Source organism: Dyadobacter sandarakinus, assembly GCF_016894445.1.
Taxonomy (GTDB): domain Bacteria; phylum Bacteroidota; class Bacteroidia; order Cytophagales; family Spirosomataceae; genus Dyadobacter; species Dyadobacter sandarakinus.
This window is the reverse complement of record NZ_CP056775.1, coordinates 230685-692057: the sequence shown is the minus strand read 5'-3', so window position 1 is coordinate 692057 and position 461373 is coordinate 230685. Positions and strand designations below refer to the sequence as shown.

General features: G+C 49.5%; 383 protein-coding genes, 1 tRNA gene, 1 other RNA gene and 1 riboswitch (2 of these 386 running past the window's edge). Of the genes, 175 read left to right on the top strand and 210 right to left on the bottom strand.

Annotated features, from left to right (window positions below; genetic code table 11):
• Window positions 1-4180, top strand: the 3' portion of a protein-coding gene (locus HWI92_RS02715; protein WP_204660669.1) for a M4 family metallopeptidase. The gene continues 41 nt to the left of window position 1, outside the view; 4180 of the gene's 4221 nt are visible here — the last part of the coding sequence; its start codon lies beyond the left edge, outside the window; its stop codon occupies window positions 4178-4180.
• A 67-nt stretch (window positions 4181-4247) separates the two neighbouring features.
• Here HWI92_RS02715 and HWI92_RS02710 read toward each other — a convergent pair whose 3' ends face one another.
• The 16 genes from HWI92_RS02710 to HWI92_RS02640 all read right to left on the bottom strand — a co-directional run bounded on the left by HWI92_RS02710 (window position 4248) and on the right by HWI92_RS02640 (window position 33678).
• Entirely contained in the window at window positions 4248-4781 is a 534-nt protein-coding gene (locus HWI92_RS02710; RefSeq protein ID WP_204660668.1) for a hypothetical protein, read from the bottom strand.
• A 216-nt stretch (window positions 4782-4997) separates the two neighbouring features.
• Complete coding sequence (locus tag HWI92_RS02705) at window positions 4998-6377, bottom strand: T9SS type A sorting domain-containing protein (protein WP_229248747.1); 1380 nt, start codon at window positions 6375-6377, stop codon at window positions 4998-5000.
• A gap of 165 nt (window positions 6378-6542) precedes the next feature.
• The gene (locus HWI92_RS02700; RefSeq protein ID WP_204660666.1) at window positions 6543-7910 is read right to left on the bottom strand and encodes a Gfo/Idh/MocA family protein; all 1368 of its coding nucleotides are present in this window, start codon (window positions 7908-7910) and stop codon (window positions 6543-6545) included.
• Window positions 7911-8099: 189 nt separating this feature from the next.
• Window positions 8100-11204 carry a PQQ-dependent sugar dehydrogenase gene (locus tag HWI92_RS02695; protein ID WP_204660665.1) on the bottom strand — a complete coding sequence of 1035 codons (3105 nt, stop codon included), beginning with the start codon at window positions 11202-11204 and terminating at the stop codon, window positions 8100-8102.
• An 897-nt stretch (window positions 11205-12101) separates the two neighbouring features.
• A complete protein-coding gene (locus HWI92_RS02690) occupies window positions 12102-12521 on the bottom strand; it encodes a response regulator (protein ID WP_204660664.1) in 420 nt (139 codons plus the stop codon).
• Between the two features lie 60 nt (window positions 12522-12581).
• The gene (locus tag HWI92_RS02685) at window positions 12582-13757 is read right to left on the bottom strand and encodes a glycosyltransferase family 4 protein (RefSeq protein WP_204660663.1); all 1176 of its coding nucleotides are present in this window, start codon (window positions 13755-13757) and stop codon (window positions 12582-12584) included.
• The gene (locus tag HWI92_RS02680; protein ID WP_204660662.1) at window positions 13732-14742 is read right to left on the bottom strand and encodes a lysylphosphatidylglycerol synthase transmembrane domain-containing protein; all 1011 of its coding nucleotides are present in this window, start codon (window positions 14740-14742) and stop codon (window positions 13732-13734) included. The genes HWI92_RS02685 and HWI92_RS02680 overlap by 26 nt, the downstream gene beginning before the upstream one ends.
• Entirely contained in the window at window positions 14739-15911 is a 1173-nt protein-coding gene (locus HWI92_RS02675) for a glycosyltransferase family 4 protein (protein ID WP_229248739.1), read from the bottom strand. The genes HWI92_RS02680 and HWI92_RS02675 overlap by 4 nt, the downstream gene beginning before the upstream one ends.
• A gap of 13 nt (window positions 15912-15924) precedes the next feature.
• Window positions 15925-16902 (bottom strand): endonuclease/exonuclease/phosphatase family protein, encoded by a 978-nt coding sequence (locus HWI92_RS02670; RefSeq protein ID WP_204660661.1) that lies wholly within the window; start codon window positions 16900-16902, stop codon window positions 15925-15927.
• A 107-nt stretch (window positions 16903-17009) separates the two neighbouring features.
• Window positions 17010-18473: a xanthine dehydrogenase family protein molybdopterin-binding subunit gene (locus tag HWI92_RS02665; protein WP_310589509.1), complete on the bottom strand. Its 1464-nt coding sequence runs from the start codon at window positions 18471-18473 to the stop codon at window positions 17010-17012.
• A complete protein-coding gene (locus HWI92_RS25475) occupies window positions 18451-19248 on the bottom strand; it encodes a xanthine dehydrogenase family protein molybdopterin-binding subunit (protein ID WP_310589508.1) in 798 nt (265 codons plus the stop codon). Before HWI92_RS25475 ends, HWI92_RS02665 begins: the two co-directional genes overlap by 23 nt.
• 11 nt (window positions 19249-19259) lie before the next feature.
• A complete protein-coding gene (locus HWI92_RS02660; protein ID WP_204660660.1) occupies window positions 19260-20279 on the bottom strand; it encodes an FAD binding domain-containing protein in 1020 nt (339 codons plus the stop codon).
• The gene (locus HWI92_RS02655; protein WP_204660659.1) at window positions 20276-20803 is read right to left on the bottom strand and encodes a (2Fe-2S)-binding protein; all 528 of its coding nucleotides are present in this window, start codon (window positions 20801-20803) and stop codon (window positions 20276-20278) included. Before HWI92_RS02655 ends, HWI92_RS02660 begins: the two co-directional genes overlap by 4 nt.
• A 101-nt stretch (window positions 20804-20904) precedes the next feature.
• Complete coding sequence (locus tag HWI92_RS02650; RefSeq protein ID WP_204660658.1) at window positions 20905-24726, bottom strand: malectin domain-containing carbohydrate-binding protein; 3822 nt, start codon at window positions 24724-24726, stop codon at window positions 20905-20907.
• Window positions 24727-24868: 142 nt separating this feature from the next.
• Window positions 24869-30082, bottom strand: coding sequence for an OmpL47-type beta-barrel domain-containing protein (locus tag HWI92_RS02645; RefSeq protein WP_204660657.1), 5214 nt, complete (start codon window positions 30080-30082; stop codon window positions 24869-24871).
• Window positions 30083-30903: 821 nt separating this feature from the next.
• Window positions 30904-33678 carry a DUF6797 domain-containing protein gene (locus tag HWI92_RS02640; RefSeq protein ID WP_229248737.1) on the bottom strand — a complete coding sequence of 925 codons (2775 nt, stop codon included), beginning with the start codon at window positions 33676-33678 and terminating at the stop codon, window positions 30904-30906.
• Between the two features lie 184 nt (window positions 33679-33862).
• Between HWI92_RS02640 and HWI92_RS02635 the strand changes: the two genes are divergently transcribed.
• Entirely contained in the window at window positions 33863-35161 is a 1299-nt protein-coding gene (locus HWI92_RS02635; RefSeq protein WP_204660656.1) for an NCS2 family permease, read from the top strand.
• 2 nt (window positions 35162-35163) lie between these two features.
• The gene (locus HWI92_RS02630) at window positions 35164-35973 is read left to right on the top strand and encodes a 5'-methylthioadenosine/adenosylhomocysteine nucleosidase (RefSeq protein WP_204660655.1); all 810 of its coding nucleotides are present in this window, start codon (window positions 35164-35166) and stop codon (window positions 35971-35973) included.
• On the opposite strand, the gene HWI92_RS02625 is transcribed toward HWI92_RS02630, so the two are convergent.
• From HWI92_RS02625 to HWI92_RS02610, 4 genes are all read right to left on the bottom strand, one after another.
• Complete coding sequence (locus HWI92_RS02625) at window positions 35974-36975, bottom strand: DUF2278 family protein (RefSeq protein WP_204660654.1); 1002 nt, start codon at window positions 36973-36975, stop codon at window positions 35974-35976.
• A gap of 103 nt (window positions 36976-37078) precedes the next feature.
• Window positions 37079-38197: a metallophosphoesterase family protein gene (locus HWI92_RS02620; RefSeq protein ID WP_229248735.1), complete on the bottom strand. Its 1119-nt coding sequence runs from the start codon at window positions 38195-38197 to the stop codon at window positions 37079-37081.
• Window positions 38198-38321: 124 nt separating this feature from the next.
• Window positions 38322-40307 (bottom strand): beta-L-arabinofuranosidase domain-containing protein, encoded by a 1986-nt coding sequence (locus tag HWI92_RS02615; RefSeq protein ID WP_204660653.1) that lies wholly within the window; start codon window positions 40305-40307, stop codon window positions 38322-38324.
• Window positions 40308-40331: 24 nt separating this feature from the next.
• Window positions 40332-42662, bottom strand: coding sequence for a S9 family peptidase (locus HWI92_RS02610; protein WP_204660652.1), 2331 nt, complete (start codon window positions 42660-42662; stop codon window positions 40332-40334).
• 92 nt (window positions 42663-42754) lie between these two features.
• On the opposite strand from HWI92_RS02610, the gene HWI92_RS02605 reads away from it, so the two are divergent.
• From HWI92_RS02605 to HWI92_RS02590, 4 genes are all read left to right on the top strand, one after another.
• On the top strand, window positions 42755-44353 hold the full coding sequence (locus tag HWI92_RS02605; protein WP_204660651.1) for a M81 family metallopeptidase: 1599 nt from the start codon (window positions 42755-42757) through the stop codon (window positions 44351-44353).
• 152 nt (window positions 44354-44505) lie between these two features.
• Window positions 44506-44733 carry a hypothetical protein gene (locus HWI92_RS02600; protein ID WP_204660650.1) on the top strand — a complete coding sequence of 76 codons (228 nt, stop codon included), beginning with the start codon at window positions 44506-44508 and terminating at the stop codon, window positions 44731-44733.
• Between the two features lie 82 nt (window positions 44734-44815).
• A complete protein-coding gene (locus tag HWI92_RS25535) occupies window positions 44816-45112 on the top strand; it encodes a PIN domain-containing protein (protein ID WP_374757889.1) in 297 nt (98 codons plus the stop codon).
• An 80-nt stretch (window positions 45113-45192) separates the two neighbouring features.
• Window positions 45193-46065, top strand: coding sequence for an alpha/beta hydrolase (locus tag HWI92_RS02590; protein WP_204660648.1), 873 nt, complete (start codon window positions 45193-45195; stop codon window positions 46063-46065).
• Window positions 46066-46125: 60 nt separating this feature from the next.
• On the opposite strand, the gene HWI92_RS02585 is transcribed toward HWI92_RS02590, so the two are convergent.
• From HWI92_RS02585 to HWI92_RS02560, 6 genes are all read right to left on the bottom strand, one after another.
• The gene (locus HWI92_RS02585) at window positions 46126-63369 is read right to left on the bottom strand and encodes a malectin domain-containing carbohydrate-binding protein (RefSeq protein WP_204660647.1); all 17244 of its coding nucleotides are present in this window, start codon (window positions 63367-63369) and stop codon (window positions 46126-46128) included.
• A 1152-nt stretch (window positions 63370-64521) separates the two neighbouring features.
• Window positions 64522-66090 carry a RagB/SusD family nutrient uptake outer membrane protein gene (locus tag HWI92_RS02580; protein WP_204660646.1) on the bottom strand — a complete coding sequence of 523 codons (1569 nt, stop codon included), beginning with the start codon at window positions 66088-66090 and terminating at the stop codon, window positions 64522-64524.
• 16 nt (window positions 66091-66106) lie between these two features.
• Entirely contained in the window at window positions 66107-69163 is a 3057-nt protein-coding gene (locus tag HWI92_RS02575; RefSeq protein WP_204660645.1) for a SusC/RagA family TonB-linked outer membrane protein, read from the bottom strand.
• 99 nt (window positions 69164-69262) lie between these two features.
• Complete coding sequence (locus HWI92_RS02570; protein WP_204660644.1) at window positions 69263-70372, bottom strand: sterol desaturase family protein; 1110 nt, start codon at window positions 70370-70372, stop codon at window positions 69263-69265.
• 635 nt (window positions 70373-71007) lie between these two features.
• Window positions 71008-72486: a DUF1501 domain-containing protein gene (locus HWI92_RS02565; RefSeq protein ID WP_204660643.1), complete on the bottom strand. Its 1479-nt coding sequence runs from the start codon at window positions 72484-72486 to the stop codon at window positions 71008-71010.
• An 11-nt stretch (window positions 72487-72497) separates the two neighbouring features.
• Complete coding sequence (locus tag HWI92_RS02560; RefSeq protein ID WP_204660642.1) at window positions 72498-75761, bottom strand: DUF1553 domain-containing protein; 3264 nt, start codon at window positions 75759-75761, stop codon at window positions 72498-72500.
• A 506-nt stretch (window positions 75762-76267) separates the two neighbouring features.
• On the opposite strand from HWI92_RS02560, the gene HWI92_RS02555 reads away from it, so the two are divergent.
• Window positions 76268-79426 (top strand): TonB-dependent receptor, encoded by a 3159-nt coding sequence (locus HWI92_RS02555; RefSeq protein WP_204660641.1) that lies wholly within the window; start codon window positions 76268-76270, stop codon window positions 79424-79426.
• Between the two features lie 545 nt (window positions 79427-79971).
• Window positions 79972-81324 (top strand): alkaline phosphatase family protein, encoded by a 1353-nt coding sequence (locus HWI92_RS02550; protein ID WP_204660640.1) that lies wholly within the window; start codon window positions 79972-79974, stop codon window positions 81322-81324.
• Window positions 81325-81706: 382 nt separating this feature from the next.
• On the opposite strand, the gene HWI92_RS02545 is transcribed toward HWI92_RS02550, so the two are convergent.
• From HWI92_RS02545 to HWI92_RS02525, 5 genes are all read right to left on the bottom strand, one after another.
• Window positions 81707-81883 (bottom strand): hypothetical protein, encoded by a 177-nt coding sequence (locus HWI92_RS02545; protein ID WP_204660639.1) that lies wholly within the window; start codon window positions 81881-81883, stop codon window positions 81707-81709.
• A gap of 302 nt (window positions 81884-82185) precedes the next feature.
• The gene (locus HWI92_RS02540) at window positions 82186-83685 is read right to left on the bottom strand and encodes a RagB/SusD family nutrient uptake outer membrane protein (RefSeq protein ID WP_204660638.1); all 1500 of its coding nucleotides are present in this window, start codon (window positions 83683-83685) and stop codon (window positions 82186-82188) included.
• Between the two features lie 15 nt (window positions 83686-83700).
• Window positions 83701-86676 carry a SusC/RagA family TonB-linked outer membrane protein gene (locus tag HWI92_RS02535; protein WP_204660637.1) on the bottom strand — a complete coding sequence of 992 codons (2976 nt, stop codon included), beginning with the start codon at window positions 86674-86676 and terminating at the stop codon, window positions 83701-83703.
• A gap of 459 nt (window positions 86677-87135) precedes the next feature.
• Window positions 87136-87558: an SRPBCC family protein gene (locus HWI92_RS02530; RefSeq protein ID WP_204660636.1), complete on the bottom strand. Its 423-nt coding sequence runs from the start codon at window positions 87556-87558 to the stop codon at window positions 87136-87138.
• Window positions 87559-88145: 587 nt separating this feature from the next.
• A complete protein-coding gene (locus tag HWI92_RS02525; protein WP_204660635.1) occupies window positions 88146-89975 on the bottom strand; it encodes an alkaline phosphatase in 1830 nt (609 codons plus the stop codon).
• A 364-nt stretch (window positions 89976-90339) separates the two neighbouring features.
• Here HWI92_RS02525 and HWI92_RS02520 point away from each other — a divergent pair, with 364 nt between their 5' ends.
• The 5 genes from HWI92_RS02520 (at window position 90340) to HWI92_RS02500 (ending at window position 95545) form a co-directional block, all read left to right on the top strand.
• Window positions 90340-90909, top strand: coding sequence for a hypothetical protein (locus HWI92_RS02520; protein ID WP_229248733.1), 570 nt, complete (start codon window positions 90340-90342; stop codon window positions 90907-90909).
• Between the two features lie 109 nt (window positions 90910-91018).
• Entirely contained in the window at window positions 91019-91804 is a 786-nt protein-coding gene (locus HWI92_RS02515) for a hypothetical protein (RefSeq protein ID WP_204660634.1), read from the top strand.
• A gap of 35 nt (window positions 91805-91839) precedes the next feature.
• Window positions 91840-94524, top strand: coding sequence for a porin family protein (locus HWI92_RS02510; RefSeq protein ID WP_204660633.1), 2685 nt, complete (start codon window positions 91840-91842; stop codon window positions 94522-94524).
• The gene (locus tag HWI92_RS02505; RefSeq protein ID WP_204660632.1) at window positions 94521-95066 is read left to right on the top strand and encodes a hypothetical protein; all 546 of its coding nucleotides are present in this window, start codon (window positions 94521-94523) and stop codon (window positions 95064-95066) included. Before HWI92_RS02510 ends, HWI92_RS02505 begins: the two co-directional genes overlap by 4 nt.
• Window positions 95066-95545 (top strand): hypothetical protein, encoded by a 480-nt coding sequence (locus tag HWI92_RS02500; RefSeq protein WP_204660631.1) that lies wholly within the window; start codon window positions 95066-95068, stop codon window positions 95543-95545. Before HWI92_RS02505 ends, HWI92_RS02500 begins: the two co-directional genes overlap by 1 nt.
• A gap of 24 nt (window positions 95546-95569) precedes the next feature.
• Here HWI92_RS02500 and HWI92_RS02495 read toward each other — a convergent pair whose 3' ends face one another.
• Both HWI92_RS02495 and HWI92_RS02490 read right to left on the bottom strand, forming a co-directional pair.
• Window positions 95570-96631, bottom strand: a complete 1062-nt coding sequence (locus HWI92_RS02495; RefSeq protein ID WP_204660630.1) for a phytase — start codon at window positions 96629-96631, stop codon at window positions 95570-95572.
• A 17-nt stretch (window positions 96632-96648) separates the two neighbouring features.
• A complete protein-coding gene (locus tag HWI92_RS02490) occupies window positions 96649-99480 on the bottom strand; it encodes a TonB-dependent receptor (RefSeq protein WP_204660629.1) in 2832 nt (943 codons plus the stop codon).
• Window positions 99481-99644: 164 nt separating this feature from the next.
• On the opposite strand from HWI92_RS02490, the gene HWI92_RS02485 reads away from it, so the two are divergent.
• Window positions 99645-99935 carry a hypothetical protein gene (locus HWI92_RS02485; protein WP_204660628.1) on the top strand — a complete coding sequence of 97 codons (291 nt, stop codon included), beginning with the start codon at window positions 99645-99647 and terminating at the stop codon, window positions 99933-99935.
• Window positions 99936-100244: 309 nt separating this feature from the next.
• Complete coding sequence (locus tag HWI92_RS02480; RefSeq protein ID WP_229248726.1) at window positions 100245-100676, top strand: DUF7678 domain-containing protein; 432 nt, start codon at window positions 100245-100247, stop codon at window positions 100674-100676.
• Window positions 100677-100736: 60 nt separating this feature from the next.
• Here the strand turns inward: HWI92_RS02480 and HWI92_RS02475 are convergent, their stop codons facing one another.
• Together HWI92_RS02475 and HWI92_RS02470 are read right to left on the bottom strand one after the other, a co-directional pair.
• Complete coding sequence (locus HWI92_RS02475; protein WP_204660626.1) at window positions 100737-101267, bottom strand: YceI family protein; 531 nt, start codon at window positions 101265-101267, stop codon at window positions 100737-100739.
• A 149-nt stretch (window positions 101268-101416) separates the two neighbouring features.
• Window positions 101417-102334, bottom strand: a complete 918-nt coding sequence (locus HWI92_RS02470; protein WP_204660625.1) for a glycosyltransferase family 2 protein — start codon at window positions 102332-102334, stop codon at window positions 101417-101419.
• Between the two features lie 238 nt (window positions 102335-102572).
• Here HWI92_RS02470 and HWI92_RS02465 point away from each other — a divergent pair, with 238 nt between their 5' ends.
• The 5 genes from HWI92_RS02465 (at window position 102573) to HWI92_RS02445 (ending at window position 110211) form a co-directional block, all read left to right on the top strand.
• On the top strand, window positions 102573-103175 hold the full coding sequence (locus tag HWI92_RS02465; protein ID WP_204660624.1) for a TetR/AcrR family transcriptional regulator: 603 nt from the start codon (window positions 102573-102575) through the stop codon (window positions 103173-103175).
• Between the two features lie 98 nt (window positions 103176-103273).
• Window positions 103274-105670 carry an FtsX-like permease family protein gene (locus HWI92_RS02460; RefSeq protein WP_204660623.1) on the top strand — a complete coding sequence of 799 codons (2397 nt, stop codon included), beginning with the start codon at window positions 103274-103276 and terminating at the stop codon, window positions 105668-105670.
• A gap of 135 nt (window positions 105671-105805) precedes the next feature.
• The gene (locus HWI92_RS02455) at window positions 105806-106843 is read left to right on the top strand and encodes an alpha/beta hydrolase (RefSeq protein ID WP_204660622.1); all 1038 of its coding nucleotides are present in this window, start codon (window positions 105806-105808) and stop codon (window positions 106841-106843) included.
• A 189-nt stretch (window positions 106844-107032) separates the two neighbouring features.
• Window positions 107033-109387 carry an ABC transporter permease gene (locus HWI92_RS02450; protein WP_204660621.1) on the top strand — a complete coding sequence of 785 codons (2355 nt, stop codon included), beginning with the start codon at window positions 107033-107035 and terminating at the stop codon, window positions 109385-109387.
• Window positions 109388-109434: 47 nt separating this feature from the next.
• On the top strand, window positions 109435-110211 hold the full coding sequence (locus tag HWI92_RS02445) for a DUF72 domain-containing protein (RefSeq protein WP_204660620.1): 777 nt from the start codon (window positions 109435-109437) through the stop codon (window positions 110209-110211).
• Between the two features lie 134 nt (window positions 110212-110345).
• Here HWI92_RS02445 and HWI92_RS02440 read toward each other — a convergent pair whose 3' ends face one another.
• Complete coding sequence (locus tag HWI92_RS02440) at window positions 110346-110753, bottom strand: VOC family protein (RefSeq protein ID WP_204660619.1); 408 nt, start codon at window positions 110751-110753, stop codon at window positions 110346-110348.
• Window positions 110754-110920: 167 nt separating this feature from the next.
• Here HWI92_RS02440 and HWI92_RS02435 point away from each other — a divergent pair, with 167 nt between their 5' ends.
• On the top strand, window positions 110921-111607 hold the full coding sequence (locus tag HWI92_RS02435; RefSeq protein WP_204660618.1) for an outer membrane beta-barrel protein: 687 nt from the start codon (window positions 110921-110923) through the stop codon (window positions 111605-111607).
• Between the two features lie 48 nt (window positions 111608-111655).
• On the opposite strand, the gene HWI92_RS02430 is transcribed toward HWI92_RS02435, so the two are convergent.
• Both HWI92_RS02430 and HWI92_RS02425 read right to left on the bottom strand, forming a co-directional pair.
• Complete coding sequence (locus tag HWI92_RS02430) at window positions 111656-112165, bottom strand: PH domain-containing protein (RefSeq protein WP_204660617.1); 510 nt, start codon at window positions 112163-112165, stop codon at window positions 111656-111658.
• Window positions 112166-112222: 57 nt separating this feature from the next.
• Window positions 112223-112993 (bottom strand): oxygenase MpaB family protein, encoded by a 771-nt coding sequence (locus HWI92_RS02425; RefSeq protein WP_204660616.1) that lies wholly within the window; start codon window positions 112991-112993, stop codon window positions 112223-112225.
• A 160-nt stretch (window positions 112994-113153) separates the two neighbouring features.
• Between HWI92_RS02425 and HWI92_RS02420 the strand changes: the two genes are divergently transcribed.
• Window positions 113154-114143 (top strand): ScyD/ScyE family protein, encoded by a 990-nt coding sequence (locus HWI92_RS02420; protein ID WP_204660615.1) that lies wholly within the window; start codon window positions 113154-113156, stop codon window positions 114141-114143.
• A gap of 129 nt (window positions 114144-114272) precedes the next feature.
• Here HWI92_RS02420 and HWI92_RS02415 read toward each other — a convergent pair whose 3' ends face one another.
• Entirely contained in the window at window positions 114273-114698 is a 426-nt protein-coding gene (locus HWI92_RS02415; protein ID WP_204660614.1) for a VOC family protein, read from the bottom strand.
• Between the two features lie 28 nt (window positions 114699-114726).
• Window positions 114727-115395 carry an NAD-dependent epimerase/dehydratase family protein gene (locus HWI92_RS02410; RefSeq protein WP_204660613.1) on the bottom strand — a complete coding sequence of 223 codons (669 nt, stop codon included), beginning with the start codon at window positions 115393-115395 and terminating at the stop codon, window positions 114727-114729.
• Window positions 115396-115572: 177 nt separating this feature from the next.
• Between HWI92_RS02410 and HWI92_RS02405 the strand changes: the two genes are divergently transcribed.
• The 3 genes from HWI92_RS02405 (at window position 115573) to HWI92_RS02395 (ending at window position 120728) form a co-directional block, all read left to right on the top strand.
• Window positions 115573-116742 carry a YihY/virulence factor BrkB family protein gene (locus HWI92_RS02405; protein WP_204660612.1) on the top strand — a complete coding sequence of 390 codons (1170 nt, stop codon included), beginning with the start codon at window positions 115573-115575 and terminating at the stop codon, window positions 116740-116742.
• 176 nt (window positions 116743-116918) lie between these two features.
• Window positions 116919-118076, top strand: a complete 1158-nt coding sequence (locus tag HWI92_RS02400) for an alcohol dehydrogenase catalytic domain-containing protein (RefSeq protein WP_204660611.1) — start codon at window positions 116919-116921, stop codon at window positions 118074-118076.
• A gap of 132 nt (window positions 118077-118208) precedes the next feature.
• Window positions 118209-120728, top strand: coding sequence for an ATP-binding protein (locus tag HWI92_RS02395; RefSeq protein ID WP_204660610.1), 2520 nt, complete (start codon window positions 118209-118211; stop codon window positions 120726-120728).
• Window positions 120729-120842: 114 nt separating this feature from the next.
• Here the strand turns inward: HWI92_RS02395 and HWI92_RS02390 are convergent, their stop codons facing one another.
• On the bottom strand, window positions 120843-121274 hold the full coding sequence (locus tag HWI92_RS02390) for a VOC family protein (RefSeq protein WP_204660609.1): 432 nt from the start codon (window positions 121272-121274) through the stop codon (window positions 120843-120845).
• A 299-nt stretch (window positions 121275-121573) separates the two neighbouring features.
• Between HWI92_RS02390 and HWI92_RS02385 the strand changes: the two genes are divergently transcribed.
• The 3 genes from HWI92_RS02385 to HWI92_RS02375 all read left to right on the top strand — a co-directional run bounded on the left by HWI92_RS02385 (window position 121574) and on the right by HWI92_RS02375 (window position 126816).
• On the top strand, window positions 121574-122458 hold the full coding sequence (locus tag HWI92_RS02385; RefSeq protein WP_204660608.1) for a dienelactone hydrolase family protein: 885 nt from the start codon (window positions 121574-121576) through the stop codon (window positions 122456-122458).
• A gap of 206 nt (window positions 122459-122664) precedes the next feature.
• Window positions 122665-125982 carry a glycosyl hydrolase gene (locus HWI92_RS02380; RefSeq protein ID WP_204660607.1) on the top strand — a complete coding sequence of 1106 codons (3318 nt, stop codon included), beginning with the start codon at window positions 122665-122667 and terminating at the stop codon, window positions 125980-125982.
• A 99-nt stretch (window positions 125983-126081) separates the two neighbouring features.
• Window positions 126082-126816 carry a porin family protein gene (locus HWI92_RS02375; protein ID WP_204660606.1) on the top strand — a complete coding sequence of 245 codons (735 nt, stop codon included), beginning with the start codon at window positions 126082-126084 and terminating at the stop codon, window positions 126814-126816.
• 16 nt (window positions 126817-126832) lie between these two features.
• Here HWI92_RS02375 and HWI92_RS02370 read toward each other — a convergent pair whose 3' ends face one another.
• A complete protein-coding gene (locus HWI92_RS02370; RefSeq protein ID WP_204660605.1) occupies window positions 126833-127507 on the bottom strand; it encodes a GNAT family N-acetyltransferase in 675 nt (224 codons plus the stop codon).
• Window positions 127508-127532: 25 nt separating this feature from the next.
• Window positions 127533-131336: an ATP-binding protein gene (locus HWI92_RS02365; RefSeq protein ID WP_204660604.1), complete on the bottom strand. Its 3804-nt coding sequence runs from the start codon at window positions 131334-131336 to the stop codon at window positions 127533-127535.
• 196 nt (window positions 131337-131532) lie between these two features.
• On the opposite strand from HWI92_RS02365, the gene HWI92_RS02360 reads away from it, so the two are divergent.
• Window positions 131533-132435, top strand: coding sequence for a manganese catalase family protein (locus tag HWI92_RS02360; protein ID WP_204660603.1), 903 nt, complete (start codon window positions 131533-131535; stop codon window positions 132433-132435).
• 173 nt (window positions 132436-132608) lie between these two features.
• On the opposite strand, the gene HWI92_RS02355 is transcribed toward HWI92_RS02360, so the two are convergent.
• A complete protein-coding gene (locus HWI92_RS02355; protein WP_204660602.1) occupies window positions 132609-133259 on the bottom strand; it encodes a hypothetical protein in 651 nt (216 codons plus the stop codon).
• A gap of 345 nt (window positions 133260-133604) precedes the next feature.
• Between HWI92_RS02355 and HWI92_RS02350 the strand changes: the two genes are divergently transcribed.
• Together HWI92_RS02350 and HWI92_RS02345 are read left to right on the top strand one after the other, a co-directional pair.
• Window positions 133605-136109: a phosphocholine-specific phospholipase C gene (locus HWI92_RS02350; protein ID WP_204660601.1), complete on the top strand. Its 2505-nt coding sequence runs from the start codon at window positions 133605-133607 to the stop codon at window positions 136107-136109.
• Between the two features lie 131 nt (window positions 136110-136240).
• Window positions 136241-137119 (top strand): DUF808 domain-containing protein, encoded by an 879-nt coding sequence (locus HWI92_RS02345; RefSeq protein WP_204660600.1) that lies wholly within the window; start codon window positions 136241-136243, stop codon window positions 137117-137119.
• 81 nt (window positions 137120-137200) lie between these two features.
• On the opposite strand, the gene HWI92_RS02340 is transcribed toward HWI92_RS02345, so the two are convergent.
• The gene (locus HWI92_RS02340; protein WP_204660599.1) at window positions 137201-139342 is read right to left on the bottom strand and encodes a GH92 family glycosyl hydrolase; all 2142 of its coding nucleotides are present in this window, start codon (window positions 139340-139342) and stop codon (window positions 137201-137203) included.
• Between the two features lie 157 nt (window positions 139343-139499).
• Here HWI92_RS02340 and HWI92_RS02335 point away from each other — a divergent pair, with 157 nt between their 5' ends.
• On the top strand, window positions 139500-139865 hold the full coding sequence (locus HWI92_RS02335; RefSeq protein WP_204660598.1) for a DUF4174 domain-containing protein: 366 nt from the start codon (window positions 139500-139502) through the stop codon (window positions 139863-139865).
• A gap of 9 nt (window positions 139866-139874) precedes the next feature.
• On the opposite strand, the gene HWI92_RS02330 is transcribed toward HWI92_RS02335, so the two are convergent.
• Window positions 139875-140174, bottom strand: a complete 300-nt coding sequence (locus HWI92_RS02330; RefSeq protein ID WP_204660597.1) for a hypothetical protein — start codon at window positions 140172-140174, stop codon at window positions 139875-139877.
• Window positions 140175-140508: 334 nt separating this feature from the next.
• Here HWI92_RS02330 and HWI92_RS02325 point away from each other — a divergent pair, with 334 nt between their 5' ends.
• Window positions 140509-142629, top strand: coding sequence for a M48 family metallopeptidase (locus HWI92_RS02325; protein ID WP_204660596.1), 2121 nt, complete (start codon window positions 140509-140511; stop codon window positions 142627-142629).
• Here HWI92_RS02325 and HWI92_RS02320 read toward each other — a convergent pair.
• Both HWI92_RS02320 and HWI92_RS02315 read right to left on the bottom strand, forming a co-directional pair.
• Window positions 142560-142910 carry a nuclear transport factor 2 family protein gene (locus HWI92_RS02320; RefSeq protein ID WP_229248724.1) on the bottom strand — a complete coding sequence of 117 codons (351 nt, stop codon included), beginning with the start codon at window positions 142908-142910 and terminating at the stop codon, window positions 142560-142562. The two genes, HWI92_RS02325 and HWI92_RS02320, sit on opposite strands and share 70 nt — an antisense overlap.
• 48 nt (window positions 142911-142958) lie before the next feature.
• A complete protein-coding gene (locus HWI92_RS02315; protein ID WP_204660595.1) occupies window positions 142959-143255 on the bottom strand; it encodes an antibiotic biosynthesis monooxygenase family protein in 297 nt (98 codons plus the stop codon).
• A 296-nt stretch (window positions 143256-143551) separates the two neighbouring features.
• Here HWI92_RS02315 and HWI92_RS02310 point away from each other — a divergent pair, with 296 nt between their 5' ends.
• From HWI92_RS02310 to HWI92_RS02300, 3 genes are all read left to right on the top strand, one after another.
• Window positions 143552-144106 carry a dihydrofolate reductase family protein gene (locus tag HWI92_RS02310; RefSeq protein ID WP_229248716.1) on the top strand — a complete coding sequence of 185 codons (555 nt, stop codon included), beginning with the start codon at window positions 143552-143554 and terminating at the stop codon, window positions 144104-144106.
• Between the two features lie 322 nt (window positions 144107-144428).
• Complete coding sequence (locus HWI92_RS02305) at window positions 144429-144974, top strand: YciE/YciF ferroxidase family protein (protein ID WP_204660594.1); 546 nt, start codon at window positions 144429-144431, stop codon at window positions 144972-144974.
• A gap of 181 nt (window positions 144975-145155) precedes the next feature.
• Window positions 145156-145437, top strand: a complete 282-nt coding sequence (locus tag HWI92_RS02300; protein WP_204660593.1) for a hypothetical protein — start codon at window positions 145156-145158, stop codon at window positions 145435-145437.
• On the opposite strand, the gene HWI92_RS02295 is transcribed toward HWI92_RS02300, so the two are convergent.
• Window positions 145438-145827, bottom strand: a complete 390-nt coding sequence (locus HWI92_RS02295; protein ID WP_204660592.1) for a hypothetical protein — start codon at window positions 145825-145827, stop codon at window positions 145438-145440. It abuts the gene before it with no gap.
• A gap of 265 nt (window positions 145828-146092) precedes the next feature.
• Here HWI92_RS02295 and HWI92_RS02290 point away from each other — a divergent pair, with 265 nt between their 5' ends.
• The 3 genes from HWI92_RS02290 to HWI92_RS02280 are packed head-to-tail and all read left to right on the top strand — an operon-like array spanning window position 146093 to window position 148955.
• Window positions 146093-146869 (top strand): hypothetical protein, encoded by a 777-nt coding sequence (locus HWI92_RS02290; RefSeq protein ID WP_204660591.1) that lies wholly within the window; start codon window positions 146093-146095, stop codon window positions 146867-146869.
• 60 nt (window positions 146870-146929) lie between these two features.
• On the top strand, window positions 146930-147466 hold the full coding sequence (locus HWI92_RS02285; RefSeq protein ID WP_204660590.1) for an RNA polymerase sigma factor: 537 nt from the start codon (window positions 146930-146932) through the stop codon (window positions 147464-147466).
• A gap of 4 nt (window positions 147467-147470) precedes the next feature.
• Window positions 147471-148955 carry a hypothetical protein gene (locus HWI92_RS02280; protein WP_204660589.1) on the top strand — a complete coding sequence of 495 codons (1485 nt, stop codon included), beginning with the start codon at window positions 147471-147473 and terminating at the stop codon, window positions 148953-148955.
• Window positions 148956-149087: 132 nt separating this feature from the next.
• Here HWI92_RS02280 and HWI92_RS02275 read toward each other — a convergent pair whose 3' ends face one another.
• The 5 genes from HWI92_RS02275 to HWI92_RS02255 form a co-directional block, all read right to left on the bottom strand.
• Window positions 149088-149672 (bottom strand): DUF4142 domain-containing protein, encoded by a 585-nt coding sequence (locus HWI92_RS02275; protein ID WP_204660588.1) that lies wholly within the window; start codon window positions 149670-149672, stop codon window positions 149088-149090.
• A 69-nt stretch (window positions 149673-149741) separates the two neighbouring features.
• Window positions 149742-149885: a hypothetical protein gene (locus HWI92_RS02270; protein ID WP_204660587.1), complete on the bottom strand. Its 144-nt coding sequence runs from the start codon at window positions 149883-149885 to the stop codon at window positions 149742-149744.
• A gap of 81 nt (window positions 149886-149966) precedes the next feature.
• A complete protein-coding gene (locus tag HWI92_RS02265) occupies window positions 149967-150929 on the bottom strand; it encodes a helix-turn-helix domain-containing protein (RefSeq protein WP_204660586.1) in 963 nt (320 codons plus the stop codon).
• A gap of 45 nt (window positions 150930-150974) precedes the next feature.
• Window positions 150975-151808: an SDR family NAD(P)-dependent oxidoreductase gene (locus HWI92_RS02260; protein WP_204660585.1), complete on the bottom strand. Its 834-nt coding sequence runs from the start codon at window positions 151806-151808 to the stop codon at window positions 150975-150977.
• Between the two features lie 135 nt (window positions 151809-151943).
• A complete protein-coding gene (locus HWI92_RS02255) occupies window positions 151944-152330 on the bottom strand; it encodes a winged helix-turn-helix transcriptional regulator (RefSeq protein WP_229248714.1) in 387 nt (128 codons plus the stop codon).
• Between the two features lie 100 nt (window positions 152331-152430).
• On the opposite strand from HWI92_RS02255, the gene HWI92_RS02250 reads away from it, so the two are divergent.
• A complete protein-coding gene (locus tag HWI92_RS02250) occupies window positions 152431-152817 on the top strand; it encodes a DoxX family protein (protein WP_204660584.1) in 387 nt (128 codons plus the stop codon).
• A 92-nt stretch (window positions 152818-152909) separates the two neighbouring features.
• On the opposite strand, the gene HWI92_RS02245 is transcribed toward HWI92_RS02250, so the two are convergent.
• The 3 genes from HWI92_RS02245 to HWI92_RS02235 form a co-directional block, all read right to left on the bottom strand.
• On the bottom strand, window positions 152910-155222 hold the full coding sequence (locus HWI92_RS02245) for an arylsulfatase (protein ID WP_204660583.1): 2313 nt from the start codon (window positions 155220-155222) through the stop codon (window positions 152910-152912).
• A 315-nt stretch (window positions 155223-155537) separates the two neighbouring features.
• Window positions 155538-155723 (bottom strand): hypothetical protein, encoded by a 186-nt coding sequence (locus HWI92_RS02240; protein ID WP_204660582.1) that lies wholly within the window; start codon window positions 155721-155723, stop codon window positions 155538-155540.
• A 287-nt stretch (window positions 155724-156010) separates the two neighbouring features.
• Window positions 156011-156442, bottom strand: coding sequence for a DUF1810 domain-containing protein (locus HWI92_RS02235; protein WP_310589507.1), 432 nt, complete (start codon window positions 156440-156442; stop codon window positions 156011-156013).
• Window positions 156443-156702: 260 nt separating this feature from the next.
• On the opposite strand from HWI92_RS02235, the gene HWI92_RS02230 reads away from it, so the two are divergent.
• The 8 genes from HWI92_RS02230 (at window position 156703) to HWI92_RS02195 (ending at window position 163324) form a co-directional block, all read left to right on the top strand.
• Complete coding sequence (locus HWI92_RS02230; RefSeq protein ID WP_204660581.1) at window positions 156703-157125, top strand: hypothetical protein; 423 nt, start codon at window positions 156703-156705, stop codon at window positions 157123-157125.
• 109 nt (window positions 157126-157234) lie between these two features.
• Window positions 157235-158062 carry an MbnP family protein gene (locus HWI92_RS02225; protein WP_229248707.1) on the top strand — a complete coding sequence of 276 codons (828 nt, stop codon included), beginning with the start codon at window positions 157235-157237 and terminating at the stop codon, window positions 158060-158062.
• 21 nt (window positions 158063-158083) lie between these two features.
• Complete coding sequence (locus HWI92_RS02220) at window positions 158084-159178, top strand: cytochrome-c peroxidase (protein WP_204660580.1); 1095 nt, start codon at window positions 158084-158086, stop codon at window positions 159176-159178.
• Between the two features lie 12 nt (window positions 159179-159190).
• The gene (locus tag HWI92_RS02215) at window positions 159191-160099 is read left to right on the top strand and encodes a transporter family protein (protein ID WP_204660579.1); all 909 of its coding nucleotides are present in this window, start codon (window positions 159191-159193) and stop codon (window positions 160097-160099) included.
• A 163-nt stretch (window positions 160100-160262) separates the two neighbouring features.
• Window positions 160263-161069, top strand: coding sequence for a DsbA family protein (locus HWI92_RS02210; RefSeq protein ID WP_229248705.1), 807 nt, complete (start codon window positions 160263-160265; stop codon window positions 161067-161069).
• 24 nt (window positions 161070-161093) lie between these two features.
• Window positions 161094-161687: a thioredoxin family protein gene (locus HWI92_RS02205; RefSeq protein ID WP_204660578.1), complete on the top strand. Its 594-nt coding sequence runs from the start codon at window positions 161094-161096 to the stop codon at window positions 161685-161687.
• Between the two features lie 130 nt (window positions 161688-161817).
• Window positions 161818-162243 carry a helix-turn-helix domain-containing protein gene (locus HWI92_RS02200; RefSeq protein WP_204660577.1) on the top strand — a complete coding sequence of 142 codons (426 nt, stop codon included), beginning with the start codon at window positions 161818-161820 and terminating at the stop codon, window positions 162241-162243.
• Window positions 162244-162286: 43 nt separating this feature from the next.
• The gene (locus HWI92_RS02195) at window positions 162287-163324 is read left to right on the top strand and encodes a PDDEXK nuclease domain-containing protein (protein WP_204660576.1); all 1038 of its coding nucleotides are present in this window, start codon (window positions 162287-162289) and stop codon (window positions 163322-163324) included.
• A gap of 130 nt (window positions 163325-163454) precedes the next feature.
• Here the strand turns inward: HWI92_RS02195 and HWI92_RS02190 are convergent, their stop codons facing one another.
• Window positions 163455-164042 (bottom strand): Crp/Fnr family transcriptional regulator, encoded by a 588-nt coding sequence (locus HWI92_RS02190; RefSeq protein WP_204660575.1) that lies wholly within the window; start codon window positions 164040-164042, stop codon window positions 163455-163457.
• Window positions 164043-164241: 199 nt separating this feature from the next.
• On the opposite strand from HWI92_RS02190, the gene HWI92_RS02185 reads away from it, so the two are divergent.
• From HWI92_RS02185 to HWI92_RS02170, 4 genes are all read left to right on the top strand, one after another.
• Window positions 164242-165225, top strand: a complete 984-nt coding sequence (locus tag HWI92_RS02185; protein WP_204660574.1) for a quinone oxidoreductase family protein — start codon at window positions 164242-164244, stop codon at window positions 165223-165225.
• Window positions 165226-165330: 105 nt separating this feature from the next.
• A complete protein-coding gene (locus HWI92_RS02180) occupies window positions 165331-165612 on the top strand; it encodes a GNAT family N-acetyltransferase (protein ID WP_204660573.1) in 282 nt (93 codons plus the stop codon).
• 17 nt (window positions 165613-165629) lie between these two features.
• The gene (locus tag HWI92_RS02175; RefSeq protein ID WP_204660572.1) at window positions 165630-165995 is read left to right on the top strand and encodes a nuclear transport factor 2 family protein; all 366 of its coding nucleotides are present in this window, start codon (window positions 165630-165632) and stop codon (window positions 165993-165995) included.
• Window positions 165996-166061: 66 nt separating this feature from the next.
• Window positions 166062-167084, top strand: a complete 1023-nt coding sequence (locus HWI92_RS02170; protein WP_204660571.1) for an LLM class flavin-dependent oxidoreductase — start codon at window positions 166062-166064, stop codon at window positions 167082-167084.
• 248 nt (window positions 167085-167332) lie between these two features.
• On the opposite strand, the gene HWI92_RS02165 is transcribed toward HWI92_RS02170, so the two are convergent.
• From HWI92_RS02165 to HWI92_RS02145, 5 genes are all read right to left on the bottom strand, one after another.
• Complete coding sequence (locus HWI92_RS02165) at window positions 167333-168775, bottom strand: SusD/RagB family nutrient-binding outer membrane lipoprotein (protein WP_204660570.1); 1443 nt, start codon at window positions 168773-168775, stop codon at window positions 167333-167335.
• Window positions 168776-168788: 13 nt separating this feature from the next.
• Window positions 168789-171980, bottom strand: a complete 3192-nt coding sequence (locus HWI92_RS02160) for a SusC/RagA family TonB-linked outer membrane protein (RefSeq protein WP_204660569.1) — start codon at window positions 171978-171980, stop codon at window positions 168789-168791.
• Between the two features lie 40 nt (window positions 171981-172020).
• Entirely contained in the window at window positions 172021-173199 is a 1179-nt protein-coding gene (locus tag HWI92_RS02155) for a cysteine desulfurase family protein (RefSeq protein ID WP_204660568.1), read from the bottom strand.
• Between the two features lie 57 nt (window positions 173200-173256).
• Complete coding sequence (locus tag HWI92_RS02150) at window positions 173257-174531, bottom strand: peroxiredoxin family protein (protein WP_204660567.1); 1275 nt, start codon at window positions 174529-174531, stop codon at window positions 173257-173259.
• Window positions 174532-174677: 146 nt separating this feature from the next.
• Window positions 174678-174771: riboswitch (SAM riboswitch) on the bottom strand.
• 199 nt (window positions 174772-174970) lie between these two features.
• Window positions 174971-176710: a sulfatase-like hydrolase/transferase gene (locus HWI92_RS02145; RefSeq protein WP_204660566.1), complete on the bottom strand. Its 1740-nt coding sequence runs from the start codon at window positions 176708-176710 to the stop codon at window positions 174971-174973.
• Window positions 176711-177412: 702 nt separating this feature from the next.
• Here HWI92_RS02145 and HWI92_RS02140 point away from each other — a divergent pair.
• On the top strand, window positions 177413-177787 hold the full coding sequence (locus tag HWI92_RS02140; RefSeq protein ID WP_204660565.1) for a hypothetical protein: 375 nt from the start codon (window positions 177413-177415) through the stop codon (window positions 177785-177787).
• 60 nt (window positions 177788-177847) lie between these two features.
• Here HWI92_RS02140 and HWI92_RS02135 read toward each other — a convergent pair whose 3' ends face one another.
• Window positions 177848-180274 carry an ABC transporter permease gene (locus HWI92_RS02135; protein WP_204660564.1) on the bottom strand — a complete coding sequence of 809 codons (2427 nt, stop codon included), beginning with the start codon at window positions 180272-180274 and terminating at the stop codon, window positions 177848-177850.
• Between the two features lie 517 nt (window positions 180275-180791).
• On the opposite strand from HWI92_RS02135, the gene HWI92_RS02130 reads away from it, so the two are divergent.
• Window positions 180792-182591, top strand: a complete 1800-nt coding sequence (locus tag HWI92_RS02130) for a sugar-binding domain-containing protein (protein ID WP_204660563.1) — start codon at window positions 180792-180794, stop codon at window positions 182589-182591.
• Between the two features lie 395 nt (window positions 182592-182986).
• Here HWI92_RS02130 and HWI92_RS02125 read toward each other — a convergent pair whose 3' ends face one another.
• The 6 genes from HWI92_RS02125 to HWI92_RS02100 all read right to left on the bottom strand — a co-directional run bounded on the left by HWI92_RS02125 (window position 182987) and on the right by HWI92_RS02100 (window position 188786).
• The gene (locus HWI92_RS02125) at window positions 182987-184327 is read right to left on the bottom strand and encodes a hypothetical protein (RefSeq protein WP_204660562.1); all 1341 of its coding nucleotides are present in this window, start codon (window positions 184325-184327) and stop codon (window positions 182987-182989) included.
• A complete protein-coding gene (locus HWI92_RS02120) occupies window positions 184320-184712 on the bottom strand; it encodes a hypothetical protein (protein ID WP_204660561.1) in 393 nt (130 codons plus the stop codon). Before HWI92_RS02120 ends, HWI92_RS02125 begins: the two co-directional genes overlap by 8 nt.
• A gap of 364 nt (window positions 184713-185076) precedes the next feature.
• Window positions 185077-185865 (bottom strand): LytR/AlgR family response regulator transcription factor, encoded by a 789-nt coding sequence (locus HWI92_RS02115; RefSeq protein ID WP_204660560.1) that lies wholly within the window; start codon window positions 185863-185865, stop codon window positions 185077-185079.
• An 11-nt stretch (window positions 185866-185876) separates the two neighbouring features.
• Complete coding sequence (locus HWI92_RS02110) at window positions 185877-186974, bottom strand: sensor histidine kinase (protein WP_204660559.1); 1098 nt, start codon at window positions 186972-186974, stop codon at window positions 185877-185879.
• Window positions 186975-187051: 77 nt separating this feature from the next.
• On the bottom strand, window positions 187052-188128 hold the full coding sequence (locus HWI92_RS02105; RefSeq protein WP_204660558.1) for a sensor histidine kinase: 1077 nt from the start codon (window positions 188126-188128) through the stop codon (window positions 187052-187054).
• Window positions 188129-188243: 115 nt separating this feature from the next.
• Window positions 188244-188786, bottom strand: a complete 543-nt coding sequence (locus HWI92_RS02100; RefSeq protein ID WP_204660557.1) for a hypothetical protein — start codon at window positions 188784-188786, stop codon at window positions 188244-188246.
• Between the two features lie 353 nt (window positions 188787-189139).
• Here HWI92_RS02100 and HWI92_RS02095 point away from each other — a divergent pair, with 353 nt between their 5' ends.
• The 3 genes from HWI92_RS02095 (at window position 189140) to HWI92_RS02085 (ending at window position 193422) form a co-directional block, all read left to right on the top strand.
• Window positions 189140-190000, top strand: coding sequence for a carboxypeptidase-like regulatory domain-containing protein (locus tag HWI92_RS02095; RefSeq protein ID WP_229248702.1), 861 nt, complete (start codon window positions 189140-189142; stop codon window positions 189998-190000).
• Between the two features lie 244 nt (window positions 190001-190244).
• Window positions 190245-190748, top strand: a complete 504-nt coding sequence (locus HWI92_RS02090) for a hypothetical protein (protein WP_204660556.1) — start codon at window positions 190245-190247, stop codon at window positions 190746-190748.
• 268 nt (window positions 190749-191016) lie between these two features.
• Window positions 191017-193422 (top strand): FtsX-like permease family protein, encoded by a 2406-nt coding sequence (locus tag HWI92_RS02085; protein ID WP_229248700.1) that lies wholly within the window; start codon window positions 191017-191019, stop codon window positions 193420-193422.
• A 203-nt stretch (window positions 193423-193625) separates the two neighbouring features.
• On the opposite strand, the gene HWI92_RS02080 is transcribed toward HWI92_RS02085, so the two are convergent.
• The 3 genes from HWI92_RS02080 to HWI92_RS02070 all read right to left on the bottom strand — a co-directional run bounded on the left by HWI92_RS02080 (window position 193626) and on the right by HWI92_RS02070 (window position 197475).
• On the bottom strand, window positions 193626-194294 hold the full coding sequence (locus tag HWI92_RS02080) for a hypothetical protein (RefSeq protein WP_204660555.1): 669 nt from the start codon (window positions 194292-194294) through the stop codon (window positions 193626-193628).
• Between the two features lie 182 nt (window positions 194295-194476).
• Complete coding sequence (locus tag HWI92_RS02075; RefSeq protein WP_204660554.1) at window positions 194477-197140, bottom strand: ABC transporter permease; 2664 nt, start codon at window positions 197138-197140, stop codon at window positions 194477-194479.
• Window positions 197137-197475 (bottom strand): PadR family transcriptional regulator, encoded by a 339-nt coding sequence (locus tag HWI92_RS02070; protein ID WP_204660553.1) that lies wholly within the window; start codon window positions 197473-197475, stop codon window positions 197137-197139. Before HWI92_RS02070 ends, HWI92_RS02075 begins: the two co-directional genes overlap by 4 nt.
• 370 nt (window positions 197476-197845) lie before the next feature.
• Here HWI92_RS02070 and HWI92_RS02065 point away from each other — a divergent pair, with 370 nt between their 5' ends.
• Together HWI92_RS02065 and HWI92_RS02060 are read left to right on the top strand one after the other, a co-directional pair.
• Window positions 197846-198172 (top strand): PadR family transcriptional regulator, encoded by a 327-nt coding sequence (locus HWI92_RS02065; protein ID WP_204660552.1) that lies wholly within the window; start codon window positions 197846-197848, stop codon window positions 198170-198172.
• Window positions 198169-200805 (top strand): ABC transporter permease, encoded by a 2637-nt coding sequence (locus HWI92_RS02060; protein ID WP_204660551.1) that lies wholly within the window; start codon window positions 198169-198171, stop codon window positions 200803-200805. Before HWI92_RS02065 ends, HWI92_RS02060 begins: the two co-directional genes overlap by 4 nt.
• A 77-nt stretch (window positions 200806-200882) precedes the next feature.
• Here the strand turns inward: HWI92_RS02060 and HWI92_RS02055 are convergent, their stop codons facing one another.
• A complete protein-coding gene (locus HWI92_RS02055; RefSeq protein ID WP_204660550.1) occupies window positions 200883-202052 on the bottom strand; it encodes a LacI family DNA-binding transcriptional regulator in 1170 nt (389 codons plus the stop codon).
• A 340-nt stretch (window positions 202053-202392) separates the two neighbouring features.
• Here HWI92_RS02055 and HWI92_RS02050 point away from each other — a divergent pair, with 340 nt between their 5' ends.
• The 12 genes from HWI92_RS02050 (at window position 202393) to HWI92_RS01995 (ending at window position 224193) form a co-directional block, all read left to right on the top strand.
• The gene (locus HWI92_RS02050; RefSeq protein WP_204660549.1) at window positions 202393-205416 is read left to right on the top strand and encodes a SusC/RagA family TonB-linked outer membrane protein; all 3024 of its coding nucleotides are present in this window, start codon (window positions 202393-202395) and stop codon (window positions 205414-205416) included.
• A gap of 18 nt (window positions 205417-205434) precedes the next feature.
• Window positions 205435-206931 (top strand): RagB/SusD family nutrient uptake outer membrane protein, encoded by a 1497-nt coding sequence (locus HWI92_RS02045; protein ID WP_204660548.1) that lies wholly within the window; start codon window positions 205435-205437, stop codon window positions 206929-206931.
• Window positions 206932-207131: 200 nt separating this feature from the next.
• Entirely contained in the window at window positions 207132-208034 is a 903-nt protein-coding gene (locus HWI92_RS02040; protein WP_229248698.1) for a hypothetical protein, read from the top strand.
• A 46-nt stretch (window positions 208035-208080) separates the two neighbouring features.
• Entirely contained in the window at window positions 208081-209880 is a 1800-nt protein-coding gene (locus tag HWI92_RS02035) for an FAD-dependent oxidoreductase (protein WP_204664170.1), read from the top strand.
• Between the two features lie 61 nt (window positions 209881-209941).
• The gene (locus HWI92_RS02030; RefSeq protein ID WP_204660547.1) at window positions 209942-210913 is read left to right on the top strand and encodes an FAD:protein FMN transferase; all 972 of its coding nucleotides are present in this window, start codon (window positions 209942-209944) and stop codon (window positions 210911-210913) included.
• Window positions 210910-213480 carry a glycoside hydrolase family protein gene (locus tag HWI92_RS02025; protein WP_204660546.1) on the top strand — a complete coding sequence of 857 codons (2571 nt, stop codon included), beginning with the start codon at window positions 210910-210912 and terminating at the stop codon, window positions 213478-213480. The genes HWI92_RS02030 and HWI92_RS02025 overlap by 4 nt, the downstream gene beginning before the upstream one ends.
• Before the next feature lie 154 nt (window positions 213481-213634).
• On the top strand, window positions 213635-215356 hold the full coding sequence (locus tag HWI92_RS02020) for a sodium:solute symporter family protein (RefSeq protein ID WP_204660545.1): 1722 nt from the start codon (window positions 213635-213637) through the stop codon (window positions 215354-215356).
• 36 nt (window positions 215357-215392) lie between these two features.
• Window positions 215393-217420, top strand: a complete 2028-nt coding sequence (locus tag HWI92_RS02015) for a glycoside hydrolase family 2 protein (RefSeq protein WP_204660544.1) — start codon at window positions 215393-215395, stop codon at window positions 217418-217420.
• 40 nt (window positions 217421-217460) lie between these two features.
• The gene (locus HWI92_RS02010) at window positions 217461-219749 is read left to right on the top strand and encodes an FAD-dependent oxidoreductase (protein ID WP_204660543.1); all 2289 of its coding nucleotides are present in this window, start codon (window positions 217461-217463) and stop codon (window positions 219747-219749) included.
• Window positions 219750-219920: 171 nt separating this feature from the next.
• Complete coding sequence (locus tag HWI92_RS02005; RefSeq protein ID WP_204660542.1) at window positions 219921-220532, top strand: Crp/Fnr family transcriptional regulator; 612 nt, start codon at window positions 219921-219923, stop codon at window positions 220530-220532.
• Between the two features lie 52 nt (window positions 220533-220584).
• Window positions 220585-221526, top strand: a complete 942-nt coding sequence (locus tag HWI92_RS02000) for a DUF4267 domain-containing protein (RefSeq protein WP_204660541.1) — start codon at window positions 220585-220587, stop codon at window positions 221524-221526.
• A 117-nt stretch (window positions 221527-221643) separates the two neighbouring features.
• Window positions 221644-224193, top strand: a complete 2550-nt coding sequence (locus tag HWI92_RS01995) for a TonB-dependent receptor plug domain-containing protein (protein WP_204660540.1) — start codon at window positions 221644-221646, stop codon at window positions 224191-224193.
• A gap of 332 nt (window positions 224194-224525) precedes the next feature.
• Here the strand turns inward: HWI92_RS01995 and HWI92_RS01990 are convergent, their stop codons facing one another.
• From HWI92_RS01990 to HWI92_RS01980, 3 genes are all read right to left on the bottom strand, one after another.
• Window positions 224526-226424 carry a RagB/SusD family nutrient uptake outer membrane protein gene (locus tag HWI92_RS01990; RefSeq protein ID WP_204660539.1) on the bottom strand — a complete coding sequence of 633 codons (1899 nt, stop codon included), beginning with the start codon at window positions 226422-226424 and terminating at the stop codon, window positions 224526-224528.
• A gap of 18 nt (window positions 226425-226442) precedes the next feature.
• Window positions 226443-229670 carry a SusC/RagA family TonB-linked outer membrane protein gene (locus HWI92_RS01985; protein ID WP_204660538.1) on the bottom strand — a complete coding sequence of 1076 codons (3228 nt, stop codon included), beginning with the start codon at window positions 229668-229670 and terminating at the stop codon, window positions 226443-226445.
• Window positions 229671-230725: 1055 nt separating this feature from the next.
• Window positions 230726-230869, bottom strand: a complete 144-nt coding sequence (locus HWI92_RS01980) for a hypothetical protein (protein ID WP_204660537.1) — start codon at window positions 230867-230869, stop codon at window positions 230726-230728.
• 18 nt (window positions 230870-230887) lie between these two features.
• Here HWI92_RS01980 and HWI92_RS01975 point away from each other — a divergent pair, with 18 nt between their 5' ends.
• A complete protein-coding gene (locus HWI92_RS01975; protein ID WP_204660536.1) occupies window positions 230888-231067 on the top strand; it encodes a hypothetical protein in 180 nt (59 codons plus the stop codon).
• Between the two features lie 1329 nt (window positions 231068-232396).
• Here HWI92_RS01975 and HWI92_RS25530 read toward each other — a convergent pair.
• Both HWI92_RS25530 and HWI92_RS01965 read right to left on the bottom strand, forming a co-directional pair.
• A complete protein-coding gene (locus HWI92_RS25530; protein WP_204660535.1) occupies window positions 232397-232681 on the bottom strand; it encodes an Arm DNA-binding domain-containing protein in 285 nt (94 codons plus the stop codon).
• Between the two features lie 175 nt (window positions 232682-232856).
• The gene (locus tag HWI92_RS01965) at window positions 232857-233282 is read right to left on the bottom strand and encodes a hypothetical protein (protein ID WP_204660534.1); all 426 of its coding nucleotides are present in this window, start codon (window positions 233280-233282) and stop codon (window positions 232857-232859) included.
• A gap of 112 nt (window positions 233283-233394) precedes the next feature.
• Here HWI92_RS01965 and HWI92_RS01960 point away from each other — a divergent pair, with 112 nt between their 5' ends.
• From HWI92_RS01960 to HWI92_RS01900, 13 genes are all read left to right on the top strand, one after another.
• Window positions 233395-233667 (top strand): hypothetical protein, encoded by a 273-nt coding sequence (locus HWI92_RS01960; RefSeq protein WP_204660533.1) that lies wholly within the window; start codon window positions 233395-233397, stop codon window positions 233665-233667.
• 21 nt (window positions 233668-233688) lie between these two features.
• Window positions 233689-234474: a hypothetical protein gene (locus HWI92_RS01955; RefSeq protein WP_204660532.1), complete on the top strand. Its 786-nt coding sequence runs from the start codon at window positions 233689-233691 to the stop codon at window positions 234472-234474.
• On the top strand, window positions 234471-234659 hold the full coding sequence (locus tag HWI92_RS01950) for a hypothetical protein (RefSeq protein ID WP_204660531.1): 189 nt from the start codon (window positions 234471-234473) through the stop codon (window positions 234657-234659). The genes HWI92_RS01955 and HWI92_RS01950 overlap by 4 nt, the downstream gene beginning before the upstream one ends.
• Window positions 234656-236059 carry a replicative DNA helicase gene (locus HWI92_RS01945; RefSeq protein WP_204660530.1) on the top strand — a complete coding sequence of 468 codons (1404 nt, stop codon included), beginning with the start codon at window positions 234656-234658 and terminating at the stop codon, window positions 236057-236059. The genes HWI92_RS01950 and HWI92_RS01945 overlap by 4 nt, the downstream gene beginning before the upstream one ends.
• 222 nt (window positions 236060-236281) lie before the next feature.
• Complete coding sequence (locus tag HWI92_RS01940; protein WP_204660529.1) at window positions 236282-236725, top strand: hypothetical protein; 444 nt, start codon at window positions 236282-236284, stop codon at window positions 236723-236725.
• Window positions 236726-236729: 4 nt separating this feature from the next.
• Entirely contained in the window at window positions 236730-237011 is a 282-nt protein-coding gene (locus HWI92_RS01935; protein WP_204660528.1) for a hypothetical protein, read from the top strand.
• Between the two features lie 2 nt (window positions 237012-237013).
• Window positions 237014-237640 (top strand): DNA methyltransferase, encoded by a 627-nt coding sequence (locus tag HWI92_RS01930; protein ID WP_204660527.1) that lies wholly within the window; start codon window positions 237014-237016, stop codon window positions 237638-237640.
• Between the two features lie 399 nt (window positions 237641-238039).
• Window positions 238040-238906 carry a dATP/dGTP diphosphohydrolase domain-containing protein gene (locus HWI92_RS01925; protein WP_204660526.1) on the top strand — a complete coding sequence of 289 codons (867 nt, stop codon included), beginning with the start codon at window positions 238040-238042 and terminating at the stop codon, window positions 238904-238906.
• Window positions 238903-239166 carry a hypothetical protein gene (locus tag HWI92_RS01920; protein ID WP_204660525.1) on the top strand — a complete coding sequence of 88 codons (264 nt, stop codon included), beginning with the start codon at window positions 238903-238905 and terminating at the stop codon, window positions 239164-239166. Before HWI92_RS01925 ends, HWI92_RS01920 begins: the two co-directional genes overlap by 4 nt.
• A gap of 6 nt (window positions 239167-239172) precedes the next feature.
• A complete protein-coding gene (locus tag HWI92_RS01915) occupies window positions 239173-239559 on the top strand; it encodes a RusA family crossover junction endodeoxyribonuclease (RefSeq protein WP_204660524.1) in 387 nt (128 codons plus the stop codon).
• Window positions 239556-239957 (top strand): hypothetical protein, encoded by a 402-nt coding sequence (locus HWI92_RS01910; RefSeq protein ID WP_204660523.1) that lies wholly within the window; start codon window positions 239556-239558, stop codon window positions 239955-239957. Before HWI92_RS01915 ends, HWI92_RS01910 begins: the two co-directional genes overlap by 4 nt.
• 16 nt (window positions 239958-239973) lie before the next feature.
• The gene (locus tag HWI92_RS01905; protein WP_204660522.1) at window positions 239974-240261 is read left to right on the top strand and encodes a DUF7352 domain-containing protein; all 288 of its coding nucleotides are present in this window, start codon (window positions 239974-239976) and stop codon (window positions 240259-240261) included.
• A 413-nt stretch (window positions 240262-240674) separates the two neighbouring features.
• Window positions 240675-241040, top strand: a complete 366-nt coding sequence (locus tag HWI92_RS01900) for a hypothetical protein (RefSeq protein WP_204660521.1) — start codon at window positions 240675-240677, stop codon at window positions 241038-241040.
• Between the two features lie 278 nt (window positions 241041-241318).
• Here the strand turns inward: HWI92_RS01900 and HWI92_RS01895 are convergent, their stop codons facing one another.
• Both HWI92_RS01895 and HWI92_RS01890 read right to left on the bottom strand, forming a co-directional pair.
• Window positions 241319-241885, bottom strand: coding sequence for a hypothetical protein (locus tag HWI92_RS01895; protein WP_204660520.1), 567 nt, complete (start codon window positions 241883-241885; stop codon window positions 241319-241321).
• A gap of 23 nt (window positions 241886-241908) precedes the next feature.
• The gene (locus HWI92_RS01890; RefSeq protein ID WP_204660519.1) at window positions 241909-243786 is read right to left on the bottom strand and encodes a T9SS type A sorting domain-containing protein; all 1878 of its coding nucleotides are present in this window, start codon (window positions 243784-243786) and stop codon (window positions 241909-241911) included.
• A gap of 168 nt (window positions 243787-243954) precedes the next feature.
• Between HWI92_RS01890 and HWI92_RS01885 the strand changes: the two genes are divergently transcribed.
• Window positions 243955-244503, top strand: a complete 549-nt coding sequence (locus tag HWI92_RS01885) for a hypothetical protein (RefSeq protein WP_204660518.1) — start codon at window positions 243955-243957, stop codon at window positions 244501-244503.
• 115 nt (window positions 244504-244618) lie between these two features.
• On the opposite strand, the gene HWI92_RS01880 is transcribed toward HWI92_RS01885, so the two are convergent.
• Window positions 244619-245113 (bottom strand): hypothetical protein, encoded by a 495-nt coding sequence (locus tag HWI92_RS01880; RefSeq protein WP_204660517.1) that lies wholly within the window; start codon window positions 245111-245113, stop codon window positions 244619-244621.
• Window positions 245114-245398: 285 nt separating this feature from the next.
• Here HWI92_RS01880 and HWI92_RS01875 point away from each other — a divergent pair, with 285 nt between their 5' ends.
• The 17 genes from HWI92_RS01875 (at window position 245399) to HWI92_RS01795 (ending at window position 252511) form a co-directional block, all read left to right on the top strand.
• On the top strand, window positions 245399-245698 hold the full coding sequence (locus HWI92_RS01875) for a hypothetical protein (RefSeq protein WP_204660516.1): 300 nt from the start codon (window positions 245399-245401) through the stop codon (window positions 245696-245698).
• A gap of 11 nt (window positions 245699-245709) precedes the next feature.
• Entirely contained in the window at window positions 245710-246000 is a 291-nt protein-coding gene (locus HWI92_RS01870) for a hypothetical protein (protein ID WP_204660515.1), read from the top strand.
• Between the two features lies 1 nt (window position 246001).
• The gene (locus HWI92_RS01865; RefSeq protein ID WP_204660514.1) at window positions 246002-246211 is read left to right on the top strand and encodes a hypothetical protein; all 210 of its coding nucleotides are present in this window, start codon (window positions 246002-246004) and stop codon (window positions 246209-246211) included.
• A 108-nt stretch (window positions 246212-246319) separates the two neighbouring features.
• A complete protein-coding gene (locus HWI92_RS01860) occupies window positions 246320-246649 on the top strand; it encodes a hypothetical protein (RefSeq protein WP_204660513.1) in 330 nt (109 codons plus the stop codon).
• Entirely contained in the window at window positions 246646-246807 is a 162-nt protein-coding gene (locus HWI92_RS01855) for a hypothetical protein (protein ID WP_204660512.1), read from the top strand. Before HWI92_RS01860 ends, HWI92_RS01855 begins: the two co-directional genes overlap by 4 nt.
• On the top strand, window positions 246804-246965 hold the full coding sequence (locus HWI92_RS01850) for a hypothetical protein (RefSeq protein ID WP_204660511.1): 162 nt from the start codon (window positions 246804-246806) through the stop codon (window positions 246963-246965). Before HWI92_RS01855 ends, HWI92_RS01850 begins: the two co-directional genes overlap by 4 nt.
• A gap of 20 nt (window positions 246966-246985) precedes the next feature.
• Window positions 246986-247183, top strand: coding sequence for a DUF551 domain-containing protein (locus HWI92_RS25525; RefSeq protein ID WP_204660510.1), 198 nt, complete (start codon window positions 246986-246988; stop codon window positions 247181-247183).
• Between the two features lie 12 nt (window positions 247184-247195).
• Window positions 247196-248119, top strand: a complete 924-nt coding sequence (locus HWI92_RS01840; RefSeq protein ID WP_204660509.1) for a hypothetical protein — start codon at window positions 247196-247198, stop codon at window positions 248117-248119.
• Complete coding sequence (locus tag HWI92_RS01835; protein WP_204660508.1) at window positions 248097-248531, top strand: YopX family phage-derived protein; 435 nt, start codon at window positions 248097-248099, stop codon at window positions 248529-248531. Before HWI92_RS01840 ends, HWI92_RS01835 begins: the two co-directional genes overlap by 23 nt.
• A complete protein-coding gene (locus HWI92_RS01830; RefSeq protein ID WP_204660507.1) occupies window positions 248528-249244 on the top strand; it encodes a hypothetical protein in 717 nt (238 codons plus the stop codon). Before HWI92_RS01835 ends, HWI92_RS01830 begins: the two co-directional genes overlap by 4 nt.
• A 96-nt stretch (window positions 249245-249340) precedes the next feature.
• Window positions 249341-250141, top strand: coding sequence for a hypothetical protein (locus HWI92_RS01825; protein WP_204660506.1), 801 nt, complete (start codon window positions 249341-249343; stop codon window positions 250139-250141).
• Between the two features lie 151 nt (window positions 250142-250292).
• Complete coding sequence (locus HWI92_RS01820) at window positions 250293-250505, top strand: hypothetical protein (RefSeq protein WP_204660505.1); 213 nt, start codon at window positions 250293-250295, stop codon at window positions 250503-250505.
• A 54-nt stretch (window positions 250506-250559) separates the two neighbouring features.
• Window positions 250560-250763 (top strand): hypothetical protein, encoded by a 204-nt coding sequence (locus HWI92_RS01815; RefSeq protein ID WP_204660504.1) that lies wholly within the window; start codon window positions 250560-250562, stop codon window positions 250761-250763.
• Window positions 250764-250775: 12 nt separating this feature from the next.
• Window positions 250776-251135, top strand: a complete 360-nt coding sequence (locus HWI92_RS01810) for a hypothetical protein (protein ID WP_204660503.1) — start codon at window positions 250776-250778, stop codon at window positions 251133-251135.
• 525 nt (window positions 251136-251660) lie between these two features.
• Window positions 251661-252038 carry a hypothetical protein gene (locus tag HWI92_RS01805; RefSeq protein WP_204660502.1) on the top strand — a complete coding sequence of 126 codons (378 nt, stop codon included), beginning with the start codon at window positions 251661-251663 and terminating at the stop codon, window positions 252036-252038.
• Between the two features lie 12 nt (window positions 252039-252050).
• Window positions 252051-252308 carry a hypothetical protein gene (locus tag HWI92_RS01800; protein WP_204660501.1) on the top strand — a complete coding sequence of 86 codons (258 nt, stop codon included), beginning with the start codon at window positions 252051-252053 and terminating at the stop codon, window positions 252306-252308.
• A complete protein-coding gene (locus HWI92_RS01795; protein ID WP_204660500.1) occupies window positions 252305-252511 on the top strand; it encodes a hypothetical protein in 207 nt (68 codons plus the stop codon). Before HWI92_RS01800 ends, HWI92_RS01795 begins: the two co-directional genes overlap by 4 nt.
• Here the strand turns inward: HWI92_RS01795 and HWI92_RS01790 are convergent, their stop codons facing one another.
• Together HWI92_RS01790 and HWI92_RS01785 are read right to left on the bottom strand one after the other, a co-directional pair.
• Window positions 252512-252982 carry a hypothetical protein gene (locus HWI92_RS01790; RefSeq protein ID WP_204660499.1) on the bottom strand — a complete coding sequence of 157 codons (471 nt, stop codon included), beginning with the start codon at window positions 252980-252982 and terminating at the stop codon, window positions 252512-252514.
• A gap of 1 nt (window position 252983) precedes the next feature.
• On the bottom strand, window positions 252984-253202 hold the full coding sequence (locus tag HWI92_RS01785) for a hypothetical protein (protein ID WP_204660498.1): 219 nt from the start codon (window positions 253200-253202) through the stop codon (window positions 252984-252986).
• A 180-nt stretch (window positions 253203-253382) separates the two neighbouring features.
• On the opposite strand from HWI92_RS01785, the gene HWI92_RS01780 reads away from it, so the two are divergent.
• From HWI92_RS01780 to HWI92_RS01765, 4 genes are all read left to right on the top strand, one after another.
• Window positions 253383-254297: an AAA family ATPase gene (locus HWI92_RS01780; protein ID WP_204660497.1), complete on the top strand. Its 915-nt coding sequence runs from the start codon at window positions 253383-253385 to the stop codon at window positions 254295-254297.
• Between the two features lie 24 nt (window positions 254298-254321).
• Window positions 254322-254753, top strand: coding sequence for a hypothetical protein (locus tag HWI92_RS01775; protein ID WP_204660496.1), 432 nt, complete (start codon window positions 254322-254324; stop codon window positions 254751-254753).
• A 66-nt stretch (window positions 254754-254819) separates the two neighbouring features.
• Entirely contained in the window at window positions 254820-255053 is a 234-nt protein-coding gene (locus HWI92_RS01770; RefSeq protein ID WP_204660495.1) for a hypothetical protein, read from the top strand.
• Window position 255054: 1 nt separating this feature from the next.
• Window positions 255055-255267, top strand: coding sequence for a DUF6965 family protein (locus HWI92_RS01765; protein ID WP_204660494.1), 213 nt, complete (start codon window positions 255055-255057; stop codon window positions 255265-255267).
• Between the two features lie 253 nt (window positions 255268-255520).
• Here HWI92_RS01765 and HWI92_RS01760 read toward each other — a convergent pair whose 3' ends face one another.
• The 25 genes from HWI92_RS01760 to HWI92_RS01640 all read right to left on the bottom strand — a co-directional run bounded on the left by HWI92_RS01760 (window position 255521) and on the right by HWI92_RS01640 (window position 281688).
• Window positions 255521-256003, bottom strand: a complete 483-nt coding sequence (locus HWI92_RS01760; protein ID WP_204660493.1) for a hypothetical protein — start codon at window positions 256001-256003, stop codon at window positions 255521-255523.
• The gene (locus HWI92_RS01755) at window positions 256003-256509 is read right to left on the bottom strand and encodes a glycoside hydrolase family 108 protein (RefSeq protein WP_204660492.1); all 507 of its coding nucleotides are present in this window, start codon (window positions 256507-256509) and stop codon (window positions 256003-256005) included. Before HWI92_RS01755 ends, HWI92_RS01760 begins: the two co-directional genes overlap by 1 nt.
• Entirely contained in the window at window positions 256510-256809 is a 300-nt protein-coding gene (locus tag HWI92_RS01750) for a hypothetical protein (protein WP_204660491.1), read from the bottom strand.
• Window positions 256806-257249: a hypothetical protein gene (locus HWI92_RS01745; protein WP_204660490.1), complete on the bottom strand. Its 444-nt coding sequence runs from the start codon at window positions 257247-257249 to the stop codon at window positions 256806-256808. The genes HWI92_RS01750 and HWI92_RS01745 overlap by 4 nt, the downstream gene beginning before the upstream one ends.
• Window positions 257242-257682 (bottom strand): hypothetical protein, encoded by a 441-nt coding sequence (locus HWI92_RS01740; RefSeq protein WP_204660489.1) that lies wholly within the window; start codon window positions 257680-257682, stop codon window positions 257242-257244. The genes HWI92_RS01745 and HWI92_RS01740 overlap by 8 nt, the downstream gene beginning before the upstream one ends.
• A 15-nt stretch (window positions 257683-257697) precedes the next feature.
• On the bottom strand, window positions 257698-258168 hold the full coding sequence (locus HWI92_RS01735; RefSeq protein WP_204660488.1) for a hypothetical protein: 471 nt from the start codon (window positions 258166-258168) through the stop codon (window positions 257698-257700).
• 153 nt (window positions 258169-258321) lie between these two features.
• A complete protein-coding gene (locus HWI92_RS01730; RefSeq protein ID WP_204660487.1) occupies window positions 258322-260646 on the bottom strand; it encodes a hypothetical protein in 2325 nt (774 codons plus the stop codon).
• A gap of 27 nt (window positions 260647-260673) precedes the next feature.
• A complete protein-coding gene (locus tag HWI92_RS25520) occupies window positions 260674-260895 on the bottom strand; it encodes a DUF551 domain-containing protein (protein ID WP_204660486.1) in 222 nt (73 codons plus the stop codon).
• Window positions 260896-260907: 12 nt separating this feature from the next.
• Window positions 260908-263454, bottom strand: a complete 2547-nt coding sequence (locus tag HWI92_RS01720) for an alpha-L-fucosidase (RefSeq protein WP_204660485.1) — start codon at window positions 263452-263454, stop codon at window positions 260908-260910.
• A 1-nt stretch (window position 263455) separates the two neighbouring features.
• Window positions 263456-265465: a hypothetical protein gene (locus tag HWI92_RS01715; RefSeq protein WP_204660484.1), complete on the bottom strand. Its 2010-nt coding sequence runs from the start codon at window positions 265463-265465 to the stop codon at window positions 263456-263458.
• A 21-nt stretch (window positions 265466-265486) separates the two neighbouring features.
• Window positions 265487-265972, bottom strand: a complete 486-nt coding sequence (locus tag HWI92_RS01710; RefSeq protein WP_204660483.1) for a hypothetical protein — start codon at window positions 265970-265972, stop codon at window positions 265487-265489.
• Window positions 265973-265992: 20 nt separating this feature from the next.
• On the bottom strand, window positions 265993-266376 hold the full coding sequence (locus HWI92_RS01705) for a hypothetical protein (protein ID WP_204660482.1): 384 nt from the start codon (window positions 266374-266376) through the stop codon (window positions 265993-265995).
• Window positions 266377-266546: 170 nt separating this feature from the next.
• The gene (locus HWI92_RS01700; protein WP_204660481.1) at window positions 266547-272276 is read right to left on the bottom strand and encodes a phage tail-like protein; all 5730 of its coding nucleotides are present in this window, start codon (window positions 272274-272276) and stop codon (window positions 266547-266549) included.
• Window positions 272276-275215 (bottom strand): coiled-coil domain-containing protein, encoded by a 2940-nt coding sequence (locus HWI92_RS01695; RefSeq protein WP_204660480.1) that lies wholly within the window; start codon window positions 275213-275215, stop codon window positions 272276-272278. The genes HWI92_RS01700 and HWI92_RS01695 overlap by 1 nt, the downstream gene beginning before the upstream one ends.
• Window positions 275199-275504: a hypothetical protein gene (locus HWI92_RS01690; RefSeq protein WP_204660479.1), complete on the bottom strand. Its 306-nt coding sequence runs from the start codon at window positions 275502-275504 to the stop codon at window positions 275199-275201. Before HWI92_RS01690 ends, HWI92_RS01695 begins: the two co-directional genes overlap by 17 nt.
• 35 nt (window positions 275505-275539) lie before the next feature.
• Window positions 275540-275932, bottom strand: coding sequence for a hypothetical protein (locus HWI92_RS01685; protein ID WP_204660478.1), 393 nt, complete (start codon window positions 275930-275932; stop codon window positions 275540-275542).
• A 52-nt stretch (window positions 275933-275984) separates the two neighbouring features.
• A complete protein-coding gene (locus HWI92_RS01680; RefSeq protein ID WP_204660477.1) occupies window positions 275985-276446 on the bottom strand; it encodes a hypothetical protein in 462 nt (153 codons plus the stop codon).
• Between the two features lie 9 nt (window positions 276447-276455).
• Window positions 276456-276845 (bottom strand): tail completion protein gp17, encoded by a 390-nt coding sequence (gene gp17 / locus HWI92_RS01675; protein WP_204660476.1) that lies wholly within the window; start codon window positions 276843-276845, stop codon window positions 276456-276458.
• Entirely contained in the window at window positions 276846-277316 is a 471-nt protein-coding gene (locus tag HWI92_RS01670; RefSeq protein ID WP_204660475.1) for an HK97-gp10 family putative phage morphogenesis protein, read from the bottom strand.
• Window positions 277313-277666: a phage head completion protein gene (locus tag HWI92_RS01665; protein WP_204660474.1), complete on the bottom strand. Its 354-nt coding sequence runs from the start codon at window positions 277664-277666 to the stop codon at window positions 277313-277315. The genes HWI92_RS01670 and HWI92_RS01665 overlap by 4 nt, the downstream gene beginning before the upstream one ends.
• On the bottom strand, window positions 277650-278201 hold the full coding sequence (locus tag HWI92_RS01660; protein WP_204660473.1) for a head-tail connector protein: 552 nt from the start codon (window positions 278199-278201) through the stop codon (window positions 277650-277652). Before HWI92_RS01660 ends, HWI92_RS01665 begins: the two co-directional genes overlap by 17 nt.
• Entirely contained in the window at window positions 278198-278431 is a 234-nt protein-coding gene (locus HWI92_RS01655) for a hypothetical protein (RefSeq protein WP_204660472.1), read from the bottom strand. The genes HWI92_RS01660 and HWI92_RS01655 overlap by 4 nt, the downstream gene beginning before the upstream one ends.
• A gap of 2 nt (window positions 278432-278433) precedes the next feature.
• Window positions 278434-279759 carry a phage major capsid protein gene (locus HWI92_RS01650; protein ID WP_204660471.1) on the bottom strand — a complete coding sequence of 442 codons (1326 nt, stop codon included), beginning with the start codon at window positions 279757-279759 and terminating at the stop codon, window positions 278434-278436.
• A gap of 17 nt (window positions 279760-279776) precedes the next feature.
• Window positions 279777-280421, bottom strand: a complete 645-nt coding sequence (locus HWI92_RS01645; protein WP_204660470.1) for an HK97 family phage prohead protease — start codon at window positions 280419-280421, stop codon at window positions 279777-279779.
• Entirely contained in the window at window positions 280375-281688 is a 1314-nt protein-coding gene (locus HWI92_RS01640) for a phage portal protein (RefSeq protein ID WP_204660469.1), read from the bottom strand. Before HWI92_RS01640 ends, HWI92_RS01645 begins: the two co-directional genes overlap by 47 nt.
• Before the next feature lie 106 nt (window positions 281689-281794).
• On the opposite strand from HWI92_RS01640, the gene HWI92_RS01635 reads away from it, so the two are divergent.
• Window positions 281795-282100, top strand: coding sequence for a hypothetical protein (locus tag HWI92_RS01635; RefSeq protein ID WP_204660468.1), 306 nt, complete (start codon window positions 281795-281797; stop codon window positions 282098-282100).
• Here HWI92_RS01635 and HWI92_RS01630 read toward each other — a convergent pair.
• The 19 genes from HWI92_RS01630 to ssrA form a co-directional block, all read right to left on the bottom strand.
• Window positions 282080-282301 (bottom strand): hypothetical protein, encoded by a 222-nt coding sequence (locus tag HWI92_RS01630; RefSeq protein WP_204660467.1) that lies wholly within the window; start codon window positions 282299-282301, stop codon window positions 282080-282082. The two genes, HWI92_RS01635 and HWI92_RS01630, sit on opposite strands and share 21 nt — an antisense overlap.
• Window positions 282295-284067 (bottom strand): terminase large subunit, encoded by a 1773-nt coding sequence (locus tag HWI92_RS01625; protein WP_204660466.1) that lies wholly within the window; start codon window positions 284065-284067, stop codon window positions 282295-282297. The genes HWI92_RS01630 and HWI92_RS01625 overlap by 7 nt, the downstream gene beginning before the upstream one ends.
• Window positions 284068-284544, bottom strand: a complete 477-nt coding sequence (locus HWI92_RS01620; RefSeq protein WP_204660465.1) for a phage terminase small subunit P27 family — start codon at window positions 284542-284544, stop codon at window positions 284068-284070.
• Between the two features lie 562 nt (window positions 284545-285106).
• Window positions 285107-285241 carry a hypothetical protein gene (locus HWI92_RS25390; protein ID WP_262897684.1) on the bottom strand — a complete coding sequence of 45 codons (135 nt, stop codon included), beginning with the start codon at window positions 285239-285241 and terminating at the stop codon, window positions 285107-285109.
• 277 nt (window positions 285242-285518) lie between these two features.
• Window positions 285519-285830 (bottom strand): HNH endonuclease signature motif containing protein, encoded by a 312-nt coding sequence (locus HWI92_RS25515; protein WP_204660464.1) that lies wholly within the window; start codon window positions 285828-285830, stop codon window positions 285519-285521.
• A complete protein-coding gene (locus tag HWI92_RS01610) occupies window positions 285830-286174 on the bottom strand; it encodes a hypothetical protein (protein WP_204660463.1) in 345 nt (114 codons plus the stop codon). Before HWI92_RS01610 ends, HWI92_RS25515 begins: the two co-directional genes overlap by 1 nt.
• A gap of 7 nt (window positions 286175-286181) precedes the next feature.
• The gene (locus HWI92_RS01605) at window positions 286182-286367 is read right to left on the bottom strand and encodes a hypothetical protein (protein ID WP_204664866.1); all 186 of its coding nucleotides are present in this window, start codon (window positions 286365-286367) and stop codon (window positions 286182-286184) included.
• A 452-nt stretch (window positions 286368-286819) separates the two neighbouring features.
• The gene (locus tag HWI92_RS01600; RefSeq protein ID WP_204660462.1) at window positions 286820-287020 is read right to left on the bottom strand and encodes a hypothetical protein; all 201 of its coding nucleotides are present in this window, start codon (window positions 287018-287020) and stop codon (window positions 286820-286822) included.
• A gap of 69 nt (window positions 287021-287089) precedes the next feature.
• Entirely contained in the window at window positions 287090-289111 is a 2022-nt protein-coding gene (locus HWI92_RS01595) for a heparin lyase I family protein (protein ID WP_204660461.1), read from the bottom strand.
• 27 nt (window positions 289112-289138) lie between these two features.
• On the bottom strand, window positions 289139-289396 hold the full coding sequence (locus HWI92_RS01590; RefSeq protein WP_204660460.1) for a hypothetical protein: 258 nt from the start codon (window positions 289394-289396) through the stop codon (window positions 289139-289141).
• A gap of 45 nt (window positions 289397-289441) precedes the next feature.
• Window positions 289442-290044 carry a hypothetical protein gene (locus tag HWI92_RS01585; RefSeq protein WP_204660459.1) on the bottom strand — a complete coding sequence of 201 codons (603 nt, stop codon included), beginning with the start codon at window positions 290042-290044 and terminating at the stop codon, window positions 289442-289444.
• 26 nt (window positions 290045-290070) lie between these two features.
• On the bottom strand, window positions 290071-291876 hold the full coding sequence (locus HWI92_RS01580) for a hypothetical protein (protein WP_204660458.1): 1806 nt from the start codon (window positions 291874-291876) through the stop codon (window positions 290071-290073).
• A gap of 253 nt (window positions 291877-292129) precedes the next feature.
• Window positions 292130-292202 (bottom strand) — tRNA-Met (locus HWI92_RS01575).
• 373 nt (window positions 292203-292575) lie between these two features.
• The gene (locus HWI92_RS01570) at window positions 292576-293073 is read right to left on the bottom strand and encodes a hypothetical protein (RefSeq protein ID WP_204660457.1); all 498 of its coding nucleotides are present in this window, start codon (window positions 293071-293073) and stop codon (window positions 292576-292578) included.
• 447 nt (window positions 293074-293520) lie between these two features.
• On the bottom strand, window positions 293521-293823 hold the full coding sequence (locus HWI92_RS01565) for a hypothetical protein (RefSeq protein WP_204660456.1): 303 nt from the start codon (window positions 293821-293823) through the stop codon (window positions 293521-293523).
• Window positions 293824-293867: 44 nt separating this feature from the next.
• Complete coding sequence (locus HWI92_RS01560) at window positions 293868-294236, bottom strand: hypothetical protein (protein WP_204660455.1); 369 nt, start codon at window positions 294234-294236, stop codon at window positions 293868-293870.
• Between the two features lie 75 nt (window positions 294237-294311).
• Window positions 294312-294572, bottom strand: coding sequence for a helix-turn-helix domain-containing protein (locus HWI92_RS01555; RefSeq protein WP_204660454.1), 261 nt, complete (start codon window positions 294570-294572; stop codon window positions 294312-294314).
• 96 nt (window positions 294573-294668) lie between these two features.
• On the bottom strand, window positions 294669-295856 hold the full coding sequence (locus HWI92_RS01550) for a phage integrase SAM-like domain-containing protein (protein ID WP_204660453.1): 1188 nt from the start codon (window positions 295854-295856) through the stop codon (window positions 294669-294671).
• 172 nt (window positions 295857-296028) lie between these two features.
• Window positions 296029-296400, bottom strand: a transfer-messenger RNA (tmRNA) gene (gene ssrA / locus HWI92_RS01545).
• A 254-nt stretch (window positions 296401-296654) separates the two neighbouring features.
• On the opposite strand from ssrA, the gene HWI92_RS01540 reads away from it, so the two are divergent.
• Together HWI92_RS01540 and hemF are read left to right on the top strand one after the other, a co-directional pair.
• Window positions 296655-297089 (top strand): PepSY-like domain-containing protein, encoded by a 435-nt coding sequence (locus tag HWI92_RS01540; RefSeq protein ID WP_204660452.1) that lies wholly within the window; start codon window positions 296655-296657, stop codon window positions 297087-297089.
• A gap of 122 nt (window positions 297090-297211) precedes the next feature.
• Window positions 297212-298126, top strand: a complete 915-nt coding sequence (gene hemF, locus HWI92_RS01535; protein WP_204660451.1) for an oxygen-dependent coproporphyrinogen oxidase — start codon at window positions 297212-297214, stop codon at window positions 298124-298126.
• 4 nt (window positions 298127-298130) lie between these two features.
• On the opposite strand, the gene HWI92_RS01530 is transcribed toward hemF, so the two are convergent.
• Entirely contained in the window at window positions 298131-299216 is a 1086-nt protein-coding gene (locus tag HWI92_RS01530) for an o-succinylbenzoate synthase (RefSeq protein ID WP_204660450.1), read from the bottom strand.
• 65 nt (window positions 299217-299281) lie between these two features.
• On the opposite strand from HWI92_RS01530, the gene lpxK reads away from it, so the two are divergent.
• The 4 genes from lpxK (at window position 299282) to HWI92_RS25385 (ending at window position 305509) form a co-directional block, all read left to right on the top strand.
• The gene (gene lpxK, locus HWI92_RS01525; RefSeq protein WP_204660449.1) at window positions 299282-300328 is read left to right on the top strand and encodes a tetraacyldisaccharide 4'-kinase; all 1047 of its coding nucleotides are present in this window, start codon (window positions 299282-299284) and stop codon (window positions 300326-300328) included.
• Window positions 300329-300387: 59 nt separating this feature from the next.
• A complete protein-coding gene (locus HWI92_RS01520; RefSeq protein WP_229248696.1) occupies window positions 300388-302322 on the top strand; it encodes a putative porin in 1935 nt (644 codons plus the stop codon).
• A gap of 72 nt (window positions 302323-302394) precedes the next feature.
• A complete protein-coding gene (locus tag HWI92_RS01515) occupies window positions 302395-305301 on the top strand; it encodes a PD-(D/E)XK nuclease family protein (RefSeq protein WP_204660447.1) in 2907 nt (968 codons plus the stop codon).
• A gap of 73 nt (window positions 305302-305374) precedes the next feature.
• Window positions 305375-305509 carry a hypothetical protein gene (locus HWI92_RS25385; RefSeq protein WP_262897683.1) on the top strand — a complete coding sequence of 45 codons (135 nt, stop codon included), beginning with the start codon at window positions 305375-305377 and terminating at the stop codon, window positions 305507-305509.
• 87 nt (window positions 305510-305596) lie between these two features.
• On the opposite strand, the gene HWI92_RS01510 is transcribed toward HWI92_RS25385, so the two are convergent.
• From HWI92_RS01510 to HWI92_RS01500, 3 genes are all read right to left on the bottom strand, one after another.
• Entirely contained in the window at window positions 305597-305917 is a 321-nt protein-coding gene (locus HWI92_RS01510; protein WP_204660446.1) for a hypothetical protein, read from the bottom strand.
• Window positions 305918-306106: 189 nt separating this feature from the next.
• Entirely contained in the window at window positions 306107-306412 is a 306-nt protein-coding gene (locus HWI92_RS01505) for a hypothetical protein (protein WP_204660445.1), read from the bottom strand.
• A 100-nt stretch (window positions 306413-306512) separates the two neighbouring features.
• The gene (locus HWI92_RS01500) at window positions 306513-306722 is read right to left on the bottom strand and encodes a hypothetical protein (RefSeq protein WP_204660444.1); all 210 of its coding nucleotides are present in this window, start codon (window positions 306720-306722) and stop codon (window positions 306513-306515) included.
• 78 nt (window positions 306723-306800) lie between these two features.
• On the opposite strand from HWI92_RS01500, the gene HWI92_RS01495 reads away from it, so the two are divergent.
• Both HWI92_RS01495 and HWI92_RS01490 read left to right on the top strand, forming a co-directional pair.
• Window positions 306801-308663 carry a tail fiber domain-containing protein gene (locus tag HWI92_RS01495; RefSeq protein ID WP_204660443.1) on the top strand — a complete coding sequence of 621 codons (1863 nt, stop codon included), beginning with the start codon at window positions 306801-306803 and terminating at the stop codon, window positions 308661-308663.
• Window positions 308660-309346 carry a T9SS type A sorting domain-containing protein gene (locus tag HWI92_RS01490; protein ID WP_204660442.1) on the top strand — a complete coding sequence of 229 codons (687 nt, stop codon included), beginning with the start codon at window positions 308660-308662 and terminating at the stop codon, window positions 309344-309346. Before HWI92_RS01495 ends, HWI92_RS01490 begins: the two co-directional genes overlap by 4 nt.
• Window positions 309347-309351: 5 nt before the next feature.
• On the opposite strand, the gene HWI92_RS01485 is transcribed toward HWI92_RS01490, so the two are convergent.
• Window positions 309352-310134, bottom strand: coding sequence for an SDR family NAD(P)-dependent oxidoreductase (locus tag HWI92_RS01485; RefSeq protein ID WP_204660441.1), 783 nt, complete (start codon window positions 310132-310134; stop codon window positions 309352-309354).
• A 1-nt stretch (window position 310135) separates the two neighbouring features.
• Entirely contained in the window at window positions 310136-311515 is a 1380-nt protein-coding gene (locus HWI92_RS01480; RefSeq protein ID WP_204660440.1) for a Gfo/Idh/MocA family protein, read from the bottom strand.
• 132 nt (window positions 311516-311647) lie between these two features.
• Between HWI92_RS01480 and HWI92_RS01475 the strand changes: the two genes are divergently transcribed.
• A complete protein-coding gene (locus HWI92_RS01475; protein ID WP_204660439.1) occupies window positions 311648-312130 on the top strand; it encodes a DinB family protein in 483 nt (160 codons plus the stop codon).
• Between the two features lie 21 nt (window positions 312131-312151).
• Here HWI92_RS01475 and HWI92_RS01470 read toward each other — a convergent pair whose 3' ends face one another.
• The gene (locus HWI92_RS01470; RefSeq protein WP_204660438.1) at window positions 312152-312796 is read right to left on the bottom strand and encodes a 3-keto-disaccharide hydrolase; all 645 of its coding nucleotides are present in this window, start codon (window positions 312794-312796) and stop codon (window positions 312152-312154) included.
• A gap of 169 nt (window positions 312797-312965) precedes the next feature.
• Between HWI92_RS01470 and HWI92_RS01465 the strand changes: the two genes are divergently transcribed.
• Entirely contained in the window at window positions 312966-314981 is a 2016-nt protein-coding gene (locus tag HWI92_RS01465) for a PAS domain-containing sensor histidine kinase (RefSeq protein WP_204660437.1), read from the top strand.
• Window positions 314982-314989: 8 nt separating this feature from the next.
• On the opposite strand, the gene HWI92_RS01460 is transcribed toward HWI92_RS01465, so the two are convergent.
• Window positions 314990-315280 (bottom strand): GNAT family N-acetyltransferase, encoded by a 291-nt coding sequence (locus tag HWI92_RS01460; RefSeq protein WP_204660436.1) that lies wholly within the window; start codon window positions 315278-315280, stop codon window positions 314990-314992.
• A complete protein-coding gene (locus HWI92_RS01455) occupies window positions 315277-316194 on the bottom strand; it encodes a sugar phosphate isomerase/epimerase family protein (protein WP_204660435.1) in 918 nt (305 codons plus the stop codon). Before HWI92_RS01455 ends, HWI92_RS01460 begins: the two co-directional genes overlap by 4 nt.
• Window positions 316195-316301: 107 nt before the next feature.
• Here HWI92_RS01455 and HWI92_RS01450 point away from each other — a divergent pair, with 107 nt between their 5' ends.
• Complete coding sequence (locus HWI92_RS01450; RefSeq protein ID WP_204664168.1) at window positions 316302-316805, top strand: VOC family protein; 504 nt, start codon at window positions 316302-316304, stop codon at window positions 316803-316805.
• A gap of 35 nt (window positions 316806-316840) precedes the next feature.
• On the opposite strand, the gene HWI92_RS01445 is transcribed toward HWI92_RS01450, so the two are convergent.
• The 5 genes from HWI92_RS01445 to HWI92_RS01425 all read right to left on the bottom strand — a co-directional run bounded on the left by HWI92_RS01445 (window position 316841) and on the right by HWI92_RS01425 (window position 322755).
• Window positions 316841-317983, bottom strand: coding sequence for a glycoside hydrolase family 5 protein (locus HWI92_RS01445; RefSeq protein WP_204660434.1), 1143 nt, complete (start codon window positions 317981-317983; stop codon window positions 316841-316843).
• Between the two features lie 61 nt (window positions 317984-318044).
• Window positions 318045-319988, bottom strand: a complete 1944-nt coding sequence (locus tag HWI92_RS01440; protein WP_204660433.1) for a M56 family metallopeptidase — start codon at window positions 319986-319988, stop codon at window positions 318045-318047.
• Between the two features lie 18 nt (window positions 319989-320006).
• On the bottom strand, window positions 320007-320372 hold the full coding sequence (locus HWI92_RS01435) for a BlaI/MecI/CopY family transcriptional regulator (protein WP_204664166.1): 366 nt from the start codon (window positions 320370-320372) through the stop codon (window positions 320007-320009).
• A gap of 230 nt (window positions 320373-320602) precedes the next feature.
• Window positions 320603-321610, bottom strand: a complete 1008-nt coding sequence (locus HWI92_RS01430) for a sugar phosphate isomerase/epimerase family protein (protein WP_204660432.1) — start codon at window positions 321608-321610, stop codon at window positions 320603-320605.
• A gap of 20 nt (window positions 321611-321630) precedes the next feature.
• Complete coding sequence (locus HWI92_RS01425) at window positions 321631-322755, bottom strand: redoxin domain-containing protein (protein WP_204660431.1); 1125 nt, start codon at window positions 322753-322755, stop codon at window positions 321631-321633.
• 192 nt (window positions 322756-322947) lie between these two features.
• Between HWI92_RS01425 and HWI92_RS01420 the strand changes: the two genes are divergently transcribed.
• Window positions 322948-323523, top strand: coding sequence for a YdeI/OmpD-associated family protein (locus HWI92_RS01420; RefSeq protein ID WP_204660430.1), 576 nt, complete (start codon window positions 322948-322950; stop codon window positions 323521-323523).
• A 10-nt stretch (window positions 323524-323533) separates the two neighbouring features.
• On the opposite strand, the gene HWI92_RS01415 is transcribed toward HWI92_RS01420, so the two are convergent.
• Window positions 323534-324451 carry a helix-turn-helix domain-containing protein gene (locus HWI92_RS01415; protein WP_204660429.1) on the bottom strand — a complete coding sequence of 306 codons (918 nt, stop codon included), beginning with the start codon at window positions 324449-324451 and terminating at the stop codon, window positions 323534-323536.
• Window positions 324452-324463: 12 nt separating this feature from the next.
• Window positions 324464-325363, bottom strand: coding sequence for an NAD(P)H-binding protein (locus tag HWI92_RS01410; RefSeq protein WP_204660428.1), 900 nt, complete (start codon window positions 325361-325363; stop codon window positions 324464-324466).
• Between the two features lie 313 nt (window positions 325364-325676).
• Between HWI92_RS01410 and HWI92_RS01405 the strand changes: the two genes are divergently transcribed.
• Window positions 325677-325907, top strand: a complete 231-nt coding sequence (locus HWI92_RS01405) for a hypothetical protein (protein WP_204660427.1) — start codon at window positions 325677-325679, stop codon at window positions 325905-325907.
• An 86-nt stretch (window positions 325908-325993) separates the two neighbouring features.
• On the opposite strand, the gene HWI92_RS01400 is transcribed toward HWI92_RS01405, so the two are convergent.
• Window positions 325994-326686: an OmpA family protein gene (locus tag HWI92_RS01400; protein WP_204660426.1), complete on the bottom strand. Its 693-nt coding sequence runs from the start codon at window positions 326684-326686 to the stop codon at window positions 325994-325996.
• A 176-nt stretch (window positions 326687-326862) separates the two neighbouring features.
• Between HWI92_RS01400 and HWI92_RS01395 the strand changes: the two genes are divergently transcribed.
• Both HWI92_RS01395 and HWI92_RS01390 read left to right on the top strand, forming a co-directional pair.
• Entirely contained in the window at window positions 326863-327948 is a 1086-nt protein-coding gene (locus tag HWI92_RS01395) for a glycoside hydrolase family 43 protein (RefSeq protein ID WP_229248694.1), read from the top strand.
• Between the two features lie 261 nt (window positions 327949-328209).
• Window positions 328210-329289 (top strand): fatty acid desaturase, encoded by a 1080-nt coding sequence (locus HWI92_RS01390; RefSeq protein WP_310589505.1) that lies wholly within the window; start codon window positions 328210-328212, stop codon window positions 329287-329289.
• A 62-nt stretch (window positions 329290-329351) separates the two neighbouring features.
• On the opposite strand, the gene HWI92_RS01385 is transcribed toward HWI92_RS01390, so the two are convergent.
• Window positions 329352-333185, bottom strand: a complete 3834-nt coding sequence (locus HWI92_RS01385; RefSeq protein ID WP_204660424.1) for a PVC-type heme-binding CxxCH protein — start codon at window positions 333183-333185, stop codon at window positions 329352-329354.
• A 194-nt stretch (window positions 333186-333379) separates the two neighbouring features.
• Here HWI92_RS01385 and HWI92_RS01380 point away from each other — a divergent pair, with 194 nt between their 5' ends.
• Complete coding sequence (locus tag HWI92_RS01380; RefSeq protein ID WP_204660423.1) at window positions 333380-334228, top strand: hypothetical protein; 849 nt, start codon at window positions 333380-333382, stop codon at window positions 334226-334228.
• 40 nt (window positions 334229-334268) lie between these two features.
• Here the strand turns inward: HWI92_RS01380 and HWI92_RS01375 are convergent, their stop codons facing one another.
• The 6 genes from HWI92_RS01375 to HWI92_RS01350 form a co-directional block, all read right to left on the bottom strand.
• On the bottom strand, window positions 334269-335177 hold the full coding sequence (locus HWI92_RS01375; protein ID WP_204660422.1) for a bestrophin family protein: 909 nt from the start codon (window positions 335175-335177) through the stop codon (window positions 334269-334271).
• 20 nt (window positions 335178-335197) lie between these two features.
• A complete protein-coding gene (locus HWI92_RS01370; protein ID WP_204660421.1) occupies window positions 335198-335680 on the bottom strand; it encodes a hypothetical protein in 483 nt (160 codons plus the stop codon).
• 151 nt (window positions 335681-335831) lie between these two features.
• Complete coding sequence (locus HWI92_RS01365) at window positions 335832-337196, bottom strand: HAMP domain-containing sensor histidine kinase (protein ID WP_204660420.1); 1365 nt, start codon at window positions 337194-337196, stop codon at window positions 335832-335834.
• The gene (locus tag HWI92_RS01360) at window positions 337180-337878 is read right to left on the bottom strand and encodes a response regulator transcription factor (RefSeq protein ID WP_204660419.1); all 699 of its coding nucleotides are present in this window, start codon (window positions 337876-337878) and stop codon (window positions 337180-337182) included. The genes HWI92_RS01365 and HWI92_RS01360 overlap by 17 nt, the downstream gene beginning before the upstream one ends.
• A 206-nt stretch (window positions 337879-338084) precedes the next feature.
• On the bottom strand, window positions 338085-338345 hold the full coding sequence (locus HWI92_RS01355; protein WP_204660418.1) for a hypothetical protein: 261 nt from the start codon (window positions 338343-338345) through the stop codon (window positions 338085-338087).
• A gap of 516 nt (window positions 338346-338861) precedes the next feature.
• The gene (locus tag HWI92_RS01350) at window positions 338862-339104 is read right to left on the bottom strand and encodes a transcriptional regulator (protein WP_204660417.1); all 243 of its coding nucleotides are present in this window, start codon (window positions 339102-339104) and stop codon (window positions 338862-338864) included.
• Between the two features lie 143 nt (window positions 339105-339247).
• On the opposite strand from HWI92_RS01350, the gene HWI92_RS01345 reads away from it, so the two are divergent.
• The gene (locus HWI92_RS01345) at window positions 339248-340099 is read left to right on the top strand and encodes an aldo/keto reductase (RefSeq protein WP_204660416.1); all 852 of its coding nucleotides are present in this window, start codon (window positions 339248-339250) and stop codon (window positions 340097-340099) included.
• A 131-nt stretch (window positions 340100-340230) separates the two neighbouring features.
• Here HWI92_RS01345 and HWI92_RS01340 read toward each other — a convergent pair whose 3' ends face one another.
• From HWI92_RS01340 to HWI92_RS01330, 3 genes are all read right to left on the bottom strand, one after another.
• A complete protein-coding gene (locus tag HWI92_RS01340) occupies window positions 340231-341394 on the bottom strand; it encodes a Gfo/Idh/MocA family protein (protein ID WP_204660415.1) in 1164 nt (387 codons plus the stop codon).
• Window positions 341395-341515: 121 nt separating this feature from the next.
• On the bottom strand, window positions 341516-342331 hold the full coding sequence (locus HWI92_RS01335; protein WP_204660414.1) for a DUF481 domain-containing protein: 816 nt from the start codon (window positions 342329-342331) through the stop codon (window positions 341516-341518).
• A 48-nt stretch (window positions 342332-342379) separates the two neighbouring features.
• Window positions 342380-342832, bottom strand: coding sequence for an RpiB/LacA/LacB family sugar-phosphate isomerase (locus tag HWI92_RS01330; RefSeq protein ID WP_204660413.1), 453 nt, complete (start codon window positions 342830-342832; stop codon window positions 342380-342382).
• A gap of 161 nt (window positions 342833-342993) precedes the next feature.
• On the opposite strand from HWI92_RS01330, the gene HWI92_RS01325 reads away from it, so the two are divergent.
• Window positions 342994-346362 carry a DEAD/DEAH box helicase gene (locus tag HWI92_RS01325; RefSeq protein ID WP_229248692.1) on the top strand — a complete coding sequence of 1123 codons (3369 nt, stop codon included), beginning with the start codon at window positions 342994-342996 and terminating at the stop codon, window positions 346360-346362.
• Here the strand turns inward: HWI92_RS01325 and HWI92_RS01320 are convergent.
• The 4 genes from HWI92_RS01320 to HWI92_RS01305 are packed head-to-tail and all read right to left on the bottom strand — an operon-like array spanning window position 346359 to window position 351169.
• Complete coding sequence (locus HWI92_RS01320) at window positions 346359-347471, bottom strand: glycoside hydrolase family 18 protein (RefSeq protein ID WP_204660412.1); 1113 nt, start codon at window positions 347469-347471, stop codon at window positions 346359-346361. The genes HWI92_RS01325 and HWI92_RS01320 overlap by 4 nt on opposite strands.
• An 18-nt stretch (window positions 347472-347489) precedes the next feature.
• Complete coding sequence (locus HWI92_RS01315; protein WP_204660411.1) at window positions 347490-348950, bottom strand: fibronectin type III domain-containing protein; 1461 nt, start codon at window positions 348948-348950, stop codon at window positions 347490-347492.
• Window positions 348951-348970: 20 nt separating this feature from the next.
• Complete coding sequence (locus HWI92_RS01310; RefSeq protein WP_204660410.1) at window positions 348971-349873, bottom strand: magnesium transporter CorA family protein; 903 nt, start codon at window positions 349871-349873, stop codon at window positions 348971-348973.
• A 33-nt stretch (window positions 349874-349906) separates the two neighbouring features.
• Window positions 349907-351169 (bottom strand): NAD(P)/FAD-dependent oxidoreductase, encoded by a 1263-nt coding sequence (locus tag HWI92_RS01305; RefSeq protein ID WP_204660409.1) that lies wholly within the window; start codon window positions 351167-351169, stop codon window positions 349907-349909.
• Window positions 351170-351376: 207 nt separating this feature from the next.
• Between HWI92_RS01305 and HWI92_RS01300 the strand changes: the two genes are divergently transcribed.
• Complete coding sequence (locus HWI92_RS01300; RefSeq protein WP_204660408.1) at window positions 351377-352234, top strand: SDR family oxidoreductase; 858 nt, start codon at window positions 351377-351379, stop codon at window positions 352232-352234.
• Window positions 352235-352334: 100 nt separating this feature from the next.
• Here HWI92_RS01300 and HWI92_RS01295 read toward each other — a convergent pair whose 3' ends face one another.
• Both HWI92_RS01295 and HWI92_RS01290 read right to left on the bottom strand, forming a co-directional pair.
• Window positions 352335-356186 carry a PAS domain S-box protein gene (locus tag HWI92_RS01295; RefSeq protein ID WP_204660407.1) on the bottom strand — a complete coding sequence of 1284 codons (3852 nt, stop codon included), beginning with the start codon at window positions 356184-356186 and terminating at the stop codon, window positions 352335-352337.
• A 339-nt stretch (window positions 356187-356525) separates the two neighbouring features.
• Window positions 356526-356702 (bottom strand): DUF6496 domain-containing protein, encoded by a 177-nt coding sequence (locus HWI92_RS01290; protein WP_204660406.1) that lies wholly within the window; start codon window positions 356700-356702, stop codon window positions 356526-356528.
• Between the two features lie 154 nt (window positions 356703-356856).
• On the opposite strand from HWI92_RS01290, the gene HWI92_RS01285 reads away from it, so the two are divergent.
• Both HWI92_RS01285 and HWI92_RS01280 read left to right on the top strand, forming a co-directional pair.
• Window positions 356857-358179, top strand: a complete 1323-nt coding sequence (locus HWI92_RS01285; protein WP_204660405.1) for an amidohydrolase family protein — start codon at window positions 356857-356859, stop codon at window positions 358177-358179.
• A gap of 93 nt (window positions 358180-358272) precedes the next feature.
• Window positions 358273-358641, top strand: a complete 369-nt coding sequence (locus HWI92_RS01280; protein ID WP_204660404.1) for a VOC family protein — start codon at window positions 358273-358275, stop codon at window positions 358639-358641.
• Between the two features lie 57 nt (window positions 358642-358698).
• Here the strand turns inward: HWI92_RS01280 and HWI92_RS01275 are convergent, their stop codons facing one another.
• Entirely contained in the window at window positions 358699-359577 is an 879-nt protein-coding gene (locus tag HWI92_RS01275) for an alpha/beta fold hydrolase (protein ID WP_204660403.1), read from the bottom strand.
• 259 nt (window positions 359578-359836) lie between these two features.
• Here HWI92_RS01275 and HWI92_RS01270 point away from each other — a divergent pair, with 259 nt between their 5' ends.
• The 8 genes from HWI92_RS01270 (at window position 359837) to HWI92_RS01235 (ending at window position 369090) form a co-directional block, all read left to right on the top strand.
• Window positions 359837-360820, top strand: coding sequence for a hypothetical protein (locus HWI92_RS01270; protein WP_204660402.1), 984 nt, complete (start codon window positions 359837-359839; stop codon window positions 360818-360820).
• Window positions 360820-361959, top strand: coding sequence for a glycosyltransferase family 4 protein (locus HWI92_RS01265; protein WP_204660401.1), 1140 nt, complete (start codon window positions 360820-360822; stop codon window positions 361957-361959). Before HWI92_RS01270 ends, HWI92_RS01265 begins: the two co-directional genes overlap by 1 nt.
• 40 nt (window positions 361960-361999) lie before the next feature.
• Complete coding sequence (locus HWI92_RS01260; protein ID WP_204660400.1) at window positions 362000-363145, top strand: glycosyltransferase; 1146 nt, start codon at window positions 362000-362002, stop codon at window positions 363143-363145.
• A 43-nt stretch (window positions 363146-363188) separates the two neighbouring features.
• Window positions 363189-364115, top strand: coding sequence for a glycosyltransferase family 2 protein (locus HWI92_RS01255; protein ID WP_204660399.1), 927 nt, complete (start codon window positions 363189-363191; stop codon window positions 364113-364115).
• Window positions 364072-364638 carry a WcaF family extracellular polysaccharide biosynthesis acetyltransferase gene (locus HWI92_RS01250; protein ID WP_204660398.1) on the top strand — a complete coding sequence of 189 codons (567 nt, stop codon included), beginning with the start codon at window positions 364072-364074 and terminating at the stop codon, window positions 364636-364638. Before HWI92_RS01255 ends, HWI92_RS01250 begins: the two co-directional genes overlap by 44 nt.
• Complete coding sequence (locus HWI92_RS01245) at window positions 364635-365378, top strand: glycosyltransferase family 2 protein (protein WP_204660397.1); 744 nt, start codon at window positions 364635-364637, stop codon at window positions 365376-365378. The genes HWI92_RS01250 and HWI92_RS01245 overlap by 4 nt, the downstream gene beginning before the upstream one ends.
• 138 nt (window positions 365379-365516) lie before the next feature.
• A complete protein-coding gene (locus HWI92_RS01240) occupies window positions 365517-366725 on the top strand; it encodes an MraY family glycosyltransferase (RefSeq protein ID WP_204660396.1) in 1209 nt (402 codons plus the stop codon).
• Between the two features lie 94 nt (window positions 366726-366819).
• Complete coding sequence (locus tag HWI92_RS01235; RefSeq protein WP_204660395.1) at window positions 366820-369090, top strand: NADP-dependent malic enzyme; 2271 nt, start codon at window positions 366820-366822, stop codon at window positions 369088-369090.
• Between the two features lie 41 nt (window positions 369091-369131).
• Here the strand turns inward: HWI92_RS01235 and HWI92_RS01230 are convergent, their stop codons facing one another.
• Complete coding sequence (locus tag HWI92_RS01230; RefSeq protein ID WP_204660394.1) at window positions 369132-370985, bottom strand: glycoside hydrolase family 2 protein; 1854 nt, start codon at window positions 370983-370985, stop codon at window positions 369132-369134.
• 158 nt (window positions 370986-371143) lie between these two features.
• Here HWI92_RS01230 and HWI92_RS01225 point away from each other — a divergent pair, with 158 nt between their 5' ends.
• Both HWI92_RS01225 and HWI92_RS01220 read left to right on the top strand, forming a co-directional pair.
• The gene (locus HWI92_RS01225) at window positions 371144-372175 is read left to right on the top strand and encodes an isoaspartyl peptidase/L-asparaginase family protein (protein ID WP_229248690.1); all 1032 of its coding nucleotides are present in this window, start codon (window positions 371144-371146) and stop codon (window positions 372173-372175) included.
• A 76-nt stretch (window positions 372176-372251) separates the two neighbouring features.
• A complete protein-coding gene (locus HWI92_RS01220) occupies window positions 372252-373358 on the top strand; it encodes a T9SS type A sorting domain-containing protein (RefSeq protein ID WP_204660392.1) in 1107 nt (368 codons plus the stop codon).
• Between the two features lie 127 nt (window positions 373359-373485).
• On the opposite strand, the gene HWI92_RS01215 is transcribed toward HWI92_RS01220, so the two are convergent.
• Window positions 373486-374403: an alpha/beta fold hydrolase gene (locus tag HWI92_RS01215; RefSeq protein WP_204660391.1), complete on the bottom strand. Its 918-nt coding sequence runs from the start codon at window positions 374401-374403 to the stop codon at window positions 373486-373488.
• Between the two features lie 192 nt (window positions 374404-374595).
• Between HWI92_RS01215 and epsC the strand changes: the two genes are divergently transcribed.
• The gene (epsC, locus tag HWI92_RS01210) at window positions 374596-375429 is read left to right on the top strand and encodes a serine O-acetyltransferase EpsC (RefSeq protein WP_204660390.1); all 834 of its coding nucleotides are present in this window, start codon (window positions 374596-374598) and stop codon (window positions 375427-375429) included.
• Here epsC and HWI92_RS01205 read toward each other — a convergent pair.
• The 4 genes from HWI92_RS01205 to HWI92_RS01190 form a co-directional block, all read right to left on the bottom strand.
• Window positions 375422-376015, bottom strand: a complete 594-nt coding sequence (locus tag HWI92_RS01205) for a TetR/AcrR family transcriptional regulator (protein ID WP_204660389.1) — start codon at window positions 376013-376015, stop codon at window positions 375422-375424. The genes epsC and HWI92_RS01205 overlap by 8 nt on opposite strands.
• 199 nt (window positions 376016-376214) lie before the next feature.
• Window positions 376215-378311 (bottom strand): polyphosphate kinase 1, encoded by a 2097-nt coding sequence (ppk1, locus tag HWI92_RS01200; RefSeq protein ID WP_204660388.1) that lies wholly within the window; start codon window positions 378309-378311, stop codon window positions 376215-376217.
• Window positions 378312-378484: 173 nt separating this feature from the next.
• Entirely contained in the window at window positions 378485-379126 is a 642-nt protein-coding gene (gene pyrE, locus HWI92_RS01195; protein ID WP_204660387.1) for an orotate phosphoribosyltransferase, read from the bottom strand.
• Between the two features lies 1 nt (window position 379127).
• Window positions 379128-380432: a hemolysin family protein gene (locus HWI92_RS01190; RefSeq protein WP_204660386.1), complete on the bottom strand. Its 1305-nt coding sequence runs from the start codon at window positions 380430-380432 to the stop codon at window positions 379128-379130.
• 101 nt (window positions 380433-380533) lie between these two features.
• Between HWI92_RS01190 and HWI92_RS25470 the strand changes: the two genes are divergently transcribed.
• Window positions 380534-381217 carry an NUDIX hydrolase gene (locus tag HWI92_RS25470; protein ID WP_204660385.1) on the top strand — a complete coding sequence of 228 codons (684 nt, stop codon included), beginning with the start codon at window positions 380534-380536 and terminating at the stop codon, window positions 381215-381217.
• A gap of 5 nt (window positions 381218-381222) precedes the next feature.
• Here the strand turns inward: HWI92_RS25470 and coaD are convergent, their stop codons facing one another.
• The 4 genes from coaD to HWI92_RS01165 all read right to left on the bottom strand — a co-directional run bounded on the left by coaD (window position 381223) and on the right by HWI92_RS01165 (window position 383656).
• Complete coding sequence (gene coaD, locus HWI92_RS01180) at window positions 381223-381705, bottom strand: pantetheine-phosphate adenylyltransferase (protein ID WP_204660384.1); 483 nt, start codon at window positions 381703-381705, stop codon at window positions 381223-381225.
• A 10-nt stretch (window positions 381706-381715) separates the two neighbouring features.
• Window positions 381716-382621 (bottom strand): DUF3822 family protein, encoded by a 906-nt coding sequence (locus HWI92_RS01175; protein ID WP_204660383.1) that lies wholly within the window; start codon window positions 382619-382621, stop codon window positions 381716-381718.
• Between the two features lie 19 nt (window positions 382622-382640).
• Window positions 382641-383138 carry an NUDIX domain-containing protein gene (locus HWI92_RS01170; protein ID WP_204660382.1) on the bottom strand — a complete coding sequence of 166 codons (498 nt, stop codon included), beginning with the start codon at window positions 383136-383138 and terminating at the stop codon, window positions 382641-382643.
• A gap of 95 nt (window positions 383139-383233) precedes the next feature.
• Window positions 383234-383656, bottom strand: a complete 423-nt coding sequence (locus HWI92_RS01165) for a CBS domain-containing protein (RefSeq protein ID WP_374757910.1) — start codon at window positions 383654-383656, stop codon at window positions 383234-383236.
• Window positions 383657-383812: 156 nt separating this feature from the next.
• Here HWI92_RS01165 and HWI92_RS01160 point away from each other — a divergent pair, with 156 nt between their 5' ends.
• Entirely contained in the window at window positions 383813-385240 is a 1428-nt protein-coding gene (locus HWI92_RS01160; protein WP_204660380.1) for an ATP-dependent DNA helicase, read from the top strand.
• Here HWI92_RS01160 and HWI92_RS01155 read toward each other — a convergent pair.
• Window positions 385225-386196, bottom strand: coding sequence for an L-threonylcarbamoyladenylate synthase (locus HWI92_RS01155; protein ID WP_204660379.1), 972 nt, complete (start codon window positions 386194-386196; stop codon window positions 385225-385227). The genes HWI92_RS01160 and HWI92_RS01155 overlap by 16 nt on opposite strands.
• Before the next feature lie 260 nt (window positions 386197-386456).
• Here HWI92_RS01155 and HWI92_RS01150 point away from each other — a divergent pair, with 260 nt between their 5' ends.
• Both HWI92_RS01150 and HWI92_RS01145 read left to right on the top strand, forming a co-directional pair.
• Window positions 386457-388196, top strand: coding sequence for a GMC oxidoreductase (locus tag HWI92_RS01150; RefSeq protein WP_204660378.1), 1740 nt, complete (start codon window positions 386457-386459; stop codon window positions 388194-388196).
• A gap of 32 nt (window positions 388197-388228) precedes the next feature.
• Entirely contained in the window at window positions 388229-388867 is a 639-nt protein-coding gene (locus tag HWI92_RS01145) for a gluconate 2-dehydrogenase subunit 3 family protein (protein ID WP_204660377.1), read from the top strand.
• Window positions 388868-388940: 73 nt separating this feature from the next.
• Here HWI92_RS01145 and HWI92_RS01140 read toward each other — a convergent pair whose 3' ends face one another.
• From HWI92_RS01140 to folP, 5 genes are all read right to left on the bottom strand, one after another.
• Window positions 388941-390554 carry an ABC-F family ATP-binding cassette domain-containing protein gene (locus HWI92_RS01140; RefSeq protein WP_204660376.1) on the bottom strand — a complete coding sequence of 538 codons (1614 nt, stop codon included), beginning with the start codon at window positions 390552-390554 and terminating at the stop codon, window positions 388941-388943.
• 129 nt (window positions 390555-390683) lie between these two features.
• Window positions 390684-391961, bottom strand: coding sequence for a beta-propeller fold lactonase family protein (locus HWI92_RS01135; protein ID WP_204660375.1), 1278 nt, complete (start codon window positions 391959-391961; stop codon window positions 390684-390686).
• 159 nt (window positions 391962-392120) lie between these two features.
• Complete coding sequence (gene rpsT / locus HWI92_RS01130; RefSeq protein WP_204660374.1) at window positions 392121-392381, bottom strand: 30S ribosomal protein S20; 261 nt, start codon at window positions 392379-392381, stop codon at window positions 392121-392123.
• An 85-nt stretch (window positions 392382-392466) separates the two neighbouring features.
• Complete coding sequence (gene cdaA, locus HWI92_RS01125; RefSeq protein WP_204660373.1) at window positions 392467-393270, bottom strand: diadenylate cyclase CdaA; 804 nt, start codon at window positions 393268-393270, stop codon at window positions 392467-392469.
• Between the two features lie 21 nt (window positions 393271-393291).
• Complete coding sequence (gene folP, locus HWI92_RS01120; protein WP_204660372.1) at window positions 393292-394155, bottom strand: dihydropteroate synthase; 864 nt, start codon at window positions 394153-394155, stop codon at window positions 393292-393294.
• A gap of 85 nt (window positions 394156-394240) precedes the next feature.
• On the opposite strand from folP, the gene HWI92_RS01115 reads away from it, so the two are divergent.
• The 3 genes from HWI92_RS01115 to HWI92_RS01105 are packed head-to-tail and all read left to right on the top strand — an operon-like array spanning window position 394241 to window position 396431.
• Window positions 394241-394786, top strand: a complete 546-nt coding sequence (locus HWI92_RS01115; protein WP_204660371.1) for a DUF1599 domain-containing protein — start codon at window positions 394241-394243, stop codon at window positions 394784-394786.
• 31 nt (window positions 394787-394817) lie between these two features.
• On the top strand, window positions 394818-395909 hold the full coding sequence (locus HWI92_RS01110) for a BT_3928 family protein (RefSeq protein ID WP_204660370.1): 1092 nt from the start codon (window positions 394818-394820) through the stop codon (window positions 395907-395909).
• A gap of 18 nt (window positions 395910-395927) precedes the next feature.
• Window positions 395928-396431, top strand: a complete 504-nt coding sequence (locus HWI92_RS01105; protein WP_204660369.1) for a shikimate kinase — start codon at window positions 395928-395930, stop codon at window positions 396429-396431.
• 56 nt (window positions 396432-396487) lie between these two features.
• Here the strand turns inward: HWI92_RS01105 and HWI92_RS01100 are convergent, their stop codons facing one another.
• On the bottom strand, window positions 396488-398050 hold the full coding sequence (locus tag HWI92_RS01100; protein ID WP_229248686.1) for an OmpP1/FadL family transporter: 1563 nt from the start codon (window positions 398048-398050) through the stop codon (window positions 396488-396490).
• Between the two features lie 110 nt (window positions 398051-398160).
• Window positions 398161-399471 (bottom strand): hypothetical protein, encoded by a 1311-nt coding sequence (locus HWI92_RS01095; RefSeq protein WP_229248684.1) that lies wholly within the window; start codon window positions 399469-399471, stop codon window positions 398161-398163.
• Window positions 399472-399669: 198 nt separating this feature from the next.
• Between HWI92_RS01095 and proS the strand changes: the two genes are divergently transcribed.
• Window positions 399670-401145, top strand: a complete 1476-nt coding sequence (proS, locus tag HWI92_RS01090; RefSeq protein ID WP_204660368.1) for a proline--tRNA ligase — start codon at window positions 399670-399672, stop codon at window positions 401143-401145.
• A gap of 56 nt (window positions 401146-401201) precedes the next feature.
• Window positions 401202-401633, top strand: a complete 432-nt coding sequence (locus HWI92_RS01085; RefSeq protein ID WP_204660367.1) for an FKBP-type peptidyl-prolyl cis-trans isomerase — start codon at window positions 401202-401204, stop codon at window positions 401631-401633.
• A 52-nt stretch (window positions 401634-401685) separates the two neighbouring features.
• Here the strand turns inward: HWI92_RS01085 and HWI92_RS01080 are convergent, their stop codons facing one another.
• Both HWI92_RS01080 and dprA read right to left on the bottom strand, forming a co-directional pair.
• Window positions 401686-402315, bottom strand: a complete 630-nt coding sequence (locus HWI92_RS01080; protein WP_204660366.1) for an AlbA family DNA-binding domain-containing protein — start codon at window positions 402313-402315, stop codon at window positions 401686-401688.
• 4 nt (window positions 402316-402319) lie between these two features.
• Window positions 402320-403447: a DNA-processing protein DprA gene (gene dprA / locus HWI92_RS01075; RefSeq protein WP_204660365.1), complete on the bottom strand. Its 1128-nt coding sequence runs from the start codon at window positions 403445-403447 to the stop codon at window positions 402320-402322.
• 118 nt (window positions 403448-403565) lie between these two features.
• On the opposite strand from dprA, the gene HWI92_RS01070 reads away from it, so the two are divergent.
• Entirely contained in the window at window positions 403566-405383 is a 1818-nt protein-coding gene (locus tag HWI92_RS01070) for an alpha-amylase family glycosyl hydrolase (RefSeq protein ID WP_204660364.1), read from the top strand.
• 38 nt (window positions 405384-405421) lie between these two features.
• Here the strand turns inward: HWI92_RS01070 and lepB (HWI92_RS01065) are convergent, their stop codons facing one another.
• The 8 genes from lepB (HWI92_RS01065) to HWI92_RS01030 all read right to left on the bottom strand — a co-directional run bounded on the left by lepB (HWI92_RS01065) (window position 405422) and on the right by HWI92_RS01030 (window position 412761).
• Window positions 405422-406588 (bottom strand): signal peptidase I, encoded by a 1167-nt coding sequence (lepB, locus tag HWI92_RS01065; protein WP_204660363.1) that lies wholly within the window; start codon window positions 406586-406588, stop codon window positions 405422-405424.
• Between the two features lie 121 nt (window positions 406589-406709).
• Complete coding sequence (lepB, locus tag HWI92_RS01060; protein WP_204660362.1) at window positions 406710-407846, bottom strand: signal peptidase I; 1137 nt, start codon at window positions 407844-407846, stop codon at window positions 406710-406712.
• Window positions 407847-407867: 21 nt separating this feature from the next.
• On the bottom strand, window positions 407868-408587 hold the full coding sequence (dapB, locus tag HWI92_RS01055) for a 4-hydroxy-tetrahydrodipicolinate reductase (protein ID WP_204660361.1): 720 nt from the start codon (window positions 408585-408587) through the stop codon (window positions 407868-407870).
• 30 nt (window positions 408588-408617) lie between these two features.
• Complete coding sequence (locus HWI92_RS01050; protein ID WP_204660360.1) at window positions 408618-409304, bottom strand: DUF5683 domain-containing protein; 687 nt, start codon at window positions 409302-409304, stop codon at window positions 408618-408620.
• A 2-nt stretch (window positions 409305-409306) separates the two neighbouring features.
• Window positions 409307-410224, bottom strand: coding sequence for a ParB/RepB/Spo0J family partition protein (locus HWI92_RS01045; RefSeq protein ID WP_204660359.1), 918 nt, complete (start codon window positions 410222-410224; stop codon window positions 409307-409309).
• Between the two features lie 24 nt (window positions 410225-410248).
• A complete protein-coding gene (locus HWI92_RS01040) occupies window positions 410249-411046 on the bottom strand; it encodes a ParA family protein (protein WP_204660358.1) in 798 nt (265 codons plus the stop codon).
• 164 nt (window positions 411047-411210) lie between these two features.
• Window positions 411211-412233 (bottom strand): SPASM domain-containing protein, encoded by a 1023-nt coding sequence (locus tag HWI92_RS01035; protein WP_204660357.1) that lies wholly within the window; start codon window positions 412231-412233, stop codon window positions 411211-411213.
• A 69-nt stretch (window positions 412234-412302) separates the two neighbouring features.
• Window positions 412303-412761, bottom strand: a complete 459-nt coding sequence (locus tag HWI92_RS01030; RefSeq protein ID WP_204660356.1) for an Lrp/AsnC family transcriptional regulator — start codon at window positions 412759-412761, stop codon at window positions 412303-412305.
• A gap of 179 nt (window positions 412762-412940) precedes the next feature.
• On the opposite strand from HWI92_RS01030, the gene ald reads away from it, so the two are divergent.
• From ald to HWI92_RS01015, 3 genes are all read left to right on the top strand, one after another.
• Complete coding sequence (ald, locus tag HWI92_RS01025) at window positions 412941-414053, top strand: alanine dehydrogenase (protein ID WP_204660355.1); 1113 nt, start codon at window positions 412941-412943, stop codon at window positions 414051-414053.
• A 448-nt stretch (window positions 414054-414501) separates the two neighbouring features.
• Complete coding sequence (locus tag HWI92_RS01020; protein WP_204660354.1) at window positions 414502-416268, top strand: DEAD/DEAH box helicase; 1767 nt, start codon at window positions 414502-414504, stop codon at window positions 416266-416268.
• 61 nt (window positions 416269-416329) lie between these two features.
• The gene (locus tag HWI92_RS01015; RefSeq protein ID WP_204660353.1) at window positions 416330-416869 is read left to right on the top strand and encodes a DinB family protein; all 540 of its coding nucleotides are present in this window, start codon (window positions 416330-416332) and stop codon (window positions 416867-416869) included.
• Here HWI92_RS01015 and HWI92_RS01010 read toward each other — a convergent pair.
• The gene (locus tag HWI92_RS01010; protein ID WP_204660352.1) at window positions 416866-417729 is read right to left on the bottom strand and encodes a zinc dependent phospholipase C family protein; all 864 of its coding nucleotides are present in this window, start codon (window positions 417727-417729) and stop codon (window positions 416866-416868) included. The genes HWI92_RS01015 and HWI92_RS01010 overlap by 4 nt on opposite strands.
• A 482-nt stretch (window positions 417730-418211) precedes the next feature.
• Between HWI92_RS01010 and HWI92_RS01005 the strand changes: the two genes are divergently transcribed.
• Entirely contained in the window at window positions 418212-418616 is a 405-nt protein-coding gene (locus HWI92_RS01005) for a Dabb family protein (RefSeq protein ID WP_229248682.1), read from the top strand.
• 63 nt (window positions 418617-418679) lie between these two features.
• On the opposite strand, the gene ung is transcribed toward HWI92_RS01005, so the two are convergent.
• Window positions 418680-419345 carry a uracil-DNA glycosylase gene (ung, locus tag HWI92_RS01000; RefSeq protein WP_204660351.1) on the bottom strand — a complete coding sequence of 222 codons (666 nt, stop codon included), beginning with the start codon at window positions 419343-419345 and terminating at the stop codon, window positions 418680-418682.
• Window positions 419346-419492: 147 nt separating this feature from the next.
• On the opposite strand from ung, the gene apaG reads away from it, so the two are divergent.
• The 8 genes from apaG (at window position 419493) to HWI92_RS00960 (ending at window position 425661) form a co-directional block, all read left to right on the top strand.
• Window positions 419493-419879 carry a Co2+/Mg2+ efflux facilitator ApaG/CorD gene (apaG, locus tag HWI92_RS00995; protein WP_204660350.1) on the top strand — a complete coding sequence of 129 codons (387 nt, stop codon included), beginning with the start codon at window positions 419493-419495 and terminating at the stop codon, window positions 419877-419879.
• 45 nt (window positions 419880-419924) lie between these two features.
• Entirely contained in the window at window positions 419925-420701 is a 777-nt protein-coding gene (locus HWI92_RS00990; RefSeq protein WP_204660349.1) for an O-methyltransferase, read from the top strand.
• A gap of 16 nt (window positions 420702-420717) precedes the next feature.
• Window positions 420718-421695, top strand: a complete 978-nt coding sequence (locus HWI92_RS00985) for a glycoside hydrolase family 43 protein (RefSeq protein WP_204660348.1) — start codon at window positions 420718-420720, stop codon at window positions 421693-421695.
• A 145-nt stretch (window positions 421696-421840) separates the two neighbouring features.
• Window positions 421841-422605 carry an EcsC family protein gene (locus HWI92_RS00980; protein ID WP_229248668.1) on the top strand — a complete coding sequence of 255 codons (765 nt, stop codon included), beginning with the start codon at window positions 421841-421843 and terminating at the stop codon, window positions 422603-422605.
• A 13-nt stretch (window positions 422606-422618) separates the two neighbouring features.
• Window positions 422619-423407, top strand: coding sequence for an MlaE family ABC transporter permease (locus HWI92_RS00975; protein WP_204660347.1), 789 nt, complete (start codon window positions 422619-422621; stop codon window positions 423405-423407).
• A gap of 1 nt (window position 423408) precedes the next feature.
• Entirely contained in the window at window positions 423409-424173 is a 765-nt protein-coding gene (locus HWI92_RS00970; protein WP_204660346.1) for an ABC transporter ATP-binding protein, read from the top strand.
• A 95-nt stretch (window positions 424174-424268) separates the two neighbouring features.
• Entirely contained in the window at window positions 424269-425186 is a 918-nt protein-coding gene (locus HWI92_RS00965) for an MlaD family protein (protein WP_229248659.1), read from the top strand.
• 103 nt (window positions 425187-425289) lie between these two features.
• Window positions 425290-425661, top strand: a complete 372-nt coding sequence (locus tag HWI92_RS00960) for an Hpt domain-containing protein (RefSeq protein WP_229248657.1) — start codon at window positions 425290-425292, stop codon at window positions 425659-425661.
• A 7-nt stretch (window positions 425662-425668) separates the two neighbouring features.
• On the opposite strand, the gene HWI92_RS00955 is transcribed toward HWI92_RS00960, so the two are convergent.
• On the bottom strand, window positions 425669-426862 hold the full coding sequence (locus HWI92_RS00955) for a glycosyltransferase family 2 protein (protein ID WP_204660344.1): 1194 nt from the start codon (window positions 426860-426862) through the stop codon (window positions 425669-425671).
• A gap of 2 nt (window positions 426863-426864) precedes the next feature.
• A complete protein-coding gene (locus HWI92_RS00950; protein ID WP_204660343.1) occupies window positions 426865-427782 on the bottom strand; it encodes a glycosyltransferase family 2 protein in 918 nt (305 codons plus the stop codon).
• Between the two features lie 176 nt (window positions 427783-427958).
• Here HWI92_RS00950 and HWI92_RS00945 point away from each other — a divergent pair, with 176 nt between their 5' ends.
• Genes HWI92_RS00945 through HWI92_RS00925 form a run of 5 tightly spaced genes read left to right on the top strand, consistent with a single transcriptional unit; the run spans window position 427959 to window position 431705 of the window.
• Window positions 427959-428510 carry a hypothetical protein gene (locus tag HWI92_RS00945; protein ID WP_204660342.1) on the top strand — a complete coding sequence of 184 codons (552 nt, stop codon included), beginning with the start codon at window positions 427959-427961 and terminating at the stop codon, window positions 428508-428510.
• Entirely contained in the window at window positions 428507-429664 is a 1158-nt protein-coding gene (locus tag HWI92_RS00940) for a response regulator (protein ID WP_204660341.1), read from the top strand. Before HWI92_RS00945 ends, HWI92_RS00940 begins: the two co-directional genes overlap by 4 nt.
• A gap of 4 nt (window positions 429665-429668) precedes the next feature.
• Entirely contained in the window at window positions 429669-430007 is a 339-nt protein-coding gene (locus HWI92_RS00935) for an STAS domain-containing protein (RefSeq protein WP_204660340.1), read from the top strand.
• Between the two features lie 4 nt (window positions 430008-430011).
• Window positions 430012-430590, top strand: a complete 579-nt coding sequence (locus HWI92_RS00930) for an ATP-binding protein (RefSeq protein WP_204660339.1) — start codon at window positions 430012-430014, stop codon at window positions 430588-430590.
• A complete protein-coding gene (locus HWI92_RS00925) occupies window positions 430587-431705 on the top strand; it encodes an acyltransferase family protein (RefSeq protein WP_204660338.1) in 1119 nt (372 codons plus the stop codon). Before HWI92_RS00930 ends, HWI92_RS00925 begins: the two co-directional genes overlap by 4 nt.
• Before the next feature lie 2 nt (window positions 431706-431707).
• Here HWI92_RS00925 and HWI92_RS00920 read toward each other — a convergent pair whose 3' ends face one another.
• The 4 genes from HWI92_RS00920 to HWI92_RS00905 form a co-directional block, all read right to left on the bottom strand.
• Window positions 431708-432922 carry a glycosyltransferase gene (locus HWI92_RS00920; RefSeq protein WP_204660337.1) on the bottom strand — a complete coding sequence of 405 codons (1215 nt, stop codon included), beginning with the start codon at window positions 432920-432922 and terminating at the stop codon, window positions 431708-431710.
• 150 nt (window positions 432923-433072) lie between these two features.
• Window positions 433073-434434, bottom strand: a complete 1362-nt coding sequence (locus HWI92_RS00915) for a flippase (protein ID WP_204660336.1) — start codon at window positions 434432-434434, stop codon at window positions 433073-433075.
• 3 nt (window positions 434435-434437) lie between these two features.
• Entirely contained in the window at window positions 434438-435373 is a 936-nt protein-coding gene (locus HWI92_RS00910) for a hypothetical protein (RefSeq protein ID WP_204660335.1), read from the bottom strand.
• Between the two features lie 20 nt (window positions 435374-435393).
• Entirely contained in the window at window positions 435394-436764 is a 1371-nt protein-coding gene (locus HWI92_RS00905) for a lipopolysaccharide biosynthesis protein (protein ID WP_204660334.1), read from the bottom strand.
• Window positions 436765-437057: 293 nt separating this feature from the next.
• Here HWI92_RS00905 and HWI92_RS00900 point away from each other — a divergent pair, with 293 nt between their 5' ends.
• Genes HWI92_RS00900 through HWI92_RS00885 form a run of 4 tightly spaced genes read left to right on the top strand, consistent with a single transcriptional unit; the run spans window position 437058 to window position 442122 of the window.
• Window positions 437058-437930 carry a glycosyltransferase family 2 protein gene (locus HWI92_RS00900; protein WP_204660333.1) on the top strand — a complete coding sequence of 291 codons (873 nt, stop codon included), beginning with the start codon at window positions 437058-437060 and terminating at the stop codon, window positions 437928-437930.
• Window positions 437931-437932: 2 nt separating this feature from the next.
• Entirely contained in the window at window positions 437933-438709 is a 777-nt protein-coding gene (locus HWI92_RS00895) for a glycosyltransferase family 2 protein (RefSeq protein ID WP_204664144.1), read from the top strand.
• Window positions 438710-438727: 18 nt separating this feature from the next.
• Entirely contained in the window at window positions 438728-439495 is a 768-nt protein-coding gene (locus tag HWI92_RS00890; RefSeq protein WP_204660332.1) for a glycosyltransferase, read from the top strand.
• Window positions 439496-439506: 11 nt separating this feature from the next.
• A complete protein-coding gene (locus tag HWI92_RS00885) occupies window positions 439507-442122 on the top strand; it encodes an ATP-binding protein (protein WP_204660331.1) in 2616 nt (871 codons plus the stop codon).
• Here HWI92_RS00885 and HWI92_RS00880 read toward each other — a convergent pair.
• Entirely contained in the window at window positions 442119-443306 is a 1188-nt protein-coding gene (locus HWI92_RS00880) for a glycosyltransferase (RefSeq protein ID WP_204660330.1), read from the bottom strand. The two genes, HWI92_RS00885 and HWI92_RS00880, sit on opposite strands and share 4 nt — an antisense overlap.
• Before the next feature lie 187 nt (window positions 443307-443493).
• Here HWI92_RS00880 and HWI92_RS00875 point away from each other — a divergent pair, with 187 nt between their 5' ends.
• Window positions 443494-444558, top strand: a complete 1065-nt coding sequence (locus HWI92_RS00875; RefSeq protein WP_204660329.1) for an acyltransferase family protein — start codon at window positions 443494-443496, stop codon at window positions 444556-444558.
• Here the strand turns inward: HWI92_RS00875 and HWI92_RS00870 are convergent.
• The 5 genes from HWI92_RS00870 to HWI92_RS00850 are packed head-to-tail and all read right to left on the bottom strand — an operon-like array spanning window position 444551 to window position 450236.
• On the bottom strand, window positions 444551-446056 hold the full coding sequence (locus tag HWI92_RS00870; protein ID WP_229248655.1) for an O-antigen ligase family protein: 1506 nt from the start codon (window positions 446054-446056) through the stop codon (window positions 444551-444553). The genes HWI92_RS00875 and HWI92_RS00870 overlap by 8 nt on opposite strands.
• Window positions 446056-446202 carry a hypothetical protein gene (locus HWI92_RS00865; protein ID WP_204660328.1) on the bottom strand — a complete coding sequence of 49 codons (147 nt, stop codon included), beginning with the start codon at window positions 446200-446202 and terminating at the stop codon, window positions 446056-446058. The genes HWI92_RS00870 and HWI92_RS00865 overlap by 1 nt, the downstream gene beginning before the upstream one ends.
• Window positions 446203-446212: 10 nt before the next feature.
• Complete coding sequence (locus HWI92_RS00860) at window positions 446213-447394, bottom strand: glycosyltransferase (protein ID WP_204660327.1); 1182 nt, start codon at window positions 447392-447394, stop codon at window positions 446213-446215.
• On the bottom strand, window positions 447391-449571 hold the full coding sequence (locus HWI92_RS00855) for a lipopolysaccharide biosynthesis protein (protein WP_204660326.1): 2181 nt from the start codon (window positions 449569-449571) through the stop codon (window positions 447391-447393). Before HWI92_RS00855 ends, HWI92_RS00860 begins: the two co-directional genes overlap by 4 nt.
• Window positions 449568-450236: a TolC family protein gene (locus HWI92_RS00850; protein ID WP_204660325.1), complete on the bottom strand. Its 669-nt coding sequence runs from the start codon at window positions 450234-450236 to the stop codon at window positions 449568-449570. Before HWI92_RS00850 ends, HWI92_RS00855 begins: the two co-directional genes overlap by 4 nt.
• A 112-nt stretch (window positions 450237-450348) precedes the next feature.
• Here HWI92_RS00850 and HWI92_RS00845 point away from each other — a divergent pair, with 112 nt between their 5' ends.
• Window positions 450349-450963 carry an acyltransferase gene (locus HWI92_RS00845; protein WP_204660324.1) on the top strand — a complete coding sequence of 205 codons (615 nt, stop codon included), beginning with the start codon at window positions 450349-450351 and terminating at the stop codon, window positions 450961-450963.
• Between the two features lie 13 nt (window positions 450964-450976).
• Here HWI92_RS00845 and HWI92_RS00840 read toward each other — a convergent pair whose 3' ends face one another.
• The 4 genes from HWI92_RS00840 to HWI92_RS00825 form a co-directional block, all read right to left on the bottom strand.
• Window positions 450977-452194, bottom strand: coding sequence for a sugar transferase (locus HWI92_RS00840; protein WP_204660323.1), 1218 nt, complete (start codon window positions 452192-452194; stop codon window positions 450977-450979).
• An 11-nt stretch (window positions 452195-452205) separates the two neighbouring features.
• On the bottom strand, window positions 452206-452592 hold the full coding sequence (locus HWI92_RS00835) for a response regulator transcription factor (protein WP_204660322.1): 387 nt from the start codon (window positions 452590-452592) through the stop codon (window positions 452206-452208).
• Between the two features lie 522 nt (window positions 452593-453114).
• A complete protein-coding gene (locus HWI92_RS00830) occupies window positions 453115-454134 on the bottom strand; it encodes a hypothetical protein (protein WP_204660321.1) in 1020 nt (339 codons plus the stop codon).
• Window positions 454121-454702: an RNA polymerase sigma factor gene (locus HWI92_RS00825; protein WP_229248653.1), complete on the bottom strand. Its 582-nt coding sequence runs from the start codon at window positions 454700-454702 to the stop codon at window positions 454121-454123. Before HWI92_RS00825 ends, HWI92_RS00830 begins: the two co-directional genes overlap by 14 nt.
• A 134-nt stretch (window positions 454703-454836) precedes the next feature.
• On the opposite strand from HWI92_RS00825, the gene HWI92_RS00820 reads away from it, so the two are divergent.
• On the top strand, window positions 454837-456672 hold the full coding sequence (locus tag HWI92_RS00820; RefSeq protein ID WP_204660320.1) for a vWA domain-containing protein: 1836 nt from the start codon (window positions 454837-454839) through the stop codon (window positions 456670-456672).
• On the opposite strand, the gene HWI92_RS00815 is transcribed toward HWI92_RS00820, so the two are convergent.
• Both HWI92_RS00815 and treY read right to left on the bottom strand, forming a co-directional pair.
• A complete protein-coding gene (locus HWI92_RS00815; RefSeq protein ID WP_204660319.1) occupies window positions 456669-457139 on the bottom strand; it encodes a hypothetical protein in 471 nt (156 codons plus the stop codon). The two genes, HWI92_RS00820 and HWI92_RS00815, sit on opposite strands and share 4 nt — an antisense overlap.
• A 31-nt stretch (window positions 457140-457170) precedes the next feature.
• Window positions 457171-461373: the 3' portion of a malto-oligosyltrehalose synthase gene (gene treY, locus HWI92_RS00810; RefSeq protein WP_204660318.1), read on the bottom strand. Its footprint extends 9 nt past the window's final position; 4203 of the gene's 4212 nt are visible here — the last part of the coding sequence; its start codon lies beyond the right edge, outside the window; its stop codon occupies window positions 457171-457173.

Genomic DNA, 461373 nt, shown 5'->3' with positions numbered 1-461373 from the left:
CGTAGGTTCTTCAATGGCTCAGGATGCAATTAAAGGAGAAATCGAGAATTTCAGCAGCCAAACCGGCTCATCAGCCACCGTCGACAAAGCTACCAGTGCATTAAGCATACTCCGGTTTCCGGCTGGCCGGGCATTCCCAGTAAGCGGAACGGACGTTCAGCAGAAATCCATTAACTTCCTGAACCAGAATACACGCCTTTACGGCCTCCGGGCTGGTCAGGACGGACACCGCTTCAAGGAACAGCGGCGTGACGTATATGGATTCGAGAATGTGACACTTCAGCAAACCTACAAGGGTGTTCCGGTGTTTGACGGACTGCTGCGGTTTCACTACAATACCGCCCTGAACCTGACTTCGGTAAATGGCAACTTTATTCCCGAGATCAAGGTAAATCCGGTTCCTACCCTGGCTCAGCACGAGGCAGAGTCACTGGCCATCAAGTCGCTGGGCACCGAAAAGCCGTCGCGGCCCAAATACCCGCTGAAAGCTTACCGGACCGCGTTGTATATTTTCCAGAAGGGACTGGCACAGGGCTATAATGGTTCCAGGCACCTGGCTTACGAAGTGGAAGTGCGCGATGGTTTCAGCGTACGTGAGTTTGTTTATATCGATGCGCATACGGGCGATGTGATCGAAAAGTTCACAGGCACCCACTCCATCAACAGGAAGCTGTACGAAGAAACAGTAAGCAGCGAAACGCTCGTGTGGCAGGAAGGCAATGCACTTCCGGGAGCCCTCACCATCTGGCAGGAGTCGGAAGTGCGGTCAGCAGGGTTTATTTACAATCTGATGAAAAATACCTTTGGCCGGATCTCCTATGACGGGCAGGATGCCATGATGGTCACGATCAACAACAACCCCGATATTGAGTGCCCGAATGCAAACTGGAACGGAGTCACGGCAAACTACTGCGATGGCCTGGCGACCGACGACGTGGTGGCTCACGAATGGGCGCATGCATACACCGAGTACACCAGCGGGCTCATCTACGGCTGGCAGCCCGGTGCCCTAAATGAAGCTTATTCCGATATATGGGGAGAGACCGTAGATCAGCTCAACGAGTTTTTTGATGAAGGTGAAAGCAACAGCGCACGTACGGCATGCGGCAGCTCGGCACGCTGGCAGGTGGGAGAAAAAGCGACTGCATTCAATGGTGCCCTCCGCGACATGTGGAATCCAAATTGCTTCGGCAGTCCGGGCAAGGTTTCGGATCCTTTGTACTGGTGTGCAGACGATGACGAAGGCGGTGTACACATCAACAGTGGCATCCTCAACCATGCCTATGCATTGCTGGTTGACGGCGGAACGTTCAACGGTCAGACCATCCGGGGCATCGGACTGACCAAAGCAGCACACATATTCTGGCTGGCGCAGTCGCAGTACATGACAGCAACCACCGACTTTGCGGCGCAGGCCGACATACTGGAAGCTGCCGCTACCTCGCTGGTCGGCATCAACCTCCGCTCTTTAACCACGAAGACGGGTGCCGCTGGTAACTCAGGCTCGATCATTACTTCTTCCGACGTGGTACAGCTCAGCAGGGTAATGCTTGCTACAGAAATGCGCTCGGAAGTAAGCTGCGGGTTCAGACCTTTGCTGAAACCGGTTGCATCGCTCTGCGAAGGTGCTAATGAAAACCTGGCCATCTTCTTTGAAGATTTTGAGGATGGACTTGGTAAGTTTACCGTTTCCAATCAAAGTTCGTCTACCAGCTGGACTGCCAGAAACTGGACTGTCGCCAATGCTACCGACGGACGTACCGGAAAGGTGGCTTACGGTGCCGACTTCCCGGGAGGCGATTGCCAGGAATCTTTCCAGAACGGTGTGATCCGGCTTCAAAGCCCGGTGATCAACATTCCGGCCACTACGGCAGGTACGCTTCGCATGGCATTTGACCACTACATAGCAATTGAGGAGTTCTGGGATGGAGGTAACATCAAGTATTCCATCAATGGTGCAAGTTACAAGCTGCTGCCCAAAGGTGCATTTACCGCAAATGGCTATAACAACGTGATCAGTGGTGTAGCCACGGGAAATGATAATCCGCTGGCAGGCCAGGCAGCCTTCTCGGGACAGGATGAGGGAAGTGTAAAAGGAAGCTGGGGACAAAGTCAGATTGACCTGAGCGCCATAGGGCTTAATCCGGGCGACAATATCCAGTTCCGCTTTGAACTTGGCACCGACGGCTGCGGCGGACAGCTTGGCTGGTATGTGGATGACATACGGGTTTACTCCTGCTCGGTCACACCGGCTGTTCATTTTGCAACTGACAGGGTTTACATTGACGAAGGCCAGGCCACTACACCCGGTGCCGCGTGTGTGAGCTATGTTGACAAAACCATCGCCGTGCAGATAGACAAGGCGCCGAGCAAGCCGGTGACAATTACATTCAAGACACCGACAGGTACAGCAAAGCAGGGCCAAAACGGTGATTATACCATTTCGCCTGCGTCGATCACACTGGAAAATGGTGCATTGAGCAAGAATGTGACCGTCAGGGTTTACAATGATGCTTACGTCGAAGGACCTGAAACGATTAATCTCTCCTACTCGATCAATGCGAACGGGGGTGACGCGTATGCTGCGGACTCCATGCAAACCTGCCTGGTCACGATCACCGACGATGACCTGGAACCGGGTAACTACACCGAAGAGCTGCTTTCTGCCGATTTCAACAATGGACGGTCGGGCTGGTCTATTATCAATGGGGGCAACTCGCAGCATACCTGGACAGTCTCCAGTTTCAGTGATGCGGGTTTGGATCCGTCGGGTCCGGGTTTCCTTTTTGTGAACTCAAATACAACCATACAGGCGTCCATTCAGATGGATGAGATCATTGAATCGCCTGCCGTGAATACGGCCGGGAAGAAAAACATGGTGATCACGTTTGATCAGGCCTGGCTGCCCTATGATGGTGGTTTCAATGAGCAGGGTACTGTTGATGTATGGGATGGATCCGTATGGCGGACCGTCTTCAAGCAGGATCAGAAAACACCGAATGCAGGCGATTTGCTGAACTTTCAGGCAGCTTCCGAATCGATCGCGATTCCTGATGAATATGCCAATGTGAACATGAAGGTGCGGTTCAGGTTTGTGTCAAGATGGGATTACTGGTGGGCTATTGACAACATCAGGCTCACTGCCACTAACTCCAACAGCATCCAGACGGCGGTGAATACAACGACGGCAGCTGTCGAATATCTTGGTCCAAATGAAACAGCTGTATTTTACGATCCCCAAACCGGTGATCTGATGGCTAAAATCAAGAACCTGACCTCACACAATTACGGATGTACCGCGGTGGCAGTAGACCGGGCCGGTAAGGATGCAACATCATGGGTCGGCTCTTATCATATTACCAGAAAAACATTCAAAGTAACTCCTACGACCAATAATCCGAATGGCAGGTACGAGATAACGCTGTATTACAAAGGAGCGGAACTTCCGACGTTCAAAGGCAGCAATATCAACTCAATGGGTAAAACCGAAGGGAACATCAGTGCAGGAAGCTCGCAGAAAACGGCTTATGCTTCCGTCAGGACCCGGACTGCATTTGAAACGGATTATGCATTTACGGCAACATTCGATACCGGGTTTTCAGGTTTCGGTTTGTCGGACTCACCTCCTGCCGGCCCGCTGCCTGTTACGTTGATCGCCTTCACGGGCAAGCATACGCCGGAAGGGAACCTGCTCACCTGGTCGACAACCTCGGAAACCAACAATGATTATTTTGCGGTGGAGAGAACGTTGAATGGACGCGACTTTACAGAAATCGGACGGGTTGCAGGTATCGGCAATGCTACGGCCAGAAAAGATTACCGGTTTACAGATGCTCCTTACGCGGATGGCACCAGCTACTACCGCCTCAAACAGGTGGATACGGACGGACAGTTTGCATACAGTCAGCTGGTGGCAATCGATCCTGAGCTGGCGGGTGAGCTGCGGTTTTTCCCTAACCCGGTACAGTCCCTGCTCACGCTGGAAGTACCCGAAGCATCGGTTACGCAGGCCGACATCCAGGTGCTGAATACAGCCGGCCAGGAAGTTGTGGTACGAAAAAAGGCAAAGGCTGTCAATGGAAAATTCAGTGTAGACCTGAGCAAGCTGCCTTCCGGCAACTACCAGATCAAGGTTACGGGGGACAAACATTCATACAGTCGCACTGTTTTCAAATATTAAAAACTATAAGACAATAAAAATGGTCAGCTTCCGGGCTGACCATTTTTGTTTGTACTGCTTTAAAAATCTAATAGATCTTGCCGGAAACACCTTTGAGCCAATCGGCGATCTGCAATGCAGCCTCATCCCTGCTGTCGATCAATTCGTCCCCGGATTGTCTGAGAAGTACTGCGGTATATTGTGCTTTGGCCTGATCGTAGCGGTAAGCATAGTAGCGCGTAATACCCGCATCGGCTCCGGCGCGTACGGGCTTGGAGTAAGCCGTATCTGCAATTGCCCCGATCCGGGAAACCCATGTATTAAGATCACCCGATGCGATTGTTTCCGGTGCAAGTACCATTGCTGCAAGCTTTTCATCCAGCTCCCGGCTTGTGAGCGGCATACTTCCTTTCAGCCCGGAAGCCATCCCCGCATCATTGTATTTTCTGATGTGGCCGTCCTTATCAATCAGGAAGCCCTTGTACTGACTTCCCCAGGCACCATTGGCATGATTTACTTCAAAAAAAACCTCTTGTCCTGGGGCTTCGTCCAGCCCTTCATCGCAGCCTGTAACCGGCGCTGCCAGCAGCAGCAGCCCCAACCACCGGGATAGTGTTTTCATATATCAGTCAAGCTTTTTCACTAAAATAGCAAATACGTGCGACAATACATAGAAGTAGCTGCCACTCTGAATACTTGCATTACGATCAACTTGAACGGACCTAATATGCGTAGCAGAACATTGCTCCCAGTTATTAAACTGCTGAGGTTGTGCTATATGCCATAATAGACATTCCTCATCACGTTACTATTATTGCAAGAATTTACCCTTGTTACTTCAGTTAGCAACAACTACTTTAATCTTTTCCTTCCCAACTGTAAGAATGTAGGTACCGTTTTGCAGTGTGCTCGTATTGATTCCATTGGTAGGGATTGTTACTGCTTCCCGTAAGAGATTACCTGCTTCATTGTGCAGACTGTAAGGTTGATTCAGGTCGGATGCATCGATAAAAAGCTCGCCCCTTACCGGATTTGGATATGCGATTGTTTTCATGCGGTCCAATTCAGCCCTGACAGCAATGGTCCGAGACATTGTAAATTTTCCATCAGAGTCGATCTGCTTCAAACGATAATAGGTAATTGCGGCCCTGTTTGTATCCGTAAATGAATATTCGTGTTTCATAGAGCTTGTTCCATTTCCTTTGATGTAGGCTATGGTTTCAAAACTTACCGCATCTGCACTACGCATCAACTCGAATCCTTCATTATTATATTCCTGCGACGTATTCCAAGTAATTAGATTCCCCTCAGATACGTGCTTTCCTGTAAAACTTTGAAGCGTTACAGGTAGTGGCCTGCACTCAGATGCAGCCGCAATTTCTTCGCGTGAAGAACAACCCGGCGCATTGCCGTAAATTGCAATGCTTCCTGATATCGCACGAAGGCAGACACTTCTTACGGCACAGAATGATAGCTTCGGCGAGTTAGTAAATGCCATGTAGTTCGGAGCATTAGCAAGATTTTCAAGACCCGAAAGTGTGGTTATACTTGCATTATTATCCATTTGCAGGTAATTACCCACAAAGGAAAGATTACTCAGTCCTGTCACACTTGTAAGAGACGGATTATTTGAAATATACAGATAATTGGGTATGTAAGAGATTCCGTTTAAGGCGTCTACGTTTTTAAGGCTGTTGTTCAATGCAATGGATACTTCTCCTCCAATCGAGCTGATCCCCTCCAATCCGGTAAGCGTTTCCAGCTTTGCGTTTGCACCAACAGATAGAAAAAATGAAACGCCTTTTACGTTTTTGAGGGCCGCAATGCTGGTAAGTGAATTATTTCCAACAACCCGCAACTGAACAGGCACATTTGACAAATTGTCGAGACCATCAAGTGTCACCAGTAATGGATTATCGATTATGTTGATATAACCATTGATAAAAGCAAGATTTGAAAGGCCCGACATATTATTGACAATTCCTGTACTAGCCAATGTAAAGTCGCCCAGAACACCTTGTAAAGACTTAAGACTGTCAAGATTTGTTACGTTTGTACCTGAAATAGTCAGGCTGCCATTGATAAGGCGGCAACCACGATAATTGCTCCGGAAATTGTTGATTTGTTCCTGACTTTGGAATGCTGGAGGTGAGCAAAGTTGTGCAAAAGATGAAATGCTGAGTAGAACAAAAATAACGGATAGGAAAGTTTTTCTCATGAAACACATTGATAGGTTAATTAAAAAACAGCAACAAGCGGCATTAAATTACCACCTATTTACTAATAGACAGTTGCCCTTGCCAATACTTTAAATAAGATATCAACTAAACTTATTAACCGGCACCAACAATGATGCCGGCAATTTGTTCAAACTTTTCTCCTCCTATCCTTCCTCCGGCTCCGGTCCCTTTTTCCCGGCCAGCGGGTTCTCTTTGGCGAGTTTTACAGGCTTGCCTTCACGCGCCGATTTGTAGATTGCTTCCATGATAATGTGGTCCTGCAAGCCTTCTTCACCTGGCGTGAATGGCTGCTTGTTATCCAGGATACAACCTGAAAAATGATCTATTTCGGTTGCAAACTGGTCTACTTCCGCAAGACCGATATTCTCATGCAGTTCCATTTTGCCATCGGCCTTGGCACGGGACAGCGACTGACCTTTGTAAGCATACGCTTTGTCCATATTGGCCCATCCTTTTTCACAAAGCACACGATAATGCCGGCTTTCATGAACGTTGTAGTGGGTGGAGCAATTTGCAATTATTCCTCCCGGGAATCTCATCTGCCACGACATCACTTCCTCCACTTCTTTAAACAGCGCATTTCCCGGCGTGCTGTATTGATAGGCAAATACTTCCTCAGGCTCCTGTCCGAGCACAAAGCGTGTCGTGTTCAGGCAGTAAAGCCCGATATCCGGCAGGGCCCCGCCTCCGGCTAGTTTCAGCTTATGGCGCCAGTGATCGGGATTGGCACTGCTCTGGCAATTGGATGCTTCCACAAACTTGGGTTCGCCCAGTTCCTTTTTCTGCACCAGCTCCCGCAGCTTCCGGTTATGGGGCTGAAACTGGATCCGGTAGGCAACCATCAGCTTCACGCCTGCTTTGTTGCAGGCGGCGATCATCTCCCTGCATTCTTCGGCTGTATTGGCCATTGGTTTTTCACACAGAATGTGTTTGCCGGTAGCAGCTCCCCGCACCACGAATTCTTTATGAAGCCCGTTCGGAAGTACGATGTAGATGACATCCACTTCCTTGTTGTCTTTCAGTTTATCGTAATTTTCGTAGCTGTAACAGTTTTGTGGTGTAACCCCGTACATTTCTGCCACACGCTTCATCTTTTCAGGACTACCGCTTACCAGTGCGGCAAGCTTCGACTTTTTACATCCTCCGAGGGCCGGAATGATCTGCTCAAGTGAAAGGTGCCCCAGGCCTACCACGGCGTAACCTATACGTTTGTCCGGCGGCAAGAGAGTGGGTACCGGAGCCGAAGCCTGATCGTACTGCGACTTCCAGGCTTCGAGCACAATGGGCTCCTGGGGATCTGACGGGATTCGCGCGGGGGGAGAAACCGGCTTCACCGCCTGCGCAAATGCGTCGTGCGAAGTACTGCCTGCAAGGCCTATCCCGCTTACGGCACCCAGCGCTGCATACCTGCCACTGAGCGACAGGAAGCCTTTGCGGGTGATCGGCTGGGAGATTGTTTCTTCTGAAATTGGGTCTGTTGATGAATGGAGCAGCTTTTCGTTATCCTGCATGATCTTGTATTTTGAGTAAAACAGCATTGCCCGGTTGAGCAAAACCTTGTTCGCAATAACTATGCCTTCACCAGCAATTCTGAGCTTTACAGGCCTGTGCAGCATTCTTTTTTGTATACAAAAACAAAAAGCCCGGCACATCGTATGCACCGGGCTCAGCACCTTTTTAGCAAGGTGAAGTAAATCAGTTTATTTCTTCTTGTTTTTGCCTGCAGCCTCTTTGGCAAGCGGCGCTGGTTCAGGACCTTCTTTTACGCGGAGCAGCGTGATCTGGGCAGAGAGATTAGGACTGTCGTTCCAGTTATGTTCGATCACATAGAGGTTACCATTGAGCGTATCTTCAACAATATCCAATGGATTCCCAAAGCCCGACATGCCGACAAGACCATTATTGCCCGAGCCCGAATGCACTTTTATAATATCGTAAATACCGTCATCGCCTTTCTGGTGCGTGTTCTTGATTGAACCCGGTTCCAGCACAATAATGTCGCCTCCGCCCGAGAACCGGCATACCAGAATCTTGCCCTGCAACGCTCCCCGGAATGCATTGCTTTTATATTCAATCACACCGTTGGGCGACTTGTTCAATCCAAGATCATAGCCTGTGCGGTAATTTTTATCTGCTTTGACGGACGGCAGGTACAGCGAATTGTCCTCCGGCCCACGATTGAGGACATACTCTCCGCGCATCGGATTCGGGTGGCCAAAGTAGCCCACAGGCAGGTTCGGATTGATCCGGAAAAGCCAGTCGTGCTGCACCTGTATGTTGGTGGTCACAGGAATGCGCGGCCCGGTGTAAAATGTACCATCAGGCCTGCGGGTGCCTGCCACGGATGCCGGGGAATTACCGCCACCGCCCGAACCGTTTGTGGGGAGGTACAGCTGCCCATTGGAGTGCCACAGCAAGTCGTATGCATTCCGCACGCCCGAGGCAAAAATGGTGACTGGCGCCTTGCTTCCATAGGGGTTGTAAGTACCATCGGACATGGTAGGCGCTACCTTCGGAGCCTGGTTTACGGCCCGCTGGTTTGATGTTGTCTTTACATCGAGCGGAAGGTTGAATGACCTGAGCTTCGCTTTGTCAAGCCGTAAAACCGTACCTGCCAGCAGACTCTCGTGCCGCTGCCAGTCGGCATCGTACAGACCGGCCGAACTATTGCTGCCCTGGCTCATGTACAATGCACCGTCCGGCCCGAATGCCAGTCCGTTGATCATGTGATCGCGTTTGGAGCGTGGCAGATTTGTAATCATCAGCTGCTCCCGCTGCAGACTCGAACCTTCCAGCCTGGAAATATTGCCGTCAAATGCGGGTGCCATGGACATCCCGGCCGAGGAGTGGGAAACCCATAGGATCAGGTTTTCAGGAGTAGATTCCGGATCAAAGGCCATCCCGATTGCGGAGCGCAGTCCGTACCTGCTTACCAGGGTTTTGATTACCCTCAGACCGGTCAGCAAGCCGGTTTTATGATCAAACGTAAACTGGTCGATCAGCCCGTCGAGCCGCAGGGCATAGAACTTCCCGTCGGGCCCGATTGTAAGCGAAGTGTATTTTTTATTACGTGTCCCTGGGATAGGTACTCGTGTAAATTCCGCACGCAGCATGCTGCTGGAATCAATGATGGCCTCGTCGGTGGTAAAAGTAGCCTCGTAAGGTGCAAAAGGAGCTCCTGCATACGATTTGACACCCCTGGTAATCACGAATTTATAAATCGTATTCGGTTCAAGCTCCCGCGTAGGTGTAAAGCTGATCACGTCGCCTCCGCCGGTTCCCTGCACGGTGCCGCGGATCGGATAAAACTTTGAATCCACCAGTTTCAGGAGCATTACCGTACGATTCGTGATGGTTGTATTGTTTACACCCCCTTTTATACCTTTTTTGGCAGGAATATGCAGGTTGTTCGCCGCAATACTGGCTGACTTAAGGCTGATGCGTGCTGTGCCGTTCAGCGGTGTGGACGAAACCACATACGGCCGGTTACCATCGACTACGTTAATCTGCACGGAAAACAATGCACTGGTCAATTCTCCCGAGCTCACCCTCAATGTTGCATGGTAAATGCCGACCGGCAAGTGCTCCGCCGCAGCATAGTCAAACCTGCCGGCAGGCTGCCTTCCAGCAATATGTTTATCAAAATGCAGCCAGTTTTTAGCGCCGCGCCCATAGCTGATCCCTAGCTCGTAACGACCGGATGCATTATTGGAATTGCCCATGACCATGGAAAACGCCTTCTCCCCTTTCGAGCCTTTCACCAAGGTCAGATTGACGTTTTTGGTGCTCGTAAATACATAAGGGCTCACCGTCACCGGCTTGATTGACACGGAGTTGATTTTGGTACTGGTACCACCATCTGCGCTGAGTGTAAGCAGCTCATCTTTTACGTCAACCCGGACCGTAGCCGATTTGAACCGGCTGATCGTACCCTTTTTACCATTCGGGACAAACTTGTTGATCGCCAGTTTTCCCTCTACAAAAATGGAGTGTTTCTCGATCTTGGATGTTACGCGGCCGTCTCCTACTGCTACGGTTACGTCATAGGTACCATTGGGAACTTTGATCTCCCAGTATCCTTCCCGTTTGACACCCTTCCACCTGGGATTGGCAATATGGTTGGCCTGCATGTGCACGAGTGTCGCAAGCAACACGTCGTCGGGTGTATTGCGATTCCGACCATTGGGGGTAAGATTGAGCGCCTTGCCGGTAGCACGATCCTTCCAGCCGTAGACCAGCCCTGTGCCCTGATCTTTACCGGAACGCCAGCCAAAAGGCTGCCCGTAATCTTTCAGGTACCCCAGCGGCGGCTCACTTTTCGGATCCTGGAAGTCGATGTTCAGGGTTTGCGGATGCATGGCATCGATCACCTGCAGGTCGATCAGCAGTGAAGCGGGAATATGCCCGTCAGCGGTGCAGGTTACCATCGCATGGTACTGCCCCGGCTTGATGTTCGAATTGATGGAGCGCGGACCGAATGTAAGCAGCCCGTCGGTCGTGTCCGGCAGGTGCAGCCATTTGGCCTCTGTCTTGACGAGCCTGAAAACGGGCCCAGTGAGTTCCGACAGAATCTTGACCACCCGGGGTTGAATGAGCTGACCTTTTAAAACGGTAAAGCTGATACGCTGAACGGAAAAATTGATTTTAACCGGACGCTTGGGAGCGGCAGTACGTATCTTTTCAGATTCGGGCAGTTTGATGCCGGTATCGATGTCCCGTGCTTTGGCCTGAAGTAATTTGGCACTGGCAGCGGTTTGTCCATAGTCACTTTGTCCGATGCGCGTACGGTCGGACAAGGTATCCATGCTGGCGGTGTGTATAGGCAATTTATTCGAAAAATAACCGGATAACGCATTCGCCCGATTAGAAAATACACATAGGAACGTTAATAGTATGCATATTTTATAACAAATTACCTCTTTCAGATATAGTGTTAAAAACGTAGATTTTTTCAAGATTCTTCATTTTGGGAACGAACAATGATCACTCATGTCCAAACCTGGAACATGCCTTGACCGCCATTCTGAGTTCTGCTGCCACGGTGTTCAACAATAAATCTGTCGGCAAAAACAGACTGCCAAATTCCATATCAAACAGTATTGAATTAAGACGGGCAAATTGATTTGTCAAACCGGCAATTCAGCCTCTTCCAAAAGTTGTTTTCATCGTCGTTATAGAGTTATTATGAGTATGGTTTACGCAATAAATTAATTGGTTCCGCAAATGTACTAAATAGTTCGCAACTCCCAGCAAAGTAGCTGGTTACAGCATTTCCTTTTAGTTCCTCCGGGCTGTTTCAGCCAGAACCTTTGACTATATCAACGATAAGTAAGGCCGGATAGATTAGTCACCGCCATAATATTTAAGAATAACTTGGATATATCTAATTTTACACGAACACGGAGAAGTGCCATTTAACGTGCATCCATATACGCAGCAAGCTGAAAAACTTCCCTGTGCGTACTGGCGGGCATATTTGGGTATTTAAGCCTGAATTTCGATGTAAAAAGGGCTGGATTATGCGGGTTCTACAATGCCCTGTAACTAGATGCGAAAGAATATATTATTGCCGTAGAAGCTGGTCGAGGAAGTTCGGATATTGCTTGCTAAATGCTTCCTTTTGAGGTTCTGAAAACAAGGATTTGAAGAGTGGAGGTACAAAGCTTTTCCGCTGCCTGCGGAGGTTCAAAGATGTAGAAGATTTACCCAGTGACGACAACCTTCCTCAACTCGTTGGACAAGTCAGGAATAGTCCCCTGTTTGCGGATTACTTTTGAAATCCCTAATTCCTGCATATCATGATCTGTGATCATCGGTATTTCACCACTCAGGATATTGATGTTGATATGGGCTGTGCCCTGCAAAGCGCGCAACTGACGTATACAGTCGATGGGATCAGACAATACCATATTCCAATCCAGAAAAATATAGTCAGGAATGGGCAGATTATTACTTTCAAGCAATTTTACCGCTTCATTTCCGTCACAGGAAAAGCTGCAAGAAACCGTTGGATGCGACTGCTGTAAGGCTAAAAGAAAAATCTCCTGATCTTCTGTATCATCGTCTATGACAAGGCAGGAAATCGGACCGGGTGCTCCCAATGCACCATGAATACCACTCATACCAGGGGGAAATTTATATTTTCCGGTAAAAGAAAAAAACTGTGCCTTGAAGAATGGTTCTTAATTTTTTTTAATAATTACTTCCTGAAAGGCTTTGTAGTAGCCGCCCACCATCCTTTTCCAGCTGAAATGCGTTCTTGTATAATGCTGAGCCATATCACTTGAAATTGGATCAGCGGATTGATTCAAGTTTAATTCGCTCAGTGCCAGTACCCATGCACCGGCATCCCCGGCAGGCAGCAAAAAACCATTTCTACCATGATGTACCGCATCTGTTATCCCGTCGAGCTCAGCAGCAAGCACCGGCGTGCCATGCAGACTGGCTTCCAGGCATACCAGCCCGAAACCTTCCATGTCCCCTTTTACGGCAATATTGGGCATGACGAATGCATCTGCCGCGCTCAGGAGCATACTCAGATCCTCCGCCGGTACTTTACCCAAATGTTGATAGCGGTTCTTGTTTTCGGTTCTTTTTGCAAGCTCCCGGATTTTGTTTTCATCGGAAGGCAGGCCGAAAAAGAGTTCAGTAAGCTGGCGGAAACCCGCTGGAAGTAAGGAAAAAAGCCGGTTGCCCCATGTTCTTTTAGAGCGGTACGGACCTGCCATCAGGTATAGCGCATTGTCTCCGAGCATGGGCAGTACCTCGCGGATAAACCATGAAAAACCCTTGCGCCTGACTGGCCTGCCCACGGAAAGCAATACCTGCCTGCCTGCCAGATCGAGCCCGTACTTCGCCTCGATATATCGGGCGGCCTCCCTCCTGGTTACCTGAGCCTGCTGCTGCTGATCAACCCCATTGTGGATCACCATCAGCTTTCCGGGCATCAGACCCCGCTCTGCACAGGTCGTGGCAGTGGCCCTGCTTACCGCAATCAGCAGGTCAAAACGGTTGAAACGGGGGAGAATGTATTGCTGGTACAAACCCAGCGGAAACACCACATCCAGGCCGTGCAGGGTTACAGTGCGCGCCAGGTGACCATAGCCTTTGTGCCAGAGACACATGGCTGCGATGAGCGCATCGTTGAAGTGGATCACGGAAATCCCCGGATGCTGCCGGCACATACAGAGTATCCTTTTTTGCAACGACAGGAAAAACAGCAGCCTGCTGCCGCTGCCATCGTATACAATGGTATGTACCCGTGCGTGCCGCTGCATGCCGGTGATCAGCTCATAGCTCTGCTTTTCCATTCCCCCGATTGCCGGCGGGTATTTATGGCTTACGAACAATATTTCCATGTACTGCGGAAGAAAGACGGCCCGACCGCAACCGAATGAGGTAAGCCGCCAAACCAAATAGTATCCAGAAAAGCTGGCGAGCACGTCTTAGCACGGATAACGTAAGCCATGCGCTCGCTGCCGCTGGGCCTAGTACGCCCAGCATCACGCGGTTGCCGAGCTCCTCAGCCCCCAGCTGACCGGGTATAAACCCGCCCGCCGTCTTAAAAAAGGTAACACCCAGATCTACAAACATGGCCTGCAGCATCGTAGCCGGCACATGCAGAAACAGCAGGATCAGGTAAATTTCCACTGCACCCAGCACCCAATGCATTGAAAAAAAGATAGCGGCAAGCACCAGGCCTTTTTTGTCATTTGTAAAAAAAAGAAAAAACGCCTGCCTTACTTCCCCTATGCTCTGGCTGAACTTTAACCGCATGCTGGCAGCACGCCGGCTTGTTTGAAGCGGCTTCCACTTGGTGACGAGTAATCTGCCGGCCACGATCAGGAAGAGGATACAGGCAGCAATGTAAACCATGCTCTTCGCAGGTACGGCTGGCAGATTCGGGAGCCTGAATGAACCCTGCATGGAGATGAGTACAGCAACTACCATAAAGAGGATCAGCTGGGTCGCTGCCATGATCACCCGCGAAATCAGCAGGGATGCGGTAATTGCCGTGGCTTGCGGGAGCCGGCCGGCGAGCAGGTATACTTTGCAGGCCTCTCCGCCCACAATCCCCGCGGGATTGACCAGCCCCACCGTTTCCCCAATCTGCCGGATCAGAAACAGGTATGAAACCGAAATGCCTTTTGCCTGTCTGCCCATGCAGTACTTCCAGCCGACTGCCCCGCACCAGTTGGCCACAAATGTGGTGAGAAGCAGATAAAAGAAGCGAAAATCAACCTGACGGAGCGAGGCGCATACCAGGCGCAGGTCTGTGGTTTTTACAAAAACATAAAAGAAAAAGCAGACCATCCCGGCCAGCAGCACTTTCCAGGTTTTCATGCCAGTTCACCGGCCGCAAGTTGTCCGGCCATTTTTCCTATTTCATGAAAATACTGTCCTGCAAGCTGCTCCCAGTCGAGTGTTAGGCTGAGTGCCCTCCCCGCAGCGGCAAAGCGCTCCCAGACCGCACGGTTTTCCAGCACCAGCCGGAGCTTGCCCACATAGTCCGCTGCATCTCCGGGATCACACTTGAACCCGTTTTCGCCCTGGGCCACAAAATCGGCAGAGCCGCCGCCATCGGCAATGACGCACGGAAGTCCCGATGCCATGGCTTCGGCGACCACGTTGCCATAGGTTTCAGATATGGAGGTAAAAAGGAAAATATCCGCGGAGGCATACAGGCCCGACAGGGTCTGGTGATCCACTTTACCCAGAAAAACAGCTCCCGGCATCTGCTGTTCGCAAGCCTTGCGCGCCACGCCGTCGCCCGCAATCACAAAGTTATAAGGCAGTTCCGCCTGGCGGCAAAGGTTGTAGATGCGGATCAGCGTTTCCAGGTTTTTCTCCCAAACCAGCCTGCTGGCAAACAAGATGACGGGCCTGGTATTGCCCACCAGACGCTTCATCAATGCAGGGTTCCTTTTACCGGGATTAAAAAGAACGGTATCGATCCCGCGCTTCCAGATCATGATCCTGCCCGGCGAAACACCCATAGCAACCTTTTCCCTGGCAATGCTTTCGGAAGGGACATAAATGCGGTCGCACTGATTGTAAAAGCGCGTATGCACGGCTGCCATGCTTTCCCGTGCGTACCGGATCAGAAAAGGTGCTTTGCTGAGGTAGTAATCCAGGTAGGAAATAAAATGGGTATGGTAGATCGTCAGTACCGGAATACCCCGGTGATGGGCAAAGCGGAGGGCATAATTCCCGAGCAAAGAAGGCGTTGCAATATGCACGACGTCGGGGGCAAATGCTTGCAGCTTATCTTCCAGCGCTTTACCTGCCAGCTGCGGCAAAGCCACCGAGTACGTGTTGTTAAAAGGCAGTGTGAGGCTGGGAATGCGGATGCATTCACAAGCGGCCAGGGTATCAGGCCCGGTACCGCATATAAAAAGAAACTCAAACCGGCGGGGATCAATCCGGCGAATGAGCTGGAACATGGTGCGTGAAGCCCCGTCGAACTCTTCGATCAGTATATCAGCGAAAAAAGCAACACGGATTTTCTCCATCGGCCGGGAACAGTCAGTTTTGGGTCAGCAGTAAGGGTAGTTCAGGAAGTTTCCAGTTGAAAACTGCGCTTACCGGGTGGTGGTCGGAAAGCGGGCTGCCCTTTTCATTTCTGAACAATTCTTTTTCAAACCGGTATGCTGCCGGAACAAGCTGCACGACCGCACTGCTGCGGTAAAGGATCTTGTCAATGGTTTCAGAGGAATCGGTCAGGTCGAGGATGTTGCTGGCTGGAAGCGCGTCCTTTTCGACGGGGTACTTTTTATTGCATTTCAATTCAACCCAGATATCGCTCAGTGCATTATCCCTGATCAGATCGTGCACATTGTCGTCCGCAAAAGTATAATGCGCATTGAGGTCACCCATGATCACCACCGCTGTGTTGGCCGAGTGCTTCCTGATGTATTCCGAAAGCTGGCGCAGGTTGCCACGACGTGCTGCTGCGGCTTCGGGATGGTTGAATGCATTGGCATGTACGTTATAAAAATCCACAAACACGCCCCGGCGAATGGCTATCCGCGAGTAGCTGAAACCTTTGGGTGTAAAGCAATCGGCGCCGGTACAATGCGTCCAGGCTACCCTTTTGAGCTCCGATACCGGGTACCGGGAAAGGGTATTGAGGCCATCGCCAAAAAGCACCGGGCCCTTTGAACCTGAGCGGTACGGGTGCGCATTGCCGCTGTTATAAAGCTGGTCATTGTAGTTGAAATCCTCCTGCACATGGCAGATATCGTAAGCATTCAGCTTTTCACCGATGCTTCCGGTACTTTGGGCACGGTTGCCAGCCGCACTGGACAGGCCCTGAGGAAGGCCTGCAATATTGTAGGTAATGACCGAGAATGAGCCTGCGCGGACAGTGTCACTTATAAATACAGCATTTTTGAGCAATGCTGCCGGTTGTACACCATACACAGCCGGGACAGAAAAGTTGGTACAAAACAGCAGGAGAAAGAAGAGCGGCCATAAAGCCAGTGCAGCGGGAAAGCTTTTCATTTTGGGCATCGACCTTTACAGTTCAGATGCCCAAAAGTATTTTTCCAGTATTTCCTTAAACTATCCCCGCGGTTAACCTTCTGTTAAGTTTTGTTTGACAAAAGTGTTTACAACAATGCATCAAGCCTGACGGGCAGCTTGTGTATACGCTTTCCTGTTGCATGAAAAATGGCATTCGTAATCGCAGGTACCATGGCCACCAGCCCGATCTCCCCTACTCCTTTAATGCCGAGTCCATTGATCAGCTCATCTTTTTCCTCCACAAAAACCACGTCCAGGTCATGTACATCGGCGTGGACGGGAATGTGGTATTCGGCCAGGTTGGGATTCATGTACTTGCCGAGGCGGTGGTCCTGTGAAGTCTCTTCCATCAGCGCCTTGCTGATACCCCACACCATGCCGCCCAGGATCTGGCTGCGTGCCGTTTTGGGATTGATGATGCGGCCTGCCGCTACGGTGGTGAGGGCCCGCTTTACCTGTATGATTCCCAGCTCTTCATCTACTTCCACTTCTACAAAAGCCGCGCTATGTGCTGCACGGGCGTAGTTTTTGGTTTTGAATACACGCGGCAGACCGGTATTGACCGTGCGTACTTCCTTGCCTTTATTAAGCTCTATTACAGTTTGCAGTGACATTATTTGTGCAGGATTGTCTTTCAGAAAAAACATTCCGTCCCTGAAAACCACATCATCTGTCTTTAAGCCTGAAAAAGGTGAATCCGGCGCTTTGGCTGCAATTTTCAAGAGCTTTTTACGCAATGCCATACAACTCGCCTGAATGGCCGAACCCAGGGTTGCCAGCGTGAAAGAGCCCCCCTGAATGGGTGCAAAAGGCATATCGCTGTCGCCATATCCTACAATTACATTTTCAATGGGCAGTCCCAGCTCGTCTGCCGCAATCTGCGCCATGACGGTTTTGGTACCTGTGCCAATGTCCGTGACCGCACTGGAAATATGCAGCTTTCCATCACTACGTACCGTAGCGGCGACGCGGGCTACCAGCTGGTTGGCCTCCCATATCCCGGTAGCCATACCGTAGCCCACCAGCTTGCTTCCGCGGCGCATGCTGCGCGGCTCAGGATTGCGGTTGTACCAGCCAAAACGCTCGGCACCCTGCTCGTAGCAGGCTTTCAGCTCCTTGCTCGTATATGGTTTTTTCTTGCTGGGATCGGTGGTGGTATAATTGGCGAGGCGAAGCTGTACGGGATCCATGTGCAGGGCGTAAGCCAGCTCATCGAGGGTACTTTCAATGGCATGCATGCCAGTACTTCCTCCCGGCGCACGCATATCCAGCGGGCTAAATACATCCATGGGTATGATCTGGTATTCCAGCTTTGTATTTTCCGCAGGATAAAGCATCCCGCCCCAGTTTACGACGTTTTCAATGTAATCTTCAAACTGTGAAGTTTCTCCCAAGGCAGCATGTCCGAGCGCAGTAAGCCGTCCGGAAGCATCGGCACCGAAGCGCATGGTCTGCAGGGTAGGCGGGCGGTGGCCAAAGGTAAACATCTGCTTGCGGCTCAGTACCACACGTACGGAGCGTTTCAGTTCAAGCGCTGCCATCACGGACATAAACAGCTGGTACTGCGGCCGCAACCACCGACCCAAATGCGCCGCCCACATAAGGTGAAACAACGCGAACATTCTTGAATTTCAACCCGAATACATTGCAGACGTAGAGCTGACTATTGACGGTACCCTGCGTTTTGTCGTAAATCGTAAGCTTTCCTTTGCCTTCGTAAACAGTGGTGGTCGCAAACAGCTCCATAGGATTATGGTGCTCGGTACCATGCTCAATGTGCGCGGTAACCTGTGCAGCGGCGCCCGAAAATGCCTGATCAAAATCCCCCTGCGGCTTGGGCGGAGGTGGTTTCAGTAAGGTTGCCAATCCTTTTTTAGGATCCCGGGCCTTGCCTGCATTATCATGAATGTTGGTTGAAAAAGATTCTTCCTTGTACACCACCTGCACCAGGGTAGCTGCAAAGCGCGCGGCCTCGAAGGTATCCGCCACGACCAGCGCGATGGGCTGTCCGTTGTACAGGATCTTATCATCATGCAAAGGCTTGAACACCGATCCGGGCGGCGCATCCATATCTGCATACTTGAAGTCAAACCATGCGAGAGAAGGTTTGTTTTCATGCGTAAATACCTTCACTACGCCGGGTACTGCCAATGCACGCGAGGTGTCCATTTTTTCTATGGTCCCTTTAGTAATAACACTGTTGACCACATACCCGTAAAGCAGGTCTGCCGCAGGGTAATCGCCGGCATAGCGGGCGTCGCCCGTTACTTTAAGTTCTCCTTCCAGCCGGCTCACCGGCTCGCCAATTGTTCCTTTTATCGACATCCTGAATATGTTTAAAGAGAAGGCTGCGCACCGGGCAGCTGGGTTTCCGGTTGCAGGGCCATCATGCCGGTACGGACAATGGCACGCCGCGCAAGTTCAATTTTGAAATGATTGTGTTCATATCCCACGGCTCCATCAAGCGCGAGAGCTGCTGCTTTACTGAAATGCTCAGGTATTGGCTCCTTGCCCGCCAGGTACTGCTCGGCTTCGGGCGAGCGCCAGGGCTTGTGGGCCACGCCTCCAAGCGCCAGCCTTGCTTCACGGATCAGGCCATCTTCCAGTTCAAAAGCCAGGGCCACCGAGATCAGCGCAAAGGAGTATGAGCTCCGGTCGCGGATTTTCAGATAGGTATAATACTTCTCAAAACCCTTTGCAGGCAAGTCAATCGACGTGATCAGCTCGCCCGCAGCCAGTGTGTTGTCTACTTCCGGCTTATCGCCGGGCAGCCTGTGAAAATCCCCGAATGCAATACTCCTCTCCCCTGCCGGCCCGGCTACCTGCACCCGTGCATCCAGCGCTGCCAGTGCCACGCACATATCCGATGGAAACACGGCAATGCAATCGGGACTTGTACCCAGTATGGCCATATTCCGGTTATACCCGTGGAGGGCGGAGCATCCGCTGCCGGGCTCGCGCTTATTGCAGGGCGTATCGGGATCATAGAAATAGTAGCACCTGGTCCTTTGCAGCAGGTTGCCGCCATTGGTGGCCATATTACGGATCTGGGGAGAAGCACCTGCCAGTATCGCTTTTGACAGCAGCGGGTATCTATGTTCAACCTCCGGATGGTAGGCTGTATGCGCATTGGTTGCGAGCGCGCCAAGCCGTAGACCTCCGTCTGGCAAAGCGCTGATGGCGTTTAAGTCCGGAATACGCGTAACATCCACCAGCATGCCGGGATGCGATACCCCGTATTTCATGAGGTCAAGGATGTTGGTGCCTCCCGCCACAAAGCTGGCACGCTCCGTATCGTGTACACCGGCAAGCGCTTCGCCTACCGTGTTTGCCTGAGCAAATGCAAATGGATTCATCGTGTCTGGTTTTCCTGAACTTTCATGATGGCATCAATAATCTGGGTATTGGCACCGCAGCGGCACAGGTTCCCGCTCATGAGTTCTTTTACCTCATCGCGGCTCTTGGCTTTGCCCTCGCGCATCAGACCTATGGCACTGCAGATTTGTCCCGGGGTGCAGTAACCGCACTGGAATGCATCGTGATCAATAAATGCCTGCTGAATGGGTTGCAGCACACCATCCCGGGCCACGCCTTCAATGGTGGTGATTTCGGAACCGTCTTTCATGACCGCGAGACTGAGGCAGCTCAGCACGCGCTCGCCGTCACAAAGTACCGTGCAAGCCCCGCACTGACCATGATCACATCCTTTTTTTGTACCGGTAAGTCCGGCACGGTCGCGCAGGGCGTCGAGCAAACTTACCCAGGGCTGAACATCAAGCACAACGGGATTACCATTGACAGTGAGCGTTACGAGGCGGGTGGCGAAGCCGGGATTATCTTTCGCGGGCGAATCGGGAAAAGCAGACAGGTGGGTGTGCATGTTTTTACATCATGGTGAATGCAAAGACATGTTCTAAAATTGTACCAAAAAAAATGGGCAACCTGTAAGGCTGCCCATTTAACAATCATTTTTATGCTATGTTACTCCACAAGCAGCTTCGTAGTAAGTGCTCCGGAGGATGACTGCGCACGGATCAGGTAAATTCCCTTTGCAGGTTTTTCATTCTGATACAAAATTGCGCGGGCCCTGCCTTCTGCATCCGTTGCCACCTGCTGACGTTTTACCGCAGTACCAAACAGGTTAACCACCGATACATCCACGGGCTCATTCTTGCCAAAGTTTCTCAGGTCAAGGTAAACCTCTCCACCCGCAGCGGGGTTCGGGTATACGGCCATTTCCATGGCTCCCGACTCGCCCACGATCTCATTTTCCGGCTCAGCTGCGATCCTCGCACCGCTGTTTACCAGCCTGAATATTTCAATGGCAGCAATCGCGACCCGGTTAACAGACGGATTGTAGCGGATTGTAAGCACACCATCCGAAACTGTGGCGGCAAAATCCTTCACAAGGGCCGTCCGGTATCCTGCCTCTGCAAAAATGTCGAAGTTGGAAAGTACCGGCTGGTTTTCAATGGTGGTACCAAAAACGCGCGCACCGTCTTCTGTAAAGAAGTTTTCGATAAAGTGCATTCTCACCAGGTAGTTACCATTGCTCACCGGAATGTCGTAGCCGGTCTGGGCCAAGTCCGTACTGGCGGAAAGATAGCTCTGGTACAATGCATCGATATCGGTTCCGGCCACGCCATTCGGCGGGCTTTGCGTATCCAGTTGTATGGAGCCTGTGCGATAGGTGTTATCGGCTTCATACGTATCACCACCCACGGTCAATGCTGCGTTCGAACCGGATTTGATCCGTCGTACAACGCTCACGGTAGACGCATTGCTGTTTGCAATTCCATAGAGCGGAATGCGCAGCGGCGACTTTGAATTATTGTAGTTGACCAGGATTGCCGCATTTTTGATACCTGCACTTGACGGTGCAAACCGGACTGTTAAAGGCGTAGTAGCCTGTACGGCCAGGGACGTTGTGCTCAGTGCCGTGTAGGAAAATTCACTGGCATTAGGCCCCACAATCCTGACGCTCTTGATGGTAATACTTGGGTCGGAGCTGCCGTTGGAATAGGTTGTACCCATGTTTTTCAACGTCACGGTCGAGGACGAATTGGCGCCTGTGAGCGTGGGATTGAAGTTGATGGCTGAGGAGGTCGTACTGGCCAGGTCGGAGTAATTCACGGTACCTGTTTCCGGCTTTACATTTTCAATGATGTAAATGTTGTCCTGATAATCATAATTCGTGAATGAGTTGTCGATATAATCGTGGTTCACAAAGTAGGTATTCGGAACAAAATTGCCGTTCATATCAATCGCACGCAGGAAACGGATCCCGATGATACCACCGGCATTCTGCGTACGGTCCGAAGAGGAAGTGGTTCCCAGACGGATACCGAAACTGCCCGCAGGGCTGAACGTTCCTATCGCAGCCTGGGTCGAATTGCGGAGCCTTGGACTTAGCGATTGTCCGTCCAGCGGATCATGGGCGTACACTGCGTTCAGCGTACCTGATCCTTTGGCAAAATAACGGAACGTTTCCGTAGCAGCACAGCACCCGTGGTAAGCAGCCAGCTGGCGTACTGTCACCGGCTTTGTCGCATCCGCTCTGACAAAATAAGAAATGGGCACTTCGTTGGAGCTGGGCATTACCGAGTTGCCATTGTTTCCATTGTCTTCGTATCCGTAACCGGTTTTGGAAGTAAAACCGAATGCATTGATGATTTCCTGTGCATGGGGTTCATTTTTACCTTCACCCATGCGCTGGTACAAACCGTGCAGCACAACTTTCCGGGCCGGTGTATTTCCATCATTGCTGTTGATCGTCAGCGTATCATGAAAAACCTTCACCCGTGTGGAAGCATCGAGTGCCGTGAACCTGATCGCCACATCCACCGATCCGCGCGGATTGATTGAAACCGGTGTTGCCGCCGAACTGTCGGAGTTGATTGCAATGACCTTCCAGGCTGATGGGTTCGACAAAACCAGATTGCTGACCGTTAGACTGCCCGATCCCTTGCTCTGGATTCTCAGTTTTACAACATCATGATTCCGGTTGTAGGGAGTTACCTCAGGCGATGTACGTCTCCATGGGATCTGAATGCGTGAAAAAGTCAGCTGATCGTTTGCCGGGAAGCCATCCAGGTTGCGCAATACCATGTATGCACCCGGTGAAGCAGGAGCGAAAATCGAGAAACTGAATGCACTTGTCGTAGTTGTATTGTTATTTCCGTCCACAACCCGGATCACGTAGCTGTAATTGCCTGGCGTACTTACGCTGAACGGTGCGGTGTAGTTGGTAAAAGAACCTCCGTTCAATGCATACTGAAAAGTCTTCAGTCCCGAGCCTCCGTTGTCAGCCGCAGTCATGATCACCCTTACTGCACCGTTGTACACACCTGCCGACATCAGACTGCCGGTAAAACGCGCACTGGCCGTAGGTGCAGTGTTGTCGGTAACAGCAGTAGCCGGCGCAAATGTCACGTAGTTCATTTTGGTGTTGGTACCGCCGGTTGCATCAATGGTAAGCCTTCCATCCGAAACCTGCACCAGCGCGGTGCCTACCCTGAACTTGGTCGCCGACGAACCGGCAAAGTCCGTGATGGCAGGCAGGCCTTCCACATTGACCTGGTGGTTGCTGTCAAAATAATTATTGTCGCCGGCACTGACGGATACTCTGTAACTTCCATTGGGCACCACATACTCCCACTTGCCGGGTGTTGTGTTGTTGGCATTTGATTGCATCTGAATCAGCGACAGCTGGCGTGCATCGCCGGTTCCGGTCCGCAGGCGGGTATTGGCGCTGTAATCCGAAGGCTGCGAAGTAGTGGCGGTAAGCCAGCCGAACTTGCGGCCTGCATCAAATGGCAAACCGTTATCCGCCGTATAGCCGGAAGGTGCCGCACTGCCCGACGGGCGAAAGTTGATACTCGCACTCGCCTGGCTGGCAAGGGATGTTACCGCGAAATCGTCATAAGTATAGGTAACCGCTGCGGATGCATTGCGGTAAGTTGAAAAAATACCCGCATACTGCTCGCCGGCGGTAAGCCCTGTTCCCGAAATGCTTACCCCGGAAGTGCCGTAGCCTGCGCCTGTACTTGTATAGGTGGTTCCATTTGTGGAGTAAAATCCTTCTGCGGTGTTCGTACCTGCATCGATCACGAGGCGCAGCCACACGGTCTGGGTGTTCAGGTTACTGATCACACCTGTCCGGCGCTGATCAGGGTTGCCGGTGCCCGAAGTGGTGCTCGACACGTCATTAAACTCTTTGCGAAGTTCAACCCTGTTGCCAGTCACGCCCAGCTTCACGAATGTTTTGTCATTCAGACCGTACCATATACCGCCTTGCTGCGAGTCGGCTCCATTTACAGGATTCAAAAGTTTGACCTCGATCTGAAATTTTTGTGTAGCCAGCACCCGCACACTCAGGGTATTGATCTGATTGTTGTTGGCCTGAAAGTCAATTCCTTTGCTGGCAACTACCTGCAGGCGGCCGCCGGTGACGGTGATTTTGGATGGTGTATATCCCGGAACCGATGCATTGGAAACAGATCCGTCGGCAGACAGCCTGGTACCCGAGTACGTATTTACTGCGGTAAAGCCGGTACCTGTGCCATTTTTGTCAACAATGCTATTGGTTACACCCGAGGTAAATGAAAGATTATAAGGCATGCCTACGGTAAGTGCATTGCAATCCAGCGTACTTACAGGAGCGCACGGACCGGCCAGCGGGGCAGCAGCACCAGCCCCGGCCTCATGGCCGAGACACATCATCATCGCCAGGGAGCCTGCCAGGGCGGCTTTCCGGATTTTTCTTAGCGGGGGGCTGGGTTGGACACGTAAACTTTCATTCATGTTCTGGTTCGTTTGAGTTATGCAGAATAAAAAGCAAATCGGGAATGCAGGTGGTAACCTAAGCACTCCCGACCATAGATATACTTATGATAATGAGGTTTTTAGATGAATATGAAGCATAAATTACTGTCAATTACAATGGTTAATCTGCCTGGACGATCTTGGCAAAACGTGCGCCGGAGATGTACACCACCTTCACAATGTACGAGCCTGGCTTACGGCTTTTGTCCGTGAGCTGCATACTGAACTCACCCCGCCCATCGGCCACGCCGCTCACGGTTCTGATCACATTGCCTTTGAGGTCGTACAGGTAAATGGTCACAGGTTCCTGCCGGTTGAATTTCTCCAGACGGATGTTCACGGGATTACCGGAACTTGGGTTCGGATACACGGTCATATGGTGGTCTTCGCCTTTATTGTCGTCCGACTCGGCTGCGCGCAGCAGCTCCAAACCGTCAGCACCGTTGATCTCGATTTCCTTTACCGTATTGTCCGTGCTGGTTACAATGAGTTTGCCTTTGGCCAGCCGGCCCAGATTGGCGGATGCGAGCACCCGGAAGTTGACGGTACTGTCTTTTGGAATTCTTAAAGGTGCGCCGCTGGATGGCAGCAGGATATCTTCCATGGAAAGCGACCCTGAACCGGCCAGCCGGATTTCCTTGATCTCCAACACACCGCCGCCATCATTGCCCAGTGCCACGTCGTACTGGCGAGCATTGGCGTCGGGCTGGGCAGTACGCGTGGTAGCTGCAAGGCTCATCACCGGAGGCGGTGTTGCATTCGTCACCTGCAAAAGGGTGATCTGCGGAATAAGCGTCGGATCATCGTTCCAGTTGAACTCGGATACATACAGGTTTCCATTGACAACATCTTCCACAAGGTCAAGCGGATTACCAAAACCCGACATTCCTGTCAGTCCCATATTGCTGGATCCTGTATTGATTTTCACGATATCATAAATTGAATCATCCGACGGATTCCCTGTTTTCACCTTTGAGCCCGGTTCGAGTACGGCAATGTCGCCGCCGCCCGAGAAGCGGACTACCAGTACCTTGTTTTTCAGAATACCGTTGAATGTATTGCTTTTATACTCAATTACACCATTGGGTGAATTGTTTGTGCCAAAATCAAACCCTGGCCTGAAATTGGCATCCGCCTTGACAGATGGCAAATAAAGGGTGTCGTCCTGGTATCCGCGGTTGATCACATACTCACCACGCAATGGATTGGGATGCCCGAAAAATCCTACCGGTTTGGACGGATTGATTCGGAACAGCCAGTCGGTCTGGGCCTGTACGCCGGTTGTTGCAGGAACTTCGGGACCGCTGTAAAAGGTACCATCCACCTTGCGGGTGCCCGGTACAGATGCAGGTGTATTACCCTGCCCGCCCGAACCATTGGTAGGCAGGTACAGCTGACCATTGGAATGCCACAACAGGTCATATGCATTTCTCACACCCGATGCAAAAATCGTCAGCGGCGCATTGGAAGCGTACGGATTATAGGTACCGTCACTGAACGTAACCGAGTTCAGCGGTGCTGCATTGATCAGTGCCTGGTTAAAGGTGGTTTGCGCATTCAGCGGCAGGGTGGTCAGCTTGCTGATGTCCAGCCGGAGCACCGTCGCCGAGAGCAAGGACTCGTCGCGCTGCCATTCGGAATCGTACCTGCCTGCAGAACTCATACTTCCCTGGCAGATATAAAGCGCACCGTCCGGGCCGAAGGCGACACTGTTGACCAGGTGATCCTTGGTAGACCTTGGAAGGCGGGTTACCATCAGCTGCTCGTTTTCCAGGTTTGCCCCGGACAAGCGCGACAGGTTACCGTCAAACTCCGGCCCGTTGGTTGTTACCCCTTTTGAATGGGTTATCCATACGATGGGGTTGGCCGATGTAGCAGTCGGGTCAAAAGCGAGACCAATCGCCAGACGATCGCCGTATTTGTTAAACAATGTATTAATTGTCTGCTGGGATGACAGCTGTCCCGTCGTATGGTCGATCACGTAGCGGTCGATCACGCCGGTCATGCGCAGCCCGTACAGCTTGCCGTCAGGCCCTACTGCCAGGGAAGTGTATTTTTTGTTCTGCGTTGCCGGCAGCGTAACTTTTTTGAAACGCGCATTCAGGATATTGGACGAATCGACCGGTGCTGATGATGTGGTAAATGTAGCTTCATAGGGTGCAAAGGAATCACCGAGCAAAGACTTCACTTTGGTTGTTACCACAAACCGGTAGGTTGAGCTGGGTTCAAGACCGAACTTGGCATTTTTACTGATTACGTCTCCCCCTACGGATCCCTGTGCAGTACCCCATACAACCGTCTGCTGACCGTTGACGACTTTGTACAAAAAGACGGACGTGGTATCAATGGTATTGTTATCCACCCCGCTCACGCCTGCGGCACTTGGAATACTAAGGTTATTGGCGGCCGCGAGGGGCATGTTCAGACTCACGTTGCTGGCACCGTTGGCTGGATTGGACGAGATCACGTAGGGCTTCTTACCATCCACTACATTCACCTGGATATTGAACTCGGCGCTCGTGAGTGTACCCGATGTAGCTTTCACCGTCGCTTTGTAAATACCTAGCGGAAGATTGCGCAAGGCTGTGTAGTTGAATGATACGGATGGCAACACGCCGCTTGCGGTTGTGCCAAACGTCAGCCAGTTGCTGGCGCCGGCCCCATAGGTGGCCGATATGCTGTAAGTACCGGAAGCATTGTCCGAGCGGCCGAGCGAAACAGAAAGAATCTTGGTATCAGACGCTGTTTTATCCAGAATAAGGTTGGAAGTTTTGGAAGACCAGTACAGGTAAGGGCTCAGCGATACGGGTACAATGTTGGCATGGGTAATCTTGGTATTATTACCCCCGTCTGCATTAATGGTAAGCAGCTCATCCTTCACGACCACCCTGATGGTATTGGATTTGAACCGGCTGATCGTGCCCTGTTTTCCACTCGGCACAAAGTTCTGGATCGCGACGATGTCCTCCACTTTGATGAAGTGTGCTTCGGGAGCTGTATTCACAACACCGTCACCCACAGACACAGTCACGTCGTAAGTTCCGTTGGGCACTTTCGCTTCCCAGTAGCCCTCTACTTTGGTACCCTGGAAATTGGTGGTGATATCATCCGCCTGCATGTGCAGCAAAGTCGCCAGCAGCAGATCCTGCGGATACGGGCGCTTTCTTCCATTGCCGCTCAGGTCAAGCGGAGTACCGTCCGTGCGCCGTTTCCAGCCATAAACCAGCCCCACAGACTGATCGGTATCCATTCTTGGACCAAATGCCTGACCAAAATCCCTGACATAGTTCAAAGGCGGCTTGGTGGCCGGGTCCTGAAAATTCACATTGATTGTTCTGGCAGTAAGCGGATCAATCACAAGCAGGTCTATCACCAGGTTACCCGCTTCATACCCGTTTGCCGAAGCCATTACGTGCGCCTGATACCGTCCTGGTTCAAGGTTGGTAGCAATCTGTTGTGGCCCGAATGTCAGCTTGCCCGAAGCGCCGGGAAGGGTGAGCCAGGGCGCTTCCGACTTGGTCAGGGTATAACCCGAAGTGGGAGTTACCGTCACACTTTGGGCAGGTACGGGGTTGCCTCTCAGGATCGTGAAAGCAAGCCGCTCACTTGAAAACTGTATTTTCTGGGACGGCTGGGTAACCGTGAAGTTGTAAGTATTGCTGATCGTCTGGTTGTTGTTACCATCAACTGTCTTGATTTTCAGGGTATGGTTGCCCTGGGTGCTGATGGAAAAAGGGGCAACATAATTGGTATACACATCCCCGTCGAGCGCGTACTGGAAACTTTTAAGCCCAGCCCCACCCTCATCACTTGCAGTAAGGTACAACTGAACCTGGTCCAGATATACATTGCTGGACTGCGTTTTTCCTACAAATCTGGCACTTGCCGTAGGTGCAACAGCATCCGCTACCGCAACCGCTTTTTTGATGGACACGTAGTTCATCTTTGTATTATCTCCCCCGAGCGCATCCACGGTCAGCTTGCCGTCATTGACCTGCACAAACCCCGTGCGGACGCGGAACCTGGTTTGTGTGCTGGACGTAAAGTCGCTGATCAGCGGTAATCCCTGGACATTGATCTGGTGACAGCTGTTGAAGTAGTCATAATCGCCGGCGCTGACTGTCACCTGGTAAAAGCCGTTCGGGACGAGGTACTGCCAGGTACCGGGCACTTGTCCGCCAACAGTTGCCTGCATCTGTACCACCGAAAGCTGCTGTGGCGGGGCATCTGTGCCGGTCCGCTGGCGCATATTGAGCTTCATATCAATAGGCTGCATGCTGGAAGGATTTACCCAGCCATATTTCCGCGTATTGTCAAAGGGTAAGCCATAGTCTGCTATGTAGCCGGAAGGTGCTGCCGTTCCCTGCGGACGAAAGTTGACGTTTACATTCTGGAACTGGGAATCAGGCTGGCTGGTGTCCTCTACCGAAAAGTCGTCAAAGCTGTAAGTAATAGGCAAAAGCGCGTCGCGGTAGGTGCAGTAAATACCCGTAAAAACATTGTCCGCCGTAAAACCCAGATCGCTGATATTCACAGATTTGTCACTGTACCGGCTACCCGTACTGATGTAAGTGATACCGTCAAGGGAATAGAAGCCCTCCGCTTTGTTGGTCACAAAATCGAGCACAAGCCGGAGGCGTACGGATTTATTGGACATACCTTCCACGGTTCCTGTGACGCGCTGGTCGGGGTTGGACGTGTTGGTAACCGTTGCAGTTACATCATTGCGTTCTCTCCGAAGCTCCACCTTCTTATAGCCGACGCTCAGTTTGAGGAAAGTCTTGTCATTGATCCCGAACCACAATCCTGCCTGGGCAGAATTCATGTTCTGGCTGGGAGAAACCACCTTGACCTCAATCTGCATCTTCCGGGCAGTAGGTACCTGCACGCCCAGCGCATTGATCAGGTTATTTTCGGTTTTGAAGTCAAGACCTTTGTTGGCCAGCATCCTGATCCTGCCCCCGCTGAGCGTAATGCGCGACGGCTCATAGCCGGGCACCTGTGCAACGGAAGGCGAGCCGTCGGCGATCAGCCGCCGGCCTGAGTAATTCCGGGCCATCGGGAAGCCGGTACCCACACCATTTTTATCGGTAAGACTTCCGCTGACATGATTGTCAAAAACGAGGTAAAGCGGCAGCGACTGCTTTAATGCCGTACACGGAAAAGTGCTGATGGACCCGCATCCTGCAACTGCCGGCAGGGCGAATAAACCTTTATTTTCGGGCTTGCGGGTGGCGGGTTCCTCACCCGGATTGTTCGCACGGATTTTACCGCTGCATACCAGCAGAAGAAAGATGAACAGGTAAGATTTGTTGAGGATAAATTTATAGCGCATAACGTTGTTGAGTTTCTTATTAAAAAGTTTAGGGTTTACCATTCATAGGCGCATACATGCCGGTTTGAAGGCCAGCACCTGCAATAGTGTGTCTTGGTTTGAGAAAAAAGCGATTAATATCAGGTGGGTAGTGTAAAATGAAAAGTCTGCCGGAGCTTCAATGACATTTTGTCAAAAACGAGATCAACCCGGGATAAGTCGACAGAAAATTCAAGCTAATCAGATCTTAATTGTCGTTTCTGAATTAAAGATTTAATTAGGTTAAAAAATACAATGCAAATCGATCAGGAATCGGATTTAAAACATTGCCTCAACTTTAAGATGCGGAGCAGGTTAGTGTGATGCTGTAAAAATGCTAAAAACAAGCGGGGTACTTAGGTTAAATTTCGTGAGCCGGGCAAATTGGGGTATGAAACGGACAAATATTTTTCCTAAGCAAAATGAAGCCTGATGTCAAAACTTCTGCATTTTTATTAAATGGTAGTGTCAATATTTGTTCTTGCATTCAGATATCCGGCACGTAATTCAGGCAGTTAAGTAATACTGAAATACCATAACGATTCGTCCTAAACGCAGGCACTTTTATTCCTATTTTTTTATACTTAAATACCAAAATAGAGCACATATTTAAGTTAGTGCAATGCATTTACAGAAACATTTATATGCGCGCCAAAGAAATAATTACATGATTAATATTAAGCTATTTCAGGAGCATTTTATTTCAATATAAAAATAAAGCGCGGCAACTATGGTGCCGGTATAGTTACTTAATTACCGCGCTAATTTTTACGTAAAGTCGAAATACATCCGGCCTGTGCGTACTATTTTCCTGCCAGTGATTTCAGATAAAGGGTGATGGATTCGATTTCATTATCAGACAGCACTCCTTCAAAGGAAGGCATTTCGGGACTGTAACCTTTTACTACTTTCCGCCCCGGATCAAGGATCGATTCCCGGATGTATTTTTCGTCTGCAACCGTAGTGCTTCCATCTTCAAACGTCCGTCTGGATTTATAAAGATTCTGGAAAGGCGGGCCATACATGCCATCGGTTTTCAGCCCTTCCGAGTGGCAGCCTGCACATGCCATTTTCTGAAAAAGCGCTTTGCCTGCCTGTGCTGTTGCCGGTGCTTCTTTCGCCGCCTTAACCGGCGCGCTTTCATTCTTAACCGACAATAATGCAAGGTTCACATCTTTGAACCCGTACCTGGAAAGGTCCATGTCGCCCGCATCATTAACCGTAAACCAGAAACCTTCCGCAGTGGCAAGTCCCGACGTTGTCCGCAATGTATAGTTCAGCTCCATTTGTTCCACCTCCTGCATATCCGGGATCAGCAGCAGCACCTTCCGGTTATCGGCCGAGAGGTATGCGCCCGCCACCGGCAGTGTCTCCTCCCCCTTCGACCCATCGGTCTTGAAGTGCCCGGACCCATATTCTTCCGTGCGCTTGTAATTCCAGCGTTTGATTTGATAATGACTTACATCCTCGGCCGTTTTCCGGTCCAGGGGTGTGTCAAAGCCGAGTACGATCCCCTGCTTACCTGCCCTGAAATGGCCGGGAAGGAGGCTGGTTTTACCCGTGTACCGCAGCCGCAGCAAAGCACTGATGCCGGTGGAAGTTGAGCCCCAAAGGTTGAAGCCGCCCACGTACAACTGTCCGTCGGCCGGGTTCATTGCACCTTTGGAAGTAGGCGCCGGATAGTCCGCATGAATGACCGAAACCCCTCCTTGTATGTTTGTAGCCGCACTGTCGATCAGCACGCGGAAAAGACCGGGGCGTCCGAATGAAAAATGCACCAGGCTGCCATTCAGCGGGCCCATGCGGTCACTGGTTACCCAGGCCTGGCTGATGCTGGATCGGTCTACATTATGCGGGATCCAGGTGAGGGGCCGGGTAATTTCAGGCTGGTCTTTGCGGTGAACCGTAGGCTCCACGCCAAAATAGTCGCCTTTTTTGATCAGGTAAATGGGTGTGGACGGCACAAAGTTACCCTGCTGGTCGGAGGCAGTGAGCGCGCCGGTGCGGGGATGCATGCCCAGGTAGGGCCCGCGAAACCCGGTGGCTACTATCTCCATTTTGCGGCCATGTTCATAAATGCGGATCACCGACCCGTTCTGATCAGACCCCGCCCTGAAACCCTTGGCAACCGCTTTGGTTACGCCGGGACCATTATCCAGGCTGCCGCCTTTGGCAATATAGAAGTTACCGTCCGGAGCTGTCACCAGGTCAGCGGCCCACTCGCGGGATTCGGGCGATTGCTGCATGATATTGGAATAATTTTCATAAAAATCAGCTTCCCCGTCGTGGTTGATATCGTGAAGCCGCACAATGCCTTCCCTACCAAATACATATACAGAATCTTTGACAATCTCGATGCTCATCGGTTCGTGCAGGCCTGAAGCAAAACGTTTCCATTTCAGCTGAGCCAGGTTCTTGCTGATCCCGTCCACAGTCCAGACATCTCCGTCGAACGTAACAACCGCTGCGCGCCCATTGCTGAAAAAACCCACATCCGCCACCCGCACGTTCCTTTTCCATGGATTGGGCAAGGGAAGTGTAAGCTGGTCCGTGACGTAGGCGGCCGTATCAGGAGCAAGCTTTCCGGCTGTGGTCACAGCCTGCTTCCAGTGTGCAGGCCCGCCCTTGCGGAAGTCGGGCATGGCAGCGGGTTTTATCCGGCAATATTTTTCAAACTCACCCCTGCGGCTCGCCGGACCTTTCCAGATCGCCACCGCCATGTCACGCGACCTGGCCGACGCTGGTATGCGTACAGTGAGGTAGCGGCCATTGGTGATTCCGGCCTGCACGCCGCCACTTTTTCCCAGCACAGCCACTGCCGTTACCGAGTCCTTCCCGGCTCCCTGGTATACATAGGCGATCTGCCCTTTGATTTCGCTGCCGGATGCATTGGGTACGTCTGCCGCCGTAAAGTACAGGTCTGTACCTCCTGCCCCGACCTGCATCGTACGGGTAAATGCGGTTTCACTCCCGAAGCGCGCCGCACCGGGAAGCTCAGATATTTCCGACTTCCCGACCGTATACTGAAGAATCGCCTGTTTACCAAACACATACAAACCCTTCCAGCGCCCCTGCTCAGCAGGCATGGGCTGCCACGATGGCTGCCGGTTTTCATCGGAAAACGCAGGTGCTTCCACAGACCAGCCTGCATAGGAGCCCGTGGCGATGCGCGGCGACCCGGTGACCGTGGTTACCTGATTGTTTTTATTAAAAAAATCACGGTACGAGATCTGGGCCATTTGCACCATGGGCAGGAATTTGCCTGTCCAGGCTACTGACCATCGCAGCAGGTCGGTATCAAAGCATACGTACGCACTGTCGCCCAGCTGCAAAGCCAGGGTACGGGCGGCGATGTTACTTTTTGGAAAAGCAGTGCCCAGCGAGCGAGCGTCCACGGAGGTGGAAATAAATGGAAAGTCCGGCTCCACGAAGTTGCCGATTTGTGTACTGTCTGCATGTAATGCAGCTTGCTTCCGCCAGAGGCGCGACTTACCTGCAAACAGCGCAGCAGAAATAATGAGAAGGATCATACCGGCAGTGAGTACGCGCCGGCCAACAAAACGAGGTGCCCTGGACATATGGATCATTTGACAATTCAGGAGCCTTTGCCCTATTTCGGGCGTGGCTCCCCTGCAAAGAAGAAATCGAACCTAACTTACCCTTACAAATGCGTCGATTTATGGTATTCTACCCATTCCGGGACCCTTACCCTGATTTTTTTAACCAATCCTTAATCCCTATCTTGGAAAGAAAGTCGTTGTTATGGGATTTTCTTTCGGGCTGGATCAAAAAAATACAACTGTTTCCACTGAAATTCTTGCAGGGATTTCGTCCTTTCTGGCTACTGCCTACATCATTGTTGTTAATCCCGCCATACTCAGTCAGACAGGAATGCCATTTCCGGCGGTACTGACGGCAACGATCACGGTTTGTTTTTTCAGCAGCCTCCTGATGGGGCTTTATGCCAATAATCCAATTCTGGTAGCGCCGGGTATGGGGCTGAATGCTTTCTTCACCTTTACAGCCGTGTTTACTTACAAGCTCAGCTGGCAGGTCGCGCTGGGCACCGTATTCTGGTCGGGCGTCTTCTTTTTACTGCTTTCGGTCCTCAACGTCCGCTCGTACATTGTGCAGGCGATACCCAAGCCACTCCGGTATGCAATCGCGTCGGGGATCGGCTTGTTTATCACCCTCATCGGCTTTGCCAACGCGAAGTTTATCGTGGCCAGCCCGGCTACCATGATCAGCCTGGGCCAGCTTACCCCGGCCGTACTGACCTTTGTGGCCGGTCTTCTGATAACGGTCATTTTACTGATCAGAAAAGTAAAAGGCAGCATCCTCATCGGCATTGTACTGACAAGCCTCCTGGCCTGGCCCACCGGGCGGTGGTGGGGCGGCAGCGAGGTAATCATCAGCATAGAAAAGCTGGTGGCAATGCCCGATTTCTCGCTTTTTTTCCAGCTCGACCTGGTAAACTCACTGCAATGGAGCCTCGCGCCGGTGATCCTTGCATTTGTATTTACGGATATGTTTGACAGCCTCTCCACCTTTGTGGGACTGGCCGAAGCTTCCAACCTGCTGGACGAAAACGGCGAGCCTCAGCATATTAAAAAGTCGCTGGTCGTGGACGCTTTGTCAACCACCATTGCAGGTCTGGCAGGAAGCAGTCCGGGTACCGCGTACATCGAGTCGGCCGTGGGCATTGAGCAGGGTGGCAAAACGGGGCTGACTGCAGTGACCGGAGCTGTGCTGTTCCTTCCCTTCCTGTTCCTCTCGCCCCTGCTGAGTGCCATTCCCTCGATCGCCACGGCGCCGGCACTGGTGCTGGTGGGTGTTTTTATGATGAAGCCGGTGATCCGCATCCGGTGGAACAACCTGGAAGAAGCATTTCCTGCATTTCTCGCCATGGTACTGATCCCGTTTACCTATTCCATCACGCAGGGCATTATCTGGGGCTTTCTGAGCTGGACGGTTTTAAAGGTTACCGCCGGTAAATGGAGCGAGATCAGCCTGGCCTTGTGGATCATCAACCTCTTTGCATTGCTTGCTTTACTATTATAAAAATGAAGAAAACGCTTTACGCCAGTCTGTTTCTCCTTTTCATTGTTTTACAAAAAACCGCTGCCCAGCAGGTTACAGGCATCCTGGGCGCGTTTCCTCCCGAGCTGGTACTGCTGCAAAGCAAAATGGAGAATAAGCGGGATACCCTGATCATGCAGGTGAAATTTGTGCGCGGTACCCTGAGCGGAAAACCTGTGGTACTCGCCCAGACGGGCATCGGTAAGGTAAATGCCGCGGTAGCCACGGCCCTGATGATCGAGCATTTCAAACCCCGGGAGATCGTTTTCTCGGGCATCGCCGGCGGGATTGATCCGGCACTTTCTCCGGGCGATATCGTCATCGGCACAGAAGTTACCTACCATGATTTCGGTACCGTCACGGACAGTGCCATGGTGTACCGGCCTACTGCCAATCCGTTTAACATGCAGGAAAATCCGCTTGCATTTGCCTGTGATCCCGCGCTGGTAGCCAGGGCGATCAAGGCATCCCGGGGCCTTTCGCTTGAAAAGATTGTGCGGGAAAACGGGAGCTTTGAGCCGCTCGTGCGTGAAGGTGTGATTGTGACAGGCGACGTGTTTGTATCTTCCGAAAATGCGACGGCCCGGCTGCAGAAGGACTTACATGCTGCCGCTACCGAAATGGAGGGAGCGGCCATCGCACAAACGTGTTATCAATACCATACGCCTTTCCTGATCATCCGGAGCATGAGCGACAAGGCTAACAGCAAAGCTAAAAACGATATGATGGCCTTTTACCAGACCGCAGCCAAAAACGCCGCGGTACTGGTGATGGCAGTGGTGGGCAGCCTGTGATCAGAATACGATGAGCCTTCCTTTGCGCGACGCCTGACTTTTGGTATAGCTTACACCGGCGATGTTTTTGCCGGTCGGATCGAGGAGCGAAAGCGTGCCTCCGTTGTTGCTGAGCTGAAATTGGTCTCCGGTTACCGGTACAATAACAACCTCGCCCGCGCCGGCCTGCAGACCATCCAGCGGCAGCCCGCGTTCCAATTTATCGGTCAGCATGTATCCGTCCAGACTGATGGTAGCGGAGGTTGCATTAAGCAGATACACCTTTTCTTCCTCGCTGCCTCCGGGTGAAACCAGGGCTGCAATGATGTAGAGGTCCTTTTCGGATGTGGCTGGCGAAGGCGCTCCGGCCATCGGGTTACCCTGCTCATCGGTATGGAAAGACTGGGACTGGAATGCAAGAAAAAGGGCTACCCATTCATCGGTCTGCGTAAAATGCAGCAGCATGCCGCCGTCCTGCCAGGTACCATTATCAGCCCTGAACTTACCCTCATTTCCCTGGTTCATGTGGATGTCGTGGATGCCCGAACCCGGCAAAAAACCAAAGTACTGGTCTTTCCGGTTGGATTCGGGTCCCCACCTTTCTCCAAATGCATACAGCTCGGCTCCCGGATCGTTCAATGCTTTTGTAATGTAAAAGTCAAGCTTTTCATTCAGGTCATTGTCGGGGCCGGGCAGGTCGAAGGGCAGCGGCTTCATGAGGGCGCTATCAAAAAGATTTCTCCTGACAAAATCAAGCGCCAGCCCGTTGGGTTCGGAAGGTACAGGTGTGAAACCGCTGGGCAGATCTGCTTCTTTAATCCTGTCGATCAGCTCGTGCTCAAAATTGTCTGTGAAGTAGTAGAGCAGCTCTGAAGGCGCCAGCTGCGACATGACATTGATCGCAATGCGGTGTTTGGAACCGGCTTCATCTTCCAGCAATACCTGGTAGTGGGGCGAATTTTTGGTGGCGAGCTTCTTGCCGGTCACCCTGGCTTTCAGCACACAATAATTTTTCAAAGGCATATTGGTAGCGGTTAAAAGGTGTGGAACATTCGGTAAGCTACAAAAACCGGCACGCTGCCGGGCCTCAGCAGATCAAACTTTATTTAGCGGAAAGCTTTGAAAATCAGGTATGCACTTCAAACTCGTCGGTGAGCTGTACCAGCAGGTCGGGCTTTTGTTCGGTAGCGGGCACAATGGTGTAATACTTGCCTGTAAGTGCCACGCCAGTACCATTCCTGGCCAGATCAATCCGTAAAAAACCGTGGCGATCGTCGCAGTAACGTTCCAGTACCACTTCCTCAAACAGGTTGTTCAGCCCGGTAAACCGGCGATCGGAAAGGGATGCCACAGGATGCAGCTCATCATACCCGCCAGAACCTGCCACTACAAACGGGACTATTTTACCGTCCTCATATTTCTTGTGGAAACGCTGGTAATTATGCACATGCCCGCTGAAAACAATGTCGGGATGGATGCCTGTTTCCAGGAAAACCTCCTCAAAAAACCGGATCATGGGCATGCTCGAACCATGGTTGATGTCGGCTGAATAGGGAGCATGGTGTATACACACGATCAGCATTTTGCCGGGCCTTTCGGCCTGTGCCGCTTTGAGCTCCTCCACAAACCATTCGCGCTGGGCGGGTGTGATCACACCGTATTTGGGTACGTTGCTGTGCAAACCGATGATGTTGGCCAGGGGCGTCTGCAATGTCCAGTAAATGTTGGGCTGGATCATGCTCTTGCGGGCTGCATTGCCGCTGAATGGTACCATCCTGGGATGGGTATCGCAGAAAACGGTTTTGAATGGTTCCAGGCTCTTGTACTTTACCCGGCTGTCCGTATTCACGTCACTGTCGTGATTGCCCGGGATGGCGAACACAGGGGCGGGATAGGATGTAAAAGGTCCGAAAAACTGCCGCTGATACTCGATCGCCTCCCCATGATTGTACACCACGTCACCCAGGTGGTACAGGAACCCGAGCGTACCGCCGCTGGCATCGGGATGCGCGTACTGGTCTACCATTTCCTGCACAACCTTGGTCAGAAAACTCGAATCTTTCAGGCTGCCGCTGTCGCCCAGCATGTGGAATGAAAAGCTGTCGGACGAAATGCCCGGGAGTACTTTCCGGATGTTGAGCCGGTATGGATAGTTGCCGGTCGGGGCAGGCAGGGGCAGAAATTTGTAGGTGTCGTCGGGCTGGCCTTTCTTAATTACCGGCCCGCTGTATTTCGGGTCATTCACTGGATAAATTTTTTGCAGGAGCTACTAGTAAGGAATTGCCAAAAGCTTTTTTCCGTTCCCGTTGATCGTAAACAAATCGTTAAAACCTGCCCGCCTTAACCATACCATCAGCTTAGCTAATCGCCTATTTTCCGCCGATAACAGGAAATTGCGAGATCCTGAGCTGGGTGCAGCCATAAGGCACCAGCTCGATATCCTCTTCCTCCGCGGCCGTTTCCATGTTGTAAATCGTGCTGTACGGAATGGGCCCTGCGGTTTCATTGTACAGCTTCCAGGAAGGTATCTTCCTGGCCTTGGTACGGATGATGACAGGGGCGTTCTGCAAATTCCAGGGATATGCGGCTACGTCTTTCTGCTGGGCTACGCTATAATTTTCCGATATCCTGGCTTCCGGCACATGGTAGAGCCCGTAATTCCAGTCGGTTGCGGGACGCACTTCAATAAAACTACTTCCGTAGGCAACGGGATCCTTGCTATTGGCAACCCTGGTTTCCTGCTCACCGATCTTCAATGCAAAGGTCAGCGGGCCTCTCTCCACCGAGAGCGCATTCTCCTGCCAGCGACGATTGAAAATGTGCATCGGCAGTTGGAGCTCTACCCGGTCGCCATTTTTCCATCCGCGCCGCAGCGCAACTACTTTCCCCCCCTCCGACTTTTCCCACACCTTGCCATTGATTAGTATGGTCGCCTCTTTGCACCAGGCAGGCACCCGCAGGTAAAAGGGAAAGTTCAAAGCCGGGCCCGGTACGCCGCTTTCAAGTGAAAACCGCACCGATTCGTCAAAAGGATAGTTGGTTTCTTCTTTCCACACCATCTCACGACCACCAACCCGGACCTTGGCCTCACTCGGTGCATATACCAGTGCGGCTACTCCCCGGTCGCCAGTCGTATACCACAGATTTTGGGCAAATTTAGGCCAGCCCTGGTGCATGTTGGACGTGCAGCAAGGATATCCCGAAAGCACGCCGTAACATACGTCAGTACCCCCATGGTTATCCGCAAAGTTGCGGACCTGCCTGGTGGCCATCACCTGGTTAGCCTGCTGAAAATACTGGCGCGCCATAAAATCGTCGGTCGCCTGGGCAGGCAGTGCATTGAATGCGATCTTCTCGAGCCGGTCAGCAAAATCCACATCCCCGGTAATTTCAAGGGCCGTTTCAAGTGAAAACATCATTTCCACGGCACTGCAGAACTCCGAGCCCTGCGTGGGATTGTTGCCGTGCAATGCCTCATCACCCCCATAGAGGCCGTGTGCCATCCCATTGTATTTATCCAGATCAGCCAAACCTTTCTTCAACGCATTCAGGTACATTTTGTCGGGATGATGGCGGTAGTACACAGCCGGCTCCTTGAACCCCTGGGCCAGATTTACACAATGGATGCTGCCTGTTTGTGCGAGCAGCCCGGTATGCAGGAATGAGCCCGTGTAATCAAAAGTCTGCCTGTGCAGCAGCTCGCCCAATTGCAGCAGAAAAGGTGCTTTTGTAATGTCGTACAGCCAGTACACCATCATCAGGTTGTCGCCGCCGCGGAACCTTGCCCAGTAAGTCCAGTGGCCAAGGGGTGTTTGGGGGAGTTCTTTCAGCTGGTACCTGAAATAGTTGGTCATCAGGGTGATTACCCGCTGGTCTTTGGTAGCCGAGTAGTACTGCTGGAGTACTTTGAGCATCACCATTTTAGGCCACCAGTCGCGGCTGTTGTCACGCTGCAGGCCTTCCTCCTGCGGGTAATCCGTTGCCGGACCAAAGTAGCCGTCCGGCTGCTGGCTGTTCAATGCCCACTCCACCCATGGTTTTGCCTTCGCAATCAGCTTTTCGTCGTGCAACATGTAGGCGAGCGGCACCAGCCCGTCGATCCAGTAAGGCCCCCGCTCCCACTGGTCGCCGTCACCGCCAAGCCAGCCATTCCGCTCATTCATTACCAGCGGGTAATGTACGTCGAGGTGGCCGGTGAGCCCGTCCCGCTGCCGAACCAGCATTTCGTTCAGCCATCCGGCCGGCCGAATGTCGCCCAGCGGAAGCTGCCTGCAGGTAACCGGTGCCTGAGCCCGGGCCGCAGGGATGAGTAAAGAAAAGACAGCCGCGGAAAGTACGCGAAAGGGATTGATCATGTTAGGGAACGTTAGGCAAAAAAGCTATTCAACGTGGTTGCGTGGATCTTCCGAATACTTCATCAGGTACTCTTTGGGTGGTTCGCTGCCCATCAGGTTTTTGATAAAATAGTCCCAGCGGCGGCGCATCATGTAGCCCGTGTAATTGGCAAAACCGTGGCGCGTATTTGGAAAAACAATCAGGTCATAATCCTTATTGGCATCCTGCAATGCCTCAATTACCAGCATGGTGTTGTAGGGTGGTACGTTGTCGTCCATCAGCCCATGGGCCAGCAGCAGCTTTCCTTTCAACCTCCCGGCATGTACCTGATTGGCCTGCGCGTGGTAGCTGGAGTGTCCGTCTGCGCCGCCTTCCTGCAGCAAACCATTGTAGCGTTCGCCCCAGTCGTCCTCGTAATTCCGGTTGTCGTGGTTACCCGATTCCGCAATGCCCACCTTGAAAAAGTCGGGATAGCGGAACATTGCACAGGCGGCCGCAAACCCGCCACCCGAGTGGCCCCAGATTCCCACCTTTGTCGTATCTATCCAGGCATGCTGCGCGGCCAGCTGCCGTACGGCTGCCACCTGGTCGGGCAGTGTATTATCGGCCATGTTGCCGTAACTCATATCATGGAAGCGCTTGGAGCGGAGCGGGTTGCTGGTACCTTCGAGTTCCATCACGATAAAGCCCAGCTCGGCAAGTGCCTGGTTGTCGCGCCGCGATGCGCTGAATGCCCAGGTACGCACACTCCCTCCCTGTGGACCGGGATAAATGTAGTCCACCACCGGATACTTCCGGGTCGAATCCATTCGGGTCGGCGTATACAGCAGACCGTAAACATCCGTTTTACCATCATGCGCCTTCACCGAAAACGGTATTGGCGGTTTCCAGCCGGCAGTTTTGAGCCGGGATACATCCGTTCTGGCCAGTTCGAGCAGCTGCTTCCCGGCGCTGTTCCTCAGTACGTACACGGGCGCGACATCGGGCTCAGAGTAGCTGTCGGTAAAATAATCGCCCGAGGCAGACAGTGTCACTGCATGTACGCCCTTTTCTGGTGTCAGCAGGGTCAGGTTTTTTCCGTCAAAATCCACTTTGTAAAAGCGGGTATAGTATGGATTGCCACCCTCGCGCGCATTGGCAAGGAAATATATCTGCCTTTTTTTCTCATCCACCCGCACGAGCTGCGTCACTACCCATTCTCCCCGGGTGATCTGGTTTTTGAGCTGGCCGGTCGCTACATCGTACAGGTACAAATGTCCCCAGTTATCACGCTCCGAGTACCAGATCACCTCCCTGCCCGCAGCCAGGTATTTCCAGCTGATGGCATTCTGGCCCGATTCAAACTGGGTAGGCACATTTTCCTCGAAAATATCCTTTACTGCCCCTGTGGTGGCATCGGCAACCCGGAAGCGCGCCTGCTTGTGGTCGCGGGAAGTGGATACAAATGCAAGCTGCGAACCGTCGGAGCTCCACTCGGCATCATTGAGTACACCTGCCCGGCTGATGTCGTCGCCGAGCGTGGAGCGGTGCGGGTCCGGCGGTACCTGCAGGCGCACCACCTTGGGGTTTCCGACTTCGATGATGACGCGGTGGATCATGGCCACCACGCTGTCACCCGGCAGCGGGTACTTCCAGGCTTCGAGCCTTGGGTGGCCTACGTTGGTGGTCACCAGGTACATATCCCCCACACGCCGCTCATCCTGCTGAAAAGTTGCAATTTTCCGTGAGTCGGGAGACCATAACAAAACCGGCCTGTCACTATGCCGCCAGCCTGCATTATCCGTTGCATAGCCGAAATTGGTTGTGCCGTCAGTGGTAAGCTGGGTCGTCTGGCCGGTTTCAACGTCCCGCACCCACAGGTTCCAGTCTTTGATAAATGCTGCTTTTTTACCATCGGGAGACAACATTCCTGCTTCCCGCTCGGCCGCATGTATTGGTTTTGAGGCTGCATCTTCCGTCAGCTGGTAAGTTTTCAGGTTGCAGCTCCACTTTTTGCCAGCCGCCGAAAACAGGATTGATTTTTGGTCCGCTGAAAAAGTAAACTCCTGAAACGGCAGCATGAATGCTGTATAATTTTTTCCTGAAACCGCCCTGAGTGCTTTGGCCAGCTTTTCATGATCGAATGCGGGCGATTTTGTCCCGCGCCGCGCATCGACCAGCACAAACTCACTGCCTGCGGATGTAAGTACCCGGTACCAGAACCTTTCACCGCTGAGCCACACCGGCTTACCTGGCACCTGGTCGAGGTACCTCTGGGTATGATGAGCCAGGAACATTTCCGCATGTTCGTAATCTTTATCGGTAAACCGGGCCTGCTGTGCCAGGGATGGGCCTGCTATCAGCACCGGAAGTACCAGGGGTAACCACTTTTTCATATGGGTAAATAATGGATGGTCTGTTTGTACTATTGCAAAATAAGCTACTTTTAAGACGAACATTATACCGTCTGTTTGTTAAAAATCAAAATATGAAGAAAGCTATTCTGCTGGGAGCAGCATTTTCTATTTTTATTTCGGCTGCCTGCCTCTCTGCACCTGACCATCCTTCCCGGCAAAGCAGCGGGAAGCAAAGCCATCCACAGGCTACCCGCCGGGTTGCTATTGCAGGCCTGGGCATCGAGTCGAGCACCTTTTCTCCCGCCCTCACCACCGAGGAAGCATTCCATGCCAAATACGGCGAGGAAGTGTTCACCTCATACCCTTTCATGCATACAGACTCGGCCTTGCGCAAAGGTGCACAATGGTTTCCGACACTGGTAGGAAAATCGTTGCCGGGCGGAGCGGTCACCCGCGAAGCCTATGAGTCGCTGGTGAAGCAGTCGCTCGACCTTTTAAGAAAAAACCTGCCCTATGACGGTTTGTACTACGATATTCACGGAGCCATGAGCGTGGTGGGACTGGACGATCCCGAGGGAGACTTTCTCAAACGCATCCGCGAAGTGGTAGGCACCAAAACGTTAATTTCGACGTCCATGGACCTGCACGGCAACGTTTCCTGGCGACTGGCACAGCATTCGGATATTATTACCTGCTACCGTATGGCACCCCATGAGGATGCCCTGCAGACCAAGCGCCGGGCAGTCGGTAACCTGCTCACGCGCATGGAAAACGGAAAGGGAAAGCCCGCTTACAAAGCCTGGATACCGGTTCCGATCCTACTGCCGGGAGAAAAAACAAGTACTCGCATTGAGCCGGGAAAAAGCCTGTACGCCCAGGTTGCGCCCGCATCCGTGCAGGAAGGCATCGTGGACGCGGCGATCTGGATCGGATATGCCTGGGCCGACGAGCCCCGGAACCATGCCGTGGTGATGGTCACCGGCGACGACAAGGCGAAAGTAACTGCAACAGCCGAAAAGCTGGCTGCCAGCTTTTGGAAAGTCAGGAACGAGTTTGCATTTGTTGCCCCTACTGCTTCACTGCAGGAAAGCCTGGACAAGGCATTGGCCAGCAACAAGCATCCTTTCTTTATCAGCGACTCCGGCGATAACCCTACTGCCGGCGGTGCTGGTGACGTAACCTGGACTTTAACAGAAATCCTGAAAAGAAAAGAATTCCAGTCCGTCAATGGTCCTTCGCTGATCTATGCATCCATTCCCGGACCTGAGTTTGTTAAAAGCGCCATCGCAGCAGGTGTAGGCAAGAAAGTGGAGGGATACGCGGGTGCACGTGTCGATGCACGTTTTGCACCGCCCGTAAAGCTGTCGGGCATTGTGGAGTCGATTGAATATGGTGATAAAAATGCCGAGGTGGAAGTGGTGGTAAAAGTGGGAAGTGTGCACGTGATCGTGACGCAGAAACGCAAGCCTTACCACAAAGAGGCTGACTTTACCCGCCTCGGGCTCAATCCCCGCAAGTCGGATATTGTGGTTGTCAAGATCGGCTATCTTGAACCTGAGCTGTACAACATGCGCGCAGACTGGCTCCTGGCGCTCACGCCCGGTGGCGTGGATCAAAACCTCGACCGTCTGGAATACAAGCGGATTAACCGGCCTATGTTCCCCTTCAATAAGGACATGCCCGCCCCCGACCTGAAAGCCCAGCTCGTACCTTTGTCCGACGCTAAATAATGCAATGACATCCGGCTGTACAACCCTGTCAGCCGGATGCCATGATTCGCACCGGCTAACCCTCCTTTTCTGCGCTGTGTTTTTACCCCGCTTTCCTGGTATAAATTGTTTTGTAAATTATTATACTTGCAACTCAGCAAACCACATTACACATGACTATACAGGATCGCATACAACAGGACCTGGCATTGATCTCACAGGATGAAGCAATGCAGCCCCAGCTGCTCCATTTATTGCAGACTCTGAAACTAAATACAACTTCTCAGTCGAACCGGGACAAAGTACTTGCGCACGCCGGCACCGTTGGCAACCAGGAGGCTGCCGAAGTAGCAGGCATAATCAATGACGCATTCGGAGGAATCGATGGGGAATGGCACTGAAAGAAATAGCGCTTGACACCAACATCGCCATTGAAGTCCTGAATAACAACCTTTCTACAATTCTTGCGCTTCCCATTTTGAACTGATCTACCTCCCGGTTGTTGTCTGCGGAGAATTATTGTATGGTGCAAAAAACTCAGCGAGGGCTTCGTACAACCTTCCGCGCTACCTGGGCTTCATTGAAGATTGCCGCATCCTTAACACCGTGAACGCCGTGGCAGCAATGTACGCTGACCTCAAAAGACATCTTCGTATTACCGGCACGCCCATTCCTGAAAATGACATCTGGATTGGTGCAACGTGCATTGTATATGACATTCCCCTATTTACGCGCGATCATCATTTTTCTAATCTTCCGGCATTACAGCAGTTAAGCTGAGGCCGTGGTTCATCGCCTGACGCAGGTATAATGCTGCCTTCATGCTCTTATTTGTTTCAAATAAAAAAGAAACAGACAAGATGAAACTAAACAAATTACATGCGGGGCTGCTGGCTGCGGCCTTCACATTTGCACAACTGCATGAACACGCCCTGGCCCAGCAAAATGAGGTGATACCACTTTGGAAAAATGGTGCACCAGGCTTCGAAAGCCGGGCTAAAGAACCGGAGCAGGCCAAGGATTACTGGGTTAAAAACATTCACAATCCTTCGCTGGAAGTGTTCCTGCCGGAAGCCGGAAAGGGCAATGGTACTGCGGTGGTGGTATGCCCGGGTGGCGGTTTCAGGCTGCTGGTGTACAATGCAGAGGGTGTGGAGCCGGCTCAATACCTGGCAAGGCTCGGTGTCACTGTTTTTGTATTAAAATACCGGCTGCCAAGAGAAGACGGCTCCCCCTACTCGCTGGATAAACAGCCCCGCGAGGATGCACTTCGGGCAATGCGGCAGGTGCGCAGCCTGGCTTCCCGGTATCACATCAATCCTTCACGTGTGGGTATGCTCGGCTTTTCGGCCGGGGGCGAAGTGGTAGCGTCCGTAGCTTACACTTCCGGCAAAGGCGAAACCACTGCCAAGGATCCTATCGACCGGCTTGACGGCAGGCCCGATTTTCAGATGCTGATTTATCCCGGACCGCTGGGCATTCCCGACAAGGTACCACAGGATGCGCCTCCCGCATTTTTGCTGGCCGCCAATGACGACCCCTGCTGCGCGGTAACTACGGTGGATCTTTTAACCCGGTATCGCGAGGCCAAACGTCCTGTGGAAGCACACCTTTATACCAAAGGGGACCATGGCTTCAACATGGGCAACCGCTCGGACCGGCAGAGTATCAAATCGTGGCCCCAGCGGCTGGCCGACTGGCTGGCCGACAACGGGTATCTGAAAAAAGATTAACAAAATAAAAACGCCCTCCGGAATCCAGAGGGCGTTTCCCACAATTTAACTATTCATAGATCAGTCGAGTACGACTACCCTGATTACCTCTGTGGCAGCAGAAGACGTTACTTTGAGAAGGTATACACCTCTGCTCAGGTAATGGTTGGATATCTCCACTTCTGCCTTGTTGCCTGCCTTGAAGTCTCCTGGCAGCGCCACCGGGTAAGTTCTACCCATTTCACTGATAAGTTGCAGGCGCACATCGTCCGAATGTTTGGCCGACACCTCTACGGTAAAACGTTTCGGAACCGGGTTCGGGTACACCTGTGATTTGGCATATTCCACAACTTCTTCCGACGGAGCGATCATTTCCTGGCTTGTGCGCAGGGCAGCAGATGTTCCGGTCTGGATAACAAGCTGTGGCTTGTTGGCTGCATTTTCCTTGCTGTTGAACGTCAGGTTCCGGTTTTGTGAAGTCGGGTTTTTCAACGCGATGCTCACTACCTTATCACCCGCCAGCTGCTCTTTCACAAAGTTGGTCACGTCTATCTCGTAGTACTTGGCCGTGTTGTTCACACTTACGGTTCCCAATGCTGTTGATAAACTGGCCGGAGCATTGTTCAGGTTGATGCCTGTCTCGGTCCACGAATCGTTTGTCACACCGTATGCTGACAGGTTGATGGCTGTCGTGTTCTCGGTATTGTTTCCGTAGATGCGGAGCTTGGCAGACGTTACCTGTGTAAGGCTTCCCAGTGCAAATTTCATATAGCCCGTCCTCGTGATACCGTCGCCGCTGCCTGCTTTCACCACTACCGACGTTTCGTTTCCGTAGTTGGCACCGGCATAAGTTCCGGTCCGTACGTACGAGTCAGCCTGAGGGGTCAGGGTCACGGTGCTGTTCACCGGTGTTTCGGCAGCTGGTACTACTTCGATGGCTGACACTTTCGGCAGGTTGGCTGCACCGGCCAGGAAGTTGATATTAAGCGTGCCGTCGGCAACTGCCACATCAAACGTTTCCTGAACAGCTCTCAGTCCGCCTCCTGCTTTGGCGAAGATGTCGTAGTTGGTCAGCTTGCGGCTTCCCTCCATATCCACATTGAACCTCCGCTTGCCGGTACCATTGGTTGTAAAGTAGGTTTCTGCAAAGTGCAGTACTACTGTCCAGTTACCATTATTGACAGGGATGCTGTAAGTAAATCCGGCGGATGAACGCTCAGACAGATACAACGCATCGTCAGTCGTGTTCTGGATGTCCGTGGTAGCAATGCTTCCGGTGCGGTCAGTACCTCCGAAGTAAGTATCGGCAATGAACTGGCGGTTGCCCGAAGCCAGGTAAGCAGCTCCACCAGCATTGATGCGGATCGCAGATGTTGTTGCAGGCGCATTGTTAACCGTTACGGTAATGCTTTCCTCATCGGACAGGGCTGGCGTACCATTGTCTGTTACTCTTACAGTGAAGGTAAATGTACCTGCCGCTGCCGGAGTCCAGGTGAATGCGCCGGTTGTTCCGTTGATCGCAGCACCAGCAGGCTGGTTTACCAGGCTGAACGTTTTGGTCTGGCCTGCATTGGCGTCCGTTGCAGCAGCCGTGAAGCTTACCGGCTGACCCAGTGTCACCGTTTTGTTTCCAATCGATGCCAGCTCAGGAGCTACGTTCACTTCGGCTGTTTTCGGCATCACTTCAATGGCTGACACTTTCGGCAGGTTGGCTGCACCGGCCAGGAAGTTGATATTGAGCGTGCCGTCGGCAACTGCCACATCAAACGTTTCCTGAACAGCTCTCAGTCCGCCTCCTGCTTTGGCGAAGATGTCATAGTTGGTCAGCTTGCGGCTTCCCTCCATATCCACATTGAACCTCCGCTTGCCGGTACCATTGGTTGTATAGTAGGTCTCTGCAAAGTGCAGTACTACTGTCCAGTTACCATTGTTAACAGGGATGCTGTATGTAAACCCGGCGGATGAACGCTCAGACAGATACAACGCATCGTCAGTCGTGTTCTGGATGTCCGTGGTAGCAATGCTGCCGGTGCGGTCAGTACCTCCGAAGTAAGTATCGGCAATGAACTGGCGGTTGCCCGAAGCCAGGTAAGCAGCTCCACCCGCATTGATGCGGATCGCAGTAGGTGCAGGCGCTTCCGCCACGGTCACCGTGATCGTCTCCTGATCAGACAGGGCCGGGGTACCATTGTCAGTCACTTTAACCGTGAAGGTAAATGTTCCCGCAGTCGTCGGTGTCCAGGTAAACGCTCCGGTAGTGGCGTTGATGGACGCACCAGCAGGTGCATCTGTCAGCGAGTACGTTTTGGTTTGTCCTGTATTGGCATCGGTTGCCGAAGCAGTAAAGGTCAGGGCACGGCCTACGGTCGCTGCCTTGTTGCCGATCGCTGCCAGCTCAGGTTCCACGTTTTCAGCCGGTGAGGTCATGATCAGCTCGATCGCTGAGATCTTCGGCAAGTTGGCAGTTCCTGCGGTAAAGTTGATATTGACAATACCGTCTGTAATGGTCACAGGGATGGTTTCCTGAATAGCTCTCAGTGCACCGCCTGCTTTGGCAAAGATGTCATAGTTGGTCAGTTTTCGGCTGCCTTCCACATCCACGTTGAATGCACGTTTTCCGCTGCCACCCGCACCACGACCCGGAGCTCCGAACCAGATCTCTGCAAAGTGCAGGATTACGTTCCAGTTTCCGTTTGTTACCGGGATGCTGTAGTTGAATGATGCAGAAGAACGCTCAGTCATATAAATCGCATCGTCAGTCGTATTCAGGATATCACCGCTTGGCAGGGATGATGTACCGTTAGTGCCACCGAAGTATGCGTCGCTTGCAAACTGTCTGTTGCCGGAAGCGAGGTACGCGTCACCACCTGAATTGATCCTGATTGCAGTTACAGGGCAGTTGGCCTTGCGGGCAACCGTTACCTGCTGAACCTTGGTACAACCTGATCCGTCTGTTACAGTGACGAAGTAATTGCCTGGCTGCAGGTTGGTCGCAGTAAGTCCTGTCTGTACCGGAGTAGTACCCCACGATACCGTATAGTTTCCTCCGCTTCCGCCTGCAAGGTTGCTGATCGTGGCTGTTCCGGATGGAGCGCTGCACGACATTTCAGGAGCAGTTACAGTAAATGTGATTCCGTTGCGCTCTGGGATTGTGAACACTTTGGAAGTTTCACAGCCACCATTGAAGTTCTCTTTCACATAGAAAGTATAATCTCCGGAGGCCAGGTTGCTGAACACAGGCGAAGTCTGGTATGATCCGCTCTCTCCCATTTTATAGAGGAAGCTTGACACATTGGAGTTGGCAACCCCGAAGGTGATAGATCCGTTAGACTTGGCACATTCTGCACCTACAACCGCTTCCTGCGTCAATACCACTGCATTCGGATTCGCATTCGAGTTGAAGATTTCAAGACCTGCGAGGGCTACCCGGTTCACAGACGGATTGAATTTAACGTCCAGTCTGCCATCGGTAACACTTACTTCAAAGTCTTTCACAAGCGCTGTCTTGTAGCCTACTTCTCTGAAAATATCGAAGTTGGACTGGCGCAGTACGTTTTCAAGACTGATGCTGAACACGCGTGATCCCACAGCGGTAAAGAAGTTCTCCACAAAGTGCATCCTGACTTTATAAGTACCGTTAGCCACCGGAATCTGATAGCGCGTCTCAGCCAGGTCGGCAGCTGCGGACAGGTATGTTTGATAAAGCACGTCATCATCCGTAGCAGCGATTGGTGTAGCGGCAGGCTTATCCAGCTGGATAGATCCGAGGCGATAGTTCCTGTCTGCTTCCCAAACCTTACCATTGATATTCACCTCAGCATCGGAACCACCTTTGATGCGTTTCAGCACACCGATGAGGTTACAGTTGTCATTGGCAATACCATAGAGCGGAATACGCACCGGTGAAAGACTGCTGGTATAATTAACAAGCAGTACCGCATTTTTGATACCCGGCGTGCTCGGACGGAAGGTCACAGTCAGCGTGGTCGACTCCTGTGGAGCCAGGCTTGACGATGTTGCGGTTCCGACGGCAAACTCATTCAGGTTTGGTCCTGCGATTTCAACACTCTTGATGGTCACCGAAGGATCGGTAGTACCATTTGCATAGGTAAGACCCAGGTTTTTCAGGTCGATGTTCTGCGTATTGGTAAGACCTACCACCTGTGATCCGAAGTCAACTGCCGAAGGAGTAGATGCCAGGTCAGAATAATTGGCAGTACCCGTTTCAGGTTTGATGTTGGTCACATAGTACACGTTATCCTGGTAATCGTAATTGGTGATTCCGGGCTTGCCGATGTAGTCATGACCGATGATATAAGCATTCGGAATTACGTTTCCATTGTTGTCAACTGCTTTCCAGAACCGGAGGCCGATTTTGCCTTCCAGGTTTTTGGTACGGTCAGAGTTCGAGATCGATACGCGGAAGCCGAACAAGCCGGTCGGGCTGAACGATCCTTCTGCAATGGCATTCGAGTTACCGGCCTTCAAAGGAAGCAGCGATTGTCCGTCGAGACCATGGTGCGTGAAGAGGGTCGAGTAAGTGTTGGTACCTTTTACAAAGTACTCCACGTTCTCAACAGATGCACAGCAGCCGTGGTAAGCGCCCATTTGTACTACTGAAACAGGCTTGGCTGCATCAGCACGGGCAAAGTAGGCCGACATAATCTCGTCTGTGTTCAGAACCAGGCTGTTTCCGGTGTTGGTACCGTCGTCATGCTGGAACCCAACATTAGACTTCATACCGAATGCACTGATGATCTCGGAAGCTCTCGGCTCGCTGTTACCCTCGCCGGCAGCCTGCCACAATCCGCGCAGGACGATATTTTTTCTTGGTGCCACGTCATCGTTAGACATGATCTTCAAGGTGTCGTTCAGGATCCGCACTCTTCCGGTAGGATACTGTGCTACAAACTGAACTGCCATTTCAATGGATGTGCCCGGATTAACGGTGATGGCAGCAGCAGTTGCGGGATCGTAAGCCACATTGTTGATCGTTGCGATCTTCCAGGCAGCAGGGTTGGAAAGTGCCAGGCTGCTGATGGTCAGAGCGGCAGTGCCCTTGTTGCTGATCCTGGCTTTCACCACGTCATGGTTACGGTTGTACGGCGTAAATGTTCCGTCGTCGTTCGTTCTTCTCCATGGCTCCTGGATGAGCGAGAATGTCAGCTGATCGTTGGCCGGGAACTTGTCAAGGTTTTCAACCACCATATTGGCATTGCTTGGCTGCGTCTGCACCACGCTGAATGACAATGCGGAGCTGGTCGTCTCATTTTTGTTTCCGTCAATTGCTTTTGCACGGAAGCTGTAAGTACCGGCAGCATTGATGATCACAGGACCATAGTAGTCGCGGAAGGCCTCGTTGTTGATACTGTAAAGTACATTGGCAAGACCCGATCCGCCCGCATCAGAAGCATTTACCGTCACCATCACCTGGTTGGTGTATACGCCCGCAGACTGCAGGGTACCTTTCAGGCTGAGCGCAGCCACCGGCGGAGTGAAGTCGCCCTCGGCAGTAGCCGGGTCAACAATCACAAAGTTGATTTTCGTATTGGTACCTCCGGTTGCATCAATGGTCAGCTTTCCGTCAGTTACTTCAACCGTTGCCGTCACAATCTGGTTAGGCGTCTGGGCATTCGGGATGAAGTTCGAGATCACGGTCGTTCCTTCCACGTTGATGCGGTGGTTACTGTCGTAGAAACCTACGTCACCTACTCCAACCGTTACGTTGTACATGCCCGCATCCACTTTCATTTCCCAGGCTCCCGGAGTTTGTCCGCTGCCGGTGGCCTGCATCAGGGCGAGTGTACGCAATCTTGTTTCTACTGTATTGGAACTCCGCTCACGCATGTTGGCTGAATTGTCTTTCGGCGCTTTCGTGGTCGCGTTGATCCAGCCGTAGCCGCGGGTGTCGTCGTAAAGCTGACCGATATCTGCCAGGTACCCTGCCGGTGTTGCGGTAGTAGCAAGCTGGTAGTTAACTTTTACAGCTTTGGCACTTACGTCGGTAACGTGCAGACTGATCGTCAATGCGGCGCTGGCAAAACCATCCGCTTCTGCATTGATCGTTGTCGAGTATACACCGGCAGTAAGTCCGGCCGTATTGACATTGAAGGACAGGCTGCCCAATGCCGGGCTTGGTGCTACCAGCCAGCTTGTATTGGATTTCGAGAACCTCACGGCAGCAGGTGTTCCGTTGCGGGCCTGGAGCGTGATGGTCTTCGCAGCCGATGTTCCGTTGAGCGGCGTGTTGAATGCAAGGTTACTTGCGTCAAATACCAGCTCTTTGCGGCTTCCTGCCGGAATTACATTTTTAAGAACAAATACATAATCCTGGTAGTCACCGTTGGAAGCATCCTCAAAACATACGAGGTAGCTGTTTGGCACAAGCTCTCCCTGACGGTCTCTCAGCGGATAAGTACGTACCGCGTGCAGTGCAGGTCCGCCTGCATTCAATGCATCTTCCGAGAATGACAGGCGATTTTCCAGACCCACTACATAGATACCGAAAGGCTGGTCTGTGCTGAACTGGTCTGTACCGGCCACGATCTGCGGGAACAATGTATTGTGCTGCCCAAAGACGCCCGAGAGTGTACCTACACCCGTTCTTACCGGAGTGTTGCCGGATTTAGTAAAGAATCCGAAAGGAAGCTCCTGGTTAGGCGAGTAACGTGCCACCGGCGTGATGGTTACCGGACCGCTGGCTGCTTTTTCAAACAACGGAATCAGTACTTCCTCACCCTTCATGACAGGCTGTACGCCGTCTGCCAGTGTGGTCCATCCTACGTTGATTTTATAACCAAGCGTATTGACAACCGTCTGCAAAGGAGGCTCGTTGCTGCCTTCGTATCCGTTCAGGGACATGGCATAGAGTCCTACATTAATGCTTGGCAGGTTGCCTGCATTGCTGTTGATCGTCAATGCTGCATTGTATGTAGCGATTGTGTTACCCGGTATAAACTTGACGTCGAAAGTCTTGGTTTGCTCAGGCGCTATCGAAGAGCCCGCAGGTACGTTTTCAACCACAATTTCCTGTACACTGAACTTATCGGGGTTGGTACCGCCCAATGTTACGGATTCAATGCGGAGTTCGTCTGTTCCGGTATTGGTAATAGTAACCCTTCTGGTTGCTGTTGTATTTTTAAGCGCATCAAAGATCAGCTCGCTGCTGCTCACGGCGATGGTCGCCTGAGAAGCCGGCGCAGTCACGTTCAGTGTTACTGCTACGTTTGTGCTTGTATAACCTGCTGCTGCAATGGTTACCGTCGCATTGTATGATCCCGCAGCCAGGCCGGTTGCGTCGATTCCGAATGCATTCACACCCAGTGCAGGTGCTGCAGGAAGTACGAGCCAGTCGCTGGATGCCGACTTGGTTACCGTGATGGCAGGTGTTCCTGCGCTTGCAGCGATCGTCAGGCTCTGAGCAGGTGTAGACGTACCTTTTACGTTTGCAAAAGTCAGTGTTGGCGATGATACCGTCAGTGTTTTTGCTACTACGTCCGTGGCCGATTTTACGTTACGTACGATGAAAGCAATATCCTGATAGTCGAAGCCGGAAACGTGCTCTTCAAATGCAACCACGTACGATCCTTCGATCACATTGCCATTGTCACCTTTGAGCGGGTATATCCTTACATGGTGAGGAATAGCTCCCGTAAATGTGTTCAGGGCATCTTCACTGTACAGGTGACGGTTGTTGAAGTATGGCCAGCGCGAGTAGAATCCGAAAGCTTCGATGCCCGGATCAAACACCGGTGTACCCGTGATCTGAGGATCAACAGACTGGTAGAAGTCGTTGGATACCGTGAACAGCTCGTTTTTAGCATTTGCTTGTCCCGAGATGTACCAGCCAAGACCCGTTACAATACCCGCAGGATCCTGAGGTCCGAAGACAGACAGCGGCTCAATGATCACCGGGCCGTCGGTCAGGCGTTTGAACGACTGGATAGACACCTCTTCGCCCAGCAGTGGCGCCTTAAAGTCGGTGCTATGGATGATGTTGGTATTCTTGTCATCGTCGCCTACATTAACATTCACACTGTGAAGGTCAAGAATAGCCTGCAGTGAAGGCTCGTTGGTACCGGAAAGTCCGGCAGTACCTAACCCGCGGAGTACGATTTCACTTACTTCATTATCAACGCTGGTCACGCGGAGTGTAGCTGTTTTTACACCTGCGCTGGTCGGATTGAATACGATGTTGAAAGTAGAGGCGCTTCCTCTCAGTACGGTCATCGGCGATGCAGCCGTCGGAGCAGGAGCTCCCAGCAGCTGGAACTGATCCTTGTTGGCTCCGATCAGCTCAATGCTTGTTACTGTCAGGTTGGCATTACCGGTATTAGCGATACGAACCGTATGCGCTGTACCTGCTGCTCCTCCTACTACATCGTTATCCACGATTTCGGCAGGTGTAACGCTGGCGATACCTTTTGGTGCGGACACGGAGGTAGCTTTCAGCATCACGATCTGTGATGTTTTACCTGCGTTGTTATTCCAGTTGTACTCGATGACGTACAGGTTACCTGTTTGTACATCTTCGGTAAGGTCAAGCGGATTGGTGAAGCCTGAAAGACCTGTAATCCCGTTTGTACCTGAACCTGTCTGTGCACCGATGATATCATAGATACGGTCGTCGGACTCAGGCGAGTTTACATCCGGCACTGCCGTCATAGAGCCTGGCTGCAACACGATAATGTCACTGCCACCACTGAACCGGCAAACCAGGATACGGCCTTTCATCGCACCGTTGAATGCATTGCTTTTGTACTCAATCACACCGTTTGGTGATTTGTTGAGCTCGAAGTTGTAGGCTGCGCCGCGGTAGTTTACATCCGGGCCCTGGCCTGCATCATACTTAGGGTTGTCGATATAACCACGGTTGGATACGTACTCACCACGAAGCGGGTTCGGGTGACCATAGTAACCCACAGGTTTAATCGGGTTCACACGGAACAACCAGTCATTTTGTACCACCACACCATTGGTTGGTTTTACATAAGAGCCACTGTAGAATGAACCATCCGGGCGGCGGGTGCCGATTACGGATTCAGGAGAGTTACCACCTGCGGCAGAACCGTTGGCAGGAACGTACAGCTGACCGTTGGAGTGCCACAGCAAATCAAATGCATTACGTACACCGGAAGCATAGATCGTCAGCGGAGAGTTGGTCGCATATGGGTTATAAGTACCATCCGAAAGGCGGATGTTGTCAGCAGGAGCTGCATTGATCAGCGCCTGGTTGGACGTTGTTCTTACATCAAGCGGCAATGTCATCCCCGACAGCTTTTTCAGGTCGAGACGCATTACAGTTGCTGCCAGCAAGCTTTCATCGCGCTGCCAGGTTGCGTCATACAGACCCATTGAGCTAAGGCTTCCCTGGTTGTAGTACAATGCGCCATCAGGACCGAATGCAATGCTGTTCACAAGGTGATCCGCTTTGGAACGTGGCAGTTTGGTAAGCACCAGCTGCTCGTTTTCCAGGTTAGCTCCCGACAGGCGTGAGATATTACCGTCAAATTCAGGAGCGTTGGTCAGACCGGCGCTGCAATGCGAGATCCAGGCTACCAGGTTATCGGCAGTAGATGTCGGGTCAAACGTCAGACCTACTGAGGAGCGTGCTCCGTATTTATTGGTCAGCGACTTGATCTCTGTCTGGTTGGACAGCATACCGGTTTCATGATCTACGGTAAAACGTTCGATCACACCATCCAGGCGGAGTGCATAGAAGCGGCCGTCCGGACCAAACAGTACGCTGGTGTATTTTTTACCAACCGTACCCGGGATAACCACTTTCGGTGCGAACTCAGCTGCTACCGGGTTAGCCGGCGGCGCTACGTAGGAACCTGTTGTGAATATCGCCTCGTAAGGAAGGAAGGAAGCACCACTGAATGATTTTACACCACTCGTTACCATGAACTTGTACTTCGTATTGATTTCGAGTGCAAATTCCGGCGTGATACTGATGGCATCGCCACCACCTGTTCCCTGGAACGTACCAGGAATCTGGATCAGCGCGTCACCGGACATTTTGTAAAGCTTCACCGTCTGGGCGTTCACGGTATTTTTATCAACACCACCCTTGAAGCCCGCGATTTCCGGAACAAAGATGTTGTTGGCCGCTACGCTCGCCAGGTTAACACTTACGTTGGTTGCACCATTGGCAGGACTGGAAGAAACCACATAAGGCTGGTTAGCTCCCGGTGCCAGTACCGTCACGCGAATCAGCACGCTTGCACTGATGTAGTTGTTTGCAGAAGCAGTTACTACCGCAGTATGAAGGCCTTCCGGCAGGTTTCTCGCAGCCGAGTAATTGAACGTTACGTTCGGCTCATCACCGTTGTGCGTAGCGTTGAAAGTAAGCCAGGCCGGAGAGTTGTCGTTGTACACAGCATTCAGCGCGATCGGCAGTGCCGGGTCGGATGTTGAGTGGCTGATGTCCAGCGAGAATGTTTTATCTGTATCTGTTGTACCTGTTTCGATGACCAATGAATGCTCGCTCGCAGACCATACCAGGTAAGGAGAAAGGTCGATCGGAGTAATGATCGCCGAGTTGATTTTTGTATTGGTACCACCACTGGCATCGATCGTCAGGTAGCCGTCGAGTACGCGGGCAGTTGCTTTGGCCGATTTGAAGCGGGTTGCAGTGCCAGCAGTACCGGAAGGTACAAACTTGCTGATCAGACTTACACCTTCCACATTAATGCTGTGGCTTTCAGAAACCGTACCCGGATCCGAATCACCTACTGAAACGGTCACTTCGTAAATACCATTCGGCACTTTCATTTCCCACAGACCTTCGGCTTTGGTACCGTTGAATGTTCCGGAAATGGTGTTGGCCTGCATGTGCATGAACGTTGCCAGTGTCACATCCGCAGGCGTGGTGCGCTTGCGTCCGTTACCCGGGATTGTGCCGCCTACCGAAAGGTCGAGCGGGGTTCTTTCAGCAGGTTTGCGCCAGCCGTATTCAAGGTTGGAACCCTGGTTGGCACCTGTTCTTGGTCCAAAACCCTGTCCGTAATCCCTTACCCATCCTGTCGGAGGTACGGTGTTAGGATCCTGGAAGTTAACTTTCACCTGTGGCTGTGCACTGGATGAAGTTACCGTCAGGTTGATCAGCAGCTGTGCAGGCTCGTAACCATCCGCAGTAGCCGTCACGGTCGCCTCGTAGATACCAGGTGCCATGGTGGTGCTGAAATTGGAAGGTCCGAATGTTACGGTACCGGTTGCCGCAGCAGGCAATGTCAGCCAGCTTGCTGTACTGTTGGTAAATGTTACCGCAGGAGTTCCTGTGCTGGCCGTCAGCGTGGTGCTGGTAGCGGTTACAGCCTGGCCCTGTACTGCAGTCAGGTCGAGTGCATTCGGGGTGAAGGTCAGGGTTTTGGCTGGTTCCTGAGCTTGTACCGAGAAGCTGTCGAAAGTAAATGAGGCAGGTGTGGTTGCATTTCTGTAACTGGCGTACACACCGGCATACACTGTTTTTCCATTCAGCGCCATGCTGCTGATGTTCATGGCCGCAGGGTTGGAAGCGGAAGTGTACCGCGTACCTACGTTGATGTAATTAACACCGTCTGTTGAGTAAAATCCTTCAAGCGTGTTTTTAGACAGATCCGCTACCAGTCTGAGGCGAACGGTCTGGTTATTCAGGCCTGAAATGACATCCGTAATGCGTTGGTCTGGATTAGCAGTCGTGGCGGTGGTAGAAGAAACATCATTCAGTTCCTTCCGCATTTCTACCTTGTTGCCGGTCACAGCCAGTTTAATAAAAGTTTTATCGTTCAAACCGAACCACAAACCACCCTGCTGCGAAGAGGTACCATTGAATGGATTAATAACCGTAGTCTCAATCACCAGTTTACCACTTGCAGGGAAACCTACACCCAGTGCGTTGATCTGGTTGTTGCCCGTGGCAAAACCAATACCCTTATTGGCAACAATGGTAAGCCTTCCGTTAGCGATCGTCAGCTTGGATGGCTCGTAACCAATTACTGAAGATGTGGCAGTGCCGTCCTCAGTCAGACGTGTACCTGTATAAGCATCGATCATTGTAAAGCCCGTCGCAACATTGCTCTTGTCGAGCACGCCGCCTTCCTGGCCGTCGAATGTAATCGCAAAAGGCAGGGTCACATTAACCTGGTCACAAGGGAGTGTACTGATCGGTGAGCAGCCGTTCGATGCCGGTGCTGCTTCAATTTTCAGATCAAACACTGCACTTGCAGAAGCCTGAGCGTGGTCGGTTGCACTCAGAAGAATTCTTAATGTACCTGTTTCAGCTGGTGCAGTTCCGGTGAAGTTCTGCGAAGCACTGCTGAAATGCAGCCATGCCGGCAAAGCATCTCCGTTTTCCAGTGTAGCCGAGTAAGTCAGCACATCGCCTGCATCCGGATCAGAGAATGAACCCGTAATGATGGAGAATGCCTGACCTGCCGTAATGGTCTGTGCCTCGGGAGCCGAAATGACTACCGGGGTACGGTTTGGCTCAGTAACCGTAATGGTAAACTGGGTCGAAACTTCCTTCTTGCTGTCGCTTGCAGTCAGTTTCACCGTATAGGCACCGATCACCGTCGGTGTACCGCTGAACACCTGCGTTGCAGCATTGAAGCTAAGCCATGCAGGAAGTGCGCTGCCGTCAACCAGGGTTGCTGTCAGTGAAAGCTGGTTGTTGTCAGGATCAGTAAATGTATTTGCAGGAAGCGTAAAAGACAGGTTTGTGTTTACCACCAGTGTCTGGTTGCTCACCGGCGCATTTACAACCGGCGCATGGTTGGCATCTTCCACATCGATTACCGTAATATTTACAGTAGCAGTAGAGGAAAGTGCCGGCGTACCGTTGTCGGTAGCAGTTACCGTAAGTGCATACGAAGGTGTTGTCGCGAAGTCGAGCGCGCCTGCCAATGTAATAACACCAGTGCTCGCATTGATCACGAACTTGCCGGCACCATTGCCCGCTGTGATGGCGTAAGATACTGTTTGGGTGGTGGTGTCTGTTGCTGTAACCGTTCCTATTTCCGCGCCAAGGTCTGCGTCTTCCGCTTTGCTGAAATTGAAAGCAGAACTTGCAAAAACGGGTGCTTTGTTTGGAATAGCAGCAGGCAGAATCTCGATTGCATTGATCACGGCATTATCAATCGAAGACGTGAAGTCGATGTTCAGTGCACCGTCGGTAACTTCCGTATCAATCGATTTGATGATCACGACCTTGTTCAGATTACCGCCTTCTACAAAAAGGTCAAGGTTTTTCAGGACAGTCGCATTTTCAACCTTTACATCAAACACACGCTTGTTGGCGGCAGACTGGAAGTTCTCTACCATATGCAGCTTCACGGTGTATTTTCCGTTTGCGATCGGCAGGTTGTAGGAAAGGTTGGCTCCGAAACGACGCTCGTAGTAAAGTTCAGGGTTACTAACTCCTGTCAACGCGTACGTAGCATTGGAAGTAGAGCCTGCCACTACTGCGTAAACATTGTCTTCATGAAACACATTACCAGCTACCGTGCGCTCAACACCACCGGCATTGATGCGGTATGGTGCGGATACAACAGGGTAATCCTGGTTTCTGATCGAGAAGTTGTCAAAGGTGAAAGTAACCGGCGTGGTACCATTGCGGTGCGTGGCATAAAGACCCGCATAAATGGTTTGTCCGCCCATTCCCATGTTCGCGATGCTGATCACAGGCGTAACGTAGTTGGTACCTACCGTTACATAATTAACACCGTCGGTCGAGTACGATCCTTCCAGTGTATTATTGGCAAAATCAAGCACCATCCGCAGCCTTACGGTCATTGCATTCAGACCTGTAATAACTGGAGAGAGTCGCTGATCCGTATTGGCAGTAGTCGCATCAACAATGGAAACATCGTTCAACTCTCTGCGCATTTCCAGCCTGTTGCCGGTTACGACCAGTTTTACAAATGTCTTGTCGTTCAATCCGGCCCAGATACCACCCTGTTCAGAGTTGTTTCCATTTACAGGATTGATTACCGTTGTTTCAAAGACCATCCTGCCCGCTGCAGTAACACCTACTCCCAGTGCATTGATCTGGTTGTTGTTTACCTGTGAAGCGGTCGAAAAGGCAATACCCTTGTTGGTTACAATGCTCAGGCGATCATTGGCGATCGTCAGCTTGGAAGGCTCATAGCCGATAATTTCCGAGCTCGGCGTTCCGTCAGTAGCCTGGCGTGTGCCTGAGTAGGCGTCAGCCATTCTGAAACCTGTACCCACATTGGCTTTGTCGACCAGGCCGCCTTCTGTTCCGTTAAATGTCAGGCTGAATGGCACAGATACCTTCAACTGCTCGCAGGGAAGCAGGCTCGTTGGAGGACATCCTGCCACGATAGGCGCTGCATTGGTGGTCACCGCAAAAGTGGTGCTGGCAGAAGCTTTACCGTCTGTCGCAGTGACTTTCAGGTTCACAGTGCCTGCATTGGCCGGTGTTCCGCTGAAAACCTGCGTAGCCGGATTAAAGGAAAGCCAGGCGGGCAATGCGCTGTCATCAGACTGGGTAGCCGAGTAAGTCATTGCATCATTGTCGGCATCGGTAAATGTACCTGCCGGGATTGTATAACTGAACAAGGTACCCGCAGTGGCAGACTGTGCACCGATGGTACCCGCAACAGGCGCCTGGTTCGGTGCCTGAAACTGCGTGATGCTGATATTCACCGCAGCAGTTGCGGACAATGGAGGTGTTGCATTGTCAGTAGCAGTGACGGTAAGCGCGTAGGCAGGTTTGTTGGCGGAGTACGAAACCGTGTCGGTCAGTGTAATCATCCCTGACGCGCCATTGATCGCAAACTTGCCCGCCTCATTACCGGCAGTAATGCTGTATGTCAAAGTCTGGTCCGCAACATCTGTGGCTGAAACTGCTGCTACTTCTGAGTTTGCCGCACCGGGCTCACTCTTGCTGAAAGTATAAGTTGGCTGTGAAAACACGGGGGCCGCATTTACAACCACATAAGGCAGGATTTCGATGGCATTGATTACTGCATTGTCAACCGTAGCGGTGAAGTCGATATTGAGCGCACCGTCTTTTACCTCCGTATCAATTGATTTGATGACAGCAACCTTGGTTTTGTTACCACCTTCTACATAAAGATCGAGATTGCGCAAAACAGCTGCATTTTCAACTTTAACGTCAAATACACGCTTGTTGGGAGCCGTCTGGAAGTTTTCAACCATGTGCAGCTTCACGGTGTACTTACCGTTTGCGATAGGCAGGTAATAGGAAATGTTGCTGCCGATGCGACGTTCGTAGTAAAGCTCCGGAACGCTCACGCCTGACATGGCAAAGTTACTGTTGCTGGTGGTGCCAGTAACAGTAGCATAAGTGTTATCTGCATTGAAAACCTGTCCGTCAACCGTTCTGGTCACACCACCTGCGTTGATACGGTAAGGTGCTGCTACCAAAGGATACTCGTGGTTGCGGATGGAGAAGTTGTCAAAATTGTAAGTAACGGCGTTAGCACCGCTGCGGTAACTTGCAAAAATACCGGCTCTGAGGGTTCCCGTCAGTCCCATACCCGCAGTGCTGAGCACCGGCGTAGCATAGTTGGTACCGATCAGGATATAGTTCACACCATCAATCGAATAATAACCTTCCAGGATACTGTTGTTAAAATCCAGCACCATGCGAAGGCGTACAGTCTGGGTGCTCAGCCCTGTGATGGTTTCAGTAATACGCTGGTCCGTATTGGCAGTTCCGGTTACGGTGGAAGAAACATCATTCAGCTCGCGGCGCAATTCCACTTTATTGCCGGTGATGCCCAGCTTCACATAAGTTTTGTCGTTCAAACCAGCCCAGATACCACCCTGCTCGGAGTTGGATCCGTTGAATGGTTTAATGATGGTTGTTTCAAATACCACTTTGCCGCTTGCAGGGAAATTCACGCCAAGGGCATTGATCTGGTTGTTGCTGTTGGTAAACGCAAGTCCCTTGTTGCTTACAATGCTCAGCACATCATTGGCGACAGTCAGCTTGGAAGGTTCGTAGCCGATTATGGATGAGCTTGCAGCACCGTCAGTAGAAGCACGGGTACCAGAGTAAGCATCTGCCAGTTTGAAACCGGTACCTACATTATTTTTATCGCTAAGCCCGCCTTCGTTACCATTGAATGTAAGATTGAAAGGCAGGGAAACAGCAAGCTGGTCGCAAGGTAGTGTGCTCAGCGGTGAGCAGGTAACAACAGGAGCAGCAGCAACGGCAAGGGTGAAGCTGGCATTTGCAGCAGCTTTTCCGTCAGTGGCTGATACTTTCAGGTTGTAGGATCCCGCTGCGGATGGCGTACCACTGAATGTTTGGGTAGACGCATTGAAGCTCAACCATGCAGGCAAAGCACTGTCGTCGGCAAGGGTCGCTGAGTAAGTCAGCGCGTCGCCGTCGCTATCGGTAAAAGTGGAGGCAGGTAATGCAAAGGTAAATGGTGTTCCGGCAGTCGCGTTTTGCGCAGCAATCGTGCCGGCCACAGGAGCATGGTTTACAGGTGCTGCCGGTGCGATCACAAGATCAAATGAAGCAGACGCAGCAGCCTTGCTGTCGGTTGCGGATACTTTGATGCTGATCGTCGCCGCCAGGGAAGGTGTACCGCTGAACGTTTGCGTTGCAGCATTGAATGAAAGCCAGGCAGGAAGCGCACTGTCATCAGCCAGTGTGGCCGAGTAAGTCAGCGCATCCCCGTCGCTGTCTGTAAAAGTGGAGGTAGGTAGTGCAAAATTAAAAGCTGTTCCGGCAGTCGCATTCTGATTGGCGATGGTACCAGCCACGGGAGCATGGTTCACAGGAGCCGGTGCCGAAACCACGAGGTCGAATGTGCTGGACACCGACGATTCTTTATCGCTGGCAGTTACCTTGATGCTGTAAGCTGCAGCATCAGCAGGTGTACCGCTGAACACGCCGGTTGCCGGATCAAACAAGAGCCAGGCAGGGAGGGCAGCATCATTGTCCAGGGTAGCAGCCAGGGTAAGCACGTCTCCATCGGCATCTGCAAAGGCAGTCTGCGGAATGGTGTAAGAAAATGACGTTCCTGTTGTGGCCGTCTGGTCAGCCAGCTCTTCCGCCACGGTAGGTGACTGGAAAAGCGCACTTGCCGCATCGGCAAGGGTCTTAAGCAGATTTTGCCCGGTAAACTTAGTTACCCGGCTTTGCGTCGTTGGACTGGTCGTCAGTCCGTTGTTTGCTGTGCTGCTTTTCCCCGCGGAGCGCCACGGGAAGAAACTGCCGTCGCGGTCAAAGTCAAGCGCAGAGGTCTGCACGCTGACAATCAACCCGATCAGAATGAGCACAGACCATACCTTCGGAAGTAAAGGAGTTAGCTTGTGAACAAAGGAATTTCCCTTTTTCATAGTGTTGAATAGAGGTAGTTTAACAGAGCGAAATATGAATAGTTGATAAAAGGATATTAAAATCCGGGCTGTAACTGCACAGCAATGCCGTCGTCAGACAGCATATAAGCGCAATCTCAGGGTAACTCAGGTAGATTAAAATGCAGGCTGAAAACGACCGTAGGATGGTTTACAGGCATGGGCGGGGATGATGTCAGCAGCGGACACCAGAGGCAATTCGGGCGGGTAAGGGTCTCTCAGGTAAATCTTGGAAATCATAGCTTTGTTGTAAGTAATGACGAACGTTTGAGTTGATCGCAAACCGGTCTGGTTGTTCCTGAATCGCCTGCATCCATTTGCAAACTGCCTGGTAAGACTTCGCTTAGCTCAGGATCAGGGCCAAAATCCATAGGATTTGCGGCAAAAAACTGTAACTGATTAAATTGAGGGTTATACGTGGTTCACAGTAACTGCGCGGTTTATTAAGCTTTTCAAACATCGCAACCACAGTAAACTGTGTAGGGTAATGTCGGGTTGTTATTTCTTCTGATCAGATTTAATCCTATTTTCTTCAATCCATTTGAAAATCCAAAAAAGGAAAATATCCAAATTACTTGACAAGGCTTCATGCTTGTCGGTGCCCTGCGAACTAACTATGGCTGTAAAAACCGCAGCTGGAAACGCTTTAAATTCAAAATATCGGTTGATTTAAAAAGTGGGCTTTTGCTTAACTGAAAACAAATTTCAGGATTGGCCTACGATCCAAAAAGGATTTACAAACGAAGCGGGCAAATTGACAAACGAAACGGGATTGGAAGACGAGTAAAGTGCAGTCCGCAAAATATTTCTGCGGACCCGATCTTGGAATAGTGAAATTATTTTACTTACCCCTACATAACAATTATGTGCAATGATCTATAAAAGTAAATCGATGTGCGTAAAAGTTATTTTTACTGATTTTAGTTAGATATTCAAATTATTACGCATAAATTCGAATAAAGCTGTCCTATAACTCTTTTGTATATACGTAAGCAAGTACATAAAACTGCTACACAAAAAGTTACAAGATCTTTTTTCCGGTAATCTGCAGCTGATCCGGTAATGGTACACCCCTACAAACAAAAAGTCCTGCAATACCTTGCAGGACTTTTTGTTTGGGCTCATTTTACCTTTCTACTCCCAACCCGAGTTTTGGACAAGCAGCTTGTTGTTGTCGATTTCCGATTGTGGAAGCGGGTACAGCCGGTGTTTGTCGGCGGCGTTGGTTTTGCCCACTTTATGCAGGTTAGTCACGAATGTAGATTTTCCGGTAGCATCCTTCAGGCGGATCAGGTCAAACCAGCGCTGGTACTCATAAGTCAGTTCAAGACGGCGGTCGAGGTACACGGAGTCCCTGAACTGGTCTTTGGACAAACCCGGCGTTAAAGCGGGCAAACCTGCCCGGCTCCGGACGCGGTTAATTGATTTGTACGCCTTGGCCGTTGGTCCATTGGCTTCATTTTCAGCTTCGGCGTGAATGAGCAGTACTTCGGCATAGCGCAGGATGGGCACATTCGAAGCCGATTGGTTTGTCACAGCCGATGAAGCAGGATCTCTCCATTTGTTCCAGAAAGGCGTGGAATCCGCGGTTACGCTGGTGTTGGCGATGGGCAGCGCATACTTCCGTCCGTTGGTCGGGCTGGTAAAGCTCCGCGTGAAAGTAACATCGCGCCGCTTGTCATCCGGCCGGAACAGCTTGTAAATACTGAAAAACTTGTCGGTTCCCTGGGTATAAAAACGCACCATGTGGGCATAGTTACCATTCAGCCCGGGCACTCCCGAGAGAATGGACCTTGGGTATTCACTATTGCCCTGATTGAGCGAATTGGACTTGAATTGGGCCGAGAAAAGGTGCTCTTTATTGTTCTTGAAAGCAGGCAGAAACACCTCTGCATAGTTGGCATTCAGGTCGTAGCCATAGGTGCCTGTGCCACCGTCTGCGGCAGACAATACCTCCTCTGCCCTGGCCAAGGCATCCTTATAATGCGTTGCAAGGTTAAGCGGCTGCGAAGCTTTGGTAAGGTACACCTTTGCAAGCAATGCCCTGGCGGCACCCGAAGTAGCCCGGCCTACATCCGGCGATCCGTAGCTAGCGGGCAGCACGGCAGCCGCCTCGGTAAGGTCCTTCTCAACCAGTGCATATACCTCTGTCGAAGGCGATTTGGCAATTTCATAGGCACCCGCATCCACAAACTTCTGGTACTCGGTAACAAGAGGCACATCCCCGTACAAACGCACCAGATTGAAGTAATACAAAGCCCGCAGGAACTTGGCCTCTCCCAGAAGCCGCTGCTTCAATGCATCATCGAAGTTGATGGTCGGGATCTTTTCCAGGGCTACGTTCGCTTTTTTAATCGCCGCATAATGCTGCTGCCAGATCTCATAAATACGCAGGTTACTGGACGAATGTGCCAGAACCGACAGCGAGCGCACATCCGGGTTGGTCGCTCCCGGACCCGGATCCTCATCGTCACCGGCCATGTTCATGCCCGTGTTGAAGAGCGTATTATAAGGTGTCTGAATGTTGCTTCCGCCTGAATTCAGAAAGAAGTAAACCGCATTTACCGCATTGATGGCATCGGTTTGTGTTTTGTAGTACTGGTCTTCCGAAAGGAAGGATTCAGGCTCCTCTTTCAGAAATTCCCTGCAGGAACCAAGCCCCGTGGCCAGCATGGCAAGCAAAATATATGAATAGCTTTTCATTGTTCTTTCCTGATAATTAAAATGACAGCGACAACCCTGCCTGGAATGATTTGTTGTTTGGATAAACTCCCTGATCAATGCCCTTGTTGATGAGGGACTGACCGTTAAGGCTCACCTCCGGATCATAGCCCGTGTACTTGGTCCAGGTAATTGCGTTTTGCGCAGAGACATAAACGCGCAGGTTCTCGACCCTGATCCTGGACAATACCGACTTCGGAATATTGTAGCCCAATGAGAGGTTTTTCAACCTGCCGTAAGTCGCATCCTCAATAAACCGGTCCGAAATGGTAATCGCAGGATCCTGGAATGCGGCTTTTACATCCGTATTCGTGTTGGACGGGGTCCAGCGGTCGAGCATCACGCGGGATGCATTCACGTAGCCGGTACCCAGTTCAAGGTTGGCGCGGTTCTGGTTGTAGAGTTTTCCGCCGATTGAAGCCTGGAAGAATACCGTGAGGTCGAAGCCTTTGTAAGTGAATGAGTTGGTGAGCCCGGCTGTAAAACCCGGCTGATTTTTGATCACTACCCGGTCACCTGTCTGGGTAATCACACCATCGCCATTCAGGTCCTTGTACTTCTGCCCGCCCGGACTTTTGTTCTGTTGTGGGGTCAGTGCGGCATCACCTGCCTGAATGATCCCGTCAGTCTGGTACACGATGAATGATCCCAGCGGGTACCCTACTTTCGCAATCGATGGCTGGCTGATAATCGGGATGATCTGGTCCACTCCGGTGCCCAGGCTCAGGATCTTGTTGGTATTTTTTGCATAAATAAGGATGGTATTCCATTTGAATGCACCGGTAGTATTCTGGGAATTGACATACAATTCGATCCCTTGGTTGCTTACCTCACCGATGTTCTGGTAAATGGTCGAAGCTTGTCCATTGTAAAAGTCCGACAAGCCCGACGACCCTGCGACGGTACGCGTCAGCAGCAAGTCGGAAGTCCTTTTATAATAGTAGTCAAATACCACATTCAGCCTGTTTTTAAACAATCCCAGGTCTACGCCTCCGTCCAGCTGGAAGGTTTTTTCCCAACCCAGGTTGGGGTTCGGAACCGTATTGGGCGCATAACCCGAAACGGTGGCATTGGAAAAATTGTAGCGGAAATAGGCAAGCTGCGACAGCGACTGGTAGGGCGGGATGCTCTGGTTACCCGTCACGCCACCGCTCACCCGCAGTTTCAGCAGGCTTACTTTTTTAAACTGCTGGAAAAACTTCTCATTATTCAGGTTCCAGCCCAGGGCCGCAGACGGAAAATACCCCCACTTATTACCCGCTCCAAACCGGGAAGAACCGTCGGCACGCAGCGTGAAAGTTACCAGATAGCGGTCGTCAAATGCATAGTTGATCCGGCCCAGGTACGAAGCCAGCGCCCACTTGCTGGCCACCGAGCGCGGAGCAATACTCGTGATACCGGTACCCAGGTTGTTGTATTCAAAGGCATCCGTAGCAAACCCTGCCGCCTCCGCAATGGTACTCTTAGACTGCGATGTCTGGGCGGTAAACCCGACTACGGCATTCACGCGGTTCTTTTCATTAAGCTCCTTGTCATAGCTCAGTGTATTTTCATTCAGCCAGTTGATGGTAGAGATGGTACCTACAATGGCATTACCGCTCAGTGCCGCACCTTCCGCAGTCGTGCTCGGCAGGTAGCGGTTTTGCTTGTTGCCCACCACATCGGCACCCACCAGCACTTTCGCTTTCAGCCCGTTGGCAAGGGTATATTCTCCCGCAACATTGCCGAGAAAACGGTTTGTAATGCTTTCATTGAGCTGATTGTACAGGGAGTTGATCGGGTTTTGCAATGCCGATTCGAACGGACTGTTAATCACAAATCCTCCGTTGTCCTGGTAAATCGGAAGTGCCGGCGGCGTCTGCAGCAGGTTGCCCACAATGGCAGCGGGCGCTACATTGGCTTTGATGTTGCTCGCATTGAGGCTGGCCAGGATACGAAAGCGGTCATTATACTGGTGGTCCAGGTTGACGCGGGCTGAAAACCGGCGGAAATCCGTATGCTGCAATATCCCGTTTTGTTTGAAATAATTACCTGAAATCGCCAGTTTGGTCTTATCTGAACCAGAGAGAATGGAAATGTTGTGACTCTGCATGGAGGCACTTCTGAATGCTGCGTCCTGCCAGTCGGTGCCGGCACCCGTCGTGTCCAGCGAGTAGCCGGTTACACTGGGGATGGAAGCCGTTTTGCCTGAGTTGGCAGCCGCATCTTTACGCAAAGCCCACCACTCGGCTGCATTTAAAAGCGGTATGGTGCGGATTACCTTTTGCGTTCCGTAAAATGCATCATAGTTGATGGAAGACTTATTTTTAGAACCTGTTTTTGTCGTAATAATAACAACGCCATTGGCTCCCCGTGACCCGTAAATGGCCGTAGCGGAAGCATCTTTCAGCACGTCGATATTCTCGATATCGGCGGTGTTCAGCGTGGAGAGCGGATTGATCTTCGAGCCGTCGGTCACCCCGGCATCTGCGAGACTGTAATCATTATTAACAGGAAACCCGTCGATCACATACAAAGGATCACTCCCGGCCGTAATGGAGTTGTTACCGCGTATCTGCACGCTCACGCCCCCACCGGGCTGGCCGGAGGTCTGCGTGACGACGGCACCAGCCACCGAGCCCTGCAGCAAACGCTCCACCGACGCCACCGGCTGACTTTTGATCTCAATGGGAACAGATGCTACCGAGCCGGTAATATCCTTGCGTTTTTGTTCCCCATACCCGATCACCACTACTTCGTCGAGCAAATTGGCTGTCTTCAGCGTCACCTCCACAGCCTCGTCACTCAGCTCATAAATCTCGACTTCCTGCTGCTGGAAACCGGTCATGTTGATCTGCAGGGTAAATGGAAATTCTTTGGCAGGCGCAATGCTGAACTTCCCGTCCACATCGGTTACGACAGCTCGTGAAGTTCCTTTTTCATTGATGGTCGCACCAGGCAAACCTTGTCCCGAGTCATCTTTGACGATCCCGTTAATAACATCCTGGGCCTGTACCAGCTGGGTACTGAGCAACCATACACCCAATAGCCAGATCAGGTAAAAGTGTTTTTTCATTTTTGTGGGAAAAAGTAATGTTAACTATTCATAGGAGTGGTGTTGCCCGGCAGTGCCGCTTTTTGTACGGCTTCCTGCCGGGCTTTTGAAGTTGCATGACTAGGCCGTGCGGGCCGGAATCAGCTCAGCCTGTATCGGCTCAATCAGCGGCAGTTCATGGGAAAGGATGATCGGTTCAAGCACGGGCTCCGGTATCGCATCGCCTACCATGGGTCCCTCGGCAGACAGTTCGCTGCCTTCTTTTTTGGATTTCAGGATGGGCCAGGCAAATTGCGCGTACCATTCCTCTTCCATGTAATGCTTGATACCATAAGCACTCGGGTACTTGCGGGTGATAATGCCGGTACCGAAAATGATATCCCAGATAAAAAACATGTTGCCAAAGTTGCCTTTGTAGTACCCGATACCATCATCGGCGGTGTCGGCGTGGTGCGCGTGGTGGGTAGCCGGGGTCGAGATCAGCCTCTCCATAACCCACCCTACGGGGCTCAGCCATTTGTTTTCATAAAAAGGTTTGTCCCAGGGAATGCTCGAATGCGCACCCGTAGTAATCAGCGATTTGATCACTTTTACAAAGAGGGCCGCATAACCCATCCCGACGTAAGTCAGCGCGGCGGTAAGGTAGGTTTGCGAAAAGAATATGGTATAAATAATGTTCTGGCGGCTCGCCATTGCCATACCCATATACGGAGCACTATGGTGTGTCCGGTGGAAGCGCCAGAGCCAGGGAAGCTGGTGGTGCAGGCGGTGGTACCAGTACTGGGTCAGGTCGTCGGCCACTGCAATGATCAGGAATGCCCACCAGAACGGGACCCACGAAAATACATCTTTCAGGTTCGGCAGTAATTGGGGAAGCAACTGAAGACTGTAATAGGTAACCAGCGGACGGATAATGATCTTGGGCACCACAAAACAGGTGATATCGAGCATGCGCTCATTCTTGTTCCATTTGTTTTCATAAAGCCCGGCAGCAAATTCGGCCACTCCGATCACCAGTACAATAACCGGCAGCCCCCATGAGCTCAGGTTTTTGAACACATCTTCCAGAAACCCCGGTACGCGGAAGGGTACTCCTCCCCCACCCTGCCAGGGCTTGTAGCCGGTGAGGTAAAATGCAGTAAACATCAGAACAATGGGTGCCAGGTAAAGCAGTATGCTCAGGCTGGCATCCCTGGTGATTTTTCGGGCAAGCGCTTGGTCAACTTTCATAGAATGGATGTTAAGGTAGTCAACTGATGAAACGGTAGGCCAGCCAGATACCGCCGGCGATCAATGCGAAGGGAACAAGGGTCAGCAGGATGCCTACTGCTATCTTCTTGGCCAAAAGGACGAAGTCAGCCGATGTCATAGCGAAACGGTTTTGGGAGATGGATATCGGAAATATCCCCTGGACAGCATGCCGGCAGGTTGCCGATTGACAACCACCGAAAATCAGCTTCCTGTCAGCACTGCTGCCTTACGGCAGCCTGCCCGGGAATATTTCCGGTACGTAAAAATGGATGGACGAAATCAGTGGAGATCAGCAGCTGCAACAGCAACCTTGCATGGGCATGCATGATGTGACCCCCTTGTTTGCCGAAGACAAAACAGAAACGCGTAAAACATTCGCTTTCATAAACGAGTGATTATTTAGGTTTCCTATGGCACAAGGGTGGTTCAAAGCCATAGTCTATAAATTTGATAGACAAAGTAAGGTTAATAAAACCGAATTATCAAACCGTGCTTTGAACTTTTTTTATTTTTCTTGAAAAAACGAAAATGCCCTTCAACTGCGCTTAGGGCGACAAGACTATCCTTGTCACCCTGAGCACAGTTGAAGGGCAAACTTCCCTCCGGCAATAACCCTACACCAGAAGCGGCTTTACCACTTTTCCGTGTACGTCGGTAAGCCGGTACCTTCTTCCCTGATGTTTGAAGATCAGCTGTTCGTGGTCCACACCGAGCAGGTGCATGACCGTAGCCTGAAAATCGTGCACATGCACCGGATCCTTGACTACGTTATAGCCAAACTCGTCGGTTTCCCCGTATACAAAGCCTTTTTTCACTCCAGCTCCCGCCATCCAGATTGTAAAGCTCCGGGGATGGTGGTCACGGCCGTAATTGTCGCGCGTGAGCTTGCCCTGGGAATATGCCCCCCGGCCAAACTCCCCTCCCCATATCACCAGCGTTTCATCCAGTAATCCGCGCTGTTTGAGGTCGGTGATCAATGCCGCCGACGCCTGGTCCACGCTTTTGGCCATCGTCTTGATATCATTGGGCAGATTACCGTGCTGGTCCCAGCCCTGGTGATACAACTGTACAAACTTCACGTCCTTCTCGATCAGCTTGCGCGCAAGCAGACAGTTGGCAGCAAATGTTCCCGGCTTGCGGGACTCTTCCCCGTACAGATCGAATATGTATTCAGGCTCTTTGGAAATATCCATGGTCTCGGGCACGGCAGTCTGCATACGATACGCCATTTCGTACTGCGACATCCGGTAGTTGATTTCCGGGTCCAGTATCTTTTCAAACTGACGCTGCTGTAATTTGGCAAGCGTGTTCAGCATGCGCCTGCGACTTCCGCGGTCAATGCCCTCGGGATTGTTGAGGTAAAAAACCGGGTCAGGCCCCGACCTGAAAACTACGCCCTGGTGGACGGATGGCAGAAATCCATTGCTCCATAACTTGGCATATAGTGGCTGGTCCCCTGCCCGGCCTTTGGAAAGCAGTACTACAAACGAGGGCATGTTCTTGTTGTCGGAACCAAGTCCGTAGCTGATCCATGAGCCCCACGAAGGCCGCCCGCCCTGCTGGCTGCCGGTCTGGAAGAAAGTTACGGCCGGATCATGGTTGATCGCCTCCGTGTACATGGAGCGGATAAACGTAACATCGTTCACAATACCCGATGTGTAAGGCATCAGCTCGCTGATCATCATGTCATGCTCACCGTACCGGTTGAACTTGTAGCGCGATGCCGCAAGCGGAAAGCTGCTTTGCCCCGCCGTCATGCCGGTCAGCCGCTGCCCCTTTCGTACGGACTCAGGGAGGTCTTCGCCCCACATGGCTTCGAGTTTGGGCTTGTAGTCAAAAAGTTCGAGCTGCGAGGGGGCGCCGCTTTGAAAAAGATAAATCACACGCTTAGCCTTCGGAGTGAAGTGAGGATGACCGAGCGGCAGGGACGCACCTTCGGGTACTGCTTGTCCGGCCTTGTTTGCCAGGGACTGGTCAGCTCCGAGCAGGGACGACATAGCCGCCGCGCCAAGACCCAGACTTGTTTTGGAAAGAAAATTGCGCCGGCTCAGCTGCTCGTGCACGTGGTTTTCCAGTTCTTTATATAAGCTCATCGTCCGGATCGTTATCGCTTGATCAGAAATTCATCAAAATTCATTACCGTACTTGCCACAATGGTACCCGCAGCCAGCCGGGCAGGGTTCAGCGTTTTATCCACCGGATACTCCCCGGTCGCCAGTACCGACTTCACGCGCTTCGGATCGTGGCTGAATGCCTCGTACTCCTGGTTGTACAGCTCCTTCAATGCATCGCGCTCTGCCTGATCGGGACTGCGGCCGGTCAGTGCGGTGAATGCAAAGATGATCTGCTCGTCAGGGGTTTTACCCTGTTTCAGCATACGCTGAGCGAGTACCCGCGATGCTTCCACAAATTGCGGATCGTTCATCACGACCAGCGCCTGCAGGGGCGTACTCGTTTTTTGTCTTCTGGTTACACAAAAGTGCCGCTCGGCTGCATCAAAGTTCAGCATCATCGGAGGCGGCGAGCTCCTTTTCCATATTGTATAAAGACTACGGCGATACAGGCTGTCACCATGTTGCTGCTTATAGGTCACTTCATTGCGCGTAGCCAGGGCTTCCCACAATCCTGCTGGCTGGTAGGGATAAGCACTTTTACCGCCCACCCGTCGTGTAAGCAGCCCGCTTGATGCCAGTGCATTGTCGCGGATCTGCTCGGCACTCATGCGGTAGCTCGGGCCACGGGCATAAAGCCGGTTATCGGGATCTTCTTCCTTCAACTGCTGCGGGGCGTTGGACGACTGCCGGTAAGTGGCCGAAGTGACGATCAGCTTCTGCATTGCCTTCACATTCCAGCCTGTTTTCCTGAAAGTAGCCGCCAGGTAGTCGAGCAGCTCCGGGTGGGTGGGCAGCTCGCCCTGATTTCCAAAGTCATCACTGGATACGACCAGCCCTTTTCCAAAGTACATCATCCAGAACCGGTTCACGGTCACGCGTGAAAAAAGCGGGTGATCCTCATGCAGCAGCCATTTGGCCAGGCCGAGCCGGTTTCTTGGAAACCCTGCAGGGATCTTGAAAAAACTGTCGGGCGTATCCATTGTTACCGCTTTTCCCGGCGCATCGTAGGCACCCCGGTTGAGGATGAATGTCTTGCGGGGGAACTTTCGCTCCCGCATCACCATCACGTCAATCTGACTGTCCATGATCTCAGTCTCCTCTCCGATCAATTTCCGGGTGGCGGTCAGCGCCTGCCGGTGATCCGGGTCGAGGTTTGTAAGGTAATAATCTTTCAAGGCGGCGAGCTGGTCGGGTTTCAGCTGAGCTGCCGGCACTTTGAGCGTGCTCATTACCTCATCTTTCAGCGTGTACATTCCCAGCATTTCCAGCAGGGTCAGGGGTTTATTGTAGATTCTGAATTCATCCACCTCAAAGTTTTTGGTACGCTGGTCCGAGAGGCGGCCAATGTTCAGCTTATCTACATACCAGTTCGTTTTGTTTTTACCAAAAAGAATACTTTCTGTGAGGTGATCATTGTGAATGACAATCCGGGCAGGGCGGCCATTTACATATAACTTCAGTCCCGAAGCCTTACTCAGACCATCATACGAAAATCCAAGCTGTGTCCATTTGTTCAGCGGAAATGGTTCGAGCGTCTGGATCTCGATGGCATTCTCGGGCCACACATGACTCATGGTAAGCCTGATCGTGCCGTCTTTTTCACGAAATACATTCCAGCCACGGTAGCCGTTCATGACGCCGTTGGACTTATGCAGCAGCGAGCCGCTCACCGAAGGATCGTGGAGGTTGAGCCAGATGCTGATGCTGAAAGGCTGGTTACGCTCGAAGAATGCAAACTTGTCCGGGAAGCTCACGGCATTTTCACCATATATATAACGTGCTTTCCCCACCCGCCCCGCGCGCGATGCTGTGTTGGAAAGACTGTCGTCACCCTCAGCCGTCGCACTTTGCCTGGGATCGGCCAGGTTACGGAACACTTTCCCGGCGGGTTCGTCAAATGTAAAGTGACCGATCAGGCTGGCCTTCCCGGCTGGTAATGCCTTTTCAGGCTGCACCTGCGCTGTGGAAAGCCAGGTGCGGAAGCGGTTTTCAGCAGATGAAGCAGCGGTACTGAGTACTGCCTGCTCTTTGGCCAGGTTCTGATGGATGAATTTCAGCTTTTCCGCTGCCTCCGGCGTCGGGAGCGTGATGGCCGGGCTGGCTTCTCCATTATAGGGTATCTGCCCGTTTTCATTGTTGTTGTTGAAAAAAGCATACAATGAATAATAATCTTTGTGGCTGATCGGGTCATACTTGTGATCGTGGCAGCGCGCGCATTCCACCGTTATTCCCAGGAAGGTTTTACCAAAAGTATCCACCCGGTCCGAGACGTAGGCCGCGCGGTATTCTTCGGGAATGATCCCGCCCTCCTGGCTCTGCTGGTGCATGCGGTTGAATGCCGTGGCCACCAGCTGTTCACTGGTGGGATGCGGCAGCAGGTCACCCGCAAGCTGCCAGGTGACAAACTGGTCATAAGGCTGGTTTTTGTTAAATGCATTGATCACCCAGTCGCGGAAAGGCCAGGCGGTACGCAGGCCGTCGTCCTGGTAGCCGTGGGTATCCGCATACCGGGCCGCGTCAAGCCAGGGGGTAGCCATATGTTCTCCGAAATGCGGGGATGCCAGCAACTTGTCCACTACTTTTTCATACGCATCGGGCGACTGGTCGGCCAGGTAGCGCTGCACCTCTTCGGGAGTGGGCGGCAGGCCTGTCAGGTCCAGGTATACCCTTCGCAGCAAGGTGGTCCTGGCGGCTTCCGGCGAGGGACTGATCTTTTTGTCTTCCAGTTTTTTGAGCACAAACCGGTCAATATCATTTTTTACCCAATCCTTATGCTTCACCTCGGGCAGCTTGGGCATTGTCGCTTTGGTAAATGCCCAGTGCGGCTTGTACACGGCACCTTCCTCTACCCAGCGGATGAGCAGGGCCTTCTCCCTGGCCGTAAGCGAAAGGTGGGACTCCGGCGTAGGCATCACTACATCCGGGTCGGCTGCCAGAATGCGCCGTACCAGCTCGCTGCTCCCCGGCTTTCCTGGCTTGATGGCCTTAAGTCCGCTTTCGGCTTCTTTCCCGTAAGCAACCCTGGCCACGTCCAGCCGGAGATCCCCCTTCTGATGGTTCGCATCCGGGCCGTGGCAGGCAAAGCACCGGTCGGAAAGAATGGGCTTCACATCATAGGTATAGTCTACCGGCGCAGCAATCGCAGACATTTCCCTGGCGACATCTTCGGGTAAATCCAGTTTTTTATCGCAGGAAAACAGCAGAAAAGCGGCGGCAGGAACGATGAGGCCGTATTTGAACCAGGAACTCAACATGCAGTGAATGATTATCGAGAGCACCGGTAATGCACCGGGCTGTATTTTTTCGAGTTTTTAATTAACTAAATTAATCCTTTTAAACCATTCCGCAAGTTGTTTTACCTATAAACAGGAATGTAACCACCTCTTAGCCCGGACCTTGCAGGGATGTTTACCGTAATTTACACCTTTGTAATGCCCCTGAGAACCGGCACGCTTCGCGCCCACATTCCGTCCCCGAGTTAACCCAAGCATAACCCCCGCTTAACCCATCGGTAACATTGCCCGCCTACATTTGTGGCCTGTTAAGCACCTTTGAATGGTTACGTTCAAACCTCGCCCGGGCCCGGCGATGACCCTGCTTTACGGATTGGCGTTTATACCTGTACGTTAACCATTCTTTTACGACGGGAAACTTTACCAGCAAACATCCAGCCTCACCGGATTCCGGTGCAGGAGGGTCCCGCCTGTCCGAAGAGGCAAATTCACACTGCTTGATAATTTTTAAACAAAACGAACAGCAAATGACAAGATTAATTACAGGATGCTTTATGCTGCTGACACTCCTCCTTTTTGCCGGGCAGCATGCGTACGCCCAGGGAAATGAGGCCACGATCGTGGGCCGCGTGACGGAAGGAAAGGCCAGCCCGATCCCCGGCGCGACGGTGATTGTGAGAAATGAATCGACGGGTTTTCAGGCGGGAACCGTCACCGATGAAAAGGGAGATTACATTATCAAGCAGCTTCCGCTGGGTTCGCCCTACTCTATTTCTGTCACTTTTGTAGGTTTTGGTGACCAGAGGAAAACGGGCTATGCGCTTAACCAGGGCGACCAGCTGCGCCTTAATTTTGAACTGGAAAACAGCGCTACGGAACTCCAAGCCGTGGACATCAAAGCCAACTCGCTGAGAAATACGGTTGTGAGCCTGGGTGCATCCACGCCGATTACTGCAAAAGACATTACCAAGCTGCCGGTAAACGGCCGTAACTTCACCTCGCTGATCGACCTGTCGCCCCTGAGCAATGGTACCAGCCTTGGCGGACAGCTGCAATCCTCGACCAACTTCACGATCGACGGCATGACTTCCCGCAGTACGATTGCGGGTGGTTCTACGGGAGGCGACTACGCGATTTCAATGGAGGCGATCCGCGAGTTCAAGGTGGTGACCAATGAATACGATGTGACGCTGGGCCGCGCGGGTGGCGGTACGATCAGTACGGTGACCAAATCGGGTACCAACCAGCTTACCGGGAGCGTGTTCAACTTCACACGTGCCGACTGGCTTTCAAGCAAATACGACCTGAGAGGAAACAAGCGGACACAGGATTTCTCTACCAACCAGTTTGGCCTTTCCCTGGGCGGTGCATTGAAAAAAGACAAAGCGCATTTCTTCGTGGCGTGGGACCACCAGGCGGACTCGCGTCCTCTTTTTATCGCCAACCTCCAATCGGATGCTGACGTGGCGGCCAACCGTGTGACCCAGGAGACGCTGGACAAATTTCTTGACATTGCGAGATCGAAGTACGGGGTGTCCGATGGTCCGCAGTTTGGTTCGTTTGGTAAGACAAAAAGCACTGACGCGATTTTTGCAAGAATCGACTGGCAGCTGAACTCCAAAAACCTGCTGACGCTCCGCAACAACCTGATCGCCGAAAACGACAAACTGTCGGAGGGTGACAACACGGCGATCAATGCCTACGAATCGTACATTGACCGCAAGCGTTTCAACAACAGCCTCATGGCGTCGCTGCGTACGATCGTGAACCCCAAGATCACGAACGAACTGAAAGTACAGCATTTTTACCAGTACGAAGCCGTGATCCCGAGCTCGGAGCTGCCTTCTGCGAGCATTCCGCGCGCGATTGTTGAAAACATCAACTCTACTTCGGGCACAAACAACTACATCACGTCCATCCAGATCGGTGGTCAGCGTTTTTCTCCGGAATGGTTCAGGGGACAGGTATACCAGGCTGTGAACAACCTGTACTACAACACGGGCAAAATCAACTTTACCTTCGGTATCGACGTGATGTTCAACCGCATGAAGTCGGTGTACGGCAGCGAAATGAACGGACGTTTTTATTTCACAGGTCTTGAAAACTTCAACAACCTGACGCCCTACCGCTATGCCCGCGAGATCAATCTTCTGGCCGATCCAAGCTCGATCGTGAATTCGTTGGCGACGGGTTTGTATGCGCAAATGGATACCAAACTCGCCCGCGGACTGGACATGATGGCAGGTTTGCGCCTGGACAACACCCAATACCTGAAAAAAGCGAATTTCAGCCAGGTGGTTTACGACGAACTGAACCTGCGTACGGATAACAAAATCAATACGACCCAATTGCAGCCACGCGTACAGTTTACCTGGGACGTGAACGAGCAGAGCAAAGACATTGTCCGTTTTGGCGCTGGTATATTCGGTTCGCAACTGAACCCGTACTCGATGATCAACAACATGCTGTTTGACGGTACCAAAGTGGCGGCTGTGGAAATCCAGGGTTCGCTGGTGCCTAAGCCCAACTTCCCAGGGTATCGCGAAAACCCGGCAACTGCTCCCGGCGCCGACCTGTTTAACACGCCCGGCATCGAGCGTTTGATCACGATCAACATGAACAATGCGAACGCAAAAATCCCGGTTCTTTACAAAACCAACCTATCGTACAACCACTTTTTCAGCGACCGTCTCCGTATCGGTGTGAGCGGTTATGCTTCCTGGGCGCGCAACAACTATATGTATGTAGACCGTAACATGGTGGAAGATCCGTACTTCCGCATTGCGGCAGAAGCAAACCGTGGGGTATATGTTCCGGCAGAGTCTATTAACAAAGCCAATGGTGCCACCAACTGGCTGAACAGCCGCAAAACGACCAAAGTAGGCCGCGTGCTTGAACTGGTCAGCGAGGGTAAAAAGAACCAGTATGCACTCGTGATTGATGGTACTTACCGGTATTTCAGGGACGGACAAATTTCGTTCTCCTACACCTGGAACGACTCCAAGGACAACACTTCCTACAATGGAAACGTGGCTAACACCGCAACGCTTGACCTGATGGTAAATGATGATCCGCGCGATCTGAGCCGCATGACGTATGCCAATAACCAGTTCCGCAACAAAGTGGTATTCTACGGAACCGCGCCGAGCATCTGGGGTGTGACCCTTGGCCTGCGCTACTCCGGCATCGGCGGAACGCGCTACTCGCTGGCTGTGAATGGCAATATGAACGGTGACTTTGTTTCGTCCAATGACCTGCCCTACATCTACGACCCGAACAGTGCCGAAACGCCGCAAAACATTCGCGACGGTATCAATACGATCCTGAACAACCCGGAAGCAGAGCAGAGCATCAAGGATTACATTATGCGCGACATGGGCAAAATGGCCGAGCGTAATGGCGGTATCAATGGCTTCTATGGGGTATTTGACCTGAGACTGGCCAAAAAGTTCAACTTCTACAAAAGCCACGGCATTGAGGCATCTGTTGATATTTTCAATGTTGCCAACCTGCTCAACAAAGACTGGGGTGTAGGAACCAACCTTAGCAAGCAAAACCTGTACACCATCCGCTCATTCGATCCGGAAGCGAAGCGCTACGGCTACGGTATGAGCAACGGAACCGGCGTTTCCAGCCTGAACGGCAGCCCTTACCAGATTCAGATTGGGTTGCGGTATGGGTTTTAATTGAGGGAGGAAGGAGGAAGGGGGAAGGTGTGGTCAGGGATTGTCAGGAATGGTCAGGGGTTGTCAGGAATTGTCAGGCGTTGTTTGAAGTAACGTGACATAACTTGCCTGCCACCAAATTGTCTGACCACACCTTTTTGTCACCCTGAGCGGAGTCGAAGGGAGTTCGGGCCGGGTCGCTCAAACTCCCTTCGACTCCGCTCAGGGTGACAAGGGTTTATTCACACGCTGCGGCGACTCCCCCCTTCGACTCCGCTCAGGGTGACAAAGGGTTTATTCACACGCTGTGGCGACTCCCCCTTCGACTCCGCTCAGGGTGACAAGGGTTTATTCACACGCTGCGGCGACTCCCTCCTTCGACTCCGCTCAGGGTGACAAAGGGGTTATTCACACGCTGTGGCGACTCCCCCCTTCGACTCCGCTCAGGGTGACAAAGGTTAGGCATTCAGTCAATCAAAATCGAATTACTCACTCACTCACTAACTCACTCACTCAAAACTGAACAGTATTCAGTCATTCAATCATTCACTCATTCAAAACTAAACATGAAAAGCCTCCTAACCCTGCTAACCCTCGCCTGCACCTTCGGTGCCGCCTCCGCCCAGGACTCACATGTTGTCCTGATCAGCATTGATGGCTTGCGGCCGGAATTTTATAAAGATGCATCCTGGTCGATGGTGAATTTGCACCAGGCGATGAAGACCGGGGCGTATGCGGATGGTGTTACCGGGGTTTTCCCGACGGTCACCTACCCTTCCCATACTACCATGATTACCGGCGTGAAACCGCTCAAACATGGCGTGCATTACAATACGCCGTCGGAGCCGCTGGAGGTGACGGGCAACTGGCTCTGGGATTACAGCACCATCAAGGTGCCTACAATTTTTAGTGCGGCAAAAGAAAAAGGGCTGGTGACAGCCTCGGTTTTCTGGCCGGTATCGGTGGGCGGGCCCGCCAGCTACAACATTCCCGAGTTCTGGTACCTGCCCAAAAACAAAGGCGAGAAGCGCGATATGATGCATGCATTGTCCGACAAAGCCAATCCGAAAGGTTTTTTTGAAGAAGTACAGCAAAATGCAACCGGCAAGCTGGAGGAGATCGATTTCGACGGCGACTACCTGAGCATTGACGAAAACAATGCGCGCATCAGCGGCTACATCATCCGCAAATACAAACCTGCATTCCTGGCGGTGCACCTGGTCGCGGTGGATCACTTTGAGCACGAGCAGGGTCGCGATGGTGATAAAGTCCGCTCCTCACTTTCGGGCGTAGACCGCAACATTAAAACCATCCTCGAATCCATTGAGAAGGCCGGGATCAAAGATAAAACGACGGTGATCGTCACTGGCGACCATGGTTTCGTCGACATTCATTCGTCCCTCTCGCCCAATGTGCTGCTGGCGCAGGCGGGCATTTATGATCCGGCCGCCAAGCGTAACTGGAAGGCCTATTTCCATGCGTCGGGCGGTTCTTCATTTTTGCATTTGAAAGATAAAAACGACAAACAGACGCTGGAAAAAGTGAAGGCGGCATTGGAGAAACTACCTGTCGCCCAGCGCAGCACATTCGAAATCAAAGACCGGGCCGCATTGGATGCCGTCGGTGCCGACCCGAATGCGGCATTGGCACTCGCGCCCAGGCAGGGGTTCACATTCAGTACGGCTGCTACGGGCGAATTCATCCGTGCTGCCAGTGGCGGCACCCACGGCTTTTTCCCCGACTTTAAAGAAATCCAGACTGGCTTCGTGGCATTCGGCAAAGGCATACAGCCCGGCGCAGTAATCCCGGAGATGAGCCTGCAGGACATCGCCCCGCTGATCGCCAAGTTGCTGGGAATCGAATTTCCATCGGCAGATGGCGTGCTTTACCCGGGGGTTTTGGTGAAGGAGGGGAAGTAGGTTTTTTGCAGGCGCGGTTGCCGTGTGAATCGCTTTTAAAGTTGGCTGCCTTGCCGGTAAGCTTTTTTGAAGGCCATGTTGGTTGTAAGTACGCCATGGTGGCCGCATCTGCCCTTCGACTCCGCTCAGGGTGACAATGGTGGCGAGAGGGTGCGTTAATAATATAGTAAAAAAGGTAGCAGCTCATGATGAACTGCTACCTTTTACTTTAGTAAACGTTCTGGTACCCTTTCCCCATCTTTGTCACCCTGAGCGGAGTCGAAGGGCAGATGCGGCCACCAGCAAAACGTTCCTGCCCAAACCGCAACGTTCACAAACCAAGTAACCGCTTCAAACCTTGCTCAAAGCGACAAAGGCGTTTAATCTAAATCAAGCTCTTCCCTCACGGATTTTGCACCAGGTTCTTATTCTGATCCACCTCATTTTGTGGAATAAAGAATACTGCCCGTGCGTCGGTTGGGAGTACCGTCTGGCGGGTGTCGGTAGTTGGTGTATTGTTTTGTGAATGCGTGCCCGGATAGTTGACCGCGGTTGCCGGTAGACTTTCTTTGAGGGCCATATTGGTTGTAAGTACGTCATGGTGGCCGCATCTGCCCTTCGACTCCGCTCAGGGTGACAATGGTTAGCGAGAGGGTGCGTTGATACAATAGTAAAAGAGGTAGCAGTTCAATGCGAACTGCTACCTCTTGCATTAGCAAACGTCCTGCTACCTCGACCTTTGTCACCCTGAGCGGAGTCGAAGGGCAGACGCGGCCACCGAAATAACGTTCCTGCTCAAACCGCAACGTTCACAAACCAAGTAATCGCTCCAAACCTTGCTCAAAGCGAGATGGACGCTTTAATCCGAATCAAGCTCTTCCCTTACGGATTCTGCACCAGGTTCTTATTCTGATCCACCTCGTTTTGTGGAATAAAGAATACTGCCCGTGCGTCGGTTGGGAGTACCGTTTGGCGGGTGTCGGTAGTTGGTGTATTGTTTTGTGAATGCGTGCCCGGATAATTCCTGACCATCGGCAGGTTATTACGGAACAGGTCATAAATGCGGTGTCCCTCGAATGCAAGTTCAAGAAAACGTTCTTCCAGCACCACATCCAGGATCGTTTTGCCCGCTGCTGCCACGTTCGCGGTCGTCCACAATGCAGTTCCGGATAGTCCGGCACGGGTACGGATCAGGTTCACGTCGGCCAGCGCATCCGTAGTCTTGCCCAGCTTTGCATTTGCCTCTGCCCTGATCAGGTAAATATCTGCCAGGCGCAGGTAAACGGGCGATGAAGCATTGATCACATTATCCTGCAGCGTGTACTTGTTGATGTAATACATCGGCGTCGCCGGCGTGAGCTTTTTGTTGGTTTGCAGCTCTCCGTTCAGGACGTAAGGGGTAATGAACGATTTCCGCAGATCCTCCGGATGCTTGCCCAGGAAGTCGATATACTTTTGAGAAGCATACAGCTCTGCCCAGCCGCTCACTCCCTGCGCCAGCGGCGTACCCGACCGGTCGGAACTGATGTACATGGTACCGATTTCGGCAATCTGCACGCTGGTGTGGCGCACTGCAAAAATCGTTTCGGTATTATTTTCAGGCACACCTTTGAAATAGCTCGGATAGTTGGCCGACGAAAGCAAGCTATACCTGCCGCTGTCAATTACCAGGTTGGCATACTTCAGGGCATTCGCATTGTCGCCCATAAACAGGTACACTTTTGAAAGCAAGGCATAGGCCACTTCCTTCGAAGCATATATGTTGCTCTTTTTTACCGTCATCAGGTCTGCGGCCGTGAGCAGGTCAGTGATCACAAAATCATACACTTCCTTCACCGAAGCTCTTGGAAGCTTGGTCACCTCATCATCGCTCAGTCCGTCGCGCAGAATCGGTACGCCCAGGTTATTGCCGTTGTTCTGCGGGTAAGGCCTGCCAAACATCCGCACCATATTGAAATGCGCCATGGCCCGCAGGTAGAGGTTTTCCCCTTTAAGCTGAGCCAGCTCGGCCGACGCATCGCTGGGAACAAACCCGATCACCTTGTTGGCCGCCGCGATGATCTTGTAGCACTGGCTCCAGTAATTGGTGGCATGGGTGGAAGTATTAATGTGGGTATACCGGTAAACGCGCGTAAAATCATTGCCGGAAATCTGTCCCTGGGCAATCTCGTCACTGGGATACTCCATCATAATGTGGCCGCTGTACACGTATGCCGATTTGTTTAAAAACGCATAGGTGCCGATGGTCACCGTCTGCACGTCTGACGGGTTGGTCAGCGCAGTGGTTTCATCGATGTTGGTTGTCGGATCAAAGTATTGTTCGCAGGACAGCATCGACATCAGTCCGAGTGCCAGTACCAGTTTTGATTTGATAAATTTCATATCTGCCTGAAATGATTACAATGTGAAGTTGACTCCGATGAGCACCTTGCGGCTGATCGGATATTTGATGCTGGAATTGCCCGGCGTATCCTCAAAGGAAAAAGAAGCCTCAGGATCGGGTCCGCTGAACTTCGTTCCGGTCCACAGGTTATCGGCACTCACAAAAATGTTGGCGCGCGAGAAACCAATACGACGCATTACATTCACCGGGATGTTGTAGCCCAGGCGCACATTGCGGAGGCGGATGAAGCTTCCGTCTTCTAGGTACCGGGTCGATGACTGGTTGGAATCCTTGTTACCACCTACGATCGGTTTCGGGTGAGTGGCAACGTCGCCCGGCTTCTGCCAGCGCGACCAGCCGTCGGCCAGTATCATCTGATTATAGCTTTCATACAAGCCGTCGTTGTCGAAATAGGCGCGGCTTTCATTGTAAACCCAGTTGCCATATACAAAATTGAGGAACGCCGAGAACGTGAATCCTTTGTAGGTCAATGTGTTCGTCAATCCGCCCGTAAATTTGGGATTGGTGGATTTTCCGGTAAACTGCCGGGATTGTGCCGTCTGTACGGAGCTGTACGAACTGGTAAGCTCTCTGGTTACATTTCCATTGGCATCCGTCACCAGCTTTTCCCATTGCGGGTCGCCATTTTCGGGATTCACACCCGCCCATACCGGCAGGTTAAACTCGCCCATATCGTGCCCTGCTGCCAGCGGCAAACGGTTGCCCGGACGGAAAGTAGCCGCCCCGCCGCTTAGTTCAAGGATCTTGTTGCGGTTGAGCGCCATATTGAAGTTGGTTTCCCAGGTAAGCTGCTTGCCTGTCAGGTTGGTGGACGTGAGGCTGAACTCGATTCCCCGGTTGCGTACCGAACCTGCATTTACCCATACATAGCTGTACCCGGTTGTTGCGGTCAGGGGCTTCTGGTAAAGCAGATCCTCCGATTTTTTATTGTAAATATCCACCGCCAGGTCTATCCGGCTCCACAGACTGATGTCCACCCCAAGGTTGGATGCGCGGATCTTCTCCCAGGTCAGGTTGGGATTGCCTTTTTGAAATGGCTGGGCACCGGGCACGCCGGCATAGCTGGCTGATTGTGAAATGGTGTACAATCCCAGGGAAGCAAAGTTCGGGATTGCTGCATTACCCACCGTACCATGGCTCATGCGCAGCTTGGCAAAGGATAGCACCTTGTTGTTTTTAAGAAAATTTTCGTTCGTCAGCACCCACGAGGCACCCAGCTGGAAGAAGTTGGCCGTCGAATTGTTTTTCCCAAACAAGGAAGAAAACTCATTGACCAGCGAACCTACCAGGAAGTAGCGGTTGTCATAATTGTAATCGGCCTGGCCAAGAAACTTCCGGAATGCCACCTGCTCATTGTAGCCCGTGGGAGATACCAGGATATCCGTCGCAACAGAAAGTACATCCTGGCCGGCAGGCAACCCTTTGCCCGAAGTCGTGTTGTACTCCGCAAAGGAGGTCTCAGCCTCGGCTACGCCCAGCAGGGTCAGACTGTGTTTTCCGAAATCTTCCGAGTAACGGATCCGGTTGGATGTCAGCAGTCGGTAGTTGTTGTTATTATTATTATAAAGCTCTCCCCCATTGGCACCGCCTTGCTTGGTCCGGCGGTCGTAGTAGGTAGCACCCGACGCATTCCCGAAATTGGCGCGGTTATAGCTGGACAACGTGATCTTGTCTGTCAGATCATAGTCCAGGTTTACGTCCAGGCTCGTTCTGAGGCTCCGGGCATTTGCATAATTATATTGAATGGACTGCAGGAAGTTCTCCCGGTCGCGGCCCAGCCAGTTCGGATAGGAACGGCCATCGGTAGGCACACCATTTTCGTAGGCAGGGTCAAAGGGCAGGTTGGTATATGCATCGTAAAGCGTATTGCTGTTCTGGTAGTTGTCGCGGGTATACTGGGCATTAAAAAGTACCGCGGCCGTGAGCCTGTTGGTGAGCTGCGAACGCAGGTTTGTCCGGAAATTATAACCTGTTTTGTCATTTTGAATCACGGTTCCCTGCTCCTTATAATAGTTGCCCGACACATAGAAAGTCGTCTTGTCCGAACCGCCGGAGATGGAGACATTGTGGTTATTGACAAATGCAGTCCTGAAAGCCTCGTTCCACCAGTTCGTATTATTTTTCAAAACAGAAGGATCACGCGGATTGAAGGTGCTCTGGAAGTCGTAGAGTTCCTGCGCATTCATCAAGCGGAAGTTGCCTGTTGTAGCCTGCGCCCAGCCCAGCGTGTTGTTGAAATTGATCTCGGTCTTCCCGGCCTTGCCCATTTTGGTATTGACAATGATCACCCCGTTGGCAGCCCGGGAGCCGTACAGGCCTGTGGCTGCTACGTCTTTCAGCACCGTCACATTCTCCACGTCCACAGGATTGTAGGTACCGTCAATGTTTCCGTCCACCACATACAGGGGTGAGCTGCTTGCCGAAATCGTACCCGATCCGCGGATTACCACGCGGGCAGGACTGGTCGGGTCTCCTGAGTTGGTGGATACAACCACACCCGGCGCTTTTCCCTGCAGCAGGTTGGGCAGCTCATTGGAAGTCACATCACGCAGTTTTTCGTTATTGATGGTTGACACCGAACTGGAAAGATAGCGGGCTTTTTTAGCCGAATAACCCACTACTACCACCTCGTCCAGCCCGCGGGCATCGGACTCAAGTACGATGTCGAGGGTACCGGCGGCATCCACTACCACCTCTCTGGTAGCGTACCCGATGAAGCTGAAAATAAGGGTGCTGCCCGGTGTACTCAGGTTGATGGTAAATTCTCCGTTCACATCGGTAGTGGTACCCTTGTTGGTACCTTTTTCAACGATGCTGACCCCTGGCAGCGGTTCTTTCTCGGTAGATACGACGGTACCTTTGATGGTCAGTTCGCGCCGGGCAGTTTCCCCTGCAAACGCGGGAAACAATGTAGGAAGCAGGGCTACGAGCAGGAAAAGTCGTAACGTGACTTGTAGCTTGTAATGCATAGCTTATAGGTTATGAGTTAGGATTTAAAAGGATTAGGAAAATCAATGTAGCCCTCGGGGGGCTGATCAAAAGCGCTTCTCTGGAAAGGCTAGCCGGAATCATACAATTTATTCATCGTTTTTTAAAGGTTTTTGGATGGACATTGAGAATAAGGATTTCGTCAGTACAAGTTGCCGGGATTACAATTTCCACGACGCACTAATACTCATCTTTACAAAGGCGCAAGCAAGCACGAAGTAATGTTCTATTTTAAACAATTTTGAATTTTCTCCCTTTCTCATAACATTTTGTTAAAAAAAGAACAAAGTCTTTATGTAATATTCTTCGGAACGCATTAGAGAAAGAAGATACGCGCAGTTAGAATTGTAAAACTTACAATTGTTCCGCACAAAAAAACGCCGCCCCGGCTGGGGGCGGCGTCTGGTAACTCGGGGCCGGACAGGCGGCAAAGTAGTTGTTCAGTGTGACTCCACGTATTTTTTAAAGTTATCCAAGATTGACTGCCAGCCGTTTTGCTGCATTTCAATAGGATTCGTACGCTCCGGATCAAACGTTTCGACCAGCTTTGTAGATCCGTCCCCGGAAGTGAATTCCAGTTTTACGTTGCGGCCGTCGCCCAGGTTGTACTCGATCAGGCGGTGCTCCTCTACGGCCACATATTCCCCGGCAAAATCGAAGCTGTAACTACCGTCTCTGGCAGCCATAAGCGTTTTGAAGCTGCCACCCGGCCGGAGGTCGTTCTCGGCATGGGGCGAGTGCCAGTCGTCCGAAGCTGCATTCCATTGGGTGATATGTTCCGGGCCCGAAAACATTTCCCATACTTTCTCAACAGGTGCCTGAATTTCGGTTTGGACGGTGATCTTCTGTGCAGGACTTTCCATTTTTTTAAGGTTTTTGGTGGAATGATGTTCCTGACAAAGGTCCTAAGACTTTGCCAGGAGTGCAGATGCCGCTTGCGACAAAATGAGGGGCAATTACGTCAACTGTCAATGCAACCTCTCTAAAAACCCTGCCGCACCAGCATTTTTGTTCATTGATAGGTAAACAAATACCCGGCACGGATCAATGTCCACTGCCGGGTACCATCTGGAATACTACTACTAAAAGATCTATATAATGTGTGCGCGTCGTATCGGAATTCGTGTGTGTGATCCGGTTAATCCTCGTCGGAGGTCCTGAAAAGCCTAACCAGGTTGATAATGACCAGGACGACAAATGTCAGGAAGAACGAGGGCATCAAAATTTGTAAAGTTGCATCCATAAAGAGAAAGGTTTTGCTTCATAGAATTACTACTATACAAATGTAGCTAAAATGTAACTTAGATCAGTAGTACTGTTACAAATTTTTTTTACTCCCCTGAAAAAAATATCCTATCTCCTACCCTTTGGCAACACAAATGCTGCTAAAAGGAAATGTGCGCGCCTGCCATATCACCAGCCGCTGTATGCTTAGAGAGCCAATCCGTCCCTACTTTTTGCTGTACCGGGTGAGGATCGCAAGAATCTTCTCATAGATCTCCGTATTCTCATACGTACCGCGGAAATCCAGCGAATGCGGGCCGTAGGCAAACACGGGTACCATAATCGCGGTATGGTCATTGGTGCTGAAATGTCCGTCCACATACCCTTTTTGCAGGTCACCGTCGAGGAGGGTGAGCCCGCCGGTTTCGTGGTCTGCGGTGACGATCACGAGGGTTTTGCCGTCGCTGTCTGCCAGCCTCATCGCCTCCCCGACCGCCTGGTCAAAGTCCGTCATTTCTGACACCACGTACGACACTACATTTGCGTGACCGCCGTAGTCGATCTGTGCACCCTCTGCCATGATAAATGAACCCGGCCTGCCCGTATGCAGCTCCTGATAAGCCTTCTGCAATGCAGGGATCAGGAACTCGCCCCGGCCTTTCTGTACGGATACGGTTTTGGCATCGTCCAGCAGCACAAAGGGTGCCTTCATTTTTGCCAGGTCATCCCATTGACCCGAAAACTTCACACTACGGGCCCGAAGTGAATCCGCCATCTTTTCGCTCTCAAACACGCTTTTTCCCCCGCCGATCAGGATATCAACCGACGATTTCAGGAAGTCATGTGCAATTTCCTTTTCCATTTCGCGGTAGGGCTGGTGGGCGTAAAATGCCGCCGGCGTGGCATCGGTAATGCTACCGGCCGAAATCACCGCCGAGCGGATACCGTGTTTTTTCAGCTTTTCGGGTAGGTTGGGTACCGCTACCAGGTTGGTGTCCACGCCTATGGCCCGGTTGCGCGTCTTTTTGCCTGTGGCCATGGCTGTACCACCCGCGGCCGAGTCCGTAATGTAGCTGTCCGATGCATTGGTTTTTGAAAAACCGATGTTCAGGAATTTGGCCAGGTTCAGCTGGCCCCGGTTGGCCGTCAGTCCCGCATAAATCTGCGCCAGCCCCATCCCGTCCCCGATGAGCAGGATTACATGCTTCACCTCCGTGCGGACGTCATTATTGCGGTACGCAGGTTTGTAGGTTGCATAGGGCTGCGAAAAAGTAAATTCGGCCTGGGGCCGTGCGCGCAGGTAGGCACCAAGCTCCTCCACATGATCGGTATTAATGTAGTCGATGCCCAGGTTCATGAGCATCTTCCATGCATTGACATGATCAGGAGTAGCCCAGAACCGTACCGGCTTGCCCAGGGCATGTACCCGGGTGATGACCCCGGTTATGGCAGCTTTATCCGGAGCAGTCAGCACGCCTTTTCCGTTCCACCTGGTGTACTTGCTAAAAGCCTGGCTGATCAGTCCCACGTGCGCGAGCTGAGCGGGCGTGTAAGCCACCTCAGGCCGGCCATCGTAAAAAATGTAGGCGGGGAAGTTGTCAAATTCAGCAGGTGACGGCGTATTGCCGCTGAGCACGATCCTGACCGGACCTTTGGGAGCGAGTATGTCCTCATACCTCCGCAGCTCCCGCACAAGGATGGGCATGGTGGACGCAGCGGATGTTTTAAGGTCAATGAGCAGCTGAAGTTCCTGCTTGTCGCCGGTGTACAATGCACCCTTGTTTTTCCGGATCAGCCCGGCGAGCGGGTCCAGGTACAGCCTGGAGAGCGTACGCGCATCCGAAATGCCCGCAGTCTCATGCGAAACGTACAGGGAATCATCCTGTGCAAAAACATCCGCCTCCACAGACCCGAAATGCTGGTAGTAGGCCGTGTAAAAAGGAACAGGCTGCTCGTAATCATTATGCGAATGCGCGCGGGCGGTGGTATAGGGTAAAGACGATTGTGCGGAGGCGCTCAGGCTGGCACAAAGTAACAGGAGCAATAATTTTTTCATCGGACAACATTAAAAAAGACATCCCGCAGGGCGGGGCAGCAAAGCTAATGGCACCCGCTGACGTTTTTTGAAAAGTCCTGTTAAACAATCATGAAGAAAGGTGCTGCGCCCGGCCGGTTTTTCCGTGCCAGCAAACGGGTAAAAATCCCGGTTCTTTAAAATTCAAAATTTCTGCAGTGTGCGTAGCAGCCAAATACAAGAGCAAATTGTACGATTGGAGCGAATGAGGGCAAAAAATAGTTGTTTTTACGACAAACTGTAAAAATAATTTCAGTACAACTTTGCAGTTTGTAAACTTTATTCTACATTTGTGTAAGCTTTTGTACAGCTTATAGTACACAATCAATCAACAATCAAACATTTTATGAAAAAAGGATTTAAGGTTTCTACCTCTGTTTTGCTGTTTGCACTCTCGCTTGGTTTTTCATTTTCGTCATCTGCACAGGACACAAACACGGACAACCACCAGATTACAGTCGAAATTCCTACGGTCGCCCTGCTGGATCTTGAAACATCCGGAACCAAAAACATTACTGCTTCTTTTACACAGCCTACACCGCTTGAAGCAGGTGACAAAATCTCCGCCCCGGCCAACAACAACACATTATGGCTCAACTACTCGTCGATACAGACGGGTACCACAACCAAGCGTGTGGATGTAAAATCAAGCGCACTCGTGAATGGCGTGGATATCCACCTGATCGCCGCTGCAGCTGCAACCGGTGCGGGTACGAAAGGAACACCCACTGCCGGCTTCAACCTTACTGCTGCGGATCAGACGCTGATCAACGGTATCGGCAGCGCCTATACGGTTTCAGGTCCCAACAACGGTCACCAGCTTACTTACGCATTTACCTCGGCAGACGCCAACTACGCAAACCTTCGCTCTGGAAGTACAACAGTTACAGTTACCTACACACTAGCCGACAACTAAGCACTGCGGCCTGAATTTTAATGGATAACCCAACGATTTGGTAGTACCGGTGGCCTGGCGATTGTCCGGGCCCCGGCCAAAACGTTTGTGAACACTTTCCAAAAGATTTATGAAAGCAGTCATCAGATTCATCTTGCTGCTGTTTCTTCCCGGTACACTGCAAGCTTCCGTAGTTATCCTCAATGGCCTGACGCACGTTCACCAGGTTGCGACCGCAAATGCAAGAGTACAGGGCACGATCCGTGTCCGGAACGAAAACGCCAGGGAGGCCCGTATACTGATTTACCGGCAGGACCTGCTGGCTGCATGCGGCGGGGTTGCCGAGTACCCCGAGGCCGGCAGCCACCCGCGCTCGCTTGGCAATGCATTGAAAACCAATGTAGACGAACGGATTGTAGGTGCCAATGAGGAATACGAAATCACCTACACCGCCCAGCTTGATCCTCATAAGGTAAGTACCGGTACTTACTGGCAGGTCGTGATGATAGAGGTAGCAGAGCCTGTGAAAGAACAGCCGCGGGCCGGGATCCAGGTCAACTCCAAGGTACGCTATGCCATACAGGTGGTGGTAGACGTAGGCACTTACGAGGGTCCGAGGCTTTCCTATGAAAATGTCGTTTTCGACAAGGTGACGAGCAAGCAGGGACTATTGAAAGTCATGCTGAAAAACAACGGCAGCTTTGCTTCCCGTGCCAACGTGGTGCTGGAAGTGTATGACACCAGCGGCAACAAGCTGAAAACGACGGAGCCCAATACCCGGATGGTGTATCCGGGCTACTGCAGCACTTACGAAATTCCGGTGAGCGATCTTTCCAAAGGAAAATACGATTGCGTGATCATCGCTGATACCGGCAAAGATTTATTTGGTTCGAACATTGCGCTACAAATAGAATAAGCCAGCACCCATTGATCAGAATACTCCTCATATGCATGCTCCTTTCCGGTGCTGAGGCATGGTGTCAGCAAGCAGTAAAGGTCAGGCTTTCCAATGCGCCCGGGAAAATTACGCCCGGCGGGCATTTTACATTATTTTTTGAGGTAAAATCAGAACAGGGCCTGCCGGCAGCCCTGCACGAAAGTCTGGGGCTTCCTGAAAAGTGGAACCTGCTCTCGCAGCGGAAACCCGAAAAAACACTGGGTGAAAAGGAAGTACGGTACTTTTTTGTGATCGGAACACCTGCGGACTATGCATCAGGCAACTACACGGTCAATTTTCGTCTGAAAGCAGGCAATGAACAGGTTATTACGCCCGTGAATATCCTGATTGAGGAAGTCAGGAAGGTCGATCTTTTCATTGTGTCCCAACCCGAATTTGTTCGTGAAGGAGATACGCTCCGGGTGGAGTATATGATCCAGAATTCGGGAAACAAAAAGGAGAAGTTTGCCCTGAAAACAAACCGCGGAAAAGTAGATCACGTGGCCGACAGCCTCACACTGGAACCCAACAGTCGGCTGAATGTAACTGTGTCCCAGGTTGTCCCCTTTACCGACAACAATGCCTGGCAAAGCTCCTCCGATTTGAGCGTCAGCATACCGGAATATGCATCCAATATTTACCAGGTCGTGAGCATTCCCGTATTTTCTTCCAGGGTAAAAAAGATTGATCCCTACTTTCGTTTTCCAATCGAGATCGGGGGTGGATATCTCACCTACCGCTATGGGGAGCGGGTGATGACCGCCTACCAGTATTCCGCCACGGGCAGGGGCTACCTGGACCAGAAAGAAAAGCACTTTGCCGACTTCATTATCCGCGGTCCCAATCAGTTCGTTTTTCCGGCTGTGGGCAGCTATGACCAGTATTCGCTGGACTATGTTTACAACAAAAAAACCTCCGTTTCGGTGGGCGACTATGTGCTGCAGCTGAACAACCTGATGGAATTCGGACGGTTCGGACGCGGCGTGAAACTGGACCAGCAATTCCGCAGGATAGGCTACACTGCATTTTACCAGAAAGCACGTTTTTATCTCAATCAAAAAGATTCCTACGGCGGCAAATTCCTTTTCAAGTTCGGAGAAGCTTCCCATGTGGGCGTGCATTACATGTCTAAAAACGTGATGTACCGGGGCAAGGAGTTCTGGTCTAATTTGACCGGCATTTCGGCTGCGATACGCACGAAAGACTTCCAGCTGGAAACCGAGCTGGCACATGGAAAAGCGCAGGGAAAAGCTGACTACGGGGCATTTACGCGATTGCAGGTCGTAAAAAAATGGTTTAGCCTGGCGAGCAATGTTATTTATGCAGGCAAAAACTTTTATGGGTTTTACAACAACAGTCTGCTGATCAGTAACAACATCGGATTCAATATCACTTCCAAAATTACGCTTGGACTGAGCAGCAATTTTTCAAATATCAATCCAAGCCTTGACGCTAATCTGTACAGCGTGTCTCCGCGCGAAAAAAGCTACATGGCATTTGCGTCGTACCAGCCCAATAAGAAAAACAGGGTTTTTGTTTTTTATTCAACCCAGGAAAGAGAAGACCGGCAACGGCCAGCGCAGTTTCATTACTCGGAAAACTTCGGGAACATATCCTATAACTATAATGCGGATAAGTTCAGCCTTTTTTACCAGGGCAGATACGGCTTTGCACAAAACCTGCTCGTTGCAGACAATACCGGCAAAAAAGAATCATTTTCCAACCTCGTACAACCCACTTTCAGGGTACTTCCCTGGGCCTGGCTAGGCGGCTACCTGGAACACCAGCATACCAGTAAGTTCTCGGCAGCAGACATCGTCGAAAACCTGTTTTTCTACGGGGGAAATGCACGCATCAATATCAAGCAGAATTTATATGCGAGCGTCTTGTACCGCAACAATTACGCGCCCGATGAATTATATGAAAGAAGAAGTTACCTCGATGTTTCCGTGCTGCTGGATTTGAAAAGGCACCGGTTTACGCTCACCGGCGGTCGATCCTATGTTCCCAACATTCAGAACCGGAACCAGAATACCTTATTTCTGTCACTGAAATATGCATTGAAGCTGAACGTGCCGCTTTCCAGAAAAAGGAACACAGGTACATTGAAGGGAAAACTCACAGGCGAAGGATTTTCCAGACAAGGTAACCTGATACAGCTGGGAAGCCATAAATTCCTGACGGACAGCACGGGGATGTTTTCCTTCCAGAGCATCACGCCCGACCGGTATTACCTGAGTATTTCACAGAATGACTCCCGGAACGAGGGCGTGGTGCCGGCGGTGAAAATGCCCATGTTTATCGATGTGAAAGCTGATAGTGTACAGGTGATTGAAATACCATTTACGCGTACGGGAAGCATTACCGGACAGGTAGATTTCGCAAAAAGCAATCAGGGCGGATTGTCCTCAGTTTTGAATGAAAAACCACCGGTACTTGTGAAACTGTACAACGAAACGTCCAGCTTTCTGACCGAACTGAATGAGAAGGGAGAGTTTTCGTTCAAAGAAATGAAACCGGGCAACTGGCATATCACTGCCTTCATTCCGGGCAGTCAGGACCGGTATTTGGTGGAAGACGGAAACCGGGACGTGGATGTACAAACGGACAAAACAATGCGCGTGACGTTCCGCGTGAGGCCCAATGAAAAACGCATTCATTTTTCCGGCAAAAGCTTTGAGGTATCGATCAAGAAATGAGATATGCGCCCTACATATGGCTGGTAATGCTGAGCTCCGCTGCTTTCGGACAATCGAGCGCGAGTACCAATGTGAGTATTACCATGCCCTCGGTAGCACTGATTGACCTGCTTCCTGCCGGCTCCACCAACATCACCCTGAAAATGGCCGCACCCGCCGAGGCAGGCGTGGCAACCGGTACGGGCACGGGCAACAACTCGGTCTGGCTTGTTTTTACATCGGCAGTAACGTCCGGCGGCTCGCGGAGCATCAAAGGTGATGTGGTAGGAACCATACCTGCCGGGTTGCGGCTCCGGCTGGACGTCGCGCCGTACACAGGCGCCGGCGTGGGTTTTACGGGCGGGTTCAGCTACGTGACCAGCAACAAGTACCTCACCAGCACGTCCACCAGCTTTATCGACAACATCAAGGGCGCTTACACAGGCAATACCTACGGTTCGAGCGGGTTCAGGCTTACTTATTCCCTTGAAATACAAAATTACGCGAGCATCCGGAGCGGTACAACCACGCTCACTGTTCGCTATACCATGGCTGATAACTGATGAAAACGCTTAGATTTATATGGCTGCTGCTGCTGTCGGGCGCCGCCTGCTCACAAAGTGTGACTATATCCAACAGCTCAGGATCGACCTGGTCTGTCGCAACCCTTTCATCCACCATTACCAGCGCGGGCAAAAACTACGAACATGTGGAAACCAGCGCAGCGTCGCACTCTTTGTTTAAAGTCAACGCATTGCTGGGCTGGACGATAAGCGTGCAGCAAACCGCCACTGCCACCTGGGATCCGTCCCTCAAACTGTTCGTCAGGCGCACCGGAGATGGTACCGGCGGGGCCATCATCAACGGCGGAACCACCTACATACAGGTGAGCAGCACTACCCAATCGTTTTTCGGCGGACTGCTCGGCCTGAGCTTTGCACGAGATAATGTGCCGGTACAGTACAAAATAGAGGGACTTTCGGTAACCCTCCCGGTCAAGACCTACTCTACGACGATTCTCTACACGGTATCGGGATTGTAGCAGTCCCCGCTACCATGCTCCCGGTCATTTGCCGAAAATATCCTCCCAGCGATAGTAATGAAAAACCTTTCCCTCGGACATGGCCACAAACAAACCCTTTTTGAAGGTCGCATTCAGGGGTAGGTTCGTCACTTCGGAGCCGTCGCTCTGGTTGGCGGTAACCGTTACAACTTTCACGAACGTGTGGGCATGGGGATCACCTTTGCTACCCTCGCGGGTAAAAATGCGGAACTTGTCAGCGCCCTGATCGGACACGAGGATGTATCCGGTAAGCGGGCCCGTTTTGTAGATTGAAATCCCTTCATTGTCTTCTGTAAAGCCGGTATTCGGGATTAGGGCCAGCTCACGGCTGCTGCTGTCGGGATCAGCCAGGTACTTGCGTACGCCCACCTGCTCGTCGGAGTAGTAGATGTAGCCGGCTTCATTGTCCACCGCGATCGATTCTATTTCTTTCTTGCCGCTGTATTTGCCGAACTTCCGCACTACTTCTCCGGCTACCTGCCCGTGACCATCGTCTTTGAGCCTGTATTGCCAGAGGTAGCCTTCCGCAGGGCCGGTTTTACGTCCTACGATTGCGAAAATGGCTTTGTCGCCCGGACGGGTATAGAGGGATATGCCCATCGGCGCCTGAGCGGTATCTCCTTTGAAAACTTCAATGCCTCCATTGTCAATCGCCTTCATATCGGGCAGGCTGAAAATGCGGATCTTATTGGCCTCGCGCTCGGTGAGCACGGCAATATCGACGAGCTTGCCACCCAGTTTCAGCCCATAGGCCACATCCACATTATTGGGTCTTTTGAGATCGCGGATGACCTTGTCGGCGATGATCTTTCCGTCCAGATCAAAAACATACAGCGCGCCGTCTTCATTCTTGTCGGTACCCAGCACCAGACTTTTGGCCGGGTCATCGGGATTAATCCAGATGGCGGGATCATCCGTATCGTGCTTTACAGAGTCGGTGATGATGACGGGCTTCACCACCGCGGCAGTGTCCTGAGCCGTAGCGGTTTGCTGATTTTTGTTCTGGTTACATGCAGAAAGTACCAGCGCACTGAGCGCCGGTACCAGGATATACTTAAAGTTCATTACAGTTGTACGGTATGCTATTTTGTCAAATCGAATTTCAGGCCCAGGTTGAAGCGGGGGCGGTAGTACTCTGCCTGCACGGTACGGGCCGGGATGCTCTGGTAGTAGCGCAGCGGCTGGTTGGTGAGGTTGTTGGCTTCCGCAAAAACACGAACCGTTTTGGTGATCCGGTACGCTGCATTGGCATCCAGGAAGAACTGTTTGTCGTAATAAATATCATCAAAATCACTCCCCCCGAGCGCATCCAGGTAAGCTGCTGTATAATTGGCCGACAGTCTGGCCGAGAATTTCTTGTTTTCCCAGGATAGAGATGCATTGAACATGTGCGGAGCCGTACCGGGCAGGCTTACGTCCGTGCGCACGTCCCCGTCTTCGTTGTAAACACCTTTGGCAAAAGACTTTGTAAATGTATAATTGGTATAAATCCCGAAGTTGCGCAGGAAGCCCGGAAGAAAGTCGAGCTGGCGCTGAAATGCAATTTCAAAGCCGAACACATTCACGCTCTCACCGTTCCTTGACTGGTAAAAATCCCATCGCTCGCCCGCGGGAACCGGATTGGCAGCATTGGCGAAGTCGGCAGCAAAGTCGGCCGAGGTATATTGCTGGTTGCGATAGGTGTAAATAAAGTTTTTCAGGTTTTTATAAAAAACACCACCCGATACCAGACCTACGGATTCAAAATAATTTTCACCCATCACGTCAAAATTCCAGGAATAGGTCGCTTTCAGGTCGGGGTTTCCGGCGCGGATCTCCTTATCGCCCGGGATCGTGCTGATATAAGGTGCCAGTGCATAGTAATTGGGACGGGCAATGCCGGTTGTTGCAGCAGCACGCAGGATGAAGTTGTCGGTTGCATTGTACTTGAAGGTGACGCCTGGCAGCACGTTCAGGTAACTGTTGCTTACACTCCGCTGGCCTTCCAGCTCTTCCTCGTCCTGCACCACGTTGCCGGTATAGTCAATGGAAGTATTTTCGAGCCGGACGCCCAGGATCATCGTCAGTTTATCGGTAAAATCCTGATCCCAGCGCACATAGCCTGCCGCGATATTTTCCTTTGCATTGTAGTTCACCCCCAGAAACTCACTGGGCGCAGCCTCTTCCGAAAACAGGGACGAATTGCTGAGGTTAAGTCCTCCGAGGTACTGCTTGCTGGCAAAAACACCCGGTACCAGATGCGAGCCAGCCTGAAAGTTGCCGTCGTTCCAGGTTACCGTGGAGGTACTGCCCAGGTCAGCAATGTCATCTTCGTTCTGCGGCTCATAGGTGTAGAAAACGTTGTTACGATCTTTGGTTTTCAAGCGCAGCCTCCCTCCTGCCCGCATGCGTCCTTTCCGGTCGGCAATCACTGAGAACGGAAAACGTATATTTACCTTGGCGCCAACTTCCGTTTCTTTGGTAAAATCATGGTTCTCGCTGATCTCGTTCAATCCCAATCCAAGCGGGTCGGCACTGGCAGGTGTAAACAGTGGCGAACGTGAATCATCATTGTAAGTCAGCGCATTGCCACCCTTACGAAAATTGATGTAGCGTTCATTGGGCCTGTCTTCACTGGCACGCGAATAACTCACCGACCAGTCCAGGTCCACTTTCGGACCAAAAAGATGATCCCCTTTGAGGGAGTAGTTCTGCACGCGCTGATCTTCGAGGCGGCCGCCTTTGTTGCGGCTGTTATCGATCCCGCCTTTGGTTTGGCGGCCGATGCGGCCTTCGTACCCGGTAATGGCATTATCATCATTGTAGGTGGGTTCAATATTGTCAATGCGCATGCGGTAGCGGTTTTCACGGTCGTCGCGCCAGTTGTACATGGCATTGGCCGTAATTGTGCTGCTGGCATTGAGCCTGAAGTCGAATGCTGCCGATAGACTTCTTCTGATCCGCTGTACGTCGTACTTCCGGATGTCGGTCTCGTTGATGTACACGTTTCCGAAATCATCCTTGGCCCAGGTAGCTTCCACATCGTCGGAGCCGTAGGTATTGTTGTTGTAAGAACCGCTCAAAACCATCCCTATCGCATTCTTTGCAAACCTGTTGGCATACACAAACCCGCCGGTATACAGGGCCTTGCCGCGGATCGGGTTCAGTCCGCCCGACAGCGTTGCCGAGATACGCTGTCCGTTGGGTGCCGCCCGGGTCACCAGGTTCACCGATCCGCCGATCGCATCAGCATCCATGTCGGGCGTGAGCGTTTTGTTTACTTCAATGGTTGAAATCATATCGGACGGGATCAGGTCCATCTGTACCCGGCGGTTGTCGCCTTCGGCGGAGGGAATGCGGTCGCCGTTCATGGTGACGGAGTTCAGCTCGGGGGCCAGTCCGCGAACAATGATATTGCGCGCCTCTCCCTGGTCATTCTGCATGGTAATGCCGGGCACCCGTTTGAGTGCATCGCCGATGTTGGCATCCGGAAAGCGGCCTACCTGGTCGGAGGAGATGATATTGCTGATGTTTTCATTGTTACGCTGCTGGTTGAGCGCCCTGGCCTGACCTTTGAGCCTGTCGCCGAGCACAACCACTTCTTTCATATCGAGGCCTCCCTCGGCCATGATCACTTCCAGCCCTGCGTTTTTACCATTTACAACCGTAATCTCTGTTCCGTAGGGTACGTATCCGATGTAGGTAGCTTCCAGCCGGTAGGTACCCGCAGGCACATTGAGAAACTCGAATTTGCCGTGCACGTCGGAGACCGTGTACTGGTTACCGGGAGTAATTTTCAGCGTTGCGCCGGGAAGGGATAGCTTCTGGGCATCCATAATGCTTCCTGTGATCAGCCCTTTTTGCGCAAAGGCCGTACTGCCGGAAACAAGGAGTGATATAATGGTGAGCGTAGTAGTAAGAAAAATTCGGATCATACTGCCGTTTTAAGTGATCATCAAAGGTCAGGCAGGTATGTTAGGAAACTGTTAGCGCGAGATTATCAAATTGTTACGTCGTAGTTAGATTAACTTATTGTTAATATGTAAAAAAAAGAAAGTACAATTGATAATTTTGCAAAAGAATTAGATCGCCATTAAAAATGAAACATGAGAAGGAGATAACCCTTGAAACCGGAAGAGCCATAAAGATTATCATGGAGGGGAGCCCTGTACAGGAGCAGCAGGATTTGCAGATTGATCTGGACGTATTGATCAAAGACCCGAAAGACAAGACTTTTCACAGGCCGATCGAAAACACGCACCCGAAATACTGGAAGCTGAAAAGCATGGACGAACGCCAGTCGAAACTGATGCAGATCAAATACAGCGGCCTGCCCGACAAACAGATCAGAAAGGCGCTGAAAGAGTTTTTGCAGATGCTGCCCAATTAGCGTAAAACAAGGAAAGATTTCAAGCCCCGGACCGCTCAGGTGTTCCGGGGTTTCTTTTTGAAATGGGTATGCAGGACAGTCCTGCCGCATGCCTCCATCACCATACTGCTATGCTGGGCAAACAGTTGCTCTTGATGATGAGCTTGTTATGACTATTAGTACTAAGAATAATTCCAAATTTTACCGCAGACGGCACATTTCGACTTTCAGGTTTTGACACAGTCTGGCAAGCTGTGTATGTTTGGAGTTTAGCCAAGCGGCACCATGGAAAGGCGAAAAGCAGTACGAAAACATATTCAGCTAACCGAAATGCAGATTTCCCGTCTGCGACAGCTCAGTGATTTCGACGGCATCGATCCGGCTGAGCATGCCAAAAGAGCCATTGATACGTACCTGAAAAGCCAGCAGCCGGCTCCCCCACCCGATCACGACAAGATCCAGGCACAGGTCAGCGGCAGCACCGATGATCCCAACATCAGCGGCGCTTTCTGGGTTTCGGGAATCGTGAATCAATATGAATTTTCAGGACTCATCCTGCGTCACACCTCCAAGACCGCCATGGAGCGCGGCCGTATTTCGAAGCTGTCTATCTGGGACCCGGCCGTGCGCGAAGCTACCAACAACTTTATCGGTTCGTGCATTGTTAACTACGACCGCGGCTGGGACATCCGGCCCAGCCTGAGCGCGGAGCCGATCTTCCTTAAAGTGAAATCACTGATCGAGAGCTATATAGCCCGGTAGGTATGTTTTGATAAAACAAAGCAGCCTCATGGTCGTGTACACAAGGCTGCCCTGCAAAGCCTATGCTCTGGCAAGCTGAATGTTGGCAATAATCTTGATATTTTCCCCCAGGGCAAGTCCGCCGGTCTCGGTGAAAGAGTTGGTCGTCACACCAAATTCCTTCCGGTCAATGCTGCCAGTCACCTCAAATCCCACCTTTGTATTGCCATACAGGTCTTTCTCGGTGCCTCCATACTCTGCTTCCAGCGCTACGGGTTTTGTATTTCCCTTGATCGTGAGGTTACCCAGGAGTGCATACACATCCCCTTTTTTCTTTTTGAAGGAGGTCGAGACAAAGTGAAACTGCGGGTACTTTTCTGCTTCGAAAAAATCGGCAGCCTTCAAATGCTCGTCGCGTCCGGGCTGACCGGTATCCACGCTGTTAACATCGACGGTAAAATCAATCACTGCATCTTCAAGCTCGTCGCCATCGCTCACCGCCTTACCGGTAAATGATTTGAAAGATCCTGTGACGGTGGATATAACCAGGTGTTTTACTTTGAAGAGTACTTCGGAGTGGAGCGGGTCCACGTTCCAGGTAACTTGTGACATAATGCTGTAAGTTTTTTGTGATAAAAAATGCGGATACTTGCTGTGCAAAGGTACCCGCCAGCACTATGTAAAGTATAGTACTATCCCGAAGGATACCAGTATCCTTGGGGATAGTACTATACTTTTTTATCACAAAAAGCCTGCTGTGATCACCCTTTCAGTAGTCCGGGATTTTCACGCAGGTGCAATACGGCTTTGTAAGTCAAAACCTTCTCCATCCCGATCAGCACATTGGACCGGTGGCGGAGCAGGCGCAGGATCACGTCGAGCATGTACCGAAACCCGAACTTGTACGAACGCCCGAGAAAGTAAAGCACCGAATGCTGGTGACGGCTCTTGCCGATCGACCTCAGGTAGCGGTTTCCTTTGAGCGTCCCTTCCAGCTTGCAGTCAAACATCTGCCGGCTGAAAGTGGCACTCTGGTTGCCGTCTGTTACGGTGATGAAATACAAAACCGCTGGCACAGCCTTCACTTTTCCCGCGTGGTGACCGAGCTGCAATGCAAAAATAATATCCTCCGCTCCCCACGACTCCCCAAAACGGATACCGTGCCGCTCAATGATACATCGCTTGATCATCTTGCCCCAGGGGGGCGAAAATCCGAACCGCAGTGCATCTTCCAGGGCGGGATTTGCGGCAGCATCCTCCACCATTTTCTTGTACCGCAGGTGGCGGTGGGCTGGCTGGTGCGTATTGGCATACACGCTCATCGTCCCGAAATACACCACGTCCTCAGGATCGTCGGCATGGGCGAGCAGGATACTTTCAATGTCGGGCGGAAAGTAATCGTCGGCATCCGCAAAGATGATCCACTTTCCGGCAGCCACGTCCAGGCCCATGTTCCTGGCCTTGCCCGGTCCTTCGGGTTTGTTGTTGAATAAAACTTTTACCGGACGACCGAAAACGTGATTCTGCAGCGCCGTCAGGTGCTCCTCGTTACTGTTGTCATCCACGATGATAAGTTCGATCCCCTCCATTTGCGGGATCGATCCGAGCAGCTGGTGCAAAAGGTGATAGGAATTTTTGTGAGGTACAATGATCGAGTACTTCGGTGAGTAGTTAGTCATAAAGCAAGGATGTTTGATCAGGTTATTATGCGTATTGTGGAAAGAAAATGCAGCGGTCATGCGGAACCCGGGACGGTTGCGCGGCACTGTCAAAGAGAGGGGGGAGCATCTTTGACTGCAAAGTAAAATTGTCCCGGCATTCTACCCTAGCCGTTTAATCAACTGTGAGTGAAAGTGTGCATACGGCCCATGCAGCGCAGACTTTCCGATCAGGAATGCCTTTTGGTATATTTACAATATGAACAAGGGAACAAGCAAGGCAGGACGCACGCGGGATTTTATCATTGAAAAAACAGCCGACATTTTCAACAGGCAAGGATTTGCCGGCACTTCCCTCTCAGATCTGACAAAAGCCACCGGCCTCACCAAAGGCAGCATTTACGGCAACTTTGAGAATAAGGAAGAAGTGGCGCTGGCAGTATTCGAGTACAACCGGGTGCGCATTTACAAGTATATACAGGATGAAATGGCAGGGGCCGCCACCTTCCACGACAAGCTGATGGTGTACGGAAAGGTTTACCGACGTGTGATCGAAGCAACAGGAAACATGGGCGGCTGTCCCATCCTCAATACCGCTATCGAGGCCGACGACACCAATCCCCTGCTCAAACAAGGAGCTGCAAAGGCTGTGATATCCTGGCAGCAGGCGCTCATAAGCATCATCAACAGTGGCATGGGAGCAGGAGAATTCAGGCAGGATACCGCTGCCGCAGACCTCGCCATTTCCATCATCGCACTCATCGAAGGTGCCGTCATGATCGCGAAAGTTACCGATGATCTTTCCCGCATGGACCAGGTGCTGGGCACCGTCGAGCGGCTCATTGCAGGCATCCGTGCCTGAGGATGTTAAATGATGTTAAATAAGCAGCTTACAGGAAGTATAATGGCTTGGTCAGCCGCATTAAATACTACCTTCAATCCACCTCAACCTGGCTGCTTATGTTACAGAATTACCTGCGCGTTGCCGCCCGCAACCTCCGGCTTTACCTTTCCAATACGATCCTTAACATGCTCGGCCTTGGCCTTGGCATAGCCGGGGCGATGCTGATTTTTCTCTTTTTAAGGTATCACATCAGTACCGACAGGCACCAGCCCGCCGCCGACCAGCTGTACCGCGTAGTACTGGACCTTCACCTGGACGAAGGCATGGAGCACGAACCCGGTTCTGCGTATGCAATGGCCAGCGCCCTATCCAAAGACTATTCGGGTGTGGAGAAGGCAGGATTTGTCCGCAGGCTGCCGGTAGTCACCCTGTCGTCCGGAAGCGGCGTAGCCACAAGGCGGTTTATGGAAAAGGAAAATGTTGCCTATGCCGATGCCGGCTACATGGAATTATTTGCGTTCCGATGGCTGGGCCACCATGCGGCGGCTTCTATGGAGGAACCCTTTACCGTCGTGGTCAGCCGTAAGCTGGCGATGAAACACTTCGGCACTGTAGAGGTAGCGGGGCGCATACTGCGCCTGGACAATGCCCACGACCTGAAAATTACGGGCGTGCTGGCCGACGAATCCAGACCTACCGACTTTGCATTTGATGCGTATATTTCGCTTCCTACCCTCAAAATTACAGAGCCCACCACCTGGACCACCGACTTCTCATGGATCAGCAGCCGTAATTTTACGTTTGTAAAACTAAGGCCCGGCACCGCGCCCGGCATCGTAGAGCGGCTGATTGCCCGCAATGGTAAAAAGTATTATGGCGAGCATGCCGATAAATATTACCACCACCACCTTCAGCCTTTATCCGATATCCATTTCAACGAAAACTACGGCGGCAAAATCCGGCGATCCATGTTGTGGATACTGGGGGGCGTAGGTGGATTCCTGCTGGTGATCGCGGGTATAAACTTTATCAACATGGCCACCGCGCAGGCTGCCGGACGATCCCGCGAAATTGGCGTGAGAAAGGTGCTGGGCAGTACAAGGCAGCAGCTCTTCTGGCAGTTTATGGTCGAAACCGCCTTGCTGACCTGCCTCGCAGGACTGCTTGCGCTCCTGATCATACTGCCCCTACCGGCCGTGCTCAATAGCTGGACTCAGACGAATGCTTTCCTGCTCAGCAGGCTTCCGAAGCCGGACGTAATGCTTTTTGGCCTGGCAATCCTGGCCATGGTCGTATTGCTTGCGGGGTTTTATCCGGCAGTGATTGTATCGGGTTTCAACCCCGTAGCGGCATTGAAAGGCAGGCTGAGCTTCGGCCGGCCTGGTGGCTTCGGGCTGCGGCGCTCCCTGGTGGTTGTTCAGCTGATCATCGCCCAAACCATGATTACAGGTACGGTGATCCTGGTGATGCAGTTGCAGTTTTTCAGGAATGCAGACCTGGGTTTTGATCAGAAAGCCGTGATCAAAGTCACGCTGCCTGTGCAGGGTACGGGCAAGCGGGAGTCGTTCAAAAATGATATTCTGCAATATCCCGAAGTGAGATCTGCTGCCTTTCAGTACGATGCCCCTACTTCCGATATGGGTTTCGGCGGCTCGGTGCGGTTTGACAACCGGGCAGACTGGGAAAAGTTTGTGGTCCGCATACGGTTCGCGGACGCCGACTACCTGAAAACCTACCAGATACCGCTGCTCGCCGGCCGCAGTTTTTCCGACAGGGATTCAGTCAGAGAATTTATTGTAAATGAAGAGTTTATGAAAAAGCTGGGCATTCGTGATCCCGCGTACCTGCTCGGCAGGTCGGTGGAGGATGGCTTCTCGGGTAATAAGAGCCGGATTGTGGGCGTGGTAAAAAGCTTTCACCTGAAATCTCTGCAGGAAGGCATTGAACCCTGCATCATTTACGCACAGCCCGAACAGTACCGCGAAATAGCTGTCAGGCTGAACCCGGGCAACATCTCCACGGCCCTCTCCCACCTGCGCAATGCCTGGCAGGCAAGCTATCCTGATGAAGTGTTCAATTACGAGTTTGCAGACCAGAAAATTGCGTCTTTTTATGCAAAAGAAGCACAACTCACCAGCCTGATCCGCGCATTTGCATGGGTAGCCATCGCGATCTGCTGCCTGGGGCTGTACGGTATGGTATCGTTTATGGTGACACAAAAAACCAGAGAGATAGGTGTACGGAAAGTGCTTGGCGCAGGCGTGGACAGCATTCTTGTACTTTTCGGAAAAGAATTCATGCTGATGATCCTGATTGCATTTGCAGTTTCGGCCCCGCTGACGTGGCTGGCAATGAACAGCTGGCTCAGCCACTTTGCTTACCGGATACACCTGAATGTCTGGCTGGCCGTATCCGGCGGGCTGCTGATCATACCCGTCACGGCGCTTACAATCGGCTACAAAGCCGTATCGGCAGCACTGATGAACCCGGTAAAAAGCCTTTCCAACGGGTAGCGGGACGGCAGTGTGTTTTTGTCTGTGAAAAATAACAGGTACCCTGAGCCAAGTAACGGCGGGCAGCGGCGGACTTTTGTAAGGTAAAAAACCAGCTTTATTTGCGAATTTACCGCATTGACCAAACAGACCTTTATGAAAAAACAACTGCTTACCGTATTGCTGCTGGCAGCTGCAACCCTCACTGCCTCTGCCCAGGCAATGCAAGGTTCCGTGGAGCGCATTAAATTGCATGGAAAAAGTCTTGAAGGCAACCTGGAAGGCGACTCTCCTGACCGGGATGTGTCGATATACCTGCCGCCGGGCTACAAAAAAGACACCCAGCGACGCTTTCCCGTGGTATACTTCCTGCACGGATTTACAGACAATGATGCGCAATGGTACGGAGTGGTTAAACACTGGATCAACCTGCCGCAGGTGGTAGACAAGGTTTTTGCCTCGGGTCAGGTGCAGGAAATGATCATTGTGACCCCGAATGCATACACCAAAACCGGGGGCAGCTTTTATTCCAGCTCGGTGACGACGGGCAACTGGGAGGAGTTTGTGGCCCGGGAACTTGTTGCTTATATGGACCAGCATTACCGTACGCTGCCCAATGCAGCCAGCCGCGGACTGGCAGGTCATTCGATGGGCGGATATGGCACCATCAGGATCGGTGAGAAGCATCCTGAAATCTTTTCGAGCCTGTACCTGCTGAGCCCGTGCTGCATGGCACCCGGCGCCAACCGGGCGGCTACGCCCGAAGCGGTTGCCAAAATAGAGGCAGTAAAAAGTCTTGCGGATATCGAGAAAGCTGACTTTTTTACAAAAGCGGCATTTGCATCGGCAGCAGCCTGGTCACCCAACCCGAACAAAGCCCCTTTTTACGCCGACTTCCCGATTGGCACGGAACAACCATCGGTCCAGGCAAAGTGGTCGGCCAATGCTACCCTGACGACGATCGATCAGTACATCACCAATCTCAGGCAGCTGAAAGGCATTGCATTTGATGCCGGGGACAAAGATCAGCCCATCGCCTCAACGATCAAGACGCTTGACCAGATACTCACCGATTACAAGATCCCGCATACGTATGAAGAGTATGAAGGTGACCACCTGAACCGTGTGGGCGAACGCATTGAACAAAAAATGCTGCCATTTTTTTCCAAAAACCTGACCGGCGAAAAGCGTTGAAAATTGCACAGGCAAGCCATGCAGCCGCACCGTCCGGACTGCTGGCACATTGTTCGTAAACGGACAGACCATGCAGAATTTACACAGGCAACCATCTGCTATACAATGTATTACAAACGACATGCCGGCTGGCATGTCGTTTTTTTATGTTGTTGACCGGCCACCCTGCCGGTTCCAGCCATGATACCTATGTTCAAAAACTATTTCAAGATCGCAATCCGCAACCTGATGCGGAATAAAGGATTTTCAGCCATCAACATCCTGGGGCTATCCGTGGGCATGGGCAGCGCGCTGCTGATCCTGATGTGGATGTACAATGAAATCAGTTACGACCGCTTTCACAAAAACGGCGACTACCTGTACAGTGCCTGGAACCGGGGTGTGTTTGACGGTAAACTGCAATGCTGGAACAGCACGCCCAAGATCCTGGGGCCTACCATGGAAGAGGAATATCCCGAAATCGCAGACATATCGCGCAACTACTCGCGCTGGTTTGTGACCAAGGCGGGAAATACCAGGCTCTCGTCCGAGGCCATGATCACAGACCAGGCATTTCTGCAGATGTTTGATTTTCCATTGGTACAGGGCAATGCGGAAACGGCACTGAGCCAGGCAGGATCCATTGTTGTGACCCAGCGCATGGCCCGCAAGATGTTCGGGACCGAGGATGCATTGAACCGCGTAATCACCATTGACAAGGATAATTTTAAAGTAGCAGGCGTCCTCAGAGACCTGCCTACAAACACGGTTTTTACATTTGAATACCTCCTGCCCTGGTCTTACCTGAAAACAATCGGGGACTATGATGAAAGCTGGGGCAACAATTCGGTGCGCACTTACGTGCAGCTCAAACCAGGTGCGAATGCTGCATTGTTTCAGGAAAAAATCAGGGACATTACCATCCGGCACTCGGGCAAAACCGAAGACCACGAGGTTTTTCTTCACCCGATCAGCAAGTGGCATTTGTATTCCAATTTCGAAAACGGGAAAGTAGCGGGCGGCAGGATCGCCATTGTGCGCCTCTTCGGGATCATTGCGGCATTTATACTCCTCATTGCGTGTATCAACTTCATGAACCTGAGCACAGCCCGGAGTGAAAAACGGGCTAAGGAAGTGGGTATCCGCAAGACGGCCGGAGCCGGGAAGGGTTTGCTCATCGGGCAGTTTATTGGCGAATCTGTGATGATTGCAGCCATCGCCGGAACGCTCGCGCTGGCAGGTGTGGCTTTGTTCCTCCCGGCCTTTGCCGGCCTGATCGGAAAAACACTGGCGCTCCCCTATTCAAGTGTCCAGTTCTGGGTCGCCATCTTGCTGTTCATAGTTTTCACGGGCGTGGTGGCCGGCAGTTATCCCGCATTTTTCCTGTCCTCATTCAAGCCCATTGCCATCCTGAAAGGCACTTTCAAGCGAACCAATGCGGCGGTAAGTCCGAGGAAAGTACTGGTGGTCATCCAGTTTAGTTTTGCCATCATCCTGATCGTTTCGACACTGATTGTGGTACAACAAATCCGCTACGCACAAAACCGCGATGCCGGCTACGATCGCGGGCAGGTGGTGTACCACTGGATCACAGGAGACCTTGAAAAGAATTACAGTCAGATCCGGCGTGAGCTCCTCAGCGCAGGCATTGCCACATCCGTCACCAAAACGGCTTCGCCCCTCAGCTTTGTGAACAGTGACACCTGGGGCGTTACGTGGCAGGGAAAAAACCCAGCGGAAAAGATCGACTTTGAGCGGTTCAGCGAGGATGAAGGACTGGTTAAAACGGCCGGACTGAAGTTGATTGCAGGGAGAGATATGGACCTTACCAAATTTCCTTCCGACTCCTCGGCTATGATCCTCAACGAAATGGCGGCCAAAGCCATGGGTTTCAAAGATCCCATCGGGCAGGTTGTCAGGGATGGTGACAAGACTTACCATGTTATCGGTGTTGTGAAGGATTTTGTAATTGGGTCACCTTACGAGTACAACAAACCCATGATCATCGAAGGGGCTCAAAGTTATTTTAATGTGATCCACATCAAGCTCAGCGCAACCCACGCCACCGCGGACGATATCAAGGCCGTCGGTGCAATTTTCCGTCGCTATAATCCCGACTATCCTTTTGAGTACCACTTTGTAGATGAGGATTATGCATTGAAATTTGAAGATACCCGGCGCGTGGCCACCCTCACGGGACTGTTTGCCGGACTCACAATCTTTATTTCATGCCTCGGGCTTTTCGGGCTGGCTGCCTATATGGCCGAAAACCGCATCAAGGAAATCGGGGTACGTAAAGTGCTGGGTGCTTCGGTAATGAGCATTGCCACGCTGCTCTCGCGGGAGTTTATGATCCTGGTGGGCATTTCCATTATCATCGCCACCCCTGTCGCGTGGTACACCATGAACCTGTGGCTCAGTGACTATTCCTATCATGTGGGGGTACAATGGTGGATTTTTGCAGTGGCGGGATTGCTGGCGATTGCAGTGTCGCTGGTGACGGTCAGTTACCAGGCGATCCGGGCGGCATTGCTGAACCCCGTAAAAAGCCTGCGAAGCGAGTAAGCCCTGGAATGATTTTGTGGCAAAACGGGCATTTAACATCCATGCCCATGCAAGAGACCGCTTCACAAAACTTTTACGCAGGCACGAGCGGACTGGTACTCCCCGTGCCCAACAAGCAGTTTTACCCCGAGGAATTTAAAAATAAGAGCCGCCTTACTTACTATGCTTCCATGTTTAACAGCATTGAGATCAACAGCTCTTTTTACAAAATACCGCTCGCTTCCACGGTCAGGAACTGGGCTACTCAGGTTCCCGACAATTTTCGGTTTACGTTCAAGCTCTGGCGCGACATCACGCACCAGAAGGGTCTGATATTCAACCCCGATGACGTACTGCGGTTTATGGATGTTATAAATCAGATCGGGCCTAAGAAAGGCTGCCTGCTGGTACAGTTCCCGCCTTCATTGAAGGCAATCATGCAACCCAGGCTGGAAGTACTGCTTCAAACGCTGGCCGAAGGTGATCCGCGGAAAGAGTGGAACATGGCCCTGGAATTCCGTCATGATTCGTGGTATACAGATGCTACTTACGAATTACTGGATCATTTTGGTGCCGGGATAGTACTGCATGACAAGCCAGGTTCCGCACCCGAAATGCCCGATGAATGGACCCGCTTCCGGTACTTACGCTTTCACGGCCCCAAAGGCGACTACCGGGGACAATATGAGGATGATTTTTTATACGAATTTGCCGAGCGTATCCGCGAGTGGACTCAGGAAGATCTTACCGTATACGCCTATTTCAACAACACCATGGGCGAAGCAATGAAAAACCTGAACCTTCTGAATGCAGCCGTAAGCAGTGGTGAAGAGGATCCGGTATAACTGGAAAAATATTGGGTAGCATGACGATACAATGCCCTGAAAAAGTCTTTACATTTCCCGTGCAAGAGGCAGGCTTGTTCTGAACTAAGGTTTCCAGAAAATCCGGGAAAGGCTTTGTCTGCTGCTTTAAGCTGCTACTCCGTGCGTATGTTCATCATCCAGTCAATCCCGAACTTGTCCTGGAAGGCGCCGAAGATATCACCCCACATCTGGCGGTCGAGGGGTACTACAACGGTCCCTCCTTCGCTAAGTGCTTCGTACGTTTCACGGAGCTCACGCTCATCGGTCCCGCTGAGTGACAGGTTGATTTTCCCCGTGCCCAGCGGCATCCCGTCGGGTGCATCGCCAGCCATAAAGTCGATGGCTCCGCCCATCAGCGTGCCATGCATTACCTGGTCGCGCACACCATCCGGGCAGCTTCCGTCCAGGTCGCCGTAGGTCATCACGTTCAGCTCCCCGCCAAAAATGCCTTTGTAAAATTCCAGCGCTGCGCGACAGTTTCCATCAAACATGAGATACGGATGTAAATTGAGTTTTTCCATGTTTCCTTATGATCAGATAATGTTAAGAAATGCTCGTATACAAATGTAGGATGCAGGTTTTGATCTCCATGGGTGATTTCAAGACAATATAAGGGGGGCATTGCGACAAACCGTTTTGCAACGAAATGGCCGGGCAGATTGTCTGGAAGAAAAACTAAATACACTCGATGATGAAACAGCTATTCCTTTTCGTGCTTGCCCATATTGGTCTGGCTGCCATGGCACAGGCTCAGGACACCCGCTCATTCCGGAAGTTTGGGATCGGGGTTTACGGGGGACCGCAGATTTCCGGTAAGATTTATACGTCGGACCACCTTTCCGCTATTTCGGGCCTCACCGCCGGACTGGATCTCCGGTATGCCTTATCGAAAGAACCGGAAGGATTTTCACTGCATTTACAACCCGGCTTCAATACTTTCCGGCAAAGCAGGGAGGAGGATGGTAATGGCATGTATTATTTCCGGTATGACTGGAAGTGGCAGGCGATTCATGTACCGCTGCTGATACGCTACACGATTTCGTCCGGCAGGGTACGACCCTTCGCTGAGATCGGTCCTATGCTTCGTATCCGCACGGCAATGAGCATGCGCGGAAAGCGTGAATTTTGTGGTTTTGCAGGCTGCTCCGATATTGATATCAGAGAGGATCTTCAATCCGGAACTTCCAAAGACGCGATTGGACTAACTGCCGGTGCAGGCGTTGAAGTGGATGTGTGGAAAGTGACCATCCCGGTATCCATCCGCATTCAGGAGGGCTTCGGTACGACGGCGACGCGGGAGCCTGCAATCGACGGAATCTCCCACTCGCAGCTAAAAACAAGGACCTTACAAGTGTCGGCAGGCATCAGCTTCTGAGTGAGCGGGGTATTTTGCACGATCGGTAAATGCCGCAGCGCATCCCCTTCATTCTCCAAGCCTGCGCACAAAGTCCCCGGCATTGTCCGGGGTTACGATAATTTTCTTATCATTTACAGTCCGGATCAGCACAGCACGGGTGCGACGGGTGGCATACCAGGTCATGCTGCCGAGTTTTGTATTTGCAAATTTTCCAAAATACCCGAAAAGTCCCCCGACCGCGAAAGTACGTATCGACCATTTTAATGCTTCATCGTCCAGCAGGTGTACTTCCCTGATCTGAGACCGTAGAATGACAGCATTTTTGAAAGGCCTGCGAATGGTCAGCCTGTCACTTTGGATCACATAGCCCGCAGGACGCAACCCATAGCAAACCAGGTATATCGACCACAGCAACACGCCCGAAACCACAGCAGTCCCCCACCCACCGTTCTGGTCCGTAAAAAGCGGGCTGAGTACGATGAAAAGAAAAAGGAGTGTCACGCCGGCCGTCACCCATTTGGCCATCTTATCCAGTGAGGCGCTGTAAACCGTGCTGTTTTCCTGGTGCATCATCATCGCTTTATTTTATAAAAATCATTAATTCAAAAGACTGCTGGCTGCCTTACTGGCTGATTACAGTTTTGCTTCGTCCACATCCAGTTCCACAACCGGGTTTAAGTACTGCGCCGGCAGCAATGCATTCCGCATCACCGTATGTACATGAAGGATGCGCAGCAATTTATACAAAGGCAATAATATAGCAATTCCTGCCCCGCTACCCAAACCGAGCAGCTGCTTGACATGCCCTGGAACCAGCCGCGCCTGTACCTGCATCAGCAACATGTACCGTACGGCGCCCAAATGTTTGCGGTATTGCTGATAAAGGTCTGCGGAAAAGTCGCTTTTAATCAGGTTCTCCTGTAAATGCTGTGCGCGCATTACTTCCCACGCACGGTAAGTTTCCGGCAACCCGGGAATCTGCATGCGTGCCCCTACCTGATAAAAAACGTTGAACACTTCGGTCTTTTCAGCTTCACGCAATGGTCTTTCCAACAAAGTGTAGGAACGTATTGAATAGTCGATCAGCATAAAAAGAACATCCCGGTAGGCGCTCGCCGGAATAGTCTCCCCACGCTGGTCCTCCACGGAGCGGTGGATTCCCGTAATCTGGTCGATTGCACGCAGGGCAGCTTCATGTTCTGAAAAAACAATGCTGCGGGCATAAGTTACGGTCGAGAATAATCGCCCGAGAGGATCTGCCGGCAGCCGCCCGGTATAATAGAACCAGTCTACCGACCTGTTCAATGCAAACTCAGCCGATGCGCCGGCAAAGATGAACAGGATCGTATCTGCCTTGCCCCAGATTTTACGGACAATGGAGGTATGGGAGACGAAGGGGGGCATGTTGGTGAGTTAGTGAGTTAGTGAATGTGTGAGTTGGTGAGTTGGTTTGCCGGTTAGTAAATAGTGGGTGATGTGCCTTGTTGTAAAACATTAAGTTACATGACAATAGCCTTATTTTGCTTTTCCAGTTTCACATAAACAACGTTCAAAATTACGCCACATGAAAAAGAGCTTTCTACTTTCTTTTGCCGCCTGCCTGTTTTTTACCGCCGGATTTTTTGCCTGCACCGATCATGAAATACCTACCACCGACCCGGTACAGTTTGCAGTAACTACCCAGGACACTACGCTTCGCGCGCCCATCGGGCTGGCTGCGGATGACAGGGGTAACCTCTGGATTGCCGAAATCGGGACCGGCAACAATGATGGCGCGGTTGTCATGATTACTCCGTCAGGACAAAAGAAAACCGTTATTTCCGGCTTCAACTCCACCGCCGGGCCGGAGTCCAATGAAGGGCTCAGCCACTTGCTGTATGATAACGGAAAGCTCTACATTGTGCATGGCATCGACGGGAAAATTTTTGTCGCCAACGTTGCCGGTTACCAGTTCAGTGATCCGCAAATTGCACTTTCGTCCCTGGAAGTTCGTGAGTACGGCCAGCAGATCAGGGATTTGAACCTGACCGACCCCGTGAACTCCAACCTTTTTGCGCTTACACCCGGTCCTGACGGGCACATATACCTGACTGACGCAGGTGCAAATGCAATTTTCAGACGCGATAAAACAACGGGTGATCTTTCCCTTTTTGCGAAGCTGCCCAAGCTGGGAGCCAACGTGGATGCCGTGCCGACGGGCATTGTATATGATGGCAACAAATTTCTGGTGAGCACATTATCGGGCGCACCTTTTATTTCCGGCAATGCCAAAATTTTCGCTATAACATCGGACGGAACGGTTTCAGTGTATAAAGAAGGTTTCACTACCCTGACACACATCGCGCTTTCACCAGGCGGAAAACCATTGGTCACCAAATTTGCAGACTTTGCGATCCCCGACGGATTCAAGCCTTTTTCAGGGGGCGTACTTGATGAAAATGGTACCGTGCTGGCAGGCGGCCTGATGATGCCGACCGACATCAAGCGCACCGGCGACCGCCAGTACCATGTAATCAGTTATGCTTTGGGACACCTCTACAAGCTGACCTATTAAGCAGGAGTAACGCAGTCAAAAAAGGCACCGGTTTCAAAGCCGGTGCCTTTTTTGTTTTGGTTAAAATATTTTCCTTTCCACAAGTTCTCGCTGGGACCGGAATTTACCGGGATCAACCTCCACAATGTTTCAGGCTTGTATACTGACCATCCAGCTTACGCCGAAACGGTCTGTCAGCATGCCGAAAGTATCGCCCCAGAATTGTTTTTCAAGCGGAGCGGAGACGTCGCCGCCTGCGGACAATTTTTTGAAATACGCTGTCAGTTTTTCTGCGTCGTCACCTTCCAGGGAAAGACTGAAAGCATCGATCTTCTTGCCGTCTTCGCGGTAGGGACTGTCGCTCGCCTGCAAAATAAATGGGCCGTCCAGTTTGGAGTACATGATCTTGGATTTCATTTCCTGCGTATTGGCTTTTGGGTCGCTGTGCGCGTCCTCCGGGCCTTCACCGTATTCGGTCAGCGTAAGTTCGCCTCCGAACACATCTTTGTAAAACTCCATTGCGTCCCTGCAGTTTCCCCCGAAAAACAGGTAAGGTACCAGTTTGATTGTCGCCATCTTGTTTGATTATTGTTGATTGAAAATACTATCCCAGGCGGAGCAGGTCCTGCATATCCTGCCAATGGTAGACCTTGATCTTCACCACCGGCTTACGCGCAGCAGCTACCATGGCGCGTGCCACATCCCTGCCTTCAATGCCTTTATAAACTTTCAGCTTTTTACTGAACAACAATGGATTAACAATGGAAAAAGTATTGATCAGGAGTTTTTCGAGTGTCCGTTTCTCCATCCGGCTGCCCATCAGCATGGAAGGCCGGAAAATATGCGTCTGCTCCATCCCTAGCGCAATGATATCGCGTTCCGTTTCTCCCTTGGTACGGATGTAGAATGTAGAAGAACCGGCATTTGCCCCTACACTGGTGACGATAAAAACCGCCCTGGCACCGCGCTCTTTGGCGATTTTGGCTGCCAGTACGGGATAGTCGTGATCCACCTCGTAATATTTGCGCTGATCAGGAGTGTTTTTCCGGGTGGTACCCAGGGCAATAAACACCTCGTCGGCCATAATCTGGTCTTTGAGCGCGGGCAGCGTATCATAGTCAGCGATCAGCGTTTTGAGCTTGGGGTGAGAGATTGGCAGCGCGTGCCGCACCACCGCCGTAACTTGTGCATAGTCGGGGCTCGACAGCAGTTCACCCAGCAAAAAAGATCCTATAAAGCCGCTGGCACCGAATACAATTGCATTTTTCATCATTTCTTCAACTGAGTTTTAGGTTTGCTGGTACAATTGTTTACCTCGCAAAGCAGTTCGTTTTTTCACTCTGTTAAAACTACGCTGCCGGGGAAGTTAGCAAAATATATCTTTTTCATTAAACCGGAAAAGTATACGAAACTACCGCTGGGGCGCTCACTCAAAATCAATGGAAGAACTATGCAGCGGATCAAATTTGCGATTTCCCTGATGAAGGAAAGCTTTTCGGAGTTTTCGGAGGACAATGCACTGAAACTCAGTGCAGCCTTATCTTATTACACCATCTTTTCGCTTGCGCCGATGTTGCTCCTGATCATCTCGCTGGCGAGTATTTTCCTGGGTAAAGAGGCATTTCAGGGCGAACTGATGGGGCAGATCGGCGGGCTTGTGGGCAAGCAGGCAGCCGAGCAGGTGCAGGAACTGGTCAAAAATGCAGCTGTCACCAACAAGTCTACGCTGGCAGCCATTATCGGAGGTGTTACCCTTGTTATTGGTGCCACCGGGGTTTTTGCCGAAATCCAGGACTCCATCAACTATATCTGGGCAATCAAGTCAAAACCGCACAAAGGCTGGCTGGCTTACCTGAAAAACAGGCTGCTTTCCTTTTCGCTGATCATCACGCTGGGCTTTTTGCTGATCGTATCCCTCGGTGTGAATGCCATGGTGGATCTGCTGAGTACCAGGCTGGAAAGGTACTTTTCAGACCTGTCCGTCATCCTGTTTTCAGCATTGAATGCTTCACTGGTACTGATCATTATCACCGCCCTTTTTACCGTGATCTTTAAGATCCTGCCCGACGGGCATGTGCGCTGGAAAGAATGCTTCGTGGGCGCTATTTTTACCTCCGTGCTTTTTGCGATCGGCAAGTTTGCCATCAGCTTTTACCTGGGCAAGTCCGACCTCGGCGCGTCCTATGGTGCCTCGGCTTCGATCGTCATCCTGCTTACCTGGATTTACTATTCGTCCATTATTCTCTATTTCGGTGCGGAGTTTACCAAGGTTTACGCGCGCTCCAATGGTCACAGCATCACGCCCAATGAGCATGCCGTAACCGTAATCCGTAAGGAAAAAGAGGCGGATGAAGCCGCACCAATTCCCGAACCTGCTGCTCCAAAGCTGGCTGCAATAACCAGCGCACCCGGCAAGCTGATGGATACGGTCAACCAGTTTGTCGACGAAAAGCTCGCGAAGGTACGGGAAGAAGGTGAGGCACTGGTTGCCCGACTTGCCTCTCCCGCGGCCTACTACGCGATTGTAGCCCTGCTCGGACTGGTGACTTTCATTACCCTGATTATCGTGATCGGCATTTTATCAACGTTGGACTCAACAGCAACTACCTCGGATACCTGATTATGCTGGCAGTGTGCGTGCTCGCTATACCCGCGCTGATCTTCCTGGGTAAACCGATCCGTAATTTTATCCGCAATACATTATTCCGTCTCGGACAGAAGCATAGTGCGGATTAAGTAGTGCCAGGCAGGAATGATAATTGTTTTAAAGGTTTTTTGTTAACTAATCATAAACATATGAAAGCCTTAGTTTTTCACGGAAAAAAAAATGTGAGCGTTGACAATGTAGAGGATCCGCGCATTGAAAATCCAAGGGATACCATCCTGAAAGTGACTTCCACTGCCATCTGCGGTTCCGATCTGCACATTTACAACGGACTCTTTCCCCAGCCCAAAGACCTGATCCTCGGACACGAGTTCATGGGCGTGGTAGAGGAAGTGGGAGCCGGTGTCAACAATCTTAAAAGAGGTGACCGGGTGGTAATACCATTTCCGATCGCCTGCGGACACTGCCACTTCTGCAGCATGGATCTGCATACGCATTGTGAAAATTCAAACCCTGAATTTTACGGACCTGAAGGCGGCCTGCTCAAAGGAAAAGGCGGCGCACTATTTGGCTATACAGATCTTTATGGCGGATACAGCGGCGGCCAGGCTGAATATGTACGGGTACCCTACTCCGACATTGGACCGCGCGTGGTTCCCGATAACCTTACCGATGACCAGGCTTTATTCCTGACCGATATTTTCCCGACCGGCTGGGCAGCGATTGACTGGGCACAGCTCAAAGGCGGCGAAGTGGTGGTGGTATTTGGCTGCGGACCGGTGGGCATCATGGCCATGAAGGCAGCCTGGATCCGCGGTGCAAGCCGGGTAATTGGCGTGGACATCCTGCCCTACCGGCTCGAAATGGCTAAAAAAGCAGCTCACGTAGAAACCATTGATGCATCCCGCACCAATGCCGTGGACGAAATCCGCCAGATGACCGGAGGCTACGGAGCCGATGTATGTGTGGATGCAGTAGGCATGGAAGCCGACCGCAACTTTGTAGAAAAAGCATTGAACGTAGTGCGCGCACAGGTAGGAACCATGAAAACACTGGGTTATTGCCTGGATGCAGTCCGCAGGGGCGGTGTGGTGACCGTGGTAGGCGTATATGGTACTCCGTTTGATAATTTCCCGCTGCACCAGTGGTTTGACAAGGGTATTCAGATGAAGGGCGGACAAGCAACCGTCCATAAGTACATTGATCACCTGATTGCATTGGTACAGGAAGGAAAGGTAGTGCTGGATGACATCATCACCCACAAAGTGCCGCTTACCGACGCATCAAGAATGTACGAAATCTTTAACAATAAGGAAGACGATTGCGTGAAGGTTGTATTGAAACCTTAATAGAAAGATGTCCGGAAGGTACTTCCGGACATCTTCATCTTCCTGCCGAAATAAATTAATTCCACACTACAACTTCAAGGCGGGCGAAGGCTTATATCCGGGTTCCGCAGGAAGTAATCTTGCCTGAGCACAATGAACAGCTTCTCAAAGACCGTCAGCGAAGAAGACAGAATGGAGGGCATGACTGCTGCACTCACTGCTGCCGGCATAGGCATCTGGGAATTGAACCCGGACAGCAAGGAGTTTCATTTATCCCCAATCGCCCAGCAGCTGCTGGGTGCAACTGAGGACATTATTCCCTATCCGCATATCTTTGACTTTGCCGACAGCCGCGACCGGGCCCGCTTACTAAAATGCTTCCGGGAAGTAATGGAAGGTATACCCGGTAAAGAAGTAGAAATTGATTTCCGGCATTGTGTGGCGAGTGAAGGTACGCCGCGGTGGCTGCATTGCAGGGGACAGGCTGTTTTTGACCCTGCAAAGCCCTCTCCCAAGCTGCATGGCATTTTACAGGATGTTTCCAAACACCTCAACCGTTTTCAGGAGCATGAAAAGAAGGGCTCCTTCAACATTTCGGCTGAGGAAGCTTCGCATTTATCTGCAAAAGAACAACTTGCCCGCGCCAAAGGTCTTGAACAGCGGCTGCAATATCTGATCGAGGAAGCTCCCGTCGCTACTGCCATGTACATGGGAAGGTCATTGAAGATTGAGTTTGCCAATGACGTAATGATCAGCTACTGGGGAAAGGACAGAACTGTTATTGGAGAAACATTAAGAGATGCTGTCCCCGAGCTGGACGAACAATCATCCCTGGACCTGCTCGACCAGGTTTTTGTGACCGGCAAAACCATTGAATTGCAGGCAGCGCCGGTAGTGCTGCATCAGAATGGCAGATCCGGCACTTACTATTTCGACTTCATTTATAAACCCATGTTCGATCACGAAGGTAACGTGTTCGGCATATTTCATATGGCGGTGGATGTTACCCATGAGGTGCAGGCACTGAAAGCTTCCCGCGCCAGTGAAGCCAATCTGGCGGCGGTACTGGCTGCATTCCCGACTGCCATCGGGCTACTCCGCGGCCGTGACCTGATCATTGAAATGCCCAATCAGGCTTTTATCGAAATTGTAGGCAAAGGTCCGGACATAGCAGGCAAGCCGCTGCGGCAGATCGTACAGGACCCCGGCCGGCAGCACCTGGTGGATGTACTGGATGATATTTTTATTACCGGAAAAATAAACCGCTCTTATGCCAATCCCGTCACACTGCACAAGGACGACGGGGAACACCACCGGTACTTTGACTTTACCAATACACCTTTGCACGATGCCGACGGCCGGATCAGTGCGGTGCTGGCGATCGGGATAGACGTAACCGAGCAAGTGCTTGCGCGCCAGAAAATCGAAGAAGCTGAAAGTACCCTGCGCGGTGCAGTGGACCTTGCCGAGCTGGGTACCTGGCAGCTCGATCTGGAAACACAGAAGCTGAGCTTTTCCCGGCGCCTGGGACAGTGGTTTGATTTCGAACCCGGCTTTACGGCCACTTTCGCGGATATATACGAAAAAGTGCAGGAGCCTGACCGCACCAAGCTGCGGCAGGTTGTGGAGGAATGTCTGACTGCAAATAGCGAGCGGGTGTTCAAGGTTGAGTTTACATTGGACCAGGATAAAACCGGCTTGCGCAAAACCTTGACAGCACAGGGAAGGACCTACTTTGACAATGACCGGCACGCCTACAAGCTGGGCGGTACCATGCAGGATGTTACCGAGCACCGCGCTTTGCTCAGCACCCTCGAACGGCTGGTACAGCAGCGGACCGAGGAGCTTGCCGCTACCAATGAAAAGCTGGTGAATATTAACCAGGAACTGGAAGACAATGTGGCGCAGATTGAAGGAATTAATGAGGAGCTGGTACAAACCAACAAGCGCCTCGTCAACTCCAACAACAGTCTGCAGCAGTTTTCCTATGTTGCCTCGCATGACCTGCAGGAGCCACTGCGTAAGATTCAGACTTTTGGTACGCTGCTGGCCGGAAAGATCGGGACGGACATTGGTCAGGAAGCGGCAAGCTACCTGAGCAGAATGCAGCAGGCCGCCAGCCGCATGTCTGCCTTGATAGAAGACCTGCTGTCATTTTCCCGGGTTTCCAACCAGGAGATCAAACGTGACCTGGTTTCACTCAAAACCGTGATGAAATGGGTACTCTCTGACCTCGAACTATCCATTGAAGAAACCGGAGCAACCATAGAGATCGGGAAACTGCCCATTATTACGGGCGACCAGTCGCAGCTGATGCAGCTTTTCAACAACCTGATCAGCAATGCACTTAAATTTCACAAACCCGGCATCCCGCCTGTGATCCGCATTGATGCCCGGATACTGACAGCCCTGCCGCCGAAAGTAGTGGCCCGCAGGAGTGTGGCACGGTACCACCAGATCGACGTAGTTGATAATGGTATCGGCTTTGATCCGATGTATAAAGACCGGATCTTCCAGGTTTTTCAGCGGCTGCATGGCAAGAGCGAGTTTCCCGGTACGGGCATCGGGCTGGCCATTTGCGAGAAGGTAGCATTCAATCATGGCGGGGCTATCACAGCCACCAGCGAGCCGGATGCGGGTTCGGTATTCAGCATATACCTGCCTATCGAGTGAACCTGCCTGCTCCTTCGGCACCACTTTCCGGAAAGCAGTCCCATGGCAAAAAAAACGCGGAGCTGCCCAGGCAAGGCAGTCCGCGAGATCTTTTGAAGGAACAAAAAAGAAATACTATCCCTGATGCTGGGCCGGAAAGTTGATCATCCAGCCTACACCATATTTATCCTGAAAACTGCCGAAGTAATCTCCCCAGAAAGCATCCTCCATGGGCATCTCAATATTTCCGCCTTGTGAAAGGCCGTTAAAAAATGCATCGGCCTGTTCACGGCTGTCTGCAAAAACCGATATATAGGAAAAGTTACCGACCGTAAGCTTATGTCCCGCCGAAGGAAGGATGTCCGAGGCCATAAGCACGTCGTTTGTACCAAAAGGCAGGGAAATATGCATAACCCGGTTGCGCTCACTTTCGGGCAGCCGCTCCGCACCCGGCATATCGCTCATCCGCTGTACCATCATAAATTCACCTCCGAATACGGATTTGTAAAAGTTGAAAGCTTCTTCTGCCTGTCCGTCAAAGTTCAGGTAAGTATTGATCTTGGGCATGGTTGAAAGGATTTTGGCTGATTATTGTGAATGCTTGTGAATCCAAAAGTAAGCGCCCGGCCCGGCATGCTGCATCCCATAAAGAGACATCCGCAGGGGGGTGTCGGGACAAAATGACTTCCCCGGTACCAGCGCGTGTAACGCAGGCAGCCGGTAGCATTTACTGACTGATTGCACGGCTCTGCTGATCATTGCAGTTGTCCGTCAAACTGTGCATACGATCACCTCGTTCAAGTAGTAAATTGAGCTGCACGCGCCCTTCTTTGTAAGGATTTTCAACCATAAAACAGACCAGGCCCATGCAGCTTAAAAAAGAAGATATCAAGCAGGAGATATTCGACCTTTATGATGATTATGCCCACAACAGGCTTGAAAGGCGCGACTTTATGCAAAAACTGTCTGCCTATGCGGTTGGCGGAATCACGGTAACCTCCCTGATGAGCTTCCTGATGCCTGATTACCATGGAGCCATTCAGGTAAAAGCAAATGATCCCAGGCTGCAATCGGAGTACGTAAACTATCCTTCGCCCAAAGGTGGCGGCACGATCAAGGCATTGCTGTCCAGGCCTGCCAATGCGAAAGGCAAACTCGGCGGGATTGTGGTAGTGCATGAAAACAGGGGGCTGAACCCGTACATCGAGGACGTTGCCCGGCGCGCGGCAGTGGCCGGTTTTATTTCCATCGCCCCGGATGCATTAACCCCCCTGGGCGGCTACCCGGGCAACGACGACGAAGGCCGCACCCTGCAATCCAAACGCAATCGGGACGAGATGCTGGAAGACTTCATTGCGGCATTTGAGTACCTCAAAAACCACAAGGATTGTAATGGAAAAGTAGGTGTGGTAGGCTTCTGCTTTGGTGGCTGGATCGCCAATATGATGGCGGTGCGCATTCCCGGCCTTGCAGCGGCCGTGCCTTTTTACGGAGGTCAGCCGGCAGCCCAGGATGTTGCCGCGATCAAAGCTCCGCTGCTGATCCACTATGCCGCGCTCGATACCCGCGTGAACGAGGGATGGCCTGCCTACGAGGCTGCATTGAAGGCCGACAAAAAGGAATATACAGCCTACATGTACCCCGACGCAAACCACGGCTTTCACAACGACACTACGCCGCGCTACGACAAAGCCGCCGCCGAACTTGCCTGGAAACGTACGGTCGAGTTCTTTGCCGACAAGCTGAAGTAGCGGGCAGCGACGATGGGAAATGACGGGAGCAGGTTCCCGTTTATTTCCCATTTTTTCTTTCAGGTATTACAAATAGGGCTTCAATCAAGCCTGGACGCGGGTAACGAGTAGATATGACAGTACCTGCCCTTCCCGATCCAGACCCGGAGGTGCTGTCCAAGCTGCTCAGCTGACCGGACTTTTATTACCACAAACCTGAACCTGATATGAAGAAACTGCTGCTGTTCGCATGCCTGCTCCCGGCATGTTCCTTTGCCCAGAAAAACACGCTTCAAACCAGCTTCCTGACTCCACCCGATGCTGCCAAGCCCCGCGTGTGGTGGCACTGGATGAATGGAAATATCACCAAAGAAGGTATTACCAAAGACCTGGAATGGATGAAAAGGGTTGGCATTGGCGGTTTTCAAAACTTCGATGCCAGTTTGTTTACACCCAATGTCACACCCCGGAAGCTCGTGTTTATGACGCCCGAATGGAAGGATGCATTCAGGCATACTACGGAGCTGGCTACCCGGCTCGGACTGGAAATGGCCATTGCCGGGTCACCGGGGTGGAGTGTCACAGGCGGACCATGGGTACCGGCTAGTGATGCGATGAAAAAGTACGTCTGGACAGAGACCCAGGTGACAGGCGGCAAGGCATTTACGGGAAAACTCCCCTCTCCTCAGCCCACCACCAGCAAGTTCCAGAATGTACCGCTCCCTCCCTCAGACGGGCTCACCGGTCCTGTGGGCGAGCTGCCTACCTACTATGCCGATGCTGCGGTTATCGCTTACAAGCTTCCTGAATCTGAAAAGACGCTGGATATGCTGGCTCCAAAGGTTACTTCCAGCGGCGGCACGTTCAACCTGGCACAGCTGACAGACGGTGACCTTGGAAAAACCACCTTACTACCTCCCATGGAAATAGGACAGGATATGTGGATCCAGTACGAATTTGCATCGCCCCAAACTTTCAAGGCACTGACGATCGTGGGGGCAAGTAGTGGCGGCGCACTGGCGGAATTTACGGGAGCACCCAATAACCGCGCCCTGAAAGTGAGCGATGATGGTATTCATTTCAAAGACGTCGCGCAGATCAAAGGCAGTACGGTGCCTCAGAACACTGTGAGCTTTGCACCGGTGACGGGCAAGTATTTCAGGGTGACGTTCAAAACCCTGCCGCCTCCCGCAAATCCCTTCGGGGCGATGTTCGGGGCGAGTGCACAGCCTGCCGGGCCGGAGGGTGTGGAAGTCGCCGAGATCAACCTGTTTAATACAGACCGCATCGATCAGTTTGAAGAAAAGGCAGGTTTCAGCCCCTGGAAGGAAGGCACACCGTATTTCAAGTCGGGAGACACCGATGCGGTCCAGTTGGCGAACGTGCTGGACCTTACTTCCAAAATGGCCGCCGACGGTACATTGGACTGGACACCGCCTGCCGGAACATGGACTGTGCTGCGCCTCGGCTATTCCATAACAGGCCGTAAAAACCACCCGGCATCTCCAGAGGCTACGGGTCTGGAAGTGGACAAGCTCGATAAAACAGCCGTGAGGAAGTACATGGATACGTATCTCGACATGTATAAAGATGCCACCGGCGGGCAAATGGGCACAAAGGGACTGCAGTACATGGTGCTCGACAGCTACGAGGCCGGACATATGACCTGGACCAAGGCTATGCCGGAGGAGTTCCGGAAACGTCGCGGCTATGATCTCCTGCCGTGGATTCCCGTGCTGACGGGCCGCATTGTAAAAAGTCCCGCGGCCAGCGAACAATTTTTATGGGATTTCAGAAAAACGATCGGGGAAATGATCGTTGAGAACCACTACGAGGAAATCGGCAATGCACTCAAAGCCCGGGGCATGAAGCGCTACACCGAATCGCACGAAAATGGCCGCATTTACCTGGCCGACGGCATGGATGTTAAGCGCAGGGCCGACATCCCGATGGGCGCCATGTGGACACCCGGAAGCCTGGCCGGCGGTAATGATGAGGAGGTCCGGAGTGAGGCGGATATCCGGGAGTCGGCGTCGGTGGCGCACATTTACGGACAAAATCTGGTGGCAGCCGAATCGATGACCTCCGTGGGGAACGGATTCAGCTGGTACCCTGAGAAGCTCAAACGTACGGCTGATCTGGAAATGGCTTCCGGGCTCAACCGCTTTGTGATCCATACCTCCGTTCACCAGCCGCTGGACGACAAAAAACCCGGCTTCTCGCTGGGACCCTTCGGTCAGTACTTTACACGGCAGGAAACCTGGGCGGAGCCGGGTAAAGCCTGGATGGAATACCTGGGGCGCAGTTGCTATCTTTTGCAGCAGGGAAAGCCGGTCGTGGATGTGCTTTATTATTATGGTGAAAACAACAACATTACCCAGGCATTTGCCCAGCACTTGCCGCCTGTGCCGGAGGGATATGCATTCGACTTTGCCAATGCGACGGTTATCAAAGAAGCATTGAGCGTCAAAAATGGATTGATTACCACGCCGGGCGGACAACAATACCGGCTGCTGGTACTCGACTCTACGGCCAGCACCATGACCCTGCCCGTACTTAAAAAGCTGGGTGAACTCGTCCATGCAGGTATGAAGGTTGCAGGAACCAAACCGGAGCGCTCGCCCAGCCTGAGTGATGACGCAGCAGCATTCAAAAAGCTTGCTGACCAGATCTGGGCCAGTCCCCAGGTTTCAACAGGAGCACCCGAGACGGTACTGGCAGCTCTGAAAATCCGGCAAGATGTTGCTGTTACCGGTGCAAAAGCCAGGATCATGTACGTGCACCGACAGATGCCCGAAGCGGACATCTACTGGCTCGACAACCGCAGCGGCGATCCCAATGAAGCCGAAATCAGTTTCAGGGTTACCGGCAAAACACCGATGCTGTGGAATCCGGAGACGGGCACCATGCAGGGTGTTTCCTACCGCATGCAGAATGGCAGGACCAGCATTCCAGTGAAGTTCGATGCATGGCAGGCCTATTTTATTGTTTTTGATAAAAAAACAGCAACTACTGCGCATACCGAGCCCGTGGTAACTGAAAAGGAGCTGACTACCGTAGCCGGCAACTGGACAATCCGCTTTCCCGATAGCCTGGGTGCTCCGGCGCAGACAGTGCTGCCGGTACTGGCTCCCCTGTCAGAAAATAAGGAGGCCGGGATCAGGTATTTTTCAGGAACTGCGACTTACGAAAACACCATGAATGTGCCAGCAGTGGATAAAAATGTGCAGTACTGGCTTGATCTCGGCGATGTCAAAAACCTTGCTGAAGTGATTGTCAATGGCAAAAATGTCGGCATAACGTGGAAAAAACCTTACCGCATCAACATCACCGGAGCATTGAAAGCGGGCAGCAATGCATTACAGGTAAAAGTAACCAACACCTGGGTCAACCGCCTGATCGGAGATGCACAGCCCGGCGTCGTAGATAAGATCACATTTACAACTTTGCCTTTCTACCAGCCCGGTTCTCCCCTTTTACCATCAGGGTTACTGGGGCCCGTGCGCGTACTGGCCGCAACCCGGTCGCCCGCACCGGCCAGGTGATGAAAGTGAAGGCGAGCCTGGTGCCGGTGGAGCATACCGCAGCGGTTTTTCCATTGGCACCAATATTTTAGCAAGTGACGTTCTTAAACCAGGACGGACATGATCAGGAAAATTATAATCTGTATACTCGTTTTTTCGGCGCTCGGCGAAGCCCAGGCGCAGGTGACGCTCGACCTCGAAGGCGGCATTGTACCCAGCACCAACTATAACAAAGTCAGGATCCCGAACAATGGCGGCACACTTGTAAACCTGCCCGACGAGCTTGACCTGAACGCAAAGCTTTTTTACCGCGCCAGGCTGAGCTACCGCTTTTCGGGCCGCCACCAGGTATCGGCTCTTTATGCGCCGCTCACAGTTACTTACAAAGGCAACTTCGGCAATCCGGTTCTCTTTAATGGAATTACTTTCGGGACCGGACAGCCGGTAAAAGTTAATTACAAGTTCAACTCATACCGGCTTACCTACCGTTATGACGTTATCTCGACACGGAAGTGGGAACTGGGCGTAGGACTTACCGCAAAAATCAGGGATGCAGATATACGTTTCAGGAACGAAAGCAGTGATACGCACTTTGACAATATCGGGTTTGTGCCGCTCGTCAACTTCAAAGCTGCCTATAAAGCTGCACGCTGGACCTTCCTGATCGAAGGCGACGCGCTGGCTTCCAAGCAAGGCCGGGCTGAGGACATTTTTGCGGGGGCATCCTACCTGTTTACACCCAAATTCGGCATTAAAGCAGGCTACCGCGTGCTGGAAGGCGGTGCGGACTCCGATGAAGTTTATAACTTCAACTGGATCAACTATGCTTCTGTGGGCGTACTGCTGACATTATAAGGTGCGCTGAACCAGTTTATTTGTGCATACCGTGAAAGTAAATCTGGGTACGGGTTTCGAATCCCATGGCTTCATACAAGCTGATTGCCCGGAAATTATCTGCCCGTACGTGCAAAAAAGGTGTTTCTCCGGCAGCCTGTATGCGTTGTACCTGCCGCAGGACCAGCTCACGCGCCAGCCCGCGTCCCAGGAAATCAGGATGGGTACATACGGCGCTGATCTCGGCAAATCCGGTGGGATTCATACGCTGACCGGCCATGGCAACCAGTTGGTCTCTTTCAAAAATACCTTCATAATACCCGAACCGGATCGTCCCCGGCAGGAACGGACCCGGATTGGTAAGCCCGGTCAGTGCCAGCATTTGAGGAATATGCACGTCAGTAAGCGCCACAGCCCGGCTCGTGCCGGTTGCTGCCTCCTTACCACGGTAAATCATCTGGTGACCCGGTATCTGCATGGCATTTTTCCAATGGTCAGGTACTGCAAGCTTCTGATCCGACACCAGGATAATCAGGTTTTTAAAGGGTAATGTGGTATAAAGATGCGAAAGGCATTCGGCAGTAGGATCTGCCAATGCTGCAAAAGGGGAAACGGAAGGGTCAAAGTAGGCACACTGTGCATCCTGGTAGCCCATGTGCCGGTTGCCCGAACCCAGTGCATGCCAGGCCGGATTGTCGAGTGGATGGTTCATTCCTTATTAAGTACAAAGATGATGGTTAACGCGTGTGCTCCACAGGCAGGTAAATCTCGAATGCTGCACCAACATCGCGCTCGCCTTTGGCGATGATTACGCCTGAATGGTTTTCTACTACTTTTTTACAGATCGACAAGCCGATCCCATTCCCGGCAAAGGCTTTCCGGTTATTGAGTGTTTGAAAAATGGTAAAAATGCGCTCGGCAAATTCCTGGTCAAACCCGATACCCTGGTCCCTGAAAATAATACGGATATAGGGTGCAGACAATTTGAGAAAGCCAAGTGCTCCGCATTCTTCGGCCGAAAGCTGATCACACGTAATCTCGATATGAGACCTGCCCCGTGCAAACTTCAATGCATTGCCCATCAGATTGTAAAAAAGCTGGTTCATCTGCAAAGGAACTGCATCAATGACGGGAAGCACCGCTGCCTTAATTTCCGCCTGCGTATCGCTGATCATGAATTCAAAATCTTCCTGTACACTCAACAGGATATCGTTCAGGTCGGTCTTTTCGTAAACCAAATCGGTACTACCGATTCTTGCAAAATCAAGCAGATCCTTGATCAGGTGCGACATGCGCTCGGATGAAGCGATGATCCGCCGGATAAAATCCTGCGATACCCGGTCCTGATCCGACAGCTGGTCCCTGACCATACCCGAAAAAACCTGGATTTTGCGGAGGGGCTCCTGTAAGTCGTGGCTGGTCACGTGCGCAAACTGTTCCAGCTCGCGGTTGGTTTTGGTGATTTGCTCATTGATATTTTCCAGCTCAGCGGTACGCAGCGCCACCCGCTGTTCCAATACCTCTTCCAGCGTTTTCTGATCGTGAATATCCGTACTCGCCCCGATCCAGTTTTCGACCATCCCCGATGCACTGCGCTGCGCCACTCCCCTGCTCAGGTGCCAGCGATACTGGCCATCGTGCCGCAAAAAGCGATGTTCGTAAACAAAATCCTCCCCCGAAATGAAGGCATTCTGCCAGGCAAGCTCGTTCCCGGGACGATCTTCCGGGTGCATGAGCAGGATCAGGCCCTGCGCCTGCAGCAAATCCGGTGACAGGCCCGAAAAGGTGTAGGTAAATTCGTTATAAAAATGTTCACCGCCGATGGCATCAATGCGCCACACCAGCTGGGGTATGGAGTTGGCCAGCAACCTGAACCGCTGCTCGCTTTCGCGCACCAGGTCCAGGGCAGTAATAAGCTCGGTCACATCATTGGCTACCAGCATCACAGCGGTGATCAGGCCCGTAATATCGTGCACGGGCTCTACCACTACGTTCGTGTAAATCCTGGTCGGACCACCCTCGCGGGCTACCGGCAGCGGATATTCCCTGAGTATTTTCCGTTCGCCGCTTTCAAAAACATCGCGGGCGATCGCACCAAACGATTCGCTCCCCGCATCACTGAACACCTCTGCAAATGGCCGGCCTACTACTTCGTCCGCATACTTGTTCCAGTAGCTCAGCAGCATGGCATTGGCTACTTCAATCACCAGCTGGTTTCCTTTAAAAATACCGATTGCAACCGGGGCGCGCTGAAAAATCTCGCGGAGCTCCGTCTCGGCCTTACGTGCCACCTGGTTGATCTTGATCACTGAACTTACCTTGGTCAGCAGCTCTTTGGCAGAAAATGGCTTTACCAGGTAATCGTCCGCTCCCCATTGCAGGCCTTCAATCCGCGACTCTTCCCCTGCCCTGGCAGACAGGATGATGACGGGGATGCGCGGGCCGGACATTTGACGGAGGGTCCCCAGGAGCTGACGACCGTCCATGACCGGCATCATCACATCGCTGATCACCAGGTCGGGCACTTTGCCGGTGATCTTGCCGAGTGCATCCTGACCATTGGAAGCAAAATCGACGGTGAAGTAAGGCGATAACAGCTTGCCCAGGTATCCGCGCATGTCTGCATTATCATCTACAACAAGAACTGAAATAGTCTTTTGTACTTCAATAAGGGCTTCATTCTCCGATGTCGCTGATACTTCTACCACTTCTGGCTCTGCGGTTTCGGGATGGTCGAGCAGGCTCATGGCTTCGCGGATAAAAGTTTCCTGCTGCGATGATGCGGCTGATCTCGTACTCCCGCTGATAATCTGGTCTGCCGGCAGGTGCGCCCTCCCGAGCGGGATTGAAACCGTGAAGGTACTTCCGCTGCCAAACCGGCTTGCGACGGCGATCGACCCGAAATGCAGACCGACCAGCTCCGACACCAGCGAGAGGCCAATGCCCGTACCTTCGTGGGTACGGCCAGGCGTATTTTCTATCCGGTGAAAACGTTCAAACATATGCGGCAGCTCCTCCTCCGGAATACCTACCCCCGTATCGGTCACTTCCAGGATCGCATGGGTATCATCCTGCCCGATGCGGACGGTGATGCTACCCTGAAGGGTATATTTAAATGCATTTGAAAGCAGGTTCAGCACGATCTTTTCCCACATATCTACATCTGCATACACCTCGGACGTAACCTCGCGCACTTCAATAATCAGCTGCATTCCTGCACTTTCCACGACCGAGCGGAAATTGGATGCCAGATCCGCCGTAAGTGCACCCAGTTCCACAAGCTGGTAAGAAGCCTTTACCCTCCCCGCCTCCATCCTGCTGAAATCGAGCAGGTTATTGACAAGTTTCAGCAGCCGGCCGGCATTGCGGTAAATGGAGTCAAGATTGTTGTTGATCAGTTGCAACCTGGCATGGGGCTCGTCGCGCATTTGCTGCAGGGGTCCGAGGATCAGCGTGAGGGGCGTACGGAATTCATGACTTACATTGCTGAAAAAAGTCGTCTTGGCCTTATCGATTTCAGCGAGCTGCTGCGCACGTTTTTGCTGTTGCTGGTAAGCATCTACATTGGAAAAAGCAGCCGATATGGTATTTGCAAATAAAGCAAAAAAGTTCTGGTACTCCTGGTCGAGCGCCCGGCCCGAGCTGACACCGGCAACCAGGAAACCATAATGCTCCTTACCACCGCAAATGCTGATCGGGAAAATCAGTGCGGTATGCGGAGCCTCTTCAAATGGGCCGCAGGCAAAGCTGCCGTAGCGCCCGGAAAGACCGCTTACTTCCACAGGCAGGTTGTCGGGCACATCCAGCGACAACGGCCAGCTCTCAGCAATCGGCTGGCTGAGATCGACGGTAGGGAAATTCAGGTTCTCACCTGCAATACCTGCGGAAACTTTGAGGCTGGCCACCTGGCTGGCCGGATCAAGCTCATATACCTGCACAAAAGGCACATCATAGCAGAAGCGGTCATGGACGCCCGCCAGCAAAGTACTGATCCCGTCAAAGGTCTTTGCATTGGACGTATGCACGGCAAGGTCGCGGACTACCTGTGTGCGCCTGGCACTGAGGATCTGCTCGGTTGTTTCGGTGATCGGGTGGAAAATCCCGCCCACGTTGCCCGACTCGTCGCGGATCGGTGAAAAAGAAAAAGTCATAAAGGCCTCCTCCATGTAACCGTTCCGGTCGAGAAGCATCTGCTGATCTTTGATATAAGTACCCTCACCGGCGAGGCCCCGGTCAAAGGCTGCTCCTACTACCGGCAGGGCTGTTTCCCAGCATATCTTGAAGTTCTGCCCCATAGACTCGGGGTGTTTGGCACCGCAGATCGGCCGGTAAGCATCATTGTAAATCTGTATCAGTTCGGGTCCCCAGGCGATGAGGATCGGGAAGGTAGATGAAAGGCAAAGACTTACGCTTGTCCGTAAACTTTGCGGCCATTGGTGCACAGGGCCCAGTGCCGTTTTTGACCAGTCCATCGAACGTATGAGGGCACCCATTTGCCCGCCGCCCGACAGGAACTGCTCGTCGTTTTCAACTTCGGCCATTATGCATTAATTAGTGGAATTTTCAGGAAGCTAATGCCAGTGGTTGAATTAACCAACGATCCGCGCAAAAAGCAGCAGATGTACCTTCCGCGCTACAAATTTAGAAACTAAGTGCTTTTACAACAGACTTTCCGGCGCTGGAATGGTTTTATTAAGGCAGCGTGCCTACCATTTATTTCAACCAACTTCCAAAGTTATGATTTTAAAAATGGACAGGCTGCCGATCGAGCTGCCAACACCCAGCAATCCATCCCCAAATGACGCCGCTGCTATCCAGGAGCTGCTTGGCGGTAAGTTCGGAGAGATGTCGACGCTGATGAACTACACTTTTCAGTCGTTCAATTTCAGGGGACGCAAGCGTTTACGGCCATTTTATGACCTTACTGCCAGTATTGCGGGTGAAGAGTACAGCCACATTGAGGTGGTATCGTATGCCATCAACCTGCTGCTGACGGGTACTACCAAACGGGGGTTTGATCCGGAACCTGCTCCATTGAAAGACAGCATCGATGCACGCCTCTCGCGCCATTTCATTTCCAGCGGACAGGCTTCGCTCCCAATGGATTCCATGGGAGACTGGTGGACGGGCCAGAATGTGTTCAGCAGCGGCAATCTCAGACTTGACCTTCTTCATAACTTTTTTCTTGAATGCGGTGCGCGTGCCAACAAAATGCGGGTGTACGAAATGGTTACAGATCCGACGGCGCGTGAAATGGTAGGTTTTCTGCTGGTAAGGGGTGGTTTGCACGTAGTGGCTTATGCCAGGGCACTGGAAATACTTACAGGCGTGGCGGTAACCAAGCTTGTACCCGTACCTGACCTGAGCAACAAGGCATTTCCCGAAACCCGGAAATATGAAGAAAATGGCCTTCACCGGAAGCTTTATACATTCAGCAAGGACGATTACCAGAAAGCAGGACTTGTATTCAATGGCCCCCACCCGGAAGATGGTCTTCCACTGGAAGTGGTATTTGGCTCACCCGAAGGCTATCCTATGCCCGACCTGGACGAAGAGCCCCAACTGAACTCACCCGGAGAAGTGGGTATAGATCCGGAAATGTTCGCCGACATTGCGAAAAAACTGGGCATTAAGATATAGTTTCCGTAGCAAAAGTTACATAGTCCTGCCGTCCGTACCTGCTCCCGGGAGCAATGTTTCGGCGGCAGGATTTATTTTACAAAAAATTCATAATCAATGCACAACTGCAAAGTCCGGCCATAAAAAAAGCCCCTGCCGGAGCAAAGGCTTTTCACTGAATTTTCTGTAACGCATTAAAATTCCGGCGAGGCAAAGCTGTCCCCGTTGTTTGGATTTTTCGGCTTCATTTCATCATTGTCGATGATATCGTTGAGCATGGCATCGCGCTCGGCCACGGTCCTGTTCAGCGGTACCTGGTCACCTTCCAGTCCCTGCTGGCGCAGTCGGTAGCTTTCGTGCACCGGCCGGTCGATAATACGACTGCGGAGCGGCAGGCTTCCGGTGCCTGCGGGCGTAGCTTGGGTACCGAGGCCATATGCAGCACCCGGTGGGTCCAGGATCGGATTACCCTCCACCTGGCCTGGGGCAAGGTTGGCGAGGCTCTTGGTAACGTCCACTGCGCCGTGATTATCCAGTACCTGCGCAGCCAGTTCTGCTTCCTCGGCGCTGGTCGCATGTACGGTTACGATCGTTCCGCGCTTGCCGGCTTCTGCATAGCGGGTCACTTCATCATCGTCGCCATCAAAAAGCGTTCTAAAAAAATGGCCAATCTTGTCCAGTATGTCTTCATCCTCGTCATGTACGGCGGTCTTTGCAGGCTCGGACTTGTAGGATGCTATCTTGATATCCACATTGCCGTCAGCAAATCCATTGGAGAGCAGGTAGTTCTGCGCATCCTGTGCGTCGCTCTCATATTCGAAAATCCCTATGACCGTTTTTCCCATGACATTTTCATTTAAAGGTTTTGGTTTGTTGATCTTGCGCATGGTTTGAAAATATCCATGCCAGCAGGCAGCAGTCGTACCGATCGCTTTCCCAGCAGCAGAAGGCTGCTTTAATTCCGTACAGCAAACCGGCTCTGCCGACCCGACCAAAGTGTTTGAATGCACAACTTCACACTTTCTTGATCCGCAGCACCCTCAACTTAACATTCCCGTAAAAGACGCACATGTAGTTTTGCAGCTATCCCCAAACCGATCGGCAGGGAATACCAGGCTGTGGTACGGGTAAGTTTCAGGATGCGGGGATTTTTTCAAAGGTATTAATACGGGTACAAGCCTTTATTTACAATGGATTCAAGAAGAGATTTTCTTAAAAAGGCAGCGCTGCTGACGGGTACCGGTGCCCTGTCGGACATGCTGCCGCCGGTGATTCAGAAAGCACTGGCCATCAACCCTGAGCCGGGAAGCACTTTTTACGATGCCGAGCATGTCGTTTTTCTGATGCTCGAAAATCGCTCGTTTGATCATCAGCTGGGTACCCTGAGGGGCGTGAGGGGCTATAATGATCCGCGAGCCATTGATCTTCCTGACAAAAAGAAGGTATGGTTCCAGTCCAATGAGGCCGGTGAAACCTATGCGCCTTTTCACCTGGATGTAAAAGACACGAAGGTTGCCTGGATGGGCTCCGTGCCGCACGGCTGGTCTGACCAGACGGATGCCATGAACCAGGGAAAATACGACCGGTGGCTGGACGTTAAAAAGCCCGGCAGGAAAGAGTACGCGCACATTCCGCTGACGATGGGATATTGCAACCGCGATGATTTCCCATTTTACTATTCGCTGGCGGACGCCTTTACGGTGTGTGATCATAATTTTTGTTCAAGCATCACCGGCACGCACCCAAACCGGTATTACTGGATGTCGGGGACCGTACGGGAGCAAAATCAGCCCGACGCCCTCGCCCACCTCTGGAACAACAGCAACTACGTGTATCCCGAGCTCGACTGGAAAACCTACCCCGAGCGGCTTGAAGAAAATGGTATCGCCTGGAAAATTTACCAGAATGAAATTACCATGGGTTATGGCCTGCAAAGTGAGGAAAGCAGCTGGCTGAGCAACTTCGGCACCAATGTGCTGGAATATTTCAAAGCGTACCACGTACGCTTTCACGAGGGTGGAATCGCCAACCTGCAAGCAAAGAAAGAAGCAGCGCTGGCCCTGATCGCTGATCTTGAAAAACAACCCGCAGAAGAGGCTGTAAACAAAAAGCTTGCTGCAGCCCGCAAGCTGCTCACGCACATCGAGACTGCTCAGGCGAAGTTTAACCAGGACTCTTTCAATGCGCTTTCGCAAAAGCACAAGAATTTAAATACCAACGCATTTACCACCAATATCAACGATCCGGATTTCCATACACTTACGGCCATGCAATACGACGACCATAGCACGGAGCGTATGCTGAACGTTCCCAAAGGCGATGTGTTCCATCAGTTCCGGGAAGATGTGGAGCAGGGAAAATTGCCCGCAGTATCCTGGCTGATGCCGCCTGCACGCTTCTCAGACCACCCCGGCGAGCCCTGGTTCGGGCCTTGGTATGTGAGTGAGGTAATGGAAATTCTGCTCAAAAATCCGGAGGTCTGGAAAAAAACCATTTTCATCCTGACCTATGACGAAAATGACGGCTACTTTGACCACGTTCCTCCTTTTACGGTACCTAATCCGTATCAGGAAAACTCGGGCAAAGTGTCTGCAGGCATTGATCCCAAAATGGATTTTGCCACCCGGAGCCAGCAAACCAACCCGTCCATGAATGAAAGCAGGCTCCGTGAAGGCCCGATCGGGCTGGGCTATCGGGTACCGATGATCATTGCATCACCCTGGACGCGCGGAGGGTTTGTCAATTCCGAAGTGTTTGACCACACATCCTCGCTGCAATTCCTCGAAAATTTCATTGAGAAGAAGTTTAATAAAAAAGTCAGGGAAGAAAATATTACCCAGTGGCGCCGTACGATCTGCGGAGACCTTACGTCCGTTTTCCGTCCATACCATGGTGAAAAAATTGAGGAGCCTGCATTTCTTAACAAAACTGATTTCATAGAAGGCATTCACCAGGCGCAGTTCAGGCAGGCCCCCGACAATTTCAGGCCGCTGACGGCTGGGGAAGTACTTGAAATCAGTAAAGATCCGCGCCGGTCGCCGGTATTTCCGAAACAGGAAGCAGGCGTGCGCCCGGCCTGTGCCCTGCCCTACGAGCTTTATTCCAACCTCCATTTCGATAAGGCGGCAAATCGCGTAAAGCTTTCGTTTAAAGCCGGCAATGCAGTTTTCGGACGACGGTCGGGCGGGTCACCGTTCAGGGTCTATGCGCTCATTCCGTACCGGCAGGAAACTTTACGATCGTGGAACTACACGGTTGCTGCGGGAGACGAGCTGCATGATGATTGGGAGATCAATGATTTTGAGAATAAGGCGTATCACCTGCGTGTTTACGGGCCCAATGGTTTTTACCGCGAGTTTACGGGCGACCTGACCAACCCTTTGCTCCGCATCAGCTGCTCCTATGAAGGCAGGCGTACCGGGCTCACCGGCAATGTTGTTGTGGGCATAGAGAATCTCGACTTACGGTCTCACGAAGTTATTATTGCCGACAACAGCTATCATTCGGGGGTGCAGAACAAAAAAATTGCTGCGGGCGGAAAAGTCAGTATTGTGCTGGATCTGGCAAAGAATTTTAACTGGTACGATTTCAGCGTGAAGGTAGCGGATAGGCCAGCGTTTGAAGAGCGTTTTGCCGGTCACGTTGAGACAGGTGCGGTTACCAAATCGGATCCGCTGATGGGCGGCCTGGTATAAACAGTCCGGCTTTGCTCGCCTGAGCGGACCTGAGATTTGTAACGAGATTGACGGACAAATGCGCTTTTAACGTATTCTATCCCTATCTTACGCCCTGAGCATACCAGGAAATCAACTTTACAGAAACATAGATGGCGTCGGGTTTTTTTGCAGTTCTGGATGATATAGCTGCATTGATGGATGATGTTGCATTGGCAACAAAGGTAGCCACGCGTAAAACTGCGGGCATTTTAGGTGACGATCTGGCGGTGAATGCCGAGAAAGCCACGGGCTTTCTGGCTGAGCGGGAGCTGCCCATACTCTGGGCAATCACCAAAGGTTCACTGCTCAACAAGCTGATCATTGTGCCCATTGCGCTGCTGCTGAACGTTTTTTTTCCTATCGCCATCACGTATATCCTGATCCTGGGTGGCTGCTACCTTGCCTATGAAGGGGCAGAAAAGATCATTGAATTTATCACTAAACCGAAAAAGAAGACGCAGGAAGGCATTAAGGAAAGTACACCCGAGCCCTCAGGCACCGATCAGGAAAAGGATAAAGTAAAATCGGCCATCACCACGGACTTTATCCTATCCGTTGAAATTGTCATTATTGCCCTGGGCGCGGTAGCCGGGGAAGAAACCATGACCCAGATTGTAACCGTATCAACGGTCGCACTGCTGGCAACCATCGGAGTGTACGGCATTGTTGCTTTGATCGTACGGATGGACGATGCGGGCTACAAGCTGATCCGGCGCTCGGATGATCAGGGCTTACTCTCCAAAGTCGGCCATTTGCTGGTGGGCGCCCTGCCGGTCATCATTCGGATCCTGGGCGTAGTAGGTACACTTGCCTTACTGCTTGTAGCAGGGGGCATATTTGTCCATAACATTGAATACCTGCACCACTGGATGCCAGGCATTCCTGCCACTGTCAAGGAATTTGGGATCGGGCTGGTTGTAGGGTTGGTCGTCGCAGGACTGATGCATGTTGTCAAGTCACTCACGGGCTCTTCCGGGCATGCTCACTGAGGCTGGTGCTCCGCTTATTCTGCCAGAATGATTGCATAAATGGTACGTGGTTCCCTGCAATGCAGGGAACCACGTGTGCTTTTACCGGGTCGTAATCTCAATATCACCTCCGCGCAGGAACAGGTCATGCGGTACAAAGTAGCCTTCGGTCTGCTTACCATTCACTTTGATGGCCGTCAGGTTTCTGCCTTTGCCGGGTTTTCTGATGGTCAGCATTTTTCCTGTGCTTGTTTTCCATTTTACTTCATCAAAAAGAGGTGCAGTAACAATGTACTCGGGATCCGTGGCTGAAAACGGATAAAGTCCGAGGGCTGAAAACACGTACCAGGCCGACATTTCACCCGCATCATCCATACCGCAGAGCGCCAGGCCCTCATCACCTATCCCGTAAAGGTTATTCAGGATATAGTCGAGCACTTTCTGCGACTTTTCCGGTTTTCCTATAAAATGGTATGCAAAAGGTGCTTCATGATCGGGCTGGTTGCCATGGCAGTACTGACCAATCATCGTTTCCACATTGCGGGCAATATAGGTGGGGTTCCAGGGTACGGTGAAAAGGGAGTCGAGCTTGGACTCAAAACCCTGCGGGCCACCATAGAGCTGGATCAGGCCTGGCATATCATGCGGCGCAAAAAACGACACCTGCCAGGCATTGGCCTCCCGGTACATGTATTCGTAGTAAGGGTACTGCGGATTAAACGGCTTGATCCAGTCACCATTTGCCAGTCTGCCGCGCATAAACCTTGTGCCGGGATCAAACATGTTCCGGTAATTCCGGGATCGCTGCATCATTATCCTGTAATTGGCCGTATCGCCCAGCACCCTGGCAAGCTGTGCCACCGAGTAGTCGTCGTATGCATATTCCAGTGTTTTCGAAACACCCGCATTGGCCTTGGTTTCCACCTGCGGGTCAGGAATGTCCGGGTCTAAAATGTATCCTTTCTGAATGTACTCGGCAATGTGCGGCCGGGCGCCGCCCGGTACGTTTGCATTTTTCAGCAGGATCTGGTAAGTGCCTTTGATATCAAAATCGGTAATGCCCCGCAGGTAAGCCCCGGCAATGGACGATGCGCCATGATCACCATGAAAAAACGTGGGAATGAAGCCTTTTTTATCGCCTACATCCTTCATTGATTTAATCACGTCCAGGGTCACGTCCGGCGTGATCAGCCCCAGCAGTACATCTTTATTGCGGTAAGTATCCCACAGCGACGGCTCCGTGTAGTACCGGAAGCCTGTTTTTTCCACATGATTCTTTGCATCGGTAAACTCACCATTTACGTCGCTGCGCAGGGCAGGCCACAGGAATGACCGGTACAGAGACGAATAAAGCATCTGCTTCTGCCTGGCGGTGCCGCCTTTGACCTGCACGGACGAGAGCAGTTGTTCCCATGTACGTGTAGCTTCTGCGCGCACGGTTTCGAAGGTTTTATTCCCGATCTCCTTTTCAAGGTTCGCTCTGGCATTTTCGGTACTGACAAAGGATATCCCGATTTTCATCTCTACGGGTCCTTTGCCGCCTTCGGCCAAGTGGACGATGGCATAGCCGGTTTTTGCACCTTCTTCCTTTTTTTCGAGCTTCTGCACAGGCGTGTTCAGCGTAGCATAAAAATAGATTTTCTCACCGGTTTGCTGGTATCCCTGAATCGCACGGGGACCCACCTGCTCAATGTTCCAGTCAGCAACACGGTTGTTGGCTTTTGCGAGGTCAAACAGGATTTGACGGTCTTTTGACTGCTGGTACTCATACCGGTGAAAACCCGCGCGCAGGGTTGATGTGAGGCTCACGTTGATCCGGTAATCATCTAGGAATACCTGGTAAAAACCCGGTGACGCACTTTCCCGCCCGTGAGTGAACGCGGAACCGAACTTTTGCCCGGGATTGGAGAGCGGCAGGACGGGAATGTTGCAGAGGTTCCAGTGACCTTTGTTGGTATGCGTAAAACCGAGAATGACCTGGTCTTCGTACTCATATCCTGCTCCCGAGCCATACTCGGTCATGGGGCTCAGCTGCACCATTGCATCGGGAAGTGAGCTCCCGGGGAATGTCAGCCCGGCCCACGACCGCCAGCCGTCGGGCAGCTGGTAGCCCAGTATTTTCGGATCGGTAAGAGGCGCTGTGCCGATAAATGGGTTGACGTACTTTGTAAACTCCTGGCTGCGGGCCGGAACAGCCATGCTCAGGATCATCAATCCGGTGGAAAAGACTTTGGTAAGCTTCATGAAAAATACAGGTTCAGGTACGCACCTGCCGGTATGGAGCAAACCGGCAGGTGATTTCGGCGCCATAGATACTAGCTTATTGTTGTAATATCAAAAATTGCGCATGCAGATACAGGCCCGAACCTGACCCTGGCAGCATTTTTTAACGGTATGTATTATGAAAACATTAATCACGTGGATCATGATGATGGGCACCATCGCCGACCAACCCAGGCAGGTTCTGCTGTTTTACAATGCAAATGGTGAGCAACAATGGAAATCGCAGCTGAAAGTGCTGGAAGCTTCCAAATCCGGTATAGACGAAAGGGACATCAAGGTTGTGTCCATCTCTTCCGCAGCCCAGCAGGAGGATCAATGGAAGCAATGGAAAGTGGATCGTAACCAGGCATTTACCTTCATTCTGGTAGGTCGTGACGGTGGCGAGAAACTGCGGTCCAATGATGTGGTAGCAACCAGAAAACTGTTTGGCCTCGTCGATGCGATGCCCATGCGGAAAAGTGAAATGAAAGACAAGGACAAGTAGTGGTGGTCCTCAGTACCTGCCGGAATTTTCCTGCACTTCTGCCTGAGTTTTTGCCGGATCCGGCGATGTGAGTGCGGCAAGCTGATCGATCAGCTCGTCGGTTTGATACAGGTATTCCGCTTCTTCCAGCAGCCCCTGCTGGTACGACCGGTAAAGTACGTCAAGATCAGCCTTGATCTCACGCCGGCGCCTCGGCCGGGGCGGCCTGGCCTTTGGAGGAAATTGTGTTTCGATCCAGTCGGCAATCTGACTGACGATAAACACGAATGTTCCGGTGAAAATAAACAGAAGAAGTTCAAATAGCAGCACAGCATACCTGTTTTCCGGTACCCGGCCCGGGTACCGTCATAAACTTAGCAAAATCCTTCCGTGAAGGCAATGCCTCGCCGCGCGGCATCAATCCAAACTGGTATACTTCCGGCAATTTGCGTAAAATCGATAGCAACGATCTTCTCACATTTTAAGATTATAGTGCACTTCCAGACACGCGGAGATGCGCGGCCCTTTATTTGACAAAAGTCTCTTGAAAAAAACCTGATATCGCTGATCAATTCAGATAATAATTCTTTATTTTGAATGCCACTACTCTCCTTATCTATTTCAATTGATGACTCAAATCCGCTTGTCAGACAATTTCAAAAAAATGACGGTGAAATCCGTCGGTGCTATTTTCCTTTTTATTTTCGTTTATCTGCTGCTGATGTGCAGTGCAATTGCATTGACAATTGGCTGTGGCATTCTGGGGTACACGCTTGTTGCATACAGTTTCAGTGGCTATGCCATTTTAGCAGCACTTGCCTTGTTAAGTATCGGATTGCTGAGCCTGGTGTTTCTTATCAAATTCATTTTCAAAAAACACAGTACGGATCTTACCCACCTCATTGAAATCCGGAAAGAGCATGAACCTCAATTATTTCAGATGGTTGAAGAACTTGTTAAAGAAGTTGGTACGGATTTTCCTAAAAAGATTTACTTGTCAGCGGATGTAAATGCGGCTGTATTTTACGACTCCGGTTTCTGGAGTATGTTGTTACCCGTGCGTAAAAATCTGCAGATCGGCCTCGGCCTGGTCAACGCTGTTTCGGTCATTGAACTGCGTGCCATATTAGCTCATGAGTTCGGACACTTTTCCCAAAAAACAATGAAAGTCGGGAGCTATGTCTACAATATGAACCGGGTTATTTACAATATGCTGTATGATAATGATGCCTATGAAACATTGATAGAGAAATGGGCAAGCAGCAATAACTTTCTGGCCATTGCGGTCCTGATTTCCGTCAGGATTGTCAGAGGTATCCAATGGATTTTAAAAAAGGTTTATCGTATTCTGAATGTAAGCTATATGGGCTTGTCGCGGGAAATGGAATTTCATGCGGACGAAATAGCTGCAAATGTGACAGGACCGGGCCCACTTAAATCTTCCCTGCTGAGGCTGGAATTTGCAGCCGGCGCTTATCAGATTGTGCTTAACTATTATCAGGGAAAAGTTGACGAATCAAAAAAGGCAGCGAATGTATATCTGCAGCAAGCGTCGGTGATGGACTTTGTTGCCCGGCGTGACGGGCTGCATTTCGAGCATGGACTGCCGCAGGTTAGCATGGATTATTTACAGCGGCATAACCGCTCCAAACTGGTTATTGCGGATCAATGGGCGTCTCACCCTACTACCGAAGACCGGATCCTGCGACTCAGCCAGCTGAATATTCCTGTTCAAAATGAAGATAAAAGGTCTGCATGGTCCATTTTCAAAGACAAAGAACATTTGCAGCACCAACTGACTGCCAATGAATTCAGTCTTGTTCAGTACCCCTCACCGGCCACCGAAATAACAGCTGAAGAGTTCATCCGTGATTACGTGGAAATGCAGCGTGAGTTTCAGTTTGATAACCTGTTTAATGGCTATTATGACAACAAAAGTCCGGAGAGAATTTCCCTGCAGGAATTGGGTCGGATATCACCGGAAAAAACAAAGAATATTGATCTTCTTTTTGGCAAGAATGCCGTGCAAAACATTGATGACTACCTCTGGCTCGACCGCGATATACAGGTACTAAGCGCTATTATGGAAGGACATTATGCCGTAAAAACCTTCGACTATGATGGCATTAAATATACGGCCGGTGCATGTGCCGGATTGATTGCCGAACTTGAACTGAAACGGAATCAATTGAAAGAACAGATTACGGAAAATGACACAGACATTTACCAGTATTTCCTGCAAAAGGAAAACGAAACTGCCCGGAGTGGGGAGCTGAATCATTTATATGTATCGTATTTTGACTGGGACGATGCGGCGGACGAACATTTTCAGATATATACAAGCGTGACAAATGCGGCGGCATTTATGTTCGAAACTACGCCGGAAAATCAGATAGCAGAAAACATCCAGGCATTAAGATCGGTGGAGCTCACCTTTAAAGCATCTGTCAAAGCATTGATTGATAAAGCATTTGTCAAGGAAATTACAGATGCTGATATGGGCAGGAATTTTGAGCTTTACCTGGCTGACCAGTATTCATATTTTCACGATCGCCAGTACAATGCAGACGAGATCAATATTCTTTTTACATGCATAAACAATTACCATAACCTGATCGGAAAAATACATTTCAACCGCAAAAAGAAGCTGCTGGATTACCAGGCACAATTAGCAAAAGATGCTGTGCCATTGAAGGATCATCAAGACTTAATTATTCAGCCTTCAATAACAAATGCTTTCAATGCTGCCATTTTGCCTTCCCTGAATTCCCAGACATCGCAATAAGAATAATCTGTCCTATTCCCGTTTACATCTTTCAGGGTGATCTGGCCGAGGGCGGTAACGAAGTCGCCCTCGGCAATCAGGTTTTCAACTATAAACTTTGGCGGTTCCTGGTAGGTTGCCGCCATATATTTCCGCACTGCTTCTTTTCCCTGCAACGTTTGTTCGCCCACGAACGTCCACGTGGTGTCCTCTGTACAAAAAGACAAAAAGCCCTCATAATCACCTTTTGTAATTGCAGCATTTGCCACTTCCAGAATGGATTTGTTATTCAGATTCGTCAATGCAAGCTGGTTATTTTTATTTAAATGTATTTGAACAATTGTTTATTCTCAAACAACCTGGACGGCGACTTCATAATAATCAATCACAGGCTGAGCGGCAAAGTATGGTTTCATGGCCACCATTACACTTTGCAAAAATCCGTTTGTCTCCGCTGCGGTGCGTGCTTCTTCGGTTTCCCAGAGTGTCACCATCAGGCATTGACTGGTTTTGGTATTAATTAAAAAGCGGCTGTTTTTAAATCCTGCCATGTCTTTCAGTGCAGGGCCTACCGAATCCTGGAAATAATTCGTGGCGTCATTTAAATGATCCTGGTTCAAGAGAACCTGAACAACTCTGGCGTACATAATCGTGGTGGTTTAAATGATACATGATTACGATTGTGAAGTGAACGATAGGCTCTTTTTACTCTCAATGATCCGGATTAATATATTTAAAATGCTATGACATAATCGTTTTAATTGTAAATGAGCAAAGTGCATTAATATCCTGTATGTGATTAAGAGTAAACGTTCGTAATCAGGTTTATTTATTGGCACAGATCCCCCTGACAGATGTCCGGTTTCACCTGCCAAACAGGTTGCTGACTTGTTTACTTTTGAAGCATTGAAAAAACGTATTGTTTCATTTAAATCGCTGAACTGTGGCAAACAGGAGAAAAATCATCGCAGCCATCAATATGACGCTTGACGGATATTGCGACCATACGGCCGTCATGGCAGACGATGAACTGCATGCACACTACAGCAATTTAATCAACGGGGCGGATCTTGCATTGTATGGAAGGATCACCTACCAGCTCATGGAGTACTGGAAGGGCATTCTGGCGAACCCGACGGGCGATAAGCTGACGGATGATTTTGCAGTCAGCATCGACCGCATCCCAAAAGTTGTTTTTTCCCGCACGCTGAAAAACGTTGACTGGTCCAGTGCAAGGATCGCCGCCCAAGAGCTACGGAAGGAAGTTCTGACTGTGAGGGAGCTGCCCGGCAAAGACATCCTGGTTTGCAGCCGAAGCTTGATAGCGGCTTTGATAAACCACGGCCTCGTGGACGAACTGCAGCTGGCCATTCATCCGGTTATTGTGGGCAAAGGTTTGCCTTTACTGGACCTGATCGGCGAAAAAACGTTTTTAAAGCTCGAAAGGACAAAAACTTTGGCGTCCGGCGCAATCGTACTTTACTACCGATTCAGGTAAGTATGTTGCTTTTTGTCCGGTCCTTCCAGCCGCAGTGTTCGCAATGTTGGGTATACCAGTGCTCATTCAGGGCGCAGAAACCCGCCGCAGTAGTGGCTACTAAGAGGCCTTACAAGATCGATAGGATTTACCGACGTGCAGTGTTGCATTTTGTTTTGCCTTTTACAGCGTGGTTGCCAGCGCGTACGTAGCTCATCGATCCAGATCCGGATTTACTTTCTTCAAAGTATAGCTGGTTATTTCCCGGCAGGCGGTTTGCTGGTATGCGTTTTGTAAACTATCCCGTATTAAAAATACCTTCAATCAACAAAATTGCATGATTATGAAAACCACAAAAAGTAAAACTGCCGCCACTAAACAGATCACCGAACAAGATGGTGAAAAACTGAAGGAATTGTTTGTAGATGGTCTTAAAGACATTTACTGGGCAGAAAAAAACCTGGCGAAGGCATTGGTAAAACTTTCTAAAAGTGCCACATCCGAAGAACTGAAATCTGCATTTGAGCTGCATACAACGCAAACCGAGCAGCAGATCGTGACCGTAGAGCAGGTGTTTGAAATCATAGGTGAAAAGGCACAAGCCAAAAAATGTGCTGCCATGGAAGGCCTCATTGCAGAAGCCAACGAAATTATCGAGAGTACGGAAAAAGGAACCATGGTTCGTGATTGCGGACTCATCATGGCGGCCCAGAAGGTAGAGCACTATGAAATTGCCTCGTATGGTACGCTTCGCAATATCGCACGCACCCTTGGCTATGAAGAAGCAGCCACACTTTTGCAACAGACGCTGGATCAGGAAGGTGAAACAGATCACATCCTTACTGAACTTGCTGAGTCGTACGTTAACCAGGAAGCAAGCGCGGAATAAAACCGGCAATCCCGCACCGTTAGGAAAGCTGGCGCTGGCGCCAGCTTTCTTTGTTTATAATGACCTTACCATTCGTATTTTCCGGCAGTATCTTGATGGTATAGTATTTACGTTATCTATACAACAGACATCCGGCCTGAAACCGGGTGGTTTGCACTGCCTTCACTAACTATACAACATCATGGCTTTATATAATCAGTCTTTCAACCTGAACTTCCAGAATTCGACCATTCTGGTCACTCCGCACTTTGTTTCGGGGCGGAAGGTTTTCAATATATCATTCGGTAATGCGCAACCCGAAATTGTGATTACCCGAAAAAAAGACGAAGGCGGATTTTACTGGGTACCGGTTTCCAATACGGGCTTCAAAGATGTGGAGCAAATCGGAAGGTGTATTGTCGAGTATTTCAATATGCGGAGCAACCAGGCCGGGTCGCATGCGGCAAGACCGAAAAACAACTGACTATTGCTGTGACTCCGGCAGGTTGGAATCCGGTATGTAGCCTGTACTTCTGGCCTTGAAAAGCAGAATAAAAGCCCAGATCTGCAAAATACCCTGTATGATGTAAATGATGATTTCAGAAGCCGTTTTAATATTAATTCCCCATATAAACGGTGCAAGCAGCGTGCCTATCACAACGCTGGCCATAAAGAAATACCTGACCCACTCCACGCCCCTTCTGATCAGATGGGCAGTCGCACAGGTAATGCCCGTTACCATGATCAATGCCGATGCAACCCTGGCATCAGACAAATCCTTCCCGGCGATCAGCACACTGATGATCCCCAGCGCCGCAGAGACGAAAATGAGGTTTGATGCCTTGATAAAATCAGGATGTACTTTCGTTTTCATAGCAGCGTAAGAAAATAGTTGTTACCAAACCAAAGGTAATGTTACGGGTTATCTGCACAGCTGGCTTCCAATCCGGCACAAGCATCATGCACCTTCCGGTATTGAAAGATACCCATCCTGGCCGGGAATATGACTATTCTTTCAAAGCGAATTTACTGCTCATTAATATTTTTTTCTCCACCCAACCTGCCGCCTGGTCATTGTAGTTTATTGTATTGACAGGATCAACCTGCCAGCACATTCTTAAACGCTCAATACCATGGTGATGAAAAAAGGATCCCTCGTATTATTAATGGCCCTGCTGTTTGTACAGCTGGTCGCCTGTGAAAGAAACACATTGGAAAGCGAATCGCCCGTGCCGTCCAATGCAAGGACCGCTGAAGAAGAAAGCGGCAGCGCACCTTCCCGGATCGAAACTGCAAAAACGGCTGGGATCAAGCGAAAGGAACCAACACAATTTACCTTGGTCAATGCCAAAAGCCCCTTTGTTAAGTGGCGCGTCATCCCTAAACAGGTAGTGGAAAATCAGGGCACAAAAAGCATGGTCTATTTTCAGGAAGCAGGCAAGTACAGGGTGCTTGCCATCGACAGCATAGGAACGGATACCGCTTTTATTGATGTTGAAATCAGTCACGAAATTTACCAGCGCCCTGATTATGCGCAAAAAATACAGCAGGATGACGAGCTGCTGGTAACCCCGCGCGCTTTGGCGGATTCTGCCCGGTACCTGGATCTTCAGTTAACCACCCGCAAGGCCTACAATTGCACCGAAAATAATCTCTGGCTCAAAAGCACCAAAACAGGCAGCCAATATGAATGTGCCGTGGAGGGTGTTGATGTTTCCCTCGAGTGCACGCCCGGCCAGGTTCCGTCAAAGGGAATATTTGTGGTCGGTACCCACATCAGTGACGGCACGACCGGCAACCTGGTGATCAGCTTCAACGGGAAGACGTACAAAGGCACCTTCACGAGAACCGGCCGGGGTTATACATTCAACTGGCCTTACGAGAGCGGGGTCATATTCACAACCAAATCCATTTAAAAGCATCTTCATAAAAATAACCGGCCAACCGCAAACAGCAGGTTTGTAAAACAGAGTCATTTGGATAGCCTTGAAACATTATTGGCCGGATGCCGGCGCAGGGACCGTCAGAGTCAGGAAAAACTGTACCGGCGGTTTTACCCTGCGCTGTTCGCATTGTGCAGGAATTTTTTTGATGAAAAACATGATGTACTGACCGCATTGAATAATGGAATGCTCCGGGTTTTCCAGCATGTAGATCAGTACGATCCTCAGAAAGGCGAGTTTTTCAGCTGGATGTACACGATCGTGAGAAATGCTGCGCTCACTCTCCTGCGCAACCGCAAAACCCAGGCTTTCCATTATGACGAAATTGATGACAAGATGGGGTTTGAGTCTCCTGAAAATCCGCTGGATGCCCTGAATGCTGGCGATATACAAGTATATCTCATGCAGTTGCCTGTTGCGACGAGGCGAATATGCGGGCTGTTTTACCTTGACGGCTTTTCGGTAAAAGAAATATCAGAGGCGCTGAATATCCGTGAGGGAACTGTCAAATGGCACCTGAGTGAGAGCAGGAACAGATTGAAATCCATTTTGGAAAAAGCACTTCGCTAGCATCGTGAAAAAGAAAAACGTGAATATCGACAAGTACAGCCACGACCCACTGCCGGAACCTGAAATTCCTGCTGATGAAGCGTGGACACAGATGAGTGGCATGTTGGCTGCGGGCATTGCCCCGGCCGCAGGATCAAAACTGATCGCCAAGCTGTTAAAATACAAGTTCGCGCTTTCCGGCATCAGTGCCGTCACGGTAGTAGCTGCCATTGTTTTTATCAAAACCACCTTACCTGCCGGCAGCGGCAAAGACCTGAAAGCCAGGAACTCTACTGCTTTGACAGTTATTGATCAGAACAAGAAAGCTGAGCCAGCTGTACATGCCGCACCTTTTGTCCAAATAAAAAAAGCTGATTCCACGGAGAACGGGGCGGGCCCCAAAGTGGGATACAGGAACATACCCCATACCTCCGCACCGGATCAGGCTGGTGACCGGGCAGAGAATACCAGTTTCAAACCACAAGCCGGGGTTGAGCAGCCGGCAGCATTATCCGCTTCAAAAAGCAACCGGCCAGATCCGGATGCAAAGCTTCATTCCCGCGAAGTTTTGCAGAAAGTAATATTGCCGGATGATATGCAGCGGAGTAATAACCTGGGAACTGGTTTTCTGGCCAGCGGTAAAGAGGCCCATAAAAAACGATCTGACGGAGCAGCCGCGAAGGCAGAAAGCAGGAACAGATCAGCCGGCGACGTTCCTGGCAGCCCTCTGTGGTCCGGCTCAGACAAGGGTACGAAGACCGATAATTCCATTCAAGTACGTCCTATGAAACCCATATTCCTGACTACAATACCAATCCGGAAAGTACAGCCTGATACCAGGATTCAGATCCCGCAGCAACACGCACGTGCCGAGGCCGCCGGAAAAGTCAGCAGCATACAGTTCGGACCGGAGTGGAGTATCAACAGCTCCCTAAATCGTACGGAATATCTTTTTGCCGGAAAAGACAGCGTCAGCAAGCCTGCATGGGTACTTGTTCCGGGCATTTTTGTTTCCAGAAACTGGAAACAGCATGCAGTATCATTCACTTTTTCACCCCATCAAACCTACTTCGGAAACAGTACATTACTGGTGCATACCGTTGACCCCATCACCATCCATGATTCATTGAAGACCTACAACAATGTGCGGCTGAAAAAAGCAACCGGGCTGAATTTCAGTATGTATTATCATTACCAGACGACGAGGATTTTCGCGGTGGGCGGCGGGGTAGCTTACAACCACTTTTTACACGCGCTCGTACGGAAGGAAATCGAAAACTATGAAGGTAAAGTATACCCCGGAGCGCTCGCTACCATCACCAGACCGGCAGGATTGTCGCAGCATATGCGCCCCGGACTTTTATCATTGAAGGCCGGTATTCTTTTTAACCCCGGACGCTTTCAGGCAGGGGTGAATGTGATCTTGCCGGTCACTGGTGTTTCCAGGATACAGCCATTTTCATTAAAGCCTTTGAATGGTCAGTTTTTTTTGCGTTTGAATGTATTCTAAGGAAATCCGTGATCAGGGTCTGCTTACATGCAATAGATGCATAAAATAGAACTTGCGGGTTACTATCCATCAACATAAAAAAAGCCGACAGCCAGGATCCTGGCTGCCGGCTTCAAAAAGAAACTGGCTCAATTATTTGCTCTTGTCAAGACCTTTTACATGTTCAGCATGTGCCTTGATCACCGGCAAAGTTTTATCGATGAAAGCTTTCAGCTCTGCATCTTTTACTTCTTTCTGCGCGTCTTCAAAAAGCTTTACAGTTTGGTCGTGGTCTTTTTTCATTACCTCAATGTAAGCTTTGTCAAAGTCACTGCCGCTCTTACTGCCAAGGTCCGAAGCAGCTTTTTGCTTTTCTTCATTGGGAGCCGAAGGCAGGGTGATGTTTTTGCTGGTGGCCAGTGCCTTCAGTTCATCATTTGCTTTTGTATGATCTTTAATCATCTGTTTTGCAAATTCTTTCACTTTCGGGTCTGTTGCCTTTTCTTCTGCAATTTTGCTCAGCGCTACCTCAGCCATTCCGCCATTTGCCGCTTCTACCGCAAATTCGGAATCATCTTCCATAGCAGAAGATGTGGAGTCGCTGCCGGTATTATCGGCAGCTGCTTCGTTGGTACTGTCCGCAAACTCGGTTGTGTCCGTCGATTCGGTCGACTTGGACCCGCAGCCCCACAACATCGTTATGGTTGCCAGGGTCATGATGCTTGATGCAATTTTCATTGGTAATGATTTGTTTAAGTGGTGATAATTCGTCGTGCCGGACCATGCCGGCATCCATCGCATTTAAACCTAAAAAAAGCGTTCCCACCCATCCCGGAAAAGGCAGCCGTGCATCATTTCGCGATTGTGCGCCCCGGGGAAGTCAGGCACTTCCAGGATCGTTCCGACGCGTAACTTCACCTTTTCAAACCCGGCCCAGGTTATTTCCTGCATAGGACCCTTCTATTTTGCTATGTCCCGCAACAAAAAAGCCTGCAAGTTGATTTTGCAGGCTTTCGTAAGTTGGTTTTTCACTCAGCGAGAATGCGGGGAATTCTGCCATTTTTGCTCCTCACTTGTTTCCGGATACTGCCCGAGAACCCCTCTCCGGTATTCAAGCGGAGACAAGGAAGTTTTGTTTTTGAAAAGCTTATGAAACGACTGGGGATAGTCAAAGCCCAGCTTATATGCTACCTCTGAAATGTTGAAATCAGAAGAAGCAAGCATGATTTTGGCGTTTTCAATCAACTTTTGCTGTATGTGCTGCTGCGCACTCAGGCCGGTAATGCTGCGGAGCATATCACTCAGGTAGTTGCGCGAAAGGCTCAGCTTGCCGGCAAAAAAAGACACGCTTGGTATCCCGTCCACCTCGCACCTGTTTTCATTAAAATAACTTTCAAGCAGCTGCTCAAAGGCGGTCAGAAGATGGTTACCGGCTTGTTTCCTGGTCAGAAACTGGCGTTGATAAAACCGGTCACAATAGCTTAGCAGCAGTTCAATTTGTTTGATGATGATTACCTGTGAGGATTGATCAGGCCTGGCTTCGCTTTCCGAAGCGATCAATTTCATCAGATCATAAACCTTTTCTTCTTCGTCCCGGGATAAATGAAGGGCTTCGTTTACGGCATAGGAAAAATACCCGTACTCGCGGATTCCTGTCGCCAACGGAAATCCTTTGAGGAAATCGGGATGGATCACGAGCCACATGCCTTCAAGTTCCCAATCGTCCCGGATCTCGGTCACGACCACCTGGTTTGGTGCGAAAAAGGTCATGACGCCGTCGTCAAAGTCATAATGCTGTTGCCCGTAACGCATTTTACCTTTGAAATTCTTTTTCAATGCAATGCAATAGAAGCCATACCGTACTGCTTCCAGCTGCTCGTCATCAAAACATTTGATGGCCGCAAAATCCATGACGCTTACCAGCGGATGTTTTGGATTGGGCAATGCTAGCAGCTGGTGCAGCTCCCGGACCGACTTGATTTCAAAAGGTTTCATCAGGGCGTATTTGCAAGGTTACTGGGTACTCCTTTCAATGCTTTTTCAATCAAAATTGGTGGATAAGGTAATGGGTTTCCAGGCCTCAAACTCCGCATCCTCCTGTTTTCTTTTTTCAGTTACAAGCTCGTAGGTGTCTGGTCCCAGTAGCAGGTGAAGGGGTGGCTGCTGCATTCCGGCAATTTCTACCAATATCTTCACCAGCTTTTCAGGATCGCCCTGCTGCTTCCCGCTGAATTGTGACCACGTTTTCTCAGCCTGGTCTACTCCATAAACATCAATCCTGTTTTTGACATAAGAGATCGAGTTCATAAACTCGGTTCTGAACTGGCCGGGGGCAACTACGGTCACCTTAATCCCGAAACCGCCGACTTCCTGGGCCAGCGCCTCCGAGAGGCCGATAATTGCAAATTTTGCCGCATTATAGCTCGCGGCATTTGCAAAACCCACATAACCCGCATTGGACGAAATGTTGATAATATGCCCGGATTGCTGCCTGCGCAAATGCGGCATCACATGCCGGATGATATTTGCCGTACCAAAAAGGTTAACATCCATCGTCTGCCTGAACTCCGCATCAGACATCTCCTCCATGCTGCCCACCAGACTGTATCCCGCATTGTTTACCACCACATCAATACGCCCGAGTTCCCCTGCCGCCTGGTCGATCGCCTCTTTAACCTGCTGATCGGACGTAATATCCAGCGGGATGGCGCGCAGGTGCTGCGGGTAAGCCGCGATTTCCCGCTGCAATGCAGATACGCTCCTGCTCGTGGCAATTACCTGATGGCCCAAGGAAAGTAAAAGCCTGGTCAGTTGCAGCCCCAGTCCCTTTGAAGTTCCGGTGATCAGCCATGTTTGTTGTTTATCCGTGTTCATCGTTTTTTCAATTTATTGCTGGTGCAAAATTGAAAAACGAGCTGCTGCCACAGGTATCCCGACCACGGAACTTTGTATTTAAAACACTGATTTTATCGCTTCCCGTACTGCATGCTACTTGTGCTGAAACGTAAATCAGGCAGGCTGGTCCTCCTTTTCGTGGTTTTTGACGATCAGCTCGCGATGCTGGTGGCCCCAGTCTGCCATCGCATTGATGATGGGTGTTACAGTCCGTCCGTATGGGGTGAGCTCGTACTCTACCGTAATCGGCTTGGTTTGCAATACCGTACGCCTGATCATCTTATTGGTTTCCAGATCCTGAAGTTCCTTGGAAAGCATTTTTGCAGCGATCCCGTGAATGCCTCCCAGCAGTTCGCCAAACCGTCTTTTTCCAAATATCAGCTCGCCGATAATCCGGATTTTCCATTTCCCGCTCAGCAGGTCCATGGTGTCGCTGATGGCACGGTGATGAGCGGTACAGGTAACTGAACCGGGCATATGTGGTTGTTCTTGATTTTCCATTGTACAGGCAGGTTTCTTGAAGGAAACTACTTTCCTCCGGTAAACTACTAACAAAAGTAAACTACCTGGATTTTATTTTTGAGCATTAACTATTTTTCTCATGAAAGCTCAAAAAATTATTTATTCCGTGACCACCGGTCTGGTGGTTCTTGGCATGGTGATGTCGTTTTTCAACTATTTCTTCAACCCGGCCATGAAGGAAGGGTATGCGCATATTGGTTTTCCGGATTGGTTCCGCGTAGAGCTGGGCATAGCAAAACTCCTCGGCGCTCTGGCGCTTGCCATTCCTGCCGTCCCGCAGCGCGTCAAGGAATGGGCGTATGCAGGATTTTTCATCAATTTCTTGTCGGCTACTTTTGCCCATTATTTTGCCGGTGATGCAGCAGGTTACCTGGTCGCACCTGTTCTCATGCTGATGCTGCTGGTGGCTTCCTATGTGGCAAGGGAAAAACTCGGCCTGTACCGCTCAGGAGAAGGTATTATCTAACCCGTTAATTGAAAAAGCGGCCGGCATTTTGCCGGCCGCTTTTTCAGATCCTTCCCTGTTTAGATAACCAATCCATCATCATGTTTACCGGTTCAATGCTGTTTCAGAAAGCTCTGCTGTTTTGAATGATAGTCAATGACCACCTGGTGAATTTTTCCTGTAAATGCGAACGGAACCTTGTAGGTATCGGCAACCGGCGTCAGATCATCAAAGCCGACATTCACGCCCTCGTGCAGGTACACATAACCCGTTGTTTTTTCGATTTTGGACTCCCCTACTTTGGCGTCATCTACAAAAAGGCTGATCAGCCCGGTTCCATCCTGGTCGTATTTCACATCGGCCCGCAGCTGTACCCGGCCACCCGGCAGTGTTGCCTGCCCGGACGTGACCACATATTTGGTACCGTCACCTACTGCGTACACCAGGTGCAGCTTGTGGTTCTGGACAAAGAAGCTCAGCCCTCCCTCAAACCCGCCCCGCGACAACAGCACGCCTTCGGTTTCCACGCCTGGCAGGTTCACATCGGCCATCAGGCTGAAAGATTTTTTAATGGCAAATGGTCCCGCGACGTCTACAATGGTCGACTGGCCGGGGTACAATACTACTTTGTCCAGATCCTTGTAGGCGGTTTGCAAGGCATATCCCTGCGTGCCGTCTTTCAGCGGGAACACGTTGTATTTGGTGGCTTCACTATCAAACAGCGCGCGCAGCTCCTTCAACCTCGCGGGCTCTTTTGCGGCCAGGTCATTGATTTCGTTGAAGTCGTCTTTCAGATTGAAAAGCTGCCACTGGTCCTGGTCGAATGCCTGCTTTTTTACGTGCAGCGCACCCGCTTTCCAGCCATCTTTGTAAATCGCCCGCGAACCGTGGATTTCGTAATACTGCAATGTATGGCGGTCTTTGGCTGTCTCGTCATTGATACTGTATGCAAGGCTGGTACCTTCCATGGGCTCCTGCTTGTAACCGTTGATGTTTTCCGGAATTTTGGCATTGACCAGCTCCAATGTTGTCGGTAAAATGTCGACGACGTGCACATACTGGTTGCGTATGCCACCTTTTTCTTTGATGCCTTTCGGATAAAAAACAATCAGGGGGTTGTGCGTGCCGCCTTCTGCGTTGGCATCCTGTTTCCAATGCCGGAAAGGAACATTCGTAGCCGCTGCCCAGCCCAGCGGGTAATTTACTTTGGAAAATTCAGAGCCGATCAAATCAATGTTTTCAAGGTTTTTTTTCAATCGGATGTCTTCGCTGGTCTCGGCTCCATAATGATTAACCGTCCCGACGAAAGTCCCTTCCTTGCTGGCCCCATTATCGCCCACAGAAACGAAAATCAGGGTGTTTTCCAACTGACCGGACACTTTCAGATGCCGTATCACACGCCCGATCTCGTAATCGGTTTGTTCCAGAAAGCCCGCGTACGTCTCCATGAAGCGCGCGTATAATTTCTTTTCTTCTGCGGGCAGCGACGCCCATTCTTTCACACCGGGGTTGCGCGGCGGCAGCTTGGCAGTTTTGGGAATGACGCCCAGCCGGATCTGATTGGCCAGTACTTTTTCGCGGTATTCGTCCCAGCCGCCGTCGAATTTCCCTTTGTACTTATCCGACCATTTTTTGGCTACCTGATGCGGTGCATGTCCTGCTCCGGTGGCTATGTACAGGAAAAACGGCTTATCCGGATTGCCCGCCTGCTGGCCCGACACATAGCTGATGGCCTTGTCGGCGATCAGCTCATTGAAATGCTTGCCGGATTGCTGATCCTTTTCCCGGGTGGTACCTTCCCAGAGCTCGGGGTGCCACTGATCGATACTGCCCCTCGAAGGAAAACCATAAAAATGCTCAAATCCGCGACCTGTCGGCCACCGGTTGAATGGTCCGGCAGGCGACAGATCAGCCAGGGGCGTAATGTGCCATTTTCCCAATGCAAATGTGTTGTAGCCATTTTCTTTCAGGATTTCGGCCGCTGTTGCTTTTTCAAAAGGCATCTGCGCATCATAACCCGGTGTACCGATCGCGGTTTCGGGGAAAAGGCCCATGTGGACCGAATGCGAGTTTCGCCCGGTCAGCAATGCGGCCCGCGTTGGGGCGCATATGGCGGTGGTGTGAAAGTTGGTATAGCGCAACCCGTTGTTTGCAAGACTATCCAGTGTTGGCATGTTGATCAGCCCTCCAAATGTGCTGATGGCGCCGTAACCAATATCGTCCAGTAATATCCAGACCACATTGGGCGTACCGGCCGGGGCTTTTTTCCTGTCCGTCCAGGACTCAGTCGTTTCGCTGAGTGTTTTCCCGATTTTGCCTTTATAGGGCTGCGCAGGCGTGTATTGCGCGTTTGCAAACGATCCAGCGCCCAGCGAGACAGCAGTTGCCAGGACCAGCCGGCCAACAGATAGAACATGTTTTTTCATACGATTTTTGATTGTCAGGTATTTGTAGCGAAAAAGAAATGCAGGGATGATAGTTTATCCGGACCTGCCCGGTTCACTATCATTCAGTTAAAGCTTTTGGGTATACAGAAAAAAAACTTGAACGGAAACCACTATACGCTTTCCGGGATTATCTAAATGAAAAAATGAAATGAGCTGACAGAGTTCTCTAAACAATCTCCGGACTTGGCTTGCCACGAAAGACACACTGTCATTTACCAGATAAAATTTCACCAGGAAATTGCTTGTTTTTAAATGCGAAAACAGGATATCGTGTTCTCCCTCACTGTGAAAGTATTAACCGCCTTCATGGAGCCGGAACAATCCGGCCGGGTTAAGCCGGGCGATGCTGTCTTCCGGACTTTCAGTCCGTACCGGGTGCCCGTTTCTGACTTTTTCTTCGTAAGCGAAATCGACTGGGGCACCTGTTGTAAACAGAAAAGTACTGTCCAGCCACGGAAAGTCATGCAAACACTTTTTCATCCTCAATTTTGATTAAATGAGCCTTATAATCCCGAGCAGCTGAGCCAGGGTAATCAAAATGGTGGTGGTTGCAATGCAAATTTAGGTAAACTATTTACTCTACCAAGAATGTAGGGTTTAATTTTAAAGTAGTGAGGGGAACAGTAGTTGGCTGTCGGCTTTCGGCAATCGGCTGTCGGCGTTTTGCTTTGATTTTTTGATTTTTTGATTTTCATTTCAAAAAAATCCAAACACCTTCAATCCAAAAAAAGCCGACTGCCGACCGCCGAAAGCCGACTGCCTCCCCCCTACTTCCTCCCAACCGCATCCAGCGTACGCGGGTCCGGTACTCCTTCAAAGTATTTGTCGAGCACCGCCTGAAACACCGGGTGGGTTTGATCCAGCAGATTAAACAGGCTCATGGACGATCTCAGTTTAAGATCATCCGGACTTCCGAGAATCTGGCGGGCAGATTTGCCCTGAACAGTGAGCATCGCCTCGGAAATTTCTACCAACCGCTTCCCCAACACCGGGTGCTTGAAATAGCGGCCGGCCTGTTCGAGATCGCTGATCGCGTAATGCGCCGATGTGCTGCTGAATCCCAGTCCTGCGATCTGGGGGAAAATATACCAGATCCAGTGACCTTGTTTTCTACCGCTTCTGATCTCAGACAATGCGCCTGCATAGTCGCTCCGCTGTGCATCCAAAAATTTGATCAAATCTGACGATTCTTCCATCATGTCGCTATCAGGTTATTACTTTCTAAGATATTAACAACTCCCCCAGCAGCTAGTCCCACAACTTTGACAGCCGGTTTACGTTTCTCTTTTAATACCCCAAATCTGTACCAGGAAAGCTTTGCATGAACCACATCACCAGCCATCAGGTATTTGGCCGATGCGCGGTAACCTGCCAATGCAATTCAGAATCAAACAAAAAAATCAGGGGTGGAGGTCGACTATTTTGTTTTGTAACTACCTTTACCGAACCGAATAGTCAGGTGTTCCGCACATTAGCAGATGTCGTATTGAATCGTTTTAGCAAACAATGGATTGGCCTGAGCCTGCTGCTTTTAATGCTTGTAAAAGCATGGCTGATCCCATTGATATGTCTGGACTATGAAGTACGGAAAGATTACATCGCCAAAACGCTTTGTGTAAACCGGAACAGGCCCATGCTCAATTGCAATGGTAAATGCTACCTTGCCAAAAGGCTTGCTCAGGCGGAAAAGCAGCAGCAGCGCCAGGCAGAACAGGATTACCTGTCGAGCCTGATTTACCAGGTCATGGACACCGGCAACCGATACACATTTACCACGCCTGCCCCGGTCTTGGAGGATAATCCTGCTCCTTCATTCATTTACAGATCGGCACTTTGGGGACATCTGGCCACCGACAGCATTTTCCATCCTCCGCTGGTTTAGGCTCTGCCATTTTCATTGGTCCTGTGTTTCCACAGGCGATATTCACATATTCTTTTATCCAGGATTCAGGCCTTGAAACAGGTACTGGCTATTCTATAATTTCTTCAAAATGAAACGTATTTTCCATCAATGCGTGGCTGCGGCTTTTGCAGCTGCCAGCCTGTTTACTTTCAGCTCCTGCACAGATTCGTCCACTTCGCCTGAGCCAGTCGCCTCGGATACAGGTAAGCTCCGCATGGAGTTTGACAATGTTGTCGGAGATAAAAACCTGGTGCTGAATAGCGTAACTTACAAAAATGCTGCCGGCGAAGACTTCATTGTCACCAGGTTCAATTACTTTATCTCAAACATCAAGCTGACCAAAGCAGACGGCAGCGTGTTTACCGTACCGCAGGATTCGAGCTATTTTCTTATCAAGGAAGACACCAAAACTTCCCAGTTTGTGACCCTGAACAATGTACCGGCCGGCGATTACACCGGTGCCGAATTTATGGTGGGTGTGGACAGCGCCCGTAACACCGCACCGATCGAAAAGCGGCAGGGCATACTCGATCCGTCGGGCTCCATGACAGACGATGGCATGTATTGGGCCTGGAATTCGGGGTATATTTTTGTCAAACTGGAAGGGACTTCTTCCAAAGGGAACCCGGTAAACGGCAAATTCTATTACCACATCGGGCTTTTTGGGGGCTACAATGACAAAACGGTCAACAATACGCGGGTCGTCAAAGTCAACTTCGGTTCGTTAAAAGCACCTGTCACCACAAGTGAAACGCCGGAGGTGCATTTTCTGGTCGACGTGCTCAAAGTGTTCGACGGACCGGGTACAAGTCTCAAAATCGCCGAGTACAACAGTGTGATGGGCGGGCAGCAGGAAAAATCACAGCAGATTGCGAACAATTACGTTAATATGTTCACGCTGGACCATATTCATTGAAACTGATTTTCAGAAAATCTGATGCAGAAGCTAATCCTGTTTCTTCTTTTGTTGCTTGCTTCATTCGGCTGTAAAGAGCAGGAGGAAAAGGCGCCGGAGCCCGTGAAAACCGGCCCGACGCCCATCACCTGGACCAAGCCCGCCGGATTTCCCGATCCGGTGTACGACCTGTCGCGCAATCCGCTGACCGAAGAAGGAGTGCAGCTGGGGAGGTTCCTCTTTTACGACGGTATCCTGTCGCGCACCAACCTGATCGGCTGCGGGACCTGCCACCAGCAGGCAGCGGCATTCACCCACCACGGCCACGAACTCAGCCATGGTGTAGACGACCGTTTGGGCGTGCGTAACTCGCCGGCTGTACAGAACCTGGCGTGGAACGATTCCTTTTTCTGGGACGGCGGCGTACACGATATGGACCTGGTACCTTTTAACCCGATTGAAAATCCGGTTGAGATGGATGAAAAAGTAACAAATGTGATTGAGAAGCTGCGCAAAACGCCTAATGCCGCATCAAAGGTCCCTGTGGACTATCCCAAGATGTTCAAGGCTGCATTCGGGACGGATGAGATCAATTCCGAGCGCATGATGAAAGCTTTGTCACAGTTTATGATGACGATGGTTTCGGCCGGTTCAAAATATGACTACTACCTCGCCGGAGATGGCAATGCGCTGAATGCACAGGAAAAGCAGGGGCTGGTTTTATTTCAAAAAAATTGCAGCTCCTGCCATGAAGGCGTGTTGTTCACGGATCACAGCTTTCGGAATAACGGACTCATGCCGATGCGGAACAACGATCTGGGACGCGGCGCGATCACCGGCAATGCAGCCGACGATCATAAATTCAAGGTGCCGAGCCTGCGCAATGTAGGTCTGACAGCGCCTTATATGCACGATGGCCGCTACCATACTTTGGAAGAGGTACTCGACCATTACAGTGACAGTGTTCAGAAGCTGCCTACCCTGGACCCGCTGCTGGTGCGGACGGACGGCAAAACCGGGTTCAACTTGTCGGCTACCGAGAAACAAGCGCTGATCGCATTTTTGCGGACATTGTCCGATGAGCAATTTATCCGGGAACCCAAATTTTCAGATCCCGGCGTCGGGACTGCATTTTAAACGATTTTTATCATGATACTTAAATATAAACTCCTGCTCGCCTGCCTGTTTGCTGCGAGTGCTACAATGGCCTGCGATATCTGCGGGTGTGCCAACAGCGGGGCCTATTTCGGGCTGATGCCCCAATCCAACAAATCCATGATCGGGGTGCGCTACCAGCGGCTGCATTTTGTAACCCACCCTGCCAGTAAGGTGCTCAGGACCGAAGAGCATTTCAATGTAGGCGAAGTTTACGCCCGCTTTTTTCCGGTCAAAAGGGTTCAGGTGATGGCATTTGTCCCGTTCAGGGCCGACAGACAGCTTACATCGGCTGATGTGAAAAAGCAAAGTGGATTGAGCGACATTACGGTTCTGGCTAACTATAACCTGTTCAATACATTTATGGACAGCGAACATACGCATGCATTCAACCACACGCTGATGGTTGGCGGCGGCATCAAGGTGCCCACAGGTAAATTCCGGTTTGACGAAAACAATACGCTGGAAGTAGCTAATGCCAATTTTCAGCTGGGTACCGGAAGCACTGATTTCCTGCTCAATGCCTTTTATACCATCAATAAGGGTCAGTGGGGCCTGGCCACCAATGTGTCCAGGAAGTTCAATACCGTCAATTCGCAGGGATATCGTTTCGGTGACCAGCTTTTCGGCACAATCGAGCTTTATCGCTCTTTTTCCATCGGTAAATTTTCCGTTACTCCCAGTGTGGGCATCTACGGCGAGCATGCGGCCCATGGAAAACAGCACGGCGAAGTCCTCGACATTACCGGCGGCAAGCTGCTGAATGGTACTGCGGGAGTGACTTTCTTTTCCGATAAATGGACGCTGGGTATCAATGCCCAAAAACCAATTACCCAGAAAAGTGCGTCGGGTCACGTGGTTGCCAAGGAGCGAGTGCTGGTGCAGCTCGGGTTTTTATTCTGAGTTTGGCTTCATCCGGGAAGGTGCATTCAACAGTCGATAAACAACAACTCAAATGGACACGACGAACAACAATCCGCTTTTATGTGATATCGAATCCGGTGTTTGTGAAATACCCGAGGCTTCTCCGGCGGCAACGGAACAGACCGCAGCTGCCAGCGAGTAGTTGGTCAAAATCATTTATTTCACCGACCCGATCTGCTCCTCGTGCTGGGGCATTGAACCGCAGCTGCGCAGGCTGAAACTGGAATACGGGCACCATTTCGAAATTGATTACCGCATGGGAGGTCTGCTGCCCGATTGGAACTATAACAGTGGCGGGATCAGTAAACCGTCGGACGTTGCGCACCATTGGGACGAGGTGAGCAGGCATTATGATATGCCCATCGACGGCGATGTGTGGCTGCAAGATCCGCTGAGCTCGTCTTATCCGCCTTCGATTGCATTCAAGGCGGCACAGTTGCAGGATCCGGAGAATGCCATTCTTTTCCTCCGCACGTTGCGGGAGATGGTGTTTATGGAAAAAGTCAACATTGAAAAGTGGGAAAACCTGGCCGCAGCTGCAAAAAAGGCGGGTCTGGATGTTGAAACACTTGAAAGGGATTTCAATGGGAATGCGAAAGAATTGTTCAAACAGGATCTTGCATCAGGTTCGCAACTTGGTGTGAGGGGCTTTCCTACCCTGTTTTTTATGAATGCACAGGGTGTACAGGAAAAGGTTTACGGCACCAAACCCTATGCTACCTACGAGGCTGCCTTACTGAAACAGCTGTCGGATGCATCCAAAAAGGACATTCATCCGGATTGGAAAGAACTATTTGCAAAGTACGCCACACTGACTGCCCGTGAGTTCGCGGAGCTTTCGCAAACGCCACGCGAGCAGGCGGAAGAAGTGCTGCGCGAACTGGTTAGATCCGGGTATTTAAGTGAATTGACAAGTAAAAATGGCTCTATTTGGCGCTTGATCCAATAACCGGCAACTTTTTAAAACTTACTCATGACATTTCAGGAATACTCGCAGTTATTCAAAAGCATAGTAGATCAAAACATTGACGCTCAGGCACCACCGTATGACAATCCTAAATATTTTGAATATACCCGGCTGAACTGGCAGCGGATGAACCGCTGGCTGAAAGTGGGCCGGCTGCTGCCCGGGCTTTCGGATACGATCGGGCGCCTCAATCAAATGCAAACCTGGACGATCATCACAGAGCCCTGGTGCGGGGATGCGGCGCACAATGTGCCATTTCTGGAAATGGCCGCCCGGAATAATCCCCTGATCACCATCACTTACGAGCTGAGGGACAGCGAGCCATTCAGGATCCAGCACTTTTTAACGCATGGATCCAAATCGATCCCCAAACTGATTATCAGTGATGCCGGCGGGAAAACGCTTGCTACCTGGGGACCGCGGCCGGCTGACTGTCAGAAAATGCACAGCCAGCTATCGGCTGAAAATGCACCTTTCGAGCAGGTGGCTGCCGCGATACAAGTCTGGTACAATGCCAACAAGGGAATTGATCTTCAGGAGGAACTGCAGCAACTATTGGAGCAGGTCGCGCGTAGTGCACCATCGCAAAAAGAGATGTAGTCTGCAGCAATGAAAAGAGGGCAGTGAACGACCGGGTCGCCCGGTAACTTACATAGCATTACCGGTAACTTATCGGAACACTTCCCGGCAGATTTACATAAATTGCCTTTTTAACCAGACACCTTTCCGCATGGCACATACTACCTCTAATCCAAAGATCCATGAAGGCCGCAATTTGAAGCGTTTTCGCGAAATGCTTTCCATTAAGCAAGACGCGCTCGCATTCGAGCTTGGCGAAGACTGGAACCAGCAGAAAATCTCCCTACTGGAACAGAAAGAAAAGATCGATGCAAATATTTTGGAACAAGTTGCTGCTATTTTGAAAATACCTGCTGAGGCTATTCGGAATTTTGATGAGGATCAAGCCATTAATATCATCTCCAATACATTCAATGATCAATCCAGTGGCGGGAATTTGCAGCCTGTTTACAATTTCAATGCAATGGAAAAATGGGTCGAAGCAATGGAAGAAAATAAACGTTTGCATGCAGAATTATTGAAAACAAAAGATGATACGATCAGGATGCTGGAGAAATTGATTGGCAATAAATCGTAAGCCGGTCTCCACTTTGTTTTAAAATATTTCAACCACCACACTAATGAATGAATCTGATATTTCGACAACATCTTTGATTCAGGATGTTGTACAAATTTTACAGCTAGCCAGGCAGAATGCTTATCGTTCGGTAAATAGTGAAATGGTGATTGCCTATTGGCGAATGGGAAGGAGAATAGTGCAGGAAGAGCAGCATGGTGAACTAAAAGCTGCGTATGGCGAGTCGATTTTGAAAACACTTTCCATTGCGCTCACTGCTGAACTGGGCAAAGGTTTTTCTTACGCTAACATTCGCAATTTCAGGCAATTTTATCTTACTTATCCTGATGAATCAATTTGCTACGCAGTGTGTAGCAAATTGTCTTGGAGCCACAATCGGCTCATTATGAGGATGGAAAATTCGGAAGCCAGAGCTTATTACCTCAAAGAATGCGCGGAGCAAATGTGGAGCACGCGAACATTGGAGCGCAATATCAATTCCTCCTATTACCAGCGTTTGCTTTCTTCTCAAACCAAATCCGACGTGTCCATTCAGGATCACAATTTCGACAAGATCTTTGCCCAGGATTTTATTAAAGATCCTTACGTTTTTGAATTTCTTAATATCCCTCAACCGATTAGTGCATTGGAGCAGGATATTGAAAAAGCATTGATCGGAAACTTGCAGCAATTTTTACTTGAATTAGGAAAAGGATTTTCATTTGTTGGAAGACAATTCAGGATCAGCACTGAAACAAGTCACTTTTACATTGACCTCGTTTTCTATAATTACCTTCTGAAATGTTTTGTGCTTTTTGATTTAAAAACGGGCAAATTAACACACCAGGATACCGGCCAAATGGATATGTATATTCGCATGTTCGACGATCTGAAAAAGCAGGAGGATGATAATCCTACAATCGGAATTATTCTTTGCACTGATAAAGATGAAACAGTTGTGAAGTATAGTATATTGAATGATAGCAAACAGTTATTTGCAACCAAGTATATGCTTTATCTGCCTACTGAGGAAGAGTTGATTGCAGAGATTGAGCGAGAAAAAAGGCTGATTGAAGGGCAGCTGAATCATAGGCAACGGTAATTAGTAAGATCAGGCATAACCTACCCCAATCCCTTTCCATCCTACCCCTCAACTCCTGTCAAATCGGCGCGGTCGTTTTTAAACCTCCTCATCAACAATGCAGGCAGCCAGGATAGAAAAGTCCTCCGGCTTACCTGTACATCGTCTTTTTCCTGATTCTGCTCAGCGTTTCGGCTGAAATGCCCAAGTAAGAGGCAATCATACTTTGGGGAAAGCGCTTGATAAAGTCTGGATATGTTTTTACAATTTGCTCATAACGCTCTTCTGCGTCAAGACTGATGGACGAATGGATCCGCTTTTGCGTGGCAATGGTGCCTTTCCGGTCTATTTCCCTGATCATCAGATCCACTGCCGGGACCGTTTTTGTCAGTTCCAGCATACTTTCCCTGGTTACCAGCAGCACATCCGAATCTTCAGTCATTTCAATGTAGTACTGCGAGGGCGTCTGTAAATTATAGCTTTCGTAATCACCCAGCCACCACGATTCAATAGCCAGGCGAATAACCGTCTCGTGGCTGTTTTCTTTTATGGCGTACATCCTCCCTGCGCCTTTGACAATAAACGCCATGTGTTTACACACATCGCCTTCCTGCAAAAGATACTGCCGCTTTCTGAGGTGTTTTTCTTTAAATGCTTTCCTTACCTCCTCCTCTTCCAGGCTGCTCAGTTTCAGCGCTGATTTGGATTCAATGTATTCAAAAAGTGCCGTGTATATCATAAACAGCGGTTGTATGCATCAAAATTGGAAAGCCGGTGCTTCCCTTTAAAAGCGAATTCTTACGCCGGCATGCATCGGTTTCGATGATCGTAAACCATGCATGCTCTTGACAAATGTCAAGGCAAATCTACTGCTTTTGTCAATGCAGGCGCAGCAAGATCGCCGCAACTTTGTTCCGTCCAATCAATAACAAAAAAACATGGAAGCATCAGAGAAAAGCGGCGTAGTCCATATCAGCAAGCAAGGACCGCCTTCGGTTCTGGAATATACAAATGAGTTTGTCGGTACCCCCGGAAACAATCAGGTTCTAATCAGGCAGCATGCCATTGCGCTGAACTTCGTGGATGTGATGTTCCGGAACGGGTCTTTTCCATTGAAGCAATTTCCCGCCACCATTGGGGTCGAAGCTGCGGGCGTCGTGGAAGCAGTCGGGCCCCATGCCGGTGAATGGGCGCTAGGCGACCGGGTAGGCTACTATTTTTCACTGGGCGCTTACGCAGAAAGACGGCTGATCCATAAAGATGAACTGATCAGGCTTCCACAGGATATTTCTTTCGATCAGGCAGCGGCATTGATGGCCAAAGGGCTGACTGCCCGCATGCTTGTAAAACAGGCTTATCCTGTGCAGGCTGGTGACGTGGTGCTGGTACATGCAGCAGTAGGCGGCGTGGGTTCACTGGTGAGCCGATGGGCAAAGTCACTGGGTGCAACCGTAATTGGAACAGTAGGAAATGCCTCCAAGAAAGTGCTCGCTGAAAGTCAGGGAACCGATCTGGTGATCGCCCTGGATTCGGAGAATATCGCGGAGCAGGTCCATGCATTCACCCACGGAACCGGTGTGCATGCAGTTTTTGACGGTGTCGGAAAAGCTACATTCAGCAAGTCAGCGCCCCTGGTAAAAAGCAGCGGCAGCATTGTTCTTTACGGAAATGCATCGGGTTCGCCGAAGATCGATACTGATTTTCTGGCGTCCAGGAATATCAGCCTTGTGCGTCCGTCCCTGGGCCAGTACCTGCCGGACAAGCAGCATGTAAATGTTGCTGTGGATGAATTGTTTGAAGCTGTCCGCACGGGTATACTCGGGGACATCAAACCCGCCATTTACGCATTATCCGAAGTTTCCAGGGCACACGATGACCTGGAAGCAAGCCGCACGACGGGCTCTGTTGTGCTTCGTCCTTAATATTTTACCACAGAAAGAGTCAGGATTTTAATTCATAAAACTAGCCTGATACGGCATTACCCGGCATCGTGCAGTGCAAAAATGCCTGATAACTAAATCATACAGATGGATATACAATTAAACGAAGACGGCAAAAAGGGCCGCTTCTTTATCGAAAGTGATGGAAAAGTTGTGGCTGAAATGACATTTGTCTGGGCAGGGCCTCATAAAATAATCATCGATCATACCGTGGTAGATGCATCATTACAAGGCAAAAATGTGGGTAAGCAGCTGGTACATCAGGCTGTGCTTTTTGCAAGGGAAAAAGAAATCAGGATATTACCACTCTGCCCTTTTGCATCCGCCATCTTTACAAAAACACCCGAGTTTAAAGACGTTTTAATTTAACCTGAAAACCTCCGACAATGGACGCGCAATTTTTTAAAACATTCCAGGAAAATCATGTTGCCGCCTGGAACGAAAGAGACCGTGAAAAAAGGGATCACCTTTTGAGAAGCATATATGCAGAAGATATAAAAATGTATGACTCCGGTTCCGTTTTTCAAAGTCTGGCCGAAATTTCAGACCTGATCGGGACGCTGCATGCGCAGGATCCTGACTTTTATTTCAGCGCAGCCAGGCCCATTGATTTTACTCAAAACGGTGCCCGCCTTTACGGACACATCGGTACAAAGGATAACCAGATCATCATGAACAGTATGGACTTTTTTATCATCGAGCAGGGAAAAGCTGCCCACTTGTATGTGATGATGGAGCCTGCAACCGTGTAAGCTGCTTATCTTTTGCATTTAAAATGAAAATTACAAATGGCCTCAGCCAGATAAATGACTGGATCAATGGAAATAGGAATTGATAGTTTTGCATCTGCCATGTACGGCAGTAATGTTCTCAGCAGTGTTGATGCCATGGAGCAGCTGCTGGACCGCATAACTCAGGCGGACGAAGCCGGTCTGCATGTATTCGGTATTGGCGAACATCATAAAAAGGAGTTTCTCGATTCGGCCCCGGCAGTGATATTGTCGGCCGCGGCGGCCCGGACGAAGCAAATCCGGCTGGCAAGTGCTGTGAGTGTGCTGAGCACCTCCGACCCGGTACGGGTGTACCAGAACTTTGCCACGCTGGATTTGATATCAAAAGGCCGCGCCGAGCTGGTGGTTGGCCGCGGATCGGCTATCGACGCGTATCCGCTGTTTGGTTTTAACCTGAATGATTACGATGCGCTTTTCAAGGAAAAACTCGACCTGCTGCTGAAAATCCGCGACCAGGAATTTGTCACCTGGTCAGGCAAATTCAGACCGGAGTTGAAGAACCAACCCGTTTATCCGCGCGCATTTCAGGAAAAGCTGCCCGTATGGCTCGGCGTGGGCGGTACGCCTGAGTCGTTTGCAAGAGCCGGAAGGTTGGGCTTGCCATTGATGGTAGCAATCATCGGGGGCGAAACAGAACGTTTCCGCCCTTTGATAGACTTGTACCGCCAGGAAGGACAACGGGCAGGGTTTACCCCGGACCAACTAACCGTAGGACTGCATTCACCGGGCTATGTTGCAGCCACCGATGAGCTGGCAGTAAGTGAATATTATCCCGGCTATGCCGAGCTCTGGACCAAACTGGGCAGGGAACGCGGGTGGCCGCCGGTAACAAAAAATCAATTCGATGCACTTATTGCGCCAAGAGGTGTACTGGTAGTGGGCGGGCCCGAGCGGGTTGCAGAAAAGCTGCTGCGGCACAGCAAAGCATTGGGAGGCGTCGACCGTTTTACTTTTCAAATGGATAATGCAGGCCTCTCTCATCAGCAGCTCATGCAAGCAATTGAACTGATCGGCACCAAAGTTATTCCATTGGTCAACAGTGCTTCCTGAACGCACTGGCCTCTTTATGGCAGTCCGAAATTACCGGAAAGGCCAGACTTTGATTAAAGCGCAACATTTCAGTTGCAGCATGCCTGGCTTTCAGAAATTGCCGCATTTAACAGTTATTCATTTTGTATGTCAATTAAAAAGGAGTTCGGGCGTTACAGCCCGAACTCCTTTTTAATTGTATAATTAGTCCATGAGGCAGAGCAGCCTGATGTTCGGCTGCCTGTTCAATGGATGTACTTTCATGTTGCTCAAAAAGCGTCAAACCATAATTTTGTGGTCAGCCTGTCTTCGCCCTGAGCGGCAACTGCTGCTTTGTAGTTGGCAGCATTCAATGCCTGCTCGCCCGTGGGATAAATGAGCCGCAAAGGGGCTTTCCCGCCCAAAACACCCGCATAAGCCGGCTTCAACTGCGGATAATCAAGCCGCCGCCACTCGGTATAAGCCTCAGGCCCCTGCCCGAATAAAGCAAGCCACTTCTGCTCCCCGATGGACTTTTTGTAATTAGCAGGATTGTAAACTATTGAAGGCTGTGCAAGGTAAGTGGCAATGTCAGCAGTACTCACTTTGAATTGCTGCAAAGAAGCGCTCACCGCCGCCTTGTACAAATCCGCCGGCTCGTCGGTAATAAAGCCGCGCTGCGCAGCCTCTGCCAGATTGAAGAGTACCTCCGCATAGTTCAGAAAAACCGCGGGCGAGGCCGGAGCGGTAAAGTAATCACCCAGTTTGGAGGTTTTGGTAAAACCCAGCTTGGCAGCCGAATCCGCCGGCAGCCCGTTTGTTACGCCAATGTAGCCGGTTGGAGTTGCATCTGCGGTTTTGTTTGCAAAAATCGGCAGGCGGGGATCTTTCAGTTCCTGTAGTTTGTCGATCACCGACTTGCTCACGCGGTAATCATCACGTGTTTCACGGTCTCTCGAAACCGGGTTCTGATTGGGGGAAGCCAGGTAAATGAGTTGCGCGGTTTCATCATTGGACGCAATCAGCTGCGTTTTGTCGGCGGCCAGCTCGGCTACCACTGCTTTGGCAGTTGCCGGATCTTTGTCGGCAATGCGCAGAGCAATCCGCAGGCGCAGCGAATTGGCAAACTTCTTCCATTTGACCAGATTTCCGTTGTACACCACATCCCCGCCTATCGGGCTTCCTGACGGATCGATCAGGTCAGCCGCTTTTTTGAGATCACTTAACAATCCCAGGTAAACATCTTTCTGCGCATCGTATTTTGGTGTTAACGTTTCCTCTATTTTCACCGCCTGACGGTAAGGAATATCGCCGTACAAGTCCGTCAGGATCTGGAAAGACCATGATTTCAGGATGAGTCCGACAGCCTGGTAGTTCACATTTCCTGTTTGTTCCCCGATTTTAATGATCTCCGAAAAATCGGTCAGGCCCTGCGAATACAGGTTTGTCCAGATGTTCTGGATATTGGAAATGCTGACGGTGTATTTGTCGACATCCGTATACTGGATTTTAGCCCAATGCTGCACAAACAGCGTCGTGGTTTCCATGGAAGCATCCGAGCCCAGGATTACGTCCGCATTTGATTTGATTGCATTGGCCAGCAAATAATCCGGCTGGGCACGGATCGCCTCATTTGGATTTTCATTAACCTCTTCTAACTCAATCTGGCATCCCGCAAAAAGCAGGGACAGTGAAGCAATGGCAATTCCTTTTGCTACTATATTTTTTTTCATGATTGTCTATTGATTAAAAGCCGATCAAAACATTGAATCCGTAAGAACTCGTGGTCGGTAGCTGTAACGATTCCAGTCCTTGCCCCGTGTTGGCCGTGCTGAATGCAGTTTCCGGGTCGATATTGTCTGCTTTCTTTTGCAGGAAAGCCAGGTTCCGGCCGTATACCGAGAAGATCAGGCTTTGCAGTTTGAACCTGGACACGAAAGCCTGCGGAACGGTGTAGCCCAGCTTCACTTCGCGCAGTTTGATAAATGAGGCGTCTAAAACACTCGCTTCATTGATGCCCGCACTGTTGCTATACACGCCTTTGTAATAGCGCTCTGCCGGGATGATGGTCGTATTCGGCTTGCCGTCGGTGGTGACGCCCGGTGCAATAATCCCGTCGTCGTACACCACAGCGCCCGATGGTGCGGCGGCCGCATTTGCAACCTGCACAGCTACGCCGGCTTTGTTATTTCCGGGATAATAGTAGGACAACCCGCCGTGCTCCGCATCTCGCCCCGGCAATGTCGACGCCAGTACGCCGGTGTAGCGGCCGGTTGCATTGGTAGCCGAGTAAATCGAGCCGCCTTGTTTGGTGTCAATCAGCACACTCAGGTTGAACCCTTTAAAAGAAAATGAGTTGGTTACCCCGCCGATCCATTTGGGCGTGTAATGTCCCAGCACTTTGAGCGTGGGGTCTTTTGCAGGAATACCCGTCGACCCGATGATCATTTGCCCCGATGCATCCCGCGCATAAGCCGAGCCAAACAATGCACCGTAGCCCAATCCTTTGCTTGCATAAACCGTTACGCCATTGGTACCCAGCCGGTAATCGTTCAAAAAGCCTTCGTCGTCCAATGCAATTACCTTGCTGCGGTTTCTTGAATAGTTTACTCCCACATCCCACCGGAAGCCCGAATTGGTTTCAATGGCTTTAACATTCAGCATCGCTTCAAAACCCTTGTTGTTGATGTGCCCGGCATTCAGCAGCTTTTGCTTGTAACCTGTCGACGGGCTCACATCGGCGCGCAGGATCTGGTTATAACTGTCGGTATTATAGTAGCTCAAATCCAGCCTGACCCGGTTTTTGAACAAAGCCACATCGGCCCCGATCTCCGTCGATTTGGTAATTTCCGGTTTCAGGTCCGAGTTCAGCAGTACATCCGAGACCGTCAGCAAGGGTGCGCTGCCGAAAGGCTGGTTGAAAGGATACGTATTGATCAGCTGGTAAGGATCGGTATCCTTTCCTACCTCGGCCCAGCCGCCGCGTATCTTGACGTAAGTCAGCACATTGCTTTTGATATTAAACATATCCGTCAGCACCAGACTCGCATTGACGGATGGATAAAAATATGAGTTGTTACCGGTCGGAAGTGTGGACGACCAGTCATTCCGGGCAGTAAGGTTGAGGAAAGCGTAATTCCGGAAACCGATCTGTGCCGAGCTGAAAGCACTGTATACTTTTTGTTTCCGCAGAACATTGGACGATACCAGCGGATCGCGCGAATTGTTCAGCGTATACAGTCCGGCTACGGCCAGCTTGGGCGCCTGCTGCAGGTTCTGCTCATTGAAGTTGCTCCGCAGGTTACCGCCGACAAGCCAGTCCACCTCAAAATCTTCACTGACATTTTTGTGGAAATTGAAATTGAAATCCGTATTGTTCTCATTCACAATGTAGCTGTCCTCGGTATAGGAGCCGAAAGGCGTACCATTTGTACCATAAGCCACCTTGAATTTACGCTTATCATTGTAATAATCATTTCCGGTGCGCACGGTGGCAGTGAGCCAGTCGGTGATCTTGTAGTTCAGATTTACATTGCCAAAAAAGCGGTCGCGACGCTGCTCGGCGGTATTTTCGTATTGCAGCAGATAGGGGTTGCTGTAATAGCTGTGGTTCCAGTTGTAATCAAAACCGCCTTTATTATAATCTTTCAGTAATTCCGTATTCACCTGCCGTCCAAACCACAAAAATTGAAGCATAACGCTGCTCCCGCGACCCGAAGTACCCGGCAGGTTGTCGGAAGCATTTCTGATAAAGTTGGCACTGGTCGTCAAAGTCAGCTTTTCATTCAGGCGGAAAGTGGTGTTTACGCCGAAGGAATTTTTGGAAATGTCCGTGTTCGGGATCACGCCGGTCTGCTTGCTGTTGTTGAACGAAAACCGGTAGTCGAATTTCTCGTTCGAGCCTGAAACCGACACGCCGGTGGTGCGGGTGTGGCCGGTTTCAAAAAAGTTTTTGACATTGTCAGGATGTGGTACAAAAGGTGCCGGCTGGCCCTCTGAGAAAAATTGCGGGATCAGCCTTCCATCCATTTTTGGCCCCCAGCTTTCGTCGGTCGCATCATTGACACCGCCTCCTTTTCCGTTGACATAAGAAAATGCCCCGCCGGTTCCCTGACCGTAAATGTTCTGGTATTCAGGCAAAACCAGGAGCTTATCAAATGTATACCCAAAGTTCACACTCACACCCAGGCCCTTCTGCGTGCCTTTACCGGATTTGGTTTTAATCAAAATTACTCCGTTCGAAGCCCGTGAGCCATAAAGCGCCGCCGCATTGGGCCCTTTCAGAACACTGATCGACTCAATGTCATTCGGGTTGATGTCGGCAATTGCATTTGCGAAGTCCCGCGAGCCATTTGCGCCGGCACCCAGCTGGGAATTATCCACCGGAATCCCGTCCACCACGAACAAAGGCTGGTTATTGCCTGCGATAGAAGTTTCGCCCCGGATCACGATCCGCGACGAGCCCATCCCACCCTGACTATTTGTTATGTTGACACCGGCGATTTTACCGGATAATGCATTTACGAGGTTATTCTCCCGTGCTTCCGCGAGGTCTTTGGTCTGCAATTCCTGTACGGCATATCCCAGTGATTTTTTCTCTTTGGCAATACCCAGCGCTGTGACCACCACTTCCTGCAGAATGGTCTCATCGTTTTCCAGCTGCACGTCGAGCCTGCCGTTTTCCGGCACATTCAGTTCAATCGTTTTCAGACCGATAAATGAGAATGTCAGGACCGAGCCGGGTGCTGCTTCAACAACATAGCGGCCCTCCCCGTCGGTTGCGGTGCCTTTGGACGTGCCTTTGATCAGAATGGTTACACCCGGCAACGCTTCACCGTCTGTTTTGGAAGTTACCCTGCCGGATACATTGATGTTCTGTGCAAGTGTTATTTGCACAAAGCTGAGCAGGAAAAAAATCAGGACTAAATTTTTCTTCATGAGGCAGATATCAGTAGTAAAAAATAAATAAGCATTGTGCTTAATGTGTCAATTCAAAATGAAAGCGGGATTGATTGGTTTTCTGAACGGGGTTCGCCCTGTAAATGCCTGCAATTGCCTGCACGATGTGGTCCACCTCGTCGAAGGTATTGAACTTGCTGAATGAAAAGCGGACATGCTCCTTATCCGGCTGATGAGGTAATGCACTGATAACGTGCGAGCTGCCCTGGCTTGAACAGGCACTGCCGCCTGAAACGGCAATGCCCAGCTGATCGAGGCTTTTTACCAGACTGCCCGTGGCCGGACAGGGAAACGACACGCTGAGGATGTTGGCCAGGCTACGTTCCGGCGAGCTGCTTTCGCCATTGTAACCAATGCCATCCACGCCGCATATTGCCAGCTTGCGGATCAGGTATTGTTTCAATGCAGAGACTTTTTCATGGTTGACAGCCATGTCGCGGCAGGCTACTTCCAATGCTTTTGCCAGGCCGGCAATGCCGGATACATGCTCCGTCCCGCCTCTTTGTCCATGCTCCTGCCCGCCGCCGAAAATCTGCGCAGGGATTGTATGTTTTTTATTAATGTAAATAAACCCGGCACCCTTGGGACCGTGAAACTTATGCGCGGAACCTGCCAGCAAATCTATGTGCGTCTCCCCAAGGTCAAGCTGCTGCTTGCCGATGGTCTGCGTTGTGTCCGTGAAAAAAATCGCATCAAAGTCCCGGGCGAGGCTGCTGACTGCCCTGACATACGTAAGATTTCCGATTTCATTGTTGCCATGCATCAGGCAAATGAGCGTACGCGGATTCGCACGCAGGAGGTTTTCAAGGTCGTGAAGGTCTGCATTTCCACGTTCGTCGAGCTTTACAAAGCTGGTTTTGATGCCGCCTTTTTTCTCTTGCTGCAAAATGGTCTGCAGCACGGCCTTGTGCTCGATCCGGCTGGTAATTACATGATCGATGTCATAGGCTGCAATCGCACCCGAAATTGCAAGATTGATCGCCTCCGTAGCGCCCGAAGTAAAGAAGATTTCGTCCGGAGAAGCATTCAAAAGTTTGGCTACGCTTTTACGCGCCTGGTTCACCACCTCTTTTACTCTCCGCCCAGCCCAGTGCGTGGACGAGGGATTACCGAAGTTTTGGATTAAAAACGGCAGGATTGTTTCAATGACTTCCGGATCAAGCGGAGTCGTGGCGGCATTGTCACAATAGATTTCCATATTCAGTCAGGTTGTTGATCTGCGTTTTCAGTTTGTTGATTAATGCATCTCAGCAGTTCAGGGCAGCGGCTCACTGATCAGCCGGGCGAGGTCTTCATTCCATTTTTTCACGTAGTCCTGGTAAAACTGGCCCGTACCTTTGCCCGAGAAACCGGTATGGATTTCCTTCACTTTTCCGTCCCGGCCTACGATAATGGTCGTCGGGAAAGCAAGAAACTTGTCTATGGCCGGCAACTTTTCCGCCACAGCATTGCCGCCTACCTTTCCGGCAAACAGGATATCATACTGCATGTCATACCGGTTTTTGAGTTTGGTCAGCGCATTTTTTGCAAAAGCGGGATCATCCTTCGCCTCAAAAGCCAGCGCAATTGCCTCTACGCCTTTGCTCTTGTTTTCCTTGTACCAAGGCGACAAAAACGTGATCTGGTCAATGCAGTTCGGGCACCAGCTGCCCATAATTTCGATCACAACTACTTTGCCTTTGTACTTTTCGTCCCGGAGCGAAACCGGCTTGCCTTCCAGGTCGGGAAATGTAAAATCCAGCCTGTCGTAGCCCGGTTTCAGAAAAGTAAGCGCATAGGCATCGGGCAATGCAGCTTTGTCATCCTTGATTCCCTCAAAGCGGGTGGGGTGCGCACCCGCGCCGATGGTTCCTGAAATGGATTGGTCGCTGCTGATCTTTCCCTTCACGTAAGCAGGGCTCGACCCCGTCACACCTGACAGGTAAAACTCGTCCCCCTGCACATTGCCTTCCAGCTCGCGGCTGTCACCGGAGACAGAAAGAATGATTCCGACCAGCTTATTTCCTTTTTGTTCAAAAACCGCAACCCGGTCGGGAGCAGGCTTTCCTTCCGCATCCGCATCTGGCTTAATTTTCACCCACCACCGGCCTGAAAGATCGGCTTTGGGAGCAACTTCTTTACCCGGCTCAATGAAACGGTAGGACTTTCCCGGCGCGGCTGTGAAAGACAGTGTCCGGCTGTTGTTACCGGGCACCAGGCTTTTCTGGACACCCGAGATGCTCCCGTCACTTTCAATCCTGGCAAACCAGGCAGTTTCAAAAGTGTTGAGATTAACCTGGATGGAATCCCGGGAAATGAATCTGCCCTGGAACTCGTCCCGGCGGTCGCCATTGATCGCGGTAAAAACCGGGGCTTTGCCTGCACCATTGCTGACCTCGAAGTTAAACGGGACTTCAATGTCGCCAATCTTGAAAATACCCCGCCAGATGCCATCCTTCAGAGCGGTTTTCTGTGCCTGCACATTCAGGGACGAAAGCAGCAAAACGGCTGATACTGCATAAGTTATCAATCGGGAGGAAAAGCTTTTCATGTTCTTCAATTGTTTGTTTTAGGTAAATACCATCGTTTTCTTCACCATCCTGACGGCCGGTAAAAAAGACAACCCTACACTTTCCGGAAGGCACCAACCCTCCTCGTTTTTCACTTTACTCTGTTACTCCGCTTAATGGATTCTCAGATTTATCATTAGAATTAGGTTGGGGCACCTTAAAAAGTCATAGGTTGCCAGAAGATCACAGAGCCTAACCTCTCCCTTCCTTCTTTATAAATCTATTAATTCGATAGACAAAGTTGAAAACAAAATTCCAGAATGCAAAGGCATTGCAGAAAATGTTATCATTTTCCAGCAATCAGGGGGTATTTGAGGCGGAAAAATCCTATTTCAGGATGACATCAGGAAGGAATTGCAAAGTATTATCCTTCGCTACCAGGCGTACTTTTCGTTCGATAGTAAGAGCATGAAGGGTGGATTACTGCACCAGTACCAGTTCGATTGCGCGGACATCAGCGAATTTCTGACCTGCCAGTTGTGAGACGGACAGCTTCAACTCGCCGGTCCCTTTTTCCAGCGTCCAGTCTCCCACGTACAACGTTTTGAATTCTTTTTCATAAGACTCAGCCTCCCGCTTCACCCGGTCCGGACTTGGGATCAGTTCCGGATCGAAGGATTCCTTGATCTTTCCGGAAATACTTTTCCCATTCAGCTCGGCTTTAAATGTGTTGCCTACGCCCGATTCCGGACTTGTGTACAGGATGCTCACTTTGTATTTCCCGGTTGTATGTACATCCACATTCCAGGTCACATAGGACTGGGTATCGTTCCAATTGGCGATCCACGACGAGTTGGGTGCAGCGCTGCTGTATGAAAGCGTGCCGGTGGCGGAGGGATGCAGGATCGCATCCTGGGAAGGAAGCGTGGTTTTGGGAAAACGAGGGTATCCCACAGGAATTGGTCTTACGGAGTCGACTTCCCGGAAAGTCGTTTTGTACCAGTGATCCAGCTCCGAAGCCAGGCTCCGGGTGATGTCCGGATTTTGCTCTGCGAGGTTGTTCTGCTGGGTTGAATCTTTTGACAAATTATACAAAGTTCCATCCTGATACACATACGGAAATTGTCTCACGCTATGTGTTTTATTGATCGAAGAAAACAACAATCGCCCGGGTAGCCTGGCTGCTTTGCCGGTGAGTACCGGTTTCAGGCTGATGCCGTCGAGCGGCCTGGTACCGGTAGTTGCAATTCCGGTCAGGTCGGCCAGTGTCGGAAGAACGTCGATGTAGGCTGCATTGCCTTCTACCACCTTCCCCGCGGGGATTACGCCAGGCCAGCGGATAAAAAAGGGTACACGCACACCTCCTTCGTCGGCCATACCCTTGCGTCCCCGCATACCTCCATTCCACCGCCACGAATTGGGACCATTATCGCTCAGGTAGATCACGATTGTGTTTTCGGCAATTTGCAGGTCGTCCAGCGTTTTTAGTATCCTCCCTACATTATCGTCAATGTTCTCGCACATGGCCAGCGCCGAAATCGTTACTTCTGTTTGCTCCTGCGTTTTGTTCTGACTGAATTGCCGGATACCGCGGGCTTTTACCCGGTCATAATATTGGTCGGGAACCTGAAAAGGCGAATGCGGCGCATTGAAGGGGACGTAGCAGACAAACGGTTTGTCTTTATTTTTTTCAATAAAACCGATTGCCTGGTCTGTGAGGTCGTCGGTTATGTAGCCTATACTTCTTACCGCCACACCATTGTGGTCGAGCATGGTATTGAAGTAATTGGCATAGTGGCCACTCAGAAAACCATAGAATTCATCAAAACCCCGGCCGTTCGGATGATAAGGATACTGGCTTCCGTTATGCCATTTTCCAAAAGCGCCCGTCGCATACCCTGCTTTTTTAAACAGATCGGCAAAGGTTAACTCATCCAGGTTCAGGAATTCTTTGGAATTGCTGACTCCCGAAACACCCGCCTTATAATGGTACCGGCCTGTCAGCAAACCGGCGCGCGTGGGCGCACAGAGCGGGGCCACATAAAACCTGGAAAACCTTGCCCCTTCCCTGGCCAGTTTGTCAATGTTCGGGGTTTGCACATTGGCATTCCCATGAATGCTCAGGTCGCCCCAGCCCTGGTCGTCGGTCAGGATCAACACAACGTTTGGCCGCTTTTGTGCCAGTGCATTATGTATTAAAATGCTTGTAAAAATGAGCAAACAAATTATTCTTGAAGCATATCGCAGGGAATTTCTCAAAGTGCAAAGGTTGATTAACAAGCTGAACAAATGTGTTTTACGGGGCATGTCACGCCGGCTTGTGCCGGAAGCCCAATATCGAAAAAAAGCGGCTGACCGTCATGTATTTCAGCAATTTTCTGTCTGCGCCTGGTTCCGTCATTTTCAAGCAACTACCCTTTTTTTTAAACTTGACATACCTCGCGTATGCTCCCGCAGTTTAATCAGGCATTCCAAGCTTAGCAGCAAAACCACTAACGCTTCATCCTATACGCAGTACCAGGGGGCTTCGATGCAAACTACTTGCGGCAATGCGTCCATGCCTGGTATATCGTAGCAGAAACTTTCCTCCGCACAAAAGATCAGTCTAACCCGTATGGACGCCCATCATGAATCTTACAGTTTTCTTTGAAACAAAACCAATCTGCCTGCTCACGCAAATGAACCGCAGAAAAAGCATTTAACCCACCACAAGCTGTAAAAATATATGAAGTCTACTTATTTTGTATAGTACTTAGAATCTTGTTTATTTTTGCGTTTACCAACCACCAGCATTTCTAGCCCATTTAGCATGAGCCTCAACTACATGGCCCGCAGAAATGATCACGACGATGCTGCTGATCCACGGCATATATCCCTTTTTTACGCATACCCAAATGATCGGAAATCTGGGCGTACTGGAATATGTTCATTATCTGGGACAAGCTTTTCGGGACCTTTGCGGAGGAAGATGAGGAGCCAAGATACGGCCTTACGCGGCAGCTGGAAAGCCACAGTTTTTTGTGGCAGCACTTTCACTATCTGGTGGAACTGGGTTATGCGGTCGCGCTAACACCCGGCCTTGCAGGCAAGGTAAAATTAATCTTCGGCCGCCCCGCCGATTTTGATCCGGCATTCAGGGCCAGGGCAGAAAAAGGACTGCTGGTAATTTTTACAACCTACTTCTTTTTCCCGCATCCGACTATCGTGCTGGTTCTCAGCTTACTGACTTTCATGAGCCTGGCCGGGTTCACCAGTCTGCAAAGACAGTATTTGAGGCGTCTCTACGGAGGACATTAATGGTTTCAGTTTAATAAAACCCATTTGCAAGTCCATTTCTTGATAGGAATGCCCGTCTGTTTATTCGCTCCGCAGCGACTTGACTGGATTCAGCAAGGCGGCGGCTATGGTCCTGCTGCCGATGGACAATAACACCATCAGCAGGATTAAAACAGCGGGACCGGCGAACAGGTACACGGTGAGTTCCGTACGTGATGCGTAGTTGTCGAGCCAGGCATGAGCTAGGAAGTAGGTCACAGGCAGACCGATTGCAATGGAAATACCAACCAACATCAGGAATTCTTTGGACAGCAGTAAAACCAGATTTGCCGTGGTCGCACCGATAACCTTCCGTATGCCGATTTCTTTTGTTCGTTTGGACGCCGTGAAAGTGGCCAGCCCGAACAATCCGAGGCAGGAAATAACAATTGCAATAAGAGTCAGGAATCCGAAAACCTGCTGAAACCGGTCTTCCGATTTGTATTGTTTGTCGTATTCACTATCAAGAAAAAAGTAAGTGAAGGGTGAATAAGGAAAGTTGGCTTCAAACACACGTTTTAGAACGGCGAGCTGCTCGCCAGGATCGCCTGCGGCAAACTTAACACTTGCATACCGGTCGAATGAGGGCGAGTACAAGTGAATAATCGGAATGTGAGGCACTTTCGGTGAATCGTAGTGGTAGTTGTCGATCACCGCTCTGATGGTTGCCTGATTTCCCCAGAGATCAACCCGCTTTCCGATTGCCTCCTCTGGCGTCTTAATTTCCCAAAGCCGTAGCGTTTCCAGGTTTACAATCAGCTGCCGGTCGGTCGTGTCCGAAAACCCTGCGCGTGTGGCTGCATCAAAATTCTTCCCTGCCAGCAACCGGATTGACATTTGGTTGATGAATACCGTATCAATCGCAGCGACATGAAAATTATAGGACGTTTTGCGGGCAGTCCCTGCCAGGTTCACGCCTGTGGTTGTCCCCATTCCCGCAGTACCCATGCCCGGCACCGTGCCCGAAAACGAAACGGACTTCACCTGCGACTGTTCCAGCAGTGATTGCCGGAAGGTACTGTTCCCATTGCGCGCATCAACGCCCACCGGCGCTTTCACTACCAGTGTTTGCTCAATGTTCAGCCCAAGTTCCTGGTTCCGCAGGTAGCTCACCTGCCGGTACACGACGGCAGTTTGTACCAACAGGACCAGCGTAACGCTGAACTGAAACACAACAAGCACCTTACGGAAGAAAGCGCCTTTTCCCGAGGTTGAAAAATTACCTTTTAAAACTTTCACAGGCTCAAATGAAGCCAGCACAATGGAAGGATAGAACCCGGAGAGCAACACGCTGGATACGATAAAAGCCGCCGTGCTTTTCCAGAAAAATGCATCTCCCAGGATGGAAAATCCGTCAGGCAAGCCGGCTATTTTTATAAAAGGCGTTTGAAGCACCGCGACCAGGCCCACAGCCAGGCTACCTGCCAGCACATTGATCAAAATTGTTTCGACCAATATCTGCACCCCGATCTGCTGCTGCGTAGAACCAACCGCTTTCCTCACGCCGATCTCCCGCGCCCGGTCGAGTGCTCTGGAGGTAGTGAGATTGACGTAGTTGACAAATGCACCCAGCAACACCAGAATCGCCACGGCCAGCAGCAGGTACACCGAGCGCGAGTCGCCATTTGCTTCTGTTTCGAATGTTTTCTGGGAATGAAGATGGATATCGCTGATTTGCTGGGCGATCACCCGCTCGTTATTGATTTTCTTTTCCTGTACCAGCCGGTTGCTGAACTTTCCAAGCAATTGCGTGAAAGATGCATAATCAGCGTCGTCTGCCAATTGCAGGTAGGTATAAGCATTGTTATTGTTCCAGTTGTCTTCCTCTTCTCCCAGATCCGACAGCATGGTTGGGTAAGAAAGCAGCATATCGAATTTCAGGTGGGTATTGACTGGTGAATCCGGCACCACGCCCATTACTTCAAACAAAATACCACCGTTCGACGTGGGAATTTTCAGTGTTTTGCCGACGACATCGAGCGTCCTGAAGTAGGTCCGCGCCATGGTTTCGGTCAGTACGGCCTGCCTGGGCCGGGTAAAAATTTCTTTTTGCACCCCACGAAGCAGCGGATAGTTAAACATCCCGAAAAATGTGGAGTCCACCGCATATACATGGTTGAGCTGGTAATATTTTTCACCGATCTGAACCGTCGATAGCCGGTTGCGCAATGGGTATGCACGTGTGTAGCGCCGGACGCCGGCGATTTCTGCCACTGCTTTCGCTCCGAGCGGCGGGTAGGTTTCCGCATCCTGCGCACTTACCGATTCACCGTTCAGATAATCCATAGACAAGCGCACGATCCAGCTGCTCAGGGGATTGCTGTGCTCATAGCTCAGCTCAAAGCGTACATACTGCACAATCAGCAACGCCACCGCCAGACCGGTCGCAAGTCCAAAAACATTGATGAGCGAGAAGGTTGCATTCTTCCGCAGATTGCGCCAGGCGATGATGGTATAATTGATGAGCATGGACAGACAGAGTCAAGTTGATAACCTGAGTCGCGAAACAATTGTACCCATGACATAATCTTTGAAAATGAGCTCAGAGAGGCCATTTGACACTGCCCGGGCGTCCGATTCCGAACACGGCGGTCTGTTTATATTTACTATTTTATGTTCAAAAATAAAGCTACACTAATCGGGTTTGCAGCGCATTCCTTCTTTTCCCAAGTAAAATAATCACCCGCTCCCCTGACTCATCGAGTGCCCTGTTCTTTACAAATCCGGAAAGTAGAACCAGCATTTGCACATGCTGCGCCCCTGATGAAAATACCTAAATTCAGGAATTTCATCATATTCAGGCTTGAAGTAATGGAAAGCAGCCGATTTGCCGGTTACTTTGGGGCGGGAAACAGGTAGTGCTTTTTCAGGAATCAATTATACCCATCCATAGAATTTACCGCATTTACCAACATGATACATATCGGTAAGCGGGACAGAAAATATCACAGTAATTTTTCACTAAAAAGAAGTCTAAACCATTACCATGAAGTTTGCTTTCTATTTTTCATTACTGATTTACATTACCGCCGGAAGTGTCTCAGCGCAGGTTGCCAAGCTACCCACAGCCTGGACAAAACAAGCCATGGAGTCGCCGCTTCCGCTCAGCGAATACCCCCGCCCACAGTTGCAGCGTAATGACTGGATGTGTTTGAATGGAAAATGGGACTACCAGGGCGGTCCTCAGCTTGCCAATGCGCTCAATCCGTCAAAACCGATTGCATTTGACCAGAAAGTGGAGCAAATCCTGGTACCGTATTGTCCCGAGTCTGTCCTGTCGGGCATTGAGCGGAAGCAGGAGATCAACATGTGGTACCGGAGACGGTTTGAGATTCCGGCCTCCTGGAAAGAAAAGCAGGTTATTCTTCATTTTGATGCAGTGGATCATGATGCCACGGTTTTTGTCAACGGGCAGAAAGCCGGCAGCCATGCAGGGGGCTATGATGCATTCAGTTTGAATATCACCCCGTTTTTAAAAACAGGAAGTAACATCCTGATTGTGGCTGCACATGACCTGAATGACGGACGGATGCCGTCGGGCAAAAATGGACCGAGGGGCGATTATACTTTCAGCTCCGGTATCTGGCAGGGCGTGTGGCTGGAACCCGTCAGCGTCAATTACATCAAGAGTATCCGTTTGCTGCCCGACCTGGCAAACAACCGCCTGAAAGTACTGGTGGATGCCGGCCAGGGTACGGTTGCGGCCATCGCCTCGGAAGACCAGCGGGTGGTGTCCCGGGTAAAAGGTGAGGCAGGTAGTGCATTTTACATTCCTGTTCCCAACCCCAGGTTGTGGTCGCCGGAGGATCCTTTTCTGTATGATCTTAAATTAAGTTTACACGATAAAAACGGGAATGTCACCGATGAGGTTACCAGCTATTTTGGCATGCGCGATGTGAAGCTGGGTAAGGTCAATGGGGTGGTCAGACCTTTGCTCAACGGAAAATTTGTGATGCAGGTAGGTTTGCTCGACCAGGGTTACTGGCCCGACGGCATACTGACAGCACCTACGGAAGCGGCATTGAAGTCTGACCTGGAATTCACCAAAAGGGCCGGATTCAACCAGATCCGGAAACACATGAAAACCGAGCCGCAGCGTTTTTATTACTGGGCAGACAAGCTGGGCCTGCTGGTGTGGCAGGATATGCCGGCCATATGGTATCCGCAGGAAGATACAACCAGAACACACGCCGCTTTTCGCACGGAGCTGAAAGCGATCATCGATGAGCATTACAATGCCCCCTCGATCATCACCTGGGTACCCTTCAATGAAAACTGGGGTGCATTTGATGTAAAAGAAATTACCGACTGGGTCAAGCAGTATGATCCCTCCCGACTGGTCAATGGCAACTCAGGTTTCAACAACAATCCCGATTACCAGAAAGCCTACGGCGATCCCGGCAATGGTGATTTTGTAGACACGCATATCTATATCGGCCCCAGGAATGCATCGGTCCCGGATGATAAAAGAGCTGCTTCCCTGGGCGAGTTCGGCGGTCTGGGCCTGTTTGTCAAAGGTCATATGTGGCCTGTCGAAAACAATGCCTACGACTACGAGCCGACCAAACAAGCGCTCAGCGACCGGTATTTGCTCCTGATGGACCAGGTGGAACAGTTGATGAAGTACAAGGGACTGAGCGTTGCCGTCTACACCCAGACGACCGACGTGGAGCATGAGGTTAACGGGCTGCTGACCTACGACCGTGCGATCGAAAAGATGGAAACAGAAAGGATTAAAGAGGTCAATCAGGCAGTGATCAAAGAAGTAAACAAGCTTAACCCGTAAACCTGATTTTCCTCTTTATAGCACCCGAGTCAGGACAAACGTACGGAATAAACTGGCTTCTGAATTCTCGGACGCTTTCCTGATTTTGCCAGAGACTGACTTCTAAGATTATCTTTAGCAGAAAAAGGATTGGTGCTGATATATTGTTGTGTGGATTCTGAAATGGCTTCCATAACTCAATTTGTTGAATGAAGTTTTACTCTACTACTGTTGCCTGTTTAAAATCATGCCAGTGAATCGTGGGGGGGAGTGAAAACTTCCTTTTTGCAACAGCAATCCGCTTCCACGATGGTTCCGGCACTGCTCTTACAATTTGAATCGCTTGGATCTCAGGCTGTCGGAGGATGACTTTTCTCACAAATAAAATCTGGCAAATACACTTTAACTATTCAAAATTACGAGCCTGCAATCCTGGACTTTCTTTGAAACAGGTTCTCAACTTCAATTGGGACATCAGCGGTAAGGGTAGATAGCAGAACCACCAGAAGTGACGGATATACGTGATGAATCAGGCGGTCAATTGATTGATTCAAATGCCATTGAAGATCATTGGGAGTAATAAGGTATACTGCGCAGTAGCCAAGTAGCAATGCCGTTAAAACCAATAGGGAAAAGTTATTAAGAATTTGTTTCCTCGTGAATATGCATATGGCAGAAAGCAGTAAAATCACCCAGTAATATTTCAGCAAAGTCAAAATCATTGTTTTAGAAATGATAATGTAGCGTTGAACATCCGTCACAAGGTGAAATACCGACAAGTCTCTGTTATGATTGAAAATATCATTGGAAGGAGCAAGGTAAAGTTTAAAATGTACTAGTACAGCAATGGGAACCAGCGCTCCAACAAAATACCACTTCGTACCAATCCATTTCCTCTCGTATAAAATAAAGAAAAGCGTAAATATCAGGAAATACAGTTGTCCTTCATTTTTTATCCAGACGCATGACCCGACCAAAAAGCCCAACAATATATAATTAAGTCTGCCTGAGAAGGAACGCTGTTGGTATAAGATCAGGGAAACCAGAATAAAAAAAGCCAAGAGGGTATCTGAATACTGAGACGCTGCAATTCTGACAAAATCTTTATCCAGAAGCAAGATAGTTACAGCACCAATTCCTACTATAAATCCGCGTGTTTGAGTAAGGTGATAGTAGGTTGCCGCAATAATACCGCAGAAGATTACGCAAGCAAGTATCAATGGTACAATCGCAGATTCAACACCAAAGCTTTTAAAACCCAAAGCCAGCAACGTAGGCAGCATCAGTGGATAATCCGGATGGCTGCTCGCCAGATGAGGTGAAAACATATTAGTCCAATGTTCAGAATAAGCCAGAAACTTACCATGAACATTCCATATAGCCCATGCATCCCAATCACCCCAATGGTGAGAAAACTTTATAAGCCTAATGGTAGCTAACAAACTAACTATCACAACGATTAAGTGATGTGTCAAAGCTTTTTTGTTCTCTATTTTCTCACCACCAGCTACTCTTGATCTTAGTAATATCAGTATAATGGATGAAAGAATGATGAGAATAGCCGGAATAATCACCTCATGATTTGTCGATTGAAAGAACATTGAGGTATAAAACGAGCAGGAACAAAGAGCAATACAAATTGTAAAAGAAATGAGTACTGATATTTCCCTCGTATGCTTGCCCAAATCATAGGCTAATGCTGTAAGACTTAGCACCATCAATATAAAAGGCAGCAAAATCATCAACATGTCAATCATTGTTCACACATATTAATCTTGCTTTGAATCTTCCCAGCGATACATTTTTAATCACATGGTAACCGGATGGTGTTTTTGGAGTCTGATGATTGACACTTAATGCTACCATGGTATCCTGAAAACCATCTGCAACTATAATAGGAGCGAGTACAAATGAAACTTTAAAATGTAAATCAGCCAACTTACCTGCGGACGTATCACTTATAAACCCGATAGTTGCTCCATGTTTGATTTCAGGATCAAATGAATGCAGGAGATTTGCCAGACTATCTATATCATTCCTTTGCCGAGTACTATTAAATTGTTTGAATTTATTTATGAAAGTCACAGAAAGCACAAGGATACTTCCAATTAAAACTGCATTGACTAATTTAATTCGTTTCACCTTAATGATGTTAGTATAGTTACTGAATTTAATTCGGAACACCCAGACTTTCTTGCAAGTATAATATACCAGTTTCTGACAATTTCTATATAGACTGCTGTAAATAAAGGTTTTCATCTATGTAAACCAATAGTTTAGATAGATGAAAATAATTTCTAGACCAGCAATATTAATCAGTATATAGCAAATATTAACTAATATCTACGAACTTCGATACAACGTATTAATTCCTTTATACCATGCATTTCCATGTTTAATTTAGCAATAGAACATGTTCGAGATGACACAACCTGACTTTTTACAAACTTAACGAACAAACCTTTCATGAAGGAGCTGTAAAACTTCGTTCTCTGCTGCCACCCTCCTACCTCCCCATCCAGGTCTTAAACTCCTTTACCCTTTCGCGACTCACAACCGCTTCGCGCTCAAAGGCGGGCTTCAGGGTGAGGGCAAGCCGGTTGCCGAAATATGGCTGAACGTTTTCAATTGCGTGGTGCGTGACAATCAATCCCCGGTTGAGCTGAAAGAAATGTTCGGGGTCGAGCAGCGCGGCGAGCTCGTCAATCGTATAATCGACAAGAAACTTCTGATTCCTGAGTGTCCGGAAAAAACTGATTTTTTCATCCGAATAAAAATACATGATCTCAGCTACTTCGACAGAAAACTGTTTGGCGCCCTGCTTCACCAGAAATCGCTTCCGGTAGCGCTGTGCCTGAGTCGTATGCCCATCCTGCAACTCGCGCAGCAGCTTTTCAATGTCCAGAGACGGGCCGGCTGCGACCGCTTCCGATGTCTGCGCGGACAGTTCTTTCAGCTTGCGGATACTTCTTCCGAGATCTTCCTGCTGGATCGGTTTGAGAAGGTAGTCGATACTGTTGACCCTGAATGCCTGCAAGGCATATTCGTCATAAGAAGTCGTGAAAATGACCCGGCTGTGAATGTCAATGTATTCAAAAATCTCAAAGCACTGCCCGTCCGCCAGCTCGATGTCCATAAAGATCACGTCGGGAACTGCATGAGTTTTCAGCCAGGATACCGAATCGGCAATACTGGTGGTGACGCCCTCCACGTGCAGCGTGGAATCTGTTTCGTTGATCAGCCGCTGCAGCTTCCTTACGGCCAGTTCTTCATCTTCAATGATCAGTACTTTCATGGGTTACATATTTAAAGCAAAGGTAGGCTCACCACAAATTGTCCCTCGCTGCTGGTTACCACCACGCTGGGGGCTTCCCGCCCCGGAATATGCATTTGCTGGGCCAGCAGCCGGTATTTTTCACTGATATTGGACAGGCCTACACCGTTGCTGAGCACACGTGAATTTTTGGGCTGCAGGTTATTCCGGACTTCCAGCCTGTCGTCGTCGGATAGGCAGATCACGATGTTAAGGGGCATTTGGGTATGGATCACATTGTGCTTGATGGCATTCTCGACAAGCATCTGCAGGGACAGTGGTGGGAGTAAATAATGGTACATGTGCTCCGGAATATCAACCTGCAAAGAAATGCCCTGGCCGTAGCGCGTTTTTAACAAATGAAAATAGGACTGGATAAACACGATTTCATTGGCTAGGGAAGTCAGCTCGCTGCCGTTTTCGGAGCGCTCGTTCGATTGCAGCAGATACCGGTATACATTGGCCATTTCATTGATAAATGCCTCGGCGCGGCCGGGCTCTTCCAGAATGAGTGACGAGAGCGAGTTTAAGGTATTGAAAAGAAAATGCGGATTGATCTGATTTTTCAAGCCCTCATACTGACTTTGCAGATTGGTTTTTTTCAACTGCTCCTTTTCCAGCGTGTTTTCCCGCCATTTCTGATGGGAATACAAACTTTCAAATATGCCGAGCGTAATCAGGTTATTGACCCCGGCCGCAATAAACAGGTTTTTGATCCGCGCTGCACTGGCTGCAAACCCGAACAAATGTCCGTGCGTATAAACCGCAATCTGTATCACCACCAGGACCAAACTGATAACCGAGAATAATACAAAAAGCAGCAATATCCTCGCCCCGGCTTGCTGCAGGCCGGGCAAGTAGGCGGGTACCCGCTGCGACACATAGTCGAGCAGCAGCTGGCACACCAGGGCAAAACCTGCATTGATAACCGTAGCGTACAAAAACGTAGCAGTACGATCCCAGTAAGCCTGCCCCAGGAGCAAATAGCCCATGACCGGAACCATGCAGGGAAACAGGATCAGTACCTGCCACTTCAGTTGCATGGAGGGGCGGTACCGTACATTCAGGCTGGTTGTGTGTTGTGAAAGCATAACTGTTTTAAAGCTGGCGCAATGTATCCGCTGATTCCCCGGATCAGAAGTACTTTCTGCTGAATTGCACTTCTTACTTACTGAATCGTCGGGATCACATGCAGCAGTGGCAGGGTGACACTGAAAGTCTGGCTTGTTTCCGCTACCACTACGGGCTCTGCCGCCAGCATTTTGTACCGCAGGATCAGGTTGCCCAGGCCGTGGCGGTCGTGATGGAGTACGAGGCGTTTTCTTTGCAGTGAATTTCTAACCGTAACCTGCTCTTCATGGATCAAGATCTCGATAACCAGCGGCATGGATGGCAGCATGGTATTGTTTTTCAATGCGTTGTCGATCAGCACCTGCAAGCTCAGCGGCAGGATGAAGGCAGCTGGTTTCAGGGTGGTTTCGGGTAAATCGATCCGGATCCTGCTGCCGAACCGGACCCGGAGCAGGCTGGCATAGGCGGCAATGAAATGCAGCTCGTCGGTCAGCAGCGCCTGTTCCTGCCCGCTGCTTTGCAACATATACCGGTAAACTCTGGCCAGATTGTCTACCATCCGCTCGGCCAGAAACCCGTCCTCATGAATCAATGCCGAAATGGAGTCGAGGCTGTTGAACAGGAAATGCGGCTTAACTTTTTGTTTCAGCGCGTCAATCTGCTGTTCCAGTACTTTGCTTTTCAACGATTCGATTTCGATCTGCTCGGCTTTCCATTGCTGGTACGCATAGGTCAGGTTGAGCCCGACGCTGAAAATAAATACGAAAACGCCATCCAGCAGCCAAATCGGCCAGAGTACCTGCCAGTTGAATGTAATTTCCAGTACTGGTACCAGGCTGAATACCCACAGGAATATGGAACTCAGCGCGATAACTGCCATCCCGACCATCAGCATCATGACCAGCGTGCGCACAAAAGTTTGCCGGAAGGAAGGATACAGCGCAATGATCCGCCGGACGATCAATGTGAGTACGACAATAGAAATGGCATAGGTGGTTTGTCCGCCCAGGCTTCCTGCAACGAACACGCGGATATCCGAAAGGTACCTGGGGCCGAAGTAAAAATAATTACCAAACGGTACCCAAACCGCAAACATTCCGACATTAAACCACCATTCCTGCCGGCTGAAAAAAGACGGCCGCAAGCGTTCGATATATTGACGGATGGTGGTCATTTCGGAGCGGGCTGCATGGAAGGTTTTACAAACTCTAATCTAAACTCCGCGGGATTATGTTTGAAATATTTCCGGAAAATTGTTTGATAACTATAAGACAAAATTTCCAACATGCTCAGCCATGCCGCAGCCTGGCTTGCTGCATTAATATGAATGCCATAAGCGTCCAGATAACCAGCGAGTAAATATTTGAAAAATGCAGTACAAAGGATGTTTTACTTAAAATTATTGTGAGCGGAAACCATAATCCCATGGCCACCGGCAGCCAGGCGCGGTAATCGCCCAGCTTTTTTGCGCGGATCGTGGCCGCTCCTACTGCCAGCATCAGCACATGGCTGAGCGGCCAGCAAATATCCAGTGCCCAGAACAAAAAGGGCTTGTAAGCGGGGGCAATCAGCTGCCAAACATTCGAAATATCCGCGATGACCAGCGTCACCATGACGATCCGGACCACCCAGTAGCCAAAAAGATCATCCCCAGTAAGCGCGAGCCGGCGCATGGCTTCCATTCCGGCGAGCCAGCCGGTGATGTAAATCAGCCCCCATACACCTGTCCACCAGGGCTGGTTCAGTTCGAGGTTGTAGGCTTCGACATACACGCCGATGCACATAAACGGTGCACCCAGCAGGGCGACGGCGGCAAGTAAGTTTGTTTTCATAGCGATCTGTTTTGTTAAAGGCGCTTCACACCTGGTTGTTTGAACACATCAAAATTGGCGCGTCCTGCATGGCTGACGAAAGTAATTAGGGTACCAAATGGCAACATCGCTGACCGGATTGCACCTAAACGCGGCTGAATTGGAGCGCTTTACAATACCGCGCAGTCACAACCGCCATCCGGACGGGTTTCCATGGACTATTTGTGCTTTGATTATCAAAATGCAGTTCAGACAGACCTTTTGGCAGGTCACGCTGCAAATATTTCAGACCAGCCGGCAAAAGTTCGCCGGGGAGTCGTGCCCATTCCACATTTGCACTCAAAATAAAACTTTAAAAGAAAATACTGTCAGCCATGAGAACAATTTCACCCGTAACACAATCCCTTTTTCCCGCTTTCGCCCGTACATTCTCGGACCAGCCTGCTTCAGCCCGAAAACACGCCCCCTTTTTCAGATTTGCATTACTGATGTTCAGCTTAACCCTGATGGTGACGTCGTGTACAACCAGCGGGATTGAGCCGGATGAAACGGGAGCAGGCGGCAAAGCGGGTTACCTGATCGGAAAAGTTACCGACCAAAAAGGCCGCGGACTGGCCGGAGCGACCATTTTCATTGAAAATACAGTATTTAAAAACCGGGGCTCAGAGGTAAACTCGTCGTCAACCGGCGACTATCAGCTCGCGATGGTATCGGGCCTGGGCCAGTGGACGGTACGTGCCTATACGCTGACGGAATACCATGACCGGGTTTATAAAATGTTCCTGCACCCGGACAATACCGAATCGTTTACAGAAGAAGAAAAGCCCGTCAGAAACTTTGAATGGAGAATTCAGGGGCGCACTGCCAACAAAAGTGTCGATTTGTACTATGGCGGCTCAGCCGAAATCTACCGCGACATCAATTCGGACATCTACGATACCGAAAATGTTGCATTTACCTTCCAGCCCGTGGGCCCGCTGATTGACGGCTCGACCGGCAAAACCCTGACGTTACAGGGCGGTAAAAGCGGCTCAAACAACCATAACCGGATCGATGACATCCCGATAGGCCGGTACAAAGTTACCGCTATCTACAAGCCGTCCGGCGACAAGTTAGGCGTACGTGATGCATGGAATGAAAGCGAATACCACGATGAAATAACCATCGACTTCATGGGAATGGAGGCTTCGTACCGGGCAAATGAAATCGGGCTGGGCTTTACGAACCAAAGATAAATACCGGACATGCTGTTGTAAAACAATACAAATCCAGGTGATCCTTTTGAGTATTTTGAAATAAAGTATTCTCGAACCAAGCATTCGGCTTTCAAAATGATTATGCAATTGCGTTGGTGAACAATACTTTCATTCACCAACGTATATATTGAGTACGTTATAAACTGGCCAGGTGGAAATAATCATGGTAACGACCATACTATTTCTAAATACATTTGAGTTCACTGAATAAATATGCAATCATATGCTGCAACTCAAAATGCCGGAACAGAAAAACTGCTTGTCATTTCCGGCAATACTCCTGTGGGCCGGATTATTTATGGTGCTAATTACTTCCTGCAAAAGCGATGCACCTTATACTTACTCCTGCCAGGATGGAGCAGTTGCATTTGAGCTATTGAATGACGAACTCAATCCAAGAGCATATTTATATGATCCTGGCCAGCAAAAACAATCGTACAGAATCATTCAGGATAATGACGAGTTATACAAACTGGTACATATCGCCTATCTCCGGAAAAAGGTTGACTTCAAATCTAAAAGTCTAATTGTCATAAGTATCAATCTGGAAACAGTAGCCAGTGTTACACAGCTGGATATTGAAGCAGATTGCCAGAAGAAAAAGCTGATTATTGATGCTAACTTGAAGTATGCATCCACACCAGAGACGATCACCAGCTATGTTTTTGCCATTGTACCCAAAGTTACTCCTAATACAACGATTCAATTTACTTACCAGGTATTGTAATTAGATGAGAGCGAAGTAAATCTGCCTACTTTTTACTTTTGATAAAATACAGATAATCACCATCAGCAAAGCTTCCGGCACTTAAAATAACAGCTGGAAATGTCATGTCAGCCTGTATAAAACCATTAAGGAAGGAATACCCTCTCGCAATTTGCCGAAGTCACCGGAAAACTTGACCCGCACAACCCTCCCGCATTCTGTTAAAAAACGTTAAGTGAATATCAGCGTAGGGCTCCCCTCCTATTTTTGTTTTGCTCAAACGCCTGATATGATGCTTCAAAACTACTTTAAAACTGCCTGGCGCAATCTGCTCCGGAAGAAGTTGTATTCCATTCTCACCATTCTGGGGCTGGCGATCGGGATTACGTTCAGCTACCTGGTTGCGAGCTTTATCTATCAGGAATTGCAGGTCAACAAGTTATTGCATGCACCTGAAAATCAGTATATCATAAGGAGTGAGTGGAAAAATCCGGATTTGGGAACGGACCTGACAACCCTGGCTCCGCTGGGCGAAAAGCTGCGCGCTGACTATCCGAATCTGGTCGCAGGCTTTTACCGGTACGACGCCATTACCGTGGCGGTTTCGCAGGGCGACAAGCATTTCCGGGAAGACGTACAAACGGGCGACTCCACCCTGCTTTCCATGTACCGGTTTCCGCTGCTGCACGGCGATGCCAATACCGCCATGTCGGCGCCGAATGCAGTGATGATGACTGAAAACAAGGCCCTTAAATATTTTGGCAGTACCAATGTGGTGGGTCGTACGCTGACTTTGCACAACTTCAATGGGGGCAAACAGGCTTACATGGTGTCAGCAGTGCTCAAAAACATTCCGGTCAATTCGGTTACCTACCTGTTTGACAAACCGTCAGAAATTTTCATCCCTTTCGGCTCACTCGAAGGTCGCGCCGATGTGACAGACAACTGGGATTTCCAGTACATGGTGAGCTACCTGCAATTGAAAAAAGGCGTCAACCCGCACGATCTTGAAAAGCCGATCCAGCAACTACTAGCCACGCACGCCTCCCCGATGGTGGTTGAAAACTTGCGCATATACCTCACCCCGCTTACTGAGTACCACAGGTCTGCCAACAACAATCTGATCCAGAAAATGATCAGCACCCTGCTGGCTGTCACCGCATTTATCCTGCTGATGGCGGTGGTAAACTTTGTGAACATCTCGATCGGGAATGCATCATCCCGACTGAAAGAAATCGGTGTGCGCAAGGTACTTGGCAGCGAGAAGCGCCAGCTCCTGTTCCAGTTCCTTGCGGAAGCGATTACGCTGGCCGGCATTGCGTGTATCCTGTCGGTCGGGTTGTATGTTGTATCTGCCGGTGCATTCGGCGAGATAGTCGGCAAAGAACTTCCGCGACCGGGCACGCTGCTGCCCTACGCGCTGCTGGTTCCCCTGCTTTTTGCGATCGTGACGGGCTTGCTGGCCGGCATTTATCCGGCATTGGTTCTGTCCAACATCCCGTCGGTTCAGTCCATGAAAGGGTTGCTGCGGTCCGTGGGAGAGCATAAAGCCATGCGGCGCGTGCTCCTTGGCACGCAGTTCAGCATTGCGCTCTTCGTCTTTGCCTCTGCAGCGACCATCTCGCAGCAGGTTCATTATTTTTTAGGTAAAAATCCGGGGTTCAACAAAGAAGCACTGGTATCCGTAGCTGTCCCGCGCGACTGGACACCGGCGGGTGTAGCGAAAAGTGAATCCGTACGCAATGAATTCGCCCGTTTGAACGCAGTCAATGCGGTAAGCCTTTCCTACGAAATACCGAACGGGAACGTAGGCCGGCAGACGGGCATTTACAATGCCGGCCGCGACAGTGCCCAGGCGGTACACGCGCAAATCCTGACGACCGATGAAAAGTTTTCCGAAACGTATCAGATCAACATGCTGGCCGGTCGCTTTTTGCAAAATCCTGCACAGGATGCAAAAACGGCCGAAATCGTGATTAACCGTGCGGCCATGCGCTCGCTGGGCTATGCGTCTCCGGCGGCGGCTGTCGGTCAGCAGGTGCGGCTCCACGGCTTCTCCGACCCGCTCATTATTGCCGGCGTGACCGATAATTTCCATTTTGAATCGTTGCACCAGGCGATCAAACCGCTGGCATTCCTGCATTTGCGGGGAGTAAATATTTACCGATATCTTACCTTCCGCCTGAACGGAAATCCGGCCGGTGCACTGCCGGAACTGGAAGAAAAATGGCATACACTGCTGCCTGACGCGCCATTTGAATACACGTTCCTCGACCAGACAATCGAGAAAATGTATGTTGCCGAGATCCGGATGCAAAAAGCCGCCCGGCTTGCCACGGTGCTCGCGATCGTCATTGTTGTGCTTGGGATTTCAGGCATGGTATCGCTGAACGTGGCCCGGCGCACGCGCGAAGTAGGGATCCGAAAAGTGCTGGGTGCTTCGGCCACGAGTGTGTCGCTCCTGTTCCTCCGGGAGTTCCTGATCATCCTCGCCATCGGCTCCGCGCTGGCACTTCCGCTGGCTGCATTCGTCATGACCAACTGGCTTGCCAACTTCAACTACCGCATCGCACCGGACTGGCTGACCTTCACATGCATCACCTTGGGCTGCGGCGGGGTCATCAGCCTGCTGGTATGGCTGCAAACCTGGAAAGCCGCAACTATGAATCCGGTCAAAAGTATTAAGCTGGATTGAATGTAAAGGGAGTTTAAGCCTAAAATCATCCCGACAATGCCAGATGCCGGACCTTACTTTTGGCAAATTTCTTACTGCGTATTTGACGAAAAATATTGTTCTAAAAAAATATTACAGGGGCAACTGATTAACTGGATTTGATCAGTATAGCTGTGTTCCAGGAGTTACCTGAGCTTGTTAAAGCATTATTTAGCAAATAATATTTACAGGTTAAATATAAAGGGCTCGCAAGCTATAAGTCCGGTGTTATACTTGAATGATTTGATTTTTAACAAAGCATCACCCAGCTTATATTTATTACTATTTTGAGGCCATAACGTTTTATCTATTTCTTTTTGATCCGCCCAGAATACCTGATAACTTCCGTGGTCAATTTCGGATAGAGAACTCTGGATAGTATACTTAACCAATGTACTACTTCCAGCCTTTATCAAAATGAAGGCTGGAAACGCACTTTCATCCTTCTTAGAAGAATCTATATAAGTGAATAACTCCTTGCTATCCTTAAACCATGGTAAGTTCGTCATTTCGTTTTTAAGTCGTAGATAGTCAGTTTTATCAAAGGGCACAATTTCATAAAACACAAAAAGCTTTTGACCCATATTAGTACTGCAATCACCATCTTTATGCGAGCTTATTTTCGTAAAATTATCAAGCCTGATGGATCCACAGGGATGTTTGCTTTCTACTTTTATAATGCTACCCAGACTTAAAATCATCAGATCACTTTCCGTATGATTTTCAAAATGAACATTAAGGGATCTTTTTACTGAATCTGAATTTAAACTAAAATGTATTGTAATATCTGGCTGACTGGTACATCCAGAGAGTATTAATGCAATGAATAGAAAAACAGATAGCTCTTTTTTCATTGACAGGGTAATTGGCTGCGTCTGATTAAATATTTATAGGTTTAAAAAGAATTTTTAATGCCCGGCTAAAATTGAAATTCTTTTCCATATTCAGGCTTAATAAACCAAATACTCTAACCAATATACCACTTACTTTTTCCAGAATAAATCAGGCAAGTGCGGAAGCTTCGGTTTACAAATGATTACTCACTTTTTAAACTCTTCACCGGATCCAGGAGTGCAGCCTTGATGGCCTGGCAACTCACTGTGAGCATGGTAACCAGCATGGCACCTGATGCCGCAGCGACAAAAACCCACCAGGATATTTCAGTTCGGTATTCATATTTCAAGAGCCAGGCATGCAGGAAGTAATAGGCAACTGGCGCCGAGATCACGCAGGATACAACTACCAGTTTTATGAAATCGCCCGAGAGCAATGCCCAGAGATTTGCTACCGACGCACCCAGGACTTTCCGGACGCCTATTTCCTTGGTGCGCTGCTCGGCTGTGAAGGAAGCCAGCCCGAATAAACCCAGGCAACTGATCACAATCGCAAGGATCGCAAATGCAGAAGCGAGCCTGGCAATGCGCTCTTCTGCTGCAAATTTCAGTGCATATTGCTGATCGGTGAACTTGTAATCAAATGGACTCCCCGGATTAAACTTCCTGAAAACAGCCCCGACTTTTGCCAGCGAACTGGCTGCCGATTCCTGTGGGTTCAGCTTGATGTTGATCACATTCGCCCAGTTGTAATTGGCCATGAATATCGTAGGATAAACCGGCTGAAAGGGCGAATCCATTACCATATCCTTGATTACGCCTACCACGGTAAATGGCTTTCCATTCCACTTCATGATTTTACCGACAACCTCAGAGGGGTGTTTCAGGCCCATGTAATGCACGGCTTTTTCATTAAGTACCATGCCCGACGAGTCCGTAGCAAATTCCCGTGACAAGTCCCGGCCCGCAATGAATTTCCAGCCGACTGTTTTACCAAAATCATGGCTCACTCCAATCGTCCCGAAGTTTTCCTTGAAATTCGGATCCTTCCCTTCCCAGTCAAATCCGCCATTGGAAGAGTTCATATCCGTTGTCGGCGTGGACGAGGTCGACATATCTGCCACGGCCCCCGTTTTCAATAAATCACTTCTCAATGCATTGTAATGCCCGTATAATTCGGGCGTATTTATGTTGACGGTAATCAGCCCGCTGCGGTCATACCCGATGAGCCGGTTTTTGGCGTACTGGATCTGTTTAAAAACAATGAGGGTACCAATCACGAGGGTAACCGAAACGGTGAACTGCAAAACCACCAGTACCTGGCGCGGAATGGCAGCATAACGGCCTACGTTAATGACTCCTTTTAAAACTTTGATGGGCTGGAAGGAAGAAAGATAAATGGCAGGATAGATTCCCGAGAAAATGCCGGTGATCAGGGTAAATGCACTTCCTGAGAGCCAGAACCAGGCACTATCAAACGGAAATTCGATCTTTTTGTCAGCTACCTCGTTGAAAAAAGGCAGAATCACGATGACGAGCAATACAGAAAGTACGAAAGCCAGCGTCACAACCAGGAGTGATTCTGTAAAAAACTGCTTGATCAGCTGCGTACGGTACGATCCGACGGCTTTGCGAATGCCTACTTCCCTGGCGCGTTTCTCCGAGCGTGCCGTACTCAGGTTCATGAAGTTGATAGAGGCAAGGAGCAGCACAAAAACTCCGATGATGCCAAACAGCCAGACATACCGGATCCGCCCGTCGAGGTTCCCGGCTTTGTCCCAGCCACTGTACAAATGCCATTTTTGCATGGGTTGAAGCAAAAGCTCGGGTTTTAGGAAGGCAGTTTCGGGCGCATGTTCCAGCTTTAAATTCCGGATTTTTGCCGAAACGGTTTCAAAGTTTGAGTTGGGACTGATCTGTACCAGCGTCTGCCACGAATTGTTATTCCACTCATTGTTTTCGATCGCCGTTCTGACCCAGTTCTGCGTGGCAACATACAAACTCCATGGGGCAATAAATGAAAGGTCCCTGAACTCGGTATGATAGGGAAGATCCTCGTAGACCCCGGTCACCCTGAGGTTCATACTGTTATTCAGCTTGACGATCTTGTTCATCGGATTTTCTGTACCAAATAAGGCTCGCGCAACAGATTCAGACAGCATGATTGAGTTCTGGTCTTTAAGTCCGGCGCGTGTGCCTTGTTTCATATTCAGGGAAAACAAATCAGGCGCTTCGGCACCCAGGTAATTTCCTTTTCTGGTAAACTTCCGGTCTGCATAAGCCAGGATATGCTCGCTGGTCCAGGACGACATGACGACATGTTCAAAATCGTCCGCAAACTTTACTTCAAGCTCTTTTCCGAGCGGCGCGGGCATGTACTCGTTGTAAAAAACCTCATGATTGAAAGCACCTTTCTGCATGACCTTGGCAATGCGGTCGTAATGCTTGTGGTACTTGTCGAAAGCAAATTCATCGTGGATCCACAATCCGATCAGCATCGCGACAGCCATGCCCAGGCCCAGGCCGCCAATATTGATGGCCGAGTAACCCCGGTTCTTCACCAGGTTCCTGAATGCAATTTTTAAGTAATTTCTTAGCATATCGATACCGAAAAAAGGTTTGGAAGAATAATCATGATTCCATTGGCCGGCTGCTTGTTTTCGCCGGATATACCTGGGTTTAAAAAATCCCAGCACTTCCCGCCAGTAGTCGCGGCGGGCTTTTCTGATGCCGGCACTTTCGGCTTTATGGATAAATGCTTCGTGCAGATCGCCCTGTATTTCTTCCAGCAAATGCGGCGCACAAAAAAAGCGAAGCAGTTTGTCGGCCCATGGCGGCAGGTCGGGAAGTTTGTCGTGGTTGCTCATAACTGGGTGGAAAGCTTTAACGGGTTCAGGATTTTTGTCCAGTAATTCACGCGCACCTCCTGGATTTCGTGCAGGGTTCGCTGCCCGAAAGCAGTTACTTTAAAGAGTCTCTTGCGTCTGCCGCCCCGCTCGGCCGTAGGCTCTCCCATTTCCGATTTCACCATCCCCTTTTCTTCCAGCCGCTGCAAAGCCGAATGAACCTGGTTGAGCCTTACATCCCGGCCGGTCTGTTGGATGATCTCATGCATCAGCACCACGCCATACGCCTGTCCCTCCATCACGACGACGGTGAGTAAAACGATTTCTTCAAACTCCCCTAGATAGGTCCGCTTCATAGGTTTCTTATAACTTCTATTTTTGCTGATCAAATTGTCGCGCCAGGAAATGTAGTGACAAGCAATGGGCTGTATAGTAGCTACTTACACCTGATACACTTGTTTCGTCATGTCCGATAGCGGACAGCTGAATGTTCGCTACTGTGACAGTTTATTGAGCAAATTGCAAATGTTCTCAGAATGCTATACCCCTCGGCTTTTCTCCTTCTTATTCCTGTTCTGGAATACCATCATAACCGTTCAAAACCGAACGCCATATTGTGCACTCGTGAACAGTTACTTTCCGAAAAACTACCGCTCCTGCTTCATAAAGCCATTTTATTACACTGGCAGGTTATTTGTTTGACATTTACATAACTAATATACTGCGATGAAAGGCACTTACCTCGGTGAATTTGAAGAAGTGGTTTTACTGGCTGTGGCCATCCGGACGGGCGATGCTTATGGAGCAGCGGTAGTCCATGAAATTGAACAGCAGCTGGGCCGGACCGTCAACCTGGGTGCCGTACACACTGCGCTCTACCGTCTTGAAGAAAAAGGACTTGTCAAATCGGAAATGGGTGGCGCTACACCGGAGCGCGGCGGTCGCAGTAAAAGGCTGTATGTAGTAACGGCAGCGGGCAGGCGGGCATTGGAGGAAATCAGGCAGCTGCGCAACCAGATGTGGGAGACCATTCCTAAAATTGCCTGGTCATGAGCATGCCAAAGCAAAATATCCCACCCAGGTGGGCAACCTGGCTCTTACAATGCTTTTGCCCCGCACACCGGGCCAATGAAATGGAAGGTGACCTGACCGAGCTGTTTGAGATGCGGGTAAAATTATCGGGGCTCCGCCAGGCGAGGTGGCGATATGTGCAGGATGTGTTCAGCCTGCTGCGGCCTTCATTGCTGAAAAGTAAACCTGATGCGTATCCAAACCCAAGCCATACCGATATGTTACGAACCTACATCACGATCGCCTTCCGCAATCTTGCCAAAAACCGCACTTACTCCGCTATTAATATCGTGGGCTTGTCTGTTGGCATGACCACCGCTATCCTGATCGGACTCTGGATGTGGGACGAGCTCTCCTACAATCAATACCACCATCATTACGACCGGATCGCACGCGTCATGCAGCACCAAAGCTACAATGGTACCACCAGCACGACGCTTGCCACTCCGCTTCCCATGCGGGCGGCTTTACAAAGTGAACACGCCGGTGAATTCACACATATTGCATCGTCCTCATGGACGGAGGACCATATTTTATCCGCGGGTGAAAAGAAAATTTCCAGAAAAGGCAACTGCGTAGAGCCCGACTTTCCTTCCATGATGTCGCTGCGGATCATCAAGGGTACAGCCACTGGTCTTGATAACCCTTCCTCTGCCCTGCTCTCAGCATCAGTTGCAGAGGCTTTGTTTGGCGGGGAGGATCCAATCAATAAAACCATCAGGGTTGACAGCAAAGACTATTTTAAGGTGACGGGCATTTATGAAGACCTGCCCTATAATACCGAGTTCCGTGACGTAACTTTTTTGCTTCCCTGGAAGTACTTTCTGGCGGAAACACCCTGGGTGAAGCGGTCAGAAACCAACTGGAGTAACAATTCATTTTTGTTGCTCGTGCAGATTGCACCGAATACCACCTTTGAAAAGGTAAGTGCCAAAATAGAGAAGATCAAAGCCCGGCATGCCAAAGAAGAAGCCCGGTTTGACCCAAAAGCATTTCTGCACCCGATGAGCAGGTGGCACCTGCATTCCGAGTGGGAAAATGGCGCGGCTGTTCGCGGACGTATTCAGTTTGTATGGCTGTTTGGCATCATCGGCGGGTTTGTACTGCTGCTGGCCTGCATCAACTTCATGAATTTATCCACCGCGCGTTCACAAAAAAGGGCCAAAGAAGTCGGCGTCCGCAAAGCAGTCGGATCACGACGCAGCCAGCTGATTGCGCAATTCCTGAGCGAATCCATCATGGTTGCCATGTTCGCATTTGTGCTGGGCCTGTTAATGGTACAGGTACTGCTTCCGTGGTTCAACCATATTGCCGACAAACAGATTACTTTTCCGTGGGGTGATCACCAAAGCTGGTTGATCGGCTTGGGCTTTACATTCGTGACGGGCATCTTGGCCGGCAGTTATCCGGCGCTCTACTTGTCAGGCTTCCGGCCCGTTAAAGTCCTCACGGGGGCCGGTGCCTCGCTGCGGATGCAAGCCGGGCGCTTCGCCGCACTGTCCCGCCAGACGCTGGTTATTGTCCAGTTTACGGTATCGATCACCCTGGTGATAGGAACGCTGGTTGTGCTTGGCCAGATCCGCCATGCCAAAAACAGGCCGGTAGGTTTTGACCGGTCGGGGTTATTGTCTGTTGATATGAACACGCCGGATCTGCTGGCCACTTCCCGGGCATTCCGGCACGATCTGCTACAAACCGGCGCGGCCATAAATCTGGCAAAATCATCAAGTCCGGCCGCCGAGGTTTGGAGCAGCGACGCCAGTTTCAGCTGGCCTGGTAAAGACCCCGCCCAGCTGGGTGACCTGGGCACAGTTGGTATCACCCATGAATATGGCAGGACGGTCAACTGGCAAATCAGGGAAGGCCGCGACTTCTCACCCGACTTTCCGACGGACAGCCTGGCCATGGTCATCAACGAAAGTGCCGCCAGGTTCATGGGGCTCAAAGAGGCCGTTGGCACGCGTGTTCAATGGAACGGGGCAGCATATACCATCATTGGAGTGGTCCATGACATCATCACCGGATCACCGTTCATGCCTGTTCAGCCTGCCGTGTTCATGCTGCGGGAAGACTGGGCGTCGTTCATACACATACGACTAAATCCTGCACTCACTGCGGCAGATGCCATTTCAAAGCTTGAACCCGTTTTTAAGAAGTACAATCCCGGCAGCCCTTTTGAATACAAGTTTGCCAGTGAGGAATACGACCGAAAGTTCCGTACCGAAGAAAGGATCGGCCAGCTTGCTACCACCTTTGCATCCCTGGCCATCTTCATCAGCTGCCTGGGCCTCTTCGGGCTTGCATCATTCTTTGCCGAACAACGCCGGAAGGAGATTGGCATCCGCAAAGTGCTGGGCGCATCTGTGGCCAGCCTATGGAAAATGCTTTCCAAAGATTTTTTGATCCTGGTAACCATTGCATGTCTGGTCGCGATGCCCATCGCCTATTATGTAATGCATGACTGGCTGCAACATTATACTTACCGGATTACCATTTCCTGGTGGATTTTTGCGGTGACAATTTTCGGCGCCATGGTCATCACACTGATCACCGTGAGCTTTCAGGCAGTAAAGGCTGCATTACTCAACCCTGTCAAGAGCTTACAGAATGAGTAATGCATCTCGCAAAATCACTTTCATTCCCTGTAACTTGCCCGGCCGGACAAGGTTCCCGGCATACCCGCGCCTATGCCTTAAATACCCTTCCGCATGGAAGATCCTCTGACTATCAGCTCGGTATTCAGCACTTTTCGCCCGCTGAAGCTGAGCTCTTCCACGTCCACCAGCTGTAAAATCCATTCGGCTGTTGTCTGCCCCATTTCCAGGGTCGGCTGCCGGATCGTGGTTAATCCCGGCCCGATGTAAGCCGACTCCGGATTATCACTGAACCCTACCACACCCAGCTCGTCAGGAATACCGATCCCCTTTTCCTTGGCGATCAGCATGATTTCGATTGCGGCCGAATCATTCACAGCGAAAATGGCATTGGGGCGTTCCGCCAGGTCGAGCAGGTACTGTCCGTAAATCCGCGCTTTCTGCTGGGTTAGCATACCCTGAATAACCATGTGGTTTTCAATGCTTTTACCGTGTTTTTCCATTGCTGCCCGGTAGCCCCGTAATCTTTCCTGACTTACCAGCAGCGTGAGGGGCCCGCCAAGGTGCGCAATTCGCTCATATCCATTCAGTATCAAATGCTCCACTGCCATAAAAGCAGATTCAAAATCATTGACCACTACCTTAGGCACATCGATCTGCTCGCAAACGCGATTGAAGAGAATCAGGGGAATGCCCCTTTTTTCAAACACATTCAGATGATCAAAGTTGTTCGTCTCCTGCGTTAGTGAGATCAGCAGCCCATCTACCCTGTTCGCCAGCATCGCCTTCGTATTTGAAATTTCAACCTGGTACGATTCATTGCATTGCATGATGGTGAGGTTGTAACCCGCTTTTGTGAGCACATCGTGGGCGCCGATGATGACATTCGGGAAAAACGGATTGTGAAACTCCGGCACAATCATCCCGATCGTATTCGTCCTGCTTTTCACGAGGTTGTAGGCCAGCTGATTGGGTTGGTAGTCGAGCAGCGCAGCAGTATCCAGCACCGCCTGCCGGGTATCCGGACTGATATCGGTATGGCCGTGCAGTGCCCGCGAGACTGTGGAGTTGGAAACTCCGAGTGTTTTCGCAATATCAATGATTGTGGTTTGATGCCGTTTTCTTTTCCGCTGAACCGCCGCAGATACATCGTTTTCCTGGATCGTAAAATAGTAGTTGCAAGGCTTGCAAAGGAAACGCTGCTTGCCTCTCACGTACCCTGCTTTCATGATCCCCTCCACCTCTCCGCACTTTACGCATTTTATCATCCTAATTGTACTATTTAAATAAAGCCGTTTCAAATCACCCAACCAGCGCTCACTCCGCTATCTCTCTACAAAAATAAAGAATTATCATATTATTAGTTTGTAAAACCATATATCGGTAACGTATTCGCAAACGTTCCCGATAGTTTTTGAGCAATTTTGAGATTGGATTAGGTTTAAACCGCCTTGATTCCGGCATTGCTGCTGTTTAATTTCATTCAAAAAGGCCCAGATCACATCAGATTAAAAGCTGCATTTCACAATTATGCAGTGCTTACATATGAGAGAAATCTGACCTGAATTGAATTATTCCGTTATCCATTCCAACCCTATATTCCTTCATATGCAGAAAAAAATACGCATTTTGCTCGGGCTCCTATGTTTGTCGCTGAGCCTCACACAGATTACTTTCGCCCAATCAGGCGCGATCGCCGGAAAAGTCACCGACGAAAAAGGGGAAGGTGTCCCGGGCGCCAGCGTTACCGTGAAAGGCACGCAGGTCGGCACGCTTACCAACGTCGACGGTACTTACTCCGTTGAAGCGCCTGCGAATGCTACTTTGGTTTTCTCTTTTGTAGGTTTCCTGAAAGAAGAAGTTGCGGTAAACAACCGATCAACAATAGACGCAATCCTGAAAGTCGACGCCAAATCACTGGAAGAAGTAGTCGTGGTAGGCTATGGAACTCAGCGGAAAGTGGAGACTACCGGATCCATTGCTTCGGTAAAGTCAGACGAACTTACGCAGCTGCCGATCACAAATGTGGCGCAGGGACTTCAATCCCGCGTTTCGGGCGTGCAGATCAACCAAAACTCAGGCTCTCCCGGCGGTAATATCAGCGTGCGGATCCGGGGTACAAACTCGATCAATGGAAATGCAGAACCCCTTTACGTGATCGACGGAATTCAGATCTCAAATAGCGGCGGGATTAATGATGTGAGTCCGCTTTCTACCATCAACCCCAATGATATCGAATCGGTTGAGGTTTTGAAAGATGCTTCTGCGTCGGCGATTTACGGAGCGCGCGCGGCCAATGGGGTTATCCTGATTACTACCAAACGCGGGAAAGCAGGCAAAACCAATGTATCAATCGAAAGTTATTACGGCGTACAGCAGGTAACCAAAAAACTGGATGTGCTGAATGCAGCTGAATTTGCGCAGCTTGAAAATGAAACATTCAAAAACAACGCCTACCCGGATCCTGCGAGCCTGGGAGAAGGGGTTGACTGGCAGGATCTGATCTTCCAGAAAGCGCCGATCCAGAACCACCAGCTCACGATCAGCGGAGGTTCTGAGAAGACACAGCTTTCGCTTTCGGCTAACTACTTTGATCAGGATGGTGTGATCATTAATTCAGATTTCCAGCGCTTCACTTACCGCCTTAATGTAGACCATAACGTCAGCAAGAAACTGCGTGTAGGTACCAGCGTGATGGGGAGCTTTTCCAATAATAACGGGATTGAAGCCGGCAGTACCAATGTGGGCGACGCCGGTGTTGTGACCGGAACCGTACTGGGAGCTGCCGTAGGTGCACCCCCAACTTTGCAGCCCTACAAGGCAGACGGCTCTATTTTCCCATTTGCAGAACAGGGTAACGGTCAGTACCGTGAGGTGATCAATCCATTGAACTACACGTCTATTTTGCGGAAACGCAATATCAAGCGTGCATTGATCAACATTTACGGAGAATACACGATCCTTCCCGGACTGAGCTACCGGGCGTCTTTCAATGCGGATATCGATTCAAGGATTAACGATACCTACCTGCCTATTTCCATTATCGCTGCCAAAGACCGCAACGATAATTCGGGAACTGCCGCCAAATTCAACTCCAACTTTTTAGGTCTGCTTCATGAGAGTGTGCTTTCCTATGGTACCAAGATCGGTAATCACCACAGTTTGAAGTTCACGGGTTTGTTTGCCACGCAGGTTGAAAAATACAACAGCAACCAGATCAATGCGACAGGTTTCCCCAACGATGCTACCAGGAACGAAGCGCTCCAACTCGCATTGAACAGGACTGTATCGAGTTCGCGGAACATGCAGCGCCTCGATTCTTACATGGGTCGGGTGAATTATGGTTTCAAAGACCGGTATTTTATTGACGTAACTGCGCGGGTGGATGGTTCCAGCAAGTTTGGGGCCAATCACAAATACGGATTTTTTCCAGCCGTATCAGCAGCGTGGCGCCTGATTGAGGAGCCTTTTATGAAGGATGTAAACTGGCTTTCGGACCTGAAACTGCGCGGCAGCTATGGTATTACGGGAAATGCGGGCGGAATCGATCCTTATCAGTCACTCGCAACCGTAGAGTCGGGCGGCGGCTATGATATCAACCACACTTACTTCACGGCTATCCGTCCTTCGGGCATTTCAAACCCGGATCTGCGCTGGGAGAAATCGACACAAACCAACATCGGTATCGACGCGAGCCTGCTCAATAACCGCTTTTCGCTGATCGTGGACTACTATATCAAGAAAACCGAAGACCTGCTTTACATCAAAACTCTGCCGCTTTCATCGGGTTACAGCAGCATTACCGGTAACTATGGTTCTCTGGAAAACAAAGGACTTGAAATTGCAGCCAGTGCCAACCTGCTCGACGGTCCGGTGAAATGGAGCATTAACGGAAACCTGACCATTAACCGGAACAAAGTACTGGATCTCGACGGCGGCACTACTGACGAAAGATTTATCACAAATTATACGGTACTCAAAGTGGGTCAGCCGCTGGGTGTATTTAAAACGTACGTCTTTGACGGCATCAACCAGACCGGCGAAGCAATAATCCCGGGCTACGACGGCAGGTTGGGCGGACATAAAGTGAAAGACCTTAACAATGACGGCGCGATCAATGCTGCGGACCAGATCATTACGGGCAATCCGAATCCCAAGTTCATTTACGGGTTTTCTACCAATGTTACCTTTAAGAACTTTGACCTGAGCGCCTTTTTCTCAGGTACAGAAGGAAATGACATTTACAACGTGAGCCGGCTTTCATTTGAAAACCCGCTGGGTCAGCGCAACCTTTTCCAGGGTGTAGAAAACCGGTGGACACCTGAAAATCCAAGCAATCAGTATGTAAGTCCTGCCGTGGCGGGCCGGTTGCCGATTTCTTCCTATGCGGTGGAAGACGGTTCGTACCTGCGTTTCAAAAACCTGATGCTGGGCTACACGCTGCCTGCGATTAAGGGGATCAGCAGGATCAGAGTGTATGTGAGCGGCAACAACCTGTTCACATTTACGAAATATAGCGGCTTTGATCCGGAGGTGAACACTTATGCCAATTCCAACACCACCATCGGAATTGACAACCTCGTGTACCCGCAGTCGAAATCATTCCTGGGAGGCATTCAGCTTACTTTTTAAGCCCTAAACCCTTACATCATGAAACTTTCTAAAATAACATTCAAGAAATTCCTTCCCCTCGTTGCACTTGCACTGGGAACCGGTTCCTGCCAGTTGGAGGAAGAAGTGTACTCTTCAATCTTCGTTGAGTCATTTTACAAAACGGCTTCTGATTCTGAAAAAGGCTTGTTGTCCGTTTACGATGCGCTCGGCGGTCTTTACGGCGGTCCGGCTGCCACCATGGTACCCGATTTCAGCGCGGATCAGATTTATCCGCGTGGCGTGGTGGGCCGCAATTCACTGACCTTATTCACCGTAGAGCCTACTTATACCGTTCAAAAAAGTGCAGGTCGCACCAACGAATCGCCTCAGCAGCTCTGGATATCGTCCTATAACGGTATAGAAAGAGCCAACTGGATCATTACCAAAGTTCCGGACGCCACAATGGACGAGACGCGGAAGAAACAGATTTTGGGAGAAGCCTATTTCCTGCGGGCTTTTTACTTCTGGACACTCACCAAGAACTTCGGGGATGTAGTTGTAAAAACCAAGCCCAGCGTAACAGAAACCGAGGCATACGCCCCCAAAAGTGCGGCTGCCGATGTTTACAAGCAGATTTACAGCGATCTAGACGAGGCGGGACAAGCCGGGCTTGTCTCCTACCCTGCTAATGAAAAAGGCCGGCCCTCCAAAGAAGCGGTAGATGCACTCTATGCCAAAGCTGCACTTTATAACCAGGATTGGGCGAAGGCGCTGGAAAAGGCAGAGGCTGTGATCAAGTCCGGCAAATACGGACTCATGCCGAATGTAATGGATGTTTTCAGCTACTTAAAAGAAGATGAAGCCCGCCAGGAGAATATCTGGGCTTATGAAGCGGACCCGATCACGCCGGGGAATGGACACCAGCTTACCAGTCTGGCCGGTCCGGTCGGCAGTGCGGGGGTGGAATATGCCAAAACCTCCTATGGTTCCATGTTCGCCTATATGTCGTTTTTCAATTCATTTGATCCGAAAGACAAGCGCAGACAATTACTGGACACCACGTTCATCGATAAATCCGGTAAATGGGTTCCGCAGAAAAGCATTACGCCGATTACTACGGATGCGGTTTTAATTAAAAAATACCAGGATCCTGTTTCGAGCACAGGTCTGATCCCCAACATTCCTATTCTGCGCATGGCGGATATTTACCTTATTGCCGCAGAAGCAGAGGCGCGTTTGAACGGACCTTCGGCAAAAGCTTACGAGTACATCAATGCAGTCCGCACAAGAGCCGGCCTAGCAGACCTTGCAAAAGGATTGACCAAAGATGCATTTGTTGACGCTGTGATCCAGGAAAGATCGTGGGAGCTGTTTGCCGAAGGCGACCGCTGGTATGACCTTACGAGAACAGACAAGTTTCTCAATGTAGTACCCAAAGCGGTAAACTCCGTGTATCCATCACGCCCGGCTCAGGCCAAAAACAAATTCTTCCCGATTCCTCAGGACGAGATCAATGCAAATCCGCAATTGGAGCAGAATCCGGCGTGGAGGTAGGGGTAGTTTTGAGTGAGTGAGGGAGTGAGTGAGCGAGTGAGGAAGTGAGTGAGTGAGTGAATGATTGAATGATTGAATGATTGAATGACTGAATCATTGAATGAGTGGATGTTGCTTGCAAGCTCAGGGGCTGGCGTGTTTTTACCTATGATGAATGTGAATACGATATGTTGACTATCGCTTTTTTCTTTTCACTTTTTTTGAATCATCCTTCCTTCATTCTGCGGAATGAGCGGGTGAGGGAATTCAGGATTGTGGAAAGCGACACGCTGAATTATACGTTGAAACTTGCACTGGACGACGAGGGCAGGCCGCAGTATTTTTTCAGGAACATTTTCACGCCGGTTTGCTACACCAATGAATGCAAACCGGTGTATATCAACTTCTACTGGGATTTGCTTGGCAACTATATGCGGTACGACCTTCCCGAAAACAAAGTGCTCACCAAAGTGGATCACGACGAGTTCAAGGAAGAGGATTACCAGAAGTTGCAGGATATTCTCGCGCAGCCCAACTCCATTTTTGCCGAACTGAAAATGGAAGATCTGATCGCAAAAGGCACCGAAGACCTGACAGATTCCGTGGATGTAAAAGCCGGCGCAACCTTGAAGACCATTAAAAATCAGGTGATCGACGGTGCAGTGTACACCTGCTACACCCTCTGGCAAATCGCCTATGGAAAAGCGGTACCCGAAATGCGGAAGATCATCGAAAGCTACACCGACGACAAGCTGCTGCACAGTTTCCTGACCAGCAACAATTTCCATTACCAATATTGGGCAATGGAAAAAGTGGTGGACCAGGACGGAAATGTATCAAAATCCTTTGAACCGGACTTGCAGCAGATCATTTCCGGCAAAAACATTTTTACGGCCAAGTATGCTTTGCAGCATGTAAATAACCGCTTCTTCGAAAGCAAAGCAAGGCAACTCTGGCTTTGGGAAAGTTATCAGAAAGCTGCCTATCCATTGCAGATCACGATACTGAAAAAGCTGGCAAACATCCCGCTCACGAGCCCGCTGGCAGACAATCTGAAAGCTGCACTCCCCAATGCAAACCAGGAACAAACCGCGCTGATCAACCAAATACTGGCAAAAAACTAAACGCATGAAAACACCTGACCAACTCTTAAATACAACCGGACACACGATGGGAAAGATGATCGTATTGTTCCTGTTTTTCCTCTCGCTTTCCGTCTCCGCCCAAAACCATGTATTTGTTGAAACCGAGTCTTTTACCGACAAAGGCGGCTGGGTGATTGATCAGCAATCATTTGTGGTCATGGGCTCGTCTTACCTGATGGCGCATGGAATGGGACGGCCGGTGAAAGATGCGACTACAACAGTTAATTTCCCTAAAACGGGCAAATACAGGATGTGGGTGCGTACCAAAGACTGGGCGCCATTCCCGAAGGGCCCGGGCAAGTTTCAGCTCCTGGTTGATGGAAAAGCGGCCGGTCAGGTATTTGGTGAAAGTGGGTCGGATGAATGGAAGTGGTATGACGGCGGCCAGGTCGACATTAAGTCTGCCGAAGCAAGGCTGGTGATGAAAGACCTGACAGGATTCAATGGTCGCTGCGACGCGGTTTTGTTTACGGATGATTTAAAATTTACCCCGCCCAATAAGCTCGAAGAGCTGACTGCTTTTCGTAAAAAGCTGCTGAATCTGACCGACAAACCTGTCGAAGCCGGACAGTACGATCTGGTGGTAGTCGGCGGCGGCATTGCAGGAACCTGTGCTGCCATTTCAGGCGCGAGAATGGGGCTGAAAGTGGCATTGATCCAGGACAGGCCGGTTTTGGGAGGAAATAACAGCTCTGAAATCCGCGTGCATTTAATGGGCGATGTGGACAAAAACCACTATCCCAAGCTCGGCCGCATTGTGCGCGAAATGGACAATGGGGATCCCGGGAACGGTAACCCGGATGCAAAAGAATACGGCGACGCACGCAAGATCTCCATCGTAAAAGCCGAGCCTAATATTTCGCTCTTCCTGAACACGCATGTTTACAAGGTTGAAAAAGAGAATGACATGATTACTGCGGTGGTAGGACGGGATATTGCTACCAATAAAGAGACACGTTTTGCAGGCTCTTACTTTTCGGACTGTACCGGCGACGGAACGATCGGTTTCCTGGCCGGTGCGGAGTTCAGAATGGGCCGGGAAAGCAAGGCGGAAACGGGCGAGTCACTAGCGGCGGAGAAGTCGGACGATTTCACTTTGGGTACCTCAAATTTGTGGGCTTCACTCCCGCGCGACACCGTTTCTTCATTTCCTGAAACACCCTGGGCGATTCAGTTTTCGGACGAATACCACATTGACGAACCCAAGGCTGACTGGCAGTGGGAAACAGGTTTCGGCAACTTCAATACCATCACCGACGCTGAAAAGATCCGCGATCACAACTTGCGGGCGATCTATGGAAACTGGTCGTATCTGAAAAAGAACAAAGCTGCCAAATACGCGAAGCACGAGCTGGCTTGGGTCGCTTACATTGGGGGAAAAAGGGAATCGAGACGCATTATCGGTGATCATATCCTGAACCAGATGGACATTCAGGAAGGTAAATTTTACCGGGACGGCTCCGTCACTGCTACCTGGACCATTGACCTGCATTTTCCTGACGCAAAAAACAGCCAGTACTTTGAAGGTCAGGAGTTTTTTGCCGGCACAAAACACATCAAAGTGGTGCCTTACACGATCCCCTACCGCTGTTTGTATTCCAAAAACATCCAGAACCTGTTTATGGCCGGGCGGAATATCAGTACTACGCACGTTGCATTCGGCAGCACGCGGGTCATGCGTACCTGTGGCATGATGGGCGAAGTAGTAGGCTTTGCAGCATCTTTGACTAAAAAGTACAGAACCACTCCGCGCGGCGTGTACGAACAACATTTACCGGAATTAATGGGAATCCTGAAAGGAGAAACCCTCGCCCCGCAGCCTTGAGTAACATACAGATTTGATGATTTTGAAAAGTTTGTTTGCGTTTTTTTTAGTGGTTTTTCAAATGCTCGTTCCCGCGGTGAATGCAAAATCCGCCGGAAACGAGCCGATGATCTCCATTTCCGGCGAGGCGCAGGGTACTACTTATCATATCAAGTACTTTGATCGGCAAAAAAGGGATTTCAAAGTCCAAATCGACTCCATCCTCGCGGACTTTGACAAGTGCCTTTCCTTGTACAGAAAAGATTCTGAAATAGTTGTATTCAATAACAATACAGTTCACAAATTCCAGTCACCTTATTTTTTTCCGGTTTTAAATAAATCAAAAGAAATATACAAAGCCACGAGTGGCGCTTTCGATCCCACTATTATGCCGCTGACAGAGGCCCTTGGATTTGGTGCCAGGAGAACCGATCCCGAGCTGGCGAATGTGGATTCACTGCTTCAATATGTTGGATTTGAGAAAATTAGCTTTAATGCAGATTCTGTTACCAAGATAAAGGCGGGTGTAAGGCTGGATATGAACGGGATCGCGCAGGGATACTCGGTGGATATCGTGAGCGCATTTCTCAGGAGCCGGGATATCGACCGGTTTATGGTCGAGATTGGAGGCGAAGTAGTGTGTTCGGGAGTTAAGCATGATAATCTTCCCTGGACCGCCGGTATTGAAAATCCTTTAAAACGCGGCGCATTGTTTGCGACTGTAAAATTGGCCGGCCTGGCGATGACAACTGCGGGTAATTACAACAATCATTTTACTAGAAATGGCCGCGTTTTCAACCATATCATCAATCCAAAAACAGGTTCCATGGAAGAAACGTCGCTCCTGAGCGTCACCGTTTTTTCCAAAGACGCGATCACTGCTGACGGATACGATACCGCATTTTTTGTGATGGGACTGGAAGCGACAAAGCAGTTTTTATCACAACAAAACGACCTGGAAGCCTACCTGATCTATACAGACGAAAAAGGAAAAGTAAGCAGTTACGTGACCGAAGGAATGCAAGAATTGATCAAAGAAATACCTAACCCATGAAATTTACCACAACGATATTCATCTCGCTACTGATCTCAGGAGCAGCATTTGGCCAGAAAAAATACCTGAACAGTCTCAGTAATGACCACGTCAGAGTAGTGTGGAAAGGAGATAATAAAGGCACGTTTCCGATCGGTGTGTTGCAGGTCAAAAAGGATGGAAAATGGATTGACGGACCCAAGCCTTCCGGGGAGTATACTTTGTTGTATTCGGCTACAAAACCCTCCGGAGAGCCTACCGAAAGTTTTGAAAAAATCACCGGGGGAAAATTTCCTGAGGATTCTTACCATTACCAGCAGGAACAATGGAAGGAAAGCATCAATGATGTTTCCCTCAATAAAGCCGGTCAGGCGATACATTTCCTGCCTGCCAAAATGCTGGTCAAACCGGATGCGATTGAGTTTACAAAAGAAACCGAAGTAGCTACTGTGACAGGTAACTGGCGTTTTGATCCGCAAAATCCGACGGATATCCTGGTGAAAATGACGGTGAAAGCGAAAGCAAAAGGCTACTTTTCAATGGCCACTCCTACGCTGGGTACTGTGCCTGCGGAGCAGCTTGGCTGGACTTCCGTGCCGGGTTATTTTCAGGGAAATGCATTGCAAAAGAACTTCGCGCTCGCTTATGCTTACGGTCACGGCGTACCCGACCGTCCGGTGATCTATCGCGAGCGTTGCGCAAGCACATTGAGCCCCCTGGTAACCACTAAAAACGGCGTGACTGTATCCGTAATCCCCGAGCCGGGACTGGCGAGAGACCCCTGGAAAAAGGACAAGATCACCCAAACGGACTGGCACATTGGCCTGTCGCATATGAACCGAAAAGGTCAGCTTGCGCCTACCATTTACTATCCGGTTTTGGGTGAGGAAAAGTCGGAACTGAATGCAGGTGAGGAATTTACCTTTTCGTTCAGGTACAGCATCATCGCCGGTGACTGGTTCCAGGCGATCAAGCATGCAGCGAATGACATTTATCAATTTGACGAAACGCTGGCCCTCCGCAAAAACAAACAGTCGCTGACAAACCGCATTGAGCAAATGCATTTGTATCTCACCGATCCTAAAACCTCACTTTGGAATATCGAAGAATATGAGGGCAAGCAAATCGGCGCGCAATCCTATCTGGGCGGCGTGGTGGGTTCTAATAAGGATGCGATGAAAAATGCGGACTACGGCGCCATGTGGATGCTGGCCCATGCGACCAACGATCCGGAGCTGAAAGAAAAAGTGCTGCCACCTGCGCTCAATTTCAAGCTGGTGCAGCAGGAAACTAATAAAGGATTTTTCAATGGCGCCATCGAGGGCCAATACTATCTCGCCAAAAGCAAAAAATTTGTCGAAGAATGGGGAGAAGTGGTGGAGCCTATCGCGCTCACTTACTATGTGACGCTCGATGTGGGCAATATGCTCTTGTTCGAGCCAGGCAATGCAGAATTAAAAGAAAGGCTGCGGCTGGGAGCCGATAAATTGCTGAGCTGGCAGAAATCCGACGGAAGCTGGGCAGTGGCTTACGACCGGAAAAATGAGCAGGAACTCTTCAAGGATATCAAAGATGTACGGCCGACTTTTTACGGGATGATTGTCGCGTATAGGATTCTAAAAGATGAAAAGTACCTGAAAGCTGCGCAAAAAGGGGCTGACTGGTTTATCAAAAATGCAGTAGAAACGGGCTCTTTCCTCGGCGTGTGCGGCGATGCACGGTATGCGCCTGATTTTGCTACTGGCCAGTCGGCGCAGGCTTTACTGGATTTGTACGATTTGACCAAAAACAAAAAATACCAGGACGCGGCGGTTACCTGCGCCAAAATTTACACTACCTCCATTTACACACATCCTATTGCAAATCATAGTCCTAAACTGGTGAATGGAATCGCGCGGGAGGATTGGGAGATCAGCCAAACCGGCCTCAGCTTCGAGCATGGCGGCATTTTTGGTTCGGCTGTCCGCCACGGCCCTATCCAGCTGGCGAGCCACGCGGGGATGTTTATCCGGATGTACAAACTGACCGGCGAGCAGATCTTCGCGGACATGGCACGCTCGGCTGCGATTGGCCGCGATGCATTTGTGGACAGCAAAACGAGCGTCGCTTCCTATTACTGGAATGCAATGAACCGCGGCGCTGGCCCCTACCCGCACCACGCCTGGTGGCAGATCGGCTGCATTACGGATTACCTGCTGTCGGAAGCGGAGTTGAGATCTAATGGAAAAATCAGCTTTCCGAGAGGCTTTGTCACTCCGAAAGTAGGCCCGCACCAGACTTATGGTTTCGAGCCAGGAAATGTATTTGGAGATCAGGCCAACCTGGTGATCAAAGCGGGACTTGCGACACCGGATCATCCTGCTATTGAATGCATTACCGCGCAGTCTACCTCAAAAAACAGCATTTATATTGTGCTGATGAATAATAGTTCGTCGCAGACGGATTTCGCGTTGAAGGTTGATGAGTCCAAAATCGGCAGTTCCAAAAAGATCAATGCAATTAAATGGCTGGAAGACAACCATCCTGCGAAAATAGAACAAATCACAATTCCGCCCTTTGGTTTGAAGACACTTGAAGTTCAGTATTAGAAACCTTTTTGTCACCCTGAGCGGACCGGGCCGCCGGGCGGTCGAAGGGAAGGTGCGTCAGCTACATTGTGCGCGCAGGGTAGCGTGCTTCGACTCCGCTCAGCATGACAAAAAGCGGCAGGAGCAGATTGAAAGTTAGCATTTAAACAACAAAATGAACAACAACATTGATACCATTGTCATCCTTGTCTTCTCCGCATTTGTGCTCGGGATCGGGATGCTTTTTGCGCGGACGGGACGGAACCTGAAATCCTTTTTTGCCGGAGGCGAGGCAGTTCCCTGGTTTATCGGAGGGCTGTCCTTATTTATGAGCTTTTTCTCGGCTGGGACATTCGTGGCCTGGGGCTCCATTGCCTACAAGCATGGCTGGGTGGCGATTACCATTCAATGGACGATGTGCATTGGCGCCCTCGTTACCGCACTTTACCTGGCGCCACGCTGGAAAAGAACGGGCGCACTTACCGCCGCTGAATTCATTCGCGAGCGGCTTGGTTTGCCCGTTCAGAAGACTTACATCTTCATTTTTACACTGGTTTCCGTTTTTATCAAAGGCTCGGTTTTATATCCGGTCGCCCGCCTTGTGAGTGCCTCGCTGGATCTTCCATTAGTGCCTTGTACGATCGGATTGGGGCTTTTTATGATTGCTTACACGGCTGTCGGCGGACTTTGGGCGGTGATGGTGACGGACATTCTGCAATTTGTAGTGTTATCCGCCGCGGTGTTCATCTTGCTTCCATTGTCTTTTGATAAAGTTGGTGGCTGGGAAGGCTTTACGCAAAATGTTCCTGACGATTTTTTCGATCTGTTAAATGGTGAATACACTTTCGGCTTTGTCCTCGCATTTGTCATTTACCACATCTGCTACATCGGTGGGAACTGGACCATGGTGCAGCGTTATACGAGCGTCGACAGTGAGAAATCGGCCAGGAAAGTCGCCCTTCTTTTTGCAGGCTTATACCTGATCAGCCCGGTGATCTGGATGTTCCCGCCTATGATCTACAAGGCGATCAATCCCGCATTGACGGGGCTGGATACCGAAAATGCCTATCTGATGATTTGCAAACTGGTGTTACCTCCTGGCCTACTGGGCTTGATGCTGACAGGCATGTATTTCTCCACTTCTGCGAGCGCTAATACGGCTTTAAATGTGGTGTCCGCGGTCTTCACCAATGATATCTACAAAGGAATGGTCAACCCGGCGGCTTCCGACAAGCAGCTGATCCGGGTTGCGCGGGGCTCTTCCTGGTTTTTCGGATTGGGTATGATCGGCATTGCATTGCTGGTACCGGCAGCTGGCGGCATTGTGGAGGTGGTTTTGAGTATTTCAGCGATTTCAGGCGGACCGTTGCTTGCCCCGCCGCTCTGGGCTTTGTTTTCCAAACGGTTGAATGCAAAAACAACACTTTGGGTAACTGGTATCGGTCTTCTTGTCAATCTGTTTTTCAAAATCCTGTCTCCGCTGCTGCTGGGTTTCAAACTTTCGAGGGGAATGGAAACGATTGTGGGTGTGGGGCTGCCGCTGCTGTTTTTGCTGGCTTATGAACTTTGGGCACGGTCCAAAAACCTCATTGCGGCGGAATACCTGACCTATCTCCAAACCAAAGAACAGAAGCGTATTGACGCATTGGAAATCAATGAAGAGGAAGTGGTCGAGATCAAACGCCAAAACAGGTTTGGCTTGCAGGTCATTGCAGGAGCGCTGCTTTTCACAGCGGTTATGTTATTTATCCTGAGTCTGCTGACTACTTCCGGAGCAATGATCACGGCTATTATCGCAACCGTGGTGCTGCTTTCAGCATTGATCCCCTTTGTAGCATCGCGGAAAGTCAGCGTGGAAGTGCTAGTACCAGTTCAAGAAAATCATCCGCACGAATGACCTTTTAGTATCCATTTGAATCCCTTAACGCATTTTATGAACAATAAATTTAGAGCACTGCTCCTGGTTATCGTTTGCTGGGCTTCCCAGAGCAGCTTTGCGCAGTACCATATCAAAGACCCGGGTGCGATTTCGCTGAATGGCGACTGGTGGTTTGTACTGGACCCGGCCGAGCTGGGGATTTCAAATCAATGGTATAAAGAAGGCACCGCCAAAACTGCACGGCAGGACAAGGTGACCGTACCGCATTGTTTTTCGACAGACCCGCGCTATGAATTTTATACAGGAACCGCCTGGTACCGCAAGTTTTTTCCCTGGAAACCGGCTTCGGGCAAACGCGTGATCCTGCATTTCGATGCGGCTTATTACAAGACTTACGTCTGGCTCAATGGGCAGAAAGTCGGTGAACACGAAGGTGGGTATACCCCATTCAGTTTTGATGTGACCAATCTGCTCAAAGAAAACAACGAGCTGGTGGTGGCTGTGAACAACAATACCTGGAAAACCAACACCATTCCCGGCGTGAAGGATAATAACAAAATGGACGATTCTTTTGTCGGCTGGGTGAATTACGGCGGACTGATCCGCCCGGTATACCTGACGATCGAACCGGAGGTTTATGCTGAAAATATCAAGATTGAAGCCACACCGGATCTTGCCAAAAACAACGCCAGCATTACGGCCCGAATTCGCGTTAGAAATGCATCTGCAAATGCGGTTTCGCCCAAAGCAGATTTCACCGTATTTCAGGATAAAAAACCCGTCGCGCTGAAATGGAAAACAAAACCGGCGAGCATTCCAGCCGGACAAACTGCGCTTATGGAAGCGGAAGCGAGCATTCCCGCTGCGCAGGTGAAATTGTGGGGCCTCGACCAGCCTAACCTGTACGAACTGAAAGCAACAGTAGGTACTGACTCGATCGCATCCCATTTTGGCATCAGAAAACTTGAAATCCGTAATGCGCAGATCCTGCTGAATGGTAAGCCACTGAAAGTGGGTGGCGGCAACCGGGTACTCGATTACCCCGGGCTTGGTTCCATGGAGCCGGACTGGCTGGTTGAAAAAGATTTTCGCCTGATGAAAGAGGCCGGTATGGAGTTCCAGCGGCTCACGCATTATACGCCTGCCGAATACTACTATGACCTGGCCGACAAATATGGGATGCTGATCATCACCGAGGCGGGTAACTGGCAGCTGACCGGCAAGCAAATGGACAATGATTCCATGCGCGCCAATTTCCGGTCGCAGTTCCGGGAAATGGCCGAGCGCGACTGGAACCACCCGAGCGTGATTGCTTACAGCGTTGGCAATGAATATCTGTCTGAAGAACCTGCCGGTCAGCGCTGGACCAAGGATATGATTGCATTCGCAAAGGAAGTGGACCCGACGCGCCTTTACACTTTCGCCTCCATGCGCCTGAATGCATTGCCGGCAAAACCGGAAGACGAAGCCAGCCAGTATGTTGATTTCGTGTCAACCAACACTTATGGCGGACATGCCAGGTCACTTGATCACATTCATAAACTATATCCCGACAAACCGATTTTCATCAGTGAATGGGGCACGCGCTCCGACGGAAAAGGCGGCGAGGCTTACCAGGCGCAGCACATTCGCGACGTGATAGCAGAAGTAAGAAAGCGCCCCTATGTGGCGGCTACTTCCTGGTGGACTTACAATGATTACCGCAGCAAGTTGTTTGGTACCAATACCAATGGTTTCCGTCCCTGGGGGATCGTCGGCCCCGACCGTTCTCCCCGCCGCGCTTACAAGGTGCACCAGGAAGAACTGTCGCCGGTGACAATTGAAAAAGTAGGTTACCAGTCTGGAGAATTGGGAGCTAACACATTGACGATCAAAGTTACTGCCCGGGCTGATTTCCCTGCGCGCAAGCTATTCGGCTACTACATTAAAACTTCGGACACAAAAGTCAACATCCCTGAACTGAACCCCGGAGAAAGCAAAGAAGTAATTGTTCCGGTCCGCGGATTTGAAGGAAAAACACATATCTCGATCTATAAACCAACGGGTTTCCTCACAACGGAAGCCGAATTCGCACTGGAATAAGCGTCGCGCTTTGAACCAGTGACGTAAAAAATCTAACAAAATGATACAAGAAGAAGCTTCTGCGAAAAGAACACCGAAAACCATTGAATCTGCGGCTGATCTGGTGATTGTAGGAGGAGGATTATCGGGTACCTGCGCGGCGATTACGGCGGCGCGGGCGGGTGTGAAAGTGACGTTGATCCAGGACAGGCCGGTGCTCGGCGGAAACTGTTCCAGCGAAGTAAGACTGTGGATACTTGGCGCTACCTCTCACATGGGAAACAACAACCGCTGGGCACGCGAAGGCGGCGTAATCGACGAGATTATGCTTGAAAATATCTACCGGAACCCTGATGGCAACCCGCTCATTTTCGATACCGTTTTGCTCGAAAAAGTGATTCAGGAACCTAATATCACGCTGCTGCTCAATACTGCGGTTTTTGATTTGGACAAAAAAACAGAAAGCAGAAATGCAGGTGACGAAATAGCGGCAGTGCACGCATTCTGCAGCCAAAACAGCACGAAATACAAAGTGTCGGCTCCCTTGTTTTGTGATGCTTCCGGGGACGGGATTGTGGGCTTTCTGGCCGGGGCTGCATTCAGAATGGGCGCGGAATCAATGGAGGAGTTCGGTGAAAAATTTGCGCCGGATAAAGCCTACGGCGAGCTGCTGGGGCATTCCATGTATTTTTATTCTAAAGATGTGGGCCGGCCGGTGAAGTTCATCCCTCCCTCCTATGCTTTGCAGGATATCACGGAAATTCCGCGTTATAAAACATTCAATCCCAAAGACTTTGGCTGCCGGCTCTGGTGGCTGGAATTCGGCGGCAGAATGGATACGGTACACGATACCGAGAAGATCAAATGGGAACTCTGGAAGGTGGTGTATGGCGCCTGGAACTACATCAAGAATTCAGGCGAGTTTCCCGAATCGGAGAATATGACACTGGAATGGGTGGGTACCATTCCCGGAAAGCGCGAAAGCAGGCGGTTTGAAGGCGATTACATGCTCAAACAGCAGGATATTGTTGAGCAAAAAACTTTCTCAGATACCGCTGCATTCGGAGGTTGGAGCCTGGACCTGCACCCGGCTGACGGTGTTTACAGCGACCAGTCAGGCTGTAATCAGTGGCACAGCAAGGGTGTTTACAGCATCCCCTACCGGTGCTTTTACAGTCGGAATATCACTAACCTTTTCATAGCGGGCCGCATTATCAGCGCAACACACGTCGCATTTGCTTCGACGCGGGTGATGGCGACAAGCGCGGTGGGCGGACAGGCGGTAGGTATCGCGGCGGCACTCGCAAAAAAGTATGGTTGTACACCACGCGAGGTCGGGCAGCAGTATCTGGAAGAATACCAGCTTGAACTTTGGAGATCGGGACAGTATCTGCCGCAAACGGTTATTTCCGATCATGAAGATCTGGTTCAAAAGGCCTCCGGCATTTCAGCTTCTTCGCAACTTGAACTTACCGGACTGCCCGGCTCGGAGCACTGGGCTCCGATTGTACATTCGGTAGCGCAAATGTTGCCTGTAAATGGCGGTATGCCCGATATGAAAGTGCGGGCAGATGTTTTGGAAAATACCACACTGGAAGTCGAGCTGCGCAAAAGCAGCAAAGCATTCAACCACACACCTGATGTGACCATCGAGACAAAATCCCTGGTACTCAGTCCGGGAAAGCAAGAAATCCAGCTCGATTGGGACGCTTCGTTCGACGAAGAATGCTACGCTTTTGTTTGCTTTTTGAAGAATGAAAAAGTCAAAATACAATACAGCGAAAAGCGGGTGACCGGAATTTTAACGGTTTTCAATGCAACGAATCCTGCTGTTTCGAACTATGGAAAACAGGAGCCGACCGAAGATCTGGGCGTAGATACCTTTGAATTCTGGTGTCCGCAGCGCAGGCCGGAAGGCCGGAACCTGGCATTCCAGCTGAGCGAGCCCCTTGCTGCATTTGGAACCAATAACCTAAGAAATGGACTGCACCGACCCATCGCAGCACCCAATGCATGGGTTGCCAATTTCGACGACGACGCTCCCTCTGTCACGATCCACTGGAATGAGGAAGTCAGCATTAACCAGATAGAACTGGTTTTTGATACCGATTCTGATCATCCTATGGAAAATGTGATTTATGTTCACCCGGAAACGATTATGCCTTTTTGTGTAACAGAGCTGGCAGTAAAAGACGGTCAGGGCATTGTGGTTGCAAAGATCACCGGTAATCACCAGACCAGGCGGACCATAAGCTTGGAAAATCCGGTTAGCACAAGATCACTAACAGTGAATATCCTACATACAAATCGGGATGTACCTGCGTCACTTTTTGAGATACGGTGCTATTAATGCCGCGTCCTGAGCAGCTGGTTGTGCTTAAAAAGAAACTGGTTTTGACGGCTCACTGAGCATGATGGCAGTAAAACTTTCAGATAGCATAGTAACTTGGGGACAGGGTTCAGCGCTGATAGCATTGATTCAACTATCGCGCACCTGAATCGTTATTTATCCAAAAAAATCATGGATGATCCATTCTATGCGCTTCTGGAAACCGTGCGGCAGTTTGTACCACTTACCGAAACAGACGTTAAGCTGATCGGGAGCTTGTTTCATCGCACAGTCTTACAGAAAAGCGATTATTTCGTTCAGCCCGGACAGGTTTGCCACCAGGTCGGCTTTATTCATTCCGGTTTGGTGCGGTACTTTGTCAACCAAGACGGTGACGAGAAGATTTATGACTTCGGGCTGGAAAACGACTTTGTATGTGATTATGAAAGTTTTCTTCCTCAAACGCCCTGCCGGCGCGCTATTCAGGCGATTGAAGAAACGACCCTGTGGGTCATTTCGTGGGCAGACCTACAACGATTATTTGCCGGATTAACGCATGGTGAACGGTTTGGGCGCGTGGCAATCGAGCAGATTTTTGTTAAAACGATTGGCAAACTGGTCTCGCTGTACACAGATTCTCCCGAGCTGCGCTATCAGGCATTTATGGATGAATATCCGACGCTTCCGGCCAAGATCACGCAATATCACATTGCGTCTTATGTAGGGGTCAAACCGCAATCACTAAGCCGCATCCGGGCGCGGTGGGCAGGCAAGGATTACGGCCGCCTTTCTTCACCTGAGTGAATGCACTGGCATCAGGCGATGCCCAATTTTGTGCTGTACTTAAACGCACAAGATGATGACAACGCAACGTATTTCGTCCCCACTCAGATTCATAAGCCTGCTGCTCGGTTTGGGTATGCTATTCATCGGCGCCCGGTTTCTGATCGCTCCTGAAATAGCGGAAGCAGGATTTGGTCTTCATTACAACCAACCCAATTACGCATTTCACACCATCAAAGGCATCCGGGACCTGTTCTCGGGGCTACTGATCGTACTTTTCGCCTGGTCACATTTCCGTAAACCTTTGTTTCTGACATTGCTGGCCGGCTCTGTCATTCCCTTTGCCGATATGCTCGTTGTATGGCAAACTCCCGGCAGTGATCTGCCGGCCATGCTGATTCACGGGAGTACAGTCGTCGCACTCTGGATACTCTGTTATTTTCTAGCTAAACCGGTACCTGAAACAGGTAATCAACCATCAGCCAATGACAAGGCTTATGTGAAACTGATTTCGTCGGTTTCGAAAGGGCCGGCCAGCGTACTCGAATTTGGCATTCTGCCGCAGGAAAGTACGCCCTGGCATTACCATGAGCTGTTTTCCGAAACTTTTGAGGTGGTAAAAGGTGCATTAACTGTCGGCCAGGAAAATCAAACGTTCACCCTGCGCCAGGGGCAGACGGCCACCATTGAAGCAGGGCAAAAACACTTTTTTCACAATGCGTCGGCTCAGGAATGCATCGTCAGGGTCTCCATTGCTCCCGGAAACCGCAATTTTGAAGAAGCCCTGCTCATCTCAAAAGGACTTGCCAAAGACGGATTGGCCGGTGAGAGCGGAACACCAAAAAACCTGCTGGACCTGGCATTGTTTATCAGGTTAAATGATTCCCATATGGTCGGCCTGCAAAAAGTGGGAGAACCTGTCTTCAAGCTGGTAGCGGATTATGCCATCAGGCAGGGACGGCTCAACCATTTACGAGCCCATTATACGACGGCTCACCATGATATGAATGGTTGAGGTTACATGGTAAGCAGCGCATGCAGAATAAACCGGGCTCTTAGGAGGATTAGTACAGACTCTCATTGATTTTTTTCTTATCGTTGTATCCGCTAAGCTATATCGAAAATACGACGTATGAGAAAACATGTTACCTTCCTTTTCCTTGTTTCAGCATCTCTGGCAAAAGCCCAGGTACAGACGGATACGCTCAAAACAAAATCATTGCAGGAAGTTGTAGTCACTGCTTCGCGGCTTACTGAGAGCATACTCGTTTCGCCGGTGAGTGTGCAGAAAATCAACAGGGAGAGCATCGCACTTTCCCCGGCTATCTCGTTTTTTGACGGACTTGAAAATGCGCAGGGAATCCATATGATTACACCTTCGCTGGGCTTTAAGGTTTTGAATGCCAGAGGCTTTTCCAACACCACCAATGTCAGGTTTGCTCAGCTGGTAGATGGAATGGACGTGCAATCTCCTCATATCGGCGGCGCGATCGGCAATGCACTCGGACCTACGGATCTGGATATTGCCAATATCGAGATTTTGCCAGGTACAGCGTCTGCATTGTACGGCATGAACACGGTCAATGGTCTTGCCAATTTTTTTACCAAAAATCCTTTCACGTCAGAAGGACTTTCTATCCAACAGAAAACAGCCGTGAATCACATCAACGACAGGCAAAGCAATGCTAAGCCCTTTTCAGAAACGACAGTTCGTTTTGCCAAAGTGATTTCGCCGAAATGGGCATTCAAGGTCAATGGGGCTTTCACGAAAGGTTACGACTGGATCGCGTCTGATCAAACGGAACTTAATGCGAATGCCAACCGCAGCACCAACTTGTTCGGCACTGACAATCCGGCGCAGGATCCAGTCAACGGCTATGGAAATGAGAGTTCGAACCGCAGGACGATTGCATTGGCTGGCCGCAATTATGTTGTCGCAAGAACGGGTTATCAGGAAATGAACGTGGTCAGTTATGACCTGCAAAATGTGAAAGCGGATGCAGGGATTTATTACAAAGTAGCTCAGGATGCGGTGCTGACTTACTCCTATCATTTCAGCGAACTGGATAATGTGTACCAGCGCGCCAACCGATTCCGTCTGCAGGATTATCGTTTGCAGCAACATGCACTTCAATATCAATCCGGCTCCATCCAGGCAAAGCTTTACATCAATTCCGAAAATACCGGCAAGTCCTACAACCTGCGGTCTATGGCCGAAAACATGGACAGAAGTTTCAAGCCAGACAATGTCTGGTATACCGACTTCACCAATGGTTTCAACCAGGCGCTCACGGGCGAATCAAGCGTAGCCGATGCATTACGGGAAGCCAGAGGAATAGCCGATGCAGGGCGCTATCAACCAGGTACTCCGGCGTTTAATCAGCAACTGAAAAAATTACAGGATATTAATAACTGGGACGCGGGTGCTGCGCTAAGGGTAAAAGCAAGTCTGGTACACGGTGAGATACAGGTCAACCTGACAGAAAACTATCTGCAGTCTTTAAAAACGAAGTATGACCTCGACTTGCTTGCAGGCGCTGATCACCGGACCTACATCATCGTTCCCGACGGCAATTATTTCATTAATCCTGAGCAGGGACAGGAAGGAAAAAACATCAATTACAGCAAGACCGGCGCTTTTATTTCTGTTAGCAAAGGTTTATTTCAGAGCAGATTGAAATTGGGTGCCATTTTACGCGCTGATAAAAATGATTATTTCAAAACAACATTCAATCCTCGTTTTTCAGCAGTTTACAGTCCTGTTCATCATCATAACATTCGGGCTTCTTTTCAAAGCGGATACCGTTTTCCGAGCATTTTTGAGGCATACAGTAATGTCAATAGCGGTGGCGTAAAAAGGGTTGGCGGACTGCCTGTCATGTCGAGGGGAATTTTTGAAAATGCCTGGCTCGCCACGTCCATTAGTGCATTCCAGACGGCGGTGCTCGCCGACATCAATCAGGCCGGTCTGACACAGGCGGCAGCAATCGAGAAGAACAAAGGACTGCTCCGAAAAAACCCTTACACCTATCTGAAACCCGAACACGCCAGGACCTGGGAAGCGGGATACAAAGGACTTTTCTTGAATAATAGTTTATATGCGAATGCAGATGTTTACCTGAGCCGGTTCAGTAATTTCATTGCCCAGGCCAATATGAATGTGCCCGATGCAACCAATGAGGCGGCAATCCCCGCTGCCTTATATACCCGTGCCACGCAAGCCCAGTACCGGATGTATACCAATTCAAGATCCGTGATTGACAACTTCGGTTTCAGTGCGGGACTTAATTATCAGTGGCATAAAACACTGATCTTGGCTGCAAATACCACATTCTCGAAACTACGGAATACTGAAAACCAGGACGGACTGGAAGATGGTTTTAACACACCCAAATGGATTTACAATATCTCGGTTTCGAAGAAGAACCTTGCCAAAAATATGGATGCAACACTGGCTTACAGGTGGCAGTCTAAATATTTATCACAAACTTTTTTGGTGAGTGGCCAGGTACCTGCTTATTCCAGTCTGGACGCGCAGCTGAGCTACCACATTCCGCTCATCAGGTCACTCGTTAAACTCGGTGCCACCAATATTCTTAATCATTATTACAATTCATTTCTGGGCGGCCCCTCAATTGGCGGAATGTATTATGTGAGTGTAGGTTATGGGATAAATAAATGATGTTTGAAGATCATTTATATTTTCCTGAAATCTGAATGGTTGATGTCATGAACATTTATGCAAACCTATACAACAGACGTATCAATGACATCGGCCAGACTTTGAATTCGAATGAGTCATTTCGTAGTCATTGTTTAAGCAGATTTTAATTTATAGGATAGGAATCATTACGACAAAGTAAAGATTAGGCTTTTCATGAGCATCGTGATATTGCCGTAAGTCATTTAACGATAATCTTTATCCTGAATTACGCTCATGTAGTTAAAAGAAAAAGGCTATGTTCTCGTAGGAGACATAGCCTTTTTTCTATTATCCGCATAAGCGGCAACATTTTATTTATCGTAACCAGGATTTTGAGTTAACAAAGCATTTCTGTTTACTTCATTCCGATCAAATGGACGGAAGTACATTTTATCCAGCCAAGTACGATTTTCATGAGACTTCTCTTCAACAGGCGTATACGTATAATCGTAAACTGTAGGATCATAATGATATGGCTCCTTCATAGACTTGCCCTCCTTGAATTTACCTACAACTGAAATATATTGTAGTGGTCTGCCCAAAGTTTCTTTAGCGATCATCCAGCGGCGTGCATCATGATAGCGCTGTTCCTCATAGGCCATTTCGATCCTTTTTTCATGACGATAAGCTTCTTTCAAGTCGCTACCCGATGCTTTAATAGCCGGCATACCTGCACGAAAACGAATTTTATTTAACCATTCCAATGCAATTGCATCCTGGCCCACTTCAATGCTCGCCTCGATGTAGTTGAATACAGCTTCTGTATATCTGAAGAATGGCCATGGTATGTTCTGGCGATCTGTGTTTTCAACCAAATCAGGGTTTGGATCGATGAATTTACGCATGTAATAACCAGTACGGCTACCGTTCCAGTCTTCAATTGTGCTTTGACGTGTATCCAGGCCTTTGCGGTTAAACTTTGTCCCTTTGTCATCCAAAAGATCGTAAACACCAGTCTGTATCTGATTGGCAGGATCCACATTTCCAGAAATCTTGTTACGTGGTTTCCAAGGTGCTCCATCGTACATGACGGTAGCGTAGAAACGAGGATCACGGTTTACATATGGATTTGCTTTATGTACCGGATTTGTCCATTTGAACGGAGTACCGTCCATCATTTCATAATCATCTACCAATTGACCTACAGGCGTATTACCTGCCCAGTTGTGATAGCCATTTGGACCATTTCTTAATCCAGTCTGACGTGCACCACCTTCGTCACCATCATTAAAACTTGGAGTAAAGAACTTGCCGAAAATGATTTCGTTCACTGCAGTAGGATCTACATTCTTATCGGCGCTAGCTCCTCCCATTGAAATGGAGATGTAGTTCATTTTTCCTTGGTCAGCAGTAGCAGGCGCAGTCAGGTTGAGCTTGTACCCTCCGTTTCCATTATCCAATACGGCTTTCGCGGCAGCCTGGGCAGCTTTCCAGCGAGCAGCACGATCACCAGACGCATAAGCTAAAAACTCTGGTTTAGCATATGAACCAAGCAAAGCAGATTTTGCCTTCATGGTAGGAAGGTCGTGTAAATCACTTGCAGCGTAAAGGAGAATTCTGGACTTTAAAGCCATAGCAGCTACATCAGTAGCACGACCTTTCACCGAAGTTTTACCTTTCAAAAGTAAAGCAGCACTGTCAGCATCACTTACGATTGAATTAATACATTCCTCGAAAGTACTACGTGCAACAGAATAGTCTTCGTTCAAGTCATATACCTTTTTGATCAAAGGTACTGCACCATAATAGCGCACCAACTGGTGATAGTAATAGCCTCTGAGAAAATAAGCTTCTCCTCTTAAACGCTGCTTTAAAGTTTCGTTCGTGAATGTAGCCGTTTCCAGCTTTGATATAGCTTGGTTTGCAGCACGGATTCTGGTATACATCGGGCCCCAACCATAAGTATTATCAACCCATCCAAGGTTAGAAGGACTCAAACTTCCCTCATTTACGGTATTGATGTTACGTCCGGTATGTGTAAACACAGCTTCATCAGTAAGTGATGCCAGCATCTGCTCACTAAAACCTCCCTGGTTAAGACCAGCGTAAATCCCGGTTACAAAGGCCTCCGAAAGTGCGCCATCTGTCCATACCTGGTCACTGGCGATTTCACTGGGAGGATTTACGTCTAAAAATTCTGTATCACATGCCGACAACCCGATTGAGGATGCTAATGCAATAGCTAAGATACTTTTATATTTAAATTTCATTTTTGTTATCATTTTTCATTAAAACCCTACACGAATACCTGCATTGATAATTCTGGATTGTGGATAGTATTGTCCACTAGTACTTGTCGCTTCAGGATCCCAGATCTTAATTTTAGAGAAAGTCATCAGGTTCAATGCATTTACATATACTCTGAACTTACTCAGCCCAATTTTAGATCCGAATTCAGAAGGAAGGTTATAGCCCAGCTCAATATTCTTAAGACGCAGGTAGTCATTACTTTTCAAGAAATAGTTATTGAAACCAGCCTGATCAGTATTTGTATAATACCTGTTATTTCTGTTTGTCAGACGTGGGTACCTTGTGTCTGGATTGTCAATAGTCCAACGGTGATTGTAATCATACTGCAAATAGTTACCAATATCACCTGATTCAGTCAGACCGACTAATTGCAAACCGCCGGCTGCACCCTGGAATAAAATAGACAAATCGAACGCTTTGTAACCAAGATTAATAGAAGCACCACCTGTAAACCAAGGACGTTGTACTTTTTCTGAGCGTAATCTATCATCAGCAGTAATTTTACCATCAGGTTTGCCATCCGGACCGCCAACATCCTTGAACTTCATGTCTCCGGGTAGCAGGGTTCCAGCAATAGCACTGTAGTCAATTGGATTTGCATCAATTTCCGCCTGATCTTTAAACGATCCATCAAACTGATAAACCAGGAAGGACTGATAAGGCATTCCAGTTGTTCTCTGATAAGAAGGAGCACCAGGTGTTTCATCCCAGTATTTAATCTGGTTTTTAGCATATCCACCATTTACACTTACCGAGTAGGTGAAATCCTTCACATTACCATCATAGCTAACCTTAAATTCAAAACCTTTGTTTTGAAGCTTACCTAAGTTTTGTGGTGGAAGTTTACCGTCAATCCCGGCGCTTGAAGGAGTAGATCCGATTTTTGGAATCAGGATTTTAGAACGATTATTTACGAAGTAGTCAAACTCAAATGATAACTTATCATTCAACAATGTTCCCTCGATACCAAAGTTGGAGTTATTAGCTACTTCCCAAGTAAATTGTCCGTTAGCAACGCGGGTTTCAGATAGTGTTTTAACAACCTGATCATTAACTACGTACTGGCCAAAGCCCATTGTTGAAAGGTATTGGTACTCAGCCAATGTTTCTGTTCCAAGGAAATAAGGTTCAGCACCCATTTGACCCCATGAACCACGAACTTTCAAATTGTTCAGGAATCTGATGTTATTCTTCCAGAAGCTCTCTTCTGAAACGCGCCATCCTGCTGAAACCCCTGGGAAGAATCCAAAACGTCCGTCTTTTGGAAAAATGTATGAACCATCAACACGCCACAGGAATTCGGCAAGATACTTTTCTTTATAGTTGTAACCTGCACGTCCAAAGTAGCTTAACCTTGCACGACTATAAAGGTCGAAGTTGTTGATATTTTGCTCAGCAGTACCACCGGCAAAAAGCTGATCAACTACAGGAGAGATAAAATAGCGTCTGAAAGCAAAGAATCCATCCGCATCTACTTTCTCACGCTGAATACCACCCATAACATTGAAGTTGTGAGCTCCGAACGATTTCTCATAAGATACTTGTCCGGTTAGCTGTACAGATAATTCCTGAGATGAACTTTCAGTCAAACGAGGATCTGTGAATGTAGACCGCACATTACCTGTGAGAATTGGAGTAACGTTATCTGCTTCGTAAGATTTCTTATCCCAGTAATATAGTGTCCATGGTTTCTGGAACGACTTCTGGCGACGCATCATTTTATCCACAGCAGCCATGGCCATTACTTTCAAGCCAGTTACACCCGGAACATCAAACTCGAGTGCACCATTAGTTTGTATATAATCGCGCTTGTCATTGTTAAACCCGGTTTGGTTTGTCGTAATGATCGCAGGATTCTGTCCATTTTCAATATCCGGTCCTGGACGGCCATCCGGCCAAATTGCAACTTCGGTTGGTTTTCCACGCATCAGCATACGGAAAATGTCTCCTGCACCACCTCCATTAGGAAAATGCCGGAATTCTTCACGCAAAGCAACGCCCAACTTAGCTTTCAGATACTTGTTAATCTTTGTATCCAGGTTGACACGCATATCGTACTGTTTGTACCCGGTTGCTGAATTCACATAGTTACCATCTTGATTGATGTAACCAAGTGATGCCAGGTAATTGATATTGTCGCTGCCACCCATTAATTGCACATTATGGCGTTGTTGTGGTGACCACTTGCGAATTACCTCTCCATACCAATCTGTATTTGGGTGGATCAAAGGATCGCTGCCATCACGGTATTTTTGGATATCTCCTGGTTGAAACGTTGCAGTTACTACATCTTTATTGTCAGTTCTGGTATAGTTTCCTGTGCTGTTAAAGCCTTGCAAAGCACCAGCCCACTGACCTGCAGGCAGGTTATCATAAATCTGCAATTCATTCCGGATGGTCGCATATTCTGCTGCGCTGGACATTTTTGGCAAGATGGCTGGCTGGCCCATACCAATGTTCATATCATAGGATAGTTGTGGTTTACCTGATTTACCACGTTTGGTAGTAATCAAGATAACGCCATTACCCGCACGTGATCCGTAAATGGCTGCTGCAGCATCTTTCAAAACAGAAATACTTTCAATATCGGCAGGGTTCAAACGGTCCAAACCACCGCTACGGTTTGGCACACCATCAACTACGATCAGTGCATTACTGTTACCAAGCGAGTTGGTTCCGCGGATCCGAATTGCAGAACCATCGTAACCTGGCTCACCACTTGCCTGAACTGTTGAAACCCCTGGCAGACGCCCACCCAGCGTGTTTGAGAGGTTAGCCGAGGGTGCTTTTTCGAGCTCAGCTCCTTTCACAGCAACAACTGACCCGGTTAATGTTGCTTTCTTTGCTGTACCATAACCAACAACCACAACCTCTTCCAAAGCCTTGGTATCATCTAATAAGGTAACGTCTATATTAGATTTATTACCTACAACTGCTTCTTGCGTAAGGTAACCAATAAAAGAAAAAACCAGGGTTGCGTTATCAGGAGCACTGATTGTGTACACCCCTTCATTATCTGACACAGTGCCAGCCGTAGTTCCTTTTACCACGACACTTACGCCGGGCAGGCCTGTGCCCTTGGTATCCTGAACTTTACCTTTTACAGTTACCTGAGCAAACGCTCCAATCATGGTAAACAGCAAAAGAAAAAGAGAAAAAGCATATCGCTTTACATTACGATATGTCCATCGAGTAGAAATTCTCATAGATTGATTAATAAAGATTAAAATGGATTAGTTAAGTTTTACAGCATTGCTGGTCGGAGGAAAAGTGACAGCAAGTATAAACGAGAATCAATGATCATGTGTCCGAAGCACACAATCGTAAATAAGAATGCACCATTGCATTAAAACGAGTTTTGATAGGATAAATTTGGGAATAAGTGATAAACTGGGACTAAAACTTAGTAGAAGAACGAATTACGGCAAATTTTATATTTTTGTGAAATAAGTACATAAATTTATTTTTTTTTAATAAATCTGGCCAGGATAGGTTAAAATGTATAAGATCTAATTTAAATAATTATATCGTGGACGGCACAGGTACCACAAAGATTTAAAATTAGGTTCTTGTAAATATTTTAATTCCAAATTGGATTTTTCTTATTTTCGATTGTTTGAAGATATGTCATCAGTTTAATCGTTTAATGTGTATATGCACAATACATGTTAAACGATGTCCTTACAAGCAAGCGGAGCGCCTGTGTAATGAGTTAAGAATTGAATAGCGTAAACTGATTCTAACTGTTCGGCATGCAGAAACGATTACCTACTTAATTAAGCAAGTATTGTTTGAAATCGGGCAGCGGCAATCTTCTCACCTAAAGGTAATTTGAAGCTGTATTGAAATGCTTGTCATAATTATGGTAGGGAGTAATTATCTTATTATTAAAACATAGGATAAACAATCCGCAGACAACCTAGCCGATATTATAATAGATTTTCTAACAATTGAATTATTAAAGAATTAAACAATTAAGGCTGCTAATCTTATTAGACTTCAACATTTCTGAAAATATCGCAAACATCTGCATACTTAATTGTCCAGGTATATCCCTACCATAGTTTATTATGCAATACAAAGGAGATTTATTCAAATCTGGATTATTGAAAATAGATATACTATATCTTGCTCCGAACCTTTAAGATCCTGAAATTCAATGATGTTGAAGGCATTCGTAGGTTGCCTCATTTAATCTGCTATTAAGCGCTTAGTGTGGGATAAATAAACTCACTCTATCGTTTTATATATCAGCCTATACTCATTGGCAGCGAGTACATGTCTCCTCCCTGGCTTTAATCTGCTCCATCAGCTCGCGCCTGGTGATGTAGCGGGCCGCATTGATATACCGGACGTGGAATAGCAGATAGGCCAGGTAGGTAACCTGGTCTATGACCCGGGACAAACAGCTAGCTGATTTTCTTTGCAGCAAATCATTGGCCGGATTGATGCTGAGATCAGCCAACGTACGTTCATATACGGAACCCGTTTACTGGGACACGATCCGGCTTTCGCCACAGGGCTTGGCCAGAAATGGATTGCGAGCAGCTTCCTTTGCAACACTTTCACAAAGCTGCTGCGCTGGTTTGTGATCAGGTTCTGATCGTAGTAGTTAGCCAGCGTGCCGGCCACGAAGCCGGCGACTTGTATGTCTTTTATGCTTGCAAAGCCGAAAGAGGATTCATTGAACAGGTTGGAGATGTTGTTTGGTCTACATAGCTCATGACCCCTTCATAAAAGTAACATCCCCTACCTGGCCGGCTACCAGCTGCTTACAGGCTACCACACTGTTCCCTTGGCCCTAGGGCTCTACAAGCCTAGCTATCTCGGGATGCTCTCTGGCCGACGAAATCCTTTTTGAAAATCTTCTGACAGCCGGCCTGCCTAAAGCGATTATGCTGCATGGCAAGGTTCTGTTCCTGAGTCGACACACCCTAGCCTATCAGAAAACCAAGTGCTTTGTCTCACGTACTCAGGCAAAGGCATAAGAATGTAACATACAAAGTAAGATGACGATTTGAGAGGGTAAATGCAATAGTTTGGCGGCAAAAGTAGGCTATCGGCGAGTATCGCAGAGAACGGGCGTTTTTTGATAGGCTGAAATGAAGTGAAATATCTAACTATTACTTCAATATTACAAATGCGTATATTGTATTGTAAGTACGTGAATCGAGTTATGTGCAACCGCTAACCAACCCTGGAAATTGCAAGTGATAGCCGCTACAAAACAAATTTTCTCATCGGCGCTTTTATGGAGGTATTTTTTGGTAGTGTTAGTACTAGCACTATTTACCTGTGGATTTTTGTTTATATTAGGGATACCCCTAATCTTTTGGATGAGCTTTGGAGAAAGTGCGGAGTCGAACCGTATAGCAGCAATTCCTACAAACATTTTCATTTTCGACTGGGGGGCACTTCTTATAACACTTATCACGCTGTGTGCCGGCATTTATACTAATTATAAGTCGAGAAAATTCCGACAGTCAAAGTCTTACTATCTTACTGGAATAATCTTGATTTTTCTGTATCTATTAAGAATCCCAATTGGAAACGCATTATTTGCCATATTCCAGGATTGATAAACCCGGTTGCACATAATAAGAATTTTACGAAAATGGAGCAGCATTGCCAATACAACTATCTGCCTTTTATCTACTTTGGTACATAGGTGAGCGACTTTTCAAATAAAACTCAAACTCTGATATAAATTTGAGATTTATTTATTAAACATCTAAGTTCTTTTCTTGAGAATAACAATAAATAAATTCCTCGGTTTGCCTAATAGTTGTTTGATAACGCTTATAGGTTGCATGAGCATATTCCAGATTTATAAGCTGTCCGACCTTGGCACTATGTTCTTCGAATACTAATAGCAGCCCAATAATATTTTGATCTTCTCCTTGCCACTTCCGCCTAAAGACTTCAATGTACATTAATAAGTCATCCTGAATGGTTTGCAGTTGCATGCCATAAGCATTACCTGCCCCAGAGAATCTGAAAATGCGTTGGCTTCTCTCGCATCTATTGTCGTACCATTTGCTTTTCCAGAGCTGCCCGACCACCTTTCCGGTGGTACTGATTTCCTCGTTGCTACTTGAAACCTTCCCCTTCCAACCGTTACCCGCATGTAAAGAGGCAATTGATTGTTGCGATTGATTTTCGATTGCCTAACCGAGATTTGGATAGCGGGCACGAAAACAAAAAACCCGTAAATCATTGATCTACGGGCTTTTTGAAGTATTGAAACTTGTTGGGGTGGAGATGCGGGGAGTCGAACCCTGCATACAACTTCTTAGTAATGAACGGTTTGTACGTATTTTTAAGCGATATGCTACCAAATACTAAACCCTTCCCGGCTGATTCATTGATCAGCTGCGACGCATCCGCAGGTTTTAGTTATCTCGTCCCTTGAAAACTTTAAAGGTTAACAAGGATTGAAAATGGCGGCCTGAAATGCATTTACTTAGCATCTCACTTGCGCCTTCTCTGTCTACCTGTGGGTGATTGGATACGCCCTTATGCTTTCCCACCAGTTTGGAAACAATCGCTTTCTGAAAGTCCAATTCCTCCAATAGCTCTTTTACACGAAAAGAATCATCATCCTTTCTTTCTCCGTGTATCACATAGTTAGAATCGAATGATGGGAAAACTTCCTGAAGTCTTTTCAATAGTAAAAGGCTTGGTAGGTTTCTACCCTTAGTGACGTTCGTAAAAGTTTGCGCAGAGAATCCAATTCTACCTGCGATCGCATTTTTGGAGATCCCTAAGTTCTTGATCTCATCAGCAAATCTCCCTTTGATTTCTTCCTCTTCTTGCATGACAAATAAATATAAGATTTGTTTGATAACATTTCAACATTGTTTATATTTGTGTATATCAAGTTGACGTTTACACAATATCTAAACATTCTTTCAACAAAGATTGAAAACGATGCTTAAAGAAACAAGGAAATTGTACGAAAGACTCGGGAAACGGGCAAAATTACCTGCGAGAGCGTTGGAAATACTCAATGAAGCGAACAGCGTGACTCCATACAAAGGAGTTCCTTACACAATTGGAGGGATTTATGCGGTACTGGCAGACAAGTACGAGGATAGACAAGTGGAGGAGGCAATTATTAAGGCTGCTAATGAATATATCAAGCGAGAAAAGTCCATTGACCGGGAATTCAAAGAGTCAATAAAAGAGGCCAATCTAGTTTAAGAACCAATCAATCACCCCACTATGAATGGATACTTAGCTGGGAATGCCTGGGCAAAGTTTGTACGACTCAATGGACGCAAAGTAAAGCCAAACCATGTGGCATTAATGCATGCATGCTTTCAAATAGCAAACGAAGAAGGCTGGCCTGAAGAGTTTCAATTTCCAACAAAGGAAGCAATGGCATTGTCATGCATCCGGGACAAAGAAGCTTTTTACCAATGCCTTAAAGATCTGGTACAATTTGGGGCACTGAAGATCATAGAAGAGTCAGTGAATATGTACACGGCCCGGTGGGTATCACTACATAACCTTGATTTTTACTTATCGGAAATACCGACAGCTATACCGATAGGTACACCAACTGCAACACCGATAGCTATACCGATAGCCATACCGACCTCCGACCTACCCAATAATAAAACTAAAGAAATTAATAAAAGAGAAGAATTTCTTAAAGAAGAAGGAGACGCTGATCGCGTCGATGATGGTTCTCAAAGATCAAAAAATGAAAATTCAAAAAGTCAGTTTAAGGCTCCTTCACAATCAGACGTAGAAGCCCATTTGGTAGAGAACTATGGTAGCTCCCCTGCGGCGGCCCGCATGTTCGCTGAAAAGTTTTGGTCGCATTACGAATCGAAGGGATGGATAGTAGGCAAATCCAAAATGAAAAACTGGACGGCTGCTGTGGCTGGAACCTGGAAGGAAGCACGAGAGAAAGCAATGGAAAAGCACCCGGTATCACAAGTCACCGCGCCGCGCCGCTTCACGCTCAACGAAAAGTACTCCCAAATCCCTGAACCCGTATGATGTCACCTGAACAGTACTGGAAGGGATACAAGCAGAACCCCAAGCCAGTAACCCTGAGAAGTCACACCGAGATAGTCGCTGCCATGACTCAGGAGCAGAAAAGCGAAATACTCTTTGAGGCTCTGGCCGATGGAGACATTGACATGGAAACATTTGACCGCTGGATAATTAAAACCTACTTATGAACCAGATACTCCCACCCCACGACACTGACATTGAGAAAGACGTCCTTTCGGTGATGTGTAACCGTCCTGAGCTGATCTACCAGGTAGAAAACATCCTGAACACTGAGTGCTTCTACCGGATGGATCATCAATACCTGTTCGATGTGATCATGAACATTCATAACTCGGGATCCTCGGTTACTCAAAGTGCGATTCTTCACCAGATCGTCCCAACGGGCAAAAAGGACATTCTTGCTACCTACCAGGAGATCAAAAAGTTTTTCACCTCCGACCGGCATCTGGCTTCGAATGCAGAAGTGTTGGTTGAACTTTCCACCAAGCGGGCCTTGCTAGTTAAGGCTTATGAGTTACTGGGGATGATCGAAAAGAACGCCCAAATCGAAGATATCGAACGCGAAGTATCAGAAGCCACCAACATCGTGATCAGCCGAAACACGAACACTGAACCGATACTGATGGGAGAAGCTGTTGATGGAATGCTTGAGTTAATGAATCGGGAGAAGACGGAAGGTATCTCAGGAATCACCACAGGAGTATCCATCCTTGACTCAATTACAGGAGGCTGGGAGTTTGACGACAAAGTGATTATTGCCGGCCGGCCAGGTATGGGTAAAACGGCTGTCGCTACTTATCACGCCAATGTTGCAGCTGCTGCCGGAAATCCTACTGCCTTTGTATCTCTCGAAGTCAGGCCCTCAAAGCTCGCCTCGCGGATGATTTCAAATTCAAGTGGGTTCTCGGCCAGCGATATCACGAAGGGAAGACTTGCTGATAACCAGAAGAAGATAGTGGTTGAACGTGGGAACAGTGCCCGGAAGCTGCCATTGTATTTCTACGATAATACCCGTTCTAGGGACATCAACGACATTACCAGAACGCTTAGGTCCTGGCACCGGAAGTATGGCTTGAAGATCGTTTTCATTGACTACATCGGCTTGATCTGCGACAGAACCGTAAAGAACAGGTCAGACAAAACTGCTGTCACCGAGAGTGTTCAGTCCAAACTAACGGAATTGGGGGATCAACTTGGCATACCACTGATCATTTTCTCACAGCTCAACCGGGAGAACGAATCCAAGTCCGATAAAAGGCCAACGCTGAACAACCTGAAAAGCTCTGGCAAGCTGGAAGAAGATGCCACCCGGGTAATATTCCTGTATCGTCAGGACTACTACGATGCAAACGAGTCTGACTCACGAGGCGTGGACTTTATCCCCTCCCACAACATTGAATACATTTTTGCCAAAAACAGAGAAGGCGAACTTGGGCCGGTTGAATTGAAATGCAATGTGGCACTAAACCGGGTTTACGAAATATCAAGAGTGCCGGCCGCTCAACCACAGCTCAACGGGTTTCAAAAGAACGAAAGCCTTAACGGCCATAGCCACTCCTTCAATTGACCGGCACCTACCAAACACTCGACGATTGCATTTACGAGGTCTTCTACGGAATGCATGGAAAGCCTCCAAAATCAAAGCTTATGGCACGCTGCATCAGATCTCCTGTAAGATCCCCGCCCTTTGAAGACTTCCCGCTTGTAGACGGGCAAATAGAAAGAAATCTGAGACATACTACCTGGAAAAAAATCAACTGAATCAATCAACCATCATAAATCGAAAAACATGAATCACGTACCATTTTTCTGGAAGGATAAAAATTTCCCGGGCTGGGATAAGTTTCTGGTAACATACCTGAAAAATAAGAACACGCCAATGACGCTGGATGAAATATGTTCAAGCTTGGCTCCCAGCAACAAGCTAAAAATTTACGGATCAATTGCGGGCAGGCTAAGTCGTCTCACTAATAATGGTAAAGTTTCTGTCACTTCTAACTCACGAGCACGCGGAAGACAGTATTTCATTCCAGGTGAAATTGCCCAAACAAGCCAGTTAAGCCTCGTCGAGACTGAGCCAAGAATGAGTACCGAGGAGATAACAATCATCCCTCGCGCAGAGTATCACAAGAAGCGCATTGACGACCTGATCAACGCTGTGTTTAAATCCTTTGATCGACGCAAGCCAATTTCTACCGAATGGATTGAAGAATACAATGACCTAATCAAATAAGTCCATGACCGAAACGCCAAACTTTCAACTACTCTCTGAAATGGGTTACACATCCATTAATGAGTCACTGCCGGAGATAGAAGGCAGATACCGCATCAGGACAAACTTGGGGGATATATCCACCTCAGCCTACAAAGATGGAACCTGGGCCTTTGACCTGATGAAAACAGAAAAGGCCTGGCTGACAGGACAAGCCGTCGAAGACTTCGTAACGCACTGGAAGATGCCACAAGCTGCCGGACTTCAAGCCTTGATTGTCGCACATGAAGAACCTTTGACAGAATAAAAATGGCATCAAGCATTGTGACAAACGAGGACAACATGGACATGATGGCCCGTTATCCTGACAAGTTCTTTGATTTGGCTCTCATTGACCCTCCGTATGGGATTGGGAGTGCGCTGGTAAAGGGAGGAGGAACTAGAGGGGCAAAGTTCGACAAAAACGAAGAGTCTATTAAATGGGATATTGCTCCAAATCAGTCTTTTTTTGACGAATTATTTAGGGTATCTAAAAACCAAATAATATGGGGCTCTAACTATTTTAATCTTCCTCCTACAAGGTGTAACATCATTTGGGATAAAATACAAGAGTTTACTGGGTCAGACTTTGAGTTGGCTTGGAGTTCATTTAACAAGGCATCAAAAGCTTTTCGCATGAGTCGAGTTGAGGCTTATACGAATGGGAAGATTCATCCAACTCAAAAACCAACTAAATTATATAAATGGCTTCTACACAACTATGCCCAGTCAGGTGATAAAATCCTAGACACTCATATGGGCAGTCAGTCTTCCAGAATAGCTGCTCATGACATGGGATACGACTATTGGGGATGCGAGCTTGACCAAACATACTTTGAAAAAGGATGCTACAGGTTTAATGAACACATCAAACAGCTTGATCTTTTTCCCGTATGAAGAGCTGCCAACACAATAACTGCTCCTACCCTGTCTTTGGGAAAGGTTACTGTAAGACCCACCAGTACCTGCGCAGTGACTTGAAAAGACTGGAAAAGAAGCAAGTGAAGATCCGGCCTATGAGTAACAAACTGTCCGCGCAGAGAAAGACGTATAGGGATCTTCGTGAGGAGTTTTTAAGCAGGCCCGAGAACATGTTTTGCGCGGTGTTTCCGCATCTGAGATCAACAGAAATCCATCACCGAGCCGGACGCGGGAAGAATTTGAATAAAGTTGAAACGTGGCTAGCAGTATCCCGCGAAGGACACCAGTGGGCAGAAGATCACCCGAAGCTGGCGAAAGAAAGGGGCTTCACAATGAGTAGAATTTGCATGACTGATAAACTAAACGAAAACTGAAATGAAAAGAAAATTCATCACGCCGGTCAGCATGAGATGTAGGATTGATCAATACCAATCTGATATAAGACGTTCTTTGTTAAGTATGGGAATTGAGCCTTGGAATGGAATTGATTACGTTTTTGAATCCGAGCACGTATTAGTTACTCACTTCGGGAAGTACAATAATAAAACTGGGTTTGTCGAAGAACAGTTTGTAAGGCGCGATCAATATTTCATCGACCATTACAACCCCGAACTCTTTCTTGCCTTGGCCGCTATGTCGGACGGAGATTTTCGGCCGGGCGAGTGGGTTATTTGTGTTAAGGCAGGAGAGAATGACTATGTAAAAGTTAATGAACTTTATGAAGTAAGTAAAGTTGACGCCTCGACGATCGACATTGTAGCACCTAAGTACTCAGTCAAGTGGTCAAAGCTTAGATTCCGCAAAGCGAATAAAGAAGAGCTGATCAATCATTTTACTAAGCAATCTGACTTTCAATTCGGGCCTGAAAACCCAAATCATCCAGGCTTTAAATCTATGCTTTGCGAGATTGAAAAACCTGAGAATCAAGGTATTCGCCTGAACTCCGACAAGCCCCAATGGTCGCTGGTTGACTTCGCCTCACTGGAAGACATGGTAAAAGTGCTTCAATACGGAGCCGGCCGCTACGGAAAAGAAAACTGGAGAAAAGGCTTTCCAACTACTCAAATCTGCGAGAGCCTGCTACGCCACACGTTTGCCTACCTATCCGGAGAAGACAACGATCAGGAGACAGGACTGCCCCACTTCGCCCATATCCAGTGCAATGCATTGTTTTTGGCTCACACCCAGCGGAATAAACCGGAACTCGACACCAGGGAAACCAAGCAAATAGAAGCAGCATGAACATCGGATTAACACTGCGTAAGATTCGAAAAATCAAGGATCTGCCCATTAAGTACATCGCCTACGTGTCCGGGACGTCAGTTAGCAATATAGGACTTGCAGAAACTGCCAAGCTGCCGCGCCAAGAATCTTTAATGAGGCACTGTAACGCCCTGAAAATCCCAATCGCCGCCGTTTTGCTTCATACCGTCAACGAGGATGAGATACCGCCAGAGCACATTGATTCATTCAGAAAATTAAAGGAGGACATTTTAAAGTGAGAAGCCATGACCGAAAGACAGACCATTTTAGGCACCCCACCCAGCAAGTCAAATAGCTACCGGATTGTCTCCGTGTTCAGCAAGAAAATGGGTAAGATTCATTCAACGCTTGCCAAAACGCCGGCGCTATTGAAGTACGAAAAAGACTTTTTCATTCAATGCAACCAGTACCGTAATGCCATGATTGACGAATATTTTGAGCTGTATGCCGATGTCTTTTACCCCAATCAACGCTCAGATCTTGACAATTCTGCAAAGGCATTGCTTGACTGCCTTCAGACAGTAAATGCCATCAAAAACGACAACAAATGCACCAAGCTAGTCCTGAATAAATACGTGGACAAAGACCGCCCCAGAATCGAATTTCAAATCATCCCATCAATGAAGCAATGAATAAGAGAGAACTAAACGACAAAGAAAAAGGACTTGCGCTGACCATGTCCGCCAGTGTTCATTACCTCATCCGGTGCCTGGATGATCTGCAAGCGACGTCCATTTACAAGCAGAAGTTAAAGCTGGTAGCCAATCAATTCTTAAAGGAGCTCGAAAACCATGCACAGACACAAGTATGGTCAGCCGACGTAGAAGGAGCCGACGTTTCTCGGGCCACCGATCAAATGGAAGACATTGCCAACATGATGCACAATCTGCTGATGATCTCGCTGGCACTCGGAGAAGTTCACCAAGCGCAGCAGCCCCTATTCTGGCAGGAAATGCAGAAGCAGTTCAAGCGCTTTGAAATGCCGCTCAGGCTTGATCCTGCAGGAAGTTTGGAGTTTGTATTGTCGTAACCGTAATTTTTATACAATGAGAACTATATATAAATACCCAGTCGAAGTTACAGATCAGTTTATTATAGAGATGCCTATCGATTCAGAAATTCTGTCGCTGCAAATTGACCAAAAGACAGGATTGCCGGTTATTTGGGCGATGGTAGAGACAGATAATATACAGATTGAGCCTAGGATCTTCGCCGTTATTGGAACCGGCAATCCAATACCCAAACTTGAAGGGATTGGCGACTACGATTTCATTGGCACTTTTCAGTTACATAATGGAAGTTTTGTTGGGCACCTGTTTGAAACCTACGTTTAAAGTCAAATCTATGACCATCCCCACCATTCGCCATGAGAAGATGAGCGCATCTTTCGGAAATTATTCATCGTATGTTTTGTGTCTAGGTATATCAAATATGTCTAATTATATTGAGCTAAGTAAATCCTCAAATCAGAAAGAAAAATGAAATCATGGGAACAGTGCCAAGAAGAATTGGCAATCGAGAAAGGGTATGTTAATTGGATAACAATGGTCAGGAGCACTAATGGGGCAGGTGTCGATAGCTACGACATGCTTCCTCTCGTCGCAAAGCGATACGCGGAACACGCCATCAAACACGACAGAGAGCGAATCATAGCCGCAAACCCGGTCCACTCCATTGTAATTCACGAGGGGCTATCTGATCCAGCCCTTCGAAAGAGTCAAATTAGGGAAATGAGCATTGACCTTAGATGACTGATCTTGTAATCAACTTTGACGCCCCCGATAGCAAGCTAGTACTGTACGACGCATTACGAAGCTTGCGCGGGGAGCACGTCATTAAGATCAAGAAGCGATCAAAGGGAAGGAGCCTGCAGCAGAACAAATATTACTGGGTGATTCTGCAATACATCGCAGACTACACTGGCCACAGTACCGTATTTCTGCACGAGTACTACAAGCATGAGTTCATACCGCTAGTCAAGTTCCAGGATGATTACCGGCTCACGACTAGCGATATGACAACTCAGCAAATTTCAGATTACATTGACTTGGCGCGGGAGCATGCGGCGAGTTTGGAGGTTGTAGTGCCGGATGCGGACGGGGTGATACCGTAAAACAAACTAAGATTTGTTAATTTTAATTGTAGATTTCAATTGGCCAAAACACCCATTGAGCGGTTCATTTTTATTTATGTAACAATAAAAAAGGAGGCCTTACTTAGGCCTCCTTTCGGTTGATATAGTGTACGTTACACTAGAATTATGTCGAAATTTAAAGCTTTGTGGTTTTTCATGATTATACGGTCCGGTTGATTGATTGATAAGGTATTAAGTAAAAATGAGAATAGAATTTGAATTATCCTAATTAGATTCGATCTAACTTACCTATTGCTCTACACCATCTTAAATGTATTTCCTGACTTGAAAGTTCCCTCTTGAATGTCGTGAACAGAGTAGTTCTTTACAAATACACTGCCAAGGCCAGTTAGTCCATGTTTACAAATTACAATTAGCTCAATATGAGCATGTTGATTTGTCGATAAGATGTTACGAACATCGTCTGTAGTGATAAACTGAATCGCATAATCGGTCTCTCCTATATACCAGTAAGGCGGTATATGGTTATAGCTGGCTTTAACTAAGTTTAAAGGGATTGTTCTTTTGTTTTTCTTGCCTTCCGGTGCCTGTATTGACATCTTTTGGCTTACTTCAAGCTTTAAGTCAAATGCCCTGAAAAATGATTTGTTAACAATCTTAAACACGTAAATTCTACCACCTGGTATGCCATTCGCTTCTTCTCTTGATATAGTCGCTATATGGGGGGATATCCTAATCGTTGGCCTAAATAAGAATAGTAGCGCGAACAAGAAGATGAAGGATGTGGCGAGGTTTGCAATTAAACTCCCAAGAAAGGGAGGGCACCAGATATAGTTATAAAAAAAGGTTGAAATTACGTCCATGATTTCTGTTTGAGAAGGGTAAATTACTTAACTACCACTTTTGACGTGAAGAGGCTACCACCTTGGGCCTGAATCTTAACAGTGTACAAGCCAGGCGAAATCTTTGGCACATTCATTGATCTGACTTTCGAAATCACCCTACCGCCGCTGTTAAACCATTGCACAGAGGTAATATCCGCCTGATTTAAGCCTTTCACCATGATTACATCACTGGCCGGATTAGGATAAACAACCACCTCAAAGTCGGACTCAAACTTCACATGCTGGATCTTGCTGTAAGCAAAAGTGCCGTCCGCATCAACCATTTTGAGCCGGTACAGGTTATCTGATCCAAACACAGGGGCTGTGTGTGTATAGTTATAGAAGCTCATTTTCTTACTCTCCCCTTGTGCGTTAATGCTTGTTAGCTCTGTCCAGTCTTTACCATCCAGGCTGTGTTGTAATTCGAAGTGGTCGCTGTTGGTTTCGGAAGTTGTTTCCCAGGTAAGAGCTGCGGTTTCACTTTCTTTGGCTACAGAGAAGGATTTTAGGGTTACTGGAAGGGGTGGCTGCGTTTCTTCAATTTTCAGAACCCAGATGTCATAAGCTCCTTTGGGATCTTCTGACTTGTATATGTTCTTGGGAGATCCGGAATAACCCGCCAGGATATAGCCCCCATCAGAAGCAGGTAAAACAGAAAAAGCCACATCCCCACTTGTCCCGCCTATGGTTTTATCCCATTTGGTAGCTCCGGAAGCGTCCAACTTTACTACCCACATATCAGCACCTCCTCCAAGTCCGGGCTCAGTTTTGTCTTTCCCTACTTCAACCGAATTGGATAGTCCAGCGGCTATCACCCCACCATCTGTGGTTTCTGTTATGCTGTATAGATAATCGTATCCGTACTGGTTTTCGTCGTCTCCAGTATCAACGCTACCCAGCACTCTGTCCCATATTTTGTTCAAGGCAGAGTCGGTTTTAATAACCCAATAGTCCGTTCCTGACGCAGTTTGCGATTGGTCGCCAATTGCATCGCCCGTAGTGTAACCTCCTAAAAGAAAACCACCATCAACAGATTGTTTTATGTCAATGCATTCAGAAAGAAGCTCGCCACCCAACTGGCGGTACCACATCATATTTCCTTCGGAATCAACCCGCATCATGTTAAACTTGTCATCATGGCCTTCGTAGGTTGCCACATTGCCAATTAAAAGTCCCCCATCAGAAAGTATTTGAGAGCTGACTGGCCTACATAAGCCGCCAGAACCAACTATTTTATCCCACAACTTTAATCCATTAGGGGAAAGCTTTACTATCCACTCCTCTACAAAGTTGTCACCACCTACTGAACTTGCGGTCTTGTCTCCACTTGGAGGTCCTGATGTGGGCGCAACAAGCAAGTATCCGCCACCAACGGCTTCATGAATGCCAATAATCCCATCTGCGTTGCTCGTACCAATGGTTCGGTCCCACTCTTTTTGTCCCTCCGAATTAATTTTAACAATCCAGATATCCTGCGGAACAGGATTTCCAGGCTTAGCGGGTTCCGTTTTGTCTCCTCCTGACCCAGATTGTGACGATCCCGCCAGGATAAAGCCTCCGTCAGAAGTTGCTGCTGCTACTGTAAGCTCATCATTGCCTGAACCTCCAAAGGTTTTGTCCCATTGTTTGTTTCCGTCCTTGTCTATTTTGATGACCCAATAGTCGATCCCACCTTTGCTGTTCTCTGTTTTATCGAATCCGGCATTCGCTGATGAGCGGCCCGCAAGTAGGTAGCCGCCATCCTTAGCAGGGATTGTTTTGGTCAGTGAACCTATTGCAAATGTTTTATCCCACTTAACAGTAGGCTTTTGGGCAAAGGCGGTATTTAAGTGAAGCGCAAAAAGGCATATCGCGCCTAATTGAAGTAGCTGTCTTCTCATAAAGGGTGGTGTTTGGTTGAGTTGTATTGTTATATAGACACCCTTGGATCACAGATACTGGAAATCTTTCAAATTTTTTTTTGACTTGATTAAACGGCAACATTTAGATTGATATCCTTGCCATTAATTTGTATTTTTAGCTATCACAGTCAAGTAAAAATCAACGATATGCTAACGAGCGAACAGGAGGATTTGCTAGCGAGAACTCACACGAGTGTTTTAAAAGAGGTTGCAGAAGACGCCGAAAAATTGCTTGTTAATTTTCATCAGAGCGAGCAGCAGATAAATTCAAAGTCAGTCGGTATGATTCAAATACTACTTCCACTAATAATCGCATTAGCAGGGTATTCGATATCAGAATTCTTAAAAAATGGCTATCGAGTACTCCCTATGATATCAGCGATAATGGGAATTGTATTGTTAGCTTCCTGTGGATACTTTGTAACAACACTAAATTTATATAGTGTTAGTCTAGTCGGAGGCAAGCCTTTTGATTCGCTAGACGAATATCTTGCAGACGATAATGAACTAGATGCTAAAAATCAGTTTCAGAGGAATAGAATACATAGCTTACACCAAGCAATTGTAAACACAGAAATATCAAATCTGGCACGCACCTCCTACTTCAGGAAGGCGTACCAAGTGCTGCTATATGGAACCATCTTAACCGCGTTTATTCTTATTGGGATCTTGATTGCCTCTTGGGATGCTTGTTGAAATATCTTTTGATTTATTCCCATTACTTTTATCAGAAGACTGCTTACTACCTTGATTTGATCCTGACTCGTTGTTTGAATCATTTTTTTGATTTGACATAGCGTTAAGGGGTTTATTATTTTTTAAATTTTACAGGGGACTCTGAGACCTCTTTACTAAATGAAAGCAGATGTTGGAAGGCTACACATGGTTTTGTAGCAGCAACACCCTCCCATTTCAACTTGTTAGTGCCGGAAAGCCCATGAGCGCCAAAAGCTGACATACCCGCCTGTCCCGTAGCGTCCAGACCCCATTCACCAGAGAAGGTTATCCTAGTGCTATCTCCGCGAGGTTCAATGTAGGCAAGGGCCTTAAGCATTCCTCCTCCCTCAATTGACTTGCCTTCGCAGATCACCTGCATAGCCTCCTTTTCGGTCCGAACAGGGCATCCTTCTTTTGCAAAAGCCTTAGACACGATTGATAAAGCCTCATCCGGGGTCTTACTTGAAGAGGCAATTATTTTGGTTGATCCGTAGGGTATTTTAGCCAGCTCTGGCTTAGAGTGCAGCAGCACAGGAGAACAAGAGGCAAAGGAAATTAAAATCGTAATTAGGAGTAAAAGCCTAGTCATGTAAATGGTCGATTATAACTTATCAAACCTAGTCAGATTGCCGAATAATCAATTTACCGGAAAATAACTAATCTGAGAATCAACAACATACACAAATAACATAACTCTTGTTGAAATTTTATTCAACATTATTTGTGTATTGTTTCAACATCTGTTATATTTGTACATGCCGTTTGCGAAACGAACTGCTGCTAAACCAAAAACACCCGGCCAGCAAGAGCCAACCGAGTGTCCATAACATCTAAAACTATGACAAAGGTAAAACAACTTTCACAAGAGCAAGCATTGAGCCTTGCTGAGCTTACCGAGGAGATCGCCATTGAGCTATCCTGCGATCGGTATCTAACGATGGCCTGGAACATCAACAACCGGGTGTTCATTACCGAGAACGGCCAAGACAAAGGGAAAGTGATCGCGCTTTACGATGTGCAGCTTGGAGACACCGTTGATTACGTGTTTGAAATGCTGAAACGCGAATTGGACAAGTACTACGACATGCAAGGTGATATGCTGGAACGTGAACGTCTTGGATATGAGCACGACTCGGTTACGCAGGGATATGCAATGGATCGTCTTACTTGTTAATAGCTGACGTCATGGAACAGAAAGAAACAATCGCGCAAGAGGCTAAAAGGCTATTAGCATTATTAGATCCTCGCCAATTGACTTCGTTATTCATAACAATGTATCCTGATTTGTCGCAGTGCAATTTTGTCTATGGGTACCTGCGCGCTGCAACGGACAGTCTAAATATAGAGCACGTCATAAAGGACCGAAGCACATTGTCTGATGTTTTAGAGGGCAACTGTTATTCTTCGTATCCTCAAAAATCCCCTCAGCTTCGCTTTTCGCAATTATTGGATGATCTTATCAAAGCCGGATACTGACATGCAAGTAACATTCGACATCAGCAAATACCCGGACTTGGTTTTAGCTGCAAAGGAGATTCTGAACTACTACCACGGGAAAACTCAGGCAGTTGACTTGAAGACGCTTGACGGTGCGATTTCAGACCTTGAACATGCCCGCAGAACCTGCGACGAAGTGCACGAAACCAGCTCCATTGAGCTATTCAAGTTTCTTGAACCAGTATGCTAATCATTCTTGATCCATGCTACTTCCTTGTAGTCATGGTAGTTACATCAGCCGCTTGTGGCCTTGCAAAGTTTGTTCAAACGTGCCGTAAGGCTTAATCGCCAAACATTTATGGAAATCATTGAGGGTAACAAGCTGATTGCAGAGTTTGTGGGACACGTTCACGCAAATGGTTTAATTGAAAGACCTCAAACATTTAGTTTATACCATGATTCCTGGAAGTGGCTCATGCCGGTAGTTGAAAAGATTGAACAGCAATCCTACGACAAAGAGCAATTTTCTGTCAAAATACAGGACTCTTGCTGCACGGTTTATAATTATCGTATGGGACGTGAAAATATCCAGTGCTCGCGTGAAAGCAATTCAAAAATCACCGCCACTTGGCAAGCAGTAGTGGCTTTCATCCAATGGCATAATCAACAAACCGCCCTGCCACAATGAAAAACCTGGCAACCTTCCTGCTGCTCTCAGTAGCCTCGATGGCTGACTCTCTGATTGATTCGCTGCTAAGCCTGACGTTTTCGCAATGGTCAGCACTTGGAATAACTGCATTCTTTATTCTTCTGGTCCATTCAATTCGTAAAGCAAACCGTGGATGAAAAAGCTAAGCCTGGTCTTGCTGCACCTGTGGTGGATCGTGCAGCTACTGTTGATTTTGACCGCTGTCTTTGTGGTCAGCCTGTTTGTCACTGCGGGTTTTGGCAATTACAGGATAGAAGAAGTGATATCCGCGGTACTCGAAATAGTCAACGTATAAACATAAACGTGAGGTAAAATATGGAATGGAAAACGATTGACTCGGTCCCAAAAAATACATGGGTGCTAACAGGCACGTCGGATTATGTTTTAAGAACACGCCTTTTTGATAATTCCAAAGAAACCCGATGGGTGAATGAATTTGGAGTACTGCACACATGGAGACCAACTCACTGGATGCCCCTACCAGAACCACCGCAAGAAAAACAATCCCCCTAAATCAAACCAGCTATGTTCAGCAACGACACAGAAGAAATGCAGGCAGAAGTAATGTCTGTATCAGTAATACAAGCGCAAGACGCTGCATCTGTAAACAGCCAGGTAGCGACGGCCAGACAGTTCCCGCGCAGTCTCTCAAAGGCAAAATCAAGCATTAACGCGCTTGTGGTAATGGATAAAGATACCGCCACTTCCTGCGGATATGCAGTGCCACGCGACGGAAAAAACGTGACTGGTCCATCTGTTCACCTTGCCAATATCGTGGCCCAGGCATATGGGAACATCAGGGTAGAAACGAAGGTAGTAGAGGTCGGCGAGAAGACTGTAACCTGTCAGGCTACCGCATGGGATTTGGAAACAAACTACGCCGTACGTCAGGAGGTTATCCGAAAAATTACAGGCAAAAGCGGCAGAAGGTTCAGCGAGGATATGATCATTCTTACAGCTAACGCAGGATGCTCTATTGCCCGCCGTAACGCCATCTTTTCAGTTGTTCCGAAACCATTGTGGCAAGGAGGGTACGAAGCTGCTCAGCAGTTCATTGTCGGCGACATTTCCGATGAAAACAAGCTGAATAAGAAACGGAAGGATGTTCTTGACCGCATGACAGAGGCTTACGGTATCACTGAGGCTGACATTCTCAGGTCACTGGGTTTACGTCAGGTAACCCAAATCAAAGGGGAAGAAATCAAGATTTTGATTGGCTACGGCCAGTCTATTAAAGATGGAGATTCAACAGTGGATCAGATTTTCTTTCCTGAAAGAAGCGTAGACATTGCCGCCACTGAAAAGCAAAAGCAAACTAATCGCGTTACCGAGCACATCACCAAAGCCACCAGCGTAGAGCAGCTTGAAGAAGTCTACGAGCATGTTGCCGAGTACGGATTACTTGACCTTTACACCGAGAAACACGATGAGCTCAAAGCAAGAAAGTAAAGCCATGAGAGAGATAAAATTCAGAGGAAAAAGCAATGCAGACGGTACTTGGCATGTCGGTCATATTATTCGTGAGAAAGATTGTATGCTGATCATTGGGCTGGTTGAGTGGATGGACAATACAGAATTTAAGATAAAAGACTATCACTCGGTTCACGCCAAAACAGTTGGTCAATTCTCTGGTTTAGGAGACAAAAATGGGATTGAGATTTATGAAGGCGACATCTGTCGCATGTTGGGTGGAGAGGAACATGACGGCAAAAGGGAGCTTGATGTGAAGGGATCAATCCAGTTTGAATATGGCGCCTTTGAGTTAGTAACAAAAAAGAAGGTGTGCTACTCTTTGTCAGATCGTTACGACACGATTGAGATTATTGGCAACATCCACGATAATCCTGATTTGCTGTCATGAACAATCCAACAGATAATATCTTGTTCCGATGCAGCAGGTTGGGCGACCTCGTGACCGAGGCTAAAAAAAAGGGCGAAGAACTCGGAGAAACCGCAAAAACGTACATCCGCCAAGTTTGGCTTGAAAAAGAGTTCGGCTACAAGGAGGAAGTTTTGACCGACGAAATGATGAAAGGTCACCTTTGTGAGCAGGACAGTCTGGGATTGGTTCAAAGTGTCTTGAAAGGCGAATTCAGGGCCAAGAACACGCTTAAACTCAAAAACGAATTCATTGCAGGAACGCCGGACATCATCCTGAAAAAAGAGGACGTAATCGAAGACGTGAAATCCTCCTGGAACCTGCGCACATTCACCGAGGCTGAGCTGATCAAGAACTACTTCTGGCAAGGACAAGGCTACATGTGGCTGACAGGCAAAAAGAACTACCGGTTGATCTACTGCTTGGTTCCGACTCCTGAGGAGATCCTGGTTGAGACGAAGAAGAAAATCTACTACAAGTTCAACTGTGACGAGTCAAACCCGCATTACATTCAGATGTGCGCGCAAATCGACCACAATAACAACGTCATCAACAGCATACCGGCAGCAAACCGCATTAAGGTTTTTGAATTCGCCTACGATCAGGAAAAGATTGACTCGCTGATCAAGAAGATCGAGGCCGCCAGAGAACACTATAAAACGCTATCCCTTCCGGGAGTGGCGGTACCAGCATAGTAATTACTGTTAGGGTTTAGGAAACATGCCGCCAGACATACTTATGGTTCCGCTTTGCGGGGGGACAATCAAACGATTAATTAATCAAACAGGGCTATGCAGTTAGACATGTTTCCAGAATACATCGATTATAGCGAACAAGAAGTGCTTTTGGGGCTATCAGGTGGTATTAATTCAATGGCCGTTCTATGCTGGCTTAGTAAGTGCGACCCAAAATATTACCCAAAAACCTTACACCTTTTTTATGCCCATCTTGCCGAGCACAGTGATGACACATTCCGATTTGTCGCTGACGGTGTTAGGTTTGCCCGGCGCGTATTCCCCTCGGTGCAATTCAGGATGGTGCGCGGATCGGTGATTGAGTATTTTGAAAGCCAAAAGATGATTCCGCACCCAACAAAATCGCCATGTACACGCGTGCTTAAATTGGAGCCAATGTTTACATACATGGCTGAACATGGCATTACCGAAAATGTTGTGGGCTACGTGAAAGGTGAAGCTATTCGTCGAGCCTCGCGTATGGCAAAGCGCACTAACAGTGATTTGAATCATGTTGTGGCCGATGGTGTGCGCGTTCGCTTTCCAATCAGTTCCCATGACAATGAATGGTGCTTTGATATTTGCCGGGAATTGATCGGATGGTATCCCGCGATATATGACATCCGCGATGCGAAAGGGAACCGCGTTTTCAAACACAACAACTGCCTTCCCTGCAAGAATATGGAATTGGCCGACTTCAAAGCAGTTGGCAAACACTTCCCAGAAAAGATGGCTAAGGCCGTGGAGTTGAGCGACCGATTAAAACGGCATTGGGGCCGCAATGCAGACGACTTCTATACCACTTTTGGCCGTGAAGAATGGGAAGCTATTGAATGCGAACATTGTGCTTTTGACTAAATTAATTAGAACCCATGATCATCCTCACAAAACTAATCTTCGCCGCATTGCTGATAACAGCAACCATTGTGGCACTGGCAATCACCAGTCCATTAATTCTTGTATGCATGGTGTCCGGGAAAGTTAAGGACCTTCTAAGCAATACTCAATCATGAAAAAAGCAACCCAAAGATCCAAAGAAGCCAAAGCCGACTTGCTGACCACTGCGCCCTATGACGGCCAGATCAGCGCATCCTGGCAAGGAAAGACCAAGTTCAGCATCAACCCGAAAGGAGAAAAGCCCTTTGAGCTTTACAGCAGCAAGCCGATTGCAGCACTTCGAAAGAAGTACCCGGATGCCATTGTCAATCAGATCAAGTACTGACGTGTAGTAACGTGCGTGAGTGTAATTATAAGAGGATTTTAAACCATTTAAGACATGGCTAGATTGGCAAAAGACGGAGAAGTTGGCTTAGTGTACCGTATCGATGGCGCTTCATATGCCGTAGCTCTAAATGAAGAGCAGCACAAACTTCTGCAATTAATCGTCCCTTCATTAGGGACAATAAAGGTCCTAAAAAAATTACGAGTTGACTTTGTCGATGAACACGGAATGCCAGCAGAATTGATAGACACCAATTAACCACCTACCCCAATGAAACACCTATTATTCCTATCATTCCTGCTCTTGGTCTGCTGCGACAAGAAACAGGATCCAGAGCCACAAGGAGCAGCACTTCAAGGCACATTCGTGATCCCGGACAAACCAGCCATTGTTTTTGAAATGACCAACGATGACGGATTCGCCTCTGTACTGGTCAACCACGAGGGCAAGCAGTTCGCTTTTTTGAACACAGAAAAAGGCTCCGAGGTCAACATGATCGTTGCCTCAGGAATTTATCTGGTGTCGCTTAAAACCTACGCAAAAGGCCCGGATACTTATGTCTCCTACAAGCTGGCAGAGAAAACACAGGTCAAGTATACTTATCAGGGACAAGTTAAACGGGTGAAATAAGATGGAGAAGATGCAATTGGAGGTGGGGAGAATTTACGAAAGGAGAGACCCATTAAAGTCCAAGGAGCGGCGCTATCCATTACATGTTAAAATCACTTTTGAATCTTACCGATATCCGTCAGCCCCATTTGGAGGGGATGATCTGATGATGTACAGAGGCAATGGAATGCTAGGACATAAAAAGCACCCATTAGACCTCGTTCGCGAAGTAACAGTCCAAACCACAAAACAGGAATAGAGATGCACTGCGAACTAGATGATGTAGATTTCATTTGCCACAGATGCAATGGCACATTTAAGCATACGGATGGAACGTGGCTCCCAGTGGCTTATGATAGTCCAGAATATCAGAGAAAAGTTTCTGATACATTAACGGAGATTAATATTTCAACGCTATTAAGAAAGCCGGAGATTATTACCAGTGATGATTTTACGTGTTATGATTGCCTGACTGAGAATGATAGCGTTTTGGATGAAGATGATTTTTAACCACCCTCGGTCACTCCGGGATTAACGAAGAAAGAAATGGAAGAAAAAGAAGAATACATAAAAAGTGCTTACGGAGCATCTTATGAAGCGGTAAAAGATTTCCTACAATACGGATCGTGGGTACACGAGGATGATTTAACGCCTGACATGGCCGAATACGAAGGAAAGGTGGAATGGTTAGCGTCCAGTCATTGGAGGCCGGAATGCCTCGCCGGAGTTGATGAAAATAACGGATGGGTTAGGTTTAATCAGCGACACCCAGAAAATGGAGCGAAAATATATGCTCTTTTGAATGAATATTTTGAACGCAGGTATTGGGAGGAATTGACATTCATAGATAGCCGAAAGCAATATATTCTGGATCGGTATTCGCATTGGAGAAAGGTTGAGAAAATAGAATATCCATTGTATTAAGCAACACTGAACATGGAAGCAAAAACTTTTGAACAATGCTGCGATGAAATAGCCAAAGAGCATGGATTTAATACTGGTTGGCCCGCACAACAGTTTTGGAAAGCGATTAAGGGAAAAGATGCCGAAATCGCATACAGAAGGGTTTGTGAGCGATACGCCGACTCAGTAAAGAAAGCCTACGCAGAGCAGGCGGTTAAGGCTGATCGGAAGCAGATTGCAGAAGACTATGGAATTGAAAGTGTTAAGAACTTACCAATTGACCTACCATGAAAAAGAAAGCCATTGACATACTTGAATACCACATTCCTGAATGGGAAGGAATGACAGAAGAGCAGCAGGATGATCTGCTAACGGAGTTTCATTCTTACGCTGAACAAGCCATCAAAGCAGACCGCGCTGCCCTGAGAAAGCAAATGGTGGACAGAATAGACCTGAAAACGATTGACAACCATCCATTGCCGGAGTTGAAGTAGTTACTTCGGATTTTCCTCCACCCGCCGAATAGCAACCATATTCGGATACTTCGGAAAGTTGTTGTGCTGCTGAAAGAAGTAAACGATCGTTTTAGGTTCAGCCAAACACCGGCAGTACACCCGCCTTTCCCCAGGACCGAAAGAAACTTTGATTACCTCGTATTCGCCCCGGTTAATAACAAACTCGTTATCCTGGGCAGGTGGTAACTGATGAAGCAAAAACCGGTTGAGAATCTTGGTATCCAGCGGCATCTTACGATAGGCAAAAATGAACTTGATCATGTCTGCTATCTCATCCCGAAGGGCGCTTTCTGAGGACAGGCGGCTTCGCTTAACTCCGACCGTCGCCTGTCCTACACTGACCTCTTTGCTGTACGGGTGCTGATTACGGAAGAAGTAGAGAGGGATTTGCGCATACACATCCATTCCTTTTTCCAGAAAAACGATGTCGCCTTCTTTGAGCCAGTCCATATCACAGCGCGTTTTCGGGGTAGGTGGCCAGATATGCCCGGATGACGGCATTGTAGTCTTCTTTGCTGTTGATGCGGCCTCCTACTTTGGTGGCAAACTCAAACAGCTTGTCATGGACCTCGTCGTGCAGATAGTAGAACACACCCCGATACTTGGAGTAGATCTTGATCGTACTTATGCTTCCCGCAATCCATCCCATGTGGGGGACGTAATGATCCAAATGGAAGTCTTTTATCTCTCGTAGGAAAGTATATCCATAAATTGCCATGATACTTTAAAGATCAAATTTTAGATTACAATAGTATCAAAGACTAAAGAACGTATGAAATATATACGTTGAAATATTTTTATAAGTGACTGAATTTTAGTAAATTAAGGTAAATCAAAATCGAAAAGATATATGACCGCTAATGAAACTGTCCATCGCCTCATTTTGTCCATAAATGGAGATGACAAATCTTCATTTTATCGGATTGCAGATCAATACCTAGCATCACTAAGTGTAACAGGGGACACTTACGCAAGGATAAAGAGCGCAATTAATCAAAAGCCAAAGAGCATGATGCTTCTTTCCGAAATTTCTCGCGAAATGAAAAGTCTGCTATCTCCCATTGAGGTGTCTGACGAAAATGTCTTTATGCCCGCTATGGTTGAAAAGTTCGTTTCTGACATAGTCACGGAATGGAGCCACTCAGAAGCGTATAAATTCCACAATATTAACGTCAGAAATAAGATACTTTTGCACGGGCCAACTGGTAACGGGAAGACTACGATTGCTAGGCATTTCGCTAGGTTATCAAATCTTCCTTACATTGAAATCAAGTCTGACTTTATAATTGATAGCCACTTGGGCAAAACAGCGGCAAACATTAATAAAATATTTAGTTCTATTACAGAACCTTGCGTCTTGTTTTGGGATGAAATAGACAGCATTGGAAGGCGACGTGGAGATTCGGAAAATGGCGCCGCTGGGATGGAAAATGAAAGGATGATTAATTCAATGTTAGTTAATATGGAGCGACTTCATGCCGATGTGATTTTTATTGGAGCAACAAACAGAAAAAATATCCTTGATAGTGCTTTTTTGAGGCGATTCGATGAAGTGTTCGAGATTTCTTCTCCAACTCTTCGGCAGAAGCAAGAGTACGCTGATAGTCTAGTCGCTTACTATAATCTTCCGAGGGAGTTTAACATGCCATTAGACAAAGTTGCCGACCTAGAAAGCTACTCAGCAATCAAGCTGCTTGTGGTGAGTAAGGTTAGGCAATACATACTTGAAGGTATACTTGCAAAAAATGAAGCTATGTATGCTTAATCCAGTACTTTGTAATCGAAAGACATGACCAAACAAGACGCTATTCAATCCGCATACGGACATGCATGGGAGAGGGTGAAAGATGAGCTTTTAACTCGCAGTGAGTCCATGCTCGCCCTGAATTCCGATGAGATACCATCCTTTATCGAGTGTTTCTATGATGAAGACGACCCTTTTAGTCCAGAAGCGTTGGGTTTTGATAGATCGCAAATTACGGAACTGACCTACCAAGATACCTATCTCTGGCGGCCGTCGGTCTTGGATGGACTGGAAAGCAACAACGGCTGGATCAAGATTGAGGAGCAGGAGCCTGAGGATGCACAGCTTGTTGAATATTGTATAAACGGCGTCCCGGGAGATGATATCGAGCAATGGTCTTCCATCAAAAATGGCACAGGCGCTGGATTGGTAACTCACTGGCGAAGATACGTTCCTCACAAGCCTCCTATTTACTAGGAACCCACTTGACAAAGTTGGGTGGATTATCTTCCTTGTAAGTTCAACGTTCAAATGGACTCAACCATGAGGATAGATGCAGGATTCAAATTCGCAAATGTCTGGAAGGATGGCACCAGACAGGAAATAATCATCGAAAACGATACGGAGACACTTGCAGATGTTGTACAGTTTCTGAAAATAAATCTTGAATACTTTGATCGAGAGGATCTTACTTTCGACGAACGCGAGATTGTGTACGAGGATGGGGTATATTGGGTTACCTTGCGTCAGAAAATCGACACTGAGCAAGAGATTTAAGATGACACTACAAGAACTTGAAGCCTGGTTTGACGGGCGGCAGTTACCAGAAGGCCCGATACAGGTGAACAACTACACGAACATTCCAGACCCTGCGCGGTTTGTTGAGCTGGAATTTGGCGTATTGAATATGAACAAAGGCAACAACCTGTATGACTCCTGCAGGCTGCGGTTGATTGAGTTTAAGGAGTGGATGGAAAGACAAGAACTTTAACATAAACACAAAAATATGGTAATCAAAAATTACGTTATCTTGGAGGTTGAAAACACCGAGGGGAATGATCTTAAATTAGAAATTTCACGAGGGCGCGACCCGGAAAACACTACAATATTCAGCAGAATAGAGGATGCCGAATTCTATATTCAAACTCAATTAGGTAACGGGAATTACATTGTTGTTCCGCTGTATAGCAAAACAAATTAGGGGCCAAAAGCCCCTTTTTTGCGTTATGACTAAACCGAAAACCTTAAAAAGTAATCCACCAGAATAGCCGGACAAGCATGTAAAGCAGATAGATGGAGGTAATAATGAACGCCAGTGTATAGACTATTGGAACCCGTTTAGGCTTGCCGAGCAAATCATACTGAGCCCGATCCCCTTCAATGTACTTCCAGCAGTGATCCTTATCAATCAGGTTGAGCGTGCCGGCAAGTCCCATTCCTAGAAAGGTCAGTTTCCCGAGTACCCAGTTCTTGCCGGTTGCCGAGCTGATTGTTTCTGATCCTTGCCCGTAGTGATAGCCTCCTCTTTTTATGAAAAGGTCATTGAGCATTGATCCATAGGCCACGTTCCCGAAAATGTCAATCGCCCGGGCTCCGTTAAAGAATGCCCGGTCCACATACCGGAATTCACCTTTCCACCGGATAGCTCCTGCAATCGTATGTAGCAGGGCCGGAATGCTCAGCACAACAACCAATGGAAGGGCTACAATAAATAAAATGATCCCCATTATAAAGATTCTTTGGTAACGTTTAAAACCCGGCGTATCCAGCCGTTTAAAAACTCCAAGCTGCCAGGATTAGCCTTGACATGGTTCACGTAGAATGAAACCCGCTCAGAGGCAAAATCCCATGGTGTAACCCGGTATGCATTCTTGACTGTTACCGGTCCCATGATTCCATCAGCAGCAACACCGGATGCCTTTTGCAGGATCTTCACTGCCCGCGCTTTGCCTGAGTTTACTGCAACATCAAAAAAGTGCAGACGAATTTTAGGGGGCAAATCTTCAACCTTGGCCGCATCCCAGTAATCCTTTTTGTAAAGCAAGATGGCTCCTTCCCGGGTAAGGTTTCTTATATCCAGGCTCGGATAGCTGGCTGCGCTGATCCCCCATTTAGTGCCTTTAAGTAGACCCTTCCCTACTTTTCCGCCTGTCCAGTTGCCCGGATCGTTGGGATTGTTTGTAAACCCTCCTTCACTTGAAAGGACGTGCTCGACAGCTTCTTCAAATGTCATCTAAATGAATCTAATGGTTTTAAACAACCTTTCAGCCCGCGCCTCTGCCTCCTCAACTTCCTCAGCAGTAAATTGCTCGTATGGGTAAAAATAAACGTCAACAGTTTCTTCTGATACTGTCAGTCGAATCAACCTGCCTTCTTCTATTAAATGCCTATCAGTGTACTTAATAATATTGATAGGAACAGTGAGCAAATCATAGGTGTAGTCCTGTTTTGACTGATCGTACATCTGACACTTGAATGAGTCTTTATATACTTCATAAATCCATCCTTCCCATACTATTTGCTCAAATGTCATCTTCTATTCCTCTTTTTCTTGGTCTGAATCTTATGGATGATAATCAGGGTATCGGGGAAAGGGGTATGTGTAGATTTCAATTCAGGGGCTTGTATTTCAGGTACGGGCGTTTTGCTCGACACGAATTCTGCTAGACGCCTTTCTTTTTTGGCGGCAGTTGCTTCTTTAATCGCTGTAATCGAATCCTGTTTGATTGCTTCTGCAAGCTCTGAAGCTTTGGCAAGAAGTAGCGCTACTTTCGCCTGTGTAGTGTCCGGCAGTAGTGTATCCGGAAGCACCTGGATAGTCTGTTTAATTTCCACAGGGATTGCAGACTTGGTAGAGTCAGGCTGCCGTTGAGCCTGTGAGCCCATTGCACCTAACAGAACGAACACAATGATGACTAGCGCAAGCCCGGTAAAGCACAGGACTCCCACGCTATTTTTCATGGCTTTACTCATTGGGACTTTGTGTTTGAAGTTGCTTTATCTTTTCCTCTGTAACCGCTCGATAAGTTTTCCGATTTTTATCAATCTTTGCCCTCTGCGCGTCAATCTTTTCTTTCTTATCAAGCTGATCCTGAATGAACTGTGTCATTTTATCCGCAAAAACGTCGGTTCTTGCCACAACAAGTTTCTGGTATTCTTCGATCTTTTGATCTTTGTCTCTGTTGCCCTGCTCAAGGGACTTGATTCTTTCGTTGTATTCACCCTTAATCAGGGCAGATTGCTCTTTCAGCGCGGCATCTTTCAGACTATCAGCATTACTTACCCGGTTATCTTGGTAAATAATCACGCCACAAAGTACGCCTATGATGATAGCCATCCCGTAAATAAGCGCAAGTCGCGGCTTCTTATCCGCCAGCTCAATAAGCCGCTCCTTCTTATCCTCCATTAGTTCTGTGGGTTATTAGTATATCAACATGGCACCTATGATTGCCCCGGCAATGAGTCCTTGAACCCTGCCAAACCAGAGCCTTCGCTTCCCTTTTCTTTTCTCCTTGTCAATAGCTGTTTGCCATTCTTTTTCGCGCACGGTTTGGTACATACGCAAGCTGACAATTTGCAGTTTGAGTTCTGCGACTTCTTGGCCCTGATATTCATAAGCACTTTTGAGATGATAGTAGGTCGGCTTTAGATCTTCATACAGCAACGCGCTATCAATCAGGGCACGCTGCACCCGCTCAGCGACAGTCCAGGTTGAATCGGGCCTACCGCTTTTTGATGCTGTCTTGCTTTGCGCGCTGGATGATTGACCATAGAAGGCTATCTCTGCGAGGATCAAGCAAACTATCGCTAGTCTGTATTTTGAATCTTGTTTCATTGTATTTGTCAAATGACGCTTTTGCAAGGCTGTCTTCGTGCTCTTTTGCTTTTTCATGCTCCTCCGCCCGTAGTCCGTGCTCGATGGCTTCTTCCAAGTGCTTACTGGCCGGTACCGGTCGCTCCTTGTGACTGAAGAAAACCTGGAACAGCACAACAGCCAGGATGATCAAGCCAATGACAGCCACGATGATTTGTAGGATAGGTTTTTTCATAGCTTATGAAGAACTGGATGGATGATTGTGCTGTGTACCGCCATTGAATATGCGTTGCCTTCGTATTCGTATTCCAACTTGTGAAGCTTGCTGTCTGCGTAGCTATTGAGGTAAAAAACGGATAATTGACTGCCTTTGCGTTGAGAGTAGACGAATCCTCGCTTATCGAAAAAGGCATCAACAAGGTCATCCATTTGTCTGTTGGCTACCTCTACCCATTTACCACCATCTATCCGGAATCGTAAAAACCTACGATCTCCGCCCCATGTTGGCAGCCAGGTATCATTAAGAAGTCTTACACCCTCGGCAATGTAATACTCTGCTTGTCCGCCTTGGTAAGACTCGCTGCCTCCATTAACCCAATATGGGAATTGATCGGAATTGTGCTGGTATTCTTTCGCTCCCTTAGGAAGCCACAAAGAGCCGACGCCATGCCAGTTGCGATCGTAAGCAAACTTCTTTTCTGTCTTGCCTGCTGCTGTAAATGGTATAAGCCCTTTACCAAAGCACTGGGCTAAAAAGGAATAGGTTATACCATCGGCCGGGTTCCACGGAAGCTTAACAGGCATGTAAAAGTCGCCCTCTGGAAAGGTCTGCCGTTGCAGGTTATTTGGTCTCCATTCGTGCTGTCCTGGCTGGGCAAATGTAATAAGGCTTTTGCCTGCTATCTTGGCTATCTCAGCGGCAAAAATTAACCTGTAAGCGACTTCTGTACTTTGGTCAGGACTGCCCAGGTAAATCCCGAAACAAACTGCTGTGGTCTTCTCTAAGTTACCTCCCTCTCTCAGGTCTGCTGCGTTCCATTGAGAGAAAGGCTTTCTGAATATGTCCTTGTTTGCCTGGCGGGATGCAAACCCTAGTGTCAGCTCTCCGTTAGAAAAAGTTGTGAAGTAGTTATGTGCTACCAAGGGCTCTACACCTCTGGCATTCCAGTATGCCTTCATACGAGGCATAAAAGCGTCGTAGAAGCCTTTGAATATCGGCCAGTGTGCGCTTAGTGCGTGATCCTGCTCTGTGTTCTCAAAGATAACAATAGGATAAGCTGTGGTGTATTTTAACCCAGCCTGGTACCCTTTCTCATAAGACCCCGGTTCTCTTTGTCCGGGTGCCTGAATTCCAAAGAAGCGTTCATTCCATATATCGGGCCACCCTTTACCAACAGGAACCCATTTCGAGGCAAGCGGGCCCCTATCTGAAAGATCAAGCTGCTGGGCGGTCTGCGGTACTTCGTCGTAAAGTCTTCCCGCACTGATTAGCTCACCTTCATAAGACTTGCCAGATGCGCTGTATTTTGAGAAATGGGTAACGCCTTTTCGTGTCAGGTTTTCAGGGGTGTCAATGGGGCCAATAGGCATAATCCAGACATTGCCAGGGGGCGCCTTCATGTCGGGCATTACGTCCATCCAATGCGTCACTAACCGGGTGGTGTCACAACCAGAACCATTCTTCTCGAAAAGATAGGCTGCAAAGGGAAAGGAGTCGTTGTAGTCAAATGTGGCTCCCGCTTTGGAGTCTGACCAATCATTATCGGCATTGTCAGGCGTCCATTTAGCAAGTGTTGAAAGGTTTTCTTTTGCCTGCGCCTTCCAGATCCCAAGCGGCGTATTGGAAGGCCATGAGAAGTTTTTTAGCGGGCTTTTTTGCTTAATGATCTGCCCGTTTATCCCATACCAAAAGTCATAACCATTCGGCGGGCCTCGTTCAGCTAAATCTGAAATAATCCACTGATCATTGACTTTCTTAACCTGAATGTTCATGTTTTGAGGCAGTGGAACATTCAGCCTTTTAGGGATTGTAACACCCAGGCTCGGGGCCGGGATAACAACCTCTCCCACGGTCTTAACCAAAAACGTAGCTCGTGGTGCTTTTTTGCTGACACAAGACCTGCCCGAGATCTCAATGATGTAAGATCCATCTGCGAGGGACGGAAGCCGTACTGGTACCGTATTGGAGACCAAGTTAACAAGACTGTCCGAATACAGCGGAAGGTTCTCACTAGAGAAGATCTTGTAGTTGATGCTATAAACCTCCTCCGCGTCAAATTGTAGCGTGAGCCCGCTCTTGGTCACATCAAACACCCGGCTTATTGACGGCCCGCGCTTGCAGTCAGGCAGAACGACGGGTTTAGTGTTTCCGCCTCCTCCCCTTGCGATGCTGTCGGCATAAGCCTTAAACTTCTTTTCGGTGGCCTTTGCTGTGCTGTCTACAGCCTGCTTGAGCCTCGCCTCAGTAACAACGCTCTTTGGAAGCTCGATTGTTACTTTGGTTTGGGCCTGAGCAAGGGAGAAAGCCAAAAGCCATAGCCCTATAATCTTTTTCATTTGCTTGTTGATGAAGTGTAAAAAAACCTATTCTTTCGGCGTCTCTGGCAATGACATCCAGTGGGTCAAATGATCCTTATAATATATTTCTGAATCCACTCCTTCAACGCCTACTATATGCCATTCCAAGCTGTTATAGTAATCTATCCATCTTGCGACATAGCATTCAATCTCGCCAGATGGGAGTTTAGCTAACAACAATATGCTCCTTCCGTCCTTTGGTGTACTCTCAATTGGCTTCCATTCCATAGTTGATTCGATTTAGTATGCTTCAATTGATGTAATCAATGCGCCATTTCCTACCTGATTTGGCCCGTCTGGCTTAATCGTTCTCAGGTCAATAAACTGTCCGTACGTGGCCGGAAAAGTGAATACTATCTTGTTCTGGTAATTGTCAGCGATAGCGGCGACCTTGGTAAACTGGTTTTTGTTTTCGCTTACAAACAGGTCCATGGCCACCGTGTTGTTGTTGAAAAAGTTAACAACAACCTTGCTGATCTTCTTCACATAACCCAAATCATACTCCCGGTATGCTGTGTAATCTCCACCACCCGGGCTGCCATATGTGTACTCCTCACTATCAACCTCATTGGAGGCGTAATAAATGACCGCATTAGGAGGAAGATCACTGTAAGGAGATGAATGGGACTTAAACCTGACCGGTACCCCCGCTAGCTTGTTTCCTGAGGGATTCGCCAGCACCTTAAACCGCATGTTCAGAAACTGCCCCTTATTGTCGTTGACAATCGGGTTGACGTCCCCCAGCGTGTTCATAATCTTTGGCCCTGTAATCCGCATGAACCTGGACTGTGGGATAGAGGCGAATGCATTGGACGGGTATTGATCCGTACTGCCCTCTTTGATCCCAATAAAGTAGGCGTTCCCCGGCAGCAGTGTTACCGGCATAATGTCACTGTATTGAAACCCGTCTGCATCAATTACTCCGTTCGCCTTGAATACGTCTGCTAAAACAGGCTCGAATGTTACCGCCTTTCGTATGATAAGATCCTTGTCAGTGGTTGCTCCTGCTTTCCTTCCAACCTGAAACAGCTGCAAGGGTCTCTGTCCGACCGTAAATGCCATTCCCCGGTATTGGTTGTTAGCTTCTGTCGCCAGGGTGTCACCTGTAACTTCTGACGTAAAAGCTTTTGGTAGCTCGGGACGGGAAATAGTGGCCGGCAGCCGGAACGTTTTCTCGCGCACAATACTCAGCTTGCCCTCTTTATTCTGGCTGATGGCTTGCACTCTAGCGTTGGCTGTCAGCGTAAATGACTCCGTGTAAATCTTACTGTCGACTGTTGGAGTTGAACCATCCAGCGTGTAGAAAATCCGGGTCTTGGTTGACGTTGATATTGTCAGCAATCCGTTTGTAATGTCAATGTACGGCATTTCAGAAACGCCTAACTGAGGCTTTACGAATGCCGCCAGCTTATTAAGTGCGTCCGTGTACTGAGGCGGCACCATAGTCCCATCTACACCCGTAGCCCAGTTCAGCATGTAGGTCGCTCCTTTCTTCCAGTTCTTCTGAATGCTGTCAATCATCACTGAAATGTCCTTGGTCTGCCCCGGCACGTTGATCGGAGGATTCCAGGTGTAGTTCTTGTCGAGCAGGTTCAGAGACTCAATGGACATCCTTTTGGGGGTGATGTTTGGAAAGCCATTCACCAGCGTTGATGCCAGATAAGACTCTCCTGCTGTTCCCTCGTAGATATTAACATCCGGGTGCGGATACAGCCATTGATTGCCAAGGCCGGTTCTTGTATCATTAATACCTCCATTAACTCCAAATACTAAAAATGGATTTCGCCATCGCATTATAGACATTAGCCTAGTCCAGCGAGAAAAGTCTGGCTCAATCTCGCCAGGTACATACAATCCTGGGTTAGTTGCGCCGACATCAAACCAAATCATGTCTACTCCCTTTGTAACAACTTCTTCAATAAGGGCAAGGTTTCGGGTACCCCAGTCTGCCTTTGATGGAGGGTCGGCATTGCGCCCGCTACGGCCTGCAATAAATTTCCCGACATAATTTCCGCTAAGGGGATCTGTTGTGTTTGTAGTGTAGGTGGTGTTTCCATCCAAATCAACAGCACTTGGATCATCGTTTTGCCACTTCGGGTCATTCCGTATGGTATCTACCGGGAAGTAAATGGCAAACTTCATGTTCTGCGCATGACAGGCTGCTATAAGCTCTCCAAGGTAATCGCGACTTGTCTTCATGTGCCTAATTCCTGGCCAGGTAGACGTAGACGGCCACATTCTTACCGAGTCTGTTGAGTAAGCTGAATAGTTCAGGAAACTAAATCCCAAGTTCTTCAATTGCGTCACCCATGAATCAGCATTGAAATTTGTAATTCTGGCATCTGCTTCGGGCAGCTCCGCCGGTTTAAACTTTACTGGATACTGGACTGAACCCATAGTCAGAAAGGCCGCGTATTTAGCCTCTGCATGCCACTTAGCCCGGAATGGGTGTGCTGTTAAGGAGAGTGTTTTTTGACCGCTCTCAGAGCCTGAATTGCACTGAACGGTAAAGGTGTAATCTCCCTCCCGGGTTGGTGTTCCTGATATCTTTCCGTCAGACGAAAGTGCAAGCCCATCAGGTAAAGATCCGCTCAGAAGCGACCATGTGTAAGTGCTCCCTCCTGTTGCCTTCAAAGGAAAGTATTGCAGGTAGGAAGCAGGCATTTGCGTTGGGCCCGTAAAAGAAGTGTACGGCGTATTGTCCACAAAGACAGGATAGATCGCGTTGCTTCGATCCAGAAGAAAGTCCTGGTTAAGGCTCGATGTCGTTGTGATCGTAATTGCCATTCTACAATGCGGTTCCTGTTAGCACATCTGCAGTAGACTGCCCTGAACGAAGAAAAGAGTATACAGAGTAGCTTGCATTCGTAAGGTTTAACGCTCTTGATCCTGCTGTTCCATCCCCTATTACTCGGCCTCCTCCAAAAATGAAATTCTTGATATTTGTGCCTGTTACACCGTAAAGCTTATTGTAAAGCTTATTGCTTTCCACGCTAACGTCTTCAATACCGTTAGAGGTAGTCGCCGTCAGAGAAATGCAGTTAGCTGATGACGCCGCAGCTTGACATTCAAAGGTGTTATCGTACGCTTCCAGTCGCTTTAAAAACACATCGGCATCAGTCGATACTACCAAGCCATTATTTTGAATACCTGATACATTATTCCCAAATAGGAATAGCCCTTTGTTGGTCGCAACATACTTCAGCGATAGCCGCGCGAAGTTGTCAATGTAAGTGGTGCCTGTGCTTCTACACTCGTTATTGGCAATAGTTAAATTGCTGGCACTATAAATATCAAATGCATTCTTATCGCAGTCTATGAACTTATTCCAATTGAAAAGAGCGTTCGACACCGTCCCAACGCCTGCTGATGTATCAATGGTGACAGGATTTTGCGGGCCTTGAAACTCGCTTTTCCATACTTCGAGGCCATCTGAGCTAAATACTTCAAGCCCTTTAACTGAGGTAAACCGCATGTCTTCAATCAGTGACCTCCTATTTATTACATTAGAAAGAAATTTAATCGCGGTTGCTGTTACGTTTGCTGAACGCCCAATCTCAAAGTGACTGAACCAAACAGAGGATGTCGTATCAATCTCAAAGACATTCATTCCAGCAGTATCGCCATTAATTCGCGCTCCTGAGCGGTTATAGCCGTAAATATGCAGACCGCCTTTAATGCTCAGTGGCGAAAGGACTTTTGATACTTGCCCGCGCCTGAATTCGTACTTCCCCGAGGTCTGAATTGCATCATTAATTTCGTCCTGAATGATTGCAGAGTCGTCAATAGTGCCATTGCCCGAAGCCTTTGAAATTTTTGGCGACCTCTCATAAAACGGGTAAAGCGAGTTCAGCGTTTTTTTGACCGCATCTGCATTCAACCGCGAAAACTGGTCAAATTTCTGCTTGTCGTAGCCGATTCCTAAGAACACCCAAGTGTAAGTATTGGTAGAGCCAAAAGCAGTATTACCCGCCCCGATTGTAAAGCGCACCTCCAGCGAGTCAGAAATGGTCTGTACAGTGTAATCTGCCTCGTATTGCAGAACTGTAGGCGTCAGCTGCTTAACTCTTGGAAAGACACTCACCGCTGAACCATTAGCAATCAGCGTCATTTTAAATCGCTCCGTATTAATGGCATTGGTGATAGACTCCTTCCACTGGCCCATGATCGTAATCACGTCACCTTTTTTCAGGTCCGTGAAATTGGTCAGATTGAATGTTTGTCTCAGGTTGGCCCCTACCCCGGTAGCTGATGCGGTCAGAGAAATCACCTTTGTGGTCGGGTTAACCGTTGCGCTGTTAGCTGATGTTCCCGCTGTTGTGCTGGTTACCTCCTCCCATTCCTGATCAACATCTTCAAGGGTTGCCGACGCCAAGTCTTTCAGGTAAGTATTCTGAACAGCAGCCGAAGCAGAAAGCCCCAGGTCATTGTAGGCCGAAACCCGGATAACCTGACTGAGTGGCGTAGTAACAGAAATTGCCCGGCTGGTAGGTAATGCGCCGTTTAGCGTTGTTACAATCGGTGCCTCAAAATGGTACTCTCCACCGTATTTGATGAAGAACTGAGCCCCTTTTGTAGGCATGGCTTGCAGCTGCTCCGGCGTGAATGTGAAGCTGATCTGATCGCCCGAAACCGTTACAGGAACAACCACGTCCGGCTGAGCTACCCCGTCATAAAATAGCTCCAAGGTGACAGGCCCGGAAACAGAAAATCCCTCTTCGAGATCTATTTGAACGTCGAAGGGATTAAGCTTGAAGGCTGTGAATACTTTATCTAACCGGATCGGCTGGTTATCCATTACGGTGGTATATATACGTTACTACTCTTCGACAGTTATGAAACCCTCCTCGATCATTCTCAGGAAAGCCGTGTATGGGTTGATCTTGTGGATCATGCCGTATTCATTGACCTCGACAGGCTCAGACTTAAACTTGTCTGACATCTCATCTTTGATCTTGACCGGAACAGGCGTGAAATCGAATTCTACTTCTTTCTCCCAGGTCTCAATCGTTTGAGCGGTCACCTCTTGCCAGCCCGGATGTTGGCTTAATTCCTGCCTGAATTGTGCATTTACTGCGTCAGTTTGCGGCTTGTCAATGTAATCCAAACGAACCTGGTCAATCACGTCATTGCGGCGATCTTCAATCACCTTTAAGTCCGGCTCAACTTCTTTGGCAAGGATTGATTTTGCAGATGCCGCCAGCTTATTAAGTTTAATGTCAGAGGAAAGTCCTAATGCATTCTGCGAAACAATAAGGCCCGCTTCGAGGTATAACTCTCTTAGCCTGTTACAGGAAATTTTCATGTTCGATTTAGTATAGAATTTTATTTTTGATCCTCTTTTTCCATGTCGGCAATCTTGCCATCCAAGTACTTAGTAATAAATAGCGTAGTCTGTTTTGGTAGCTTTGACAGGCTGGAATCTTGCTCTACAAAGTCCATTGCTTTGCCTCCCGCCGCTATCATAATTGCGTCATTTTTCGAAGGGATTACAACCGCAATAGCACCAAAAATAACCCCGGCAATTAGAAAGCTCTTTCTCCATTTATTTTTTGTTTCAATTTCGGACTCCGAATCATAATCCAAACCTACCATGAAGCTCATGAAAAGGAAAAGCGCTGCGGCCAATGAAGCAAATGCTGCAAACGCGAAAGCGCCTTGAATGTTATCAAGCCTAGTAATCCAATAAATCAACCAGTAGTTGCTCATGTAATTATCGATTTAGTTTGCTTTTCTAATTCTAGAATAGCCTCGGACGGCTTTTCTAGTTACTTTCACTACAAATACTTCCTTCTTTTACCATTCAACTTAATCACAAATTGATGATTAAGTATTTACCCAAATATATGCATTAAGCTTTGTAAATCATAAGATTATGACTATAAATCATCGGTATTCAAGAACCTTTTCCATTGGAGCTCCCCGCTGGTTCCACGGCAATATTGATAGAGCCCATCAGTTGTGCCGCTTGACGCCTGCACTATTAATCCTACGGGCGGATTAGGGATAGATTGCATCTGCTGGATAGTCATTCTAGGCGGCAAAAACCCGTGCGTTGTGCTTCGAATTTCCAAGGCAACAGAAGGAATTGGCGCACCCGACTCTTGGTTATGCACTACGATCGCTCCATGCTGATCCACTTTGCCCACGGCCAGGTATTTATGCACATGCAGGTAGTTCCTAACTGCTGCCGGGCCTTCCACACCAAAGGATCTTCCTGATGGGATGTTGATTTCCGTTCCATTGTCAAACATAGGGGCATTACCAATGGCAGTAGCTCCTGTCCACTTTACGAAGTTTCCTGTCGTCCCGCCACCTGTAATTGTTCCTCCGCCACCCGCGGCCGAGATAATCCCCGTAGATGAATCATAGCTGATCCCTGAGCCAGCAGAAACCGATGCCCGTACTGCGGGGGTGAAGTTGGTAATCTGCGAGGCCGTATGCGTATGACCCAGCAAGGAGAACTGCGTATTAGCCCACGCCCGGGTTGCTATCGTCTGGCTGTTATAGGTCAGGTTCGTTGCGATAAAGTCAATATCGCCATGATTGCCTGACGAATCAGAGCTTACAAACTGGTAAAGGTTTGTATTAGACCGATAGATATACATCCGCGGCTTGCCGATACCGTAATCCGTTGGGGTGAACTCCTGATAGATTTGACTGTCTGCTGCTACACTCCGGTTAATGCTTATCTGCCCGGCTACTGAAATATTGTTTGTCGTTTCGGAGACAATACTGTTTCCTACACCGTTTGCACTGGTGAACTTTGCCAGCCTTCCAATCGTGCCGCTCGCCGAGCTGCTACCTGCTCCGTTCGTGATTTGACCTTGTAGTTTCCCGATTGCAGAAATAAAGTTATCCGAGGCTGTAACAGGGGTGAAGGTTCCTGTTGACAGGCCCGACAAAGTTATGGCTTTAACCGCGCTGGATAGATCGCTAATCGTAGCTGCTAACTGTGTTCCGGTATGGTTTGCCCTATCCAGGTAGTAAGGCCCGTGTTGATCATCCAGATAGTCCGCGTTAAAGTTGGTCACCTTCAAATTCGAGCTAACATTCAACGGCGCGGCTGTTCCTCCAATGGTGATCGCTTTGGCAAAGGTAGTATCGAGTGTAGACGCATTGATCCGGAACACCTCTGTTGATCCCGCGTTGAACTGTAAGCGGGTAGCATTGGCATCCACATAATACCTTGAAGTGCCGGCCGAATCCCTGAAAAAAAGGTATGAGTTTGCCGGATTACCTGCAAGGGTTACTTTCTCATTAGCTGCTGCCCCTACGTAAAGCGCACCCTCAGCAAAGACAGTAGTCCCTGACTCTCTGATTAAGCTATCTCCCAGAGTGTTTGCAGTCAAATACTTCGGCACCCTGCCGATGGTACCCGACACGCCCGACATGGCTTTATTGTCAATGTAGGTCTTAATTGCAAGAGCCGTTGCAAGGTTGCTATTCGATGCGCCTGAAAGGGTTACGGACGTAAGCAATTGAACCTCCTGAACCGTGGCTGCCGATGCTGTCACATTACCCAGGATCGACATGGTGGACACATCCTGGATCTTAGGGTACGTAATGCCCTTGTCCTTGACCCGCAGATGGTTTAATCCTCCTGTGAACGGATCAAAGATTTCAATCGTCTCATAGTCCACCCGCACATCCAGGATATCCACTCCCGGGCCGGCCGTTTTTCTCATGCCAAACCGAGCAATTATCCTTTGCTTGCCAAGTACCGGATCGCCTGTCGGGGTGTTTGTAACGTCCACGGCAGGTCCAAAGCTGAAATCAGACTGGTATTTGGCTACAACCGCTCCGCTTGCCCCTCCTAGGCGTCTGGTGAGAACCGCCCGGAACGTAGATGGTGTTTTATGGATGTCTCCTATCTGAGTACTGTTAAGCTCACCAAAGAACAGAATGTCAGACTGCGTAATGGGCGTGTCGTACTCTTCAAACTGAGGGTCACCGGTAAATGAGGCGATGTTCTGCTCAACCAAAGCATCATTGCGAAGCTCATGCAGCGTCCATCCCTCCCAATCGTAAAAATCAGAAACCGCATCACAAAGCACGGTCCAGTTATAGGGCAGATCAAAGGAGCCTCCTTTCAGCGGAAGATTGGCGATGAAATCAAAGTTGGTGCTGTTGGTCGGAATGCTACCCAGCTTCAAGCCGCCCGAAGGCTTAACCTTATACTTGTTGATCGTAAATGAGGCAAGGCGTTTATAAACCTCTTCGCCGGTCAGACTAAGCGTCAAAACAACGTTGTAGGTGCTTGGATCAAAGTCTGTGCGCACTTCTCCCAGTTGGAAGTACTCGGCGTCTTGTGTAGCTGGATTCTGGGTGTAGTTGGCCGTGTCAAGGTCTCCGATTTCGGAGCCTAAAACAGACACGCCAGCATCGTGCATGACACCCTCGATAACCATCTTAACATCCCATGGCTCGGTTGTAGTAAATGCCGATGTTCCGTCAGGGTCAATCTCTCCGATCAGGGTATTGCTTTCTGCTCCCCACAAAAAGAACTGCGCCTTATCGGTGTAATCCTTATCGTAAAGCGTAAAGGTCAAATCGTCTTTCTTCGTGCGGGTGTAGCTGTAATCATCCCCATCATTGCGGTAGGTGGCGAAGGTGAACTTATAAATACCTACCTCTGAAATGATCTTATCTCCGATGATGTAATTGGCCGCCGCCGAATGCTGGATCATCGAATACGGATCCACCGAAGGCCGGATGTCCAGTCCCATCCCCTGCAACCGGGCGTACCAGCCATCGTGATTGCCGGTGACGTTAACCAGGATGTCCCACTTGTCGGGCTTTGTGTAGCCGCCGCCGTTGATCAGCTCTCCTAATACCTTGGGGACCGTGCCGGATAGATCCCGCAGGCTGTATTTGATAGTGGTCTTGGGGTAAACCTTGACAGGGATTTCCTGAATTAGCTCAACGTCAGACTCTGCGTCATACAGTTTGATAATAACCTTGTAAACGCCGATATCTGTTGGTTTTGCCAATGCAGAAATCACTAGCCCATCAAAGAAAACCTTTGAAATCCACCGTGGCGTTTCTACAAGCGTAATTTCCAGCGTACTCAGATCAAACTGATCTTCTTCGTCTTGCTCCTCATTGCTTTCAATAAAGACCTGCGAAAGGAAGTTGTTCAGATCAACAGCAGACAGGCTTTCTTCTCCAACGGTATAAGATAGCGGCTCGACATTTTCAAACAATGCATTAAGCCGGGCATTCTCCTGAATATCTTCAATCAGCTGCTCGCTGGATAGCGGAGTATCTTCCGCACTAACCCGGCCATTGGTGGAATCTTCCTTGGTTGGATAAACCCCATCACCCTGCCCCGGGATTGTGTTCAGCTGCCGTGAGCCGGGAATATAGGAGTCTTGCCGAAGTTCAGCCGCTGGCACTTCCTCGTATTTGACCTCGACAGCGGTAATGCTGGCTATGCGCCTTGCGTCATTGTAGGAAAAGCGAACAATGCGCATTCTGATATTATCCTGATCAGCAAAGATCAACGAGTGCAAATAGCTTAATTCAGCCCCACCCGGTTTAATCTTTATGTCACCCTCAAAAACTTTAAGCGGACGCGTGGTCAAACAGAGCCTATCAAGCATCATAGCCCGGTAGATACTCATAGACTCTTCCAGAGCAGTTCTGCGCCGCCAGGATGAAGTGTTTGATGTGCTGCTCGGCTTGGTTAATGCGCCAGAAAAGTACGGATTATAGTCCCCGGTGATCAGCTGGATAGTTTCAGCCTCTTCATCAGTTTTTGATCCGCGTTCAAGCGTGGTCGCATACCTACCGGATTCATCCGAAGCAACAAAACCTTCAAGTGCGCCTTTCAGGTTATAGATCTTATACCAGTCGCCAGGTTGCCCTTCGTCTGAGATTTTGTAAAAGCGAACATATACCCCTTGCAAAGGCGGCTCTTTGTTGACGTCCTGCGGAGAAACACGGTTCAGCCATTCAACCTTTACGACTGTTTCGAATGTGCCGCGCTTAGGATTGTTCCGGATGTTGATCACTGACCACTTATCCCCTACCGCCGCTTGCGTGCCGCCAGTATTGGCAATCTTGGAAACAACAAGATCGCCGTTTTCAACAGGAACACCTGACGCTCCACCTATTCGTCTTACCTCCCCTTCGGGAACACCTTCGACAACATATGCCCAGTTGACAGTCGTGCCATTGGGGTAATTAGGATTACCAGCAACATTGATTTTACCACGATTGATTAATCCTTCCCTGTTAACAGGAGGAACCCGGATGAATTTGAATTCATCCGAAACATCAGCATTGCCGGTACCCGGGGCAAGCCATCGCGTAATGATTTTGCCATCTGTCAGGTTTTTGCCTGGAAGGCGAACCGCAATGAGGATATCAGACGAAAACGGGGCTGTTTCGTACTCGAAGCTAATCGTCAGACTTTTGTCGCCCTTGGATACCGCACCTACCGGGCTCTCAATCCATTCCTTAGGTTCTAAGTCTATGTATTTATTTTTCAGGTTGGCCCCGATCATCCCGGTAAGGATGGGTACAAGCACCTGGATAAACTTCTTCTTCTTCTTTTTGGTGTAAGGCTTGGGCGCTTTGCCGTTGATCTTTAATGCTGACAGATTGCCCTCGCTGCTGATCATGTACCGCTCCCAGCCCGGCCGGCCTTTGGTCATGTGGGAGAAGTCCCACCCTACCAGGCCCGCGTCAGTCCACAGCAGCATGTTGCCGTTAAGGAAGTATGGCAGCTGAACGCCTAAATCTACCTCTGTCCGGTACTTGGTAATTGGCGGCAGGATCCTGATTTGTCCACCTGCAAGACTAAGTGAAACATCAGCATTGACCGAATATGTCGCCGGGAGTGTGGTAGCAAATGCAGCCGCCCCGTTTGAGGGGAATTCAAGTGCACTTACTTCAAAGCCTGTTGCGTGATCGGCAATGCCCCGGATAACCCACTTGTTGTTTGCTTGTACAATCTCTGCATTGTTCTTATTAAGAATATCAATAATGATCTCATCGCAATGCATCGCCTCGCCATTCTCATCGTAATAGCGGATTGTGTTGATCTCGAATGAAGTCAAGCCAAGCACCGCACCACCCGGAAAGCTATTCTCTTTCATGTGGGTTGATACCACAATGTTTAAAGAGCTGCCGATGATGTTTAGGCACTCGCGAATGATCGTCAGGCCCGTTTTCTTGAATGCGGTGTCTGGGCTGACGTACTTTTTCTTCGAAAGGTGCGCAAGCCCGCAGCTTACAGTAAGATTTGCACGGTACGGCGGCCGGGTATAGTCGTGTGCAGCGTCCCAAGGTTCAACCCATCCACTCCATTCAACGGCGTTGGTGGTTTCAATGATTACCTCGCAAAAGAACGTCTTTCGATCAAAAACAAATTCGGATAGGTCGTACTGTTCTTTGAATACCAGCCCGATTTTTGCCTGGGTAGAAACAATCGGATTAACTGGAAAGAAGGAGTCAGAAGCGCCTTTATCGTACTGTACAGCACCGGCGTCATTATTCCATTCCGTTATCGGCCCGGCATAATCAGCCTTATAGAAGTTGACACGCTTAATTCTGCCGTCAACATCCCTGTACCGGGAAAAGTATTTTAAGCCGTATGCCATTATAATGAACCTAGTGAAGCGTTCCTTTTATTTGCTCTCTGGAGTATTACATACAGGTCGGTACCACTGATTTTTACACCAACTTGCTCAAATTGGCCCGATCCAGTTCCCCCGGACTCCTGAATACTTTTCTTAATAGACTTGTCCACCTTTGAGTATGGAGCGATCATTTCAGGGTCACGTCGCGCATTCGGGTTGTCACCTACTACGGCGAGCATCTCACCATAGGCAAAACCACCCTTTGCGAACTTAGGCACCCCGCCTGCTGCTTTTGCCTTACTGGTAAGCACTTTGCCAGCGGCAACCGCAGCGATACCGGCAGCAAGTGCCACATAGCCATTCAAAGATTTAATAGCTACTTTTAGCCCTTCAATCACCGTTGAATAAGTGATGAGCGCTGTACCAATCTGGCTTAAAACATTTCCAAGTATGCCAAAGATGTTTTTGCCAAGATTTTTAAGCGGGCCCTCCGCGCCGCTGAGCGCATCACCTAATGTTTCTCCTACTGTAACGCCAAGATCAGCCAATCCGGCCCTAAAAGACTGTGAAACCTGTCCACTCAAATCAGCCAGAGCATTGATGTTTTTTGCAATTCGTTCGTAGTATTGGTCAAACGCTTCTCCGGCTTTTTTAGGGAATTGCTCAAAGAACTTACCAATATCTACACTGCTTAAAATTCGACCTGTTTCGTATTCCAGATTTTTAGTTGCATTGTTGATTAGCCCTATACTATCGGCATAATCCCTGGCAGACCTAGAAATGGATGTGCTATCTATTCCTTTGCCAAGGTCAGAAAAAATGCTATTCGCCTTGTTGGAGGAAAGAGCAGAGTAAAACTTAGCAGCATCTTGCCCGCCATAGATATTGTCAAGTGAAATACCTGTTCCTTTCTTTGCCTCAACGTTCAGGTTTGCGACTACTCCGACCAGTTCCTTGAAGCTGTTTGTCGCATCTTTGACGGCCCGCTGATCCTTTGCAAACTTTGATTCCAGGTCAATTTGCTGTAATTCGTATTCAGCATTCGTTAGCTGTTTAATGTACTTTTCGGCTTCCAGCCCTTCCTTGGCAACTGACTTTGCAGCCTCCATTTTGTCAACTGCAAGCCCGGCCGGCTTAATAGCTTCTTTGGCAGCACCCATGGTCCCGATGCGTTGCCGGGCTTCTGCTTTAGCCTTGTTCCACTCGTTGATAAATGGAATGACTTTCCCGCGCTGCTCTTTGATTTCCTTGTCCAGCTGCTGAGAGCGATCTTGGGCTGAAATGGCGGCGGCAAGGTTGTCAGATTTTAAAGCTGCCTGGTACTCAGCGCTTACCTTCTTTCTGGCTGTGTTGAGTTGATCGAGCTTGGATACCTCATCAAGTAGGCTTTTCTGGCCACCTAATCCAAGCAGTTCTTTCCGATTACTCTTATCTTTCTCTTGAAGGGAAATGTATTCTTTCGTCCGTTCAAGCAATTCCTTCGGCATAAGAGAATACACCTGCTCAGAGTTATAACCCATGCCCGAATAAACCCGGCGCGTTTCTTTACCAGTTCTAAGGATTTCTGCAAGCTCCTGTTGACGAGATTTCGAGCGGCCTATGTCACCAAGAATATCCTGCCTGCGTGTGTTTTGAAGTGCAACAAGGGCTTTCTGCTGCTCAGCGGTAAATGATTTAACCTTTGCCGTACTTATGTCAATTGCTTTGCCGTATGAATCCCATCCAGTGACAGCCGAAGGGATAATCCCGGCTATTTGCTGGGTGACAGCATTGAGTTCTTTTTGCTGCTCAGATGTGAGTGTAGCTTGACCTTTGAGGTCATTGTATTTCTTAATTAAAGGATCAAGGTTCTTTGTAAACTCGCCAATCTGCGACTGCTGCTGGTTTAGTTCAGCCAGGCGATCAGTTGCCGTAGGAACACTCGATGCCAAGGCTGCAATTCCTGCTGCCACTGCGCCAATTGCAATCACAGGCCATGTAATTGTTGAAAACCCTGCGGCAAGCAATGGAAGGAGTCTAACCAAACCACCAACGCCTACCAGAACGGGGCCAATCCCGACAGCAAATGTGCCCATTGTAATTACTGCCCGACGAATATTCGGATCCAGGTCTTTTATGTAAGTCGAAAGATTATCGAACGTACTGCCCAGGCCCCGGATAGCGTCCGTTATACCGAGTGATTCGTCTAGCGCCTTACCGATTGAGGCAGAAAGGAAGGTCAAGCTGTCTCCTGCTTGCTCTAAAGCCGTGCCCGCGCCACCGGCGACAGGTGGTATCTTTTCCAACTCGGTAAGAATCCCCTCTACTACCTTGGTAACGCCGATCTTATTAAGCGCTTCTGTATCATTAGTCCCAAATGCATCTCGCAATGCTTGGTTGATTTGAGGGATACGGTTCGCGAGCTGGCGCAAATCGACTTGATTGATATGGTCGGTAGCCAGGAACTGCTTAATGTTGATGAGCGCAGGCTCTAAGTCGAGCGCATTTCCCCCAGCCTCCGTAATCGAGTTAGCAAACGCCTTTATTAGCCTGGTTGCCTTTTCGGATTCAACCCCAACAGCCCGAAGTCCAATAAGTGTTTTTGCTCCATCAAAGACGCCAATATTTGGGAGTTTGGCAATTTCCCGAACACCTTCAAGAGATTCTTTGTACCTGTTGAGTCCGATTTCAAGACGCTCGATATCGGCAAAATCCTTGAATGCCTTTGCTTCCCCAATTAACCCGGGAAGCGTTGCAAATTTGGTCATTTGCGTGCCGAGCCCGGCAAGATCAGAAGCTAACCTGTTTATTCCCCCACGGAAGGCTTTTTGCGCGTTGTCCGCTTGCTTGAATGACCCGGCAAGGCCATTGTTAATATCAAAAACGGCGGTTTTAGCCGCCGCTGATGCCTGTCTTAATCCGTCAAGTAGTTCTCTGATGTCAGCGCCAAGTCTGATGTTTGCGCTACTGATTTGTGTCATCTGCTCCCTTTTTCCTCAACTCAGGGTTGAAAATGTCGAATAGAATAGCCTCCTGCTTCTTGGTGTACATCTTCCTTTTGCTGGCTTTTTTGGCTGCTTTCTGGTCTTGTTCATCAAGGGGCAGAAACCTCTCAATGCTCACTGCATCCTTGACATTCATGCGGTAGGTCACGTATGCGACAAACCTGGCTCTTTGCCATTCAAGGGTTTCTTTTTCGGTGAAGCCCTGTCTGATGAGCGTAAACTGGTAAGGGGTGATCGATTCGAATTCTGACGGGCTTATTCCCATCTTACCAGCCTCGATAAACCAGTGGTAAGGGTTGGCTATTTCCCCGCTGCCGCGTACATTTTTTGAACGACGTCCAGAGCGGGTGTTAGCTTTTTTCCAAGCACACCCATTGCCGAGATATAGCCCGGTATCACTTTATTGATTGCCTCTTGATCTTCGCACGCATCGTACAGGTCAAGAAAATCTTCGTAGTTCGACCAACTTCTTTCCTCAGGGCGAATACCGCAGCAAATCAGGTAAGGAATGATCTGAAGCTCGTCCATTTCTTCAAGGACGCTGAATGCGCTGGTGACCTTGGCGTTATCTTCTTTAATGCGCGTAAATGCCGCTATCCCGAAGCTGACCGTCTTTATTCCGGCCTCGCCCAGGTTGATGTTAAATTTTGTAGAAGCCTGCGGAAATTGTTCCTGCTCTTGTTTCTTAGCCATTATTTCGATTTAGTAGCTGCCTGACCCGAGAGCCAGGCAGGATGATGAAGTGTTATGCTACAACTGAGGTGATCACAGGCTTTTTCAGCGGGGTGACAGTAGCCGAATACGTCTGGCTACCATCCACTGTTCCAGACTCAGAAAAGCTCGTTACAAAGCCATCGAAAGACCTAACCCGGTCACCAATTTTCGGGCGGGCGTATCTGAACTTTTTCAACGTTTTTGCCAAAAACCAGTCTTCCAGATCGTTTGCTGAAACGTTGTTCGGGTCATTGGTGGCGTTATACTCTTTTACCAAACCATTGATGGTAAAGGTATACGCAGGATCATCGCCGGAAGGCGCGACCTCTGTTCCCGAGTAACACTTTGCCGTGATCAATTCGGTTTCGCCAGACATTGAAATATCCGTTGCGCAACCAACAATGAGATATACAGGTGTTTCGCCACCAGCTTTGTCTACTGCTAGCGTAGTTTCAATACCACTAACTAGCTCAACGGTTCTTGCGTCTGCCATTTTTATTATTTAGTTTGTTGATTCTGCTATTGCTTCGTACTCGATTGTTTTTACGTGACTGAGTGTCTCCTCGTCGTACTGATCTGTTGTTTCTTCGCCTCTTCCGATGGAAATTGCCACCGAGTTAACCGTACCTTCAAAACCATCCAGCGTGTCCCTTATGGCCTTCATAATGGCCTGCGCCTCTGTGTACGATGGTGCATATACGCCAATTTCAATCTTACCTGATCTTGTCGTTCCAGGCTGAAAGCAGTTGATTAATCTCATTTGATCTGAGAATACATACACTGCCGGATACACCGCATCAGCCTTAATGATATTGGGGAACACCCGCTTTGCGACAAGACTATTGATGCCCGGCGTACTGATAAGCTTTTGTATGACTGCCGTCGAGATCATCTAATAGTTCCTGGGTAAATTCTTGTCAGCCCACTTCTTAAAAGCAATCAGGATTTCCTCTTTGTATAGGGCACCAACTGCTTCAATGGTGGACTCGTAGGCTCTCTTTAAGAAGTCATTTGGAGCGTGTCGCTTGCCGCCTCTATCAGTGAAGCCCCGGGTGATAAAGTGCGTCCTCCATCCTACTTTCCCTCTGCGCTTGGACACACCAACCAAAACCCTTGAATCCTCTCCAGGCTCCGGCTTAACTGCTTTGATACGTAGATCTGACCGTGTCGCCCCCCCTCCTTCCTCGTTGTTTCTTCCGGATATTGCCCGGCCTACTGGGGCTTCTTTCTTGGCTGCATCCAGCATAGGTTTTGATGACCTTCGAAGAGCTGTATTTTTGACGCTCCTGGGTACCACAGATTCATATCTGCTTAGTCCCTTGGCCAGTTTATCAAGCTCTTTGGTGTCAATCTTAACCCTCATTGTACAAGCCTTGTATTCAGTTTTAGAGCTTGGCGTCTTCCAATTTCAATAGGAGGACCGACTAGCTCGTACTCTAATCCGTCGTGTGTGTCCCTGATTTTCCAGGTAGTGTTAATGGCTATTGTAGGAATGTATCTGATCTGCCAGGAAACGATTATTGAGCCTTTCAGACTGTTTCCATCAAGCTCCTCGTCTTGCCCTTTGGATTCCAGTTTACAGGCCGGGAAGTTCTCAAAAGCGGCTACGTAGATAGTCTGCTGCTCGTTATTTGGATCGTCAGTATCTGTGTCCGCCCGAAGCAGGTCAATCCGCCTGTCGTATTTCCCTGCAAGTCTATCCTGGGTAGCCAATTCTGTATGGTTCCATTAGTTTGTCTGAGAGCGTTTTCTTTTCAGATACACCATCAGCCCGGTTGTCAAAATCCTCTGAAATCATTGCCCGGATTGCCCGCTTCAAGTCAGAAGGAACTCTGTCGGCTCCAAAGCCCGCAGTGAACGTCAATTCAAACCTGCCGTACCTGGCGTCAAAGTCAGGATGGTAAAGGATCACAGATCGCTTTTCTCCAATCTGAACCAGCTCGTATTGATCCGTCTGGATCGTCTGGTATGCGTCATTGTCAAAGTGCCTCAGACTCACGATTTCCTTCACGTAGAACACATCCTTGATCTGGCAAGGTTGGCTTTCGGTATTCCACTGGTAAGTAGAAATGCCTAGTGAAAGATTACAGACCGTTTCTACCCGACTTACTGCCGCCTTAATTGCCTCCTGAATTACCTCGTCCTCCCCTGTGTAGCCTGGGATATCCATTCGCAGCCACTTTTTTGCAAGATCCAGAGAGATGATCTCTTCTGCATGCGGAGTAATTACGAATGGATACCGGCTCATTTCTTAGGTTTGTGACGTGCTGCGTGTTCTTTGGCGTGGCTTGTAGCTTTTTCAACCGGGTTTGTGTCGGCTGTAAGCTCAGGTTTTGCCGTTGCTGTTTCTGGCTCTTCTTTGATCAGTTCAATGTGTCCGGACTCGAAATACTCCGCGTACCGTTCTCCGTTGAACTGAGCCACCTCCCCGATACTATAACCAGTACCGGGGATGGGCTTGATTACTTTTCCTTTCATGCTTAGGTAGTGACGATGTCTTTGTAATAAGCAAATGCCTCAGGACGGTGCACCAACACATTGAAGAAGCCTTGCGCAACAATCTTAACCTGACCATCCACAGCGAGCGTGTAAGGATCTGTAAGAATGTCAATGCCGCCCCACTGTGCGATGTACAGCTCAGACCAGTCACCGAAGATCATTGCTGACAGCGAGTCAGAAGCAGATCCTTTGTCCAGGTCAGAAGGGACCATGTTGGACATTACCACAGGGTAACCAAGAAGGTTGTCTCCTTCCAGAATGAATTTGTCAGAGCCAGTTGCAATCGGTGTATTTGCCAGTGATCCTTGCGTTGCAGCATTAAGAAGCCATGCAAGGCGACGGCCGCGAATATTCCTTTTGAGGAGCGCAGTGCGAAGGGTAATGATGTTTGCCCGGGTCAATGGTCCACCGTTAGTTCCGAGTCCAGAAACGTTGATACTAGCAACGCCAGTGTGGTTCAGGATACCTGTAGGCTGGTTGTTAGTGCCTGTTCCAGAGATCGCTGCAATATCAACCCCCTCAGAAATAGCGTATGCAATTTCCTCACGAATCTGGCGCTCAACGCTTGGAGCAGTTTGACGGATGAATTGAAGCGACTGGATTGTGTAAGTACCAAGACGCTTAGGGCTCAACTCGTCAGCCGCGAATTTCACGTTTGATTTGTCAAGTGCGCCAACCTCAGGTTTCCAGGATGCTACCGGACGCTGAGTCAAGCGAGTGAAGGCAACATTGCCCACCAAGTCATTCAGATAAGTACATCCCAGCTGACGAGTCACCAAGGCATTGCGCAGCATGTCCAGAATGGACAAGTCATCGCGTACATCTTTGGAAACTACCGCAGCACCGTCTTCTGGCTGTGTCGGCATAGTTACCGAGTTGTCGCGTTTTGAAATCAACCTTGAAGGGATTGCAAACCCGCGAATCTCTTGCCCGAGTTCTTTTGCCTCTTTAACGCCTTCCTCGTGCACCTCTTTTTCAACTCCGTCCAGCGGTTTCTGATCAACTTGCGAACGGATCATTTTAAGTACCGAGTAGTTGCGCAGGTTCTTCTCGTCCTTTGATTCCTTGGGAGCTTCGCCGCCTACATTGAAGTTGCCAGTCATTGCGCGTTGCGCAGCAAAGTCCTCCTGCTTGCGTTTGTTCTCGATTTGTTTTTCGAGTGCCGCCTTCTCCTCCAATAATGCATCAAACTGTTTCTGCTCGTCGTCGGACAGTTCGCGCTTCTCGGATTTTGCCTTGTCAAGCAGGGCCTGGGCATCAGCAACTTTCTGATTGCGTTCTTCCTGCACTTCTCTAAGCGTTTTCATACTTGAATTATTTGTTTTTAGTTTGATGAAGTGTATTCTGTAATGAGTTTGAGCCTGTTTTGGGCATATTGAAGCTTGTATGCTGGCTCAGGTGTATTTTGCTCTTGTGCTTGTTTTTCCCGCTTTTCAAGCTCTTCTTTGAATGCATCCAATGAGCGCTTTGCAACTTGGCTGGTTGATGCCGGGTAAGCAGGGGTAGTTACCGCTGACAGGTCGTAAAGCCGAGATACTTTTTTCACGTGTCGGATGTAAACTTGGTTGGCTTTGTCGTATTCCCAGCTATCGCCGTCTTCGGCAATTGTAAAGGCGAAAGAGCTTCCTTTGATGTCTCCCCTTTTCATAGGTTCAAGTACCAGGTCACGGATGGTCTGAGTGGAAGGCGCGTCAATTTCGTAGTAGATACCGTCAGGCTGAATGTTAAACCGCATCGTGCCACTGGAAGACCTGCCAAGCACGTAGTTGCTGTCATGGTTAAACAGGCCCACAACGTCGCTCATGTCTGCTTCTGCAAATGCATCCTTGTCGATGTATTCGTAAAAGCCGCCCAGGTTTTCAGACCGTTGCCCGAAGACAACCCCCATGCCTGAAATGACATCCTTGCCGTTTTCGCGGGTTTCAATCTTCGGACTGGATACCGGTTGGAACCGTAACTCCTTCTCCATTGCTTTTGCCTTTTAGTATTTCCTCTGCCTTGTCAAGAGGCATCATGTTCTGCTGAATCCAGTGCTGGTCGCCGCCTTCTACGGAGGGTAGTTCGTCCCAGGCTCTTACTTCATTTTGGCTGTACACGCCGTTTTGGATCATCTTAGCCACGAACTCCGCGTATGACTTATGGTCGCCCCTTAGCAGGTTGCGGAAGTTGTGTTTTGTATAGTATCCTTTGCGCTGCTCATTGAAGGTTAGGCACTTGTAGTTAATCTCTTGTTCAAGCTGCACTGCCTTGGGAATGATCACTGTATTGGTTACCCCGATGAAGTTCTGCTCTAAGCCGGTACCCCACGAGGTTTGTTTTTCTGTGTCTCCAAGCATGGCCAGTGGAAGGCCGAAGAACTTGGCAATGTCTTTGTCGCTTTGATTCAGGAACTCGATTACCTGGCTTTCAACTGGGCTTCTGCCTACTGGTTTGTAATCTGCACCGGCCCCAAGAACTGCAAGTCCTGACTGATCTTTCAATGCATTCAGGAACCGGTCTTTAAATATCTTGGCCGATTCTGCATCCTTAGCAGGAAGGTCAGTGGTCAAGATGCCTGAGATAAACGCATTCTTCTCGTAGTACTGATTGGCGTACTTGCGCGTCAGTAGGTTAAGCTTTAACGTCTCTGCTTGCCACTTCACGACCGACTGCCCGCAGCTTCCGTCAAGGCTCATGTCTTTCAGGAAAATGACATCATCTTCTGCAAGCATTAACCCCTTTGTAACGCCTGGCTCGTTGTCAATCTGGAAAAAGTAAGCACCTGTATCGGGATCCACTTTGACCGAAACCTTCGAGGATGCGTAAGGAATCAATGAGTAAACATTGCCCTCTCCATCCCGCAGAATCCGAGCTACCGCATATCCATATACGAGCATGTTTGCAATGAGTGTCCTACGGAAGATGTAGGGACTCATTCTGGCATTGGGCCGCGTGTGAATCAGGTAATGAAGCCGGTGATCTTTGGCTACTTTTGAACCTCCATCTGGCAAAGAACGATAAACAGAGTAAGGCTGAGCCGCAATTAGGTCTGATATGAGCCTTACCGCCGAGTAGAATGTACTTAAGCTCATTGCCGATACCGCATTCACGCTCACATGGATTGGATCAAGTCCCAGCATACGCAGAAAGGACGCCTCCAAATCGGGAACATGGTTCACCGTGTTTTGCAGCATCCGCGTTTCTGGCTCCTTTTCAAGCGTACCAGATCCAAACCATTTTTGCAGTAGATTAGGCAAGATTTACCCTGTTTCTACGAATTTATGGCCGTTTCGCAGCGTTTTTGGTAACTAATAATTACTTTTTATAGGTATATTGGAATATCAAAGAATGAGAAAATGAAGCATGGAGAGCGACTTTGAGCCGGTAGCGATAATTGAATGCGGCAGTGTTGATCGGGCAAGTGAAGCCTATGTGGTTTTTAAATGGGTGGGAGAAGAACTTTGCAGGAAAATAGGGCAAAGCGTAACAGTCCGGCTTGCTTCCGTTGATCGCGGATGGGGATGTGAATTTATCTTGCCAGATTTTGAAAATGCTACCTACTCGACCACGTACAGCCCGATCTACGTGAAGCAGGCATTAACTGATTTTGCGCTGCGGAAAGACTTTGTTTATAGCTTGGCGGGCAAGTTAAGGTATGCGATGCGCTGACTTTGGTTTGGCCGCATACAGGGCCCTTGTTTTGAAGCTTTCAAACGTACTGTATTTGGCGTCATACCCATTGTCCCGGCAGTAATCAACCACGGCATAGTAAGCATCCTGGATAGTCATTCCGCTTGCCCGGTGCTTGTCGAAGATTTTAAGAAAGCCCGCCTTTGTAAGTTGTAAATCTTTGTTTTCGAGGGTTACCATACATTGATATCATTAGAATACTGTGTTTCGTAGTGCCATGCCCTGTACTCCCCAAGGGCCATAATATCTGAGATTACTCCATCAATCTTATCCTTAGACTTTCCCTTATCTGGCTTAATGTAGGTTGCATCATCCTCATCAATTGGAGAACTCTGCTCAATACGATTCAGGACCACATTGCCGAGCATCCAATTCATTACAGGGTTGCCGTCGTGCATAGTTGGGATTTCTACACCATCTCGATCTACAAATCCATTCCGCATGATGTCATCATACTCTTTTGTTGGCACACTGAAGGCTTTGATGCTTTGATCAAATGGCTGCAGCCTATCCTCATACTTTGATTTAGTCTTACCATTTCCGGGGACATAGATGGGACTCAATTCATCATTTAGCTCCGTTACCAGCTGACTTGAATTAAACCGGTCGTAACCAATGAAACGCATATCATAATACTCTGCACAGTGTCGGAGGTCATTTTTAAGATATTCGTAGTTGATGTTAGCCGTTTGCCCTGCAACAATGAGCCAGCCTTCCTGAATCCACTTATCGTAGTTAATCCCAGATTTGCGCTGCTTGCCGATCATAGCTTTGGTCGTATACAGGAAGCGCATGAAGTAGTTATAGTCTGGGAAGTAAAAGGACATTGCGCAGATATCCTTAGTGCTCGCTAAGTCGATTCCTCCGTAGCATACAGCCCCCTTTGGTGGCTTGAATTCAGGTTTGGCGCGCGCCTGGTACTTGTCTGCCGGAATCCAGATGCTGGATGAGCTGGTCCAGATGTTCAAGTGCTTTGTCAGAAAGTCAACCTTCTTTTCGCCCGAGTTATTCGCCTCGTTTTTTGCTTCGATCAAGTACTCAATCTGAACAGAAACTCCATAGTTAGGATTGGCTTTCTTCCAATATTCAGGATTCTGCCAATTTTCTGCTGCTTCATCCTCATCTTCCGGATCCAGGCCGTAAATCATACAGAAAATGTTTTCGATCTTGGCTAGTCCAGAAAGAATTTTCAGGCATAAGTCGCGGAATTCATAACATGGGCATTCGACATCATCGCCTGCCGTTGTAATGGTAAAGAACAGCGGTTGAGATCGGGCCGCCATACCGCTACGAAGGGAATTTTTTAGGTCGTTAGTTTTTTGAACGTGGTACTCATCAAATGAAACGCAGCTCGATCCCTTACCCTCTGTACCATCACCATCATTGGCAACGGTAGTCATAATTGACTCCGATTGATGGTGGATCATTACGTAGGTCTGAATCTCCAATCGCTTGCGGATATGCGGCGAAGCCTTGGCCATACTTTTTGCAGCACGAAAACAGATGTTTGCCTGCTTGGTATTGTAGGCAGCCGCATACACCTCAGCAGATCCTTCGCCATCCATCATTAGCATGTAAAGTGAAATGCCAGAGGCTAATTCCGATTTGCCGTTCTTTTTGGGAATTTCAATGTAGGCTTCAGTAAAGCGCCTTTTGCCATTTGATTTCTTTTTCCAACCGAAGATGTTAGCAACGATAAAGCATTGCCAGGGCTGCAGCACGAAAGGCTTACCCTTCCAGTCTCCTTTTGTAAAGCAAAGCAGAGCAAAGAAGCTCAACGCCTTTTGAGCAGCGGTCGCGTCGAAGTAGAAGTTGGATTCGGTTTGATCCAGATCGCTGTAAAATCTTTCGATCGCCTGCTTAATCGGCCGGCTCACATTGATCTTGCCGGACCTGACATCTTTGGCGTATTGGTAAGCACTCTTTAAATCGTTCAGCAGCTCCATCTACATCTTACTTATTTTCTCGAAAGGATCCTCCTCTTCTTCTATCGCCGCCTTGATTTTGTTTCGGGAAGTAGGCGTCATGCCGAAGTCCGCAAGCATCCGAAACAGGTCCCTTGTGGAGTTTAAAATGATCGTGTACTTGGGGTCGATCTTCTGGACCATAGCTCCTACATCTGAGATATGAGTGATGATGTAATCGTCTGATTTTTTGAAATCCTTCATCATCATCGTAAGCCGGTCATACTCCATGCAGAGAAGACCAAATGCGATTGCATCGGTCTCTTTCAGAATACCATTTTTATTGAGGACCGGATACCAACTAGTCCAATGCTTACGCGCCTCTTCACTCAGCCAGGCCGGAGGCGTAGAATCCAGCGGTACGGACACATTAAGCCTGTCAGAGTGCCTGTCATTTCTCAAATTACCCTCTCGCTTCAACTGTTCGGTCGGCTTGGAGGGTCTACCTTTTGCAGCCATTTTTCAATTTCTCTTTTCCGGGGGAATTGTCCCCGATTTTTGACATAATGTAAAGACGACTGGCCGGGCGGTTGCCAAAAAAGGTCATTTTGACTTTTGCCCTCCCCCTCCCGGTCGATGTAGTAGGGGTACTACAAGGGGGTATGGGGCTACTACAAGCTCGAATTGCACTTTTACAAGAAATTAGGGGTGTAAACCCGCATTTCAGTGCATCATCGTTGCACTTTTCCATTATTGACGCCATTTCTACGCCTTTGATATTGCTTCGCTCTCTCCCATTTGGCATCTATCATCCTCAGGGATTCGTCGATCACTCGGCTTCGCCCTCTCTGCATCGCTATCGTTCCCCGCAACTGCCAGTACTGATCCTCAGTCATTTCCAACCATGACCGCTCAGCCTTCTCCTTTGAGCCATTCGTCTTCTCTCGCTTCGCCGCTTCGTTCTTATCTCGTATCAACCTCCATGAGGTCGTCAACACCGCTCCTGCTGTCATCAATGATGCAGGATAAAGGATGTAATCTAGTATCCAGTTAAATGCTTCAGGTGTCATTCGCTTGCTTATTACTCTCTACCTCTCATTTCATCCAGCCACTTATCCTTGTCCGGTACATCTTTCCATGACTTAGTTCCTTGCTCAATCAGGCCTTCGATGTAGTCTTTGTCGTATCCGTTTGGCCTCTTAGAGGTTGAGTCCATATCTGGGCTATTTAGGTGTTTGCGTGTCTCGCCTTTTACGGTGATGTAGGTCGTCATGGCCATGAGATTGAATATATGCCTTGATCAAAGACATTAACTTTATATCCTTGTCGATCAAGCCATGCAAGAGTATTGCCGTCTAGGTCTTTCTCTACAATGAAGGAACCCCCTTTACTTGCCACCTCTGATATGCGCACAATGATATCCATTATTCGCATTGTGATTTCCGGTGCACTATTCTTGTTGGTTAGCTCTCTAGCTTCAATTGCCGTGATACTTATCGATTTAGTTGTTTCATCCTTTCCCTATTCTCCACCGCTGTCTTAGCATCGTGGCACCGCTTGCACAGGCTTTGCAGGTTATCCGGCTCAAAGGCTGCTCCTCCCTGCTCTAATGGGATAATGTGGTCTACCTGAGTTGCAAGGGTTAATCTGTCTTGTCTTTCGCACTCCTGGCATTCAGGTTTTCTTCTCAGCTGAGCAGGTCTTACTTCGTCTCTCCATCTTCTGCTATCACGGATCTTTCTTACTGCTTTACCGTGATCTGTTTGAGACTTTTGAGGCTTGCTTAACCAGGGGAGACGGCGCATTATTCGGTAAAGCCAATAAAAGACGCCGTACCAACACAAACCCTATCATCTGTCCCTTCCAGAGCTACTGGTTTAAATGAACTTTCAGGCGCGATCCTTCTTAATGGGCTGGATGATTCGATCACATCAAATTCGCCTGTGTATATTTTACCATCCCATGTCTTTGCAGTCCATGTCCATTTTGGCGCGCTCACTGGCGCAGGCTGTATTGGATGATATTTAATTGGGCATGACTCCGCAGTTAGGATTTGATCAACGGCATTATCCGCATCCTTAACATTGAAAGCAGTGATCGCGCCTGCAACCCCTGCGAGTAAATGAGAGAAAAAGTGTTTTCTGTTCATAATTGATTTAGGCCGGCTCATAGGTCTTTTCAAAAATATCTGGCTTGCAAGGATAGAACTCGCCATTTACTCCGCGGATGATCCAGTCTCCCAGCGAAGCCTCCATAACACCTTCAAGCGTTGGAATAAGAATTTTATCTTCCCGAGGCATCGAAGCATCAGCACCCAATCTCCATGACCGCTTTATGTTCATGTGCTTAACGATTCTGAATCCTTCATAAGCGTCAGTGAATTGCCAAGCGTCAACTACAACTGGTTTCTTCCTGAACTTTCCCATATTTAGTTATTTACCCTTTCAACCTTTACTGGTACCAATACAAAGTCCTTTACTGCGTCAAAACCGTATCTTAAAGCCAACCAATCAACAGATACATCTTCTTCAAATATCGTAGGCCTTTTAGAGGCAAATAAGCATCCGCCTCGTTCAAGTCCCCATACTTTCGGATTGTCTCTATGTTGTAGGGCTTTCATAAGCTACTTGGATAGTTCCTTTACGAGCCTCTGAGTTACGCTACAAAACAGTGCGGTGAAAAAGCCTACCCAGTATTCAGGCCAATGCCAAGCCCTGCCAAAATGGATAACAAGAAAAGCTGCAACGCAACCGGCCAAAAACTCTTTCAGGCTCATATCCTTCTTTCGATTTAGTTACCTATCCGGTGATCCTACCTGAGCTCCTTTTGCTCGGGCCATTTCAAACATGACCTCTTTGAGGGCGAAGTATTCAGCATCGTCCTCAAATGAAAGATCGACAAGACCATTTCTGATCTTGCCGTGCTTTCTGGACTTATAGCGTTCTGCGAGGATCTTGCGCGCTGCTCTTACTGGTATGTTCTCTGCGATCTTCATTACCCTAATTTACAGATATTACACCAAAAAACAATCACATATTTAAGATTAAGTTGCGCAAAGTTTGAGTTATTTTACAGGATCAGGAGAGCTAATATTTGCACTCATATCATCCGTCCCTATCACGTAATTAGCAAACCACACTGCCGTTGTCACTTGGTTTGATGTCCGATAAATTCCGAACTTAGGATAGAAGGCGTTCGGGGCGTTTTCGCTGTAACCGATTGGAATAGGGTTACCCGAAGTTCCTGTAAGATTGCATACTTCTTTTCCATTCATCCAAAATTTCAGGACTGAACCGACGCCGCTGGCTTGTGCCACCACATTGATTACCCACCAGTTCCAAACACCACGTTTAATCTCAGTTTGTGCCCTCAATTGGCCGCTTGTGTCTGTTGGATTGGGGCTACCTTGTACGATTCCATTAAAACCCCTTGTAAAAAGCTTGATTGTGCCGGCATACGACAAGTCCATCGCCACTGCTGGTCCTGCTGTTGTTGAGTTTCCAGGAAAAGCGTCATGGTGCAGCTGCATTAAGCTGGTGTAGAAATCCGCGTTGTCGTATATAATATCTCCGCCTGGCTCCACCATAAACATCCCTCTCCACCATACGGATTGACCGAATTGCCCCTTGAAGTTGTTGTTTGGGAGGGAACTTTCGTTTTCATTCGGCATCCACTCTACACGCTCCTTATAAACGCCGTCCTGCTTGTTGCCGTTGGTGATGTCAGTAGGCCATATATCCCCTTTCCTGATCTCCATTCGGAACACTCCCCCTGTTGATGCGTTATTAGCTTTTTGGCAGTTCCACGGTTTTGAATCCCCCACAATACCTGCACTATTGTCCTTTGCCGGGTTCGGAGTTTGAAGTTTCCATTTACGGCCAAACCAGGTTCTTGTAGGAGGACTTGTCGGGCTGGTACCGTTGGATTGGTACACACTCTGCATGGTGTAAGGAGTGTAAGTCTCCTTGATGTTATCATCCAGATCTTTGTATTTCTTGTTCACGCCTAGCGCTGCATAAGCCGCGTCATTATTGCCATACACTGCATAATTGGACGTTTCAGTGCCGCCTGTTCCAGCTGGGATTGAAGCAATTTTTGCGTCTACGTACCCTTTATCAACAAGCGTCCTCGAATCATAGGTAGCCACTAAGTCGGCTGTGTATTTCAATGGTGAGCTGTGCGACTTAGCACCGTCAATAATCTGGGCTGTATTCCTATCAACAAAACCTCCCTGCACAAATGCTGTGGTAGCAATCTGGGTTGTACTGTTCCCCGATACCGGGGTTGGCGCGGTTGGCGTGCCAGTAAGACCTGGCGAATTAGCATCAGCCTTCGCGTTGGTCGCAGCTGTTACAAATGCTGTTGTGGCGATCTGGGTAGTGTTTGTTCCCGGAGTTGCAGTAGGCGCAAGTGGCGTTCCTGTTAATGTCGGAGACGCTGCATTGGCTTTTAAGCCTGCTGCTGCCGTGACAAAAGCCGTTGTTGCTAGCTGAGTAGTATTGGTGCCCGCTGCTGCTGTTGGGGCCGTGGGCGTTCCTGTCAGGGCAGGACTTGTTAAGTTCGCTTTTGGGGCTACCGCACTTGCAATGGCGGCCGCTTGTAGAGTGCTGACAGGTTTATCAATATCGCGCGTGTCATCAGTATTGCCTAACCCCACTTTCACTGCTGCAAGGCTCTTAATATAGCTTGGGTTGTCCACAGGCACAGCTGAATTAACAGGCGTAAAACCCAGCGCATCCTGTTTACCGGCTACCTGGCTTTGCAGCGTTGTCACTGTGTTATTTAATGTAAGGTCTTTCACGTATCGCCTAGCTCCCGCTACAATCGTTGTAGTGCCGTCATCAGCTGCTGAACTGCTTGCCATATAATAGAACAAACCCTTGATAGCAGGGTCAGTGATCATTACAACCGGCGAAGCGTCTGCTTCTCCTGCTCTTACCTGGGCAAGTGTCAGGGAGGGTATCCGGTCAGCGATAGTGTCCGTGATTGCAGTCAAAGCGTCTGTTATACCATAATTAGGCAGTTCAAGGAGTTTAACGCCTCTAATCGCCAGCGTCTTCTGCCGGGCGGTGCTTAATTTGCTCATTTTTTATCGTCGATGAAGTGGTTATTCTTAAGCAAGAGGCGAATCCTCAGGATCAGTAGGAGTACCACTCCCACCCTCTGTGCCCGCACCCGTAGATGTCAGGGCAATTACCTTTTCAAGTAGGTCGGCCATGTCTGTTGAATCCGGCGAAATGACCTGGGTATGATCGTCAATTTTAAATAAACTGTCTGCTCTATACGTAAGCTCTAAGTAAGGGTCGTTGAAGTTGGTGGTCAGGTCTCTTTTGTTGTAAGTCGCCATTCTTCCATCCACCGATACGCCCAAAATACTCCCCCTATTTGTCAGTACTATTTCCATTGGTCTTTATGATTACAGGCCTATTACCATCACTGATACCGGAGTTCCTGAGGCAGCCGGACGAACTCCAAGCACGTTAAGCCCGGTAGTTACAATTGACAAGCTGAGCGTAGTAGCTCCGCCCCGACTAAAAGCAAAAGTGCCCTGCTTGAAAGAGTTGGCATAGGCTTTTACCTGGCCAAATACCACATCATTCCCGTTCACGCTGTTTGGTTGGGGCGTACAGATCGCAATCCATGGCTGCTGCGTGAATATCGCAGTTCCATTGGTGGTATTATCATAGGTAAAGTTTACTGTTATCTCTCCGGAGGCGTTTACCGTTCCGTTTGCGATAACCGTTTTTGCGCCACCATTCATTTGTAATACCGCATGCGGCAGAGTGATGTTTTTTGTATTTACCCGCAGGAATCGCCCGGTCGTTACCTGGGTTGATGCGATCACATTTCCATATATCAAATCTTCATCAGCCGTTGATGATTCGTCCCACCAGTAAAGCCCGCCTCCGGAATCGCCAATCGTGTTCTTTCCTACTACCAGGTAAACAACCTCCGATTCCACGGCTTTGTTTTTAAGGTCAGCAATCGTGCTCGCGGTGGTTAGTGCTACATTTTTCATAGTGCTTACTTTATAGTGTTGTAGTCTTATTGAGCTGTCAATACAGGAGCACCGGCGTTTGAGGCCGTGAGCTTATAAACAGTGCCATTTGGAGCGGTAAAGTAAATCCCGCTGCTGACCGTTGGTAGGGCAATGCTTCCATAGATCTGAACCTGCTTATCACTTCCAAGATCCGTAGGAATAGTGCCCGCTGCTTGGAAAAATGCCTTACCGCTTGTTCCGAAATAGCCTGCTACCAACTGGCTTGTCGTTCCCTGACGTACGGTAATGTTATTCGTTGTCGTAGTCGTACCCATGTTATAGGATCCGCCCGATAGGTGGTTGGTGCCGTAAATGTTGTTAAACCTGAGAGACGTACTACCCAAGTCAATGGTTGCTGAAACAGTAGGCAGAACCGTAGCAGAAACGTTTGCCCCGGCAAATGTCGGAGCAGCTGAGAATGTCCAAATGCCTGAGGTTGACTTATCCCCTGTTAGGCCTGTTTGACTGCTATCTGTTGTGATGTAATTGGTAGGTGCAGAAGTGCCAGCAAGGGCCGCAATGACATAGGCAGTAGTGGCGATCTGCGTAGTGTTGGTATTTGCAGCAGCTGTCGGAGCTGTTGGAACGCCTGTTAATGCTGCGTTTGCCGCGTTGGCTTTTAAAGCAATGTTACCATCCAGCTTTTGAATAGCCTGCTGAACTGAGTCAGTCGCCGCAACAGTGCCTGCCCCTACTGTGTAGCCGGTCAAAATGTTATTTGCCTTTCCGGACAGGCCCGTATTCACAGCGTTGACGCTCGGGTATTTCGAGGCGCTGGCAGTAAGGTCCGCTGAAAGGTTATTAATGGTCTGATAAGTGCTGGACGCACTTGCCGACGTCAGGTAAGCTGAAAGTGCTGTATTTACCGCGTTTACGGACGGGTATTTGGTCGCACTCGCGGTCATGTCGGTGGAAAGATTGGCCAGCGTTTGATAGCTTCCAGATGCGCTTGAAGTCGTCAAATAAGCCGACAGCGCATTGATTACTGCATTAACAGAGGGATACTTGGTTGCGCTTGCCGTTAAATCTGTCGATAAGTTGGCCAAGGTCTGATAAGTACCAGCAGCAGATGCAGAAGTAAGATAACCAGCCGATGAAAGGGCTGTTACGTTTCCATTGATTTTCTGAATTGCTTGAAGAACTGTATCTGTCGCCGCCACTGTTCCTGCACCAGAAAGATACCCCGAAAGCACATTAGGCGCATATCCGGCAAGCGAATGGTTACCCCATCCAAAGGCAGCATCCCAGTTGGTTACCTTCCCGCTGGTGATCGTGTCAAGCGTTGTCTTGTTTGCGTGGGTATGCTGGTTAGTAAAAGCTAAGTCCCAGTTGCCGGTCTTTGTGCTGGTTATCCCGTCCAACACCGGCTTGTTTAAATGACTATGTGAATTCTGAGCCGCGCCATTCCAAGAATCAAGAGCATTTGGATCAATCTGGTCTAAAAGATCCTTGTTATCATGAGTGTGAGAATTAACAGCCGCCCCGTTCCAATCATTGATATTCGTATTGCTGATGGCAAAGGCCGGAGAACTTCGGAATACTGGATCATTTTCAGGACCAGTACCGCCTTCCACCATTTCAGTAGTGTCCAGCAGGTCTACAATCTTGGATTGCAGGTCGGTCATGTCGGTGGCTGCGATGTTGTCGATTTCAACAACCGAGCTAATTTGAAAGACCGTTTCGTTGTTATAAAAGAGCGTCAGAAATGGATCGTTAAGCAAAGTAACCACGTCTCCTTTTGGGTAAGACTTGGATACTCCGTTACGAGCCACAATCAAGTTTGATCCCTGACTGGTTAGCGTAATTGCCATTTATTTTATCGTAGATGAAGTGTAGCAATCTCAATCAGGGGACATACAATATTGGGGCAGGCAGAGCCCACCCCCTATTGCTAGTTCACTCACCCCTTTACTTTGTCTCTTAAATGCCCCCAGCCAATTTGCCGGGGGCTACTCTCTCGTCGTACGGCCACACGGGCATGGCAACTGTCTGAGATTGGATCTTATCCATGCTGTAGATCCGACATTCCTCACGTGCTTTTACGGCCTTCTCTGATTATGGTTGTTGCGAGGGTCAGACTCGAACTGACGACCTTTGGGTTATGAGCCCAACGAGCTACCAACTGCTCCACCTCACTGTAGTGACTTAGCAGACTTTCTTACCGTCTGCCAGGGATTCCGGCGTGTCAATCAGCCTATTGATGTAGATGTCGTTTATAGGGTAACGGTTTGGTTTATACGTTCAAATATACGCGCTAGTATGTTGATTAACAAGAGCCTACTACATAAATGTAATTTTTGAATGATCTGGCAATGAAAACCCGAACGCCTTCTTAAAAATCCCCCTTGAATAGACTATTGGCCTGCCATTTTCGCCCAGCACCTCAGTTACTAATCCACGATAGACAAAGTGCCCGCTGCTAGTATCGTACCAGATGTTGACTAAGTGTTTTTTCATAATAAATGTTTATTAAAATTTCAGCTGTTAAAGAAAATGAGGTAAAAACTTTATTAAGCACTGTATCCGAGGGAGCGGATGAAATCAACCAAAGCGAAGACATTACCGATTTCATCTTGCTTTTCTTTCCCATGAGGATAGTATAAATAACATATAGTCCCATTGTCGCTGATTTCAATTTGAGTAGCGTCAGGACACATATCATCGTTGTAGCCGTATAGAGTCGTGCATGGACAATCATCATCAAACCTCGAGACGTCTTCAAACGTCCCCCCATAAGTCAAATGTTCATGTATTTTCTTGCACGCCTCTTTATCCTTATGGAGTTCGCTTAGTGGCTTCAATGACACACTTTTTGCTGCTGCTGCACCATCCCAAGGGTTGACTTCTCCTCTGTGCATCTTCACAATATCAAAGCTCGGCGGATAAATACCCAATGGTAGTTCTGCATCATTTTGAAGTGGCATCACTGCATTCGGTTTACGTGACGCAAAGATAGCTTTGCCAAATAGCTTACTTTTAAGAACGCTGCATAGAACTGATCGCTTCATGACCACGGATTATTCTTTATAGGTGGATACTCTGCAATTTCTTTTAGCTTCACATAAAGCCATAATAAAATAAAAGTCGTTACGCCAAGAGCTAATAAGCAGACGCAAACATGCAGCACCCAAATAAGTAAATATAGCGGCGTCATAAATCATGTTTTAAAGGATTATCAAGAAATAGCCCGCCCGCCTGTATGAATTGCAAGTCGTGCGACTCATTAGTCACTGGGTATTTTAGCCCATGCCAACCATTTATGAAGCTGCTTTGAACAGTCCGATTGTTATGATTTTTCAACCTTACTTCACACATGGCTAAAACCTTACATGTGGCAGGTAATATAATAGCCTCGTCTTCACCAATCTCATAGTATCCGGACTTCCATATTGCGGCGGAACCTTCAATTAAGAAGTCAGATAGTTCAAGTTTCTTCGGAGTAAACATCTGCTCAGTCATTTTTCATTGTCAATCCAGCTTACCAAAATACTTTCAAAGCCATTCATAACCAGCGCAATAAAGGTGTGTCTTCCGTCCAGAATTACGAACCGCCCATCTTCTCTGAAATGACCGATGGGACATGGAAATATTTGGTTAGGCGCATTCTGCTTTACCAATTCGTATTTCTCGCTGATGTCGCCTTTACTCATCGGATCCTTGCATAGCAAAACTACATTCTCAGTTTTGACATATCCTGTCTTGACGACTCCGCCGGGCTTTACAGAAATTGACTTGTCAATGAATATGTGAGGATGCATAGATCAAATCAGATTAACCACTTTAAATAGATGCTCAAAGCTTACTACTTGCAACCTCCTGGTTTTACCCACTGCAAATAGTAATCACTGTTCCAGCACACCTCACTAGCTTTTTCTTCCGCCTCACTTAGTGACCTCGCCTCTATCTCTATCAACTCATCAAAGAGATTTCCATTAGTAACTTTCATGGTATATTTAGAAAGTGAAAATTCTTCGGAAACAGAAGCCACTAAGCCAACCACCTCAAACAAATCCTCAAAGGTCAGCACCTCCTGCTCATCCCGCTGACTGATAAAGACTGCCAGGTTCTCAACACGGCTGCGCTGCTCAACCTTCCTCACTGTTAACGTAAGCTCCTCTCCTACCTCAATCTCCCTTAGCTTTTCTTCTATTTTACCGCTCAATGAAGCCATAATCAGCCGTTTACCGTTTCACTAAGATAATAATTTAATCACATATTTCAGATTAAGTTTGATAAAAAAATAGGCTTAGATTGCTTTTAACAGCTTTTTCCCCAGGTCAGTAAGGGCGTATTGAACGTAGTAGCTATCACGACCCAGTGACTCGGCTGTGCCTGCTTTTACCATAGCCTTTAGGATCGTGGTCACGTAGTTCGCTGACAGGCCCAGCAGTTTTGAGAGCTCGTTTGCGCTGGAATTCTTTTGAACAAGCAATTCCTGAGCAACCCGTAGCTTGATGGCATTGCTATATATCGTCTGAACGGCTGCTATTTTTTCTTTGTCGGTCATAAAAATAGCCGTGGATTTGACCCCACGGCCGTTATCGAATGTTCGCGTTATGTGTAAAGTGCTTTTTACAAGCTAAATACTGTCATTGGTGTCAGATCAGGCAAAGTCAATATTCTTTTCTTTGAATTCTGAAAGGATTCTCCTTTCCTTAATGCTGCCATAGTGCTTTACTTGGCGAGTGGACGTATGGCCGAGCATGGTAGCCACCACTTCCTCGCTCAGGCACAAATCATTTAGGCACCAGTCGGTGAATGTCTTCCTTGCAATTTTATTGGTCAGGTTCTTTTTGATGCCAACCGCTTCTGCGATTTGCTTTAAATACTCGTTCGACTTTTGGCCGGTAATTTTTGGCAGACCAGCAATGCTGCCGTACTTTTCAATCAACCCTAAGGCATACTTGTCCAGCGGAAAAATTGATGGAACGTTGGTTTTGATCCGCCGGACCTTCATAAACTCACAACCTTCAAACGTGTACCGTGACTCTTCCTTGATCTGCCGGTAGTCGCTAATGTGGAGACCCGTGTAGCACATGAAAAGAAAGGAATCTACCACACGCTCTAATCTCGGGCTCCAAGGGTGCTTCTTAAGAAGATCCATTTCCTTTGCATCCAGGCAAGTGGTGTCGAGCTCTTTGGTCCACTCTAATGCTAATCCATCAAACGGACTTTTGTCACAATAACCCTCCCGCATAGCAAATTTAAAAAGCCCAATGCATGCCTGCACAATCTTGTTGCAATAGTCGTTGTGATAGCCTTTTTCTTTAAGCCAGTTCCAGAATCCTGACACTTGCTTGCGGCCAATCTCAGAAACCTCCATTTCTTTTTTCAGAAACTGATACAAATACTTGTAGGACCTGCTGTACCTAAGAATCGTAGTTTTTGCACGCTGCTTCAATTTAAGCTGAGCCAGGTACAATTCACTCAGCTTTGTAATCCCACATCCCAACTGGTCCTTACCCAAATAAATGTCCCGGACTTTGTCAGCTGGCAGAACTACTCCCCTTCCCCTTGAAGCAATGTAAATCGCTTCGATCTCTGATCTAACCAGATCAAGTCTCCTGTTTAGGTCTGCTACTGCCTGAGCCGATCCTTTCACCTTTTGCAGCCGCGACTCCCACTTTGCCGGGTCAACCACCACGCCCGTCGAGAAAACATTTGCCCTCTCACCATTAATGGTTATGCGACAGTTAACGACGCATAATCCTGCTTTGTTGACGGCACCTCTACGGATGATAAACCTCACACGCATCTTAATTACTGACTGTTTGATAAACGAAGGGTACATACTGTAAAATGTTAAATGAGTAAGGCTTTCAATAAAAGGTAGCTATATAATATACGCAACCTTTTTGTAACCCTTTTCTGATTTAACGGTAAAATCTAAAAACCCTACTACACGAAAAAAGCAGGAAGATTTTTCCCTGCTTTAATGCGTCGTTTTTCAAGAAAACACTACTTTGTGGAGATGCGGGGAGTCGAACCCCGGTCCAGAACAGGGAAACCCTGCGCCTTCTACATGCTTATCCTCGATTAGGTTGTCGGGCCAGACAAGGTTCGCGGCGGACCCGCGTCTAAGCCTTAGATACTAGGGTCTCGTTGGCTTTACGCATCAATATACCAACCAGCGCTGCGGTTCGACACCTCGGAGCCCACCCGGCAGCACGTGGGGTGGAGAGATGATGGCATTTGCTAAATCCTCCGGATTAGGCAGCCATGGCGTAGTTATATTCGCCGATTATTGTTTGAGAACATTATTTCCGGGAGGTATTCTCAACTCCCGACATGCTTACACACAGACTTCCAACCCGCTGTCAATTCCAGTCACCCCCATTTGTTGGCAACCGGCTTGCGTTATCAGATAACGTTTGCCTGATCAGCGTTTCATTGCAGAAGGTAATACAAGCGGGACTTCGGGAAAGTTCGGTTTCTAGGGCATTAATTTTCTTTTGCTTCCTCACCTATCTGACTATCAGCTGCTGATCATTCATTTTTTTCATAAAATATTTTAAAACCTTCAGATAGGGGTATGACCGAACTCGGTTGTCACACTAAAAACTACTCATTTAAATCTGACACAATGAATATGAAAAATGCCTCAGTTTGCCTCATGCTGCTGCTTGGGATTATGACAGCCTGCGACAATGAAAAGGTGGTTGACGAAGCCACCCTTCCCGCCCGCGCCAAAGAATATGTGGAAGCCCACTTTCCCAATGCGGCCATCAGCCAGGTAGTGCGCGATCGTGACGACCTGAGTGTATCCTGGGACGTTACCCTGAACAACCAGTTTGAGCTTGAATTTGACAAAGCCGGTGACTGTTACAGCGTAGAGGCACATCAGAGCGAGCCTCTCCCCGACTCTGTCATTCCGCTAAAAATACTGGAGTACACCGCAGAAAATTACCCGAAAGCATTTATTACTTCCTGGGAAAAGGATAAAACCGACCAGGAAATAAAACTGTCTGACCAGACGGAGCTGGTGTTCAATCTCAGCGGTACCTTCCTGCGCATGGATCAGTAACAGCATGCATTTATTAGTCTGAAAAGTAAAGCCGGAAGCGGGACCAGTTCCCGCTTTTTTGCATTAAAAACCCCTGCTTTCATATTTCTGCTAATTTTACCGGCCTAACAGCAGGCGTAATAATGAACGTAGAAACGATCGAAAGCTACTTTAAGGGTTTACAGGACAGGATTTGCAATGCTATTGAAGACGCGGATGGCACCGGCAAGTTTCAGGAAGATTTGTGGGAACATCATTCCGGAGGAGGCGGCCGTACCCGGCTTATCCAGGCGGGCAGCGTAATCGAAAAAGGCGGTGTTAACTTTTCAAGCGTCCGCGGCGAGGTACACCCCCGGCTGCGCCAGCAGATGAATCTCAGCGAAGGCGACGACTACCACTTTTCTGCTACCGGCGTTTCCATCGTGATGCATCCGCAAAATCCGCATGTCCCGATCATCCACATGAATGTGCGCTACTTTGAGCTCAGCAATGGAATTTGCTGGTTTGGAGGCGGCATTGATCTTACTCCTCATTATGTTGTGGAAGAGGATGCCCGTCAGTTTCACGATCAGCTCAAAGCAACCTGCGATAAGCATCATCCTGCATTTTACCCCGACTTCAAAACATGGGCAGACGAGTACTTTTACATACCGCACCGGGAAGAAACCCGGGGGATAGGCGGTATTTTTTTCGATTACCTTAAACCCAACCAGGAAGGCAGAGGCCAGAATCTGTCCAAGAATTCACTTTTTTCTTTTATACAGGATGTAGGTGAAACTTTCGCGCCTGCCTACACGCAGCTCATGCGGAAGTACCACGACAAGCCTTTTACCGAAACCGAAAAGCAGTGGCAGTACCTGCGCCGCGGACGGTATGTGGAGTTCAACCTGGTTTGGGACCGGGGGACAAAGTTTGGGTTGGAAACAAACGGTCGTACCGAGTCGATTCTAATGAGCCTTCCGCCGCAGGCAAACTGGGAATACAACTTTGTACCGCAATCCCATTCAGCCGAAGAAAAAACACTCGGCTGGCTGAAGAAAGGCATTGACTGGGTTTAATCGTTCAGTTGAACTCCGGCAATGCCCATTCCTGGGCTGTATTGTAGAAAAGGTGGCCCTGAGACACCTTTAAGGGCGAATCAAAATTGTTGGTGTAAAGCTGGCCGGTACCCAGCCCCTGGGGCAGTGGATTTTCAAAGCGGGCGGTAAATTGTGCGATGGCATTCAGACCGATATTGGACTCTAATGCCGAGGTGATCCACCAGTCAATCCCGAGCCGGCCGGCAATCTCAATCCATTCACTGGTATGCCGGAAGCCCCCCAGCAGGCCGGGCTTCAAAATGATAAAAGGGGGAGCAAGTTTCTTGAGCAGCGAAAACTTTTCACGGTAATCCATAATGCCTATCAGCTCCTCATCCAGCGCTACGGGCACCGGAGAGCCCGCGCAAACTTCGGCCATCAAAGCATGCTGACCAGCTTTTACAGGCTGTTCAATGGAATGCAGGGCATACTGCGACAGTTTTTCCAGTTTTGCAAATACCTCATCCTGCCCGAATGCCCCGTTTGCATCCACGCGCAGGGTGATCTCATCAGGGCCAAACCGCTGCCGGATAGAATCCAGGATGCGGCACTCCTTATCAAAATCAATGGCTCCTACTTTCATTTTCAGGGTCGAAAAACCCTGCTGAAGCTTCGCTTCTACCTGTGCCTGCATGTTTTCAAACGAGCCCATCCAGATCAGCCCGTTCATCAGTATACCTTTTCCGTGAAGCGAAAAATCAGTGTCATAAAGAATCCTCCGTCCGCCCTGCATATAATCCAGTAAGGCCGTCTCCATTCCAAACCGCACCGAAGGCAAATGCGGCGGAACCAGCTGGTCGAGAATAATGTCGAGATTGAATGGAAAAACTTCCAGGTCGAGATCATTGAAGGTGTCACACACTGAGGCGAGCTGCATTTCAAAGTCAGCAACATCGTCCACACTCAGTCCCGGCAAAGGGCCGCACTCGCCAAAACCGTATATGCCAGGCTGCTCATCATCACTCACTTTCAGTACCCAGGCTTGTTTTTGGGTCAAAATACCGCGGGAAGTACCAGCCTCCTGTTTGAACTGGAGTGTATGCGGTTTGAACACAAATTTTAAGGACATGCCGTGGTTTGTAGGGTTTTGCGGGGCTCAATATTAGGCAAAAATTACGTAATTATGCATCAGGTATGAACGAACAAAACGGGTTAAAGGCACTGCTGGCGCCGCTCAACAGCCTTTATGGCGGCATTATGGCGGCGCGTAGCCAGGCTTACAGCACTGGATTGCTGCGCTCGGTCCGCGTTCTGCAAACGGTCATTTCAATAGGCAATCTTACGGTTGGAGGAACTGGAAAAACGCCTGTGACTGAGTACCTGGCCCACCTTTTGTCGGCTCGCAGGAAGGTTGCCATTCTCAGCCGCGGCTATGGCCGTAGTTCCAGGGGATTTGTACTCGCCTCTTCGACCAGCACAGCCGCCGATATCGGGGATGAGCCTCTTCAGTATTTTACCAAATTTGGCAACTCCGTCGCAGTAGCCGTGTGCGAAAACCGGGTGGAAGGTGCACACATTTTGCATGATCAGTTTCCGGAACACAGCCTGCTCCTCCTGGACGATGCTTACCAGCACCTTGCGATTAGACGGGATATCAACCTGCTTCTTAACGACTACAACAGGCCATTTTATAAAGATGCGCCTTTCCCCGGCGGCAGGCTCCGCGAAAGCCGGAGAGCGGCAAAGCGCGCCGATGCCGTTATTGTGACAAAGTGCCCTGAAAATCTTGACAATTCAGAGAGAGCCAGCATAACGGAACGTCTCCACCGCTATACTCAGGCAGGCACACCCATCTTTTTTTCTTCCACAGCCTATCAAGGTGCACTGGACTTTAACAATCAGCCCGTGGCGTTAAAGAATGTTAAAATGGTTGCCGGCATTGCAAATCCGGCTCCCTTTGCAGCACATCTTGCCCGGAGCTTCGTTGTTGAAGACAGGCTGGTATTTCCGGATCACCACAATTATACTGCCGGCGAGGTGCTGGCCATGATTCAAAACTTAAAAAAAGGTACTTTTGTGGTTACGACCGAAAAAGATATGGTCAAGCTGAAACCCCTTGCGGAACAGCTGGGCCTGACCGGGCAGTTTGCATACATTCCCGTTTCTGTGTGCTTCGGCCATGATTCGGAACGTTTTAATGAATGGATTTTTAAACAAATCGGAACCCGGGCCGTCCGGTAGCGATCGTTCCTCCTATGCGCATTATTCTGGCCCACTGGTGGGTATTGTGTTTTTTAATATTGGCTCACAGCGCAGCGCAGGCACAGGTACGTATGCCGGGAAATATGCGGATGCCGGGTGGTGGAGGTGGCGGTTCCAAAGGCGGAGGTCAGGGAGGCGGCGCTATTCTTGACGATAGTACCAAGAACATCTACGGCCCGAAAACGACCCGGCATTTTTACGAAAATGATATCCTCAATAACCGCGACTCCGCCCGGTACCTTGTGGATACAAGCCTTACCTACTTTCACCGCTGGACACCCATGGACCTGTCGTGGGGAAAGCTGGCAGACCTCGGCAATACAGTCACCGCCACACGCAACCTGTTTTTTGAACCCCGGTCGGATATCGGTACGCAGCTGGGAATGAGGGTGTACGATGCCTATGCGATCAAGCAGGACGAGGTGCAGTATATGGATACCAAATCGCAGCATACGGAATTGATCTTTCACGGGGGAGGACGAAAAACTTCCATGGGCCGCTTTGCATACACGCAAAACGTGCATTCGCGCTTCAACTTCGGGCTCAGGGCACAGCGCCTGACGTCCAACAAGCAGTATGGTTTTGTAAACACGCTCAACTCGGGCGCCTTTCTCGGACAAAACTGGACTTTGCTGATGCATACCAGCTTTTTTTCCAAAAACGGAAGGTATGCGATCCTGGCCCACTACCGACACATGAACCAGAAGGTGCGGGAACAGGGGGGCGTGATCCCGAACGTGGAAGACGGTGTGGAAAACCCCTATTCTTACGACGGCGCGGCAAACATGAGCGACGATGCCAATTCCTGGGAGCGGAGGCATGTGTTCCATATTTACCAGCAATACCGGCTGGCCAATGGTTTTCAGGTTTTTCAGCAGGCAGATTACCAGAGTACCATCGACCGCTTCACAGATCTCGCAATTTCCAGGGGACTTGAAAAAGGTGTTTACCCTGTTTCCCGGTTTGCATCCGATTCCACGCGGCAGGATATTTATTTCAAATTGTTCGATAATAAAGTAGGTATCAAGGGCTTCTACTCCGGATTCAACTACCGGGCATACCTGCGCCAGCGCTTCTATGGCATGCGGGCTGAAAGTCAGATCGGCAATGACGCAGGGCGGCCCTATGCAAAGTACCGTACGGGTCTTAAATTCGACAACATTGCCGGTGCCTGGCTGGGGTACTACCTCAAAGATTCCGTTCAATACCTGACCGCGGAAGCAGAGCTGAACCTGGCGCAAAATGTGGAGTACAAGCTCAAAGCCGAGCTGAATACGAGGTGGGGTAAAGCCGGGTTCCAGAGCATTCAGACTGCTCCTGACCTGCTTACCCAGCGTTATTTCGGCAACGCTTTTGAATGGCGGAACAACTTTGACCCAACCAAGGTACAGACGGTTTATGCGTCACTCGCGCTGAAAACAAAAAAGATCAACTTTGTTCCGGAAATACAGGTTCACCAGGTCAACGATTACATTTACTATGATACCGCTGCCGTGCCCCGGCAGCTCAATGCAGGGTTCCGGATTCTGCGGGTAGGCTTCAACTCCAATATCCGCCTCAATCGCTGGAACTTTACCACCATGGGTTACATGACGCTCAACGACAACAAGGATGTGATCCGCATTCCGACCTATTTTGCCAGCAGCGAAATCAGCTTTGATTTTGTGTATGCCAAAGTATTGTTTATCCAGCTAGGGCTCGCCGGGCGCTACCGTTCATCGTACCTGGCCGATGCCTATATGCCTGTGACGCAGCAGTTTCATCTACAGGACAATACCCGCCTGCCTGGGAATGTGGTAGTGGACGCATTTGCGAATATCCGCATCACGCGGGTACGGATGTTTTTCAAAATGGCCTACCTGAACCAGGGTGGTCAGTTCGGTGTATTTCCGGAAGGCTACTATGTGACGCCCGGCTACCTCGGACTGGCGCGTGCATTTTCATTCGGGATCAACTGGCCGCTGTTTGACTAACTTGCAGAACCAGCGGAGCCAGACAGGTTAACCCTGCACCAGCGGTGTGAACGCATCCAATAACCCAATTTCATGGCACAAACTTTTCTCAATGCCGCGGCACGGCACATACTCGGTCAGCATTCGTCCCTGGAAAACGTGCACATTGTGGTACCCACACGCCGCGCTGCATTTTTTCTGATGCGGGAACTGGCCGTGGAAACTGCCCTTCCGCTCATGAGCCCCACAGTAGTGGCAGTGGACGATTTTGTGGAAAGCCTGTGCGCATTGCAGGTGGAAGATCCTGTGCACCTGCTTTTTGACCTTTATGAAACCTTCCGCGAGATTGACCCTGCCATCAGCTTCGAGCGGTTTATGGGCTGGGCATCCGTACTGCTTGCCGACCTTGACCGGGTGGATCAGTACCTGGTGGATACGGACTACCTCTTTTCCTATCTTTCCGAAGCACAGGCCATCAGCCGCTGGCAGAGTAACCTGCCGGAAGGAAGGGAGCTAAGCATGGGCGGTGGTACTTCCCAGTATTTTTCACTTTTTGAAAACATCAAAACCCTGTACACATCCTTCCGTACGCGGCTTGCACAGAAAGGGAAAGCATACCGCGGTATGGCCTACCGGGAAGTAGCCGAGCACGGGGCGGAAGACCTCACAGCATCTGCCGGTTTTGAAAAAATATACTTTGCCGGGTTCAATGCATTCACCCAGTCCGAAAAGGTGATTATACAAAGGCTGCGAAAGGCGGGCAAGGCTGAGGTACTCTGGGATACGGACCGCTATTACATGTCGGCCAACAAGAATATGGAAGCTGGCAGGACCCTGCGCGAGTACCAGCAGAGCGGCACATTCGGGCCGTGGAACTGGACAACCGACGATCTGCTCAGATCTTCCAAAACAATCACGGTGTACGGTGTACCCAATGCAACGCTTCAGACCAAAGTAGCGGGACAGCTGTACCGCCAGATGCGGAAACTGGATTCGGCGGATGAACCTACGCCTACTGCCATAGTACTGGCCGATGAAAACCTGCTGCTGCCGATGCTCTATTCGCTTGATGAGCAGGTCGAAGACCTGAATGTAACCATGGGGCTTTCCATGCGTAACTCATTGCTATATACCTTGGTAGACGGCATTTTTGAATTACAGCAGAACATGGTGGAGTTCAGGGTAAAAAGCGGCAAGACCGTGCGGGTGCCCAAGTTCAGTCACAAAACCATTGACAAAATACTTAACCATCCCTTCATCAGGCACTATGAGCACTCGGCATTGCACCCGCTCGCCGACGGGCAGACGATCGTGCGAAGGACCTTGCGGGAAATTACGAATGGCAATAAGGTTTTTCTGAGCTCGGCAGACCTGCTGGATCTGGGAGAGCAGCATCCCCTCTTTAAAGTACTCTTTACGCACTGGCCCAAAAATGACCCGAAAGCGATTATAGCCAGCTTTTATCAACTGATCGAGCTATTGAGGGAAGTTTACAAGGATTATAAAAACGCACTGGAAACCGAATACCTGTACCTCTTTTATACCCTGCTTAAACAATTTGAACAAACGATTGAAGAAAAGTCGGGGCTGGTTACCCTGCGTACTCTCAAATCGTTCATGTTTGAGCTCATCAGGCAAACAAAAATCCCTTTCAGCGGTGAGCCGGTAAGTGACCTGCAGATCATGGGAATGCTCGAAACGCGGGCGCTTGATTTCAGGAGACTGATCATTTTGTCCATGAATGAAGGCATGCTGCCGCAGGCTAAGCGGCAAAACTCGCTGATTCCGTTTGATGCGGCGCAGGAAGCGGGGCTGCCCACGCACCAGCACCAGGAAGCTGTGATGAGCTACCATTTTTACAGGCTGCTTCAGAGAGCCGACGAGGTACACCTGCTTTATACCAGCACCAACGATGCTCCGGGCGGCGGTGAGCGGAGCCGGTTTGTGCGCCAGCTTGAATATGAGCTGACCGCTTACAATCCCAAAATCAGGATCATCAACAAAACGGTTTCATTTGAAGCCGGGCGGCAGCAGGAACTGGCAGAAACGGTCCAGAAGGACGCCGGCCTGATTGCAGCTATCCGTGAGTACCTCGGCAACAAGGGCTTATACCCCACGCACCTGAATGAATACATCCGCTGCTCCATGCAGTTTTACCTCAAACATATTGTAGGCGTAAAAGAAAAGGAAGAAGTGGAGGAAGAGCTGGGAATGGACAAGATCGGGACTTGGCTGCACGCTGTGCTGGAAAAACTGGATCAGGACTTTTTCCTGCACGACAAAGATCCTTCAGAAGCTGAGATTGAGCTTGTACTGAGGCAGGAATTTGAAGAGCGTTTCAGAGGGTATGTGACTGAGCAGGGCCTGAACCGCATTTATTTTCAGATTGGCAGCCAGCAGATCATGACTTTCCTGAAACATCAGATGCAGCAGGAACCCCGGAAAAAGATCCTTGCCGCAGAACAGCCGCTTCGTACGAGTGCCAGCTTTATTTTGCAGGGCATGGAGACGCCCGTTCGTTTCGGCGGTAAGATCGACCGCATTGAGCTCACTGCCGACGGCACATTGCAGGTCATGGATTACAAAACCGGAAGTGTGGAAGTAGCCGGCAGGCAGAAGCTTGCAGACCCTATGCAGCGCGACGAGGTACTACGCCGCAACCGGGACCGGAAAGTGGGTTACGTACGCCAGCTCTGGATGTACGAGTACCTGATGTACAAGAAAATGCTGGATGAAGGCGGACTCACGCTGCGGGATGAAAATTATGGCTTCGGCGTTCCAGTGAAGTCCGGCTTTTATTCGTTCCGTGATCCGAAGACTCCGATCTCCAATCCATTGGAACTTACGGCTACACCTGATCCGGCGGCATTTATTGCGCATTCGGAAGGTATACTGACCGATATTCTCAACGAGCTGCTCGATCCCGAAATTCCGTTCAGCCAGACAGACGATGCCGGAACATGTACCTACTGCGATTTTGCGGGGATTTGCGGAAGGTAGAGGATGTAAAAATTACAAATGTGCATTACAACCAGGATAGTGATTATTTGCTCTTATAAAAAATATGTCACTCATGATTGTCCTCGCAAAAATCACCCTCTGTATCACATGGCTCATTGCATTTCTGCTGACCTGCCTGCTTGCCGGCATTTGTTACCCGCTTATCACCATAGCCGAAAAGCTGGAACTGTTTTTTGACGGGCGCTGAACCCGGCCATATGCTTTTGAAATACAACAAAAAAGGCGACGGTTTGACTAACCGATCGCCTTTTTGCACTAAAATAACCCGTTGAGATTATCCTACATTATTGCCATTCTTGTCCAGCTTAACCCTGGCGCTTTCGTCACCGTTGGCAACCTGTAATTCGTAATATTGCGTTTTATCGTCTTCTGTTACCAGAAATGCCTTTTTAACTTTCCAGCCCGAGAACTGCTCTCCCTTGATGGTCTTTTTAATGGCCTCAGGAAGTTCCTCAGGTTTTACAGGGACTTTATCTTCTTTTAATTTGGCGACCTGCGTAGTTGCGGTCTGCGCATGCTGCGAAATGGGTTCAGCCTGTACTGATGCGAATGAGATCAGTGAGAAGGCTAATGCCGATACTACTAGCTTTTTCATAATCTGATGTTCGTTTATCAATTGCACGAGGACAATTGTGTTCAAAAAATAACTTTTAAGCTATGCTACTTATTAAAACACATTGTGCCAAATACTATAAATAACTGAAAATGAGAAAATTATCTATTTTTTACAAATTTAAACGTGTTCAGCAGCTACCACGTTTTGTGGGATAAGTCTTCAAATCAGCTAGTTCAGTACTTGTCCTTCACTATTGATTTTAATGCGGCTCTGCTCATCCATTTTGCGGACGACGAGTTCATAATACTGGGTGCCATCATCCTCTGTGATCAGAAAAGATTCCAGGATCTGCCAGCCTGCCCACGATTTGGAGTTGAATGCATTGCGTACCTTCTCCGGCAATGCTTCGGGCTTTACCTCTACCCTTTCCTGAGCTACTGCTTGCAGATGTGATAGATGAAGAAGCTGCGGACGCTCAGGCTGGAAACTAAGCAGTGCGCCTGCAAATGCGACAGATAACAGGATGGTTTTCATAATGACTTTGATGAAGTTGAATGCTGGTACATTTACCAAAAGCATGCCGGTAAAAACAAAAAGCCATCCCGGAGATTCCGGCATGGCTTGCATGAATTTATCACAAACAGATCACTTGTCGTAACCCGGGTTTTGAACCAGCTGTGATCTCGTCACGGCTGAACAGGCGGAAATACATTTTGTCCATCCAGGTGCGGTTTTCATGCGCGCGATTCTCGGTGGGCGTGTAGCTGTAGCGTACACCAGTACCGGCTGTTGTTCCTTTAACCACGACAGCATCTGTCTGCGCGAATAAAAACCGTTTGTTCATTACCACCTGCCGAAGGATTATCGCATCCCTATCCTCATGTACTTGCCTTTTATATTGTCCTGAAAAAACCAGTACTCTATGAAAGCTTTTACTTCGTTTATCTTTCTGCTTATTCTTGCGATTCGCTTGCATGCACAGGCACCCGAGCAGTTCAGCTTCCAGGGTGTGGCGCGGAATGCCGGCGGACAGGTTGTGGCCAATGCCACGGTGGCAATCAGACTTTCTATTTTAAAGAATACAGCCTTTGGTGAGGTTGTGTACAGGGAAACACACAAGCCACTGACGTCATCAGGTGGAGCATTCACCCTCATTGTAGGAACCGGTACCGCAGACCATGGTCAATTTTCCGATATAGACTGGAAAGCCGCAAGCTGGTTTTTACACGTTGAAGCAGACCCCGCCGGCGGGGCGGCCTTTGTGGATCTCGGCACCACGCAGTTCCTGAGCGTACCTTATGCGATCTTTTCAAACCAAAGTAATCAAGCTGTGCATGCTTCCACCGCAGATAAAGCCTTGCAGGCAGACAAAGCAACGAACGCGGACAAGGCTGCTCTGGCTGATAAGGCCATGCATGCAGATTCCTCAAAGGAGGCTACCCACGCGGTTTCAGCAGACAAATTTCAGGATGACAAGCTCATTGTTCTGAAAGGAAATTATAGTCAGGGTGAAAGCCTGGGAGCCGGACCCGTTGGCTCTGCATTAATATGGTATCCCAAAAAAGCGGCTTTCAGGGCCGGGGTAATTGATAATGGCGCGTGGGATGACGGGAATGTCGGTCAGGGATCAAGTGCTTTGGGCCTTAATACCAAAGCTTCGGGGGAATTTTCCACTGCATTGGGCGGATTGTCTGTCGCATCCGGTGCAGATGCGGTTGCAATGGGTAAGTCATCTATTGCTTCGGGAGATTTTTCACTCGCAGGCGGAACTGCTTCCGAGGCCAAGGGACAAGCTGCTGTTGCCTTTGGATATCAGAGCATGGCATCAAAAACAGGATCCGTAGCATTGGGAATCAACGCCAATTCAGCTGCGGACTATGCTGTTGCTTTGGGTCATCTCAGCCGTGCTTATGGTGAAAATTCAATATCGATAGGACATGATCTGTATGCAAAATCAGAACACGGGATTGCCATGGGGCAGTTTAACGATGATCAGGACAATCCAAGCGATGTTCAGCCACTAAGACGGTTGTTCCAGCTTGGAAATGGAACTGCCTACAACAAGCGATCTAATGCATTAACCATTCTCCAGAACGGCAATGTAGGTTTAGGCAAAAATGCTCTTTTCCCTCAGTATATCCTGGATATTGACGGCCGGCCCAGGCTGCGGCATAATGGGCAGACCGCGGGATTGTACTTTAATTCTTCACAACAGCAGCCGAATGGTTTTGTAGGGATGTATGACGATCAGGCACTCGGAATCTATTTGGGCAATGCCTGGCAGTTTTACGTGATGGAAAATGGAAATGCAAACTTAAAGGGTAAGCTGTATGACAATTCAGACCGAAGATTAAAAAAAGAAATTACCCAATTGTCCAACAGCCTGACAAGTCTTTCCAAACTGAAAGGATACCATTATTATTGGAAAGACCTTACAAAATCAAGAATGATTCAAACAGGGGTAATAGCACAAGAAGTTGAGGCAATTTTACCAGAGCTGGTTCTCACCGGCAAAGATGGGATGAAGTCCGTCGACTATCTTGGCTTTATCCCGCACCTCATTGAAGCCGTCAAAGATTTAAAATCACAGGTAGAGCAGCTTAAAGAAAGCAACAAAACGCTGGTGGACAAAAACCGACGCCTGACTACACAGCTGGCTGCCGGCAATCAGGTGCCGGCCTCTACTGAACAGATGAACGAGATATATGAGCGGCTGATCAACCTGGAAGCCAGGCTTGGCAATAATGCAAAAAGCCTATCTACCGCAACTCCATTCGGCAAATGAAAACCCTGGCTACATTTCTACTCATCTTTGCCGGCGGAGAACTCCTTGCTCAGGCAAATACGCAGTCAGGGATCTACGGAGCTGCCAACAGTGCCAAAGCGGGTACCATCAGCCTTGATTGGGTGATTGGGTCCCTGGTACCTGACAGGCTTGCTGCATTTCCCGTACGGCTGATCAGCTTTGAGGGAAAGCGTAATAATGCAGGCGGCGCTGACCTTTATTGGAAAACCGCGGAGGAAACATCCAATCAGGGCTTTGAAGTGCAGAAATCCGCCGATGGCAGGATGTTCCAGAAGCTCGGCTGGGTAGACGGCTCCAACACGGATGCAGAAAAAGCTTACACCTTCACCGATCCTGCACTGACAAACACCAGCTACTATCGTTTGAAACAAATCAATTATGACGGCAGCTTTACCATCAGCCGGGTCATTGTAGTGATTCCTGAAAATGAAAGCATTGATCATCTGCTGGCATTTCCCGTCCCTTCAGAAGATGGCCGTGTGAGCATTACCCTGCCGGAAAAGACCCAGATGTTAAACCTTTCGGACGTTAAGGGAATTTCATTGTTAAATAAAACACTTCCCCCGGATAAAACGACAATTTACCTGCCGGCTTCCGGCATGTACCTGCTGCATGTCCGGACCAAAGCCGAAAGCAAAACCATCAAGCTGCTGAGAAAGTAGGAAAATCAGCGCGCTGTCCAGCCGCCATCGACGGCAAGTATGGAACCTACCATATAGCTCGCCGCATCACTGGCCAGGAAAATGGCTGCGCCCTGGATTTCCTTCAGCGCTGCCCAGCGATTCAGCGCAGTGGAAGCCAGTATCTTGCCGGCTTCGGGAGTATTTGCAATCGGAACGTTCATCTCCGTCAGGAATGGGCCGGGACAAATTGCATTGACATTAATTCCGAAAGGAGCAAGTTCGAGCGCCAGAGCGCGGGTCATCTGAACAACAGCACCTTTGCTTGCCGTATAGGGTGTACGGTCTGCGAGGCCGATCAACCCCAGCGCACTTGCCATATTGATGATTTTACCGCTTTGCTGCGCCTTCATGTGCGGGACAACTGCGCGCGAGGCCAGCCAGGTACCATTGACATTCACATTCATGACCTGCTCGAAATCGGCATACGTAAGCTGATCAATAGGACCCCGGATATTTATTCCGGCACTATTGATCAGTATGTCGATTTTCCCGAATGACTCCAATGCATGGTCAGCCATCGCCTGCACATCCTGCTCACGGGTAATATCCGCCTGGAAAGCAATTGCCTTCTGACCAAACTCCGCCGTAAGCATTTCCGCCGCTGCGATACCTGCTGCGCCGGTACGGCTCACAAGCATCACGCTGGCGCCTGCCGAGGCAAGTCCGGCGGCCATCGCGAGCCCTAAACCCTTGGGTCCGCCCGTAATAACCGCCGACCTGCCGCTCAGATCAAATTGCCGTATACCCGGCAGTACGTCCCGGACCATATCACTTACTTTTCTTTTTCATGGCAACCGGATCCCAGTTGACGATCTTTTTACTAAAATAACTCTCATTGCAGGCCAATACCGGAGCAGCAGCCCTGAACGCAAAAATCGGATCCTCAACTGTTGCCAGAGATCCCTTTTTGACATTATCAAAGAAATCGCAGAAATGGTTGGCATGCTGGTCATCGTTTTCGGGTGCCTGGAACCGGACCTCCTTCACAGGCTCAGCCTTGCGGGTGTCTTCCGCATATTGCGCATCGTATTGTTTCTTAAACTCCTTCTGCTCCGCTTCCGAAAAGGTATTGTAACTATCATATCCACCAAATCCGGGCGCTTTCGGCAGTTTCTTTTTGGTCAGGATCAGGTTGTTTTCTGTGAATTCAATTTGTCCTTCGGTACCAATGAGCCTTGTATTATTGGCGATCGCTCCCGCATTGGCAAAATTGACGCGAAGGACCGTTTGGAAGTTGGGATGAGCATCTGTTTTGGGATAGTCGAGAATGGACACCAGCACGTCGGGCACATCCCGGCCGTCTTTCCAGTAGCTGAGTTCACCGGAAGAAAATATACGCTCAGGACCCATGGTGTTTGTCACAAAATGAACGCCGGTAATCAAATGCACAAACAGGTCGCCGGCAACCCCGGTACCATAGTCGCGGTAATTTCTCCATCTGAAAAACCGCTTGGCATCAAAAGGCGTTTTAGGTGCATCGCCCAGGAAAGTTTCCCAGTCGAGCGTATTCACGGATGCATCCGTGGGTATGGAGTAGTTCCACGCGCCGATAGCATTAAACCGGTCATTATTGGATTCAACATAGTTGAGCTCACCGATCTCGCCCGCCTGAAACAATCTTTTTGCCTCTTTGAAAGCCGCAGAGCTGATCCGCTGACTGCCTACCTGCATGGTTTTTCCGGCTTTTTTCCACGCATCAATCACCGATAATCCTTCATCAATGTGGTGAACCATTGGTTTTTCACAATATACATTCTTGCCGGCCTTCAATGCAGCTTTGGTGATATGGTCATGCCAGTGGTCCGGAGTTACGATCAGCACCGAATCGATATCCTTGCGATCAAGGATCTGGCGGTAATCACGCGTCGTGAAAACATCTTTTCCAAACACTTCCTTCACCCTGGTGAGCCGGCCGTCGTACAAGTCTGCGGCGGCCACAAACTCCACGTCGGGCGAACTGCGGAGTGCCGCTTTCGTATCACTGTGTCCCTGGATGCCCATGCCAATGGTAGCAAAGCGGATCTTGTCATTAGGACTGATTTTTTTAAGATCCTTGATAATGCTGAAAGGTTTGGCAATGCTTTCAGTGGCTACCAGGGCAGATGCAGCCGTAATGTTCCTGAGAAAATGGCGTCGGTTCGGATTCATGGTTCAGTGACAGTTGTGAGTATTCATAGGAGCACTAAAATATAAAATAATTCACAGCACGGCCATGGCCGGCGCGATATGTTCAGGCAAAGCAGCCATTTTCAATTTTTTATAAAACAAAATAACACCAACATGGAAACCAGCCAGCAAAGCAGTCTGATGAAGGAACTCGAAGATCTGATCACCAAGGGTAATGCACATGTCACATTTGAAGACGCGGTTGCGGGACTTCCGCCGGCCATGAGGACCATGGTGCCCGAAAATCTGCCTTACAGCATCTGGCAGCTCGTAGAGCATGTGCGTATTGCACAAAAGGACATCCTTGAATTTTCATCTTCGGAAGATTACGAAGCGCTCGACTGGCCGGACGATTACTGGACGCCGGCCGTAGAAAACGTCAGCGATTCAGCATGGGAACAATCTCTGGCCGAAATACGCAGCGACCGCAACCGTTTTCTTGAACTTGTAAAAAATGAAAAGCACGACCTGTACGCTGCAATTCCCTGGGGAAACGGGCAAAACCTGCTGCGCGAAGCCATGCTGATTGCGGATCACAATGCTTACCATACCGCTGAAATCGTGGTCATCCGCAGGCTGCTCAAATGCTGGAAGTAAGCCGAGCGTGGTACAGCCGGCTTACAGTTCCTTGATCATGATGTCTTTAAAGGCCACCTGCGCCTTACCACCGCCATGTATCTGCAGGGCTATCAAGCCTTTTTGAGGAATATTTTTGTCAGGCTCTTTGTAATCTACGGTCTGGGTTCCGTTCAGGCGGATGCGGATACGCCCGTTTTCACTTTGTATTTCGTAATCGTTCCAGTCATTTTTCTTAAGAATCCTGCTGATCAGTGCGGAATCGGGCGAAATAAGGGTTTTATTTCTTCTTGACTCATCATAAAGACTCGCCCAGTATTTATCACCCAGGTCGGCCTGGTAACCCGTCATCTCATAAACAGGATCTGTAAGGCGGCGGCTGTGAAACTGCACACCGGTATTGATAAAACCGTCTGTTCCCGTCAGTTTAAACCTGGCTTTCAGGATGAAGTTGGCGTAGGTTTTCCGGGTGGCGATAAATTCGTTGTGCGGGACAGTCTCTGTGAGCGAGCCGCCTGTAAGTGCCCCCTCTTCAATGCGCCATGTTTTTACCGTATCCCCCTCCCATCCACTGAAATTTTTTCCATTAAACAGCGGCACGAAATCAGCAGCAGGATTGATCATACAACCGGATGCAAGTGTGGCCAAACCGGCTGCTGCGGATAACAAATATGAAAAAACACCCATGATGCTCTCTGTTTAGTCTGGTTGCATTTACTTTACTTCGTCAAAAGTATACCTTAACTTATTCCTCCTCATACAGCGTTTTCCTTCTCCCGGAAAGAAGCTCTTCAATGAAGGATATAATAATTACTTTTACTTTAGTGTAATACTTTTCCGGTTAGTTTATATTACAATGGATAATTCCCGCAGCCTGTACGTTGAGCATGATCCTGAAATCATGCATGCGATTGAGAGATTTGAATTGGTTGCCAAAGCCACACACGATGTCATCTGGGACTGGGACCTGGTAAAAGGGACAGTATGGTGGAATCGGGGAATGGAGCATAATTTCGGGTACAAGGCGGAGGATATTGGTCGTGACCTTGATTCATGGACCAATCGCCTGCATCCCGACGACCGGGAGCGTGTTCTCACCCGCATCTATGAAGTGATCGATCACGGCGGCACCAACTGGGCGGATTTTTATCGCTTCCGCAAATCGGATGGTTCGTATGCGCATGTGCATGACCGCGGGTATACCATACAGGAAGACAATAAGCCCGTGCGCATGGTGGGGTCCATGATGGACGTGACCGGTCAGTTACGATCTGAGCGCGAGTTGCAGGAAAGCAGGGAGAATCTGCAGTTTGCGCTGCATGCCGCACAAATCGGGGTATGGAACCTTGATCCCATCAACCGTAAGGTCACCTTCGATGAGCGCTGTATGGAGCTTTATGGATACCCGCTCCCCGAGCAGATGATTTATGATAAAATTGTCATGCTGATTCATGCGGACGACCAGGAACGCATTCAGCAGGCAGTCGTCAATGCAATGAACCCGGTCCTACGGGCTGCCTATAATGTACGTTTCAGAGTGATAGGAGCACAAACCAAGCAATTACGCTGGCTGCAATGCCAGGGTATGGCCTACTTTGATGCCAACAATGTTCCCTACCGTTTTGCGGGCGTGTCACGGGATATTACACAGAGCGTGGTAAGCCAGGAAAAGGTACTGTGGGCTGACCAGCGTGCTGCCATGACCATTGAAGGATCGGGTGCAGGTTCATTTCTGATTGATCTTAAAACAGAGGAAATTATCTATTCGCCTACCATGGCCCGCATCTTGTCAGGCCGGGAGGATGTGGCTATTACCCGGGAAAGTTTCATACAACACGTGTATCCGGAGGATGTATTAACCAGGATGGAAGCATACAAAGTGGCTGCGGAAACTGGTCAGCTGAAATATGAATGCCGGTTTGTATGGGACGACGGGTCTGTGCATTGGGTGCGTGTGATCGGGCAAAATCTGAAAGATGCTAGTGGAAAGGACATTTCGCTATCGGGCATTGTCATGGATATTACGGATCGCATCGAGTCCGAACAAAGGCTGCGTGAAAGCGAGGAAAAGTACCGCCAGCTTGCCATGGAGCTGGAACAAAGGGTAAAAGAGCGTACCGAGGAGCTGCGATTGGCTAACAAGGAGCTGATGAACTCCAATAATAATCTTCAGCAATTTGCCTATGCTGCAAGTCACGATATGCAGGAACCGTTGCGCAAAGTGCTTTCGTTCAGCTCGCGTTTGCAGAATGCGTATGGCAAACAGTTTGACGAGACCGGAGCGTATATGCTCAACCGTATCCAGGATGCTACCAAGAGAATGTCAGGAATGATCGACGATTTACTGACCTACTCCCGGCTGACCCATGATCCTGAGTTTGCCCCGGTAGACATGACCGCGATGGTTGCCAGCATACTGGCAGACCTTGAGATTTCTATTCAGGAGAAAAAGGCAGTAATCCGGACCGAACCGCTGCCGGTAGTATGGGGTACATCGTCACAACTGACGCATTTAATGCAAAACCTCATCAGCAATGCCATTAAGTATCATCAGAACGGCAAACCGGTACAAGTCAGTGTGAGGGCTGAAAAGGCAAGCCGTGATGAGATCAGCTCGCAGGCGCAGCTGCTTCCAAATCACTCATATGTCAGGATAGAAGTTGCTGACAATGGCATTGGCTTCGATGAAGCGCATCTTGACCGTATTTTCCGGATGTTCCAGCGCCTGCACGGGCGGAGTGAATTTGCGGGATCGGGTATCGGGCTGGCTCTGTGCAAGCGGGTGGTACAGAATCACTTCGGGCACATTACCGCGCGCAGCAAGCCAGGTGAAGGTGCCACATTTATGGTATACCTTCCCGAACCCCTTTAGAATATTAACTAACGGCTCCAAACATCGGCATACTCTTCAGGATGGCGCCTGAGCTGTGCGTGCACGTATTCACACAGCGGCACTACAACCAACCCGTTTTCACGGGCATAGCGTACCATTTCGTCGAACATCTTTTTGGCCAGACCTTTACCTTCCATTTCGGGAGCTACCTCGGTGTGGTAAACGGTCAGCGTATGATCGCTGAGCCCAATCACCATCTCACCGATCTGCTTATCCCCTTCTTCGATAAAGAACCCGCCTCTTTTTCTTTGGTCGAGCTTGAATTTTACTTCGTTCATACACCTTCCGCTACTTTTTTCATTTTTGCCAGACCGGTTTTTGCAATCAGCAGGGGATCCTGGGCGTAATATTCTTTATTAAAAACTTCAAAAGAAAGAATAACGGGCTTTTCAGGGTTTTTTAATGTTTTCAGCAAACCTTTCAGCGGGGCTATTCCGTCGCCGGCATAAACCCGGTCGGCATCCGTAATGGTTTCGCGGGGAGGTGTGGCAGGGTAATCGTTCACGTGAAAAATCTCGATGAGCGGCTTTCCCACATCTTTCACGCTATCCATTCCTGAGCCTCCTTTATGCAAATGGTACACATCCATCAGCACACGGGCAGCAGGGTGGTCGGCCTCCACCGCCACATACAGGAGCTCCCCTACCCGGCTCAGATTTTTGCTGAATCCCCAGAGTTCGAGATGCGGGACAACCTTTGTCTTTTCACCCAGTTCAAGGATCGCATGGTAGCGTTCGGCCACTTTGCGGAGGTCGAGTGAGGCACCAGTGGTGGCGCCCATCGGAGGTGCGGCAATGCGTGGACAACCGATCTCCGCAAGCTGGTCCATTTCCATTTTGAGCTGCTCAATCGCCTTTTCGCGCGCACTTTCGTCATCCACAATCCAGGTTGCAAACCCGATCGCATCCTCCACTTTCAGGCCCAGATCTTCAATAATCTTCCTGGCATCGGCAGTTTTTCCTCCCTCTTTCAAAAAATCCTGTAAAGTATTCACCCATATCTCGACAGACTTGTACCCTGCTTTGGCAGCCACTTCAAGCTCTTTCCTGAATCCCAGCTTGTGCCCCCGGAGCGTGCTCATGTTGAGGGCGTAAATAAAGGGTTCGGCTTTCGGCGGGGATGTTGTTTCTGCTAAAAAAGGCTGTGCGCCTGAAACTGCGAGCATGGAAGTCAGTGCTTCTCTTCGGTTCATACGGGTACCAGGTATGTAAAAAAGGTTCTTCTGGTAAAGGAACACCCGGGAATTTTTTACCGGCTTCCCGTGTAAATTCATTAATCCAACCAACCTGCCAGACCATGATGGAAGCCGATGATTACAAAGTGCCACCACTTACGCGTATCGGGCATATTCACCTTAAAGTAGCTGATCTTGAACGCTCGCTTGACTTTTACTGCGGCCTGCTGGGGTTTGAGGTGATGGCACGCTACGGAACACAAGCCGCTTTTATCGCGGCAGGAGGATACCACCACCATATCGGGCTCAATACCTGGTACAGCCAGGACGCCCCTCCTGCCCCTGCTCATGGCGTAGGGTTGTTCCATACCGCAATCCTTTATCCCACAAGAAAAGACCTGGCGGTAATATTTAACCGGTTACGCCTTGCAGATTATCCACTTTCAGGCGCAAGTGACCATGGAGTGTCGGAAGCATTGTACCTGAATGATCCCGACAACAATGGTGTGGAGCTCTACTGGGACCGGCCCCGCGAGCAATGGAATTTCATGCCTGACGGTACAGTCGAAATGTACACCCGAAGCCTGAACCTGAGAAGCCTGCTTGCGGAGCTTGGTGCACCATCCTGACAGTCGGCTCCTAGCACGATCCGTACCGGTGGATTTCAGTACTTCATCAGCAGGGTTAGCAGCTTGCGGTCCAGCTTCTGTCCATGCCAGTCTTCGTAGGCAACATCTTCGCGCCTCGAATTCAGCAGTCCGAAATCACCTGAAAATTCCCAGAGCGCGAAGCCAATGCCGTGCGACGTAAGGATATCAAGTACGTCACCAAACCAGGCCAGAAAAACATCATGCGGCGTCTTGTTCCAGGCACCGCACTCGCCGCAATGCACACCTACACCTTTACCAACAAGCTCAATCCAGGGCTGGTAAAATTTTTCCAGCATCTCACGGCTCAGGTACTGATCGCCTACTTGTCCGGGCCATTTGGGCTCCGGCGCCTTGTCGGGCTCCTTCATGGCCCAGGGCGCCTTGTAATGCGAAATGATACCGGGATGGTAGCCCCGGCAGCTTTGCGCAATGTCCAGGTCGGCAAGCTCGGGGATCACATTGGATCCGCCGTTGTTACCGTCGGCTATAACCAGGTGGTTGGGGTTTTCTTTCCTGATTGCCTGCTGTGCCCCGATCGCTACTTTCCGGTATACGTCGCCCGGCACTGCCGATCTTTTTGAATGCTGATCGTTCATATCTTCGCGCATACTTGGCTCATTGAGCAGGTCGAAGCTGATCTTTTTTGAAGAAATACCTTTGTACCGCCTGGCCCACATATTCCAGTGGAAGTAAAACGCCTCCTGTGCCTTCTCATCCGTCCAGAGATTATAGGGTTCGTGGAAACCTGCATTGATGCAGTATCCAGGAGCGCGGTGCAGGTTGAGGCTCACGTGCATATTATACTTATGCGCCAGGGTCACCAAACTGTCAATTTTAGCGACCTGCTTCTCGTCTATGCTGTATACCTCCTCGGGTGTGATATTCCTGCTGCGGTCAAATTTCAGATAGTACGGATAGGCAATCGGCACGCGCACAAAGTCAAAACCCCAGTCGCTCATCCATTTAAGCTGTTCTTCGGTTGTAGGCTTGCGCTGCTTGTCCGGCTCCGGCCCGAAGAAGTCCAGCAGGTTAAAGCCTTTCCATTTGGGGAGCTTGTTTTTGGCAACCTGTCTTTCGGACAAAGCAAAGCCGCCGGGCAAGGTCATGCCGGCGGCAGCTGCGATACTTGTATTTTTGATAAAAATCCTGCGGTCCATGTCTGAGTTTCCTGATGTACCTTACTAAAATACATCAGTCCGGGGATTTTTACTGTTGGTACTACCTGGTTCGTACCGTACCCCTGGACGTATAACCCGTCCTTCCTTTGTAGTTGTACACCATCTCTCCGGTCGGGTTCGATAGGTACTTCGAGCTGAATCTTTTCCTGATTTCCTCGGGCTGGCTGGCTCCATTGACCACGAACTCCTCCTCGGACAGTAGGTAGGACAATTGTTTTGTATCTTTAATTATGCCGTTTTTCAGCAGATCCTCAATCAGTGCAGCCTGCTTTTTCTCAAATTCTTCCCGCGTTTTTTCGGCCTCTTTCCGCATTTCGGCAGCCTGCTCCCTGCTTTTTTCTGCTTCCACCCGCATCTTCTCTGCTTCCTGCCGCATTTGTCCGGCCTGCTCACGCATTACGTCAGCCTGCTTTCTCATCTGCTCGGCATTCAACCGGACTTGTTCGGCCTGTACGCGCATGATCGTAGCTTCCTGTTTGCGCTCATCCGCCTCAGCACGGCTTTTCGCCGCTTCCAGCCGCTGATTGTCAGCTTCTCTGCGTTGTTCTCCCGCTTCTTCACGCCGGTGCTCAGCTTCCGTACGTTCCTTTTCAGCCTGCTCGTGGGCTTCCTTCACATTCTTTTCAATTCTTGCCAGCACATCGCTGTACTTCTCGTACTCACTGGCAGGAATTTCCCTGCCGTCAACATCCAGCGAGATGATCTTCCCGTTTTTCCTGACAATGTCATACTGCTTGCCGTCCATGTGCACATTGTACGTAGCCACGCCCTCCGATGGGGTATATACGTCTGCCGAATGTATTTTCGTGACAGCAGCGTCCTTTTTTGTCTTGGGCAAGGTATCGGCCGGCACATTGCTCACAGAGGATACGGGAACCGTTTCCAGCGAGTAAATACGCTGGTGGTCGGATACTGCGGAAGAACGCGTACTTTTTACAGGCTGGGGTGAAATAGCAGCTGAAAGCGCAACGGCTGCAATCAGGCTGGCTGAAACAAACACTTTTTCCATGGCATCAAGAGATTTATTGTTGTGATTGATAATGCGTTTGATCCGGTGAAGCAAATGGTTCTTTTTCTTGAAAAAAGCAACTTCTGCTGCAAGGCCGGTTGATTTATATTCCTGGAACGAAACAAGCGCGTGAACAAACGAGCCCCGGTTTCCGCTTACCTCGATCGCCATTTCGTCGCAGCAATGCTCCCGCTCCTGCCTGATCAGGGCGGATAACCACAAGACAGCCGGATTGAAGAAATAGATGTTTTCACAAAACACCTGGACGAGGTTCACGAGGTAGTCACGGCGGCGGATGTGCGCCAGTTCGTGCAGCAAAATGGCCTCTACCTGTGCAGCAGGCATCCCGGCCAGCATGCCAAGCGGCACCAGCACCACCGGCTTCATATATCCAATTACCATAGGCACATGCACCTGCCCCGACTCAAAAAGCGAAATACGACCATGCATGCCCAGTTTTCGGGTAAGATCTGCAAAAACATCCAGCCAGTCAGCGGAAGGTACCTGTATTCCCCTGCTCCGGATTGTTGACAGATGCCACAAACCCGCAGCAGCACGCATGCTTTTCCACAAAAATACAACCAGCCAGACCGCCACGATGGTAAAAGCATGCTCGCCGCAGAACCTGGTAATATGCTGCAGAAACAACTCCGGATAACTGCCTGATCCACCTGTCGCGGCCATACCTGTTTGCCAAATCTCACTCCTGGAAATGAAAGCAGTACCCGTCATTTCTGATGCATTTTGGGGGGACAGCAGCAGCAGGCATGTGGCCACATTGGTAATCAGCAGCATTCCGAGCAGGAAGGCAAGTACGTTATACCGGAATGCCGGACGGCTTTTCCTGGTCAGCATCAGAAATCCGCCTGCCAGTACCGCCGCGATCAGCCCCTGCCACAACGAATGCATAAACGCAAGGCACATGGCTCTGGCCGGCTCACTCAAAAAAGAAGCATGAATGATGTTGAAATGCATAACTGGCAGATGGTTTTGTTACTGATCCAGGTTGTTCAGAAATTCCCTGATTTCTTTGAGCTCTTCGGCAGAGGTTTTCCTGTTACCAAAAAGCTGCATTACCAGACTCGAAGCTGATCCTTTGTACATCGAGTCGACAAACCGGCCGAGCAGGGCATCTTTCGTCTTGTGCTCTGCTTCCGCCGGCTGGTAAACGTGCTTCATGCTGCTCTCGTCCCGCACCAGTATCCCCTTTTCCGCCATGATCTGCATGAGCTTCAATGTTGATGTATACTGCACCGACCGCTTCTCCTCATTAAGCTTGTCATTCACAAACCGCACGGTTTGAGGGCCGTGCTCCCATAATACCTGCAATATTTCCAGCTCTGACTTGGTAGGTTCCATCGTGTATCTGATCCAATAATTCAAAGGTAGGAAATTTTTCGTACGAACAAATACTTAGCTTTTATTTTTTGATTGATGTAAAAAAAAGATCTCAGGAAAACCTGGAAAAATGCCGCTGATATCCGGATAAAACATGCATGCGTACCTGCCAAATCCGGTTTATGCAGCGGAACGAACAAAAAAAAGACCGTCAGGATATGACGGTCTTTTTACAGGCAGGGACGCAGGACTTATGCATTCAGAGCCTTTTTCGCGTACTCCACACATTTGGCGGTTTCCTTGACAGCGTCCGAGCCGGCCGGAATTTCATATTCGAGCTCAATGGTAGCTGGAAACTTGTACTTCTTCGTGCGCATCAGTTCCAGCACAGGAATAATCGGCGTGTCGCCGGAGCCCCAAACCACGTTTGCGCCGCCATGCTCCTTGGACTTGCGGTCTTTGATGTGCATACTCAGGATATGGTAGTGCTTGACGTTGATCAGTTCTACCGGATCAAACCCTGCGGCTACGTAGTGGCCCATATCCAGGTTCATTGCATTAAATTTGGATTGGCTCAGGGCTGTATCCCACCAGGTTGGTGTTTGCTGGGTATGTCCGTGGTAAGCAATGTACGTCTTGTTTTTAGCCGCAATATCACCCAGCCGCTTGGTTTGGGCCGGATCATTGGGCAGCTCTACCGTGGCCTGGTTGGCGCCCAGCGCCCTGGCTGCACGCAATGCGTAGTCCACCTCAGCATCTGTATTATTGGCGCCCAGTGCATTGGGTTTGTAGGCATATATGGTCACCCCGGCATCATTGTACATTTTACGCAGCTGCGTAAACTTATCCATAGGCACTTTCGCGCGCCACTCGGCCATTTTGGCTCCGTATTCCTTGATCGCTGCTTTCTGTTCCTCGGTCATTTCAGGGCGCTTGCCGTCGGGTCCGGGTGCCATGGCTGGTCTCGGAGGTGCTTCCGGTGCACCTGCAAATTGCTCGGGCGTGTTGCCCATCATTTCGATCGCGCTGATGTTGCAGTCAATGCAGTATTTCAGGACACTTTCGGCATCCTGCGGCAGGCTGCGCCAGGAGTAGGTAATCGCACCAACCTGTACACCATTAAACAATGAGTTGGGCTTGCCAAGCTTTCTGACGTACGCAGGTGCGCCAAAAATAGGGCTCCGTGCCATGATAAAGCCCGCAGCTGCCAGCGCCGATGTCCCGATGAATTTACGTCTTGAATTATCCGGCTGTTCCATTTTCAGTTGGTTTTTAAGTGTCAGTAATATCTTCCCACAAATTTATTTTCAACAATCATTTTCTTCATTCCTGCAGGATCAATCGGTCCCTGCTTGGCGTAAACGATCTTTCCGCCGGGCTCCACCAGGATGGTATAAGGCAGCGCACCCTGCCATTTGGGATCTACGGCTTCAATCAGCTTGTACTTATCCTCTGACGTAAAGATGTAGTTTTTGCCGGACGCAAACTTGCTCTGCAGAAATTTAAGGGCTTTTGCCTCCTTGTCGGGATTGTCGGCGCTGATGCTCACAAATTCAAAATCGCGGCCGCGGTACATATGCTGCATTTCCATGAAATCCGGAAACTCCGTTACGCACGGACCGCACCAGGTAGCCCACACATTGATCAGCCTGAGCTTGTCCGATTTGTTCTGGATCAGCTCCTTCAAACCCTCTTCATTGATCTTTTCCAGGGTAACCACTTCTTTGGCCCAGCCGGCCTGCTCTTTTTGCGCTCCCTGCTCCTTGGAAGCCCATTTCATAGAGCAGCCGAAGGTTTTGGTTGCAGGTGCCGGAACCGGCTGCCCGGCCAGCAATGCATCAATTGCATTTTTCGCGTCCAGATTTTTGGGCGTACCACTCGGTTTTTCCACATCATCAATGCGACCGGTATATTGCAGCTTTCTGTTTTTATCAAAAATAAAAATATGGGGTGTAGCTACCGGCCCGTAAGCCAATGCCGTTTTCTGATCGTCCCCATCATACAGGTACGGAAAGTTATAGGCCATATCCCTGGCACGTATTTTCATTTCCTCATAAGTGTCGCTCAGGTCGGTATAGCCCAGCTCATCAAGCCTGATCGCCTTCGGGTCATTGGAAGAAATAGCCACTACCGCGACTTTTTTGGCCTTGTAATCATTCACCAGCCCTTTGATCCGGTTTTCGTAGGCCTGCGCAGTCGGACAGTGGTTGCATGTAAACACAATCGCCAGGATATCCGCAGCTGCAAAAGTTTTCAATGAATACCGCTTTCCATCGACCCCTTGTAGATTAAAGTCGGGCGCAGCCGCACCAATTTTGAGCGTTTCGGGCTGGTCGGCAGCCTGACTGCCGTAGCCATGCAGAATAATGATAAGTGCCAGGCATATTTTGCGAATAAGGTGCATAGGTTCAGCTGTTTTGATTCACAAATGAGATATCATGCAAAAGCAAATCAACTCCAATAAAATACTGTTTTAATCCCATCAAACTTGCCGGCAGAAACGATCAGCGCATTTTTTTGAATACACCCCTGACATAAGGCTGTCACAGGCGTACCCTATTTTTGTTTAATCCTGTTGATAAAAACAAGCACTACAATGGAAAGCAAGGACGGAAAGGAAGTTGTGATCGCTGCCGATGCAAAAGCATGGCGCGATTGGCTGGAAGAGCACGCTGCCACGTCGGGGCCTGTGTATCTTGTGATTTATAACAAAAACAGCCTCGTACCCAGCGTAGGATATGCCGAGGCCGTAGAGCACGCGCTATGTTATGGCTGGATCGACAGCAAAACCATGAAGCGCGACGCCCGGAGCGTGTACCAGACTTTTACAAAACGAAAGCCTTTCAGTACGTGGGCCAGAAGCAACAAGGAACGGGTGTTGCGCATGACCGCGCTGGGCCTGATGCGGCCGGAGGGACAGGCAATGATTGACCAGGCAAAACAAAATGGCTCGTGGGACAAGCTCAATGATATTGACAATGAAGTGATTCCGGCAGATCTGCAAAGGCAGTTCGATGAAAATGAACCTGCCTACAAAAACTTCATGGCTTTTGCGCCATCAGCCAGGAAATTGATACTGCAATGGATCAGTGCTGCCAGGCGACCGGAAACGCGTGAAAAACGCATTCAAGCAACCGTGGACCAAGCCGCCCGGAACCTGAAAGCAGTGTAACGCTGGCAGCTTAGTTAAAGGAAGCCCGGAATTCCAGTGGTGAGTAGCTGGTTTTTGTTTTGAATAATTTGCTGAAAGACTGCGGGTGCTCAAATCCCAGCTCATATGCAATTTCACTGACCGACAAGTCCGTCACCGACAAGCGTTCCTTGGCTTTCTCAATCAGTTTATTGTGAATATGCTGCTGCGTCGTCTGCCCCGTAAGTGCTTTGAGCATGTTGCTCAGATAATTAGGTGAAATATTCAGCTTGCCCGCAATGTGCTGCACGGTAGGCAGCCCGGTTTGCATCAGGTCTTCACTATTAAAATAATCATTGATGATTTCTTCCAGCCGGTCCAGGATTTTGTGATTGACGTTTTTACGCGTTAAAAACTGCCGGTGATAAAAACGCTCGGAGTATTTCAGCAATAGTTCTATCTGTGCAATGATGAGGTCCTGACTGAACTGGTCGATATTGGCGCGGTACTCGTGCCGGATATTTTCAATGATGCTGTTCAAGGTCGCTTCCTCTCTCTCGGATACAAAAAGTGCCTCTGTAACATGATAGTTAAAGTATTCATACTGTTTGATACGCCTGGCAAGCGGCGTGTTCCAGAGGAAATCGGGATGAATTAACAACATCCATCCCGATTGCTGCACACCCGTATCAACGTCGGTACCGAACCTGAGCACCTGATCAGGCGCCATAAAGAACATCACACCATTGTCAAAATCCACATCCTGCTGACCGTACTTCATCCTGATGTTGAAATTGCGTTTCAGGGCGATGGAGTAAAAATCCTTTACCACAGCGGGAGGATCACCGGGAAGATGGCGTACCAGCGACATATCCATAATGCTGACGAGCGGGTGCTCAGGCGCGGGCATACCCCTGAATCTGAAAAATTCGGTGATGGTTTTGAATCGGGTCGGCTGCACGTTTGACATTTTACAAGTTAATTAATTCTCCCGGAATGCGCCTGCAAACTCCTGCGCAAATTCTGCCAGCTTGATCTTCCCCATCACCACTGGGTGGTTTTTTACGTAATCTTCGGCCAGCAGCCCGCTGTACAATGCACCGTACATCTCAATCAGCCCTGCTGCGATGGTCGGGTTCATTCCCACGGCGAGCAGCTGATTCAGTGACTCTTCCGAAGAAATCAGCTCCCATTTCAGCTCCGGCCGGCCAATCGCCTGTCCCAGGATGCGCGCAGTTTCGTCGCCTGTCAGCTCCTCGCTGGCGACGTAGCGCACGCTTCTGCCTGTAAAACCCGACTGGATTTCCTCAGCTACCGCCTCAGCAATGTCGAGTGGCGATACCCAGGGGATCATCCTGTCTGCACCGTAATTCACCGAAATCTTGCCCGTCGCCTGGATCATCGGCACATAACCGTACAGGTTGTAGTAAAACGATACCGGCCGCATGTGCGTGATTGAAACCGTTTCAGGCAATGTATTCAGGATTTGCTCCACATGGTATGCCCCGGCAAGAATTCCGTTTCCGGCCGGCAGATGTGCCCCGAAAGTGCTCAGATTGACGACCCTCTTTACGCCGGATTTCTGAATGGCTTCGGTATAATTGCGGCCGAGCTGCTTGTAGAAACCGATCAGATCCAGATCCTTATTCATGTAGCTGTGGGCGGCAACCATTGTGTAAACTGCGTCCGCACCCGTGAAAGTATGGGTCAGAAATTCAGCGTCTTCAAAGGTACCAATCGCCGCCTCAGCGCCCAGTGCCTCAATTTCGGTCTTTCTGTCGGGGTTGCTGCTGATGATGGTTACTTCGTGACCGTTTGCGATCAATGCTTTGGAAAGTGGCTTGCTGATGTGCCCGATTGAACCTGTAATTACGATTTTCATTTTGCCGTGCTTTTTTGTTTCTGCAAAATTCAGCAGTATGGCAAAAGCACACGTAGTCAAATCTACGGTTGTTGTAGCCGAAAGAAGGAAGCTACTTTACATGATCTCTTTTGAAAAACAAAGACAACGGCCAGAACAGCGCGGTAACAATCGCGCGTGACCAGTTTGGCCGGTCCGGGTTGGACCTTACCGCCTGCATGCCATAATAAACCAGCAGTATTCCGAAAATTACCAGCGCGGAAGTCATAGGATTTCGATTTTAGATTTTTGGAAAGATATTTGCAATGAAGCGTACTACTAAATGTAACATATCGTGCCAGAAACAGAACTTACCGGTCTTCAGAAAAGGGCTTCCAAATACATTGACAAAGCCATCAGCTACAAGGTGCGCCCCGGAGAGGTGATCGAGGGCTATTTTGCAGGGTTTGATGAAAAAAACAATGAGCGCGCCGTGATCCAGATGTCCAATGCTGCAGATACAACAACCCTGCCGCTGATGACCGTGGTAAATTATTTTGAAGGCGTTGAGGATGAGGAGGATTAACAAATCAGCATGTTAAAGCATTCATCATCCCTGCGATTACCAACATTCGGCTGCAAAGGCGGAAACAACTCCGCTTTCCGGCTGCCTTACCTGACCCGCATTTCTACCCGCCGGTTCAGGCTCCGGTTTGACTCCGTATCATTCGGCGCAACCGGCTTTTTGTCGCCGAATGCTTTGCTCCGGATTCTGCCGGCAGCAATCTGGTGATCCACAAGAATATCTTTGATCACATCGGTACGTGCATTTGAAAGGAGCAGGTTCTTGTAGGAATCGCCCACATTGTCGGTATGTCCTGCCAGCTCAATGGCGTGCTTGTCATTATTTTGTAAAAACTCCGCAATGCGTTCGAGGTGTGGGCGGGACTTTTCCAGCACTTTGGCTTCACTTTGACTGAAATACAATACCGTCGTGATGTCTTCATGCAGAATGGGTGTCGTACTTAAAGGCAGCTTACCGTTTGCCAGCGGTCTCAGGTAAAAGGTTTCCACGCTGCTCATCCGGCTCGCGCACACAGGTTCATTCAGCGTTTCATAGCCATCGGCATAAATGGTCAGTGTGCTGCTATCACCCGGCGTGATTTTGAATTTATACATTTTGTCTTCATACAGGGGCGTCAGCTGACGGTCGGTGTGCTGGCTTACAATCATGATCGTAGCCTGAATAGGCTGTAACGTCTGCCTGTCCAACACCCTTATGATCGCTACGGGCCGGACTGACTGTGCCTGTACTGTTCCTGTAAAAGGCAGCATCAGGAAAAGAAGAAAGAAGCCTGCTTTCATAAGATCCTACATTAGTGACTGCCTGTATTTTACTATTCCATGATTTAGTAAGACAATATATAAAATTGGGATGAAAAATAACCCGGCGCTGTAGGAAGAAAACAGCCACTAAACTTTTTCCTGTAATCATCTTTCCTGCTTGACTCCTCCAAACATCTTCCTCATCTTCGCCACCTATGAGCATACATCCGATGAAACAGATGATGGTACCCACCCAACTTACGCATCTTGACGAGCAGCAAAACAAAGTGGCGCACCCATCAACGTCCCTGCTGAAAACCATTTTACTCATTATTGTACTGAGTGTCACCTGCCGAAACCTGCCGGCTCAGAACCAGCCGCAAGCAATCCGGACGGATATTCCCCTGGACTCTATCCGGCTGAGCGACCCCTGCATCCTGGCGGATAAAAGTACCTCCATGTACTACATGACCGGCACCGGGGGGATGCTCTGGAAAAGTAAAGACCTGAAAAAGTGGACGGGGCCCTATAAAGTTGCCATGACGGACCCGACATCTTGGATGGGCGATAATCCGATGATCTGGGCAGCGGAACTGCACGAGTACAAGGGCAGATTTTACTATTTCGCCACCTTCACCAACCGGGCCGTGAAGATTGATACCGTGGGCAGTAATATCATCGAGCGCCGCGCATGCCATGTACTGGTCAGTGACAGTGCCGCAGGGCCCTACGTACCCATGAAAGATCCGGTTTACCTGCCTGCCAATATGCCGACGCTGGATGGAACGTTGTGGGTCGAGGAGGGAAAGCCATACCTGGTTTATTGCTACGAATGGCTGCAAAACCTGGATGGTACCATTGAAAAAATACAGCTCAAACCTGATCTCAGCGGACCTGACGGGCATTCAAAGCTACTTTTCAAAGCGAGTGACAGTCCGTGGAGCAGGGAAAAAGTAAATGGAAAAGACGTACCGAACAAGGTTACCGATGGACCATGGCTCTTTCGAACGGGCACCGGCCGTCTCGGCATGATCTGGACCAGCTGGATTTATGATGTGTATACCCAAGGCGTCGCTTACTCCAAAACGGGCAAGCTGGACGGTCCCTGGGAACAGGAAAAAGCCCCGATCACGCCCCCGAACTTCGGACACGGAATGCTTTTTCAGACGTTTGAAGGCAAATGGCTGATGTCTGTTCACAGCCACAAAAGCGTGAACGGCCGTACCATGCGGTACCCGCATTTATTCGAAACAGACCTGTCCGGGGATAAGCTGGTGATCGGAAAGCCATATCTGCCCTAGCTCGTGCAAATGCCGCGGCCTCATGCAGAATCTACCCGTCAATTATAGGGCTTCAAGCAAAGAAGATTTGGAAAAACAGGTTGTTTTCCAAAAATTATAAATCCCGATTTTGATACCGGCAATAAAATGTGCTATTTCAAGTTATTCTTTCCAGACATATCGGTTACCTTTTCATAAGCTCAGGCGAACAGCACCTTTCTGTCTTTCACAGATTAAACAGGTTATTTACTGCTTATGGGATTAATGGATCATGTGTTACAAGTGCCTTCCTACGGTTGGCAGGACAGCAGCGGACAACTTATCAAACCCACCGCCGGCCAGATCATCAGGGAATTTTTTCGCAGGATCAATATTTTCGAAAGCCGTAAAAACTGGCTCCCGTTTTTCAGCTGGTTCAGAGTTATCTGCATTCTGCCGCTTTTTTATCTTTTTCTCTTTAAATACATGAGCGTTGGGCTGCTGGTCACTGCGTTTTTGTACAGCATGATCATCATGGGGACGCATGGTACCATCTGGCATCACCGCTATTGCACGCATCAGGCATACAAGTTCAGCAACCGGTTCTGGCTGATCGTCACCAAAAACCTGACGATCAGCATGGTTCCGGAGGAAATTTACACCATTTCCCATCACGTGCATCATGCCAAGTCCGACAAGCCGGGCGATCCCTACAATGCGGAAGCCGGCTTCCTCTATTGTTTCCTGGCAGATGTGAATCACCAGCCTATTTCCACCACCCTGACCGAAAAGCAGTATCATCAGGTGAGCCAGCTGATGCGGCATACCGGTGTAAAAGGCAATACGTATGCGCAATATCTTAAATGGGGCTCCTACTCCAACCCCGTACGGGAAGTTACCGGGTGGCTGCTCAACTGGGCATTCTGGTTCTGCGTGTTTTATGCCATAGGCGGATTTGCATTGGTATGCACGCTTTTCGGAGCAGCCGGCTTCTGGGCAGTAGGTGTCCGTACATTCAACTACGAAGGCCATGGAAAAGGCGAAAACAAGCAGCGCGACGGCATTGACCTGAACAATGACGATAAATCGATCAACCAGCTGTGGCCTGGCCTTGTGGCCGGCGAGTGGCATAATAACCATCACCTTTATCCGAGCAGCGCCCGCAGCGGCTTTCTGCCCTACCAGTTTGACCTCGCCTGGTACTACATACGCTTTCTGAGCGCCATCAAAGCCGTCAGCAGCTTTCGTGACTCAAAAGGACAGTTTTATGAGGAGCATTATAGGCCTTACCTGAGGAGGAAGGAAGAAGGGAAGAAGGTCGAAGGGAGGATGGAGGATGGAAAAATGGAGGAAGGAAGAAAAGTTGCGAAGGCGGGAGTCTGACTTTCTCCATCCTCCCTTTACTCCATCCTCCCTTCCTCCCTTCCTCCTTCCTCCCCAAAATCCTATCTCCCTACCAGCGGAACCTGCGCGTTTGTCTTCAAATAGGCGATTAATTCCGTTACTTCCTTATCGGTCAGGTTATCCAGCAAACCCGTCGGCATCATGGAGGCTTCATTTACTTCACGGGTCTGAATGTCGGCCTTGTTGACAACCACTGCATCCTGCCCCACCACACGGAGGGTTAGCTGACGATCGGTTTCTTTGGCTACATTACCCACATACGTCCGTCCGTCGCGCATGGTTACTACCACCATCTTGTAGTCGTCCTGGATTTCGCCGCTTGGATCAAGAATGTTGCCGAGGAGGTAATCCAGGTTAGCACGGTTGGAGCCCGTCAGCTCCGGACCGATCACGCCGCCTTCACCATAAAGCTTGTGGCAGGGCGCACAGGTACGCTGAAACACAATCCTGCCCCGAGCCTTGCTTGCCTCTGCCACAGATTTTTCACTCAGCAGGTCCTTGTACTTCTTGTAAGCTTTCTCATCAAAGGCGACGTGGTCGATAGGTCCCCACACTTCCACAAATCCGCTGCCTACCACGCGCCTCAGCTGCCGGGCCACATAGGTAGGAACATCCTTTTTCGGAATTGTTTTGCTGGCAATGGCCTGTGTAAGCAGCCAGCCCGATTTGGGTCTTGAAGCAAGGGTCTGGATTGCCTCCGCTTTTTCTGTTCTTGAAAAACGGGGATAATTCTCAATCAGGGACTTGGCCAGGGGCTCACTTTCAAATGCAGCTACGCTCCGGATCGCATCGGCACGAAGTGCGGCATTATTGAGCAATGCGGGCAGCTCCGCTTCAAGCTCAGGACGCTGTCGGACCGTGAGAGACTGTAATGCTTTCTGCTTTTGCTCCAAAGTAGCACTTTTGCTTTTCAACGTAGCCAGGTCGGCTTTGGCTGCCTCGGTGTTACCAAACTGCCGGTTCAGCTCTGTGGCCAGCGAAGCCGTCGCTTTATCCGACTGCTTTAACCTGGCCAGTACAGGCGGCCAGTTGGCAGGTGTCTTGATATCGGTCCGGCCGGCCAGTGCATCCTGCATTCCTTTCAGCAAGTCCATTCTGTTGACAGGCGCTTTCCCGATGGCAGCAATGAGGGTTTCTACCTGGTCGGCGTCCACGGTACGCCGGGCGATGAATGCAGTAACCATCGGGAGCTTCGACGTGGCCGACATTTCCAGTGCTTTCGCAGGATTCTCTTTCACGAGCGGCTCAATGCCGAACCAGATCATTTTAGGCAGATTATGATCATTTGCATCCTCGCCATGTGCAAGAAGTGCAGAAGCCAGCTTCCACTTGGAGGCAGCTTCAATGCGCTGTAAAGCAGAGGCCAGGTACAGCCGCACTACAGGTGAGGGATCTTTCTTGGCCAGCTCGGCCAGCTTTGCAGTTACCTCAGGAGCGGGCTGGCCATTTTCACATAAAAACTGGATCGACCAGGCACGTACATACGCATCTTTGTCTGACAGCGAAGCAGTAAGCTGATTTCCGGACAATGCATTGATCACCTGCAGTGCCCACATAGCCCGCAAACGATCGTCCGGACTGCCTTCGCTGAATATAGCATTCAGTTTTCCGATTGCAGCTTCGGAAATATTGCCCTTTACTGCCCGGTTTTGCAGGATGACCCTTGCCCGCCGCGCATGCCAGTCGCTTTTGCTGGTTTGCAGCGAAGCCAGTTCCAGATCGCTCAGTGTATTAAGATCCGCGTAGCGGTTGGGAAAATGCTCAGCCAGTGAATTTTTGGGTGTAATCCTGAAAATACGGCCTGTTTCCGAGTTCAGTACGTCGGAGCCGCAGATATCCGCATCGTGCCAGTCGAGTACATACAAGGCACCTTCCGGTCCCGTTTCCATGCTGAATCCCACCCACTGTGCATTGTTGGCCATCATAAAGTCGTCGGAATGGCTGCCTGTAAAACCGGAACCCTTTGGTGTCAGTATGTCCGATAAAATGCCATGCTCGTGAATGTTGGCCATGAAAATCTTGCCTTTCTCAGAGGCCGGAAATGCATCAGACTGGTAAATGCGCGCGCCTCCATGTGCTGAGCGGTGACTGTGATCAGCGATCGTCTTGATGTCATTATAAACGTAGGGATTGAAATGCTGCCCGCCCTGCCGGTGGTAGATCCCGCCGGGCACCACATGCCACAAATGCGGGATGACGCAGGCTGTAATAAAGAGTTGCCCCTTGGCATCATGATCAATGCCCCACGGATTGGAAAAGCCGTGTGCAACAACTTCAAACTTTTGCTTTACAGGATGGTACCGCCACACTCCTCCATTGATCTCCACGCCATCTTCAACCTGGATGTTCTCCGGAAACGGATCTTTGTGCCGGTACAGCTTTCCTTTTCCTGCAGGCTTCCCTACAGTGGACGGTGTTGCAAAACCCTGCAGACCGTACAGCCAGCCATCAGGTCCCCAGTGAAAGCTGTTGAGTGTCTCATGGCGGTCGCGGATGCCCCAGCCGGTAAGCCGTACCTGAATATCATCCATATCGGCCTTGTCGTCACCATTTTTGTCCGGTATAAAAAGCAAATTGGGCGGCGCCCCCACAAATACACCGTCAAAGCCCACTGCGAGGGCAGAAGGAAATGCGATACCCTCAGCAAACACTTTCCGGGAATCGGCAATTCCGTCTTTGTCGGTATCTTCCAAAATCAGGATGCGGCTGGTACCTGCATTGGAGAAGCCCTTGCCGCGGGATTCGTAATCCTTGTTTTCGGCAATCCACATCCGGCCTTTATCGTCCCAGCAAAATGCCATCGGCTGTGTCATCATCGGTTCGGAAGCCCATGCATTTACCTGGTACCCGTCTTTGATGGTCATGGATGCAACTGCCTCCTGCGCACTCAGGAACTTGGCTTCCCGCCCCTCCTTTTGTGCCAGCGCCCACAATGCAGTGGCGTTGTAAATTCCGTTATCACCCACAAACTCGCCAAAGGTTTTATTAAGTGCTACATCATCCAGCTCACCTGTGTAAATAACGAGTTCGTGCCTGATGGTCTCGGTTTCGCCTTTTTTGATAAACCAATCCCCGCTGCGCGCGCGTGCCGGGCCGGCTCCCAGCTGACTGTCCACCCGCCAGGTCTGGGGATATCCTTTGTTTTGTTTGTGATCCAGAATGGCAATATGCGCCAGGTCTCTGCGGCCTTCCACCTGCATCCCGATGTCCACCCAATGAGCGGCCTGCCCCTCGGCTTTTTCGTTTTTCTGCCGTGCAGCGTTTACTACTTCCCCTTTGATACCTTCTTTCCACGGCATCCGCACAAACAGACCGCCATAATCGTACTTGCCGATGGTGACGTCCGTCTGGGCTTCGCCATTCCATTCAAGGTCCAGCAGGTACTTCCCGTTTTTTTGCCGCATGGTCCAGTTCTGGGTTTCGGTCAACACGGCGGTGCCTGCCGAGTCAAGGAGATGATAGACGGTCTGCCACTTCACCTCCTTGCCTTTTGCCGCGGTCACTTTCGAGGACACTTTTTTCCAATATCCGTCTGACGGGTGGTGAAAATAATCGCGACCGTTGACGCGGGTATAGCCCCAATATATGCCGGTCTGATGTTTGTGATGACCCGGGCTGTACTCCGTCAGCACTCCTTTTCCATCGGGTGCGACAATCGGGTGCAGGTAAGGCCGGAAATCCGCCTTTGCATTCTGGGTGAGAACAGGCCTGGTTTCACCGGCCCGGAAAATCCGGATCATTTCACCATCAGCACTTTGCACAGCGCGGAGCTGCGGGTCGGCGATGGGCGGCATTTCGCGTTTTGGTTGTTGTTGCAGGCCGAAGCAGAGCAATGCTGCTACCAGCAGGGCAGGTAAAGATTTTAAAAAGTACATGTTAACAGTTGCCTGGATTTAGGAAAATACGGGTTTTGAAAAATATAACCCCAACTGATAAGATGCAGAAAGACGTGACTTACTCAATCCTGCGTTTGCAGTTATATTTTGTTGTTTAAAGAATTTCATAAATTTATCCATACCGACCTGCCTGATCCCGTATGACTGCCGTCAAGCTTCTTTTGCTCTTTATTATGATCACGATATTCGACCACCACGGGATCATATACCGCTCCGGGATCAAAAAGCCGGCACTGAGCTACCGCGAGCGGATGGAACTCGCGCGCAGCCGGAACCTCAGCGGTACCTGGCGACTGACGGGAATCAGTGAAATGGATGAGGCGATGATCGTGGACCCGCGCGGAAAAAAGCTGCTGAGACAACAGGTAACCGACAACCATGAGCTGCTGATCTCTTTTTTTGAAGACAGTACATTTACGCAGATCCGCACCAATGGTGAGTACGACCAGGGCCGGTGGGCCGTTGACACAAGCACGTCGTCCCTTTTCCTGACCTCAGGCCGGAGTACTCTGGAAATCGCGATGGACTTTGACGTAACCCGGGAGGGATCGCGGATGCTGGTACTTGATTTCTCGCCGGGCAACAGCGTGTCGCTGGTAGAGTATGCGCGGCGCACCGGTGGGTTCAGGGAAGATCCTTTTCATCCATCCAACAACACCTGGCGCATCCGGCCCCAGCGCCCCGAAAACCGCAGCCAGCTTGTTTACCGGCTTACCAACTACATCCGGCATAATGCCTACCTGCTCAATAATGCCGCGCTCAGGAAGGATCAAACGGTTTCGTGGGAGTTCTCGGAGGGTATTATCAAGCTTTTCAATGTAGGAGTGGGTGTGGTAAAAGAAGACAAAATGCCTCAGTCGTGGATCAACTGTTTTTATTCGCGTGAAAATGCGCTGGAAGCCCGGGCTATTTTCGAGGACTATCTGCTCAAAGCCAAACATCCCGGGCACAACACAGGCAACTGGGTGCGGGACGACTGCAGCATTCTCACGGATATCCACAATGGCCTTCGCAAATGGTAGTGCAAAAGAAAACGCCGGCTGAATGCCGGCGTTTGGATGTTCAGAGAACGTAAAACTTACCCGCATGCTGGGGCGAAGGCTCATAATGGTCTTTCGTCATCTGTTTAAGGTCACGCTCAATGTTGCTTGAAATTGTCAGCATCGGCGTGTCCGTCGGCTTGTTCTCAAACGGATCCTGTAAGTGAATGGCCATTTTTTCAATCAGGAAAAAGAAGGACGTAGTCACTACCAGCACCGGCACCATCAGAAATCCAAACAGATCAACCAGTGCAAATGGCAGCAGCAGGACAAAAAAGTTGAGTGCCAAGTGAATGTAGAGGCTGTATGTTGCGGGAAAAACGGTGTTTTTGATCCGCTCACACTTGCCCATCGCATCGCAAAGACGCGTAACCGTCCGGTCAATTTCAACTTGCTGATATGCATTGATCCAGCCCTGCTTCAATGCATTGTTGAGGTCACGGGCGTGCAGCTGCATCAGTCCCACGTGCTTGGTATCAAATTCCTTGATATACTCAAAATCCTCTTCCGAAAGGTGCTTGCGGACAATGGACATGGGATCTTCCTTACGCAGCCCTTTACCCAATGCATAGCACCAGGCAATCTGCCGGTTGATCATCCGCTGTTTGAATGCGTCCAGCGCCAGCGGCTGAAAGCTGTCGTCCATCAACGAAATCACCTGCCGGGCGAAGGTGCGGGAATCGTTCACGATCGCGCCCCACACAATGCGGGCTTCCCACCAGCGGTCATAGGCCTGATTGGACCGGAATGCCAGCAGCAGGGAGATGATGGTACCCAGCACGGACGTGACGGTAATGGGGATGGTGATGTTGGTGATATGGTAATTCTGGTAGATTACTTCAATGGCTACCCCATAAACAGTCACAAACAACACCTGGTACTTGATTTTACCAAAAATGTAACCTATCGGGATATTTTTCTTCAAAAGCATAATCGGACTGTTTTTTTGTATTAAAAATTAACCTCGGGCCTGCGGAATGTTGTGCCTGATGCAGTGAGTGCAGATACATGGATCAGATCGGTATCGACGATGGGGTACCCGCATTTTCTGAGCACCGGTACGGCATCGATGCTGTTTTTGTTGAGCTTCGGGACGCCGTAACTTTCAGAGATTGCGATGGCGGTAGTTTCATGATGTTCAAGGAAATTCTTGAACGAAGCGAGCTTATTGCCGTAGTAAAAGTCGATCCGGATGCTTTTGAGCCGTCTTCCGAACAAGTCTTTCAGCATTTTGCATTCCTCCCAGAACTGGTCGGATACGTAGGAGTACTCACGCTCCCGCTCCTGCAGGAAGAGCAGGTCCTGGATGTCGTGGGAGACGTGGAAAAGATGTATAAAAACCAGGCGGACCTCCTCTGCCGAGTCCCTCACCACCGTTTCGGCCACCTGGATGCTTTCACCTGAAAAATCACTGGGTATGATGATCGTCTTCATGCTGCAATGTTTTGATTGACAATCTTTTTCGTAAAAAATTTGACAATGCAATGTTACAGCAGAGGTATTAGGCCCGATTAAGAAGACGATTATAATCGTCTAAGAAGATCATTAAAATTCGTTAAGAATATTAGAAAGTAATGAGAAGGCGCTAGGCTACGGGCAGGAAAGTCACAAAACGTGTTCCTTTGTCGACCTGACTTTCGACGTTCACGCTCCCCTTGTGCATCCGGATGATATTATGTGCAAGCGGCAGTCCAATCCCGTACCCCTTGTACTTACCTGTATTGGAAGCCCTGAAAAAAGGCACGAAGATCTGGGCAATCTCACGGTCGGGAATTCCAATGCCCTGATCCAGGATGTCAACGATCACATGGGCACGGTCGGCGCGGATGGAAATGAGCACGGGCTTGTTGTCGGAGTACTTGCAGCTGTTGAGTACAATGTTCGTAAATGCCGCTTTCAGCAGGGCTTCGTTGCCGCTTACCACCAGTCGCTCTTCATCTTCAGGTAGCAGGTTAAAATCTATTTCAACCTGATTGGAAGGCATTATTTTGTTGACAGCTTCCTTGACGGCGATAATCAGCTCATCAATGCGCAGCTGCGTCCACTGCTCTTTTTTGCCGTCAAAACCTGTTTGCGCCAGGCTCAGCATACTATTGGTTAGGTGTTCGAGCCGCTCCGACTCTTTGTAAATGGTTGTAAATGACTGCCTGGCAGCCTCTGAAAGTTCGGGAGCCGAAAGTCCGAGCTGCGCCTCCCCGCTGATGACAGTAAGCGGGGTTTTAAACTCGTGGGAAGCATTGCTGACAAAGTTATTCTGGATCTCAAAGGTAATTTCCAGCCTGTCCAGCATATCGTTGAACGTTTTGGCAAGATTAGAAATGTCATCGTTGGTATCCTTGACGGTGAGACGCTGGTTGAGGTTGTGCGCGCTGATGCCGTTCACATTGCGGATGATCTGCCTTACAGGCTTGAAGATCTGCCCGGAAAACAGTTTACCGGAGGTAAACACCAGCGCAAGGGATATCAGAAAGCCCACCACAAGCAATTTCTGAAGGTAATCTATTTCTTCCTGCCCAAACAGGTCGACGGCGGAGGAGATCACCACAGCCATCCGCCCCAAATGCCGGATTTCAAGCCCTACATAGCTTGTATCACCTTTGGAAAAACGTACCGGACGGTGGAGACCGATGGACGTGTAGAATGAAGCCGGCATGGGCAGCTGAGCCTGAACTGTTTTGATGCGGAGCGTATCCTTGTCCCAGATCACCCTGTGTTTCTCAAAAGGCAGATCGCCCAGGTGCTTTTCCTTAATCGCGTAGTAAATGGATGTACGCGACCGGTTCTCTTCCAGGGCAGCGTGCCCCACAATGTCGGAGCGTACTTCGAGCCGGTGGAAAAAGCTTTCTGAAATACTTTCGGTAGCAAAAAAGTATAGCATGACACTCAGTGCCAGTATAATACCTCCTGACAGGATCGTAAAAAGCAGTGCGATCTTATTTTGAATTTTCATAGGAAAGCCGCAGCACGTACCCCATTCCAAATACCGTGTGGATGAGTTTGGCAGCGTGATTTTTATCAATTTTCTTGCGCAGGTAGTTGATGTAAACATCCACTACATTGGTACCCAGGTTGAAATTGATGTCCCATACATTTTCCAGGATTTCCATCCGGTTCAGCACGCGGTTCTGGTTGGCCAGCAGGTATTCCAGCAGCCTGAACTCGGTGGCGGTAAGATCAATTTCCTCCTGTCCCCGCTTTACTTTCTTGGTATCCTTATCAAGCACCAGGTCACCCAGCGTCAGTACATGTTCCGTTTTGTCAGATTCGGGTTCTTTTCCGCGCCTGGCCAGGGTCCGCAGCCTTGCTTCGAGTTCTGCCAGCTTGAAAGGTTTGGTCAGGTAATCGTCAGCACCGGCATCCAGGCCCGAAACAATATTTTCAGTGGTTCCCAGCGCCGTAAGCATCAGGATAGGCGTCACAAATCCTGCATCGCGAAGGCGGCGGCACACTTCCATTCCATTGATCACCGGCAGCATCAGGTCCAGGATAATCACGTCAAATACATGCTGGGAGGCCATCTGCAGTCCCGACTGTCCGTCCATCGCAACGGCAACTTCATGCCCGGAGGCCGACAGGCTGCGCTGTATCAGCGATATCACACTCGGTTCATCTTCAACAAGCAACAACTTCATGAGGTGGGATTGGTTGGTCAGTTTTCCGGTCCAGCTTGTAGCTGATCCCGGATGTAACATCCCGAAATATATTGTTTTCTCGCAGCTTTCGCTTTAATGTCGGCGAACTTTAGGGTATTAAGCAGCACTTCAAAAAAGTAAGGGCAACAAAAAAGGGAAGCAATGTGCTTCCCTTTGATTTCTGAGGCTGGTGTCAGTGCTGCTGATTACTTCGCAGTATTGCTTTTCAGTTGCAGACCTACGATGGCTGCTTTTTGTGCAGCTGTATGCTTGCTGTTTTCCAGGGCAACTTTTTCTTTCAAAGGAGCCGGACCGTCCAAAGCCGGAAGCGATACGGGCAGCGACTGGTTAAGGCCGGTCACCTTGGTTTTTTCTTCTGCTTTATATACGTTATTAGAAGCATTAGCGTAAGTCGCAATAGTCATGGCCAGCATGGCTCCAACTAGGATGTTTTTTGTATTTTTCATCGTTAATAGTGTTTATGTTCTTTTTTGTTTTCTGATCTTGATTTCTGTTACAAATGTAATACAATATTTTGAATACAAAGCATAAAGAGCATCTTGACCGATAGATCATTCGGTATAAACCTGGGTTTGAAAGCTCTGAAACACCAGTCTGATCAAACAGAAACATGGTATTATTTAAAGATCAAAAATTTAAAACCAACTGTAAAACCAAAAAAGCCGCCAAGTAACATTTTGAGCCGGAAGGTTGGTGCAGAAGTTTAAGTATACTTTACTTTTAACACCAAATACTTTTCTAATTTTCATTGTCAATTCCGAATATTCTTCTGAGTGGATTTAACCAATAGGCATTTTTACAGGTGAAATGCACTTTGATTCTGCATTCTCACAAAATATTTTTCAAAAAATTTTTAAAATATTTTCACGCATTGAGCAAACGGCTGCTGGATACCCCCGAAATGCAGCAAGCCCGGCGTTGGACCGGGCTTGCTGGGAGTGTTATCAGAGATACAATCTGCGCTACATGGGTGTATCGGGAGTCTCGATCGAGGGGAGCTGAAACGATATGCCGGATATCTGGCACATCGCCAGAAAGTCGGGCAGGGATGGTATTGCCTGTTCGTCCAGGATTTGCCGGGTAGTTTCGTCGGCAATGCCCGCATCTGCCATAGCGGCAGTCAAGTCCAGCCCCTTCGCCTCCACGAGTTGCCTGATCTCGGCGATCAATGCACGGGCGTGATCCTCGTACACAGTAGTTTCCATGTTTCTTGATGTTAAGTTCAGCCGGCAAAACGACAAAATCGTGCCACAAACTGCCAGGCCGGCGCCTGCGGCATGTTTTTTAGGCAATTACTGTTACCTGCGCGGTGGATACGCCGGCAGCAGAACTTTAATCAAAAAAAACAATGAGTGCACAAACAGATAATACATTAACCTTCCGGATCGGAGGTGAAATCGAGATCAACAGAGTAGGTTACGGCGGGATGCAGCTGACTGGGCATGGCGTTTGGGGAGATGCTCCCGATCGCGAAAAAGCTAAGCAGGTATTACAGGAAGCTGTGAAAGCAGGTGTGACCTTTATCGATACGGCTGATTCCTACGGGCCCCATACCAATGAAGTACTGATCGCAGAGGCACTGCACCCCTACCCCGGAAATCTGCTGATTGCCACCAAAGGCGGACTCGAACGCACCGGCCCGAACCAATGGCCGGTCAACGGAGACCCCAACCATATCCGCGAAGCCATTGGAGGCAGCCTTAAACGCCTGAAACTGGAATCCATTGACCTCTGGCAACTCCACCGCTTTGACCCGAAATTCCCCATAGAAGAAACCCTCGCACCCGTGGTGGAAGCGGTGAATGCAGGAAAAATCAAGCATGTAGGGTTGTCGGAAGTAGATATTGCACAAATTGAAAGGGCTGAAAAGATAGTCCCCATCGTGTCCGTACAAAACCTGTATAACCTGGGCGACCGGAAATGGGAAGAAATCGTAGACTATACGGAAGGCCGTAACATGGCATTTATTCCCTGGTTCCCACTGGCATCAGGACCGGCCAAAATGGAAGCAAAAATCCGGAGCATTGCTGAAAAGCATGGTGCAACAACCGCCCAGATTGCCCTCGCATGGCTGCTGAAACGCTCACCGAATATCCTACTGATTCCGGGTACCAGCTCTGTGGAACACCTGCACGAAAACCTCGCCGCAGCAAGTATCAACCTGTCCGAAGAAGATTTTGCAGCATTATCAGAAGGCTGATATATTGCTCTGATAGTATTGCTGGCATTCTAAGTAATAGCCTGTAAAAAGCGGAGGCGAAGGAAAGTATCCTTCGCCTCCGCTTTTTACAGGCATTATTTCCAGCTGCTGGATGTCCAGACAACTCGATGCTAACTTACCATATTCAGCATTTTCGCATTTTTCTGCGCTTTGAGGGCAAGTTCGGTGGCCAGAAAGCATTGCTCCTGCGACATGGCCGTTTCGGTGCGGTTGACTACGTCTTCCAAAAGCTGCCGGCCGTAAGGCAAAGTCACTGCGCTGCAGTCGATGTACTGCGTATCCTTATTATTGACCACAAAAAGATGGTTTCCGCCTTCGCGCCCGGCAATGTCGATATTCTTTCGGATCTCAATATATCCTTCGGTGCCGAGTACGGTAAGCCGGCCGTCTCCCCACGTTTTCAAGCCATCCGGCGTGAACCAGTCGACCCGGATGTAGCCGGCGCCTCCATTGCCGCTGAGCATTACATCCCCGAAATCTTCGAATTTGGGATATTGCGGGTGATTTACATTGCCTACCTGCGACGCTACCACTTCCGCTTTGGTACTTCCCGTAAAAAACAGGAACTGGTCGAATTGGTGCGACCCGATGTCACAGATAATCCCGCCAAAACGTTTTTTGTCGAAGAACCACTCGGGACGAGTTGCTGTGTTCATTCGGTGAGGACCCAGACCGATCGTCTGTACCACTTTCCCGATCACGCCCTGCCGGATCAGTTCGCCGGCCTTGATCGTAGCGCGGTTTTCGAGGCGTTCGCTGTACATGATGGAATAAATATGCTTGGTTTCCTTTTGCACCTTGCGTACCTGCGTCAGTTGTTCGAGTGTAGTAATGCCGGGCTTGTCCACCATGTAATCCTTGCCGCTTTTCATCACGCGGATGCCCAGCGGCGCCCGCTCGTCGGGAATACCCGCGCTCAGGATCAGCTGGATGGATTTATCTTCAAGGATTTCTTCCTCGCTTTTTGCCTGTTTGGCCTGGGGATACTTTTTTGCAAACTCTGCATTCAGGTTGGCTTCCTTGGCGTAAAAAGACACCAGCTCGCCCCCGCTCCGGAGCATCGCTTCGACCTGCCCGTAAATATGCCCGTGGTTCATTCCAATAACCGAAAACTTTACTGAAGCGGCCGCCTTTGAAAAAGCAGGTTGTGCCTGTGCGGCAGATGTTATATGGACGGCACGCTCGGGTGCCAGCGCAGGAAACATGAGCAGCCCTGCTGCGGTATTGACGGAGTTCTTGATAAACTGGCGGCGGTCATCCTGTGAATCTTTCATTGCAAGCTGGGTTGGTGTTGCGTTTCTATAACAAGACACATGTCCGGCAATTTTAATGTGTCAACAGCAAGGACAGCATTCTTTACAGCATTCCCTGACAAGCCTGCCCGGCCACGATCAACTATTTATTCCCGACTGAAACCCCGAATGTAATCCGTGAATCATTTCTCTTCCGGGTAGCCTCCACGACACTTTCATAGGAGTTCTCAAAGCTGGTACGCAATGTCACCCATTTGTTCAGCGGGAGCTCAAATGTGAAAATGGTATTCCAGCGAAGGTTGGATAAATCGTTCAATGCAGGTTGTATGAAAGTAATGTGATTGATCCTGATCTTATCCTGTAAAATGGAGTGCTTCCCTTTCACCCTGAACGAATTACGTGCGGTCGTCACCGTCGCTATTTCCCTGAAATCCGTTGATTCGTACAGGATTGCATTGGTCAGGGTAAGGTTGTTGGCCGTACCCTCGATTAGCCGGTATCCCACGCCTGCGCCGCCCATGACCCGTAGTACAATGCGCCTCAGGTTGCTGGTTTCCAGCGCCCCGAGCCCGAACATATAAGTGCGGCTTTTTTTAAAAATATCCACGAAAACGTCCACATAGCTATCCCGCTCGGCGAGGAAGCCATTTTGCTTACCGTAGGTAAACCGCGGGTTGGTAGCAATATTGATAGCCGGCCCGCTGAATGTGAGTTCCGCACGCAGTACCATCAGGCTGCGGTTCACGTTCCCGCTGGTGAAGTTACCATCGCCGATAAACCGGTACCGGATCGTATCAAACAGGGGTGGCGGCGGTTTGGATACGCTGTCGAGCTTTGCGGCCACCGAGTCGGCCCGGGTTACGCTGGTGGTGCCGGATGTCTGCTGGCCCTGTGCCCAGCCGGAAATGCAGAAAAGTAAAAAAGCGGTATGCCTTATGAGGTACGCGGGTGTTTTCATCAACGCGATTTTGCAAAATAATAGTGCCAAAATGGGTTTAAAGCGCTTTCAACCCTGGTTCTGTTCCAATGCTTTTACCTTTCCGAGCCGGCGCATATGCCTTTCAGCCCCGGTAAACTCTGCCTTCAGGAAAGCGGTTACGAGTTCCTGGGCGGCCATGCTGCCCGTTACCCGGCCGCCGAGGCACAACAAATTGAGGTCATCGTCCTCAACACCCTGATGGGCCGAAAAGTGATCATTGATCAGTGCGGCACGCACCCCGTGGACTTTATTGGCCACGACCGATGCGCCCACCCCGCTGCCGCAAACCGCCAGTCCGCGATCAACCTCGCCGCCTGCGATTGCCTTCGAAAGCGGAACCACGAAATCAGGGTAATCATCCTGACTGTTGAGCTCGAATGCACCGAAATCCTGCACTTCGTACCCCTGCGAGGTGAGGAATGTTTTAAGGTTTTCTTTGAGCTCAAATCCTCCGTGGTCTGCTGCAATGCCTATTTTCATGATTTCAGAATGTTTAAATTTGATCTTTCAAATACAAGCCCGACCTGTAAAGGCGTGCGGCAAGTTCGTGATTTTATCAGACAATAAAACCCGGTTATGGGCAGCTTGTGACTACCTTTAACAGGTTTCCCGACTTAATTTCCATTGTTTTTTCCACTGGCGTGATCCGTACCAATCTGCATACCTACGTTCTGGACAACTTCAACCTGGCCGAACTGACGCATTCCGTGATCCTGAACCACAGCGCCGAGCTGCCTTCCACGGAAAAGCGGGGCTTTTTTGATATTGTACCCGAGGCAATCGACGTGGATTACGGTATATTCAAAATCCCTGCCGCCTACACGGACTTTGTGAAAGTAGTGCTTCGCCAGAATAAAACGAGCGTGATCCTGAGCTGCGAATGCGGGGCACCGGAACGGAAACTGTGCCCGCATCAGATCCAGCTTCTTTATAATATTTTACGATACAAAGACCTGCGTGCATTTTTCGATCAGCCGCTCCGGCACGAAAAGATCCGCCAGGCAGCCGCCGACTATGGTATGGAAAATGAACCGGAACCCGACCGGTTTTTCGCACTGGAACTGGCCGGCAAAGAGCTGCTGATCAAACCCCGGCTTAAAGAACTTATCCCCGTAAATGCAGCCTCGGTTGCACAGCTCGAAACCCGGCTGATGCCCGCGGCACCGCCCGAGCTGCCCGGCGAAAAGGCAGTGGCAGAAAACCGGAAAATGATCGCTGTACTGGGTCAGAACAAGTATTATGATCATTTTTTTCTGGAACTGTACGATGCGCCGACAACCCGCGACGGCAAGCTGAAAAACCCGCTTGTACCACTCAATGCATTGGAAATGATGTGGGACGAGGCCGACACTAGCGTGGTAAAGTTTTACTCCGCCGTGGCATCGTTTTCCAATAATTTCCGGAACAGTAAAACGTCCACCGACCTGGCCGGACTGAAATCTGTTGTCAGAAATCCGCTGGAAATTGATTTTTACTATCATAATTCGAGCATATCCGAGAACATCAGTGTGGCCTCGCTCGTGCCGGTGCGTATGGAGCGCACAGAAATGGAACCACAACTGATGATCGATCAGAAAAATCAGTTTTTCCAGATTTCGGGTGAACTGCTGCTCAATGGTGTGGCATTGGACCTGGAAACGATTACGATCCGGTTTGACTATTTTGTACTGCACCAGGATGCATTGCATTTGATCGGGAGTGAGGACACGCTCAAAATCGTATCCTTTTTCCGGCAGCACAACCAGAAAATCATGGTACATGCGTCCAAGTTTGAGGAATTCAGAACGCAGCTGCTTTCCCGTCTTGAAAACCGCATCCGGATTACCTATTCCTACCTCAGGCCTGCTACCCCCAGGCAGCTGGAAGAACAGGGTTTTAATGACGAACGCGAGAAGATCATCTACCTCGAAGAGACTGGCCAGTATATCCTGATTACGCCCGTGATCCGCTACGGGCCGGTGGAGGTGCCTGTATTTTCAGAAAAGCAGATTTATGCCATCGACGGGCACGGAAATCCCTTCGTGGTGGCCCGGCAGGATGCCGAGGAGGTGCGCTTTATCAGCATATTGAGGAGGCAGCATCCCGATTTCGAGGAGCAGAACGAGGGGCGCAATTTCTTTTATTTACACAAAACCCGGTTCCTGAGTGAAGACTGGTTTCCAATGATTTTTGAAGAATGGCAGGAGGAAGACATTCGCATCCTGGGCTTCAACAAGATCATGAAACAGCGCTTTAACCTGAACAAGGCAAGGGTATCGGTACATGTGATCAGCGGTATCAACTGGTTTAACACCACCGCAAATGTCTTTTTCGGAAATCAGAAGGTTACCCTCAAGCATTTACACAAAGCTGTCAAAAACCACACGCGGTATGTACAGCTGGACGATGGCACCACGGGCATGCTGCCTGCCCAGTGGCTCGAAAAATTTGCGGGATTTTTTGAGGCGGGCGAAATCGCCGGCGAAACCATACGCACACCCAGGATAGCCTTCCAGTCGGTAGCTGAGATGTACGATGCGGAAATGCTGGATAAGGAAGTGCGGGACGAAATCCGTTTTCTCCAAACCCGCTTCGCCGATTTTGACGCTATCCACGAAACAAAGGTACCCGCAGAGCTGGCGGCATCGCTGCGCCACTACCAGCAGGAAGGACTCAACTGGCTCAACTTCCTCGATGATTTCGGCTTTGGAGGCTGTCTTGCTGATGATATGGGGCTGGGCAAAACGGTACAGGTGATTGCATTCCTCCTGTCGCAAAGGGCCAAAGTGAAGCAGAACACCAACCTTATTATCGTACCTACCTCATTGATCTTCAACTGGCAGGGTGAAATGGAAAAATTTGCGCCGTCCATGAAAGTACTTACTGTATATGGCCCGGGCCGGGTGACCGACGTGCATGAATTTGACCGCTACGAGGTAATCCTGACTTCTTACGGTACGCTGCTTTCAGATGTGAATTTTTTGAAAAAATACCGTTTTAACTACATCATCCTGGACGAGTCTCAGGCGATTAAAAATCCGGAATCCCAGCGCTACAAGGCAGCACGCCTGCTGCAATCGCGCAACAGGCTGGTACTGACGGGAACACCTGTGGAAAACAACACCTTTGACCTGTATGGGCAGCTTTCATTTGCGTGCCCGGGATTGCTCGGCACCAAAACCCAGTTCCGCAATCATTTTTCCATGCCCATCGACCGCTTCAAGGATAATGCACGTGCGATGGAGCTTCAAAAGCGCATTAACCCGTTCATACTCCGCCGGACGAAGCGGCAGGTTGCCAAAGAACTCCCGGAAAAAACGGAGATGGTATTGTACTGTGAAATGGGCGATGAGCAGCGGAAAGTGTACAATGCCTATGAGCTCGAATTTTTCAACTATCTCAATGGTACGCAGGAAATCGACATACCCCGCAAGTCGCTGCACATTCTGCAGGGGTTAACCAAGCTCCGGCAGATCTGCGATTCGCCGGCTTTGCTGAATGATCATCTGTATTATGGCAATGCATCGGCAAAGATCGACGTACTCATGGAGCAGATCGGAAGTAAGGCAGGAGAGCACAAGATCCTCGTATTCTCGCAGTTTGTATCCATGCTGGACCTCATCCGCGATGAGCTTGTCCGCAGCGGAATACAGTTTGAATACCTGACGGGACAAACCAAGGACCGGGCCGCCATCGTAGACCGTTTCCAGCGTGAGCAGTCGGTAAGGGTGTTTCTGATCAGCCTCAAAGCAGGCGGTACCGGGCTCAACCTGACGGAAGCCGACTATGTTTATCTAATCGATCCCTGGTGGAACCCGGCTGTTGAAAACCAGGCCATCGACCGCAGCTACCGCATTGGCCAGCACAAAAACGTCATTGCTGTAAGGCTGATCTGCCCGGATACCATCGAGGAGAAAATCATGGAATTACAAAAAACCAAGAAGGAGCTGGCTGAGGACCTCGTCAAAACAGATACATCCATTCTTAAATCCCTCTCCCGCTCCGACCTGCTTTCGCTTGTGGGCCGTTAATCGAGATTACGGCTGATTTCCGTGATGAGGTATTCTTTTGGATCGCTGAAATATTCCCAGAAGAAAATGCCCGCCAGTCCGTTTTTCTTCACGTATTTACTTTTGTCCCGGATCGACTTTTCGTCTTCGTAAGTGATCAGCACCTTGGTTGAATCGTTGAAAAGATAAGGCGCATGTGCTTTCCGGTCGTAGTATTTCTTATAACCGTTTTGGTCAATGAGCGTATCTTTCAGCTTGGTATACCCGCCGCCGTCAGCCCTGCGCACCCTTTTTTCACCAAGCCCGTGGTGATTGGTCGTTTCGGCTTCCCAGCCTTTGCCGTAAAAAGCCGCACCGAGTACGATCTTTCCGGCCGGCACACCGGCAGCCATAAAGCTCTTCACAGACCGGTCTGCAGATGACACGTCGCCTTTTCCATACAGGTTGGTGTGGTGCCATACGGTGTTGTTCTTTCCACCGTAATCATAGGTCATGATAAAAATAAAGTCGGTATACTGCTGGACCAGCCCCATTTCGGTATTATCTACAAACGATTGTGAGCCGCCCACAGCCGTAGTAAGCTGGTACTTCCGCCCTTTTTCTTTTTCAAGCATATCCAGCTCAAACCGGATCGCCTTGAACATCAGGGTGAAGTTCTGCTTGTCCTCAGGCCGGTAAACATTCCCTTCCTCGCCTTTCATAGCCGGGTACTCCCAGTCGATATCAACACCATCCAGATCAAACTGCCGGACGATGTCCACGCTTGATTTGGCAAATTTGGCGCGGGAAGTTTCCGTCAGTACAGCATCAGAAAAATTCTCACTCCATGCCCAGCCACCAATTGAGATGAGGATTTTCAGGTCGGGATTTCTTTTTTTAAGCAGATTGAGGTTGCGAAAATTGGTGGAGTCGGTGGTCAGATTCGTCAGTATCGCCAGGCTGTCCTGCACATTGACAAATGCATAGTTGATGTGCGTCAGCTTTTCCGCATCAATCTCTTCCGTATTGACCAGCCCGCGAAAGCCGCCCACATAGCCGTTGACGACGTACTTCTTTTTTGTCTGAGCGGCCAGATGTCCGCTTTGGAGCATCAGGCAAAATGCAGCCACCAACCAGGTAAAATGTTTCATAGTTCAAGGGTTAAGTGTTTAATAAACAAAAATCCTGCGTGTAAAAACCATTTGGCCCGCTTCTACAACTACAATATAAATGCCCGCAGGAAGCCAGTCCAGACTAATATAAGCCGGGGAGGAAAACGTCCGTTTCACAACCCTGCGGCCAGTCGGGTCATAAATACGAAGCTGGGCGGGCTGTACCTGCATAAGCTTCACCACAAGCTGCCTGCCATCAGCGACATACACTTCGGCGCCGGCAGGAAGCACTTCTCCGGTAATAATGGAAGACGCACGAACAATGGCCAGCAGGCTGTAAGGCGAATCCCCGCCTGCATTGGTGGCTTTAATGCGGTACTGATAATCGTCAACTTCAAGGGAATCCTTGTCCTCGTAACTGGTAGCATTGCCCGGCAGATTGGCAATGGCTGCATAGTTTTCATCCAGACCTTTGGATCGCTCCACGACGATCTGGCTCGGACCGCCGCTCACCGGTGCCCATCTCAGCTGGATGAGTGCCGGCGCCAGCGGCACGGCCGTGAGGCGCTCGGGCTGTGCGGGAACAGGAATGCGCTGGGTAGTGGCAGCAGCCACATTGCTGTACGGAGACACACCCACTGCATTGACGGCTCTCACCCTGTAATAGTACCGGGTGTCCGGCGTGAGGCCGAGGCTGCCAAAACTGGCGGCATTCGGCGGCAGGGTTCCGACTCTCGTAAAGGTATTTCCGTCGGGCGATCTTTCTACCTCGTATCCTGTTTCATTGCCAGCATTGTCCCGCCAGGTCAGATTGATCTGGGAAGATGATGTGGCGTTTGCCTGCAAGCCGGTGGGTGCGGCGGGCACAACCTGCAAGGTAGCCGCGCTGGCGATATTGGAGTAGGCCGATTTGCCGGCAGTATTTTTTGCCAGGATTCGGTACCAATAGCGCGTCACAGGCACCAGGCCGGTGTCGGCAAATGCTTCGGTATTGGCAGGCAGATCGGCTATTTTGATAAAATTGGTCCCATTGAGCGAACGTTCCAGCTCAAAGCCCGTCTCGTCAGAAGCATTGTCGCTCCACGCCAGGTTGATCCTGGTTCCCGAAGCGGCAGTGGCCGTCAGCACATCCGGGGCTTTGGGGATGGTGATCAATGGCGGCTGGGTGGTAGCATTTGCTATGGCCGAGTAAGCGGATGCGCCGGAAGCATTTTTGGAGCGTATCCTGTACCAATATGCGGTGGAGGCTTTCAGGCCGGTATGCTGGTAGGTCACCACATTCACAGCTACCTCGGCAAGCTTTACAAATGTTTTACCATCAGCCGATTGTTCCAGCTCGAAAGCTGTTTCGTCGGCAGATGCATCGGTCCAGGTAAGGGTAATCTGGCTGGGAGATACGGCCGTCGCTTTAAGGTCGGCCGGTGGTTTGGGAACTGCAGCCATCGCAGCCGTACAAAGCATTCCCAGGAGCAGACAGGCAAAAGCCGGAGAAAGTAGCCGCTTATAATTAAGGATCATGGGTTCAGGGTTAAAAACCGTCACAGCCAGCCCTTTTTCTTGAACCAGGCGTAAACGGCGGCGGTAATCACAGCCATGAGAATCATCACACCCGGGTAACCCCACTTCCAGTGAAGCTCCGGCATGTAGTCGAAGTTCATGCCGTAGATACCTACAATAAAAGTCAGCGGCATGAAAAATACTGAAAATAACGTTAATACCCGGACAATTTCATTGGTGCGCTGGGAAGAAATCGAGAAGTAGATCATTACCAGCTGGTTCATATTTTCAAAAAGCGTATCGTAAATACTCTGTAGTTTGACATACAGGTCCCGGGTATCGCGGGTATAGGCATTGGTGCGGTCCGGGGCATCGAGTTTGTCTACAATTTCGTGGGTAAGCATGATCACGCGCCGGGTTACCTCCACCCTCCTCCTCAGGTAGTACAATCCCTGCAGGAGCGAAGCTTTCCGGTTTTTGAGGAACATGTTTTCTTCATAGTACTCAATGTCCTTGATGAGCTTGTCGGACTGCGTTTCAAATGTTGTCAGACAATTTTTTACAATTTCATTGACAAGCTGGTGAGCAGTTTTGCAATCGTTGTTTTCGAGCTGGTTATCTCTAATCATTTCCGGCACCGACCATGGCTTTTTGTGAATGGTGATTACCTGGTGCTCATTCATAAAAATGGCCACCTTGTCGGTCAGCTCGGTGACGGTATCGGCCTGTGGTCCTGTTTTTTCAGCATGTGAGCGGATGATGATAAACACGTATCCGTCCAGCTTTTCCACCTTCGGCAGGTGATCGTGCTGCTGCAGGTCTGCAATATGCGATTCGTGCAGGCGGTATGTGTTTCCTGCATCCTTTAATTCTTCTTTCGTGGGAGCTTCAATATCAATCCATTCAAAATCGTGCTCTTGCTCTTTGGTAATCGTGTGGATCATTGCCTGGTTTGAAACGGGGGTAAAATTTGCGGGCTATTTGTCGGGCTTGGCGTCCATGATGAAGCGGAGTGACTGGTCACGGGTGAAAAACGCCACCATCCAGTTGGAAAATGTTTTGACCCGGTTGCGGTACCTGATCAGTGAAAACAAGTGAATGACCAGCCATAGAAAGTAAGCGATAAAACCCTTGAAATGCAAGCCGGGCAGGTCGGCCACAGCCTTGTTGAACCCGATGATCGCCATAGTACCTTTATCCTTGTAGTGAAAGTCGGACAAAGGTTCGCTCCGAACCAGGTTACGCAGGTTTCTGGCCAGGTTCCTGCCTTGCTGTATGGCTACCTGGGCAAGCTGCGGATGGCCGTCGGGAAACTTCTCATCCGTGTTCATCAGGCAGATATCGCCTATGGCGTAGATGTTTGCAGTGCCTTTCACCCGGTTGTGCCCGTCTACCATCACCCGTTTGCCCCGGCCGAGAATTTCCTTCGGCAGTCCGGGCAGGTTCACAGCCGTCACGCCGGAAGTCCAGATCAGGGTTTCGGTCGCTATTGTTTTTCCATTGGCAAACGTCACCACGCCGTCCTGGTAATCTTTCACTGCGTGGTCAAGCAGGACTTCTATGCCCAGTCCGCGCAGCTCTTCCAGCGTTTCTTCCTGTGATTTTTTACTCATTGGGTTTAACACAACCGGCAGGGCATCCACGAGGTAGATCCTGATTTCCTCCCGGTTCAGCTCGGGGTAATCCTTCTTGAAAATATTCCGGTGCATTTCGGCGAGCATACCCGACACCTCCACGCCCGTAGGACCGGCCCCGGCCACTACAATGGACAGAATCTTGCGCCGCTCTATCGGATCAGTGATTTTGGTGGCCTGCTCTTTTTTAAGCAGAATGTGGTTCCGCAGGGCAAGTGCATCTTTAACCGTTTTCATGGGCACCGAATTTTTCTGCACATTTTCCATTCCGAAAAAGTTGGACTCGGTACCGGTGGCGAACACCAGATAATCGTAGTGCAGGTCGCCCGTGTCGGTCCTGATCCTGTTTTCGGCAGGAAAAACCTCCTGAAACTCGCCCAGACTAAACCTCATATTATCATCATTCTGGAAAAACTTGCGGTAGGGATAGCTGATGTTGGATGCCTCAAGAAAGCCCGTTGCTACCTGGTACAGCAGCGGAGGGAAGAAGTTGTAGTTATTTTTATCAACAAGCGTAATTTCAAATGAACGGTCATGGGACAACTTTTGTGCCAGGTTAATCCCTGCAAAGCCCCCGCCTACAATAACAACTTTCTTACGGTCCATAGATCGTGTTCCATTTAGATTTCCAAGACGAAGTTGATAACATAATTGTGCCTGTCTCCTGCTTTTGCGGGCTGGTGCATCCCCTACCCATGTTTCTGCATTAAAATGACCGCAGCCAGCCTTTTTACCGCTGATATGCAGTGGCTGACGTACCTGGCATGCTGTTTTAGAAAGTGGGGGCATTCATCAAATACAAAAACCAATATCATGAGCTACGACATTGATACCAAAGGGCAGACGCAGGACAAGCAGCCCGGCATAGAGCACGAAATGGATCCGGCACCGGTGATTATCCGTGAAAATTACCGTGGAAGCAGCAAGCTGGAAGGCAAAGTGGCACTCATTACAGGCGGCGACAGCGGCATCGGCCGGGCCGTGGCAGTACATTTTGCGCGGGAAGGTGCCGACGTGGCCATCGTTTACCTGGACGAAAACAATGACGCCCAAAAAACTAAGGAGCTGGTAGAGGCAGAAGGACGCAAGTGCCTGCTGATCTCGGGCGATATCCGGGAGGAAAGTTTCTGCAAGCAGGCGGTTGAGCAGACGGTGAGCGAATTAGGGAAGCTCAATATCCTGGTAAACAACGCAGCTGAGCAGCATCCGAAACCTTCTATTGAGGAAATTACCCGTGAGCAGCTGACAGATACATTTGCTACCAATATTTTCTCATTCTTCCATTTTACCCAGGCTGCACTTCAGCACCTGCAGGAAGGTGATGCAATCGTCAATACCACATCGGTTACGGCATACCACGGCAGTCCGCAGCTGCTCGACTATTCGTCCACCAAAGGAGCTATTGTTGCATTTACGCGCTCCCTGGCCAACAGTCTTGCAGAGAAAGGCATCCGTGTGAACGCAGTTGCGCCCGGTCCCATCTGGACCCCGCTGATTCCGGCTACTTTCGATGCCGAGAAGGTGGAAAAATTTGGAAAAGACACCCCATTCAAACGTCCCGGCCAACCCGCCGAAGTAGCAACCTGCTACGTATTCCTGGCATCCGACGACGCATCCTATATGAGCGGACAAGTCCTCCACCCCAATGGCGGGCAAGTAGTAAACGGTTAATACCAATTAAAAAAGCGAAAGGAGATGCTCTCACATCTCCTTTCGCTTTATATAACATCCTCCCTCATCCCTTCCTCCATAGTCCCTTCCTTCCTCCTTCCTACCCCTTCTCCCTAACAATCCACCGGTTCAAAGCATGTTCCAGCGTGTCTTTCAGGACAGGTTTGGTGAGATAGTCGTCCATTCCTGCGGCAATGCATTTTTCACGCTCGCCGACTACGGTGCCTGCGGTGAGTGCGAGTATGGGTATACGGTCGCCCCTTTCAATGTTCCTGATCTGCCGGGTAGCTTCGTACCCGTTCAGCTGCGGCATCTGGATATCCATAAAGACCAGGTCAGGCTGTATTTCGTCAAACATGACCACAGCCTCAGCCCCGTTCACTGCCTCTCGAATGTCTGCATTGGGCATAATTTTGAGCAGCATTGTCCTGAGCAGCAGCATGTTAATCTTGTGATCTTCGGCGATCAGGATTGTAATAGGCTCGGAAAGTGAATTGTCTGCTTGGCTGCCGTGCTGATCGTAAAGCTGCTGCAAAGCCTGCGGACTCCTCAGACCGATATGCGACAGGGTATGGAAAAGCTGCTGAATTTTGACAGGCTTTACCAGGAAATGCTGGATATTAAGATCCTCCCGCAAAGTTGAGAAGGCTTCATCTTCAAAAGTATCATTCAATAAAATAATCGGCTGCCTTTCAAGTCCGTCAATCGCGCGCATTTTCCGGATCGTCTCAAACCCGTCCATACCCGCCATCACTCCATCGACCAGGAACACGTCGTACTTTGCACTGCTGGCCAGCTTTTCGAGCGCCTCCTGGCCGCTGCGGACCACATCCGCGCGGATGTGTTTGTTTTCCAGCATTTCTGCCAGTATATGCCCGCTCTTGCCATTATCGTCCACCACAAGGATCCGGCGGACATTATCAGGATTCTCCCATTCAAATGCCTCCTCTCCTACTACCTTTTTGATGACGACATCGAAGAAGAACACACTGCCGATATCCACTGTACTTACAAGCTGTAACTTGCTGTGCATCAAGCCGAGCAGGCTGTTAGATATGGTAAGTCCCAGCCCGGTACCTCCAAAACGCTTGGTAGTGGACGAGTCCTCCTGAGAAAATGCCTCAAAGATCTTGCGCTGGTTTTGCGGTTCAATCCCAATACCCGTATCACGTACCGAAAAACGCAGGTTCAGCTCCTCGTCGCTTACTTCGTTGAGCACCTCGATTTTCAGTTCAATTTCACCTACCTGGGTAAACTTCACTGCATTGCTCAGCAGGTTCACCAGGATCTGCCGGAGCCTGATGGAGTCGGTAAACACAAAATGAGGCACAGCCGGCGGAATGTTCAGCAGCATTTCCAAATGCTTCTGCTGTGCCTGGTACGTGACCATATCCGCAACCTGCCCGCATATTTCAAGCAGGTCGGTTTTTTCAGGTACCAGTTCGAGCTTGCCGGCCTCTATTTTTGAAAAGTCAAGAATATCATTGATAATGTCCAGCAGCGAGTTGGCCGACTGAAACACCATGGACATATATTGCTGCTGGGTTTCGTCCAGATTGGTTTTCATCAGCAGGTCCGTAAACCCGACCACGCCATTGAGAGGGGTGCGGATTTCGTGGCTCATATTAGCCAGGAACTCAGATTTCAGCTTACTGGCAGCTTCGGCGTGTTCCCGCGCTTCCAATAGCTCCATTTCGGCCTGCTTACGCAAGGTAATATCCCGGATAACGGCCTGTATGATCTGCTCATCGTTGATTTCAATGAGGTTAAACAAAACCTCTGCAATGAAAGTCTCGTCCGTGCCGATGCGGCGGTAAACCCATTCAAAGCTGAAACTGCCTTTTTCAAAAACCGCATCAATATGCTGCTGCTGCAACTCGGCTACTTCCTCCTGCCCGTCGGTTTCGGGCGACAAATAGCCCAGGGGCATATCCACCAGCTGCTCCACCGACGACAGCCTGAACATTTTCAATGCGGCCTCATTACAATCCAGATAACCCTTTCTGTTCAGCAGTACCACCGCGTCGCTCGTTGCATCATACAGCCTCCGGAACTTGGCTTCCGAGTTCAGGATATCCATTTCAGAGCGCTTGCCTTTGGTAATATCCTGAATCGCCCCGAAAACGCGGACGCAATGTCCGTCACGCATCTCCGCCTTTCCGATGGTACGCACCCAAACCTCATTTCCCCTCGCCGTGATCAGCTGAAGTTCCTGGTCCCAGGGTGTACCGAAGTTGATACATTCGTCCAGGGCCCGGGTTATGGTATCACGGCTCTCTCCCTGCTTGTAAAAGCTGACGGCCGAATTTCTTTTAGGGATAAAGTCTTCACTAACCTCATGAATATCCCTTGTAATGGACGACCAGAAGAGGTCATTTTCTTTGGGATAGAGCTCCCAGCCTCCCACGCGCGCTACCTTATTGGTTTGTTCGAGCATGTCCGTGATCCGGCGCATCTCGTCCTCCGACTTTTTTCGCAGCGTGATATCCCGCGCCAGTGCAATGAAGTTGGTGCAGTTATGCTGGTTATCAAATACAGGGGTAACCTTTACATCCACCCAGTATTTGGCCCCGTAGCTTGTGTAGCAAAGTATCTCTTTCTGGGTCACCTTGTGCTCCTGGCAGTCGGCATAAATGCGTTCTGCGGTGGCAAAGTCGGTTTCCGGCCCGTAAATGAGATCGGGCGGCCGGATGCCTTTTACATTTTTCCAGTAGTACCCGTTTTTCTCCTCAAATGCACGGTTCACCCAGGTGATAAAGCCACGGCTGTCCGTGATCACGATGTAATCCGTCGTATTGGAGGCCACCACCGACAGCTCCCGCAGCCTTTCCCGGGAGTTTCGCAGCTCGGTAATATCCTGGCTTGTCAGTACAATCTCATTCTTCAGTTTGTCGCGCTTGGCGGTAGTACTCCGCCACGACCATTGCCCGTCCTTGCAAAGAATACGGTGTTCCAGGCCGAGCGTCATAGGCTCACCTGTGGCTTCAATCCTGATCAGCGCATCGGCGAAAGCTTTCAGGTCGTCGGGATGAATAAAGTCAGAAATGCGTCTACCGAGGGACTCCGAGAGTGTATACCCGAAAGCGGTTGTCCAGCTGGGTGAAACGAAAGAAATACAGCCATCATCCGCCAGGGTGAACAATACATCCTGCATGTTGGTGATCAGCTTTGTCAGATCTTCCTCCGCGCCAGTCCTGTCCAGGATATCATACCCGATACAGAAAATCACCTTGATCTGTCCGAGATGATCAGTAAGCCCGGTAAACTCCCAGTGGGTGGTCTTGATCTCACCGGTATGCATTTCTTTCCTCAAAACGACCGTATGCGGCTTGTTTGGCTCTGTCTTGCACTTCTCACCGGTCGCCAGACATTTCTCTATGTCTTCCGGAACAATGCCGAGCATGGAAGACTTCCCCAGCAGCTCCTCTTTGGTAACATTATAAAATTCGCAGAAATAATCGTTTGCATACACATAATTACCTTCCACATCCACCCCGATGACATACATTGACTGGCTGTCCATGAACGTGCCATAAAGCTGGGTATCATCGGGCAGGCTATCGGTTTGTGCGGTACTGAAGGTATTGGCGGCCTGAAAGCCTGTAATGATATATTTGGAATCTGAAACCTCATCTTTCCGGAATACAGAGCGCAGCACCAGGAACTGACCGCCCCAGCTGATCCGTTCTGCATAGGGCTTGTCCGACCGGGAAAAGTGTTCTTTGACGGATTGTACGTAGACATTAATCGCATTTTCCGGACCTTTCAGTATGCCCGCGACCTGCCCGTCTTCCACGCCCAATATCGCAGCAAGCCTTGCATCCGCCCAGTGCTCTGCGGCATCCTGATACTTCCATATCAATACTCCCTCCGTACCCGAATCCTGAATGAACTCGTAAACGGATTCGTCTGCACGCAGGATATGGTAAAGTACTCTCCTAGTTTTATTCATTAGCTAAATGCCCATCCGGACGTGAGGTCAGTCTACCTTCCAATTGGCCCTACAAGATAGTCTTTATTTGAATATCAAACGACCAACCATCATAAAGTTTGTAATACTTTTTAGTTTTTGGATAAAACAAATACTACAATACTTTACGTTTTTGTAAAAAGATCGCTCAATTGTAAGCATTTCTGCCCTTAAATAACATTCAATCCGGTACCATCGTGCAGGGCGGGGATTTTATGTACCCCTAAACGCCATTTCAGCTACTTTTATTTTTAAATGCAAAAAACCCTGTCATTTGCACATTTTCCTGTTCTGAAAATAAACTGACAAATGGTATGTGGCTTAATCCTGCTTTTCGGGCACTTTTGCTCCTTCCTTGCGGGCTTCGGACAATCCTATGGCAATGGCCTGTTTGCGCGAAGTAACCTTGCGGCCGGTGCCAGACTTCAACTTGCCTTCTTTCTGCTCATGTAGAACTTCACCTACTTTATTGCTTGCTGCCTGGGAATATTTTGCCATGATTTTTCTATTCAGTTATATCCTTGTATTTCTTAGTTGTATGGTAATATTTTAGGATTTTCAATGACTCAACAAATCCCGTTCCAGCACTGAGGCTCAGGCCCCAAGGCTTTGGTATAATTGTGTTGAAGCAGGTATTAAACCCATTCAGATCATGAAAAAACAACTTTCCGTTTTGTTGCTTGCATTGTGCACAGCTGCCTTTGGGCAGAATACTACTACATTGTTTAAAAATGCCACCATCATTGATGGTACCGGCTCAGCTCCCAGGCAGGCAGATCTGCTCATCACCGGCCAGCGCATCACTGCCGTCGGCAAAAACCTCAAAGCAACGGGTGCACGGGAAGTAGACCTTCGTGGCAAAACCCTGATCCCGTCCCTCATTTGTGCCCATGCGCATATCGGCACGCTGAAAGGCACCACGTCAACGGCAGAGAACTATACGCGGGAAAATGTACTGCGCCATCTGAAAAAATACAGCGACTATGGCGTGGGTGCCATCCTGGTTATGGGTACAGACCGTCCGCTGATCTTTGAAGGCCTCCGCGACTCTACCGAGGCCGGCTTGCTGCCGGGTGCCCGGCTGTTTTCTGCGGGATACGGCTTCAACACACCCGATCCGCAGCCGGCATCATGGATGAACCTGCTGCAAAGGCCCGAAAAGCCGGAGGATGTGCCAGCCATGATGGAGAAGGTAGCCGCCGTGAAGCCCACGGTGATCAAGGTCTGGGTGGACGACCACGGCGGGGGGCAGAAGATGAAACCCGAAATTTACAAAGCCATTATCGCAGAAGCACACCGTCGTAATATCCGCGTTGCAGCGCACCTTTTTTACGCTGAGGATGCGCGTGCGCTGGTGGATGCAGGCGTCGATATCATTGCCCACAGCATCCGGGACAAGGAGGTTGATACGGACCTGCTGACCAAAATGAAACAAAAAAAGGTAGTCTATATCCCAACGCTTTCCCTGGATCAATACCAGATCGCCTATGCCGGTACTCCCGCCTGGATCAGCGATCCGTTTTTCACCTCGTCGCTTGAACCCGGCGTGCTGGAAATGGTGACCGATAAAGGTTACCAGGAAAAAGTGCGCAACTCGCCCGAGTATCCCAGAAATGTGGAAGCAGCTCGCATTGCACTTATAAATCTCAAGAAGGTCTACGATACCGGCATTATCGTCGCGCTGGGAACCGACTCGGGAGCATTTCCGATCCGTACGCAGGGATTTACGGAGCACCTGGAAATGGAACTGATGGTGAAAGCGGGTCTCTCTCCATTGCAGGCTCTTACGGTAAGTACCCGCAATGCAGCAGGTGCATTGCATATCGGGCAGGATTATGGTACGTTGGAAAAAGGTAAAAAGGCTGACTTTATCGTGCTGAATGCGAATCCGGCTGAAAATATTACAAACACGAGAAATATCGGCGCAATATGGAAAGACGGAAATGAAGTGAGCCGGGGTCCGCTGAGCAGATAGGCGCATTGCCCGCAGGTTATGAAAGCATAGATCGCAAAATCCTGGTTTTATTCAGATCAGCGGCTATTTTTGACCTTAAACAGAAAAGTACGCATGGGAATTGATTTCAAAAGACTTGACCACATCATGCTCTGCATTCCGGAAGGGAAAGAGCAGGATGCACGTGATTTTTATAGTGGAATATTAGGCTTAGAAGAACTGACTAATCTGGGCTATCCGCTCCCCAACGGAGCGATATGGTTTCAGATGGGAGATATACAACTTCACCTCCGCGCAGAAAAAACGCAGGATCTGTCGCAAAGACATCCCGCGTTTGAGGTCCATAATCTACAGGCCGCGCGGGAGCTGATGGAGCAGCACCATATTCCCATCAAAAACGAAAGCCCGATCCCGGGCCGGAACCGGTTTTCTTTCCGCGATCCGTTCGGCAACCGGATTGAGCTGATTGAAATGCATGTTTAAATAAAAATCAAACGGGCCCGTCAGCCGGGCCCGCTTCAATGAATATCCGGGATTTTATCAGTCCGTAATATCTGCATAAGGGTTGCTCACGGTGACCACTTCCTGGTTGATAAACTGGATCAGGTTTTCATTCAGGCGCTCCTTGTGCGTGATGAACAAACCGTGAGGCGCACTTTCGTACACGATGTACTCCGCTCCCGGCAGCAGCTCGGCTGTGCGGTTGCTGCTGGCTTTAATGGGGACTGTTTTGTCAGCTTCTCCGTGAATGATCAGCACCGGAACATCCAGCCTGGTTACTTCCTCGCGGAAATCGGTCGAGCTGAAACTGCGGATACACTGGCTGGTAGCACGGCTGGAAGCCTGCAGAGCAAGCATGGCGTGCCAAAGCATAATTTCGTCACTTACCGCATTGTGCAAAAGCGTATTTCCATAAAAATCCTTGGCAAAGCCCGACAGGAATTTAGGCCGGTCTTTCTCAACATCTGCCACAAAGCCATCAAAAAGGTCACCCGGTACCCCGTCCGGATTGTTGTCCGATTGCAACATATAAGGGAGTACGGTGCTGATCAGGACTACTTTACTGATCCGGCTGCTGCCATAGTGAGAGAGGTACCGCACTACTTCGCCTCCACCCATTGAAAATCCTACCAGAATCACATCGTGCAGGTCGAGCTCGTCGATTACTGCTTTCAGGTCACCGGCAAGTGTGGTATAATCATAGCCATCCCAAGGCTTGTCCGAGCGTCCGAACCCTCTCCTGTCATAGCCGATACAACGGATGCCATGCTTTGGCAGCTCATTGAACTGGTACTCCCACATTTCGTGGCTGAGCGGCCAGCCCGAGATGAACACAACAGGTTTGCCTTGTCCAACTTCATGGACCAGTATCTTCACAGATTCTCCTGCGAGACCGGCTTTTGATTCGATAAATTTCATAATGCTGAATTTTAGTAGTGGTTTAAGCCCGGCATGATCCGGGTTCTTGTTTACAGAGTACAGGCAGGAAATTATCATTCCAAAATGGGGTACCCTGAGCCGGCCTGGTGGTTGAGCATTTTTCTAGTCAGGTGCTGAACAACATGTGGAAAGTCGGGGCTTCTGATTGGGTTTGTATGCCTATTTATCCGATAAAATCGTATTTGGAAAAAGTAATTCTAAATTTGCACGGCCCAAGCGCATTCCCTGCCATTGAACCATGTTGAAGTACCTGTACAGATTTTTAATCCTCATCATCGTCCTTGCCGGTATTGCCGAAGTGGTGCTGAGGGTCAGGTACGGATTCTGCAACTCCCCCCTCTACATCTCCGATCCCGACTTTGAATACATTTACGCGCCCAACCAGGACGTGACGCGGTTTGGCTACGCGCTGCGCACTAACAGTCTGAGCATGCGTAGCGAGGAAGTGTTACCCACCGACAGCCTTGTGATCCTGCTGATCGGCGACTCGGTCGTGAATGGCGGGAGCCTCACAGATCAGGACAGCATTGCCACTACCCTGCTCGAAAAGCGTTTTCTGCGTGATTTCAATCAGCGCGTACGGGTTCTCAACATCAGCGCCGGTTCCTGGGGACCGGATAATATGGCTGCTTTTCTGAAAAAATACGGACTCTTCAAAGCGAAGCTGATGTGCCTCGTCACCAGCAGCCACGACGCACACGACATCATGTCGCACCAGAATACCGTGGGGGTCAATCCCGGCATGCCTGACAAGCAATATAAGGTTGCATTGTATGAACTTTGGGACCGGTACCGGTGGATTTTCTTTTACTACTGGAACACCGTTTTCTTTGCTCCGGAAGTACAGGAAACCGGCGGAGCGCAGCCCGACTCACTGCGGCGGGAAGAGCTGAAAGCCGCGGGTATCCGCAAGCCGGGCGTGGGATTCAATCCGGGCTACGGTCAGCTTTACAGCATGGCGCAGGCGCACAATATCCCCTTCTTCATTTATCTCCATCCCGAAATTTCAGAGGTGGAGCTGGGGCACTTCAATGATCAGGGTGACGAGATCATTGCATTTGCACAATCTCATAACATCCGGCTTATAAACGAGCTTCAAATGGGGATCAAACCTTCATTTTACAGGAAAATGGATGTTATTCACTACAATAGCCAGGGCCAGCAGTTTATGGCAGACAACCTGTATCCATTGTTTAAAGATTATTTAAAACTCGGCAAATAATGCGCATACTGATCATACATAACCAGCTATGGGCACACTATAAATCAAGGCTTTTCAACAAACTGTACGAGGCACTGAAAAAGCAGGCGCCCGGCAGCGACATGCAGGTGATACAGATCGCCCTGTACGAACGCAGCCGCAAGGCCATGCAGCCCGACAATACCATTGTATATGATTACCCTTACTGTGTCCTGTTCCAGAAAAGCCTGGAAGAAGTGAGTCTGAAGGAACGTACCAAAGCCCTTTTTCAAGCATTCAATGCCTACAAGCCGACCATCCTCAACATCACAGGCTATGCAGACTGGGCACAGGTTGCATTGATGGCCTATGCACGTTCGAAGGGTGTGAAAGTGGTTATTTCATCCGAGTCTTCGGTAATGGACCAGCAGCGTTCGTTCTGGAAGGAGGGCATTAAGAAGTTGATCCTCAGGCAGGCACAAGGGTTTTTCTGTTTTGGTAAAAGTCCGGCCGACTACCTGGTTAGTCTGGGTGTGCGGAAGCAGCAGATCCTGGTACAACATGGAGCCGTGATCGACGAGGATGTAATTTCCGGCCGGTACCAGCTCGCGGCCGCACTACCACGGCCCGAAAATGTGCGGCGGTTTATTTTTGTAGGCCGGCTTGCCCCTGAAAAGAACCTATCCATGCTCATCCGGGCATTTGATAACATTACCTCCGTACGCACCGGTACCTACACCTGGGAACTGGTGCTGGCAGGCGATGGCTCCGAGAGCGCAATGCTTCAGAACCTGGCCCATAAAAGTGCAGCAAGTGCAAACATCCACTTTACAGGCGGCATGCCCTGGTACCAGGTGCCCGGACAGCTTGCCAGGGCGGATGTACTGGTACTTCCCAGCTTGTCTGAGCCCTGGGGGCTGGTTGTCAATGAGGCGATGACCTGCGGCATGGCGGTCATCGTGTCAGAAAAATGCGGCTGTGTGCAGGATCTGGTGGTGAATGGGCAAAACGGTTTTACCTTTGACCCGCTCAGGCAGCCGGATCTCGAAAAAGCCATGCTGTACTTTGTACAGCATCCTGACCGGATCAGTAGCATGGGCAGGGAATCGGAAAAGCTGGTCGCACCATTTTCTTCCACAAAAGTAGCTGCGCAAATGGCAGCTGCCTTTCAGTCCTTGTAAATACCGGTACACCAGTATGCCGGACCTTAAAGCGGAATCAATGCGGATTTTAAATATTTGTGCTTACACCTGGGCGATCGGAGGACCTGCCAGGATCATTTACGACCATACGACGGAAGTGCTCCGGCTTGGTCACCAGGTAGACATCCTGAGCCCCATGACACCGGGTGAAAAGATGTACCCCGCACCCGAGGGAGCCCGCCTGATCCCTTGCGCCCGCACCACCCCTATCAGCAACATTTACCGCGAATTTTCTATTGAAATGTACCGGTACCTGGTGAAGCACATTCATGAATATGACGTCATACATATGCATGGTATATGGCACTTCGGGAGTCTGGCGCCTTTTTTAATCCCCAATAAAGCCGTCCTTGTCATTACCATCCATGGGCTGCTCGACCAATGGGCCGTAGCGCACAGCAAATGGAAGAAGGATCTGGTTACCTTCTTGTATCAGAAGCGGCTGCTCGGCAAAGCGGACTTGATCCAGATCAACAATACGGATGAGGAGGCGGACGTGATCCGGTACCTTGGCTACCGGCCGAAGAACATGGTGATCATTCCCAATGGCATGAAGGTCCCCGACTTCACCAATCTTCCTCCCAAGGGTATTTTCAGACGTAAAATGGGGATTGCGGAGGATGAGCAGCTGGTCCTTTTTATGGCAAGGCTCAATGTAAAAAAAGGGCTGGACCTGCTGTTGCCTGCATTTGAGAAAATCCATCGCCAGGTACCCCGCGCACGCCTGGTACTTGCCGGACCCGATGACGGTTACCAGGCACAAGCGGAAGAATTTATTCATAAACACCAGCTTACGAGCCGCATTCAGCTCGCAGGTATGCTCACGGACGCACACAAGAAAGAGGCCCTGGCCGACGCCGACCTGTTTGTACAACCCTCGTATTCCGAAGGTTTTTCGATCTCCGTGCTTGAAGCGATGACCTCCCGGGTACCTACCGTAGTGTCCGACCGGGTAGGCTTCGGAGATTATATCCGGCAGTACGATGCAGCCTTTCTGGCACCCTTAAATCCCGATGGTGTGGCTGAGGGGATTCTTAAAATATTACAAGACAAAGCGTTTGCTGCGGAAGTCGCAAATCGCGCCTTTTCAATGGTCACGGAAAATTTTGATATCCGTGTAGTAGCCGGCCGGTTATTGGAAGAATACAAGAAAATTAAAAAATAACCGCTACCTTTAACCCATACTTCTGAATTCCTGTTTTCTGGATATGATTGATTTATCCGTCATTATTTTAACACACAACGAATCCAGGCACATCGAGCGCTGTATCCAGAGCCTTCATCAGGTAACAGACAAAATTTTCATCGTCGACTCCTTTTCTACGGATAATACAGTAACACTGGCCCGCAACCTGGGGGCGATCGTCGTACAGAATCCCTGGGTATCCTACGCTTTCCAGTTCAATTTCGGAATCCAGAATAATCCATTCGGTACCGGCTGGGTCATGCGCATGGATGCCGACGAATACATCACACCAGAGCTTGCCGCGGAACTTACCGCCACCCTCCCGAAAGTGGACGCCGGTACATCCGGACTGTATGTAAAAAGGCGCGTCATTTTCATGGAAAAATGGATCCGGCGCGGAGGCTACTATCCTATCTGGCTGTTACGTATCTGGCGGAGCGGTATGGGCACCTGTGAAGAATTGTGGATGGACGAACATATCAAGCTCAGCAGCGGCAACACTGCCCAGCTCCGGCATGACATTGTGGACCACAATCTCAACAACCTTACCTGGTGGACGCAAAAGCATAACAACTATGCAATCAGGGAAGTGATCGATCTTCTGAATATCAGGTACAACTTTGACAACAAGCAAACCGTGGAGCCGGGCTTATGGGGCACGCAGGAGCAACGCACGCGCTATCTGAAAATCAGGTACGCGGCACTTCCGCTTTTTACGCGTCCGTTTATTTATTTCCTGTACCGCTACCTGTTCAAATTCGGTTTCCTGGATGGTACCCGCGGGCTGATCTGGCACTGCCTGCAGGGTTTCTGGTACCGCTTTCTGGTGGATGCCAAAATCTTCGAGGTATACCGCCGCGCAGGCAGGAACAAAGAGCATATTATATCACATTTCAGGACAGAGTATGGAAAAGACCTCACAAACCCAAACCAGTCTGTCCGCCTATAACAATGGCTGGTACCGGCCGGGCAGTAAGCTGAAACTGCTGGCATGGTATGTTGCCGGCAGACTATTTATCAATACCCGCATGCTTTACCCCAATGCATTCAAGCATTTTATATTGAGGTTATTCGGGGCTAAAATTGGCAGAGGGGTTGTCATCAAGCCCGCTGTGAACATCAAATATCCCTGGTTTTTAAGGATCGGGAATGACTGCTGGATAGGTGAAAAGGTGTGGATCGACAACCTCACTATGGTGATATTGGAATCAGATGTATGCCTCTCGCAGGGATGTATGCTCCTCACCGGAAACCATGACTACACCCGACCTGCTTTCGACCTCATTACCCGCCCGATCACCATTGCCAAAGGAGCCTGGATTGGTGCCCGGGCCACGGTTTGTCCGGGAGTAACCGTGGGTACGCACGCTGTGCTGACGGTGGGATCGGTAGCCTCAAAAAACCTCGAACCCTACGGCATTTACCAGGGAAATCCAGCTAACATTGTCAAAACAAGAATATTGAAGCCTTGAAAGTCAGTATTATCACCGTCGTCTACAATGGAGCCAGCACCATCCGGCAATGCATCGACTCGGTATTGATGCAGGATCACCCGGAGGTGGAGTACATTATCGTGGACGGAAACAGCACCGACGGTACCCAGCAGATTGTTGTATCTTACGGTGACAAAATTACCCGGTTTATCAGCGAACCCGACCGGGGCATATACGACGGGATGAACAAAGGCATAAAATTAGCAACGGGTACCATCATAGGGATCCTGAATGCGGATGACTTTTACGCAGGGAGCTCAATACTTTCGGAAGTGACCGGGCTGATGGAGGAAAAGAATGTACAGGGTTGTTACGGTGACCTGCAGTACGTGGATTTTTTTCAGGAAGATAAAATCAAAAGAAACTGGAAGTCGGGCGTATACAAGCCCGGTGCCTTCCTGAACGGCTGGATGCCTCCTCATCCTGCATTCTTTGTAAAAAGGGAAGTGTATGAAAAATGGGGATCATTCAGGCTGGACCTGGGCAGTGCGGCGGATTATGAATTTATGCTGAGAGTGGTGCACAAAGCCGGGATTTCGGTAGCTTACCTGCCCAAAGTGCTCGTCAAAATGCGGGTCGGAGGTGTAAGCAACAGTACGCTGAAGAACCGGATTGCGGCCAACCGGAATGATCAGAAAGCATGGCTGATCAATGATTTGAAACCGCGTTTTTATACCTTGCTGTTAAAGCCGCTGCGAAAAGTTACCCAGTTTTTTTAGCCTGGTTTTGAGGCAGGTAGCCTGTCAATAACTATTTCTACAAGCGCAATTTTTGTTTTCAAATATTAAAGTATATTTAAGCTCTTGAACCCCATTTCCTCTATCACGTTCTATTGACCTAAATATCGTGCAGACACTATGGATTTAACATTACCACTTCAGATTTTGAGCGACGGAAATGCCGGCAGCTTCATTCACCATGACATTTACCAGTGTATCCTGTCATTCCTGATTGCCTGCTTCCTGTCGATCATTTCTATCCCCATTATTATTAATCTTTCCAACCTGTTGCACCTTACCGCCAAGCCCGGCTTCCGGAGCTCTCACGAGACCGAAACACCTACCCTGGGCGGCATTGCAATTTTTGCCTCCACCCTGATCGCCTATTTCCTCTGGCCCCATTCTGAAAACATCCTGGATTCCAACCTGATCAGCCTGTCGATGACCGGTATTATTATCTTGTTTTTCCTCGGGATCAAGGATGATATCCTGGCTGTGGATCCTACCAAAAAGCTCATTATCCAGATTTTTGCCTCACTGATCCTGGTGGCTATGGGCAATTTCAAGGTGGACAATTTTTACGGCATTTTCGGCATTCACGATGTTTCTGATTTTATAAGCATCCCGCTTACCGTTTTTATATTCATTGCCATTATTAATGCCATTAACCTGATCGACGGCATTGACGGGCTTGCAGGCGGGATCAGCCTGATTGCGGGTGTCGGGTTCGGGATCTGGTTCATTCTCAATGACCATTTTTCATTCGGATGTCTTTCTTTTGCGATGTCAGGGTCACTGCTGGGATTTTTGCGGTTCAACTTTTCAAAAACCAGCAAAATCTTCATGGGCGACACCGGTTCGCTCATTGTAGGTTACCTGCTTTCCATCTTTTCAGTTGAGTTCCTGTCTCTGAACGTGGGCTACCTGCATGATACCAGTGCGTATTTCAATGCGCCGATCATCGTGATGGTACTGCTGATCGTACCCATCTTTGATACATTGCGCGTATTTATTGTTCGCATTTTCAAAGGCGGCTCACCATTCGTAGCCGACCGGAATCATATGCATCACATTCTCATCGACAACGGTCTCAACCATTTCTGGGCGTCGTTTGTGCTGTGGATGGTCACGATTGTCAATACTACGTTGTTTTTCATTTTTCACGGGGACATTACCAATACCGCCTCGCTGTATATCTACATCGGTATGTTTGGTGTTTACATGATCGTGGCGCATATGCTTAAAAGAAGGATCAGCACGGGCAAGGCAGTGAAGAAACTTGTAAAAAGTCCTTCTTTTAACGATGATGACCTTTCCGGTCCCGGCAAAATCCTGCGGGAATTGTAAGATTTCTACCCTGATTTCCTGTGAAAATGCAACGCGTCAGTTTGCGTTGGAATGAATGTTTGTACCTTAGCCACGAACTAATCGTCTATGATGTATGAACAAAAAGATCAGGAAAGAGGATGCCCTGTACTACCATTCCAAAGGGAGGCCCGGCAAAATCCAGGTGATCCCTACCAAAGAGACCAGCACACAAAGAGACCTCACATTAGCCTACTCGCCCGGTGTAGCCGAGCCCTGCCTTGAAATAGCTGAAAATATTGAAGACGCATACATTTACACTGCCAAAGGAAATCTGGTAGCAGTGATCAGCAATGGTACGGCCGTACTGGGCCTGGGTGATATAGGACCTGAGGCTTCCAAGCCGGTGATGGAAGGAAAAGGATTGCTCTTCAAGATATATGCAGATATCGACGTATTTGATATAGAGCTTAATACCAAAGACGTGGACGAGTTTGTGCGTACCGTCAAAATTCTCGAACCTACATTCGGCGGTGTAAACCTCGAAGATATCAAGGCTCCCGAATGCTTTGAAATCGAGTCGCGGCTCAAAAAAGAGCTGAATATTCCCGTCATGCACGACGACCAGCATGGTACTGCCATCATCAGCGCCGCAGCCATGCTCAATGCACTGGAACTTGTTAACAAGCAGATCGGCGATATCCGCGTGGTTGTTTCCGGCGCGGGTGCATCGGCAGTTTCGTGTACCAAACTGTACCTTTCATTGGGTGTAAATCCAAAAAATGTGGCAATGTTCGATACGAAAGGACATATTCACAATGGTCGTACAGATCTCGGTGAAATGAAAAAGCAGTTCGCTACGGATGTTGCTTACGAGTCGCTCGAAGATGCCATGAAAGGTGCCGATTTGTTCCTGGGCCTCTCCACTGCCGATATTGTTTCCAAGAATATGGTGAAGTCGATGGCCAAAGATCCCATCGTACTGGCTATGGCGAATCCCAATCCCGAAATCCCCTACCCCGACGCTGTGGAAGCAAGGGAGGACGTGATCATGGCTACCGGCCGCTCGGATTATCCCAATCAGGTCAACAACGTACTGGGTTTTCCCTACATTTTCAGGGGTGCGCTGGATGTTCGTGCTACGGAAATTAACGAAGAAATGAAGCTGGCTGCCGTACACGCGCTGGCAGATCTGGCCAAAAAGCCAGTTCCGGATATCGTCAACCTGGCTTACAATGAAACGAACATTGTGTTCGGAAAAAATTACATCATACCCAAACCCGTAGACCCGCGCCTGCTTACCACAGTGGCACCTGCAGTAGCCCGTGCTGCGATTGACACCGGCGTAGCCCGCAAGGTGATTACGGACTGGGATGCCTATGAGCAGGAATTGTCGGGCCGTCTCGGTCGCAATGAGCAGATCTCCCGGGTGATTCTTAGTAAAGCCAAACTCGCGCCCAAGAGAGTTGTATTTGCAGATGCTGAAAACATTCAGGTATTGCGGGCAGCGCAGCAGGTACGTGACGAAGGCATTGCTGTACCGATTCTGCTGGGTGGAAAAGATGCGATTCAGCACCTGATCAGTGAAAGCCAGCTTGACCTCGGTGATGTCACCATCATTGATCCGCGCGCATCGGAAAGTGAGCAAATGGTAGAAAAATACGCAACCCTGCTATATGACAAGCGGAAACGAAAGGGATTAACCCCCATTGAAGCCCGTCGTACCATGCTGTTTAAAAACTACTATGGCGCAATGATGGTGGAAAACGGAGAAGCGGAGGCGCTCATTTCCGGTTTGACGAGGACCTACCCGGATACGATCCGCCCGGCCTTGCATGTGATCGGAAAACAGGAAGGTGTCAACAAGGTGGCGGGTATGTATATCCTTCTCACGCCCAAAGGGCCGCTTTTTTTCTCGGATACCACTGTGAACCTTAACCCATCCGTAAATGATATTGTTGAAATTACCGAGCTGACTGCGAAAGCGGTCGAGAGTTTCAACATTCAGCCGCGGATTGCGCTGGTTACTTATGCCAACTATGGCAGTGCAGGCGGAGAAGATGCCGAAAAGATGCGCGAGGCGACAGCTATTCTCAAAAAGAGAAACCCGTCGATGACCGTAGAGGGCGAAATCCAGGCTCACCTTGCCTTCAATACAACACTGCTGAAAGAGAATCATCCATTCAGCGACCTGGTTGAAGGTGGCGCCAATACGCTTATATTCCCCAATCTTTCGGCGAGTAACATTGCCTATAACCTTCTGAAAGAGGTAGCCGAGCTGGAAACGATCGGACCTATCCTGCTGGGATTGAAAAAACCCGTACACGTACTGCAGCTGGGCAGCTCGGTACGCGAGATTGTGAATATGGTTGCAATTGCCGTCGTAGAGGCACAAATGAAGATGTAAGAAAGCAAAAACGTCCCGGAGCTATCCGGGACGCTTCTTTTTTACTTGAACTGGACAAATGCAGGATTGTACAGCTTCGAATGTATTTCTTTCAGTTTTGCCTCCGGAAACTTGATCACCTTCCGGTCATAAGTCATAAGCCCGTTCGTCTCCACTTCCACGTCTGTCGTTTGGGTGTAAACTGCGGCCGAAAGCCCTTTTCTGATCAGTGGCTCAAACCTCTTAATGAAGGTTTCGTACCGGGCATACAGCTCTTCCGGATTCTTGAATGTCTGATAACCCCAGTTGTCTTTTTGCTGCCATGTATGATCGTTTACCGGCAGTCCGAGCCCGCCGAATTCCCCCAGTACAATCACCTGCTTGGCACCAAACAAATCGGGTCGCGGCATGGCAGGGGCCGGGTAATTATGTAAATCCACAATATGGCCGGTCGGAAAAAAGTTACCGCCGCTCGCACTGTTTACAAGCCGGGTCGGATCATACTGCATAGTCCATTCTGTGATTTCGGTGGTTTTAAACTGGCCCCATGCCTCATTGAAAGGTACCCACACTACAATTGAAGGAAAATGCCTGTTGGCATCCATGATCGCCTTCCACTCTGTTTTATAGATATTTTCTGATTCCGGCGTGCGCTGCTGCTCGCTTTCATTGCCGGTGATACCCGGGTGTGGGTTCCACTCGTTGCCGAGATCGCCGCTTGGCATATCCTGCCATACAAGCATACCCAGCTCGTCGCAGTACCGGTACCAGCGTGCAGGCTCCACTTTTACGTGCTTCCGGATCATATTGAAGCCCATTTCTTTCGTTTTGATGATGTCAAACTTCAAGGCTTCATCCGTCGGTGCGGTATAAAGGCCGTCAGGCCACCAGCCCTGGTCGAGGGGGCCATACTGAAATAGAAACTTGTTGTTGAGCATCATACGCTGAATGCCCGCAGCATCAGCCTGCATGCTGATCTTGCGCATGGCAAAGTAACTTTTAGCCTCATCCACCACTTTTCCACCGCGGGTTACCGTCACCATCAGGTCGTACAGAAACGGATTTTCAGGTGACCACAACTTTGCATTTGCAATGCTGAGCGTGCATTCGCTTCCGGGCGCACACGACTGTTCGGCAACCTTCGTCTGTCCGTCGAGGGCAACGATTTTCACCATATCCCCGGCAGCCGCCCGCGCTACTTTCGGCGTAATTTTGAGGGTCTGCTGGTCGATGTCGGCTGTGTAAGGCAGGTCGGTAATGTATGCATCGGCAACGGTTTCAATCCACACGGTTTGCCAGATCCCGGTCACCGGCGTGTACCAGATGGCGTGGGGATTTTTGATCTGCTTGCCGCGCGGCTGCGGACCATCGCTGCTGGGATCCCATACTTTCACGGTGATTTCCTGCTGCTTCTTTTTGGAGAGTAAATCAGTAATATCAAAGGTGAAAGGATCGTAGCCTCCCTGGTGCGTACCCGCTGGTTTCCCATTTACAAAAACGTCACACTTCCAGTCTACCGCACCGAAATGCAGCAGCACGCGCTGTGATTTCAGTTTAGATGAAAAATCAAAAACGCGGTGGTACCATAGGATGCTGTCCTTCCCCACCGTTTTACCCACTCCCGACAAGGAAGATTCTACGGCGAATGGTACCAGGATTTTACCCTGAAAGGCAGGCGGAACAGTTTCTCCCGATGCCTTGGGCAAAATAGCATAGTCCCACAGCCCATTGATGTTGAACCAGTGCTGCCGTACCAGCTGCGGGCGTGGGTATTCGGCATGGACATTGGCCGGCACTACCTTGGCGGCCCACTCGGTGACAATTTTCCCTTCAACATATTTCCAGTTGGACGTTTCCTGCGCCTGCGTCCGTATACAGGCAAGAAGAATGAGCAGGCACCATGTAAATTTTTTCATGAAAAAGTGTTTAGATCGACAATAGCAGCGGCATAATTACAAAGAACTGCCCAAAACGCCGCTACTTTCTGCAATGGTTTTAGCCGCAAAGTTGCTAGTTTTGGCTTGCTCACCTTTTCGACACCAGGATGAAATGCTTGTTCACATTATTTGCCATAATGACCATGCTGCCCGCATTTGCACAGGATTTTTCGGATAAAATCACGCTTGTCATTCATGGTGGTGCCGGTACAATCACGCGTGCCAACATGACGCCGGAGAAAGAAAAAGCCTACCGGGAAGGCATGCAGCTGGCTTTGCATAAAGGGTATGATGTACTGAAAAAAGGTGGCACGAGCGTGCAGGCTGTGGAAGCAGCGATCCGCGTGATGGAGGATTCGCCCCTCTTCAATGCGGGAAAAGGTGCCGTGTTTACGCACGAGGGCAAAAACGAGCTGGATGCTTCTGTTATGGAAGGCCAATCCCTGAAAGCAGGATCCATAGCGGGCGTGACCACGATCCGGAACCCGATCAGTGCTGCGATTGCGGTTATGGAAAAATCGCCGCATGTGATGATGGCCGGGAGGGGAGCGGAGGAGTTTGCCAGGGAAAAAGGGCTGGAAATCGTGGATCCCTCCTACTTTTATACCGAAAGCAGGTACAAGGCTCTGCAGCGAGCCCGGGAAGAGGAGAAAACAGAGCTGGACCACAATGCCAAAGACGAGAAAGCACTGAAAAAAGGCCCTAAGTCGGGCATGAATGCGCCTGAAAACCTGATTTTTGATGAAGGAAAAAAGTACGGAACGGTAGGCTGCGTGGCACTGGACCGCTTCGGGAACCTAGCGGCGGGGACTTCTACAGGCGGTATGACCAACAAACGTTATGGACGCATCGGGGATGCTCCGGTGATCGGGGCGGGTACTTATGCCAATAACAATACCTGCGCAGTGTCGGCCACGGGACATGGCGAGTACTTTATCCGCTCGGTGGTGGCTTACGATATTTCTGCTTTGATGGAATACAAAGGCATGACTTTGGATGAAGCTGCCAGAGAGGTGGTGATGAAAAAGCTGGTTGAGCGTGGCGGCGAAGGAGGTGTGATCGCGCTGGACAGGCAGGGCAACATCTCGATGCCATTCAACAGCGAGGGAATGTACCGCGGTTACATCAAAAGTGATGAAAAAAGCGAGATTCTGATTTATAAAGACTAACCTTTCGATACAAATAACCTTTACACCGACGTTTTCAACATAATAAAACCGTTACTTACCGGCACTCGATGTATATATGAAATCTATTTACCTATTCCTGCTTCTGCTGCTTATATCAGGCCCGGCCGCGCTCGCCACACACCTTAGAGGTGGCGAAATACTTGCGTCGCATGTGTCGGGTCAGACTTTCGATATTACCGTAAGGGTGTACTTTGACAGGGCAAACGGAGGAGGCGCTGCTGATTCACAACAGTTAGTTTCCGTTTGTTTCGGTGATGGTGACACAGCCACGTTTTCCCGTAAGTCATACACCGATCTTCCCGGGCTCAGCGGCATTGCGGTAGGCGACTATGTCGGGCGGCATACATTTCCATCCGCCGACATGTTTCAGGTTTCGGTTTCTTTGAACAACAGGGTAAACTCCCTTAACCTGACCAACTCGCAGAACAAGCCTATGTTTTTGTGGACGATCGTTAATACGAAGTTCAGCAATGCAACACCCGTATTGCCATATCTCAATTTCGAAGCGGGAATCCGGCAGGTATTTTCCGTAGATCTTACCCCGCGGGGTACCGAGTCAGACAGCGTTTCGGTACGTGTGCAGCGACTCAGCGGTGCTTCGCCGGGTACCTGTGGCGTGCGCATGCTTGAAAAAGGTTACGTGTACCCGAACGAAATCAGTGCAAAAGGCATATTCAAGATTGATCCTGCGCAGAAAAAGCTGGTCTGGCAGGCACCCGAAGTAGTAGGTGTCTACCTCTATGCAATTGTGGTGGATGAATGGCGCGATGGTGCAAAAATATCGGAAAGTTACCGGGAAGGTGCCATTTCTGTGACAGACAAAGGTGGGCCTACCGTGGAAATACCGCCTTACGAATCGGCTGAGGATGGCGGAGTCATCACGTCGAATCCGGGCCTGGATGGGCAAGGCCTTTCACTTTCGATTGAAGCCTACCCCAATCCGACCGATAGTTACGTAAATGCAAAAGTATACAGCCGGAACCGTGCCGTAATCAGCATGCAGCTTATTGATCTGAAAGGAAGAATTCTGCGGAAGACAAACACCAAGGCGGCAGTAGTAGCTACGGACGAAGTCTTTGATCTTTCCCGTCTTCCAAGCGGCATTTATCTTATCAAGGCCGATAATGGTACCGACACCGTTACCCAGAAGGTCATGCACTGAGCAACCGGAATCATGGTAAATGGTTGAAACTTACATTTCAGCCTGCCTGCAAATCACGGCTTTCAAGAATTTATGTAAAAATAAAGGGCTGCCATCTGACAGCCCTTTATTTTTGTAAACGCTGATATCAGTTCCCCGAGGAAACTTCGGCAGCCGGAGGAACCGAGACGGAAGTAATGCCATCACGTACCAGCTGGCCTCTCAGCAACAGCTCCTTGATCATGGAAAGATGCGTGTAGGTGATCATATGCCCGGCATTATACAGATAAATGTATTGGGCGCGCTTGCTCTTGATGTGCTTTTTGGCAAAGTCAATATTTTTCGGATCGGCGATCCAGTCGTTTCCACCCTGGATAACTGTCGTAGGCATTGTGAGATCCTGCCAGATGGGAAGGATCTTTTTCAATTCGTTAGAATGGCTGTATTTCTCCGCAGTAGCTGTATTGAATTCGCCCGGAAGGAAAAGCTGGATAAATGCATTGCGACCCCATTTGGAAAACCAGTAAAACTTTTCTCTTTCCGGATCGATCACCGGAGATACCATCACCAGCTCCTTAACCTGATCGGGTACGAGGGAGGCAAATTTGGCAGCGATCGGGGCACCGTACGACCTGCCCAGCACGGTAATCTTCTGCTTGCTCTTATTCATGGCCAGTACAGGGAGCAGGGAGTTGGCCTGCATCTCAATGGAAGTTACATGCCGGAGTTTTTTGAGACGTGACTTTCCATAGCCCACTCTGTCCACAGACACAATGTGGAAATTTTTTTGCAGGTCCTGATCATCCATCAGGTTCATGTAACCCCATAATGAGCCGGGTGCGCCATGGATCAGCAGCAGCATCGGAAGGGTATCGGCACCCACACTCGCCACACAAAGGGTTAGTGTGTCATTTTTGATGATATATTCTTCAGGCTTTACCTTTTTAAGCGCATAATGTTTCCTGACCTGCTTCGCTGTAATGGTGTACTTGGAAAAACACGAAGTAAGTGAGGCCGCCAGGAAAAGATAGCATAATGTGCTCCGGAGAAATTTAAAACTGACCATATACTTCCGGGAATGCCACGGTATTTAATAACTTACAGGATATTTCAATATACGACTTAACATAGAATTTCGCCGAATTTCAATGCACTTTTTCGAAATGCTCAGGGTGCAAAAATTTTTCCGCCGCATTCTTTGTTAGCAGAGAAAACAAGGACACAACGTTCCCTCTCAAAAGTTTAATACCAGGGTTTAATGACATCAGATCATCCAGATTCTTTTCTTTCCCGATTGTCGCGGCAAAACGATAAATACCGGTATAAACTGCCCTCACGTCAGGATGCAGGCAAATTCATCCAGAACCTGATCAACTTTCTTTTTCCGATCAGTCAGGATTGCCCTGCCTGCCCGAATAAAGACCTGACGATGAAATACGCCGATTTGCGGAAAGATCTGGACTGTATGCTGCAGCCGTTGATACCCCACCTTGAAAAAGACAAAGAAGAAATTCTGAACGAGGTGTTCGCTTCTATCCCGCAGATTTACGACATGCTGCTGCTTGATGCCCGTTCCATCACGGACAATGATCCTGCGTCGGTTAGCATTGAGGAAGTGATTTCAGTGTACCCCGGCTTTATGGCGATCGCAACGTACCGGTTTGCACATAGCTTTGCGCATTGCGGTATCCCGCTCCTGCCCCGCATGCTGACCGAGTTTGCCCATGGTCAGACGGGCATCGATATTCACCCGAACGCGGTTATCGGACATTCGTTTTTTATTGATCATGGCACGGGCGTGGTCATTGGTGAAACTACGCACATCGGCAACAATGTGAAGTTGTATCAGGGTGTGACGCTGGGCGCGACGCATGTGTCTAAATCACTCGCTTCCCGCAAGCGTCACCCGACCATTGAGGATAATGTGGTGGTATATGCAAATGCAACAATACTGGGCGGGGATACGGTCATCGGCCACGACTCTGTGATTGGCGGCAATGCATGGCTCGTCAGGAGCGTACCTCCATTTTCGCAGGTTTATCACCAGAGCAAAATAGAGATACGCCAGCAGTCGGCTCCATCCGTTACATAATGCTCCGGATGAAGCGGCGGATTCCTTCCATATAAACCGGCTCTGCCTGCGGAAAAGCATGCCGCGGCTGGGTGGTCATGGTAATACTGATAAAACCAAAAGTAAGGCACCACCATTCATAATAGGTTTTGGTTACAGCCTCCCCTGACTTCGGCCTCAGGCTCGCTATCATTTCCCATACCGGATTGCCAGTGATATTCATGGCATGGGAATAAACCTTCTTGGCGTCACAGTAAGCACCTTCCAGATTAAACATGACCTGAAAAACCTCAGGATTTTTCACTGCAAAGTTCCATATCGTCTGCGCAACCTCTACCAGCTGCTTCTGGGGATTGCTGAAATGTGTCTTGATTTTTAAAAATTCAGCCTGCAGGAAATCAAACCCTTCCACGCGAATCGCTTCAAGCAACTTATCTTTACTTTCGAAGTATTCATAAAGGATTGGCGGGCTATATTCGATCACGTCAGCGATCTTGCGGATAGACACAGCCGGCCAGCCATCTTCACGGGCAATTTCTTTGGCAGTTTTAACGATATCGGAACGTACCTGTATTCTTAAGCGCTCTCTCCGCTCTACTATTCCCATGCTCTAAAAGGTGCTTTATTGAGTGAGTAAGAATCATATGCTTTCAAATATAACCATCCCCCATTTACGGTTCAACTGCATAACCGGCGATTGGCAATCCGATGCCGCTTTTCGAGTGAAGTTTTGGAGAAATCATCCCGTACGAACCCTTATCGCCAGGTGATAGGCTTTCCCGATTTTTAATGGGATTCAAACTGCATTACTCTGTTTTCCTGACCGGACCGGTTCTCTCGATCTTTTCTACCAGGCGGTAGTTTGCCTCCTGAGCACGTACCTTCCCGCGGGTATCGTCCTGTATCCGAAGGTTGTTCTGGTACAGATCCAGCCGCACCGACTTCTGGTTGTCGTTGACATAATTGCGCAGTACCTGCCGCATCTGGTTTTTCAAGTTTTCATCGAGTACCGGGAAGCAGATATCAATGCGGCGATGCAGGTTGCGATGGGTCCAGTCGCAGGATGAAAGAAAAATTTCATCATTCCCGCGATTGGCAAAATGAAAAATACGCGTATTCTCCACGTAGCGGTCAACATGCCGGCTCACTACGATATTGTCGCTGATCGATGGTAAACCCGAAATCAGACCGCAGCTTTCACTCACAATAACCTGTACAGGTACCCCGGCCTGCCCCGCCTGGTAAAGCTTGTCGATCAGAATATGATCCTGCAACTGGTTGATCTTGATCGTTACAAAGGATTTTAGCCCGGCATTACAATTGGCAATTTCCCGGTCGATCAGGTCCAAAAGCCTGCGCTGCAGATTAAATTGTGTAATGCTTAAAAAGTTAAAAGGCAGGTACCTGTACTTTTTGGGCTCATCCTGGGTGGACAGGTACCCAAACAGGAGTTCCAGCTCATTGGTCAGCTCGCGGTGACTGGTCAATAATGCATGATCGACGATTTCCCGGCTTGTCAAACGCTGAAACCCGCCCGTTCCCAGAAATGCATACCGCTCCCAGCCTTTCTGTACCTTCCGTTTGACCAGGGCTACCTTGGCATGTACCTTCAGACCGGGCTCGCTGAGCATGATCTTCACACCTGCATCGCGCATTTTCCGCGACCATTGCAGGTTTTCCTGGATGTCAAGCTTTGTATTCAGCTCCACGTAAGTAGTCACGCGCTTTCCATTGCGGGATGCACTGATCAGCGAGTTCAGCAAAAATGAGCTTGCGCTGATTTTGTATAATGAAACATGAATTTCGCGCACATGCGGATCAATCGCAGCCTCATTAAAAAACCGGGCTATGGGTTCGTAGGAGTGATAAGGCAGGTGCAGCAGCTGATCGCCTTTCTGCAAAGACTCAAAGATAGACAGCGAATCATCCTGATCCTGCATGGGTATCGGCTTTTGATACGGATAGTCCATCCGGCGCGACAAGGCAGGAAAACCGGCGAGATCAGGCATGTGAACGTAATGCCCGCGCTCATAAAATTCATTCATCGGAATGCCGGCTTTTTCGGCCAGGTACTGACGGATATAAAGCGGCATTCCCGACTCGAAGAAGTACTGTGCCGGCAGCACAAAATTCCGTTTTTCCAGTTGTTTAAGAATCCGCTGGGCAAGTTGTGCCGGATGTTCGTCCTCGATCATGAGCTCCGTATTACGCTCCGCACGGATACCGTAACTTTCGAGGATCTGATAGCCGGCAAACAGGAGCGAAAGGTTTTCACGAACCACATCGTCGATGAAAGCAAAGTGGCGGCGGCCATCGAGCTCGGGAAGTTCAATAAACCTTCCAAAGTGATCCGAAGGCACATTCACCAGCGCATACCAGTCTTCTTCCGGACTTTCCCAATGCTGCATCCGCACAATCAGGTAAATCTTATGTGCTTCGAAAAAGGGGGTTTTGACACTGCGGCGGCTATCGAGAAAAACCGGCTGAAGATGCCGGAAAAGCTTTTCAATATAAAACTTGCGGATAAAACCCAGGTGCTCGGGCGCTAATGCCTCCCGGTAATACAGATGCACCCCCTGTTCATGCAATGCAGGCAGCAGGCTGCCGGTCAGTATGTCATTGAACTCCCGCAGCTGGTTGTCCACGGTTTCAAAAACATGTTCCAACAGGGAGTCGGGAAAGAGGTTAAGCTTGTTGCGGATATCATTGCTGACCTCGCCCATCGCCAGCAGGTTGGGGATTCTTACCCTGAAAAATTCCTTTGTCTGGTAGGCATAATGGCCCAGAAAACGCAGGCGTTCCCGCACCGGTACCGTTTCATCATTGGCTTCCAGCAACAGGCGGTAATTGTTGGATAGCCAGCTAAGATTCGTGTCAAAGTATGGAAACGCGACGTCTATCATCTTATGTGGTGCAGGAACAATTTGTGCACAATATAGGCACAATTGACAGGCAAGAACATCCCGGGGCCCAACAAAAAAAGTTAGCGGCGGACAGAAGCTGCCCGCCGCTACCAGCGAAAATCATCCTGATTGTACTGTCCGCAGCATCCTGAACGGACACCGCAACGTGGTCCCTAGCGACCCCAGCTTTCCGGAGCAAGCCGCCAGGCGGCCAGACTTTCCAGCTGCGAACCATCAATATACTGGTGCTCCAATGCCGTATCAATCAATGCATTGTAGTTGCTCACCGTAGTCAACTTTACATTTTTATTTTTAAAATTCTGCTCGGCAATTTCAAAACCATAAGTAAAAATCGCCACCATCCCTGCAATTCCGATTCCGGCTTCGCGCAGTACATCCACAACTTTAAGCGAGCTTCCGCCGGTTGAAATCAGATCTTCAATGATCACGACGGGCTGGCCGGGTTCTAGCCTTCCTTCGATCTGGTTTCCCATACCATGTTTCTTAGGTTCGGGCCTGACGTAGGCAAACGGAAGTTCAAGCATGTCGGCCACAAGTGCACCCTGCGCGATACCACCCGTAGCTACGCCGGCCACTGCCCGGGCTTCCGGGTACACGTTCCTGACAAGTTCTGCAAGCTGTTTTTTGATGTAGGTACGCGTGTCGGGGTAAGACAGTGCCACCCTGTTGTCGCAATAAATAGGTGAAAGCCAGCCGGAGCTCCATTGAAAAGGTTTTTCAGGGCTCAGCTTGATCGCGCGGGCTTCCAGCAGCAGCTCTGCCACCCTTTTTTCTACATTCCGTTCTTCGAGCATGTTATTCTTCCGAATCTTCTTTTTGATTGTGATTGTATACCAAAAGCTTGTCGATGCGGCTACGGTCCATGTCCATCACCTCAAAATCGAACTGCTTCCATTTAAATTTTTCTCCTGTTCTCGGGATGTTTTCAAGAATATGCAGCACAAAGCCGCCCAGGGTATTAAAGCCTGTCAGCTCCTTGCGCTCGGACTCCGGAATGTTAATACTGAAATAATTCAGGAAGTCGTCATACGGCAGTTGGGCGTCGATCAGGTAGCTTCCATCATCCCGCTTCACGATCTCGAATGCCTCTTCCCTATCCTCCGAAATGTCGCCGACGAGCGCGTCCATGATGTCGTGCATGGTAAGTACCCCTAGGATTCCGCCATATTCATCGACAATAATACCGAAGTAAACGCGCTGCTCCTTAAACTTTTCAAGCGCCTGGTAAGCCCGGTTACTTTCGGGAAGGTATACCGGATCTTTCAGCACCGACTGCAAGGCAGCCAGCTGAGCTTCAATATCGGTTGCGATCAGGTCTTTTACATAAACAAGGCCAACTACGTCATCCACCGTACCGCGGCAGACCGGGTAAACCGAGTGGCGCGTTTCGAACATTTTAGCCTTGTTCTCTTCCATCGTGTCTTCCAGGTCGAGCCAGACGATTTCCTGCCGGTTGGTCATCAGCGAGGTCACCCGCCGGTCGCCCAGCTGGAATACATTGTGTACGATTTCCTGCTCTATTTCTTCAAAAACACCACCGGAAGTACCTTCCTGTATCAAGCTCTTGATTTCTTCCTCGGTCACGGAATTTTCACTTGGCCGTATGTTCATCAGCCTGATGATAAGGTCGCTCGACAAGCCCAGCAGTGCAATAAAGGGTGCAGTAAGCTTGGAAAGCAGGTTCATGGGCGTAGCCATCACCTTGGAGATACCCTCAGGATTGGCCATACCGATCCGTTTGGGAACGAGCTCACCGAGTACAAGCGAAAGATAAGTTATAAACACCAGCACCGCGCCCACTGCCAGTGAATGTGCATAGGGCCGGAACAAGGCCACCGACGATACCATCTGTTCGAAATGCGCAGTGATGTTGTCGCCGCTGTACATACCCGTCAGCAGCCCTACGAGGGTGATACCGATCTGGACAGTAGACAGGAACCGGGTGGGTGAATTGGCAAGGTTCAATGCAGCTTTCGCACTTGAATCACCATTTTTTGCAGCTGCTTCCAAACGTGATTTCCGGGACGAAACCAATGCTATCTCAGACATTGAAAAAATACCATTGAGAAGCACAAGAAGTAGTATTATCAGGAGTTCCAAGAACCTTGTATTTGATATCAGTACAAATTTATCAATAATAATCTCTGTCGAAACTAAACTCTTTACTTAATTTTGGCCCTATTTAACGTACCTTTTATACAATGACCATCTTCTTCGACGACCGCCCATTTAAAATTGTACGGGCTAGCAGGCTCAGCCAGGCCGAAAGTGCGGCGTTCGACCGTATCGTTGATCTGAGACTTGAAAAGCTGCAAAAAGGCATGCTTTCCGGACATGTTCTTTTCCTGAATGCTACATTTTCTGCGGCACGCCAGGTCATTCACATGCTGGAACAGGAACCCCCTAAGGAGCTGCTCTCCATTACTTTGGCAACGCGCGAAAAGGCGGATATGGAAGAAAAAATCAAGGGCTTGTATAAAGTTGTGAAGGCTGCCGGCGGCGTAGTTGTGAAGGACGGCAAGTGGCTGTTTATGTACCGCCGCAAAAAGTGGGACCTGCCGAAAGGCAAGCTCGACAAAGGAGAAAGCTCGCGCACTGCCGCCGCCCGTGAAATAGAAGAAGAAACAGGCGTGAACGTGGCATTAAGGGAGAAAATCTGTACCACCTGGCATACCTATGCTCTCAACAATAACCGCATCCTGAAACGCACCAAGTGGTACTTATTTGACTGCGTGAATGATGCTAATATGCAGCCGCAGGCCGAAGAACAGATCGAAAAGCTGGAATGGTGCAACACCGAGGAGATCAAGGCCGTGCTGGTGAACTCGTACAGCTCCATCCGGTACGTAGTGGACAGTCTCCGTAAAATGCAGAAAGTAAAATAATCAGCTCAGTTTTCCTTGTTCAGCTTGTTGAGTTCCGATAAGGAATAAGGCAAAAAGTTATCCACGGGCTGCCCGTAGCGGTGCAGGTCGCGGATAATGCTGGAACTGATGGGTGCAAAATTGGGCGACGTAATCAGGAAAACAGTTTCAATTTCTCCATACAGGTAGCGGTTCACCTGTGAAATGCCGTTTTCATACTCGAAATCGGTGGTATTCCTGAGTCCTCTCAGCAAAAAAGTAGCGCCGAGCTCGCGTGCGGTATGTGCGGTAAGATCATCGTAGGTGACCACGCTCACTGCGGGATGTTTGTCAAATGTGCGCTCAATGAGTTCCCGCATCACCTCTATGGAAAAGTAGCGCTTCTTGCTGGCGTTGTTACCGATACCGATCACAACTTCGTCAAAAAGCCTCAATCCCCGCATCACAATGTCCTCGTGGCCCTTGGTAAACGGATCAAAAGACCCGGGAAAAAGTGCTATGCGCTTCATAAAACAATAACTAGGATGAGAGCAGGTAGGTATTAAAAAGACCAAAATACTTGTGCCCGGGCACATCCGCACACTGCCCGCTGTATTTCAGTGTGGTAGGCCCCTTGCCGATCTGCAAATTGGGAAAAAATCGCGAAAGCTCTGCAAAGGTTTCCGAGCCCGCGGTTACATCTCCATAACCGATCACCTTGATTTCCTCCGGCAGCAGTTCGAGCTGGTTCAGGGTAAAAAGAATGATATAGGCCAGCTCCTGCACGGTTGAAAAACGGAACCGGTTGCAGAAAAGCAGCTGCTTGCTTTCACTGACAACCAGAAAAAAGTTGTCTTTTTCAAAATATACAGACACGATCCGCAGCTCTTCGTATTCGGCATGACTTACCAGCGCACCGATGATCAGCGGGCCGGTCAGGTGATAAAATGTGATATTGGACGTACCAAAGTGGTTGATCATCCATTCGTGCCAGGCCTGAGGCACGCTGAAAACATTTTGTGCATGTACCAGCGGTACTTCATGGTACAGAACTTTTTCGCCGGCCGGAATTGCGGTACCCAGCGCAAAAGAAAGGTAATCGGTCACAGAGGCCGGATCAAAAATCAGATCGGGAATGAGGCTGAATGCCGCTGAGTTAAACGAAATACGTACATTTTTCCAGCTTTGCCCCGACCAGCGCGTGTGTGCGGAAAAGATCTTTTTCAGTTTTTCAAATACATCCGACGCTTCCAGTATCCTGTCAAAACTGTAATCTTCAACCCATATCAGCTCCATTTTTTCATCCCGCACAATACAGAAGCGGATATGCCGGTCGTCGAGCTCAATGCACAGCGTACAAAAAGGAATGCTACCTGCGTCAAAAGAACTGTCGCCTACCAGGAGCGTGGGCATGATTTCAATGACCTGGTTTTCGTTATTTATCACTGCGGAAAGTTATACTATGTTACAGATTACCGGTTTTTGCCGAAATGAATGCAGGTAGTGACCCGATTTCATCCAGACTGCCGACCAGGCTGAAAATACGGTGAAGCTGATTTGGAGAAAAAGCACTCAGCTCATCCCAATCCCTAAAACCTACTGCTTTAATGACCTGGCTTTCGGGTGATAACTCAGGATCAATCCCGGTTTTCAGCGTTCCCCGAATGATGTTTACCTCGAAAAAAAGCTCCACGCCATGCAGGGTTCCGGCAATATGTTCATGTACGAACATTAATCGGCCCACAGCTATTTCCAGGCCGGTTTCTTCCACGAACTCGCGTCGCAATGCTTCCTGTGCAGACTCGCCAAAGTCAACACCACCTCCGGGCGGGACCCAGAAATGCCCTCCGTACAGTGCGTGATCGACCAGTAAAATACGTTGATTTTCAATGCAGATACCGCATACGCGAACCCGTACCTTGCCCCCGTACAAACCCCTGACCTCTTCGTTAACTATCTGCAAAGCGCTTTTTTTTCGAACGGCAAAGATAAACAATGCGCTAAAATAGGCAAGGTAAGGCCGTTTGAAGACGTAATCTGAAAAAAGAATGAAAATGCTCAGACGTAGGGCACGCCTGCAATGTAGCTTTCGAGGGTGTTGATGTGCTCTTTCTGCTCGCTGATAATGGCAGATACAATGTCATTGATGGAAATGATACCCACCAGCTTTCCCCCGCGGTTGACGGGCAAGTGCCGGATATGCCGGTCCGACATGATCTGCATACATTCCTCAATCTTCTGGTCAATTTCGACCGTGATCACGCGGCTTGTCATTACATCGCCGATGATGGTATCCCGCGAAGCACGGCCCTGCAGCACGACTTTTCTGGCATAATCCCGCTCAGAAAATATCCCGATCAGCTCGTCATCCTCAATCACCAGCACCGCACCGATATTCTTTTCAGCCATCAGTTCCAGTGCTTCGAAGACTGTGTTGTAGCTCGTAACCGACCAAAGGGCATTAATGGGCTTTTTGCCCATGACATGTTGTACTTGCATAATGTCCGGAGTTTGGGATTGGGAATAAACAGCATGGTAATTTAGAAATTAATCGTACTTAAATGCAATAAAATCCAGCTATATTTTTGTTCGTCAAACCATACTTTGATATTCCGAAATCCGGGATTAGTTTCGTTTATGGATACCGAAAAACTACTGCCTTCCCAGCTCCTGCGAAAGCGTTTCCCTTTCAGGCCGACTGCGGGGCAGCTTCGTTTTTTCGAGCAGACCAATGATTTTCTGCTTGAAGAAAAAGGTCTGGAAAGGTACCGCGATTGTTTTTTGCTGAAAGGATATGCAGGTACCGGCAAAACGACGATCATCAGTACCCTGATCAAGGTTCTGAAAAATTTTGGCTACAAATCGGTACTCCTCGCTCCTACCGGCCGCGCGGCCAAGGTGATGTCCGGCTACTCGGAAAAACCTGCGCTGACCATCCACAAGAAAATTTACAAGCAGATAGCGGACGCATACACCGGCAGCCTGGCATTTCAGCGGCAGAAGAATTACCACGATAACACTCTTTTTATCGTGGATGAAGCTTCTATGATCACCGATGAGGCCGATTTTGGAAACCGCAGCCTGCTAGCTGACCTGGTGGAATTTGTTTTTCAGAATCCCGGCAACAAGCTGATGCTCGTCGGTGATACGGCCCAGCTACCTCCCGTGGGTAAGGACACCAGTCCTGCCCTGGACAAGGATTATATGGAAAGAACATTCTATATGTCTGTGTTTGAGGAAGAGCTGCGCGAGGTCATGCGCCAGGACGAACTGTCAGGGATCCTGTTCAATGCAACCCAGCTGCGGGACCAGCTGAATGCCGAGCCCCCGGTGATCAGCATCAAAACCCGCTCGTTCCCCGATGTTTTCAAAATGAAGGGAGACAAGCTCGAAGAAGGGCTCCGGTACACTTATGATAAATTCGGGCAGGAAAATGTCATTATTCTCACGCGGTCCAACCGTACGGCTGTCCAGTACAACGAGTACGTCCGGCGCATGATCCATTTTTCCGAAGAAGAACTCGATGCCGGTGACCGCCTGATGGTGGTGCGCAACAATTATAATATCCTTGATGAGGATTCGCCGGCCGGCTTTATTGCAAACGGAGATTTTGTAGAACTTTTGAAAATCCGGAAAACGCAGGAAATGTATGGTTTCCGTTTTGCAGACGTAACCCTGCGGCTGACTGATTACGAAAAGCAGCCCGAATTTGATGCCAAGATCTTCCTGGACACCCTCCATTCGGCCTCACCTTCCATGTCGAATGAAGACAATAAGAAGCTTTATGAAAGCGTGCAAGAGGATTACTTTCATATCAAATCAAAAAAAGAGCGGGCTGAGGCCCTGCGCAAAGATCCGTATCTGAATGCATTGCAGGTCAAGTTTGCCTACGCACTTACCTGCCACAAATCGCAGGGCGGGCAATGGAGCGCAGTGTTTATTGACCAGGGTTACCTGCCGGAAGAGCAGATCAATACCGAATTTGTCCGCTGGCTGTACACGGCCGTAACCCGCGCCACAGACGAAGTTTTCCTGATGAATTTCCATCCTCAGTTTTTTGCCTGATCATGCTGCGGCGCGGCAGCCCGCTGCAGCCGGTCGTTGATAGCAGCTCCAAGACCTGCAACAGGTACCTTCTCTGCATAAATCGTTGCAATATCCAGGGCATCTAGTTCCCGCAGGCAGGCAAAAAGGTTATGTGCCGCCTCGTGCATATTTCCTGAGGGGCTCAGCAGCCGCTGGTACTTCGTATCGCGATCGTTCAGGTATTGGTCAAAAAGAAGATATCCACATTCGCCGTGCCCAGGTGTGAAACTTTCCCTGTTTCCCAGGAAAAGCGGTTTTCTGGGAGCATAATGGCTTTTTAACATGCCGGGCGCAGCCGGGTTGGACGAACTATGGGCGGTCACGTTCACGGCACCGATTACCTTCTCGATTTCGTCTACAGCCAGACCGCCCAGCCGGTACACCGTGGCTTGTCCGTCTTCAAAACCAACAATGGTTGACTCAATGCCTACCCTGCTCGCTCCACCGTCGAGAATGTAGGGGATGCGGGAGCCGAGCTGTGCATTGACATGGGCCGCGGTAGTAGGACTGATATATCCGAAAGGGTTGGCGCTTGGAGCAGCAAGGGGAAAATCCAGTTCTTTCAGCAGGTCCAGCAGCAGGCCATGCTGCGGAATCCGAACTGCAACGCGGTCAAGGCCTGAGGTTACGAGGTCGGGAACAATGGATTTTTTGGGTAAAAGCAGCGTGAGAGGCCCGGGCCAAAAGCGCTGCGCAAGTGCGAGCGCAGCCTCCGGAATCTCCGAAACATATTGGTGCACCTTTTCAAGTGAGTCCGTATGAATAATCAGGGGATCAAAAGACGGGCGGTTTTTTACTTCAAAAATGGAGAGGACAGCCTGCTCGTCGAGTGCATTGCCAGCCAGTCCATACACGGTTTCGGTAGGAATTGCCACCAGCTCCCCGCGGACCAAAAATGCTTTTGCAAGCCCGATATCATTGCTAATTGTAGCCAAGTTTCCTGTTTTTTTAGATACAAAAATACATTCATTCAGGTAAACCCGTGCATGCATTTGCGGTAAAGAAGGAAATGAATGCCTCCCAAACCTTGAAACACTGATTTGTATTTTTCAAGTATTTACAATGCTTACGCGCCGAGCAGTATTCATTTAGATTCGTTTTAAATAAACATCAAAAATACGCTCTCACGCATGTAGTACCCGATCGGTGGTTATATTTAATGAATAAATAGCATTTTCTAAACTGTCCCTTTACTATGTTTCAAATCAAAGAACAACCTACCGTGTATGATGTCTGCATCATAGGATCAGGAGCGGGAGGAGGAATGGCAGCGTATCAACTTGCGAAGGCTGGTGCCAAGGTGGCCCTGCTGGAAGCAGGTGGATATTTTGACCCTGCCGATCCCAAATACATCACACAGTTGAAATGGCCCTGGGAATCTCCACGGCGCGGAGCTTCCAACCACCGGCCTTTTGGTGACTTCGATGCGGCATGGGGAGGTTGGGAGATAGATGGTGAACCGTACACACATAAAAACGGAACACAGTTTGACTGGTTCAGGTCGAGGATGCTTGGCGGCCGTACCAACCACTGGGGCCGCATTTCGCTGCGTTTCGGACCGAAAGATTTCAAAAGAAAAAGCATTGACGGCCTCGGTGACGACTGGCCGATCGGATATGACGATGTTAAGCCATACTATGACCAGGTAGACAAGCTGATCGGCGTTTTCGGGACTGTGGAAAACATGGATAATGAGCCGGATGGTATTTTTCTGCCTCCGCCCAAGCCACGTCTGCACGAGCTCTTTTTAAAGCAGGCGGGTAAAAAGGTGAACATCCCGGTGATTCCGTCCCGCCTTTCCATTCTCACCAAACCTATCAACGATCAGCGTGGGGTTTGTTTTTATTGCAGCCAGTGCTCCCGTGCATGTCAGGCCTATGCCGACTTTTCGGCTTCGTCCGTATTGTGTATTCCGGCGATCAAAACAGGCAATGTTACGCTGATCAACAATGCGATGGCACGCGAAGTACTCACGGATCCTTCTACCGGGCTTGCTACGGGCGTATCCTACGTGGATCGCGAGAAGCTGACGGAACATACTGTAAAAGCCAAGGTGGTAGTACTTGCAGCCAGTGCGGGCGAGACTGCGCGTCTTTTACTGAACTCAAAATCGGAGCGCCACGCCAATGGTCTGGCCAACTCCAGCGGCGTAGTAGGTCACTACCTGCACGATTCAACCGGCGCATCACGGGGAGCATTCCTGCCCCACCTGATGGATCGCAAACGCTACAATGAGGATGGTGTAGGCGGTATGCACGTGTACACACCGTGGTGGCTTGATAATAAGAAACTCGACTTCCCGAGAGGTTACCACATTGAGTACGGCGGAGGTATGGGTATGCCAAGCTACGGCTTCGGTGCGGGTATTGAAGGTATGAATGGAAAATACCCGACCGCAGCAGGTGTGATGAAACCGGCCGGTGGCTATGGTGCCTCTCTGAAAGAGGATTACAGGCGTTTTTACGGAGCATATGTAGGGATGGCCGGCCGCGGCGAGGCGGTGCCAAACTTTGATAACTACTGTGAAATAGACCCTAATGTGGTTGATAAATACGGTATTCCGGTACTGAGGTTCCACTACAAATGGGCAGATTACGAGATCAAGCAGGCCAAACACATGCATGATACTTTTGAAGAGATCATTCATGCGCTGGGCGGAGTTGCTACCGGCAGCAAACCGGGTGCAGATTCCAACTACGGCATTGCGGCCCCGGGCAGGATTATCCACGAGGTAGGTACGGCACGTATGGGTGATGATCCGAAAACCGCTGCATTGAACAAGTTTTCACAGGCTCATGATGCCAAAAACGTATTCGTGGTCGATGGTGCATCCTTCGTATCACAAGCCGACAAAAACCCGACCTGGACGATCCTTGCATTGTCCATGCGGACTTCGGAGTACATTATCAACCAGGTCAAGCAAAAGAACATCTAGTTTAACGAACCCTGTTTCAACATTCAACATATATGAAACGCAGAGATTCATTAAGAGCTTTAACGCTCAGCTCACTGGGGATCAGCGCATTGAACCCGCAAGTGTCGCTGGCTGAACAGCGCGAGCTGGACACGGCGAATCCGCCGGAAACTCCGCTTAAAATTCCGGGAGGCCGCACCAAAGATGAGGCAATCCGGGATGCAAAGCTGATCAAAGAGAAATTTCTGACCGTGGCAGAGCTTGCGACCATCAAGGTACTGAGCGATATCATTATTCCGGCAGATGACAAGTCGGGCAGTGCCAGCCAGGCGGGCGTACCCGAGTTTATCGAGTTCATCGTCAAAGACATGCCCCAGCATCAAACTCCGCTTCGTGGCGGATTGAAATGGCTGGACAGAGAGTCAGGAAAACGGTTTGGGAAAATATTCACCCTTTGCACCAAAGCCCAGCAACTGCAGATTGTGGATGACATCGCTTATCCCGAAAAAGCAAAACCCATTTACAGCCAGGGCGTTGCATTTTTCAACCTCATGCGGAACCTGACGGCTTCGGGTTTTTACACTTCTAAAATGGGGATTGAAGATATCGGGTATAAAGGTAATACACCCAATGTTTGGGAAGGTGTACCGGACGATGTGCTCAAACAATATGGCGTGAGCTACGATTCCTGAAATGAGGGATCAATAAAAATGGCCTGCAATTTTCAAGTTGCAGGCCATTTTTTATGTAAGCAAAGTTAAAAAATCAATACAGCTTTTGCCGCTGCTGCTTCACTGTTTCGTCTTTCAGGAAATCATCATACGTCATCAGTTTATCCAGAACACCTTTGGGTCCGATCTCAATAATTCGATTGGCAATGGTATGAACAAACTGGTGGTCATGGGAGTAAAACAGCAAACAGCCGGGAAAGTCGATAAGTCCGTTGTTCAGGGCTGTAATGGATTCAAGGTCAAGGTGATTAGTAGGATCGTCCAGCACCAATGCATTGGCTCCCGACAGCATCGTCCGCGACAGCATACAACGCACTTTTTCACCTCCCGACAATACTTTCGCTTTTTTGAGCGACTCTTCTCCTGAGAAAAGCATCCGTCCCAGAAATCCCCGGATAAAGCTTTCGTCCTTTTCTTCCGAGTACTGCCGCAGCCAGTCCACCAGGTTCAGGTCTACGTCGAAAAAGGGCGTAGGATCCTTCGGAAAGTACGATTTCGTGATGGTAACTCCCCAGGTATAATCACCTTTATCAGCCTTCTGACCTTCGGTAATGATGTCAAAGAAGGTACTTACTGCCAGCACATTGCGGCTCACAAACGCAATTTTATCGCCTTTGTTAACATTAAAGCTCAGGTTACTGAAAAGTGGAGTACCATCCTCGGCTTTCTTGGACAAACCTTCGACCCGCAGGAGCTGGTCCCCTACTTCGCGCTCGGACTTGAATGCGATATAAGGATATTTACGCGAAGACGGCTTGATATCGTCCACAGTCAGTTTTTCAAGCAACTTCTGACGGGAAGTCGCCTGCTTTGACTTGGATGCATTTGCGCTGAAACGGCGGATAAATTCTTCAAGCTCCTTGCGCTTTTCGTCCGATTTCTTGTTGGCGTCCTGGCGCTGCTTTAAAGCCAGCTGGCTCGACTCGTACCAGAAAGTATAGTTACCCGAAAAAAGCTGCACCTTGCTGAAATCAATGTCGACCACGTGCGTACAAACCTGATCCAGGAAGTGACGGTCGTGGCTTACCACAATCACTGTATTTTTAAAATCAGCCAGGAAGTTTTCAAGCCAGAGCACGGTTTCAACGTCCAGGTTGTTGGTAGGTTCATCCAGCAGCAGCACGTCGGGATTACCAAACAATGCCTGTGCAAGCAGCACGCGTACTTTATCGTTGGCATTCAGGTCGGCCATAGCTGCATGGTGCTGGCTTTCGGGCAGGCCCAACCCACTTAAAAGCTGGGCAGCTTCCGTTTCGGCCTCCCAACCGTTGAGATCAGCAAACTCGGCTTCCAGTTCTGCCGCTTTTTCGCCGTCGGCATCCGTAAAATCCACTTTCTCATATATTGCTTCACGCTCTTTCATGATTTTGTACAGGCGCTCATGCCCTAAAATCACGGTATCCATTACGGAATATGCGTCAAACTGAAATTGATCCTGCCTCAAAAATGTCATCCTTTCACCCGGGTTCATGGAAACCAGGCCGGTCTGTGGCTCAATTTCGCCCGAAAGGATTTTCAGAAAAGTGGACTTCCCCGCCCCATTCGCACCGATCACGCCATAACAGTTACCGGGGACAAATTTTATGTTTACTTCATCAAATAACACTCTTTTGCCGTACCGCAGCGATACGTTCTGAACCGTAATCATCTTAATTCCTTTTAATGAATGAACCGCAAAAGTACTAAAAACACAGCGATTTCGAATATTTGAATTACCTCAAAAAGCAAACAGGGACAGGCTGCCGGCAACCTGTCCCTGCTGATATGCTCAGAAATGTCATGGTATGATGCGCAGCGTATGCGCACCTTTTCCCACACTTACTCTGGCGCCCTGGCGTTTCAGCGCGGGAGTTTCACCCTTCGTCACCGTCCAGAACTCCACGCCGCCGTTTCCATTCCCGTATTCCATATACTCAAAAACGGATACGGCCAGGTTGCTGCCATCTTTATCGAATGCAATGCCCTGAGGATAAATACCTTCAAACGGATAGTCAGCCACTTTGGAGAGGGCTCCGTCCATTTTGCCTACTTTAAACAACGTCAGTGATGCCCCGGTACCGGCACCTGCTTCCGACCATGCAGCACTGCTTTTACCTGCATTGACAGTTACCAGCAGCCCTCCATCGGGACTCAATGCAAATGCGCCGGCATTCAGGCCCGCTGCTGCCGGAGCACTTACTTTGTGCTCCACTGCCCCATCCATTGAAAAATCCACTACGTAGACATCCGCCGGACCGACATTTTTGCCTGACTGAGCTTTGGTATCCAGTACAAAGTAGTGTTTTCCATCAGGTGAAAAGCGGCCAAATCCCGGTTCACTGCCCACTTTCACTGGCTTTCCCACCAGCTCCACGTTTTTCAGCTTGCCTGCCTCCCGGATTACCTTGTACAAGCCGACTTCCCTGGAATTATCCAGAGTAAATGCAATGTAATCACCCGACGGATGCCAGGTGACGTCAATGATCCTGCTGGAAGAGTCAATGCCTGCGGGCAGATTCAGGAATCTTGAAGGTTTTCCGTCGGGTGCAGCTTCAATGAAAACCAGCTCCTTGCCGGCATCCGAAGTGGACAGGATGAGCTCATTTTTATTCACATCAATTGCCAGCGGCTTTTTTCCGACAGGAAACCCGAACTTGGCTTTGGGCGCTGCCGGATTACTGACATCTACGACAAACAATTTTTCTCCTGCGGGAAATTCTTTGGCAACATCCTTGTATTCGGCAACACCATCCTCGGGCCTAATGCGGCTTTCCAATACATAGGCAAGGCCGCCCGTAGATGCTACTGCCAGTGTTTTGCCATGAGCAAGTACCGAATTAGAAACCAGGGCGCTGCCTACGCCTTTGCTTCCGCGTTCGACCGGGAACTTGATCGCTGTAAGCTGATCTTTCGCAGTATTATCCCTGAGAAGCTTTCCGTCGACCAGTGCCGACGCTGCCATATCTGCATCCGAAATCACGACCAATCCTTTGGCATTGAAAGTAATAGGCGTCTGCGCTGCGGCATCAAACATGCCGGTTGCCGCCATACAGGCCAATAATGCGATTTTTTTCATAAAGATATCGTAGGTTTTAGGGTGGATAAAACAGTTTTATACCAAAGAAACCTTACAAGCCGCTATGCCCTGTAAGGTTTCCGAATTGATATGCCTGTATACAACAAAAAATAAACCCCGATAATTGTATTACCGGGGTTACTTATAAGTAGAAAAGAATTAAGCTGCTGTCAGAGAGTTGACAAACCTAGCCAGTTTTGATTTCTGGTTAGATGCTTTTTTCTTATGGATAATGTTCTTTTTAGCCAGACGATCCAGCATGGACGACACTGTTTTGTAAACCTGTGTAGCTTCTGCCTTGTCAGTAATATCACGCAATTTCTTGATGTATGAACGTGTTGTTTTGTGCTGGTAGCGGTTACGCAGACGTTTTGTTTCGTTGGCGCGAATTCTTTTTAAAGCTGATTTATGATTTGCCATTTTATAAAACTGATTTTCCTCGTTCTGGTTTTGGTCTGCAAAAATAGATATTACGCAGGATATTGCCAAATCTACTCCTGAATATTTACTTCGGCATACGCTGTGCATCCGAGGCGAGGTACTCCTCAATGCGGCTTTCAAGCTCTGCATAGGGAATATTGCTGTGCAGTTCGCCCTCAACGGCCAGTGATATACGGCCTGTTTGTTCAGATATCACAATCACGGCAGCATCGGTCGCCTCGCTCATGCCCATGGCAGCGCGGTGCCTGAAACCAAGTGACGATGGAATATCCACTCCGTCTGCTACCGGCAGTACACAGCGTGCTGCTTTGAGTACCCCGTCCACGATTACTACTGCTCCGTCATGCAATTCACTGTACTGATTAAAAAGCGAAACGAGCAGCGGCTTGGATACGCGTGCATCCAGCAGCTCGCCGGTTTCCACATATTTACTGAGATCGTCCCTTTTATTGAGTACAATCAATGCACCTGTAAAGCTTGCAGCAATGGTTTTGCTGGCATCTACAATTTCTCTCAGGTTTTTTGCTTTCAGATCAAGTACCGAGCTACCAATTACTTTCTTGAGAAAACCATTGTTGGTGTAAATGGTCGATTTGCCGATAATCAGGAGAAAACGCCTGATTTCCTGCTGAAAAATCACGATCAGCGCGACGGCTCCCACCCCCATAAAGTACTGCAAAATAGCCGTCAGCAACCCCAGTCCGAGACCTTTTACGACCAGGTAAAAGACATACACGAACAGGTAACCCAAAAAGACCCGGCTGGCAATACTTCCCCGAACGAGCGTATATACCTGATAAAGAAGAACAGACACCAAAAAAACATCAAGAACGTCAGCCCAGTTGATGTTCAGAAAACCCACACGCATAAAACCAGTATTGTTTTGCGACTAAATTACTATTTTATTTAAATAGCGCGTCGTAGCTGTCCAGAGTTTTACAGCTTCCACCGCGGGCTTCACATCGTGTACCCTTAAAATGGATGCTCCTCTTTCCAAAGCCAGCGTATTGAGCACGGTTGTCCCGTTCAGTGCATGCTCAGCCGTAGTATTCAGTGTTTTGTAAATGGTCGTTTTCCGGGAAAGTCCTGCAAGTACCGGGTAACCCAGCCGTTTGAACTCCGACAATCCTGCCAGCAGCTCGAAGTTTTGGGCAATGGTTTTTGCAAAGCCAAAGCCCGGATCAATGATCAGGTCTGTCACTCCTTTTTGGCGCAGGATATCTACTTTCTGTTGTAAATCTTTCAGTATATCCGGGATCAGCTGATCGTAGTGCGTAAGCTTGTTCATGGTGGCGGGTGTGCCTCTCATGTGCATCAGTACATAGGGTACCTGCAAGTCTGCCACGGTATCAAACATGTCCGGGTCCAGATTGCCGCCTGCCACATCATTAATCATATGTGCTCCCGAATACACGGCCTGCCGGGCTACCATCGCGCGGAAAGTATCTGCCGAAAACAAGGCTTCGGGGAAGTGCCTGGTCAGCACTTCCAATGCAGCGGCTACCCGCTCGCTTTCCTCAGCCGGCTCAATCTCACGGGCACCGGGCCGGGTCGAGTAGCCACCGATATCGAGGATCAAAGCGCCTTCCTGCAACATTTCTCCCGCCTTGTCAACAATCTCCTCCGCAGACTGAACTCTGCTTTGTGCAAAGAAAGAGTCGGGGGTGATGTTGAGGATACCCATTACCACAGGCCCGGACAGATCGAGCAGTCTGCCCCTGATGTTGATCGTTTTTTTGTTAACTTGCGACATATTTTTTCAGCGTCATGGCGGAAAAAGCCTGTTATTTTAACGCATTCCGAACCATCCCTTTAAAGCAGCAAACTTCATGCAGGCAGTGAAATCCACAGAATCCGAGTACCAGGAAATCATTCAGTATTGCCAGGATCTTTTCACAAAAAAAAACAAAGATTACGGAACTTCCTGGCGCATTCTCCGAATTCCCTCCCTCACCGATCAGATTTTCATCAAGGCTCAGCGTATCCGTACCATACAGGAAAAAGGTTCTCAGAAAGTGGCCGAGGATGTATCGTCCGAGTTCATCGGAATCATTAATTACTGTGTGATGGCATTGATCCAGATTAACGCGATCGAGAGCGGGACCAAGATCGCAGATACGGAACTTACCGCATTGTATGATGCGCAGGTTAATGAGGTAAAGTCGCTGCTTTTTAACAAGAACCATGACTATGGTGAAGCCTGGCGCGACATGCGGATCAGTTCGATGACGGACATCATTCTGATGAAACTGCTGCGGATCAAGCAGATTGAGGACAACCAGGGCGTAACGATAGTGTCCGAGGGTGTCAGGGCAGGCTACCAGGATATCATCAATTATTCGGTTTTCTGCCTGATCAAATCCAATGCCCTGCAAACAAACTGACCATTCCTGATAAGGTACAGCACCTGATATAATGAAAGTTCTTGCTCAGATTTCCCGTGTTATCGTCGGCCTCCTGTTCATATTTTCGGGCCTCATCAAGCTGAATGATCCCGTAGGAACGCAGTACAAGCTCGAAGAGTACTTTGAAGTATTTGCAACAGATCTTCCTGCATTGCACGACTTCTTTATGGCACTTGTACCCATGGCATTGTACCTGTCGGTATTTCTGTGTACCGCCGAAGTTGTGCTGGGCATTGCATTACTGGTCGGCTACAAGCCGCGGACTGTCTCCTGGATGTTGCTGACCATCATTGTATTTTTTACTTTTCTTACCTTTTACTCTGCCTATTTCAATAAGGTAACCGATTGCGGCTGCTTTGGAGCGGCGATCAAGCTCACGCCCTGGACTTCGTTCGGCAAGGATCTGTTTCTGCTGGTGCTGATCCTGATTATCGTATACTACCGGAAAAAGTACAAACCCATTCCTACCGGCATCATCGTTGTCTTTTCGACCGTAGCCTGTCTGGGCCTGGCCGTATACGTGCTGCGGCACCTGCCGGTGCTCGACCTGCTTCCCTACCGTGTTGGTGCAAGCATTCCTGCTCAAATGAAGCCGTCGGAGCCGCTGCGCTATTTGTATACATTTGAAAAAGATGGGAAGACTTTTGAGTATGAACAGTATCCGAGTGATACAACACTGAAATTCAAAGAAATGAGCGTGATCAATGAAGAAGCCAAACCCAAGATCACGGACTTTAAAGTATGGAATGATGCCGGGGATTATACCGATTCCTGCTTTCAGGGTAAAAAGCTTTTTTTGATTATCAAAAATCTTACGGACATCAATACCGCAGCCCTGCCCGACATCAACAAGCTGCTCAATGCAGCCGGCAGGCAAGGTGTTGAGCCAATTATCCTGACTTCCGGCAACAGTGATGAGATTAAGCAATTTTTGACCCAACACCAGCTGAGCGTCCCCTACTACTTCGTAGATGCCACCGTCCTGAAAACCATTTCGCGCTCCAATCCGGGTCTCTGGCTTTTGAAGGACGGCATTGTTAAGGGTAAATGGCATTACAATGACACGCCCGACGCTGCAACGATAGTGGATCTTGTTAAATAACCGGAGCTTTTCCTATAAATGAAGAACATAATACTTGTCGGTATGATGTCGTCCGGCAAATCTACCCTCGGCAAAAAGCTGGCGCGCTCCCTGGGTTACACGTTTGTTGATCTGGACAAACTGATTGAAAAGGATCAGCAGGTAGACATTCCTTCTATTTTTACCCAAAAAGGAGAAAGCTATTTTCGTGATGTGGAAAGCCGGCTTCTGAAAACCATTTTGCCCGGGCAGGCAGTAGTACTCGCATCAGGCGGCGGTACTCCGTGCTTTTTTGACAACATGGATTACATTCAAACCCTGGGAGTCAGTATTTTCCTGGATGTACCTGCTCCTGACCTCGCGCGTCGGATCGACAGCCATGCGAAGGACGACCGTCCGATACTTTCGGGTGCAGCTTCTTTATTACAAACCCTTGAACAAAAAATCGAAGAACGCAGGCCCTACTACTCACGAGCGGACATTACGCTTACCGGTGATATCGAAGTGGGGCACCTGCTGGAAACGCTTCGTCCCCTGCTATAAAATGAAAGCACCCCGACCTCAGGCCGGGGTGCTTTCATTTTATAGTCATCATTAAATCAGAAGAAGAAACCTGCAGTTAGAACGACATTCACCGGTTTAGTGGTAATCTCTGCCGATGAGTACTCCTCCACATCGCTCAAAGTATAAGGTGTAAATGCCGATTTGTAGCTGGTATATGTGCCTGTGAGGTCAGCAAAAAACCTGCCGGTACGCACACCCAATCCCGCCGAGAACAGCATTTTGGACCTGTCAATGTCATCAATACCCGAGCGGTAGGGATCAGACAGGTAGGCGATTCCAAGGCGCGCACGCAGGCGATTGACCCGGTACTCTCCTCCAAGCCTGAAGTTGGCCACACTTTTGTAAGTATCCCCGATCTCGGCGTTGGTATTTGCCTTGAAGTCGGCATTATCCGCACTGTTCAAAAAATTGGTACGGACCCGCATGCCGCCGTATCCAACATAATCCACTGTACCGGTAATGAATCCGTTATCATTCACAAAAAACGTCGCTCCCACCGATCCCCGCCATGGACTCGCCAGCCGGTACTCAAAATCATTGGGTGCCACCGCCAGGTTTGTATAATCAGGAGTAATCAAAGTCCCTTCACTACCTGTCACGAGATTGTCTACATACTGAGCACTAACATTCTGATTAAATGTTTCGCGTATTGCGGTGAATGTCGGGCTGGTTAGTGAGCCGCCAAGCTGTACCAGTGGATTAATCTTGTAAATCAGGCCAAAGGCCAGGTTGATTCCGTTACCGGTTACTTTAAGGTTTTCTCCCTGCTGTACCGCAATCAGCTCAGGACTGCTTACATAACGGTCTTCAAAAAGCCGGTCATACTCATACCGGATCCGGCTGAATCCTACGCTACCCCCGATGTACAGCTTGTCATTGTAATTTCCGGCGTAGGCTACATTCCATTGGGTATTTGCCCCGGTAGCATCATACGACCCAAACTGATCGACTGCGCTGTTACGGTCCAATGGATTATAAGGCGGGCCGGAAGCGCTTGTCGGATTGATCAGGTACATCTGGTAATACGCTGCCGGCAACGAGTAGGCGATCGGGCCACCATTGGAAACGTTACTTTCAAAATCCGTTTCGAGCTGGGATACCGTCAGCTTCTGATTGTTCGCATCTTCAATAACCTTATCGAGGTAAGCACTCTTATCATTGCGTGACGAAAAGTTGTAAATACCCTGGAATGACTGTTGGCGTGAAAATGAAATACCCAGCGACGAGCGCTTCCATTTGCGCTGAAATCCGGGCTGGCTCGTGAAGACCATGGATGCATGGGCTACATTGAAATTTGCTTTACTATCGGTACCGGAGCCCGTAATGTAGCGGGTACTAGAGTTCAATGCAGTTACTGCCGGGCTGAATGCAATTTCGGAACGGCTGTAAAAGCCCAGGCCGGCCGGATTACCAAAAATAGAACTGGCATCACCACCGATAGAAGCATGGTTGCCACCCAGTGCCTGAAAGCGGGCAGTACCTGTCTGGTTTATTTCCGAGTAGCGGAGTGCATCAGCAGCATACTGTGCCTTTGTGACTGATGAAGCTGAAAGAGCAGCAAAAAGAGCAAGACTTGTGATGGAGTGTTTTGACAACATGGCTTTCGTTAATTCACTACAAATATTAGAACGTTAATTAAACGAAAACCCTGCAAAATTATGACGTTTCGCAGGGTTTCTTCTTGTTTTAAGACTTAAAAGCGCATTGGTTATCTTGGTCCTCTTGATGATGACCGTGTAGCTCCTCCTCCACCGCCACCACCGCCGGACGGCGCGCTGTAGCTTCTGGATGGTGCGCTGTAACTTGGTGCACTGTATGATCTGCTTGGAGCACTGTAATCAGCGCTACGGCTTGGTGCAGAGTACGTTCTCGAAGGTGCTGAGTAATCAGACTGACTTCTGGAAGGCACGCTGTAAGTTGGCGTGCTGTTGGAAGGTGAGCTGTAACCCCGTGATGAACGTGGTGTAGAATAGCTTCCTGCTCCGTCAGTTGAATAGGTACTGCCTGAGGTACGCGGACGCGAGTAGTACGTATTGTTGCTCTCGCCACGGGTTCCATTGTAATAATCAGCACTGGTGCGGCCGCCTGCCTCTGCAACACCGCCGCGGTTGTAACTGCGGGATGATCTTGGAGATGAATAAGTATCGCTTCCTGCCGAAATTGCATTGCCTGACCTGCGGCTGTTTCTATCACCTGTAGTAGATGCAGCACGGGACGAATTTACAAAGTTGGAATTGTAACGTTCGCTGCTCCTGCTTCTGCTGCCTCCGGATACCACACGCGGACCATAGGTACGGGACACTCCTTTTGCTGAATTGTTAACAATTACCACCGGACTTCCATAAGCCCAAGGGTTGTAACCATAGCCTCCGTAACCTCCATAACCTCCTCCATATCCGTATCCGTACATGCTATCATAACCCCAAGGGCTGTACATGCTGCCATATGGGCTATACATGCTGTAAGGGCTGTATCCCCACGGACTGTAGAAAGGATCGTTAAATCCATATCCCATCATGCTGCCATAACCCATCATACCGCCATATCCAAGCATGGAACCATATCCAAAACCTGCATACGGACGCATACGGAAGGAATTACCCAGCCCAAACTGCAAGCCCATACTTACTGCGCTTCCCGGCCAGTAGGATCCAAATCCACCATATGGATTGTTCATAAAATTGGATGCTGATGCCTGACTGTATCCGTCAGCAAAGCCGGCATTGTATCCTACATCACTACCCACTGCACGCCGTACACTTTTGGAGGAAAGATACGAGTCGTCGTAATAGTCGCTCGTTCCACCTTCGCTGCCTTCTCCTGTATAGGAATAGTCCGGATTGTCCGAACGGGAAAACTGCCGATCTGCACCTCTGTCATTCATCTCGATCCCGGCACCGGAGTTGCCACCGTAGAGGTCGTCATCTCCGTATCCTGATAATGTCGATTGATTTGTGGTACATCCCCAAGCTCCCAGCAGCACTACTAAAGACAAGTATTTTGCTTTGCTTAACATCATGGCTTTAAAGGATTAAAGTTTGTTGCTAATATACATATAAATATCATTCCTATATGATTCCGGAATGACCTAGTCTACTTAGCGTGACAAATTTGTCACTCATTCAAAATTAACATAAAAAACTATCTTTGCAACACGTGCCTTAACCTGGCAATGTGTCATGCTATTCTCCTTTTGTTTTAATAAATAATCCAAATAATGAGTAAATCCTTACCTAAACGGAGTGAAAATTACTCCGAGTGGTATAACGAACTGGTGAAACGAGCAGACCTGGCCGAAAACTCGGCGGTACGGGGTTGTATGGTCATTAAACCTTACGGTTATTCGATCTGGGAGAAAATGCAGCGGGCCCTCGATGACAAGTTCAAAGAGACGGGCCATACCAATGCTTACTTCCCGCTTTTTATCCCCAAATCGTACCTGAGCAAAGAAGCCTCACATGTGGAAGGCTTTGCGAAGGAATGTGCTGTTGTGACACACTACCGTCTCAAGAACGATCCCGAAACAGGAGGCGTAATCGTTGACCCTGACGCTAAGCTGGAAGAGGAGCTGATTGTCAGGCCAACGTCCGAGACGGTGATCTGGAGTACCTACAAAAACTGGATCCAGTCATACCGTGACCTGCCTTTGCTGATTAACCAGTGGGCGAATGTCGTGCGTTGGGAAATGCGCACGCGCCTGTTTCTGCGCACAGCCGAGTTTTTGTGGCAGGAAGGACATACCGCTCATGCAACCCGGCTCGAAGCGGAGGAAGAAGCACGCCAGATGCTGGAAGTGTATGCGCAGTTTGCAGAAGAATGGATGGCTGTACCGGTGGTTAAAGGAGTAAAAACACCCAATGAGCGCTTTGCCGGAGCTGAGAATACCTACTGCATTGAGGCGATGATGCAGGATGGAAAAGCGCTGCAGGCCGGGACTTCCCACTTTTTGGGACAGAATTTTGCAAAGGCATTCGATGTAAAGTTCCAGGACAAGGAAGGAAAGCTGGAACACGTTTGGGGTACCTCCTGGGGCGTAAGTACGCGGCTTATGGGTGCGCTGATCATGGCGCATTCGGATGACAGCGGCCTGGTACTTCCTCCCAAACTGGCTCCCATACAGGTCGTAATAGTGCCGATATACCGCAATGATGAGCAACTCGCCGACATTACGGTGAAGGTGAAGCAGATCATGCAGGAACTTCGCAAGAGGGGTATCAGCGTAAAATATGATGATTCGGATGCTTATAAGCCCGGATACAAGTTTGCGGAATATGAGCTGAAAGGTGTTCCCGTGCGGCTTGCACTGGGCGGCCGTGATCTGGAAAACGGCACCATTGAGGTGGCGCGCCGTGATACCAAGACCAAGGAAACCGTAGCACTCGAAGGCATTGAAGATCACATTCAGGCTTTGCTGGAAAACATACAGGCATCCATTTACAACAAGGCACTGGCATTCAGAGAGGAAAATACTGTGAAAGCCAATTCTTTCGACGAGTTTACCAAAATACTGGACGACAAAGGCGGGTTTATACTGGCGCACTGGGATGGTACCAGCGAGACTGAGGAGAAAATCAAAGAACTGACCAAGGCTACGATCCGGTGCATTCCGCTCGATCAGGAGCACGAGGAGGGTACCTGCATACTGACCGGCAAACCATCCGCCGGCCGCGTGGTTTTTGCACGGGCATATTAATTTTAGCAATCGCGTTGCCGCAGGGCATCATTTATTTACAATCAACTCTACAAGATATGAAGCAGGCAAAGGCAGGCGATCAGGTGCAGGTTCATTATAAAGGAACTTTGCCGGACGGACAACTTTTCGATTCGTCCGAAGGCCGTGAGCCGCTCAGCTTTCAGCTGGGAAGCGGTCAGGTGATCAAAGGTTTTGACGATGGCGTGACAGGAATGGAAATCGGTGATAAAAAAACCATCCATATCCCGAACGAAGAAGCATACGGTCCAATTAATGAAGAAATGGTGATCCGCTTCGATCGCCAGCAAATTCCCGCAGATGTGCCTTTGGAAATCGGCACTACGCTCAATATGCACCAGGACGGAAACGGGCAGGTGATCCCTGTGATTGTACGTGAGGTGACGGAAGAGTATGTGGTACTGGATGCCAACCACCCGCTGGCTGGCCAGGACCTGGTTTTTGAGCTGGAACTGGTCGGTATCGACTAACCCGCATTTCGAAAAATACATGCAAACCGGGTGCAGCGTGCTGCATCCGGTTTTATTTTGCCCATTTTAAGCTATACAGTTCGGGCTTGTTCCGGGTGATTTTCAACAATACCTGCTCCTCCGCCAGCTCCTGCAAAAGACGTTCAGCCCTTTTTTCAGAAATATTGATCATGCGCGAAAAAACCTTTGCATTCACGGCATCATTTTCCCGGAGGTACGTAACCAGCCGCTTTACAGGCTTGGTTTCAAGCAGCCTGGCGACGTTCTCGCTTGCCTCACCTTGCAGCAACAACCGGGGTATGGGCATGCTTTTATCTTTTACACGAACATAAATCAGCGACTTCCGCTGCTCATTGATTGCATAATGAGGCTTATCGGCACTTTCCTCTACGCTGATCAGCATGATCCTTTTTCCATCAAGCATTTCCGAACGTATCCCAATGGTAATCGCCGGCTCGATCAGCTCCATCGTGGCTTTTTCAAGCTTTTGCAACTCCCTGAGCTCCGACTGTACGCCGAGCAGTGCGCGGTTATCCCCTACTCCAATCAGCAAATTGCCTCCTGCAGTATTGGCAAATGAAACAATCGTTTTTGCAATTTTAAACGAACTGTCAATGGTCCGCTTGAATTCAACTGTGAGCCCCTCACCCTGCTGGATCAGCTGAATGATACTTTTATCCATGCATTTAGATTAAACTATACTTTTTACCAGGCATGGACCTGACCATACCCTGGAATTCGAGATTCAGTAAAAGGGTTGCCAGCTTGTTCATGTGCATGCCCGAATGCCACGCGAGCTCGTCGATCTGGATTGTTCCTTTTTGTCGCAGAAGCGACAGAACCTGTCCTTCATCCTGTGTGAACCCGTCAAACGAAATCTGTGTATCCGGCTTTTGCACCTGCTTCCGGTCTTCACCAGCCCGTATCCAGCCCAATTCACCTGCCATGTCTTCCACCGAAGTGAAAATAGAGGCTTTATTGTCGCGTATGAGCTGGTTACAGCCTTCTGAAAGCGGACTGCTGATCATACCGGGTACTGCAAACACTTCGCGATGGTAATTCTGGGCAAATTCAACGGTGATCAGACTGCCTCCTTTTTTTCCCGACTCCACTACAATAGTAACATCACTCAGCCCTGCAATAATTCGGTTACGCGCAGGAAATCGCATGTGATCGGGCTTGGTAGCCAGGGCATTCTCCGTAACCAGGCCGCCGTGCTGCATCATTTCCTGCGCGGTACGTGCGTGGGATGCAGGATAAATCACATCCAGGCCGCTGGCCATGACACCTATGGTCGGCAGTCCGCATTTTAGCGAAGCCCGGTGAGCCGTAATGTCCACACCATAGGCAAGCCCGCTTACGATGAGCGGGTTAAATGGCATTAGTTCCCGAATAATGGTCTCCGTTACCGCTTTTCCATACTCGCTGACCTGCCTGGTACCGACAATCCCGACCGTGTACGGCATATTGAAATCAAAACTTCCGCGTGTGTACAAGACGACCGGAGCATCGTACAGGGGCTTCAACCTGGTGGGGTAAGTGGGATCGGTAAAGAAATGAAGGCGGGTACCTGTTTGCCGGCAGCGTCCATACTCCTGTGTGGCCAATGCAAATGTGGTCTGATCGAGTACAGCCCTGACGATCTTGTCGCCAATGCCCGGAATCCTGATAAGCTTTTTGTACCCCGACGTAAAAACCGCCGTGGCGCTCCCACAGTAACTGATCAGCTGGCGTACGGTTACGGAACCAATGCCGGGGGTATGCATAAGCGCGAGCGTACTGACCCGCTCCTGGTCTGAAAGATCGGTGTTCATAAGTGTGTTGTATAGTTTTAAATCTTGTTTATGCACGTTTTGCGACTGGCATACAATTTGACCATATACGCATAAGGCATAAGTCCTCAAAAATAAAAATAATCCGCAAAAAGGGTATATGGAAAATTTACAAGCTGACGAGACAGTTCAGTATTATGAAGGAATGGGCGCAACCTGCCATTCTGATGGTGTTTATTACAGAGTTTGGGCTCCTCATGCTGAGAGCGTTTCGGTGATCGGAACGTTTAATGACTGGAAAGAAGATGCCAATGTTCTTCAACATGAAGAACATGGTTTCTGGGGTGCCCTGGTTGAAAACTCAAAAGAAGGAGACGAGTATAAATTTTTACTGAAAACACCGGCTGGTACCCTGCACCGCAACGATCCTTATGCGCTGAAAATGACCAACTCATCGGGTAACTGTATCGTCTATAACCATGCATCTTTCAATTGGGAAGATTCGTCTTTCAATATGCCCGGCTGGCACGAGCTTGTCGTTTACGAGCTGCATATCGGCACTTTTCACGTCAAGGAGGCCGGCCAGGTAGGTAATTTTTACACGGCTATCGAGAAGCTCGATTATTTACAAAGCATGGGCTTCAATGCCGTGGAGCTGATGCCCTGTTCCGAGTTCCCCGGTTCCATGTCGTGGGGATACAATCCCGCAAATCCTTTTGCCATAGAATCTGACTACGGCGGTCCGGAAGGTCTTAAACTGTTTGTCAAAGAAGCTCATAGCCGGGGTATTGCGGTGATTCTTGATGTGGTGTACAATCACTTTGGCCCGTCCGATCTCGACATCTGGCAATTTGACGGCTGGTCTGAAAATGATGGAGGCGGCATTTACTTTTACAATGACTGGCGCGCCGAAACGCCCTGGGGTAGTACCAGGCCTGATTACGGCCGGAATGAAGTAAGATCATATATTCATGATAATGCCATGATGTGGCTGAAAGAATACCATGTGGATGGTCTGCGGATGGATATGGTACCTTACATCAGAAATGTGAAGGCAGACGGTAATCCGGGCAACGACATTCCGGAAGGTATTTCCCTGATGCAGTGGATCAACAAGGATGTGCGTGAATATTGTCCCAACTGCATTACAATCGCCGAGGATATGCATTCACTGGACTTCATTACAGGTACCGTTGAAAATGGCGGACTGGGCTACGGGTCGCAGTGGGATGCCCGGTTTGTGCATACCGTACGTGATGCCATCATTACTGCCAATGATCAGGACCGTGATATCAACGGTGTAGCAGAAGCGATCACAAGCCGCTACAATATGGATTCGTTTCAGCGGATCATTTATACGGAATCACATGATGAGGTGGCAAACGGACAGGCACGGGTAGCCGAAGAAATTGCGGATGGTGACGTGAACAACTGGTATTCCAAAAAGCGCGCTGCCCTGGGTGTTGCGCTGGTACTTACCTCACCGGGCATCCCGATGATTTTTCAGGGACAGCCTTTGCTGGAAGATAAATGGTTTTCCGACAATGATCCGATTGACTGGTCAAGGCTTGAAAAGTTCAGCGGCTTTGCGAACCTGCACCGTGATATGATCCATTTGCGGAGAAACTGGTTTGGGGTTACGGGCGGCTTGCAGGGACAAAATGTCGAAATTGTAAGGGCTGACAATGACAAGAAGGTAATTGTTATGCACCGGTGGAATGAAGGCGGCCCCAAAGACAGTGTGATCGTGGTGCTGAACTTTTCGATTGAAACCTTGTCCGACTTCAAAGTAGGATTTCCGCGCGCCGGCAAATGGCACCTGCGCCTGAGCAGCGACAACGAACAATATGATTCTGAGTTCTCCAATGTAGGTGTACATGATGTGGACGCCTGGGAGGGCGAGTACGATAATCATCCCGCTTTTGCATCATTGCAGATTCCGCCATATACCGCATTGATTTTTTCACAGGAAGAATAAGAAACAAGAGGCTGCCCGGGAAGGCAGCCTCTTTTATATTATTCTATAATCCTGAAAACACGGTCCCAGCGGATTTTCCTGAATGCACTTACCGGATCGGGGTCAATGGACATCCACACAAAAACAGCCTTACCCACAATATGGTCCATTGGTACAAAGCCCCAGTACCGCGAGTCGGCCGAGTTGTGCCGGTTATCCCCCATCATAAAAAAGTAATCCTGCCGGAACGTGTACGTTTGCAGCACTTTTCCATGCTGCAGAACCTGACCATCAGCCAGCGTCACATCTTCATTTCCCTCATAGTTGCGGATCACATCTCCGTACAAAGCTGCATTGGCAGCATTGAGCTGCACTGTCATGCCTTTTTTCGGCACTAGGATCGGGCCATATTGATCCTTGTTCCAGCTGAGTGACTCGTTTTCAGGAAAAAGGTAGGGCTCCTTCAACCTTTTGCCGGAAAATACCGGCTCAATCGCTGCAATGAAATCAAGCGATTTCAGCTGAGCTGCAAGTGCGGGGGTTGTTTTTACAAGATAAGCAAATCTATTACCCTGGTCGGCAGGGTCTGGCTGAATAGAAGCATAGTCCGTAATGCCATTTTTATGGAAAACATTCTCTTCATTAATCGCCGTATTGGCAGAAATTACATATTCATTTTGCATGCGCGGAGGGTTAGGCTCCGCTTTCCCGTTTACATACACCTGTCCTGAGCGGACTTCAAGCCGGTCCCCTGCAATAGCCACGCAGCGCTTGATGTAATTGGAGCGAAGGTCTGTGGGGTGCGGATGCAGGTCGGGCAGCACGGTGCTGTATTTGTTAATGGAATTCGGATGCTCTACCGGCAGGTTGAACACGATCACATCTCCCCGCTTCACTTCACTGAACCCCGGCAGCCGTAGCTGAGGCAACTGTATCCAGTCGAGGTACGAGGGAATGCTGGTTCCCCAGATCGTCTGATGCGTGAGCGGCAGCTGCAATGGGGTAATCGGCGTGGTGGCGCCATAATGCAGCTTGCTTACAAACAGGTAGTCACCCACCAGCAACGTGTTTTCCATGGACGGAGTAGGAATGACAAATGCACTGAAAAACAGCCAGCGGATCAGCGTGGCAGCTATTACGGCAAATAATACGGAGTCTACCCATTCTCTTAAAGCCGACTTCCCGGGCCTGTCAGGTGCTTTTGTAATTTCCTTTTCGGTGATCATAGCAGGAGCTTGTAATAATGTTCTGCAAGTTTAGGTAAAATTTATATATTGTTTATTTATATATAAAAACAAAAAAAGGAGAGACTTGTAGCCTCTCCTCTCTACCTAAGAATTTTCTGGGTCAGTTAATCACCCGAAACAATCTGCTCCACCGGATTTTGCTGAAAAACCCACTTGGATCAGGATCAATGGACATCCAAACGAACACCGCTTTTCCTACAATGTGATCCATCGGCACAAAGCCCCAGTAGCGCGAGTCGGCTGAATTATGCCGGTTATCGCCCATCATAAAGTAATAATCCTGCTTGAAAGTATAGCTGGCAATCGCCTTTCCGGCCAATTTGACTGATCTTTCTTCCAAAGTCACATTCTCATTGTCCTCATAGTTCTTGATCACAGTACCGTACAAAGCAATGTTTTCAGGCGTAAGCTGCACCGTAACCCCTTTTTTCGGAACGGTAATCGGTCCATAATTGTCACGGTTCCACTTGAACAGGGACGAATTAGGATAAAGCATCGGCTCACTGATATCCCTGGGCGATTTTACCAGGGTAATGTCTTTGACAAAATCATATGTTTTCAGCTTGGCGGCAATTTCCGTGGTCGTATAAACCAGGTAACCCAGCTGGTCATTTTGTGCAAGCGTGTCGCCAAAAGTCTCGGTATAGGTATTGTACTCCGAAATGCCGTTTTCCCTGAATACTTTCAGCTCATTCACCGGCGTGGTAGTTGCTACGAAGTACTCGTTTTCCATACGTACCGGATTTTCGACGGGCTTTCCGTTGGCATACACCTGCAGGTCGCGTACTTCGAGTACATCGCCCGGGAGTCCCATGCACCTTTTAATGTAGTTGGTTTTTAAATCAACGGGATGCTGCATCTCAGGCGGATAGTTGAACACCACCACGTCGCCGCGTTTCACCTTGCTGAACCCCGGCAGCCGGTATTGTGGCAGCTGAATGGCGTCGGTATAGGAAGGAATGTTGGTGCCCCAGATGGTCTGGTGGGTCAACGGTACCTGCAAGGGTGTTTTGGGTGTGCGGGTACCATAATGCAGCTTACTTACAAACAGGAAATCGCCTACGAGCAGGCTGTTTTCCATAGAGGGCGTAGGAATGGTAAATGCTTCAAAAAACAGCCAGCGAATGAGCGTGGCGGCAATTACCGCAAACAAGATGGAGTCAAACCATTCACGTACGGCTGATTTCCTTTTCTGGTTGTGAACTGGTCTCTCTGTAACTTCTTTATTGAATGCCATTGGAACAATGATTTGTAAATCCTAATCCAGATTTTTGAGAAGGTCGTCCATTCCGAATACGCCATATCTGCCGGGCAGCCACTCTGCGGCTACCACAGCACCCAATGCAAATCCGTTCCGGTTATGAGCAGTATGTGAAATTTCAATCGTATCCACTTCAGACTCGTAGCGGATGATATGGGTACCCGGCACCTCACCTTCGCGCTCTGCCTTAATCGTAATATATCCTTCCGCTTCTTCCGGTGCCAGCTTCCAGCCGTCCACACTTTCAGACATTGCTGCAATGCCTTCGGCCAGGGTAATTGCAGTGCCGCTAGGTGCATCAAGCTTGTGAATGTGGTGGATTTCGGTCATGGAAGGCTCGTAGCCCCGACCTTCCATCAGTCGCGCCAGCTGACGGTTCAGCCTGAAAAACAGGTTCACCCCGATGCTGTAATTGGACGCATAGAAGAAGGCACCGTTCTGTGCTCTACAAAGTTCTTCGATTTCAGTGCGGTGTTCGAGCCAGCCGGTAGTACCGCTTACCACGGCCCAGCCTTTTTTCAGGCAGTAAGTGATGTTGTCATATGCGGCTTCCGGTGCGCTGAATTCGATGGCCACATCTACATCCGGCGTGCTGAGCACGTCCATATCACCCCGGTTTGACAGGTCAATCCGTCCAACGATCGTATGCCCGCGTTCTTCGGCGATGCGCTCGATCGTTTTGCCCATCTTGCCATATCCCAGTAGTAGTATTTTCATTAATCAAAAATATAATGTACTCTGATTTATTTACTTAAAATTAAAAACCAGCCTTACTCCCGGTGTAGCCGACCGCATGGCGGGCTGATTAAGCTTGGGTTCCAGCCGGAGGGTCAGATCATCTGAAAGGTCAAATGTTTTCATGTGTGCCGCCACATTGGCTTCGATAATCGTAAGTGAGTAAATCAGGCCCGACACAATCAGTGCAAAGCCGCGGTTACGTCTCCAGTAATTTTTGCCGCGTGCCGCCTGGTCGCGGTTGATTTCCGGGTAGGTACTGCTTGTATTAAAAAGATTCCTGTAACGAACCGGCAATGTGGAATCGGCCGTAAGTCCTTCCTTTATCTTGCCGTAATTCGGACTGTTCTTATCCAGGTCGTAAAAGGCCTTGTAGGTAGCCAGGTAATCCTTGTATTTAACTGAGTTCAGGTAATAAGCATAAAGCCCGCCGCCGAATGCCAGGTAAACGATGGGTGCTTTCCAGTAATCGCGGTTATATAGCTGCCCTCCGCCGGGAATAAGCGCCAGGCGGGTTGCGCGCCGGGGTACCGGAGCAAATTTTTTCTTTTTCCCGGCAATGGAATCAATTGCCGCCCTTTGCGTCGTATCGGCGATGGCCGGCGCCGTAGCTACCCTGACGCTGTCAGCGGTTTTTACTTGTCCCATGATATGCTGCCCCGACAGCAGGATCAGCCCGATCCATAACCAGTTTTTCAAGTCTATTTAACTTTCAGTGTTTCCAGAATCCTTTTGAGCTCATCCTGGGACGTGAAGGGGATCTTAATCTCCCCTTTATGGTCATTATTGCTTTTGACCGACACTTTTGCCCCGAAAAACGATGATAATTGGAACTGTAACGACTTTATTTCCTGATTAATTGTTGCTTGTTTTTTGGCCGCAAACGAGATACTGCTCATCATTCCCAGCTTACGGACCTCCTCTTCCACTTTCCGCACCGACCAGCCTTCTTCGATTATTTTGTTAAAAATCTTTAACTGACTCTGGTCACTGTTAATCGTGATAATCGCCCGCGCATGTCCCATGCTGATTTTATTGTCACGAAGGGCCGCCTGGATTACGGGAGGCAGTTTGAGCAGACGGATATAGTTGTTGACGGTCGTGCGGTTTTTACCAACCCTTACACCCAGTTCCTCCTGTTTCAGGTTGCATTCAAGGATCAGCCGCTGGTAGCTGAGTGCAATTTCTATGGCATTCAGGTTTTCCCGCTGAATGTTTTCGATGAGCGCCATTTCCAGCATTTGCTGGTCATTGGCCGTTCTTACATAGGCGGGAATGGTCACCATACCGAGGGATCGGCTGGCCTGCAGCCGCCGCTCTCCCGAAATAAGCTGGTAGGAACTGTCCGGAAGCTGACGCACCGTAATCGGCTGAATAATTCCCTGGACCCGGATCGAATCTGCAAGTTCCTGCAAGGCTTCCTGATCAAACTTTGTTCGCGGCTGGTAGGGATTGGCATCAATCTGGTCCACCTCGATCTCATTCATTGAGCCTACCACTTCCGGGGAAGCGATACGTGCATTGGAGCGGGGCGTATTGATTTTTTCAGAATCCTGTAAGAGAGCTCCCAGGCCCCTTCCCAGTCCGGTCATTTTTTTGGCTTTATTGCTGTTTTCCATCTTTTTCGCTGGTCAAATCATCACTCACTTCACTCCCAGCTGCTTGTCGGACGACAGCAAACCATTTTTCCGGAGAATTTCACGGGCCAGGTTCAGGTAGCTTACCGCACCCTTGCTGTCCGCATCCTGCGCCATGACGGGAATACCATAGCTCGGGGCTTCACTGATGCGAACGTTCCGCGGAATGATCGTATTGAAAACGAGTGACTCAAAGTGACTGGTGACTTCATTCACAACCTGATTGGACAGCCTGAGCCGGAGGTCGTACATGGTCAGCAATATTCCCTCGATGACGAGGCTTGTATTGAGGCGTGATTGTATAATCGTGATGGTATTCAATAATTTACCCAAACCTTCCAGTGCAAAGTATTCGCATTGAACAGGAATAATCACCGAGTCAGCGGCTGTAAGGCTGTTGATCGTGATCAAACCCAGTGAGGGCGAACAGTCTATAATAATGAAATCGTACTCGTCCCGCACTTCCGAAATAGCATCTTTCATCCGCTGCTCCCTGTTTTTCAGGTTGATCATTTCGATCTCAGCGCCCACCAGGTCGATGTGCGAGGGCAGCAGGTCCAGGTTTGGGAAATCGGTTGAAAGAACAATGTCAGCAGTTTTGGCCTGCTCCACCATGCATTCGTAAATACTATTTTCCATTTCCTGGGGGTTAAAACCCAGCCCGGACGTGGAGTTGGCCTGCGGATCAGCATCAATGATGAGTGTGCGGAATTCGAGTGCCGCCAAACTCGCGGCCAGGTTAATTGCAGTGGTTGTTTTACCTACCCCTCCCTTTTGGTTTGCTATTGCAATGACTTTGCCCATGTATTCATTCGAGTTACCAAGGTCAAATTTCTATTATTCGGGGCAATTCACCAAAAAATGTTCCACGGAGTTTGAGGAACCCGGCACAATGTGCTGCTGGATAGTTATTTACAGGATATTAGTATTTCGTTAAAATAATTTTACCCAAAATTTAGGCAAATGTTTCACGCCCATACGCGGGTACCTTCCGTGCAATTTTTGCACATTTCTATCTCTGACCGCGACCGGATCAGCGACGCACGGAAGTCGGTGTACTTCTTCCCTCTCCAGAGCTGCCGGAAGGTTTGCCGCTTCATATCGCCCAACTGGTACTCCGCATCCTTGTCAAAACAGCAGGGTACCACAGCGCCATCCCAGGTAATCACGCAGGAGTGCCACATTTTCCAGCAATGGTCTACAAAAGCATTTTTTATGGAGTACCGGCCATTTTCTTCCTTCTGGTAACGCGAGTAGCGCTCTATCGTCGGGATCAGGTCGGACCCCTCCTCATAGTCATAGATTTGCGCCGTTTTCAGCCCTACTTCATCCACGCCCATTTCCAGTGCCAGCTTTTTCACATCCTCGATCTGATGCTCGTTCGGCTTCACCACCAGAAACTGGAAAATCACATGCGGCGTACTCGATTTCAGCTCTTTTTTCCATTTGATGATATTGCGTGTGCCTTCCAGTACCTTTTCCAGGTTGCCGCCCACCCGGTACTGCTGGTACACATCCTGGGTAGTACCATCGATGGAAATAATCAGCCGGTCAAGGCCGGATTCTACGGTTTTTCTGGCCTTCTCGTCGGTCAGGTAATGTGCATTGGTGCTGGTAGCCGTGTAAATACCTTTATCGTGCGCATACTGCACCAGCTCAAAAAACTTGGGGTGCAGGTAAGGCTCGCCCTGGAAGTAAAAAATCAGGTACAGCAGTGTATCTGCCAGCTCATCGATGGTCTTTTTATACAGCTTTTCCTCCATCATGCCTGTGGGCCGGGTAAATGAGCGCAGGCCGCTCGGACATTCGGGACATCTTAAATTGCAGGAAGTAGTAGGCTCAAAAGAGATTGCGATCGGCATCCCCCAATGCACCGGCTGACCTGTAAACCGGGAATAAAAGTAGCTCCCCAGGATCTGCACGGCATTCCAGGCCCGCTTGAAAGTCACTTTGGACATCAGGTTGAGCCCGTCTTTTACATTTTTATTCATTCAGAGTGGCATTTTGGCCGCAGCAACGTGCCCGGATAATGAAAACTGCCGGTGAACCCCTGCGCGTTTTCAGACTGCTATGGCCGTGGTGTACTTGATTTCGGAAATTACAAAATAACTGCTGATGTGTAAAACACTATTCAGCGCAGAAAGTTTATGCTGGTAAAACTGGTTGAATGCCTCCGCATCTGCTACGATCACTTTCAGCATATAATCAAAGTTGCCCGAAACTACGGAACATTCCAGTACTTCGCTCATCTGGATGATGGCCTTATTGAAATCTTCAAAGCTTTCCCTACGCTGTTTGTCCAGCGTAACATTACAATAAACAATCAAAGCTTTCCCTACCTTCCTCCTGTTGAGGATACATACATATTTATCAATAATCCCCTCCTTTTGCAGCTTACGGATACGCTCATGTACCGGCGTGACGGAAAGGTTGATGCGGCTGGCAATTTCCTTGATGGTCAGCTGGGAATCCTGCTGCAGAAGTTCAAGGATCTTACGGTCGGTTGCGTCGGGAAGCAATGCAGTTTTTTTTAAATGCGGGTAAACGGTAAGTGCGGGAAAGATAGAAAATTTTTCTGCCGGATCGAGTGATGGGAGCTTTATTTACTGGACTACGTGGAGCAGGTACATGCTTTTTTCTACCAAAAGTAAATTTGTATACTTTTCAAACAATCCATCAACTGCAAAATTGATTCCCAATGATCATTGGCGTCCCCAAAGAGATAAAAAATAATGAAAACAGGGTTGCTGTCACGCCGGCCGGTGTGACGGAGTTTCGTAAACACGGCCACACGGTGTACGTGCAGACCGAGGCGGGAAAAGGCAGCGGCTTTGCTGATGAAGACTACGCCTCGGCAGGCGCGAGCATCCTTCCGACCATTGAGGCTGTGTACGATGCAGCTGAAATGATCATTAAAGTAAAAGAACCTATCGCATCCGAATACCCGCTGATCAAAGAAAACCAGCTGCTGTTTACCTACTTCCACTTTGCTTCGTCGGAGGAGCTTACCCACGCGATGATAGCCCGCAAAGCAGTTTGTCTTGCCTATGAAACCGTTGAAAAAACGGATCGCAGCCTGCCTTTGCTCGTTCCCATGAGCGAAGTAGCCGGACGTATGGCCATACAGGAAGGTGCCAAATACCTTGAAAAACCAATGGGTGGTTTTGGAATCCTGCTCGGCGGGGTAGCCGGTGTGAAGCCGGCCAATGTACTGGTGCTGGGCGGCGGCATTGTGGGTACGCAGGCTGCTAAAATGGCGGCCGGACTGGGCGCAAACGTCACGATTGTTGATATCAGCCTTGCGCGCCTCCGTTACCTGGAAGACATTATGCCTGCCAATGTGGATACGGTTATGTCCAATGAATACAACATCCGCGACCTGGTAAAAAGCGCCAACCTGATCATCGGCGGGGTACTGATCCCGGGCGCCAAGGCACCGTCACTCATTACCCGCGACATGCTGAAACTGATGAAGCCCGGTACCGTCATGGTGGACGTAGCGATTGACCAGGGCGGGTGTTTTGAAACATCCCGCGCCACTACCCACGAAGACCCGATTTATGAAGTGGATGGTGTGGTGCATTACTGCGTTGCCAATATGCCCGGCGCAGTTCCCTATACCTCTACCCTGGCACTTACCAATGCCAGCCTGCCCTATGCTTTGCAGCTCGCCAACCTGGGCTGGCAAACTGCCTGTACCCATAATGAAGAACTTCGGAAAGGATTAAATGTGGTAAATGGTAAAGTTGTCTTCCAGGGAGTTGCTGATGCCTGGAACATGCCTTACCAGGACGTAAAAACATTATTCTGACCTTTCTGCACCTGTGTAAAGAGCCCTGCAAAGTATTGCGGGGCTTTTCCATTTTCTACAAATATTACAATTAAGTAGCCGCTACTATTGCATACTCCATTATTCTTCTTACTTTTGCATAAAATTTGAACGAACATCCGTTCGCTTCTCTGCTTCTCATACGGTCAGGCACAAACAGAACCAGCCGTCAGCCTCTTTTCGCCGGTTGACATTACCGTACACACGCAGAGCCCCACGGATGGTTTGTGGCGGGCTTTGCGGAATCCCTTTTTGAAATTGTTTATAGTTTTTGCACGATGTCAGGCATCCGGGTTCTCCGTGTTTAGTCCCGACTTTGTAATTCCTCTAAATCAGCTTTCGGATCGCTGCATTTCGCAGATCGCCAGATTTCGGCCGGAAATCCGGTCAACCAAGTACATCTGTTAAAAAAATACAACAAATCAATATAATGACAACTGAGACTATTGAGTCATTTTCAGAACTCGGACTTTCTGAAAACATAATGAAAGCTTTGGACGAAATGGGCTTCGTAAAGCCCTCGCCGATCCAGGCACAAGGTATACCAGCCGTAATGCAAGGTTCTGACGTAATTGGTCAGGCCCAGACCGGTACTGGTAAAACTGCCGCATTCGGTATTCCTGTCCTTGAAAGAATTGATACTTCGGTTAATGCCGTTCAGGCATTGATCCTCTGCCCTACCCGCGAGCTTGCCGTGCAGGTTTCCGAAGAACTTGGCAGACTTGGAAAATTTGAACGTGGCGTTCGCATTGAAGCAATTTATGGCGGTGATTCGATCGACCGTCAGATCCGCTCCCTGAAAAAAGGTGTTCATATTGTAGTAGGTACACCTGGCCGCGTGATGGACCATATGGAACGTCGTACGCTGAAATTTGATGAAGTACGCATGATGGTACTTGATGAAGCGGACGAAATGCTGGATATGGGCTTTCGTGAAGACATTGAAAGCATTCTGGCCGACATGCCGGAAGATCGCCAGACGATCCTTTTCTCGGCTACAATGTCCAAGCCGATCATGTCGATCACCAAAAGATTCCTCAACGATCCTGTACTCATTAAAGTGGTTCGCAATGAGCTCACCAACCAGAACATCGAGCAGGTTTATTTCGAGGTAAAACCACAGGCGAAAGTGGAAGTCATGACCCGCCTGATCGATATGCACCACCTGAAATCACTGCTTGTTTTTTGTAATACAAAACGTAAGGTGGACGAGATCGTGGAAGACCTGCAACTGCGCGGATACGCGTCAGAAGGAATTCATGGTGACCTTCGCCAGCAGCAGCGCAGCAATGTCATGAGCAAGTTCAAGGCTGGCGTAACAACGATCCTGGTAGCGACAGACGTAGCTGCACGGGGTATTGACGTAAGCGGCCTGGATGGTGTGATCAACTACGACATTCCACTGGACGAGGAGTATTACGTACACCGGATAGGTCGTACTGGCCGTGCGGGCATGTCCGGAAAGGCATTCTCGCTGGTAGCGCGTGACGAAAAATACCGCCTTAAATCCATTGAAGGTTATACCAAGGTAAAAATTGAAAAAGGTGTAATTCCGTCCTTTGAAGATATCGTGGGTGTACGCAAAGCGCGCTTTGTTGAAAATATTTCTGCCGCAATCAAGGAAGGCGGCGACGCTGAATTGTATAACGACGTGCTCGAAATGCTTCACCACAGCGGCTTTACTACCGAGCAGGTAGTAGGTGCGATGGCTAAACAGATCATGGGCGTTCAGAAAAATGAATATACAGACAGCAACCTGGCCTGGGAAGAAAGAAGGAATGAGCGTGATGGCGGCGCCCGCCGTGAAGGTGGCGACCGTTACGAGCGTCGTTCAGGCAGCAAGTTCGGCGATCGCCGGGAAAGTGGTGACCGCCGCGACGGAGACCGTCGTGGAGGAGAGCGCTACCCTGCGGCAGGCGGTGTACGCCGGGGAGAGGGCGAAGTTCGCCGCTCACCCGAAGCTGGTATGACCCGCTTGTTCCTGAGCCTTGGACGCAAAGATCATATTATGCCGAAAGATATCGTGGGCGCCATTGCAGGTGAGGCCAACATTCCGGGCAAAACAATCGGAGCGATCGACATTTATGACAAGTTTACTTTTGTGGATGTACCTGACAAGGATGCGAGGACAATCCTCCGTGCCATGGATGGCAATACCATTAAGGGAAAACCGGTTCAGATCGATATTGCGAAGTAATATCTGATTTTAGATAGTTTAAAAGGGGCTTTTTAAGCCCCTTTTTCTTTTATTTACAACTATGGATAAACAAGCTCAGAAACAAGAAGTTTGGCTCAGGGGCCCTCTGCCCGGAGTACCTCCGCTCTTGCAACCCGCAGCGCATGCACTCCTTCAGGCGGGAGAAGAGCTGGCTGGCCTGGCAGATACCTTCCCCAATGATCTGCTCTGGCATAAGCCTGCGGGACTTGCCTCGGTAGGTTTTCATTTACAGCATCTTACCGGTGTACTCGACAGGCTTTTTACTTACGCAGACGAACGCCTGCTCAGTGACGGGCAGCTTACTTACCTGAAAAACGAAGGCTCCGAGCCTTTCCCGGGATGCAACTATACAGCATTGCTGCATGCATTTGACAGGCAGGTTGAGGCTTCCATCGCATATTTTAAAATGGTAGAAGAAAGTACACTGACTGACCTCCGCTATGTGGGCCGCGCCAGAATTCCGTCCACAAAGCTGGGATTACTCTTTCATGCTGCGGAGCATACGCAGCGGCATACGGGCCAGCTTCTGGTAACTGCCAGGATGCTGATGCAGCAGGTGGATGGTATAATCCGGCTTTAATCATCTGCTTCCGGCCGGATATGCAGCAGCCGCCTGATCCAGCTTGTTTCTTCCTCCTTTTCGGGAGTAGCCTGCGGCTTTATTTCGGTTAAAGATGCAAGGTCGGGCTGGCCGGCATTAATCCAGCATGTATACCAGATGTCGCCCGTCATGCGGATCGATGCGCGCATCCTTCTTTCGACCTGCCCAGCCAGCATTGCATGGTATTGCTCGGAAAACTCGCGCGAGTAGCTGCGGGTGAGTACATTGTTCCTAAGTTCATAGCTGTACTTTTTATCAGACGCGAAAGTGCCGGTCAGTATTTTTTCAAAGGATAAAACCGAATCCCTCGCCTCGCTGGATTCCCGGACAGCCTGCCAGGCTGCCAGCATGATATTTTCCTGATATACTGCGGGACCCTCCCAAAACTCATATTGTTCTGCAAACAGCTCCGGCAGGCGTGACTCCCAAAATCCGTGTATCCCGGTTTGCCGGGTTTTCTGACCATTATAATTGCTGGTCGTATGCAGCGGTACATGCGCGTCGGCAATATAATGCCCCAGTTCAGCCGAAAGCCTTAGTACGCGCGTCAGGTCACGCATCTTGAATGCTTCCGTAAGCTGAAAAGCAGCGAGCTGAATGTGCCAAGGTACAATCCCGTGCTTCCGCAGGCTGTCTTCCCCTACTCTTTCAACTGCCTTAGGCCAGGATGGTGGTAAAAAGTAAAACACGCTGTCGCCATACACATCCAGATCAATAAAATGCCGCTCGGCCTCACCGGCAACTGCGTACCTTCTCTTGTCCGGATTGGTTGCATTTTCAGTGATGTAGTCAATGTGTTTTTTATAAAACACCTGCATGGCAGCTGGCAGGCGGAACACTGCAAGGCGGTTGATCCTTTTATGTGCCCAGAAGCCCCACGAGCCAGCATTTGCGGGAGCATTTATGCAAAAAAGAAGGCAAATAGCAGGAAAGAACTTTGAAACACTTGAAAATTTTGCAGCCCGCCTTGAAAATACATCCATATAAAGTTTTGATAATGACCAATAGTAGCTGATCATCTTTTTAGACGGAATGCTGCAAGAAAGTAACTGGTGCAACAGAAATTTATCACCTGTTTTTACAATCTGCACAAAATCGCGGGCTATACAGACCCATTTTGAATCTTGATTTCACATGAAATTCAAATTCAAGGTATTTAGGTACACAAAATATTATTTGCCCTAAACTGCTCTCGAAAATCCAAGCTTTTGCAAAGCTCACCAAATTCAAAATTTGTTATATTTTATATATAAATAATGCAATTATAGGTTTTTATCTTACCTTTGTACCAGTAAGATTCAGCCGATTTAGATTTTGAATAATGAGAACCAGAAATAAAACATTAGGTTATTTGTTGCCGGTATTTTCACTTTGTGTGTTTATGCTGATTATTTACGGCGCTTATGTGCCGCATAAAAGAGCCGAAATCCAGCGGGTTGTGTGCATTAAGTTTAAGTCAGGAACAACTGCGGAAGACATGGAAAAGCACATGCGTGACTTTGCTTCCATGAAAAATTCGGTAGACGAAGTGGTAGCTTATTCAGCCGGACATGTACAAAAGTCTGCAGTGGATGGAAACCAATTTGACGTAGTGCATTACCTGACTTTCAGAACAGTCGAAGGTGCGGATAAATATGTAGCCAATGCAGACCGCAAGGCGTTTGTAAAAGCAAATGAAGGAAATTGGGATAAGGTGCTGGAGATTAACTCCAACATTGAAAAATAACAATAGTAATAGGAGTGAAAATTTGGAAAAAAGAGTCGGGCTTCCCGGCTCTTTTTTTGTACCCTACCACTCGATCGGCTCCTTGCCTTTTGACACCAGGTACTCGTTTGCCTGGCTGAAATGCCTTGTACCGAACCAGCCTCCGCCATTGGCCGACATGGGTGAAGGATGTTTCGCTTTCAGAATGTGGTGGCTTGCCGTGTTGATGACGCTTCCCTTATCCTGCGCATACCGGCCCCAAAGCATAAAGACAATGTTGCTTTTATCATCAGAAATGCATTTGATGACGGCATCCGTAAAGCGCTCCCAGCCCTTGTTCTGGTGAGAGCCTGCCGCGCCGGCACGTACCGTAAGGGTTGCATTCAGAAGCAGTACCCCCTGCTTAGCCCAGCGTTCAAGGTTGCCGGAGGGCGGAAAAGGTTTGCCCAGATCCGTCTGGATTTCCTTGAAAATATTAACCAGTGAAGGCGGCATGCGGACGCCATCATTGACAGAAAAACACAAACCATGGGCCTGACCCGGACCATGATAAGGGTCCTGGCCCAGAATGACTACTTTGCATGCATCGAAAGTACAAAAGTCAAATGCATTGAAAATTTGCCTGGCCGGAGGGTATACTGTGGCTGTTTTGTACTCCGACCTGACGAATTCCGTCAGCTCCGTAAAGTAAGGTTTTTCGAATTCGCCTGATAGTCTTTCCTTCCAGGACTGCTCAATCTTAACGTCCATAATTGATTTGTGTTTTGATCCTAAATTAAATGACTTTGTTTTGGTTTGTCCCCGATTGATTACTATTTTCGTCAGGACGGAAAATTGATTTTGGCTTCCAAAAGCTTGTTTTTCACGTTATTACCTCACCAGACATCCTTATTTTTTATGGTTTCCAAAGTTACGGATGGTGTGAAAGTCACTGTAATGACAGAGTTTCAGCCGGATTACTCCAACCCGGCCCAGGACCATTACGTTTTTACTTATAAAATCCTCATCGAAAACCATAGCGAGCATACCGTCAAGTTGCTGCGGCGCCACTGGCACATTTACGACGCCAACGGAACCGTGCGGGAAGTAGAAGGTGCAGGCATTGTGGGCCTGCAACCTATCCTGGAACCTGGCGAGGTACATGACTATGTATCGGGCTGCAACCTTCGGACGGATATGGGCAAAATGTCCGGCACTTACCTGATGGAACGCGTCATTGACGGACGGCACTTCAAGGTGATTATCCCTGCATTTTCCCTCGTAGCTCCTTACCGCCTCAACTGATCCTTGTTTGCCGCTGTTTGTCTGCTCCATTAACCCCTTAGAAATTTGATTGCGTCTTACCTTAAGTACCTTTGGAGAGCCGGAAATGAGCATTCCATTCATTCCCCGTTTCTTTTTGAACTGTATACCAGGGTAATCCGAAACAAAAAGGCTGACCTGCCCGATTTCACTTTATTAAAATCATTCCGAAACGAGCTCCTGCACTGTACACTGGAAATTGAGGTGCGGGACCTTGGTGCGGGATCAAGGGTCAATAAATCCAATCGCCGGAAGGTGCGCGACATTGCCCGCAATGCTGAAAAACCTGAAAAGTTCGGAAAGCTTTTCTACAGGCTCGTACAGCATTTTCAACCTGCCACCGTGCTGGAACTGGGTACTTCTCTCGGTCTTTCCACCTTGTATCTTGCCAAAGCGGCTCCCTCGGGCAGTGTGTACACCTTTGAAGGCTGTCCAGAAACTGCGCGCTATGCCCGCCAGAACTTCTATAAGCTGAAAGTGGAAAACATAGAGGTGATTACGGGGAACATTGATGAAACCCTGCCGGCATTTCTGGCCGGGACGCCAAAGCCCCTTGACTTTGCCTATTTTGATGCAAACCACCGTTTTGAACCTACCGTGCGGTATTTTGAGCAATGCCTTCCGCATGCACACAATGATTCTGTCTTTATATTTGATGATATATACTGGTCTGCAGAAATGACGCAGGCCTGGGAGCAGATAAAAAAGCACCCCTCGGTGACCCTTACCGTTGATCTTTTCTGGATCGGACTGGTCTTTTTCCGGAAAGAGCAGGTTAAGGAAAATTTTGTTTTAAGATTTTAAATACATACTCACCCAAATGAAAAAAACAGCTTCAATTCTGCTTTTTGCTACAATTTGCTTCCCTGCGCTATCCCAAAGTACGGCGAGCAAGCCCGGAAACCCTGTATTCCCGGGCTGGTATGCGGACCCTGAGGGAATTATTTTTGGCAAGAAGTTCTGGATATATCCCACCTACTCGGCGCCCTACGAGCAGCAAGTTTTCTTCGATGCTTTTTCGTCGGACGATCTGAAAACCTGGAAAAAGCACCATGCTATACTGGATACCTCATCCGTGAAATGGGCAAAAAAAGCCATGTGGGCCCCATCGATTATCGAGAAGGATAAAAAATATTACTTCTTTTTTGGCGCCAATGATATCCAGAGCGATCAGGAAAAAGGCGGAATTGGTGTCGCTGTAGCCGATAAGCCCGAAGGTCCGTTCAAGGACTACCTGGGCAAGCCGCTGATCGACAAATTTCATAATGGCGCACAGCCGATTGACCAGTTTGTTTTCAAAGACAAAGACGGACAACACTACCTTTTCTATGGCGGTTGGCGGCACTGCAATGTCGCCAAGCTCAACAAGGACTTTACCGGCTTCATTCCTTTTCCTGATGGTACTACCTTCAAGGAAATCACGCCTGAGGGTTATGTGGAAGGTCCTTTTATGTTTATCAGAAATGGAAAATATTACTTTATGTGGTCAGAAGGCGGCTGGACAGGACCTAATTACTCCGTGGCCTATGCCATCGCTGACTCCCCTTTCGGCCCATTCAAAAGGGTAGGAAAAATCCTTCAGCAAGATCCTCAGGTAGCTACAGGCGCAGGGCACCACTCGGTAATCCAGGTACCGGGAAAAGATGAATGGTACATTGTTTACCACAGACGCCCGCTGACCGAAACGGACGGCAACCATCGCGAAACCTGCATAGACGTGATGTCTTTCGATGATAAAGGAATGATTAATCCGGTGAAAATCACCCGGGAAGGTACAGCACCTGTAAAGCTGAAATAAGCTCCTCCCCATCCATTTTGCGCCGCTGGCGTACACTGCTACCGTGTTTTTGTCCGTGCCTCCAAATGGCACGGACAACATGGAATGATTTTTGCTGATCCGGGGTAAATCCGACAGCCACAAAAATCAAGATGTACCCCATTGTATGCTTCTAGACGGCATGTATACCCCCTACGAAGAGACGGCCAGGGCCGAGCTCATGCGGTGGCAGCAGAAAATGGACAAACGTCCCAACTTTATAGACCGGACTTCCAAGCGAGTTCAGGATAAGCTGAACGGTATTATTCCGGACAAGATCCACCAGATCATTACTGCCACCATCAAGCAGACGATGCGCGGTGTACTGTCGGGTGCAGAATACACGACGTCCACACCAGTACGTCAGCGGACTTTGGAAGACATCGAGGCGGAAGTAAAACGACGAATTAACTTTTATAAAAAAGCAGGTGCTGCCGAGGGCGGCATTACCGGAGCAGGCGGCTTTTGGCTCGCACTGGCCGAATTTCCGGTGCTGATTGGTATCAAAATGAAGCTGCTGTTTGAAATAGCAGCCCTCTACGGATACCCGGTTGATGATTATCGTGAGCGCCTTTTTATCCTGCATGTGTTCCAGCTTACGTTTTCCAGCCAGAAAGGCCGGCGGGATGTACTGGAACAGATTACGGGCTGGCAGGCCAAAAGCAAAGCATTACCCGAAGACATTCATCAGTTTGACTGGAAAACCTTCCAGCAGGAATACCGCGACTACATTGACCTGGCCAAGATGGCCCAGCTGATTCCCGGCATCGGGGCAGCAGTAGGCATTATTGTCAACTACCGCCTGCTCAACCAGCTTGGCGCCAATGCAATGAATGCATATCGCCTGCGGTGGTTTGAGGAAAAACACACTCTAATTTCAGTAACGCGTTGATTTAACTATTTGAATGAGCACAAAGCAAAGGGACCACGTTTACTCCAAAGGCATTGACTCCGCATTAACAGCTGTTTACAATGGTTATACTTTCTTTATCCGGTTCTGTCGTGAGCTTTTCCGGGGCAGGATGGAATTCCAGGAAATTGTAAAACAGTGTTATGCGATCGGCAACAAATCCCTGCTCCTGATCAGCCTCACGGGCTTTATTACAGGAATGGTTTTTACAAAACAATCACGGCCTTCGCTGGCTGAGTTCGGGGCAACATCCTGGCTGCCCTCCCTGGTGTCAATTGCGATCATCCGGGCGCTGGCCGCCCTGGTTACTGCATTGATCAGTGCGGGAAAAGTAGGATCCAGTATCGGTGCCGAGTTAGGCTCCATGCGGGTAACCGAGCAGATCGACGCCATGGAGGTGTCTGCGGTAAACCCGTTTAAGTTTCTGGTCGTCACCCGCGTACTCGCGTGTACGGTAGCTATTCCGGTGCTGATGTTCTACTGTACACTGGTGAGCTTGCTGGGCGCATTCCTGAATGTGACGCTGAATGAAGGCACTAGTTTCGTCTCGTTTTTTCAAAATGCATTTGAACAGATCACTTTCCTGGACCTTGGCACTTCAGTAGCCAAAGCAGTTGCGTATGGTTTTACGATCGGAATTGTGGGATGCTACCAGGGATATAATGCCAGCAAGGGTACCGAGGGAGTAGGAAAAGCAGCCAACTCATCTGTGGTCATTTCCATGTTTATGATCTTCCTGGAAGAAGTGATTATTGTTCAGGTTTCGAACTATTTCAGAGTTTAATATGATTGAAGAAAATCCAGGCACAGATACTGTAATCAGGATCAGGGACCTTTATAAGTCTTTTAGCGACCTGCACGTACTGCGCGGAGTAAACCTCGATGTAAACAGGGGTGAAAACGTAGTGGTACTCGGCCGGTCGGGTACCGGTAAGTCCGTATTGATCAAGATTATTGTTGCCCTGCTCACACAGGATCGCGGTGAATGCAACGTACTCGGACGTGAAGTATCTGCCCTGAACGAAAAGGAACTTCGTGACCTGCGTCTCAAAATCGGATTCTCATTTCAGAACAGCGCACTTTATGATAGTATGACAGTGCGGGAAAACCTGGAATTCCCCCTCGTCAGGAACGTGGCCAACCTTACACGGGCCGAGATCGATGAGCAGGTGGAGAGCGTACTCGACGCGGTTGGTTTGCTGCAAACGATCAACCAGGTGCCGTCTGAACTTTCGGGCGGGCAGCGCAAGCGGATCGGTATTGCCAGGACACTGATCCTGAAACCCGAAATCATGCTGTACGATGAGCCCACAGCTGGTCTCGATCCCATTACCTGTCTTGAGATCAATGAGCTGATCAATGAGGTAAAAGAGAAATACCACACCAGCTCGATTATTATTACCCATGACCTTACCTGCGCACGCAGCACCGGTGACCGTGTCGCTATGCTTCTGGACGGGCATTTTCTTAAACAGGGCACATTCGAGGAGGTATTCGAATCGGATGAGCCAAGGATCAAAAGTTTTTACGATTATAATTTTATTCAATAATGGAAAAGTCAGCCAAAAAGCGCTCTGTCACCGTAGGTCTGTTTGTTGTCATAGGCATTCTGATTCTTGTATTGGGCATTATCACTATAGGTAGTATGAAAAAGGTTTTTTCAACTACCATCACGGTCAAAACGATCTTTGAGGATGTCAATGGTCTGAAACCGGGCAATAACATCTGGTACTCGGGTGTGAAAATAGGAACGGTGAAGAGCATCCGTTTTCTGGAAAATTCCAAGGTGGAGGTAATGCTCCATATTGAGGAAAAGTCACAGGAATTTATCCGTAAAAACGCGAAGGCCAAAGTGAGTACGGACGGTCTGATCGGTAACAAGATCATTGTACTTTACGGAGGCACCACCAAGGTCCCATCCATTGAGGACGGTGATGAGATCACGGTTGAAAAGATAGAAAGTACCGAGGAAATGCTGGCTGTTTTGCAGGAAAACAACAAGAACCTGCTGGGCATCACAAGTGCATTTAAAACAATCAGCAAGAATATCCTGGAAGGAAAAGGTACCGTGGGTATGCTGCTGAATGACGAGCGCCTCTACAAAGATGTGGACCAGACATTGGGTACGTTGAAAATAGCATCGTCAAATGCACAGAAAATGACGATGGCACTCGCAAGCTATACCGACAAGCTGAACCAGAAAGGCGGCCTGGCCAATGATTTCGCCACGGATACGATCATCATGACGAACCTTCGCGGTACAGTTGGAAAACTGAATGAAACCGTAGTTTCAGCCAATGAAACCATCAACAACTTGAAAGCAGCCAGTGCCGATCTTAACTCCAATACGACCAGCCCGGTAGGTGTACTGTTGCATGACCAGCAGACTGCGTCAAATATTAAGGAAACATTAAAAAACCTGGAAAGCAGCACAGGAAAGCTTGATGAAAATATGGTTGCTTTACGCTCTAACTTCCTGTTTAGAAGATATTTTAAGAAAAAAGCGAAAGAAGAAGCCAAACAACCCGCGAAAGAAGAAGTAAAAGAAGAGTCGAATCAATAAATTCCATAAATTTGTAAAAATAGTTTTCAGAGCCTGTATAGAAATGACTTTGGTACTATTTTAACGTACTTGGATTGATGACTTCTGGAAAAATTTTACTTAAATGATGGCGCTACAACTTAACCCGGTTCTGGATGTTGAATACCTCGATCAGGCCTATGGTGACGACCCGGTGATTCTCTACATGATCTTTGATGCTTTTCTCAGTGACTCTTATCCAAGGTGGATTGCACTGGAAAATGCCCTGCAAACCGGAGATATGAAGGAATCAGCGAGTATTGTACACGGGCTCAAACCTTCATTTACCATGACGGGCCTCACCGAGATCCGCTCAGAAGTGGAGGTGCTCGAAAAAGCGATCAAGGAGCAGGAATCTGATGAGGAACTGATGTCTATGTACAAAAAGATATCCGGCGATCTGAATGTGATTATTCCGGTCCTCGAACAGGAATCTGCACGTCTGAAACAGATCTAGCCGGCTGTTAAAGGCCGGCCGAATGCGGCTGAACACTCTTTCTTTTTGCTTTGTCCCATGCTGCACTTTGTCGTCCGCCCAGGTACCGCCGTATACCTGCGAGTACCGCATAGTTCATGACGCAGAAATAGTATGGGACAAAAAATGCTTTTACCTTGATTTTACGCCTTTCCATGATCCAACCTGCCAGCGCAAGAGTGTAAAATAACAGCTGGGCAATCAGGATGATGGCATACAAGGCGCCCCCGACCATTGCCATGATCGCGATATTCAGCAGCAATGCAAGGATCATCAGAAATGGTGTGACCGTCCACCGTAACACGCGGTGGCTGATGTACTGAAACGAAAGTACCGGGTAACTTACCGGATTCAGCAATTTACCCAGCCGGGTGATAGACTGAATACCTCCCGCAGCAATCCTTACCTTACGTTTAAGCTCTTCCTGAATATTGTCCGACGAGGTTTCGGAAGCATACGCATCCGGCTCATATACAATGCGGTAACCCTGGCTGGCGATCAGCATGGAGATCATAAAGTCGTCCAGTATCGTATCAGGCTCCACCTGGCGGTACAATGCACGGCGGACACTGAACAGCTCCCCCGCCGCACCCACCACGGAGTACAGTTCCGAATCCCATCTCTTCAGGGCAGACTCATATTTCCAGTAAAAACCTTCTCCCGCGGTGGCATCGGACACCGCATCCTGCATCACCCGTTTTTCACCGGATACCGCTCCTACCGTCGGATCGGCATAATGGCGTGCAATGAGGAGCAGCGCATCCTGGTTCAGGAATGTATTTGCATCCGTAAAAACCACTACCTCGCTGTCCACTTCATGCATGGCACGGTGAATCGCCTGTATCTTCCCGCTCCGCGCCGGCGTATGCATCAGCCTGAGTTCGGGATAGCGGGCGATTATGTCAGGGGTACGGTCCGAGGAACCGTCTGTTACAAACAGGATGCTCAGCTTGCCCTGCGGGTACGACAGCTGCAAGGTGTCCCTGATCTTCTCTTCAATGATACTTTCCTCATTATAGGCAGCAATCACAAGAGTCAGCGTGGGAAAATCCTGGTCCAGGCCGGGAGGTACCCGCCGACCTTTGACCGCACGCCGAATGAGTACAAGAATGTAAAGCAAGATCCCGTAGCCCAGGAAAGTGTAAAAAACGATGAAAATGCTCAGCCAGAATATCGGTTCCATGGTCAGCGTGAAAGTGGGAAGCCCAGGTGGGTACTATCCGGTTTGTTGGTAAAATGCCAGGTAATTGCTTTCAGGAAAACGGGGATAAAACCATATTCTCCATTGCGCAGGTACTGAAAAATGTTGCGGGGAACTACCGCTGCCAGGAAGTAGCAGCAGAAGATAAAGAAAGCAGACGAAGGTGCATTTTTACGTATAAATAAAATCCGGTTGCGGTTCATGAAGAATTCCTTAAGTGCCGTCCTCTTGCCTACTGACACAGATTCTTTATGGTAAATAAGTGCGGAAAGGTCCGTGTGGATCTCGTAACCTGCCTTCCTGATCCGCTCGCACCAGTCGAGCTCTTCATAGTACAAAAAGTAATTTTCGGACATTAATCCTGCCTTTTCCAGCGCTTCCCTGCGGATCATCATAGCCGCGCCGTGAGCATAGCCGGTTACTCCGCTCAGGTGGTCGTACTGGCCGCGGTCCGTTTCGAACTGACCAATGCATGCATTGCGGCATGTATAATAGTTCATCGGGGTATAGCCGGTGTACTGCAGCATATCCGGCTGATCAAAATAGTGGATCTTGGGTGAAATCATCCCGATGCGCGGGTTGGCTTCAAGCCTGTCCACGAGCTTGCCGATGAGGTCAGCCGTCACTTCGGTATCATTGTTGATCAGGAACAGGTAGTCGCCCGTCGCATAGCGGATCCCCAGATTATTTCCCCCCGCAAAGCCCGTATTCACATCCGAGCGGATGAATTTGACGTTCCAGTACTTCACCTCCCACTCCGGCACCACATTGACTTTGCTGCCATTGTCGACCACGATGATTTCCAGATCGGGGTAGGTATTTACTTCCAGCAAGGATTTCAGCAGATCCTCGGTCACTTTGGGCTGGTTATAGTTGACCGTCACAATGGAAACACTTTTCATTTATTAATCGTGATAATGCTGAAAAGAAAGAATATTTTCGGAGATTTGTAGAAGTATTTCAAATTTAGCAATAAAAACTTAGCTTTAAGCAAATTGTCCTGCTACAATGCAAGTTTTGTCGATTTCAGGAATGATTTTGTAGGTAAGGGGGTAAAATATAACCGGTTATTGGTAAGGTGAAAATCAAACGGCTGCTTGAACTTGGAAAAACATCTGACCTGCAAACAGAAAATGTGTCTCAGGCTTTGCCCGCAGGATCGCTGCTGGAACAAAAGGTTCGTGAGCTTATCGAAGTAATTGACCACTCCGGCGCGGATACAAAAGCAGCAAAGACCTACCAGCAGGAGATTGCAGAAGCATTTGAGCGGGCTGCTGAGGGAGAAAAACAGATTGCTTCTTTCCAGGAGCTTGATAAGGACAACAATCTTTCGAGGGAAGAGCTGCTGGAAGGACTGGAAAAGCTGCTGGCAGAAAACCAGCTAGACAGCGAAATGAGTAAAAACTACCTTCGCAGGAATACTGCGCAAAGGATTGTACTCTTTTTCGTGGCCATTTTACTGATCGTCGTGGGGTTTGCCATGATCATCATGCCAGCTCCCCCCAGCTTTGAAATCTTCACGGTTTTCTACTTCAATGTCAATGACGGTGTGACGATCATGGACCTGGTGTCGCTCCTGATCATTTTCGGAGGCGTATTCCTGTTTGTGTTAAACTTCAATAAGAAATGATCACGTACCAGGATCCTCCTACCAGCGTCAAAAAAATACTGATTGTCGAAGACAATCTTGTTTTCAGGAAGGTGATTGAAGTATCCCTGCAGAAAGCCGGCTACACCTGCGTGCTCTGCCAGTCTGCTACCGAAGCCCTGGACCTGCTTCTCGACGAAACGCCCGATCTTATCATTTCGGACTACGACATGCCCGAAATGAATGGTTTTGATTTCAGGCAGGCGGTACTGATGAACCCCAATGTGAAGGATATTCCCTTTGTTTTCCTGACGTCGTTTACGGATACCCCGCTCGTACTGAAAGGCTTGAACATGCATGCGCTGGATTTCATCAACAAGGAAACGCCCATTCCGGTAATCATCTCCAAGCTGAATAACATTATCGTATCCTTGCAGAACGAGCATGACAAGTCTGTCAAGGAGCTGAAAGTAGCGGCCGAAACGCTCAATGTGCAATCCATACCGATGCGGAACCCGGAAGTGAGCGGGTTCACCATTCATTTTTGGCACAAGGGATACAGAGGCTATCCGGGTGGTGATTTTATTGATTTTGTAAAAATAAATGATCGCTTCTGCTTCGGCTTTCTGGGGGATATCATGGGAAAAAAGTGGAAAGCCTGGTTTTTCACCTTTGGCTTCCTGAGCTACATACGGGCGGCGATCCGGTTTTGCGTGCTTGATAATGACCTCTCGCTCGACACCATTGTACAGAAAATCAATAAACTGATTTATCTGGACGAGAGTCTGGAAAACATCCTGTCGAGCCTCTCGCTGATTCTGATGGACAGTGAAACCGGCGACGTACATTATACCGGCGCAGGCGACCTGCCGCTCATTCATTACCGCAGTGTTGCGTGCAGCACGGATACGGTACTTTCATCGGGCCTGCTCCTGGGTTTGCTGGAAGAAGGCATGTACGACAAACAGATTATCCGGATGGAGCCCGGCGACCAGCTCGCCATTTTTACAGACGGCATGATTGATATTCCTTCCAACGGATCCAAAAAGAGCGACTACCCATTCTTTGTCCAAAAAATCACTCCCTACCTGGGCCAGCCGGCTACGTTTGACCGGATCAAAGCGCACGTACTGGGGAGCATCAATGACGGCAACCAGATGGATGACGCCAGCATCATATTTATCGAAAAAAAATAACCCGATGATCCTAGAGACCAAAGACGTAAACGGTGTGGTGCAGGCCACCATTCTCCCTGAGGAGGCGAGCCTCTCCAATGCGGAACAATTCAAGGAAGAAATGATCAGCCTGGTGGCAGGCGGCTCAAAGCTCGTTATGGTCAGCTTTGAGAATGTAAATTACATTGACAGCTCGTTTCTGGGCAGCCTCGTGGTTGCACTTAAATATGCCATACCGCGCAAAGTGGACATTTACCTCGTCTCCCTCAAATCAGATGTAGGTAACCTGCTGACGCTCATCCGCATGGACAAAGTATTCAAGATTTTTAAAGATTACGAACAAGCGATGGAATCCCTCGGCTAGGCACATGAACGAATCCCCCCACAAGATCGAATTCCAGTTTCAGAGTACCCGGGAAAACATCCCGGGAATACTCCGGAACTGTCTTGAACATATCAGACAACAAACCCAGTTCGAGCCGATTGATGAAGAAGTACTATCCAAGATCAAGTGGGTAATTACTGAAATGCTGACCAATGCCGTAAAGCATTCAGGCGTAGACCAATGTATGCTGACGATCCACCTGGATACGGGCAAACTTGTGCTGGAAAAGGAAGATCAGGGCGAGCCGCTGACGCTGGTTGAAACGCCGGGGGGAAATAAGGTGATCTGGCCGCTGGCACAGCTGAATGGCAACGTCAATTTCCAGATCTACCATAATGGAGAGGAGTCGCTGCGGGTGCGGACCAACAATGCAAAAACAGCTTTTTTCTTTACCGAGCAACTTGAAGGTAACCATGCTCCCGAGTTATTTTTTGACACCAGCGAACACTTCGGATTGCTGATCATGGTGAAGGCATCCGAAGAATTTACCTACGAATACGACCCTGAGTCGCGTACCAACCGGTTCAGAACTACTTTCAATCTTAAAAATCCGCTGACATGAAGCACAGGTTTGAAGTGCTCGATATTTTCAGGGGGATGTTTGCGTCCCTCGTGTTCCTGTTTCATCTTGGCCCCTTTGCCGAAACCCCCATCCTGAACAACAGCTTCGTCGAAAATTCCGACATGTTTGTTGACTTCTTCTTTGTATTAAGCGGCTTCGTGATCACATACAGCTACCAGTCGCTGTCGGACGGCAGCCAGATGAAATTGTTCCTTGCCAAGCGCGTGTACCGCATTTATCCGCTGCACTTTGTGATGCTGCTGGCATTCCTCGGCATGGAGGTCGCCAAAAATCTGCTCAGCCCTTATATACAGGTCAATAACCTGGTGAACCCGGCCAACAATGCCTACACGTTTTTCACCTCGCTTTTTCTGGTCAATTCCACTCCCCTGCCCAATGTTCATGACGTGAGCTGGAATATACCAAGCTGGTCTATCAGTGCTGAAATGATATCTTATGTTGTTTTCGGCAGTCTGCTGGTGTGGATCAACAGTTCGCATCAGTTCCGTAACCGCAACATCTTTTACGCAGCGGTGGTACTGATTGCACTTGCGGGTCTGGCAACGTTTTCCGGCAGCCTGCAGATCAATTACAGCTTCAATTACGGATTCCTGCGTGGCATACTCGGCTTTTTCACCGGTGCATTGTGCTTCAACCTGTTCAATGCCACCCACCTGCGGGTACGAACCATGAATGCGGCCCTTTTTTCGGCAGGTGAACTGCTTTCACTGGGTGCAATCGCGTATTGTATTTATCACGGGGAAATGATGAAGCCGCTCGGTGCGGTATTCGAGGTGCTCTTTTTTGTATGCATTTATATATTTTCGTTTGAAAAAGGCATTATCTCCGCTGCTCTCAAAACATCAGGGCTGCTGCACAATTTGGGCAAGTACTCTTACTCCATTTACATGACGCACGCCCTGCTGATCAGCCTCTTCAATGTATTGTTTATCCGGATCCTGAAATTTCCTCCGGGTGCCTATTCTTACCTGTTTATCCCCAATTTCATACTGATCTACTACGTTTCCGCGTGGACTTACAAGCACATCGAAATGCGTTTCCAGTATAAATCTGTAAAGAGGCAGGAGCCGCTGGGTGAGGCAGTGCGGAAGTGATTTCAGGCTTTGCCTTTTTGTGCAAGATGGTTGTAAATGATCTCGGCGATGGCATCTACGCGGTTTTGCCAGGTATTATCCGCGGCAATCTCCACCCTGTGCAGCTGCGCTTCCTGACTGTCCGAGTTCAGGGCATCCTGGATGGCCTTTGAAAATGAAGCGGCATTGCTGCAGTATGCCACAGTATCGAGGGTGAAATCGGCCAGATCCGGGTTAAAGTCAAGGGATACCACGGGCTTACCCGCACCCAGGTACTCAAACAGCTTCAATGGAAAGATACTGCTGCTGACATCATCCTTCTTGAACGGGATCAATGCAACATCAAATCCCTTGATCACAGCCGGCATATGCCGGTACTCTACGGCACCCAGTACATGAACATTGGAGGTGTTGTAAAACCAGTCGGGTACAAATTCGCGGGATACCGGTCCCACCATGGCAAACGTCTTATCAGGATTCAGATCAATCACGACTTTGAGCAGGTCGTAGTCAATTCGGCGCTCAATTGCCCCCAGGTACCCGATCACCGGCTTTTTCAGCTTTGCGATATCGGGGTAAACGTCCAGCTCGGGGTTCATGGCCCGTACGCTCAGGCTCAGGTCGGCGGCATTGGCCACAAAATACGTGCTGGGGTTCAATGCCTTTTTTTCCGTATAAAGCTGCCGGCTGCTGCATATCACCACATCACTTTCCTTGACTAGGATATCCTCAGAAACCACACCATGACGCCTGTTAAAGGGCAATACCATCGGGTCGAGGCAGTGGTACACGGTAAGTGCAGGATCAAGGCCGTCGGCCAGGCCGGGATAATGAAAATTGAAGGAGTTGATATAAATATAATCGCGGATCCGGCGCGCATTGATGATCGTTTTCAACTTAGTCCGGATCAGGTATTCGTTCACCTTGAGTGCATTCCTGAACAAACCGTTTTCCGGCAGGAAATTGACGGACAGCATCAGGGGCGGAATGATGATTTTCAGGTTGGGCTCCTCGGTATCAATTACCGAGCTGTTCCACATTGAGAAATGCTGCTTGCGGACCTGGTACTCGGGTGACTTCCGCAACCGCATGAAGTCGCGGACAGTAAATGGGTTTTCGACGTAGTAGACCTCGTTTTCGCGGGCGAGCAGCCGGGCCGTAGTATAGTTGGTAGATTCAATGGGTGCGTCAAATCGGGGGAGGCCAAAAACGATGATCTTATGTCCTTTAAGTTTCATTTACAAACGATATGCTTATGTACACACCCGATTTCGCCATTTCTGGCATTCCCTCTTATTTTGACTTAATAGTTGCAAGTATACAGTCTTGCAATATAGATGATTTTGACAAAATAATTTTACAAAATTCCCTGGTTTGCATAACAACTGCTACTTTTCCCCTTTAACAAACTTTCTCTTCCAGAACGGGATCACGTACCGCTCCAGAAACTCGGGATAAAAACGGTACATGTAAACAAAGGTGTTGAGGATGTTGGTATTGATTTCCTTTTTGAGGATCACCTGCGCTACGATGAAGCCCAGGATATTGGAACAAAGCGTGGCATAGGCTGCCCCCATCACCCCGATTGAACGGATAAAAAAGTAGTTCAGACAAAGGTTAAGGGTTGCAGAGCCAATAACAACCAGGAACGTGAGCCTTGTTTTGCCGATAGAATCAAGGATGTTGCCAAATTGCCGCCCAAACGGGATCAGCAGGCAGTACAGCAGCGTGATCCGCAGCAATGGAATGGAATCATTGTATTTCTCTCCCGCGATGAGGTGGATGACAAGGTCTGAGAACAGGTAGAGGAAGACCACAAACGGCAGTACCAGCGCCAGCGTTGTCCCTACTGATTTCTCATACAAATACTTGATTGCTGATTTTCCTTCCGTCTCCATCCTGCGGGCACTTTGCGGAAAAACAATGGTAGCGACTGCATTACCGGGTATGTCGATCAGGTTGGTAATGCGTACCGCAATGTTGAAAGCACCCGAAGCTGCCGGTGAGAGCAATGCACCGAGCATCATCTGGTCGATGGTACTGGAAAGCAGCGAACTGATGAGAGTTCCGAAAGCGTATTTTCCATAGCCAAAAAGTTTACCCGCCCAGCCCCGGCTGATTCCCTCAGACCAGCGCAGGTTTTTATGGGCATATCTGAACGCCAGTGCCGCCGCCAGAAATGCGCTGAAAGTCTGTACCCATACCAGGTAGATGAGCTCTACATGCAGCGAAAAAACATAACATACCAGCACAAAACAGAAAAATGAACCCTGCTTGATGATCGTGGTCGCGAAGATCCCGTTAAACCGGAAGTTGGCCTGCTCCACGGCGTTAAACTGCGCCTGCAGACCCGAAAAAATGTAAATGGCAATGTATGCATAAAGCAGCCCGACAAGCTGGGGCGAGTCCCAGATATGGCTCAGAAAAGGGGCCAGGGCAAGAATACCTGCAATCGTCACCAGTGAAACTGCCCCGCTGATCGCGAAGGAAGCCGTAATGATTTCGGGATGCTCACGGTTGTCGGAGGAAGAAATATACTTGATCAGTGCATTCTGGATCAGGCCGCTGCGGATCGCTTCCAGGATGGTTGTAGTGGAAAGAAAAAGCGTCCATACCCCAAAGTCGTGCTTGCTGAGCACGCGCACCAGCACGTAAAACCCGGCAAATCCGAAAAACACCCCCGAGAAATTTTGCAGGATGTTGATCGTGCCGGATTTCAGCCAGTAATGGTCTTTTTGCTTCTCCTCCATACCTTAGAAATGTTCCTCCACAAACTTCTTCACATCGTCGTCTGTCTTCGCGTGCAAAATGGTAGCACCTGAAAACTTAGGGTACAGTTTTTCAAAGCACCTGAAATAATGCTCGGGACCTTTCTTGGAGAGGATCAGGTTGGTACCCCCGAAATAACTCGCCAGGGTAGCCGTGCCGCCGTGTATGGAAATGAACTTACTCGCATTGGCGTATACCATCAGCTGCAGGTGATTGAAGTTGTTGGCTTTTGCCTTGTTTTCCCTGAAAAGATCCTCCATCAGGATCACACCCGGATATGCCTTTTCAAGCCACGAAAATTCATCCATATCATAGATGTCGCTGTTGTCCATCGTGATGTTCTGCGGCTTGGGACGGTTGTAAATAACCGTGTACTTGTCAGCTACTTTTTTCAGGATAAAGTCGAGCATTTCAATGCTGTAAAAACTCACCGGAGGCCCGTCCCACTCCATATTGTAGCGGTTGGCAATGATCAGAATGGGCTTGTCATACTGGTAAACAGTGTTGCGGTAGGTTTCTTTCAGGGGTACCTGCAGCCATTTGCTCATATCATAGTCATGACTGTACAGGATCCGCGGCATTTCGAAGTTGTAATTCCCCTCGTTGGAGCGCGTCTGAAAATCTTCATGATGATCGGGAGAAAAAAAGTACAGCTCCCGGGTGTATTTGGATGAGGTCGTTTTCTTCAGGGTTCCGTTTTTGTGGTGCCAGTAGGCAAAAGGCAGCACAAACTGCAGCTCCGGCGCAAACTCCCCGCTGAATTCCAGTTCCTTGTACCTGGGTTTGAAAACAAAGTCGCGCAGGACATATTTCAGCTGCATGACCTTACAGTAGTAAGTATCCCGGTAAAAGTACCTTACCTCCCACGGCAGCTCACCGTGACGAAGGCGCACCCACAAGCTCAGTAATTTGGTTAACATGTTATTGTCGAACGTACCATTTATTTGATAGACACTCCGGAGTCTGTCTTCCGTTTTACCGCCCATTTGAACCACAAGCTCCGGATCAGCTGCAAGGCTTCGGTATAACCCGTGGCGATCACACTGAAAATCCCGAAGGGCTCGAAGCGGTTGAGTCCCCAGTAACCAACCCCCACCCCGATCAGTACCGGCACAATGCCTGCGACGGCCACGCCATAAATGCTGCCCGTCAGGTAAATACCCAGGAAAGAGGCGCCGACACTACCCGCCAGCATGACCAGTACTTTTACAAAATTGATCTGCGGCTGATGGATCACGTCCAGCGTCAGCGCAAAGAAACGGTCGAGCGGGTACAGCAGGGCAAATGCCATGAAGAGGCGCATGATGTTGGGTGCCTCGGTATGCACGTATTTTGCTCCGCCGATAATACCTATCGCGACATCGGCCAGCACAATCGCCACCAGACATACCGGCACAAAAGCAATGGTAATAAGGCCCGTGTAGCGCTGCATGGTAGCGATTACCTTTCGGCGGTTGCCCTCGTTGTAGGCAGCCGAAAGCTCGGGCATCCCGGTGGCGGCGAAGCTGCGCAACGGAATTTCGATCAGCTCCATCAGGCGCTGTCCCAGGTTGTATACTGCCAGCGCCGCGGGGCCCAGCATGAAGTTGATGATCATGGTATTGGAAGTACCAAAAAGGTTGGAGCTGAGCGTAGTACCCACACTGTACTTTCCAAAATGAAAGATCTCTGCGATGCATGCCCGGGAACGCTTGCGGAAAAACGGGAGCCTGGCCCAGCCAATCGCAATGGTAAAAATGCTCGTCATGGCGGCACCGCCCAGGTAGGCATACAGGATATGCTGCAGCGTAGCTGTACGCGTAAGCGCCATGAATCCCACGAAGATGATAAAAAAGCCCTGACTCAGGAAGCGGATACACAGCAGCTGATCGAAACGCTGCTCAGCCTGTACGACGCAGGATGCAATGAAATAGGGAAGCGACGATACATAAATGATCCCGAACCATTCCACAAACAGGACCATGCTGGGATTGGTAAAGTAGGATGAAAAAAGAAAAGCCGGAATATTAAGCAGCACCAGTATGCCCGTGATGGCTCCTCCTATAAACCAGGCCGAGCCGGTCACCTCGGCTTTGCGCTCCTCGGTTGCGCCTGCATAGAATTTGATGAATGCCGTCGTCAGAAAACCCGACCGGAAAGTGTCTACCAGCAGCAGGATAGACAGAAAAAACACCCACATGCCGATGCTTGCCACCGGCAGTGCGCGGTACAGGATGATCATATTCAGCATGCCGAGTACGGACATGATCCCATTGCCCGCCAATGACAAGAAGTGCTTGTTTCTTAGTTTCTGCAAAAGCGCGGCTGCCATTGATGCTGAGCGTGAATATTACCTGGTGGGCTTGACGTGTTACGCAAAGATGTCAAATTTTAATTACAAAATTCTCATAAGTTCGAATTATTTCAATGAATAAATTGAGTAATTTGCCTACGTTTTATAGAAGTACTGACGGAGATCGATAAAACAAACCTGCCCGACACACACGACAGGTTCAAGCCAAAATCTGAATGCGTGGCAGATCATGCGTATGATCCGCCGGCCACGTGCCCTGACCCTGTAAGATCATCAGTCCTTTATCTGGTTGCATTAAGTTTTAATCATACATGAGCGCATTTGGTTTGCCGAAGTGGATTTTGCCGCATTTATTCCGGAACAAGAAGTTCAGGGACCTGAGCGATGCGGAAATGGAAGATCTGAGGGCAAGGATCAGCAGGTTCAAAGCCGAACAGCCGGACATTTCAGTCGTAATTCCTGCCTGGAATGAGGAGAACAACATTTACCGTACCCTCTCGTCCCTGGCAGCCAGCAGCACGGGGTACCAGGTGGAAATTGTGGTGATCAACAACAATTCCAGCGACGGCACCCAGCAGGTACTCGACCGCCTCGGCGTGCGCAATTACCTTCAAACCGTGCAGGGTACACCTTTTGCGCGGCAGATGGGGCTGGATATGGCGAGAGGCAGGTACCATTTATGCGCCGACTCCGATACATTTTACCCGCCCGACTGGATCGATAAAATGGTGGAACCGATGGTGAAAGATCCGGGTATTACGGGTGTTTACGGAAATTACGCCTTTATCCCACCGCCCAATCAGGGCAGGTTCGGGCTGTGGCTTTATGAGATTTTTGCGGGCATTATGATCCGCGTGCGCAAACGCAACCGCGAGTACCTCAATGTTTACGGCTTCAACATGGGCTTTGTGACGGAAGTAGGGCGCCAGACGGGGGGATTCAGGGTGAGCGGGGCGAGGGTATATGCCAATATTGTAGGCAGCGACTTCCAGAATGAGGCCGAGGACGGGCGTATGGCACTTAACCTGAAAACCGCCGGTAAACTGAAAATGGTCACGTCGCCCAAAGCAACCGTTTTTACCTCTCCGCGCCGGTTAATGGACGATGGCAGCATTGGCCAGGCTTTCCTTAACCGGGCGAAGCGACAAATTAAAGGAATGCGAGAATACCTGTCAATGTCTTGAAAATGCTGCACGAGTTTCCCGATACGACCCTGCTGATTACCCATTACAATCGAAGCGAATCACTGGAGCGGCTGCTGGCTTCCTTTGAAAAGCTCCAGTGCCGGTTTGGCGACATCGTGGTATCCGACGACGGCAGCAAGCCCGAGCACCAGGATAAGCTGCAAAGTCTGAAAGACCGCTTTGGATTCAGGCTGGTCACCACGCCGGTGAACCGGGGGCTGGGCAACAATATCAATAAGGGGCAGGACGCGGTCCAAACGGAATACACGCTCTATGTGCAGGAGGATTTTGAGCCGGCCGACATTTTTCCGGCGCATTTCAAAGATGCACTCAGCTTTATGCGTGAAGATCCCAAATGGGACATTGTAAGATTTTATGCCTATTTCACCTATCCCACACTAAAACCGTTCAGGAAAGGATTTTCAGAAATGGTCTACTCCTTTTGGGACTGGAACCACCTGAAATTCTATTATTACAGCGACCATCCTCATTTGAGGAGGAGCAGTTTCCTGGACAAGTTCGGCCGGTATCCGGAAGGTATCAAAGGTGATCTGACGGAGTACAGGATGGCCATCAGCTTTTTGCAAAAAAAAGGAAGAGGTTTGTTTTTTGATGATTTTACAAAACTGTTCTATCAGAAAAATTCTTCCGACGAGCCCAGCACCATGGAGCGTGCCAACTGGAAACTGAACCAGAATCCGGCGATCCGGCTGGCACGCCTGCTTTACCTCCGGTACCGCTGGCTGAAAAACACGCTCGACCTCGTATTTATGAAATAGCCCGCTAGAAGGTTTGCAATGAAAAATGAATTTGTTTTTGACGGCGTCACGCTGCTGGTCACGCATTACAACAGGAGCCAGTCGCTCGAACAGCTGCTGAAATCATTCCGCCTGCTGGGCTGCCGCTTTGCCGATATCGTGGTATCCGACGACGGAAGCCGGCCCGAGCACATCGCCTACCTGGAAGCGCTGCGTGGCGAGTACCCCTTCCGGCTGATTACGACACCTCAGAACCGCGGCCTTGGCAATAACATTAACAAGGGACAGGATGCTGTAAAAACACCCCTTACGCTGTATGTACAGGAAGATTTTACGCCTACCGCCATTTTCCCCCAGAAATTTGCAAAGGCACTGGAGCTGATGCAGTCCGAGCCCGAACTGGATATGGTACGCTTTTATGCCTATTTTGAATATCCGTACCTCAAACCAGCCGGTGATGGCTTTTACAGGATGGGATTTGGCGTACTGAAGCCCGGCTACCGGAAGTTTTACGTGTACAGTGACCATCCTCACCTGCGCCGCACCAGCTTTTTTGAAAAGTTCGGCCGGTATGTGGAGGGGCAGAAAGGTGATGTTACGGAGTACACAATGATGATGTCTTTTCTCAAGAAAAAAGGAAAAGCATTGTTTTACAAAGACTTCCAGGGATTGTTTCTGCAGAAGAACTCCGAAGACGAGCCCAGTACCATGAAGCGGACTGCCTGGCGTGAAAGCGAAAACTTTTTCATTACCCAGCTCCGTCATCTGTACCGGCACCTGAAATTCAACTTTGACTATCTCGTATAAGCACTCCTGACATGCCGGCAAGTCTGACCAAAGATTCCTCCAAATGGTATTATATCAGCATATATCTGGGACTGGCCCTGATATTCGGCTCACAGTATTTTACCTATAAAAATGTACGGGATCTGTCGCTCAACAACAACAGGCTGAATGTAACCATCGGTATCCTGAACCAGACCGCCAACTTTGGGCTGGTTACGAAGGATTTTCAGTCCAATATGCGCGGCTACCTCATCACGCAGAACAATGACCTGCTGACCGACAACTACAATAAGAAAGTACAGCTGGTAGGCATCTCAGACACTCTTTTTAATCTTGTTAAAACGGATCCCGTACAAACCAAACGTGTCAGCGAATTGCTGGCTGTGTCGGGCGAGATTGTTGCCTATGCGCAGAATGTGATCACCTTGTACCGTACCCAGGGTCAGGAACAAGCCTTTGCCCGGCTGAAAGAAGGACAGGGAATCCGGCTCAACGACCAGCTCACAGCCAAAATCAACGAGATCGAGCATTTCGAAAGGCATAACCTGAATGAGCGGCGCAAGATTGTGGCCAGCACCCAGAAGAACTCCATGCTCTTTATTTTCATGACCAGCGCGGTGGGCTTTCTGCTAACAGTACTTTCGAGCATTTTCCTGAACCGCGACAAGCGCAGGCAGCGCAGGCTGCAAAAGGCCATCCGCGAGAAAGAACGCGTAGTAAGCCAGTACCTCGAAGCTATTCCCGACGGTGTAATGGTCATTAATCCCCAACAGGAAGTAGTGCTGCTCAACCAGTCGGGCCGGGAGATCCTGGGCACCGAATCGATCCGGGTGGAGACCCTGGCAGACGAGCTTCGGCTCGTAAAGCTGCTTGATCCCTCCCGCTACCATGTGCGGTTTACGCCGGAGACGCTCCCCATTGCGCGTGCCCTGCAGGGCGAAAAGCTGATCGGCAACAAGATTGATCTCATTAAAAATGACAAGATTTATCACCTTGAAACCAACGTGCAGCCCATACTGGGGCTGGATGGAGAAATAACCAGTGCCATTACGGTTTTCAGGGACATTACGGAGCGGGCCAATTACGAGGCCACACTTGAAAAAGCGCGTACGCTGGCCGAAAAATCGGTGCGGGTAAAAGATATTTTTCTTTCCAATGTAAGCCACGAGATCCGTACTCCCCTGAATGCGATCATCGGCTTCACAAACCTGCTGGTAGGCGAAGTGGCTGACTCCAAAAGCCGTGAGTACGTGGGCTACATTCAGTATGCAAGCAAAAACCTCCTTGAACTCATCAATGACATTCTCGACTTTTCCAAAATAGAAGCCGGTCAGGTACACCTTGAAAAAACCGCAGTATCCATCCGCGAGCTGGTAGACTCTCTTTCGGGTATCATCAACCAGCGCGCCGGTGAGAAAGGCATTGCCTACCATGTACACCTTGGCGACGGCCTGCCTCCTACCGTGGAAACCGACAAGCTGCGCCTCACGCAAATCCTGATCAATGTGTGCGGGAATGCGGTGAAATTTACAGAAAAGGGGAATGTTACCCTTACGGTTGAGCCCGTGAGCGAGGTGATCAGCGGCGTGCAGAATATCCGTTTCAAAGTGAGCGATACGGGCATTGGTATTGCCAAAGACAAAATTGACAAGGTGTTTAACCGGTTTGTGCAGGCGAGCGAAAGTACTACCCGTGTTTTTGGCGGCACAGGGCTCGGGCTGAGCATTGTAAAATCGCTTGTACAGCTTTTCGGAGGCACTTTGCAGCTTGAAAGTGAGGAAGGCAGGGGCAGCGTGTTCACAATGGAATTTCCTTTTAAAATCCTGAAAGAACATTTGCCACGCGAGGAACCCGAGATCACGGCAGACATCAGCGGATCACTGACCTCGCTCCGGGTGATTGCAGCAGAAGACAATACATTGAACCAAAAGCTTCTTTCGGCCATTTTCGAACGCCTGAATGTACCGCTGACCATCGTTAACAATGGTCAGGAAGCCCTCGACAAGCTGCGGGAGGAGGAATTCGACCTGGTACTGATGGATATACAAATGCCCGTCATGGATGGTTACACCGCTATCCGGGAAATCCGCAGCCACATTTCCAAGACGATCCCGATCATTACCATGACTGCTCATGCCATGGTAGGTGAAAAGGAAGAGTGCCTGAGCATTGGTGCCAACAGCTACATTTCAAAACCATTTAAGGAAAGCGAACTGATCACGACCATCGCACAGCTCGGTAACCGCGAACATTTCTTTGAGCAGACTTCAACAAAATCTACGGACCATTTAACCCCTGATACCATGACCGACGCTATCATTAATATAGACTATCTGACCGAAATTACCGGTGGCGACGCAGAGCTGCGCGGAGAGCTGATCGCGCTTTTTGAAACCGACAGCCAGATACAGCTGCAAGCCATAGAGGAAAGTGCGGCCGCCCGTGACCTCGACAAATTGAAACATGCCATCCACAAATTCAGGTCATCCCTGTTTTCGGTCGGCATGCTGTCCACGGCCAATCAGTACAAGGATCTGGAAGCGCTGGTAAAGCAGGGCCTATGGAACGAGGAGGCGCAGGAGAAAGTAACGCAGCTCAAAACAGAGTCGCAGCAGGGCCTTACCCAGCTGAAAACACTGGAAGCTTAAATGGTAAAACCGGCAGCAGCGATGGCCTTGTAGATCTCGGCCACGCTGTTTTCCCAGGTATGGAGGCTGGCAAATGCACGCCGGGCCGCTACCTTTTCGGCTGAATCTTCGGTCAGTGCAAGGTCGATCAGGCGAATGTACTCTTCCTTGCTGCCGGCCAGGTACACATGCTCCGCAAATACGCTCATAGCATCGGTCGTAGTAGCTACCGAAGGTTTTCCTACTGCCAGGTATTCGTCTATTTTCCGCGGATAATTACCGATCGTCACCGCATTGAGAATCTGCGGGTTAATGCATACGTCAAATGCATTGATGTACGCCGGAAGCTCCCCTACTTCGCGCGAACCGGTAAATAGTACATTGGGCAGGCCGTGCAGCGCACTTTGCCTGAACTCATTGTCTTCCGGCCCCACAAGTACAATCGTCCAGTCGGGACGTGTTACAGCGATAAATTCAAGCAACTCCATGTCCAGCCTGAGGCTCTGCAGAGAGCCCACATAACCCAGGCGGGGGCGCAGTACTTTCACCATATCGGCGGGCTCCGGGCTGGTAATGCCCGCTGCAAAGGTATCAAGGTCGCAACCTTGTCCTACGTAATACGACTTCGGGTTAAACTGCCGGCAGTAGTTGGCCAGGTAAGTGGAGTTGGCGACACAAAGATCACTCTGGGCAATCAGCCGCGGCTCCAGATCGGCTCCGTGCTTTTTCCAGTAATCCACGGCTACCATAAAATCACGGGAGTAGTACACCGATGCATGCGGCCTGAGGTACTCTTTCAGATAAAAGCTCCTGAAAATATCATTGTCATTGAAGTGCAGGAAATTACGAAATCCCAGCTTCCCGGCGGCTTCGAGTATACTTTTGGCAAATATGCGGTTGTTGCGTTTGTTGAACAGGTCAAAAATAAACGACCGGGGCATCCAGTTGATTGATTCGATAAGGCGATCGGGATAAAGCACCCACAGGTTGTCTGCCACCTGTTCCATCGATGCCCGTTTTTTTGCTATCACCTCACGTCTCTTGGAGATCTTATCCTCGCTGCCACGTTTGAGCAGGCTGCCGCGGTCGAGTGGCGCATTTACGTACAGAACACGGTGATTTTTGGTGAATTCGAGCGCAATGTTCTTACAGTTACTTCCAATTTCCACATCCCAAGCCTGTTGTCCCGTAATGACAATATCCATGTTTAAACCGCTTTGTGTTGGGTGAAGACCTCCGCTGCCTTATATGAAGAACAAGTTATGACTAATTTGATACAGCCCTCAAATAATGTTTGATGGAAATAACGAATCTGTTCTGCAATTTCAGGAAAATTGTTCTTAATTTAATATTTTTGTACAAATAGTTTTACCAACCTCTTCTATCAAAAAAATGGTCCGCACTGATGCGAGAATTCACTCCCTTGACTATCTGCGGGGCCTGGCGGCGATCAGTATTATGCTGTATCATATGCACTTGCTGAGCTTTGGCGAGGCTGATGCTTCCAGTCCGCTGGCAAAGGTAAAGATATACGGAGTCACCATTTTTTTTGTACTCAGCGGGTTGACTTTGTACAAGGTGTACGTGGCCCAGTTTACACTTTCACGCCTTTCCAATTTCTTTGTCAAACGTATATTCCGCATTGTGCCGCTGCTATGGCTGGCCACTTTCCTTACGTATTTGCTGGATACTGAAAATATTCCCGTCAAAAGGCTGGTGCTTAATTTCCTGGTCCTGCCCGGCATCATCAGGCCGGAGTTTTTCGTAGCGGATGGGGCGTGGTCTATCGGGAATGAATGCGGCTTTTACCTGTTTTTCCCATTCATGCTAATGCTGGTGCGGAAAAATAAAAGGTACATTATCCTGCTGCTGCTCGCCGCAATGCTGCCCTTTTTATACTATACATACAACATGCTGAATCCCGGGCTCACGCTTGGTGCTCAATGGAAGTACTACGTAAATCCGCTCAGCCAGTTCATCTTTTTTGTAGTGGGCATGCTGCTCGGCATGCTGGCCGATCCCGGACAAAACCTGCGCAGGTGGGCACCGCTCCTTTCTGTTGCTGCGCTGGCGGCCATTTTCCTCTATCCGGCTGCGGGAGAACCGGTGGTACTCGTCAGCGGACACACCCGGATCTGGCTCAGCCTGATCACCATTGCACTTTGCTACTTCATTTACATCAGCGACTTGTCTTTTCTTCCCCGGGCGGTTCAATGGGCCCTGTCGACGCTGGGTGAGATCAGCTACTCGGTATACCTGCTGCACCCGGTCATTTATGCGATGATCAGATGGGTGTTCGGTGAACACTACGCTGCTCACATGTACGAAATCATAGTCATTACGATCGCTGCAACGCTGGTGCTTAGTTATTTCAGTTACGAGTATTTTGAGAAAACCTTCATGAAGCTCGCGCAGAAGTACCAGCCTGGCAAAAAATCCTTATCTCCTGTCAAGTAAGCCGGATCCTCGCCTGCTCTTCCTTATCGAGGCGCTTGGTTACGTTGATCAATGCGACGGCCAGATAGAAGTAGATATTGGAAGGAAACTGTACGAGTGCCTCCTGCGGGTAGTTCCCGATATTGTACGCAAATACGATCATCAGCATCGCCATACAGTACGTTTTCAGCTCAGGGTTCCGGATCGTATAATAGTTGTTGACACCCTGTCGCAGGATCAGGAACATCAGCATACAAAAAAGGAAAAGCCCGATCCAGCCCAGCTCCACCGCTACGCGTACATAGCCGCTGTCGGGCGGGAAGCTTGCCAGGTATGAGTTAGGCGCAAAACGCTGCCCCCAAACACCCACAGCCCCGAGCCCGCCACCCATCGGGTGCGACAGAATGTACGGCTTGATCCGTTTCTGGTTATTTTTCCGGGCCTGAAAGGAGATATCCTCATTGGGCTTGAAAGCCGTCTGAAACCGGACGATGTTGGAGTTGGTGGTAGGAACAAAAATCAGGAATATGATAAACAATGCCCCGATTCCGCTGGCGATCAGTACCTGCCTGTTCAGGCGCAGGATTACAAAAAGTACCAGTGCTGCGGGTATCAGTACGTAAGCTCCCCTGGTTCCTGAAAAAAGCATTGCCATGAAAAAGATTACAATCAGCCATCCATGCAGGACCTTTTGCCAGGTCTTTTTCACGTAGGTCAGCATGGTTATGCTGATCAGGCTGGCTACCACCATGTTATAGGAAAAGGCAACAGGATCGGAAAGGATCGAAAACTTACGCCAGTGCCCCGAGATAAAAAGCAGATCTGCAATGCCCGGATCGGAATAAAGATAAGCCTCCTCTGCAGGTGAAAAACCAATGTACTCCTGCTTGAATGCATACAGCGCGGCGATGGCAGCCAGGGTAAGCCACATACGCAGCAAAAAGCGGATCAGCCAGATGGTTCTGATCTGGAACATGAACACGAAATACATGAGCATGACCACCGCTACGGAACGGATCGTGTAAACCCAGGCGAGGCGTGACTCGGCAGTAGGATTGGCGACCTGGATGAGGTTGTACAGGATCCATACCAGGATCATGGTACTGACAGGACCTTTGATGATAGACCAGTCCTGGCGCTTCCGCTGACTGATAAAAAAGCCCAGGATCAGTAAGGCCTGTATGCCGTCCATGAGGGTACCCATGGGAAAATTGACCCCGAACCGCATGATGTAAAACAGCAGGTAGGCCATGACAAGCAGCACGGTAATACCGAAAGCCGGAAATACGACAATGCTATATACTACCAGGGGACCAATGAGGATCACCAGGATCAATGCCGCAGCAACAATGCCATTGAAAATCACCAATGCGCCGAAAGCCAGGGACAACGCCAGTAGCAGGAACAGGCCGGTTTTGCCACTCAGCTTGTTGACCAGGAACATTTCGCGCAGACGCTCCCGCAGCGTGGCCTGCACGCCGGTACCTTTGCCACCCGTGATCTGAATGTCGCGCTCCACTAAAAAAACAATATTTTAAAAAACCACACAAACACGCCTACCAGCACCAGTAAGAGGGCTGCTTTGCGTGTTTTCTTTTCCAGCGGTGTCAGGCTGCTGAAATCTTCTTTTTCTTCCTTTTTTTGCCTGACCGGATAAATTTTCATGGCTAACAGATCAGGTGTTTTGTTCCGGCTGCCCGTGGCGCGTGGCCACCGATATGCTGTTGGCTTTCCTGGAATGAAAAAGTGCGAGCAGCTGGAAGGATATGAATTTGGGAATGCTGTACAGCGACTGGTAAATGCGCTGGTCGGTATGTGATCTCCGCAGTGATATGTAAAAGCCCAGTACAAAAGTGAGTAAACCCGCAAGCCAGATCAATGCTACCCAGGGCGCGAGCCACGCATTTACCAGCATGAAAGCGACCGACAGCAGCAGGAAAATGAACAAGGGCGGACGCAGCAGCACCAGCCCGAATACGATCTGGTTCCAGTCAGCACGGCCGAGCCCCCTGAACAGGATCTTGAATCCGTAACCGAAATATTTGAACCAGGTGTTGATCCAGCGTGCGCGCTGCTTCACAAGCTGCTCACTGCCGCTGGTCTTTTCATCGTACACGACAGCGCCCTCGGCAAATGCAATGCGGTAGCCGCGGCTCACAATACCTTCCTGCAAAACCTTGTCAAAACCGGCACCCTGCACATCCAGATGTTCAAGACACTTCCTGTACAGGGATGTGGTGAAAGCCATACCCGACCCGGCCAGCGTAGCCGACGATCCTGCCCCGAAAAGAATTTTACCGTCATAAAAATGATAGTAAATGTCCCGCGCCGCATCCAGCCGCGCATAGGTACTGTCCAGATTTTTGGCGTCGCGCACGCCCTGTACCGCCTCAAAGCCTCTGGCAAAAAATACATTCAGCTGATCGAGGTAATCCGGCTCGGTCAGGTTATCGCTGTCGATAATGGTAAGGTGTGAATGGGGCCGGATGAAGTTACGGATCGCATAGAAGTGCGACCGGGTATTGCTCGCGAGTACCTGCTCAGGGCGGAGCACCGATACCTTGTCCGCAGGAAAGTGAAGGTTACTGATGTCGCATTTATCGGCGACCACGTAAATGTGGAAGTTCCGGTACTGCAATCGTAGCAGGGATGCCACCACGGCCGGCAGCTGGTGTGTCTGCTCGTAGGCGGTAACAATAATGCCGTAATCGGCAGGAGCAGCTGCTTGCAGTGCATTCGCCGCATTCCTCACCCGGGAACGCCGAAGTGAATAGACCAGCAGCAGCAGCACCGGCATCACCAGGTTGAACCCGATCAGGCATTGCAGCAAAATCCAGATGTATTTGAGTATGATCATACTTCCACGGGTTTAGCTATTTTACCAGCCTGCTCAGGAATGTCTTCGGTATTGGTAAGTACCCAGCCCGAGAATTTCGCCTCCAAAGTATTCAGGTACTGGATTTTCGACTGGTCTTCATCCGATATGGTGCGGCCGGCGGCAAACACAGCCACGACGCGGTCGGCAAATGCGATCCATTCCTTCGCCTTGTTCATGGCATTCAGTGAATCTGTTTCGATCAAGATGACATCGAACTGCGTTTTCAGAATTTGCAGGCGCTCATAAATGCGCTTTTCGTCCGCCAGTTCAAGGAGCGACATATCGCCGCCTTTGTTGGTCAAGATGCTGATTTGGCCGGAATTGGCTTCAAGGATCGTATCTCTTTTCAAAAAGTTTTCAAACAATTCAGAGTCGGGGTTAAGCCGGGATACGTCGCGTTGTTCAAAGTTACCGTCGATGATCAGAACCGTTTTGTTGATCTTGGAAAATGCCCACGCCAGTGATATCACAAAAGATGTTTTGCCCAGACTGCTCGAAAGGCTCGTCACGGCGATCATTTTGGGATCGTCCAGCTCATTGTCCAGCTCGTAGCGGATGGAGCGGATCAGGTTTTTGTACAATCGTACCGGCTTGTCGTCGGAACTGTTGATACCCGAAACACTCAGGCCCGAATCTTTGTCCAGCGAGTTGAGATAGCCCAGTACCGGCTTGTCGGTGGCATTGGCCAGCTGCAAAGGGTAGCGGATCGATTTGTCGAGATAAAAAAGAATGAAGAAGACAAACACACAGAATACCAGGCTGATCACACCGGAAAGGATCACGAGCACCATCTTTTTGGAGGCTTGTACTTCGCCCGGCATAGCCCGCTCAATCAGCCGCACGTACACGGGAAAGCTCGAATTCAGACTGGCTTCATTGTAGCGCTGGAGAGCTTCAATGTACTCCTTACTGGCAATGTCAATGCCAGTTTCATATTCCTGAATCTTGGCCTCATTGGGTACCAGACCGTCAAACTTGCGGTTGAGGCGGTTCAATTCGCCCTGGATGGAAGCCACACTGTTTCTGGCCAGTTCCAGCGAAATTTCCATCTGCATTTTCTGGGTGACCAGGTCTTGCTTCAGCGCCATCGGATTGTACGCATACTTGTCCGACGCATTGTCGATTTCAGATGCCAGCTTGTTTTTCAGGGAGTCGACACTCGATTTCAGCCGGGTATCAAAGTTGCTGAGCACATACCTTTCATTTAAGGCACGGAGGTTGTTTTTGCTTTGAATGATCTGCTGGTTGATCGCCGTGAGTGCGCTTTCAAAGTACTTCCTGTCCGCAGGGTTAAATTTGTTATCAATGTTTTTGATGGCTGCCCCGTACGCAATAATGTCTTTTTGAGCTACTTCGCGCCGTGTTTCATAATCGGCCATCTGCCCGTAAATACTCTTCGCCTGCTCGTTCAGGTTAAGTACGCGGTTCTGGATTTTGTAATTTTTGAGCGTGTTCATGCGCTCGTTGAGGGCGGTAAGCTTCTGTTGCATAAAGCCCTGCAGGAAGTCGATGGTCTTCTTGTTATTTCCTACAATGCGGGAAGAGTTATCTGCGATAAACTCCTGGGCCAGCGTATTCAGGATATAAGCTGCCAGGTCGGGATGCTCGGCTTCAAATTCAAGATCAATGTAGTCGCTGGTACTGACACGGTACACCAGCAGCTTGTCACGCAGGGTACCGGAGTCGTAGCCCATATCAATCAGGATTTTGTTCAACCTGTTTTCAAAAGGTTTCCAAAGAAAAAGCTCTTCCCGGGCCTTGTATTTCTGGGTAATCAGGGCGATTGCCTTCGCTTTGTCGGCCTTGCTCATATTTTCGAGATCCTTGACAGGTTCGCGCCAGGTAGAGTCCTTGGTCCCTTTCAGGTCATTGAGAAGCAGCTTGTACGAAACCTGGTCGAGCGACCTTTTCAGCTTGATCATCTGGATCAGGCTCTCGAACTTGCGCGCAATCTGCTGGTCCTGCTCCTCTTTTTCATTGGTAATCACCTGATCGGTTTTATCTACCAGCCCGGTTGCAATGCGCGCGTGCGACTTAAAGGTATCGGGCAGTTCCTGTACGAGAAAGTAGCTGACAATTACAGTAATAAGGGGCACCAGGATCAGGGTGATCTTGTTGCGCTGTAACAGCCGGATAAATTGCAAAAAATCACTCATTTGATATCTTCAAGTTTTTGTCCCAAAAGTTCTTCAAGGCTGCTTTTTGCAATCAGCAGCTCGCTTTCGGAGGTGATCAGATTCTGCATATGGTCCGTCTGCATCAGAATGACCTGATTATACTTTTCCAGTGATTCCTGGCCATTCTCAAACCGGTGCCTGATGTTGGCCAGCATGCTTTCCACATCCAGGAGCGCGCCGGAACGCACCCTGAATATGGCTTTTTTCTGAATGTATGTGTAGTACCGCTTCTTCACCTCCGCTTCCATGGTGAGGTCATTGGCTTCTTTATCAAACTTGGCTACCTGGTACTCTCCTTTGGCCTGCTTGATCAGGCTGGGCTTCTGAAGAAGCGCGCCTATGTTGACAAAAAAACCAAACTGGTAGCCACTCAGCAGCGTGGATGAAAGTGTCGCAGTCGTATTGGTAGGACTGTACAAATATGAAAAGTTGATAATGTCATAATACGACAGCTTCGCCTTTTTCACTCCATATTCGGCTACCTGCATCCGGGATTCGTACATCTTGACCTTGGGATAGTTTGCCTTGCAGATTGCGATCAGCTTTTCGAGGTATTCGATGGATACGTCCTTGCTCAGCGTTTCCTGCGCCCGGGCGCTCTGCACGAAAAGGAAAAGAGGTATCAAAAACACTGCATATCGCATGGTACTGAAAATCGTTTTATTTAAAATTATTTTCCCTTGACTTTGTAGCAATACACAATACATTTGGCTAATAAATATTACTACGCAATTTTATACAAAAAATCCGTTCAGCATGTCATTTACCGAACAAATCCGGAGCAGCCCCCGCCTAAAAAAATTCGTTCACTGGCTTCTGATCCCGACCAGCCAGGCAAGGCCGCGCCTCTGGGTACGCATTTTCCTGAACCGGTTCTTTCATCAGCGCGGCAAGAACGTGGTGATCCGCCGCTGGGTCAGAATGGATGTGCTGCCCTTCAATCATTTCTCAATAGGCGACAACTCGATGATTGAAGATTTCACGACAATTAATAATGGTGTAGGGGATGTAAGGATTGGGGACAACTCGCTGGTAGGTCTGGGCAATGTGATTATTGGTCCTATAACCATCGGAAACAACGTCATACTTGCACAGAACATCGTAGCGAGCGGGCTGAACCACAATTACCAGAATGTTCGCCAGCCGATTCACAAGCAGGGTGTCAACATGGCGCAGATAACCATCGAGGACGACTGCTGGATCGGCGCCAATACGGTAATTACTGCCGGGGTGACCATCGGCAAACATTCCGTTATCGCCGCCGGGTCGGTCGTTACCAAAGACGTCCCTCCATATTCCGTAGCCGTGGGCAATCCTTCCCGCCGCATAAAGGGCTACGATGAGCAGCAGGATCAATGGGTCCGGGTGTGAGTATAGTGCGTCCCTAAACATTCTCCGATTGCAGCAAGGCTGGAAATGTTTTCAGGATAATCGTCATGTCCATTTTAAAAGAGAATTCCTTCGCATAGGTAATGTCCAGCTGCGTGCGCTCCTCCTCCGACATATCGGCTTTGCCTTTGCCCCTCTTGGTCACCTGCCACAGGCCGGTCAGTCCAGCAGGACCCGCAAAGCGGAGGATCTTGTCGTCCGTCGTCATTTTTTCAGCTTCGTAAAGCGGCAGCGGGCGGTTGCCCACCAGTGACATATCCCCTTTCAGGATATTGAGCAGCTGCGGAAGTTCATCAATGCTGGAATTCCGCAGGAACTGGCCAAAACGCGTAATGCGCGGGTCATTCTGGAATTTCATAAAGGCAGCCTTCTGCTCCTTCTGAAAGTTGTACAGCTTTTCGCAAATCTGCTTGCCATCGTGAAAAAGCAGACTTTTACAGTGATTACCTGCCCGGCAATCGTCGCACAAACCGGTAGTTTCCATTTGCTGAACCGGCTCAGTAGCCTTGTTATACATGCTCAGCGCAGCCATTTTCCTGATCATCTGATCAGCGTCCGTGCGCATCGTACGGAACTTGTAGAGGTCGAATATCTTGTACCCGCTTCCCACTCTTTTAGACTTGTAAAAAACAGGCCCCTTCGAGTCGAGGCGGATGAGCAGGGCTACCAGCAAAAACACGGGCAGGAGCAAAATCACAGCCGTACCGGTTGCCGCCACATCCATCGCGCGCTTCCAGAATGGGGTACGGGTATTTTGCGCGCTGATTTTCTGGGAGGCCTTGCTGGCCACATACCATTGTCTCTTTTTAAAATAGCGTATGCGTGTGATCAGGTCACCGTGCTCAAAACCGGCCGAGAAAATATCGTCCGCATGTTTTTCACGCGCGGTCCGGACAAGCTCGGGCGTAAGCTTATCCACCACCAGCACAAAGGGGATGTTGCCGAAGTTGGTGCTTTTGCGGATGGTGTCCAGCAATTCGAGGCCGCCGCTGTTCACGTGAGCCAGGATGACGTCTGCGGGAAAATTTTCGTACAAGGCTTCCAGCACGCCGCCGGTATTTTCAAAATACGCTACCTGCAAAGATTCTGCATATTGGTCTGAGAACCAGAGGTATTGTTCAATATCTGCATTCAAATAAATTACCCTGAACTGAACTGCATTGGAAGACCTTGGCATGGCTGCCACTTCCATCGGTGTGTCTGTCAATTCCATTTCTATACTGATTAAGAGAAGCGTTTACTGCGTCGGAGGATCGCGTTGATCTTGGCGTGTACTTCCATGGGGTTAAAAGGCTTCACCATGAAGTCGTCCGCGCCTGCATTGAGGCAGTAAATGCGCTCGCTGCTCTCATCGGATCCGGAGAGGATAATAATGGGGATGTCGGCGTAAAGGTTGCTCGCACGGGCTACTTTCAGAAACTCCTTGCCGCTCAGGTTCGGCATATGCAGGTCGGCAATGATAAGGTCGACCTGGTTGCCTTCTTCAAGCCAGAGCATACCTTCCGAGCCGTCATGTTTCACTACAACATCAAAATCCTTTTTAAGAAAATGTTCCAGTATTTTGGTAATACTTGGCTCGTCATCTATAATCAACAGGCTTGATTTACTCATGGGTGTTGTAAAAAATATAATCAGATCAGGTTCTTAAACAGCAGGAGGAGTACATGTAATTTGTATTGCATTATGCTTTCCAAATTACTTCTTTTTACGAACATTCACTAAGTGTGTAGAAATACTATTTTGCCCAATCCAACAAAATCTGATCCTGAAATTTTTAACATTCAATTTATGATGTCAATTTTCAGTTCTTCTGAATTTTTATGCTTTTGGGACAAACCATCAATGGGCTGTAAGTGAACGTTTTATACCTTATAAGATAATTGTTCAGATAAGCATTTCAGAGATGTTCAGTAAAATTACATAGTCCTTTTTACATCACCAAACTTTGACGACACAAATAGAAAAATTTTTACAATTACTTCTACGTAGTGCATTATATGCTATTGATAATGAGAAAGTTGAAGCCATTTTTTAAAAAGGCTCAATATTGGAATAGTGCCATAAATGTGGACTGCTCTGGAATGTCCGCAGGTGACTTCCTGTCGGGATGAAGAAAAATAAAAAGGCAGGTAGCTATTCTTTTTCGAAGTGTAGCGTAATTGTGACAGGCTGCCCGGCAGGTTTTCCATTGACAACACCGGCTGTCCATACCGGACCTTTCCGGATGATGTCCGTAGCAGCAGCAAAGAGCGCCTCTTCGCCCAACGTATAAAATCCTGACAATGCCCCTGCGGGATCAACCGTGAATGTGACCGTAACCACTCCTTTCCGTGCCGCATTCCTGGTCGACACGTACAGGTACTGATTGTAAGCGGGCCACCCTGCTGCGGGCACCGGGTGTTTATCAGCAACCGGGCGGGCTGCACTCACAGGATTGCGGGCCACAGCCGGACGACTGTCGAACAATACCTGGTGCTCGCCGGCAAAATTGCCGGAAGCCACCCGGTTATAGCGGATCATACTATCCCTGGCCTGCGCAACTTTCGATGAAAAAGGAGATGCAGGGATAGTAACTGTCGGCGGAGCAGCAGGCAGAGGCGCAATCATGTTTTCTTTGCTAGGTTTCGGAGTTTGTGCGGAAGCAACATCGGCGTAAAAGGTATCGGCTTGCTTTGCCGGTGCCTGCCCGGCCGCAGACTTCAATACCCTGGCCGGGCGGTGAATCGCCCGGGCAGAACCGGCCGAGGCTGCTACCGGCGCGCTCAATGGCATAGTGGTATCCGGCTGCATGGAGGAAGGTATGCTTATTGCGGCTGCCGGCTGCTTGTCAGTAATCCCGGGCACCCGGTCCTGATACACGATCCAGGTAGTACCCGCGACCAGGGCAATGCATGCAGCAACACCGTAGTAAAGCCACTTTCTGCTTTGGGTATGCACGCGGTCTGCCAGTCGGGAACGTAGCTCCTCCCCTGCACTCCCGACGGAAACGCCTGCTTGCTGCATGGCCAGAAAGCCCTCGTAAGCCTCCGCCGTCATCGGGTCTTCCAGCATGTGTTTTTCAAGCAGGTACTGCTCGCGGGCCGACATTTCGCCCCGCTGGTACCGCCCGAATTCTGCTGGGCCAAAGGATGGTTGTGCATCAGATCCTGCCATTTTTCTCCATGCAAATTTTAAGGTTCCGCTTTCCGTTCTGAATGTGGCTCTTCACTTTATTAAACTCCAGATCCATTTCGCTGCATATTTCCCGGTAACATTTCTCGTGCAGGTAAAACATTTCAACTGCTTTCCGCTGGTCTGGTAAAAGTTTTTCAAGGCAGGCATCCAGCTGCTCCAACCGGCCCTCGGTTTCCAATGGTCCTGGCGCGTCTTCAGCCGTATCAACCATCAAATGCTGCAAATCCGGGGCCACAGGCAGAAGGGTAGTTTCCCGCAGGCGCATCAGGCAATAATTGCGTGCGACGGTATGCAGCCAGTTTTTGAACCGGGTCACTTCGTGTACGCGTAAATCCACCACCAGTTTTTCGAAAATCTGCATGACGGCGTCTTTGCTGTCGTCCTCATCACGGAGATACTTGTAGCAAACTGCAAATACCAGCTCCATATACGGCTGGTAAATAGTACCCAGCAGCCGTATATCGCCCGTTTTCCGGTAGGCCGAAAGTTGTTCTTCCTCTGAAATCGTGCCGGGTTTCCCGGGCCGGAGAATGTGGATAAACTTCACTAGTGTATGTCTGCGAGGTTTGGGGCAGCACCGTCAGGTAGATGCGTATTTTTTTAAAATTCCATAAAATTCTTTAAAAAACTTATGGAAAATACGCCCGGCCGGCATCCATGGTGAAATCAAAACCGATGACCATGAAAGCGAATTTGACCCTGGCATTTACATTACTGCTTCTTGCGTTTACAGGCATTCCGCACCGCGATGTGAAAGGTGTGGTTACAAATGCTGCCAACCAGCCTCTCTACGGAGTAACCATCCAGACTCCCGATGGTGCTATAACCACCTCCTCCGACCAGGACGGAAAATACGCGATCCATGTACCTGCCGGAACACGGTATCTCCTGTTCAGCCTCCCAGAGTATCAACCACGCAGGGAAGCAGTAGCCCAGGATACACTTGCATTGCATGTTATACTGAAAAAATCACCGGCATTACTGTACGACAGACTGGCTTCCGCACCCGCAAAGCCCGAACGCGCGGTAACAATAAGTACGCCCATACAAAACAGCCCGCTTTATGGACGGACTTTTCAAAACACAGAGCGGTACCAGGCTGTTCAGGAAAGTAATTTCCGCCTGAGTACCGCCGAACCTTTAAGTACTTTTTCCATCGACGTGGACCGCGCATCGTACAGCAACGTCCGGCGGTTTCTGAACCTCGGAAAACTGCCGCCGGAAGATGCCGTGCGGGTGGAAGAAATGATCAACTACTTTGAGTACGACTACCCTCAGCCTGCGGGGCCGCATCCCATCAGCGTACATACAGAACTTACCGAATCGCCCTGGAACAAAGGATTGCAGTTGCTTCACGTCGGAATACGGGCAAAATCCATCGAAACAGACCACTTGCCGGCATCGAACCTCGTTTTCCTCATCGACGTGTCGGGTTCCATGTCGGACGAAAACAAACTCCCGCTTGTAAAGCAGGCATTTGCCCTGCTCACAAACCAGCTCCGGGCGCAGGACAAGGTTTCCATTGTGGTATATGCAGGAGCTGCGGGCACGGTGCTGCCGCCCACATCGGGAAACGAAAAGATGAAGATCCGTGAAGCCCTCAACCAGCTGGAAGCCGGCGGTTCCACCGCGGGAGAAGAAGGTATTTCGCTGGCCTACGACCTTGCTGAAAAACATTTTGTGAAAAACGGAAACAACCGGGTGATCCTGGCTACTGACGGTGACTTCAATGTAGGTGCAATGTCCGAGAGTGAGCTGCAAAGGCTTATTGAGCGCAAGCGGCAGGATGGGATTTTCCTGAGCGTACTGGGATTTGGGATGAACAACTACAAGGACAGCATGATGGAAATCCTGGCTGACAAAGGAAATGGCAACTACGCCTACATTGATAATATGCAGGAAGCACGCAAGCAACTCGTGGGGGAATTTGGGGGTACGCTGTTCACGGTTGCCAAAGATGTAAAAATCCAGATCGAATTCAATCCGCACTTTGTACAGGCATACCGGCTCATTGGTTACGAAAACCGTGCTTTACAAAACGAGGATTTTCAGAACGACCAGAAGGATGCAGGCGAAATGGGCTCCGGACATACAGTCACGGCAATTTATGAAATTGTACCCGCAGGTGTGCAGAGCAGCTATATCAAGCCTGGCACTGCACTGCGCTACCAGGGCGGCCAGGCAGTTGCCAATGCCCGTGATGAGTTCATGCATGTAAAAGTCAGGTACAAAAAACCGGACGACTCCAAGAGCATGCTGCTTGAAGTACCTGTAAAAACCAAACCCAAAGCCTTTGCCGAATGCAGCGCTGATGTACGGTTTGCGGCTTCGGTGGCTGAGTTTGGTTTGCTACTGCGGCATTCGGAGTTTCGCGGGAGTGCCTCTTACCAGGATGCTGCGGCACATGCGCAAAGTGCGCTCGGCAACGACAAGGAAGGTTACCGGTCCGAGCTGGTAAGACTGATCAGGATAGCAGAGGGTCTTGACCATGGTACGCAGGCTGCGCGCCGGGACTAGGAAGCGGGCTTAAACTTCAATGCAATCTTGGTCATATTGGGATAATCGTATGCAGTGCTCCGGGTGGTCATTGTAAATCCTCCGGGACTTACGTCGGCCGGAGTGATCAGCCACTCCCCTCCTTTTTGGGTGGTTTTAGGATCGGTGATTGAAATGTTTTCCTGTTCCGCTTTCCATTGCAAAAGGAACGGTCCGGCCGCACCTTTGAATACTCCGGAAAAAGTACCGTCGGGCCGCAGCTCGACGGTTTCCATGTAGCTTTCAAACTGAACTCCCCCAAACTGGGTGAGCATCTTGCCGTCTCTGAAAGTAACTGCATCATTGACGAGAATCTGATCGATCCGCCATTTTTTTGCATCAGTAAGAATGGCGACCGCCTCCTGTACGTTCCCGGCCTTTCGGTCGCAGGCGGGCAGGAAAGTGGTCGCCATGAAAAGGATTGCGGACAAAAATGCTTTTGCTCTCATTGCACTTTGCTTTTTTTGCCCAATATAAAACCTAATCGCGGTTGAAGAGCACGGTAACTTCAGTAAGCCATTGTTCGGCTTCCTTCGTGATCTGCCCGGGAGTAAGTCTCCACGACCAGTTGTCTTCGCTCGATCCCGGAATATTCATGATCGCTGACTCGTCAAGGTTCAGCACGTCCTGCATGGGTATGATTGCCCATTTGGCCACTGAGCCGAATACCATCCGCGACATCGCCTGGCTTACATTTTCTTCATTTACCTCATACCCTGCATAGTACGATACCCTTTCCGCAGTTTGCTCGTCAGCGGACTGCCTGAGCCAGCCGCGGGTGGTATTATTGTCGTGGGTGCCGGTGTAGGCAATGAAATTGGGCTTGTAATTATGCGGAATGTGATCCGATTGCGGCATGTTTTCGTCAAAGGCAAATTGTGCTACCTTCATGCCGGGCAGTGAGAACTTATCGCGCAGTACATATACAGCAGGACTCATTTCACCCAGGTCCTCGGCTATAAAAGGCAGGCTGCCCAGCTCGGTTTCGGCTTTGGCAAAAAACTCCTCACCCGGCCCCAGCTGCCAGGTACCATTGACGGCAGTCTTTTCGCCCCCGGGTACTTCCCAGTAATCGGCAAAAGCACGGAAATGGTCGAGGCGCGAAATGTCAAACAACTCCATATTCTTGGCGAGCCTGCGGATCCACCAGTGGTAGCCGCTTTCTTTGAGTGCATCCCAGTTGAACACCGGCATTCCCCAAAGCTGGCCATCGTCAGAGAAAGCATCCGGCGGCACGCCAGCCACGCCGGTGATCTTACCCTCTTCATCCACCCGGAACAGGTCACGGTGCGACCATACATCCGCCGAGTCATAGCTCACATAGAAAGGAATGTCGCCCAGCAGCTCGATGCCACGTTCCTTGCAGTACGAGTGCAGGTTTTTCCATTGTTTATTAAAAATATATTGCTGCCACGCTATCTGCCTGATTTCTCCGGCGGCCTCTTCTTTCAGTCTGGACAATGCACTTTCTTCCCGCTTCCTGAACTCGGGTGTCCATTCAAACCAGGGACTTCCCTCATGTTTTTCTTTCAAAACCATGTACAGACAAAAGTCGGGCAGCCAGTCGGCATTTTGCTCTGCAAATTCTTCAAGGGCCTGCTTTTCGGAAGCATCGTTGAGCTCCAAAGACTTTTCAAATGCTTTTTTCAACATCTGCGCTTTCACTTCTCCTGCTTTGTCGAAGTCGGCCTTCTCGGCCTGCGGCAGGTGATATTCCTGCAAACCGTCTGCATCCAGCAATCCTTCAGCGGCAAGCTGCTCCGGACTGATCAGCAAATAATTACCTGCCCTGCTGGACAATGCACTGTATGGAGAATTGGCCTGCGCCGCCTCTATGGGATTGAGGGGAAGTATCTGCCAGAGCTTTTGATTACTACGTGCCAGAAAATCAGCGAATGCATATGCCTCAGGCCCAAGATCACCTACTCCAAAGGGTGATGCCAATGAAGAAATGTGCAGCAGTACACCAGCTTTACGCTCATTATCTACCCGGGTACCTTTTAATATCACCGCAGGCAGCGTTTTGAAAAGGTCCGCTACAACCAGCTTGCCCTGGTACTCACTGCTTTTCTCAGTGAAGATATCCAGCCACTCGGGCGACAGGTTGTCGGGCAGTACGATGTTGGTATCTTTCCAGTCGAGCCCGAAAAAGTCCGTTTGCTGCTCATGGCATACCTGCGCAATATGCAATGGGACTGCAATAATGTAGAAGTCCTTTTTTTGTTTTCGTGCAAATGCGAGCACATTGTTTTTGTAGGTTCCGCGCACCGTCAGCGGGATATATTCTCCGCCTGTAAAAATCAGCGGTGCTTCTTTTCGCAGCTCAAACAAGCGCGTTGTAAGCCAAAGCTTGATGCCGCCTTCGTGCCGGTTTTCCCAAAGATTGGACAGGAGCGTACCATGGTCATAATCAGCAAAGCCCGTCAGCAGTTTTTCACGCAATGCATAGTCGACGGGGCGCCGGTTATCCGGATCCACCAGGCTCAGGTCCCAAAGCTCGCATCCTTGGTACACGTCGGGAATGCCCGGACAGGTAAATTTCAGCACTACCTGCGCCAGGGAATTGATAATGCCGTATTCAATCACATCAGACTGGAATTCTGCAAAACGTCTCTGGAACGGGGTATCCTTTTCCAGTAATTTTTGTGCAAACTCTACTGCGGCCTTTTCATAGGCTTCATTCGGTTCGGCCCAGTCGGAATTCGTTTTTCCTTCACGCAATGCTTTTTGCAAATACGCTTCAAGCCGGTCAGCAAAGTCATTATCGCCTGAGCCCGGCATCGGGTATGCGCCCACGATGGTCTGGTAAATGAGGTATTCATCATTCAGGTCTGGGCCCTGGCCGCGATCGGACTGGTTCATTTCCTGACATTCCTTTACCAACGCCAGCCACTCGTCGGCCAGGTCGGTGAGTACGTTGAGCCGCGCGCGTACATCCTCACCTCTTTTGGTGTCGTGTGTTGAGGTAGTGTTCAATGAAAATGGCTGCTCTTTTTGCCTCCGGCGCATACGCGCATGAAAATCCTTTACAGTCATCCCAAACCGGTCAGGAAAGTCGCCCACATCATTATGACCGATGAAGCGGTTGTAGGTGTACATTAATGTATCTTCCCCTCCCTTGGCCATCAGCGGACCCGAAAACTGCATCAGTCGCTGGTAAAATTCCAATGCACCTTCGGGCGCCTCATCCTCCTCCGTACCCATCAGTACTTTTTCGAGCAGGTGGAGGGCATCAGTAAGCCCGGCTTCATTTTCGCGCAGCTTATCAAACAGGCTTCTGAGCTCGGTTTGTTCTTTTTCGGGTAGTGGCAACTGGTTGCCGTAATAGCGGTAAACGGGGAAATAGATCAGCAATGCGCCAATCGCACGTTTCAGCTCATCGGCTCCGATGCTATTAAGGACTTCCTGGTCTGCGAGCTGCAACCTTACAAAAAGCTGGTAAAGGTTATCGAGTTCGCCACCCATGTGCTTGTACAGGATGTCTGATTTTTTATCAAGCAGCTGCGCTTTGATCTCGCGCTCGTCGCCGGTGAGTTCCCTGTAAAAGTCGGTGAATGGTTTTTCAGCTTCGGTGCTGGTAAATACGTTGTTGACATCCGCCAGGAATTCGTAGCCCGATGTTCCCTGAATCTCCCAGTGCACGGGCATTTGCTCGTCTTTTTCCAGGATCTTCTCAACAACAATATATGCATCGCCGCCAGTCAGGGTACGAAGGTCCTGAAGGTACTTCTCAGGATCGTACAATCCGTCAATATGGTCAATGCGCAGTCCGGTCCAGGTACCATCGTCCACCAGCTCGCGGATCAGCTCGTGATAGGTTTCAAAAACCTGGTCATCCTGGATATTCAGACAAATGAGTCCGTTTACGGTAAAAAACCTCCGGAAATTAATCTTTTCGGCTGTGTGCTGCCAAAAACAAAGCTCATACTCCTGCTGTCCGAGCAGTTCGGTAACTGCCTCGGGATCTGCATTGATCTCTTCCAGACGCTTGTTCAGGAAGGCGGCAAACTCAGGATTTTTGAGCAGTGCATTAAATTGCAGCATCAGCTCGTTCCAGGCCTGATCGTAAAAAGCAGGGGCTTCCTGCTCATGCAGTTTATCAAATTGTTCCGACAGGCTCGCAATGGAGTCCGGCGCACCTTCGCGCGGGGTAAGCAGTGCCTGGTAGGTCGACAGGCTTACAGGAAAGAATTCATCGAAATACTTCCATGCCGGCTTGTTCGTGCTGGTATTCAGTGCCAATGAAATGTTTCCGTCCCTGATTTCATCTTCCAGCTCATTGCCCAGGAAAGGCACCATGAGCTTGCCTGTAAATAATGCACTGTTGCCGCTTACATCAAAAAACTTTGCATACCTGGATCTTGGTCCTTTTTCGAGCAGGTCGGCGATCCAGGGGTTGACGGGCGTGAAGGCCATGTGATTGGGAACAATGTCCTGCAACCATCCGATCTCATCTTTCCGCAGTGTCTGGCTGATTGTACGAAGCTGCTCAATGGTCCCGATTTCCGGATTGACCAGGTGCGGATTGATCCCGTCGTAGCCATGGGTACTGCCCGGCGAGGATTCAAGAATGGGAGAAGCATAGATGGTTCCTACTCCGAGCTTGCGGAAGTATGGTACCAGCTTTTCAAACTGTTCGAGCGTAAAATCTTTATGAAATTGCAGACGGTAAGTAGCGATTGG

Excerpts from the sequence above, each read along its gene's own strand:
- HWI92_RS01560 (WP_204660455.1), bottom strand. The coding sequence starts at position 294,236 with ATGGCTTCATTGAGCGGTAAAATAGAAGAAAAGCTAAGGGAGATTGAG.
- HWI92_RS00845 (WP_204660324.1), top strand. The coding sequence starts at position 450,349 with ATGTCATTTACCGAACAAATCCGGAGCAGCCCCCGCCTAAAAAAATTC.
- HWI92_RS01235 (WP_204660395.1), top strand. The coding sequence starts at position 366,820 with ATGAACAAAAAGATCAGGAAAGAGGATGCCCTGTACTACCATTCCAAA.
- HWI92_RS01480 (WP_204660440.1), bottom strand. The coding sequence starts at position 311,515 with ATGAATCCGAACCGACGCCATTTTCTCAGGAACATTACGGCTGCATCT.
- HWI92_RS00830 (WP_204660321.1), bottom strand. The coding sequence starts at position 454,134 with ATGGCAGGATCTGATGCACAACCATCCTTTGGCCCAGCAGAATTCGGG.
- HWI92_RS02150 (WP_204660567.1), bottom strand. The coding sequence starts at position 174,531 with ATGAAAAGCTTTTCCTCCCGATTGATAACTTATGCAGTATCAGCCGTT.
- HWI92_RS02245 (WP_204660583.1), bottom strand. The coding sequence starts at position 155,222 with ATGAAAAAACATGTTCTATCTGTTGGCCGGCTGGTCCTGGCAACTGCT.
- HWI92_RS01920 (WP_204660525.1), top strand. The coding sequence starts at position 238,903 with ATGAACATCGGATTAACACTGCGTAAGATTCGAAAAATCAAGGATCTG.
- HWI92_RS01810 (WP_204660503.1), top strand. The coding sequence starts at position 250,776 with ATGAAACACCTATTATTCCTATCATTCCTGCTCTTGGTCTGCTGCGAC.
- HWI92_RS01100 (WP_229248686.1), bottom strand. The coding sequence starts at position 398,050 with ATGTTGTCAAAACACTCCATCACAAGTCTTGCTCTTTTTGCTGCTCTT.
- HWI92_RS01510 (WP_204660446.1), bottom strand. The coding sequence starts at position 305,917 with ATGAAAAAGCTAGTAGTATCGGCATTAGCCTTCTCACTGATCTCATTC.
- HWI92_RS01610 (WP_204660463.1), bottom strand. The coding sequence starts at position 286,174 with ATGAACAGAAAACACTTTTTCTCTCATTTACTCGCAGGGGTTGCAGGC.
- HWI92_RS00900 (WP_204660333.1), top strand. The coding sequence starts at position 437,058 with ATGAGCGCATTTGGTTTGCCGAAGTGGATTTTGCCGCATTTATTCCGG.
- HWI92_RS02125 (WP_204660562.1), bottom strand. The coding sequence starts at position 184,327 with ATGATTGACATGTTGATGATTTTGCTGCCTTTTATATTGATGGTGCTA.
- HWI92_RS01450 (WP_204664168.1), top strand. The coding sequence starts at position 316,302 with ATGGAAGCCGATGATTACAAAGTGCCACCACTTACGCGTATCGGGCAT.
- HWI92_RS01425 (WP_204660431.1), bottom strand. The coding sequence starts at position 322,755 with ATGCACCTTATTCGCAAAATATGCCTGGCACTTATCATTATTCTGCAT.
- HWI92_RS01315 (WP_204660411.1), bottom strand. The coding sequence starts at position 348,950 with ATGATCCTTAATTATAAGCGGCTACTTTCTCCGGCTTTTGCCTGTCTG.
- cdaA (WP_204660373.1), bottom strand. The coding sequence starts at position 393,270 with ATGCGTGTGGGTTTTCTGAACATCAACTGGGCTGACGTTCTTGATGTT.
- HWI92_RS00910 (WP_204660335.1), bottom strand. The coding sequence starts at position 435,373 with ATGTTAACCAAATTACTGAGCTTGTGGGTGCGCCTTCGTCACGGTGAG.
- HWI92_RS02190 (WP_204660575.1), bottom strand. The coding sequence starts at position 164,042 with ATGATATACACGGCACTTTTTGAATACATTGAATCCAAATCAGCGCTG.
- HWI92_RS02680 (WP_204660662.1), bottom strand. The coding sequence starts at position 14,742 with ATGAAAACCTGGAAAGTGCTGCTGGCCGGGATGGTCTGCTTTTTCTTT.
- HWI92_RS02540 (WP_204660638.1), bottom strand. The coding sequence starts at position 83,685 with ATGAAATTTATCAAATCAAAACTGGTACTGGCACTCGGACTGATGTCG.
- HWI92_RS02115 (WP_204660560.1), bottom strand. The coding sequence starts at position 185,865 with ATGAAAGTACTGATCATTGAAGATGAAGAACTGGCCGTAAGGAAGCTG.
- HWI92_RS01530 (WP_204660450.1), bottom strand. The coding sequence starts at position 299,216 with ATGTCCTTAAAATTTGTGTTCAAACCGCATACACTCCAGTTCAAACAG.
- HWI92_RS02580 (WP_204660646.1), bottom strand. The coding sequence starts at position 66,090 with ATGAAAAGCTATTCATATATTTTGCTTGCCATGCTGGCCACGGGGCTT.
- HWI92_RS02205 (WP_204660578.1), top strand. The coding sequence starts at position 161,094 with ATGACATTTCAGGAATACTCGCAGTTATTCAAAAGCATAGTAGATCAA.
- HWI92_RS01240 (WP_204660396.1), top strand. The coding sequence starts at position 365,517 with ATGGATTTAACATTACCACTTCAGATTTTGAGCGACGGAAATGCCGGC.
- HWI92_RS01365 (WP_204660420.1), bottom strand. The coding sequence starts at position 337,196 with ATGAAAATTCAAAATAAGATCGCACTGCTTTTTACGATCCTGTCAGGA.
- HWI92_RS01820 (WP_204660505.1), top strand. The coding sequence starts at position 250,293 with ATGAAAAAAGCAACCCAAAGATCCAAAGAAGCCAAAGCCGACTTGCTG.
- HWI92_RS01625 (WP_204660466.1), bottom strand. The coding sequence starts at position 284,067 with ATGGAGCTGCTGAACGATTTAAAGAGTGCTTACCAATACGCCAAAGAT.
- HWI92_RS02050 (WP_204660549.1), top strand. The coding sequence starts at position 202,393 with ATGCAGAAAAAAATACGCATTTTGCTCGGGCTCCTATGTTTGTCGCTG.
- HWI92_RS02110 (WP_204660559.1), bottom strand. The coding sequence starts at position 186,974 with ATGCTTTCACAACACACAACCAGCCTGAATGTACGGTACCGCCCCTCC.
- HWI92_RS02565 (WP_204660643.1), bottom strand. The coding sequence starts at position 72,486 with ATGAGCTTATATAAAGAACTGGAAAACCACGTGCACGAGCAGCTGAGC.
- HWI92_RS02480 (WP_229248726.1), top strand. The coding sequence starts at position 100,245 with ATGCAGATTTCCCGTCTGCGACAGCTCAGTGATTTCGACGGCATCGAT.
- HWI92_RS01710 (WP_204660483.1), bottom strand. The coding sequence starts at position 265,972 with ATGAAAATTTCCTGTAACAGGCTAAGAGAGTTATACCTCGAAGCGGGC.
- HWI92_RS02615 (WP_204660653.1), bottom strand. The coding sequence starts at position 40,307 with ATGATCAATCCCTTTCGCGTACTTTCCGCGGCTGTCTTTTCTTTACTC.
- HWI92_RS02485 (WP_204660628.1), top strand. The coding sequence starts at position 99,645 with ATGAAACATGAGAAGGAGATAACCCTTGAAACCGGAAGAGCCATAAAG.
- HWI92_RS01165 (WP_374757910.1), bottom strand. The coding sequence starts at position 383,656 with ATGGGCAAAAAGCCCATTAATGCCCTTTGGTCGGTTACGAGCTACAAC.
- HWI92_RS02225 (WP_229248707.1), top strand. The coding sequence starts at position 157,235 with ATGAAACGTATTTTCCATCAATGCGTGGCTGCGGCTTTTGCAGCTGCC.
- HWI92_RS02695 (WP_204660665.1), bottom strand. The coding sequence starts at position 11,204 with ATGGATACCTTGTCCGACCGTACGCGCATCGGACAAAGTGACTATGGA.
- HWI92_RS02610 (WP_204660652.1), bottom strand. The coding sequence starts at position 42,662 with ATGAAAAAGTGGTTACCCCTGGTACTTCCGGTGCTGATAGCAGGCCCA.
- HWI92_RS02015 (WP_204660544.1), top strand. The coding sequence starts at position 215,393 with ATGAACAATAAATTTAGAGCACTGCTCCTGGTTATCGTTTGCTGGGCT.
- HWI92_RS01320 (WP_204660412.1), bottom strand. The coding sequence starts at position 347,471 with ATGAAACATTTTACCTGGTTGGTGGCTGCATTTTGCCTGATGCTCCAA.
- HWI92_RS02290 (WP_204660591.1), top strand. The coding sequence starts at position 146,093 with ATGAAAAAAGGATCCCTCGTATTATTAATGGCCCTGCTGTTTGTACAG.
- HWI92_RS02525 (WP_204660635.1), bottom strand. The coding sequence starts at position 89,975 with ATGAAAAAATTATTGCTCCTGTTACTTTGTGCCAGCCTGAGCGCCTCC.
- HWI92_RS01040 (WP_204660358.1), bottom strand. The coding sequence starts at position 411,046 with ATGGGCAAAGTCATTGCAATAGCAAACCAAAAGGGAGGGGTAGGTAAA.
- HWI92_RS02375 (WP_204660606.1), top strand. The coding sequence starts at position 126,082 with ATGATCAGGAAAATTATAATCTGTATACTCGTTTTTTCGGCGCTCGGC.
- HWI92_RS02295 (WP_204660592.1), bottom strand. The coding sequence starts at position 145,827 with ATGAAAACGAAAGTACATCCTGATTTTATCAAGGCATCAAACCTCATT.
- HWI92_RS01470 (WP_204660438.1), bottom strand. The coding sequence starts at position 312,796 with ATGGGTGTTTTTTCATATTTGTTATCCGCAGCAGCCGGTTTGGCCACA.
- HWI92_RS01695 (WP_204660480.1), bottom strand. The coding sequence starts at position 275,215 with ATGACACAAATCAGTAGCGCAAACATCAGACTTGGCGCTGACATCAGA.
- gp17 (WP_204660476.1), bottom strand. The coding sequence starts at position 276,845 with ATGATCTCGACGGCAGTCATACAAAAGCTTATCAGTACGCCGGGCATC.
- HWI92_RS02660 (WP_204660660.1), bottom strand. The coding sequence starts at position 20,279 with ATGAATCCATTTGCATTTGCTCAGGCAAACACGGTAGGCGAAGCGCTT.
- HWI92_RS02305 (WP_204660594.1), top strand. The coding sequence starts at position 144,429 with ATGAAAACCACAAAAAGTAAAACTGCCGCCACTAAACAGATCACCGAA.
- HWI92_RS00895 (WP_204664144.1), top strand. The coding sequence starts at position 437,933 with ATGCTGCACGAGTTTCCCGATACGACCCTGCTGATTACCCATTACAAT.
- HWI92_RS01750 (WP_204660491.1), bottom strand. The coding sequence starts at position 256,809 with ATGACATTTGAGCAAATAGTATGGGAAGGATGGATTTATGAAGTATAT.
- HWI92_RS02010 (WP_204660543.1), top strand. The coding sequence starts at position 217,461 with ATGATACAAGAAGAAGCTTCTGCGAAAAGAACACCGAAAACCATTGAA.
- HWI92_RS01420 (WP_204660430.1), top strand. The coding sequence starts at position 322,948 with ATGGAAAGCAAGGACGGAAAGGAAGTTGTGATCGCTGCCGATGCAAAA.
- HWI92_RS01635 (WP_204660468.1), top strand. The coding sequence starts at position 281,795 with ATGGAGAGCGACTTTGAGCCGGTAGCGATAATTGAATGCGGCAGTGTT.
- HWI92_RS01570 (WP_204660457.1), bottom strand. The coding sequence starts at position 293,073 with ATGAAGCGATCAGTTCTATGCAGCGTTCTTAAAAGTAAGCTATTTGGC.
- HWI92_RS01790 (WP_204660499.1), bottom strand. The coding sequence starts at position 252,982 with ATGGACTGGCTCAAAGAAGGCGACATCGTTTTTCTGGAAAAAGGAATG.
- HWI92_RS02385 (WP_204660608.1), top strand. The coding sequence starts at position 121,574 with ATGCAGCTTAAAAAAGAAGATATCAAGCAGGAGATATTCGACCTTTAT.
- HWI92_RS01310 (WP_204660410.1), bottom strand. The coding sequence starts at position 349,873 with ATGATCCACACGATTACCAAAGAGCAAGAGCACGATTTTGAATGGATT.
- HWI92_RS02475 (WP_204660626.1), bottom strand. The coding sequence starts at position 101,267 with ATGTCACAAGTTACCTGGAACGTGGACCCGCTCCACTCCGAAGTACTC.
- HWI92_RS02175 (WP_204660572.1), top strand. The coding sequence starts at position 165,630 with ATGGACGCGCAATTTTTTAAAACATTCCAGGAAAATCATGTTGCCGCC.
- HWI92_RS02665 (WP_310589509.1), bottom strand. The coding sequence starts at position 18,473 with ATGTCCGTGATGGCAGCGCTTGAACTGAAACGCTCCGTACGTGTGGTA.
- HWI92_RS01110 (WP_204660370.1), top strand. The coding sequence starts at position 394,818 with ATGAAAGTTCTTGCTCAGATTTCCCGTGTTATCGTCGGCCTCCTGTTC.
- HWI92_RS01285 (WP_204660405.1), top strand. The coding sequence starts at position 356,857 with ATGAAAAAACAACTTTCCGTTTTGTTGCTTGCATTGTGCACAGCTGCC.
- HWI92_RS02590 (WP_204660648.1), top strand. The coding sequence starts at position 45,193 with ATGAAACTAAACAAATTACATGCGGGGCTGCTGGCTGCGGCCTTCACA.
- HWI92_RS25530 (WP_204660535.1), bottom strand. The coding sequence starts at position 232,681 with ATGATTTACGGGTTTTTTGTTTTCGTGCCCGCTATCCAAATCTCGGTT.
- HWI92_RS01985 (WP_204660538.1), bottom strand. The coding sequence starts at position 229,670 with ATGAGAATTTCTACTCGATGGACATATCGTAATGTAAAGCGATATGCT.
- HWI92_RS01805 (WP_204660502.1), top strand. The coding sequence starts at position 251,661 with ATGGAAGAAAAAGAAGAATACATAAAAAGTGCTTACGGAGCATCTTAT.
- HWI92_RS02165 (WP_204660570.1), bottom strand. The coding sequence starts at position 168,775 with ATGAAAAAAAATATAGTAGCAAAAGGAATTGCCATTGCTTCACTGTCC.
- HWI92_RS02155 (WP_204660568.1), bottom strand. The coding sequence starts at position 173,199 with ATGGAAATCTATTGTGACAATGCCGCCACGACTCCGCTTGATCCGGAA.
- HWI92_RS01295 (WP_204660407.1), bottom strand. The coding sequence starts at position 356,186 with ATGAATAAAACTAGGAGAGTACTTTACCATATCCTGCGTGCAGACGAA.
- HWI92_RS01720 (WP_204660485.1), bottom strand. The coding sequence starts at position 263,454 with ATGGCAATTACGATCACAACGACATCGAGCCTTAACCAGGACTTTCTT.
- HWI92_RS01735 (WP_204660488.1), bottom strand. The coding sequence starts at position 258,168 with ATGAAAAAGCAAAAGAGCACGAAGACAGCCTTGCAAAAGCGTCATTTG.
- HWI92_RS01395 (WP_229248694.1), top strand. The coding sequence starts at position 326,863 with ATGAGCATACATCCGATGAAACAGATGATGGTACCCACCCAACTTACG.
- HWI92_RS02070 (WP_204660553.1), bottom strand. The coding sequence starts at position 197,475 with ATGAAGCGGACCTATCTAGGGGAGTTTGAAGAAATCGTTTTACTCACC.
- HWI92_RS02575 (WP_204660645.1), bottom strand. The coding sequence starts at position 69,163 with ATGAAAAAACACTTTTACCTGATCTGGCTATTGGGTGTATGGTTGCTC.
- HWI92_RS01370 (WP_204660421.1), bottom strand. The coding sequence starts at position 335,680 with ATGAAGACGATCATCATACCCAGTGATTTTTCAGGTGAAAGCATCCAG.
- HWI92_RS01595 (WP_204660461.1), bottom strand. The coding sequence starts at position 289,111 with ATGAGCAAATTAAGCACCGCCCGGCAGAAGACGCTGGCGATTAGAGGC.
- HWI92_RS02365 (WP_204660604.1), bottom strand. The coding sequence starts at position 131,336 with ATGGCCGAAGTTGAAAACGACGAGCAGTTCCTGTCGGGCGGCGGGCAA.
- HWI92_RS01460 (WP_204660436.1), bottom strand. The coding sequence starts at position 315,280 with ATGAACGAAGTAAAATTCAAGCTCGACCAAAGAAAAAGAGGCGGGTTC.
- HWI92_RS01745 (WP_204660490.1), bottom strand. The coding sequence starts at position 257,249 with ATGAGTAAAGCCATGAAAAATAGCGTGGGAGTCCTGTGCTTTACCGGG.
- HWI92_RS02430 (WP_204660617.1), bottom strand. The coding sequence starts at position 112,165 with ATGATGATGCACCAGGAAAACAGCACGGTTTACAGCGCCTCACTGGAT.
- HWI92_RS01605 (WP_204664866.1), bottom strand. The coding sequence starts at position 286,367 with ATGAACATAAAGCGGTCATGGAGATTGGGTGCTGATGCTTCGATGCCT.
- HWI92_RS02380 (WP_204660607.1), top strand. The coding sequence starts at position 122,665 with ATGAAGAAACTGCTGCTGTTCGCATGCCTGCTCCCGGCATGTTCCTTT.
- HWI92_RS01950 (WP_204660531.1), top strand. The coding sequence starts at position 234,471 with ATGATGTCACCTGAACAGTACTGGAAGGGATACAAGCAGAACCCCAAG.
- HWI92_RS02350 (WP_204660601.1), top strand. The coding sequence starts at position 133,605 with ATGGATTCAAGAAGAGATTTTCTTAAAAAGGCAGCGCTGCTGACGGGT.
- HWI92_RS01700 (WP_204660481.1), bottom strand. The coding sequence starts at position 272,276 with ATGGCATACGGCTTAAAATACTTTTCCCGGTACAGGGATGTTGACGGC.
- HWI92_RS25520 (WP_204660486.1), bottom strand. The coding sequence starts at position 260,895 with ATGGAATGGAAGCCAATTGAGAGTACACCAAAGGACGGAAGGAGCATA.
- HWI92_RS01250 (WP_204660398.1), top strand. The coding sequence starts at position 364,072 with ATGGAAAAGACCTCACAAACCCAAACCAGTCTGTCCGCCTATAACAAT.
- HWI92_RS02395 (WP_204660610.1), top strand. The coding sequence starts at position 118,209 with ATGAACAGCTTCTCAAAGACCGTCAGCGAAGAAGACAGAATGGAGGGC.
- HWI92_RS01565 (WP_204660456.1), bottom strand. The coding sequence starts at position 293,823 with ATGCATCCTCACATATTCATTGACAAGTCAATTTCTGTAAAGCCCGGC.
- HWI92_RS25525 (WP_204660510.1), top strand. The coding sequence starts at position 246,986 with ATGGAATGGAAAACGATTGACTCGGTCCCAAAAAATACATGGGTGCTA.
- HWI92_RS02255 (WP_229248714.1), bottom strand. The coding sequence starts at position 152,330 with ATGGAAAATCAAGAACAACCACATATGCCCGGTTCAGTTACCTGTACC.
- HWI92_RS01105 (WP_204660369.1), top strand. The coding sequence starts at position 395,928 with ATGAAGAACATAATACTTGTCGGTATGATGTCGTCCGGCAAATCTACC.
- epsC (WP_204660390.1), top strand. The coding sequence starts at position 374,596 with ATGACATCAGATCATCCAGATTCTTTTCTTTCCCGATTGTCGCGGCAA.
- HWI92_RS01580 (WP_204660458.1), bottom strand. The coding sequence starts at position 291,876 with ATGGCAATTACGCTAACCAGTCAGGGATCAAACTTGATTGTGGCTCGT.
- HWI92_RS00860 (WP_204660327.1), bottom strand. The coding sequence starts at position 447,394 with ATGATCATACTCAAATACATCTGGATTTTGCTGCAATGCCTGATCGGG.
- HWI92_RS00980 (WP_229248668.1), top strand. The coding sequence starts at position 421,841 with ATGCTTCTAGACGGCATGTATACCCCCTACGAAGAGACGGCCAGGGCC.
- HWI92_RS02270 (WP_204660587.1), bottom strand. The coding sequence starts at position 149,885 with ATGCAGGAAATAACCTGGGCCGGGTTTGAAAAGGTGAAGTTACGCGTC.
- HWI92_RS02135 (WP_204660564.1), bottom strand. The coding sequence starts at position 180,274 with ATGCTCATCAATTATACCATCATCGCCTGGCGCAATCTGCGGAAGAAT.
- HWI92_RS02605 (WP_204660651.1), top strand. The coding sequence starts at position 42,755 with ATGAAGAAAGCTATTCTGCTGGGAGCAGCATTTTCTATTTTTATTTCG.
- HWI92_RS01685 (WP_204660478.1), bottom strand. The coding sequence starts at position 275,932 with ATGGCTAAGAAACAAGAGCAGGAACAATTTCCGCAGGCTTCTACAAAA.
- HWI92_RS02420 (WP_204660615.1), top strand. The coding sequence starts at position 113,154 with ATGAAAAAGAGCTTTCTACTTTCTTTTGCCGCCTGCCTGTTTTTTACC.
- HWI92_RS01815 (WP_204660504.1), top strand. The coding sequence starts at position 250,560 with ATGGCTAGATTGGCAAAAGACGGAGAAGTTGGCTTAGTGTACCGTATC.
- HWI92_RS02520 (WP_229248733.1), top strand. The coding sequence starts at position 90,340 with ATGAAAAAAGGATTTAAGGTTTCTACCTCTGTTTTGCTGTTTGCACTC.
- HWI92_RS01680 (WP_204660477.1), bottom strand. The coding sequence starts at position 276,446 with ATGGCAGACGCAAGAACCGTTGAGCTAGTTAGTGGTATTGAAACTACG.
- coaD (WP_204660384.1), bottom strand. The coding sequence starts at position 381,705 with ATGAAGCGCATAGCACTTTTTCCCGGGTCTTTTGATCCGTTTACCAAG.
- HWI92_RS01965 (WP_204660534.1), bottom strand. The coding sequence starts at position 233,282 with ATGCAAGAAGAGGAAGAAATCAAAGGGAGATTTGCTGATGAGATCAAG.
- HWI92_RS02455 (WP_204660622.1), top strand. The coding sequence starts at position 105,806 with ATGAAAAAACAACTGCTTACCGTATTGCTGCTGGCAGCTGCAACCCTC.
- HWI92_RS01515 (WP_204660447.1), top strand. The coding sequence starts at position 302,395 with ATGGCACAAACTTTTCTCAATGCCGCGGCACGGCACATACTCGGTCAG.
- HWI92_RS01755 (WP_204660492.1), bottom strand. The coding sequence starts at position 256,509 with ATGACATTTGAAGAAGCTGTCGAGCACGTCCTTTCAAGTGAAGGAGGG.
- HWI92_RS01005 (WP_229248682.1), top strand. The coding sequence starts at position 418,212 with ATGAGAACCAGAAATAAAACATTAGGTTATTTGTTGCCGGTATTTTCA.
- HWI92_RS02065 (WP_204660552.1), top strand. The coding sequence starts at position 197,846 with ATGAAAGGCACTTACCTCGGTGAATTTGAAGAAGTGGTTTTACTGGCT.
- HWI92_RS01940 (WP_204660529.1), top strand. The coding sequence starts at position 236,282 with ATGAATCACGTACCATTTTTCTGGAAGGATAAAAATTTCCCGGGCTGG.
- HWI92_RS01860 (WP_204660513.1), top strand. The coding sequence starts at position 246,320 with ATGGAAATCATTGAGGGTAACAAGCTGATTGCAGAGTTTGTGGGACAC.
- HWI92_RS01350 (WP_204660417.1), bottom strand. The coding sequence starts at position 339,104 with ATGGAAACTACTGTGTACGAGGATCACGCCCGTGCATTGATCGCCGAG.
- lpxK (WP_204660449.1), top strand. The coding sequence starts at position 299,282 with ATGAACGAACAAAACGGGTTAAAGGCACTGCTGGCGCCGCTCAACAGC.
- HWI92_RS01585 (WP_204660459.1), bottom strand. The coding sequence starts at position 290,044 with ATGAAAAATGTAGCACTAACCACCGCGAGCACGATTGCTGACCTTAAA.
- HWI92_RS02700 (WP_204660666.1), bottom strand. The coding sequence starts at position 7,910 with ATGCAGGATAACGAAAAGCTGCTCCATTCATCAACAGACCCAATTTCA.
- HWI92_RS02275 (WP_204660588.1), bottom strand. The coding sequence starts at position 149,672 with ATGAAAATTGCATCAAGCATCATGACCCTGGCAACCATAACGATGTTG.
- HWI92_RS01485 (WP_204660441.1), bottom strand. The coding sequence starts at position 310,134 with ATGGTCCGGGACGTACTGCCGGGTATACGGCAATTTGATCTGAGCGGC.
- HWI92_RS00975 (WP_204660347.1), top strand. The coding sequence starts at position 422,619 with ATGAGCACAAAGCAAAGGGACCACGTTTACTCCAAAGGCATTGACTCC.
- HWI92_RS01035 (WP_204660357.1), bottom strand. The coding sequence starts at position 412,233 with ATGAATAAAAATGTAAAAGACGGGCTCAACCTGATGTCCAAAGTGACT.
- HWI92_RS01265 (WP_204660401.1), top strand. The coding sequence starts at position 360,820 with ATGCGCATACTGATCATACATAACCAGCTATGGGCACACTATAAATCA.
- HWI92_RS02460 (WP_204660623.1), top strand. The coding sequence starts at position 103,274 with ATGTTACAGAATTACCTGCGCGTTGCCGCCCGCAACCTCCGGCTTTAC.
- HWI92_RS01915 (WP_204660524.1), top strand. The coding sequence starts at position 239,173 with ATGACCGAAAGACAGACCATTTTAGGCACCCCACCCAGCAAGTCAAAT.
- HWI92_RS01095 (WP_229248684.1), bottom strand. The coding sequence starts at position 399,471 with ATGATGTTAAGCAAAGCAAAATACTTGTCTTTAGTAGTGCTGCTGGGA.
- HWI92_RS02345 (WP_204660600.1), top strand. The coding sequence starts at position 136,241 with ATGGCGTCGGGTTTTTTTGCAGTTCTGGATGATATAGCTGCATTGATG.
- HWI92_RS01335 (WP_204660414.1), bottom strand. The coding sequence starts at position 342,331 with ATGAAAACACCCGCGTACCTCATAAGGCATACCGCTTTTTTACTTTTC.
- HWI92_RS02640 (WP_229248737.1), bottom strand. The coding sequence starts at position 33,678 with ATGTCCAGGGCACCTCGTTTTGTTGGCCGGCGCGTACTCACTGCCGGT.
- HWI92_RS01020 (WP_204660354.1), top strand. The coding sequence starts at position 414,502 with ATGACAACTGAGACTATTGAGTCATTTTCAGAACTCGGACTTTCTGAA.
- HWI92_RS01270 (WP_204660402.1), top strand. The coding sequence starts at position 359,837 with ATGTTGAAGTACCTGTACAGATTTTTAATCCTCATCATCGTCCTTGCC.
- HWI92_RS02335 (WP_204660598.1), top strand. The coding sequence starts at position 139,500 with ATGAAAACATTAATCACGTGGATCATGATGATGGGCACCATCGCCGAC.
- HWI92_RS01935 (WP_204660528.1), top strand. The coding sequence starts at position 236,730 with ATGACCGAAACGCCAAACTTTCAACTACTCTCTGAAATGGGTTACACA.
- HWI92_RS01990 (WP_204660539.1), bottom strand. The coding sequence starts at position 226,424 with ATGAAATTTAAATATAAAAGTATCTTAGCTATTGCATTAGCATCCTCA.
- HWI92_RS25470 (WP_204660385.1), top strand. The coding sequence starts at position 380,534 with ATGACCATCTTCTTCGACGACCGCCCATTTAAAATTGTACGGGCTAGC.
- HWI92_RS01825 (WP_204660506.1), top strand. The coding sequence starts at position 249,341 with ATGCAGTTAGACATGTTTCCAGAATACATCGATTATAGCGAACAAGAA.
- HWI92_RS02625 (WP_204660654.1), bottom strand. The coding sequence starts at position 36,975 with ATGCCTTTGAAAAATTATTGTGTGCTGAAAGCCAGGGTGACCGGCAAG.
- HWI92_RS02545 (WP_204660639.1), bottom strand. The coding sequence starts at position 81,883 with ATGGCCCTCAAAGAAAGTCTACCGGCAACCGCGGTCAACTATCCGGGC.
- HWI92_RS00955 (WP_204660344.1), bottom strand. The coding sequence starts at position 426,862 with ATGGAACCGATATTCTGGCTGAGCATTTTCATCGTTTTTTACACTTTC.
- HWI92_RS02705 (WP_229248747.1), bottom strand. The coding sequence starts at position 6,377 with ATGAGAAAAACTTTCCTATCCGTTATTTTTGTTCTACTCAGCATTTCA.
- HWI92_RS01215 (WP_204660391.1), bottom strand. The coding sequence starts at position 374,403 with ATGGTCAGTTTTAAATTTCTCCGGAGCACATTATGCTATCTTTTCCTG.
- HWI92_RS01135 (WP_204660375.1), bottom strand. The coding sequence starts at position 391,961 with ATGAAAAAAATCGCATTATTGGCCTGTATGGCGGCAACCGGCATGTTT.
- lepB (WP_204660363.1), bottom strand. The coding sequence starts at position 406,588 with ATGATCACCGAAAAGGAAATTACAAAAGCACCTGACAGGCCCGGGAAG.
- HWI92_RS02670 (WP_204660661.1), bottom strand. The coding sequence starts at position 16,902 with ATGAAAAGCTTTCCCGCTGCACTGGCTTTATGGCCGCTCTTCTTTCTC.
- HWI92_RS01835 (WP_204660508.1), top strand. The coding sequence starts at position 248,097 with ATGAGCTCAAAGCAAGAAAGTAAAGCCATGAGAGAGATAAAATTCAGA.
- HWI92_RS02030 (WP_204660547.1), top strand. The coding sequence starts at position 209,942 with ATGCTCGTTCCCGCGGTGAATGCAAAATCCGCCGGAAACGAGCCGATG.
- HWI92_RS02180 (WP_204660573.1), top strand. The coding sequence starts at position 165,331 with ATGGATATACAATTAAACGAAGACGGCAAAAAGGGCCGCTTCTTTATC.
- HWI92_RS02515 (WP_204660634.1), top strand. The coding sequence starts at position 91,019 with ATGAAAGCAGTCATCAGATTCATCTTGCTGCTGTTTCTTCCCGGTACA.
- HWI92_RS00935 (WP_204660340.1), top strand. The coding sequence starts at position 429,669 with ATGATCCTAGAGACCAAAGACGTAAACGGTGTGGTGCAGGCCACCATT.
- HWI92_RS01855 (WP_204660512.1), top strand. The coding sequence starts at position 246,646 with ATGAAAAACCTGGCAACCTTCCTGCTGCTCTCAGTAGCCTCGATGGCT.
- HWI92_RS02080 (WP_204660555.1), bottom strand. The coding sequence starts at position 194,294 with ATGAAAAAAGAGCTATCTGTTTTTCTATTCATTGCATTAATACTCTCT.
- HWI92_RS01150 (WP_204660378.1), top strand. The coding sequence starts at position 386,457 with ATGTTTCAAATCAAAGAACAACCTACCGTGTATGATGTCTGCATCATA.
- HWI92_RS01430 (WP_204660432.1), bottom strand. The coding sequence starts at position 321,610 with ATGGAACAGCCGGATAATTCAAGACGTAAATTCATCGGGACATCGGCG.
- HWI92_RS02265 (WP_204660586.1), bottom strand. The coding sequence starts at position 150,929 with ATGAAACCTTTTGAAATCAAGTCGGTCCGGGAGCTGCACCAGCTGCTA.
- HWI92_RS02550 (WP_204660640.1), top strand. The coding sequence starts at position 79,972 with ATGAAAAGCCTCCTAACCCTGCTAACCCTCGCCTGCACCTTCGGTGCC.
- HWI92_RS00940 (WP_204660341.1), top strand. The coding sequence starts at position 428,507 with ATGATCACGTACCAGGATCCTCCTACCAGCGTCAAAAAAATACTGATT.
- HWI92_RS00985 (WP_204660348.1), top strand. The coding sequence starts at position 420,718 with ATGAAAAAAACAGCTTCAATTCTGCTTTTTGCTACAATTTGCTTCCCT.
- apaG (WP_204660350.1), top strand. The coding sequence starts at position 419,493 with ATGGTTTCCAAAGTTACGGATGGTGTGAAAGTCACTGTAATGACAGAG.
- HWI92_RS02220 (WP_204660580.1), top strand. The coding sequence starts at position 158,084 with ATGCAGAAGCTAATCCTGTTTCTTCTTTTGTTGCTTGCTTCATTCGGC.
- HWI92_RS00885 (WP_204660331.1), top strand. The coding sequence starts at position 439,507 with ATGCCGGCAAGTCTGACCAAAGATTCCTCCAAATGGTATTATATCAGC.
- HWI92_RS00820 (WP_204660320.1), top strand. The coding sequence starts at position 454,837 with ATGAAAGCGAATTTGACCCTGGCATTTACATTACTGCTTCTTGCGTTT.
- HWI92_RS02570 (WP_204660644.1), bottom strand. The coding sequence starts at position 70,372 with ATGAAAGTTGACCAAGCGCTTGCCCGAAAAATCACCAGGGATGCCAGC.
- HWI92_RS01880 (WP_204660517.1), bottom strand. The coding sequence starts at position 245,113 with ATGACTAGGCTTTTACTCCTAATTACGATTTTAATTTCCTTTGCCTCT.
- HWI92_RS01900 (WP_204660521.1), top strand. The coding sequence starts at position 240,675 with ATGACTGATCTTGTAATCAACTTTGACGCCCCCGATAGCAAGCTAGTA.
- HWI92_RS01895 (WP_204660520.1), bottom strand. The coding sequence starts at position 241,885 with ATGGACGTAATTTCAACCTTTTTTTATAACTATATCTGGTGCCCTCCC.
- HWI92_RS02600 (WP_204660650.1), top strand. The coding sequence starts at position 44,506 with ATGACTATACAGGATCGCATACAACAGGACCTGGCATTGATCTCACAG.
- HWI92_RS01085 (WP_204660367.1), top strand. The coding sequence starts at position 401,202 with ATGAAGCAGGCAAAGGCAGGCGATCAGGTGCAGGTTCATTATAAAGGA.
- HWI92_RS00890 (WP_204660332.1), top strand. The coding sequence starts at position 438,728 with ATGAAAAATGAATTTGTTTTTGACGGCGTCACGCTGCTGGTCACGCAT.
- HWI92_RS01275 (WP_204660403.1), bottom strand. The coding sequence starts at position 359,577 with ATGAAATTTATCGAATCAAAAGCCGGTCTCGCAGGAGAATCTGTGAAG.
- HWI92_RS01440 (WP_204660433.1), bottom strand. The coding sequence starts at position 319,988 with ATGCATTTCAACATCATTCATGCTTCTTTTTTGAGTGAGCCGGCCAGA.
- HWI92_RS01220 (WP_204660392.1), top strand. The coding sequence starts at position 372,252 with ATGAAATCTATTTACCTATTCCTGCTTCTGCTGCTTATATCAGGCCCG.
- HWI92_RS02675 (WP_229248739.1), bottom strand. The coding sequence starts at position 15,911 with ATGGAGAAAATCCGTGTTGCTTTTTTCGCTGATATACTGATCGAAGAG.
- HWI92_RS25390 (WP_262897684.1), bottom strand. The coding sequence starts at position 285,241 with ATGGACTCAACCTCTAAGAGGCCAAACGGATACGACAAAGACTACATC.
- HWI92_RS01830 (WP_204660507.1), top strand. The coding sequence starts at position 248,528 with ATGAACAATCCAACAGATAATATCTTGTTCCGATGCAGCAGGTTGGGC.
- HWI92_RS01870 (WP_204660515.1), top strand. The coding sequence starts at position 245,710 with ATGGAACAGAAAGAAACAATCGCGCAAGAGGCTAAAAGGCTATTAGCA.
- HWI92_RS01410 (WP_204660428.1), bottom strand. The coding sequence starts at position 325,363 with ATGAAAATCGTAATTACAGGTTCAATCGGGCACATCAGCAAGCCACTT.
- HWI92_RS02560 (WP_204660642.1), bottom strand. The coding sequence starts at position 75,761 with ATGTTGAGTTCCTGGTTCAAATACGGCCTCATCGTTCCTGCCGCCGCT.
- HWI92_RS00915 (WP_204660336.1), bottom strand. The coding sequence starts at position 434,434 with ATGGAGGAGAAGCAAAAAGACCATTACTGGCTGAAATCCGGCACGATC.
- HWI92_RS00925 (WP_204660338.1), top strand. The coding sequence starts at position 430,587 with ATGAAGCACAGGTTTGAAGTGCTCGATATTTTCAGGGGGATGTTTGCG.
- HWI92_RS01550 (WP_204660453.1), bottom strand. The coding sequence starts at position 295,856 with ATGTACCCTTCGTTTATCAAACAGTCAGTAATTAAGATGCGTGTGAGG.
- HWI92_RS01740 (WP_204660489.1), bottom strand. The coding sequence starts at position 257,682 with ATGGAGGATAAGAAGGAGCGGCTTATTGAGCTGGCGGATAAGAAGCCG.
- HWI92_RS02235 (WP_310589507.1), bottom strand. The coding sequence starts at position 156,442 with ATGATGGAAGAATCGTCAGATTTGATCAAATTTTTGGATGCACAGCGG.
- HWI92_RS00865 (WP_204660328.1), bottom strand. The coding sequence starts at position 446,202 with ATGAAAATTTATCCGGTCAGGCAAAAAAAGGAAGAAAAAGAAGATTTC.
- HWI92_RS02325 (WP_204660596.1), top strand. The coding sequence starts at position 140,509 with ATGACGGTGAAATCCGTCGGTGCTATTTTCCTTTTTATTTTCGTTTAT.
- HWI92_RS02690 (WP_204660664.1), bottom strand. The coding sequence starts at position 12,521 with ATGAGTGGTATTCATGGTGCATTGGGAGCACCCGGTCCGATTTCCTGC.
- HWI92_RS01385 (WP_204660424.1), bottom strand. The coding sequence starts at position 333,185 with ATGTACTTTTTAAAATCTTTACCTGCCCTGCTGGTAGCAGCATTGCTC.
- HWI92_RS01475 (WP_204660439.1), top strand. The coding sequence starts at position 311,648 with ATGGAAACCAGCCAGCAAAGCAGTCTGATGAAGGAACTCGAAGATCTG.
- HWI92_RS00835 (WP_204660322.1), bottom strand. The coding sequence starts at position 452,592 with ATGAGTAAATCAAGCCTGTTGATTATAGATGACGAGCCAAGTATTACC.
- HWI92_RS25515 (WP_204660464.1), bottom strand. The coding sequence starts at position 285,830 with ATGCGCCGTCTCCCCTGGTTAAGCAAGCCTCAAAAGTCTCAAACAGAT.
- HWI92_RS01445 (WP_204660434.1), bottom strand. The coding sequence starts at position 317,983 with ATGGACCGCAGGATTTTTATCAAAAATACAAGTATCGCAGCTGCCGCC.
- HWI92_RS02260 (WP_204660585.1), bottom strand. The coding sequence starts at position 151,808 with ATGAACACGGATAAACAACAAACATGGCTGATCACCGGAACTTCAAAG.
- HWI92_RS02075 (WP_204660554.1), bottom strand. The coding sequence starts at position 197,140 with ATGAGCAACCACGACAAACTTCCCGACCTGCCGCCATGGGCCGACAAA.
- HWI92_RS00855 (WP_204660326.1), bottom strand. The coding sequence starts at position 449,571 with ATGAGTGATTTTTTGCAATTTATCCGGCTGTTACAGCGCAACAAGATC.
- HWI92_RS02490 (WP_204660629.1), bottom strand. The coding sequence starts at position 99,480 with ATGATCCGAATTTTTCTTACTACTACGCTCACCATTATATCACTCCTT.
- HWI92_RS01140 (WP_204660376.1), bottom strand. The coding sequence starts at position 390,554 with ATGATTACGGTTCAGAACGTATCGCTGCGGTACGGCAAAAGAGTGTTA.
- HWI92_RS01730 (WP_204660487.1), bottom strand. The coding sequence starts at position 260,646 with ATGAAAAAGATTATAGGGCTATGGCTTTTGGCTTTCTCCCTTGCTCAG.
- HWI92_RS01715 (WP_204660484.1), bottom strand. The coding sequence starts at position 265,465 with ATGGATAACCAGCCGATCCGGTTAGATAAAGTATTCACAGCCTTCAAG.
- HWI92_RS01455 (WP_204660435.1), bottom strand. The coding sequence starts at position 316,194 with ATGAACCGAAGAGAAGCACTGACTTCCATGCTCGCAGTTTCAGGCGCA.
- HWI92_RS01850 (WP_204660511.1), top strand. The coding sequence starts at position 246,804 with ATGAAAAAGCTAAGCCTGGTCTTGCTGCACCTGTGGTGGATCGTGCAG.
- HWI92_RS01925 (WP_204660526.1), top strand. The coding sequence starts at position 238,040 with ATGAAAAGAAAATTCATCACGCCGGTCAGCATGAGATGTAGGATTGAT.
- HWI92_RS02100 (WP_204660557.1), bottom strand. The coding sequence starts at position 188,786 with ATGAAAACAAACTTACTTGCCGCCGTCGCCCTGCTGGGTGCACCGTTT.
- HWI92_RS00965 (WP_229248659.1), top strand. The coding sequence starts at position 424,269 with ATGAAAAAGGTTTTTTCAACTACCATCACGGTCAAAACGATCTTTGAG.
- HWI92_RS02500 (WP_204660631.1), top strand. The coding sequence starts at position 95,066 with ATGAAAACGCTTAGATTTATATGGCTGCTGCTGCTGTCGGGCGCCGCC.
- HWI92_RS02095 (WP_229248702.1), top strand. The coding sequence starts at position 189,140 with ATGAGAACAATTTCACCCGTAACACAATCCCTTTTTCCCGCTTTCGCC.
- HWI92_RS02060 (WP_204660551.1), top strand. The coding sequence starts at position 198,169 with ATGAGCATGCCAAAGCAAAATATCCCACCCAGGTGGGCAACCTGGCTC.
- HWI92_RS01415 (WP_204660429.1), bottom strand. The coding sequence starts at position 324,451 with ATGTCAAACGTGCAGCCGACCCGATTCAAAACCATCACCGAATTTTTC.
- HWI92_RS25385 (WP_262897683.1), top strand. The coding sequence starts at position 305,375 with ATGATTGTCCTCGCAAAAATCACCCTCTGTATCACATGGCTCATTGCA.
- HWI92_RS02315 (WP_204660595.1), bottom strand. The coding sequence starts at position 143,255 with ATGTACGCCAGAGTTGTTCAGGTTCTCTTGAACCAGGATCATTTAAAT.
- dprA (WP_204660365.1), bottom strand. The coding sequence starts at position 403,447 with ATGAACACCGATCTTTCAGACCAGGAGCGGGTCAGTACGCTCGCGCTT.
- HWI92_RS01495 (WP_204660443.1), top strand. The coding sequence starts at position 306,801 with ATGAAAGCTTTTACTTCGTTTATCTTTCTGCTTATTCTTGCGATTCGC.
- HWI92_RS01290 (WP_204660406.1), bottom strand. The coding sequence starts at position 356,702 with ATGGCAAAATATTCCCAGGCAGCAAGCAATAAAGTAGGTGAAGTTCTA.
- HWI92_RS01500 (WP_204660444.1), bottom strand. The coding sequence starts at position 306,722 with ATGAACAAACGGTTTTTATTCGCGCAGACAGATGCTGTCGTGGTTAAA.
- HWI92_RS02140 (WP_204660565.1), top strand. The coding sequence starts at position 177,413 with ATGTTCATTATCTGGGACAAGCTTTTCGGGACCTTTGCGGAGGAAGAT.
- HWI92_RS02085 (WP_229248700.1), top strand. The coding sequence starts at position 191,017 with ATGATGCTTCAAAACTACTTTAAAACTGCCTGGCGCAATCTGCTCCGG.
- HWI92_RS02400 (WP_204660611.1), top strand. The coding sequence starts at position 116,919 with ATGAAAGCCTTAGTTTTTCACGGAAAAAAAAATGTGAGCGTTGACAAT.
- HWI92_RS01230 (WP_204660394.1), bottom strand. The coding sequence starts at position 370,985 with ATGAAAAAATTTACATGGTGCCTGCTCATTCTTCTTGCCTGTATACGG.
- ald (WP_204660355.1), top strand. The coding sequence starts at position 412,941 with ATGATCATTGGCGTCCCCAAAGAGATAAAAAATAATGAAAACAGGGTT.
- HWI92_RS01355 (WP_204660418.1), bottom strand. The coding sequence starts at position 338,345 with ATGAAAAATACAAAAAACATCCTAGTTGGAGCCATGCTGGCCATGACT.
- HWI92_RS01910 (WP_204660523.1), top strand. The coding sequence starts at position 239,556 with ATGAATAAGAGAGAACTAAACGACAAAGAAAAAGGACTTGCGCTGACC.
- HWI92_RS01400 (WP_204660426.1), bottom strand. The coding sequence starts at position 326,686 with ATGAAAGCAGGCTTCTTTCTTCTTTTCCTGATGCTGCCTTTTACAGGA.
- HWI92_RS01995 (WP_204660540.1), top strand. The coding sequence starts at position 221,644 with ATGAGAAAACATGTTACCTTCCTTTTCCTTGTTTCAGCATCTCTGGCA.
- HWI92_RS01380 (WP_204660423.1), top strand. The coding sequence starts at position 333,380 with ATGATCACGATATTCGACCACCACGGGATCATATACCGCTCCGGGATC.
- HWI92_RS01435 (WP_204664166.1), bottom strand. The coding sequence starts at position 320,372 with ATGGAACCTACCAAGTCAGAGCTGGAAATATTGCAGGTATTATGGGAG.
- HWI92_RS02355 (WP_204660602.1), bottom strand. The coding sequence starts at position 133,259 with ATGGGAAAAACGGTCATAGGGATTTTCGAATATGAGAGCGACGCACAG.
- HWI92_RS01775 (WP_204660496.1), top strand. The coding sequence starts at position 254,322 with ATGACCAAACAAGACGCTATTCAATCCGCATACGGACATGCATGGGAG.
- HWI92_RS02105 (WP_204660558.1), bottom strand. The coding sequence starts at position 188,128 with ATGACCACCATCCGTCAATATATCGAACGCTTGCGGCCGTCTTTTTTC.
- HWI92_RS00960 (WP_229248657.1), top strand. The coding sequence starts at position 425,290 with ATGATGGCGCTACAACTTAACCCGGTTCTGGATGTTGAATACCTCGAT.
- HWI92_RS02300 (WP_204660593.1), top strand. The coding sequence starts at position 145,156 with ATGGCTTTATATAATCAGTCTTTCAACCTGAACTTCCAGAATTCGACC.
- HWI92_RS00840 (WP_204660323.1), bottom strand. The coding sequence starts at position 452,194 with ATGGAATTGACAGACACACCGATGGAAGTGGCAGCCATGCCAAGGTCT.
- HWI92_RS02510 (WP_204660633.1), top strand. The coding sequence starts at position 91,840 with ATGCTCCTTTCCGGTGCTGAGGCATGGTGTCAGCAAGCAGTAAAGGTC.
- HWI92_RS02250 (WP_204660584.1), top strand. The coding sequence starts at position 152,431 with ATGAAAGCTCAAAAAATTATTTATTCCGTGACCACCGGTCTGGTGGTT.
- HWI92_RS01555 (WP_204660454.1), bottom strand. The coding sequence starts at position 294,572 with ATGACCGACAAAGAAAAAATAGCAGCCGTTCAGACGATATATAGCAAT.
- HWI92_RS02630 (WP_204660655.1), top strand. The coding sequence starts at position 35,164 with ATGAAGAAAACGCTTTACGCCAGTCTGTTTCTCCTTTTCATTGTTTTA.
- HWI92_RS01660 (WP_204660473.1), bottom strand. The coding sequence starts at position 278,201 with ATGAGCCGGTATCCATTCGTAATTACTCCGCATGCAGAAGAGATCATC.
- HWI92_RS02160 (WP_204660569.1), bottom strand. The coding sequence starts at position 171,980 with ATGAAGAAAAATTTAGTCCTGATTTTTTTCCTGCTCAGCTTTGTGCAA.
- HWI92_RS01705 (WP_204660482.1), bottom strand. The coding sequence starts at position 266,376 with ATGAGCAACTACTGGTTGATTTATTGGATTACTAGGCTTGATAACATT.
- HWI92_RS01955 (WP_204660532.1), top strand. The coding sequence starts at position 233,689 with ATGAATGGATACTTAGCTGGGAATGCCTGGGCAAAGTTTGTACGACTC.
- ung (WP_204660351.1), bottom strand. The coding sequence starts at position 419,345 with ATGGACGTTAAGATTGAGCAGTCCTGGAAGGAAAGACTATCAGGCGAA.
- HWI92_RS00875 (WP_204660329.1), top strand. The coding sequence starts at position 443,494 with ATGGTCCGCACTGATGCGAGAATTCACTCCCTTGACTATCTGCGGGGC.
- HWI92_RS01015 (WP_204660353.1), top strand. The coding sequence starts at position 416,330 with ATGGATAAACAAGCTCAGAAACAAGAAGTTTGGCTCAGGGGCCCTCTG.
- HWI92_RS01260 (WP_204660400.1), top strand. The coding sequence starts at position 362,000 with ATGCGGATTTTAAATATTTGTGCTTACACCTGGGCGATCGGAGGACCT.
- HWI92_RS02425 (WP_204660616.1), bottom strand. The coding sequence starts at position 112,993 with ATGCCCCCCTTCGTCTCCCATACCTCCATTGTCCGTAAAATCTGGGGC.
- HWI92_RS01465 (WP_204660437.1), top strand. The coding sequence starts at position 312,966 with ATGGATAATTCCCGCAGCCTGTACGTTGAGCATGATCCTGAAATCATG.
- HWI92_RS01305 (WP_204660409.1), bottom strand. The coding sequence starts at position 351,169 with ATGGACCGTAAGAAAGTTGTTATTGTAGGCGGGGGCTTTGCAGGGATT.
- HWI92_RS01360 (WP_204660419.1), bottom strand. The coding sequence starts at position 337,878 with ATGAAGTTGTTGCTTGTTGAAGATGAACCGAGTGTGATATCGCTGATA.
- hemF (WP_204660451.1), top strand. The coding sequence starts at position 297,212 with ATGAACGTAGAAACGATCGAAAGCTACTTTAAGGGTTTACAGGACAGG.
- HWI92_RS01505 (WP_204660445.1), bottom strand. The coding sequence starts at position 306,412 with ATGAAAACCATCCTGTTATCTGTCGCATTTGCAGGCGCACTGCTTAGT.
- HWI92_RS02440 (WP_204660619.1), bottom strand. The coding sequence starts at position 110,753 with ATGGAAAAACTCAATTTACATCCGTATCTCATGTTTGATGGAAACTGT.
- HWI92_RS01690 (WP_204660479.1), bottom strand. The coding sequence starts at position 275,504 with ATGGGAATAAGCCCGTCAGAATTCGAATCGATCACCCCTTACCAGTTT.
- HWI92_RS01670 (WP_204660475.1), bottom strand. The coding sequence starts at position 277,316 with ATGAGGGTTAAGATTGACACCAAAGAGCTTGATAAACTGGCCAAGGGA.
- HWI92_RS01765 (WP_204660494.1), top strand. The coding sequence starts at position 255,055 with ATGACACTACAAGAACTTGAAGCCTGGTTTGACGGGCGGCAGTTACCA.
- HWI92_RS02090 (WP_204660556.1), top strand. The coding sequence starts at position 190,245 with ATGCTGCAACTCAAAATGCCGGAACAGAAAAACTGCTTGTCATTTCCG.
- HWI92_RS02025 (WP_204660546.1), top strand. The coding sequence starts at position 210,910 with ATGAAATTTACCACAACGATATTCATCTCGCTACTGATCTCAGGAGCA.
- HWI92_RS02685 (WP_204660663.1), bottom strand. The coding sequence starts at position 13,757 with ATGGAAATATTGTTCGTAAGCCATAAATACCCGCCGGCAATCGGGGGA.
- HWI92_RS02200 (WP_204660577.1), top strand. The coding sequence starts at position 161,818 with ATGGCACATACTACCTCTAATCCAAAGATCCATGAAGGCCGCAATTTG.
- HWI92_RS02215 (WP_204660579.1), top strand. The coding sequence starts at position 159,191 with ATGATACTTAAATATAAACTCCTGCTCGCCTGCCTGTTTGCTGCGAGT.
- HWI92_RS01205 (WP_204660389.1), bottom strand. The coding sequence starts at position 376,015 with ATGGGAATAGTAGAGCGGAGAGAGCGCTTAAGAATACAGGTACGTTCC.
- HWI92_RS02555 (WP_204660641.1), top strand. The coding sequence starts at position 76,268 with ATGACAAGATTAATTACAGGATGCTTTATGCTGCTGACACTCCTCCTT.
- HWI92_RS01655 (WP_204660472.1), bottom strand. The coding sequence starts at position 278,431 with ATGAAAGGAAAAGTAATCAAGCCCATCCCCGGTACTGGTTATAGTATC.
- HWI92_RS02130 (WP_204660563.1), top strand. The coding sequence starts at position 180,792 with ATGAAGTTTGCTTTCTATTTTTCATTACTGATTTACATTACCGCCGGA.
- HWI92_RS02340 (WP_204660599.1), bottom strand. The coding sequence starts at position 139,342 with ATGAAGCTTACCAAAGTCTTTTCCACCGGATTGATGATCCTGAGCATG.
- HWI92_RS02000 (WP_204660541.1), top strand. The coding sequence starts at position 220,585 with ATGATGACAACGCAACGTATTTCGTCCCCACTCAGATTCATAAGCCTG.
- HWI92_RS01945 (WP_204660530.1), top strand. The coding sequence starts at position 234,656 with ATGAACCAGATACTCCCACCCCACGACACTGACATTGAGAAAGACGTC.
- HWI92_RS01490 (WP_204660442.1), top strand. The coding sequence starts at position 308,660 with ATGAAAACCCTGGCTACATTTCTACTCATCTTTGCCGGCGGAGAACTC.
- HWI92_RS01770 (WP_204660495.1), top strand. The coding sequence starts at position 254,820 with ATGAGGATAGATGCAGGATTCAAATTCGCAAATGTCTGGAAGGATGGC.
- HWI92_RS02370 (WP_204660605.1), bottom strand. The coding sequence starts at position 127,507 with ATGAACCATCCACTCGACAATCCGGCCTGGCATGCACTGGGTTCGGGC.
- HWI92_RS01375 (WP_204660422.1), bottom strand. The coding sequence starts at position 335,177 with ATGCTTTTGAAGAAAAATATCCCGATAGGTTACATTTTTGGTAAAATC.
- HWI92_RS00970 (WP_204660346.1), top strand. The coding sequence starts at position 423,409 with ATGATTGAAGAAAATCCAGGCACAGATACTGTAATCAGGATCAGGGAC.
- HWI92_RS02390 (WP_204660609.1), bottom strand. The coding sequence starts at position 121,274 with ATGCCCAAGATCAATACTTACCTGAACTTTGACGGACAGGCAGAAGAA.
- HWI92_RS01300 (WP_204660408.1), top strand. The coding sequence starts at position 351,377 with ATGAGCTACGACATTGATACCAAAGGGCAGACGCAGGACAAGCAGCCC.
- HWI92_RS01080 (WP_204660366.1), bottom strand. The coding sequence starts at position 402,315 with ATGGATAAAAGTATCATTCAGCTGATCCAGCAGGGTGAGGGGCTCACA.
- HWI92_RS01865 (WP_204660514.1), top strand. The coding sequence starts at position 246,002 with ATGCAAGTAACATTCGACATCAGCAAATACCCGGACTTGGTTTTAGCT.
- HWI92_RS02445 (WP_204660620.1), top strand. The coding sequence starts at position 109,435 with ATGCAAGAGACCGCTTCACAAAACTTTTACGCAGGCACGAGCGGACTG.
- HWI92_RS02585 (WP_204660647.1), bottom strand. The coding sequence starts at position 63,369 with ATGAAAAAGGGAAATTCCTTTGTTCACAAGCTAACTCCTTTACTTCCG.
- HWI92_RS01070 (WP_204660364.1), top strand. The coding sequence starts at position 403,566 with ATGGAAAATTTACAAGCTGACGAGACAGTTCAGTATTATGAAGGAATG.
- HWI92_RS00905 (WP_204660334.1), bottom strand. The coding sequence starts at position 436,764 with ATGGCAGCCGCGCTTTTGCAGAAACTAAGAAACAAGCACTTCTTGTCA.
- HWI92_RS01780 (WP_204660497.1), top strand. The coding sequence starts at position 253,383 with ATGACCGCTAATGAAACTGTCCATCGCCTCATTTTGTCCATAAATGGA.
- HWI92_RS02360 (WP_204660603.1), top strand. The coding sequence starts at position 131,533 with ATGATTTTAAAAATGGACAGGCTGCCGATCGAGCTGCCAACACCCAGC.
- HWI92_RS01600 (WP_204660462.1), bottom strand. The coding sequence starts at position 287,020 with ATGAAGATCGCAGAGAACATACCAGTAAGAGCAGCGCGCAAGATCCTC.
- HWI92_RS25475 (WP_310589508.1), bottom strand. The coding sequence starts at position 19,248 with ATGTCGATAAAAGGAACAATTGGCGAGCCGGTGAGCCGGCTGGAAGGA.
- HWI92_RS02530 (WP_204660636.1), bottom strand. The coding sequence starts at position 87,558 with ATGGAAAGTCCTGCACAGAAGATCACCGTCCAAACCGAAATTCAGGCA.
- HWI92_RS02635 (WP_204660656.1), top strand. The coding sequence starts at position 33,863 with ATGGGATTTTCTTTCGGGCTGGATCAAAAAAATACAACTGTTTCCACT.
- HWI92_RS01890 (WP_204660519.1), bottom strand. The coding sequence starts at position 243,786 with ATGAGAAGACAGCTACTTCAATTAGGCGCGATATGCCTTTTTGCGCTT.
- lepB (WP_204660362.1), bottom strand. The coding sequence starts at position 407,846 with ATGGCATTCAATAAAGAAGTTACAGAGAGACCAGTTCACAACCAGAAA.
- HWI92_RS00930 (WP_204660339.1), top strand. The coding sequence starts at position 430,012 with ATGAACGAATCCCCCCACAAGATCGAATTCCAGTTTCAGAGTACCCGG.
- HWI92_RS01795 (WP_204660500.1), top strand. The coding sequence starts at position 252,305 with ATGAAAAAGAAAGCCATTGACATACTTGAATACCACATTCCTGAATGG.
- HWI92_RS02535 (WP_204660637.1), bottom strand. The coding sequence starts at position 86,676 with ATGCATTACAAGCTACAAGTCACGTTACGACTTTTCCTGCTCGTAGCC.
- HWI92_RS00950 (WP_204660343.1), bottom strand. The coding sequence starts at position 427,782 with ATGAAAAGTGTTTCCATTGTGACGGTCAACTATAACCAGCCCAAAGTG.
- HWI92_RS01330 (WP_204660413.1), bottom strand. The coding sequence starts at position 342,832 with ATGAAAATAGGCATTGCAGCAGACCACGGAGGATTTGAGCTCAAAGAA.
- HWI92_RS01345 (WP_204660416.1), top strand. The coding sequence starts at position 339,248 with ATGAGTGCACAAACAGATAATACATTAACCTTCCGGATCGGAGGTGAA.
- HWI92_RS01905 (WP_204660522.1), top strand. The coding sequence starts at position 239,974 with ATGAGAACTATATATAAATACCCAGTCGAAGTTACAGATCAGTTTATT.
- HWI92_RS02195 (WP_204660576.1), top strand. The coding sequence starts at position 162,287 with ATGAATGAATCTGATATTTCGACAACATCTTTGATTCAGGATGTTGTA.
- HWI92_RS01620 (WP_204660465.1), bottom strand. The coding sequence starts at position 284,544 with ATGGCTGCAAAAGGTAGACCCTCCAAGCCGACCGAACAGTTGAAGCGA.
- HWI92_RS02405 (WP_204660612.1), top strand. The coding sequence starts at position 115,573 with ATGCAGCGGATCAAATTTGCGATTTCCCTGATGAAGGAAAGCTTTTCG.
- HWI92_RS01145 (WP_204660377.1), top strand. The coding sequence starts at position 388,229 with ATGAAACGCAGAGATTCATTAAGAGCTTTAACGCTCAGCTCACTGGGG.
- HWI92_RS01540 (WP_204660452.1), top strand. The coding sequence starts at position 296,655 with ATGAAAAATGCCTCAGTTTGCCTCATGCTGCTGCTTGGGATTATGACA.
- HWI92_RS01255 (WP_204660399.1), top strand. The coding sequence starts at position 363,189 with ATGATTGATTTATCCGTCATTATTTTAACACACAACGAATCCAGGCAC.
- HWI92_RS02185 (WP_204660574.1), top strand. The coding sequence starts at position 164,242 with ATGGAAGCATCAGAGAAAAGCGGCGTAGTCCATATCAGCAAGCAAGGA.
- HWI92_RS02410 (WP_204660613.1), bottom strand. The coding sequence starts at position 115,395 with ATGATGAAAAATGCAATTGTATTCGGTGCCAGCGGCTTTATAGGATCT.
- proS (WP_204660368.1), top strand. The coding sequence starts at position 399,670 with ATGAGTAAATCCTTACCTAAACGGAGTGAAAATTACTCCGAGTGGTAT.
- HWI92_RS01840 (WP_204660509.1), top strand. The coding sequence starts at position 247,196 with ATGTTCAGCAACGACACAGAAGAAATGCAGGCAGAAGTAATGTCTGTA.
- HWI92_RS00880 (WP_204660330.1), bottom strand. The coding sequence starts at position 443,306 with ATGGATATTGTCATTACGGGACAACAGGCTTGGGATGTGGAAATTGGA.
- folP (WP_204660372.1), bottom strand. The coding sequence starts at position 394,155 with ATGTCGCAAGTTAACAAAAAAACGATCAACATCAGGGGCAGACTGCTC.
- HWI92_RS01160 (WP_204660380.1), top strand. The coding sequence starts at position 383,813 with ATGGATACCGAAAAACTACTGCCTTCCCAGCTCCTGCGAAAGCGTTTC.
- HWI92_RS01885 (WP_204660518.1), top strand. The coding sequence starts at position 243,955 with ATGCTAACGAGCGAACAGGAGGATTTGCTAGCGAGAACTCACACGAGT.
- HWI92_RS01280 (WP_204660404.1), top strand. The coding sequence starts at position 358,273 with ATGGGAATTGATTTCAAAAGACTTGACCACATCATGCTCTGCATTCCG.
- HWI92_RS01045 (WP_204660359.1), bottom strand. The coding sequence starts at position 410,224 with ATGGAAAACAGCAATAAAGCCAAAAAAATGACCGGACTGGGAAGGGGC.
- HWI92_RS02415 (WP_204660614.1), bottom strand. The coding sequence starts at position 114,698 with ATGGCGACAATCAAACTGGTACCTTACCTGTTTTTCGGGGGAAACTGC.
- HWI92_RS01645 (WP_204660470.1), bottom strand. The coding sequence starts at position 280,421 with ATGGAGAAGGAGTTACGGTTCCAACCGGTATCCAGTCCGAAGATTGAA.
- ppk1 (WP_204660388.1), bottom strand. The coding sequence starts at position 378,311 with ATGATAGACGTCGCGTTTCCATACTTTGACACGAATCTTAGCTGGCTA.
- HWI92_RS02495 (WP_204660630.1), bottom strand. The coding sequence starts at position 96,631 with ATGAACTTTAAGTATATCCTGGTACCGGCGCTCAGTGCGCTGGTACTT.
- HWI92_RS01930 (WP_204660527.1), top strand. The coding sequence starts at position 237,014 with ATGGCATCAAGCATTGTGACAAACGAGGACAACATGGACATGATGGCC.
- HWI92_RS02470 (WP_204660625.1), bottom strand. The coding sequence starts at position 102,334 with ATGACTAACTACTCACCGAAGTACTCGATCATTGTACCTCACAAAAAT.
- HWI92_RS01225 (WP_229248690.1), top strand. The coding sequence starts at position 371,144 with ATGACCATGCTGCCCGCATTTGCACAGGATTTTTCGGATAAAATCACG.
- HWI92_RS02055 (WP_204660550.1), bottom strand. The coding sequence starts at position 202,052 with ATGATAAAATGCGTAAAGTGCGGAGAGGTGGAGGGGATCATGAAAGCA.
- HWI92_RS02045 (WP_204660548.1), top strand. The coding sequence starts at position 205,435 with ATGAAACTTTCTAAAATAACATTCAAGAAATTCCTTCCCCTCGTTGCA.
- HWI92_RS01800 (WP_204660501.1), top strand. The coding sequence starts at position 252,051 with ATGGAAGCAAAAACTTTTGAACAATGCTGCGATGAAATAGCCAAAGAG.
- HWI92_RS02655 (WP_204660659.1), bottom strand. The coding sequence starts at position 20,803 with ATGCACACCCACCTGTCTGCTTTTCCCGATTCGCCCGCGAAAGATAAT.
- HWI92_RS02505 (WP_204660632.1), top strand. The coding sequence starts at position 94,521 with ATGAGATATGCGCCCTACATATGGCTGGTAATGCTGAGCTCCGCTGCT.
- HWI92_RS02170 (WP_204660571.1), top strand. The coding sequence starts at position 166,062 with ATGGAAATAGGAATTGATAGTTTTGCATCTGCCATGTACGGCAGTAAT.
- HWI92_RS02005 (WP_204660542.1), top strand. The coding sequence starts at position 219,921 with ATGGATGATCCATTCTATGCGCTTCTGGAAACCGTGCGGCAGTTTGTA.
- HWI92_RS02645 (WP_204660657.1), bottom strand. The coding sequence starts at position 30,082 with ATGCGCTATAAATTTATCCTCAACAAATCTTACCTGTTCATCTTTCTT.
- HWI92_RS02650 (WP_204660658.1), bottom strand. The coding sequence starts at position 24,726 with ATGAATGAAAGTTTACGTGTCCAACCCAGCCCCCCGCTAAGAAAAATC.
- HWI92_RS01760 (WP_204660493.1), bottom strand. The coding sequence starts at position 256,003 with ATGGGGATCATTTTATTTATTGTAGCCCTTCCATTGGTTGTTGTGCTG.
- HWI92_RS00850 (WP_204660325.1), bottom strand. The coding sequence starts at position 450,236 with ATGCGATATGCAGTGTTTTTGATACCTCTTTTCCTTTTCGTGCAGAGC.
- HWI92_RS02465 (WP_204660624.1), top strand. The coding sequence starts at position 102,573 with ATGAACAAGGGAACAAGCAAGGCAGGACGCACGCGGGATTTTATCATT.
- HWI92_RS00920 (WP_204660337.1), bottom strand. The coding sequence starts at position 432,922 with ATGAAACTTAAAGGACATAAGATCATCGTTTTTGGCCTCCCCCGATTT.
- HWI92_RS02035 (WP_204664170.1), top strand. The coding sequence starts at position 208,081 with ATGGGAAAGATGATCGTATTGTTCCTGTTTTTCCTCTCGCTTTCCGTC.
- rpsT (WP_204660374.1), bottom strand. The coding sequence starts at position 392,381 with ATGGCAAATCATAAATCAGCTTTAAAAAGAATTCGCGCCAACGAAACA.
- pyrE (WP_204660387.1), bottom strand. The coding sequence starts at position 379,126 with ATGCTCGAAGAACGGAATGTAGAAAAAAGGGTGGCAGAGCTGCTGCTG.
- HWI92_RS02710 (WP_204660668.1), bottom strand. The coding sequence starts at position 4,781 with ATGAAAACACTATCCCGGTGGTTGGGGCTGCTGCTGCTGGCAGCGCCG.
- HWI92_RS01650 (WP_204660471.1), bottom strand. The coding sequence starts at position 279,759 with ATGAAAACGCTTAGAGAAGTGCAGGAAGAACGCAATCAGAAAGTTGCT.
- HWI92_RS02240 (WP_204660582.1), bottom strand. The coding sequence starts at position 155,723 with ATGAAAAAGTGTTTGCATGACTTTCCGTGGCTGGACAGTACTTTTCTG.
- HWI92_RS01960 (WP_204660533.1), top strand. The coding sequence starts at position 233,395 with ATGCTTAAAGAAACAAGGAAATTGTACGAAAGACTCGGGAAACGGGCA.
- HWI92_RS02450 (WP_204660621.1), top strand. The coding sequence starts at position 107,033 with ATGTTCAAAAACTATTTCAAGATCGCAATCCGCAACCTGATGCGGAAT.
- HWI92_RS02020 (WP_204660545.1), top strand. The coding sequence starts at position 213,635 with ATGAACAACAACATTGATACCATTGTCATCCTTGTCTTCTCCGCATTT.
- HWI92_RS01340 (WP_204660415.1), bottom strand. The coding sequence starts at position 341,394 with ATGAAAGATTCACAGGATGACCGCCGCCAGTTTATCAAGAACTCCGTC.
- HWI92_RS00815 (WP_204660319.1), bottom strand. The coding sequence starts at position 457,139 with ATGAGAGCAAAAGCATTTTTGTCCGCAATCCTTTTCATGGCGACCACT.
- dapB (WP_204660361.1), bottom strand. The coding sequence starts at position 408,587 with ATGAAAATACTACTACTGGGATATGGCAAGATGGGCAAAACGATCGAG.
- HWI92_RS01630 (WP_204660467.1), bottom strand. The coding sequence starts at position 282,301 with ATGGTAACCCTCGAAAACAAAGATTTACAACTTACAAAGGCGGGCTTT.
- HWI92_RS02435 (WP_204660618.1), top strand. The coding sequence starts at position 110,921 with ATGATGAAACAGCTATTCCTTTTCGTGCTTGCCCATATTGGTCTGGCT.